We start from the raw sequence: 461,373 nt of genomic DNA, 5'->3' as shown, positions 1-461,373 counted from the left end.
CGGGCATAGTAGAGCAGCGGCGTCTTGCAGCGCCAGCAGAAGGGATAGGTGTGTTCATGGGTGCCGTAACGGAACATCAGCCCGCGTTGATTGAGATCATCCACGATCAACGGATCGGCGTCCTTGACCCACATGCCCGCCCAGGGGCTGATCTCATTGATGAAGTGACCTTCATCGTTGACGGTCATCAGGATCGGCAGGTCATTCTCCACCGACATCTGCATATCATCCGCGCCAAAGGCCGGGGCGATATGCACCAAACCGGTGCCGTCCTCAGTGGTGACGAAATCGGCCAGCACGATGTAATGGGCATCCTTTTCAACCGGCAGGAAGGTGAACAGCGGCCGGTAGTGCCAGCCACGGAGCTGCTTGCCCTTATAGGTCTTCACAACCTCATAAGGCGCATCGCCCATCACCTTTTCCAGCAGCGGCCTGGCGAGGACCAGATATTCCTCGTCATCGCCTTCACCGTATTTGATCTTCACATATTCAATATCCGGATGGGCTGCCACAGCTACGTTACCGGGCAGCGTCCAGGGTGTGGTCGTCCAGACCAATAAAGAGGTGTTCTCCTGATCGACCAGCGGCATCCGCACGAAGAGTGAGGGGTCTACCGCCTGGTCATAGCCCTGCGCAACTTCATGATCGGAGAGCGGCGTCCCACAACGCGGGCAATACGGTACAACCTTGAAGCCCTGATAGAGCAGGCCCTTATCCCAGATGGATTTCAGCAGCCACCAGACCGATTCGATGTAAGAATTCTTATAGGTCACATAGGCCGTCTCCAGGTCCACCCAATAACCGATCCGGTCCGTGAGTTTTTCCCAGTCCTGAATGTAGGTGAACACCGAGTCACGGCAGAGCTCGTTAAACTTGGCAATGCCGTAATCCTCAATTTGCTGTTTGTTGGTGAAGCCCAGACGCTTTTCCACCTCGATCTCCACCGGCAGCCCGTGGGTATCCCACCCGCCTCGGCGTGAAACATGATAACCGTTCATGCTCTTATAGCGCGGGAACATATCTTTGAACACCCGCGCCAGAACATGATGCACACCCGGCTTACCGTTGGCAGTCGGCGGGCCTTCAAAGAAGACATACTCCGGGCCGCCCTCACGGCTGGTCATGGACTGGTGGAAGACATCGTTTTTCTTCCAGAAGCGCAGAATTTCCTCTTCCAGTAAATTGATATTCAATCTCGATGAGACAGGTTCGAACATGAAGCCTCCGATAAAGGTAATTAAAAAACAAAACTCATCCCAATCAGGGACGAGTTGTAAGCCCGCGGTACCACCCTGGTTTCCACGTATATGTGGACACCTCAATCGGTTACGCTGGCGAAAACCGCCGGCCAAAACCGCACGTTGATAACAGAGGGTGACTCTGGCGCACCTACTGGCCCAGTTGGGCGTTCAGCTTGCCGCTCCGGAAGGATTTTCCACACTCATGACTTCCCGGCTCTCACCTGCCCCGAGATCGCTGCCAGCCAGCGGAGGGTGTACTCGTTTCCATCATCGCGTTGGGTCGTAATTTTTGACCTCTAAATTATGCCACAATGGCGATGAAGGGTCAATGATGGAGAAAGAGATGGTGAATGGTGAATGGTGAATGACGAACTATGGTTTGTAGGTCACGCTTCCAGCGTGACACAATAGTTGTACTGGTGGTTTCACCACCATGCATGACCTACAAATCTGCTATAGAACAACCTTCTCTTCGGGAAAAATGTGTCGGGCAAAAGTTCGAGAAAATATTCTACTACTCCCCCTTTTAGTTAACACGTCTCTGCTACTATCTATTAAAAGATCACACAGGTAATCGCAAAGGCAGAAAATAGTAATAAAAATAAAATAACGTACTTTTTCTTTTTCATTAGGATTGCTCCATAATAAGTAAGTTAATTAATTTGCCATAGCCTGTAGGTCACGCTTCCAGCGTGACGAAAATGTCATACAGGTGGTTTCACCACAATGCATGACCTACCAACCCTTAAATGTCAAATTAGCACAGAAATGGACATACTAGTACAAAATTGCAGCAATGGTCATGATAATAAAATTTAGTAAGATTCCTAATATTGTTAATATCCCAAAATAAACAATCCATCCCTTGATAACTTTTGTATTATGTTCAATCTTCTTTAACTTATTATGGAAATCTTCAATTTGCTCAATAGGTAATTCAACATCATTCATGATTTCTCCTATTTACCATATTCCTAATCCGAATTAGATCGCTTTCCCATTACAATAGGTGATTTTTTCAACCTGTAAGTCACTCTTCCAATGTGACAAAATATTCCATGGCGGCAGCTTTGGTGTTATGGATGACCTTCTTTTTTTACAGATTTATATGAGTTCCCATTCAGAGAAAAAATTTATGAAAAATAACCTACCAATAAGATCATAAGATAATACAAGAATCCAAATATGGACAATATTCCAAAATAAAGTAACCAACCCTTGATTACCTTCGTGTTATGTTCAATCTTTTCCAACACAACAATTAATTCTTCAATTTGCTTATCGGATAACTCAACACTAATCATAATTGATCCTTTCCCTTAAATTGATTTCCGTATGTCTCGTTTCCAATGTGGAGAAGAAAATGATGTAACAACTATCCCACAATATAGATCTGACCTCCCACTCTTCCATCTCCTCCCCAGGTACTACCCAAACCCTGGCCATTCCGCTGATGTTTAATTCCCATTAATCAGCCATACTATGCTTAATCTTCTCACCCCTTCATCACCGTTTCCCCCCCTCATTATCTCAGACAGGTCTCATATGAAACGTCTCTTCTGGAATGCCAACGAAAACCGGCTGCGGGCCGGCTGGCGGGTGGCCAACCACCTGCTTACCGCCTCCCGGGCATGGAAAAAGTCATGCGGGCGGATTTGCCACCATGCATGACTTAAGGTTTTAATTTGGCTTGTTTTAAAAGGTCAGGGATAAAAATATCTCAGAACGATTCGCACAGGACACTGAATAAGACCCAAACCCGCCGGTCTCAAAGGCCCTACTAAATTTAGTCCCCTTACTTCATCTTTCCGATTTCACCCTCCACCTCTTTGGCGCCCTCAGCATAAAACTTTTCTTCGTCTGGATCAAGTTCATGAAGCAATCTTAAAAACTCGCCGGCATGGATCCGTTCCTCGTCAGCGATATCCTTCAGCACATTAACCGCGAGATCATTGTCGGTTGACTCCGCAAGCTGCATATATAACTGAATGGCCTCATATTCAGCGGCGACCATGAAGCGAATGGCTCTGATAAGTTCCTCTTCCGTCAGCTTTCTATCGTTAGCCAATCCTGAAAAGGGCGATCCAAACTCCGGCATGTCTATACTCCTATGTGATTGATGTTGAATTATCAGTAGCAGTAAATTATAAAAAAACCCCATACGGGGTTTTTTTCAGGGTGCCTAGACGGTTTCGAACCCTCAACCTCCGCATCCACAGTGCGGCGCTCTGCCGTTGAGCTATAGGCACCATATCGAAAACTGATTTTATCACATCACTTAGCGGATGACAAGAACTTCTCCACTTCAGCGGCCAGGTTTCCCCTCGCCACCACTTCCTGCTCACGAGTTTTCAGGTTCTTCACTGCCGCCTGCCCTGCAGCCACCTCATCAGGTCCGAGGATCACAGCAACCGGGATATCCAGCTTATCGGCAAACTTGAATTGTTTGCCCATCTTTTCCGCTTCAGGGAAGATCACCGTGCGCAGCCCAGCCTCTCGCAGGGTCGCAGCCGCTTTCAGGGATTCGGGCAAGGTCGCTTCATCAAATACGGTCACCAGAACCTGCGGCTTCTCACCCCGGTCAGACGGGATCACGCCGGCATCCTGCAGCACCAGTTCAATGACCACATCACCCATTGCGAAGCCTACGCCAGAGAGCGCGTTACCGCCCACGTCCGCCACAAGGTTGTCATAGCGGCCGCCGCCGAAGATCGCGCGGCCTTTTCCGCCCAACTCGAAGGCCTCAAAGACCGTGCCGGTGTAATAGTCCAGTCCGCGGATCACCTTGGGGTTATACTGCACATACTCTTTAATACCGAAAGATTCGAGCAGGCCAAAGAACGCGACCAACTCCTCGGATTCCTGCCAGAGGTCATTATTATTCAGCAAGGCCTGGAGCTGATCCACCTGCTTTTCGGTCAGGCCGGATTCAAGGGCATAATTCCGCCAGGCTTTTTCAGAGAGCTTATCCAGCTTATCCACCACCCGGAATACCTGCTTACCCAATGATTTGGGAATTTCCAGTTTGGCAAATGCAGCGTCCATTAACCGGCGGTTATTGACATAAATCGCTACCTGATCCGGTTTGAGCCCAGCCTCCTTAAGGAAGGTCGCCGCCACGGCCACAATCTCCGCATCAGCTGCAACCGTCCCAGCGCCGATCAGGTCAATGTTCCACTGGAAAAACTCACGGGTGCGCCCCCGCTGTGGTTTCTCATAGCGCCACATAGGGCCAATCGACCACCAACGCAAGGGCAGCGGCAGTTCATACTGCTTTTGCGCCACCATCCGGGCCAGCGTGGGCGTCAATTCTGGCCGCAGCGTCAGGTCCTCGCCCCCGCGGGAAGTGAACACAAAGGATTGCTCCTTGACCAGCTCCTCACCGGATTTGGCGGCATAAAGATCAATAAATTCAAGACAGGGGCCATCATATTCCTGATAACCAAAGCGTGTTGAAACACGCCGAACGATATCAAACATCCAGCGGCGGACAGCCATCTGATCAGGATAAAAATCTCGGGTTCCTTTAACACTGCGGATAATATCTGCCATTAAAGCCTCTTTCATGCTCTTTTTTTCTAGTATAACATCACCATTCTACCTGTATTACCTCATTTATAGATAATGAAATCTGATTTTGAGTAAATTTACGATAAAATAAGACCAGTGCAAAAGACATTTTAGTAAAGGTGATTATGGAACTGTCAAAAATCATTGAGCTCCTAAACGGAAAATTATTGACTGACCCAGAGATCGAACAAAAGGATATCGCTGGCGCTATGGGCGCTGATCTGATGAGCGACGTCCTGGCATCCATTCAGCCAGAGGCCGCTCTGCTGACCGGCCTATGCAATCCTCAGGTTGTCCGGACGGCCCTAATCGCTGATATTCGCGCCATCATTTTTGTGCGCGACAAAAATCCTGCCCAAGAAGCAATCGACCTTGCCAATGAGGAAGGTATCCCATTGGTCACGACCAAAATCGGTCTTTTTAAAGCCTGCGGTATCCTCTACAATGCGGGTCTGCCCAGCCTGGAAAGTCAATCCCAAGAAGACTGCTCAGACTAAAGGGAACCTATGGCAACCCGAAACCCTATCATTACAGATCAAGCAGCTGAAAAAATCACAAAGGTAGAAGAACTCGCCTATGAGCTTCGTATTCACGAGGTGATGACGAAGAATGTCCTTTGCCTTTCACCCGATCTGTCAATGAAGGAAGCCGTGGAAACCTTCCAAAATGACCGCATCTCGGGTGCGCCTGTTACCGAGGGGGACACACTGATTGGTATTCTGAGCATGGAAGACCTGATGCGAGCCTTGCAAGAAAACGGGTTGGCTTCTCCCGTTAGAGAATATATGACCTCCAACGTGATCTCCGTTCGGGATTATGATCCAGTTATTGAGGCCTTAAAAACATTCAATAAAAAGAAATATGGCCGCCTCCCCGTATTAGATAAAAATGATCATGTCATCGGAATCATCACCAAAGGTGACATCAGCAATGGACTCTTGTCGGCCCTCCAAAGGGACTACCATGCAGAGGAATTAATCCGCTATCGGGCAAGCCACCTTTTCGAAGACATCATTTCAGACCGTACCAGCCTGATCCTGCGCTATGACATCCAAAAAGGCGATTTCGTTCATGGCGGAAACGCCTCCAGCAACATCAAGCGTGCCTTACTCCGACTGGGCGCCTCACCTCAGATCGCCCGGCGTTGTGGGATCGCAGTTTATGAAGCCGAGATGAACCTAATCATCCACACCAATAATGGGGGAATCTTGCGGGCGGAGATCGAACCCCACAAAATCACCATTGAAGCCTATGACGACGGCCCCGGCATTGAAGACACCCAACTGGCCATGAAACCTGGATATTCGACAGCAACAAATGAAGTGCGCGAAATGGGCTTTGGTGCAGGCATGGGCCTCGTCAATATCAAACGCTGCGTAGATGAGATGACATTGATCTCTTCAACCGAGCGCGGAACAAACCTTTATATGATCATCTGTCTTGAGGACGGCGGTAATAGCTCAAAAACTCTTAATTAATTGACCTAAAAAAGTGAGCCGTAATGAAACTTAATAATATTGTCAAAGATCTGGACCTCAAAGTCCTGACCTCACCTGTTGAATTAAGCACTGTGGATGTTGAAACCGGTTACTGCTCTGACTTGCTCAGCTGTGTAATGACGGGAGCGGAGGCTGGTGCAGTTTGGGTCACACTGATGGCGCATGGTAACATCGTCGCCGTTGCAGCCCTGCTGGATATCTCCGCTGTGATCATCACGGAAGATGCCCAACCCGAAGAAGACACCCTCAAGCTCGCGACTGAAAAAGGGGTCACCCTGCTATCCTCACCGTATGATAATTTCCATATCATTGGCAAGCTTTGGGAACTGGGGCTGAGAGCCAAGAAAGACTAAACGAGAGCAAGGCATAAGGTGAAAACCTATCAGGCGGAGCTGCACATCCATACGGTCCTTTCTCCCTGCGCGGGAATCGAAATGATCCCGCCCCTGATCGTCCAGCAAGCCATTAAGTCTGGGCTGAACCTGATCGCTATTACAGATCACAACGCCAGCGAAAATGTTCCTGCTGTCATAGCGGCCGCAAAAGGGGAAGACCTAATCGTACTGCCAGGGATGGAACTGCAAACTGAAGAAGATATCCACTCCATTTGCCTATTTGATACCGTTGAACAATTACAATCTCTGCAAACTGTGGTGGATCACAAACTGCCTGGTATTCCGAATAATATCGAGTTCTTTGGTGAACAATTCATCGTCGATAAAACTGGTGATTTCATCCGACGCAAAGAAGAACTGCTGATCAACTCCGTCAACATAAGCATTGAGGAGGCTTTCAATATCGTCACGGATCTCGGCGGCCTGCTCATCCCGGCCCACGTCAACCGGGAAGCCTTTGGGTTGATCTATCGCCTTGGTTTCATCCCCATTGACCTCGATTTACCGGCCGTTGAGATCTCCCGACATATCACTCCTGAGAATGCCGTTCAGACCTACCCCCAGTTGGCGAATTACCATCTGATCCAAAGCGGAGATGTTCACTATCTTTCCGATTTTTTAGGCATTAATCATTTTTTTATTAAAGAACCAACAATTGCTGAAATAATCAAATCATTTAAGGGCTATGACGGCCGGTGGCACCGCCTTCAGCGACCACTGGACGTTGGTCTATCTTAAAGATTACATTTGGATATTGACCCAAACGACAATCACTATTAGACTCACTTGTGGTTAATTTCACAAATATACCCGCATTGCACCTATTAACCTGATCATAATTTTTGGAGTTGACAATTAATGCTGAAAACAATGGAAAAAATCCCGGCAGAAGACCCCCTGAACGATCCAGAACTACTAAAGGTCATTGACAATATTCTGGAAAAGAACAAGGATATTGTCGGCGCTACAATGGTTGTTCTGAACAGCCTTCAAGAATCAATAGGTTTTATTTCACCTGCCATGCAAGTCTATGTCGCTGAGAAGCTAGAAGAACCCATTAGCCGGATCCACGGCGTTGTGTCCTTCTATTCTTTCTTCACAACAACACCCCGTGGCAAGCACACCATCAAATTCTGCGTGGGGACAGCCTGTTATGTTGGCGGTATTGAGCAGATCATCGAAAAAGCCAAACAAATCTTGGGAATAGAACCCGGTGAGACAACAGAAGATGGCCTAATCACCCTTGAACTCTGTCGTTGTGTCGGTGCATGCAGCCAGGCGCCTGTCATCGTTGTTGATGACCAGGTTCATGGGCGTGTTAAACCCAACAAATTCCCCAAAGTTATCCAGGACATCAAGTCACAGGAAGCATAAACTTGCGGGAACTAGCGCTCCATATCCTCGATATCGCTGAAAATAGCATCTCTGCAGGTGCTACTCGAATATTGATCAGCGTTGAAGAGAACCTACAAACAGATCGTCTCGTGATCGACATTGAGGATAATGGCAAAGGGATGGATGCAGAAACCCTGGCCAGAATCACCGACCCCTTCATCACCTCTCGCACTACACGCAACGTCGGCCTGGGCATTCCTTTTTTCAAAGCAGCGGCCGAATCTTGCGAAGGGCTCTTTAAAATTCAATCACGACCCGGCAAAGGCACCACCGTTAAAGCGGAATTCAAACGCAGTCACATCGATAGAATGCCCCTTGGCGATCTTGCCGGAACATTACAAACACTAATCATCGGCACATCGGATGTCCATTGGATCTTTGAATATCGGATCAATGATGAAGTATTTCGGTTCGATGATGAACCCGTCAAAAAGATATTGGACGGTGTTCCGTTGTCCGATCCCAGTGTCATGCGCTATATCCGGGAAGCTTTGCGAACTGGTATTGACGAACTTCGCCAGGAAGCGAATCTCCCTAATACCAATTAGAACCTAACCTACAGGAGAATGAACATGCCCACAGTGAAATCATTGGATGATTTGAAGAAAATTCGGGAAGAAGCCCTCAAAAAGCAACAGATGAAAGAAACATCTGGTAAGAAAGAAGTGATCGTTGGTATGGGCACGGTCGGTATCGCTGCCGGCGCACGTGAAACGCTTAAAGCGATCCTTGACATCATTGAAGAAGACAACCTTGAAGATATCATCGTCCGCCAGACTGGTAACATCGGCCTCGATTCTTTTGAACCGATTGTCCAGGTGATCCTCCCAGGACAGGAAAAAGTCACCTATGGCAAAGTTAATGGCGAAATGGCTCGCAAGATCATTACTAAGCATGTGGTTGGCGGTGAGATTGTCAAGGAATATAAAATAGAAGGATGAAGCAGAATCTAATCCATTCTGGAAGGTAAATTTATGGCTTATTTCCGTTCACATGTCCTCGTCTCAATTGATCCGGTCTGCGTCCAAAAAGGCGCTTATGACCTGATCCACGTACTTCAAGATGAACTCGTCAAACAGGGTTTGATTGACGAAGTTGAAGTTCTGGAGACCTCCCGGATCGGCAATCCCGATAAGGAAGGCCCGGACCTGATGGTTTATCCTGAAGGCGTGCACTACACCAACCTGACTGTCAAAGATATCCCCTTCCTGGTTGAGGAACAATTCCTAAAGGGCCGGGTTGCAGAAGCTTTCGTCCATGAAGCAGAAGAAAACCTGGATGAAGAATTCTCCGCACCCCGATCCAAAGAAGTCCGTGTCGTCCTCAAGAATATCGGCGTGATCGACCCCCTCAATATTGAAGACTATATCGCCCTGGATGGCTATATGGCCCTGGGTAAGGTCCTCACCGAAATGACACCTGAAGAAACCATCCAGGTCGTTCTGGATTCCGGTCTTCGCGGGCGCGGCGGCGCAGGTTTCCCCACCGGTTTAAAGTGGCGCTTCATCCGTGCCGCTGAAGGCGAACCAAAATACATGATCTGCAACGCCGATGAAGGCGACCCGGGTGCATTTGCCAACCGGCGCGTTCTCGAAGGCGATCCACACTCCGTGATCGAAGGCATGATCATTGGCGCTTATGCCGCCGGTTCGTCCCAGGGTTATATCTATTGCCGGGCGGAATACCCAATTGCTGTTCAAACCCTAAAGATCGCCATCGATCAGTCCCGTAATCTGGGCCTGCTGGGTGAAAATATCCTCGGCACCGATTTTTCGTTTGACCTCGAAGTCCGCATGGGCGCTGGTGCGTTCGTCTGCGGTGAGGAAACCGCTTTAATGGCTTCCATCGAGGGTAAACGAGGCGAACCCCGCCCACGTCCCCCCTTCCCTGCCCAAAAAGGCCTTTGGCAAAAACCCTCCAACATTAATAATGTTGAAACCTATTCCAACATTCCGAAGATCATTCTCAACGGTGCGGAATGGTTTGCCAGCATGGGCTACGAAAAGAGCAAAGGAACCAAGACCTTCTCAATGGCCGGCGATGTCAAAAACACCGGTCTGATCGAAGTCCCCTTCGGCATCACCCTTCGCGAGATCATTTATGATGTCGGCGGCGGCATTAAAAACGACAAGGCCTTCAAGGCTGTTCAGACAGGTGGCCCAATGGGTGGTTGTCTGCCTGTGAAGTACCTTGATCTGCCCATGGATTACGAATCCCTGGGTAAAGCCGGCTCCATCCTCGGTTCCGGTGGCCTGGTCGTCATGGATGAAGATACCTGTATGGTCGATATCGCCCGGTTCTTCATGGAGTTCACCCAGGATGAATCCTGCGGTAAATGCACCCCCTGTCGTGTCGGCACACGCCGTATCCTCGAGATCCTCACCCGGATCTGCGAAGGTAAAGGCCGCCCAGACGACATTGACACCCTGCGATATCTATGCGAAGAAATTAACGAAAACAGTCTCTGCGGTTTGGGAAAAGGAGCCCCCAACCCTGTTAAGAGTACTTTGGAACACTTCCTGGACGAATACGAAGCCCACATCTATGAAAAACGTTGCCCAGCGAAGGTCTGCAAATCCCTGATCCGGTTTGAGATCATTGACGGTACATGCACCGGTTGTACACTCTGTGCCCGGAACTGCCCCGCCAATGCCATCTCCGGTGAACGACGCCAGACACATGTGATTGACCCCGACGCTTGCATCAAATGCGGCATCTGTGAACAACTTTGTCCATACGATGCCATCGAGATCATCTAAACCATTTCGGATCCCCACCAGAGGAGGAAGGTAATGCCTGTCGAAGTCAAAGGAGGACAAGATGTTCGAAGCTTCGTACGAACGCTTGTCGAAGAGCAAGGAAGCGAGAAAGCTGAACTGATCCCTATCCTGCATGAGATCAATCATGAACTGGGATATATTTCGGATGAGGCTATCCAGGAGTTGAGTGACCGGATGCACATTCCTACCAGTCACATCTTCTCCGTTGCCACTTTCTACCGCATGCTCTCAACAGAGCCACGGGGGCGTCATGTTATCCAATTCTGTGAGAGCGCACCCTGCCATGTAGCAGGTGGCCGCCAGGTCTGGCAGAGCTTGCAAAAAGAGCTTGGGCTGGAAAAAGGCGAAACCAGTGCGGATGAAAAATGGACCCTGATCACCACCAGCTGCCTCGGCGTCTGTGGGATCGGGCCGGTGATCATCATTGACCATGATATTTATGGCAATGTGACCCCCGAGCAAGTGCCAAACCTGTTGAAGAATTACGATTAGGAGAAAACTCATGAAAGCAATTCGTTCAATGGTATTGGTCTCAGGCGATCAAGTCAGCCTGAATCATGGCGCTTTGGAAGTCTTCAATGCCCTGCAACAGCAATTAGCAGCCTTTGGCTTAGAAGAAGAAATTACCGTCTCCATGGTCAATGACGTGAATAAACCCGGTCTTGATCCCCTGGTTTTGGTTTATCCTGATGCCGTCATTTACGGCTCAGTGACCCCTGAAGATGTCCCCCACCTCGTTGAGGAGCACCTTTACAAGGGTCGTGTTGTCGCTGAAAAACAAATTTCACCCTACGACCTGACGGGCCGGATTGCCTGGCTTTCCGCTCGTAAAGGCACCCTGCCGGCTGAACACCGGATCGTCCTGAAAAATGTGGGATTGATCGATCCTGAAAATATCGACGATTACATCCTCCATGATGGATATGAAGCCCTCGCTAAGGTCCTCCGGGAAATGACCCCCGAAGATACCATCAACGAGATCAAAGCCTCTGGCCTCCGTGGCCGTGGCGGCGCCGGCTTCCCCACCGGGCTCAAATGGCAGTTCGTGGCAGGCGCAAAGGGCGAAAAGAAATATGTGATCTGCAACGCCGACGAAAGTGAACCCGGCACCTTCAAAGACCGTTTGGTCCTGGAAGGCGACCCCCATTCCATCATCGAAGCGATGATGATTGGTGCTTATGCCGTTGGCGCAAATGAAGGTTTTGTCTATATCCGGGGCGAGTATCGTTTAGCAATCCACCGGATGCAAAAAGCTATCGAACAGGCTGAGGCCTACGGGCTGCTTGGGGATAATATCTTCGGCACGGATTTCTCGTTCAAACTGCATATCCATGCCGGCGCAGGCGCTTATATCTGTGGTGAAGAGACCGCCCTGATCGAATCGATCGAAGGTAATCGCGGCGAGCCTCGTCCCCGCCCACCCTATCCGACCACTGCCGGGCTATGGCAAAAGCCAACCCTGGTCAACAATGTGGAAACCCTGGCAAATATCACAGCCATTATCCGTAACGGAGCGGCATGGTATAAAGCCATCGGTACAACCTCAAGCCCCGGCACAAAAGTCTACACCATCCTGGGCAATGTCAACGTGACCGGCCTGATCGAAGTTCCCATGGGGATCACACTCCGTGAGGTCGTTTCCATCTATGCCAAGGGCATGAAAGACGGCGCCAATTTCAAACTGGCTCAAACCGGTGGTTCCAGTGGTTCCATCATCCCAGCCAGCCTGCAGGACACCCCCATGGATTTCGACTCCTTCTCTAAGGCAGGCGTTTCCCTGGGTTCAGGCGCTTTGTTGATCTGCAATGAAGATGTCTGTGTTGTAGACCTGGCCAAAGTCCTGTTGAACTTCTTCCGGTTCGAATCCTGCGGGAAGTGTAATCCCTGCCGGATCGGGAATCGCCGATCTTATGAAGTCCTCTGCAATATTGCAGAAGGTGTCGGCACAGAACAAGACCTTAAAGACCTGCAAATGATGGCTGACCAGCTTTACCAGCTTTCCAACTGCGGTCTCGGTCAAACTGCCGGTTCACCATTGCGTGATATCCTGGCGCATTTCCGGGCGGAAGTAGAAGCCCATATCAAACTTAAAGTCTGTCCCGCTGGTGTCTGCCCCATGAGCGGCCACCGGGTCTACCAGATCGACTGAAAACAGATGTAATGGAGAGTCATTATTATGATCAAACTGACAATTGACGGAAAAACAGTTGAGGTAAAGGAAGGGACGACCGTCCTCGAAGCCGCAGAACAAGCCGGCATCTACGTTCCCACCCTCTGCCACCACCCCCAGCTGACGCCCTATGGCGGTTGCCGCTTGTGCATGGTCGATGTTGAAGGCGCTCGAACCCTTCAACCCTCCTGCACCATGCCCGCCAGCGATGGTATGGTGGTCAATACTAAATCCCAAAAGGTTCTGGACGCCCGCAAATTCGTCCTCACCCTGATCTTCAGTGAGCGGAATCACTTCTGCATGTACTGCCAGGTCAGTGGTGGCGACTGCGAACTGCAGAACCGGGCCTACGATGAAGACATGACCCACTGGGATCTTCAGCCAAACTGGACACCCTACGATGTGGATGCTTCCCATCCCTTCATCGTCCTCGACAATAACCGCTGCATCCTTTGCCGCCGTTGCGTCCGGGCCTGTGGTGAACTGGTTGGCAATTACACCCTAGGTTTTGAAGAGCGCGGTGCCAAGAGCTTCCTGGTAGCCGACTATGATGTGCCCCTCGGCGAAAGCACCTGTGTCTCCTGCGGTACCTGTGTTCAGATCTGCCCCACCGGTGCATTGATCGACCGCCAGAGCGCTTATCAGGGCAAGGAAACAGAAGTGGATCACCACATCAGCGTCTGCACCGAATGCTCCATTGGTTGTGTCCGCGACGTTCTCACCCGGGATAACCGCCTGGTGCGGATCGAAGGTGATTGGGATACTGAACCCTCCAACGGTTTGCTTTGCGAAAATGGCCGTTTCATCCCCTTGGAAGAGGATCGCCCTCGTGTTGTGACCCCGCTTGTCCGCAAGGATGGCAGCCTGAAAGCCGCCACCTGGGATGAAGCCCTGGACACTATTGCTTCCGGCCTAGGTGCCGGCAAGGGCCTGGCTGCCCTCGCCTCAACCAAGCTGCCCGCTGAAGCACTGGCCTATTTCAAATCCCTCTTCGCCGATAAACTCTCTGCGGACACCGTCACCACCCTGGAAGAAGGCGCAGCCACCGCTTCGCTCTCCAAACTGGCTGAAAAACTCGGTAAATCCTTTGAATCCTCATTGGATGTCCTCAAAGACACCGAAGCAGTCCTGTCACTCGAACTGGACCTGGTGAAGGATCATCAAGTTGCTGGTTTCTTCGTCAAACGCCAGCTTCAGGATGGTACCAAACTGTTCGTGGCAGGTTGTGATGATTGTGCCCTGGCTGCTAATGCCAAAGTCACCCTCCCCCTCAACCCCGGCAGCGAAGCTGTTCTGTTGGTGAAATTGGTGGATGCTGTTGAAAATGGCACTGATGACGCCGACCTGGCAGCTGTTGTTGACGCTCTAAAAGCTGCTGAGAAACCCGTGATTGTATACGGCAAGACCTTTGCCGCCAATGCGGATGAAATTGCCCTGGATGCGCTGCTGAAACTTGCTGACTTGACCGGTGCCGCCCTTGTGGGTGTCAAAGGTAACGCAAACAGCATGGCTGCTGCCCAACTCGGTCTGGAAGCACCCTTCAAAACTGAAGGTGCCTCAGCCGCTGTGGTTGTCCTCGGCGATGAAGCCCCAACCGCGAAACTGACCAAAGACCTGGAAAAAGTGCCCTTTGTCGTAGCGCTCAGCGCCTACGAATCCCAACTGACCGGTGCGGCCGATGTCGTCCTGCCAGTTGCCATGTGGGCTGAAGAATCCGGCACCTACCTGAGCATGGATGGCCGCCTCCAGAAGGCGATCAAATCCCTCGAAGCTCCCGAAGGCGTCCTGACCACGCTTGAAACCCTGGAAAAAATCGCTGGTGCAGTGAAAGTCCAGCCCGATCAGGACTGGAAAACCAGTCTGATGGCTCGCATACCCACCATCCAAATCCAGGAAGCCTAAATCCTGAGATAAAATACTGGTAATAAGTCGAAAGGAAAATTCTTATGACAAAACCCACTGTAGCCTCTGATTGGCTTTGCGGATGCGCTGGATGCCACATGTCACTTTTGGATATAGACGAGCGCATTCTCCAGGTCGTAGATTTGGTAGACCTGCGCGCAACCCCGATCACCGACTTAAAAGAACCGGATGAAAAAGGTGTCACTGTTGGTATCCTCGAAGGCGGCATCAACAACACATACAATGAAGAAGTTGCCAAACGAATGCGGGAACGCTGTAAGATCCTGGTCGCCCTGGGTGACTGCGCTGTCTTCGGCGGCGTCCCTGCCATGCGGAACTTCGTCGGTGTTGAATCCGCCCTGCAAAGAGCCTATATCGATGCGGAAAGCGTCGATGCCGAAGGTCTGATTCCCGCCGATCCTGAATTGGCAGAAATGACCCGGGTGCGTGCCGTGAGTGAGGTCGTCCCGGTTGATGTATTTATCCCCGGTTGCCCACCTGATGCGGACACGATCTTCTATGCCCTCGTTGAACTGGCTCAGGGTCGGATCCCGGAAATCAAGAACGATAAGCTGCATTGGCACTAGGAGGAACGAATAATGGTAGCTGAAAAAATCACGATTGAACCCGTAACCAGAATTGAAGGTCACGCCAAGGTCACCATTCACATGAATGATGCTGGCAGCGTTGACCATGCCTATTTCCACGTTAACGAATTCCGCGGTTTTGAGAAATTCTGCGAAGGTCGTATGTACTTCGAAATGCCCCAGATCACACCTCGAATCTGCGGGATTTGCCCCGTGAGCCATCACCTCGCCAGCGCTAAAGCCGGCGACATCCTGATGGGCGCCAAGCCGCCCCGCACAGCAACACTCCTGCGGGAATTGATGCACATGGGCCAGATGATCCAGAGCCACGGCATGCATTTCTTTGAACTGGCCGGCCCGGATCTGATCCTGGGCTTCGACGCCGATCCCGCCATCCGCAATGTGGTTGGTCTGATTGGTGCTGACCCCGCCCTGACTGTCCGTGCAGTCGAACTGCGTAAATTTGGCCAGGACATAATCTACACTGTCGGCGGCCGCCGCATCCACCCGAACTTTGCTGTTCCCGGTGGCGTCAACCGTGCCCTGACTGAAGAAAAACGCGATCACATGCGCGAAGGCCTGGATCAGGCGATTGAAACAACTCAAATCGGTATCAAGCTCATCAAAGATTGGGCTTCAGCAAATATCGAAGACATTGAGAAATTCGCAGTCTTCCACACCGGCTATATGGGCCTGGTGACGCCTGAAAACGGCCTGGAACTCTATGATGGCGATGTCCGCCTTGTGGACCGTGTCGGCGATCAGTTGGAGTGCTTTGATGCCCAGGATTATCTGGACGTCATTGCTGAACACGTCGAAAATTGGTCCTACTTGAAGTTCCCCTATTACAAGAAGATGGGTTATCCGGATGGTGTCTACCGGGTGGGTCCTTTGGGCCGCCTGAACGCTGTTGACCATATTGATACCCCGCTGGCACAGGCTGAATTCGAGCTTTATAAGCAGCTCAATAATGGCAAACCGGTTTACCAGACACTTTATTACCATTATGCCCGTCTGATAGAAACCCTGTTTGCCATTGAACGGGCCAGGGAACTCCTCGATGATCCCGATATCCTCGGCAACGACATCCTCAACACCCATCACGACCCGAAAGAAATGGCCGTGGGTGTGATTGAAGCTCCCCGTGGCACCCTGTTCCACCAATATTGGGTCAACCCCAATGGCCAGTTAGAAAAGGTCAACCTGATCGTTTCCACCGGGCACAACAACTGGGCGATGAGCGAAGCCGTTGATTCCGTGGCAAAGACCTATGTCAAGGGTCCTGAAGTCCAGGAAGGCATGCTGAACCGGGTTGAGGCTGCTATTCGGGCCTATGACCCCTGCCTCTCCTGCTCCACCCATGCGATTGGTCAGATGCCGATCACCGTTGACGTTTTCGATGCCAAAGGCAAGGTCACACAGACATTGCAACGCGACTAGGCTGAACGAGCAAGACTATTCATTGATCCCCTTCTTATTGGATTGAATTGAAGAAGGGGATCGTTTTTTCTAACGCAAAAAGCAGGATTAACATTATGCAGGCAGATACACTCATCATAGGCATAGGAAATGCTGACCGCCAGGACGACGGCGTGGGTTGGCATATCCTCAAGAACCTCGCTGAAAAGCTGGGCAAGACCGTCCCTGAAGACCCAGGCGAGATCGTGGAAGTCGAAACCGACCAGGTTGATCTAATGTTCATCCTGCAGATCTACCCGGAACTGGCAGAGACGATATCTCATTACAAACGATTGTGCTTTGTGGATGCTCACACAGCTGATGTTGCGGACGAAATTTCATGGACAGTTCTGCAGCCTGAATTCGAGAAATCTCCACTCACCCACCATATGTCCCCCAGCACGGTGCTCTCCATCGGCGCGTCCATCTATGATCACATGCCGGAAACCATCCTGGTTTCCGTGCGCGGTTATCACTTCCAGTTCGAACGAGCGCTCAGTCCACAGACTGAAGCCCTGGCCTCTCAGGCAATTGACCGCCTTTGGGACTGGATAAATCATAAATAAATGCGCGTGACTGTTGTCACTTGGGCAAAATGACATAATACAATGTCAAAATTAGCCCGTCAGAAGTATTGTTAATGGATAGCTAGCGGCTGGAAATCTCAATGATATATCAATAAAGGTCCAAATGCTCAATCAGGCAGATATTACATCAACAATAAAATCAATCCCCTGGTTTCTTGAGCTTGATCCTGAAAGCATAACCAGGCTCTCGGGAATCGCTAACTTATGCTCATTTAATGCTGGGGATATCATCTTCTCCGAAGGTGAACAACATCCAATCTTTTATATCTTGCTGGAAGGGAAAGTCCTGCTCGAAAGTTTCGTGCCAGGGCATGGAATCCTACCCATTTTTGTGGCTGAATCACTGGATGTCATTGGATGGTCCAGCCTGACTCCAATGGTCCGCCAAAAAACCAGCACTGCCCGGGTCTTGGAATACACAGCTGCCCTCAGTTTCACCGCAGAATCTCTGATGGAACTTTGCGAATCAGATTGTGAGCTTGGCTTCATTTTCATGCGCCGGTTAGCCAATATTGTGGCATCACGCTATCTGAATCATAAGCTGCATCTTCTGGAACTAATCTCGGATCAGGGCAAATGACCGCCTGCTCCTGGGCAACATTCCTAAAACCACTATTTTTATCATAAAAGTATTATAATAGACTAATGCACGAACTATCTGTAACCGAAAGTGTGCTGGAGATTGCCTGCAAGCACGGTGAAAAGGCACGGGCCAAAAAAGTCACCGATATTTTTCTGGTGATTGGTAAACTATCCAGCATAGTAGACGATTCAGTCCAGTTCTATTGGGATTTCATCAGCAAGGGTACCCTATGCGAAGGAGCCACCCTACATTTCAAAAGGATCCCGGCAGAATTGATTTGTTTGGATTGTGATCACAAATATACGCTCGATGATGAGCTATCGCCTTGCCCCCGGTGTGGCAGCGCCAGAATCCGTGTGATCTCTGGTGATGAATTTAACTTAGAGAGCATAGAAGTGCAGAGATAAAAATGAGCGAAAACAGAATAAAAATCGTAGAAAAGATACTCAATGCCAATGATCGTTTGGCCAAAGCAAACCGCCAGAAGTTTGATGACGCTGGCGTTTATGCCATCAACCTGATGGCCTCCCCCGGCGCTGGCAAAACCAGCTTCATCATCAAGACCATTGAAGGCTTAATGGCTGATGGTGTTCAGATCGGTGTGATCGAAGGCGACACCGCTCCCGTGACCATAGATTCCGATAAGATCAATGCTGCTGGGATGCCTGCCATCCAGATCAACACCGGCGGCGACTGCCACCTGGACGCGGTCATGCTGGAAAACGCCATCGACCAGATGAACCTCACACCTCTGGATTTAGTGATCATTGAAAACGTTGGCAACCTGATCTGCCCCGCTGCTTTCGAACTGGGCGCACACAGCAAGGTTGTGATCGCCAGCATTCCCGAGGGCGACGATAAACCCTATAAATATCCCAATATCTACCGGGGTTTGGAAGTGTTGATCATCAATAAGACCGATCTCCTGCCCTACATCGACTTCGATATGGATTATTTCCGCAAGGGCGTTGAAATGCTCAATCCCGGCCTGACCACATTTGCCGTCTCCTGCAAGACCGGTGAGGGCTTCGATGAATGGTTGAGCTGGTTGAAGGCTAAGATTTCCAAATAACACCAACCTCTATGGGTACACTCAGTCGGCATATTCACATCAACGGGATTGTCCAGGGGGTAGGATTCCGCCCGTTTATCTTTAACCTGGCACTTGAAAATAACCTGGCTGGTTGGGTATGCAATTCCGCCAGTGGTGTGGATATTGAAGTGACCGGAAAAGCTGACGATGTCACCAAATTTATTACTGCCATAGCCCTGCAGGCCCCACCCCTGGCTCAAATTGATTCCATCGACGATTGGTCCATTGATAATCAATCGTTAGTGGGATTTAAGATCATCCCCAGCCGGGACCAGGCTACGGATTTCATCCCCGTTTCGCCCGATGTCGCTATTTGCGATCAATGCCGGCAGGAGCTCTTTGACCCCACTGACCGCCGCTACCACTACCCATTCAACAACTGCACCAACTGCGGCCCCCGCTTCACCATCATCAAAGAAATCCCTTACGACCGGCCCAAGACCACTATGGCTGGATTTAAAATGTGTTCGGATTGTCGTGAGGAGTATGAAAACCCGCGTGACCGCCGGTTCCATGCCCAACCGGTTGCCTGCCCGGTCTGCGGACCACAGGTTTGGCTGGAAGACGCTAAGGGAAGACGCATAGCTGAAAAAGAAGAGGCCATCCAGGCGTCTCGTGATATGCTGGCTGATGGAAAGGTCCTGGCTATTAAAGGGCTGGGTGGCTTCCATCTGGCTTGTGACGCCGCCAACGAAGGTGCTGTCGCTGCACTGCGAGAGCGCAAACATCGCCCAAGCAAGCCCTTCGCTCTGATGGCCTTTGACCTTGTAGCCATTGACAATTATGTTGAATTGGATAGGACCTCTGAAGCACTGCTAAGCAGCCCACAGGCACCTATCGTCCTGCTGCCCCCAAAAAAGGAAGCAGCCCTGGCAGCCGGCATCGCTCCTGCACAAAGCCGTCTGGGATTCATGCTGCCCTATACACCGCTGCACCTGCTCCTGCTTGAGCCTGCGCCCAACTATCCGCTGGCGCTGGTCATGACCAGCGGGAACCTCTCCGAGGAACCTATCATCCACGACAACCAGACAGCCCGGGAAAGACTATCGGGGATCGCCGACGCTTTCCTGCTGCATGACCGGCCAATTGAAGAACGGATTGATGATTCCGTCTTCACCATCTTTGAAGAAAAGCCCTATCCCGTCCGCCGGGCACGCGGTTATGCCCCCAACCCCATCCGACTGGCAAATCCAGCCCCGCAGGTTCTGGCCGTCGGTCCGCAGATGAAGAACACCATCTGCCTCACCCGTGAGAAATATGCCTTCCTCAGCCATTACATCGGTGAGATGGAAAACTGGGAAACCTATCAGGATTTCAAATCCGCCATTGAGCACTACCAATCCCTCTTCCGAATCACAACGGAAGTGATCGCACATGACCTGCATCCGGATTACCTTTCTACCCAATATGCCTTGGAACGGGCTGAAAAGGACAACCTGCCGGTGGTTGGCGTTCAGCACCATCATGCCCACCTGGCTGCCGTTGCCCTTGAGAGCCAAATCCCACCGGATGAACAAGTAACCGGCTTGATCTTTGATGGTACCGGCTACGGCACCGATGGCACTATCTGGGGCGGCGAGGTACTGGTTGGCAATTGCGACTCATTTACCCGTCCCTATCACCTGCAGCACCTCCCGCTGCCCGGGGGTGAGGTGACCATCCTCAAGCCCGCCCGAATGGCACTAAGCCTGCTCTGGGCGCTTGGTTTGCCCTGGGAAGATGCCCTGACGCCCGTCCAGGCCCTCAGCCCGATGGAAAGGGACGCCTTGCATCATCAACTCGAACATAACGTCAACGTGCCGCAGACATCGTCTATGGGCCGCCTGTTTGATGCTGTCTCCGCTCTGCTGGGCATCCGCCAGGAAGTGTCCTATGAAGGCCAGGCCGCCATTGAACTGGAAGCGCTGGCTCAACCTGAGGAATTAGGGTACTATTCCTGGCAGGTTGAAAATGATGAGATTTTAATTGCCCCGATGGTCAACGCTATCCTGCAAGACCTGAAACAAAATGCACCTCCGGCGGTCATCTCAGCGCGATTCCATAACACAATCGCCCGGATGGGGCTGGATTTGGCAGAACGGATCCAGCAGCAAACCGGGATCACCAAGGTCGCCATTTCCGGCGGCGTGTGGCAAAACCTGCGCCTGCTGGCAACGACCAAAATCTTACTTGAACAACACGGCTTTCAGCCCCTAATCCATCGCCAGACACCGCCAAATGATGGCTGTGTGGCCTTTGGGCAGGCGATGATCGCCGCTTATCGGTATTCACAACAAAAGGAGTAAACCATGTGCCTCGGAATCCCTGGAAAAATCGAATCGGTCTATGAAGACCACGGCACAAAGATGGCAAAAATAGATTTCGGCGGCGTTCTGCGGGAAGCCTGCATTGAGGTTATCCCTGAGGCCAAACCCGGTGACTGGACAATCGTTCACGCTGGGTTTGCCCTGAACCTGCTCAGCGAGGAAGAGGCCAGAGAGACACTGGATATCCTCGAGCAGATGTCTGAGCTGGCCGAATTAGAAGATCAGGAGCACAGTGGCTGAACAAACCCCCGATTTCCTCGCAGGATATCGCAACGCCAAACTGGTTAAAACCGTTCTGGCTGAAATCCACCAAACCGTCACGCAGCCCTGGACCTTGATGGAAATCTGCGGCGGCCAGACCCACGCCATTATGCAATATGGCCTGGATCAACTCCTGCCGCCAGAGATCGAACTGGTCCACGGACCCGGCTGTCCGGTTTGCGTCACCTCACTAGAATTGATCGACCAGGCCCTGATGATCGCCAAACAACCGGATGTGATTTTCACCTCCTTTGGCGACATGCTGCGTGTGCCCGGCTCCAAAGAAGACCTGTTCTCGATCCGGGCAGCGGGGGGTCAGGTACGGGTGGTCTATTCTCCGATGGATGCCGTCAAAATTGCAGCTGAAAATCCGGATAAACAGATCGTTTTCTTTGCAATCGGCTTTGAAACGACAGCCCCCGCCAACGCGATGGCCGTCATCCAGGCTGAGAAAATGGGATTGGATAATTTCTCCATCCTGCCGGCTAATGTTTTAGTCCCCCCGGCGATGCACGCAATCCTCTCCAGCCCCAACAACCGTATTCAAGGCTTTTTGGCCGCGGGACATGTCTGCGCCATAATGGGCTATTGGGAATACCCGCCCATCGCTGAACAATACCAAACACCGATGGCCGTCACCGGTTTTGAACCACTTGATCTGGTCGAAGGTATCCTCCAAACGGTAAAGATGCTGGAAGAAGGCCGAGTCGCCGTGGAAAACGCCTATTCCCGGGTTGTCACCTATGAAGGCAACAAAATCGCCCAGGCCATGCTCGCAAAGGTGTTCAAACCCGTTGATCGCAACTGGCGCGGCATCGGCACCATCCCACTCAGCGGTTACGGGCTGCAGGAGGCCTATCAGCAATTTGATGCTACCCAACGCTTTGACACGGGAAGCATCCAAACCGAAGAATCCAAAATTTGCATCGCTGGTCAGGTTCTCCAGGGGATCAAGAAACCCTCAGAATGTCCGGCATTTGGCACCCTTTGTACCCCACAAACACCTTTAGGTGCGCCGATGGTCTCCTCTGAAGGAGCCTGTGCCGCCTATTACCGCTATGGCAGGAAGAAATCATGAGCGAAAAACCTTTCGAACCCGTTAACATGCAGGGGCCCGTCTGCCCTGTCCCCCACCATCATACCGATACGGTCGTGATCGGTCATGGCAGCGGCGGATCAATGACCCGAGACCTGATCCGCAACATCTTCCAGTCGCACCTGGGAAATGCCTATCTCGACCAGGGGAATGACGCTGCCCGTATTGGGCTGCAAAACGCCGAAGGTGAGATGGCTATCTCCACCGACTCGCATGTCGTTTTCCCAATCTTCTATCCCGGTGGGGATATCGGCCGGCTCGCAATCTGCGGCACGGTCAATGATGTCGCCATGTTGGGTGCAGAACCCGCCTTCCTCACAGCCGGGTTCATCCTCGAAGAAGGTCTCCCCATGGAAACTCTGACCCGAGTGATCGAATCAATGGCTTCTGCTTGTGAAGAAGCTAGAGTTCAGATCGTGGCTGGGGATACCAAGGTCGTGGAAAAAGGAAAAGCCGACGGTATCTTCATCAATACCGCGGGCTTTGGTCTGATCCCGCCCGGACGGGACCTGGGCGGTCAGTTGGCACGGCCCGGTGATGCCGTCCTGATCTCGGGCACTCTCGGTGATCACGGCATTGCAGTACTGCAGGCCCGGGGAGATCTGGGCTTCGAGTCCGGCATCCAATCCGATGTCGCTCCGCTAAACAAAATGATCGCTGCACTGCTGGAAGCCGTGTCGGATGTTCATGTCCTGCGCGATCCCACTCGTGGCGGCCTGGCGACCACTCTTAAGGAGATCGCCTGCCAAAGCCAGGTCAGCATCCATCTGGATGAGGACTCTATTCCGGTCAAGCCCGCCGTCCGCACAGCCTGCGACATGCTGGGTTTTGACCCGCTTTACCTGGCCAATGAAGGCAAACTGATCGTGGTGCTGCCGGAAGATAAAGTGGAGATTGCCCTTAAAGTGCTCCACAATAATCCTTACGGCGTGATGGCAGCCCGGATTGGTTCCGTTTCTGAAAACGATCCTGAACAGGTCCTGCTGAAAACGCCCTATGGCACAACCCGAATCCTTGATATGCTCTCCGGAGAGATCCTCCCCAGGATTTGCTAAAACTTGCCCTTCCACCTCTAACCAACTATACTTAGGGGCGATCCATTAATATCTGACGATGAAGGAATGAACATGAAAATTGATTACGTTGAGACGACAAACGATTTGATTACCCGCATCAATATCCACGATGCCTATGGCGCCCGTGATATTGACAAGTGGATGCTGGAAGTCCTGCCGCTCAAACAGGGCATGGCCATTCTGGATGTCGGCTGCGGCGCAGGGAAGCAGTGCTTCTCCTATCTCGCCCACCTCAGCGGTAAAGCTGAGATCACCGGCGGTGATGTCTCCAAAGACCTGCTCGCCAAAGCCGAAGAGGAAAACAAGAAGCTGGGCAACCGGGTTACTTTCCAACCCTTGAACTTCAACGAACCCTTCCCCTTCCCGGATAACACCTTCGACCTCGTCTCCTGCTCCTTCGCGATCTATTACGCCGAGGATATCCCCTTCACCATCAAGGAAATGCACCGGGTTCTCAAGCCAGGCGGCACTCTTTTCACAACCGGTCCCATGCCGGAGAACAAGCAGATGTTCTATGACATCATTAAAGAGGCCACCGGCAAGGAAATCCCCCCCATGCCCGGCAGCTCTCGCTATGCTTCCCAGATCCTGGGTTCTGTCAAAGAGACCTTCTCCAAAACAGAGGTTGTCGTCTTTGAAAACCCGCTGACCTTCCCCTCCGTTGAACCCTTCATCGCATACACCCGGGCCAGCCTTTCCGAAGACCGCCTGCTCTGGAACACCTTCTTCCAGACAAAGGAAGATTTCGAAGCCATCATGGAAAAAATCACTCAGGTCTCCCAAAAATGGTTTGATCGCGACGGTAAACTCGTGATGACCAAGGTCGTCGGTGGGATCCTGGCCACAAAGTAGGCAGCTATGAACCATAACATGACCTTTTTCGGCGAAACACTGTTGTTCATCGGCGCCCATCCGGACGATATCGAGCTGGGTTGCGGTGCACTGATCGCAGAAGTCGCCGACCGGGCAAATGTGGTCTGTGTGACCCTATCGGATAATCAGGAGAATCCTGATCTGGCCTATTTGGTTGGTGAACACCAAAATAGCATGTCCATTCTGGGCGTCAAACCCGAAAATGACATCCTGCGCCAATTCACCACCCGCCGTTTCCAGGCCGCCCGGCAGGAAATTCTGGAAGAGATGCTCGCTCTGAAAAAGACCTACCATCCGGAGGTCGTTTTCGTGCACACATCTCAGGATATTCACCAGGACCACAAAACCGTGACCGAAGAAGCACTGCGTGCCTTCCGCGGCACCACCGTCCTGGGATTCGATGTCCTGCGCTCCAGTTATGGTTTCTTCCCCAACTTCCTGGTGGATGTCTCCGAACAAAGCGTCCAGAACAAGATCAAGGCCCTTAAAGCCTATGAGACCTATCAGGACCGCTATTACTTCGATGAAAATATCCTCCATGCCACGGCTATCCGCCACGGTGCTCTCGCTGAGAGGCCTTATGCCGAAGGCTTCGACATCCTGAGGATCGTTGGTGAATTTAGGAAATAAGGTATCACCTTAATTAATTCTATGAATCAAAAAACGGGTGATTATGCAATCACCCGTTTTCGATTTAACCAATAATCCAATCCTACTCTTCCACCCCAATCTCAACCATGCCGTCATTTACCCGCACATGGTAGGAGGGCACACCTTTGACCGCCGGCAGCGTCAGCACCTCTCCGGTACGGATATCAAACCGCGCCCCATGGCGGGGGCAGATGATCTGGTGGCCTTCTACCTCACCTTCACCGAGGGAGCCCATATCATGGGTGCAAACATCAGCGATGGCATAGTAATCTCCGGCAAGATTAAAAATCACAACAGGTTCATCGTCCAATTCAATGAACAGCCTCTCCCCTGCGGGCAGCTCCTCTGTGGAACAAATTGGATAATATGTCAGTTCAGTCAACATTCCCTCCGATAAAAATAAAGGCGGTCAGTTGATAATCATTGACCGCCTTATTATTATTCTTCTGATAATGATGCCTAAGTGGTCTGATAACCGGTAGGCCGGGTCGTATCCTTCTTCGCATGTCGGATCATGTGAGAATCAAAGGGAAACCACAAAATGTGATCCGGAACCATCCAACCATCGGTCAGATAGACATTGGTGCGAAACTGCACAGCAACCATTTTTTCATCCACCTGGACAACAATCCCTTTTACCCAATCTCTAATGCGTTCACCATTCTTCTCGTGATCGCAAAAGACTTCCACTGGGTCCCCGACCTGGTAATTGCTGTCTTCATCTGGCGGTCTCATAAAAGGAGATTTTGCCATTCATCCTCCTGAAAGATTTTTATTACTCGATATCAATTCAACTTATCTATTCTAGCAGAAATGATATCAATTTACTATTAATTATGCATAAACGTTTAGGTTAATCCAGGCTCATCTTATCCTGAATAGCATCATGGAAACGATCCTTAACGCCATCAAAGGGTATCCGATCCATAATCGGCTCAAAGAAGCCCATCACGACCAATTTTTCCGCTTCTTTCTGCGGAATACCTCTGCTGAGGAGGTAAAAGAGCAGGCTCTCATCAATCTTCCCCACCGTTGCCCCATGCGTACAGCGGACATCATCCGCCAGGATCTCAAGCCCGGGGATCGAGTCTGCTCGTGCATCCTTGGAAAGGATCAGATTGCGGTTCGCCTGGTAACCATCTGCCCCCAATGCACCCGGAGCGACATAGATCATCCCCTGCCAGACAGAGCGGCTGTGATCCATCAGTGCGCCTTTATAAAGCAGGTCGCTGGTCGTATTCGGTGCCATGTGGTTTTGCTGGGTGTCATGGTCCAGGTGTTGGTGATCGCTGGTGAAGTAGAAACCAGACATCCGCCCGGTTGCCCCTTCTTCCACCAGGTCAATATCGGAGAAGTTTTTAGTCAGATGGGTGCCCATCGCGCCAAAGATCCACTCCAAATTGCCATCACCCATGACCCGCGCCCGTTCCCGGGTGAAGGACCAGACATTATCACCCCAGGATTGCAGCTCCACGAAATTCAAACGGGCATTGCGACCGACATAAATCTCAACAATCCCATCATGTAAATTCTGCGTGTCCGGTTTGCCATCAGGTGAGGCCGATTCGTGCACAAACGTTACTTGTGCGCCCTCTTCCGCCCAAACGATCAGATGGTTAAAGAACGCCTGATGCTCTCCTGCACCCCAATAGAGGCTTTGCAGGGGCTTTTCCACAATGACATTCTTGGGGACATACAACACCACGCCATCTTTAGCCAGGGCAGCCGCCAGTGCGGTGAACTTATCTTCCGCAGGCGACACAATCTGGCTCAGCAACTTGTCCATTAGGTCAGGATGCTGTTCTTCGGCCTCATGGAAACTCATGAAAACCACACCCTGAGCTGCGACGTCTTCATCCAGCCAGCACTGGGATTCCGACATCCCGGTAATCACCTGACCAGCCCGTTCAGCATTCGTGGAAATGGGGTTCAGTAGGCTAGCTGGCGGTTGGGGCAAGTCCTGGTTGAATGTGGACTGTTGGAATTGGTCTGTATTCAACCCACGGATATCCGTCCGCCGCCAGGGCTCATCCCGCAAGGTCGGGAAAGGCAAGTTGGTGTAGTTATCCCAGGCTGCCAGGTGATAACCTCGCAGCCGTTCATCCGTCAGTTCGGGAATGTCACTATCTGAAAATGTGAAATCCGCCAGTGCGACATGTTCAACAGGACGCTTCCGACGAGTCACAATCTTGGGTGTCTTCGCCATTACTTTTATTTCTTTCTTTAAAATTTCTATCCAACAGAACCGATCATCTGAAGCTGGATCAGACGGTTCATTTCAACGGCATATTCCATTGGCAGTTCTTTGACCAAGGGCTCAATGAAGCCTGAGACCACCATCGTGGTGGCTTCTTCTTCAGTCATGCCGCGGCTCATCAAATAAAAGAGCTGTTCCTCGCCGACCTTCGAGACGGTGGCCTCATGACCAAGGGTCACATCTTCCGCATCCACCTCGATATAGGGATAGGTATCCGAACGTGAGTCGTGATTGAGCAACAGCGCATCACAAACCACATTGGATTTCGAGCCCTCAGCTTCGGGGAAGACTTTTAACAACCCCCGATAGGAGCTGCGCCCATTGCCCCGGCTGATCGACTTAGATGTGATCTTGCTGGAAGTGTTTGGTGCAAAGTGCAGCGCTTTCCCGCCAGCGTCCTGATGCTGGTTCGGCCCGGCAAAGGCCACGGAAAGGATCTCACCATGGGCACCTGGTTCCATTAAATAACAGGACGGGTATTTCATCGTGGTCTTGGAACCGAGATTCGCATCCACCCACTCCATCGTGCCATTTTCATACACCATCGCCCGCTGGGTCACCAGGTTATAAACGTTGCTGGACCAGTTCTGAATGGTCGTATAGCGCACCCGAGCATCTTTCTTAACGATGATCTCAATGACGCCTGAATGGAAGGAATTGGTCGAATAAAGCGGCGCTGTACAGCCTTCCACATAGTGCACCTGGGCGCCCTCATCCGCAATGATCAGGGACCGCTCAAACTGTCCGATGTTGGCTACGTTGAGCCGGAAATAAGCCTGCAGCGGCAACTTGACCTTGACGCCCTTGGGAACATACACAAACGAGCCGCCCGACCAGACCGCGCTGTTCAAGGCTGCAAATTTGTTGTCTTCAATCGGAATGACGGTTGAGAAGTATTCCCGGAAAAGATCGGGATGTTTCCTCAGGCCATCTTCAATGGACATAAAGATCACACCCTGCTTTTCCAGCTCTTCCTGAACGTTATGGTAAATCATCTCCGAGTCATATTGCGCACCAACCCCGGCCAGATACTTTTGTTCTGCCTCAGGGATGCCCAACTTATCAAAGGTGTTCTTGATCGTCTCGGGGACATCATCCCACGATTGACCTTCTACATCGGTTGGTTTCACGTAAAAGTAAATATCATCCAAATCCAGATCGCTCAGATCAGCGCCCCAGGTCGGGGTCGGTCGGGACTGAAAATGCTTCAAAGCCTTCAGCCTGAATTTCAGCATCCACTCCGGCTCCCCCTTCATTTCCGAGATCTGCCGAACAACCTCCTCATCCAGCCCCTTGCGGCTCTTGAAGACATAGGTCTCTGGATCGCTGAAACCATATTGATATTCACTTAATTCATTAAGAAATTCAGTCTCCTGATGGTCACCCATGGAAGACCTCCATAATAACTAATTAATTTACCAGCTCTGGCTCACCATACTTTTCACGAACCCAATCATAGCCGCTTTCTTCAAGCTGCAATGACAGTTCCCGCCCGCCGGATTCAACAATCTTGCCGTTATACATAATATGTACAAAATCAGGCTTGATGTAGTTCAAAATCCGCTGATAGTGTGTGATAACCACAACCCCCATTCCAGGCCCTTTGATAGCATTGACACCCTCGGAGACAATCCGGATCGCATCAATATCCAGGCCGGAATCGGTTTCATCCATGATGGAAAAAGCAGGCTCCAAAACCGCCATTTGCAACACTTCGGTGCGCTTCTTTTCACCTCCGGAGAAACCCTCATTCAAGTAACGACCGCCAAAAGAATAATCCATTTCCAGCAGGTCCATCTTACTCTTGAGCAATTTGCGAAAATCTAGGACGGAAATATCCTCTTGAGGTGGATTATTGTGCCGCCGACGGCCATTGATAGCCGTCCGCAGGAAGTTTGCCACTGTCACACCGGGAATGGATACCGGATATTGAAAAGCCAGGAAAACCCCGGCCCTAGAGCGTTCATCCGGCGCCATTTCAAGAATACTTTGCCCATCTAATAAAATATCGCCACCAGTGACTTCATAACTCGGGTGGCCCATGATCGTGTATGCAAGCGTAGATTTCCCTGTTCCATTTGGTCCCATAATCGCATGGACTTCACCCTGCCGAATGATCAGGTTCAAGCCCTTAATGATCGGTTTCCCTTCGATGGAAACGTGCAAATCTTTAATGGTCAGTTCTGACATCCAAACTCCTAAAACTGTTTAGACTAATTCGTCCAATTTTATCCTAATTATCTCAATTCCTTTAAGCTTACGAATTATAGCATGCCGGTAATTAAGTGTCAATATTTAGCATAAATATCTAATAAATTATTTACTGTGACGATTGTCATAATTACTGTTAGCGTTCCACAACATCACATCTACCTTCATAATACGACATTAAGTCTCATTTAAACCAAAATTCCCCTTGCACAGTTTTGCACAAGGGGAAAGTTTTCAGTGAAATGGACTTTACAGCCCTTTAAGAAGGGTTGCGAAGAGCAATAGCAACCAGGCAATAGCCATGATCCACATAGCCTGGCCCTGAAGTCCGACAAAATTCGTGAATCGGAATAAGATTGAAACCAAACCGATAAATAACGATACGTACCATATCCATTTCTTGGGTGGTGTCAACTTCATGTGTTTTCTCCTTTTCCTAATTGAATAAATTGAGTGATAATAGTGATTGAATAGGTCAAACAAACTTCCCACATTACAATTTCATTATACTGATTCCTACTCTCAAATCAATCTCTTAATATGGCCTCCATATTGATATGTGAAAAAATAATTAATTTATGTTAGAATTAACGTGAATTTAGACCCAATTAATCCATAAAAGGAGAAAATAATGGCAGACGAAGAAAAGAAGGATGGTATTTTTAAAAAAGCAGTTGATGCTTTTTCATCCAAAGATGAAAAAGAAACCATTGCCGAACTAGAGGCAGAACTGGCCAAGGCAAAGAAAGACGCTGAAGCAGCTAAAACCGCCATCAAAGACCTCCTAGCTCAAAATGTTGAGGCCAAAAAGGGGAGCTCCGATGCCGACGACAAAGTTAAAGAAGCCGAAGCCAAGATTGCTGCTCTCGAAGCTAAAATCAAAAGCATGACGATGCGAGACAAAGTTGGCCCATCCAAAATTGGCGCAATGGACAAGAAATTTGGTAAGCCAAAACTCATCACCGTCCACACCGTTGAATCCAACAACCAGACCCTCAGCCACATTGCGCTAAAGTATTACAAGCACGCAACCCCTCCCTACTGGAAGTACCTGCTGGAAAACAACATGGAAGTCCTCAAGGGCAGCGAAAAGAACGTCCGAATGGGCATGAAACTCGATATTTACGAGTTACCTGAGGAGCTAAAAGATTAATAATGGCAAATAACGTAGACTTAAGTCAGATCTTCCAAACGGTTACCAATGCTCTCGCTTCGCAACAGAATGATCTCAACGAAGCCGATACCTATAACCACGACCATGGCGACCATATGGTCCAAATCTTCGATCTGGTCCAACAAGCCGTCAGCAAAAAATCAGATTCCCCTGTTGCCGATCAACTGGCCTACGCCGGTAAGATGCTCACAAAAGAGAGCGACAGCGGTTCCGCAAAGCTTTATGCCGAAGGGTTAGCTAATGCGGCAAAATCCTTCACCGGCACAGACCTGAACGCCGATAACCTTTCGATGCTTGTCAAGAGTCTGATGAGTGTTGAAACGAACCAGGCGCCTGCCCAATCGACCGGTGGGAACGCCATTGGCTCCCTGCTGTCCAGTTTGATGGGCGGCCAGGATTCCAGCGTTGAGGACGACGGCCTTGGCATGGATGACCTCCTGCGGGCAGGGCTCACCTTCATGCAATCCAAGCAGGATGGCGACACCAATATGGAAGCAGCTATGGATGCCCTTCTGGCTGCCAGCCCCATGGGACAGTCCTCCCATCGTTCACAGTCCGGTTCAATCGTCGGTTCAACCATCATGAGTTTTGCCCAAAACTTCCTCGGGAAGTAATCTGAAGCAACCAGTAAACAATTAGGCGCCTTCTTAGGCGCCTTTTTCATTATCCCACCAGGCAGCTTGACCATACAATTTTTTGGATAATAATCTTATATATTGACAAAATCATTTCCGACATGCTAAAATCAGCCAGCCATCTTAGCAAGCTTGATGAAGCAAAGGTAAGGGACAATATGAAAAGCACCCGTGAGAAAATTATGAGGACCCTTCTCGCCTACCCCCGGTCAACGATCAATGACCTGGCTGAGGCAGTTGGGATCAATGGTATTTCCATCCGCCATCATCTGATCTCATTGGAAGCAGATGACCTGGTGACCTCCTCAGAAGAACGGCATGGCGTAGGCCGCCCTCATTTGGTTTACTCTCTCACCGATAAAGGGATTGAACAATTCCCCTCCGGCTATCTACGCCTGGCCCAGCGGATCCTCAAAACGCTCAAGGACAAACTTAGCAAGGCTGAAATCGAGAAAGTCTTTGAACAAATCGGCATTGATATCGCTGCCAAATATGGCCCTGAGCTTGAGAATAAAACCACCGAAGAACGCATTCAGCTTTTGGAATCAGTACTCTCCAAAGAAGGTTTTATCGTTGAATTGGAAAAAGAAGCGGATGCCATTACGCTCGTTTCACTTTCCTGCCCCTATTTCCGGATTGGACTGGAGCATCCTGAAATTTGCGCTCTGGACAACGCCCTGATCTCTGCATTTGTGGCGGAACCTATTGAAGCCACAACCTGCCTACTAAACGATGACGACCGCTGCACTTACCGTATTCCTCTGAAAGCCCAGGAGAAATAATCATGAGTGAAGAAGCCCCCTTAAATATCCCCGTTTGGCAAGTTGAAAACACCCATCCCGAACTGATCGATGCGCTTGAAGAAGGCCTGAGCGAGATTGTCGATCCGGAATTGGGATTGAACATCATTCAGCTGGGTTTGGTCCGGGATATTGAGATCAAAGAAGATCATGCCGTCATCACCATGATCCTGACCACCCCCTTCTGCCCCTATGGCCCGTCCATGATGGAATCAACCCGCAAACGGGTCGAGAAAATCCTCAAGATGACCACCAAGATCAATTATGGTCGTGAAACCTGGGACCCAACCATGATGGAAGAGGGCCTGGCTGATGACTGGGGCCTTTTCTAATAGAAATCATTAAATAAATAAACGGCATTGGCTGATCCAATGCCGTTCTTTTTTTAATTGAATCCACTAGGCTGTAAAAAGTTTCGCCAGTTTCATCCCCAGAGAGAGGTCACCCAAAACCTTGACCTTCCCTAACATATACGCCCGCATCGGGTCCATTTCTCCCATCAGGATTTTCACGCCATCCTCACCCTTGGCCTTAATCGTCATATCCGGGTCATCCGCCAGCCCCTCTTCCACGGTACAGGTCTGATCGTCAATATCAATCACCCATTTGGATGCCTGGTCTCCTGAGAATATGCATTGAATAGTTCCGGACACGCCTTTGGCCAGTTCGGGGTTGAAATGCTTCGGGATATCCATCATTATCTTTGAAACGTCCATCTCAGCCAAAATTAGCTCCTCTCTTCTGGATCAACACTTTTGGTTATTATAATCCAGGCGTTACCATTCCTTCGCTCAATTACCACCTCGGCAGCGCGGTGCCGGGTGCCCAGCTCAGCAATTACTTCAGGGCGGACAAAATGGCTGCGCATCAGGAGCAGCTTTTCAACAAGAGCAATCAATTTCACAAAGAAATTTTGGATATCCGGTTCTTCGATGATGATCTGACCCCCAGGTGCGGTCATCCGCCACATCTCATCCAGCGTAGTAAGCTGATCCGCCACATGATGAAAGGCATCCACCATAATCACTCTGTCAAATTGACCGGCGGCGTAGGGCAGCTTTTCGGCATGAGAAACAACCGTACAAAGACCGCGTTCCTGCGCCATCCGCACCATGCCAATCGCCGAATCTGAAACCACCACCGATTGCACTTTGGGTTGGAATAAAATCGAAACTCTTCCCGTTCCCCCGCCCACATCCAAAACACGATCCTCCGGGGCAGGCTTGGCAATGGCCAACAGTTCCAGATCTTCATGGCGGCCAAAGATATGGTCATAGATTGGGCCAATAAAACTGAAATGGTCAAATTTTGCCATGGAATTTAGAAAATGATCAGGGCAAAGCCACGGGCAACCAGACCGGCCAGAGTCGCAATCAGAATGGTCAATCCTGCAATCTGCCACATCATCTTTGTTCCCAGCTCCTTTTTAATAACTAACATGGTCGCCAGACAGGGGACATAGAACACAACAAAAACAGCGTAGGTAATCATCTGGGCCGGTGTCAGGACCATATTGAAGTCCATTGAGCCCAGTGCTTGCCCAAGCATAACAAGTGATAGTTCTTTCCGCAGCACACCAAAGATCAGCGGTACACCAACCTGGCTGGGCAGCCCTAGCGCCCAGGACAACGGTCTGACCAAAGTGTTCAGATAGATTGAGACGTTGAGATAATTGAGAACCGAAAGCACCACACTGCCCACTATCAGCAGCGGCCAGGCTTCCACGATGAACTCCCGAATCCGCCACCAGGCCTTGCTGGCGACTGATCGTAAAGTCGGGATACGATAGACCGGCATCTCCAGGATCAAACCCGGTGATTCATCCGGCACCAATTTTGACAACACCTTCGCTGTCACGGCGATTACAAACAGGTCAAAAAGATAGATACCGAGAGCAAGGATCGGCCCCAGATAATAAGCCACCAAACCAAAAACCACCGCCAACCGGGCGGCACAAGGCACCAGGGTGGATAGCGCAGCGGAGATGAACCGCTCACGTTTATCTTCAAGGATGCGAGTGGACATAATCGCCGGGACATTGCAGCCGAAACCGAGGATGAACGGCACAATGGATTTACCGTGCAATCCCAATTTGTGCATCAGGGCATCCATCAGGAAAGCCACCCGCGGCAGATAGCCAATATCCTCCAGCAAACCCAGTCCGAACAGGAAAGGCACCAGATAAGGCAGCACGATCGCTACACCACCTGACACACCCTGGACCAGCGCTACCGTGATCTGCGGGACAAATCCGCTGTCATTAGTGAACAGGGATAGAATCCACACTTCCAGCTGGGTAAACAGATTCATCAGCGGAGCTTCCAACACCCCGCCTATCGCATAAACCACCTGGAAGAAGCCGAAGAGGATCATAATAAGGAAAAAATAGCCAAACACCGGGTGCAGGAGGACATCATCCAGCTTATCCCGGAAGGTAATTTTGCGCTTACCCTGCAGGACGACCTGTTTAGCGAGTTTATCCGCCAGGCCGATCCTTTCACTGTTGATCACCCATTCCGGGGATTGTCCCCGGTCCATTTTTAATGACTTACGATAAGTTTCAAGCTTCTCTTCAATGTCGGGTTTCTGTTGAAAGATATCTGCGAGGATTTCCTGGTCCCCTTCCAACAGTTTGATCGCCACCTCCCGCTGGTTGAGGTAGCTCTCAACCCCATCCAAGTCATGGACCAGCGAACCAAGATAACGTTCGATATCTGTGCTGTAAGTTGGCTGGATTGGCAGTTTCTTTTCCTGACCGACATGATAAGCGGTCACGAAAAGGGGCTGAATCCCGCGTCCCTTGGAGGCAATCATCGGGATCACTGGAGCACCAATGAACTCTTTCAATTTCTCAACATCCACTCGGATGCCCATGCGGTCGGCTTCGTCCATCATATTAAGGGCCACCACCATTGGCACGCCCAATTCGAGTACTTCTACTGTCATCGCAAGGCCATAGGAGAGATGCGAAGCATCCAACACATTGATCACCATATCAACCGCGTTGGATGTCAGATATTTAATCACTTCTCTTTCAGCCGGATTGGTCCCGGCCAGGCTGTACGTGCCGGGCAAATCAACGACATCAACCACATCCCCCAATACCCGGACTTTACTCTCTGTAAAGGTGACTGTTGTGCCGGAGAAATTACCGGTTTCCGCTTTATATCCAGCGACCTGGTTAAATAAAGTGCTTTTGCCACAATTTGGCTGACCGATGAGTGCAATTCGCATTAATTTTTTACCTCAACTTCAACCCGCGCGGCAATCCCACGCCCGAGAGCAATGGAACGCCCCTCAATATCCAGCATCAAAGGGCCGCCCATAGGGGCGTATCGCAGGACTTTCACAATCCGGCCTGGGCTCAGACCCAGCTGCCGGAGTTTAAAATCAATGTTCTTACCCCCGCGATAATCGATGATCTTGGCCGGTTTGCCTTTAGGTAAGTCTAATAAATTCATTTAGCCTCGTATAACTTAGTTTACCTATTCTATCTTTTGCGCAACTTCCAGTCAAGGAAGGATGTCACCTGACAGTATTATTAATTTCATTATCATTATGCAATATAATCAAGGCGTCATAAATCAATCTAAATATGTTTTTCGCCAAAGATGCTAATGAGAAATAGGACCAACTCATCAGTTGGTCCATCAGAAACTTTCAAGAAAGAAAATTACAATGCCATCATTCTCCCTTCCCCCTGTCATTATGACCTCCGAAAAAGGCACCTTTGCCCGCCAAACCATTGAAGAGCTCAAAGCCAAAATCGTGGACCGGGTGCTGGCGGATTTTGACTACACCCCCCAAATCCGGGAAGCCTTATTGGAACTACGCGCCTCCCTGACCCAGGGCACTATTCAGCCCCTGCAGGAAAACACCAGCGACAAGCCCCTTTGGGATGAAGATATCCAGCCCTGGCTGGGTCAATCCTGGTTGGCCATCCCCTGGCTGCTGGCAGAGACCTATTTTTACCGTCGGCTGCTGGAAGCGGTTCAGTATTTCCAACCCGGCCCCTGGCGGGAAAAGGATCCCTATCGCAGGATGAAGACCACGGAAATCCTGCAGGCCCTTCCGGTATTTGCCAAAGAATATGAAAAAAGCGAATTCAAGCCCACTTTTAAGAATTTCTCAACCTCGATGACCAATGCGCTCTGGGGGAACCGGGCTGACTTGAGCAATTTGAAACATTTCGAAAATAACACAGACACTCATATGCACACCGTCCTTCGCGATAACAGCCAGGCGGTGTTTGATCTACTCGCCGAAAAGCCAGCCAATATCGCCTATTTCTTTGATAATATCGGGCGCGAGTTGTATTTCGATCTGGCATTCATTCATTATCTGCTCGAAAGCGGTCTGGCGAAGTCAATCACTTTCTACCTGAAGAATCAACCCTATTTCGTCTCGGATGCCATGCCAGAGGACCTCGAATTCGTCCTTGGCGTGCTGGAAAGTTCCAGTTCAGTAGCCACGCGCAACCTCGCAACCGACCTGAAGACCTGGATCCAATCCGGTGTCGTCACCGTGGAAGCTCCGCCCATCCTGGCGACCAGCCGGATATTTCACCGCCTCCCCGAAAGCCTCAAAATACAGCTTGAGTCCTTCGACCTTGCAATCCTAAAGGGTGATGCCAACTACCGCCGTCTTATCGGCGACTGTCACTGGGAGCCAACCACGCCATTTGAGAACGCTGCATCCTACTTCCCCACCTCAGTGGTCAGTCTGCGAACCACAAAATCCGAATTGGTCGTTGGGCTCTCCCAGGAGCTGCTGGACGATCTGGAGCAGAACGCCGAATCCGATTGGATGTTCAATGGCGATCGTGGGATGATCTCTTTCATGGAAAAACACCACTAAATTTCCAACGACAACTCAATAATCACTATACGAAATTACTAAAGGCGATGGATATCCAATATTCATCGCCTTTTGACTTGCCTCTCACCCTCAATCCTTTTATAATGAGATTAGAATATTTGTTCGGTTTTTCATTCTGTTATATCCTATGACCTTACCGTATTTACGAACCCATTCCTATTTTGGCTTCCTGGAGTCGCTGCTCTCACCCCAGGCGCTTGTCACGGCTGCCCAAGAGCGGGGTATCACCTGCCTCGGGTTGACCGATCACCGATTCCTGACGGGTTCAATCGAGTTCTATGAAGCTTGCACCTCCCTTGGAATTAAGCCCATCCTGGGGCTGGAAGTTGATCTGGTTTATGAAGGTTATTCCGGTCGGTTCGTGCTGCTGGCAAAGGACCGCTCAGGGTGGTCTAACCTCTGCCGCCTGAGCAGCGCCCTATTAGTGGGTCAACACCCTCTCACACTTCTAACCCTTAATGATCACGCTGAGGGGCTGATCGGGATCGCCGGCAGCCCCCGCGGCATCCTACGTGACCTGGTGCTATCTTCCCCACCCACAGAGAATTTACCCCAGCGTTTCCTCACCTTACTTCAAACCACATTCAAAGTTGATCTCTTCATCGAAATTCAGCGCTATGCCAATGGTCCCCTGCAAGGTGAAACCCTTGTCCGTGACCTGTCTGAGAAATTCCAAATCCCCCTTTTGGCTACCCAAGACATCTACTATCAAACACCGGAAGAAGAAAAACTCTACCGCACCCTAACCGCCATCCGCCACATCACGCCACTGCAAGGTCTCTCCGATCGTTTGCTGCCGCCTGGCCCCGCGGCTTTTCCGGAGCCCGGCGACTTTCAATATCGGTATCGTGATTGTCCTGAAGCCATCAGCAATTTATCCATCGTTGCCGATCGCTGCGACCTGGAACTCCCGATTGGCGGCACACTCTTTCCAACCTTCCCCACGCCGCAAGGCCAAAGCCAGGCGGATTACCTCCGTGAAAAAGCCATGGTGGGTGCCAAAGGGCTGTATGGTAAACTCACACCCGAGATCGCAGATCGTTTAGATTATGAACTTGAGATCATCATCAAGATGGGCTACGAACCAATCTTCTTGATCGTACAGGACGTCCTCAACCATGCCCGTCAGGTCGGCATACCCACCTCCTCCCGTGGGTCGGCAGCCTCTTCATTGGTTGCCCACTGCCTCAACATCACCTCGCCGGACCCGCTGGCCCTCAACCTGTATTTCGAGCGTTTCCTCAACCCGGCCAGAAAGAAACCACCAGATATTGATACAGACATTGCCTCTCACCGTCGTGATGAGTTGATCCAATACATTTTTGAGACCTATAGCCGTGACCGTGTGGCAATGGTTGGGACCATCAACCGTTACCGGCCCAAATCCGCCCTTGGTGATGTCGCCAAGGCTTATGGGCTCTCACCGGACACGATCCGGCAGCTTTCGCGCAAACTGCCCCACTCCTTCCGAATCAGACAATCAAAAGAGGATGGCGATCCCTTTGCCCCGCTCCTGAGAGAGGGGATCAACCCCCTGATTCAGGATGTGATCTCGGATGCCCGCGCCTTGTTGGACCTTCCCCGGCATCTCTCCGTCCACCCAGGCGGCGTCATTATCGCTCCCTTCCCCATAACCGACCTGGTGCCGCTGGAACACTCAAACACGCTCGGGATTAACCACGCCCAATATGACCTGGAAGGCATCGAAAAGTTGGGCTTGGTGAAAATCGATATGCTCGGGATACGCGGCTTGACCGTTCTGGGCGAAGTGGCAAACAGAATTCGGTCCTGGCGACTAAGCGAATTCCAAAATGGCCTGGAGGTTCTGTCCAGTATTCCACTGGAAGATCCCGCCACTTCCCAGACCGTAGAACAAGCCCGGACCATTGGCTGCTTCCAAATCGAGAGCCCTGGCATGCGCGGCACCCTGCGTGAAATCCAGGCTCGCACAATGGAAGATATCATGGCTGCCCTGGCGCTATACAGGCCGGGGCCCTTGCGCGGTGGCCTGCGGGATGCCTTTGTAAGGCGTTTCCGTGGTGAAGAAGAGGTCACCCCCATCCACAGTTCACTGAACGAGCTCCTGAAAAGCACTTATGGGGTCATCCTCTATCAGGAACAGGTGCTGCGGATCGCCCATGAGCTTGGCGGCCTCACCATCGCCCAGGCAGACATCCTCCGCAGGGCAATGAGCCATTTTGATCCCGGCGGGGTAATGGTCACCCTCAAGAAAAACTTCATCCACGGGGCACAAGAGCGGCATAACGTTCCGGAAGAGACAGCGGAACGCATTTGGGAGATGATGGCGGCCTTTGCTGGCTACGGCTTCCCCAAAGCTCATGCCGCCTCATATGCCCTACTGGCCTGGAACTCTGCCTGGTGCAAAACCCATTACCCGGCAGAGTTTATGGCGGCTGTTCTGGGTTATGGCGGCGGTTACTATTCCCAGCGAGTCTACCTGATGGAAGCGCGCCGGTTAAAACTCCCCCTGCACCCTCCACACGTCAACCACTCCGACGCTCATTTTAAGGTGGTTTATCCCAAAGGTGATCCGCACCTCTACATGGGATTGGGTCAAATCAGAGACCTCACCCAACGGACCATCCAAGCGATTTTACAAACCAGACCTTTCCAATCGCTGGAAGATTTCCTGTTGCGCGTGGATCCCCAACGCAAAGAAGCCCAAAACCTCATCATGGTTGGCGCGTTGGATGAGATTGTCACGATCCCCGAAGGCTTACGCCGGATTGAACATAAACGCCCACCGGGACAGATGCAGCTCTTTGGCACCTCTGAAGTCGCTGAGGATTGGGATGAAAAGGAACGCCAGCAAGCACAACAAGATTTGCTGGGTGTGAGTTTGGGGATCAGCCCTCTGGAACAAATCGCCGATGAAATTCAGGCCAGTGGGGCAATCACCACGCTTGAAGCCCAGGATCGGTTAGATGAAAGTGTGACCCTGGCCGGCATGCGCCAGACCTGGCGGCGGCTGCGCACCCAAAACTCCGGCCAAATGATGTGCTTCCTGAACCTTGAAGACTTGGAAGGCTCCATCCAGGTTCTTGTCCCACCCGCACTATACGCCAGGGCATATAATGAGCTTAGAGAAATTGGGCCTTTCCTGGTTGAAGGAGTGGTCAAACACAACCCTGATCGCCACCAAACCCACCTGGTGGCTGAAAAGATCCAATTGGTGAGGATTTAGAAAAAACGCTGCGAGCCTTGCTGCTTATCCCCGCTACCGCTATACTTAGTTAATTCAATGATTGTTATTCAGGAGGGCTGATGACGGCGAAGAAGCATCCCTGGTATATGAATGCCACATTTTATGAAGTCCATGTCAGGGCTTATCGCGATTCAAACGCGGATGGCAACGGGGATTTACCAGGTTTGATTTCCAAACTGGATTACATAAAGGAACTGGGCGTTGATTGCGTCTGGGTGCTGCCAATTTATCCATCTCCTTTGAAGGATGATGGCTATGACATCGCGAATTATTACAACATCCACTCAGATTACGGCACGATTGAGGATTTTAAGAAGCTGGTCCAGAAAGCCCACCAACGCGGCCTCAAAGTCATCGCCGATCTCGTACTGAACCACACCTCCGACCAACACCCCTGGTTTCAGGCGGCGCGTTCGGACCCCAGCTCAAAATATCACGATTATTACGTCTGGTCAGATAACAAAGATAAATACAGTGACGCGCGGATCATCTTCCTCGACACCGAGGAATCTAACTGGACCTACGATGAAGAAGCCGGCCAATACTATTGGCACCGATTTTATGCCTCTCAACCCGACCTGAATTATGATAATCCGGACGTCCGGGAAGAAATGCTCAATGTGATGAAATTCTGGCTGGATATGGGCATTGATGGTTTCCGGGCGGATGCCGTCCCTTATCTGATTGAGCGGGAAGGCACCAACTGTGAAAACTTACCCGAAACCCACCAGATTCTAAAATCAATTCGGACCTATATCGATGCAAACTTTCAAGATAAAGTTCTCCTAGCCGAAGCAAACCAATGGCCCAAGGACGTCCGCACCTATTTTGGTAACGGTGACGAGTTTAATATGGGCTTTCACTTCCCGGTCATGCCCCGGATCTATATGGCGATCAAGAAAGGCGATACCACCCCTATCCGCTGGATCATGTCCCAAACACCGGATATCCCGGAAGGCACCCAGTGGTGCACTTTCCTCCGCAACCATGATGAGCTGACCCTTGAAATGGTTACTGAAGATGAACGCCAGTGGATGTGGGAGGAATATGCACCGCAACCCCGGATGCGTTTGAACCTGGGGATTCGCCGCCGGTTAGCACCCTTGATGGATAACGACCACCGCAAGATCATGCTGGCCAACGCCCTGCTCTATTCTCTGCCCGGCGCACCGATCATCTATTATGGGGACGAAATTGGCATGGGCGATAATATCTGGCTGCCGGACCGAAATGGGGTGCGAACACCGATGCAATGGAATGCCGGTTTGAATGCAGGTTTTTCCGAAACCCCCACGGAGATGCTTTACGTGCCTGTTATCACGGATAAAAAGTATTCCTATAGAATCGTCAATGTGGCCGCCGAAGAAAAAGACCCTGACTCATTGCTTTCCAAAATGAAGCATCTGGTTCACACCAGAAAAGATAACCCGATCCTTGCCATGGGTAGCTATGAATTCCTGGCATCGGATATTGAACAGGTCCTGACCATTCACCGCAGCCTGGATGATGAAGATATGATCTGCATCCTGAACCTATCTGACCAGCAGCAGGAGATCAAACTGGATTTAGCCTCCTGGCAGGGATGCCAACCTGTAGATATTCTCAGTGATGCGGCCTTCCCAGCCATTTCCGCAGCGCCCTACCCAATCACTCTTGAGCCGCTTGCCTATCATTGGCTAAAGGTCGTTTCCGAGTAACAACTCAAGTCAGTTTCTTCTTCAGAAAGAGCATTAATTAAAGTAAAATGAATTCAATGGAACCACAAAATAGCTTTCATACTTGGCTATCCCAATATATTAAGCCTCTGGACCGCAAGCATCGTAAAGAGATCATCGAAAACATCCGCATGGCGGCTTCTCCCGGCTTTGACTATTTCTTCTTTGTCGTCCTTTCCGGTGCAATCGCCACCCTGGGCCTGATCAACGATTCCCCAGCTGTCATTATCGGCGCCATGGTCGTAGCCCCATTGATGTCCCCCATCCTGGGCGTCGGCCTCGGTTCCATCACAGCGGATGCACGGCTGGCCCGCGATTCCGCCTCAGCTCTGATCCGGGGCGCATTGATTTCCGTCATCCTGGCGGCCTTGTTGACTTTATCCAATATCTATCTACCCTTCGTTCCCTCGCTGACAGAGATCCCCAACGAGATCCTCAGCCGGACCCAGCCGACCCCTAACGATCTGATTATCGCCCTGGCCGGCGGGTTGGCGGCGGCCTATGCCCTCTCGCAGCCCCACCTTTCTGCGGCACTGCCTGGTGTTGCCATCGCAACAGCCTTGATGCCCCCGCTCTCCGTCATCGGGATCGGGATTGCTCTCGGCCGCTGGGACATTGCCGGTGGTGCGACATTACTCTTCCTGACCAACGCTGTCACGATCGCCTTTGCGGCCATTCTGGTATTTTTCATTGAAGGTTTCTCGCCCCGGAAAGTCCAGGATGAAGGCCATTTACCGCGTACGCTCTGGGTGGCAGCTTTGCTCACGCTCATCCTGTTGATCCCCCTGACCATTCTTGGCGCTCGTTTCGTTGCCCAGGCCCAGGAGAACAGGTTGATCAACAATATCGTCCAAACCGAGCTGGCTGACCTTAATGATGCAGAGATTGTTGAGCTGCAGATCACCCGGATTGATAATGGCATCAATTTGGATCTGACAATCAGTTCGAACACCCCACCCAGCTACTCAGAGGTGATCGCCTTGCAGGAGGCGCTGGTTGCGCGCTTGGATCAGCCAGTTTCATTGATTATGAATTATCTAAAATCTGAACGATTAGATCCGCTCATTCCACCAACTGAGACTCCCACGCTCACGCCAGGACCCAGCTTGACGCCAACGATCACCCATACTATGACCGTCACGCCAACATCCACCTCCGCGGAGTCCACGGCCACGCCCACCGCCTCAGCCACGCCCACCCCCCTGGCGGTCTATGTCGTCTGGTCATCCATTCCCGCCTACAACACTCTTTATGACGAACCAGGCGGCAGTGTGGTGGCGTACTTATCTGCCCATGAGCAATTATTCGATCTCTATCAGATCATGGTTTACGATGGCATGGTCTGGGTTAATGTGCGCGATGAGAAAGGTAATATCGGATGGTTTCCGGAGATTTACCTTTCCTATCCAACTGAAACAGCCACAGCAACGGTTACCCCAACAGTTGCGCCATAAAATACAATTCACAACAGGAGGTTAAGTATGTCATCTTATGAATGTGTTTCATGCGGCTATATTTACAATCCAGAAGAAGGCGACCCACTCGGAGGCATCGCTCCCGGTACCGCCTTTGAGGATATCCCGGATGATTGGGTCTGCCCCGATTGTGGATTGGGAAAAGAAGAATTCATCAAAATCGATTAAACCCAACCAAGCCCCTTAAATCCGCAACCCTTGCAAAGTATAATCAACCTTGAAAACCCAATTTTGAAAGGATTGAGTCAAATGTCTATTGGCACCTATATTCAAACCGCAGATTGGAAAGCTGAAAAACATGCTCCGGTCATCGAATGTCCCGATGTCGTCATGGCTGGAGAAGAATTTGTTGTTTCTCTTGAAATCGGGAAAGAGATTCCCCATCCCAACACTACTGAACACCATATCGATTGGATCGAAGTTTATTTCAAACCAGAATCCGGCAAATTCCCGCACATGGTTGGGAAATTCGATTTCACCGGTCATGGCGAATCCATTAAAGGCGCCAATGAAGGCCCACTCTACACCGAACCAAAAGTTAAGGTAGCTCTTAAGGTTAAGGAAGCCGGCACATTGATGGCTGTTTCCTTCTGCAACATCCACGGCCTCTGGGAATCCAACAAGGACATCAAAGTCGCCTAAACGGCTCTCTTTCTTTCATAATAAAATGAACAGGCGCTTAAACAACAAACGCGCCTGTTATTATTTAATCAGGTTGAATGATGAGCACATTCGGTACATTTGTCATCGGTAGAGATTTGACAAAGAGAATTGATACATGGATAATTAGGGTTGTGTTTTTTAACATTAATGAATAATATTGGGAACGAAAAATGCTTCCCACCGATTAGAGGCTATCGCATTGAAAACGACCTTCCAAAATTCTGGCAACAATGGCATTATTGTGCGCGCAGTGGGTGTTGTTGTCGATGTGGAATTTCCAACTGGTGACCTGCCAAGTATCCATAACGCCCTAAAAGTTAATTGGAAAGACAATTCCGCCCTCATCCTTGAGGTTCAGGAACACGTCAACGCCAACACGGTCCGCACTGTCGCCATGGGCGATACCGCTGGCTTGCAGCGCGGTCTGGTCGTCTGGGATACCGGCGAGCCCATTAAAGTACCAGTCGGGCCCCAAACCTTGGGTCGGATGTTCAATGTTCTGGGTGAACCAATTGATGGGAAAGAGCCTTTAGCCGAAGACTCTCGAAAAATGCAGATCCATGCCAAATCACCCGCCCTGCGGGATCAGCGCGTGGTCACAACGCCCTTCATCACCGGCATCAAAGCCATTGACCTTTTACTACCCTATCCCCGCGGCGGCAAAATTGGCCTTTTTGGGGGTGCCGGGGTCGGCAAAACGGTACTGATCATTGAATTGATGCGCAATACCAGCAAGGAATATTCCGGGATTGTGCTTTTCGCAGGCGTTGGAGAACGCAGCCGGGAAGGCAACGACCTCTATCTGGAGCTCTCCCGCAGCGATGTGATGGATTCAACCGTATTGGTCTTTGGCCAAATGAATGAACCCCCAGGCGCTCGCCTGCGCACCCCACTGACCGCTTTGACAATGGCTGAATATTTCCGTGATGAAGAACACCGGCCGGTTCTGGTCTTCATAGATAACATCTTCCGGTATATCCAGGCCGGTTCTGAGGTCTCCGCCCTTTTAGGACGACTGCCAAGTGAAGTCGGCTATCAACCCACACTGGAAACGGAAATGGGCGCTCTCCAGGAGCGCATCACCACCACGAGCGCAGGCAGTGTCACCTCTGTGCAAGCGGTCTATGTCCCTGCAGATGATATGACCGACCCTGCGGTCGCAGCCACCTTTGCGCATCTCGATGCCGCCACGGTACTGACCCGACGACTGGTGGATCTGGGCATTTACCCTGCCATTGACCCCCTGCTTTCATCCTCCTCCCTGCTCGTACCGCATATCGTTGGCCAGGAGCATTATGATATTGCCATGCAAGTCAAGGCTATCCTGGCCCGCTATGAAGACTTGCAGGATGTGATTGCGATCCTTGGTATGGATGAATTAAGCGAAGCGGACCAAAAAACTGTGATCCGTGCCCGGCGGATTCAACGCTTCCTCTCACAACCCATGCATGCCGCCGAGGAATATACCGGCAACCCTGGCAAATTCATTCCCCTCAAGGAAACCTTGCGCGGCTTCCGGGAGATCCTGGAAGGTCACTGCGATGACATACCGGAGCAGGCTTTCTATATGGTCGGCACCATTGATGATGCCTATGAAAAAGCCCGGAAATTGACGGACGAGGTGGCAGCCTGATGACGGAGGACGAACTCACACTCAGGGTCCTTTCACCCGATGGCCCTTCGCTGGAGGTGGAGCACCTTTTGGAAGTGGTTGTTCCTCTTGCGGATGGCGGCCCAATCGGCATCCGTCCCAAGCACGCCCCCCTGATTGCGGAAACAATCAGGGGCACAATCCAATATCAAACTGAAGAGAAACCCTTTGAGGTGGAATTATTAGCAGGAATCCTCTCCATCCGGGACAATATCGTAACCATTCTATCCGCTGGCGAAACTGAGGGTGTCGAGATCACAATGGGGCCCTCAGCCGATCCATTTGACCAGTTGACAGAAGCGTTTCAGGAAGAAAATGGCGTAGTTGAGAAAATCAAATGAACCATAAAGATGACGAGCCAGGAACAAAAAAGAGCGCTCTGATCAGAGACTTCGCAAAGACCTCTCTGGGATGGGAATTGGCGATTCCGATTTTCGCCGGCGCTTATCTGGGGCACCTCATCGATAAAGCAACAAATTCATCCATTACATTCATGCTGATCCTGACTTTTATCGGCATTGGTGTGGGATATTACAATTTAGTACGGCACATTGAGTTCGAGATGCTACTGCTCAGAGTCCAGAAGAAACACCAAAAGGAGAGTTCCAACCAATGAACTGGTTTGAATGGCCCTTGTGGATTCTTCTGGGGATTGGAACAGCCCTGGCCTTCCTCTGGATGCAGAGATGGTCGGTTCAGCAGATTTCACCGGACAAACCCGTCGCCAGTCAAATTCTGATCCTTGGCGGCATGGTGGTTCGTTGGGTACTCATCGCTCTCGTTCTCATCATAGCGCTCAGGCGTTCACCTGCTGCAGGCCTGGTCGTCTTTGCAGCATTCATGATCACCCGCTTGGTCATCCTGGCAACATGGGAAAAACGTTGGCGGCTAACTGCAAGTCAAAACAATAGTAAAAAGGACTGATTTTATATGGAGGCGATAGCCCCCCAGGTCGTATTCTATCTCTTTGGATTACCCATCACTGACACGGTGGTTTCAACCTGGGTCATGATGGGGATGCTGATAATCATTGCGATCATCATCAGAAAATTCGCGCCCCATATCGGTGAGTTCATCATTGAAATGATCAATAGCATCGTGTCTTCCGTGATGCCCGAAGATGTCCGCGTCATCCAGTTCTTGCCCTTCCTGGGGACCTTGGCCTTGTTCCTCGTTCTAGGAAATATTTTCAGCATCTTCCCATTCATGGTGTCCCCCACTGCCAACATCAACACAACCCTTGCCTTGTCAGTATTAGTCTTTTTCGCCGTCCATTATTACGGCGTTCGGGAAAAAGGGCTCTGGGATTACATCAAGGATACAGCCTCTCCAATCTTCGTCTTCCCCCTGGAGGTTGTCAGCCAGCTCTCCCGCACGCTCTCGCTGACCATCCGTCTGTTTGGCAATGTTCTCAGCACGGACCTGGTAGTAGCAATCATCTTCTCACTGATCCCCTTCATCGTCCCGCTGCCCCTGGCTGCACTGGGCATGCTCACAGGTGTCCTCCAGGCTTATATTTTTACGGTTTTAGCGTCTCTGTATATCGCATCAGCCATTGAAATTGCTGATGTTGAAGAAGAGCGTCGTCAAATGAAACAAGAATTGAAGGAATCATAGTACGCATTTAGAAAGGATTAAATCCTATGTGGCAATTAGACCCTGGAACCATTATTACCCTTATCACCATCATGTTTGCCGTCGGCGGCATCGTACTGGGCTCAGTCGTCCCGGCGCTGATGGAGGGCAAGGCCGTCCAAAAAGCGTTGGAAGGCATGACCCGCCAACCAGACTCTGCCAATGACCTACGAACCACCCTGTTGATCTCGATGGCATTGTTGGAATCAACCGCGATCTATTCATTGCTCGTTGTGCTGATTCTGATCTTCGGAAACCCGTTGTTGGACCGCTTCTTTGGATAAGTATCTCTTGTGGATCTCTAAGGAGATAATCCATGCTTGAATTTGATGTTGTAACAATCGTCGCTCAGGTAATAAACTTCCTTGTCCTTGCGGTCGTCCTGTATTTCTTGCTCTTCAAGCCAACGGTCAAGAGGATGAATGAACGCGCCGCTGAAAGAGAAGCTCTGTTGGAGGAAGCCAGATTGGAAGAAGCAGAAGCCGCCCTGAAACTTGAAGAGATCAACCAGCGGCTGGCAGCTATTGATTCCGAAATTGATGACCGGCTTCAGGAAGCCTACCAAAAGGCTCAGGAACAAAGTAAAACACTCTTGGAAGCCACGCATCTTGAGGCAGAACATATCCTCGGAGAAGCGGAGCGTGAGGCGCAAAAACGCCAGCAGCAGGAGGTCGCGCAACTGCAGGACGAATTGGTCAATTCAATCCTCGACATCTCCGGTCAGGTGCTTGCCAAAGCTGCGCCCGATGTCATTCACGACAACTTCATTGATGAGTTGACTCATGAAATTTGGGAACTGGGCAAGACCGATATGCGGCAGGTGCACGCCATCCGCGAATCCCTGGCAGGCCGTACACCCACCGTGTTCGTGACCTCTGCCAAGGAATTGACCCCTGACCAGCAGCGCAACCTCATCCGTACTTTCAGTGCGCTGGCGGATAGCAATGTCAATATGGAGATCAATATTGATCCCAAATTGATCACCGGCATCCGAGTCCGGATGGGTGATCTTGTGGTTGAAAATACGCTTGCGATGGAATTGTCTGAATTGAAATCAGATGTCGCTGCTGCCCTGGAGGAAAACCTTGATGGAAAGCAGTGATCCCCAGGTACCGCGGGATTTAGGAAAACACCTTGAGGGCTTTTCCGAGGAATTAGAAAACCGCTCAAGGCTGACCCCTTCCACGGAAGGATTCATAAAATCCGTTCGGAACAAAATCTCCAAGAACGGCGCGAACCTGACCAAGAAGAAGATCAAGAGCCTGATCTCTACCCTTGAAGAAAAGTCATCCGACCTTCCCAGCCGGGTGCGTTTTCGTGATGTTGGCACCGTGCAGCACATCGGCAACGGCGTTGCTACAGTTTCCGGCTTGCCCAATGTCAGCATTGACGAGATCGTCACCTTCCCCACCGGGGTTGAAGGCATGGCGCTCAACCTGGAACAAAAAAGTGTTGATCTGATCATGTTGGGTTCTGAGAAAGGCATCCGAGGTGGAGACCTCGTCCAAGCTACCGGCGACCGCCTGAGAATCCCGGTTGGAAGCGCTTTTTTGGGAAGAGTTATCGATCCTTTGGGTAATCCCTTAGTAAAAGACGCTCCGATTGAAGTCAGTGAATATCGTTTCCTTTCTCGGGTGGCCCATGGGGTGATTGAACGCTCTCCAGTAAATGAATCCCTTTTCACCGGCACGAAGTTGATTGATACTCTGTTCCCCATTGGCCGCGGTCAGCGGGAACTGATCCTCGGTGACCGGCAGACCGGGAAAACCACCCTGGCAATTGATGCCATCCTCAGCCAAAAACAGAGCGATGTCCGATGCATTTATGTTGCCATCGGTCAAAAGAAATCATCTACCCTATCAGTTATCCAAACCCTGCGAAAGCACGAGATGCTGGAACGCACAGCTGTCCTCCTCAGCAGTCCCGATGACCAGCCCGCCCTGCGTTATCTTGCACCCTATGCCGGCATGACCCTGGCGGAATATTTCCTCGATCTGGGCATGGATGTCCTGGTGGTCTTTGATGACCTAACCAAACATGCCGATGCCTATCGAGAACTCAGCCTGCTTCTTCGCCGCCCACCTGGCCGTGAAGCCTACCCGGGCGACATCTTCTACCTGCATTCCCGCCTACTGGAAAGGGCCTGCAAGTTGGATCAAAGTGAGGGTGGCGGCTCGATCACAGCGCTGCCAATTGCTACAACACAAAACGGCAACATCTCCGGCTACATCCCCACCAACCTGATCTCCATCACTGATGGTCAAATCGTGCTGGATACCAACCTGTTCAACCAGGGACGGAAACCCGCCATTGATATCGGCCGGTCTGTCTCTCGAGTGGGCGGAGCGGCTCAAAGACCCGCCATCCGAAATCTGGTAGGCGACCTGAAACTTGAACTTTCCCAATATCAGGAAGTGGAGCATTTCACCCGTTTTGGCACAGAGGTTGACGAAGCCACTCGCAAACAAATTCAAAAAGGCCAAAAGATTTTGGCCGTCCTGAAACAGAAACCGCATGAACCGATCACCTTTGCGGGTACAGTGGTGATCCTCTATGCGCTCAATCATGGCTATCTGGACAGGATGCCCCTGCGGCAGATGGCGAAATTCAAAAATAAACTCGCCTATCATTTCATTGAACATGAAACCAAGCTGATGGACGAGATTGAAAATGAAGGTGAGTTGACTGACACGATTGAAGAACAGTTGACCCGGGCACTGGATGAATTCAGCCAGGCCTGGTTGCAAGAGAAAGGTGCGAGCCAATGAAGATGGTGATGGTAGTTGTGCCATCCAATAATGCTGAGCCTGTCCTGGATGCCCTGATCAATGCAGGCCATACCGCCACATATGCTGAAACTCGCGGCGGTATGCTGCGGCAAAGTCAGAAATCGCTTTTCATTGCAGTGAAGGAGATCGAATTGGATGAGGTCCTGAGCATCATCAAAACGCATTGCCGGACCAAAGTGGAAATGAATCCTCAAACGACCGAAGACCCCCTCTCAATGGGCAGCAAGCCGGTGACCGCTGATCTTGGCGGTGCGGTGGCTTTCATTTGGGATGTGGACAGGATTGAGACTTTCTAAATCATTATGAGCCAGTCGTACGAGAGGATCGTTGCCAGGTTGAGTAATCTGCAGGCTATTGAGCCTCTCTTAGGCGCGTTGCGGACTATATCAATGGGCACCTGGCAAATGGCCCAAAATAAACTCAACCGGCTGGCGGATTTTCAGGAAAATTACCGCCAAATCCTCAGACAGGTCTCCCCACTAACCGCAAAATACGGTAAGCCAAAAAGTATACATCAACAGGTGGATGCGGCAGGCAGAAACATCGCCTTGCTGATTGGCACTGAGCGGGGACTGTGCGGTAAATTTAATGAAAACCTGGTTGCGGACGCCAAAGAATGGATGGAGGAGCAGCCCACCCCACCTGCTCAAATCTGGGCCATTGGCTCACGGATGAACCACGCGCTAAAAGCAAGTGGTTTGACACCGGATTGGTCAGTTATGCTGGATTCAGACTTCCTGAATTCTTACCGACGGGCTTATTTGACCACGCAGCAATGGATTGTTAAATTTGAGGAAGGCAAATTCGATCAATTAACCGTCTTGTACCAGCAGAAAAATGGCGATGGACAAATCCAATTTGCCAAAACCACTTTATTGCCATTCGACCTGACCGACCAGGGTACATCAGAAATTACTGCTGACCTGCCCTGGCCGCCACCCATCATAGAAACCGATCCACAGGGCATTTATGACCAGATCAAGGCCCATTTCATCGCATCCACCTTCTATCGGGCATTATTAGAATCAGCTATTGCCGAACATTCCTCTCGTTTCCTCCTGATGGAGGAGGCCAAGAAGAATTCAGATGACATTATCACCAACCTCAACCGGGAACTAAATATTGAACGAAAGCGAAAAATTACTCGCGAAATGCAAGAACTTGCGATTGGGGCCGGTTTAATAGATAATAAGTAGTATTAATTTTTTTGACAGGTTTACGTAAGGAGAACACCTTGAGCGGAAAGAGTAAATTCACCATAGGCATTGAATTTGGCAACGAAATTGTGACAGCGCTTCTGGTGAATGTCAGTAATGGAAAATGTGCCAATGTAGAAGAATATCAATATACCCACGGCATCATTACTGATAAGCTTCCCGATTCTAATATCGAACTCGCTCCCGGATGGGCTCTGCATCACCCTCGGGATTACATCACCGCCCTCAAGCGGATCGTTCCCAAGCTTCTCAAAGGAAACAATATTGACGCCTCTCAGGTGATCGGCATTGGCGTCAGCTTTGCGGATTCAACCCTGATCCCAACCACCGAAGACGGCACGCCCCTGGCCCTACTGGATGATTATAAAGATGATCCCAATGCCTGGCCGAAAATCGGACGGCATACAGCCGCTAAAGATAAAGCTGACAGGATCACGGAACTAGCTGCAGATCGCTTCGAGACTTTCCTGGATCGTTACGGTGGACGGATCAATGCAGAATGGTTTTTCCCGAAGGTGTGGGAAACCTACGACGAGTCTTCATCCATTTACAATGCCGCCGATCGGTTAATTGAAGGCTGTGATTGGATCACATGGCAGCTCACCGGAGTTGAATCCCGCAGCATCACCGCAGCCGGTTATAAAGCGCTTTGGTCCACGGTGGAAGGTTTCCCCCTGGAGACTTTCTTCTCCTCACTCGATCCCGCCTTGGCCAATGTCGTAGATGAAAAAATGTCTCGTGAGATCTCCCCTCTTGGTCAAAAAGTGGGTGAGCTCAACGAAGAAGCCGCCCATTGGCTCAAACTCAATCCGGGAATCCCCGTTGCCACCGGCATGATGAACAACCAGGCTGCTGTTCCAGCGGCTGGTGTCGTCGAGCCCGGCAATATGGCCATCCTCCTCGGCACTCGTTTCGTCCATATGGTACTTTCCAAAAAAGAATATCGTGTACCGGGGATGGTTGGCATGGTTCGGGATGGGATCATCCCCGACTACATCGGCTATGAAGCCGGACAGGCCAGCGGCGGTGATCAATTTGCGTGGTTCATGGAAAACGCTGTTCCCGAAGAATATGCGAAAGAAGCCCGCAGACGCAAGATCAGCATTTTTGAATACCTGGAAGAAAAGGCCTCAGCCCTTGAACCCGCAGAATCCGGCCTAATTGCGCTGGATTGGTGGAACGGCAACCGCAGCATCCTGGTCGATGATGACCTGTCGGGCCTGATCCTAGGCTATAACCTTAAAACCAAACCGGAAGAAATCTACAGGGCACTCCTTGAAGCCTCAGCCTATGGCACTCGCAAGATCATTGAAACTTTCATCGCCAGCGGCATCCCGATCAATGAGATCATTGTCTCCGGCGGTGCCCCCATGCAGAATCAACTCCTGTTGAAAATCCTGGCAGATGTTACCCGGATGGAGATCAAAGTGGCGGACTGCCCCCACTCTTCAGCAATGGGCGCCGCGATGTATGCTGCTGTGGCGGCAGGGGTAGAAAATGGTGGTTACGCCACCATTCAGGATGCAAGCCAGAAAATGGCTCACTTGATGATCAAGACGTTCCTGCCCAACAATAACGACAAGAAAACCTATAACCGTCTTTACTCTGAATATACCTTGCTGCATGACTACTTTGGCTATGGGCATAATGACGCTATGAAGCGACTTAATAACCTGCGTTCAGCCATTCTCGAGAAAAAGCAACGCTAAAAATTATACGAACGACTTAGCCACCGGCCTGTAACAAGAGCCGGTGGTTCTTATTTTAAGCAACTGTTAGAGTATCTAACCAAGCTTTTATGGCTAAAGAAACAATAGTGGTATAATGGAGCCACTAAACTTTTCAGATTGGAGGAACATTTTTATGGCAAGTGTAACGTACGATCATGTATGGAAAAAGTTCGGCGATGTCATAGCGCTGAACGACCTGTGCATCCAAGTCGAAGACAAGGAATTCCTTGTCCTGGTCGGGCCTTCTGGCTGCGGCAAAACGACAGCATTGCGATGCCTCGCAGGGCTCGAAGAAGTGACCGAAGGTGATGTGCGCATTGGCGACCAGGTCGTCAATGACGTGGCCCCCAAAGACCGCGACATCGCTATGGTCTTCCAGTCCTACGCCCTCTACCCGCACATGTCTGTCTTTGACAACATGGCATTTGGCTTGAAACTCCGCAAAACCCCCAAAGACGAGATCAAGACCAAAGTGGAAGAGGCCGCCAAGATCCTCGGTATTGAGCAGCTTTTGAACAGGAAACCCCGTGAACTCTCCGGTGGTCAGCGCCAGCGTGTAGCTGTCGGCCGTGCCATCGTTCGCGAACCAAAAGTGTTCCTCTTCGACGAACCGCTCTCTAACCTGGATGCCAAGCTGCGTGTTCAGACACGTGCCCAGATCAGCAAGCTGCACAAACGTCTGGAAACCACCTTCATTTATGTGACCCACGACCAAACGGAAGCTATGACCATGGCAACCCGGATCGCGGTTCTCAATAAAGGTGTTTTACAGCAATTAGACACCCCCCAACAGCTATATGACTTCCCCGCCAATTTGTTTGTTGCGGGCTTCATTGGCTCACCTTCCATGAACTTCTTCGATGGCAAGCTGGTCAAAGAAGGCAACGATTTGTTTGTTGACCTCGATAGCTTCAAAGTGAAAGTTCCGAAGGAACGCCAGGCTGTCTATGAAGGTATGGTGGATCAGGAAGTTATCTTCGGCATTCGCCCAGAAGATATCCACAATCCTGAATATGCCCCGCCATCCATCATCGCAGAACCGGTGGATTGCAAGGTCGATGTGACCGAGTTGATGGGTAATGAAATCTTCCTCTATCTGATGCACGGCAAGCACAATTTTGTTGCCCGTGTGGACCCCCGCACAAGAGTGAGCATGGGTGAGGATATCAAAGTGGTCTTCAATATGGCCAACATGCATATTTTTGACCCGAAAGCCAACCCGGATAATCCGATCGCTGTCCGCTAAACACAATTAGGAAACAAAAAAGCGGCCTCAGAAATGAGGCCGCTTTTTTGTTAGCCTTTATCTCTTTTTGGGCTTCGATTTCTTCTTCACCGACACTTCAGGTTTTTGACGGGTCAGCAGCAGGATCAGGATACTGATAATCACACTGAGCACGCCCACCGCAATGAACGCATCCTGCCAGAAACGCATAGGGAAGAGCCGAATAAGCGTGTCTGAGGTGTAGAACATCCAGGTTCCGCTATCAAAAAAGATCATATGGAACCAGGTGAAGAGTTGATTAAATGCCAAGGTCACAAAGACCAAGATGAGAGCGATTAAACCAATCGTGGCCCAGGCTCCCCGCTTAAATGCCACCAACATCTCGAGCCGCTTTCCATTTTTCACAACAACATACGTGATCCACACCAAAGCCAACATCAAAACCGAGATCACGGTTCGCATCCAGGTGATCACATGCTTTACATCTTCCATGTGACTCAGTTCATCAGCATTGTAAATCGGCGTCCCATCATCAAAAGATAGATCCTGAAGGTATTCGATACCTTTTGAATTTACCAAATAGGTAATGGAGGGCTCCGACCAGGTTAAACGATCTTCCAATGTGAAACCATAAGGATCTTCCGGGAAACCAGGCATCTTATATTCAATCTTGGCAAATGCCGGAGTAATCAATACCCTGATAACAATCATTAAGATCGCTAAAGGGGTCAGGACAGTGGCTATCCAACCCAGTACGTTAGTGGACTTCTTCTCAATCTTCTTTTTAGTCTTCAGTTCATTTTTCATTGCAAATCTCCTATATCACCGCCAAGGATGTAATCCAATACTATCTTATTGGTCACCCATTCAATCGGTGTTTTATCGTCAGTATAAACCCGGGTCATTTCAGGCTCCGGTTGCATACTCATTAGTGCGGTCGCCATCGCCTCCAGCAGAAGCGGATCAGTGTTATCCGAACTGGAAAGCTGAGCATAATTTTCCCACAAATTATCCCAGCTGCCGGGTTGGCGAGTTGCAAAAAGGATGGTGTTGAAGGAATTCGGCACATCCATAATGAAAACCGTCGGAAAGTTCTGCCGGATGGTCGTCGCCAGGTCATTCACCAGGGTCCGATCCAATGGGCTGCGGCCAATATTGATCACCATCACACCCTGATCCGACAAATGATTGTACACGATCTCAAAGAATTCAACTGTGGTCATATGCCAGGGAATATATGGCGGCCGGTAAGCATCCACGCTAATCACATCGTACACATTCTCGGAATATTCCAGGCCCCAGCGCCCGTCCTCAACAATGACGTTCAGGTTCGGTTCCGTCATCCCAAAATAATCCTGCCCCACCTCAACGATCTTGGGATCAATTTCAAATCCATCTATCTGAATATCATCCCCGAAAACAGCCGTCGCCTGCCGGGCAGTTGTACCGGCTGCCAGACCGACAATCGCTATATTCTGGACAGAATCTAAGCTGTGTGGGGCTGCGTTAAAAAAAGGTGCTACCAGGACTTGTGACCAGGGGCCGCCATAGAATAATTCATTCTCACTGTAAACGGAGTGAAAGCCCTGCCCCTCATTCAAGCGCAAGTAGCGATAGTCTCCAATTTCCAACACCTGAATGTAGTTATAGGCCGATTCAGTTTCGTAGATCATGCTCTCAGAGGACTTATCCACCCCGCGTGTGCCAAAAACCCATAGAAGGATCAGCACAATCGGCATCCAGGCCTGCCTAAGCCATGATTTAAAGTCGATATACACAAAATACCCGATGGTGGCAATCAGCATCAGAAGTGAGCTAAAAAAGAGGAAAGTCCGAAATGTACCAATCAATGGCACCAGGATCAGAACTGGCAGGAACGTCCCAATAAAAGAGCCCAGGGTAGAGATTGCGGAGATCCGCCCCGATTCCTTACCGGCATTTTCCGTGTCATGCAGCGCTAATTTCAGTGCAAATGGAGAAGCCATGCCAATCAGGGTCACAGGCACCACAAAAAGCACCAGGACGGTGATAAATGCTCCAATCAGCATTGGAACCTGTAATTGGTCAAATGCGTTGGCAGCGGCCCTCAGAATCGGTCTGGCGATCATTGGCACCAGCCCCACCGTCAGGCTGGCCCATATCAGCAATCGGTAAAATACCTTAGGCTCAGGGCGCTTGTCAGCGAGTTTACCGCCCAGCCAATAGCCCAGGGTAAGATAGATCAAAATCAATCCAATAATACAGGCCCAGACCAAATTGCTGCTGCCATACACGTTCCCCAGCAAGCGGGAAGCCGACAGCTCGACAGCCAGTGAGGTCATACCCGTAAAGAAGACTGTTATGTAAAGATATTTCTTCTTCAATAGATCCTCCGATGATCTCGGATAGTTCAGTAGGCCCCATTATAACGGATGAGGCCGATCACGGCAGATATTTCCGTGATTTCCACTCTATTACAACCTTTTCAACCGGTTAAAGCAAAAACCCGGTTTGACCGGGTTTTTTTAGAGCTGGGGGTGAAGGAGTCGAACCTCCATATACAAATTCAGAGTCTGCTGTCCTGCCATTAGACGAACCCCCACCAAAAATTAACGTGGGCTATATTTTACCAAATAGACCTAAAACTATCAAGGGCTTTATCTAATTATTGCACTAAACGTGATTTTTGTCATGCCCCTTTGAGCTTCTTAGGAGACCTCATGGCCACACTTTCCACCATGCCAATACCCAGCATCAAAGAAAGGAGCGAGCTACCGCCGTAGCTAATAAACGGCAAGGTCAACCCGGTCACCGGGAGCACATTCAAATTGACGCCAATATTGACCATGGTCTGAAAGAAGATCAAAATGCCAAAGCCATATGCAATTAATGCGCCAAACATGTCTTCGGCGTTTTGGGCAATTCTAAAACAGCGATAGACAACCACCAGCAGTAACAGAATCACCAAACTGGTTCCGACAAAGCCAAACTCCGCGGCCATGACGGAAAAGATGAAGTCCGTATGTCTGACCATCAGAAAATGGAGTTGCGATTGGGTGGATTGCAGATAACCCTCACCAAACCAACTGCCGGTTCCAATTGTGATCAGCGCCTGGTCCACGTTATAGGTCTCACCATAACTGGCCTCAGGATCAGGGAACAGGAAATTGGTGATCCGGTTCCTCTGATATTCTTCGAGGAAAGAGAAGCCGGTTCCCAGGCCAATTAATAGCACGACAATCACAACCCCTATCACGATGAAAATTAATTTTATCCGGATGCCGGTAATCCATAAAAATGCTGCCCAGATCACCAGCAGCACGATTGTCGTACTGAGGTTGGGCTGGAGGAAAATCCAGATCGCAATCAGGCCAACCAAAAGCCCGCTGCGGAGGATGACTATTGTTTTTTGGGCATTTTCAAAATGGCTGGAAAAGAAATTTGCTAACCCCAGAATCACAACAATTTTCGCAAGTTCAGCCGGTTGGATCAAAATCGTTCCCAACGTCAGCCAACGGGCTGATCCAAATCGTGCCTCAGCGGTTCGTACTAGCAACAGGAAAACAATCGTGACAATATACATTACTGGAATCAGCGAGATCCAATACTTATAATCCAGGGCTGCCACAGTAAACAAAACTACTAAACTAATCAAAAGAAAGATCGTCTGACGTCTTGAATGTCCCAATAGTTCAGCATCACCCGCGACGGCACTGTTGATCATAGCAATCCCAAAAATCGAGAGCACTAAGACAACGCCAAAGAGGACGAAATCAAAATTCTGCCAAACGTTCTGACGGTTATTCATAAAGAATCAATCGATTATATTGGTTCAGCCGCGTGACCGGGGTTTCATCAGTGGGATATTCGCGATCAAAGTTTGCTCGCGGCCATCATTTTGAATCTCGATTTCTGTATGTCTCGCATCAATCTTGACATAATCAGAAATCACCTCAATCAGACGGTCCTTCAGCGACCGAAGGTCCTCTGGACTGAGATCTGTCCGGTCATGAATCAGAACCAGGCTCAGGCGTTCCTTCGCCTGATTAGCGCTGGCATTCTGTTTCCGGGATAGCCGATCAAGGAATGACGCCATATTATCCTCCTCCAGAGATGATCTTCCCTAATCTATTGAAGATGCCTTCCTTTTCATCCAAATCCAGCCAAGCGACATCATCGCCCTTCAAACGCCGGGCAATATTGGTAAAGGAGCGTCCTGCCAGGCTTTTCTGGTTCAAGGCAATCGGCTGGCCCTGGTTAGTACTGATGATAACATTCTCATCTTCAGGAACAATGCCCACCAGGGGAATAGCCAGTAATTCAACCACATCATCGGCGGAAAGCATATCACCGCGCTTGACCATCGCTGATTTCAAGCGGTTGATAACCAATTTAGCGGGGCCGCGTTCTTCAGCTTCCACCAGCCCAATGATTCGGTCGGCATCCCGAACAGCGGAAACTTCCGGATTGGTGACGACCAACACCTCATCAGCCGGAGCAATCGCATTCCGGAAGCCGCGTTCAATCCCGGCCGGTGAATCGATAACGATCCAATCCATATCTTCCCGCAAGGTGTTGCACAGTTTCATCATATCGCTGGGCGAAATCGCGCTCTTATCACGGGTTTGCGCTGCAGGAATCAAAAACAAGGTTTCAATTCTTTTATCTTTGATCATCGCCTGAGAAATTCTACAGCGTCCTTCCACAGCATCCACCAGATCATAAACGATCCGGTTTTCCAGGCCAAGCACCACGTCCAAATTCCGCAAGCCAATATCTGAGTCGATACATACCACTTTGTCACCCATAGAGGCCAGGGCGACTCCGAGGTTTGCTGCTGTTGTTGTCTTGCCAACGCCGCCCTTTCCGGACGTGATGGTGATTACTTTTCCACTCATAATTCTCCTTGTATTATATTTGCCAAGTTTCGGCTATGATTTGGTCTCCATTGATGCTGGCAATCTCCGCTTGGGGGTCCTTATCCCCTTTCGGAGCGATTGCAACCTTACTTGCAATCCTTAATTGCAAAGGAGAAAGATCCAATGCACAAATAACGGCTGTTTCATCACCTTCCGCGCCGGCATGGACCGTGCCCAGAAGTCGCCCCCAGACAACAACCGATCCTGAAGCAACTATCTCTGCCCCGGGGTTCACATCACCAATCACGACCACATGGCCCTGATAGGCTACCTTGAACCCGGAGCGCATCGTCCGATGGATCATCACAGCTGCCTCGCCAGGAAGCACTGTATCCAGCGGTTTGAGCTTGCGGGAAGGTTTTTCCTGCGGTGAATCAGCCAAAGATTTCAGTCCCAATAATTGCGCCGTCTCCAGGGTCACAATTGAGTGACTGAAAATGCCGGAAAGGGTCACATCCTGCGCTGATAGCATATCTCGCAATTCTCCCAGGTCCTTCGCCCGCAAGACGTTGTTTCCAACGTCCAAAATCAGTTGAGCGCCCTGAAAGAAATCATGCCGGCTGGCAATCTGGTCAATTAATTCACCTTTGGCTTCCAACCAATCCTGATCCTCAAGACTGACCAGAATACCATCTTTTGTACCTTTAATTTCCATGGTTAATTCGCCACCGTTAACCTAACGAAACCCAAACCTGTCAAAATTCGCATGGTTTGAATTATACAACACCCAGCGTAAAGCCCGCCAAACTCTAGTCACCTTCATAGGTATCGGTCGCTTTCATTTCAAAGTAAGCATCAATGACCTGACGCACGATAGGCGCCGAAAAAGTGGAGCCCTCTTCACCGCTGTACACAAAAGCGACAACGATAATTTCCGGGTTATCCCAGGGGGCATAGCCGACATACCAGGCATGGGCCGGCCAGGCGCCCGATTTACAGAGGTCTTGAGCCTGGGCAACATCATCACAATATTCTGCGGTACCGGTCTTGCCAGCGGAATTATAAGGATCGCCATCGAACTGGATCTCAGCTGTACCATCCGTGACCACCAACCGCATCCCTTCATTCGCCAATTGAATGACCCAGGGCTGCACTGTCTTGTTCTCGCCAGTGACGGTATTACCATCATAAGTATTGATCACAGGATCCGTCGTGATATTCCAGCGCTCTGTTGGCTGGTTATCTTCAACAAGCGTCCCATCAGGCTCCGTGATCTTGTCCACAATGGTCACTTCCATCAGATGGCCACCGTTGGCAATCGTCGCGATCGAATTCATCACCTGCAGCGGTGTGGACAGCACATACCCCTGACCCATAGTCGCAATATAGGTATCACCAATGGACCAGTTTTCACCAACGGTGATCCGTTTCCAGGTCGGGTCCGGGATTAATCCCTCCGCTTCACCAGGTAATTCAATCCCTGAAAGAGTTCCATAACCGAGGGCACGGGCATATTCGCCAATCCGCCAGGGCCCCAAGCCGCCATCTTCCACTTCACCGTCATACCCACCGCCAACCTTATACCAATAGACATCACAGGAATAGGCAATCCCCCATAAATAGTTCACATCGTCGTGCCCGGCTCGGTCCCAACACACATATTCTCTTGGTGAGCCTGGATCATTTTCATAATATTTTTCAGTGATGGTGATGGTGCCGGGGCAATTGACGGTTTGTTCTGGTGTGACAACTCCCTCATTCAGGATGCCTAAAGCCGGTGCTAACTTAAAAACGGAACCGGGGGGCAATTCTGCAGAGATCGCTGTATTGAATAAAGGCCGTTGAGGATCTTCACTGAGCTGTTGATAGTAATAACTCGGAATGGACTGTTCCAGCCGGTTGTTCTCATAATTCGGATAACTCACCAGTGCCAGAATTTCTCCAGTCGAAGGAATCATTGCCATGACAACACCACTGTTTGCCAGGGTCCGACCCGCATAATAGTTCCAGAATTCAATCTCGCTAATCAAAGCCTCCCGCGCCACGGCTTGCAGTCGGGCGTCAATGGTTAGTGTGACATCATTACCCGGAATGGGGTCAATAGGCTCTTCCAGATTGCGGACGATTTCACCAGCCACATCAACTTCTACCGTTCGGGTGCCATTAGTACCGGAGAGGATTGCGTTCAATGACTGTTCCACACCAGCATAGCCAACCTTATCTCGGTTGGCCACCAAGCCAAGCTCCGTGTAATATTCTTCCAAAGCGGCGGGCACAGGCCCCAGGAAGCCGATGATCTCAGCTGTCAAATCCCCTGTCGGATATTGCCGAACAGGGGTGATTGCGACATCAATGCCCGGCCATTTATCGCGATTCTCCATCACAATCATCGCCACTTTCTCAGATACGTTACAGGCAACGGCGGTCTCTTGGTAGGGCCAGTTGGTCGCAGCGATATAAATGATCTCCGAAATACCTAGGTCCGTATAACAAGGGGTGAAATTCCGGAAGGCTTCCTCATCAGTCTCGCCGCTGGTCACAGGAATACCCACCAACTCAGACAGCTCCCTGTAAATCTGTTGTGTATCACCATCATCCTCAGGCAAGTAACCGGGAATCACAACAACATTGTAAGAAGGTACATTTTTGGCCAATACAAAACCATTGCGATCATAAATCGTTCCGCGCACCGCCGGATCACTGATCACCTGCGTCCGATTCTCGTCTGCCTGGGCAATGAAATCCACGCCTTGCAGGATTTGAATATCAAAAAGCCTAAGCAAGTAATAACCAAAAACCATCCCGATCAAAATGTAAAGGACCAGGAAACGCCATCCATCAAATGTTTTCTTTCCTTGGGGAGCCGAATTCATGCTTCAACCTCCAGAGGGTATATCCGCCCAACCAGGTCATTGACCAATGCAAACATCGGCAGGGCGAAAATTAAGTTTAATAATACGCTTGGAAAAATGACAGCATCCAAAGCCTGGCCCCAGGCAATCGGTGCACCACTAACCTGCAGTGCAACGACATAAATAAATTGTTGAAATAATGTGGATAATAACGTCACAATGAACATCGCCAGGATCGGCGCCTGCCAAACCCGGCGCTGTAAAAGCTTCGCAATCCCGACCACACCTAGATACCCAATCAGCGGTACATAAAAAGGCATGGCAGAAAGCATACTGATGATCACGCCACCGATGAACGCCCAAAGCCAGCTGTTTTCAACTCGCTCATTCAGTGTCCAGGCGGCAAAGAACAACAGGATCAAATCCGCTGTCCCGTTCACAAGCGGGGTTTGGGAAACGATCGCAGTTTGCAAAAGGTATGCAACCAGGATAGATAAGGCACACGCAAGGTGGGCAATCACTTTTATTACTCCGGAATTAGGGGCGTGATATCAACCGCTTCAAAATTGGTGATGACCAGCACAGCGTTGATGCTCTCAAAATTGACAATAGGCTGGACGGAAGCGGTCTGGAATAGGGCGTTATCCCGTTTTTGCACGGACAAGACCTGCCCCACAAAAATATTCGGGGGAAAGTTGCCGCCCAGACCCGAGGTCAACACAACATCACCAGCTTCAACGTACGAATCCAAAGGGATCATATCCAATGAGAGATCACCAGTCAAGGATCCATTCGATTGGGCTTCCACATCAGCCGTCTGCAAGAAAACATTGACTACCGACGTTGAATCCGTGATCAGCTTGATCCGCGAAGCAGTTGCGATGACAGCATCAACCCTTCCCACCAGACCTTGCTGGGTCACAACGGGCATGCCATACTGAACACCGTCATCAGAGCCCTTATCAATAATGATGTATTGGAGAAATGGGCTAATCTCACGGCCGATAACCGTAGCCGTCACATATTCATATTGGGGATTAGTACGTCCGAAATCTAACAAAGCGAAGCAAATATCCGCTTCACTTAGCTGCTCTTCCATTTGGATCAACTGGGTTTGTAATTGCGTGACCTGCGATTCCAGGATCGCATTCTGTTCCCGCAACTGGGTTACATCCCGAGGGGCTGTCAGAAAGTCGGATGCAGAAAGGTACCGGACTGAGAGCCAGGACTCAAATGAAACTAGTGGATTTAGGGTGAGGTTAAAGACAGGTGTCAGATATCCGCTGAGGGCCAGGAACAAGATCCCGGCGACGGCCATGATAATGACAATTGTCTGAACACTCTTATTATTAAGAAATTTCATATCAAACAGATCCTTCGAACGACTGGATCAAAGTTCAATCAAATAGATATAGTCTGTGGATAAATTTTAGGATAAAGTCCGTTTAGTCGGTTCTCGTTCAACGCCAACCAAAAAGCTGGAATATTCTTTAATATCTTCCAGAATAATACCGCACCCCCGTGCCACACAGGTCATCGGATCTTCAGCAACCCACACGCGCACGCGCAAATCGTTGGAAAGTCTTTCGGCCAGATTGGTTAAATTTGACGTGCCGCCTGCCAGACAAATACCGCTGTCCAACAAGTCTGCCAAGATCTCTGGGGGCGCTTCATCCAAAGCATCTCGTATGGTCCGGACGATAACGTTGATCGAACTGGAAAGAGCTTCTCGGATCTCCACAGAAGAGACTTCAATCGCCTCAGGCAGCCCAGTAACCAGGTTCCGGCCGCGGATATCGATGGTTTTTTCTTCCTTCAATGGATAAGCTGAACCGATCGCAATTTTGACCCGTTCGGCCATCCGTTCACCGATAAATAAATTATATTTATTGCGGACATAGGTAATAATGTCCTGATCCAGTTCATCGCCTGCCACTCGCAAAGAGCGAGAGACAACGATCCCGCCCATTGAGATAATGGCGACTTCTGTTGTGCCACCGCCGATATCAACGATCATGATGCCCTGAACTTCCTTAACAGGCAGCCCCGCGCCAATGGCAGCGGCTGAGGGTTCATGAACTAAAAAGACTTCGCGAGCATAAGCGGCTTTGGCGGCATCATAAACCGCCCGTTTCTCAACTTCTGTGGCACCAGAAGGAATCCCAATCACGACCCGTGGATAACGAATAGGAGAGATCGTCATATCGTCAACCGCGGCAAGATACCATTCCAACATAGCTTTGGTAACTTCGTAATCCGAAATCACCCCATCCCGCAGAGGGCGCAGAACAGCTATATTTGCAGGCGCACGACCAACCATAGCTTTAGCTTTGGAACCAAACGTCATTTTTCCGGTGCGTTTATCAATGGCAACCCAGGAAGGTTCATTAATCATGATCCCTTTGCCGCGCACATTAACCAGGGTGTTGGCAGTACCTAAATCTATGCCGATATCAAGGGAAAAAAGACCCCAGAGCCAGTTGAGGGGATTGAAAGCCAAACCGGTGCTCCTTATTAAACAAGATTGGTAATGAGGGCATTACCAATTAATCGCCGCAATTATACCATACACGGCGTACTGTCATCTTCTCCTAACAACCAAGGTAAATCTTACCTTTGAAGCAAAAAAGTGTCAATCAAGTCTTGAACACTTCCATTTAATGCGGTTAGCTGCCCCTCAACTGTGAAAATTAGATGATAAAATAGGACAACGTCAGGCACTATCGGCTCCCACAGCAAAGAAAGGCTCGGAAAATGAGCGAATCCCTGAACCTTTATCGTTTGCAGAAACTCGACACCCAAATTGACCGTATTGAAAGCCGTCTAAAAGAAATCGATCAGGCGCTTAGCGATGATCGTCGGGTCAGGAAAGCCCAATCCACCCTGAAAAAAGCCGAAGAGGCCGCCAATAAAGCCAAGGCAGCCCTCAAACAAATCGAGGATCAGGTGGGAGATACCCGCCTGAAGCGCAAGATATCCCAAGCCTCCCTGTTCAGTGGAAAAATCAAAAACCCCAAAGACCTGCAGGACCTGCAAATGGAATCCGAAGCGCTTGCCCGGTATATCGTCAAACTCGAAGATCAGCAATTGGAAGCGATGATCGCCAACGAGTCAGCCGATGAAGCGCATGTAAAAGCTGAAAAAGCCCTTCTTCAAGCCAAAGGGACCGCTGCTGAAGAAAATGCATCCCTGTTGGGCGAAAAGACCGCTCTGGATGAAGAACTGGATAAAGCCCTGCGTGAAAAAGAGGCCGTGCTGCAAGGCGTAAGTGAAGCCAATTTAGCGTTGTATCAAAAATTACGGAAATCCAAACGGGGAACCGCCGTAGCAGCGATCACTGATGGTGGATGTAGTATCTGCGGCCAGTCGCTCACACCCGCTGAAATGCAAACTGTGCGATCAGGTTCCAACCTGGTATTCTGCCCCTCCTGCGGCAGGATCCTCTTCAGCCATTAATTCAGACTAACTAAAGCCTCGAATAATCCCAACCAAAATCGAACCCACAATCTGCACCAGGATCATCAGGATCAATGGGCTAAAATCCAGGCCGCCAATCCCGGGGATAACCTTACGAATAGGTGCAAGCATCGGCTCGACAACCTGTGCCATCGTCTGCCGGATGGGATGAAAAGGGCCAAGAATAAAACTCAACAACGAATAAATCAGGATAAATATCGAAAACACATTGACCGCTGCGTTGATGATCGTGATAAGAATAGTCATAATCCTTGCTCTCCAAATTAATATTTACTTTGGCCTCGGGCCAAATAGTTCCGTGCCGATCCGGACCATGGTCGCGCCTTCTTCGATCGCAACCGGATAATCAAAACTTGTTCCAATGGATAATTCGTCCCATGCTACAGCTGGCAATTCAACCTGGAGGAAGGATTGTAATTGCCGCAACCGGCGATAAAGCGGACGGGTGGTTTCAGGGTCTGTTGATAAGGGCGGCATGCTCATCAAACCCATCACCTTCAGGTTATCCATTGCCACAATCTCTGCGAATGGCTCAAGCAACAGTTCCCACCGTGCCTCATCCCAGGCATCCCAGCCGCTCTTACTTTGCTCCCCACTGAGGTTTACCTCCAGCAGGACAGGCATTTGCCGATTGAGCTCACCGCAAGTGCGATCCATCAAACGGGCAATCTTCAAGCGGTCAAGAGAATGGACCAGATCGAAATACCGACAGACAAGTTCCGTCTTGCGACTCTGGATATGCCCAATCATATGCCACTGGATACCCGGTGTGTCCTTTAAAGTTTCGATTTTCTCAATGGCCTGTTCCGGGTAATTCTCGCCAAAACAAGTCAGGCCAGCTTCCACACCAGCCTGCACAACTCCCAGTGGCAGCAGCTTTGTGACGCCAACCAGTTGAATAGCTGATGGATCCCTTCCGGATTTCTCGGCAGCATCCCTGATCTTAGGTTGAATGGTCTCAAGGTTAGATTTTATCGTTTCAATGCACTCTGAAATGTCTCCCCGGTTCATAAATGTGTTCCTCCGGGATCAATTATCATCCAATGCCATTAAAACCGCAAATCGACCTGTTTTGCCATGCTCCACCCGGTGGGAAAACCAATCATCCAGGTTTTGCGCGGTGCAAATCCCAGAAGTTTCGATATTTTCCACACCTGCTGAGAGCAAAACATCCTGATTGGGCGTCCATAGGTCGAGATATAACCTGCCATCCTGTTCCTGGAAGTAGCGCCTGGCCTGTGTCTCGCCAAACGCCTCTTTAAACGTCTTCCAGGGTTCCTCCCCTACCTCATAACATTGCTGACAAATTGAAGGACCGATTCCTGCCAAAATGTCTCTGGGTTGGGAGCCATAACAGGCCGTCATCTTTTCCACTGCGGCCTTTGCGACCTTTTTATGGGTCCCCTGCCAACCAGCATGTGCAATGCCAATCACCTGCTTGACCGGGTCATAAAGCAGGATCGGAACGCAATCCGCAAACCGCATGAAGAGTGTCACCGCCGGATTAGCAGTGAGGATGCCATCCGCCTTGGCATGCGGTGTGCTGGCTTCCCGCGGCACATCCGTACAAAGCACCTCATTCCCATGCACCTGCCAGACATCGAACCGGGAATCAAAGGGATAGCCAAAGGTCTCAAAAATCTTGTGATGGTTCGCTAACACGTCCTCAGGGTCATCACCGACCGTGCCGCCGGTATTCAGGCTGGCAAAAGGCCCCTTACTAAATCCGCCCTGGCGGGTGATAACTGCATGGAATAAGGGATGTCCCTTGAAAATATCAAATTGAAAATAGCGAAGGCCGTTGCTTTCGTGAAATCCCATGAGCCAACCTAACTGATTTTATCTTTGGAGGTCTGTTCGTAAACAGCGTATTTGAGTTCCATGTCCCGGCGGCTCTCCACGACCGATTCCTCGATATAAGGATAGCCAAACCAGGCCGTTGCCAGGCCAAAACAAGCCCCTGTCAGCGTGCGCAGTAAGGGTGTGCTTTCCCGCAGTGGCAGCCAGCTGAAGATCCCCAAACCAGTCTGACTTAATAACTGCGAAAAACCATCCAGCCCTATTGGTCCCAAACCGATCAGGATCCAAAGGAACCACGGCAGCGGTTTGATCTTATGGCCAGTCAGTGAGAAAACAAGCCCAAAAAGGAACAACGCAGAGTAGATGGCAATATCGCGTTCGCAAAGTGCCACTTTATATCCCATGGCGTCATTTCCCAAGAACTCACGAGCTGTTTGAAGGTCCTCTTCATCAAAGCCGGTCGCCTGCCCATAGGTGATCACCCCATCCATGCCTGCTAAGGCACGCGGGTAATAGGGCTGCTCACCAAAGAGGAAGAACGACCTGAATGCCAATTGATGGCAAAAAGGACGATACATTTTGTATAACACATTTGCAGAACCATCCAACCCAACCTTCATCAGCGTGGGCGCCATGAAGGCCAAGAGGACATAGAGCCCAGTGAAGAAATTCAAAAAAACCATGTAGTGACTTGAGAACCAACGCGAGAAGCGATCGGATTTGGTAAAGTTCACCGGTTCCGTGATTCGCTTGACCATGGTGTTGTTATTCTTGGTGATGGCTTCCTGCAGTCGTTCTTCGGCTTTCTGGAATCCATACATGATCTCAGCCTGATCAAAGGGATAAACCAGGCGGAATACGCCAATATCAAGAACGGGTGCTTTCTCGGAAAATTCGTCTTTCAAGACTTGGGCTTTGTCAATATCCACCACATGCAGGTCACAAGGATGCTCTTTTTGAACCTGTGCCAGCCAACCGAGGATCTTTGTTTGGTTTTGATCTTCTCCGGAAATATACAGCGTTAATTGAATCATTCGGATATCCCAATCTGATCCAGATAGGCCACTATCATCGGCTCTGTCAGTTCACCGATATGGACTTTTTGGATCACACCGTCAGCGTCAATGAAGATGGAAGTCGGATAACCCCTAACCCCATACAGTTCGGAAATGGCATAATCCGAATCCAGCAGCACCATAAAGCTATAGCCGTTTGCAGAAATAAAAGCCTGGACATCCTGAGCGGTCTCGCCGCCAGAAAGAGCCAGAACAACAAAACTGTCGGCATATTTATCCTGATAAGCCTGAATGAGCGGTAATTCCGACCGGCAAGGCGGGCACCAGGTGGCCCAGAAATTAACCAGGATTGGTGTTCCTGCATAATCAGAGAGTGACACCGAGTTACCCTCAAGGTCGCTCAATGTGAAATCAATGGCATAATCGGCATCTTCCGGCTCTTCCTCATCAGCCGTCAGCACAATGGGTGTTGAAGTGGGATCGACCATAATCTCAACGTTGGCCACCGCTTCTGGGGTGGAAGTTTCTTCGCTGGATTGCGCTTCAGCCTCTGGCTGGGCATAATTTGTCAGTTTCAGGACCAACAGCGCTCCTAAAATCAGAACAATCAGGATTAATGCCGCATCAAGATACCATCGCTTGTTTTTCACATCGCTCTCCAGTTTCACTATACCTATATTCCAAAATCAATTAGCGATTCAACAGTAATCAAGCGCTGATAGATTCCGAGGAACAACAGAACACCAACCGCGATTAAAATGACACCCATCACAACCTGGGCAATCTTCATCGCCTTGCTGTATTTCCGCAGGATCTGCGTCACCCAGCCCACGCCAAAAGCCGCGGCGAGGAATGGAATGGCCATACCGAGGGAATAAAATGTCAGTAGCACCACGCCCTGACCGATATTCGCTCGTTCAATCGCCAGGGTCAGAATCAGACCCAGCGTGGGTCCAACACAAGGTGACCAACCGGCTGAGAAAAAGATCCCCATCAGAAATGAAGAGATCAGGCTTCGGTTCTGGCCCGCCTTGGATTGCGGACGCAGGTCATAATCCAGGAATGGAATTTTGATCAGGCCGGTCATATGCAGACCAAAAAGGATGATCACCGCCCCACCAATCTTGGCGAGGATATCACGTGTGTCATAAAAGAACTGGCTCAGCGCTGAAAAAGCCAGGCCGAGGGTGATGAACACAAAACTGAACCCGAGGACAAAGGCTACCCCATGAAAGAAGGTGTTCCATTTGACCTTACGGGAGTCGTCTTCAGCCTGCACCATTGAACGTCCGGAGAGGTAACCAATATAAGCCGGTACGAGCGAGAAGACACAGGGAGAAAAAAAGGAAACCAGACCAGCCACGAAAGCCAGTCCAATAGATACGTTTAAGAAATCCATAAGATCCTACTCTGCTGCAATTACTTGCACTTGGGTGGATTGGTTTAGTCCATTAATAAAAATGTCACCCGCTTCATAGGGTACTGCCGGTTGCGTCCAGCGATAGACCCATTTGGCGTCTTCCGGTCGGCAGTTCACGCAACCATGCGATCGCGGGCCTGAGCCAAAGTAGTTATGCCAAAACGTGGAGTGGATCGCGGCGCCATTAATATCAAAGAAGGTGGACCAGGGAATACCTGGTATATCATAATTGCCAACGGCCGCCCCGGCACTCATATGAATGGAAAGGGATTTACGCCAGATAGTGTGCGTGCCCACTGGTGTGGACCATTTCTCGTCTTCAGGGTTCCAGCCGCCCGTGGTCACTTTGGCAAAGAATACTTCTTCATGCCCTTCATAGCAGGACATGGTCTGATAATTAATATTGACCACGACCTTCTTATTTTCAGCGTCTGGATGGATGGGCCCGACCTCTTCAGTTGTGATCGGCCGGCAGACATCGGCATTGACCCAATAGACATCCGGCAGAGCGCCGTATTTCTGGGTCAGACAATATTGGACTACGCCTGTATCCGGATGGCGACGAACATCAAAAGCCCAGAAAACCTGGGAATAGTAGATCCTAGGTCGAATTGTCGCCCTGATCCAGAATTGATAAGACGATTGAGGTTTAGTCAGATCCAAACCGGAATAGGGCGTTGTGATCTCAACCCAAATCCCGCGTTCACCAGACTCATTTAGAGGCAGCTCCTCCAAAGGGGTTTGACGGTCAAAGCGGACCTTCTGAACGTAGTCCGCATAGATATACCCCTCAGGCGTCTCCACCCAGCGCTGATTGATCTTATTGGCATCCACCGGGTCAGCGATGACCTCTCGGTTCCAATTCAGCACTTCATCGAAGTAAACCTTGCGAACTTCATTGGCAAACGCGCTTGGTTCGGACATCATGGGGACATTTGCCCCCGGCTCTCCCACACACATCCGTCCCAGCCATTGGTTCTCCGGGAAGGTGGTTGTATCCTCCTGAAACAAATTGAGCCCCTTCAGAAGTGATCCGGCAGACTGCCGCCCTGTCAGGGCAGCGCCGCCCAGGGCCAGAGCTGATAATTTCAAAAATTCACGTCGCGAAAGTTGCTTTTTATGGCTCATATCCAGATTAAAATAATCCAAAATGTCAACAAAGTCAATCACTTACCAAATTATCGAAGGCTTTTTCCATCAAAAGTGCCTTGACTTTATCAATTTCAGGCGCCCACCAGGCATCGCCGGCTTGATATTTCACCTCATTGCGAATGATCTGATAGGCTTGATTTGTCCCCTTACCAAAAGTCACATGGGGGTTCTGTCGCTTGCGTAAATGCAGCGCACGGGACGCCGTGTAGATTTCAATCGCGAGCACATGCGCCGTATTCGCCACAATTTCTCGGGTATGCCGCGCAGCGGTCATCGCATTGGCGTTATGATCCTCCTGCTCAGCCGAGGTCGGCAGAGAATGGACCGAATCGGGCGTCGCCAGGGTCTGGTTTTCCAGCACCAGCGAAGCCGCTGTATATTGCGGCATCATTAACCCGGAATTCAATCCCGCGGCCGAAAGCCGGTCCACCAGCATCGGCGGCAGATCAGCATTCAAATGCCCATCGGTCAGCCGGAAAGTCCGCCGCTCTGAAATGGAGGCAATCTCAGCGATCACAATCCCCAGCATATCCATCACCACACCAACCGGCTCACCGTGGAAATTACCACCAGAGACGGCTACGCCAGGATCAAAGAGCAAGGGGTTATCAGTCGCGGCATTGACCTCAGTTTCAATCGTGTTGCGTACAAAAGTCAGTGTGTCCCAGCCAATACCCTGCACCTGCGGTGCACAGCGCAGCGAATAGGCGTCCTGGATCCTGCCTGTGGCATCTACCAAACTGCTGCCTTGCGTGAGTTTGCGAATATCTTCTGCCACCCGCATCTGGCCGGCATGCCCACGGGCAGCGTGCAGACGGGCATCAAAAGCCGCCATACAGCCCATCACAGCTTCCAGAGACATCGCCAGGGAGACTTCCGCACCCTTCAGCAAAATTTCCGCATCATAAATCGCCAAAGCGCTGATCGCGGCTGAGAAAGTCGCGCCGTTATTAACCGCCAACCCTTCCTTTGCGCCCAGGATCAAACGCTCAATTCCGGCCCGTCGCATGGCTTCCTTACCGGAGAGCATCTCACATTTATATAGGGCATAGCCAGATTCTTCGTCTTTATCCGCTGCATCAGTCGTGAAGACCAGAGCCAAATGAGAAAGCGGACCCAGGTCACCGGAAGAACCCAAAGATCCTTGAGAAGGGATCACGGGGGTAACATGGCGGTTGAGGAGAGCCAGCAGCGTCTCCACAACTTCTAGCCGCACGCCGGAAAAACCCTTCGCCAGGGTGTTCGCGCGAACTAGAATTGCCGCCCGGACCACTTCTTCCGAAAGTGGCTGCCCTGTGCCGACTGCGTGACTAAGGATCAGATTACGGCTCAGCTTGGCTGAATCTTTGGAGGGAATGCGATATTCCGCAAAGATGCCAAATCCAGTGTTGATTCCATAGACCGGATCACCCTTGGCAACGATCTCTTCCACCCAACTTCGGGCCTGATTGATTGCATCCCTGGCGGAAGGTGCAATTTCCACTTTTACACCTCGCCTGGCAACGGCAACAATGTCTTCAATGGTGAGATGACTGCCGTCAATCGTGATTTTTTCCAACTTAAATCTCCTTGGTTAGAACAATAGGAACCCCAACAAAACAGAAACCAGCGGAACGGTGAGGTTATCAATGTCCGCAAAAGGCAGGGACTCGATCAGGGTTGTGACCACCGCGATGATCCCCACGGGCAGCAGATAAGAAGACAACGGCCCGGGGAAGTACCCCTGCCAGACAAAAACACCTAAGATTAATATTGCCAGGAAGAAACCACCCACCAGCATCGTCAATGAGCCAGCCAGGGATTTCTTCGGTGACCAGGGAATGGGTGCACTGATAATTCTCTGACCAATGATATCCGCCAGCCCATCCCCACCGCAGAGTACCATCAAAGCGACAATCCCAATAGGGGAGTTTCGCCAGAATAGAATCGTCAGCACCACGAACGCAATCCCATAGAACAACGGCCCCCGCAGGATCTCACGCCGATCGCCAGTTCGTGACATGGCATCCACGGAAGATTGATCCTTGATGATCCCCGTACCTATCATTGCAAACTGCAGGGTGATTCCCAGGGGAACAATTGCGGCTAGATAACGAGCGATGGGCGCATCATTAAAGAGGAGCCAGCAAAGAACAAAGATCGGTCCTGTACCGATATGAATAATCTTGCGGCTGATCGAGCTGGAAATCCAGCCCCTGTGGGCGAAAAAGTCATTGATCCGCAACCAAAACAATGCGATAACCAATGTGATCCCCAGAGCAAGCAGATTATTTTTGAGCATGTGATAACTTTCCTTTGATGGGGTTCACTTTAACCGCACTTATCTGCGGTCATCCATAGCACGATGAATATCCCGGTCCATATCCCGCTTTTTGATATCCTGGCGCTTATCATATTGCCGCTTCCCCTTAGCCAGGGCGATCTCGACCTTTGCTTTGCCATTCTTCAGATACATGATCGTCGGAACGATTGTCATCCCCTTAATCCGGATGCCATCCCAAAGGGTCTTGATCTCGCGTTTATGGAGCAGCAACCGGCGTTCACGCTCTGGGTCATGGTTGAACACACTGGCCTGATCATAGGGAGCGATATGCGATCCAACCAACCACGCTTGCTTGCCATTGGTGCGGATATAAGCCTCAGAAAGAGAAACCTGACCGGCTCGGATCGACTTGATCTCCGTGCCACGCAATTCCAACCCGGCTTCAAATGTGTCGCCGAGTTCATATTCAAATTTAGCTTTTCGATTTTTTGCAACTATTTTTATACCTTCCATAATGCCTAATTTTAACACAGACTATTCGCACTGCTAAGAACTGAAGGACAACATTCTCAAAACAGGTCAAGTATCATGCCCTTTTCAAAGTAATATACGCTGTCAATGGGTATAATCAGAGCTAATTGAAAGACAATATAAAAAGGGAGTATTTATTATGGATATCAGTTTAGCTCTTGGTGGAGGTGGCATTCGGGGAGTCGCGCACATTGGCGTCCTGCGGTCACTTGAGAAACACGGCTTCAACGTAAAAGCCATCGCCGGCACCAGTGCCGGAGGCTTGATCGGGGCAGTATATTCCGCCGGTTATTCCACAGAAGAGATCGAAAGCATTGTCAACGACCTGGGAACCAACTGGGTCTTCAGTCGGAACAATTCAGATCAGCCTGCCATCCTCGGGATTGGCGCAATTGCAAAGAAATTATCCGGAGTGCTGGGTGAAAAGACCTTTGAGGAATTAAAGATCCCCTATGCCGCCACAGCCGTCAGCCTGCGAACCGGTAAAGAGTTCATCCTGCGTAAAGGGAAAGTACTGGATGCTGCTCTGGCGACGATGGCCATTCCAGGCGTCTTCCCCAGCCAGGAAATCGGTGGGAGCGTCCTCGTTGATGGGGGCGTTCTTGACCCAGTGCCGATCCGGTTGGCGCGCTGGATGGAACCCGACCTGCCGGTTGTGGCCGTTGTCCTTCATAAACGCCCTGAGGGCTTTGGCGTGGATGATACCGCCTTCCCCATTTCAATCCCAGTACCAACGACCATTACTGAACGGATCGCGAAATTGCGGATGGTTCAGGCCCTACAAATCTTCGCCCAATCCATGGAAGTGACTGGTACCCGGCTGACAGACATGGCCGTAAAACTCTATAAGCCGGAAGTTCTCATTGAACCCAGGGTTGGACATATTGGCACGCTCCAAAACGTGGATACCAAAGAGCTTATCCAGGCTGGCATGGAAGCCACGGAAGAGGTTTTGAACAAGCTTCAATCCGAGACGACATGGGTGAAGCAAATCGAACGGGCCGTCAAACAGCGGCTGAACCCTGAACCCCTGCCGGATATCTGGGAGAACGAGAACAAAACCGCTTGAGAGACCTGCGTAAGTTCGCCCGCCAGACCCAGAACCGCATAGTCATTGGACTTGTTTTTCTGGTCGCGACGGTGGGTATTTTCCTAATCTACATCTTCTATGGACAAGGCGCAGCCCTTTTTGGGCTGCTTTGCCTTGTCGGCTTGGTCCTGATCATTTTCTTGATTATCGGTTTCTTATATTTATTGGAAAAAATAGCAAAACATGGCTGAACAGACAGAACCTAAAGAAATTCTTATTGGTAATTGGCCTTTTAAAGTCTCGGTCCCCCAACAAGTCCCTACATCCGAAACACGATTATTGCTCCTGCTGCATGGGCACCTTGGGAATGAAAACGTAATGTGGATCCTGACCAAACCAATCCCAAAGGCATTCATCATGTTAGCCCCCAGAGCGCCGGTTCAATTGGGGCCGAATCAATACAGTTGGCACGCCATTGGGTCACAGTGGCCCGACCTGGAAAACACCTATCGGGCCCTCGGGTCGCAATTGCTTTCACGGGTCGATCAGTGGATCGACCATAATAAATTGAAGATAACAAAATTTGACGTGATGGGATTTAGCCAGGGTGCAGTGATGGCCTATGCGCTCAGCTTCCTGTTCCCCGAAAGGGTAAATAAAGTGGCTGCGTTGGCCGGCTTCGTCCCCTATGTCTGGCAATCAAAGCTGAAAGATCAAACTCTGGCAGGCCGATCCTACTTCATTTCAAATGGCACTGAAGATGAGATCGTCCCGATCCATAAAGCGCATCAGTCCATCGAGTGGTTAAAAGAAAAAGGCGCTCAGGTGACCTATTGCGAAGGGCATACAGGTCACAAACTCAGCGCCGGTTGTTTCAAAGGTTTGGGGGATTACTTCCGTTTACCGCCCACTGATGAGAGCAATCACAACCAGGAAGAGGCCTAAAGCACCCAAGCCGACAATAATCAAACCCATCGGTACACCGCCTGCTGCAGTGTTTCCCAAATCCATCGTGTAGGTCGGGATTTCCAAAGGCGCAGGTTCGGTGAAGGTGGGTAATTGGGTAGCATTTGGCGTGGTCAGGAACTGAGCCGCCAAAGTCGGGTCTACCGTCCGGGTGACATCCGGGGTGGCAGTGGCGGGTGGCGACACCTGCGGTAAATCACCGCCATAAAGAGTCACCAGGTTCCCATACACCCAGGCTGTCCCATCCGGGCCAACCGGATATTCGATCAACACCCATTCCCCATACACACCAAGGGCATTTACTTCCTGCCCAACCAGGAGAACACCCACCAGCTCACTAAGCCGGCTGGGGCCAGCGCGCACGTTGATCTGTGTGTCATTGGCTGTCAAGGAATTGACGACGACATAAGGACCGCGCGGCGTGCTTGTGACCGTAGGGATACTACCCGTGGGTTGTTGAGCCAGCGGACCGGCTTCAGCAACGCTTGGGCGGATCAACATCACCAACAAAAGAATCAGGGCAATTGAAGACATTGCGATTATTCTGGTTTTACGAGATTTCATCAGGTACTCCAGTTATAGGCCTCCCCATTAGCCAGTTTTTTCAAGTCACCACATTATACCGTCATTTACTAATGAGCCTATTCTTGAATAAACCTCTCTTCTTTTTCTGTTTAGACCCAAAAGCATCAGATTTTATTAGGTTCTAGGCCCTCATTTCCGCTATAATAAAATCTGTAATTGCCACGAGATTTTTGTTAAAGGTTAAATCATGCCAGAAACACGCATCTATCACGGTGACTTCAATCCCAGCGACATCGCCCGGGACATCATCTCGCAATTCAACCGCGGGAATTACCAGGTGCAGCAAATCGGCCGCGACCCTAAAATCGCTGTCCAAATCGCCACCCGGCAATTCGCGCAATCCGGCGGGCAAACTGCGCTGACCATCACACTGCACAAGGTGGAAGATGGCGTTTCCGTGCAGGTGGGCAACCAGGCCTGGATGGGCGTGGCGGCCAGCCTTGGCATCACCGCCCTGAGCGCTTTGCGGAACCCAATGACCCTTCTGGGTCGTTTAGATGACCTCGCTCAGGACATTGAATCCCTTCAACTGGAAGAGGACGTCTGGCAGTTGATTGAAGGTTCCGCCCGTCAACACGGTGTCGGTAAAGTCCTGTCTGAGCGGTTGAAGCACTATATTTGCCCTTATTGCAACACGGCCAATGAACAAGGTGCCGGTCGCTGCGTTGCCTGCGGCGCACCTTTAGGTGACATTCAACCCCAAACCTGCCTGAAATGCGGTTTCGTGGTCCGCAACATCGAACGTGAATGCCCGAACTGTGGGGCAATTCTCCCCTCTCGATAAAAAGTAAAACCGGTTGGGTACCCAACCGGTTTTTTGATTCGTAAATTATTTCTGCCTAGATCTTCCGCCACTGGCGGCCATCCCTGCGGATGAACTCCTCGGCGGATTGTGGGCCCTGTGTGCCGGCCTCATAGACCGGCAAATTCGTCAACCCTTGCATAGCCCAGGCATCAATGATCCCATCGGTCAGCCACCAGGCCTCTTCCACCTCATCACTGCGGGTGAACAGGGTCGCATCCCCCAACAAGCTATCCAATAACAAACGCTCATAGGCTTCCGGCGGGTCACCCGGAAAAGCCTCTGCATAGGAGAACCGCATCTGTACCGGCTCGATCTGCATCACACTACCAGGAGATTTCGCACCCAGGAACAAAGTGATGCCCTCATCCGGTTGAATCCGGAGAACAAGGACATTCGGCGCATCCCCGGCCAGGTTACGCTGACCAAATAAGGCCAGGGGCACCTGGGTAAATTGGATCGCGATTTCCGTCACCCGGTGCGGCAGCCGTTTCCCCGAGCGCAGATAGAATGGCACCCCAGCCCAGCGCCAGTTATTGATAAATAGCCTTGCAGCCAAATAGGTTTCGGTGGTGGAATCCGGGGCTACATTGGGCTCATCCCGATAACTCGGGACCCGTTTCCCGTCAATCGTGCCCGAAACATACTGCGCCCGGATGGTATTCTCGAGCGCTGCCTCGCCTTTGATCTCCGCGATGGACTTGAGGACCTTTACCTTTTCATCCCGAACAGCCTTGGCATTGAACACCGCCGGCGCTTCCATCGCTGTGAGCGCCATCAACTGCAGCAGGTGATTTTGGAAGACGTCTCGGATTACCCCTGCCTGGTCATAGTACCCGGCCCGGGTGCCAACGCCATGATTCTCAGCCATAGTAATCTGAATGTGATCGATGTATTTCCGATTCCACAGCGGCTCAAATATACCGTTCCCGAACCGGAATGCCAGAATATTCTGAACCGTCTCTTTCCCAAGGTAATGATCCATCCGGTAAATCTGGTCTTCCTTGAACACAGAGTGCAGTTGTTTATCCAGTACTCGAGCCGATTCTAAATCTCTACCGAAGGGCTTCTCCACCACAATCCGCCGCCAGCCTTCGTGGCAGGATTCAAGCTGAGATTTTCCTAAATTCTCCACGATGGTGGAATACCATCTCGGGGGTGTTGAAAGATAAAAGAGGGTGTTCTGCACGCCCAATTGGTGCAGCGCCTGATCTAAACGATGATAGCCGTCCTCATCCTGAAAAGTCGATTCGACATAATAGGCATTTTCCAGCAGTAAATTCAGGATCTCAACATCCACTTCCTTGTCACCCGAATATTCCATAACGCCTTCCCGTAGGACTTCACGCATTTTATCGTGATCCCAGGGGCGACGGGCAAAGCCGAGGACGTAAAAAGGATAGGGCAGGCGGCCATTCTTCGCATTCTCATAAAGCGCCGGCATCAGTTTGCGGCGCGTCAGGTCCCCCGTGACTCCAAAGATAACGATTGCAACACCATCCGAACAGGGTTCATTGATGATATCTATTTCAGGCATAGATTCTCCATTTATGTACTTATAATGAATTGCATTTCAATTCTACCTGATGTTTTATCATTATAATAATCGTAGGGTCTCGTTGAAAAGAGGATAATATATGACTGTAACTACACAACTGCGGGAAAAGATCGAAAAGAACATTTCCAAAGTGATCGTTGGCAAACAGAAAACTACTGAGTTGCTGCTGGTCGCTTTGCTGTGTGACGGGCATGTCTTGATCGAAGATGTCCCCGGCGTCGGCAAGACGATGCTGGCGCGCTCCCTGGCCATCAGCCTGGGCGGGCAGTTTAAGCGCCTGCAATGCACGCCGGACCTGCTCCCCAATGACATCACCGGTGTGTCGATCTTCAACCAGGCTGAACAGGACTTTGAATTCCGGCCCGGTCCCTTATTTGTCAACGTCCTGTTGGTGGATGAAATCAACCGCGCCACCCCCCGCACCCAGGCCGCCCTGCTGGAAGCCATGCAGGAACGCCAGGTGACCATGGATGGCGTCACCTATCCCCTGCCCAGCCCATTCATGGTGCTGGCCACGCAGAACCCGGTTGAATATGAAGGCACCTTCCCCTTGCCCGAGGCCCAGTTGGATAGGTTCATGTTAAAGATTTACATGGGCTATCCCAGTTCGGATGAAGAAGCCACCATCCTCGAACGCCTATCCCGCCAACATCCCATCGACTCCCTTAAGTCCGTTGCGACGCCTGAAGAAGTAGATCAGATCAAGCCCCTGGTTTGGGACGTCCATGTAGATCAGACCATTGTGGACTACCTGATCCGTTTGGTAGAAGCCACTCGCAATCACCCTGACTTGCTGCTGGGCGGCAGCCCACGTGCCTCCCTGGCGCTCTACAAAGCCGGCCAGGCATTGGCCGCTCTGAATGGCAGGGACCATGTCCTGCCGGACGACATCAAAGCCCTGGCACGTCCTGTGTTGGCCCACCGAATCATGCTTAAACCTCAAGCTGCCCTGCGTGGCATCACCAGCGCTGATCTGGTTGAGCGCATCCTCGAAGAGACCCCCTTGAAGCTCAAAGACCAGGAAGAATAGTTCATGGCGGATTTTCTGCCCTTCCTAATCTTCCTGATGATCCTGGCTGTGTTCCTGCAGGCGGGCCCTGCACTCACGGTCTTTTACTTGATCATTGGCAGCTTCCTATTAGGATTATGGTGGCAGAAACGCGCCCTGAAACACCTCAAAGTCACCCGGCATTTCATTGACCATGCCTACCTCGGCGAGACGGTCCGGATTGAACTCACCATTGAAAACACCAGCCTGCTGCCAATCCTCTGGCTGGAAGTTCACGAGAGCCTGCCGGTCAACCTGCGGGCAGGCAGGGACATCAAAGAGGTGTTCAGCCTTGGTCTGCGAAGCAAAAAGACCGTCCATTATGAGATCAACGCTTTCAAGCGCGGCTATTACCCAATTGGCCCGTCAATCATTGAATCCGGCGATCCCCTGGGCCTGACCAAACCCTCGCAGATCAGTATTCCCGCATCAAACCTGACCATTTACCCCCGAATCGTTGACCTGGCCGCTCTTGGGCTGCCTTCCCGCTCCCCCTTTGGCACGATCCGTAATGAAAACCCGGTTTATGAAGACCCCACCCGCTTGATGGGCAAACGCGGCTTTCAGAATGGCGATTCGGTTCGCAAAATCGATTGGAAATCCAGCGCTTCCAGCGGCGAGCTGCTTGTAAAGCTATACGAAGCCTCAATCACTCTGGAATTGGCTGTCTTATTGGATTTGGACAAGACCAGTTACGACATGGATTCGTTTTATGACGCAACAGAATTGGCCGTGACCGCTGCGGCATCGCTGGCTGCCTGGTCCAAACAGCACCAACAATCCATCGGGCTATTCACCAACGGGTTGGACCCCTTATCTGTGGATACAGAATCACACGCCCTTCCACCCCGCAAAGGCGCTGCCCACCTCATCAGCCTGCTGGAATTATTAGCCCGCATCCAGCCGGGAACGACCTGCCCGGTCGGTCCCTGGCTTCAGGATACCCGCGGTCAACTAACCTGGGGAACCACCCTGATCTACATCTCAGGGAAAGTCTCTCCGGAGACCTTTGAGCAGCTCTTCCAGGCACGAAAAGCCGGGCTTAACCCGGTCATTCTGCTCACCGGTCAACCCCACGATATCCAAACAGATCGAAGAATCGCTGCGGGTTACCATATTCCCCTTTACACAGCTACCTCACTCTTTGAAGTGGAAGCTCTCGGGGTGCCCCAATGAGCAGGCCATCCCCTACCCCCGAAACCACCCAGAATTCCCAGCAATTCATCACCCTGGTGAATCTCCTGTTGTTGAGCGGCATGTTCAGCGCACTGGCTTTCATCACCAATCAGTTCATCGGCGTCTTCTATGTGGAGTGGATGGTCACCGGGCTGCCTGTCCTGACCTTTTTCATCTCTTTTGTGAGCCTACTGGTGCACTACGTTCAGAAACGAATTGTCCGCCGCGACTACAACCCCTTCCTGTCTGCTGCGGCTGAGTGGGTGTTGATCCTGCTGGTCGGCTCGATCTTTCTGATGCTCCAACCCGGGGTTGGCGGATTTTGGCAGGAAGTGCTCACCTGGCAGCATGGTTTCCTGGAAGAATTCTTTGATATCCAAGCCATCCTTTTAATTTTCTTCCTCCTTGTCATCTGGGGACTCACCCGCTTGTTCAGTCCCCCGCTCTTCCAACTGGAAGAAGATCAGGAACTGATGGAACAGGAAAAACTCGGGATAACCTTCAATGACCGTCAGGAAGCCCGTCGCAGTTTGATGGGTCTTGTTTTTGTCCTTGGTTTCATCATGGTCGGAATGACGGTCATCATCAAAGGGAATTTTGAAAACCTTCCTGCCCTAGCCACGCCCATGCGAAGCTTCGTCATCGCCCTGCTGGTCTATTTCTCCATGGCTTTCATCTTCCTGGCGCTCAACCACTATGCCATCCAGAAAGCCCGCTGGTATTTCAATGACATCCAGGTCAGCCCGGATCTTTCCAAGCGCTGGCTGCTCTACACGGTGATCTTCATTGCCGTTGCTATCCTGCTGACGGTCTTCCTGCCCACGGATTTCGCCTTCGGTTTCCTGCCTGTTGCCCAAACCCTGTTCACAGTCATCGTTTATATTTTCGGCCTGATTCAATTCCTGGTCCTGCTGCCAATCTCATTTGTTTTGTCTTTGTTGGGGACCCTGCTGGGTACACCCCAGAACGAAAGCGTATCTAAACCCGAACTCCCAGAATTCACACCGGAAACCATCCAAACCACCGGTACGCTGCCTTGGTGGGATTTAGTCAAGTCCATCCTTTTCTGGCTTATCTTCGTAGGGATGATCATTCTGGCAGTTCGCACCTTCATCAACAACCATCAGGGACTGAAGGCTTTCTTCGAGAAACTCAAGGTCAAATCCTGGCTGTCGGATTTTTGGCAGTGGATCAAGCAGGGCCTAAAAAGAGTGGGTGAAGCGGCCACTGAAACTGTTCAAAAAGGTGTTCAGCAGATTCGAGCCTATTTCACAGACCGCGAAATTAAACTTCCCAACCTAAGCACCCTCATCCGCCACCTGCCACCCCGTCAGGCGCTGATCCTCAATTATCTGGACTGGGTGAACTGGAATGCCAGGCACGGCCTCAAGCGTAATAAATCCCAAACTCCCTACGAATATGCCGCCGCCATTCACCAGCGCTGGCCGGAGATCGAAGCCGATCTCACCCCCTTCACCAACGACTTCATCGCCGCCCGGTACACGCAACAGAAGATCGACAAAGAACAATTGGAAGCAGCCCAAACCCTGCTCTCAAAGATGAAAGCCGCCATCCTCAAGCAGCAATCCCAACCCGGCTAAGCCGCGTGCAGGGTGTAGCGGACCGTGAATTGAGCCGTCCGGATCAACTTCATCCCCCTGAAGATCCGATACCAGCCGATTTTCGGGTGGTCATCATCCATATAGAACCACATCTCACGAAATTCGATCCCCTTCCCCCATGACTCAAATTCCTCTGGCGAGGAAACCCCAAATTGAAAGGCTGACTGAGACTGCATTTTCAGGCGGTGCTGCATTTTGAATTGAGCCAGCTTACCCCATAGCCCCTCCACCCAGGTACGGTTGGTCAGTTCACACACCAGATCCGATTCCGGGAAACGATCCTGAATTGCCAGCAACAGCCGCTTGACTTCCTGCTCCGGGAGATACATAAAAATCCCTTCGGCGAGGATCAGGAACGGACCGCCATTAGTCACGATTTGATCCATCCAATCAAAATCCAGCACGGATGTCGCCACCAGGTGATAGCGCTCATTCTGCGGGCAAAGCTGCCGTTTCAAGTCAATCACATCGGGCAGATCAAGGTCAAATAAACGCACCTCGCCATTATCAATTCGGAAAAACCGCATATCCAGACCGCAGCCAATATTCACAATCACGCCGGCAGGATTATGAGCGAGAAAGGCTCTGGCATAGTCGTCATATTTCCTGCTGCGCAGTGCCAGATGGACGATCAAGCGAGGATCCACGGCCTGATTACGCAATTGCCTGGCCATGGCGTCATCTTTCTGCTGGAGGATGGGATCAATCCTCGCGACAATCGCCTCCGCCATTGGGTCTTTTAAAATTGGATCAGCACTCTGGCTCTCCATCGCCTTGCTATAAAGCGTGAGCAACCCCGTTTCTTCCACACCTGAAAAATCCAGCGTTCCAAGTTCATCCATCATCGGTCCCTCCAGGCGGAAATTTTATCCTTCACCATCATATCTTTAATTCCGATTATAATTAATTTATTCATCCTTTATATTAATCAGGAGCATTCATTATGACCAAAATCATCGCTGATACCACCTGTGGCTTGCCACTGGAGGAATTGGCAGCGATGGGTGTGGATGTCATCCCGCAAATTATCATCTTTGACGATCATCCTTACCGCGATGATAACGAAATTGACACACCCACGTTCTTGTCCAAACTGCAGGAAGCGAAAGAGCTGCCAAAAACGGCTGCCCCACCCCCAGCCCTCTACGAACCGATCTATCAGGCTTGCGCCAAGGCAGGCGAATCAATTGTCATTCCCACGCCCTCCTCTGACCTCAGCGGCACCTTCCGTTCGGCCGAGGTCGCCTATGAAAATGTCCCGGAGGCAGATGTCCACATCCTCGATACCCGCACGGTTGCTGGCGGTCTGGGCGTCCTGGTTAAGAAAGCTAAACAGTGGGCGGACGAGGGAAAATCAGCCGAGAAGATTGTTGAAGACCTGCAAGCCCTGCAAAAGCGCGAGACGGTCTACTTCCTGGTGGACACCCTCGATTATCTCCACAAGGGTGGGCGTATCGGCAGTGCTTCCTACCTGGTCGGCAGTGTCCTACAAGTCAAACCCATCCTGGGCCTGGTAAATGGCAAGGTTGACTCGATAGATAAGCAGAGAACCTCTGCCAAAGCGCTGGCCCGGTTTAAGGAATTAATTTTGGAAGACTGCCCCAAAGGGCCCGAATCCTACATCACCATCAGTCATTGCGGTGGCCAGGAACGGGCTAAAGCCTTAGCCAAAGAATTGGCCAAAGAACTGGATCTGGATTCAATCCCGATCTATGTTGTGCCCCCTGCCATCGTGGTGCATGCCGGCCCGGGTGTCATCACTGTGAGCTATTTCAAAGCTGAATAATTCACCCCTTTAAGACATAGGCCGCCCTAATCAGGGCGGCCTTTTTTATTGTCAATATTACTTAGAATGCTTCGCTCAAAATCGCTTCCAGGGTCCGCTCATCGAGTTTCACCGGATTTTTCTGCATACTGGAAGACACCTTCGATTTCTCAATGATTCGAGGAAAATCTGCTTTTGTGATGCCCATATCATGCAAGCCGGGGATCTGCAGGGCTTTCGCCAATTCTGCTAGCCAACTCACGCCCTCATCTATAGTCGCTTTTGAATCACCCGTCAGCCAGGCGGCCACCTGTTGGAACCGTCGCAGCATTTCATCCTTCCCAGGCAGCGACTGAAGCACCTGGGCGTTATATTTCATCACATACGGCAGCAAACTGGCGCAGATCGCACCGTGAGCCGCCTGAAACATCCCCCCGATCAGACCAGCGAAACCATGCACCGCTCCCAGGCCACCATTCGCCAAGGCCAGGCCGCCGTAAAGACTGGTCAGTGCCATATCCTCCCGAGCCGCCAGGTTCTGTCCATCCTTATATGCTGCCAGAAGCGATCGAGCCCCGCGTTGGATCCCATCAGCCGAGATGATATCGGTCATTGGGTTCGCCCGGCTGGAGACATAGGCTTCGATCACCTGGGTCAACGCGTCCATGCCAGTGCTGGCTGTGACCGATGGCGGCATACTCAATGTTAGTTCCGGGTCCACAACAGCTACGCTGGGGATCATCAGGGGGCTGCGCATGCTGACCTTCACGTTATGTTCCGGCGAAGAGATCACGGCATTCCGTGTCACTTCCGTCCCCGTCCCGGCGGTGGTCGGCAGTGCAATCATTGGAGCAGCCCGATTAGCTATTTTCTGACCCTTGCCAACCACTTCCAGATAATCCATCAACTCACCCTGGTTGGTCAGCAAGGCTGAGATCGCCTTGGCGGAATCCAGTGAGGAGCCGCCGCCAAAACCAATCACAAACGTGCAGCCTTTTTCCTTTGCCAGCGCCAGGCCGCTGTCAATGGTGGAAATATCCGGTTCATGGCCCACTCGGAAGATCTCGGCTTCCACACCTACACCCTCCAGCAACGCCAGCAAAGGTGCCACTTGGACAGAGCCGCTTCCAGTGACCACCAGCGCTTTTCCGCCAAAACCTGAGGCGATCTCACCAACCTTCTTCAGGCTGCCATTGCCGAAAACGATCCGACCAGCCGTTGCAAACTCAAATGTCATATCTAGCCCCAGCCATTCTCATCCGGATAGACATTATCATAAATCTGCTTGGTCCGCGGCCCGGCCATCATATCCGCCACAGCCGCCTTCCAGGTCTGGTAATGCGCGGTCTCTCGGTGCCTGGCAGGGTCTTCCTTTGTGCGGTAAACTTCTACCAACACGAACCGCTCCGGCTTCTCCGGGTCTTGCAGGACATCAAATCGGGCGATGCCAGGTTCCTGCACACTTTCGCTTGCATTCGCCACGCAAGCCTGCCGAAAAGCCTCCACCTGATCGGGTTTGACTTCGCAAAAGACATGCACAATAACCATCCAATCCTCCTCAGCCTATCCAATGGTTCACGCTCAAATTTCAGTATACACGAAAAGGAATTGGGCTGATATGGAAACCACCGCCCTAATCCCTTCCATCCTTTTTGATGATGACGACCTGCTGGTCATCAGCAAGCCGGCTGGTTTGCTTTCCATTCCGGATGGCTACAACCCGAAACTACCCTATCTCCAACAGGTTCTGGAGCCTCATTACGGTCAGCTTTGGATAGTTCACCGGCTGGATAGGGACACCAGCGGCGTGATGCTGCTGGCACGCAACGCAGAAGCCCACCGAAGTCTCAACGAGGCATTTCGCAACCGTGAGGTAGAAAAGATCTATCATGGGTTGGCCTGGCCCGTTCCTCAGTGGACCGAACTCGTGATGGATCAGCCGCTGAAAGTCAACGCTGATCGGCGGCACAGAACCAGGGTGAACCTGGCACAGGGTAAACCTGCCTGGACACAATGTGCTGTTTTGGAAAAAGGCTCGGGGGCTGCCAAATTAGCCATCCTCATCAAGACCGGATTGACCCATCAAATCCGCGCCCACCTACGTGAGCAGGGCATGATCCTTCTGGGAGAGGGTCTCTACAATGCAGGTCTGCAAGAACCACCCATCCAAGCGCCTAGGGTGATGCTCCACGCCAAAGAGGTCAGCTTCCAACACCCAGCAAACCATCAATCCGTAAAATTCTCCGCTCCCTATCCGGATGATTTCCGATCAGTCTATGCGCTTATCCGTCAATCCAAAGGTCAGGCCGCAGAGATTTGATGGATGCCACCTTGTTCGCCCCCACCACCACATGATCCAATAACGGGCATTCCAGGAGCTTCCCGGCTTCAATCAGCACCCGTGTCAGGTTGATATCTTCCGGGCTGGGCGCTGGATCACCGCTGGGGTGATTATGCACAATGATCAGGCTGGCTGCGTTATGCCGGATACCCATTTTGAAGACCTCCACTGGCCGCACTGAGGAAGCATTCAACGAGCCTCGATAGAGGCGTTCCGTACCCAGGTGACGGTTGCGCGAATCCAGCAGGATCACCCAAAGTTCTTCCTGTTCCAAGGCCATCATTTGATATTGCACCAGGTTCGCTACATCCTGAGGTGAACTCACCAGGTCGCGGTCATCCAGCGTCAGGGCATTTATCCGCCGTCCCAGCTCAATCGCTGCCTTGATCTGGGCCGCCTTAGCCTTCCCAATGCCATTCACCTGGCAAAGTTCCTTAAATGTCGTTCGATGCAGTCCTAAAAGTCCCCCGAATTGCCGCAGCGCCTGCTGGCCAATCTGGACGGCATTAGCCCCTTTCTTCCCAACCCGCAGCAGAATTGCCAACAATTCAGCGTTACTAAGAGCCTCTGGGCCTGATTGTTCCAGACGCTCTCTGGGACGCTGAGATTCCTCAAAATCCATGATGCGATTATGGTTGGTGGGTTCTTCCATCACTCTCCTCCCTGGTTCTGTCAATAACGTTTAGCTATCGCTTTGAATTATTTCACCATGTTATAATAACACCAACTAAGAGCAGATTTGGAAAATAAAATGAAATTTGTCATCACAGAATATAAACACTGTGACCTGATAGAAATTTCCGGTCGAGTGGATAGCTATACCTCCCCCAAGATCAAGGACGCTTTGGAATCATTGATCGCTGATGGGCATTGTAAACTTGTGCTCAATCTGCAAGATGTGACCTATCTCTCAAGCTCAGGTATGCTCACATTTATCAACGCACTCAAGCACTGCCAGCAAGGCGGCAAGGGGAAAATCATCTTGGCGAATGTGCCCCCACAAATATACACCAACCTAGAACTCGCCGGTTTTCACACGCTTTTTGAGATCTATGGCGACGTTCTTACTGCTGTTGGAAAATTCTGAGGACCTGCGATGACGACGAAAAACTTCCCAGCCAATTTCCAAAGCCTAGCAAGCATTAGCGATTTCGTCGTTGAATTGTCTCAGAATGCCGGTTTTTCTCCAAATGACGTCTATGCTATTCAAACCGCAGTTGATGAGGCCTGTTCCAATATCATTGACCACGCTTATGGCGGTGAGGACATCGGAGATATCCAAATCGAAGTCTCCCAGGTAAAAAACGGGATCCAGATTGTCCTGCATGATGAAGGCGATCCCTTTGACCCCGATGACGTCCCCTCCCCAGACATCACCTCCCCTCTCGAAATCCGCAAGGAACGCGGTTTGGGCGTTTTCTTCATGCGAAAATTGATGGACAGGGTGATCTTTGAATTCTCAAACCAGAAGGGCAACACGCTCACCCTGATCAAGTATAAGGGGGCCTGACCTTGACCCCTCGATCCAGTTCACGGCAGCCTATCGGCATGTCACCAAGTGGGATTCTCAAACTGGGTCAAACTCTGGCGCATCATCCCGCGCTTGAAAAACAAAAAGCACAAATGCTGGATTTCCTCCAGACTAATTTTCAATCCGAAGCCTATCTAGAAATCAATAAAGCATTTTTACCCCTGGATGATTTCCGTTCACCACTCAACATCCCCCTGAACCCTTCTATGTTGATCGAGGGTGAGACATTTGCTGAAAATGATCACTCTTACTGGCTTGCGGGGGCAATGTCTCATGGTGAAATTGACATCGGCAACCTGATCATCCATCGGGAAACGCCTTTCACCGCTGCCGAGAAAAACAAACTAACCCAAATAGGCGCAATCGCCGGCACCTCTCTCTACGCCACCCTGCAAACCATCCAGCGCGAATGGCAGCAGAAACAGCTGGAGCTGGTGCAGTCCGTCAGCGCCCAGATATCCCAAATCAATGACCTGGATTCCCTGACCGAAGCAATCACACGCCTAGTGCAGGAAACCTTTGAATGGTACTACGTGGCGGTTTTCCTGATTGATGACGAATCCCAGCGTCTCAAATTCAAGGCCAGCGCCTGCTCTGATGAGAGCGACCGTCCCGATTTTGAGACTCCCGCCCACCCCGGCTTCGCCCTCGGGGAGCACATGATTGGCTATGTGGCCGAAACCGGACAGGAATTAGTCGCATCCGATGTTACGAGAGAGCCCCGATATAAGGAAGTGGACTCGCTTGACGACACCAAATCCGAGCTGGTACTGCCTCTATCCGTCACGGGCAAGATTTTTGGCGTCTTCGACATCCAGTCCGATCGCTTCTACGGCTTCAATGACAATGACCTGATCGTCCTGCGAGTTCTCGCCGCGAATATCTCCATCGCCATTGAAAGCACTCGCCTCTTCCAGGACCTCCAATGGCGGGCAGATCAGATGACCACCGTGGCTGAGGCCAGCCGCGCCCTGACCCAAATCCTGGATACCGACCAACTCCTCCAACGCATCGTGGATTTGATCCACGAGCGCTTTGGCTTCCAATTCGTTCACCTCTATCTGGTGGACCCTGTGCAATCCAAGATCATCTTCAAGGCTGGCAGCGGCGAACGAAGTGAACGGTTCAATAAAGCCCAGGTTGGTTACGATTTGAACGCCAAAAAGGGTGTCATCCCCTGGGTGGTACGGCATAAAGAAAGTAAACGGATCAATGATGTTGAGAAAGAACCGCTCTATCGCAACAATCCCCTCACAGAAGATCAATCCGGCTCGGAGTTATCTATCCCCCTCCAGTTTGGCGGAGATGTTCTCGGCGTCCTGGATATCCAATGCGAAGATCGTAATGCCTTCACCAGCGATGACCAGCAATTAGTGGAGACATTTGCCGACAACATTGCCGTCTCAATTCGCAATGCCCGGCTCTACCGTTCGGAGAAATGGCGACGGCAAGTCGCTGAAAGCTTGCGAGATGTCGCAGGTCTGCTTTCCAATAACGCTGACCTCAATGAGGTTCTCCAGGCCATTCTGGAACAATTACATAAGAATCTCCCCTGCGATGTAGCTGGCATTTGGCTGTTTGACTCAAATTCAACGGTGAATACCCCCATTGAAGAACGCCGGCTCTATCTGGCAGCCTCACTCGCAGCAGAAGGGCTCGAATCAGAAGACCTGGGAGATCTCAACTTCTTGCCGAATGCCTGGGTCAAGAAAGCCTTGATGCAGGAACAGCCCACCATCCGTCATTCAGATCAAAGCATAGGCCCCATCGCCGCCCATTATGGCTTTACGGAAGAGTATTCCTCCATTGCCGCCCCACTGCATACTGGGGATGAAATCCTCGGTATGCTGACTCTGATCAATCGTAAACCTGGCCGCTACGGTCAGGAATCCCAGAAGATCACCTCAGCGTTCGCCAGCTATGGCGCGATTGCGATTGAAAATACCCGCCTCTATGAGAGTTCTCAGGAGCAAGCCTGGGTCTCAACCATCCTTTTGCAGGTGGCCCAAGCCGTTCAATCCATGACCAACCTGGATGAACTTACGCAGACCATCGTCCGCCTGACACCGATGGTCGCTGGGATTAAGGGCTGTGCCCTCTTCCTACGCAACACCACCAATGATATCTACGCTCTGCAAGCGATGTATGGTATTGGCGACAGCGGCGAAATAACTGACAACCTTTTCCCGCTTCCGTTGCCAAATGCTCCCCTTCTGGCTGAGTTGACACTTACTCGAGAGCCGTTACTGGTTATTGATCCCACTGAAGACCTGAACCTGCCGGAACAGCTTGAAAATGAGATCAATAAGGATACTTTGATCCTCTTGCCCATCATCTCTCATGATGACGTGCTCGGGGCTTTCATGCTGGCAAACGACCCGGTTCTGCCGATTGTCTCATCAGATAAGCAGCTCATCAGCGAAGAACGCCTCAAAATCATTATGGGCATCATCCAACAAACCGCTGTGGCGGTGGAAAACATCCAGCTTCTGGAAGCTCGCCAGGAAGAAGCCTATATTTCCACAGTCCTTTTACAAGCAGCCCAGGTTGTCGTGAGCAGCGCAGATCTGGTGGACACCCTTGATTCAATTGTTCACCTAATGCCAATTCTGGCAGGGATCGAATCTAGCGCGATCTATATGTGGGATGCTGATAAAAAGGTCTTCATCCTGACCGAATCAACCGAAAAAGCCCCTGAAGGCGCGGAGCCGCTGAATGGTACAAGCTACGAACCGGGTGATTTTCCCATGCTGGATGTGGTCTTTGAGAATGACCGGCCGATAGTTTTCCCCTTTGTCGAAAACGTCTTACCCCTGGAAGACTGGGACTTAGCGCTCCCGGATGAAGGCCAGACTGATCCCACACCTATTCTGGTCAGCCCATTCCCGTTGTTGATGGGTTTCCCCATCTCAGCCAAGGATAATCGCTTTGGCGTCCTCCTGGCGCTGGATAAAAACCTCTCTACCAACCGGGAAAGACGCTTTGAACTGATCAATGGTATCGCTCAGCAGGTATCACTGGCTGTCCAAAATGACATTCTTAACAAAGAGATGCTGGACCGCCAGCGGCTGGAACGCGAATTCCAGCTGGCCCGCGAGATTCAACAGACTTTCTTACCCTCACAGATTCCCCCAATGCCTGGTTGGGAAATGGATGTCCGCTGGAACACAGCTCATCAGGTCGGTGGTGACTTCTATGATTACTTCCTGTTGCCGGATGGCCGGTTGGCTGTTATCATCGCGGATGTCTCCAATAAAGGCTTGGCCGCTTCGCTCTATATGACGGTCACCCGCACTCTGATCAAAGCTGCGGCACTCGAATATACCTCCCCAGCACGCACCCTGGAACGGGTCAATGAACTGCTGTTGATGAACTCTCAAAATGGCTTATTCGTCACGACCTTCTACGGCCTATTGGACCTGACCGATGGTGTGCTGACTTACACCATCGCTGGGCATAACCCACCCCTTGTGCTCCATAAACTGGCCAACCAGGTAGAAGAGCTCAATAAAGGCGGCATTGCCTTGGGAGCGCTGCCGGATATCCACCTGGAAGACCGCTCGCTCACCCTCGATAAGGGAGATTGCCTCATGCTCTATACGGACGGTGTGACAGAAGCTTTCAACAATGATGATGAAATGTATGGAACTGATCGGCTGTTCAAACTATTACAATCCGCCTGCGGTGCTTCCGCACATCAATTGCTAACGCTGCTCGATGAAGACCTGCAGGAATTTCGCAAGTCCGCCCCCCTCAGTGATGACACCACTATTCTGGCTGTTTGCCGGGAAGACTCACTGACAAACCAGGACAGGGACGGTAGTCTTCCGCAAAACACCGTCAACAGTGCTACCGAATAGGGCTTCCATCAACGGCGAAAGTCCATATCCCCCCATAACAATACAATCTGCGCTCTCATCCTGGGCGGCTTTGAGAATTGTCTCACTGACAATTCCGACATTTCGGCGTAAGGTGACGTGGGTACACATCTCACCTATATAATCCTTCGCCTCCTTAAGCAAGGCCTGACCCTTGTCCTTATCATCATTCACAACCAGCACAGAGATGCATTTTCCGTATTTCGCTGCCAGGTAAGTCGTAATATACAGCGCTTCTTTCCCCTTCGAACTGCCGTCATAAGCCAGTAGCATTTTGTCAAAGGTTGTGACCTGATTCCTGACCATCAAAATCGGCTTAGGGCATTTACGTACCAGCTTGCGGATACCCGAACCCAGGCGCGGGAAGATCTTGGCGACTGGTGGATGGCTCAGGCGGATCACCACCAGATCATTCACCCGTGAACGTTGAATGATGGTCTCGGCTATTGGCCCTTCCACATGGACCAGGTTGCCATTTAGCCCAGCTTCCTGCATACATTCAGAAAAGTTCTGCTCAACTTCTTCCTGATATTTGCTATCAATTTCATCTTCAGGAACCACGATCAGTCCCCGAACATCCGCTTGTTCCATTTTTGCAAGTTGAATGGCCTGATCAAGTGCAAACCAGCTTTTGCCCTGGCCGCTAATTGCCACAAGGATATCCATGAACAAACTTGACCCGCGGTTGTCCCACAGGTCTCGGGGGTTGAGCCGCATGGTCTGATCATATTTGCGAGGTGTGAGGGTTTGACGTGTCTTCTCAAAGAAATCCGTTATCAAACTACCAACTTTTTTCCCTTGCACTTCAATGAGGTCCGAGGCTGCCTTTTCAGTTCGAATTGGCCAGCCGATTTCCTGCTGCATATAGGTCTGATGATCCAAAATCCAGATATAAAGGTCCGTCTCCGTCTTGTCGGGGAATTCCTGCATGATGTCTTGTTCCCGGATGACCCTGACCACAGGCAGGTAAACTTTATCATACCAATCCCGGACAGCCTCATCCCAGGGGATTTCCCGCTTTTGTTCAATGCCCATGTAATAACGGTGCACTCTGATATGTTCCAATAAGGTCTCATAGAGGCCGGGGAAAGTTAGCTGTAAATTCGCGTCCGAGAGAATCCGATCCATCTGAGTTTCCACCAGAAAATCTGCATACTCTTCTTTCAGAATGATGTCTTCCGGCGTGTCATCCGGCGAAAGCGGTACCTTGGGTTTAATTTCCGTCACATAAGCTTCCACCATCTCCAGGCCCATCTCTTTGGCGATGGATACCCGGTGGTTGCCATCCAGAACAAAATAGGCATCCCCCAGTTTATACACTCGGATCGGCGGCAGCCCCATGCTGCCTGGCGTGGTCATCATCGCTTTGACAGTAGCCCAGCGCTGCCGGTCTTCATCGTGCAAAGGCAGGAAGTTGTGATTGAAATCCTGGTAGCGGTTAACACTGCCCACAATAGCATCCACCGGGATTTCCTTCAAGCCCTTGGAAGAAAAACCTGTGGCATGCAAACGCTGCGTGATCTCGTCATAAGGCAGCAGTTTATCCGTTTTTCCGGTAATTAAAGCCCTTAAGCGTTGAAGTTCCGCCTTAGAACGCGCTTTGCGGAAATCCTCCAATGCATAGTTATATTCAAATGGGCTCTTAGAATCAGGCATGTCGTACTCCTAATTATTTATTTTTAGATTTCAAACAAGCCCCAATATTACTAAGTAAACCGGATTTTCTCAAGACATTTTTCTCATTTATATTATATGATATTACGTTCCAGTATTGATATACTGCAATCAGATTGATCGTTAACCCCGTGTTCATCAAACATTCTGCGGTAATTTGATTGAGGTAAAACCTGGACAGCCGTCCACACATCACGGAAAAATAAGATAGAGCAATGCTCAATATACCAACCATGCTATAATCTTCAAGAATGCTTATAAACCCCGATTGGAAATCCAATCGGCTCACTACCAATAAAGAGATCCATGGCAGAAATTTCATCATCGTCAAAATTATCAATTCCTGAACAACTGGACTACCTCGTCATCGGCCACGTCACTGCAGACCTGACAGATGCGGGCCCTGCATTAGGTGGCACTGTGACCTTCTCTGGATTAACCGCCTCGGCAATGGGCTTAAAAACCGGCATGATCACGGCGTTCAATCCCGAATTGGATACATCCTCCCTGGCCTCCCTTTGGGTCAGGAATATCGGCAGCCTGGATACCACAACCTTCAAAAATATCTCGGATGGCGTTCACCGCACCCAGTTCTTATATGAGAAAGCCAAGCCAATTGGTATCGATGATATCCCCAGCTTCTCAAAGCCGCCGGAAATCGTCCATCTGGGTCCTGTTGCCAACGAAGTGGACCCGGAGATCCTGGCAGCTTTTCCAAATAGCTTGAAATGCCTCACCCCTCAGGGCTGGTTCCGGGACACCGACGCAGACAATCATGTCGTTCCAAGATCATGGGAACAAAGCAAGTATGCTCTGGGCATGGCAAACGCTGCGGTGATCAGCGTCGAAGATGTACAATATGATGAGAAGATCATCTCCAAAATGGCAAGTGAGATTCCGGTTTTTGTCGTCACGGAAAATTATCGGGGCGCCAGGGTTTATTGGCATAATGACGCCCGATTCATCAAAGCACCTAAGGTAAAATTAGTGGATGACACCGGGGCGGGCGATATTTTCGCCACCGCGTTCTTTTACCGGTTCTGGTCCACCCGCGATCCCTGGGAAGCAGGCCGCTTCGCTGTTCAAATCGCCTCAGCTTCTGTCTCCCGGCCCCGTTTGGAAAGCATCCCAACCAAAGCTGAAATCGACCGGGTGAAAACTGAAATTATTGACTGCTAAAGGAAAACTTATGGGTTTGGGAAAAATCTATACGATTGTGAATCAAAAAGGCGGTGTGGGAAAGACCACCACTGCCATCAACCTGGGCGCTTACTTGGGTTATTTCGGTCAGCGCGTGCTGATCGTGGACATCGACCCCCAGGCCAACGCCACGGCCTGCCTTGGTGTTGAGAAGAACACCATTGAAGGCGGCACCTATGAGGTACTGATCGGCGCTCAGCCCATCCTTTCCCAAATCCTGCACAATCCCCGCTTCAAGCTCTCCCTCCTGCCCTCCTCACCTGCCCTGGCCGGCTCTGAAATCGAGATGATCGACCTTCCGCAAAGAGAATTCCGGCTCCAGCAGGTGCTTGAACCGATCCGCTATCGCTATGACTACATCCTGATCGATTGCCCGCCTTCATTAGGTTTGCTGACCCTCAACGGGCTCGTGGCAGCTCAGGATGGCGTCCTGATCCCGGTTCAATGTGAATACCTCGCTCTGGAAGGTCTGGGCCAGCTGACTCAGACCATTGATCGTGTCAAAAGCGCCCTGGCAAAGGAATTGAAAATCCGGGGCGTGATCCTCACCATGTATGACGCTCGCACCAACCTCTCCGCCGATGTCATCCATGAAGTAAAGCGTTTTTTCGGAAAGCAAGTCTTCGATTCCGTTGTCCCCCGTTCAATCCGGCTGGCTGAAGCCCCCTCTTATGGGATGCCCATTGCCGTTTATGCCCCCGGATCCAGCGGTGCCCAGGCCTACGCAGCCCTCGCCAAGGAATTGCTTGTTTCCGATGATGTCAAGGTACCAATTGTGCAGGAGGCAAACTAATGGCCCGTAGACCTGGTCTTGGAAGAGGATTGGATGCATTAATCCCTGGCGATGATTCAAAAGAGAAACAAACTGCGGGATCGAGAAGTGCCCAGGGTATCCTTCAAATTCCGATTGAGAAAATCAAAGCCAACCCCCAACAGCCCCGTTCCGCAATGGACGTAGAAAAGCTGAACGAGCTTGCTGCCTCCATACGGGAACACGGGATCCTGCAGCCCCTGGTGGTCTCCACTTCTTCGGATGCAGAAGGCTACACCCTGGTTGCTGGTGAACGCCGCCTGCGAGCTGCAGAACTTGCCGGATTGAAGATGGTTCCCGTGATCGAACGAATTGTGACCAAGCAAGACCAGCTTGAACTGGCCCTGATCGAGAATGTCCAGCGTTCCGATCTCTCACCGCTGGAAATGGCCGAAGCCTATTACCAGCTGGCTGAGAATTTCGCTCTGACCCATGAACAAATCGCTGAACGGGTCGGCAAGAGCCGCGTCAGCGTCACCAATACCCTCCGTCTGCTCAACCTGCCCGATAAAGCCCGTGAAGCATTGATGGATGGAAAAATCACTGAAGGCCATGCCCGCGCCATCCTCAGTCTTTCAAACGCTCAGGCCCAGCGTGCCGCACTCAACACGATTATGAACCTTGGCCTGAACGTTCGCCAGGCGGAAGCCCTGGTGAAGAAGATGAGCGGTGAACGCCCAGCCGCCAAACCCAAAGCAGAACCCGCCCCGGAAATCAAAGAGCTTGAATCCCGGCTGAGAAATCATTTCGGCACCAAGGTGAACCTGAACAATGGAAAAAAGGGCGGCAGCCTGGTGATCTATTACTATTCCGACGAGGAACTGAACACCATTCTCGATAAAATCCTGTCTGAATAATCTCCATGAAAATCCTATATAACGCAACTCTCTTTGCGCCGGATTTCCCTGGCGCAACAGCCCTGGCCCTGGCACACGGGCAGATTGTCGCGGTTGGCACCGATGTTGAAATTCTGGATGCCTTTCCCCTGGCAGAAGAAAAATTAAATTTGAATGGCCTCACCCTTTGGCCCGGGCTAACCGATGCCCATGTCCACCTGAAATACCTGGCTGAGAGCCGGGCAATTGTGAATTGCGAAACCGCCACAAGGGCTGAATGCCTGGCACGGATTGAAGCCGCCGCCCAACAGCTACCGGTTGGGGCCTGGATTCGCGGCCACGGCTGGAATCACAACCAATGGCCAGAAGGTTTGGGTACGGCAGCGCTGCTCGATCAGGTCAGTCACGGCCATCCCGCTTATCTCTCCGCCAAGTCCCTCCACATCGGTTGGTCAAACAACAAAGCCCTTGCCCTTGCCGGCTTGTCCGATTCCTCCCCCGACCCAGAAGGCGGCATCCTTCAGCGCGACCAAGAGGGACACCTGACCGGGATTCTGTTTGAAGCTGAAGCTGTGGACCTGGTGCTGGATGTGATTCCTGAATCGACCAAGGACACCTTGAAAAACCAAATCCAGGCACTTATCCCAGAACTCTTGCAGGTGGGCCTGGTGGGCGTTCATGACTTTGACGGTATGGACTGTTGGCTTGCCTTGCAGGAATTGCAGCAGGAGAACAAACTTAATTTCCATGTCCGGAAAGGGATTCCCTTCGATCATCTTGATGCATTCATTGGTGCCGGACTTAGGTCGGATTATGGGGATGACACCCTGCAAGTCGGCAGCGTCAAGCTGTTTTCCGATGGCGCTCTGGGCTCCCAGACGGCCGCCATGCTAGCCCCGTTTGAAGGCACGAACAACACCGGCGCACTGCTGTTGAGTGAGGATGAGATCTTCGAAATTGGAAAAAAAACTAGCCAAAACGGTTTATCCCTGGCCATTCACGCCATTGGTGATCGTGCAAATCGGGTCGTCTTAAATGCCTATACGAAACTAAGGGATTTTGAACAGGAACAGAGACTGCCGCACTTCCAACATCGCATCGAACACGTCCAAATCCTCTCACCGGAAGACTTACCCCGCCTGGCAGAGCTGGATATTGTCGCCTCTGTCCAGCCGGTCCACGCTCCTTCCGATATGGATATGGCGGATCACTTCCTCGGGAAACGCGCTGCACTTTCCTATGCTTACCGTTCACTGAAAGCTACCGGTGCAGAAATGGTCTTCGGTTCGGATGCTCCCGTGGAACCGGTCAACCCCTTCCACGGTCTGCATGCCGCCGTCACCCGCTGTCGTTTGGATGGCAGCCCCGGAAGCGATGGCTGGTACCCACAGGAACGGCTCTCGCTGGCAGATGCCCTGGATGGCTTCTCATCCGCACCTGCCCGCATTGCCAACCGAGGAACCAGGCAAGGACGGATCATTCCGGGCGCAAAAGCTGACTTGATTCTGCTAAAAGATGACCCCTTCACCCTCGACTCTCATGAAATTGGGGCCATTCAGCCCCTTGCAACCATGATTAATCAGGATTGGGTCTATCTCCACCCTGATTTAAGTATCGGAGTTTGATACTAGTTGGCAATATAATGAAATAGAATTTTGGGAATCAGCTATAATAATAACGTCGATTCACCAGAATCGATTATCGGTCCAATTGTTTAACAGGTGAGTAAACTCTACATATGGTTCAGATACCAGAAGAACTCCACGAAAAGATCAAAACCATTCGCATGTCATTGCATTTCAGTATCCATGATTGTGCAAAGCTGCTTGGCATCTCACAGGGGAATTATCTGGCTTTTGAAAAAGGCGAAACTCACCTTTCTCTGCCCGATCTTGAGATCCTTGCTCTGTACTTTGGACTGCCTTTGGGAGCCTTTTTCACAGACCAATATAAACGTCTGTATCAATTAACCCTGTTACAAGACAGCATTCGTCCCCATTATCAACTGCTCAGGCAGAAAGTTATTCGGACACAGCTCTCGCTGGAACGTCAGGCAGCGGGTCTTACCCTGGAACAGCTGGGCGAAGCCACGGGAATCTCACTAGAGACTTTGCAGGGTTATGAAGATGATATTGTTCCAATCCCATTGGATGACCTGCAGAAAATCTGTCAACAACTCGGAAAGCATATTGATGCGTTTTTCCCTGATGACCGCCAGATTGCTGAAACTTTACACCTGCCAGGGCAAAACATGGACGATCTGGTTGAGGAGGACATTTTCGGAGAAGGAGACGGATTGGACGAATCATTCGTTCAGATTCTGACAAAACTTCGAGAAATTCCCAAAGCGGATCAGGCTGAGATTGCCAGAGAAATCTTGTACAAATTGAAAGCAGAATGAACGGGTACCCACCCGTTCATTTTTATTTTGATTGATTTTCGGGGTATAACTGAGATGGGAGAAAGGTTAATATGGTTCGAGAAAAACCTGCAGCCACAACATTTCCTCCAGCGATTGAAGCCTCGCCCGAAATATATGCTCAACTCGCCGGATTCCTGAATCAAAACATTCAAACGCATCGTCATCTGGACTGGTTTTCATCACTAGATTGGATTGGCTATCATCCCTATCTGGTCGAATTCAATGGCGATCAAATCCAGGCCGTTCTCTGCGCGGCTGCGGAAAATGCGGACGCTGCCTGGGTCCGCCTCTATGCAGCTTGCAGGGGACTTGACCCAGCAGAACCCTGGCAAAGGATGCTCCCTCAAGCGATCCAACAACTACAAGAGAGAGGCATTAAGAAACTCGCCACCCTCGTGCTGCATCCCTGGTTCGAAGCGCTGGTGAAAAAATCCAGGTTTGTTAACCGCCAAAATATCGTTGTCATGGAATGGCAGGGCACCTTCCCCAAAAAGCAGAAACTCAACCCTGAAATCACCATCCGACCCATGCACATTGATGATCTGCCAGCGGTGGAGATTATTGACCATGCAGCCTTTCCACCCCTTTGGCAAAACTCGATCCAAGGCCTGACAAAAGCCTTTGGCCAAACCGGCATCAGCACTGTGGCGATCAAAGAGGGAAAAATCGTTGGCTACCAAATCAGCACGACTATGACCATTTATGGGCACCTTGCCAGGCTGGCCGTTTCGCCGGAACATCAGCATCAGGGGATCGCCTATACGCTGATTCATGACCTGTTGAAGCAGTTTGAACGCCTTGGATTCTGGCGAATAACCGTCAACACGCAATCGGATAATAAGAATTCAGCAAAGCTCTATAACAGACTGAATTTCAAACGTACGGGAGAAGAAATCACCGTATTTGAAGTGGATATCTAAACCCAAAACAAGACACAAACCATCATTTTCCTATATCAGCGTTTTGCTAGACAAAGCACTTGTCTTGTGGCAAAATCAATACCGTCACTACGATATAAGGAGTTATATATGGGTACTGACTTAAGCAAACGAGAGCTATTGCGCCAGAATCGCATTCAACAAAAAAGACATAAAACGACGACCTTTCTATTAGTCAGTCTGGCAGCGGTTATCCTCGTTCTATTGCTGATATTCCTGCCTGATATGCTTCTTAAACTTTCCGAACCTGGATTCCCAATGGGTGACCCTGATGCCCCTGTCACTGTCTATGAATTCTCCAGCTATACCTGCAGCCATTGTTATGATTTCAACGTGAATGCAACTGAAGACTTCTTCACAAAATATGTGGATACCGGTTTAGTTTATTTTGTTTATGTCAACCTTCCAGCCAATTCTGAAAGCTCTCTCCTGGCTGCTGAGGCTTCCTACTGTGCTGATGATCAGGGGAAATTCTATGAATTCAAGGATCAAATCTTCCCCTACAGCGCCGGTGGGATGACCTTCACCGAAGCGAGCCTGGCCAATTTCGCCAGTTTAGCCGGAATGGACCCCGATACCTTCCAAAGCTGTATGGAAAGCGATAAATTTATCAGCGCTTATGACAAGGATATTAGTTTTGCTTCTGCCAATGGTGTCACAGCAACCCCGACCTTCCTGGTCAACGGCACAGATCTGGTGACGACCAATGAGCTGGAATCAACCATTGAGAAATATCTAAACAATTAATATCAGATTGACTGAAGATATTCAGAGCCTTGAAATTCAAGGCTCTTTTTATTTTAAAGCCCCCCGAAGAAGCGCTCAAGCAGCCAGGTGATCAAAGGTGTGGTGAACAAAGCTGGCAAAAAGCTCCCCGTACGTATCTTCTTGATCTCCAATAGACTGGAAATGGCAATCGCCATCAGGATCAGGCCCCCAACTGCAGTCATTTCGTTCATCATCGCAGTTGAGAAATACTGGCTGAAGAAGCCGGCCAATAACGTAATGGCGCCTTGGTAAACCAGAATGGAAAACGCAGAAAAGGCCACTCCAATCCCCAGTGAGGACGCAAAAGCGATGGAGGCGAAACCATCCAAAATGGCTTTGATCGCCAGCATCTCATAATTTCCTGTCAGGCCGTTTTGAATGGAACCTAAAATAGCAATCGGTCCGATCACAAAGACCAGAGAAGCGGTCACGAATCCCTCAACGAAACGGGAATCCCCACCCTCGCCATCCTCTTTGGGCATGAATTTGGATCTCAAGAAGAAACCCAACTTTTCCAGGCCTTCTTCAACCTTCCACCATTCACCCAAAAGCGCACCAATCAACAAGCCCCCCAATGGCACCAGAGGGTTAGCAGTGTCAATAAATGTTATCAGGCCATAGCCAAAGGTAAAAAGTCCCAGACCGGCAACAATCGTGTTGCGCAGTTTAGGAGAAAGTCTGGAACCAATGCTTACGCCAACAATTGAACCTAATAAGATCGTGCCAACATTAATGAATGTACCAATCAATCGTCAGTCCTCTTTTGCCAATCGAAAACCATCTCCCGATGAGGCGGATTCAGCGACTTCCATGATAAAAAGCAGGGAAGATAAACGGTTCAAATAAGTTGCTAAAATCGGCTTGGTGATCTCACCAGCTTCTAATAGTGCCACAACATCTCGTTCTGCCCGACGGACAACAGTTCGCGCAACGGAAAGGGCTGCACTGGCAGTGGATTCCCCCGGGATAATGAAACCTTTGGGCATCTCCGTGGCCCCTTCAATTTTTGCCACGGTTTCTTCCAGCCAGGTCACCTGTTCGGGATGCACTGAATCGAATAAGCCGGCGTTTTCGGGTGAGGCGGCGAGTTCACTCATCAACTGGTAAAGGTGTTTTTGGATCTCCAGAATCACCTCTGCCAGATGGTCACTGGTCGTCAGCGAACGAGCTAATCCAAGGAAAGCCGTGGCTTCATCCACGCTCCCGATAGCTTCGATTCGTAAAGAAGCCTTCGAGATCCGGCCTTCCCCGAGGTAACCTGTATCACCTGAATCACCCAAGCCCGTGTAGAATGGCGCCATGGATGCCCCTATTCCTCCACTGTGGGTGTTTCCACCGTGTCAGCCCCATCGGACCGACCGGAAAGGATATACCATTCATGGACGCTATTGAAGCGATCTGCGGATTCAAAGATGGGCCCAAAATTGATCCCATTGATATCCGATGATATGGCATAGGTATAAACCGGGTAAAACAATGGCAGAGATGGCAAATCTCGCATGAACAACACCTGGAAGTTCTTATAGAGCCGCTCGCGTTCCGCTATATCCACGGAGATTCGAGCCTGTTCCAGGAATTCACTTGCTGAGCGATTATCCCAGTCTGCGTAGTTCTGACCGTTCCCGATTTGGGCTTGTCCCCAAAGTGGATAGGGATCGGGATCCGGCGAGCGGGTGAAATTAATATCCACCAAAGCCGCCTGATACGTTCGGGCCTGCAAATCAGCCAGGACCTCATCATAAGGTTTGCTCTCAAGGGTCACTTTCACGCCCAGCGCTTCCCAGCCTTGTTGGATATAGCTGGCAATTTGAGCATGTTGATCGGTATCCGGATAGAGCAGGGTCAGGGCAATTTCAAGCCCCTCTTCAGTCACATAAGAAGAAGCCTCTTCATCCCAGGTGGCGCCGGAAGCCATAAAGAACTCCTTGGCACTAACTGGGTCATAGGGAATCTTCTCAAGGTCAGGGTAATAGGCCCAGGTGCTGGGCATTATGGGGCCATTGGCCTTAATCGCCTGACCGCCATAAACCTTCTCAATGATCAAATCCCGGTCAATCGCTTCCATCAGCGCACGCCGGAAATTCGCATCTTTCAGAAAACCAACCTCGTTATTATCCAAATTGAGATAGGTCATGGTCACAATGGGTTCACGGGCAGTATAAATGGAGAGCTTCGGATCTGCCAGAACCGCTGACAGAATGGATGGATCTACTTCGCCGATACCTTCAACAATACCGTCCTGATAAGCAACATAAGCAGCCTCTGAACTCGGGTAATAGCGTAGGATGATCTCATCCAAATAGGGCCTGCCTTCGAAATAGGCATCAAAGGCTTCCATCACCACCCCGATAATCTTGTCGTTTTCAACCAACAGCCGCTGGAATTTAAAAGGTCCAGTGCCGACCGGCGCCAGGTTGAAAGGATCGTCAATCAACTCTTCCAGGCCCTTACCTGCCAGGAGATGCTCAGGCAAAATCCCAAAGGTCAAATAATCGAGGAATGGTGCAAAGGCCTCAGGCAACAAGAACTGTAGCTGATATTCCGAAAGCTGCACAACCTGGACTTCCGCCCAAAGGTTTTGCAGGTCCTGCGGGATCAAAGCATGACCGGATTGCAGCAGTCCAACGGTATACATGACATCGCTAGAGGTAAACTGTTCACCATCATGCCAATAGACATCTGTCCGCAGGCTAAAATTGTAGGTCGTCCCATCCTGGGATACTCCCCACGATTCTGCCAGGTCTGCCTGTGCAATTCCCTCAGAATCGAATTTGATCAAACCGTCAAAAATCATCTTATCAACGGCATGGTCTGGGGGATTATAGATATCCAGGAAAGGGTTGAGCCGCAGGAACTCACCGACCAAAGCTTCAGTATAGACACCACCTGTGATCGGTTCCGGGGTTGAATCAACTTCCTGACCGGTATTGACCTGTTGGAGAATTAACAAAACACCAACGACCAATCCAGTGACCAATATTATGAGGAACTGCCATCTGAATTTTTTCATAGGTTTCGTTTTAAGATAAAAGGGCAACCCATTCGGCGAGTTGCCCAATTAGTCCATGTGAGATTAGAAATTTCGCCAGGGCGGTTCGAAAAGAATCGAAATTACCCAGCCATAGTCGTGACGGTGAGCAGAATCAAAATAAAGAAGACAACGCTCAGGCCGATCGTGACCCAGAACAAGACTTTTTCAATACCACGGCGTTGGGTATAAACCCCACCCGAGGGATCGCCGCCACCTGTCAGACCACCTAATCCAACACCCTTACTTTGTATGATGATACTGGCGATCAAGGCAATTGACGTTATAATCAGTGCGATGCTAAAATAATTTGCCACGGAACCTCCTTTTAACTGGAATGATTATACCCATAATCTAAAAAAACAGTCAACCCAATGAACGAAATCAAAATTGCCCTTCACATGCACACCCGATATTCAGATGGCAATGCCAGCCATTCTGAACTAACCCAAACTGCCCAAAAAGCAGGCCTGGATGGAATCATCACGACCGACCATAATATTTGGGTTCAGGACATTGAAGGATATTATGGCGAAGGTAAGCAGCGGGTGATGTTGATGGTCGGTGAAGAAATCCACGATCGCACGCTGGACCCACCCGGAAACCACATGCTGGCCATTGGTGCGCACAAGGAACTTTCACCCTTTGGCAGCAATCCGCAGCGACTAATTGACCAGATCCAAAAGCACGACGGTCTCTCATTCATCGCTCACCCCATTGAGGACCCATTACCGCGCTTTGGCGAGTTGGCCTTCAGCTGGCGAAACTGGGAAGTAAAACAATTCACGGGCATTGAACTCTGGAACCAGATGAGCGAATTCAAGAGCGTGAGCACAACTCTCACTTCAGCGGCCAGAAACGCCCTTTTCCCGGCCCGGATGACTCTTGGACCGCTGGAACGCACACTGGCACTTTGGGATGAATTGATCGCCTCACGAAAACGCAAGATTGTCGCAGTGGGCGGTGTGGATGCCCACGAGCTCGTAAAAAAGGTTGGACCCTTCAAGATCAAGCTCTATCCGTATCTGCACCAATTTAAAAGCATCACTACCCATCTACTGATCCCCAAGCCGCTGACAGGTAATTTCCTGGAAGACCGCCGGATGGTGATGGATGCGCTGAAAGCCGGCCATTGTTGGGTGGCTTATGACCTCCCGGCATTGACCGATGGATTCCGCTTCCTGGCTGATAATGACGACGGCACCTTCATTATGGGTGATACGGTACAAATCAAACGAGGGCTGACCCTTCAGATCCGTATGCCTCAAAAGGCCAATTGCCGGCTGATCAAAGATGGTGAAGTCATCAAACAATGGGAAAATAGGGAAGTCGCCACCCACCTCACCACAGAACCAGGAGTTTACCGGGTGGAAGCCCTGATCCCCTTCAAAAGGCAGCTGAGGGGATGGATATTTTCCAACCCGATTTATGCCTGGGGCTGATCCCAAAACTCTAAAAACTCTCACACACCATTTACATTTCACTGGTATACATAGTGATATCCTTTTTTCGTGAAAGCGCACGTCGGCTGTCAGAATGAGTATAATTACTCAGGATAGATAATTATGAAACTGAATTTAGATTTAATTGAAGCACATTTACGCGCCTTGTTCGAAGACGGCCTTTATAAACTCACGAACAGTGAGGGCAGCCAGTTCAACATCATTGAACAGCTTTCTCAGGTCATTCAAGCCAACCTCATCGAGAATCACAAAGGGACCGTCTACGCGCCTGACCGCTATACCTTCCTGATCCCAGAGGGGCAGATCTCTGCCTGGGAGAATCAACAGGACATTCTGGGCCAAATTACCGCCAAATTGCAATCCCTGGGGCGGATGGATGACTTCCAATTCCTCACAGAGCCTCAAATTCAGTTACAAGGCGTTCCCAATAGTCAGCAGACCGCCATCACCATTCAGGCCAGCTTTTCCTCAGAGGTGACGAATTTGCCTGATACTGCGGCTATGGAGCAGCCATTTCTGGCTGCCTCCACAACACCCCTGCCGGGAAACGCCTTTCTGGTAATTGGCGGCCGGTCCAATTTCCCCTTGCTGACCCCCATCATCAACATCGGGCGTCACTCTGATAATGACCTGGTGCTTGATGATCTCTATGTTTCTCGTCATCACGCTCAGATCAGAGCCATCAACAAACACTATGTGGTGTTTGATGTGGGTTCCACTGGCGGCATCCTGCTCAACGGGAAAAAAGTCTCCCAGGCCACCCTGCGCCCTGGCGATGTCCTAAAAATCGGGATGGTCAATCTCATCTACATCCAGGATGTCACCTCAGAGCAGGCCACCACCGCTGTCCTGATCGAGCCAGAGGATCCCCCGTTTGGAGATAATCACGAATGAACTCATTGCTACTCTTCATCCTTCGTCTGCTTGTTCTGTTATTGCTCTATCTTTTCATCGGATGGATCGGATATACCATTTTTATGGACCTTCGGAAATCCACCGAAAAGGATGGTAAAGCGTTTATCGCCCCCATCACCCTGATCCCACTCGGAGAAGACCTGGTCGAACCAAAGCAATACGCTCAACCGGAAATCATCATCGGCCGTGACCCGGCCAATGTCTGCCACCTTGAGGACAGCACGGTGTCACTCCGGCATCTGAAATTATTCTATCGTAATCAACATTGGTGGGCCGAAGACCTCGAATCCACCAATGGGTCCTATCTGAACGGCGACCCGCTGCTGTCCCCTGTCATCCTGACGGATGGCGACGAATTACAACTCGGACAAGTAAAAGTTACCGTCAACCTTAATTGAGATTGAAATATTGGAGTATCCCATGAACGAAACCCCTGTACTGGCCGTAATTGGCGGCACTGGACTATACGAATTCGATGACATCACTGACATCGAGACCCTTAAAATCTCCACACCCTTTGGTGATCCAAGCTCCCCTATCATCACCGGGCGGCTCAACGGTAAAAAGGTTGCGTTCCTGGCCCGGCATGGGCTTGGCCATACCTTATCTCCCTCGGATGTACCTTATCGGGCCAATATCTACGCTCTGAAGTCCTTAGGGGTGAGACGGATCGTCAGCGTGAGTGCTTGCGGCTCTCTGCGTGAAGCCTATGCACCCGGCCATATCGTCATTCCCGACCAGATCTTTGATTTCACCCATAAACGAGATCGCAGTTTCTTTGGCAAGGGACTTGTGGCGCACGTCAGTGTGGCAGAACCTTTCTGCGAGTCACTTTCGGACATCCTTGAAGAGTCTGTCAAAACCCAAAATGCCCCATATCACCGGGGCGGCACCTATATCACGATTGAAGGGCCTCGCTTTTCCACCAAGGGTGAATCCCGAGTGTACCGCCAGTGGGGTCTGGACATCATCGGCATGACCGCCTCACCAGAGGTCTTCCTGGCCCGTGAGGCAGAAATATGCTATACCACTATGGCCCATGTCACCGATTATGACGTCTGGCATGCCAATGAAGCTCCTGTAACAGTGGAAATGCTGATTAAGACCCTTTCCAAGAACGTTAAACTGGCCCAGGAGACCATCCGCACAATGGTGGATATGATCGATCCTGAGGCCAGCTGCGAATGTGAAAACGCGCTGGGCAGTGCCCTTACCACCGATCCGAAAGCCATTGATCCCCAAAAGCGTGAAGAGGTGGATCTGCTGGTCAGGAAGTACCTGGCATAACCGTGTATCGCTTTTTCCCTATTCGTGAGCAGGATTCCAGGACGGACCGACTGCAAAGCCGCCTGCTGATCATCGCGGCCTTATTGGTCCTCGCTCTGGCGGCGACTCTGACCATCAGCACTGCCGTCCGCTATCACAGCACCAGTGAGGATTACCGCTGGACGCACTGGTTAGGCGTGTTGGGCTGGTTTTCTGTGTTTGCCGCCCTGAATTGGCAATCCAGCCGGAAGCTCCCCCACCGTGATCCCTACCTGCTGCCAATTGTGGCAGCACTGACGGGTATTGGCCTGATGATGGTCTGGCGGCTTTTTCCCAATATGGGCCTGCGCCAAACCGTCTGGCTGATCCTTTCCGGTGGGATTGTTTTTCTGGGTTTCCAATTCCCTCAATTCCTGACGATCCTCAAAAAATATAAATATATTTGGCTGGTATTGGGTCTGGTCCTGGTTGCCCTGACGATCATCTTCGGTGAAAACCCAACCGGTTTTGGCCCGGCTTTGTGGCTGAACGTTTTTGGCTTCTATTTCCAGCCTTCCGAACCGCTCAAGCTCCTGATGGTCATCTATCTCTCGGGTTTCTTCACCGATCGGCTGATCCTGAAGAAAAACACCCTGGCGCCTGTCCTGCCAACCTTATTTGTCATTGGGCTGGCCCTGGTGTTATTGGTCACCCAGCGTGACCTGGGCACCGCGATCATCTTCATGGCCATCTATCTGCTGATGCTATATTCGATCAACGGCAGCCGCTGGATCCTTTGGACCACACCCTTAGCGTTGATCGCAGCCGGTGTGGTTGGCTATTTCTTCATTGATATCGTCCATGTTCGACTCTATACCTGGCTGCACCCCTTCTCCGATCCCACCGGCACTTCTTATCAGATCATCCAATCGATGATCGGGATTGCCTCCGGAGGCACCCTGGGGGCAGGTTTAGGAATGGGCAGCCCGGGCTTGATCCCAGTTGCCATTTCTGATTTCATTTATGCTGCGCTTGGTGAAGAACTGGGCCTGGCTGGATTGGCAGTCGTTGTTGGACTGATCAGTCTATTGATCTATCGAGCCATAAAAAGGGCCAACCAATCCAGCGATCTTTTCAACCGCCATTTGGCAATTGGGATAGCGTATTATTTCGGTTTCCAGAGCATATTGATCATCGGTGGCAATGTTGGCCTGCTCCCCCTCACCGGGGTCACCCTACCCTTTATTTCGTATGGCGGGTCCTCCCTGCTGATCTCGTTTATCGCCCTGGGCATTCTGATTACCATCAATCAAATTCCCGAAGAACACACAGTCCTGCAATCAACGCCGCAGAGCCGCAGAATCAACTGGTCAACCATCGTCCTGGTCGGTCTGCTGATCGTCGAATTCACCGTAACAACCTTCTATGGCTTCTGGTTTAAAGCCCCTCTGGTTGAGCGGCCTGAGAACCCCCGCTGGGCGGTTGCGGATCGGTTTGTCCCATTGGGCAATATTGTGGATCGCAATGGCCAGGTCATCATCACCAGCATCGGTGAGATCGGTGATATCAGCCGGACCGCCACTTACCCTGCGCTCTCTTCCGTTGTCGGCTATACCAGCTCCATCTATGGGCAAACCGGCATTGAAGCCTCCATGTATTCCTATTTACGCGGTCTAACCAGCGAACGCAGCCTGAAAGATGCGCTCATGGAGTGGGTCAACAACCAGCCACCGGAGGGCTTGAATGTCCGCCTAACCCTGGATCTGAGCCTTCAGCGTGTGGCAGATGACCTTCTAGGAGATGAACATGGTGCAGTAATCCTGATGAACGCGGAGACCGGTGAAATCCTGACAATGGCCTCCCACCCCTATTTCAACCTCGATACCCTGGCGGAAGATTGGGCCTCCTTCAGCGATGAAGAAAATGGACCGCTGGTCAACCGGGTGACCCAGGGTGCCTACCCCATCGGCGGCACGCTGTTCCCCTTCCTGCTGGCTGACCAAATCAACCTTCTGAATACATTCACCCGGCCGGAAACAATCCTCTCCAGTCTCTCCGCTGGTCCAGGTTGCGCAACAGCACCGGAAACCCTGGACTGGGCTTCGATTGTACAATACGGGTGCGTGAACGCCCAGGCTGATCTAGCCAGCTATATTGGCCTGGCCCCGGTATCGGATCTCATTCAAAATCTGGGATACTACACCAGCCCTGATCTTCGCCTAACGGTTGCAGAAGCCGCCCAAACCGGAATAACCGACGATTGGGAATTCTTCACCGGGCAAGACCTGAGCATCAGCCCATTGCAGTTGGCAATTGCAGCCAGCGCCCTATCCAATGATGGCGTCTTGACAGCACCTCGGATTGTCAACGGTTATGAGGATGAAAACGCAGCCTGGGTAACCCTGCCGAAACTGGGATCGGCCAGTACAGCCTTCACTTCTTCACAAGTGGAAAGCTTAACAACATTACTCGAAAACGAGACCGCTTTGCAATGGCAAACAGTCTCCAGCACGGAGACCGACGAAGGCGACCCAATCACCTGGTTTGTCGCAGGCTCCACACCCAACTGGCAGGGGCAACCCTATGTGATCGTGGTGGCCCTGGAAGCCAAAAATCCGAACCAGGCTACACAGATTGGTCTGACCCTCTTAAACCAGGCCATGAACCTTTCAACCAGTAACTAGTCAAGACCACCCGCATAGCGGGTGGCTTGACCTGACCCTATAAGGGTCTTTTACTTGCGGCACCTCAAGGTGCCGCTTTCACTTCGTTCAAGCCTGGTGCACCGATTACCTAGCTACCCCTAAAGGGGTCTTCTGCTTCTTTCGTTGTGATCTTATCCGTCATCTGGTCGTGTTTCTCTTGCTCCCTCACATACTTCGCTATGGTCGCTTCGTTCAACCCCACCGTGCTCACAGAGTATCCTCTCGACCAGAAATGCCGATTCCCATACTTGTACTTCAGATTCCCATGTCGATCAAATATCATCAGAGCACTCTTCCCTTTCAGGTATCCCATGAAGCTTGATACACTGTACTTCGGGGGGATTGATACGAGCAGATGAATATGATCTATCATCGCTGTCCCCTCTATGATCTCTACACCTTTCCATTTGCATAGATCTCTTATTATCTCCACTATGCTCTCTTTGTACTTGGCTTACACAATCTTCCTTCTATATTTTGGCGTAAATACTATATGATATTTACACATCCATTTTGTGTGTGCTAGACTCTTAACCATAGAAATCACTCCTTTCCGTTTGGCGGCTTGAACATCTGCCATTCTACCGGAGTGATTTCTTTCCTATAAGCCTTTGGCTTCCACCGGCTTAGCCGGTGGTTTTCTGTTTCGGGCGTTCCGCCCTCAACTCCCTAAAGGGTTAACAAAAAAAAGGACTGCTTTCGCAGTCCTTTTTCTCCATAAATTTCTATTCTCAGATCACTTTGACAAAGCGGCGCTTGCCAACCTGAACAATGGAACCAACAGAGAGAATCATAAAAGGATCTGTAACTGCCTCGCCGTCAATCTTCACACCATTTTGCTGGATCAATCGCCGGGCCTGACTTTTGCTCTTCACCAGGCTGCTATCCACCAGCACATCCAACAGAACCGGCTCTCCTTCAGGGTGGAACTCAGGAATCTCATCAGGCATGTCGCCCTTCTGGAACATGTTGATGAATTCTGTCTTGGCGTGTTCGGCGGGTTCATCACCGAAGAAAGCAGAAGTGATCTCCTTTGCCAATTCCATCTTGGCATCACGGGGATGCAGATCCCCATTTTCCATCGCCTTTTCAAAGGCTTCAACCTGCTCATTGGTCCAGCGGGTCACTAGGCGGCTGTAGCTGCCCATCGCCTTATCCGGAATGCTCATCACCTTGCCGAACATATCCTCAGGGGTCGTCTCCAGGGGGATATCGTTGCCAAGGGACTTGCTCATCTTCAATTCCCCATCCGTGCCGGGGAGAATTGGCAGGATGATGCCGATATTTGGTTTCTTATCAAAATAGGCCATGATCTTCCGGCCGGCGGTCATGATATTGAACATCTGATCGGTGCCGCCCACCTGGACATCCGTATCCAGCTTATAGGCGTCGTAACCCTGCAAGATCGCATAGAACAGCTCGTGGAAGTAGACCGGCTCGTCCTTATCCCAACGTTTGCGGAAATTCTCACGGGTCAGGAATTGCTGAATGGTGAAATTGGATGCCATATAGATCATGTCCTTAAGCATCAGGTCATCCAGCCATTCTGCGTTATAGCGCAAATCGGTCTTTTCCCGGTCCAGAACCTTGAAGGCCTGGGTGGCATAGGTCTCAGCATTCGCCTGGACCTGTTCCTGGGTGAGCACGGGGCGCAGTTTGTCCTTATCCGAAGGATCGCCGATCAGGGAGGTATAGGTCCCGATTAGAAAGATCACATGGTGGCCCAATTCCTGGAACTGGCGCAGCTTCCGCATGGTCACTGTATGGCCAATATGCAGGTCAGGTTTAGTTGGGTCATAACCACAATAAATGCGCAGCGGCCGTCCTTCTTTTTCTGCCAGGATCAGCCGTTCCCGCAGTTCTTTTTCCATCATCTTGCGGGTGGTGTCATCACCATAATCGGTTCCCCGCATCAAATATGCTACTTGTTGGTCAATGTTCATTGTTGCCTCCTGAAACAAACGCATCCAATAAAAACTATAGGGCAAAAATAAAACGCGCCCGTCAATCAAGGCGCGTTCTCTGCCCTTGACGGGTGCAACTTTTAACTAGGCGTAATAATTAAATGAATTACTTCTCATAGGATAATTATAACGGGAATTTGAGGAAATTACAGTCCCACTCATTAAAAAAGGTGCGCTTTCAAAATCAATCACTTTCACGCCAAGCGTTCCAAAGCTGATATAATCAAATCTGGTGTGCCATGAATGAACCGGTATTAGTTTTAAACGCTAATTTCCAACCCATCAACATCACCTCGACGTACCGAGCAATCAATATGGTCCTGGCCGAGAAAGCCACACTGGTGATGAATGGTCGAGGAGTCATCCATAGCGTTTCCGAAGTCTTTCCCCTGCCCTCCGTCATCCGGCTGAACCGGATGGTCAAACGCCCCCGCCCCATCGTAAAACTGACCCGCAAGGAGATCTTCCGACGCGATAATTTCACCTGTCAATATTGCGGCCGGCAGACCAATACACTAACCATTGACCATGTCATTCCCAGGCACATGGGTGGAGAAACCACCTGGAGCAATGTGGTCACAGCCTGTTCCCGATGCAACCATCTCAAAGGCGGCATGACTCCAGAACAATCCGGAATGGTGCCGCTGCGCAAACCTCAGGCCCCACCCAGCACCGCTGTTTACCTCTTTGGTAAACACACGCACGAAACCCAGGAATGGCAGGAATTCCTGGTTGGTTGGTAGTACTTAATTTCTTGGGGGAAAGTTTAATTCAATTCCAGCGCCATTAAATCTTCTGCAACCAGAACATCACCATTGAATGTCATGCCGGCTTCAGCAGCCAGTTCTTCCGGATCAGCTTGGGGTGAATAGTGGATCAGCACCAGGGTATCAACCCCCGCTTGAGCCGCTACCTCGCCAGCCTGAGCCGCGCTGGTATGTCCTGCTGCGAACCCTGCAGCTTCATGGATCAGCACATTGGCCCCCATTGCCAGCCGGATGACCGGATCGCAAGGACTGGTGTCGGTCGAATAAGTAACAATTCCTTCCGGCATCATCATCTGCAGACCAATGGCAGGGATCATATGGCAAACCGGTGAGGCCATGATGGTCAATTCCTCATCCGCAATGACGGGTGCCATTTCTTCAGGTGGCAGGGCATGAAGTTCAACCGGGTAACAACCTGTCCAGGCTTCCCACTCAAACAAGGCCATCAACTTTTGAACTTTTTCCAGATTTGCTTCTTGGCCGTGGAGGGTCAAAGGCTGTTTCCGGCCCATCAGCCACAAGTCCATCAACATCAACGGCAGGCCATTGACATGGTCCGGGTGGAAATGAGTCAGGATCACATCTGTCAGCGCCAATGGGTCCACCCCAGCCTGTTCCAGCCGAACAATCGGATTACCTGAGCAATCAACCAGCACCTTTCGCTGGCCGGATTCAAGAATGAAATGGGCATTGTGATGCGTTGCATCAGGTACTGCACTGGCTGTTCCTAAAAATGTGATCTTTGACATGCTTTTTCCTAAAATCTTCTTTGCTGATTATTTTTCGCTGTTCAGATCGTCTGAGGAACCATCATCAGCCGATTCTTGTTTATCTCTCTTGTGCCGCCAGAACAGGAACCCAGCCGAAGCCACTGCGATGACCAGCATCAGGGTCTGGTTGGCATTGATGCCGCCGACCAGGCTGTTATCCAACCTGAGGAACTCCATTAAAAAGCGGAATACTGGGTAGGAGATCAGATAGGTCAGGAACACATCCCCGCCCTTGAGCTTGTCCGCATATTTGCGGGAAAACCACAACAGGAAAACCATATTTAACAGGTTGAAAATGGATTCGTAAAGGAAGAGTGGATGATAGGTCGCCACGTCCTTAAACTGCGGTAAACGGTAAGCCGGTTCAATTGTGATCGCCCAGGGTAAGGTCGAAGGGCTGCCATAAACCTCCTGGTTGACGAAGTTCCCCCAGCGACCAATGGCCTGTCCCAACGCCAGGCCTGGGGCAAAAACATCCGCCCAAGCACCAAATTGAAGTTTGCGCTTCTTCGCGTAAAGGTAAAAAGCCAGTGCACCACCGGCAATTGCACCAGGGATGCCCAGGCCGCCCTTCCAGATCGCAATCGCATCCAAAGGGTGTGTCAGGTAATACCAGGTGGTGATCCCCTGCTCCACCATTGAGGCCGGTGGGGTAAGGATATGCCAGATCCGCGCGCCAATCACGCCGCCAAGCACAATCCAGGTCAGGCTATCCAATACGACTTCCGGGTCTTTACCCTGCCGTTTTGCCTGATAATAACTTAAAATCGCTGCTGCAATGATCCCCCCCAACAATATCAAGGCATAATAGCGGATCGTCAGCGGTCCAATTTGAAATCCTTCAACCATGCTAATCTTCTTTCTTTAGCGCTTCAGGCTCCTGTGCATTCACTGCCTGCCTGCGGACATAAAAGAACCTCTGAAAGGCTGTAAAATGGGTCAAAATGGCCAAAATCCAGAGGGAAATTTCCGGATAATTAAAGATAATACCGGGGATCAAGACGATATAGCGTTCTGCCCTTGTAAGCAGCCCTACTTTTGCGGAGTAGTTCAGTGCTTCGGCCCTCGCACGCATATACGAAACCATCACCGATCCCAGAGCGGCAAAGAAGATGAGGACAGCCCCTCGCCAGTTGTTCAGATGATAAAAGTGAATCAGCAGGCCGGTATAAAGCACGATCTCAGAATAACGGTCAGTTACCGAATCGAAGAATGCGCCAAAGCGGCTCTCTTCCCCTCGCAATCTGGCCAGGCTGCCATCCAGCGCGTCCAACGGGCCCACCAGCATGGCCACCAGCCCGCCCCAGGTCAGCTTATCAAAAGCAATCAGAACGCCTGCCAGGATATTGCCCACCACACCAATAATCGTGATGGTATTCGGTCTAAGACCAATCCGTTGAAAGAAACCGGCAATGGCATTAAGCCATCCGGCGAATAATCGTCGTAGAAACGCGGTAAATGTCTTTGATTCAGTGGGGTTTGGCAAGGTCATAATTTAAGTCTATCACAATGTCTTCGGTAGCCGCGGAGACTTATTCCTCTGAGTTGTCATCATCCAGTTCAATCAGGATCTCACGTTCACGCCCGCCACCCTGAGACGGCCCCAGGATGCCCTTTTCTTCCAACTGATCCACCAGCCTGGCTGCCCGCGGGTAACCCACCCGGAGCTGCCGCTGGAAAAAGGATGCACTGGCATGCCCCTCTTTGCGGATCAGGGCAATAGCCTCATCAATCAGCGCTTCGTCCTCATCCTCATCATCCCCGATACCCACCTTTTCTTCCCAGGGAGGCGCTTCAGTATCATCATAACGGTCCTGTTTGGGTGGTTCACCCTGGTCTTCGTTCTTCTGCCACCAGCGGATCACTCGGTTCAGGTCCCTGTCCGTGACAATCACGCCTTGAGCGCGAATGGGCAGCCCAACTTCGGGATGGAGGAAGAGCATATCGCCCTTACCCAGCAGCGTTTCTGCACCGCTGGTATCCAGGATAACCCGGGAATCGATCGAGGATGCAACCGTGAAGGAAATCCTTGTCGGGAAGTTGGCCTTAATCAAACCTGTCACGACATCGGTGCTGGGCCGCTGAGTCGCCACGATCAGGTGAATGCCAATCGCTCTGGCTTTTTGCGCCAGGCGCACCAGGGTATGTTCCGTCTGGTCAGGTGCGGAGATCATCAGGTCGGCCAGCTCATCAATCAGAACCACAATCTTCGGCAAGGTTTTCTTCCCCTGCCGTTTCATCTTCATGTTATAGGAATCAATGTTTCTGGCGCGGGCTTTTTCTAGCAGTTTATAACGGTAATCCATCTCAGCGGTGGCCCAGCGCAAGACGCCCAGGATCCGCTCGATTTCCGTTTCCACACTGCCCATCAGATGCGGCATACCGTTGAAGCGCATCAACTCCACCCGCTTGGGGTCGATCATCGCCAGCTTCAAATCCTCTGGCGTGTTATTCATCACCAAACAAGCCGTCAGGGCTGTGATACAGACACTCTTCCCGGATCCGGTCGTCCCAGCAATCAAAAGGTGCGGCATCGTAGAAAGGTCAGCCACAACAGGTCGCCCGGACACATCCCGCCCCAAGGTTAATGCCAAAGGAGAATTGACCCGGCTGAACTCTTCCGATTCGATCAGCGGCCGCAACTGGACCTGAGCAGCATTCGGATTGGGAATTTCAATACCCACATAGGATTTGCCCGGCACGGGCGCTTCAATCCGCAACCGCTCAGCGGAAAGCGCTAAAGCCAGGTCCCTCTGCAGGGATGAAATCTGTGAAACACGGACCTTTTGTTTGTCCTCGTCTGTTTTGTCAATATATCCCGGTTCAACCGCAAACTGGGTCACAGTCGGGCCGGTGCGGAAACCAACCACCTTGGCGGGAATGCCAAATTCCGCCAGTGTTTTTTCAATCAACCCAGCCGTGAGATTAATTGAGCGCTTATCCGGCCGGTATATTTCACCTTTTTGGAGCAGATCTAGCGGGGGCAAGGCTTCTGATCGCTCTTGTGGGTTCACAGCCGCCTCGTCCGCCATATCAGGTGTATCAAATGATTTCCTGAATTCCGGCGGGAGGTAAACCTGTTTCTTCGGCTGTTCCACAGGCTCTTCCGGTTCTTCTTCTGGTTCCGCAACAACCGCAGGCGCTTGCCGGCTGAACTGAATACCTTCCTCATTGATCAATGCTGATTCATTGATTCGGGCATCAACCGCTTTCTCCAACTTGGGCACAAGATCCAACACTGCGATCAATGCGATCCCAAAGAGAATAAAGAGAATTAAGAATGCGAATGTGGGACCGACCGCTGAACGGAAGATCTCTGCAATCCCCCAACCCACCAGACCGCCCAAATCCTGACCGGTTTCAGCCTCAGAAATGGTCGCACCGTCAATGACGGAAAGTAGACCCATCAAAGAGAATACAGCAAATTCAATGCCGATGATTTTGCCCAATGGCACCCGCTCTGGCGGATGTTTCCGCCAGCGGACGACCTGCAGGGCAATCACGACCAGAGCTGCCACAAGCAGAAAACGTCCCAATCCAAGCCAACGCGCCAGAAAGTCCGAGAGCGGTGAAATCAGTGCGCCCTGGGTGACGCCAATCGAGCCCAACAACAAAATCGCTGCAAATGCAAATAACAGAACCCCCAGAAGGTCCCAGCCATAACGGAGGAATCGCTGAAACACATCCACAGTCTGAGATTGCCAATCACCGTCCTTGAACAGGCCGGGCTGCTTCGAATCTGTTGTTTTCTTACCGCTTGTCTTGGGTTTATTTGCCATTATTCAATCGTAGGGTCTTCCAGTTTCAGACCAAGTCTGCGTTTTTTCGGATCAACATGTAAAATGCAAACGTTAACAACCTGGCCCTTATAAAGGAAATCGTCAATATGAGTACATCCGTCAGGAAAGCTCATTGAAGATATATGGATCAATCCTTCAACGCCTTCTTCCAAACGGGCAAAAGCGCCATACTTCACCACGCTGGTGATTGTAGCCGGAACAACGTCACCTGGCGCCATTTTATCTACCAGGATCTCCCACGGGTTTTCAGTCAACCGCTTCAAGCTGAGCGCAATCCGACCTTTATCCTCAGATACCTGCAGCACCAGAGTGGTCACAGTCTCACATACTTTGAGAATATCCGATGGGCTGATCACGCGGCCCCAGGAAAGTTCTGAAACATGAATCAGCCCTTCCAAACCGCCCAGATCCACAAAAGCGCCAAAATCGGTCACATTCGTAACCACGCCTTCAACCACATCACCAATCTTTAGGCTGTGCAGCAACTCCCGCCGACAACCCTCACCTGCCAGAGCCGCCCGTTCAGAGAACACAACCCGCTCTTTTTCGGGTTCACATTCGATGATTTTTAAAGCTATACTTCGATCCAAGTAACTGGTGAAATAAGTCTCGCGATCATCATCCGAGAGTTCGGCTGGCACATCAATAAGGTGCGATGCCGGGACAAAACCATGAATATCATCCCCGGCCACAAGGATCCCACCTCGGTTAAATCCAACAACATTCAGGTTCACGATCTGGTCATTGGTGTAGATCGTTTTAATGCGATCCCAATTGACCGTTGATTTCGTCACCTCCTCTGTTGTTATTCCAGAGACAACTACTGATCCAGTCTGTTCAACTGAAAAATCACTTTGCGGTTCATCTAAGAGCACAGCCGCCCACCAATTTTCATCTGGCTCCCCGGGCGGGATCCTCCGACTACCATTAATCTCCCTGGTTTTCATTTCAATCATTCCTCCCCAATATTGGTAACATACGCCTTATTCCTCTTCGCGAGTGGCCATTTCCATGCCAATAATCACTTTCGAGACCTCTTCCAAAGCGACCCGCTGTTTACGGTAAAGATCCGCTTCCGACATTGCTAAACGTGCAGCCACTTCCCGGACCTTCCGCCCCTCTAAAAATTTTAACTCTAATATATTATATAATATCCACTCTCCTGTAAACCGTCTTTCACCCTCAGGTTTAATATTGTCTACGGCAGACTTTAATATCGCACGAAGTGCATTGGCTGGATTGCCATCGTAGTCCTTCACTGCAGCCTGAACAATATTCAGGTTCAGCAAGGGGCTTTCCGTTAGCTTGGGCCCTCCCCAGTAATGTGATAAGGCGTCCTTGACCCAGGAGACGAAATCCTCATCCGGTAAATCCACTTCATCCAATAATACACCGATTTTGTTATAACTTGAAGCAGCCCGTAACTGCTGGATCAATGCAACCTGGGGCTGTAAAGATTCCAGAGATTGGAAAACCTGTTGCTGCATGCGCCAATCACGTAAAGCAATCGCCACTCTGACCGCCAAAAGGTTGATGGAATGGAGATATTCCTCATCCATTTCCCGGTCCAGTTCCCACTGGAAGCCCAAAAGACCCAATAGCACCTGGCTATTTTGGGGGTCATCGTAAACCAGCGGGACCAATAAATGCCCATTCCAATACTTGAAATCTCCCTGAAGATCTGATTCCTTTTCCAGAGAGAGATCTACCAGTTCATCCGATTCTTCAATAGCCTTGAATGCGTTTTTATCGCCGGTGGTGGTCAGCAATTCCAACTTGCTGCCATTCATCATCGCGATAAACGCCTCATGCACCTGTAAAAGGTCACAGACCGTAGCTGTGACGATCTCAAGGAACTGGCTCAAGTCCGACCGGGTCAATAAATGATCCTCCAAAGATTGGATCATTGCGACATCTTTACGATCGCTGCCATAAAAAAGGAGGCGCTCCCAAAACGGTGCCAAGATCGTGATGATATATTCCAGGAATAAAATGGTCACAACCATAAAGATTGGGACAAAGGCATTATATTGTTCACCCCAGAGCAAGCCTAGCCGGCGCACAATCGTCGTAACCGCCAAAGCTATCGAAGCTGTGAAGGGTCCTCGCAAAAGCCACTTAAATAAACGGCTCTTGACCAGGCGGTCAGGCCAGGTGACGCCAAAAAAGGCCACGGAATAGGCCATGATAACCAAGAACACACCGACTGCCACACTGCTCAGACTGACCAAAATCCAAAAGACAATCGAGTTCAGGGCGATCAGGCCAGAGCCCGTTAGCAAGAAGGGGAAAATCCCAATCGCTGCGACGGTTGCACCTGCCAGCAGGTAGATCATTCGCCGACGGCTGGTCTTGGTCACTGTCCGTTGGTAGGCCCTGAACTGTAATGAGCCGGCCACCAGCATCACAGCAATATAGTAAAAGGAAAATAATTTCGTGAAGAAATTATGTGTTAGATAAGGTACGGGAGAATCCACAGGTGTGTAGGTCCCGATCAGAATATTTAGTGGGATCATCACTACCAGAACTAACGAGAACAGATAGGTCAACCGAACCAGCCAATAACGTCTGCCGCGGCTGGGGCGTCCTGTGATGGTTAGCAATGAATCAGAAAAATGAAGATAGGTTGCAGGCAGGAAAACGATCCCAACCCATTTCAACTTGAGCATCAACTCAACCAATGCCACATTCGCGCCCACAGTTGCAATCGAGTGCATTGTGAAGACAATTACAACGCTGGTCAGGATCAGGATGAAAGCCCGTGCGACGTTTTCCCGCAAATTGAAAGCAAAGGCATACAACAACAGCGAAAACGCCGTGATAGCCACACCAGCCGACAAAATTTGGCTGATGGTCTCAATCGCTTCATCCCAGTAAATACTTAGAAACATAGGTGAGCCAGCCCTATCTCACAAATCTACTAAAGAATAAGGCCATATCCTGATTGGGGTAGTAATTATCACGGAACCCACAGAATGTGAGGCCCATCTTCTCTGCGAGCGCCACAGCGGGGTCATTCCGGGATTGCATCTCCATCATCACATAGGGGTAATTGCGGCTGGAAGCCATATCCATTACAGCTACCATCAACCCGCTGGCAATCCCCTGGCGGCGCATCGGCGTTGATACCACCAAATCACTTACCCGCAGCACTTTTTCCCCGTGCTCCACGAGGACCTTGATATAGCCAACCGGCTGATTCTCCAATAGAGCCACCAGAAAAGCTTCAACCTGACCTAACGCGCCGAAAATTAGTTCCTTGCTCCGGGGATAAGGTACAAAAACGCGCCTGGGTAAATGGGTTCGCCGCAAACCAGCCTGCAGGTTCTGGGGATCAGTTTCCATTGTGACCTGCCAGACAAATTCACTGTAATACCCATGCTCAAAGGCTGTCAGGCTATCAATATCATGCTGATCGACTGGACGAAGTTCAATTTCTGGCATAGTTCCACCTATTCTTCAGACACAACTTCAACGGTGATAATACAGGGTGTCATATCATTCCCTTCATTATCCAGGGGTACGAGCTGCAATAAATAGACACCGGGGGTTAACGAATTGGTATACCAATAGCCTAAAAGCTCATCAAGCTTCAATTGATTCCCAGCCGCAATGGTCGTCCAGCTGATCGCACCGGTGGGTGAAAACTCATATTTATATGAACCGAAATTTTCAGGATTCATCGAGCCAATGATCTCAACCGTGCCACTGATCGTATCGCCATCCGCAGGAAAAGTGATTTCAACTACCTCAGGGATACAGTCGGATACCAATGTATCCTGTCCAACGGTTGCGGTTGGTACGAGAGTAGCTTCCTCCGGCTCTACCGAGACGGTCAGCGTCGCAAATGGGTTTTCTGGTGCTTCGGTGGCGCTCACCTGGATGGAAGGCATCCTCGGGCCAACAATGGTAACAATCAGAAATTCGCCAATAATGAGGAATAACAACAAAGCAAGGCCCGTGGTAGATGTCACCAGCTGCCGCTGCGCCATAGATCGCTCCAGCCCAAAGACTGACCTTTGCCACTCCTTGAGCGCGATCAGGAACCTTCTTGTATAAACGAGGAATCCCAGGATCAGGACGACAAATATGCCAACGCCATAATCGACCAGACCTCGCAGAATATTATTGAGAAAATTTTCCATAAAAGATGCAGGTTAGAAAAAATTTGTAATTGTTTTGGCCTAGAGCCTTGATAATGTCCCGCGGATCAATCCGGTCAGCTTGGGTACAAGAACCTGCCCTGCTTCCAGAACCTCTTCATGGGTCGTTACCGTGCTGCCGTCCAGGTTGGCCTTATTCGAGATGCCGGAAATACCCAGCACACGCATGCCGCTATGCCGGGCAATAATGACCTCCGGCACAGTGGACATACCCACGGCATCCGCACCGATGGCTTTTAGGAAGCGTAGTTCAGCCGGCGTTTCAAAAGAAGGCCCCGCTAATCCAACATAGACACCCTCCTGATAAGGAATATCAGCGTCGTCACAAGCCTCTCGAGCTGTTGCAAGCAGTTCGCTGTCATAAGGCTGGCTCATATCCGGGAACCGAACCCCAAACTCTTCCATATTGGGTCCAAACAAGGGATTTGACCCGCCCATCCCGATCAGATTGATGTGATCAGTGATCAGCATCAGATCGCCGGGGATGTAATCCGGGTTGATTGCTCCAGCCGCGTTGGTCACAACCAGCGTTTCGCAGCCCAGACGTTTCATCACACGCACGGAGAAAGTGGTCTGCCCCATCGTATATCCTTCATAGAAGTGAGTCCGCCCTTGAAGGATAAATACAGTCTTCCCCTCGAGTTCACCAATCACCAGGCGGCCCTTATGGCCCTGCACAGTCGAAATCGGCCAGCATGGGATTTCCTGGTTGGGGATAATTGTGGCCCCATCAACACTGTCTGCCAGCGGCCCCAGGCCTGTGCCCAGGATCATACCAATTTCTGGCTTAACTTCAATTCGGGACCGAATGGCGTCTACCGCCCGATCAATATCCGTCATCGTAATAAATTCACTCATAAAATTAACCTCTTTAAATTGGTTAGGACTCCTAATCCATTATAACACCCGTTCATTTTTAAGGGATTTTCATACCTTTAATAATAAAAATTCCTTACCATTTGGTAAAATATCCAAGTAAATCAAAACACATAATAAAGGGGAAGTGAAATGTCTCACCCGGATATGCAAAACGGGAAAATCCTGCAAAAACTATTCGGCCGACGCCATAAAGACAAAGTCTTTTGGGCAAACATGGTCACCCATTGGAAAATACTGACACCCGAGAAGAGACACAAAATGCTGGCAGGAGCAGCCTTCGGTCTGGTTTTATTAATTGCAATTATTACAGTTGGATATTTCCTCTTCGGAAAAACCTTCATTTGGTTTCAATATTATTATTTCTTCAATCCAGGGTTATAACCATAAACGGGATATAATCATTATCCAACCGGTTCATACTCTGGAAATTACTGCAATGGCAAAAGAAAAGAAACCAAACAACCCCCAACCCCCCAAGCCCTCTCTGCTCCAGGCCCTGATGTCCCGTGCTGAATGGGACAAAGACTATAAAGGTGACCTTCAGGAGCAATGGAAAAGTATGAACAATGGCGAACGGGCCAGATTTATTGCGGGTGCAGTCTTTGCACTGACCCTATTTATCGCTGCTCTGGTCGGGGTCTATTTTGTGATCAATTTCCTAAGACAATTAATATTCGTATCCCCTACCCCCTAAAACAAAAACTCTCGGTTTGCACCGAGAGTTTTCTTTTTATAAATTAAAAGAATTTCTGACTAGAAACCTTTGACAGCATTGCCCATCCAAAGCAGGACAAAGCCTACAACCACGAACCAAATTGCATAAGTCGAAACGAATGGGATACTGGGGACAACTTCACCGAGAACACCAAGCACGGCGAAAATCGTCGCAATCCAAAACACATTCTTCTTAGGGGGAGTTAGTCGCATAATATTAATTCCTTTCGTAATATTGATTTAACTATAAAATATAACACTTCGAAACTAAAAAGGTTACAACCCTATGAAAATTCTCCTCCGGGAATTTCTTGAGCATTCAAATTCATTCACAACAAGAGCCGTATCAAACCAGCCCTTAAACCCCATGATTATCTCAGGTAAACCGCTACTTCTTTTCCACGATCAGGACATATTTCACAACGGAAGTCGCACCCATTGCCAGAAACTTTGGCGTTGAAATGGGTATGACCGCCATGACTTCCCCATCCAGTCGATTCAAGAATAGCTCCAACTTTTCCTGCACGGAATCTTCGTCAACTTCAACGCGATGAACCATGTATTTCATGATTTCTCCTTTTGAGAGTTACAGGGTTGAGTGGCGCACTTGTATAGTCATTATATATTTTTTTATCCAGGTTTCAAAACCGCTAAGTTCTTAAATAATTAAATAAATCAAACAAAATTTACTCATTAATGTAGGCTTTTGGGAAAACAAAAATCTCCCGATAAACGGGAGATTTATTTTAGTGGCGAGAGGCGGATTTGAACCGCCAACCAATGGCTTATGAGTCCACTGCTCTACCATTGAGCTACCTCGCCGGAACACACAAACGTGTTCGATATATTACTATGGGTTCCGGGAATTGTCAACGATTTTTTCGGAAAGGCTAGCGACGGGTGACCCCGGAAGCCTTCATAGTCCGATATGCACCTTCGTCATTCATCGGGATATAGGTCGGTTCGGGCCTATTGTTCTTCCTGCGGGAGGCGGACCGTGCAGAAGCTGCCCGTCCCAACCCGACAACCGGGGTGCTGCTTGGGTGTGCCGCCCTGCTTTGGGACTGGCGATATTCCCGGCGGGACACACCACCAGTTTTCTGCTGCTTTGCCTCACGGAGCAACTTGTCGCCTTGTTTGGAAAGCGTACCGATCAACAGGATTCGGATCACCCAGACCATCAGCGCAATGAAGATCGGGACAAACTTGCTGATGAATGAGGAGTTGACCAGGCTGACGCTCAAAACGGAATGGGTCTGCATCGCCATCACCACACCCCACCAGGTCAGGATCGCGTTCATTGTAGCGGCCAGGATCCAGGCACCAAACATGAACCAATTCGACCGCATCTCATCATCCGTGTTTTGTGGACCGAATAAGCGGGCAATCCCCGCAAAGTCAATCCCGCAAAAGGCCAGTGCCAGCAATGTGGCCCAGCGGACGCCCATGAAACGCAGATTACCCAATAAATCAGAGAGGGCAAAATCGGTTGTGCTGAAGTTAAACGCCTCAAATGCAACCAGGGCCAGAACGATGATTATTAGATACATCCATCCCTTGCGGTTTTTCAGGCTGGAAATTGAGGTGGAAAATGAATTTTTGATAGATTGGCTGACATTCATGAGAACCTCCATATAGGCTGGACTGTTAGTTTTTACAGTATAGAACTTGTGTTCTATTTTGTCAAGAACCAATCTTTTCCATCAAAAAAGAGAGGTTCCCGGTGGAACCTCTCTTCCGAAAACTCATTTCTACTTCATATTAAGGCGTGTAACACGGAGATGGTTCTCCTGCACCGCTCCTGCTGCCGCACCAGCCAAAGACCTGCGAGCCATTATCCCCGTTACCCTGGAACTGATTCGGACCCAGGGCAAAGAATTCAAAGGTGCCATCTAGCGTAGGCCCAATCCAGGTGCCGCTGATGGTTGTAAAATCTTCGCTGATGGTGCCGGTCAAATTTACGGTTTGCCCACCGCCGAGGTCCACAACACCCGTCAGTGTTGAGCCGCTGACAGATAAGGTCATTGGATAGGAAAAGTGCCAGCTGTTATCCTGGGCCACATTATAGGTCGTCCAGGATCCCGCCCAATCAATCATGGGTGTCGGTGTTGGTGGAGGTGTATATTCCACCAGATCAGCTGTCGGTCCCTTCACAGAGGCGTAATTCGCCCAAAGCCAGCACTCGCCTGCCCGGTCGGGATTTTTGATCACCCAATATTGACCGTCTGCAGTTTTGCCAACCACCTCAGCAACTTCGCCAACTAACAGCGCGCCAATCCAGTCATAGATCTTCCCGGGCCCGGTCCTGCAGTTGGTGTCCACACTGACACTCACCATCGGCTTGGATTCCGTCGGCGTCAGGGTGAAGGTCGGGGTGAGCGTGATCGTGGGCTGAATGGTCTGAGTGACAGTGGGAGCAGCGCCGGCCCCGTCATCGCCCGGTAAAACCTCACCACCCATCGCCACGGCGGTTTGTTGCTCATAGGTGGCAACCCAATCTTCTACAGAGAGATCCTGATTGGCGCCTGGAAGATTACAGCCGGTAAGTAATAGGATAAAAATGAGAAAGCTTAGGCTGATGAGTCTGCTTTTATTCTTCATCTTTCTTCCTTTCATTAATTATTTATTTAAGTTCAGGAAAACTTCAGAGATGATTTACGAATAACAAGAGTGAATGATTACAATTTATTTAATTTGCTGCGTAGAAATCTTGGGGAAATAAGGCGAACAGAACCAATAATCAAATAGGTTACCTAACCATAAGTAACTCAATTCGATTATACAAATAACAGAAGCCAAATTCAAATAGCGAAAATGGGCAATACAACTTAGAATCTGGAAATTAACATAAAGAAGCCGATTGCCAGAAAGAATTGAGCCAGGTGATAGGTGACCATGATGAGAAAATGCGCTGGCTTGAAGGGTTTCACAAACCGGTCATAGGCTAAATTAAAATCAGAGATTAAGAATGAGGTTCCTCCCAGTGCCAAAGCCCAAATCCAGATTCCCCCACTGGTATATAGTCCCGCCGTTAACCAACCAGACACCATCACAACACTTAGGCATACAGCGTAAAGATAGAGCGCGACCTGGAAAAGCCACCTGGGGTGCGGGTCCCGTATCTTCCGGATGATCACCCGGTTAAAAATCATCAACGCTGCCAGAACAACAACCCCTATCACACCCCAAACCCAGGGCGCGATTGGTGCGATCAGACCTTCAACTCTGCCAATTTGAAATAGCTTATAAAACAAAAACAGATAGGTTATATGGCCCAACAGGAAAGCGCCCAACCCCCACTTGAAGCACCGAGTGGGAAAAAGCAGCAGAATATCCCCCAACAAGCCAAATCCCAGCGCCAAGAGCAATAGAACCCCCAGCCTGTTCGGGGCAAAATCAAATAACAGCGCAATCCATAAGATCAAAAGGATCAATGCCAGTGTTTTGGCATAGGGGCGCAACTTCTTCCAACCGAATATAACTGAAAGCCAATCAGATAGAAAACCTGCAAAAACGATCAAAGCCCCGAATTTTGCCAGCCCCCCCAGTTCAGTCATGGCTCAGTCCCACCCTTCGCAGAAAGTCCTGGTTATTGCGCCAGTTCTTTTCCACTTTCACTTGTAGTTCCAGATAAACCTTCTCCCCGCTCAGTTCTTCTATTTTCTCGCGGGCTTGTGTGCTGATCTTTTTGATCATTGAACCCCGCTTGCCGATCACAATTCCCTTATGCGAATCACGCTCGACCAGGATTGTTGCATGGATATAGCGCAGGTTATCATTGCGGACCTTGTAATCATCCACCCGCACGAAGATGCCATAAGGCACTTCTTCATGAAGGTTCTCCAGAGCCGCAGCCCGGATCAAGTCCTCTGCGATATCCTTCTCATAAATATCCGTGATCTGATCCTCAGGGAAATACCGAGGTCCTTCGGGCAGCATATCAATCACTTTTTCCAACAGCTGCTCCCGTCCCGGCGCTGTGAGGGCCGAGATCTGAACAACATCGGTAAAATCCATTAACTTGGAAAACTGCTCCCGGCGCTCCGGTACCAAATCCGGAGGGATGAGGTCAATCTTATTCAGCACCAATAGCACCTGCGGCGGTGCTTTCAAAGCAGTAATCTCTCCGGCAAGGGCCTGGTCTTCCGAATCCGGCGGCAAGCTGGCATCCACAATGAATAAGATCAAATCCGCATCCATTAACGCATATTGGGCTTCCTCATTGATAAAGCGGCTGAGCTTATAATCCCCTTTGTGCATACCCGGCGTATCCACAAATACGATCTGAGCTTTTTCCAGGGTGATAATTCCCAATTGACGCCGACGGGTGGTCTGTGGTTTGGCTGAAACAGCGGCAATCATCTGCCCCACATAGTCATTGAGCAAGGTGGACTTACCCACATTGGGTTTGCCGACCAGTGCGACATAGCCCGATTTGAACCCATCAAATTGGGACACATTCATTTCCATCATAATTAGTCCTGACCTAATCCCCTACCACACGATCATTCTTGATTTCATGGCCTTCAAGTTTCAACAGCCAGGCCTTGGTCTTGATCCCATCCGGTGCGGCAAAACCATGCATTTTTCGATCGCTGCCAATCACCCGGTGACAAGGGATCACCAACGCCATCGGATTGCGGGCCAGTGCCGTGCCCACCGCACGTGAAGCCCCGGGTTTTCCCAATTGTTGAGCCAGTTCGCCATAAGTGCGGACCTCGCCAAAGGGTATCTCGGCTGTCAGTTGGAGCACATCCCTCTGGAAGCCATTGATCACATCCCAATCTATGGAGGTAGTAAATGTTTTCCGTAAACCAAAGAAATATTCACTCAGTTCCGCCAGGAGGGTGGAAACGACCTCCATCCCTTTAAGCGAAGGTTGGTCATCCACAACCGGCAGGCTTGCTTTGAACGCCATCAATGGTGAAAATGCAACCTGCTCCAAACCCTGATCGCCCGCCATGAAGCTGACCGGTCCAACGGGTGTTTGATCCAATACACCGAAAATTTTTCCCAATTTACACCTCTGAGTGAATAGCTTTCTACCAATCTTACCTTAATACTTCGACTGGAAGGTGTCCAAATCCCTGGGTTTTGACCTGCAAAATAGAAGCACTATCGTAGGGCAATCGTAGGGTAACCGTCAAGCATAAATCCGACCTATCCTGTAAGATATAAGTAAGTAAGGGCGACTTCTCTTCTTCTCCTCCTTAAAATGAGTGCCGGGGTCGGCGTCTCCGGCACTCACATAATTTAATCCCCACTTCCAAATAATTGAAATCTTTTAAGGTCTAGACATCTCATCTATTTCAGGTTGCATTATAATTAGGTCGATTTTTGAGACGAACTGGAGACCTGAAAATGAGTGAGAAACGCGAGACCTACGGCATTGACATCGCCGGCATCCATCGGGAACTTGAACTTTTTGAAATCAAACCCGGCCTGCGCATTGCCATTCTGAATATCCTTGGCGACACAGAACTGGTTGAAGCCTGTGCCAAAGCCCTGGCCGAGAAATTATCCGATATCGAATTTGACGTCCTGGTGACGGCCGAAGCCAAGAGCATCCCAATTGCCTATGCGCTTTCCGTTGTGACCGGCAAGCCTTTCGCCATCCTTCGTAAGACCTACAAAGCCTATATGGGCGATGCTATCGCTTCCGAAACCCTTTCCATCACAACCGGCAAACCGCAAACCCTCTACCTTGATGAAAAAGACCGCAAATTGATTGATGGTCATAAGGTCGTGATTGTGGACGATGTGATTAGCACCGGTTCCACCCTGCAGGGCATGCGAATGATCCTGGAGAAAGCCGGTGGAACGATCACAGCCGAAGTCGCTATCCTCACAGAGGGTGAGCGTGCCAAATGGGCTGATATCATCGCCCTGGGCCATCTGCCTGTTTTCTCAGATTAATCGTTTCAAACAAAATTAGCTCAGCCAACCGGTCAGAGTATTCTGACCGGTTTTTTTAATCACCTTTCCCTCAAAAGCCCAATGGTACAGATATTGCATCATATAAAAGCTGTTCGTTACTTCAATTTCATTTTGGTGTTATTTAATTAAGTCAAAACCTGGAACTTTTTTCGTTTTTAGACGTATTAATAGTAGAGATTAATTAAACTGGCTTTATATAAAATAATTTAAAGAAGAAGAAGGAGGAAGTCCATGAGCGCTGTTATTTATTTTGTAATTGGCTTGATTAGCGTTGTATTTGCTTTAATCAGTTTCACTGGGCTGGAGCAAACACACAATGACTGATCCCCTGCCACTCAAACGGGCACCCCAACAGCTATAATGGGTTTCATCTGTTGGGGTGCTTCCCTGACAGACCAATTTATATCAAGAAGCCGCCGTCCTGGCGGTTTTTTGTTATGATAGGGATGGAAATAAAAATCATTTTGGAGGAACAAATGCAAATCCGTATCGGATTGGAAGAAAATACTGAAGAAGGTCGCTTTCTGGCCTATGCCCTCGATCACCCGGGATGTTTTACCTATGGTGAAGATGAAGCCGAAACCTTGATTCGTATGCCATTGGCTGTACTTACCTTCGATAAATGGATCCGAGATCACACCGCTGAACCCTGGGCAGAATTCACAGACCTGGATTTCAGAATTGTGGAAAGGTTTACGACCTACAACCTGAATGAAAGCTATCAATCCACAGCCCCCGGCATTGGCTATCAGGTCAACGCCTGGTTTCATGATGACTGGCGGCCACTGACCAAAGATGAAATCGACATCGCCCTCAAAGTTTTCCACTGGCAACGGGATGAGCTTCTGGCTGGTTACACCACCCTTTCACCGGAAATCCTTGAAATGCAGCGCCCAGATGAACGCTGGAATATCACCGGGATTGTCAAGCATGTCGCCAATGCCGAACATTGGTACCTTTCCCGCCTGAACCTGACCGATCGTGAACGCCAGGACCTGGCCGGAGATCCCGTGGAACGGCTCAATCAGTTGGCGTCTGAAATTGACCGAGTCTTCCCAACCTTCGCTAGCGTAGTGAAAGTCCTTGGGCTCGAAGGGGAATTCTGGTCCCCCCGCAAGATCGTCCGCCGCACACTCTGGCACCAGCGGGACCATATCGAACATATTAAGAAGTTGGTCTTTCCGGAAAAGTAACTGCTCCATTAAAGTCACAAAGCAGGCGCCTCACCAAACGCCTGCTTTGCTTCGTTAACCTCACCTTTATCTCAGTTGGGGGTCACTACCACAACTTTTAGGTTATGCTCGGAATTCGAAAGGAGAGAAATCAAATTCCTTAAGAAGAAGGTTATCATATTGCGATTAATAAACCCTCAATGAATTGTTATCAGATTGTTAATTGCGAAGAAATGAGGCCTAAACCACTAAAATATATCCCGATTTTCCAACTGTCTATCACGGACTTTGGGAATCAAGTCAAGCTGTGCTATCATTGATAAAAATGATAAGGCAGAGGCAATGAAGACCAAAAAAAGTCTCCTTTTTTACATCCTGCTAAATATTCTGATCTCCGCGGCAACGACCCTGATCGTCCTGCTCATCTGGCAAGCTACCCACCCCACACCGGATGTATCCATCACCTTGACTGACCCAAACAGCGGGTCAGGTGACATTGAATCGACCGGTGAAACCTTTGCTATAACACCCCAGCCCACTACTGAGTTCCTGCAAGAGGGACTGGTACTCACCATCCCAACCGTTATCGGGGCCGGGAATTTGGAAATTGAAAACGTCCAAATCCTCAACCGGAGCGACGGCGCGATCAACCTGAGTGGCTGGCAGATTCTAAATGATCGGGGACAACGGTTCACTTTCCCTGCGATGATCCTCAACCAAGATGGCGCGGTAGAGGTGCACTCAAAAGCCGGCACTAATACGGTGATAGAATTGTACTGGCAGTCCGACACCCCCATCTGGCAACCCGGTGACACGGTCACTCTGGTTGACTCCGGCGGGGAAACGCAGGCCACTTATCAAATACCCTAGTGAAATAAAAAAATCATTATGCCTAAAGCCCTTTACCGCAAATGGCGACCCCAAAGCTGGGATGAAGTCGCCGGTCAGGAACATATTACCCAAACGCTGCGCAACGCCGTCATGTTGGACCGCGTGGCGCATGCTTATCTCTTCTCCGGCCCCCGCGGCACAGGTAAAACGACCTGTGCCCGTTTGGTGGCCAAAGCCGTCAACTGCCTCAATCCGGACCTGGAAAACCGTCCCTGCAATGAATGCGATCACTGCAAGGCCATCACCGCCGGCCGGTTCATGGACCTGATCGAGATTGACGCCGCGTCCAACACCAGCGTGGATGACGTTCGCGACCTGCGTGACAAGATCAACTTCTCCCCCTCTCAGGGGCGTTTTAAAGTCTATATCATCGATGAAGTCCACATGCTATCCACCGCGGCCTTCAATGCCCTCCTGAAAACCCTGGAGGAGCCGCCAGCCCATGCCATTTTCGTGCTGGCGACCACTGAAATCCATAAGATCCCAGCCACCGTGCTTTCCCGCTGTCAGCGGCATGAGTTCCGGCGGATTCCAATTGAGATCATTGTCAACTACCTCAAAGAGAAGAGCCAGGTTGAGGGATTGAAGATCGAAGAACCCGTTTTTATGGAAGTGGCGCGGCAGGCCACAGGCAGCCTGCGGGACGCGATCTCCCTGCTTGACCAGCTGACCTCTACCGAAGAGGAAATCTCGCTAGAGAAGGCCCAGACCATTCTGGGAACAGCTACCAGCCTGCGAGTGATTGAGATCGTGGATGCCCTGGTGGCGAAAGACGCCGCAGCCGGACTGGAACAGATCGACCAGGCGCTGGATACCGGTACGGACCCCCGCCAGCTTGCCCGGCAAGTTGTGTCCTACCTCCGCAATGTCCTGCTTTATCAAATGGATCACCTCAACTCGACCGATATCACCGATGACATCAAGCCCAAAATCCATGCGCACGGAAACCAGCTTCCCCTGCCCGAATTATTGAAGGCAATCAATGCCTTCAACCAGGCAACCGTGGATGAACAGGCCAACTGGCATCCAGGCTTGGGTCTGGAATTAGCCTTCACGGAATATCTCGTTAAGCCAGCTGTCGTTGTGGCAGAGCAAACCCCAACCCCACAAACCCAACCCACGGAAACAACACCAGTCCAACCCCAACAAAGCCAACCAAAGCCCAAACCCAAACCTGAGCCGGTTGAAACACCTGTGCAGGAAAAGGCGGTTGATTCTCAAAAAACCGAACCCCGGCCGGAGAAGATCAAGGAAGAAAAACCAGCCAAACCCAGGCAGGAGCCAATCGAGAAAGAACCTCCTCAGACAAAATCCGCTGCGCCTACCGTGGAAGGCGACCTAAAGCTCAGCGATATCCACAAGCAGTGGCGCAAGGTCAAATCAATGGTCGGGAAGCATAATCCCCGCACGGAGGGCCTATTGAACACCTCCAAAGTCGTGGGCTTGAAAGACAACACGCTCATCCTGGGCTTCTCATCCGACACGCTCAAGGACATGATGGATAAGGGCGGCAACCTGACCCTGACCGCCGATATCCTTGAAGAAGTATTCGGTACACCAATCAATGTAAACTGCATCGTGAGCACACATGAAAGCAGTGCTGTGCCCGAAGATATTGAAATTGATAATGATGGAATGGTCGGCACCGCCACCCGTGACCTGGGTGGTAAAATCACCAAAGCTAAAGAAGCTGACTAAAAAAGTAATTATGGATTTTGAAAGGAAATAACAATGGCAAAAGGTTATAATCGCGCCCCCGGCGGCAAAAGCGCCGGTGGGATGATGGCCCAAATCCAACAGATGCAGCAGCAAATGGCTCAGGCTCAGGAAGAGCTTTCTCAAGAGACCGTGACCGCCACTGTTGGCGGCGGCGTGATCAGCGTCACCATGACAGGCGATCAGATCTGCAAATCCATCACCATTGCGCCGGAAATCCTCGAAGATGCCGATCTGGAAATGCTGCAGGATCTGATCACTTCCGGTGTCAACGCCGCGCTGGATCAATCCCGCACCCTGGCATCCGAAAAAATGGCTCCCTTCACCAATATGCTGGGTGGAATGGGACTCGGGCTCTAGTCCCTCACTATGCGTACCTTACCTGAACCCGTTCAGAATCTCGTGGATGCCCTCGCCCGGCTGCCCGGTGTCGGCCCCAAGACCGCTTCTCGGCTGACCTTTTACCTCCTGCGCGCACCGGAGGATATTTCGCTCAGCCTGGCGGACGCGCTGCACGGCCTTAAGGAAGAGACCGGTCTATGCGAGACCTGTTTCAACATCACCCGCAAAGATACGCCCATTTGTGAGGTCTGCGGCAGTGACCAGCGGGACCGCCACACGATCTGTGTGGTCGAAGAGCCAATGGATGTCCTGGCGATTGAAAAGACCGCCGGCTTCAACGGGCTCTACCATGTGCTGCACGGTGTTCTCTCCCCTATTGAAGGCATTGGCCCTGAAGATTTAAAGATCAAGGAACTCTATGCCCGGTTGGATGCTGACGAGATCAAAGAAGTGATCCTGGCAACCAATCCCAGCATGGAAGGCGACGCCACGGCAATGTACCTCAATGAGCGGATTGCACCGATGGGCATTCGGGTGACTCGTCTGGCCCGCGGGCTGCCGGTTGGGGGCGACCTGGAATACGCTGATCAGAACACCCTGCTGCGTGCACTGGCCGGTCGACAGGATTTGGACTAAAACCGAATAATAATAAATTAATTAATTAGGCGCTATTGAAGCGCTTTTTTCTTTTGATTTAGCCATTCATGATTTAAAAAGCTCAGAATTTCGCTATAATGAAATTAATCCAATTAACCAACAGAAAGGAATTCAGCATGACAGAACGATTGGTCCTCTACGATTCCTATTTTGGCAATACTGCCAAAGTAGCCACAGCGATTGGCGAAGCGATCGGTGCAGTTACCAAGAAAGTTGACGACGTCCAACCCGCTGATTTTGAAGGATTGCAGATCTTCATTATTGGCTCTCCCACCCGGGCATTCCGACCCACCCAGAAGGTGCAAATCCTTCTGCAGGAACAGAAAGGTAAGCTGGCTGGCGTTCGAGGCAGTGTCTTCGATACCCGCATCCCAATTGATAAAACCAACTCTGGCTTCCTGAAGTTCATGATCCGACTTTTCGGTTATGCGGGCTCCAAAATGGCTAAAGCCTATCAGAAAACCGGTGCGACCTTAGCGCTCGAACCCACCGGATTTGCCGTGGTTGATTCAGAAGGTCCACTGGCAGACGGCGAACTTGAACGAGCAGTGGCATGGGCTGAGGCAATTCTGCCCAAAGCATGAGCCAACCAAAATTCTCGCTCGCCACGCCGGATGAGGCGTTGCAGGAGCTGGTCGGTCAGGCCAACCATGTGACTCTGGCAATCTGGGCCAGGGATTGTGCGTTGCGTGTCCTGCCGATGTACGAATCCCAATTTCCCCATAATCCCCATCCCCGCCAGGCGCTGGATACACTTCAGGACTGGATTGACACAGGGGAGTTCAGTATATCTGTCATCCGTTCAGCTTCCCTCAATGCACACGCTGCGGCCCGGCAGGTCAATAACGATACGCCGGCCAAATCCGCAGCCAGAGCAGCCGGTCAGGCTGTGGCCACGGCGCATGTTCGCACCCACGCACTGGGCGCAACAAAATATGCCCAGCAAGCGGCGTTTCGGGCTGCCCTCCCAAAGGACACTCAACAAGCAGTTGTACAAGAGCGAAACTGGCAGTTCAATCACCTAAAGCAATTAATCACAAAACGCCAACCCTAAAGGTTGGCGTTCACCTTTGTTGGGGGATATTACATCACACCATCAATAACCGGCCGACAATCACCACCGCCATCCCGACCAGCACAGGGACGAATAAATTACGGGTCAGGATCGCTGCTGCAAACGTTGGTAACGCAGCCCAAAAGAACAAGTTCTCTGCATTGATCGCCGACTGCCCATCGGACACCACCAATGACGGCAGCAGCATGGCAGCCAGCACCGCTGGTGGGACATAACCCAGCCAGTCAATCACAACCTCCGGCAAACGGCGGCCCGTGAGTGCAAGCAGAGGGATGACCCGCGGCAGGTAAGTCACCGCAGCCATACCTAAAATGGTCAGGAGGATGGTTGTTTGGTCCATTTTTTCAGTACCACTCCTAAAGTCGCAGCCAGGATGGTCGCGATAATCACATACCACTGCTGCATACCGAGTAGATATAAGCCAAGAGAAAATAACCCCGCCAAAACCGCCACGATCACCTGAACCTTGTTCGTAATCTGCATCACCAGCAGGGCAATAAACATCGCCGGTAACGCATAATCCAGGGCAAAGGGCTCAATCTCCGCAATCATCTGCCCGCCAAAGATGCCCAGGGCAGTCCCCAGCACCCAGGAGGCCTGGGCTGTGACGTTGACTGCAAAGGTCTCGCTCTTGGGCCGCTCATGCCCGTCCATCCGGGTGGCATGCAGGGCAAAGGACTCGTCAGTGAGTTCATAGGCAAAAACAGCCAGCGCCGGTTTGCGCCAGGACTGCAAATGAGGCGAGAGCGCAGCGGACATCAGCATGTGCCGCAGGTTGACGATAAATGTGGTGATAATGATGGAAAGCGGCGCCAACCCGGAAGAGACCAACCCAACGGCGATCAATTGGGCTGAACCGGCATAGACAATAATCGACATCAGCAGAGTGTTGAAAGCAGATATGCCCGCTTTTTGCGCCAGAACACCATAGGCAAATCCCACCGGGATATAGCCCAGTACGATCGGCACTGCCTGCACCATCCCCTGCAGCCAGGGGCGTTGATGGCGGCTTGATTTCACTTCGCTGTTCTCATTCATCAGATTTACTCATGGAAATAACGCACTCACCTGAGGTGGTGATAATTGCTCCATTTTACTATGGCCGTAATGGATCACACCCGCGGCAGGATTATCGTTTTGTTAATATTGGTGAGGAAAATAAACTCTTTTCTACATAAATTTCAACAGAATCATCTTTCCTGAATCAGGAATATCTCTTGTTTTAATATGTTTTTTTCAGGATTGTTTTCAGATAAAAACCAAAAACACCTGTGCTGTGAACACATAAGTCAAATCCGCAGCACAAAAATAATAATATAAATAGAAAATTAGATTTCGGAGAATTATCCTAATTTACTGTTATCGAATTCACAATTTGATCATATATCGGTTCAATAACTTCCCACTGCTCAGATGTTGCACAGATTGAAGTGATAAAGATAAAACCGTCTTTTTCGCCAATCCTATCAATACAAGATTTCACTCTCTCTGAATTGCCATAAGGATATTCAAATAGAATATCTGTGTGATTTTCTCGATCCACCACATCTATGAATCGAAGCTGATATTCGTTATTTATTCTCAAAATATCCGAATAAATTATTTCATCAATAGATTGAAATTGATCAGAATTTTGGTCGAATTGGAAGATCTTTAACCAAGGTAAGGATCCAGCAGGTTTTCCTCCCTGGATTATTAGATTGGTGTTTATTCCTTCACCATATTCGGATGAATTAGTTACATCATAAATTATCCAATCATCTGGAACCAATATAGAAATATTGATATTCTTAAATGTTTCCGTAATTAATGTGGTTGACAAAGACTTCCCGGATAATGAACGGTTATACATTATTCTGAGATTCACAATGCTAAAAATGGACCAAAATAAAAAAAACAGCCAGGCCTTTTTCTTTTTCGTCATGTCTTCCCCTTGATCTGTGGTTGATTTTGCCAAATTGTTTTGTACTACTTAGGTTAATACCTGATTTTGGATTCCAATAAACCCTCTAGAGTGTATAAGCTATTATACTTTTTATTTATGGTTATCGGCTTCTATTTATAATATCAACCTCTAAAAACCTTTCACCCGTTCAGTTTCCTTTTCAAATATTGTATAATTCATAAGTTACGTCCTATTTATTTCTTATGCAGGAGATTTTATGCAAGACAAACCTAAAGGTTCGGAGATCCGACAGGATTTCATCGACTTCTTTTTAGAGCACAGCCACACCTTCGTCCCCTCTTCATCACTCGTTCCGGGTGGTGATTCAACCCTGCTGTTCACCAATGCCGGCATGGTCCAGTTCAAGGACGTTTTCCTCGGCACTGACCAGCGCCCCTACACCCGTGCTGTCAATTCGCAGAAATGTCTACGGGTCTCCGGCAAGCACAACGATCTCGATGAAGTGGGCCGAGACAACACCCACCACACCTTCTTTGAGATGTTGGGTAACTGGTCCTTTGGTGATTACTACAAGAAAGAAGCGATCTCCTGGGCCTGGCAGTTACTGACGGAAGTCTGGCAACTGCCGAAAGACCGACTTTGGGCCACCTTCTTCAAAGATGAACTGGATCAGATCCCGGAAGACCGGGAAGCCGCCGATATCTGGCTGACTCAAGCCGGCTTTGACCCCGCTCACCTCCTGCCATTTGGACGTAAGGATAACTTTTGGGAAATGGCCGAAACCGGCCCCTGCGGCCCTGACAGCGAGATCCACTATGACCGCGGCCCTGAATTCTGCAATATGAAGGACGTCCCTGGTCATGTCTGCGGCGTTAATGGCGACTGCGAACGATACCTGGAGATTTGGAACAACGTCTTCATCCAATATAACCGGCTTTCTCCCACCGAATTGGTGACCCTGGAGAAAAAGCACGTGGATACCGGGATGGGCTTCGAGCGGATCGTCTCGATCCTTCAGGACGCGTCCTCCAACTATAAAACCGACCTCTTCCTGCCGCTGATCGCCCGTGTGCAGGAGCTGACCGGGCACAGCGACGCAGAACGCGAGGCCAACCTGACCCCCTACCGCGTGATCGCCGATCATGCCCGCGCCACCACCTTCCTGATTGCCGACGGTGTGGTCCCCGGCAATGTTGGGCGAAACTATGTCTGCCGGATGCTTGTGCGGCGAGCTGCCCGCTTTGGCATGAAACTGGACCTGAATGAGCCCTTCATGGCCAAGGTCGCCCAGGTGGTGATTGATGAATATGGCAATTTCTATCCCGAGCTGCAGCGCAATGCCGCCACGATCCTGGATAACCTCACCCGTGAGGAAAAGCAATTCCAGAAGACCGTCCGGGCTGGCCTGGAACATCTGGATGAACTGCTGGCAGAACTAAAAGCCAGGAACGAAACCGTTCTGGATGGCGGTGTGGCCTTTGACCTCTATGCCACCCTCGGCCTGCCCCTCGAGATCACCAAAGATATCGCCAATGAACAAGGGCTGGATGTCGATACTAAAGGGTTCCAGGAAGCAATGGAAGCCCACCGCTTAGCCTCAGGCGCTGGGAAAGAATTCGGCGAGATGGGCGGAGTAGACGTGGAAGTCTACACTGATCTGCTTGCCAGCCTGATCCAGGCCGGGAAATTAACCGATACCGGTGTGGCTTATGATCCCTACCATGAATTTGTGGGTCCGGTCGAACTTCTGGGTCTGATCCGAGATGGACAGCCCGTCACCACTGTCGAAGTTGGCGACGAAGTAGACGTCCTGCTCCCCAAGACCGGCTTCTACATTGAATCCGGCGGTCAGGTTTCCGACACCGGTCGGATCGCCGACGCCGACGGCAAAGACTGGGCGATAGAGATCACCGGCATGCGTAAACCCGCAGCGGGCGTGATCGTCCATCAGGGCAAGGTCATGGCCGGGACGCCTAAAGTTGGCGACAGTGCATTGGCCGAGGTGGATCGGGAACGGCGGCGCGAGATCATGCGCAACCACACCGCTACCCACTTGCTCCATGCCGCCCTCCACCAGGTCATCGGTGATCATGCCCAACAAGCCGGCTCACTGGTCGCGCCAGACCGGCTGCGTTTTGACTTCAATCATCCCCAACCGATGACCCGCGAGGAACTCCTCGAAGTGGAAGCCATCGTCAACCGGGAGGTTTTGGCAAACCACCCACTGAACATCGTGGAAAAACCCCTCCAGGAAGCGATCAATGAAGGTGCGATGGCCCTCTTTGGTGAAAAATACGGCGCAACCGTTCGTACAATCACCATTGGTGATGAAAAACGTGTCTCCTACGAACTTTGCGGCGGTACTCACGTGGACGAGACGGGCGATATCGGCCTGTTCCTGATCACCTATGAAGGCAGTATCGCTGCCGGCGTACGCCGGATCGAAGCCGTCACCGGATGGCGGGCTTACCAACTTGCCCGGCAGCGGATGAATCAGGTATACGATATGAGTATGTACTATGGCGTTTCTCAATCTGACATTTTTAAAGCTGCACAAAGTTCAACTGATGCTAGGGTTGTCGCTGAAAAGGAAGTTGAAAAACTGCGGACACAGTTGGTGGCCGGTGCCTTTGACGAACAACTCAATAACGCCGAAGAGATCAGCGGCATCCCCGTGCTCAGAGCCATCCTGCCCAATGCGGATATGGACGCCCTGCGTGAGATGTCCGACAAATTCCGGCAGAAGTATCCTTCCGGCGTGGTCGTGCTGGCTTCGGATCTGGACAACAAGCCCATTCTGATCACAGCCGTCACCGATGACCTGGTCAAGCGGGGCCTGCATGCCGGCAAGCTTATCCAGCTAGTCGCCAAAGTGGTTGGCGGCGGGGGCGGTGGCCGCCCCAATATGGCCCAGGCCGGGGGCAAGGATGCCAGCAAGCTCTCTGAGGCGCTGGATCAGGTTCCTGGCTACATCAAAGAAAACTTTAAATAGGCCCTGTCAATTCAAACATTTTAAGGTGAGCACAGCCAAATGCTCACCTTTATTCAGCATCTATAGTTAAAATCAATCTATGAGTAAAACCACACCACTGCGCCAGCAATATCTTGATATCAAAAAAAACTATCCCAACGCGATCGTCTTTTTCCGCCTAGGTGATTTTTACGAGACCTTTGACGAGGATGCCAAGACAGCCTCGCGGGAATTGGATATTGTACTGACCTCACGCCCCGTATCCAAGGGCATGCGGGTCCCTATGGCGGGTATTCCCCACCATGCGGTCGATAATTACCTCTCCCGCCTGATCGATAAGGGTTACCATGTCGCCATCTGCGAACAGGTCGGCGCTGTGCCCGATAAGGGGCTTGTGGATCGGGAAGTGGTCCGAGTGGTGACCCCGGGGACGGTGGTTGAACCGGCCCTGCTTCAGCATCATCAAAACAACTATCTGGCCTCGGTCTATTTCCATGAGAACCGCGCCGGCTTGGCCTATGTCGATATCTCCACCGGTGAGTTTGCCACGACGGAACTGGAAGGGCAGGAATTACTGCACCAGATCCGCTCCGAGCTGCACCGCCTCCAGCCAACTGAAATCCTCTGGCCGGATACCCTCCCCCAACCTGAAAACCTACCCGGCTTCCTGACCACCTATGAAACCTGGCATTTCGAACTTGGTCACTGCACCGAGAACCTCAAATCCCATTTTCAGGTCGCCACATTGGATGGCTATGGCCTGCGGGGTAAGCCAATGGCCATCCGGGCCGCCGGGGCAATCCTCTCCTATCTGGAAGACACCCAGCGCCAGGCCCTCAAATTGCTCACCGACCTCAGCACCTACACCCTGGATGAATTCATGGTGCTGGACGCTGAAACCCGGCGCAACCTGGAACTGACCGAGACCATTCGCAGCGGCAAAGTCCAGGGCTCTTTGTTGGGCATTCTGGATCTAACCAAAACCCCGATGGGCGGCCGCTTAATCCACCACTGGGTCAGCAAACCCCTATTAGATGTGGAACAGATTGAAAAACGTCTGGATGCCGTCAGCGCTTTCCACCAGAATGGCCTGCTGCGGGCAGAAATTCGGGAAGCCCTGAGTGAGATTGACGACCTCGAGCGTCTCACCAATCGAGTGCTCTCCGGTCACGCCATTCCGCGCGACCTGGTTGCAATGCGGGAGAACCTGCGCCGTCTGCCCAAGATCCGCTCGCTCTTCCCCGAAGATGGGCCAGCGCTGAACGCTACCTTCCGAAAAATCCACCTCTGCGTGGACCAGCTGGCCTTACTGGAAGCCGCTATTGAGGACGAACCCCCTGCAACTCTCGCCAATATCGGCATTATCCGCCCCGGTTTCTCAACTGAACTGGATCAAATCCTCGATTCCTCTCGCCATGCGCGGGATTGGATTGGCTCACTGGAAAAAAATGAAAAAGCCCGCACTGGAATCAAAACCCTCAAGGTGGGCTATAACAAGGTCTTTGGCTATTACATTGAAGTCACACATTCGAACACCTCTCAGGTTCCCGATGAATATGTTCGCAAGCAGACCCTGGTCAACGCCGAACGCTATATCACCCCCGAATTGAAGGAATATGAGACCCTGGTGCTCAATGCCGAGGATCAAATCCATCAAGTCGAAGCTCAGGTTTTCGCCCAGGTCTGCGGTGAGCTGGCTGAAGGTACCCATGACCTGCTGGAAACCGCCCGCGGTATCGCCGAACTGGATGTATTCCTTTCTCTGGCGGAGACCGCTGCGATCAATGACTATCACCGGCCGGAAATCGTTGCTGAACGTTGTATGGAGATCACCGATGGACGACATCCCGTGGTTGAAAAGCTGCGAGCTTCCGAGCGCTTCATCCCCAACGACACCACCTATGACCCTGAAGAGATCGTCCGGATCATCACCGGGCCTAATATGAGCGGTAAATCAACTTTCCTGCGCCAGGTAGCCCTGATCGTGTTGATGGCACAGATGGGATCCTTCGTACCGGCAGAAAAAGCCCGGATCGGCTTGGTGGATCGAATTTTCACCCGGATTGGCGCACAGGACGAGATCCACGCCGGACAGTCCACCTTCATGGTCGAGATGATTGAAGCCGCCAACATCCTGCATAACGCCACCTCACGCAGTCTGCTCATCCTGGATGAGATCGGGCGCGGCACAAGCACATATGACGGTGTCTCAATTGCCTGGGCGATGATCGAATATATTCACAGTCACCCGGACCTGAAAGCCACCACTCTCTTTGCCACCCACTACCATGAGCTCACCCAACTGGCAGACCTCCTGCCGGGCGTGCGCAACTATAACGTGGCTGTCTCCGAAGCGGATGGCAAGGTCGTCTTCCTCCACAAGATCATCCCCGGGAGCGCGGATCGCTCTTACGGCATCCATGTCGCCCAGATCGCTGGGCTTCCCCGTCCGGTCATCCAACGGGCGAACGAGATCCTCCAGCAGCTGGAGAAGACCTCCGGCAGCACCCTGGAGCAAAACCCGACCTCCCGTCAGCAGCTGGCCCTCTTCCCTGAAAACAACCCACTCCTGGAAGCTATCGAAGAATTGGATATCAACAGCCTGACCCCCATCGAGGCCTTGAACCTGCTGTATGAATGGAAGCGGCGCTACCTGAAAGATGACGTCAAATAACACATCCCCCTTTCAATCAGATAGCCGCTACTCTAAACCTCTCAGTTGGTGAGGTTACTCTCGTACTGACTCGAGTGAAGCGCTGATTCATCCCAGCAACTGCAAATAACCCGGCAGAATTTTCTCGGAGATTTCCTTAGATGCCTTACGCGCGTCAATGGGGATATTCTTCTCAAGCCACCAAGCGGTAATTCCAGTAAAGCCACTGACATAGAAACAGATAATTAGCTCGGAAGAAGAATCCGCCTGGAAATGAAGAGAGGCCGCCATCGGCTTAAAAAGTAACTCAGATAACATCGCCTGAAAAAGGTCTTTAAAATAGGGATCACCCTTATTGCTCAAAACACTTCGGTAAAAGGCGCGATGCTTCTCCAAATGGATAAAAACAATCTCGACGTAATCCTTGAGATCTTCAGATTTCTGCGAGAATTCAGATTGGTCCCTGCAATAAATCGCCTGATGCAATTCGGCAAACAAATCCAATGCTAGTGCATCCATCAATTCATGAATACCGTGAAAATGTAAATAAAATGTAGTTCGATCCACTCCCGCCTCGGCGGTGATTTCTTTGATGGATAATTTCGAAAACGGCTTTTTTTCCACCAATCGCTTAAGCGCCTCGATTAATGCTCGCTGGGTTCGCAGAACTCTGGGGTCAATTCCGCTCTCAATCATCTACACATCTCTCTCCTATGTTGATTACACATCATTTCTTTTCAGAATGTCGAGTATTTATTGATCAACCCGAATTATAATCCGAATAATCAACACACTGTGGAATAAATTAATTGGAGGGCCATTTATGGAAACCTTTCTCAGCTATATATTTGCAGACCCCATCCCCTTACCCTGGCTGATTCAAGATACGATCGTGCTAATCCTCTCATTAGTCCTCGTTTATTTCATCATCCGCTACCAAAAGCGGCCCTTTATCACCATTCTGGAATTGGTAAGCTTCGTCTTCCTCTATGCCTCCATTTACGAGAACGCAGCCAGTGTGATCGGACTTTACAGCTTTGGACGGTCCTATCTCATGGTTGGATCCGTCCCTCTCACGGTGCCGCTCATTGAAGGGCTGATCCTTATCACCGGCTTCTGGCTGCTGGACAAGACCAATCTACCCAACTGGACCAAGCCTCCCATCATCGGCCTTTTTGGCATGTTGCAGGATTTTTCATTGGACCCACTCGCCATTCGTCAGGTCTTTGAAACCACCAGTGGCACCTCCGCCCGGTGGAATTGGTATATCCATTCAACGGACGCGAACATCCTAGACGTACCGGTATTCAACTTCCCCGGCTGGATGCTCATCATGTTCTATGCCTCGGTCTGCTTGCTGATTGGCCGTTCGTTGTACAAGAAATCCGGTGAAAAGCTGATTGTGGGTCTGGTGTATCCCGTTCTCGCAATGGTCATCTCCCTGCTATTGATGTTCAGCCCCCTCTCCACTTTCCTGCTTTGGCTGGAACCGTTCTACGCCAAAGGCGAGTTCATCGAATGGGTGTTACTAGCCTTCCACCTCATTTTCCCCTCCGTATTGTTATTGATCTTATGGAAAGCACAAAAAACAAAACCCTACACCTACCAGGACCTGCCTATCTTCCTGATCCCCTTTGTGCTGCACCTATCGGATATCACCTTCACTATCCTGGGTGGATTCACTGAGATCCTCTGGATCGTGATTCTCGCCAGCATGGTCCATCTGGCCCTTTTGGCAACATTCTGGTTATTCGGTAAAAAGAAGCCGAAACCCGTGTAAGAAATTCTTAATCACGAGGAAGAAGCGCTAGCATTCTTATTCCTCAATAATTTCAACATTCTTCACTACCAAATGGGTAAAGTCATTCAGCCCCCAAAAGACCCAATTATGATGATCGGGCTCATAAAAAAGCGTTGAAAAAGCCGTATTCCTAAACCGAAAATGGGTACCCTGCCCGTTTGCTTGCGGTGTGATCCCCAGGATAACGTGGAGGGCCTGATTCAGGATACCCCCATGCGAGACTACAAGGTAACGAGCCGGTGGCATTTGCAGGATGCTCTGGATGGCGCGTCCAGCCCGTAAGTAGAGCGCAAAATCCCCTTCGCCGGTTTCGGCAATATTGTCATAGGGCGTAAAAAAGTCCGGCCTGGGGAATTGTTCATCAGCATCTTCACGTTTCATCCCGCCCAATTTGCCGTTATCGCGTTCCATCCAATCCGGATCAAACTGCAAAGGGACATTCAATCCCTCTGCCACCATCTCGGCTGTCTCTTTAGCGCGTTTGAGGGGGCTGGCAATCACCTGGTCAAATATTGAGCCATCCGCCTGCCAGCGAGCGACTACCCGCCGCACCTGATTCTTCCCCCGTGGGGTTAATGGAAAGTCATATTGCCCCTGATAATACCCCTCCGCATTACCCACCGATTCACCATGCCGTAATAATGTAATTTTGTAAATATCCATGTCCGTTCCAGTTAATTTTTGATCCGCGTCGGTTGTCAGTGGAGCGTGTTACTCAGAAAGCCAGGTCTTGGCACCTCGCAGGAAAGCTTCTCCGGTGACTCGACTCTTCCCTGCTAACTGTACTTCTTCCAGGACCAGCAACCCATCACCCGTTCCCCAGGCGGGCCTATCCTCAACAACATAACGTCTCCCCGGAACAGCTTGCTCATCCGGCAGGGCATAAGCGCGATGGATTTTCAGGTAACGATCCTCAAATTTATGAAAGGTCCCTGGCCAGGGGTTGTAAGCCCTAACTTTTCGGGCCAGCAGTTCAGCCGGTTGAGCAAGGTCCAGTTCACCATCCGCTTTTTCTATTTTTGGCGCATAGGTTGCCAAGGACTCATCTTGTGCCTCAGGCTTAATCTCACCAGCCAGGTATCCAGGTAGAGTCTCGACCAGCAAAACTGCTCCCAATTCTGCTAATTCATCAAATAACTCACCCGCCGTCTGGTCAGCCGGAATATCCACAGCGCGTTGCGAGAGGATTGGGCCGGTATCCAGTCCTTTCCCCATTTGCATAATCGTCACGCCGCTGACATCGTCATTCAGGACGGCTGCCTGCACCGGTGACGCCCCCCGCCAACGCGGCAACAAGGAAGCATGCACATTCACACAGCCAAAAGGCGGTAAAGTCAGGACATTTTCCCGCAGGATCTGGCCGAACGCTGCCACAACAATCACATCCGGCTGCCAGTCGGCCAACTGCGCCAAGGTCTCCGGTGATTTCAGGGTCTTCGGCTGTATAATGGGCAAACCGAGTTCTTCTGCCAGGACCTTAACATCCGGGGGTCGCATCTCCCGGCCCCTTCCAGCAGGTCGGTCCGGTTGCGTGACCACGCCAACAATATTGAAGGACTCATTTAATGCCCTGAGCGTGGGCAGAGCAAAATCGGGTGAGCCCATAAAAACAATTCGCGGTTTCATATGGAATTATTTTAACACATCGTAAATTCGGAAAACTCCATTTGATTTTCGAATCCGAATTGTTTATGATTGAGGTTAACCACTACTATGTGAATCATTCTAGTCAAACAAAAACCATAATCGTAATAGGAGATAAACATGACTGAAAATAATTTTGTTGACCCCAACATCAGCAGTGATGATAAGACCTGGGCGCTGCTCTCATATCTATTCACTCCCCTAATCCCAATCATTCTCCTGCTTATGGAAGACAAGAAAAGTCGTCCTTACTTAAAATCCCATTACCCACAGGCCTTGGCTTGGGGTATTGTTATGATTGTGATCAATGTCATTCCAATCATTGGTCAATTGGCCTGGGCGGTCGCATTCATAATGAATATTATCTGGGGCATCAAAGCCTATAATGGTGAACAGGTTGAAATCCCCGTGATCACCGATTTCGTTAAGAAACAGGGCTGGGCCTAAATCTACTCTGGTTTGCAACATTCGCCTGCTCTCTTCCCCGAGAGCAGGTTTTTTCTTGCAACTTTTAAAGCACACCCCCGTATATCATATTAGAAAGTGCAATCGAATAAATAATAAACTTTCTTTTATAATGAAAGGAACGAATATGCCCGCAAAGAAAGATAAAGAACCTGAAGAAATCAAAGCTGAAAACGTCGAAGAGGTTATTCCCAATCCTTCTCCAAAGTCTAAGGCGTCGGATCCCGAACCCGAAGCAAGTCAGCCGGAAGCCCAAGAACAACCCTCATCTCAGCTAATCACCTTGGAGTCAGATTCCGACACAAGCTCTGAAGAGCGGACCTGGGCAATGCTGGCGCATTTGAGCGTCCTGCTAAACCTGGTCACCGGCTTCCTGGGTGGTATTGCCGCCATCATCATCTACTTCGTTTATAAGGACCGGTCCCGTTTCGTGGCCTACCACGCCATGCAGTCCTTTATCTTCCAGGCGATCACCTGGCTGGGTGCCGGGTTGGTTTCCGGTATTCTGATCTCGATCGGTGCCGGGTTTGGTTTCCTGATCATTCCGCTGCTCTGCCTTATCCCTGGTTTCCTGATCCTGCTGTTGATCCCAATTTCTCTGATCTACGGTGTCATCGGCGGTGTAAAAGTTACCAACGGCGAAGATTTCCGCTATTGGCTGATCGGTGACTGGGTACGCAACATCCTCGAACCCCCAACAAATAAGGCCTAAAGTAAATCAAACCGCTCCTAATGGAGCGGTTTTTTGCTGTGATAAAATCAGTGAGAAAACAATAACCTCGGTGCATTCGAAGGCGATGGATATCAATGGATAAAATCAAAGTATTTGGCACCACCTGGTGCGGCACATCCCGTAGAGTTGTCAGAACCCTGGATGAGCACAATATTGACTATGAGTGGATTGACATTGACCAGGACCCGGAAGGCGAAAAACTCGTCATCGAAACCAATAACGGATTCCGCAGCGTCCCCACTTTGTTTTTCCCCGATGGCACCATCCTCGTAGAACCCCGCAATCAGGCGCTGCTCGATAAACTAAATTCGCTTAACTGATTTTCTCTATTACATAAGAACCGCTTATTCCTAAGCGGTTCTTATTTTTTTTAAATTGACTCCATCCTCAGGCTTTTTCACCATCATTAACAAACCCGCGTCCAACCAAGAACACAACCAGGCCGACGACCAAACCCACCGCAATTGAAAGCATCGAAACAGCCAGACGATGCTGTTTTTCATAAATGGTTGATCCCTCAAGGCGGTTCCGCAAGGTCCCAATAAACTGATCATTGGGAGCAATGGGTGCCAGTTTGGTTCTCAGCGTTTGTTCGATTTTATTCAGTTGATTTTCAGCAGCCAATCCTTCAGCCATTAACAAATCCTCCCCTCAATCCTTTCATTGCGGTTAGTCCACATCCTCAACCATCAGCTCACGAAGTTCCAACAAGGTCCGATGATAGAGACTTTTAATTGCACCTTCACTTTTGCGCATGATCTGCCCAATTTCAGCGTTTGAAAGTTGATCCACAAACTTTAAAATGAGCAGTTCCTGCCGGTTAGGGGCCAAATCCCGAATTCGGGAGAGCAGCGCATCCACTTCCTGGCTTTGGACCACCCGGGTTTCGGGATGCAGATTACTCTTTGGCAGGATCTGCCCTGGTAAATTATCCAGCGAGATTTCCTGTTTTCTGGAGCGATCCCGGTGGTAATTCGCTACCAGGTTATGGGCGATCCGATAGAGCCAGGCGGAAAAGGGCAATCCCATGTGCTTATAGCCCTTGATATGGCTCATCGCCTTAAAAAACACCTTGCCCGTCAGGTCCTCAGCATCTCCAGCGCTGCCCGTGCGATAGTATATATAGTTATAAATGCGATCAACATAGCGACGGTACAATTCACCGAATGCGGCTGTATCCCTTTTCGCTCGATCAATCAGCGCTTTTTCTTCTTGTTTTTCGTCCAATGGATCAACCTTTTATCCATCTGTAGTGATTAACAATAAAAATGCGAATAAGTTCTTCTCAACAGAATATTATCATACTCGATTTTCGTCGCCACCCCAATTAGGGGGCAGGGAAGATAATTTATGGGCTTCAATGGAATTTAGACTATCCTCCGGTAGGCCTATTCGAGGCCCCACTCTAGGAGTGAAGTACACCTGACACTTAATAACCTGAGATTGCTTCGTTTTGCTCGCAATGACAAAAGGTAGAAAATAATCAATCGTTAGATCTGAAGTGATTGGTAAAAAACATAGCGAGTGACTACCTTCTTTGTCATTGCGATGGAGCCGAAGGCGGAAGAAGCAATCTCTAAAAATTAAATTTTATGACACTTACTGTTCCAAGGATGCACTCGTCATCACCAGACGTCCCCCAATGCTCCGCACCGGCATCGCAAAACCGAAATGGTTGACCTGCACGCTCAACTGGAAATCTTCTTGGAGAAGATAGCCCAAAGAACCGCTGATAAATTCTCGACCGACGGTGGATGTCGCCACCCGCGCCAGGTATGGCGTAGGTTCGGGATCATCCCCCTGCACCAGAGCCTGAATATATTCAGCACAAGCCAAATCCTCATCTCCATCACGGCCCTCTGAGGTACCGGTAATCACAAATGAGATGGTCGCTGCCTGCCGTTCAAGCAGCTTCTGCGCTGTCGCCTTGGCAACCACAAATGAAGCCGCAAAAAGGGCTTTGGCTTGAATAGCCCGGACCAACCCCTGAGTGCCGGCACTTGTCCGCTGGATCAGTACCTTGTCAGTTAAATCTAATCCTCTTAATGCGCCGGGCGAATTGCTCAGGTCAAAAGGCTCAGGCTTATAGCCATTCACCTCACCCATCACAAGCGCGCCAGGGATTTCCCTTTTTAACGCCAGGGCTTCATCCACCGTTGAGACGGGCAATATCCAGCTGGTTCCCTGTTCAAATGCAAAGGCTGCGGTCGTAAATGCTCTCAGCACATCAATGACCACAACATCACCCTGCACTTGATCCGATTCTGCTAATGTAAAGAAACGAAAGTCGCTCATAGCCTGCTTCCCAATTTCCAAATAATTGTAGTTTCCTTGCTAAACTTTCCCTATTAATCCATCATTGGAAAACTATTGTATAATTCCTGTGGTTTTTAACCATCACCATTATAAAAGACAATCACAGGAGAGGGATTCAAACATCATGCAAGACGGGACTTTTAATTTCAAAACACATGACGGGTTAACAATGCTGGGACGTGTCTGGCAGACAACGGGTACACCGAAAGGCATTGTCAATCTGGTGCACGGCCTGGGTGAACATACCGGCCGTTATGCTCATATCGCTGAAGCGCTGACCAAAGTTGGCTATAACCTCATCGGATTCGATCTGCGGGGCCACGGCCTTTCAGAAGGTAAACGCGGTCACACGCCCGATTATGATTACATTATGAATGATGTCGAGCTCTTCCTGGATAAATCCAATGAGTTCTTTGGCAGCGATCACCCCCATTTTCTCTATGGGCACAGCCTGGGCGGCACCATTGTTTTGAATTATGCCCTGCGCCGCAAGCCGGCATTAAAAGGCGTGATTGCGACAGATCCCGCCCTCCGGCTCTCATTTGAGCCGCCCAAGTTCAAACTTGTGATGGGCAAGATCATGGCAGACCTGATGCCATCCTTCTCAATGAACAATGCTCTGGACGTGAACGCTCTCTCCCGAGACGCCGCCATCGTCAAAGCCTATCAGGATGATGTCCTGGTTCACGACCGGCTCTCCGCTAAACTCGTGATGGAACTATTCAACAGTGGTAAATACGCCATGGACCACGCAGATGAGTGGACCCTGCCCCTTTTACTCATGCACGGCAGCGAAGATCGGATTTCATCCTGCAAAGCCAGCGAGGAATTTGCCGATAACGCAAACACCAGGGTAACCTTCAAAGCATGGGAAGGTTATTATCATGAGATCCACAACGATGTTGGCAAAGAAGATGTCATCACGCTCATGATCAATTGGCTCAACGACCAGGTTTTATAGCAGGCCCTCTCCTGCCTTGACCGTCTCTGTCAGCAGGAATAAAATTAGATTAGATAAATAGAACATCCAAGACTTCACCTATCTCTTTGTAAGGAGAGACTGAATGCCCGAATTTCAACACAAAAAAGACCTGGAGTCACTCGATCCAGGCCTTTTTACGTTAATTAATTTAGAAGAAGAACGCCAAACTCGTCGGTTGATCATGATCCCTAGCGAAAGCATTGCCCCGCTGGCAGTGCGGCAAGCCTTGGGTTCCTCCTTCACCAACATCTATGCTGAGGGCTATCCCCGGCCTGAGACCTTAGGTTTCACCGAAGAAGAGATCTTCGACTATACGAAGATGCTTGGTACCTACCGTCGCTATGCCGATCCACGCTACTATAAAGGTGTGGAGTATGTTGATGTGGTCGAAGCGCTGGCCCGTCGCCGCTGTGCCGAAGCTTTCGCTGCCAATGGCGTCTCAGCCGACCAAATTTATCCCAACGTCCAGCCGCTCTCCGGTGCGCCAGCCAATAACGCGGTTTACACCGCATTCCTCCAGCCAGGTGACACCATCCTCGGTATGAGCCTGCTGGTGGGCGGACACCTCTCCCACGGTTCCTCTGTAAACCGCTCCGGGATCTGGTATAACGCCCAGCATTACACTGTGGATCCGGAAACTGAACTGCTCAACTACGATATGATCCTGGCCAAAGCCGAAGAGGTCCAGCCCAAGATCATTGTGGCCGGATATTCCAGCTATCCCTACATCCCGGATTGGAAGAAGTTCCGCGAGATCGCGGATAAAGTCGGCGCCATCCTGATGACCGACATCTCCCATATTGCGGGGTTGATCGCAGCCGGGCAAGTACCCTCACCGGTTGGCTATGCCCAGGTGATCACCTTCACCACGCATAAAACCCTGCTTGGCCCTCGTGGCGCCGTCATTCTCACTGACAGCCCCGCCTATGCCAAGAAGATCGACAAAGCCGTCTTCCCCGGCGAACAAGGCGGCCCACACATCAATGCGATGGCTGCCATGGCGGTCACTTTCAAGATCGCTCAATCGAAAGCCTTCAAGGAATTGCAGGAGCAGATCATCAAGAATGCCAAAGCCTTCGCCAATCAATTAATGGCTCGCGGTTTGCGTGTGCCCTATAACGGCACGGACAGCCACATGGCCCTGCTCGATACCAAATCCATCAACGCGGGCCCCAATGTTTACCTTTCCGGTGATATGGGCGCTCGCATTCTGGATGTGGCCGGCATTGTTGCCAACCGTAACACTATCCCCGGTGACCGCTCCGCATTTTCTGCCACAGGCATCCGCTTTGGTTCGCCCTGGCTTACCCAGCGGGGCTTCAAAGAAGCGGAGTTCCGTCAGGTGGCCGACATCATCGCAGACCTGTTTGCCGGGATTACCCCTTACAACATGCCTGGGGGCGGAAAAGCTCAGCGACGGGCCAAAGTGGACTTCAAGGTTCTGGAAGATGCCAAACTCAAAGTGGCAGCGCTGGCAGAAAAGGCCGATAATGTCACCCAGACACCCGCTGCCCACGGCTACCCCCATTTCTTCGCAATCAGCGATGACCAGGAAACAACCTGGGCGTCTTTCAAGTTGTCTGGCGATCAAATCCGCCATTTTGTGACCTATGCCTTCGCCAGTGATGTTGAAGCCTTACAACCTGACGAGACCCAACCCACAACACTGCACACCACCTATGGTGAGGTTGAGGGCTTCCTGCTCTGCCAGGATCCCTTCACTTTTGTTCTGACGGTGCCGGGTAATAAAGCCGGCCTGGCGAGTGCCTGGCTGCGGGACCTCTCCGACGCCTACACCAAATTCGATTCCGACCTGGTGATGCGCCTGCCCGGGCCGATGGCAATCGAAGACACCGAACCCATCGAGATTGATGGCTCATTAGGCAAACCAGTCCCCGGCAACAAGCCTTATTACATCGGGGTTCCAGAGACAACCCAAACCGGCGAACCGCTGCCCAAATTCAACTGGCAGCCCACCGAAGAAGGCACACCCCTCACCACCCCGCTCAACGCCACTCACCGGGCACTGGGCGCAAAGATGGTGCCTTTTGCCGGATGGGATATGCCCGTTTGGTATTCCTCTGTAGTAGAAGAACACCTGGCCGTTCGTCAGGCAGCCGGACTCTTCGATGTCACCCACATGGGCGTCTATCAGGCTGAAGGTCCTAATGCCGCCCTCTTCCTCGATTCCGTCTGCGCTAATGATATTGGCGGTCTTGAAGTCGGCGAATCCTGCTACACCCATTTCCTGGATACGGACGCCAACGTACTGGATGACCTGCTGGTCTATCGCCGTGGCATCGAAAAATTCTTGGTGGTGGTCAACGCCGCCAACGATGACAAGGATTGGGCCTGGCTGAATGCCGTACGTGAAGGGAAAGTCCTAGTGGATCCTGCCCATCCCACAGCTGTCGCATTTGGCCGCAATGTCACCTTGAAGAACCTGCGTGATCCCCAATCAGGCAAAGAGATGCGCCTGGATGTCGCTCTGCAAGGCCCAAAATCGCGTGACATCATGTTGGCTATGGAAGTCAGCCCGGAAGACCGGATCGCTATCATGAGCCTCAAATGGGCTCAGCTTTGCGAAGCTACACTCGATGGCATTCCGCTGGTCATCTCCCGCACTGGTTATACCGGTGAGCGGATGGGTTTTGAACTTTTCGTTCACCCCGACCAGACCGTCAAGCTCTGGAACGCCCTCCTGAAGGCCGGGGAAGCCTTCGGCATCAAGCCCTGCGGCCTTGGCGCTCGGGATTCGCTGCGTACAGAAGCCGGATTACCGCTCTATGGGCATGAGATGGGCGGCCAGCTCAATTTAGGCGTCGGCCAGGCAGGTTTTGGCAGGTTCGTTAAAACCTACAAGCCCTGGTTCATCGGGCGTCAGGCATTTCTTAATCAGGAATCTGATCGGAACGGGATTGTGGTCCGCTTCCGGTTTGATGAAAAACGAACCCGGATGGCCCATCTTGGCGATCCGGTATTGGATGACCGTGGTAAAGTGATCGGTACCATAACCAGCTGTGCAGTTGACTCTGATGGCTCTCTCACCGGCCAGGCTTATGTCTCAGAGAAATATGCAGCCGAAGGCACCGGCATCTTAATTTACCAGGGTTCACCTGACAAAGCTGGCAAAGCGCCAGCCAACCTATCCATCGGCGACCGGGTGACCTTACCCGCCCGGGCAACCGTTATTAGCAGATTTCCTAAATAAGGAGAGAATAATCTATGCACACCCTATGGGACGAAAGATATGCCCTAAGAACGGATAATATGGGCAGCTCAGCTATCCGCGAACTGCTGAAGCTCACATCACAGCCTGATGTGATCTCCTTCGCGGGTGGAATGCCAGCACCTGAAGTCTTCCCAATTGAAGGTTTCAAGGAAGCATGCGAAGTGGTCTTGTCTGAAATGGGCGATCGAGCCCTGCAGTATGGCACCACTGAAGGCTATCAGCCCTTGCGGGAATTGATTGCCCACAATGCTTCAAAGTATGGCATTCAAATCTCAGCAGACAACGTCCTGATTACAGCTGGTTCTCAACAAGCGCTCGATCTTCTCGGGAGAATCTTTATCAATCGAGGCGACCGGGTCCTGGTGGAGTCACCCACCTATTTAGGTGCCATCCAGGCCTGGAACGCTTATGGCGTCAAGTATGTCACCATCCCCTCAGATGATAACGGGATGAACACAGACCTGCTTGAGTCACGGTTACGGACCGGTATCAAGTTCATCTATGTCCTGCCCAACTTCCAGAACCCGACTGGCGTGACCCTCTCACGAGAACGCCGTAAGACTCTGGTGGAAATGGCCGATGCCTACGGCGTCCCGATTGTTGAGGACGATCCCTATGGCCAGCTGCGTTATGAAGGCGAGCACCAGACCCCCGTCGTTGTCATTGACGACGAGATGCGTGCCAAGGAAGTGCCGATCTACAGCGGTAACGTGATCTACACGTCAACTTTCTCCAAGATTCTGGCCCCCGGTCTGCGTTTAGCCTGGGTGGTTGCACCCACTGAGGTCATCAAGAAACTGGTTCAGGCCAAACAGGGCTGTGACCTGCATACCGCCACCTTCAACCAATATATCGCTTACCAAATAGCGAGTTCTCCCGGCATGAAACAGCATATCCAGCTGATCCGCAAAGTCTATAAAGAGCGTCGGGATACGATGCTGCAGGCGCTTAACGACAATATGCCAGAGAATGTCCATTGGACTTACCCCAAAGGCGGCTTGTTCCTCTGGATGACTCTTCCTGAGGGTACAGATTCAAGCAAGATTTTTAAAGAAGCCGTAGCCCAGAAGGTTGCCTTTGTCCCGGGCGGCTCCTTCCACCCCCTCGGCGGCGGTGAGAACACCATGCGCCTGAACTTCTCCAATTCCAAGCCGGATATGATCGAAGAAGGGATCAAACGGCTGGCAAATGTGATCAAGAAACATCTTTAAGCCAACATTGGATTAACTAAACAATTAAACCCCCGCAAGCATAAATGCGGGGGTTTTTGCTATCCAGGATCGAGAATTTAATAATCGATGGACTTGCCGTGATGCCAGATCTTGAAATCCGTGAGGATAGAGCCACCCAGAAATTCTCTTAAAATCGAATTATCGGGGATGAGCTCCTGGCTGGTTGGCAGGAACCATTGCAGGAATTTGAATAATCGCTTGGCTTCAATATATTCCGGTGTGCCATAGGGCACCTGGCGCAGCAAAGGCTCCACCAGCGGTTTCAACGCCGTCAATTCATAAGCAAGCGCTGAATTGAACATCACGTCAGCATTTTCCTGATAGGGGAAGATATGCCGTTTCTCGCCACGCCGAACGTTCTCCCAATTTGCGATGGTTTGTTGAGCGGTATATCCCCGGTCGCGCGCATCCCGCAGGATACGGCGCAACTCACGGGTGTCCGTTGTCGAAATTCGGTTTTGGCGGTCAAGGTTCAACTGGGTCAGGCAGGAAACATAAATTCGGTAAGTCTCTTCAGGAGGAATATCTCCCAGAAGCTTTGGATTCAGTCCGTGAATACCCTCTAAAATGATCATTTGACCGGGTTCCAATTGGACTTCGTCACCAGGCTCGTTTCGTCCTTCCCGGAAGTTGTAGTGCCTAAGCTGCACCTTCTCGCCGCGGACCAATCGCTCCACATGTTCTTGCAGGAGTTCAAGGTTCAGAGCTTCGATGTTTTCAAAGTCATAATTACCATTTTCATCCAATGGCGTATCGGCGCGATCCACAAAGTAATTATCCATTTCCAATGCGAAAGGAGAAATACCTTCCGAAAGTAATTGGATAGACAGCCGCTTAGAGAACGTGGTCTTGCCGGAAGAACTCGGCCCGGCAATCAAAATCACATTGACCTTATTTCGACGCTCTTTGATCGTGGTCGCAATTCTGGAGATCTGTTGGGCATGGAGCGCCTCAGAAACCAAAATCACCTCATTGATCCGCCCCTCACTAATGGCATCATCCAAAGCACCAACACTCTGAATCCCCAATGTCTCCAGCCATTCCCCATACTGTCGGAAAGTGACCAGCAAAGTGGGGTAACTTGGCATCGGTGAAAGTTTGTCAGGGGCATGCCTGCGGGGGAAGCGCAGAACAAAGCCCGCACCAACCCGTTTGAGGTCAAACAGCTTGAGGTAACCCGTGGAGGGCACCATATAGCCGTGATGATAGTCGCGCTGGCCGCGCAAGGAATAGAGTACCAGATCATTCCCCTGGCGGTAGTTCAACAGCCGCAATTTATCCTCCTGGCCATGATCTCGGAAGAATTTACGCGCCTCTTCCAAACTAACCTTATTCCGCACTAAGGATTCATTGGCTTCAACGATTTCATACATCTTTGCTTCAAGCAGCTCAAGAGATTCCGCCGAGAAGGGTTCCTGCTCCGGCACATGACAGTAATATGCGCCAGAAGACACCGAATGGTCAATGGTGAGTGACCACTTGGGGAAAAGCTCCATGAAAGCCACTTCCAACAGGAAGGTCAACGATCGCCGGTAAATGCGAGCCCCATCCGGGTCCGACATATCCACCGGAGTAACCTCGGCATCCATGCAAATCGGGAAGGTCAGCTCTCGTAGATCATGGTTGACAATCGCGCCCACAATTTGCGGCTTTTGAGGGTCTTGGTAAGCCCGCATAAAATCACCAAGGGGTGTATTCCGCGGGCCTTCCAAAACCGTGCCGTCTTTCAGGACAATTTCAACAGTGTCCCGTAAATGTTCTTTTAATTTAATATTCGATCCCATAGAAATGTCTTTCCAATATCGCCTGGCGATACCTTTTTGGTGAGTTCCCTATTTTACCTCGTTCTAAAAACTCATGGAACGATAACTGGGACCTGAACAAAATCATCCGGTGTCATATCGTCAAGTGAACCGATGATCGACGGGTAATTCGAGAGCCACTCGCCCTGGGTAGGCGTGAAACCCTCAGGCAAAATCAAGTCGATTATGCGAGTGTGGTTGGAATCAGCCGCTCCGCCGCCAAAGAGATACTGTGCAGCATTGATCGAAACATCCCGAACACGCCACACACCTTCCGTGGGATAGCCTTCCTGGCCCAAAACAGCAGCCGCATAGCCCCAATCGGCAGGATCACCTTCGGGGAAGAAACTCAAAGGCACCCGTACCATAACCTGATTATTGGCCGAATCGACCACCACGGTCATACCGCCGGTAGCCTCGGTGTATTCCTTCGGCTCCAGTGTGTCAGGATCCACCATCACAACCTGAGGCGTCCAGCCCTCAGCCCAGACAGCGTACTCCCAACCATAACCTTCCTCGAGGGCAGCGTTGCGGCCAGGCATCAGCATCCTTGCGCCGGTTCCTGCACCGGGGTCTGTGTCGATATACACATCCAGCGTTTGAACCGACAAGCCGTTTTGTGAATTCCAGGAATTCTCAACCGGTCCTACAAAGTCAAAAGTGAAGACCAGATTGATTCCATCCGATCCAACCGAGAAGTGATCCACATCAAATACTGATTCGGGGAAGACGCCATCGGTGGGATATTCATACGTACCGGGGCCATTATCATCACCTACAGGATCCTGTACTTCCAAGATCATCGTGGTTTCGCCCAGGCTGGGGATCAACATCCTCGCCGGTCCATCAGTTGGGAAGATATCGCCATCAGGCCCAACGACCACGCCAAACTTTAAGTAGGTGCCGACATTCAGACCGCCCATGCTTTCCATTGGGATCTTGAATTCAGCCAGTCCATCACCGGTCACAACAGCCCCCACCCCAGCCTGACTGAGGCCCCACTCAGAGTCCGTCAGAGAGTAGAGATCCAATGAGTCGGCAGCACCGTCCCATTGCAGCAGGGTGTTGGCGAAGAACTGCAGGATCAGGTCTGATTGCAGAGCGAAAGCGGATTTTCCACCTTCGACGTTGGGAGCAGCGAAGTAGAAACCAATCTGTTGATCAGCAATGTCAAATTCGCTATCCACTCGCAAGTAGAGGTTATCTTCATCCATTGTGATATAGAAATCATTTACTGAAGAATTCCCGGCTACGGGATAGTAAGCAGCGGTTTCCCAGGCGGGGTCTTCGGCCACAGCGCCCATCTCAGGGGTGGATAGGCCGGTAAACGCAACAGCAGGTTGAACAACTGGCGCCTGGACAATTGGCACACTGACAAACGGTGGAACATCCACACCCAGTGAGTCATAAACCCCTGCCAATAAGGCCCGGTAGCCTTCATCGAAGTAGCTGTCCTGGCCGGAATCCTGGTCAGCACCGTACCACCAGAACCAGTCAGAACCTTCAGCCAGGTACATAAAGTCAAGGGCCTGAGCCAGGTTCTCTTCAGCGGTATATTCAGCGCCGCTCTCGAAAGCCGCCAGGTCTTCACGGGTCGTTGCGAGATAATCCCAGGCAATTGCTTCCTCTTCCTCGCCGATCCAGGTGTCATAGTTGGCACTGAACCAGGCACCGGGGAAGAGAGTGTCGAGGGTTTGCTGCTCGGGGAACATTTCCAGATATTCCGAAGGGGTCACGGTCTGCAGGACTTCGCTATCGGAAAGTTTCTGGTAAAGGGCATTGAAGAATTCATTGCCGTCGCCAGGATAATTCTCCCAAGCGTTTTCACCATCGAGGATGATGCTGACGATATGCGGGCCAGCTTCATCACTCTCCATGAAGTCGGTATGAATTTGTTCAAGACGGCCGACCAGATCCTGAGCAGCTGCCTCGCCACTCATCTGAGAATAGTCAAAGCCGATCTTATCTGAGAGCGTCCAATCCCGGAAGAACATCGCGACCTGATTGCCGTCATCATCAGTGACGAAATATGGGCGATAGAGCATGTCCGCTTCCTGTACGTAACCATTGGAATCACGGGTGAAGGAATCGATACCCAAGGACTTCGCCAGGACCGGTTCACCCGTCTGCATGAAGCTATAACCAGCTTCAGCCACAAGCGGAACAATTTCCTCAGCCACAGAGCCTTCACCCGGCCACAAGCCGCGCACACTGGTGCCGAAGTTTTCTTCGTACATCTGCACGCTCAGGTCTAGATGCGCCACGGCATCTTCGGGATAGACAAAGGTCTTCTCGGGCATGATCGCGTTGGGATTGCCGACCAAAGCCAGTTGGTTGTTATAAATCAGGGGCAAAATTGGGTGAGCATAAGGCGTGGTTGTCACCTCGATCTGACCCTCCCGCTGTAATTCAGCATGATAGGGCAGCACTTCCTGAACGATCTCCAGCGCCTTGTCAAACACGATCTGCTTATCAGCCTGATCGAAATTCTCCCCATTTTTCACAAGGCTCAATAATGGCTCCTCAGCCAGGAATGTTGGGTCGAACCAGGCAAGGTTGAACCAAACCTGCAGGTCGAGAAAATCTTGGTCGGTGAAATTTTCCAACGCAGCTTGGATTGCCTCTTCACTGGACCCACCCCGTTTATCCAGCAGTTCTTGATAGCGGGGATAGAGGGCAATGATATTGTTCCAGTTGGCATCAAAGAAACGTTCCAAAATGAATTGTTTCTCATCAGTCGTTAATTCACTCACTTCTTTCTCACCGAGGACCCAATAGATGTCCTTGGTGCCCGCGGCCAGCTCATTCAGCTGCCGGATGAGGGAGGGTGTGATATTGAAAGTGGCATGGATATCCGGATATTGCGCAACTTTTTGGGCCATATCCAGATAGTCCTTGGTGGCATGCACCCGGACCCAGGGGCGAGTGTAAATACCATCCGCGTCCTGATAATAGAGCGGTTGGTGTTGATGCCAGGTGATGTTGACATAAAGGATGTCAGGGTCAGCCGGTGTCTTTTGTTGGCAGGCCGATACTGCTGAAACCAGCAGTGTTAATAGAAGGGCAAGATGGAAAATTTTAAATTTTTTAAGCATGTTCTCTCCTTGGAATTGGTAAAAAGTCCACGCCTTCCCCTTGATTTTACACGAAATCAACCTCCGGGTCATCTACAAATAAACTATGAACAACAGGCTTCTAAATTTTGCGATCAATACCCACTCCATACTCAAAACTCAAAAGATCTATGATTCTGACGGAGCATAAAGCCGTATCAGCACCAGCCCGGCTTGACGTGTTCTTCATTACCGGATAAAATTCAAGGTCGCTGGTTATATCCGGCGAGTTAACCCAATACATTATAGAGCGAAGGTAACCCGCGCAAGAAGGGTGAGAGGCGCTCGAAGGATGGAAAAATGACAGACCAAATCGTAATTAAAGCAGATCCCCGCACCGTCAAAGGCAAGAAAGTCGGCGTTCTGCGCCGGGAAGGCATCCTCCCCGGAATTATTTATGGCAAGATCGGCAAAAAATTCATGGACCCCATCATGGTCCAAATGAACCTGCACGATTCTTCCCAGATCATTAAAACCCTGACACAGTCCAGCTTGGTGAAAATTGAAGTTGAAGGCAAGCAATACCCTGTGGTCCTCCGTGAGGTCCAGAAGGACGTCATCTACGGAACGCTCCGCCATGTCGATTTCATGGCGCTTGACCTGACCCAAAAGCTGCAAACTTCAGTTCCGATCGAGTTGGTCGGCGAAGCACCTGCTGCTTCCAACTTATCCTTTGTTGTAATGACCGGTATTTCCGAACTGGAAATCGAATGTCTCCCGCAGGATATGCCCGAGCGTATTGAAGTTGATGCCAGCGTATTGGTTGATACCGACAGCGTTATCCTGGTCAAGGACTTGAAGCTTTCCGATAATGTCGAGATCCTCACTCCTGAGGATGAAATGATCGCAGGCGTGACCTACGTGGCAATTGAAGAGGAACCGGAAGCGGAAGCTGAAGGCGAATTGGCCGACATCCTCGACGAAGGCAATGAACCCGAAGTTATTGAAAAGGGTAAACAAGAAGAAGGGGAAGAAGAGTAAAAATTCTTACTCCTCAATCTACTTAAGAAAGAAAAGTCTGGGAATATTCCCAGACTTTTTTATTTCCAGGCTAGCGATCGATTAAATAACTCCCAACGCTTCCATCAGATTGATCGTCATTTGCGCAGTTGCCCCCCAAAGTTGATAATTTTCAAACTGGTCAAAGTAGATGATCGGAAATTCCCGCCCGGCAAAACTCCGATACTTTATCGTACGATGGTCCGGGTCTGCCAGCCAGAGCAGCGGACATATAAATGCACTTTCGACCTCATCCGGGTTAGGTTTCAGCGGATAGGGCCAGGGAATCTGCCCAACTACCATGTTCACCAAATACCCCGTAACAATCGGCATGATGCCCAGATCGCCATAGACTGTCACGTCCTCTGGCGCAATCCCAATCTCTTCCTGGGTTTCACGTAAGGCCGTGAAAATCATACTCGGATCACCCTTTTCCTTGGCACCACCCGGAAAAGAGACCTGTCCTCGATGCTCCATTAACTTTTCGGACCGATGGGTAAACAGGAGATGCCAGCGCCCCTCATAAACCAATAAAGGCATCAGGATGGCAGCCGATTTATAATTCTGCACGCCACCGTCGGTAAAAATATGATAATTTCTTTCGCCCCGGGACTGCCTGAAATTCTGGATCCCCGTTTTGATTCTGTCTTCGGTCAAATCAAACATAAATCACATTATATCAACTCTCCGCCCTGACTGCACTCCCGCAATAAAGACATTCCACTGTGACGCCATCCAGCCATTCGACCATCTGCGGATCAATGCTGCCACCGCAGGAAGGACACTTGGTCGGCAGGATAGGGCGTTCAACCACCTTTCCCTCAACCGGCAGCTCAGTTTTCAAGCCTGCCAGCTTCTCATCCAGCCATTGCCGAATAGAATCACTTGCCTCAGTCAATCCTCGATCTTTGAGTTCAGCAGTCACCTGATTACCGACCCGGGTCAATACCAGCCACCGTTTGTGCATTGCCAGGTCTTTCAAACCTGCCTTGATCAGTACCACCCCATATTTATCGTTCCCGGCATAAATATAGGCTTTCCCTGCTTGAAGAAAAAGAAACGGCGCCCTAGGAAGCTGTCGCCTTAGCGCTCCCTGGGCCAACTCTTCAAACAGTTTCGCTGCTCGTTGATATTGGCCTTCATCATACAATCGGTGAGCTTGATTAAGCAAGACTTTCGCTCGATCTCCGGGTCGCCTGCCAGGTCGGATAGGTCTTCTACGAAACATCTTCGCCTTCTTCCTCTTCCTGTTCTTTTTTCTTAGGCCGGTCATCTTCTGGTCGCTCCATCACGGAACGGGCAAACACCAAATAGCCAGTATGAGCCACCATCCGGTCCGTTGGGCGAAGCCGCTCATAATCCGGTTTGTAAAAGCGGAGCAACACTTCACAAACCTCAATAAAGGCAAAATTATCCGCATAGAGCGCGGCCAGCATCCGGCTGACCTGATTTGTCGTGGGCAAGATCGTGCCAAAGAAACCGCCCAACTTTAGTGAGGCTGTCACCTGCGGGATGTAATCATAAGGGTTGGGCAGATCTAAAAAGATCGCGTCCATATCACGCTCTTCGAAGCCATCCAGAATGTCACCGGACTTAAGTTCAACCCTATCAAGCAGTTCCAGGTTATTCAGGTTCTTACGGGCCAGGTTCTGCATCTGCTCCCGGCGTTCATAGGAAATGACCTTGCCCTCATCCCCCACGAAAAAGGCAAAGGCCGTGGTCAGCGCACCAGAACCGGTCCCCGCTTCCAACACCCTGACGCCCGGACCAATACCCATCACCATCACTATATAGCCAATATCCTTCGGATACATAATTTGTGTGTTACGTTTGGTCTCTTTGATCAGGTCGGATAACCCCGGCCGCATTAAAAAGAACGGGCTGCCAGTGTGACTGGTCAAGCGCGTGCCCCAGGGCTTCCCAATAATTTCGTCATGCTGTAACTCACCGCGGTGGGTCTGAAATACCGCCCCAGCTTTCAGGCGGATGATATGGCTTTTATGCCGCTTTCCCAAAAGTTGAACCAAATCCCCGTCTCGGGCTATGGCTTCATATTGTGTCCAGGTCAATTTCTTTCTCCTTTTGTTCTCAATTCTAATAAATAAAGGGCAGTTTGTCACCACTGCCCTTTGGATTTATTGAATTCTTTACGGCAAATTTACATCAGGGTTTCAGGGTCTTCTTGAAGAAGTCCGTGATGCCGTTATAGCAGATCACCTTGTTCTCATATTTCTCGACACCGTGCCCCTCATTCTCAAAAAGGATCATCTCCACATCCTTGCCGATCTCCCGCAGATGTTCGACCAGGTCCTCCGATTCCTCGGCCACCACACGGGGGTCGTTACGCCCCTGGATGACCAGCATCGGGAAGCTGATGTTATCAATATACGTCTTGGGTGATCGCTCCTTCAGGAAGGCCAAATCCTCCGGCACATCCGGATTACCGAGAGCCACATCAAAATAAGGCTTCCAGGTTGGGGGAATCCGCTCACAGAAGGTAACCAGGTCATAAGGCCCGAACATATCCACCGCCGCGGACCAAAGCTCAGGATGTCGGCCGGCCAGCGTCAGGGTCATATACCCGCCATAGGACCGTCCCACCACACCTGCCCGATTGACGTCCAGGCGGTCATCCTTGGCCAGCACTTCCTTCATCGCATGGACATGATCCAGCCTATCCTGGCCGCCCCAATCCCGATCAACATGCTTGGTGTAGCTCAGGCCATAGCCTGTACTGCCGCGTACATTCGGGACAAAGACCGCAAATCCCTCCAATGTGAGGAACTCGATCAGCGGCATGGAAAACCAGGAGAAGTCCGGTCGTTCCTGCCCCTGTGGGCCGCCGTGCAGGTAATAGATCACCGGGCGTTTACCGGTGAAGCCCAACTCCGGTGAGGGCATGTATAAACGGGCCGAAACCCGTAAACCGTCAAATGTCGTGAACGAGAGGTCTTCCCCAGCGGAAAGAATTTCCTGCGGGATACCCAGGATCGATTCGTTGGTATGGCACACCAGGCGATCCCGGTCCTCACCATCAATTGTGTAGATCTGAATTGGCGAAGTGGCTGTGGAGAATGCAATCGCGAATGAATCCGTCTCATGGTCATAGGTCAGGGCTTCCAGAACGCCAGCAGCCAGAATGCCCCGGCCCACCAGCACATACAGCGCCTGCATGACTTTGGCTTCGGCATCATATTCCGCCTCATAAACCCAGCTGGCCCCATCGATATTGAAGAATAGCAAGAAGCGGCCATTCTTCAACGGTGCTAAGCCATCGAACTCACCGGCGCCACTGTGCACCAGACCAGCAAATGGCACTTCGACAGCCTTTTCGGGATGGTCAATATCCAGATATCCCAGGCCGTAGGTATCCTTGAAGAGTGCGTTATTGAAGACCAGTCCCTTGCCGCCATCGGTGAAGAACCCACCGCCGAATGCGGTCAGAGGAACTTCCTCACCAGGCTGCCGGTCAGTCAAAGGCTTGCCATAAAGCAGATGTGTACCTTTTCCCTGTTCCCAAAGATAGGCCACTCTGTCACCCACCATATACCCTTCAACTAACACGAGCCGGGAGAAATCTTCATTATGGGCTGCGGGATAACCACCATAGGGGCTGGCATAGATCTCCTCCACCTCATTCGTGTCCAGGTGGCAGATGTAGGTGCGGATCATGCCTTCTTCACGGGATTCAGCCGCAATGATGCAGATATTCAAATCTTCATCTGACATGCCTAAATGGCAGCGGGTGTTCTCAAAAAAATTATTGAACGCAGACTCCGGGAAACCACCCGACATCGGCACAACCATCGGTAGGTAGTTCTCATCGCCGTCCTGGTCGATCATCACCAGGACCTTGTCGAGGCCTTTGAATACCACGAAGGAGTCCCCACCGATCAAATGGGGGTTCTGCAGGACGATATTTGGCGGCAACAGGGGCTCCGGCACACTGCCGCCATAATCCATGGCGTAGAGGCTGTTGTGCCCGCTCATGTTGGATAAAAAGAAAATCCTGCCGCCTACTCTTTGAGGGCGCAGGAACTGTCTTGCTGATAATAAGGCTTCAATCCGATACATTCGAAAAGCTCCAATCTAAATCTGTTGTGGATCAACCAGGCTTAGCCAATAACCAAGGCCTAATAAGACCAAAGAGCCTAAGATACCCATCCCTAAATGGATCGTGCCCAAATTAAGGAAATTGATGGAAAAGACCTGAGCAATGATATGCCCAGCAAAAAAACCAATCCAACTCAACACTAGATACAACACCAGTCGGAACAACCCCCCATTGCGCCAGATATGCATCAGGCTGCCAAAAATACTGGCAAGGAAGAACGAAAACACAATGGCCGGAAATGTCATCTTAAAACTCCTCTAAACCGCGGTAACGCTGCTCTCATTCAGCGGATTGGATCACACCGCCGCCCAGGCATTCTTCACCCTTATAAAGAACTGCCACCTGGCCGGGGGAAACCCCGCGTATTTTACCCATAAATTCTAACTTAAATTTTCCATTTTCTGCAAAGAACATCCGGGCAGAAACGGGATTGGCACGATAACGGACCATCACATCATATGTATCATCCAGTTCAGGCGTTTGGCCCGAAACCCAATTTACCCGTTCAGCCGTGAGCTGGCCCACGCCGGTCTGGTCGGCAAAGCCAACCACCAGGTGGTTCTTTTCCGAATCCTTGCCGATCACGTAATATGGCTCTGGTGCAGCGATGCGGATACCTTTCCGCTGGCCAATCGTATAAAATGCCAGGCCTTCATGCTCACCCAGAATCTTCCCATCGGGATTAACAATCTCACCCGGATGCTTCGCCTCAGGGGCATAACGATCCAGAAAATCACGATAATGCACCGTCCCCAGGAAGCACAGGTCCTGGCTGTCCTGTTGATCTGCGACCTGCAAGCCCATCTGACTGGCCTTTTCGCGCACCTGGGCTTTGGTCATCCCGCCCAATGGCAGCAGGGTCTTTTGAAATTGTTCCTGGCTGAGCATCGCCAGAACATAAGATTGATCCTTGCCACTGTCCAGCCCCCGCAGGAGCCGCACGGTGCCATCCTCAGATCGTTCCAGACGGGCGTAATGGCCTGTGGCGAAATAATCGCCGCCATGTGTCAGCGCATAGGTCTGCAAGAGGCCCCATTTTACCTCAGGGTTACAGAACATGCAGGGGTTGGGTGTTTGCCCAGCCAGATATTGTTCAATGAAGGATTCGACAACCTTCAGATAGAAGGGATCACGCACATCCAGATTAATGAAAGGAATACCAAGGAAATCAGCAGTAGCCTGAGCCAAAGATACCGGAGAAGGCAGGGACTCAATTTCAGCTTCCCATTTGGGGTCTTTCCAGGTGGTCATATGGATCCCCGTCACCTGGTAGCCTGCTTCAATCAACTTTGCTGCGCTGACAGCGGAATCCACCCCGCCGCTCATCGCAACATAGACATGCTCACGAGACGTCATACCTTCCATTTTACCTTAACCGCCCTTGCCTGGACTGCTATAATTGATCCATTGAGAAGTTATTAACGAAAGAAATGACAATGATTCCCTATACCGATACTCACTGCCACCTCGACTTTGAACGGTTTGATGAGGACCGCGACCAGGTCCTCAAGCGCGCCTGTAAAGCCGGCCTGGTTAAGATCATCAACCCGGCGATTAGCCTCCCTACCGGGCAGGCTGCCATCGACCTGGCTAAACATTATCCCGGGATGTTCTATGCCGCAATTGGCATCCATCCCAATATCGGCGAACCCTGGACGGCTGACATCCTCCCCACTCTGCGGCTGCAAGCAGCCCAACCGGGCGTTGTAGCAATTGGAGAGATCGGGCTGGATTATTATCGCCAGCACACACCCTTTGACCAGCAGCGGATGATGTTCCGAGAACAGCTCAAGCTGGCGGAAGAACTCTGCCTGCCGGTCATCATCCATGACCGTGAGGCCAGCCATGACCTGATGGCGATGCTGTCCGAGTGGCACGCAGGATTAATCCGCGCCGGGCACCCTCTCAAGGACCGCCCCGGTGTCCTGCACAGCTTTAGTGCAGATCTAGAAACAGGTCTGGCTGCCATTGAGCTAAACTTCTGCCTGGGGATCACCGGACCAGTCACTTTCAGCAACGCTGTGGATCGTAAAGCCATCGTCCGTAATCTGCCGCTGGATCACCTCCTGTTGGAGACCGATTCCCCTTATCTCACGCCGCATCCCCACCGCGGCAAACGTAACGAGCCAGCTTATATCCCCCTGATAGCAGAAGAGATCGCCAAACTGCACAACACCAGCCCCAAGGAAGTCGCTGAGATAACCTATGCGAACGCGACCCGATTATTCCAATGGGAATAACCTAAAAACAACATAAAAACGGGCTGTGGTTTTCACAGCCCGTTTATTCTTTAACTAAATAGCGTTCCTAGCGGTCAATATACTCTTTCAGGTTATGTTCCACCGCATAGGCAGCAGCTTCCGCCCGGTTGCTCACGCCAAGTTTACTCAGGATACTACTGACATAGTTGCGAACGGTCCCCTCGCCAAGGTAAAGCGCTGCCGCAATCTCACGGTTAGTCTTGCCTTCAGACACCAATGCCAATACGTGCTTTTCCTGTTGGCTGAGGTTGGCAAATGCAGCCGCTTCCTCTTCTTTCACCGCCCGGCGTACTTCCTGGAACACCCGCTGGGTCACAGCTGGGTCCAGCAACGCTTCTCCGCGGCAGGCAGCTTCAATCGCGGTGATCAAGCCTTCCGCACCGATCTGCTTGAGGACGTACCCGCTCGCTCCCGCCCGAATGGCGGAAAAGAGCATCTCATCCTCGGCATAAGAGGTCAAAATCACCACGCGCACATCAGGCCAGCGTTTAGTGATCTCCTCGCAGGCTTCAATTCCGGAGGCGCCCGGCATCCGGATATCCATCAGGACAACATCCGGATGATATTTCTCTACCTGGGCGACGGCTTCCTTGGCTGTTCCAGCTTCAGCAACCACCTCGAATTGATCGTTGTGTTCCAACAGGGATTTCAATCCCAGCCGGACAACCTCATGATCATCAACCAGCAAAATGTCTTTCTTTTCCATAGTTATCCTTCGCTCAGGCTTTATCATCCCGCTTATAATCCACAAAACGGTAGCCCACACCTCTTTCCGTCAGGATATATTTCGGGTTGGATGGATCTTCTTCAATCTTCTTCCGCAGATAATTGATATATAAACGCACATAGTGCGGTTCGTCGCGATATTCATAACCCCAGACTTTCGTGAGGATCTGGTCATGGGTCAGCACCCAGCCGGCATTGCGCACCAGGTGATAAAGCAGGCGGTATTCCGTTGGGCGCAGCTTGACCAATTTGCCATCCACCCAGACTTCCCGCCGCCCAAAATCGATCTTCAGGCGGTCATCCACATCAATCACGCCCTGATCGTCCTCTTCTGAAGGGGCACCCCGCCGTAGCACAGCTTTCACCCGGCTGACAAGTTCCCTTGGGCTGAAGGGTTTGGTGATATAGTCATCTGCGCCAAGTTCCAGCCCCTTGACCTTATCATCCTCTTCGCCCTTAGCGGTCAACATGATCACCGGTACCTGGCTGATCTCACGGATCGTCCGTAAAACCTCAAAGCCATCAATATCCGGCATCATCACATCCAACAAAATCAGGTCGGGCAGCGAATCCCGCAGACGGTCCAATGCCTCAGTACCATTAAAGGCCTCAATCACCTCAAAGCCATCTTGTTCCAGGTTCAAACGGATGAATCCCACCATCCGGCGTTCATCATCAACGACCAGGATCCGATATTTCCTTGAAAGTGCTTCCTGCATGCTTCCTCCTGTAAAGAATTACACAATCCTCTTGACCAGCACCACCGAAATATTATCCGGTCCGCCGGCCTGATTGGCGGCATCAACTAACGCATTTGCTTTTTGGTCCAGGCTGAGTCCATCATCTTTCAGGATCGCCTTTAGTTCACTTTTATCCATTGTGCCCCATAGGCCATCCGAGCAGATCAGGATCAGGTCACCCGCTGCCAGCGTCAATTGTCCCAGGTCCGGTTCCAGGGCATCGGTTTGCCCTAAGGCCCGATAGAGGACATTCCGCTGGGGGTGTGTGGCGGCATCCGCCTCCGTGATCTCACCCAGATCAACCAGCCGCTTGACCAGCGAATGGTCTTTGGTAGAGATGGTCAGTTTGCCATTCTCCGAAAGCACATACAGCCGGCTGTCGCCAACATGAGCGGTGAAGACTCGGTCACCCAGGATCAACGCCAGAGTGAGGGTCGTCCCGCCGCCGGGCACCCGCTGACCGATCATTTTTTGGGCCTGGGCAACGGCCTCTCGCAAGAGGTCCATGACCTCCTGCTCCGTGAAGCCCTTGCGTTCAAAGATCTGGGTTTTAAGCAGCTGGTCCAGAAGATAAAAACCAGCACCCTGCACGGCCAGATGACTGGCAATCTCACCACTTTGGTGCCCGCCCATCCCATCCGCCACGATATAAACGCCCAAAGCCAAACCGGGGTCAATCCCATCCAGATAGGTGTTGACCACGAAGAGGGTATCTTCATTGTGGGTCCGCTCCTTGCCAACGGATTGGCAGGTCGCGACCTGATAGGGTAAGCCGGATTTTTCCGGGTTAATGGTCAGGAGATCACCATGGTTCACCTGTGTTGTAGGCGAATCAGAAAGCCAGCCCCCCTCAGATTTCTCTTGAAAAATCTTCTTGAAAAAATCAAACATTACGATCTCCAAAGGCAACCTTTGCCTTTACCATCATAATTTTACTGGATAAGTACACCTCATAACAAAGGAACCCAACAGATTATTGATCTTCCTCCTCAAGCGGGGCCAGGAAATCCCCGGCGGACCAACCGCTTCGGGTTTGGTCATAGGGCGCTTCAAGATACCACCAGGTATATCCATCCGCCTCCACCGGCCCATCCACCACCAGGAATACTTCTGCGTCCAGGGCGGTGAAATTGACCGTCCCATTCAGCCCAGGCTCAGCCCGCATCCGCAGGCCTGCCCCGTTTGTGCCAGTGACCTTGACATAAGCCCCCACGCCCATCACGCCGTCCGGCAGGAAAAATATGCTGGTAGGAGTCGGTGAGGCGACAACGGCGGTCGGCTGGGGTTGGGGCGTCTGGGTCGCAGCAGCAATCTTCGTCACCTGAGGAGTGACCAGTCCACCAGCATTCTCGCTCCGTCCAAGGGTCAGGATTGCAATCGCAGCCAGGACCAGCCCGGCCAGAAGGATTAATGTGGTCAACAATGTGATTGGGTTTAGAAAGGATTTTAGGTCAATCTTTTTTGATTTCATTGAATAAGTGCTTTTTTGTTGTTTTTGGTTTGATATCAGTTTAATTATAGCCTAAAACAGTCCGAATTGGGCTTGCGGTGTTTTCAGGGGGTGAAATCCCCGTCAGGGGGTGAAATCCCCGTCAAGGAGGTGCATTCCCCGTTTAGGGGGTGAAATCCCGTTTAGGGGGTGAAATCCCGTTTAGGGGGTGAAATCTCCGTCAAGGAGGTGCATTCCCCGCTTTGAGGGGTAAAATAATGTAAAATTGGCATAATTGAGGATGACTGAGGATTTAATACGTTTATGGAACAACCCACCCTTCTAAATGATCGCTACAGACTGCTTGAGCCTTTGGGTTCGGGTGGCATGGCTGTGGTATATAAGGCCATGGATACAATGCTGGAACGTGTGGTGTCCATAAAGATCCTCAAAGAGGACTATGCCAAAGACGAAGACTTCCGAGAGCGGTTCAAACAGGAAGCTAAAGCCGCAGCCAATCTCTCCCATCCCAATATTGTCACGGTTTATGATTTCGGCCTGGATGAAGACCAGGTGTTCATCGTCATGGAATATATTGACGGTACCGACCTCAAGACTCTGATTAGGGAGAGAGGCCATTTCAGCGTGGAGGACACGGTTGGTCTGATGGCTCAGGCTTGCGCCGGGGTCGGCTATGCCCATCGGGCAGGCCTGGTCCATTGTGACATCAAACCACACAATATGCTGGTTTCCAAAGATTACCGACTCAAGGTAACCGATTTTGGGATCGCCCGGGCTTTGGCCACCATCCACCCGGAAGAACACAGCGAAATCGTCTGGGGTTCCCCCCACTATTTCTCACCCGAACAAGCCGCCGGCAGTGCGCCTTCTCCTGCCTCAGATGTCTATTCACTGGGTATCATCCTTTATGAAATGCTGACCGGTCAGCTCCCCTTTGAAGCCAGCGATTCAACCGAGTTGGCTCGGATGCACCGCGAAGAACCGCCCCTGCCGCCGCGCCGGATCAACCCGGCCATTCCGGAAGCCCTGGAAGAGATCACCCTCAAAGTCCTCTCCAAGGAACCATCCTCCCGTTATCGCACAGCCGATCAACTGGGTCGGGTGCTGCTTTCCTTTGGCGGTATCGTGACCGACAAAACCGGCCCCATCGTCCTGCCCCAGGCAAAGAATGGTAAAAGCCCCTCACTGGACCGCCCCTTCTATTCAATGGATAATCAGACCGGTCCCAGTGATGATAGTTTCGTTGATGAATTCGATGATGAGGAATTTGAAGGTGACGAAGCCACCGGGATCGACTGGATCACCTGGGGGCTGGGATTATTAGCTTTCACCACCGTTTTGGGTCTGGTGCCCTTCTGGTTATTTATTTATTTTTCAATTCGACCATAAATTTAATAGAATGCAGGTTTATCAAAAATGAAGCCCTTTATTATTGCCCCGTCAATTCTTTCTGCTGATCTCAGCCAATTGGGAGATCAGGTTCAACAAGCCGCTGATGGCGGCGCGGATTGGATCCATGTTGATGTGATGGATGGCAGTTTTGTCCCCAACATCTCCTTTGGGCCCAATATTGTCAAAACCCTTCGTCAGGTAACCGATCTTCCTTTGGATGTACACCTGATGATCGTCGAACCTGATCGCCATCTCAAGGCTTTTGCCGATGCCGGTGCGGATCACATAACCGTGCATTATGAAACCTGTCCCCACATTCACCGGACTTTACAAAACATCCGCAATCTCAACGTCTCCCCGGGGATCACACTCAACCCCGGCACGCCGGTAACCGCTTTGCGCGAACTGACCCATGATTTCAACCATGTGCTACTCATGACGGTCAACCCCGGTTTTGGTGGGCAGGCCTTCATCCCAACCATGCTTGATAAGATCTGCCGGACAAAGGCCCTCCTCGACGCCACTGGTTCCCAAGCGATGATCCAGGTGGATGGCGGCGTGGATAGTACGACTATTCGGGATTGTTATGAAGCAGGCGCAACCAACTTCGTCGCGGGCTCTGCCATCTTCAAATATCCCGGTGGCATTGCGGCTGGCATCAACGCCCTGAGCTCCGCATTGGAGAATTAATCCTTAAAGCAAAAATCGCGGCAAAAAGCCGCGACTAATGCTTTCTAAATGGGTTAACCCTATTTAGAGGATTTAACCAGCGTCCGGATGCAGCGAGTGCACAAAGTCTTACGAACTGTCCGGCCGTTCTCATAAACGGAGACAGATTGAAGATTTGGTTTGAATTTCCGGTTGGTTGCCCGCATTGAGTGGCTACGGTTATGACCAAAAGTGGTCTTTTTTCCACAAATCTCGCAGACTGCCATGATGTCGTCCTTTCACATCTTTAAGTTATAATGACTGATTGAACTTGGTGATTCGTTCACCCAAACAGCGAATTATTTTACCATACTCTTACACGAGTGACAAGCAAACTAAGGTGATAAGAAATATGTCTGAAACAGAATATCGACACAACGAACTTGGTAGCATCCTTATCCAAAAGGAAGCCATTGCTTCCATCGCCAGACAATCCACCCTCACCTCTTATGGGGTCGTGGGCCTTGCGCCCAAGGACCTGGTTGAGAATATCCGCCAAGTCCTCAAACGAGACGCCAAATATGGCGTTGATGTAACCTTTGATCATGATGGACTGATCATTGACCTTTACATCGTTGTGGAGTATGGCACTCGGATCAAGTCCATTACCAACAGTATTGTTAATAGTGTAAAATACAACGTCGAAAAAACGGTCGGGGTCCCCGTGCGCAGAATCAATGTGCATGTGCGCGGCCTGCGAATCAGCAATATGGACTAACGCTTTTTATTGAATTAAACGATGAATTTATCGCGTCAAAATATCTTTGGAGCATTATGAGTACAGCCGAATTGACTAAGTTGAGTGCTGAAGAACGCCATAATCTGGTTTCAGTACCAATCAATGGACAGGGTCTGAAGACCCTCTTAGAAGCAGGAATGATCTGGCTGAAGACAAATCAGCAGAATGTCAACAGCTTAAATGTTTTCCCAGTCCCCGATGGCGACACGGGCACCAATATGGTCCTGACCATGCAGGCGGCATTCGACGAAGTCGAAAATTCCGGCACGGACAATGCCGGTGAATTAGCCCACTCGATTGCACGGGGGGCCTTGATGGGCGCTCGGGGGAACTCAGGCGTGATCCTTTCGCAGATCTGGCGTGGTTTTGCGCGCGCCCTGGATAGCGAAAGCACCATGAGCGTCAAACTCCTGGCTGCCGCCCTGGAAGAAGCAAAAGCGACCGCCTATAAAGGTGTCGTCCGCCCGGTGGAAGGTACTATCCTGACCGTCATCAAAGACATCGCTGCCCAGGCAGAAGCCTCCGTCCAGCGCACCGATTCCTTTACTGAGGTTCTGGCGGATATCGTCGAAGCCGCCGATGCTTCCGTGCAGCGGACGCCCGACCTTCTGCCGATCCTCAAACAGGCTGGCGTGGTCGATTCAGGGGGCAAGGGCCTCTTCTGCATATTTGAAGGCATGTGGCGCTTCATCAATGGTGAGGCTTTGGATAAACCGATTGCTGAAGTCCTGCCGCTTTCCGAAATGAACCTCGATGATGCCATGGAAACTGTGGAACCCGGGCAGGATTATGAAGTCGTGATCGACTTCACACCGGAAGACGGCTTCAACCTCGAGAACTACTATGAAGCCCTCGAAGATATTGGCACCTCAATCCAGGTTGGTGAAGGCGACGGCATGTACCGGATGCACATCCACGTGCCCACCGAAAACCGATACACACCCATTGATTACACCATGGGGCTGGGTACGATCCAAAAAGTCGCTATTGAAAATCTGCTCGCTCAGATGGATGAGAAGAAAAACAAGAAAAAACCCAAGATCAAGCTGGCTCAGGTCCAACCTGATGAGATCGCAGTCGTTTCCGTATCACCCGGTTCAGGCCTGACCCGTATCTTTGCCAGCCTCGGTGTGGCAGCCATCATCCAGGGCGGCCAAACAATGAACCCCTCCATTAAAGAAATCCTGGCCTCCTTTGAGGACCTTCCCACTGATAAAGTCATTATCCTGCCGAATAACAAGAACATTATCCTGGCAGCCAATGAAGCAGCCTCCATGACCGTCAAACAGGTCGCTGTGATTCCAACCATCTCCATCCCCCAGGGCCTCTCCGCCATGTTCCGGCTGATCCCGGATGGCGATTTCGATGAGATCGTAGCTGATATGAAAGACGCCATGACGGAAGTTGAGACCGGCGAGATCACTACCGCTACACGGACCGTCGAAATTGACGGCGTTCAGGTGGAAAAAGGCCAGGTGATCGCCCTCCATAATGGCAAACTGGTTGCTTCAACCAGCTCCATTGACGAAGCCTGCGAAAAACTTCTGGTGGATGCGGAAGCCGACGAATTTGAACGGATCACCCTCTTCTATGGTGAAAACATGAAACAAGCCCAGGTCAACCAACTGGCCGACAAGATCCGCTCCATTTATCCCGACCACGAAATTGAAGTTCATGAAGGGGACCAGCCCCATTATCAGCTTATCATAGCGATTGAATAATCCTTACTATCTGAAACAGCCAGGAACCCCGCCAAACACGGGGTTCTTGATTTAATGGGCTTTGTTTGGGAAAATACGTTTTCTGCCATGATATATTATGATTATGGGATGAATTGCGTTAAAATGAATGCACTATTGATCTGACAAGGTATCATCTATACTATGGTTCAATCAACGGAAAAACTCTATAAAATCTTCAAGCTGGAAGCCGAATTCAATTATCAAAACAAGGCTGTCGTGGGAGGACTGGAGAAATTCACCGATTCCTGGGTGGGAGAAGCCCGGGCTGCAGGCATGAATGAAACTCTGATCCAGCAAGTCTCGAAGATTATGAAAAACTACACCAACCTGCCAATTGAGCAGCGGGCCAAGGCTCTCAAAGAGATCGGCCAGATTTTGGATGTGGCGGGCATCAAACACCTGCCGGATTCAACAGAAATACAGGTGCAACCTATGGAACCCCAAAAGCAGGAAACTCAGAAACCTGCACCCCAAAAACCAACTGAAAAGAAATCCCGTGGGACGACCACGCGGCGTCAAAGCGCTCCCGCCCCCCTGCCAGTCTCAGATACGCTCCAGGGATTGAGGGCACCCACCACCATCATCCGTGGGATCGGTGACAAACAAGCAGAATTGTTATCAAAACTGGGATTGAACTCCGTAGAGGATATGCTCTACAACTTCCCCCATCGCTATGACGATTATTCACAGATGAAGCTGATCCAGGACCTGAAATTCGGTGAGGAAGTCACCATCCTGGCCTATGTCAAGTCGGTCAAGACCTTCAAAACTCCTAACAGCCAACGCAAGATAACCCAGGCCATCGTTTCAGACAGCACCGGCGCCATTCAATTGATGTGGTTCAACCAGGAATATCAAATGCGCTATCTGCGAAAGGATATGTTCCTCTCCATCTCAGCCAAGGTTGAACAATATCTTGGCCGCCTGGTGATGTACCACCCTGTTTATGAGCAAGTGGAAAAAGAACAGATCAATACCAACCGCATCGTGCCAGTCTATGGCCTGACAGCCAAGCTGAGTCAGCGCTGGCTGAGGCGGACCATGCACAATGTGGTGAGCTATTGGGCGCCTAAAATCTCCGATTTCATCACCGAGTACATCCTGGCTGATGCAGAGTTGATGGACCTTTCGACCGCGCTAATGCAAATTCACTTTCCCGAAGATAAATCCAACCTGAGCAAGGCCCGTTATAGGATTGCTTTTGACGAACATTTCTTACTAAAATTAGGCTTCCTGCGCCAACGTCAGGAATGGATCAGCCCGGAAAGCCGGATTTACGAAGTGGACGACAACTGGCTTGCAGAACAGACATCCAAACTCCCCTTCGAACTCACCGGGGCGCAGCAAAACGCGCTGGCAGAAATTCGCCAGGACCTGGCTGCCGGGCACCCCATGAACCGCCTGCTGCAAGGCGATGTCGGTTCCGGCAAGACCATCGTAGCTGCCCTGGGTATGGGAATCGTCGTACAAAACGGTGCTCAGGCCGCCTTCATGGCGCCCACCAGCATTTTAGCTGAACAGCATTACGCCAGCCTCAAACGCTTGCTGGCTTCAGATGCTGAAGGCGCTTATCTCCACGAAAATGAAATCCGCTTATTGATTGGTGACACCCCCAATAGCGAACGCGAAGAAATTCTGGCAGGTCTGGCCGATGGCACAGTCAAGATTCTGGTCGGCACCCACGCCCTGATTGAAGGGCCCGTGGTCTTCAAAGACCTTCAAATGGTCGTGGTCGATGAACAACATCGCTTTGGTATTGCCCAAAGAGCAGCGCTCCGTGAAAAGGGCGAGAACCCCCACCTGCTGGTCATGACCGCCACACCCATCCCTCGCTCCCTGGCGCTAACCATTTATGGCGATTTGGACCTCAGCATTATGGACGAGATGCCGGTTGGCCGCCAGCCTGTCAGCACCCACATCCTCTATCCTACAGAGCGGGAACGGGTGTATACCCTGATCAAAGCCCAGGTGAGGGAAGGTCATCAAGCCTTTATCATCTACCCCCTGGTGGAACAGGGTGAAAATGAAGAACGGAAAGCTGCTGTGGAAGAACAGGAACGGCTGCAAAAAGATGTCTTCCCACATCTTCGGGTCGGTCTGCTGCATGGTCGGCTCCGTCCTGAAGAAAAAGAAACCGTGATGAAGCAGTTCCGCGATAAGGAACTGGACATCCTTGTCTCCACTTCGGTGGTAGAGGTTGGCGTGGATATCCCCAATGCCACCGTCATGCTGATTGAAGGCGCAGACCGCTTTGGCCTGGCTCAGCTCCATCAGTTTCGCGGCCGGGTTGGTCGCGGCCAGGATCAATCCTACTGTTTCCTGATCCCAGAGACCAAAGATGCGGCTGAAAATGAACGCTTGTTGGCGATGAAAAGCACCAATGACGGCTTTGTCCTCGCTGAACACGACCTGGCCCAACGCGGACCCGGCGAATTCCTGGGGACCCGTCAATCCGGATATGAGAACCTGCGGCTGGCTAAACTGACCGATATTCACCTGATCGAAAAAGCCGGTCAATATGCCAAAGAGGTCTTCGACAACGACCCGGAATTATCCGCACCTGAACATCAACTAATGCTGAACGCCCTCAACCATTTTTGGCTTGGCGGCGAAGGAGATTTAAGCTGAAATGACAACCGTCGTATTTCCCGGAACCTTTGACCCGATCCATTACGGTCATATCAATATTGCCAAGCGCGCAGCCGACCTTTTTGATGAAGTGATAGTGGCAGTCTACGCTCGGGATCAATCGAATATCCTCTTCTCACCGGAAGAACGCCTGTCCCTCGTTGAAGAATCCTTCAAAAATGTGGGCAACATCAGCGTAACAGCCTATACCGGGCTGACGGTGAAGTATGTCAAGGAAATTGGTGCCAGGGCAATGATCCGTGGGCTGCGGGTCTTCTCCGATTTTGAATATGAGTTCCGGATGGCCCTGGCGAATAACCGCCTTGAACCGGAAATTGACGTGATCGCCCTGATCACCTCTGAGCAGCACACTTTCCTGTCATCAACAACTGTTCGAGAGATTGCCGCCCTGGACGGAGATGTCTCCAGCATGGTGCCCCCCCACGTGGAAAAAGCCCTCAAAGCGCGCTTTCACACCCTGGGAGAAGAACAGGATATCGTCCCCCTGACCTCTCTAAGGGATTGATTCACAAAAGAACCGGAATATGTTAATATTGGTATGAGGCTTGCAACTAAATACGATGACTAGAATGAGTGGAGGATGTTATGGATATACTACATCTTGTTGATCGATTGGAAGAGCTCTTCAATGAGAGTCGTCCGGTCTGGTTAACCCATAGTGTCATCGTGGATGAGGATCGTATGTTGGATCTGATCGATCAAATGCGGGTTGCAATCCCGGAAGAGATCAAGAAAGCCCAGCAGATCATCGCCCAGCGTGACCGCATCATGGCGCAGGCCAAAGAAGAAGCCAATCGGACCCTGGCCCTGGCACGGGATAAGGCTGAGAGAAGTCTGGATGATAACGAACTGATCCTGGCTGCCAACAGTCAGGCCAATCAGATCGTCGAACGGGCTCATCAGGAGGCCGCCCTGACCCAGCATGAAGCCGATCAGTATATCCTCGATTCGCTCTCCAAATTGGAAACTGACCTCGACCGGCTGCTTTCACAGGTCAGGAATGGAATCACCGCGTTGAAAGTGGACGCCTATAACCAGCCCTCATCCGATGAAAGCCAGGCGCCCATGGAAAATAATCTGCTCTAATTTGAGAAGCTAAATTTACTAGCCTTCCGCAGCATCTGATTCTTCAGATGCTGTTTTCTTTTTCGGCTTGCGTTTGGCAGGCTTGGTGGTCTTCGGTTTATCATGCAGCGCCACTGGCAGAACCTGGTCCATGTGGGTCACAAAGACCAGTTCCAGTTCCTTCAAGACGCTCTTGGGCAGCTCTTCAAGGTCTTTCTCATTGCGAGCCGGCAGGATCACCCTCTTCAAACCTGCCCGATATGCCGCTAAAACCTTTTCCTTCACGCCGCCGATCGGTAGGACCCGGCCGCGCAGCGTGATCTCGCCTGTCATCGCTACACAGTGATAGCTGGGTCGTTCCGTCAGGGCTGAGATCATCGCAGTTGAAATCGTGATCCCTGCGCTGGGGCCATCCTTCGGAATTGCGCCCTCCGGCACATGGAGATGCACGTCTATATTCTCAAATATCTCCGGATCAATATCCAGAATGTCGGACCGTGATTTGATATAGGATAAGGCTGCCTGCGCAGATTCCTGCATCACATCCCCGATCTGTCCAGTGATTTGCAGGTTGCCCTTGCCATCCAGAATCAACACTTCCACCGGCATGATCTCACCGCCGTTTTCCGTCCAGGCCATAGCAGTGGCCACGCCAACCTCATCCTCCCCTTCGGCCTCAGTTTCAAAGAACTGTTGAGGTCCGAGGAATTTCGTGATGGCGGCAGGCGTGATCCGCTTGGGATAGTCCTTATTCTCCGTCTTCATCCGGGCAATCTTCCGCAAAGTTCGCCCGATTTCGCGTTCAAAATTACGGACACCGGCTTCAAAAGTGTATTCGCGGATAATCTTGGTCAGCGCAGAGTTCTGGAAGGAAATCCCTTCTTTTTCCAAACCAGCTTCCTCCAACTGGCGGGGGATCAGGAATCGCCGGGCGATTTCCAGTTTCTCTTCCAGGATATAACCAGAAAATTCAATAACTTCCAGACGGTCCAACAAGGCAGGTGGGATGGAACCCAGGCTGTTGGCCGTGGTGATGAAGATCACCTCGGAAAGGTCATAATCCACTTCCAAATAGTGATCCGAAAAAGCGTTATTCTGTTCGGGGTCCAGCACTTCCAGCAACGCCGACGAAGGATCGCCGCGGAAATCCGCACCCAGCTTGTCAATTTCATCCAGCATGAAGAGCGGGTTGTTGGTCTGCGCCTTGCGCATGGTCTGGATAATCCGGCCGGGGAGCGCACCGATATAGGTCCGCCTGTGACCGCGGATTTCAGCCTCATCACGGACGCCGCCCAGCGAAAGCCTCACGAACTTCCGACCCAAAGCGTTGGCAATTGACTTCCCTAGCGAGGTCTTCCCCGTGCCTGGAGGGCCAACAAAGCAGAGAATAGGCTGGCGTAAACGAGTGGGATTCAGACTGCGGATCGCAATATACTCTATGATCCGGTCTTTGGGTTTCTTCAAGCCATAGTGATCCTGCTCCAGCACCTTATTGGCATGGACCACATCAAGGTTATCCTCACTGGAATCATTCCAGGGCAGTTCCAGCATCCAATCCAGATAAGTTCGGATAATGCCCACCTCAGGCGCCATTGGCGGCATCTGCTGCAACCGCTCCAGTTCACGCCCTGCCTGCAACCGGGCTTCATCAGGCATATCCTTTTCTTTAATCAACTTTCGCAGCTCAAGGATTTCCTCGGTCCAGATGTCCCCTTCACCCAATTCTGTCTGGATCGCCTTCATCTGCTCCCGCAAATAGAACTCCCGGTGCGAACGGTTCACTTCCGTCTGCACCTGGGCCTGAATCTCATCCTCAAGTTCGAGGACATCAAGTTCTTCTGCCAAAATCTTATTGACCCGTTGCAGCCGGTCTGCCGGATGGGAGAGCACCATCAATTCCTTTCGCAGTTCATTATCCAGTGAAAGAGACGTGATGATCATATCCGCCAGCCAGGAGGGGTCATTAATATTCATGGAAAAGAGTTGAGCTTCATCCGGAATGGAATCGTTTAATTCAACGCAACGCTCAAACAGACTGCGCGCCGTTCGCATTAGGGCAGTCACCTGGCGTGTCATGCGGTATTCATCCTGTATTGGGCGTGCTTCCACGATGAGATAAGGCTCCGTTTCGAGGATATTCACAATCTCGACCCGCCGCCGTCCCTGCACCAAAGCGGAGTGATTGCCCCCCTGCATATTCAACAGCCGCCCCACGGCCAATTCCATACCAACCGGCAGGTGTTGGCTCATCATGTCACCTTCCACGCCTTCATCGGATAGGAAAAGTGCTATCGCCGTCTTATTCTGTCCCTGAGCGGCTTCAATCGCCTTTGGGCTGATCTCATTGCTGATGAAAATCGGTGAGATCATATGCGGGAACACCACGACATCTTTCAGCACGAAAGCTGGGCAGACAAATACCCCTTCCTCGTTCGGATCGCGGTCTGAAATTCGATAGAGCTCTTCCGTCCGTTGATGGATATTCCCCATCAAATCTTTGTCATCTTCAGATGGCGGAAACCATTGTTCGTCGTTCATAATCTCTCCAATAAATCTCTAAATATAAGTTCGCTTAATTTTATCATTCCGTACCATTATTCCCGAGTTTAGGTAACACCTCTCGAGCAGCCGCAGCGAGAAAAACACTCCCGGCAATCAACACCACCGCTTCATTACCAGCTTCACGCAAAGCCTCAACCAGCGCGTCCTCGATCGGCACAATGGCTTTGGCGGCCCGTCCGCTGCGGTGAATCATATCCACCAATTCCACCGCATCATAAGCTCGGGGATGAACGGATTGGGTCGTGATCACCTGACGCACTCGGGGGAGCAGTTCCTGGAACATCCCGCTAACGTCCTTATCCTCCGATGCACCAAAGACCATCACAATTGGCAGCCCGGGGAAATAGTCATCCATCGCTTGCCGAAGTCGCAGGGCTGAATAGCGGTTGTGGGCTGAATCCACCACCACAGGAGGCGACTTTCTCAGGACTTCCATACGGCCTGGCCAATCCACACCTGCGAAACCTTCCTGATAGGCCTGCTGACTCAATTCAACGCCATATTTTTCCGCCGTCTGCAGGGCCGCAAAAGCTGTGGCGGCATTTTCCACCTGATGGAAGCCCAGCAGCGGAATATGGAACCGCATCGGGCTCCAAAGGTCTCGGCCGCCGCTCTCAATGAACTCATCCACCATAGGCTGCTCATCCGGCGTCCAAACCAGGAAGCTCTGCCCGCTCAGGCTGTGCGCATCAGCAGCAAAAAGATAATCCCGTCCGACCTGGATCAAAGGGGCGCTACGTTCGCTAGCGATCTGCTCCAGTTTCAGGCGGGCTTCCTCTTTTTGGGGCGCGACCACGACCGGCCGGCCGGGTTTAATGATCCCGCCCTTTTCGCTGGCGATCTCGCTGAGGGTGTCGCCCAGGATTTTGGTATGGTCATAAGAAATAGATGTGATGACAGAGACAATCGGGGCCACGATATTGGTCGCATCCAACCGCCCGCCCAAGCCAACCTCAAAAACCGCGTAATCGACCTTCTGGCGGGAAAAATAAAGAAATGCCAGAGCCGTGGTCAATTCAAAGGTTGTGATCTCTGGGACCGTCTCGGCGACGATGCGAAGTTCATCCACCAGGCTGACAAGATCCTCATGACCAATCTCCTCGCCATTGATCCGAATTCTTTCCGTAAAGTCCACCATATGCGGGCTGGTATAAAGCCCCGTCCGATAACCCTGCGCTTTGAGCACACTGGCACACATGGAAGAAACCGAACCTTTGCCTTTGGTCCCCGCCACGTGGATGACGCCATAGTCCTTTTGCGGATCTCCTAACAGGGACATAAAGTGACGCATGCGGTCAAGGTTGAATTTCTCGGCGGCATTCCGAAAATTTCTTTTCAGACTGTAATCAATGAAACTATAGAGGAAATCCAGTGACTCCTGATAACGGGTTTCTAAATCCTGCATGTTTATCCTTTTTTACTCTGAATTGCAACGTGGGTTTATTATATCCCCTGCTGAAAAACATCCAAGACTGTGATCAGGAATTCATCAAACAAAGACCTATTCCATAAATGATAGAATATCGGTATAACTAACGGGATTAATCGACCATTTGAGATCAATCCTGACAGAACTCTGCGGTCAGGGTTTTTTTCATCTGGATATATCTATAATTTTGGACCATCTGCGGTTACAATAAACCCCAGATCATAGATAGAAACCACACCTTATAAGGAAGGTTTTATGGCAGGACTCTCACACGAACTCGGAATCGACCTGGGTACCCTTAACACCAGGATTGCCGAAGGCAAAGACATCCTCATTCAAGAACCTACCGTGGTTGCCATCCTCCTGGAGGAGTTAAAACTGGTGGAAATCGGCCAATCCGCTTTGGATATGCTGGGCCGTGTCCCCGACACCATTGAGGTCAACCATCCGATGCGCTACGGCGTCATCGCGGAATTTGAAATCACCGAAAACTTGCTGCGCGAGCTGGTTCGCCGCGTAACCGGACGGATGCTGCTCTTCCGCCCCAATTTGATGGTCACCATCCCCTATGGGATCACCAGTGTCGAGCGCCGCGCGGTCTATGAAGCCGGGCTGGGCGCTGGCAGCCGGGATGTCAACCTGATCCAGCAGCCCCTGGCAGCCGCCATCGGCGTGGATCTGCCCATCAGCACCCCTACCGGTAACATGATCGTCAGTCTGGGCGGCGGCACATCTCAGGCAGCCGTTTTAGCAATGAATGGCATCGTTTCCGCTGAGACAACTCAGATGGCCGGCCTCAGGATGGATGACTCCATCATTGATTACGTCCGCCATAAATATGGGCTCATCATTGGTCAGCCCACCGCTGAACAATTGAAAATTAAAATTGGCGCAGCCATCCCGCAGGATGAGCAACACTCTATGGAAATCCAGGGCCAGGACCAGGTCAGCGGTCTGCCCAAACCCGTGCTTCTGACCACAGATGAGATCGTCGAAGCCCTGCAAAAACCACTCGAAGAAGTCGTCACCATGATCCGGCACGTGCTGGAAAAGACCCCGCCGGAGTTGATCTCCGACATCATCGACCGCGGGGTGGCCCTGTGTGGCGGCACAGCCCTGATGCGCGGGATTGACAAGTATCTCACCAAAGCCCTCGGTATTCCCGCTTATTTGGTGGATAACCCCACGACCTGTGTGGTGGAAGGAGCGGCCAAAGCCTTCTCAATGATGGATGAGCTCAGCCGAAATCTTCCCCCCAAGTCATAAAGGACAAACTTAATGACCAAACCCGTCTCGACCCAGCCAAAGCGTAACCAAAATTCGCCAGGTCAGCCTGTGAGGCAGGACGGGTTGGTCAGTTTCTATCCCATTCGCTTTCATAATCTCAAACGGACCATTGGGATCCCGACTGGGATTCTGCTGATCCTGGTTGCAATCATTGCCCTGTTCTATGGAGCTTTCATCACCTGGACCGCCATACAACGCTTCGGTCGCGCCGTGATCCTTCGGACCCTCCCCATTCCATTGCTGATCTTTATCGGTGGCTTAATCATAGGGTCACTCATTCTCCTTCTCACCACACGCCACGGATACGATGGGATTGAGATTGGCTCCTCAGGTTTGAGCTTCAAGAATGGAAAGAATCACAAGAATATTCCTTGGGATTCAATTACCCGTCTGGATGCCCGAATCAACCTGATCAAATTTGCCACCAGCGTTATTGACGTCCAATCCAGAGCTGAGTTTGAGACCGTTGATGAGGAAACCTTCCAAATCACAGACCAGGTCACCAACTCTCAGGAACTGATCCTCCGCTGCCGTGAGGCTATCCTCCCCAGGCTGTTCCAAAGGGCTCAACAGGCCCTTTGGCAAGGAGAAAAAATCACCTTCCATCGAGACCTGGTTGCTACCCCTCAGGCCCTTCTGATCCAGAAAATGCCCTATTACTGGCAGGATATTGAGCCAAAGTTCAGGAAAAGAAAATTCGCGCTGTTGGAAAAAACCTCATCGCGCGAACTGATCTCTCTGCCAATCAACCAATTGGAAAATGCCGATATTCTTTTGTCATTGCTTGAAAATCCCCCGCTAAAAAGTTAGCGCTTGGAATCCCCCAGATAATACATCATCCGCTGCAAGTGGAGCACAGGGTCAATATGCTGCACATGAACTGATTCCGGGGTGATCAACGTGATCGGAGCATAATTCAGAATGGATTTAACCCCGGCTGCGACTAATTTATCTGCTGTCTGTTGGGCAGCTTGGGCAGGTACAGTCAGAATGGCAATTTTTATATTCTTTTCCCGGATCTTCTCTTCCATAACCGCCACATCTTCAACAACCACTGAACCGACGGGGGTCCCAATCACCTTTGGGTCCACATCAAAAAGCAGGCCAATCTCAATCCCGCGGCTGGCAAAGCCCTGATAGCGGGTAAGTGCCCGGCCCAGGTCACCTGCGCCGACCACCACAACCTGCCAAACCCGGTCAAGGTTGAGGATCTTTTGAAGTTGCTCGATCAGATAATAAATCGAATAGCCCGTCCCTTGTTTGCCAAATCCCCCAAAATAAGACAGATCTTTACGGATTTGGGCTGCAGTCGTACCAAGCCGTTCAGCCAGCATTTTTGACGAAACGGTATGCATCCCCTGTCGTGCTAACTGGTTGAGAGTCTGGAGATACCAAGGTAACCGGCTGATTACAATGTCTGGGACAATTACTTCTGCCATAAGTCAGTATCCTGTATAATTAGAGCTGGTGATATGAATTTATTTCAAACACATCTATTATACGCTATATGGTCACTGTCTTTTACTGGTTGGATCAAAGCCTGTGATTTTCTCAGGTACAGAAAGACATTCTCGGCTAAAATAACCATAGAGAAAAAAATATAAATCAATATTGGAGGTCCTATGCGTGCAGGAAGAATCATTGCTTTCATAACGGCTGCTGTCTTCATCATCTTCGGATTTCTGTTCATCCTGGGTGCATTCAGCGCGGAAGGTTCCCCTGGCTGGATATTTATCGGCCTGATCGGAATGGTTATTGGATTCGTGCTGATCTTTGTTGGTACCAAGCTGTCCCCGCCTCAAAAAGCTGGTGACCAGGTTGTAAATCTGCAGGTTGATCTGCCGGGTGATGTAAACATGGATACGATCAAATGTAAATCATGCGGCTCACCTCTCAGTGCCGAGGACATCAAAATGGTCGCTGGTGCGCCGGTGGTCGAGTGTCCAAGTTGTGGTACTACTTACCAACTGACTGAAGAACCAAAGTGGTGAAATAATGAAGAAACTGAAGTTCATCCTTCTCATTGTCGTTCTATTGGGAGTCTTTACGCTGCCCGCGACCGTTTCGGCGCAGGACTACGCATTCAAAGTCACCGCAATGGAAGTGGAAGCATATATTGAAGAGGATGGCACCTTATCCATCTGGTATTTATTTGAATTCCAGAACCTACCTACGGGGGCACCGATTGAGTATGTTGACATCGGCATGCCATCCTCCTCGTACAGTCTTAAGAACATTCAAGGTGAAATTGATGGTCAGGCGATCACCAAAGTGGAAAGTTCGCCCTATGTCACCAATGGCTTCGCCCTGAATCTCGATGATAAAGCCATCCCCCCGGGACAAACCGGTACCGTGACTGCCTGGATTTCAGGTGTTGAGAATGTCATCACGCCCTATGACAATGGCGACCGTGAAAACTATGCGAATTTCCAATTCAGCCCCACCTGGTTTGATTCCGCCTATGACAAGAGCAGCGGAACAGCCTACCGGGCGACTCTGATCCTTCCCCCGGGCGTGGGTGACGATGAGGGTGTGTATTACTACCCCGCGAATTGGCCAGGTGCCGATACACCCGATGATATCGGACGGACTGCGGCAGAAGATCGGATGTACTACTCCTGGTATACCGATAACGCCGACTTGCATTCACAATATATCTTTGGCACGGCCTTCCCGGATCAATATATCCCCGCTGAGACCATTGTGAAGTCGATTCCCAGCGGCAGCAGTTCCTCGCCAGGTGGCTCATCCGGGATCATTCCCTTCATCTTTGATGCCTTTGGCAGCAATATCTGCTGCTTTGGCTTTGGCTTGCTCTTCACGGCCATCTTCGGCTGGAGTATCTATCAGGGCACCGTCGGCGCGAAGAAACGCAAGATGAAATATCTGCCGCCCAAGATGAAAATTGAGGGACACGGCATTAAACGCGGGCTCACCGCAGTCGAATCGGCCATCCTGATGGAACAGCCGATGGATAAGATCATGACCATGATCCTCTTTGGCACGATTAAGAAGGACGCCGCCACAGTGGAGCAATCCGACCCCCTGAAACTGACGGTCACGGATCCGCTGCCGGCTGGACTGCATCAATATGAGATTGATTTCCTAAATGCCTTCAAAGAGCCCGATGCGAAACGGCGAACCTCCTTACAAAAGATGATGGTGGACCTGGTAAAAAGCGTTTCGAACAAGATGAAAGGCTTCAGCCGCAAAGAAACCATAGCCTACTATGAAGACATCATGCGCCGGGCCTGGAAGATGGTGGAAGAAGCCCAGACTCCTGAAGTCAAGAGCGAGTACTACGATCAGACCCTGGAATGGACGATGCTGGACGACGACTATGCCGAACGCACCCGCCGAACATTCGTGGGTGGCCCGGTCTACGTACCCATCTGGTGGCCCCGCTATTCACCCACCTATCGGCGCAATATTGGCCGGGTGAGCGGCTCAACACCCTCGGTTGGCAAGGTGTCCACCGGCGGCTCACGCAGCAGCTCGCCCTCATTGCCTCACATCCCCGGTTCAGACTTCGCGGCTGGTGTGGTCAATGGTGTGACGGGCATGGCGGCCGGCGTGGTCGGCAACCTGACCTCCTTTACCAGCAGTGTCACCACCCGCACCAACCCTATCCCCGTTACCAGCAAGTCCGGCAGCGGCGGGTTCCGAGGCGGCGGCGGTGGTCACAGCGGTGGTTGTGCCTGTGCCTGCGCCTGTGCCGGTTGTGCCTGCGCTTGTGCTGGCGGCGGCCGGTAACAATAACCCAACTATATCGCTCCTGGCGCACATTGCGCCAGGAGCCTCTCATACCTAATGAAACCATCAAACTCGTTTACTGGAAAATTGACCAAGATCTTTCAACGCACGCCCCTGCCCAAAACCGGGCTGTATCATTACCGGCGTGAGGGCAAGGACGAGAAAACCCGCATTCACCTTCGGATTGATCCGGACGGGCGCGGGCTGTTGATCGTTAATGCCAACCGGGTTGTGCATCTCAACCCCTCTGCGGCGGCAATGACATATTTTCACCTCGAAGGCTTAACCCCCGAGACAGCCTCCAAAGCCTTGCAGCGGGAATTCAGTGTCTCGGCCAAAGATGCCCAAAATGACTTCATGGACTTCATCAATCAAGTTGAAGAACTCCTGAGGCCCAATGGCGCTTGTCCGGTCTGTGAACTGGACCTAGAAACCATGGCGCCCTTCAGTGCGAAACCCAGTGCGCCTTACCGGATGGACCTGGCCATCACCTATCGCTGTAACAACAACTGCAGCCATTGCTACAATGCCCGCTCACGGCAGTATCCCGAGCTTAGCCTTGAGGAATGGAAAGCTGTCATCGACCGGGTCTGGGATCAACGCATTCCCCATATCGTCTTCACGGGTGGCGAACCCACCCTCTACCCCCACCTGACGGATCTGATTGCCTATGCCGAATCGCTGGGTGTGATCACCGGCCTGAACACCAATGGCCGCAAGCTGGCAGATCCGGCTTTTGTGCAATCCCTGGTGGACGCGGGACTGGATCATGTGCAGATCACCCTCGAATCGCATGACCCGGCCATCCATGACCTGATGGTAGCCTCGAAAGGCGCCTGGGAACAGACCGTTGCCGGGGTGCGCAATGTGATCGCGTCACCCCTCTATATCATGACCAACACCACCCTGCTGACTCACAACAGCCTCTATGTTAAAGAGACTCTGCATTTCCTGGGCGAGCTTGGTGTGCCAACCGTTGGTCTGAATGCCCTGATCTATTCCGGCAAAGGCGAAGAGGTCGATACCGGCCTGGCCGAAGAAAACCTGCCCCCTTTGTTGGAAATCGCCCGTGAGCTCACAGAAGCTCAGGGACAGCGTCTGATCTGGTACACCCCCACCCAATACTGCCATTTCAACCCCTTACAATTGGATTTGGGCGTGAAGGGTTGTACAGCAGCACTTTATAACATGTGTATTGAACCCAACGGGGATGTCATCCCCTGCCAATCCTATTATCAAGCCCTGGGCAATATGCTCCAGGACCCCTGGAAATCGATCTGGGAACACCCCCTGGCGCTCTCACTCCGCAATCGGAGCGACGTGCCTGAGGGCTGCCTGACCTGTGAGTTCCTGCCCGAATGCGGCGGAGGCTGTCCACTGGCCCGGGAACACCAGACGATCCATCCCATCCAGAATCCCATATTTTCAAAATAAACGGAGCGGATATGGCCAATCTCATTCAATCTATCAAGCAATTTTTCTCAAACAAACAACCCCTCCCAACCGGCATGTACAGTTACCTGTCACCGGCGGATCAGGAAGACCAATACCGGCTGCACCTCCGGATTGAAGGAGATGGCAGCGGGATCCTCGTTATCAACGCTTCCACCGTCCTGCATCTCAACCAGAGCGCTGTGGAATATGCCTATCACATCATCAAAGGCACTCCGGCAGCGGAAATCGCATCAATCGTCGCCAAGCGGTACCAGGTGAACCCGGAACAGGTCAATCTGGACTTTGAGGCCTTTCAGGATCAAATCCAGACCCTGATTCACACCCCTGATCTGGACCCGGTGACCTATCTGGGCATTGAACGCCAGGAACCCTATAAAGCGGACATCTCCGCCCCTTACCGGCTGGATTGCGCCCTGACCTACCGGGTGGATAGGGACAGCCACGAAACCGATGCCCCCGTGGACCGTGTGGATCGGGAACTGACCACCAAAGAATGGAAAACCGTTCTCAATAAAGCCTATCAGGTTGGCATCCCTCACATCCTCTACACTGGTGGTGAACCGACTCTGCGGGAAGACCTCCCTGAACTGCTTCAGGAAGCGGAAGACCTGGGCCTCGTGACCGGGCTCTTATCCGATGGGCTCAGGCTGGGTGATAAAGCCTACCTAGACACCCTGCTGACCAGCGGCCTGGATCACTTCATGATGATCTTCGACCCGGAAGATGATCGTGACTGGAAAGTCCTGGAGACAGTGCTCCCGGATGACCTCTTCACAACCGTGCATCTTACCCTCCGTAACGGCTCTGACCTCAAGCCCACGATCAAACGGCTGGCGGAAATGGGCGCAAATGCCCTCTCACTCAGCGTGGCCGACCCGGAAATGGCTGAGAAACTGCAAAGCCTGCGAGACTACGCCGCAGTGCAGCAGCTGGACCTTGTCTGGGACCTGCCCGTGCCTTATTCCAGCAATAATCCCGTTTCGCTGGAGCTTGAAAAAGAAGGCGACGAAGCCTTCGTGGAAGGCGCTGGCAAGGCCTGGCTCTATGTGGAACCCGATGGCGACGTCCTCCCCGCTCAGGGGTTGGCGGATCAGATCATGGGCAACCTGCTGACCGATGAATGGGAGCAGATCTGGTCTAAATGAACCCGGAACTCACTCTGGCCGATTGGCACTCCCGTTTTCAGCAGCAAGCCGGCTGGACAACTGAAATCCGCCGGCACCTCTTTGAACAGGCTGGCCTGAAACCCGGCTGTAAGGTTTTAGAAGTTGGCTGCGGAACCGGTGCGGTGATGGGTGCCATTACAGAAGAATTTGACTTTACCCTGACTGGGGTGGATATATACCACCCCAGTCTTTGTTTTGCCCATAATGAAAACCCCGTATACCAGCTCACCCAAGCGGACGGACACCAGCTGCCCTTTGCTGATGACAGCTTTGACACTGTCTATTGTCATTACCTGCTGCTTTGGGTAGCGGATCCCGTTCAGGTGCTGGCTGAGATGAAACGTGTGACTCATCCCGGCGGCGCAGTGATCGCCCTGGCAGAACCGGATTACACCAGCCGGATCGACTATCCCCCACCGCTGGATGAGCTAGGACTGATCCAGAATGAATCACTGGTGCGGCAAGGGGCTGATGTTGAAATGGGATCCAAACTTAATGACCTGTACCAGCAAGTTGGACTTCGCAACACCTACACCGAGACACTCGATGAGGAGCTGGAACAGGACCTGATAGCAGAAGATTCTCTGGAATGGCAGGTCCTTCGTTCGGACCTCAAAGACATGGTCACAAGAGCCGATTTGGACCAATTTGAATTATTTGATGTTGATGCCCGAAACAACGGGGAACGGGTTATGATCATCCCAACCCACTATGCCATTGGCTGGGTTGGCGAGTGAATGAATTTGATCATTTGCTTGCAAAATCATCCAAAGGCGGCTATAATATCACTCTGAAATCGGGGCGTGGCGCAGTCCGGCTAGCGCGCTTGCATGGGGTGTAAGAGGCCCTGGGTTCGAATCCCAGCGCCCCGACCAATTAAGGGATTGCTAATCAGCAATCCCTTTTTCATTTAATTCACTACTACTCTGATATCCCAACTTCGAGCAGATAACAGAAAATTCGAAAATCACACCCGTGCCAAATTTCGTATGATTTTTAATAGTAAAATAAAGAAGTATTTATATAATCCAGGAATTAGTTATATATTAATAATATTGGAGAGATTATGAACGATATTCATGGCCTAATAAACGTTGGTGTAATCCTTTTATTCCTGGGAATTAGAGCGCTAATATCCGGGCCAACTGATAGTACCCTCGGATCAATTCTCGCACCGTATTTTTTAACCCCAGTTGGATTCTTAGGTGTAATTGTTGGGAGCGTTCGTTATTTTTTAGGCACCGAAAGGCCAACAATAAAGAAGATAGCCCAAACCTTTTCATGGATCATGATGCCACTTGGAGTCATGATAGTTCTCTTTGAATGGATTGGTGCTGCCATGCGGGAAAAGAGCATCGAACTCCTTCTATCAAATTGGTTGTTTCTCGTAATTGGATTGGTGATAATAATCCTTGGCTATCTCGCTGGCCGGTACGCAAAGAAATAACAACCAAAAAGCCATAATTTCCTCCTTCCCGCTCTCATGGAGGATCCATAATCCGTCATCCCTGTTAGATTGCGTAACCGAATAGAATAAAACCTCTAAAAACGAACCTTATTTGCCCAGATACACACAATGGGAGACCTCCCATGAACCCTCAGCGGTCAATTGAATATCTCACCGGTTTCTTCATGGGCCTGTTCCTGGGACTGGGACTGGATGGCGTGCTGGCTGTTATCATTCGTCTGATTAACGGCTTGGGTCAAGCTAACATTCAAATCGTCTGGTGGTGGCTGATCCCCCTGCCCTTGTTTTCTAGCCTCTTCATGTCCAAAGCGATTGCAGATCTCCATTTGGAAGATTATTAATCAGCTATCAGCTTTTATTGAGGATAATTTCAATGGGGTTGTTATATTCTTACATGTTGTATTTTAAAAACGATCAATTGGAAGATGTCCTGCTGGGAATCTCCAAATTCGCCGAGAAGTATTTCCCACCTGCCAAAATTCTCTTTCCCGATCATATTTTGGAAATCCCCCTTAATCCAGGTTCATTTGAAGATGAAATCATTTGCTATAACAACCCGGAATTTGGGTTTGATACGGTATTGATCTTTGAAGAAGACGATGCCATTATTGATTGGGGTCACGGCCAAGAAGTTACAGATAAATCCACACTCGCAATTGGAAATCATTTCCAATATCCGGTATCTGTCGGTTATATCTACCTAACTGTTTATAATGACTTGTCTGCTTACTACCCTGAAATTATTTTGGATCTGCAAGACTTGGTACTGCTCAATTTTGGAACCACCGGGACACGGATGAGCAACCTGTTCTATTACTCCAAATCCATCCGGACCCAATTCACAAACCTGCTGAAGGAACATCAAGGTGTTTGTGGTATTTTCAATATGGAAGAGCGGGGTGAGGTTTTTTGGTTGAATGGCAAACCTATCCATGGATTTATTGATGACGTCTGGTTATCACCAGATGAAATCAAATTAAAATTATCCCATAAATAATTTTTCACTCAGACATATCACTCGTTGGGAAGTTTATATCCTCAGGATTGGTAATATAATTAAGAGATGATCATTCTGAAAAAACAATTTCAGTCTGCATTAATTCCAGCATCACAACCCACACCTCAGCACAACCTATCCCGTTGACAACATACCATCCGCTTTGTCTTTTCAGAAAATTTTTTCTATACTGGAGGGAAATATGGTTAAAAAGAACAAACGACTAGCTCTACTAATGGTTGTGATATTGATGGCAGCCACTACATTGAGTTGCAGTCTGCTATCTTCTCCCGGTGCCGGGACAACCTCTGAGGTCACGCCCACGCCGACTGATTTCGTTGGCAGCGGGGTCGCCACCCCAACCGATCCCAATGACCCGTGCGCAAATCTAAGCGGCACACTGGAATTACAACTGCTGGTTGGCCCATCGGAGGCGGTTGGCCTTTCACCCTACACCTTCGCCACCATCCCCTTCCAGGTCGTTCAGGAAGGAAATGCCTACCTTGTGACGGGCAGCGGTGCGGTTGACTACTACGAAGATATCCTGACCGCCGACTGGGGTTCCTTCGCTGTGACTTTTGATGGAGTGACTTCCGTCACCGGTGACTGTGTCTCATCAGATGAAACGGGTACGCTGAATGTACTCATTGAAATGACCGGCCAACAGATGATCGTGGTGACGGTTGAAGGCGTGGAATATTCCTATCCCTGGGAAGGCTCCCCCCAGGTCGAGGCCACATTCCCGCTTATGGATGGCGCTCAAGTCAGTGGTGAGGGTTGGTTGTTGATCCTGCACCTGGATTGACATTGATTTTCTCAATTAGCTTAAAATCTTCCAGATTCTCTCGAAACCGCCAGATAGTTTGGCGGTTTCTTCGTATAATGAGAGAAAACATCGGAGGCTATCATGGAAAAGACATTACGAATTGGTTTCCTGGGAACGGGCAGCATTGCCAAAGCGCATACATATGCATTGGACGCCGTTCAACATTATTACGAGGGGATGCCCAAGATCGAGCGGGTTGTGGCGGCATCGCCCACACCGGCGCACAGAGAGGCTTTCGCCAACCGCTATGGTTTCGCTGAATCGTGCGCGCCGGAAGCCGTTTGGGAACGGGATGACCTGGATGCGGTGTATATTCTGGGCGCAAACCCCGCCCATGCCCCCCAATTAATCGAAGCGATCAAAAGCCCAACTATCAAACGGATTTACGTAGAAAAACCCGTTGCCTCTTCCCGCGAAGAATTGGCCCAGCTGGAAGAGATCAGCAAAACCGATCACGGTAAATTCGTAATGATGGGGTTCCAATTCCTGCAGAAATCCCCCGTGCGTCAAGCCCTGGCCCACTGGCAGACCGGCAAATTTGGTGATCCGGTTCATTTCCGAACGGAATACCTGCACAGCAGCTACCTCAGCGCAGACTATCGGGCCAAGCGCACCAGCCGCCTTTTGCCCATCCCGGTCAATGGTGCCACTGTGGACTTGGGCTCTCACATCCTCAGCCTGCTCACAGCCTTCCTGGGTGATACCCTGACTGTTCAGGACGCATTCACCACCAACGCCAACCTGACCGGCTTCCCAGAAAAAAGCGACCTCTGCACAACCGCCATGCTTCAGGAAACCCAGACTGGTGCGATCGGTACCATGACCGCCAGCCGCATCTCGGCTGGAACAGGCGATCAATTGAAAGTTGAAATCTACGGCACCATTGGGTCGATCGTCTTTGACACCGCTCAGCCTGATATCTACATGAGCTACCTGCCGGAAGAAGGCTGGCAGCGGCACGATGTTTACGGTAATTACTCACCCGCGTCGAAGTTCTACGCCGGTTACAGCCCCGCCGGCTGGCTGCGCGCAATGGTGCACAACCACTACCTCTTCCTGGGCGGCGCCCCGGACATCAGCTTCGTGCCCACTCTCGAACATGGAATCCAGGTTCAACGCCTGGTTCAACAGATCGCTGACGCTCTGGCCTAAATTAAATTGCGCTTCTATTCCTGGCGGATTGCGTCCTGCGGATCAGGCGGACAAGCCCATCGCCATCATAAAGGACGATCGGCTTGCCCTCGGCCCATGCAACAGCCTGACGGGTCAATCCGCCAGTAGTAATTAAATAGGCTTTCTGGGCATCCTCATGCAAGAGGGTGCCATAGAGATCCCGCACAATCGGCTCTCCCACTGAGCCGCTGTATCGCTTGCACTGCACAATCCATTTTTCCCCCTCGCTCGTCATGACCACCACATCCACGCCATGATCGCCATTCCCACCCATGACGGCTGTCTGATGCCCATAGGCTTCAAATAATTTGGCAATCAATGCTTCAAAATTATCCGGTGAAAGCGCCATCAGGTCTTCCAGCGTTTGGGCATCCGCCAGGCTGATTCGATGCTCGTTGTGGTGATGCCACCAGAAGCCAATCGACACCCCACCTGAGATCACACCCAGGGAGATAAAGAGAACGGTGTTCAATGGCTCCGGAATCAGCGAAAATGGCTGGGTGTCATTGGCAAGCAGATATCCCCAAAATGCTCCCCAGACGATCCATCCGAAGAAAACCCGATTGGATGCTCGTCTTATCCGATCTGGAAAGAATTCTCCGCGTTGAAAGAAGGGCCGAAAACCAAAAAAGATGATCAGGGGCCAGAAAGCATAAAGTATAGTGAAAATTGCGATGAAACCTTCCATCAGGAGCATTCCTTTGATTTAAAAAGAAAATTGGCTGCCAAATTTGGCAAGCCCTGACTCATTTGGGATTATACCACGCCCATTTTGACACTATCCTCTGATGTTGACCCTAGAATGGCCAGATTCTTGCACGCCTAAGATGACAAGAAGCTGGCCTCGTGCTAGAATCAGGTTATGGGGAACTTCTTTCCATAACTGCACGTCATTTTATTTGAGGTCGAAAATATCTACTGAATGGATGGCAATATGAAGAAGAGACTGACTTTCATTTCAATTGTAATAATCGCCCTGCTCCTGGCGGGATGTAACCTCCCCATCAATCAGGCTGCTGAAGAGCCGACGGACGAGAGCATGGCAACCGAGATCGCAAAAATCCTCACAGGCACACCCGTCGAAGTGCTGGTCTCCCCCACTGCGGAGAGCACTGAGGACATAACCGTGACAGAAGAGGCTACTGAAGAAACTGTAACTGAAGAGCCGACTGAAGAAATCGTCGAAGCTACGGAAACGCCCACACCAACCGTCACAGCTACCCTCGCGCCAACCCCCACAATGTCAGACACCGACCCCGCCGCCTCCCTAGGCACCCCAAATTGGGTGGACAATTTGGATAACGGCAATAACTGGCTGACCGACAACGATGCCTTCACTGAAATCAAATTCAATGGCGGCTACATGAAACTGACAGCCATCACGGATTTGGACGGCTGGCGGCTCTCCTGGCCTGCACCGGACAACTTCTATCTCGAAGGTAAATTTCAAACCCCTGCCTGCTCCGGCACCGACCATTACGGGCTGATGTTCCGCACACCCAAGACCTCCGGCGCCAGCCAGGGTTACCTGTTCGGCATCACCTGTGACGGCAAATACAGCCTGCGCCTCTGGGATGACCCGAAGATGACCGTGCTGATCGGCTGGACCGCCAGCGACAAGATCATCAAAGGAGCGAATGAAGTCAATACCCTGGGCGTGATGGCCGATGGCGACACACTCTCCTTCTATATCAACGGCAGCAAGGTCAACGAGGTCACAGATGACACCTTCACCGAAGGGATCTTCGGCGTCTTTGTTGGCGGAGACAGCGGCGTGGACTTCACCATGTGGCTGGATCAGATCCGCTATTGGGACCTGCCCTAATTAATCACCAGACAACAGAAAAGACCGGAGGCGAAACCTCCGGTCTTTTGATTTCCACTATAGATATCGGTTTAGATCAGACCCAGTTCCTTGCCAACCTTCTCAAAAGTTGACAACACCTGGTCCAATTGTTCATCGGTGTGGGTAGCCATATAGCTGGTACGCAATAACTGGCGGCCTTGTGAGACGGCCGGTGAGATCACCGGATTCACGAAGACGCCTTCTTCAAAGAGCCGTTTCCAGGTCATAAAGGTCAGAGCATCGTCACCAATGATGATTGGGATAACCGGGGTAACTGAATCGCCGGTATCAAACCCAAGCTTCTTATATTCCTCACGCATATAAGCGCCAATCTGGTTGACACGTTCAATACGCTCCGGTTCTTCCTTCATAACTTCCAACGCGGCCAGAGCGGCTGCGGCATTGGCTGCCGGGATACTGGCGCTGAAGATCAGGCTGCGGGCTTTATGTTTGATGTAATCCACCACATCCGCTTCACCAGCAATGAACCCGCCCAAAGAAGCAAATGACTTGCTGAATGTGGACATAATCAGGTCCACACCTTCGGTCATACCGAAATGCGCCGCAGTGCCGCGGCCCCCACCCAAAACGCCCATCGCATGGGCATCATCCACCATCAGGCGGACGCCATATTTCTCACAAAGCGGGATGATTTCCGGCAAAGGAGCGATATCACCTTCCATGCTAAAAAGGCCATCCACGACCAGCAGTTTTCCTCGATCTTCAGGCAGGCTTGCCATCACCCGTTCAAGATGGTCAATGTCATTATGGCGATAACGTTCGATCTTGCCACTGCTCAACCAGGCCCCATCCACGATGCTGGCATGGTCTTCCTTATCCAAAATCACAAAATCACCGCGGCCGACCACAGCGCTGATCGTTCCCAGGTTAACCTGCATCCCGGTGGAAAAGACCAGGGCTGCTTCCTTCCCCACCCATTCAGCCAGTTCAGCTTCGAGGTTTTCGTGCAGTGACATGTTCCCATTGAGGAAACGGGATCCGGTGCAGCTGGTGCCATAACGCTGGATGGCATCAATGCCTGCTTGGCGAACCTTGGGATGCGTGGTGAGTCCCAAGTAGTTGTTCGAGCCACACATGATCACGCGTTGGTCATTAAAAATGACCTCAGTCCCTTCATTCTCATCGAGTGGAATGAAATACGGGTAAATTCCAGTTTTTTTAGCATCCTTCACAGTCGAAAAGGAAAAGCATTTTTCAAATAGATCCATAATTTCGTCCTTAAATATTTATTGAATAACACCGCTCATTATACATGAGGTTGCCATTCCCGAAAAATGATAATACCAACAATGTCTATACTATTAACCACTTTCCATACTGTCAGTTGCGTTGGAATCATGAAATCACTATAATTAACTTCAAAAATCATTAATCCTCCAGGAGGACCCTATGAAGAAGATAAGTTTGTTCAGTTTTGTTCTGATAACCATACTCATCCTGTCCGGTTGTAACTTCCCCGGCCAAAGCGCTGAACCAACAGTTGATATCGTCGGCACCCAGGTGGCACGCATGCTGACCGAAGGCGCAACGGAAGAAGTAGCCCCGAGTGAGACCCCCGAACCAGTGACGGAAGAAACCGAAGCCCCCACCGAATTCACACCAACAGTTACTGTGACGCCCACCGAAACCCAGAGCCCCAGCGACCCGACAGTGACCTATGGCTCCCCTGCCTGGACACAGGATTTCAGTGGTTCTACCAGCGCCTGGGACTTTGATTACACGCAAGCGACCTTCCAGACCTCTGGCGGCTACCTCACCCTGACAGCTAAAGCCAATGCCAACTGGCATTCTTGGTATGTTTCCAGCCCCAAACTCAAGAACGCCTATATCGAAACAACCATCCAGATGTCTAGCTGCTCAGGGGCAGATCACTTCGGTTTGGCATTCCGGGCCAGCTCTGACGGTCAGCAGTTCTATTTCCTGGGCATCACCTGTGATGGTCAATGGGGCGTCTTCCGAATGGCCCCCGGCGTAAATATCATGCAGATCAAAGGTTATCAAACTGCCACCCAACTGAGTGATGGCACCAATAATCCTCATCGGGTGGGCGTTTTGATGGATGGCTCCAGCTTCACCTTCTACATTGACGGCGAAGAGGTGGGCACAGCCAGCGACTCAACCCTCTCGAATGAAGGCTATACCGGTTTCATCATCGCCTTCGTCAACAACCCGGGGTTCACAGTAAAGGTGGATGAACTGAAATATTGGAATATCCCCTAAGCCACCTGAATATCCGTTATAATTTCAAAAAATAAAAAGACCTCGTTTGAGGTCTTTTTATTCAAAACGATAATGGCTTTAGTTTTTAGAAGAGCAGGTTCAGGCATTATATGAAAATCATACAGATCAAACAAAATGACCACAAATATCGTCGGGCCTTTATTCAATTCCCCTTTGATCTCTATCGCGATACCCCCCACTGGGTACCGCCCATGCGGATGGAAATGCGCAAGATCTTCCGCCCGGATTATGCCTTTTACCAATATGGAGAGGCTGCTTTCCTCCTGGCGCTGGGTGATGACGGACAGGTCCTGGGACGGCTCGCAGTGGCAAACAATCACCGCTACAACGATTTCCATAAAACCAAAACCGCCTTCTTCTACTACTTTGAATGTATCAATGACCAATCCGTAGCAGATGCCCTCTTTGAGCGCGGCTTTGATTGGGCCAGGCAGCAAGGCCTCGACCATGTCCTCGGCCCAAAAGGGCTGACCGTTCTGGACGGTTTCGGTATGTTGGTTAAAGGCTTTGAACACCAACCTGCCTTTGGGCAGCCTTTTAACCTGTATTATTATCCCGGCCTGATCGAAGCCCTCGGTTTCACCAAGGTCAAGGACATCTACACCGGTCGCTTGGATCGTAACCTGGAATGGCCGGAAAAGTTCACCCGCGCCGCCAACCTGGTCGCCCAAAAGGTCGGCTTCACTGCCCCGGAACTCCACACCAAAAAAGACGTCCGCAAGGTGATCGAGGATTTCCAGATGCTCTATAACGAATCCCTGGCAGGCCCGGCGGGCAACCCACCCCTCACCGATGAAGACATGGCCAATATGGTCTCCCAGCTGCTTTGGATCGCCGACCCGCGCCTGGTGAAGATCATCTATAAGGATGAGCAGCCCGTCGGATGGATCCTGGGCTATCCGGATATCGGCAGGGCTCTGCAAAGATGCAAAGGCCGGTTGTTACCCTTTGGCTGGCTGCAGATCCTGCGGGAGAGCAAACGTTCTAAATGGATTGACTTTAACGGCATCGGGATCATCGAAAAATATCAACGCCTGGGTGGGACGGCCATCCTCTATTATGAGATTTATAAGAGCGTGATGAAAGATGACCGCTATGAACACGGGGAGATGATTCAAATGCGGGAAGAAAATATCAATATCCAATTGGAAGCTGCCAATTTGGACATTGATTTCTACAAGACTCATCGGCAGTATGAGAAGGATCTATAACTAGAGTCTCTGGTATAACGCTCAATTCTCCAATCCAAGCCTTAACCCCCATCGAATCAAGATGAATTTCTTGATTTTCATCTGATTCCATATTATTATACTGGTATGACCACTTACCAGTCCGACTCACCTAATACCCAAAACTGGAAACCCATCAAAAAACCCGCTGAACTCGTCGAATCCCGCCTGATCGAAGCTATTCTGGACGGCACCTTTCCCGCCAACAGCCACCTCCCCGCCGAAAGGGAACTGGCGGAATCGCTGGGCGTTACCCGGCCCACGCTGCGGGAAGCGCTCCAACGGCTGACCCGCGACGGCTGGGTTGAGATCCATCACGGCAAACCGACTCGGGTGCGCGATTATCTCACCGAAGGTAATCTCGGCGTGCTCAATGCCCTGGCGGAACATCCTGATTTCTCACCGGACAACTTCGTGCCCAACCTGCTCACTGCCAGGCTGGCGATGGCACCCCTCTACACTCTCCTTGCGGTGGAAAACGCCCCCAATGAATTGTTGGCCTTTCTGGAACGCCGTGTCGCACTGGACGACTCCCCGCGGGAATTCGCTGATTTTGACTGGTCGTTGCACCATACCCTCACCATTCTCAGTGGTAATCCGATCTTCGTCTTGATCCTCAACGGCTTCAAGGACCTCTATCTGAATCTTGCCCCGGTATATTTTAATATTCCGGATGCCCGTCAGACCTCCCGCTATTTCTATGATGAGCTTGCCAAGGCAACGCAAGCCCATGACTCTGAGCGGGCAAAATCTCTCACCGAATCAATAATGCGTGACAGCCTGCGCTTTTGGCAGCAGGCCCACTTTGATTAATCTCACTTTATCCCGGAGGAAACCATGAAAAGGATCCAGGGTTGGGGTAATATCGAAACCGACTACCCCGTACCAGAACCAGCCAAGCAGTACCTTACCGGCGCCGTGGGGCAGCCCCTCAAGTTGCAAAACGCCACCATCGAATCCCTCATCCAAAAAGTGCCCGCTTCCCAATTGCCAGATAATCCCCTGATCACCACAGACGCCGAAGAGCGCCTTAGCCATTCACGCGGCCAATCCCTCAATGATTGGATCGATATGTGCGATGGCCTGGTGGACACCTTTCCCGATGGCGTGGCCTATCCCACATCAGATTCCGAGGTGCGAGAGCTGATCTCCTTTGCCAAACAGCACAAGATCAACCTGGTGCCTTATGGCGGCGGTTCAAGCGTCGTCGGGCACCTGACCCCTCCCGGTGAAGGCCTCCCCACCCTGAGCGTGGATATGGCGAAGATGAACCAGCTGCTGAACCTCAACGAGATCAACCATGAGGCCACCTTTGCTGCCGGTGTCAGCGGCCCAGACCTGGAAAAACAACTCGGGACCCACGGCTATGTCCTGGGCCACTTCCCCCAATCATGGGAATACTCCACCCTGGGCGGCTGGGTCGTCACTCGCTCTGTTGGGCAACAATCCATCCATTACGGTCGGATCGAACCCCTGTTCGTCACCGGCCACATGGAGACCCCCAGTGGTCCGCTAGACTTCCCCCACGTTCCCAAGAGTGCGGCCGGTCCCGATCTGCGTCACCTCGCGATGGGTTCAGAAGCCCGGCTGGGTATCCTCACCCAGGCCACAGTCCGTATCCGCCGCCTCCCCCAGCAGGAACACTTTTATTCCGCTTTCTTCCCGGATTTTGAAACGGGCGTCAAAGCCATGCGGCAGATCGCCCAGGCGGAACTGCCCCTCTCAATGCTGCGGCTGAGTGACCCTTACGAGACTGAGACCACCTTCCAGCTTTCGGGTGCAGAAAAACTGATTAAGGTTGCCAAAGCCGGCTTGAACCTCGTTGGCCAACGGGACCAGCGCTGTATGCTGATCTACGGGCTGACAGGCAACCCTGCTGAGAATCGTCTTGCCGACATCAAACTTTCCCATATGGTCCGTGCCAATAAGGGCCTGATGGTCAAGTTCTATCTGGGTAAAGAATGGATCAAGAAACGCTTCCTATCCCCCTACCTGCGTAACACACTCTGGGACCTGGGCTATGCCCTTGATACCCTAGAGACGGCGCTGCCCTGGGACCGCCTGCAGAAGGGCCGCAAGGAAATCCTCAAAGCCATCCGGACCGGCTTGGAGGATCAAAATGAGATCGTCCTCGTCTTCAGTCATGTCTCCCATGTTTACACCAACGGCGGTTCGATGTATGTGACCTATCTCTATCGCCGCTCACAGGACCCGGAAGAAACCCTCGCTCGCTGGCGGACCCTGAAGACCGCAGCCAGTGAGGCCATTGTCGCCAATGGCGGGACGATCTCCCACCAGCACGGGGTGGGCCTGGATCACAAACCCTACCTACCGCAGGAAAAAGGCCCGTTGGGGATCCACCTCATTCGGGAAACCATCAAAGACGTGGACCCGGATCAAGTGATGAACCGGGGCAAACTACTGGACCTGGACTGAAACGAAAAGGAGGGACTATGCTCAATAAAAAATGGCGTGAAAAAACCTGGTCGGCATTGGACCAGCTCTGGGATGTAATCGTCATCGGCGGCGGGATCACTGGCGCGGGTATCTTCAACATGGCTGCCCAAAAAGGGCTCAAAGTTGCCCTGGTCGAAGCCCGTGATTTCGCTTTTGGCACTTCCAGCCGTTCCTCCAAACTGATCCACGGCGGAATCCGGTATCTTAAAAATAGACAATTCGATGTAGTTAGGGAATCGGTACGCGAACGTGAACGCCTGATCCGTGAATCGGATGGTTTGGTAGACCCTCTGGCATTCATCTTCCCGGCCTATGAACACAACATACAGGAAGCCCACCTGATGCGGTTGGGCGTGATCGCCTATGACCTAATGGCACCCAAATGGCAGCATGACTTCCTCAAACAGGAAGAAGTTGTTAAGTCCGTCCCTGCAATCAACCAGAAAGCACTTGTCGGTGGTGTGGAATATTATGACTCTCGGCTGGATGACAGCCAGCTGGTCATGCGGGTGATCTCGGACGGGATTCGCTTTGGGGGTTTGGCACTCAACTACGCCAAGGTAACTGGGCTCTGCAAATCCAGAAGCGGCCGGGTGGAAGGTGTGGTCGTGGAAGACCAAAGCGGCACCCTTACCCCTGCCACCCGCGAACTGCGGGGCAATGTGGTCATCAACGCGACCGGTCCCTGGTCGGATGAAATCCGCCAATCGGTCAGCGGCGAGCCCAAACTGCGCCGTCTGCGTGGCAGCCACCTGATCTTCTCTCGTGAAAAACTGCCCATTGAATCCGCCGTGACAATGCTGCACCCACGGGACAACCGGGCCCTGTTTGCCATCCCCTGGGAAGGGCGAACGATGATTGGCACCACTGACCTGGATGATCCCACCACGGAAGATGAGGCCCGGATTAACCCTTTGGAATATGAATATCTGATGGAAGCCGTACAATACGCTTTCCCCGATTTCACTGTCACCGATGCTGACCTAATTTCCACTTTTGCTGGTCTGCGGCCTGTGATCAACACCAACGCTCCAACCCCTTCCAAGGAATCACGGGCACACCAGGTTTGGGAAGAAGATGGCCTGGTGACCGTCTCTGGCGGCAAGCTGACCATCTTCCGCGTGATGGCAGCTGATGTATTGAACTTCTGCCGGGATCACTTACCCGGAGAGCCAAAATTCGACCACCAGGCCCCATGTTTCATCCATCCCGAACCGGAAACCACCCCAAAAGCCAGCGAAACTGCCTGGCAAATGATGGCCGGTCGCCTGGGTGAAGATGTCACCCCCTTCTTTGAAAGCGCATTACCTGACGAGCTCCAATCCATTGACCCCATGCCGCAATTCTGGGCCGAAATGGCCTGGGCCGCCAGCAATGAAGCTGTGGTGCATTTGGATGACCTGCTCCTGCGTCGGGTTCGGGTGGGTTTATTGCTGCCGAAGGGTGGCCTGGGTGAAATCAACCATATCAGAGCCCTGATCCAGCAACCTTTGGGCTGGTCCGATGAAACCTGGCAGGCGGAAGTTGTTCGATACCAAAGACTCTGGCAAAAAAGCTACCATCTGCCGCATTAATCATCCTCAGCTTTCATAATCCGTGATATAAAGGGAAAGCAATCACTCAATCAATTCATTCGGGAGGGACTAATGGCAGGTGAACAGATCCTTGCTATTGATAACGGCACCCAGAGCGTTCGGGCACTAATTTTTGATCTAAAGGGAAATCTGATCGCCAAAAAGCGCGTCCCGATTGAACCCTACTACTCCATCAAACCCGGTTGGGCGGAACAAGACCCGGATGTCTTCTGGAAAGCCGTTTGTGATGCCTGCCAGGGACTGTGGCAGATGGAAGGGGTCCATAAAGATGCCATTGCCGGGGTGGGCTTGACCACTCAACGCTCCACTGTAATCAACTTGGATGTTGAGAACAAACCGCTGCGCCCGGCCATTGTCTGGCTGGACCAGCGCCGCGTGGAAGATATGCCGCCGGTTGGGGGCCTTTGGGGGCTGCTGTTCAATATATCCGGGATGCAACCCACCGTACATTATCTCCAGGCCGAAGCGGAAGCCAACTGGATCAAAACCCGCCAGCCGGAAATCTGGAAGCAAACCAAGAAATTTGTCTTTCTCTCGGGCTACCTGACCTATAAGCTAATCGGGCAGGTTATCGATTCCGTCGGCTGCCAGGTGGGCTACATGCCCTTCAACTACAAGAAACAAGATTGGGCTGGTCGCTCAGATTGGAAATGGGACGCCGTATTGGTCGATCGCGAGATGCTGCCGGACCTGGTCCCACCGACCGGTCTCCTGGGCACGATCAGCAAAGAAGCCTCAGAAGCCACCGGCATCCCCGAAGGGCTGCCTCTGATCGCCACTGCCGCTGACAAGGCCACTGAAGTGATCGGCGCGGGTTGTTTGGACCCGCATATCGGCTGCCTGAGTTATGGCACCACCGCCACCATCAACACTACCCATCGCAAGTACATTGAAGTTATCCCATTGATCCCCCCCTATCCCTCGGCTGTCCCAGGCGCGTATTCCATGGAAGTGCAAATATATCGGGGTTTCTGGATGGTCAGCTGGTTCAAGGATGAGTTCGGCCAGGTAGAAAAACGCAAAGCCGAAGAACTGGGCATTGAGGCTGAGGAGTTATTCGATGAATTACTCCAAACCGTACCGGCAGGTGCGGATGGCTTGATCCTGCAGCCCTATTGGTCTCCAGGCCTGAAGATTCCCGGACCAGAGGCCAAGGGTGCCGTGATCGGCTTTGGTGATGTTCACAGCCGGGCCCATTTCTATCGCGCCATCATTGAAGGCTTGGCTTATGCCCTGCGGGAAGGGGCCGAACGCACTGAGAAACGCTCACACATCCCCATCACCTCCCTGCGGGTGGCCGGCGGCGGCAGTCAAAGCCCCGGTGCGATGCAGATCACGGCCGACATCTTTGGGCTGCCCGTCTCTCGCCCGCATGTCTATGAGGCCTCCGGGCTGGGCGCAGCCATGGATGTCGCCGTTGGTTTAAAGCTCCTCCCGGATTTCGAGACCGCTGTAGATGAGATGACTCATCTTGGCGAAACCTTTGAACCGAACCCTGAATGCCATCTGATGTATTCCGAACTTTATGAGCGGGTTTATAAGCAGATGTATAAACAGCTCAAGCCGCTCTATCATGAAATCGGTCAAATCCTTCAACGCCGGCAGCCAGGGCTGAAATAGTCTGCAGAACCCGGTCATTTGACAATGCGAAAGTACCTGATTTTCTCCATTATGGTTATCCTTTTGACGACCAGTTTACTTTTCGCTTGCCAGGCCGCAACAACAAGCCCTGCAACCGACACGGCCACCACTGAACCCGCCATAACTGCCACGGATACACCGCAGGAAACAAGTGTACCAACCGGATTGTCTACGACTTCCCCATCGTCAACACCACTCAATTCCCTATCCAATAACAAAATCACGCAATATCACTTTAATGCTGCTCTGAGTTTTGAAGAAGATCAATTGGCCGTTGGTCAGGCAATTGACTACACGAATACAACTGGGAACATTCTCAAGGAAATTCCTCTGGTCATTCCCCCAAAACAGGTGGACGGCGTTTTCGACTTGATATTCTTATTCACTAGTCAAACCGTTGAAACCCCACAAACCCATTTTGACGGTGCTGCCCTATGGGTCACATTTCCCGAACCTCTTGAACCAAGTGAATCCGTCGAATTGCTGTTAACGTATAACTTGTGGATCCCCGAAGGGCGGAGCTTACTAGGAAAGACTGATCGGCAACTCATTCTGACAGATTGGTACCCTTTCATCCCACCTTACCTTCAAACAAGTGGCTGGTTGATCAATGAACCGAGTAATATTGGCGAATATTTGGTATATCCTCTGGCAGATTACTGGGTGAATCTGAGCGTTTTTGGATCTACGGATATCGCAGCGAGTATACAACCCACAATCGAAGATGACTCCTCGTTCTCCGTCCATAAAGCCGAGAATGTCCGCAACGTGACCTTTGCCTTCAGCCCAGAGTATCTTGAATATACCCGGGATACAGAGGATGTCACCATCAAGGCCTATGTTTTCCCCGAACATGCGGAACTGGGCCAGCGGGCCGCTGACCTGGCAGCCGATGCCTGGGCTTTTTATGAAAACCTGTATGGCGATAATCCCCGAGAATATATGGCGATCATAGAAGCGGATCTCGAAGATGGTATGGAATATGACGGCGCGTTTCTTCTCAGTCAGGATTATTTCGCCTCTGCAGATGAGACCCCGCAGAATTACTTCGAACTGCTGATCGTGCACGAAACTGCCCACCAATGGTTCTATGCCCAGATCGCTAACGATCAGGCCAATGAGCCCTGGCTGGATGAGGCCTTGGCCACCTACAGCGAATTGCTTTACCTCGAAAAAACCTATCCGGAACTGGTGGATTGGTGGTGGAATTACCGGGTCTATGCTTACCAACCCATGGGATGGGTTGATAGCACCATCTATGGACACGCGGGATTTCGCCCCTATGTCAACGCAGTCTATCTGCGCGGGGTTCAGTTTCTGAATGACCTGCGCCAGCGGATTGGTGATGACGCCTTTTTTGCCATTCTGCGGGACTATGCCACACCGGATGCCATGGACACATTTCGCTCTTCAGTCGATTTCTTTAGCCTGGTTGCCGCCTATTCCTCAGAGGACGTTAGCAGCCTGCTCGAACGCTACTTCCGTAACACCCAACCCTGATGAGGTTATAATTATTGGGTTGATAAGACTTTTTCATCCCACTACAACGGGAGCTGACCTTGAAAGAATTTACCCTTCCTTACAACCATTCGCAATTAACCGTCCACTTGCCGGATTCTTATCAGGTGGATTTCCTTCTCCCTGAGCCGCTGGATACACTCCCGGACGCCGACACGGTGTTTACCAAAGCCTTATCCACTCCAGTCGGCATCGTCCAACCCCTTCAATCAAATCCAAACCTGAAGGTCGGGATTGCCATCAATGACAAAACCCGCCCGGTCTCCCATCCGCATCCCGTCACCTATCTGCTTACCTATCTAGATTCGTTAGGTTTCGTCCCTGAACAGATCGCTCTCTTCCTGGGCTCCGGCACGCATAAGCCAATGCCGGTGGAAGAATTGCCGCTGATCCTGGACGAGGAGACCATCGCAAAATATACCATTTTCGCCCATGATTGTGACCTTTCTCCAATGGCCCAGCTGGGTACGACTCATTACGGTACGCCCATCTCAATCAATCAGGATTATGTCGATTGTGACCTCAAGTTTACCGTGGGGAATATCGAGCCCCATCACTTCATGGGCTATTCCGGCGGAGTCAAGACCGCTGCGATTGGTTTAGCCAGTCGGGAGACAATCAATGTCAACCATGCCATGCTGACCCAAGACCTGACCCGATCAGGACTCTACAGCGTCAACCCCATGCGGCAGGACATTGAGGAAATCGGCCGGAAAATCGGCATTCATTTTGCCCTGGGAACCATCCTGAACGAGGATAAGCAAGTCCTGAAGGCGTTCTTTGGTGAACCAAGGGCCGTGATGCAGGCCGCTATCCCCACCGTTCGCAAGATGTTCACCCTGCCTGTCCAGGAGCCCTACGACCTTGTCTTTGCCTCCCCCGGCGGTTACCCCAAAGACATCAACCTCTATCAGGCCCAAAAAGGCCTGACCCATGCAGCCCGGATCACCCGGGATAACGGCACCGTGATCCTGCTGGCTGGCTGTGAAGAGGGGTCCGGCAGCCCGTCCTACGAAACTTATATCACCCAGATGGCCTCCCATCAGGACGTGATCGACCAGTTCAAGGATGGCCTCTTCAAGGTGGGCCCGCACAAAGCCTACCAGATCGCCAGAGATGCCCAACGAGTCACTGTGATCCTGATTTCAGAAATTCCCCCTGAGTCCGTTCGGGAATGGAAGCTCACACCCAGCCAACCCGACAAATTGGACGCCCTGTTGGAGTGGCTCACCACCCAATTACCCACCGATACAAGGGTTGCCATCCTTCCCGCGGCCACCCGCACCATGACGGAGATCCAACATGCTTGATAACGGCTATATGCGCAACGACCATCTGGATGGAGAAGATTTCCATTTCCAGGGCAATGACACCGGCATCCTCCTTCTCCACGGATTTACAGCTACCACAACGGAAGTTCGACTGATCGGTGACAAACTGCATCAGGCAGGCTATACCGTCGCCGCGCCGCTTCTGCCCGGTCACGGCACAGATCCCGATGATCTCAATCATGCGACCTGGCAGATGTGGCTGGAAAAGGTCAAGAATTTCTACGAAATGCTCACCCGTGAATGCAGTCAGGTGTTCGTGGTTGCTGAATCAATGGGCACCCTATTGGCGCTTGAGTTAGCCGTTCAGCACCCCGAAATCAAAGGGCTGCTGTTATTCGCCCCGGCGATTAAAGTCCATAAGCTGTGGCTGTCCCGTTTCGTAGCGCCATTCATGAAATACCTTACCAAAAACAGCGAGGACGACGGCCTCCCTTGGAAGGGTTACAACGTCTATCCTGTGCGGGCTTCCGTTCAAATGCTCAAACTTCAAAAACAGGCCCGTACACACCTGGCCGATGTGACGCCACCCACCTTGCTCTTCACAGGCGAATATGACAACACCCTGACTGATGACGCTGCTGAGATTGTCCTTGAGGGATTAGGCTCGAAAGAGAAAGGTCTCATCCACATGGCGGATTCCCCCCACTGCATCCTTCTGGATGGCGAGTTGGATCAGGCTTTTCAGGATATCGACCAGTTCATCAATGATCACTCATAAAAATGGATTCTAGGCAGTTGACCAGGGGAAAATCCCCTCCCAAGATGGGTCAGTCCGATTGACACCAAGTTCAGTTCTTGGTACACTAGGAAACTCGGGAACAATTTATCCATTTGCAAACCTCACATGCGTGTTGTAACGGACTGCACGATGCGTCGTCATCGAGCATACCTATATATTGTTAGGTCCAAGGGACCTGGATTAACCATTAACCTGGTTTTTTTGACTTGATTTGTATTGGAGATGTATTATCGTGTCGAAAAATAATTACTATAATCTTGATTTGAGCAAGACCATCTCAAAAAACCGCATGTTGGGACTTTGGCGGATGATGAAGGGCTATCGCTGGCTCTATTTAGGTGCAACGGCCACTTTGGCAGTCGCAACCATCGCCCGCACGAACGTCTACCTGGTGCTGCAGAAATTTATTGATAATGTCGTCGTTGCCGGGAATTATGGCCGGGAACTTCTGATCATTATCCTGAGTTTCTTTGGATTGGCTTTGTTGCAAGGGGTATTCTCCTTCCTTTCAGGCTGGATGGCTTCAAAAACCGCCGAAAGCATCACCCGCAGGCTCAGGAATTACCTCTTTGACCATCTGCAACGGCTGCCCTATGCTTACCATGCTGAATCCAAAACTGGTGACCTGATATCCCGATCTACCTCTGACGTGGATGCCATCAATCGCTTCTATAGCGAACAGGCGATTGGGATTGGGCGCATCCTGTTGATGTTCGTGGTGAACTTCGTTGCCCTGATGGAACTCAACCAGAAATTAGCGCTGATCTCTGTGGTCGCCATCCCGGTCATCATTGGGACATCGATCTTCTTCTTCAGCAAGGTCTCCAAGGCTTACGAGAAATATCAGGAGCAGGAAGCCACCCTCAGCAGCCGGCTACAGGAAAATCTGACTGGCATCCGGGTTGTGAAAGCCTTCGCCCGGCAGGGTTATGAGAGCTACAAGTTCGACCGCGAGAATTGGGAGAAGTTCCGTCTGGGCAAGAAATTGCTCTCGATCCATTCCCTCTTCTGGCCGGTATCGGACCTGATCTGCGGTGCACAGATGCTGACGTCATTCTTCGTGGGCGCGATCATGGCCGTGAATGGTGAGATCACCGTCGGCACCTATATCGCCTTCGCCTCTCTGGTCATCTGGATCATCTGGCCAATGCGTGGTTTAGGCCGTCTGATCGTGCAGACCTCAACAGGCCTTGTGTCCTATAAGCGTGTCGCGCACATTTTGGAACAAACCCGTGAATCACTCACGGAGGGAAGTTATGAACCCGAAGCTGACGTGAAGGGTGAGATCGTCTTTGATCATGTCAGTTTTGAATATGAAACCGATAACCCGGTGCTCAAGGACATCAGTTTCACCTGTCAGTCTGGGAACGTGATTGCCCTCCTGGGGTCCACCGGCTCAGGCAAGACTTCCCTGGTCAACCTGCTGCCCCGCTTCTATGACCCCACCAGCGGTGTGATCACCCTGGATGGCGTGAACCTGACCGATTATCCGCGCAAGTTTCTCCGCTCACAGATCGGGATCGTTGAACAGGAACCCTTCCTCTTCTCCCGCTCGATCAAGGAGAACATCACCTATGGCGTTCATCGTAAGGTCTCGGATGAAGAGGTCATTCAGGCGGCGAAATTTGCTGCCATCCATGATGTCATTGAAGAATTTCCGAACGGCTATGAAACTCTTGTTGGCGAGCGTGGTGTAACGCTTTCCGGTGGGCAGAAGCAGCGCGTGGCGATCGCCCGGGCGCTTCTCAAGAATCCCCGCATCCTGATCCTGGATGACTCCACCTCCAGTGTGGATACGGAAACCGAAGCTCACATCCGCTCCGCCCTGGAGCACCTGATGGAAGATCGCACAACCTTCATCATTGCCCATCGGATCCAGTCCGTGATGGATGCCGACCTGATCCTGGTCTTTGATAAAGGTGAGATCGTCCAACACGGCACCCATGACCAACTTATGGAAGAAATTGGAATCTACCGGGATATTTATGATATCCAAACCCGGATAGAAGTTGAATTAGAAAAGGATATTGCCAGTGTCAACCTATAACGAACTCGAAGAAAAGGAATATGGCAAACTGACCGGCCAGGTTTTCAAACGCCTGGTCCAGGTTCTCAAACCGCACTGGAAGTGGGTTCTGGGTTTCCTGCTCTGCATTGCAGTCGTCTCTGTCATTGACGCCTTCACAACATATCTAAGTAAAAGCCTGATTGACAACGGTATCATAGCCGGTGATAGACAGGCTGTCGTCCGCACCATTCTGATTTATGCCGTTATGGTCATTTTTCAGGCTGCCTGCGCTTTTGGTTTCATCTACCTGGTTGGGATCCTAGCTGAACGCGTCCGCTATGACCTGCGCAAGAGCATGTTCAATCACCTGCAGGAACTCTCCCTGTCCTATTTCAGCCAGACTCCAGTAGGCTGGATCATGTCCCGCCTCGGTTCGGATACTGAAAGGCTCGCTGACCTGCTTACCTGGGGCATTCTAGATATGACCTGGGCCATCATCAATATCACCACGGCAGCCGTATTCATGTTCATCATCAACGCCAAGCTCGCCACCATCGTGGTTGTGATGCTGCCCTTGCTGGTCGTGATTGCTTTCCGGTTCCGAAAGGTCATCCTGAAGCACTACCGCGAATCCCGCAAGATGAACTCCAAGATCACCGGCGCTTTCAATGAATCCATCACCGGTGTCAGGGTCATCAAAGCCCTTGGCCGTGAGGAATCCAACCTGGAAGAATTTGGCGAGCTCTCCAAGGGGATGTACAATGCCAGCTTCAAGGCCGCCTGGCTTTCAGCCCTGTTCCTGCCCACCGTGCAGGTCATCAGTGCTATGGGCCTGGGGATCGTCCTTTGGCAAAGCGGTATGCAGGTGCAGATCGGCAGCATGACCATTGGTGGTATTCAGGCGTTTGTCTCCTATATCACCTTCATCATGTGGCCCATTCAGGATATGGCTCGGGTTTATGCCCAGATGCAGAATGCCGTTGCTTCCGCGGAACGTATTTTTAGCCTGATTGATACCGAACCGGAAGTCAAAGACATCCCCCGGACCGTTGATACCGAGACAATTCAGGGCGACATCCGCTTTGAGGATGTCCACTTCCACTATGAGGAAAATGATCCCGTCATCAAGGGCCTGGATTTTCATGTGCGGCACGGTGAAATGGTCGCGCTGGTCGGCCCAACCGGTGGCGGCAAGACCACCATCGTCAACCTGCTCTGTCGGTTCTATGAACCCAAGAAGGGCAAGATTTACCTGAACGACATCGACTACAAGGAAATGAAGTTGCTGGATATCCAATCCCGGATTGGTATGGTGCTGCAGACGCCTCACCTCTTCAGCGGGTCCATCCAAGACAATATCCGCTATGGCAAGCTGAACGCCACGGAAGAGGAGATTCTTGAAGCGGCAAAATTGGCCGGTGCGCATGACTTCATCATGTCATTTGAACACGGCTACAACCAGGATGTGGGTGAAGGTGGTAACCTGCTCTCTGTCGGGCAGAAACAGCTCATCAGTATCGCCCGCGCCATCCTCGCCAAACCTGAACTTTTCATCATGGATGAAGCCACCAGTTCAGTGGATACCCTGACCGAAGCCCTGATCCAGCGTGGTATGGATCAATTGATGAAAGATCGAACCAGCTTCGTGATCGCCCATAGGCTCTCAACCATTAAAAGGGCTGATAAGATCATCGTGATCGAAGATGGTCAGATCATGGAGATGGGCACGCATAGTGAATTGATCAAGCTCAAAGGCAAGTACTACAATCTCTACACCAAGCAGTTCCGCCACGAGCTTGAAGCCCAATATGATTATTTCAAAGAGTCGGAGCCCGTTGAGGCAAGCTGATCCACCTTAAATTTTAATTTGCAGCCTCCCCAATCATCTGCTATCATGGGGAGGCTGTTTGTTTATATAAACTGGGGCTCACCTTGGTGCTGCTTGTGATCCCAAAGATTTGATAAGGCGTACTTTGGCCAAAAAGCCGAAGTTTGGACGATACAGGAGACAAATCACTATGAAATTAGCCGTCAATTTCTCAAATCCATTGGTCAATCTGATTAAAACCAAAGAGATCCAGGTGGACCTTATCAAATGCCCTGATTGGGAAGGGATGCTCGAAGAAGCGCTACCCTACGGGCCGGTCACCATCCACTTTAGCCTGGATGCTGGCCTGGGCAATACCCTCACAGCGGATTTTGAGCGAATTGATAAATTCATTGCCGAAACGGACACTCCCCATGTGAACACCCACCTGGTGACCCCCCGTAGTTGCACGCCTGAGGATCCCACCGAACTACAAAGGGTTAACGACATATGGCATGAGGAAATTAACAGTATGGTGGCGCATTTCGGCCCGGATCGAGTCGTTCTGGAACACTACCCTTTCACCATGGCAACCCCCTATATCGCCCCTGCCGTGGACCCTGTGGCTTTCTCCGAGGTGATCGCCGATACCAACTGCCAGTTCCTGCTGGATTTGGCCCACGCCCGCATCACAGCGGATACCCTCGGGATGGATGTCAAGGAATATATCCGCCAATTGCCCGTTGACCGCCTGACGGAAATGCACATTACCGGAATCCGCCCCTTTGGCGGCGTCCTCACCGATCACTTCGGAATGGAAGATGGCGCCTGGGAAATTCTGGAATGGGCGCTGAATGAAATCCGGTCAGGGCAGTGGAAAAAGCCCCGCATCGTTGCATTTGAATACGGCGGCGTGGGAGATGTATTTGTCTGGCGGACAGACAAGAACACCATCAAGGAACAAGTCCCCCGCCTTTACGATTTGGTGCACCAGAACAGCTAAAAATCCTGAACCCTTTACATTCAATTTGCCAAATTGATGGCTGAATCCGCGATTTTTTGATCCACATAGTTTTGCAGACAAAATAATTGCAAATCTGCAATTATTTTAGGTTGGTCAAAAGCTATCGTTTGTTAATCCTTAAAAATGTCAAAAATCTTAAATATTGAATTCACCTAAAAAACCTTCTTTACTTTCCACCCTTTTTAATATTATAATAAATTACTGCAATTCATAAGGATAGCGGTTTCCCTCATCACTCCAATTTATTCACGTAAATCTCAGATGCCAATCGCAATCCAAGGATTACATCATTTCCTTCAATTGAAACCATCACTGTCTCATTAAAGGGCAGCAATTCCATCACCTCAAATTGCGCACCGGGAACCACTCCTTTTGACTCAAGGAAAGTCAAGACGTCATAGTCTTCTTCGAGACTTTCCTGAATCCGCCTGACAACCGCCGTCTCACCTGGGTCCAAACTGGAAAGCGGCACCCAGTTTTCAGCTTCATCTTCAAATCCAGGCAATGGGTTGCCATGCGGACAAAATCGGGGATCTTCCAGTTCCGCCTGGAGTCGTTCTGCAACTTCAGGAGATAGCGTATGCTCAATTTGATGCGCTTCACGATGGATCTCCGACAGAGGCAATTTCAACATCCTGGAAAGCATCCACTCTGTGAGCATGTGACGGCGAATCACATTCATTGCCGCTGATCGTCCAGAAGGTGTTAGTTGGATTTCCTTATGGTCATCTAGGATCACCCAGCCATCTCGCTGCATCCTTTTGAGCGTGGCCGCAACCGTAGGTGCAGAAACGTCCAATGACTGGGCCAAACGAGCAGAGATCACTCGGTCACCATTGCGGTCCAGGGTGTAGATCACACCCAGATAATCTTCAATTGTTGGGCTGGGACGTTCGTTGGTCATCTTTTGATCGCTTGAACTGGGAACAACTGACATCATTTTATCATTCTTAAGAAGTTCGTCAATCTGTTTAAATTTAATTACTGGTAGAATTGAGGCTTATCGAAAATGTTGGAAGGATATTCAAAAATATAGATTTATAAGGTAGAATTAGTTTACTAATTTAGAAAAGGAATAAAAAATGGCTACTCTCGGTCAAAAACTACGTGAACTTAGACATCAACGAGGCTTCAAACTCAATGAAGTTGCTGAAGGTGCAGACCTTTCCATCTCTTTCATTTCTCTGATTGAACGCGATAAAGCATCAATCTCCGTCGAAAACCTTCAAAAATTGGCAAACTTCTATAACGTCCGGCTCTTCCAGATTTTCCAGGACATTGAAGAAGAAGATGCCTTCGTCGTTCGGAAGAGTCAGATGGAGCAATTAGGCGAATACAGCAACCCCGCCCTGCCCTTCCTCTATCTGCTCTCACCGGAAGAGAATCTCTCCTTCAAATCCATTCTGGTCTATATCCCGCCGGCGGCTTACCATGAAAGCGTCCAGATCCAGAAAGGTGAGGCTTTCCTGTTGGTCAAAGAAGGCACCCTCAAAGTGGACCTGCCTAACAAAAAGCCGCTCCTTCTGCATGAAGGTGACAGCGCTCATCTGACCAGTTTCAAAGGCACGATCCTTTCCAGTGCCAATGACAATAAAGCTGTCAAGCTGCTCGTGGTCGCATCTGCCACCGTCCAACATCTGGACCTGCAGGGTGATCTCCTCTCCTATCAAGTCGTAGAGTAGATCAAGATTGCCCTAAAAAATTCACACACATTTTTGAGGCGCTTCACGCGTCTTATATCTAAGCGCACAAGAAGCCTGACGAATACTCATCAGGCTTTTTTATTTTAGTGTTGACAAACCTACGATTATATTGTATTATTTAGATACAATTTATCCATAATACTTTTTATGGATTGTAACCGGTAACATACAACTCTTCTTACAACCTCCAATATTTTTCTCTCTCAAGGAAAACCGCTCAAAAAATTGGGCGGTTTTTTCATTCATCAATCAGACTCCCCCAAAGGCAAAGCAGCCATAGATCAAATATAACCTGCCATTTTGATTTTTACTGGCCTACATCGTATAATTTCCGACATGAAACTTCTGCTACGCTTCGCTAAAAAATATACCTGGGCTTTGATCATCACGGTCATCGCAAGCCTGGCCCTCGTCGGTGCACAACTGCTCATTCCCTGGCTAGTCCGCAACCTGGTCAGCCTCGTTACAGACCAATCCCTCAGCACTGAAACCATGCAAACCGTCACCCGGCTTGCGCTGATCGCTCTGATCGCTTATGTCGGCCGCGGGTTCATGCAATTTCTACGCTCATACATGGCTCATATCGCCGGCTGGGGCTGTGTCTCTGATGCCCGCAGATTTGTGTATGAACACCTGCAGAAACTTTCTCTCCGCTTCTACGAAGACAAACAAACCGGCCAATTGATGTCGCGAGTGGTCAATGACACCGACCTCTTTGAGCGGATGATCTCTCATGCCATTCCAGATGTATTAGTCAACATCATCACCTTCATCGGGATCACCACCATCCTGGCAAGTCTCAACTGGCAGCTGACCCTCTATAGCATGGCACCCATTCCCCTGGTCATCCTGGCTTTGGTAGGCTTTGCCAAAGTTGTTCGGCCTGCCTTCCGCAGGCGGCAGGCCAAGATTGGCGAACTGAACGCTGTCCTTAACGACAGCTTTGCCGGAATCCGTGAGATCAAAGCATTCAACCGGGAAAGTGAACAATTGGAACGGGTTGACCAGGGCATTCAGAATTACCGGGTGTCCCTGCTGACAGCCCTCAAGCTGATGGCTGTCTTCCAACCCTTCATAGATTTCTCCACCTCCATTGGCCAATTGGTCGCGATCTTCTTTGGCGGCCGGATGGCCTTAATGGGCACCCTATCCGTGCCGGACCTGGTTGCTTTCTTCCTCTATCTGGAGATGTTCTACCAACCCATCCGTGCCCTGGGCACGTCCTGGGAACAGGTTCAGGAATCGCTGGCAGGCTTCGATCGGATTTCAGATCTACTTGATGAACAACCGGAAGTCAAAAGCTCCCGCCAATCCATTGCTCTGTCCGAACCGGTCAAAGGGACTATTCAACTTGAGAATGTCAGTTTCAGCTACATCGAAGGCGAACCTGTTCTTGAAAATATCAACCTGGAAATCCCAGCCTCCAATGTCGTGGCTTTGGTCGGTCCGACCGGCGTAGGCAAATCCACCCTCGTAAGCCTGATCCCAAGGTTCTATGATATAAACTCCGGTGCGATCAAACTGGATGGCGTAGATATTCAAAGCCTGGATATCAATCAACTCCGCAACAAGATCAGCATCGTCCTGCAGGATGTTTTCCTGTTCCACGGCACCGTTCGTGAGAACATCCTTTTTGGCAACCCCACTGCCAAGGATGATGATGTCATCCATGCAGCGCAGGTGGCAAACGCCCACGATTTCATCATGGACTTACCCAATGGTTATGACACCCTCATTGGTGAACGCGGCGTGAAGCTTTCCGGCGGTCAGCGCCAACGCATTTCCATCGCCCGGGCCATCCTAAAAGATTCCCCCATTCTGATCCTGGATGAAGCAACTTCCTCTGTGGATACCGAGACTGAACTCCTGATCCAACAGGCCCTCGAACGCTTGATGGCAGGTCGGACAACCATCATCATCGCTCATCGGCTTTCAACTGTGCGCAATGCAGATAAAATTGTAGTTTTGGAGGGAACGCAAATCATCGAGCAGGGATCACACGATGACCTGATTGCAAGGAACGGTCTCTATCACCGCCTGTATACCGTTCAGGAAAATCTATAATCCTAATTTGTGATCAATAAGTGAAAATTAACAAACCTTTTTGGTCTTGAATGGGATAATTGTATTATCGCGGGTTTCGATCGTAATAAATTCAATATTCCCCTGAGTCAGGGCTGTCATCCTGTCCTTAAACCGGTCAACATGTTCATTTGGCAGCCGAACGGATATGGTCACATCCGCCGCAAAATTCTTCTCAATGCAAAATCCATCAAAGTTGGCAATCACAATTTGGACACGTTCAAAAAGGGAATAGGGAACCACAAAAAGCAACGTGGTTGTGGCAAGTTTCTTTGCCCGAGGTAATTCCTCCAACACCTTACGCATGCTATCACTATAAGCACGCACCAGGCCGCCTGTGCCAAGTTTGGTGCCTCCGAAATAGCGGGTGATCACCACGGCAATATCCCCCAAGCCACTTCCCCGCAGAACAGCCAAAGCCGGCTTCCCAGCCGTCCCGGAAGGCTCACCATCATCTGAGCAATGTTCAATCACAGATGCCCCATGACCGATCAGGAATACCGGTACGTGGTGGGTGGCGTCTGGAAATTTCTCACTGACGTGGTGGATGAACTCCTGAGCCTGATCCACTGTAAACGCAGGTGCAGCATTCGCGATGAACCGGGAATTCATCTCAATAAATTCAGTTTGGATTCTTCTCGCAGGAACAATGCGAAAATCGGGCATAAACCATCCTATGATGACAAACTCAACGCATTAAACGCACTCATTTTACCCCAATAGGACAGGATGCAAACACCCAAATTGAATAGGACTTCTTTATTTGATTATTAGGTTTATTAAAATGCTAATATATCAAGAATAAATTTAACTGCCCCCCACCAGAAGGTAGACCAGCTGCACCCTCCACGGGTGTCAATAGGGATTAAATAAGCTCCCCCCCCCCCCAGAGACCTTCGGACCTGGCCTTAGAACCTGTACTTTCCACGGGTGTTGAAAGGGATAAAATTACCCCCTGCGAGGGCTTTCCCCCACAAGGACCTTCGGCCCTGGTCTCAGCACCTGCACCCTCCACGGGTGTTGAAAGGGTGTAAAGGATAAAAAAACAACTCTTCATGATGAAGAGTTGTTTGCATGCCCCCACAGGGATTCGAACCCTGGTCTTAGCCTTGAAAGGGCTACGTCCTGGTCCCCTAGACGATGGGGGCATTTTTAAAGCGAATGCAATTCTACCATTCAATGTTGTACTGGTCAAGAAAAATCAGGGTAGCAAATCTTCAGTTAATCTGATCAGATCGCCGCCATCCAACCCGACATAGAAATCACGTATGGTGCCCGGAATGACCTCAATAACATAAAATCGGTCATTGTTTGAATCAGGCACATCAAACTTCGTCCACTCATAGGGCCCTTCAGGACTGGTTGGCAAGCCATAGAATAATCCATTGATGGTCGCAGCCCAGATCATAGCCGAATTGGTCGGGTCAACAATGATGTCTCGGATATCAGCATCCAGCCCAAGATCAACCCATACATCACCAATACTTCTATCCCTTCTAAACATGCCGTCATAGGTTCCAGCCAGATAGATTCCATCACCCTGCAAAGCCAGAGCGTAAACATCAGCACCTTCAGGAAGCCCCTCTTTGAAATCCTCCCAGTTGATTCGATCACGGGATATCTTGACTCCATTATTCATTATTCCCACAAGGTATTTCTCTGGTCGGCTTGGATCCACCAACGAGTCCAGAACATCCGGGTATATCAAGTTGGATTTTATCCAGACTACCCCGCTATCATTGCTGTAAGACACACCTCCCGGAACCTTTCCGGCAAACATCTTATTACTATCGCTAGGGTCAAAACCAATCGTAGAGACATAAATCATCGTATCACGATCCGTAGAAATATCACCCATTGCATCCATTAAGTCCTGAAAATCAACAGGATCCATCCACTCATAATCACCTTGATCGATTCCACCATCTGACCTTTGCGCCTCTGAGACAACAACTTCTGAATCGGCGCTTCTGATCCCAGTATTGCCAGAGTACCAGTTAATGCCAAGATCTGTAGTGTAATGGAGACCGCCATATCTGTCACCAACATATACAATGTCAAAAGTATCAGGCTTTATAGTTATGTCCATAATCCATTCAAGATCAAGATTATTATGGAGTGATATCCAGGATACTCCGCCATTGGTTGACCTGAAAATTCCGCGGTTGCCTGCTGAGACAAATTGAATATCAGGATTTGAGGGATCTACCATCACAGCTTTTATAATATTTACTCGGATACCTTTATAGCTGGGCAGGAAAAGTTCGCCACCATTATCGCTCTTATTCAATCCAAAATGCTGCAAGCCCGTATAAAGATTTTGCGTTCGACCATTTTCAGCAGCTGGACCGTTGAGATCTAAGGCAAGATCAAAAACAAATCGCTTTTCATTTGCGATGAGGCTGCATGTTGAGGTAGCCGATGGATTCGTACAGAAGAACACACCCGAGGAAGTTGTTAAATATACATTGCCAGGCTCATAGGGATCGTATTGAATTTCATAAACGTAGAGGCCCATTGCATGACTCGGGCTATTATTCACCCAAGAATATCCGCCATTTGTAGAATATGCAAATCCATACCCGTCCCAAATACCTGCGTAGATCGTTCCATTCACTGGGTTAACTTGGATACCGCGTATATCCTGATGAACCAGTCCAGTGCTGGCTTTGATCCAAGTCTCACCTCCATTGGTCGTTTTATAAACCCCAGTTCGATGATTTGCCGTGTAAAGAGTGTTCGGATTATTGGGATCAATGGCCAGATCATAAATATAATCTTCCTCATTAAACCCATTATCAGTGTTGGTGACTTCTCTCCAGTTATAGCCCCCATCGGTGGATTTCCAGACCCCGCCGGGATAAATGTTCCCAGTAGGTAAAATGATCGTTTCTTGCCTCACAGCCGCATATACCGTACCCGAACGTGTAGGGTCACTAAGGGGAACGGAGCTATCGAAATCTATTGAATAAACCACACTGTACCCATCAAAACCAACTACTGGTGACCAGGTATTACCGCCATCAAATGATTGATCAATCCCATGCTCATACACACTTGCCAGGATGTGATTCGGGTTCAATGGATCAATAGAGATCTCATAAATGTAGGGAGACCGCAATCCCTCAGTGATATGATTCCAGGTCGCACCGGCATCGAAACTCTTATAAATTGCATTCCCCCAGGTTCCAGCATAGATAATATTTGAATCATACGGATCAACAATCACATTTTCAACCGTCCCGCCATCCAAACCATAGGCATAATCAGGATCCGGACCCGCTGTAAAAAAAGGAATGTAGTTCACCGGTGTTGGAGATTGGCCAACTACTTGATTGATTGGATAAAACAGAGTTGTTGAAATGATTACAGCTAATAAAACGAATAGGAAGAATCGGATTTGTCGTGTCATTTATTCCACCATATATAGGTAATTGAGTATTCAGGCGTTGTCGATAACAGGCTTAACCACATCAGGGGTATCATTCCCGGGAGAATTAACTGCCCTGGAGACTTCAAAGCCCTTCATCGCTTCTGGAGGATAGGGCGTTAATAATGCCATTAGTTTCTTGCGGTCCAATTCAGGGTTCAACCACTGCCAGCGCGCCTCTGCATCCAGCATCACCGGCATACGGTTATGAACCTGTCCAACGAGTTCATTCGGCTCACAGGTCAGGATCGAGCAGGTATGCAATTCACCGCCCACAGGAGACTGCCAGTGTTCATAGAGTCCGGCAAAGGTAAACGGACCATCATCTTTCATTTTGAATAAATATGGCGTTTTTGTATTGCCTTGGGCTTCCTTTTTCCATTCATAGAAGCCATCGGCCAGCAAAAGACAACGTCGATACTTAAATGCCGCCCTAAAAGCCGGTTTCTCAGCCACCGTTTCGGATCGGGCATTGATCAAACGCGCACCAATCTTAATTTCCTTTGACCAGAAAGGAACCAAGCCCCACTGATAAAGTTCAACGCCTCTGGTTTCAGGATCTTTCACAATCGGAACGGGCTGTGTGGGGGCAATGTTAAAACGAGGCTGAACGATATGCACAAAGGGACCTAAATCAAGAAGTTCCTGCAATTCACCTGGTTCCAGCGTTAATGTAAAACGACCGCACATTGCTTTATCCCTTAAATAGAAAATCTGTGCAATATCTCATGCACAGATTCTATCACAACAGACTATCAGAAGGACGAATTATCCCACAAACAAGGAAATCAGCAGCCAACTGCCTAAGGCAATGAAGACAAAAGCCATCAGGAACTTGACCAGTGCGGCTCGTTCCTGCAAGAATTTCGTCAGGTCCTTGGAAGTGGTTCCAAAATAAACCAGTACAAAGATCACGACCAGCGGCAAGATGAAGAGCAGATTGTAAATCACCAGATAAAGTATGGCCTGAAGCCGCAATTCCGGAATACTGCTGACAAAAATGATCGTCGGCAGGTAGACCTGACCAGTGCAGGCCAATTCCAGCAGTGAGACCAGCAAACCGGCAACGAATGCGCCGATGATGTAATTCTGAGCGCTTCGACCCTTACGAATGGTGGCATTGATCCGTTTGCGTAAGGGTTCCGGGAGTTTCAACATCATGTCTTCGGTGCCGCCCGCTTTAGCCTTGCGATAATCAATGAAACTCAGGACGGCCAAAACCAGGCAGAACACACCCGTTAGGCCGTACACCACTTTGGAGATGATATCCAGTGTGCCGCCCACCAGGTCCAGAATCTGATATAGGCCCAAACCGACAGCGAAATAGGCAATAAAAACACCCACCGTGAACGAACCACCGACCAGCAAGACTTCCTTCCCCTTTCGGCCGCTCAATGTCAGGTAAGACACAAAGAAAATCAAAGTGGCAAAGGCACAAGGATTGATCCCATCGATCAGTCCCGCCGCAACCACAGTCAACCATCCCATATTCTTGAACTGGTCAACAACGGATTGCTGACCCTGGCTGGCGTTGTAATCCAACCAATAGGCCTCTGTGCCGCCATCCTTATATTCATCCAAAATCGGGATAATGGATTCGGGCAATATCTCATCGCCCACTAACACATAATCACCTATAAATAACGCAGGGGTCTGGAAATCACCAGAAAAACCAACTTGTTCCGTCATCCAGGCGGCCAGGTCAGCGCTGTCATAAATATTGAATTCGATGACCATCAATTGTGGATATTGGGATTTGAGGTAATTCAGGTCCGCTTCAACCCGGCTGCACACATCGCACCCGGTCTGGTAGAAATAGACGACGTAAATCGGCGTGACAACCTCGCAGCCTTCATTCTCATCACAGGTCTCATCACCGGTGCCGTTATTCACGGGCTCCACGCTGATCAGAATGGATGGATCAACACCTTCAATATCCGGGAAAGTGATGCCCCCCGCAGCAATACCGTCACTGACAATTCCAGGGAAATTATCGTTAATCTCAGACTCACCGATCAGGATTTGATCACCAACCACGAGGGTTGGGATACTGCGGCTGGCAGCAGGAACCTCAAAATGGGCTTCTACCGCTATCAGGGCTTCATAATATTCTGGTGTGCCTATTTCCAGCAAACGCACTTCCAACTGGTCGCCCCATTTCGTTTCCAGGGGATAGACCACTTCCTCCAAAGCCGTATGGCAATGGGGGCAGTCGTTAGCATAGAAATAATAGGCATGGACCGCATCTTCGGCATAGGCTTCAGTGGCAACCGATACGGCCGGACCAGCCGGTGTGGCAAATTGGGCAGGTTCGGAAGATAATCCTGTAAATCCCGCCTGAGCTGATATGGTTGTGAATGCAGCAACAAGGCTTAATATCACTGCAAGGGTAAAGGCTAATGTTCGTTTCATAGTAGGTATCATTTTCGTGATATTTTTTTCAATATATTATTCTATCAAGTTCTTGAAAAAATGTTAGGGCATATCCTACTTCGCCCAGATCAATTGATAAAGTAGTGCGCTCTAAAGGTGATCGACCGTAACTGGACTGTTACTCATCCAAAAACCCTAAAATAAGAATCAAAGAAACTTTCTGGATCAACTTGCAGGGCAACCTCATGCGGTTTTTCCGCGGCTCCCGGATCGAATAGGGTCTCACCCAACAATCCGGCTGCTACATCGCTATTAACGGTCACCAGCCCCCTTGTGAACCGGCAGACATCCGGATCGAAGATTGAGACCGCTGCCAGAGGATCATGAAAGATCATGTATTCCTGTTCTCGAAACCACACTTCCGCAAAATCAACGACGGGCGCAAAGACAGGGTGGGTAAACCGAGTTTTGACCTCCAGGGCGGACATCCTCACCTGGCGGGTGACATCCAGGCCAATCGAGCGATGGCTCTTCACCGGTGCGTTATAGACCATCTCGGTGGCGTGCGGGTCCAGCAGGGCATTCCATTCGGCTTTCCAGGGGTTATCGGGCATATCCGTAAACACGCCGCACATCATCACCAACTGCTCCAAGGCATCGATGGTTTCAGGAAAAAGTGCGAACAACAAGGCAATATTGGTCAGCGGCCCAATCGTCAGCAGCGTCACCTCTCCCGGATGTGCCAGAATCTGTTCCGCCAGGAAATCCACCGCCTTCCGAGTGGGAAACTTAGATTTGTGCGGCCAGTCATCCAATTTAAGGGCTTGCTGCGCCACAGGTTGGCGATTTGGCACAAGTAACGGCTCCGCCACGCCAGGGTAAATAGGCACCTCCCGCCCTGCTGCTTGACAGATAGCATCCACCATCTCGGCCCGCAACTGGCTTTGGCCTGAGACGGTCGTCACGCCCAAAATGTCCGCTTCCGGCTGCATCAGAAGATAGGCCAATGCAACGGCATCATCAATATCCGAACCAATATCAGTGTCCAGCAAGATCTTCTTGGTCATAGTGTTACCTCGTCCCTAATCATAATTCAAAATGCAGGGTAAAGAATTAATTTCCTTTTCAATCTTGTAGAGATAAAACATTTGTTCTATAATGGAGCTATGGATACGCTTGAAAAGATTAAATCCTTTTCCATTAATATGCCCTTTGAGGCTGCGGAAGATGTGCAATTCTGTCAGAACGCCATCAAATATGGTCAGGAGATTGAGCACCTCAAAGAGCGTTTCCCGGTCACCCAGGCTTGCCTTCCCAATGGGCAAACCATCCCCCTGCTGAAGACCATGCAGACTTCAGTCTGCGAAAACAACTGTAATTATTGCGTTTTCCGCTCTGGTAGGGATATGCCTCGTGCGGCCCTCACTCCGGATGAGATGGCCAAGGCGGTTGTCAAGCTTTCCGATGCCGGGATTGCCAAAGGTGTCTTCCTCAGCTCGGGAATCGTCCACGGCGGCGTCCGAACCCAGGATCGGATCATCGCAACCGCTGAAGTCCTGCGTAACCGCTATCACTACCCTTACTATATTCACCTGAAGATCATGCCAGGGGCGGAAAAGGACCAGATCTTCCGTGCAATGCAGTTGGCGGATCGAGTTTCGATCAACCTGGAAGGTCCCAATGAGACCAGCCTCAACCGGCTGGCACCCCGCAAGGTCTTCCTTGAACAATTGATCACACCTCTGCGGGTCATCGAACAAATCCGCCGGGCCAACCCCTCCCATCTGGCCTGGAAAGGTACCTGGCCGACCAGCTGCACTCAATTTGTGGTCGGTGCCGTCGGCGAGACCGATCTGGACCTGCTGCAAACCACGGATAAACTGCGAACCCAATTCAAGATCGCCCGGGCCTACTTCTCAAAATTCAGCCCAGTACTGGATACGCCCTTTGAGAATCTCCCTCCAGCGAACCTGCGACGTTCAAATCGGCTCTACCAGGCCTTCTACCTCCTCCGAGATTACCAATTCAATCTGGAAGATATTGAATTCTCCGCCACCGGTCACCTAGACCTCCTCAAGGACCCCAAGCTGATTTGGGCGGAACATCACCTGCAGCACCAGCCCATTGAACTGAATTCTGCAGACTATGACCAACTGATCAAAATACCCGGGATCGGCCCTCAAATTGCCCAAAAGATCATCTTGAGCCGCCGCTATGGTAAGATTCGGGATATCAGCGACCTCCGAAAACTTGGGGTCTCTACCAAACGTGCCGACCGATTTATCCTGTTGGATGGCCGTCAACCCGCTTACCAACCTACTTTATTTAATGTTCACTGAAAAACGAAAAATCAGTCACTTTATATCCGAACCCATTTCCATCCATTTTGACACCCCGCCCCTTCATCCCAAAAGCCCGCCCTGCCCAAACAGTTTCACCTGGCAGAACCGGGAATTCAGGGTGATCAGGTGTCTTGCTGAATGGCATGATTTCAGCCGTCGCGGCCGGATGGCACGCAATATGCAGCCACAACATGCCACCTCTGCTTCTAAACATGGTTCCTGGGGGGTCGGCAGGTTTTATTTCGATGTCGAAACGGAAGACCACCACGCCTACCGGATGTATTACGACCGGGCACCCAAAGACGCCACTGACCGCTATGGGGGCTGGACCCTCCTGGCGGAACTCATGCAACCTGAAAACTAAAGGACTATTATGGCCCTTCGAAAAATCACAATACTATTTCTCGCAATAATCTTGATCAGTGGTTTGGTTTATTCTCTTCCGGGCCCGAGCCCTCACACTGCCACCGCGCAAGAGGTTGATAAAACCTACCTGCCATTTTTTACAAGTTCGCTTGGTCCGCTCTATTCAACCAGCTATTACATGATCACGATTGAACCGGAGTTCACTTATGCTCTGGGCTGTGAACTGGGCACCCGTGACCAGAATGAACCCAATGCCCAGGACAGCGTGGTCGTGCTGGATTTCGGCTATCCACTTTACACGCCTGACAATGGTTATGGCGCTGACCTTTTCAGCCTCGGTCCTGTTGGGCTTTCCGAAATCCGGATCGCTGCTGAGAATTTCGCAAGGGGCTATTACGCCTGCACCGGCTCAGATAACGAATCTAATCTGGTATTGGGTGTGGGGACAAATAACAAACCCAACTCGCTGGACACCGCCGAGAAAATGGCCGCGCATGGTGCTGTCTGGGCCAGAATGGTCAATACCCTCAACCAAACCCTGTTTGACAATAATATGCTCCAACAGGTCCAGGCGTATGGTGCCAGCGATATCGAATTAGGTTGGAATTCGCCCACCAACTCTATCGCCTGGCTCACAGGATATGGCAGTGTAGCTGAAGCGCCGATGCTTTATTATGGTGACGCTGCCGGCTGCCCCTTTGATGCTCTGCCAAACCTGGAGTGCGGCACATCCACCTTCCCGGAATGGACCCTTGAAAATGTCTGGTATGTCTCGTGGGGGTTTGAGCCTTCCCTACCACTCCCGCTCATTTACCTGACCAGTGGCGTACATGCCCAGCAGTGGGCTACCCTCAGCCAATATGCCTATGACACCCACGGCGCGCGCATGGACATCACCGGCGTTTTCACCCAAATGCAAGCCTGTGAACAATGGGAATGCAGTGGCATGGACAACACCCCAGCGGAAGCTTATTCACAGCTCTATAAGGAACTCAACGAAAGCCCTGACACCGCTCAAAGTCTGGACTGGGCCACGGACATCCGCTGGATTTTACGAGAAGAAGCTTACTCGGAATTCTATAGCGCCGGCACAGAAACCATCAGCGATCTCCCAGCTTCGATGGCCTCACGGTTGGTTGACCTGACGAATAGCCTCCAATCCCCCTCAATAAATTCAGAAGCCGAAACGCTGATCACCACCAAGCTGGGCTTGCTGAACGGCCTTGCTGAGAAAATAGCGCTTTCAGGGGCCAACCCAGCGCCAAAGGACACAATCCACCTATCCAATCCGCAAGGCTTTACTGATCCCAATTTCATAGAAGGGATCATTCAAGGTGGCGAGATGGCCGGGCTGCCTTATGGCTCAGAACTGACCACGGTCTGGCAAGCCCGAACGGATGCGGGTTACCTTCAAATTGGTGCCGGTTCGTCAGCGGATTACCCCGGCCAGGGTGTGGTCTATTTTCAGGAGATCTCACAGGAAAAGGCCATTGTCCAATCCATCCTTGTGACCACCAATGCGCCTACCGGCAGCCTTACGATTATTGAGGCTGGCCCTGATGGATTACTGCTTCAAGCAGAAAATGGCACCCAATTCAACTTCGCCTTCGCAACCCACCAATTGGAGCAACTCAATTAAGCCCAGCATCTATATAACCGGAAATAAGAAACCACCAGAGCCATTATTTATACTCTGGTGGTTTTGATTTTGATTACTTATGAGAGTGGATTTTATTGGATTTATTCAGTTTCAAAGTACCGCCTTAGCCAGAATTTCTCTTTGATAACGACGAAGACAACAAACGCCGCCATTAGTGAAAAGCTAATCCAGCGACCCGAATTGAGCACCCAGTAGGGCAAGACTGCACCGGTGATATTGCCAAATGCATGAAACAAACCGGCAATGAGGACACTGCCTTTCGATTTGAGATGCAGGAATGTGAACATAAATGTCAAGAGGATAATTTGGAGGATATATTGCCAGATAGGAATGGCATACTGCGTGGTCGTACTGATTAAATGAAGCGGTAAGTGCCAGACTCCCCAAATCACGCCCAGGAGCAGGCTGGCAACCAGCGGGCTGTATTTTTCCAACAATTTTGGCAAGGCATACCCTCGCCAGCCATATTCTTCTGGTACCGCCCCCACCAGCCAAATCAAAAGCCCAATTGGTACGATCATCGCAGGCGATAAACCGTATTCCCAGGGCATCTCTATCTTGAAAAACATCATGATCGCCAGGGTCAGCAGGCCAAAAATGGGCATCAGGAAAATGGCAACAAATAGCCAAACCTTTGGACCGTTACTCTTCCACCCACTTTTCCATAAGGCTTTAACCCCTTCTCTGCCATTTTCACGCCGAACCAAGATAAAGGCCATAATGGATGGTGCAAAAGCCGCCAGATAACCCAGGGTCGTTGAAAGCCACCCTGGAATCTCAATTGCACCAAATTCTGCCAACACCCTCGGCAAATTGAGCCCCCACATCCAGGCAAATGCCATTAGAAAGAACGAAAGTAGTTTTCTGCTTCCTTTCACCATCTGGTTTTCTCCTTAGAGGTCCGCTAGCCGGATAACAAATGTAAAAAACAGTAAAGAAATGGGGATGTTTGTAACACACCCTTATTACATTATTATATATAAATTTTTAGAGTTGATAGAGGATTAAACAATTTCCACTTTGACCAATTCAATCTCGCAATTGATAAAAGCCACAAGCAGGTCATCCTTACGCGAGTCATCCAGTCCCTGGATCACCCAGCGCAGTGTAAACGACCCATCCGAGAAAGTGTTGTTCACCGTCCGCAGGATATTTCCCCCAAAGTTTGAGACCAGACCCGCCAAATAAGCCAACACACCAGGTTTATTGGTGTTGCCCGGGCCAACAATGTTGATCGTCGTCCAGCCAAGCACTTCACGAGAGATCCCTGCTTCATCCAGTGCATCATTGACTTCTGAGAGACGGATCGCGCCGCCGCCCAGGGCAGAATAGAGGTCATCCAGGCTGGCAGCCGAAACGGAGCTCAATAGGTTTTCCAGCTTTACCCGCTCCTGCACCTGCACATCCTCCAGATCCACAATGCCGCGTTCAACCAGCAAAGGCCGCAGTTGTTCACGTCCTTCTTCAGCAGTCTGTTTCAGCGCGACGGTAATCAACACGGAACGCAGTTGACGTGCAGTAGACAAATTACAAAAATCCAGCCACTCCTCAGAAGGCACCATCCGCTGGCCGTCAGTAATCACCTCCACAACGTCACCGGGGTTGATCGGGTCACTCAATTCACGTGGCTCTCCGTTGACCTCCACCCGGCCGATCTTATCCAGCAGGAAATCCTGAATAGCCGCCACAGCATCCAGAACAGTGGAGCCATCCGGAAGGAAGCGAGTCCCACCGGTTGGCGTGAAGATCTGGATCGGCTTATATTGGTTGATCTCTTTGCCGTGCTGCAGGGCATAGATCACACCCCAGAGGTTTTCCCCTTCCATCTCCTCGGTTGCAATTGCCACTTCAATGGCACCCATATCCGGCAGCCAGGCGGTCACCTGCAGCGCCCGATAGCCGTGCTGGGGATTGGCAATATAGTCATCAAATCGGTTTTGATCCAAATTGCGATTAAAAAACCGGTTCACTCTGGAAAGCAACCGGTAACAGGCTTCAACGCTTGAATCTTCGACCAGCATTCGGAAACTAACAATATCATTCACAGCTGAGAAATCATCCAGTGAAGTCCGACGGTCGCGGGCCATTCGACGAAGTTTCTGCCAGGCCTGCCAATAGCCATTGACAATAATCCGCACTGTACCATTGATCCCCTCAGCATCCATCAGGGCGCTAAGGTGCTCAAGCATATCATTGATGAACCCTATTTCCAACCGGGGATCCTGGTCAATCTGGCTGGTGACAAACTGGTAGATATCCGGCTCCGCATAAGGGAAAGCCATATCCTCCAACCAGCGCCGCCAGCGATAGCAGTTGAGAATACCGGCCAGCTTGCCATAGGCCCGGATCGCCTCAGTGGCCTTCTGGCGCTGTTTCTCAGGGGTCATATATTCCAGTGTCATGATGTTATGGCTCTTGTCGGCCAATTTAATAAGAAAAACCCCCGGATCGCGGAACCGTGCGATCTTCCGGAGGGTTTCCAATTCTCTTGAACGTCCGCCTCGGGGATTGCTCATCTTAGTGACGCCATCAACCAGATAAGCCACATGCTTACCCAGCACCCCAGGAAATTCGCGCTGAATCTCTTCCAGCGTCTCCCCCTGGTCTTCCACGACATCATGTAAAAGTGAGCCAATCGTCCAGGCTTCATTCTGCACCAGGCGGTCCATAAATGAAGCAATCCACACACAGTGGGTCTCAAAATATGGCTCCCCGCTCAGCCGGACCTGGCCTTTATGCAATCTCTTCCCGAGGTCAAATGCTTTGGCGATGGCCGGTGTGCGCGGTCGAAATTCTCCCATATCGCTGAAATCATCAACAATTTTGGGGCGAATCTCTTTCACGAACTCCACATTCACCATAAAAGCGATCCTTAACTTAAGACTCAGATTAGAGTTGCCACAAGAAAGGGCTTTCTCATTTCATTCTAACCAAAAATCATATTTTCCAGTCAGAATCGGTGTTTTTTTACACTCTTTTGATGCTAAATCTTCGTAACATGAAACCGCAACATAGAAATAATGAGAAAGATTATATCCGCAAATCAGATTTTAAGGCAACTTGCGAATGAATAAAGGTAAATTACAACAACTCTTCTTATTGGTCCCAATCCTGATGTCACTCGTGTTCCCTGTGACGGTCATTGCTGCAACGCAGGGAACCGAGTTACAGCAGGAAGTAAACCAACCGGAAATCAGCGTCAACACCCCCACAGGTGATGTGCTGGAACTAGTCATTCAGTTCCCCGCCAATCCACTGCAAAAACCCGTTGACGATCAAAGTGCTTTATTTAATGAAGCGTACTACGATCACCCCTCAGATGCAGGCGTCCCTGACCTCCCTGTGCTCTATAAAGATATCGAAGTCCCAGCCGGTGAAACGGTCAATTTTGAGATTCTGGATAGCGTTTCCTATACCGCCACCCTCGGCGAGGAGAACCTCCCTGTTTCGATTCCTACTACCGAACAGGAAACTGAAAAATGCGGCACAGGTGAACTTTGCAGCGTTAATTCCGCCTCGGTTTTCCAACAGGTCAATGGTATCTATCCTGATTCACCTGCCCAACTCCTGGACACCTACATTCTGCGCGGCCATCAGGTCGCACAATTGGCATTTTGGCCGGTCCAATATGACCCCCAAACCCAAACTGTCCAAATCTATCAGCAACTGACCGTTCGCCTCACCATCCCTGGCGCGGTAAGCCGGGGAACCGTGATTACCAGTCTGGCTTCTGATGCTTTCGAAGCCATCGCTTCTGAAAGTTTGCTCAATTACACCCCTCAGGTCCAGGCTGACGCTGATCGTTCGATTGGCGGGGACGGCTATCTAATCATCGCACCTGACAGTTACATCTCCACCCTGGAACCCCTGGTCAACCTTAAATCTTCCCAGGGCTTCTCCGTGACCGTGGCTGGACTATCAACAACCGGTTCGACAGCGGATGCGATCAAAGCTTATATCCAGAGCGCCTATAACACCTGGCCCATCGCCCCCACCTACGTTCTGTTGGTCGGGGACCTCGATAACGGTACTTCAACCATGCCTGCATTCACCGGCGAATCTTCCGGCAGAGTGACCGACTTGTACTACGGCACCGTGGACGGCAGTGACTGGGTTCCGGATATCTTTGTTGGCCGGCTGCCCGCTCGTTCAACCAGCCAGTTGACCACCATGATCAATAATCTGGTCACCTATAACAATTTCTCCGGTTCGGAGAGTTGGGTAATGAAAGCAGCCCTCCTGGCCTCCAGCGATGCTGATTATTGGGATATCGCTGAAGCCACTCAGAACTATGTGATTTCCAACGACACCCTCCCTGCCGGATACACCGGGACCTTCCCCAACAATCCGCAGGCCGGTGGCGATAAACTCTATGCCCACACCTATGGCGCTGGCAACAGCAATGTAATCAATGCGCTCAATAACGGTCGGGCTTTGGTGGCCTATTCCGGGCACGGCTCGCAGGTCTCCTGGGGCGGCCCTTCGCTCAGTGAGAGCAACATTCGCAGCCTTTCCAATTCCGGTGCTCTGAGCGTGGTTGCCAGCTTTGCCTGCCTCACCGGTGATTACAATGTCACTGAATCCTTTGGCGAAACCTGGATGCTGCAGGCCAATAAAGGCGCAGTGGCGTTCATCGGCTCGTCCTCCAGCAGCTATTGGGGACCCGACGACATCATGGAAAGGGCGATGATGGATGCCCTCTATAGCGGTGCTGACTCCGCCAATGTGGTCGGCTCCTTCATGTTCGCCGGCCTGATGGCAGTTGAATCAGAACGCTATGGCACCGGTACAGCTCAAAGTCGTTACTACTGGGAATCCTATAATCTCCTGGGAGATCCTTCCCTCGAATTGCTCATTGGCCCCAAAGTCTCAGACTTCACCTTAAGTGTTGAGCCCTCCACCGTTTCAGTTTGCCAGAGTGCCGACGCAAACGCCACAGTCGCTGTGGGCCAAACCAATGGATTCAGCAGCCCTGTTTCCCTGGCTGTTACAGGTGTACCCTCCGATGTCTCCGCAACGCTTGGTTACAATCCGGTCACACCACCCAATGTCAGCCAACTGACCATTTCCGCCGATCGGAAAGCGAATGTCGGGGATTACACTCTGACCGTCAGCGGTACCTCCGGCAGCTTATACCATGAATACAATCTGGGCCTGAGCATATTCGCCTCAGCACCAGATACAGTCACCCTGACCAACCCGGCCAATGGCGCAACCGATGTCTCAATTGACACTTACTTGAATTGGGCTGAACCCCAATCCAGCCTGACATACGAAATTCAAATTGCTCTCGACAGCGGCTTCAATCAGGTTGTCTATTCCCAATCCGGATTAGATCAGCCCTCCTTTGACCCTGCCGGCTCACTCGCCAATGGCGCCACCTATTACTGGCGTGTCCGGGCATACAACGCCTGCGGTACCAGCAGCTATTCCAGCACTTATCAATTCAAGACCGTCCTCGCCGCCGGTGACTGCCCCGAAGGCACCCAGCCTCTTGATGTCTATCAAACCAACTTTGAAAATAACCCGGCCGGTTGGACGCACAGCGGCACCAATGATACCTGGGCGCTCTCTACGAGTCGTTCCACCAGCCCCAACACCTCATATCACTCAGTAGATAAGAATGCCATCAGCGTGCAGCGTCTGACCAGCCCGACGATCAGCATCCCCGAAACCTACGATGAACCGGCCTCACTCAAGTTCTGGCAATGGACCGATATTGAAGCCTCCGGAACAACCGGCTGTTTTGATGGCGCCATTCTGGAAATCAGCGATAACGGCGGTCAAAGCTGGACACCAGTCCCCGAAAGTATGCTGCTGACCAATCCCTATTACGGCACCATCTCAGATGGTTATGGCAACCCACTGGGTGGCAACCTCGGTTGGTGCGGCCTACAGGATTGGACCAAGACGGTTGTAGACCTGTCGGATTATGCGGGACAAGATGTTCAGTTCCGCTTCTCACAGGGCAGTGATGCCAGCATCGGTCTCGAAGGTTGGTACATTGACGATTTCTCCGTCACAGCCTGTGAAGCCAAACCGGACTATCGGCCTTATCTCAGCTCAGATGCAGTAACCGCCGGTTCAGCCCCCGGGCAAGAGATCACCGTTCAAATTCAACTGACCAACGCCGGCCTCAATCCAGATTCCTATGATATCGACTTGAGCAACAGCGATTGGGTCATCAACCTGAAAACCCGGGAAGTGATTGACTTACAACCTGGTGAAATAACGACATTGGAAATCACAGTGACCGTTCCTGCTGACGCAACCTTTGGTCAAGTACAGCAGGTCATTCTATCAGTCACCTCACAGGGCGACCCCAGCAACCCACCAGCAACTGACCAGGCGACAATTGAACTTTCAGCCTCTTTGCTCAGCTTTATCCCCTTTATGAGCAGACCTTAACGGTAACTCTCCGTTCTCGCAACGACAAGAACACCCGGTTTATTTCTCCACCGGGTGTTCTTGTTTATGGTTATCCGAATTTGTTCAAGCAAGGAAAGCACTAAGACAATTGATGTTTTCAACCCAATCGGACATTTTCGCAACCCATCAGCCTGATCTACTGCTGACATGTCAACCGAAAAGATTACTCTCACTCCTGCGCTGAAATAGCACCCGATTCAGCACTTCAGCAATATTCCAAGCATCATCCACCCCGCGGTGAATTGTGCCTTCAAAGGGTATACCCAACAGAGCCGTTGCCTTTTGTAGGTTAACTTCCTGTGAAAAGCCCTGCTGCAGCGCAAAAAGGTTCTTGACGTTGATATGCGAACGCCCGAAAGGATAGAGAACACCCCAATCCTCGCATTGCTGCAGGAGTTTGATGCGGTCAAAGTCGCCATAACTCGCCCACGTTCGATGCCTGGAGTCATACTGCTCAACCAACAATGAACACGCCTCAGCGAAGGTCATTCCCCCTACCAACATCTCCGGTGTGATCGTGGTCAGACTTTGGCAGTAGTCACTCATGGTGGATCGCTCCGGTTTCACCAGAATCCCCTGCGTATCCGTTCGTTTACCGGTTGTAACATCCAAAACACACAAGCCAATCTCGATGATCTCGCTTGATTCCCCTGCCGGTGGTTCACCCTCCCAACAAGTAGCTTCCAGGTCAACAACCAGAATTTTGTCCAATCTACGCTTCATCGTCCATCCATCCCATCATCCGCAGCCGGTCTTGCTGAGCCTTGCTCAGGCCCTTCACCACCAGGCCGTAAGAGTCATCAATCATCCGTTGGATTTCCGCATCCGGGATGCTGCCATCCAGAGTAACCGTGTTCCAGTGTTTCTTGTTCATATGATAACCTGCCATCACGGCCGGGTACTGTTTCCGCAGGAACAAAGCCTCCACCGGGTCCACCTTGAGATTAACCGTTAATGGATCAGCCTGCCAGGCGACCAGAGCAAATATCTTCCCCATCACTTTGAAAACAAGGGTATCCGCACCAAAGGGCATGTCCCGCCGTGAATCAGGTTTCGCTTCTAAATATTTACAAAGGGAATCATAGTTCATAGTTTGCCATTAATCCGAAGGGATCTGGATAAACTCCACATCCGATGAGTTGAGGTCCACAATGCAAAAAGTACGTAGTCCATGGTTCAAGCCGCCCAGAGCGCCGGGATTGACAATCCGCACCCCTCTGATCACTTCATCTCGCTTCCGGTGAGTGTGGCCGTGGAAGATCCACTGATATTTTCTGGATCGGACCAAATCCATCACCATACCCTCAATATGACTGTGCGTGGCAGCCACAGAAACGCCATCCAGCTTACCGGTGAATATCGTCCCTGCAAAATTATCAGGATTCATACTTTGCACCAGTTTGACAATTGTCCCACTGGCATGGTCCATATTCCCCAACAGGTAGATCAGTCTAAACCCTTCAAATCGGGAGATCAATTCAAAATCCGTTAGGTCACCGCAGTGAATCACGGTCTCAACCCCCCGGTCTCGCATTGTTTCAACAGCATAAATGACATTGGATAAGCTATCGTGCGTATCCGACAATATACCGATCTTCATCCCTGCGCTCCTCTCAGTGACTCTCTCCATTATAAATGATGATGGGGAGAACTCAAAAAATGTATCGGATGAACATAATACCCTAACCAGAAAAAACCCTGAATCCTTTGCCGTATTTTAGCATTGAGTCTATTCTCATACTCGCCTGTGGTAAAATCATTAAAGTAGAAATTTATTCTGACACATAAGAATTTTCTCCATTATTCGATCATTTTCTTCTTACGGTCAGGGAGAATTTATGGTATCTTCGCTTCAAAAAGGGATCAAAGCAGCAAAGAGCGGCCACATGCAGGAAGCATTGGACTTCCTGAAGGACGCGATTATTGAGGAACCCCAGAACGCGGATGTCTGGGTCTGGGTTGCTGCAATTATTGATGACCTGGATAAGCAAGAGATCTTCCTGAAAAAAGCCCTCGAGATTGACCCTCAGAATATCCCCGCTCAACGCGGCATGGCCTACCTGCAAAAACGCAAACGGGACCAGATCGCCGATCAAAACGATCACCTCTCCGATCACACCAGCCCCATTTCCCCCTTCCCGCCCAAAGGTCGTCCTGACCCTGTCAAAGATGATGAAGACTTATCCAAGCTTGAACTGGACGAGATCAATAAGATGGCTGCGTCCGGTGAAAAAGAAGACGGGAAAAAACCCGAAAAGAATAAACCGGTAAAATCATCGGAGAAACTGCTGAAAGATCTGCCCAAACTCAGCGCTTTCGAGATAGTCCTGTTGGGTGTGGTCGTGGTGGTATTTGCCTTTATCGGCATCCTGGCCGCCAGTGCGATCTTCGACTTCGACCTGCCGATCAATGCCCTTTCAGGATCAAAAGCCGCTGAAGGGTTACCCCCTTATGCCGGGGTTTTCCTGTTTGAAAATGACCTCTATTCAGACATCCAACAGCATCAAGGTCTGCCCTCACAGGATGTTGGAATCCCTACCAGCCAAACCACGAATCCCACTATCGTGATCTACACGGCTGAGACGAACCCTGAAACACTCAACCTGATCTATGAAACCGGAGAGTATATCTCCTTCAATTTCCAAAATAAGAAAAACGGGATAAGCTTGCTCCACGCCGAATCAGAATTGAATCCCGGTCTCTATTGTTTCCAGCAGCTGCCAGCGAACACTGTCGTCGAGGCAGCCTCTTATTGGTGTTTTAAGGTTGAAATCGCTCCCGCTGAGTAATGCGCCCTCCCGTAAAAAACAGAAACAAAACCGAAATTTCCCCCTCATCCTTCCCCAATGAGATAAAATATTATTCTATGGTCTTGCAGCCGTACTCTATTGATTAAAGGTGGATTCATGGCTTCACACTCAATTCTAGATGCTCAGTTCATTGCCCAGGATATCAAAAAGTTCGTCATCCAGGCCCCGGTGATCGCTGAAAAGCGCCATCCCGGACAGTTCGTGATCATTCGGCTTTCGGAGGAGGGCGAACGTGTGCCCCTCACAATTGTCGATTCTGATCCTGAACAGGGCTCTATTACGCTGATCGTTCAGGGTGTCGGTAAATCCACCCACAAGCTTAACCAGCTTGAGGCTGGTGATCAGATCCGCGACCTGGTAGGTCCGCTGGGCAATGCCTCGGAGATTGAGCATTTCGGTCATGTCGTTGTGATCGGCGGCGGTCTTGGCACTGCCGTCAGCTACCCCCAGGCCAAAGCATTGAAGAAGGCTGGCAACAAAGTCACAGCCATCATCGGTGCGCGGACCGAAGAACTGGTCATCCTGGAAGAGGATTTACGTCAAATTGCGGATGATGTCCGGGTTTGCACGGACGATGGCACCTATGGCACAAAGGGTTTCGTCACCAACCTACTGCAGTCCTTGATTGATGAAGGCAATCCCATTGATTTCGTCCTGGCTGTCGGACCATTGCCTATGATGCAGGCCGTGACGGAATTGACCCGCCCTAATAACATCAAGACTGTGGTCAGCCTCAACTCGATCATGGTGGATGGCACTGGTATGTGCGGCGGCTGCCGGGTTGTGGTCGGTGACGAGGTTAAGTTCGCTTGCGTAGATGGACCGGAATTCGATGCCCACTTCGTTGATTTTGCCACCCTGATGAATCGTAACCGGGCCTATTTCCACGAAGAGAAATGCGCCCTGGAAGAAGCCGCAGAAGAGGTTGAACGCCAACAGCGACGGGAAATCCGCAAGATTCCCCGCCAGCCCATGCCCGCCCGTAATCCGGAAGAACGCAATAAGGATTTCAATGAGGTCAACCTGGGCTTTACGGAAGCGCTGGTTCAGCTTGAAGCACAGCGCTGTCTGGACTGCAAGCGACCTGCTTGTGTGGCTGGCTGCCCGGTGGGCGTCCGCATCCCAGAATTCATCGAGTTGATCAAGGAAGGCGAATATATCCCCGCCTCACAGCTCATCAAACAGGATAATGTGCTTGCGTCGGTTTGCAGCCGGGTCTGCCCCCAATCGGACCAGTGTGAAGGGGCCTGCATCCTGCAGAAACGCGGCGACGCAGTTGCAATTGGCGCTCTCGCTCGTTTTGTCACGGATTATGAACGCCAACACGGTGACCTGATCCCCGAACCCATTCCCCAGCAGCAAAAGACAGGTAAAAAGGTCGCCATTATTGGGTCTGGGCCATCTGGTCTTTCCTGCGCCGGTGACCTGATCCGCTCTGGCCATGACGTGACGGTATTTGAAGCCTTTCATGAATTTGGCGGGGTTCTGGCCTACGGCATCCCGGAATTCAGGCTGCCCAAAGCGATCGTGCGGGAAGAAGTGGAAGCCCTGGAAGCCCTGGGTGTTAACTTCCAACCCAACACTGTGATTGGGATGACCTACACGCTCGATGAATTGATGAACGAAGAAGGTTACGAGGCTGTTTTCATCGGCGTCGGCGCCGGCCTGCCCCATTTCATGCACATCCCCGGCGAGAACCTGGTGGGTGTTTATTCCGCCAATGAATTCCTTACCCGGGTAAACCTGATGAAGGCTTACAAATTCCCCAACTATGACACACCTGTGATTGACTGCAAGGATAAGCATGTGGCCGTGATCGGCGGCGGTAATACCGCCCTGGATTCAGTTCGGGTGGCGCTACGCCTGGGTGCAAAGAAAGGCAGCATCATCTACCGCCGGACAGCAGCCGAGATGCCTGCCCGTTTGGAAGAAATCCATCATGCCCGGGAAGAAGGCGTGGACTTCCAATTCCTGAAAAGTCCTGTAGCCTTTCTGGGTGATGAACGCGGCTGGCTGACGGGTATGCGAGTGATCGAGATGGAACTAGGTGAACCGGACGCCTCCGGCCGGCGGCGGCCTGTGCCAATCGAAGGTTCGGAGAAAGAAGTGCCGATTGACCTGGTTATAGTGGCCATTGGCAACAGCTCCAATCCTATCCTGCAGCGCACCACTGAAGATCTTAAATTCAACCGCTGGGGCAATATCATCGCTGATGAAGAGACGATGGCAACCTCTGTTCCCGGCGTCTATGCCGGCGGTGATATTGTCACCGGCGGCGCAACCGTGATCCTGGCGATGGGAGCCGGTCGAAAAGCCGCTCGCGCCATCAATGCCTACCTCAAATCCAAACCCTGATCAAACCGGAGACCTCATGCCTTATCCAACAAAAATCGTCTGCATCGGTGCTGGCAGTTACTCTTTTGGGGTGACCACCCTGGTCTCTCTCCTTCGCAGCCCCCACCTCAAGGGCAGTGAACTGGTTTTGGTGGACCGAAACGCTGAACATCTTAAGATCATGCGCCAGCTCGTTGGATGGCTCAATGAGGTTTGGGATAGCCAGATGACGATCTCGGCATACACTTCTCACCGCCCTGCCCTGCCCGGCGCTTCCTATGTGATCAATGCCACGGAAGTCGGACCGCGGGAAGGTCTCTGGGAATCCGATTGGCAGATCCCATTGAAATACGGCGTCCGCCAGCCTTATGCAGAGAATGGCGGTCCTGGGGGATTCGCCCATGCCGCCCGGAACATCGTTCCCATCCTGAAAATCGCCTGGGACATGGAAAAACTCTGTCCCGATGCCTGGTTCATCAACTTCACCAACCCCATGCAGCGGATTTGTGCGGCCGTCCATCGGCACAGCAGGATCAAAGTGGTTGGTCTCTGCCACCAGCTGGGCGCTGGGTATGCGATGGTCGGTAAAGCACTGAAAGATGACCTGGGCATCACTGTGTTGCCGGAATTCACCAGCACCCATGCCAGCCCCAAGTATAATGAAGCCCGATCAGTAACAGCACTGGAAGCGCTGCAGAAAATCAAAATCACTGCTGCCGGTGTGAACCACTTCACCTGGATGCTGGCCGTCCGGGATCGAACGACCGGAGAGGACCTCTACCCGTTGTTTCGCCAGCGCTGGGCGGCATTACCTGAGAGCTTCGAGCCTCTCAGCCGCCGGGTCTTTGATGCTTTTGGCCTGTTCCCAATTCCCGGCGATGAACACCTATGCGAATACCTCCCCTGGGTCAGCGACCCCACGACGCAGCCCTGGGAAAAATATGAACTTGAGCTCTATGAATGGCACACCCACAGTCAGGAACGTGACGATCAATGGGTCAGCCTGCAAGAAGCCATTCAGGAGAAAACCGATCCGGAAGCCTTCATCCCACTCTACAGTGAAGGCGCTCTTGAATTGATCGAGAATATTCAGATGAATAGCGATCTAGTCTGGGAGGCCGTGAATGTTCCCAATCAGGGCCAGATCACGAACCTGCCTTTGGGCGCGATCATTGAACTGCCGGGCGTGTTGAATGCCAATGGCGTCACGGGCGTTCATATTGGGGCAATCCCGGAGGGGATCGCGGAATTGCTCCGGCGTGAGATCACCATCAGCCACCTGACTGTGGATTCAGTGGTCATGGGAGACCGGCAGTTAGCCCTCCAGGCGCTCCTGCTGGACCCCGTTATTCGGGATATGGACGTGGCGAAACAAATCCTGGATGAATACCTAATCGCCTATAAGGAACATCTCCCCACCTTTTGGGATTAGCATCCGCAAGGATTAATGGTAAAAATAAAAGTAAGATATCCAAAGAGAAGAAAGATAAGGAGAAAAATGGATAAAGAAATCACCCCCCTGGATAAAGTAAAAGAAGGCCCTTCAGGATTCGTCAAGGCGATCAGTGAACCCCTTTCCAAACATGGGTGGCCTGCCTGGTTGGTTTATGTTCTGGCTGTCATTGGTGTAGTCTACTTATTGAATCCCACTGCCGGCCTCTTGGAGTTGATCCCGGATGTCATCCCCGGTATAGGCAACCTGGATGAAAGCCTTGCAGTCATGCTGATCATCGCGGGCATTGTGGAAGCTACAGAAGGGAAGAAATACCGGGCTGAAAAGAAAAACGTTGCGAAATCTGAGACACCCACAGAGAATGACTAAGATTTCCGGGTAAACACCCTTACTTGATAAAAACCAAACTGCCCCTTACGGGCAGTTTTGATTTTATTGGCCTTTTTACAAATATAATTGACGGGGAAAATAAACCATAGTATATTTGAAAAGGATGGTTAACGGAATTTCAAAAAAGAAGGCTCGTTTTGTTCTTGTTTGGAAAGTACGTTAGCAGGATTAGGTAGGAATATTGTAATAAGGAGGTTTCCAGGCATGGCAGAACGAGAACTTGGCGTTGTCAAATGGTTCAACGGCGAAAAGGGCTATGGTTTCATTGCCCGCGACAGCGGCGAAAAAGACGTCTTTGTTCACTTCACGGCGATCAATGCTGAGGGTTTCCGGACCCTCCGCGAAGGTCAGCGTGTTGAGTTTGAAGTCGTCCAGGGTCAAAAAGGCCCCCAGGCTCAGAATGTTGAAATCATTGACTGAGTTGTAAATTATTCAAAATTAGAAAAATGCGGTGCTTTATCAGCACCGCATTTTTTATTCTACAAATTTATTTAGTGACTTTCGGCCTCAGCCATCAGAAAAGGGTTATGTGTATTGACGCAAACGGATGAGCCACCCATCGATTTCGCCCGGTAAAGGGCTCGATCGGCAACCCGGTAAAGATCATCAAGGCTGCGTTGTTCATCTGGTCCCTCGCCGGAAACCCCAAAGCTGGCATGGGCATAAAACTGCTGCCCCTCATATTCAATCAATGTCAGATCCAGAGTGTTGCGCAACCGTTCCGCAAGAATCTGAGCCGATTCAAGCTTTGTCTCCGGCAGCAGCATGATAAATTCCTCGCCACCTATCCTGGCAAAGATATCTGATTGGCGGATCATCTTTGAGAAGATATCCGTTACTGTCCGCAACACAAGGTCACCTGCTGCATGTCCATAAGTATCATTGATCTGTTTAAAGTGATCTAGGTCCATCATTATCAATGAGAGGTCACCGCCATAGCGATTGTGTCGCAGGATCTCCTTTTCAGCCAGCTTCATAAAATATTGCCGATTGTAAATCCCAGTCAATCCATCATGAGCCGCCTGATTTACCAATTCATCCAGAAGGTCCTTTTCCATGGTGAACTCATAAAAATTGATGATTTTACCAATTAGCTGGCCTTTTTTATCCTGCATGCTTGCCATGCTCACCCGATAGTAAGCCGTGGCAACACCTTCATCAAACTTCAACTCAATCCGCCCTGATTTTACCCCTCTCACAAGCTCCAACAAGGAAGGGTCATTAGGAAAAGTCTTATAAATAGTCTTCCCAATGACTTTTTTATCCAACTCTGGCACGATGATTTGCATGGCAGGGTTGTAATCCACGATCCGATCTTCACGATCCAAAATCATAACCCCAGTGTTCATATTCTCAAAGATCGTGTCCCGCGCCAAGGGGATAATATCCAAAAGGCGCAGCTTGGTGAAACCATAGACAAAGAACAAACCACTGATGGACAACATAAAAGGCGTATAGTCAATATTTGATGGTAAGAGCTTAAAATTATGGAACAGCTGTCCGATCAGCGGCGGCAATGAACCAAGCAGATAGACAGCCGCATTTCTCCTAAAGGTCGCCACAGAGTTGAATAAGGAGATTGTAAACAGAACGGTGCTAAACGCCAGGCATATGAGATAAAACCCAGCTGCAATATAGTTCCATACATTCCGATCATAGACAAACATTGGGAAAGGACCGCTAAAGTCCACTCTTGGGTTCCAATGGGCCCAGTTCAGTCCACCAAGCGTTTGAGAGGTAATAAAAAGATACAAAGGGATAATTGCAAGAAGTACCATCAGCGATGGCTTGATTTTCTTTTCATAGCCCGACACGCTCATCGCAAAGAGCAGCCAGGTTGGCGCAATCAGTTGGATCCCCCAATGCTCAAAACGAACCCAAAAGAAAATGGCCTGCTGTGTGGATGAGTTGAGCTCCATCCCATAGCCAAAACTATAGATGCCCACAGACCACAAACTAATGGCTAAAAACACAGCCGCTTTTCCGGTTGATCGCCGGCTCCAGGACATTACCCCTAAAAGAAACAGAACCATTGCCGTAAGAATCAATTCAACAACTAAAAATACTCTCTCGTTCATATTCTTATCAGTTCTCTAATAGAAGTTCTTGGTGATTAACTCAATAACTACAACAAAATCATTTGTTCTACTTAGGAGTAATCACATTATAGAAATCATGAGTATAAACTAAGGATAAGGGGATAACTCCCAAAATTCCCCCGAAGCGCGCTGCATTTTTGGTTAAAAATGGTCACATGCGTCTCTTCCAGCTGCTGCGCAAGGGTTGTCTCTAGAGTCCGTCCTCACTAGCCTGCAGATTATGATAAGGGTTTCTGTCCCAAAAAGGTACCATTCCCCTGTCATACCCTCTCTCAGGGATCACTCCCTGAAAATCGGGATGAGTCAGGGGATGGTTCTCCGTTGGCCCGACCCAGATTCTGAGCACTCCGTCCACCTGAATTCGACAGTCCTTGTGAAGATGAAGCTGAATGCGTTTGGATCACATAATATATAGACCTTCCGCCTAATCAAACATTGTAGTTTGGGTGGAAGGCTCAGATGAATAAGAAAAATCAAGTTTTTAGACAAATTTTCGAAATTTCCAATTCGTTTTCAGTGCCCTAAGCACTCAAATTCCCGAATATCCCTGTTCCACTCTTCCGAATAACACGAGACAGGCTATTCAAAGGTTGTACAATAATTGATTTCCATTTCTATCTTCTTCTATAATAAAAATAAAAAATGAAATAACGCACAAAATATTAACTTGGAAAGGGAATAATGACCATCCAAATTATTACAGACACAACCAGCGATATACCTCCTGAGATTGCAGCCAATCTGCCCATCACCATTCTTCCTCTTCATGTCCGGCTCAATAACATTGATTACCTGGATACGATTGACCTAACCCGCGATCAATTCTATAAGGCTCTGCCAAATTCCAGCCACAATTCAAGCACAGCTGCGCCATCTCCCGGTAAATTCATCGAAACGTATCAGCACCTGATGGACAATGGCGCAGAAGCCATTTTCTCAATTCATATTTCCAGAACACTAAGCGCTATTCTGGAATCAGCTCAAATCGCTGCTGAACAATTCAAAGGAATCCCGGTTTATCCCATTGATTCAGGGAACCTCTCCATGGCTTTAGGCCTAATCGTGGTAGAAGCCGCAAAAGCAGCCAAAGAAGGCAAAAACATTCAAGCCATCCAGGATATTCTCAATGCAGCCATCCATCGGGCATACGCTTATGCCAAACTGGATACCATTGACTATCTGTTACGAGGCGGCCGGATCAATTCCATCCAGCATAGTGTGATAAGCCTGCTGGGCATCAAACCCATCCTGAAAATGCACGAATATATCTCGAAAATGGAAGTTGCCCGAACGAGAAGTAAAGCATTTGAAAAAGTCCTCCATAGGGCCCTTGAAGTCAGACCACGGTCAGAATATTTTGGCATTACCCACGCCAATGTTCCGGACCAGGCGGATGAATTGATCCAACACCTGCAGGAACATTACCCTGACCTGCCAAAGCCCTGGGTCACAGAGGTTAATCCGGCATTGGGTTTCCATGTTGGCCCCGGTGCATTGTGCATCAACTGGATTGAAAAAGAGGGATTGGATCAAGAACCAAAGAAAGGGTTATATCGATGGCTACACTAGAATTTCTCCAACTGCACGCTATGACAGGGCTGTGGATTGTAGGCTTGATGACCACATTATGGATTATCAGCATGCTTCTCAAAGACAGCAGCATCGTCGATATCTTTTGGGGTGCAGGGTTTGTCCTTTCCGCTTGGGTTGCGTTCTTCTCCACCCTCGAAAGCCTGGGGCCCCGTGATTGGCTCGTTGTGAGTCTGGTGACCATCTGGGGGCTGCGGCTATCCATCCACATCCTGATCCGAAATTGGGGTAAAGGTGAAGATTTTCGCTACGTCAAAATGCGCGAAGAAAATGGGCCGCAGTGGTGGTGGAAAAGTTACTTCAAGGTCTTCCTATTCCAAGGCCTCCTGATGTGGATCATTGCTGCACCATTGACGGCCGTACAAAACCCCAACACTTCAGATGCCTTGGTCATATTTGATGGTATAGCCATAGCACTCTGGCTTTTCGGTTTCTATTTTGAGGCCTTTGGCGATGCCCAATTAACCCGTTTTAAAGCCAGTCCCGAAAATAAGGGCAAGGTTCTCAAAACCGGCGTCTGGCGTTACTCCCGCCACCCTAACTATTTCGGCGATTCGGCTCAATGGTGGGCCTACTATCTGCTCGCTGTGCCTGCTGGTGGCTGGTGGACAATCTTCAGCCCTATCATTATGACTCTTCTCCTGGTCCGCGTCTCTGGTGTTTCTCTGCTCGAAAAAACCCTCACAAAAACCAAACCAGGTTACGAAGACTATGTCAAAAGAACCAGTGCCTTCATCCCCTGGTTTCCAAAATCAAAGGAGGATTAAATTGAAAATAGCGAAGCTTATCGCAATTATCGGTATTATTGCTATGACCGCGGTTTTGGTCAACGGTTTTGTAGATGGTAATTTCTCACAAGATGGTGCAGAACTTCTGGCTAATCCCTGGGGTATTGTCTCATTTGTGGATCTATACGTAGGCTTCACCTTGTTCTCGATTTGGATCGCATTTCGTGAGAAGAATATATTAGCTGCCATTATTTGGATCGTTTTGATGATGGGTCTGGGCTTCTTCACCGGCAGTTTATATCTGCTCATTGCATTGATTCGGTCCAAAGGTGACTGGTTGAGCTTTTTCCTCGGTGACCGAAAAGATCAAATCCTGACAAAAATTGGAAAGGAATAGTCCCATGAATCTACAAAATATCTTGAAGATCATTGCCGGCCTGGCAACCATCGCCACGGGCCTGATCTCTTTGATTAATCCTCGCTCAGTTTACGGTTTCACTGGCCTCGAAGCGCCTGGCCCACGCGGTATAACTGAAATCCGAGCGGTGCTGGGAGCTTTCTTTATCGCTTTGGGCGTGATGGCACTCTACTACCGACTACCGCAAACCTACACCATGCTGGGTGTGACCTATCTCTTTGTCGGCCTGGTTCGCGCGATATCAATGTTCGTGGATAAATCCGTTGTTCAATCCAATTGGATCAGCTTAGCCGTGGAGATCGTTTTGGGTATTATTCTAGTTTTGCCGGGATAAGCATGAAATTTGATCTCAAAGAAATCGGCCAGGAACTAAAATCCATTCTGACCGGCAAGACTCTCGATGCTCTGATCCTGCCCCTCGTTTTTGCGCTCACTAATGCAGCTTTTGGGCTGACAGTCGGTGCCATCACAGCCCTGGGACTGAGCCTTGTTTTGGGCGTACTGCGGATAATCAAAAAACAACCCTGGGGATATTCCTTGGCCGGTTTGGTGTTGGTTGGCATTGCTGTCGGCCTAACCCTGCTCACCCAGGATGCGATTAATTACTTCCTCCCCGCACTGGTCACAAGTGCATTTATGATCCTGGCAGCCTTGATCAGTTTGCTGATCGGAAAACCCCTCGCAGCCTGGGTCAGCCACCTCAGTCGGGGCTGGCCACGAGATTGGTTCTGGCGAAAAGATATCCACCCGGCTTATCGTGAGGTCACCATCGCCTGGTTGGTTTTCTTCCTCGCTCGATTCGGTTTACAGTTAACCTTATACCTGAAAGACCAGCTTAGCGCGCTCACCTGGATCGAGACACTGCTCGGTTGGCCGGTCACACTTCTGGTACTCGTGTTGAGTTACATCTATGGGGTCTGGCGCCTGCGTCGTTTGGGTGGGCCTGGTGTAGAGGAATACATAGCGGGCTCAACTCCCCCCTGGAAAGGTCAGACACGGGGATTCTAAGCAGAAATGTTTGAATTCCAACCGCCTGTCAGTGTAAAATAATTATAGAGCGCCACAACTTCGCATCAGCGCATCCACTTCTCATAACGAAAAATTCATCCCTTGCCATAAGGAGCAAACCATGTTCACGACAGTACGTGATTTGTTGAGAGTCAAGGGGGATCAGGTATGGACAATTGCACCTGAGACCACGGTCTTCAGCACCATCCAGATCCTGGCTGAAAAAGATGTCGGCGCATTGTTGATCATGGAGAATGGTCAGATCGTCGGGATTATTTCCGAGCGTGATATCGTCCGCCAGATTGCCTCGGAGGAGGCCTTATATCTGAACCGGCAGGCTGTCACCCTGATGACTCGGGAAGTTTTTACTATCAGCCCTGATGCAGGAATTGAGGAATGCATGCAGCTGATGAGCGATGAACATATCCGCCACCTGCCCGTTGTGGAAGCAGGCCAGCTTGTTGGGTTGGTGTCCATTGGCGACGTGGTCAAAGCGATCATCTCCCAACATGAATACACCATCGAGCAGCTCAGTAAATACATTGATGGGGCCTATAACCAATAGGATTCGTTTTATTCAGCTTCCAATTTTGAAATCCAATTACGATGCTCCGCCAGCGTCTCTTTCACCCGCGCAATCGCCGCGGCCATCACTCGCTGCCCAGAACTTACCGCTTCCAGATCAGCTAACCGGAATGGTTCTCCAAAGCTGATATTCGCCTTTCCCTCGACGCTTTTCGGGAAGGCAAGCTGCTGGAGTATCTGAATAAATTCCCCCAATCTTCGCCTGTCCACATTTTCCTTTCGCAGCCGTGTGAGCGGGCTGTCCCGGAAACGCTTTAGCAGCACCCCGCTGGGAACAGTCGGGATTACTGTCGTTTCGGGTGCCTTGCGGAGAATTATCTCCAGGCTGGGCGACCACTTGGCAAAGATACCATCCCCCACCGGGTCCGTTGCGGGATCGGGTTCTATTCTCCCAGAGCCAAACTGTAATAAGGTTCCGCCCTGACGCAAGTGCTCAATGGCATTGCGTAAGGTCATCATATTTTCCCGCACGTCACCCTTCTTCACAAAAAAGACATTCGGCCGCAGATTAGGCATCACCGAATATAGCCTCGTCCCGGTTGCTATAACCTTCAGGTCCGTGCGGGGTACCAGGCTGCCAATGGCCATCGAATCATAAGCACCTGGGTGGGTTGCCAATAGCATGACTGGGCCGGAAGTTGGAATATGCTCCACACCCGATGCTCGTATATCCACATCCAACCTCTCCATCATCACCCGGCAGCCCGCGGGTGCCCCCCCTTTCGCTATAGCCACGTCCACCGCGGCCATGTGCCGTGCGAAATGACGCGTGGGCAAGGCAAAAACCCATCCCAACGCGCGCCGCACAAGTCCCCTGTGCTTTAGCCCGAGAGCGAAGAAAATCTCATCGGTGATCGCAGATTGGATTGTTGAAGCTGATGCAACTTCAGACATAAGGATTTGCCCTGGTGGATGAGGTACTTTCATTTTATATAACCCGGACAGGCATTTCAAGTAACGTATCTGGGGGCGATTTCATTTCTGCATGACTGATATTCTTAACATAATGTAATATTTTCTTGACATTTTGGCTAAAATAGTATACAATGTGTCAGGTAAAACAAACTTAATAAGGAGTAAATAAAATGTCATATCCACAAAGAAGGACCCTAGTCAATATCTTCACAATGGCGGCTGTCTACGCTGCCTACTGCCTCACCGCCTTTTCCAAGCACACCTGGACAACTGCCCTCAAACCCTGGGCTATCACCATGCTGACCTTTATCGGCATAGCAATTGTCGCAGCCATCATCATCCAGATCGTATTCCACGTTCTCCTCTCAATTGGTGTTTCAGTAAAAGAAGCCATCAAGCAGGAAGATCCGGAAAATGCAGAGATCGAAGAAGCACTAAAAGGCGCCCTGATCGAAGATGAACGCGACAAACTGCTTGAGCTCAAATCTTCAAAGGCGAATTCAGCTACCCTGAGCGCCGGTCTGATGCTCGGATTGGCGTCCATCCTTCTGGACTTCCCGCCAGCCGTGATGCTGAACCTGATCTATGGCGCTTTTTTCATCGGGACAATTGCTGAAGGTATTGTCAATCTGATCCTCTACCGGAAGGGCGCAATCCATGGCTAAAGAGATCATTATCCACAACAACATCCGAGAGCTGCGCTTCTTCGCCGATGAGATGACCCAACAAGCCCTGGCCCAAAAAGTAGGCGTCTCACGCCAAACGATCATCGCCATTGAAGCGAACAAATACTCCCCCTCTCTCAAACTCGCCTTCGCCATTGCAGATGCCTTTGAGGTGGACATCACCAGAGCGTTCAGCTATGAAGCGGTCGAGGTTGAGAACAAGAAAAATAAAAAGAAATAAGAATGACCGAATAATCAGAAAATTGATCGAAAAGAAATGAATTTAAAAGTAAAGCTCCTCAGAATAATCGAGGAGCTTTTTTGATCAATCTAATAATCCTGCCATGATATGATTAGCAATCAACTCTATCCTTGTGAACTGTCTTGGAGTCCCTATGAAGAATAAAACCTGGTTTGAAAACTTCCCTGGCGCAATCACCGTCACCGATGAGAACGCGATCATCATTGCTATGAACGCTAAATCCGCTGAGACCTTCAAGGGATCTGGCGGCCGAGATCTGATCGGGCAAAGCGTGGTCGACTGCCATCCTCCGAAGACACAGGCCAAGGTTCGCGAACTTTATAGCGACTGTGAACCCAACGCCTATACCATTGAGAAAAATGGCAAAAAGAAACTGATCTATCAAGCGCCCTATTTTGAAGATGGCGAATTGAAAGGGGTTGTCGAATTGAGCCTGCCTTTGCCAAACGAAGTGCCGCATTATAAGAGGGATTAAAAGATACTGTTGCGTTCCAAGATATCGTTATCGTAAAATTGAAAAAACCAACGATTAATTGAGGTGATCCGATGAAAGCAGCAGCTTACCTGAACTTCAACTTAAATGCTCAGGATGCAATTAACACCTACCAATCCATCTTCGGCGCGGAAGTCCTCCTTCAATACATGTTTGAAGACGGGATGACCAATAATCCCGATTTACTTGGCAAGGTTTTCCATGCTGAACTGAAAATTGGTGACCTCAACCTATATCTGGCTGATACAGGCGAGAAACCGGATTTCACCGCGATCAAATTCGTGATTGAAACCAGTGACGAGGAAGAAGCGCATCACATCTTCAACGCCCTGGCAGCCCAAGGTCAAATCCTGAGTGATTTTGAGAAGATGTCCTTCGGACCAACCATTGCAGCCGTAATGGACAAATTCGGGATCAAATGGAATATTGTCATCTGTTGAGAGGATCATAACGAAATCATTTATAATCGTGAATATTGTTTCGGGGACTTCGTGAGGGAGGATTCATACAGCCCTCTCTACCTGATCAGCGATCATCTCGGCTCAACTTCGCTGGTGATTAACACATCCGGTCAGGAAGTGGCTAAACGTTCCTATCTGCCTTTTGGCGAAACCTGGGGCGTCAGCGCAACTGAACTGCCGACTGACTACACCTACACAGGACAGCGGGAAGCTGCAGAGATTGGATTAAAGTATTATGTGGCGCGCTGGTATGACAGTGAGATTGGGCATTTCATCCAGGCGGATACGATTGTGCCAAAGCCAGGAAATCCTCTGGCGTGGAATAGGTATGCATACGTTAATTATCGTCCATTGATACATACTGATCCATCTGGTCATTGGTTGGGTGGAGATTATTATGATCCCGCTTGCGCAGAGACTATTACAGAACAAGAAGACTATATACGAATGGTTTATTCTATAGGTCTATATTCAGATTCTGGTGTTTCTTCAACACCATCACCAAGAAAGAGTCCTACGCCTACACCTGCTCCTCCATTGGAACCGCCTTCTACTCCAACCCCATCACCCATTGGTTATGACACATCTCCTTCTCATACCCCAACACCATTACCCGAAGAAATATTGATAGGGCCGATTTTCCCCGATCTGGGTTTGGCTTTTTCCGTCTCAGTAGAACAGGCAATGGGAACTGGTTATTATGGTACGATTGCAGAAACCGGATTAGTATGGATAAATGGGCAACATACATTTGTCTCAGTTGGCGAGTCAAACCCATCTTCAGTAGGGATGTCGGAAGGAATAAATTTTGGGTTGTCATGGGGAGTAAATTCGACTACTGATTTCGAGGGTTGGGGTCAAGAGGCTGGAATTTCTATTCCATTTGGCATTCCGATTGGGCCAATTGTAATACCTGTTAGCGTAGCTGCTGGTCTATCCTTCGATTTAGACGGAGGTATTCTGGGTATTGGTAAAATCACAGGCATAACAATTTCTCCTCAGCTGGGACCAGAGGCTGGGTTTAATTGGAGTTCTGCTTTTACAACTATAGTTGGAGATTAGGCGAGAAAATGAAGATAAAAAAGATGAAGCCGGTAATAATCCTACTAGTAATATCCTTGCTATTAACCGTAATATTTGTCATAAGGATATTCTTAGGATTGACTGATTTAGAGTTAGAAGAAACAGTCATTGATAATGGGAATGCTTCAATACTAATACCAAATCAGTGGGTTGGATTTGATGCCCGAGAAGTATATGAAAAGAAAATTAGTTATGAAAAACATATTATATTTGTAGCTAGCAATTACGGAAGATTTCCTCGAATGATCATTTATGAAGTAAAAAATTTTGATTCTGAAGAGGAAGATATCCAGCTTGACAAACTAATTGATTGGGACAATTCTCGAATGGCAGACGAAAATAATCCGAATTTTATCCTTTCAATATTACAATCTAATATTCATTCATCTGGCCAATTTTTAAATTTTAGAATTGACACAAATCATCCAATTCTTGCTCCAACGATATATTGCAGGGATTTAGTCACGATTCAAAACGGTCATGGATATATAATATCTATTTGCGATAGAGAAAACAGATGGGATCAAATAGAAAATATATATTCAGATATCATATCAAGTTTTTCAATTAGGGAATAAATATTTTATAAATGAAGCAAGAAAAGTATTTATTTCAGATCTGTTATCAAACTAGATAATTAGCTTTCACACCATTAGCCAATTATCGAGAAAACTTTGCAACAATTTTCTAACAAGCAGGTGCAGGCCCAATAACTGATGTTCACCAGGTCGTCACCACCGTTTTTATAGGGCCCTATTATCAACAAACCATCACTCTGGGTGTAAACGTGACTCCCGCGGTGGGAATTATCGAATTGGAGAAGTGGATTGATTTTAGTTATGCCTGGTTTTTAATATCCAACGCTTTCTCTCTCCTACCCCTTATCACGGTTCAAAGTGGGTTATGGCTACCAGCGGGAGCCTTTTGAATGCCGTCCGTATTAGCCTATGATTTGCTTCTCCCTTTGGTGGCCACCACTATCCCCCCCTCTCAGAATTAACCACAAAACCCCTCGCTCAGAGGGGTTTATAGTCGGGGCGGGCGGATTTGAACCATTGACCTCATAAGCTCTGAAAATAATCCAAATTTGTTTACAGAATCATGAGCTGTTTACCTTTACACCAAGGACTTCAAACCTTGTCGAAAAAAGTTGACTTCTAATTGAAGTACGAGTCCCGATACCGTTGAATTCGCCACGATGCTGGAGTGTTCTATCCAAAAGGATGTCATAAGGGTTCCATTGGTTTTGTTGTATCAGAGTTTCGTGATTGTTAAAAACCTGGCAACTTATCTCGAAATTGTTTATGAAGACATCAGAAAATCCAATTTATGTTTCAAACCTAATTTGAAAGGCCGTTGATATAATCTCCTTTTGTACCCTATAGCTAAATTATTATAGATTAGGTCATAATCCATGAATCGTTCACGAAATCGGGTCATTTTCGTAATTACTTGTATAAGCTTTTTTTCTTTTGGGATATATAGCGCAGGGCTTGGCCCAGTCATCCTGGAATTAGCCGATCGAATTGGGTCAACTCCGGCTGCAATTGGAATAATTTTCACTGCAATTTATACCGGATCATTATTAACTCAAATTACATCAGGGTGGTTAACCACAAAATTTGGCAGAATGACGATAATGACGATCTCCATCCTTTTAATCGCCTTGGGGCTCTTCGGACTTGTGAATGTCAAATCGCTTGGACTGTTGGTATCCTTTTGTTTCGTAATAGGTCTGGGACAAGGTGGATTGGATATGGTTTCCAATCTTATTGTGAGTCAAGCCTACCCCGAAAAAAGTGTCGCCTTTCTGAATATATTGCACCTTGTTTATGGTGTCGGATCAACGCTGGGACCAATTCTTGTTAGCCTATTCATTAAATATTTTAACCGTGGGTTACTAGTCGAATGGGTTGCTGGGGTAATGTTCTTCGCGCTTGGGCTTGTTTTTCTTTTCATCCATCGCGAAGAAAAAGTTGTCTCGTCAGAGACCGTGAAAGTGGAATTGGTCGAAGATAAGCAGACGCCAGTTTTTACGAATGTTTTGGTTTGGCTGTTGGGGGCTATGCTGTTTATTGTGGTCGGAACCCAATTTAGCGTTGGCAGTTGGGCCTCAATCTTCCTGACCAATACTACAGGTTTGAGCCCGGAGAAGGCGTCGATGAGTGCCTCTTTGTATTGGATGTTCATTTCTATAGGAAGAGTCCTGGCAATTTTCCTAAGCAATAAACTGACCCAGATGAAAATGTTATTTGTTAACATTGCAGGTTCAATAGTTGGATCAATTCTCTTCTTAATTACAACAGGTGCTTACCTGCCTTCATTGATATCGTTAATTTTCATCGGTCTAAGCTTTGGGGGTTTCTACCCGCTATTACTCTCCTTCATGCCCAAGTTCTTTGGAAAGAATGTAGATAAGGCCGGCAGCATAATTATTACCTCGGGAACTGTTGGCGGGATGATTTTGCCCTCGCTTGCGGGGAATATCCTAAACTCAATCAGCCCTGCTGCCTTTGCCTGGGCTATCTTATTCTTCATCTCATCTCTCGCAGTGCTCTCTCTCATCCTAAATCGAAAGACTTCCCAGAAGGAACAGTTACCAAACGCTGCCTAACCTGTTGGGGAATTTATTTATCATTGTTGTTAATTCCCTTTTTCCCAAAAGTTAGATTTTCGACTCATAGAGAAGGTCTCTTTTTTAATCCAAAAAAAGACCTTATTTACCACTTCGTGCGGCAAATAGAGTCTTTTTTTTGATCAAAATAGTCGGGGCGGACGGATTTGAACCGTCGACCTCACGGACCCGAACCGTGCGCTCTATCCGGGCTGAGCCACGCCCCGATTCTTCTCTGGTCCTTCGCATTCCTTCAGCGTTTCGGGTCATCCGCTGACAACAGGACCACATTGCATCTCGGTAAAAATGCAGATGCAATTATACCCTAAATGCGGCGGATTACCAGATATCGCCCCCTTTTTTACTCATGATATTCCCTAGAAAATCTAGGGTTCCTCTCTCTTCCTTATGCCATAATAAACTTAATAATCTATATTTCTTCAAGGAGTATCTATGTCCGCCAATTACCCTCACCAATTGGAATGTGAATTCACCCCCCTCCTGAAGCCTGACGAAACCATCACTGCCCTGGGGATCTTCAAAAAAGACCCTTCCATTTCGCACCTGCTTCTCACCCGCGGGATCGCCCGGTATGCAGCCAGGGAATTTCACGCCGCAGTGACCAATCAACGTCTAATCGTCCTCGCCGTGCGCACCGTCCGCGGTGAAAAAGTCGTTTCCAATCCCATTGAAGCGCAGCTCAGCGATATCCAGGTCACAAAGAATTTCTTCAACGAGCCTGTGCTGGTCGTCCCCACCCCTGTTCTGGAAAAGACCCTCACGCTCCGTTTCAAATCCGGAATGGAAGCCCTTGGACTGAATAAATATGAATTCATCGGCGCCCTAAGGCGATTACCGATAGCTTAAGTCCTGACCAATCAAGCATCGCTTTTCGACGGTAGCGTCTCACTCCAGATGTATAATTACGCCAACACAAGGAGTGATTTATGCCGCTATCCCGTCTCTTCATCCTTATCATTGACCTGCTCTTCATTGCTGGCTTCCTGGCCTTTGCCATTGTGTCAATGGTCGAAGGACAACGTCGGGCTGCCCGGTTCTCAGCGGCACTGACAGTTCTTTCAGGTTTGGCTCTGACGGCATTATTACTCACTCCCCCACTTGTCACACAAATTGCCGCACTCATCCTTGCAATCTTGTTGGGGCTTTTCATTTTCTGGCTATCATGGCCGGTGAAGCGCCAGATCACAGCCTCCCCCATGCCCAATCAACGGGTTGATGAGCGCACAATCATGTTTGCCCGTGTCAGGCTGGAACCCGGAACACCCCAATTCGAAGCCTATTATCGCGAACACCCCGAGCATCTCGCTCCGGACAATGCCTTTCGAGCCAACCCTGGCCTGCTGCAGCCTGGCTCCGCATTCTATGATGCTTTTTTAAGTTCTTCACCGGATGCCAGCTTTTTCCTCACAGGCGTCCTCCGCGACCAAGTGGATGGCCCTGTTGCACCTGAGAAAGTTGAAAAATCACCTGAAGACCTGGCCCGCTTCGTGAAAGGCCTGGCTGCCTATCATGGCGCAGTGGATTCCGGCGTCTGTGAACTGCAGCCCTACCACATCTATTCCCATATCGGGCGCGGCACCGGTGAATATGGCGCACCGATCACCCTCGATCACCGTTTTGCAATTGCCTTCACTGTGGAAATGGACCATGCCATGATCTCCGCCGCACCGCGCATGCCCGCCGTGATGGAATCCGCCCGGGAATATGTCGAGGCCGGCAAGATCGCCGTGATCCTCGCCGCTGCCATTCGCAATCTCGGCTACCCTGCCCGGGCCCACATTGACAGCAACTACCGTGTCATTGCCCCCCTGGTCGCCAAGGATGCCGGGCTTGGAGAGGTCGGGCGCATGGGGCTGCTGATGACCCCCCGGCTTGGTCCTCGGGTGCGCCTGGCAGTCGTCACCACTGACCTGCCGCTCGTAACTGACCAGCCCACCTTTGACCCCACTGTCATTGATTTTTGTGACCACTGCCAGAAATGCGTCGAGGTCTGCCCCTCCAACGCCATCCCCACCGGTGAACGCACCGCCCATCCGGATGACACCCTGCGCTGGAAGATCAACTCCGAAAAGTGTTTCACCTACTGGACCCAAATCGGCACGGACTGCGGCCGCTGTATGGCGGTTTGTCCCTATTCCCATCCGGATACAGCCCTCCACAACCTGATCCGGTTTGGCGTGAACCATTCCGCCAACTTTCGCAAAACAGCCGTCAAGATGGATGATCTTTTCTATGGGCGTAAACCCAAGCCGCATGTAGCCCCCAAATGGCTCCAATTTAAATGAAATAAGCAGGGTTTTACTGAGTCAAGAACTGGGATTGCTCATATAACCCCTAATTATTACTGGAATCCGTTTCGACCTTTTTGACCCACTCATCAAGGGCCTCTGCCGTCAGGAAACCCTGCGCGGCCCCTTTTTCCCCAATCTTGTAGGAGGCAAACACGATCGCAGCCCGAATCGAGGCGTAGGGATCGTGCGTTCGCACATAATGGTCAAGGAAGGCTGAAAAAAGCGCATCCCCCGCGCCAATTGTATTGATCACCGGTCGGGTTTGCACCGCAGGGAACCACTCCAAGTGGGTATCACTGCGAACACCCATCGCTGCGCCTTCCGCTCCCAGCCCAATCACTATAATCTCAGCCGAATATTTATCCATCAATTCCGGAAGGATAGTTTCCGGTGGCTCCGGCAGGGACTCGTCGCTCAGGAAAAGAATATCCGCGGCTTGCATATAATCCTGATTATAGGCGTCATCCAGATCCGAAAGAGCATGGACATCCGTGGCGACCCACTTACCGGCACTTTTGGCGGCACGCAGCAAGGGCCTGGCAAAATTGATATTGCAGATCACAGCCAGGTCCGCCTGCCTCAGGGCTGCCTCTGCTTCTTTCAGCGGGTAGGACTGATTCTGAATATCCTTTAAGTCGGTATGAATCTGCCGTTTTCCTTCGGGATCATAAATAATCACCGATTGAGCGGTCTCATTTACGGTTGAGAGGATCAGACCATCTCCAATACCATCCCCCTTCAAAGCCTTACGCACCAATTGGCTGTTATCATCCCCGCCGATCAGTGAGGCAAAGTCCACCTGATTGCCCAACCTGGTCAGGGCTTTGGCTAAGTTATAACCCACGCCAGAGACGGTGGTTTGAATGCCGAAAAAGGGATATCGAACAGGGAAATATGGCAGCGGAAAACCGTCAATGGCCAGCGTGGTTTCAAGGTTAATCAGCCCAGCGACAAAAAGACGGCTCATCGTATCATCCCCAGCTCTATCGGGCTCCCCGGCGGCCGAATTGCCGCTCCAAAAGGTCTGCCGAAAGATGGATCATCGTTGGCCGCCCATGCGGGCAGGTGCGTGGTGAATGGCAGGCCTCAAGGCTGCGCAGTAAGGCGTTCTGCTCTTCCACCGAGAGGGTTTGTCCGCCCTTCACGGCCATTCGTTTACAAATGCGGGCCGTGAGTCGGGCTTCCGTAGCGGATGCCAAAGGCGTTTCATCGTCTTCAAAATCCTCAACAACCACATTCAAGGCCACTTCAGGGTCTCCGCCCACGATCAGGGCCGGGATCGCCCGGACGGTAAAGGTGTTGGGGCCAAAAGGTTCCACATCAAAGCCGATATGTTCCAAAACCTCCAACTGCTCTTCCAATAGCCGTGCTTTTTCAGGCGGCAGGACTACATTCACCGGTTCCAATAAGGTTTGCGCCGGCACTTTTTCCTGAGATTGCTGAGCCATCAGCTGTTCAAAAAGCACTCGTTCATGAGCGGCATGCTGGTCGATCAGGTAAAGCCCATCCGGGCCTTCAGCGATCAGATAGGTCCCAGCCACCTGCCCCACCAGGCGCAGCAGCGGTAGCTTGTCGCCTTCTAAAGTACCGGTATGGATCTGCACATGAGCCGGAGCAGTCTCAGTTGCATTGACAACCGGAAAGGGAATCTCCGCTGCCTGGGACCAGGAAGCCTGACTTTCATCCGAGGTTTCTCCCGCAGGCTGACCGCCCCAAAATTGTCGGGGCCGTAATTCCGGCACTGGCGAATAAGCCAGCAGGGCCCGCCTGACGGACCGCTGCACCCGAGAAAAAACCAGATCATTCTCGCGGAACCGGACTTCCGCTTTGGCGGGATGCACATTGACATCCACGGCCTCGGGCGGCATCTCCATGAAAAGGGTCACGATCGGATAACGGCCAACCATCAACAGGGTATGATAGGCACGCAAAATCGCTGCCGTGACGGCCGTATCCCGAACCCAGCGGCCATTGACAAAGACGGTTATCTCACGTCGGTTGGCACGGGTCAGCGAAACCGGGCTGATGAACCCGTGAATCCTGTAATCATCTTCTTTGAAATCTACAGCCAACATCTGCCGGGCGATATCCACCCCATAGAGCGCTGAAAGAATTTCCCGCCGGTCGCCATTCCCACTGGTATGCAGTGAGGGCTTGCCATCCACAACCAATTGCCAGCGGATCTGCGGGTAGGCCAGAGCATAGCGAGTCACCAGAGATTCAATGTGGCGACGCTCAGTATTATCCTTTTTGAGAAATTTCAACCGGGCTGGGACGTTGTAAAACAGGTCCTCCACCACGATCCGTGTCCCCGAAGGCACGCCCACCCGCTCTTGTTCTCCCAGCCGTCCCCCTTCCACCACCAGCCTTGCGCCAAGAGCTTCCTCACCCGAGCGTGATTCAACCGTCATTCGGGATACGGAACCGATTGAAGCCAAGGCCTCACCCCGGAAACCCAGGGTTTTGATATGGAAAAGGTCCTCAGCCCGCGCCAACTTGCTGGTGGCATGCCGGGAAACAGCCAGAGCTAATTCGGCTGTGGGAATCCCTGCACCATTATCGAGAATTGAGATAAGGCGTTTTCCCGCGCCCATCACTTCGACAGTGATCGCATCGCTGCCGGCATCCAGGGCGTTCTCGACCAACTCCTTTACAACGGAGGAAGGTCGCTCGATAACTTCTCCGGCAGCAATCTGGCTGGCGATATGGTCTGGCAATAAACGAATAGGCATAAATTCTCCAGATTGAATTATAACCCACCAACAAAGTGTTCACTCGAATAGGCATTAAATAGAAAGAGGGAGAGATGTGACTCTCTCCCTCTTCATCAATCAAATCGTAAAAACTAGCGGAAGAAGATCGGCATCAAGTACTCGATGAACGGCGGGAAGGTTACCGTGATCACGACAGGATCATGGTCACTGGAGCGATAGGGATCCGGCGCATAGAGCAGATCCTGGGCATCCTGCTTATAGCTCATATCGTAGTCAATCAAGTCCGGTTCATCAGCGTTGATATGCCAGATGTTGACATCAACAATGTAGTTGGACATAGAGACATTCGCCAGAGCATAATCCAGATAACCTACCTGAGCATCATAGACATACCCATAGGCTGTATCGCCCTGCATCTCTTCGATCATATCCAGATAATCATCGCCTGTTTCATCAACATCATCCGCACCAGCTTTGATGATATCAATTGGATCCTCTTTGTCATAAGAGTTGAAGTCACCAATCAGGATGATGTTTCCGGTAACGGCATTGGTTGGATCCGTCGCCAGCCAATCCACTTCCGCAGCGGCCGCATTCGACCGGGTGATGTTACAGTTCCCTGCACCATCACCAGTGTCCGGATCTCCAACAGCATCACAACTAGAACCCTTAGACTTCAGGTGGTTGACAACGACCGTAAACCTTTGGCCTGTTAGATTATCCTCAAATGAAACAGCCAGAGCAGGCCGGTTGTAATCATCCAGGAATCGAGGATCAACGGTTGAATCGAGGATTGCGACATTGCCGACAGGCGTTACTGAGGCGGGTTTATAAATAATCGCCACTTTGATCGCGTCTGTGCCGATTGCGCCCGTCCCAATGTAGTCATAGGTTCCTGCGCCAGCCACGGCATTCAGGCTATTAACCAGATCAAAAACTGCGGCATCTGTTTCACCACCAAGCCGATCGTTCTCGATTTCCATCAGGCCGAACACGTCAGCATCAATCGTTGCCATGGCGGCCACGATCTTAGCCCTTTGTCGGTTAAGCTCTTCAGCCGTATCAGCACCACGACATTCCATATCGCCGCTGGGGCCACAAATATCATTGACACCATCGTCAAGGGTGATGAAATAATTCAACACATTAAAGCTGGCAATGGTCAAATTACCCGGGGCCACATCCGGGCTCGCTGTCCTCGGGTTGCCGTCAGTATATGTGCCGCCCTCCGAGGGTTGGAGCTTGTAGGCGCCGTAGCTGTAATCCAGTACACCAATCAGATCAGTCACCCAACTGCCACCGCGGAAGAGATGGCTCATATCAAACACAGCGCCATCCGGATGTAAGGCGGGATCAGGATTTTGAGACGTGCGCCCGTCATCCAATGTGATTTCATCCAACGCATAAGCGGCTACAGCCGCCGTATATTCCGGTGAACCAGGTTCATACAGGGCTGTGGGGGTCACATGTCGGGTGGAGGTCAGAACAACCTCGCCATAACGGTCAAAATTAAAATACTCAGAGATTATCAGGTCTTGTGGGAAAGTAACCCGCATGCCCTCATAAGGTTCATAGGCATCCGCACTGACCATCGGCAGAGATAAAACACCTGCGTCAGGTAAAGCCTGCCCAGTCGCGCAGATCCAAACTTGGCTTACGGAACCAATCTGGGTTAAATCGTAGTACTCAGACGCCGTACCACGAACACGAACATGATCACCAATCATCACATCAGGAGCGCTGGGCGCATAAACATAAATGCCATCCGATGTAGTGAGATCAGCATCGCCATCCGCATCCTGAATGAAAAACCCGTTCTTGCCACCTTCCTGATAGTCGCCAACAACAATACCTTCAGTAGCAACCTCAGAACCATAAAGCGGCGTAGATGCACCATTGCCTTGAATGTCATAAATTGCAGTGTATTCATCACCACAGGCCTCTGGTGGAGGTTCGTAAGCGATATTGGTTGTACCGGGTGTATTGTAAGCTTCATGCATCCCAATGGAACCATCATAGCCAGGAATTCCCGCTAGGTCAAAGTCGTTACGCACCCAGTCCGACGCAGCATCTGTATCCAGGCCATCGGGGATTCGGGATGCTCCACCAGGCGCAAAAGACAAACCATCATAAGCAACACCTAAAACCGGATCACCATAGGTCAGGTCTGTTAAACCTCCATCATTGACAGCGACCGCATCAAGGATCGCATCCCAAGGGGTCGAGTCAAGTGCGCCGTCATCATCAGTATCGAGATCATCACCTTCAAGGCCGATGAAACTTGAGACCAGCAAGAAAGTCTGCGTGCCATTCTCCAGGTCATTGGCTGCCAGGCTCGCCAAGTAAAAGCCATTGGCATCTGTAGTACCCATTACAAACGCGCCATCAATGATTCCCCAGTTAGGATCATCACCCTCAATCGCCAGAATGGTCAAATCCGAATAATCCGTGTCAGGTTCACCATAGAGTTCCAGATATTCAACATCTATCCCTGTTGTGCTGGCGGAGAACTCATTAATTACTGGGTCCGTCGAAGCGACATAGCAGTCACAGGAATGCGAACCAAGGTAACCAAATGTATCCTGGGCATAACCATCCCATTCGGGAACTGGGTCAAAGGCATCTGAGCCATCTGGATCACCCGTACAAACTGTGGATTTCCGAACCAGGGTATCATTGACTGTTGTCACATCGCCTGATCCCCAAGATGCTCCAGGATCAACACCAATCTGCCCAATAACATCAATAAATGCAGTGCCTTTCCGCAGGGCAATTGCATCATCTCCATTGAAATTGATAACAGAGCTATTTGTAGCGTCAGCAATGGCCAGAACCGTTGGATCAGCTGATCCATGTGAAATAATAAAAACATCGCCGTCTGCAAGTGTCCCGGATAAAGCTGTGGACTGAGATGGCGATGAGGCTCCATTGCTATAGAGTTCAAGGGAATATTGGGTGAGATCTACCGGTGCTCCAGTTCCATTGAAGATCTCAATCACTTTGTTAAAACTGCCGCCTTCAATATATTCTGAAATGAATAAATCTGTAATAGCAGCAGCTGACGCCTCCTGGGTGACGATTCCCAACGCGCCGAACAACATACCTAATATCAACACTAGATTAAACAATCTTGTGCGGATATGCATAACTTATCCTCCTCTAATTGTCAGTTAATGGAATATTAACAATATTATCATAATTTCGTTTTATTTTTTGATTCTCTAAAAAATTCTAATGTTAAGATTTTCTATGGGAAACAGTCAGCATTTTTCTGATATGACATAAAGCACATTTTTCGCAAATGAGCGATGATATGGGACCCTTTCAAAAGGTTTTATGTTATTATATTAAGAGCAATAATCATCTTGTCCAAAATTATTTAAACGCCTTTGAACCTATGACCACAAGAGACTTTCAGCAACAAACATCTAAAGGCATTAAATCTCACTCCAATTCATGACAAAATTAAATAATTACTGATCAATCAATATTTATGATGGATAAAAGTTCCACGTAGGAGAATAGTGTATGGAAGCAAAAATTATAGAACTAAGTAAGATAGCAGCTCAAATTGATCAGGACATCCTGACAACCGGACGCGATTGTGCTGTTGGTGTCCATATCGGTGGCAACCTGACCTTATCCCAGATCATGGCCGTCCTCTTCTTTGAAGTTGCCCACCTCGATCCCAAGAACCCCAAATGGCAGAACAGGGACCGCATCATTCTGAGCAAAGGTCACGGCAATGTCGCCCTTTCCTCTGCGATGGCTCGTAAGGGTTTCTTCCCTCTGGAAGAACTGGAAAAATTTGATACCTTCAACTCCATGTTGAGCATGCACATTGATAAACACCGCATGCCTGGTGTTGAGATCAGCTCCGGTTCCCTCGGACATGGTCTCTCAGTCGCTGTTGGGGCCGCTCTCGGCGCCAAGATGGATAAAGCCGACTGGCAAACCTACTGCATCATCTCCGATGGTGAGTTGGAAGAAGGCTCTGTTTGGGAAGCTCTGATGTGCGGCGCCAATTACCACTTGGACAATCTCACAGTCATTCTGGACCGGGATATGTTCACCATTGAAGGCCACACAGAAGACACCATGGCGCTGGAGCCACTGGCAGATAAATTGAAAGCCTTCAATTGGTTTGTTCTGGAAGTCGATGGGCACAATATCAAAGAATTGCTGGATGCATTCAACCAAAAATCCCCAGACAACAAGCCGAAATTCATCATCGCCAATACGATTAAAGGCCGGGGTGTTGCCTCCATTGAGGGGAAAGCAAGCTCACACTTCTTCAAGATCTCAAAGGAAGAAGCTGAGAAAGCTTTGGAAGCATTGAAAATTGCAGATATGGAAGCATAAGGAGAACAATGAACGACAATAAACAATCCCAAAGTCCCCTGGTTGGCCTCCCCAGCCGAAAAGCCTATGGTAAAGTCATTGTTGAGCTGGGACACCAAAATGAGAATATCGTTGCCCTCTCAGCCGATTTGGCTGGCAGTGTCAACTTATCGGAATTCGCCAAAGAATTCCCCGATCGGTTCGTCAATGTCGGCGTGGCGGAACAAGACCTGATGGGTGTTTCCGCCGGCCTGACCCTGGCAGGGAAAATCCCTTACGCCAGCACCTACGCTGTGTTCTCTGCGCTACGTGCCGCGGAACAAGTCCGTACAGACATTGGCTATAACGGCCTGCCCGTTCGGATCGTTTCCACCCACGGCGGGATCACCTTCGGTGTCGCCGGTGCGACCCACCAGGCGCTGGAAGATATCGCTGTTTTCAGAACCATCCCTGGTATGGCAGTTTTCTCACCGGCTGATGCCGTTGAAACAGCTGCCATTTTACGGGCAACCGTTGACCTGGACGGCCCAGTCTATATCCGCCTCAGCAGGGTTGCGGAAAAGACCGTCTACACCCAGGAATTTGAATATCAGATCGGAAAGCCTGACCTATTGATCCCCGGCGAGGATGTGCTACTAGTTGCTACTGGCATGGAAGTCGGTGAGACTATGGACGCTGTCAAACTGCTCGAAGAAAAGGGCGTCAAGGCTGGCCTGCTGAATATTTCAACCATCAAACCCCTTGATGTAAAAGGGTTAGCTGAGATTCTCAAGAATTACAAGATCGTCATGACCGTTGAACAACACAATGTGATTAATGGCCTTGGCAGTGCTGTTGCCGAAGTTATCGCTGAAGCAAACCTGAACCTGAAATTCCACCGTCACGGCATTATGGATATTTTCACAACTTCAGGCCCCTATCAAGATCTGCTCAGCTACTATAAACTTGATCCCGAAGGCATACGAGACACATTATTGCAGGTTTTTGATTCATAACTAGTTGGAAACTTCAGTGTTAACATATTAACCTGAGAAGTTAAGGGCTTTTTACCTTGATTTTTCTCAAGGATGTGACCTATAATTGACCTGATGTTAATAGTTCATTAAAGATGCAGAATAAATGGAAAAGAAAGAACTGATGGAAATCAATCAATTAATTCGAAAAGAAATTGTTGACGTAAATGTCGCAGTTGAGGATTGGCAAGGAGCTATCCGTGCGGCAGGCAAATTAATGGTCGAAGATGGTGCTGTCGAAGCCAGATTTGTAGATGCAATGATCCGGGTGGCCAAAGAATTTGGCCCTTATATCGTTGTTGCCCCCGGCATCGCCCTCCCGCATGCTCGTCCAGAAGATGGCGTTATCAAAGCCAGTATCTCTGTTGTCCGTCTGAGCACACCCGTTAATTTCGGTAATGAAGACAATGACCCAGTATATCTCGTCGTTGCATTAGCAGCGATTGATCACGAGCAACATATTGATGGATTAAAGCAGCTCGCCATGGTCCTGGGCAACCAGGATAAAATCGCCGAGATCAAATCGGCTGCCACCAAGGAAGAGCTGCTCGCAGCGTTTCTAAACGCTGCTTAAGAGTTTTTATTCCATTCATATTTGCTCATTGCATGAAAATGCAAAGCAAAAAAGTTTTAAAAAACTTTCCAAGGAAGGAGGTGAATAAGAATGGCAGATGAAAAGAAGGTAGTCGTTGGCAAAGCTGAAGGGATTGTTTCTCTCGTCCTCGTTGTTGCAGCCTTCGTACTCGGTTTACTATCCCTGTAAGTCATATTGGTATTTTGTTAGAACCCTAGGAGTGTAAATTGGTCAAACTATGTGCTGTATGTGGCATGGGATTGGGCAGTGGGCTCTTGGTCAAGATGGGGATTGAGCGAGTGCTTGAGAAAAATGGCATCAGTCGAAAAGAGTTTCAAGTCGAAGTTGCTGACATATCTACCGCCCGGTCCATGAGGCCAGACATCTTTGTGACAACATCAGAATTCGCGAAATCATTGCGCGAGGTTGAAGCAGAAGTTATTACTGTAAAAAACCTCTTCGATGAAAACGAAATAGATGCTGCCATTATGGATGTTTTCAGAAAAATTCAGAATGAAAAGAAGTAATCACTAAATTATTTTAGGAGAAAAAAATGGCAATTCTTAACTTCCTTCAAGCATTTCTTAGTAATGCATCAATCCTCGTTGGTTTGATGGCCCTGATCGGTTTGCTGGCCCTCAAGCGTCCCTTCGAGGAAGTTGTTACCGGCACCATTAAGACCATCTTGGGCTTCCTGGTTTTGGGCGCTGGCGCTGGCGTGGTTGTCGGCGCAATCGTCCCCCTCGGCACCCTGTTCACCTCTGTTCTGAACATCCCCAACGCTGCTGTGCCCGTCAATGAGGTCTTCACCAGCATTGTTCAGGAAACCTTAGGCCGCCAGATTTCCCTGGTCTTCCTCTTCGCTTTCCTGTTCAACCTGCTTCTGGCCCGTGTGACCAAATTCAAATACATTTGGCTGACCGGTCACCACACCCTCTTCATCGCCACCCTGACCACCGGTATGCTCTCCGTTATGCCAGTCTTCGCTAACAGCGAATGGCTGATGATCGCAGTTGCATCCATCATCTCCGGTTTCATGATGACCTTCATGCCCGCTCTGTCGATGCCCTTCATGAAGAAAATCACCGGCGGCGATTCCTTCGCCATGGGTCACTTTGGCATCACCACCTACGCCCTCGCTGGCTATCTTGGTCAGTTCGTTGGCGATCCGGAAGATTCCACTGAGAATATCGAATTCCCCAACTGGATCGGCTTCATGAAAGAGCCCCTGGTTGCCATGGCCTCCGTCATGCTGATCATCTATGTTGTCGTTGGTCTGCTCAGCGGTTCCGAAGCTGCTGCTGCCAATCTTGGTCAATACTGGCCAGTCGGCGCTTTCCTGCAATCACTGACCTTCGCCGGTGGTATTGCGATCATCCTCCTCGGTGTCCGTATGACATTGGCTGAGATCGTTCCTGCCTTCCGTGGTATTGCTGAGAAAATCGTTCCCGATGCGAAACCCGCTTTGGACTGCCCCGTGGTCTTCCCCTATGCCCCTAATGCCGTTCTCGTTGGCTATCTGGCCTCCATCGTTGGTGGTCTGCTGGCTATGGCAATTCAGCTCCTGGCCAAAGGCGCTGTCGGTGGCGTGATCCTGCCCTCGATGATCATTCACTTCTTCGTTGGCGGTACCGCTGGCGTGTTCGGCAACTCAACCGGTGGCCGCAAAGGCGCTATGCTGGGTGGTTTCCTCTGTGGTTTGATCTTCACCCTGCTCGCTGGCACCACCTACCTGTCCTTCGGTGGCCTCAACCCTGAATGGACCGGTTCCTCATTCGGTGACACCGACTTCGGCGTCCTCGGCAACATTCTCTCCTTCGTTGGCAACCTGCTGAAATAAGCTGATTGCACGAAATTAGTTTTGTAGTAAAATGTGGGCGTAGAAATATTACGCCCACATTTTTGTGGAATATTTAGAAAAAGAGGTAGACCAAATGTCAGAAGAAACACCCAAAGAAAAAGGGGAATTCAAAATACTGGAGTACGGTGGTAAGATCATGAGCATTTATCGTCGCTGTTCCTGCGGCGGCAGCGTCACAATTAAAAAAGAAGAAGACGGCAAGAATATTGCTGACTGCACATCTTGCGGCGCCCACATGGAATGGTACGATGGCGACAAGATCAAATAGCCTTCTTTGACCATACGCTAATTGTATGCTCATGAATACATCCACCTTTGGAGAAATTACTTTCACCTCAGGTGGATGTATTCTTTTAGCACAGTAATACTCCCCAGTTTTGCCCTTACCAAAATAAAGGACGACTAATGAAATCCATATCACAGCTCCTTGATATAGCGAATAAATATAACCAGGAACTTCCTCCCCTGCCCTGTGCGCCCGTCCTCACGCCGCCCCTCTCCTCATACCTGGATTGTGCGGTGCATGACCCGGCGGCCAAACCGGAAAGGATCATTCAGCTTTGCGAAGAAGCAATAGCTTATCATTATGCAACGGTATTTGTTAACCCGCTCTTCACCACTCTGGTCAAAGACACCTTGGCTGATTCCGGCGTTCATACCGGCACAATCGCTGGTTTCCCTCTGGGGGCCTTCCCCACTGAGATTAAAGTGACTGAGGCCAAAAAGTATCTCTCGATGGGTGCCGATGAAATTGACATGGTGATGAATGTTGGCATGTTGAAAGCCGGCGAATATGATTTTATCCTTGAGGAAGTGCATCAGATGGCAGAAACCGTCCATGCTCAGGGCGGCTTGATGAAAGTGATCCTGGAGACCTGCTTGCTCGAAAAGGACGAGAAAATCATCAGCTGTCTGATCTGCAAAGAAGCCGGTGCTGATTTCGTCAAGACATCAACCGGGTTCAGCAAATCCGGTGCCACCGTTGAGGACATTGACCTCATGCGTCGGGTCGTTGGCCCGCAAAGTGTGATGGGTGTCAAGGCTGCTGGTGGGGTCCATACCCTGGCAGAAACCTTAGCCCTGATTGATGCTGGTGCGAATCGGCTGGGCACTCGGATGGCCAAAGAAATCCTGGAAGAAGCAAAGCAAGCCGGTATAGAATAATCCTCTCTTCCAATAATTTCAAAAAATCCCAGATGATTTATCTGGGATTTTTTAGTTGGATTTTATGTCACAGGTTGAATTAATTAAATTTCTGGTATCGATGTGCTAAAATGAGAGCCTATGGAGATTAGTGAACAAATCCAACAAATTCTCAATACACTCCCGGATAAACCTGGCTGTTATTTGATGAAAAATGCCAACGGAAAGATCATTTACGTTGGCAAAGCCATCAACCTACGCAACCGGGTCCGTTCCTATTTCCACAGTGCAGCTCAGCACGACCGAAAAACACGCCGCCTGGTCCATGAGATCGCCAATATTGAGTGGATCGTGGTTGGCTCAGAACTGGAAGCGCTGATCCTCGAAATGACGCTGATCAAGCGTCACAGGCCCCAATACAATGTCCGCCTGAAAGACGATAAACGCTATCCCTATATCAAAGTCCATTGGCAGAATTCCTTCCCTAAAGTCACCGTTACCCGGCAGATGAAGGATGATGGCGGGCGCTATTTCGGCCCTTACACAAGCGTGTGGGCTGTCCACCAGACCCTGGACCTGCTCCGAAAGATATTCCCCTATCTAACCTGTAACCGGGAGATCACCGGCCAGGATAGCCGCGCTTGCCTATATTACGATATTAAACTCTGCACAGCCCCATGTATTGGCGCGATCAATCAGCAGGACTACCGCCAGATCATTGATGACCTCTGCAAGTTCCTGGAGGGTCGCACCGATCCCGTTGTCAAGCGTCTAAATGAGACAATGGAAAAGGCTGCTGAGGACCTCCAGTATGAAAAGGCGGCTGTGATCCGCGACCAACTCCAGGCGATTGATAAAGTCGTCGAACGCCAGAAGGTGATCAGCAGCGATCAAACCGACTCCGATGTGATCGCTATGGCCCGGGATGATGGTGAGGCCTGTGTTCAGGTCTTCTTCATCCGCAGTGGTAAATTGATTGGCCGGGAATACTTCGTCCTGGAAGGTACTGAGGAAGAAAATGATGAAGAGATCCTGAGCGAGTTCGTCAAGCAGTTTTATTCCCAGGCAGCTTTCGTTCCCCAACGGGTGCTGCTGCCGACCGAGTTGGAAGAAGCTCAGATCATCAATACCTGGCTCAACAGCCGCAAATCCGGTGAGAAAGTCGAGATCACGGTCCCCCATCAGGAACTCAACAAAGACCTGGTGGACATGGCCACCGAGAACGCTGTGGAAACCCTCAACGCGCTCAAGACCCGCTGGGAGGCCGATAAGAACCGGCAATCCACTGCCCTGGCTGAACTACAGGAGGCTCTGGGGCTCTCGGAACCACCCAACCGGATCGAATGCTACGACATTTCCACGACGCAGGGTGTCGCCAGTGTTGGGAGTATGGTCGTCTTTGAGCAAGGCACCCCCAATAAGAAGCTTTATCGCCGCTTCAACATCAAGAACGTCCTCGGCCAGGATGACTTTGCCAGCATGGAAGAAGTGTTGCACCGGCGATTCCGGCGTTGGAAGGTTGCCCATGAAGAGCCGGATCAGGTGGGTAAGAAACCTGATCTTTCCTTCTCCATTTTGCCGGACCTGCTGATCGTGGATGGCGGTAAAGGACAGCTCAGCCGGGCGATTGCAGTGTTGGAGGAGTATAATTTAATGGATCGGGTTTCTCTGGCTGGCCTGGCCAAACAGGAAGAAGAGCTCTTCGTTCCTGGAAAACATGATTCAATCTATCTGGAACGACGATCACAGGGACTATACCTGGTGCAGCGCATCCGGGATGAAGCCCACCGTTTTGCCATCACAGCCCATCGGAAACGTCGCAAGAACCTGGGGCTTGCCTCCAGACTGGATGTCATCCCCGGCATTGGGCCAACTCGTCGAAAAACCCTGCTTCAAAAATTCGGGTCCATTGATGGAATCAAGAATGCAACCCCGGAAGCCATCGCCGAGATCAAAGGGATTACCCTTGAGATGGCCCAATCCATAAAAGTCCAATTGGAATAAGGAATAATTATGAGTAAACAACCCAAAAAACGCTCAACATCCTATAAACTTTATCAAATTCTCATCGCGGTGATTGCAGTGATCATGATCCTTTCGATGATCGCGACAGCCGTACGCTTCTAAAAGGAGAAATATGGCTAAGCTAGGTTGGATTGATGTCACAGAGGTCAGCTTTAATGCTTTCCTTCTATTCGAACCGATCCATGCTGAATATATCGCCACCCGAGAGCCTGACGATCAAATGGGAACGGCCATCAAAGCCAACTCTGCCGTTGACTGGTATCTCAGGCACATTTATCCCCCCATTGGGGACTATCTGGATCGCTGCCTGGCCCTGGCAAAGGCAGATGCCAGCGCTGAAGAAATCCGTGAAGCTGAAATAAACGTTCTAGATCGAGTTCATGACTGGCTGGTCTATGTCTTGGATCCGGAAAAATATGATCGCCAGGATTTCAACGGCTGGGACAATGCCTCCTTATTGGGTATGGCGGATTTCAAGCATAAAGTCATAATTGATATTGGTTCAGGCACCGGGCGTTTGGCTTTCTCTGTTGCACCGATTGCCAACACCGTCTACGCCATTGAGCCGGTCGCCAATTTGCGGCGTTTCATCTGGGAAAAGCGAAACAAGCTCAAACTGGACAATGTGTTTCCGCTGGATGGCACCATCACGCAGATTCCCCTGCCGGATGACTTCGCGGATATCGTGATGTCCGGTCATGTCTTTGGGGATGATCCCCCCGCGGAAGTTGCTGAAATGACCCGGGTTACCCATGATGGTGGCCTGATCTTATTACACCCAGGCACCAATAGTGATTCTGAAAGCGAAGCCCATCAATACTTAGTTGACCAAGGTTTCGAATTCGCCAATTTTGATGAACCTGGCGAAGGCATGAAACGTAAATATTGGAAAACGATCCATAAATAACCCACTAACAAAAAACCATCCAAGGAGATTGCCCCATGCTCAAACAGAACGGCTATCAGTTCGTCGAAGAGACAAAGTACGCTAACCTCAATGAACCCGCCCAACAACAGGACAAACCCCAACCACCGTATGAGATCTCATTGGAACCCGGACGTCCGTTGATTGACCTGCCCAAACCGGAAGAGATTGACCTGGGCACTTATGATCTGCGTAAAGCCATAGAAGAAAGACGTTCTCTACGCCGCTACAGCGATGAGAGCCTCTCTCTCAAGGAGTTATCCTATTTACTCTGGCTGACCCAGGGCGTCAAGAACATTGACGAAAAACGGCATGTCACCTGGCGGACAGTGCCCTCAGCCGGATGCCGGCATCCCTTTGAGACTTATCTGTCCATCAATCGGGTGGAAGGGTTGGAACCAGGTCTTTACCGCTACCTGGCACTTGAGCACAAGTTAGTTGCCCTCAAACTGGATGAGAAAGTGAATGAAGACGTCACCAAAGCCTGCTTGATGCAGCGCCAGGTCGCCACCAGCGCCGTCACCTTCCTTTGGGCAGCTGTGCCAGAGCGAACTGTCTGGCGTTATTCCGAGCGAAGCTACCGCTATCTCTATCTGGATGCTGGACATGTATGCCAGAACTTGCATCTGGCCGCTGAATCGATCCACTGCGGCATTTGTGCGATTGGGGCTTACGATGACGATGAGATTGATGCTGTCCTCGGTCTGGTGCCCCCTGAGATGTTTGTGATCTATATCGCTTCGCTGGGAAAGAAAGCCTGAAATTGACACCGGATAAGGTGGATGTCTGCATCCTGATCTCTGCTGGAGCGGAATGGCGCAGTATATTGCCTTTCTTTCCTGATGCCGAAGTCACCCCAACCCCATACGGTGACACTTTTTACGCCGTCATCGCTGGGCAGAGCGTCCACTTCATGCACGGCGGCTGGGGGAAGGTTGCCGCCGCTGGTTCCACCCAATATGCGATTGATCAATGGTCCCCAAAGCGGATCGTCAACCTCGGTTCCTGTGGTGGGTTCACGGGCCAGGTTGAGCGTGGTGCAATCATCCTGGCGGAAAAGACGGTCATCTATGACATTATCGAACAGATGTCAGACCCTGAAGCCGCCATTGAGCATTACTCAGTTCAATTCGATCTGGATTGGCTGCCTTCACCCCTACCCCAACCTGTCCTTCGGAAGGCTCTGATCTCGGCCGATCGGGACATCGTCGCTGAGGATATCCCCGGGCTGATCGAGAAATATGATGCGGCCGCAGCAGATTGGGAATCAGGCGCTATTGCCTGGGTAGCGAAGAAAAACGACCTGCCTTGCCTGATCCTGCGCGGCGTGTCAGACCTTGTGGACGCAACCGAAGCAGAAGCCTATGGCGATTATGCTTTCTTTGAGGAACAGTGCCGGGTGATCATGCGTGGCTTGATTGAGCACCTGCCGGCCTGGCTGGAAGCTTTTACGCATAGTTAAGTTTTACTTGTGAATATTACAGATAGTTCCGGATCACTATTCTCTATCCTGAAATAATAAATTACCCCTTCCCTCTGCTTCGCTGATTCCCTTCCCCTTGAAAGGGGAAGGGCTAGGAAAGGGGTTTCTTTCGCAAAAAAAAATGGGAGCCCCTTTGTGGGCTCCCTTATGTCTTAACTTAAAATATAGAATGCTACTTTCCCAACCGCGCCCGTTCTTCCTCGACAATGGTGGGTTCCAACTTCTTGAAGAGCGGTGAGGGCTTCTGGAATATCGCACCCGGTTCCAGCGTGGTGGCAACCCACAGATCATCATCGCCAGCCGAGAGTGATTCCCCAGGTTCATAGAGCATCACTTCATGCGTGCTGAGGTCATCTTCAACCTCTCGGGTGATGAGCGTGCCAAAGAGCGGCTTTTCATAACCGAGATAGGTGTGTAGTTTTTCACAGGTATGCGGCAGGAAGGGTGAAAAGATCAGCTTGATCCAGTCAATCGCCTGCATTGCGGTATAAATGGATTTGCCCGCCTGATCTTTATCTTCCTTGATTTCAAACCAAGGTGCGCTGGTATCCAGATACTTGTTCACCTCAGCTGCCAGGCGCATAGCCTCCTGCAGCGCTGCCCGGAGCTTGACCGCTTCCAGGTGTCCCTTGACAGTTTCAAATCCGGCCTTGATCGTTGCCAGCAGTTCCTTATCCGCCTCACGCAACTCACCCGGATCAGGCACCTTGCCCTCCCAGTGCTTATAGGCAAAGGAGAGTACCCGGTTCGCCAGGTTACCCCAGGTGGCGACCAGTTCGTTATTATTCCGTTGGAAAAACTCTTCCCAATCCCAGTCCGAATCCCGTGTTTCAGGCATATTGACGGTCAGGTAATAGCGGATTGGGTCCGGATCGTAACGATCCAGGGAATCCAGCCCCCAAACCGCCCAGTTCTTGCTGCCGGAGAGTTTCTTGCCTTCCAGGTTCATAAATTCATTGGCAGGCACGTCATAAGGCAGAACCAATGGCTTGGGATCATCATTACCCATCTTTGCATCAAATGAATCGCCCACGCCAATCAACTCCGCAGGCCAAATGATCGCATGGAAGGGGATATTATCCTTGCCGATGCAGTAAAGGGTGCGGGATTCTTCGTTCGTCCACCATTTCCGCCAGGCATCCGGTTCACCATGCAGCAGCGACCATTCAATCACAGATGAGAGATAGCCAATCACCGCCTCAAACCAAACATACATGCACTTCCCTTCCCAGCCGGCCACCGGCACAGGGATGCCCCAGGCCAGGTCACGGGTGATCGGACGGCCATGCAAGCCCTCGGTCTCGATTTGTCCCAATGACTGCTTGACCACATTCGGCCGCCAGTAATCTTGACGCTCGCGGAGAAAATCCGCCACCTGATCCTGCACCTTCTCCAGGTCGAGGTAGAAATGGGTGGTCTCACGCAGCTCAGGGGTGGAACCGTCAATCTTTGACTTGGGATCAATCAGTTTTTCAGCTTCCAAAAGGTGGCCGCAGTTATCACATTGATCACTGCGGGCGCCGCTTTTGCCGCAGAAGTAACAGGTACCTTCAACATAGCGGTCGGGCAGGAATTTTTCCTGGGCAGGCGAATACCACTGCAGAGAGGTCTCGGTATAGAGGAAACCCTTTTCATTCAGAGCCAGGAAAAGTTTATCGGCCACATCGAAATGGTTGCGGGTGTGGGTGGTGGTGAAAATATCATAGGTCAGCCCCATCCGCTGGAAGAGCTCAATGAAGTCCTTATGGAAGCGTTTGTAGACTTCCTCGGGAGTCACGCCCTCTTCATCGGCGCGCACGGTCACAGGGGTGCCATGCGAATCGGAACCGGAGACCATCAACACATCCCTGCCCCGCAGGCGATGATAGCGAGCGAGGATATCGGCGGGCAGATAAGCTCCGGTGATGTTTCCAACGTGGATTTTAGCGCTGGCATAAGGCCAGGCGACGGCAACTAAGACTGGTTCGGTCATACTTCACCTCATCGAAATATTATTACGGTTGTTAAAACTGGCAATAAAAAAGCTGGCCTCAGCCAGCGGATCCTCCGGAAGTGACGCGGCACTTCACGTTATGCTTCTGGCAAGCATAACCGCGGAGAACCGGACATGCCCATGATGACGTTATATTTTCTCATCGTGAGAGAATTATACAGGATTAGAGGTAATCTTTCAACTGCCGGGCTTTCTGCGGGTGACGCAGTTGGCGCAATGCCTTCCCCTCGATCTGGCGGATGCGTTCACGGGTAAGGCCAAATTTCTGCCCGACTTCTTCCAGCGTGTAGGAGCGCCCATTATCCAGCCCAAAGCGCAGCCTGAGGATTCGAGCTTCCCGCGGGGAAAGTGTATTCAGCACTTCATCAATCTTATCCCGCAGCATGGATTTATAGGTCACTTCCATTGGCGAGGGCGTCTGGTCATCTTCCACAAACATCCCAAGCTCCGAGTCTTCCTCATCCCCTACCGGGCTCTCCAGTGACAGTGGCAGCCAGGAAATGCGCATCATCCACTGCACCTTACGAATATTAACCTTCATCACCTCGGCGATCTCGTTTGCAAAAGGTTTGCGTCCGAGGTTCTGCTCCAGTTCATGACTGACTTTATAAAGCTCACGAATGCGGTCAATCATATGCACCGGGATGCGGATCGTGCGGCCCTGATCGGCAATGGAGCGGGTGATCGCCTGCCTGATCCACCAGGTGGCATATGTGGAAAAACGGAAGCCGCGGTTATAGTCAAATTTTTCCACAGCTTTCATCAAGCCCAAATTGCCTTCCTGAATCAGATCCAGAAATGGCACACCACGGCCAATATACTTCTTGGCCACACTAACCACCAGACGGGTATTCGCCTTGATAAGATGCTCCCAGGCTTGCTCACCGTCCTTGATGATCACCTTTAGCTCCTGCTGACGAGCATCAGACACCCCAGCTTCTTTATCATTAAGCTCTATTTGGGCATTCCTGTACGCTTCAATCCGTTTTGCCAGTGAAAGCTCTTCCTCCACGCTCAATAGTGAAACGCGGGACATCTCCTTGAGATAGAGCCCAACGGTATCATCCGTGCCGACATGCTCCAACCCAACCCGGGAGGAGCTTTCGTCCCCATCCTCGTCATCATCTGAATTGTCTTCATGCAGGGAATCATGATCCATGATCTCTACCCCCTGTTTTCGCAGGGACAGGATCAGGCCGTTCAGGGCATCAGTATCATCATCTCCCTCGGGAAACGCTTCCATCAGGTCTTCAATAGATAGGAAACCTTGCGAATCGGCGCGTTCCAACAGCACCTCAACCGCGTGCTCGGTTCTTTTGCCCTGACGTTCGCTGGCCATCTAATTCTCTCCCAAAGGCCAGTCCGCATTATTCTTTTTTGTCCATCCCACCTTGTTCAAAAAAATCATACTAGACCGTTTCTTTGCCTTCAATGTCTTCATGCTCTGGTGGATTGGTTTGATGTTCACAGGTCGCATAGTTCAAGTTAGTTCCGCAAACAACGCAAAGACCTTTGCAGTCGGGTTTGCATAACCGCTTGATAGGCAATGCCAGGATCAGGTATTCTCGATAAAGCGGCCTGAGGTCAATATAACCATCAGCGGGAAGGATCAAATCCGTTTCTTCCCGAGTTCGTGATGGGAATTGGTATAATTCCTCAAAGTCAAAATTGACAGATAGGAAGAAATCCTTGAGACAGCGAACGCAATTCGTTTCAACCTCTGCCGTCCCTTCAACTTGTAAAAGAAGTCCCTCACTGGTACGTGAACCGATGATCCGGCTTTGTAGGTCATCAACAAGCAGGTCATCAAGTTCTAAATGTTCAGCTTCAACGAATATTTCACGACTATAACCGATGGGTTTGTTGTAGAAGTACCCAACACTTAGCCGTAACGGGTTATCTCTATTGTTCACAATTTTAAATTCTAAAGGTCTATTGGGTAAGAAATCAACACGGGTTGAATTATAACACGCCGAAAAACGACCGTCAACGCAAATCAGAGTTATTATATCAACTTTATGGAGGTCAATAATGAAAAAAACCTTACTAGTTGCCTCAGCCAATCCTGAAAAAGTCCTTGAAATCAAGGCCATTCTGAATTCGCCGGGCTTGAACATCATTTCTGCTAAGGATGCCGGGATCACACTCAAAGTGGCAGAGACAGGTCAAACCTACGAGGAGAATGCCTGGCTCAAAGCGGACGCTTATCAAAAAGCCTCGGGGATGATCGTCCTGGCGGATGATTCCGGGCTGGAAGTAGATGCCCTCAACGGCGAACCGGGGATCTATTCCGCCCGTTATGCCACCATTCCCAATGCCAGCGATGCAGATCGGCGGCGTTACCTCCTGCAACAGCTCCAGGGGAAACCAGAGCCCTGGTCCGCCCATTTTCACTGCACCGCCGTCCTGGCTTCACCTCAGGGGCACTTGGCCTTGTCGGAGGGCCGTTGTGATGGGCTGATCATCCCTGAGGAGCGGGGAACGGGCGGCTTTGGGTATGACCCAATATTCTTCATCCCGGAAGAAGCCGGTACCATGGCCGAACTGACTGAAGAACGGAAGAACCAGATCAGCCACCGAGCGCGGGCTTTGCAAACTTTATTACCTGCCATCCAAAAGCATTTTCCGCTCGATTAGCCCTCAACCATCATGTTAAGTAGAAAAAGCCAGGGCAAGCCCTGGCTTTCTTATTTTCCATATGATCTACCAGCGGTTCTTGTGAATCCGGGTTTGGTCAAAGCGATTTGTCGGTTCCGGGGTTAAAGCCGGATGACCAACCGCAACCAGCGTAACCGGCCGGATATCGGCAGGGAGCTTCACCAACGCCTGCAGCCCCTTAACTCGAACAGCGTCGGGGAACACACCCAACCACACAGCCCCCAAGCCCATCCCATGAGCTGCCAGCAGGATATTCTCCGTCGCGGCGGAACAATCCTGGATCCAATAAGCCCGTTTGCTTTCCAGCTTGCGGTCACTGCAAACCAATATCGCCATTGGGGCATATTTGAGCATCTGGGCATTCCGGTGAAATTCCGGGATCTTATGCAGGACCTCGGGGTCATCAATCACGATGAAATGCCAAGGCCGCTCATTCTTGGCAGAAGGCGCCTGCATTCCAGCCTTCAACAAAGTTTCGACATCCGCTTCACTGACAGGGTCTGAACGAAAATCCCGCACACTACGGCGGGTCATAATAGCTTTTAATGTTTCCATCACACGCTCCTACTCATTACGATTAAAAACAATGGCATCTACATAAATATCCATATAGTCTGGGACCGTCGTCAGTTCGATATACGTCATCCGGTCCAGCAGAGCCTCGGCTTCACGGCGGCTCTTGGCATTGAGCACCATCATCTGCGCCCCAATCCCAGCTGCATTGCCAATCTGCATATATCGATCCCGTTGCAAGCTGGGGAACAACCCGATTTTGACCGCGCTTTCCAAATTGAGATAGGTGCCAAAAGCACCCGCCACCAGGAAATGGTCAATTCCATCGGGAGTCGTCCCGGTCTGTTTCAATAATACCTCCACGCCTGAGCGAATGGCAGCCTTTGCCAATTGAATCTCACGTATGTCGCTGCGGGTCACCAAAATCGGCTTTCCGGTCCCGGATTGTTCAGCAGTGACCAATTCGATCGCGCCACCCTGAGGATGGTCAACATGGCGGAAGGCTTTTTCGGTGAACCGACCGGCTTCATCAATCTGTCCGGATTCCAACAATTCTGCGACCACGTCGAGGATGCCCGATCCGCATATGCCAACCGACGCCAAGCCATCCACCGTGGCAATATGCCAATCGCCATCATAGAACTGCGCCCGTTCAATAGCGCCGGGTACCGCGCGCATCCCGGCCTGAATATGAGCGCCTTCAAAGGCCGGCCCTGAGGCGCAGGAGCAACTGACCAATCTGCCATCACGGGAGAGACTGATCTCTGTGTTGGTACCGATATCCAGAGCAATCGCCGTCCCAGGCAGCTGGTGCAGCCGGCTGGCCAAAAGCATGGCGACATGATCCGCGCCAACATAACCGGCAATATTTGGTGGCAGGTAAACCAGAGCACCTGGTGCCCCATTCAGTCCAATGGCACGGGCAGGAAAGCGCATCGATTGGGCAACCGCAGCAACATAGGGCGCCTCACCTAGCTGCCGGACTGGCAGTCCGGCAAAGAGATGGTGCATCGCTGTGTTCCCCACAACCACAATATCCATGACCTGGTCAACCATGACACCAACGGAGTCACAAAGTTGGGCAATCGAGGTATTGAGAGTTTCCACCACCCTGCGCTGCAGAGACAAGCGGTCAGCCTCACTTTGGTTGGCATAGGCAATCCGAGCTACCACATCCTCGCCATAGGCGATCTGAGGGTTCATGGCGCCCTGGCGGGCAATAGTCTTGCCGGTGGCAAGGTCAACCAGGAAGATCGCCATCTTGGTGGTACCAATATCCACAGCCACGCCGAAAGGATGTACAATCGGCTCAAGCATGCCGATGACTGCGCCCTCATCACTGAGCACGACCGGACCATGCCAGTCATTCTGCCGCATCTTCTCAGATAAATAAGCCATCACAGAGGGCTCCGCTTGGGGAACATCTCCCTTTTCCGCTAGAACATCGGTCAAGCGCTTCCAATCGGCACGGAGGTCCGTCAGGCTGGGTGGATCAAGCCACACAAATTGGGCCTTTATGGCTGGCGCCAAGGGAATGAATTGAGCAGCGCCTTCCAATTGCAGCCGTTGGGTGGCTGTCAGCGACTCAGGGGGAATTTCAAGTTTAATATTATTTAAGGGAAAAGCCTGGCAGGCCAACCGCCAGCCATTAGCCAATTCTTCAGGGGTAAAAGCCTTCTTTTCAGCCGCTGTCAGAGGCGATAACGTGCCGGAAATCAGGCGAACCTGACAGGACCCACAGACACCCACCCCGCCGCAGACAGCCGCCAGGGCAATCCCGGCTTGCTGGGCTGCCGCCAACAGGCTTTGGGCCTGGTCCGCGTCCACCCGTTTTCCAATCGGTTCAAAATCAATCTGAAAGAGCGTCATGCGCTCACCTTTTTGACATTACCAATAGAGAGTGTTCTCACAAGGCTGTGATCCGTTTAATGTTTATACCCAATCATCCGCAGGAAGTCCTTGCGCCATTGGATGCCATCCTCATCCTCAATGCCTTCCGGTCGCTTGCCATCCGCCACGCCCAGGATCGCCCGTCCCTCGCCGACATCCATCACAACCACATCAGTTGTGTTGGCTGTGGCGCAAAAGATCTGGCAGACCTCGGGGACACTCTTGATCGCGTTGAGGATATTGATCGGATAGAAACCTTCCCCCAGGAAAATAATGAAGGAGTGCCCGGCGCTGAGCTCATAGGCATTTTGCTTTGCCAATTCGATCATCGCGTCATCCGTCCCACTCCAACGCACCAGGCAGGCACCTGAGGCTTCACAAAATGCCAACCCAAACTTTATTCCTGGTACACTGCTGACGAGGACCTCATGAATATCCTCAACGGTTTTGATGAAATGCGACTGTCCCAGGATGAAATTGATATCCTCTGGTTTCTGAATGCGAATATTCTTGATTTCCATAGAGCGTGCTCCTTTCAGGTTTATAAAAATTTTAACACACTTCACAGTTCTATCAGGGGGTCTGGTAGAAACAAACCTTAGGACTTTCTTTCCTAATAAGAGGCTATCCAAAAAAAAGACGCCTCATAAGACGTCTTTTCTCATTGAAAATTGTTCATTGATTATTCCGCATATAGCTTGCGGTGTACCGTAGAAAGCGCTTGGACCTGTTCGCCGGCGTGATACGAGGAACGCACCAGCGGTGAGCTTTCCACCCATTTAAAGCCCAAGCCAAGTCCGTATTCCTTTAGCGCTTCAAACTCATCCATTTCATAATAGCGCTTGATTGGCAGGTGCTTTCGGCTGGGCTGCAGATACTGCCCAATTGTCAGAATATCCACGCCCCAATCATTCAGGTCTCGCATGGTGGATTGGACCTCTTCAAAGGTCTCACCCAGACCAACCATAATACCGGATTTGGTCAGGACATCCGGCTCCAGCTTGCGGGCATGGGACAGGATCTTTTCAGACCATTCATATCTATCCTGGGGCTGTACCTGCTTGAAAAGCCGTGGTACCGTTTCCACATTGTGATTAAGGATCTCCGGCCGGGCAGCCATCACGATCCGCAGGGCTTCAATGCTCCCTTTGAAATCGGGGATCAAAACTTCCACGGAACAACCGGGCAGCAACTGGCGGATGCGACGGATGACCATTGCGAAGATTGGTGCGCCACCATCGCGGCGTTCATCCCGATTCACACTGGTGATCACCGCGTGTTTCAGGTTCATCTTCATGACGGCCTGCGCCACACGTTCCGGCTCGTGCCAGTCCATTATTTCCGGACGGCCGTGTTTGACATCACAAAAGCCGCAGGTACGGGTGCATACATCACCCAGCATCAGAAAGGTCGCCGTGCCGCTCCCCCAGCATTCACCCATATTTGGACAGCCCGCTTCCTCACAAACTGTGTGAAGCGACTTGCTCCGCATGAGGTGCTGTAAATTTTTATACGTTTCACCACTTGGTGCTCGAACCTTGAGCCAACTGGGCCGGCGCAAGGGTGTGGTGTCCATTGTTTCGGGATTTATTCTATCTCTGGTCGGATTTGTCGGCATTATACCTCCACGGAAATTATACCATTGGGGGTTTTAGGTGACAATCAGACCAGAGAAGGGATTATGCAGTGATTATTTCATTCAGGCATTCATTGCGGGAACAACCACCCACATAACCAGATAGATCCAGAAGCCAGCCGTACCTGTAAGAGCCAGGAAGACAAACAGCAGCCGGATTAGAGTCGGGTCCGCATTAAGATAATCCGCCAGCCCGGCGCACACGCCGCCGATCATGCCGTTATCCGTATTTCGATACAATTTTTTAGGTTCATTCATTGTTTTATTACTCCTTTACCTAGATTTACGGGGTTTGGGCGAAAAAGTTGCACCTTTTCATGTTCTCCGGGGGCATTCCCAGTAAATCCGGGAAGTGGTATAAAATAGAACAATACTGACCACACAAAGGCGATTAATGGACTATCCAAAGACAACCTGGCGCTTAATCGAAGATTCCCCTACAAAAGGTGCCTTGAATATGGCAGTGGACGAGGCAATCCTCGAATCAGTCTACACTGGCGATTCCCTCCCCACCTTGCGGCTGTATGCCTGGGAGCCTGCCTGCCTGTCATTGGGCCATGTCCAGGCCTTCGCTGAAGTGAATACGGAAGCTTTGAAGCAAAACGGGTGGGATGTCGTTCGGCGGCCCACCGGTGGACGGGCCATCCTGCATGTGGATGAACTCACCTATTCTGTGATTGCCCCAAAATCGGAGCCTCGGGTTAGCGGCGGTGTGTTGGAAAGTTATTTACGCCTGTCACAGGCTCTTCTCCAGGCCTTGAAGCTCCTGGGGCTCAGCCCCGAAGCTAACGAAAATAAACCGGTAACGGACCCCAAAAAGCCCAATCCAGTCTGTTTTGAGGTGCCCTCCAACTACGAGATCACGGTCGGCGGCAAGAAGCTGATCGGTTCGGCCCAGGCCCGCCGAAATGAGGGCATCCTTCAACATGGCGCTCTGCCGCTGCATGGCGACCTGACCCGGATCATCTCCGCACTCAAATTCAGGGATGATGCCGCTCGTGACAGGGCTTCTGATAGGTTGTTGGCACATGCCACCACGGTTGAGAGCGTCTTGGGCACTGCCCCAACCTGGCAACAAGCTGGTGAGGCCTTCAAACAAGCCTTCTCCGATGTCTTGAACCTGGAGCTGGTTCCAGATGAACTTTCCAGCAGAGAAAACGAACGAGCTGCTGAACTCGTTCAAGAGAAATATGCCAATGCAAATTGGACGGAACGGATTTGAGGTCATGAAGAAACGCAACATCAAACAACTCGCCTACACCCTTCTGTTGATAGCCCTGCTCATCAGCGTGACGGGCTGCAATGGCTCAGCTATCACCGAAGAACCTACATCCATTCCCACGGAAGTTGCCTTGCTGGCAACTGAACCCGGACCAACATCCACCCCGCGGCCAACGCCCACCCCCACCGAAGCGCCGCTTGGCCAGGCAGCTAACCCAATCATCATGGGTTTTGTGCTCAAGCCGGAACAAACCGATGCCATTGATGCCGCCCAGGAGATCGTCAGCCTGATTGAGTCTGATACGAACCTGGCATTGAAGAGCGCGATCTACCCGGACTTCCTCAGCCTCTCGACCGCTATTCTGAATGGCGATGTCCACCTTTTCTGGCTGGATCCACTGGAATACCTTTACTTGAACAGCCAGGGTGCGGCTGATGTGATGCTGGTCACCAATCACCTCGGCGTTTATGCCTATGGTGTCCGGTTCCTGGCGAAAACCAACCGGGGCTTCACAAGTTTTTATGATGCTGACCTCGACGAGAGTTACGGTGACACACTGGCTGCACTCCAGCAATTTGCCGGCACCCGGCCCTGTTTCATCAATGACCAATCTTTGCCTGGCTATTTTGTTCCCCTTGGGCTGCTTAACAACACCAGCACGCCCACCCTCGACCCCGTTTTTGTCTATGACTACAGCGCGGTTATCCGAGCCCTCTACATCGGAGGGATCTGCGACTTTGGCGTCAGTTACGCCCTGATCGGGGATGCCCGCACCGCCAGCGATGTCCAATGGGACCTCCCGGATGCGGAAAGCATGGTCGGCGTGGTCTGGCAGAGCGAGGGGATCATCCCCAACCTCAATTTATCCGTCTCACCGCAATTACCACTAACCTTGCAGGTTCAATTGCAAGAGGCCGTTCTGGATCTCGCAGACGCTCCTGAGGAGCTGGTCCGACTCTCATCCGCCCTGAATTATGACATCGGTGCCCTGAAAGTCGAATCGGACAGCTTCTATACCGCCCTGAGATCCTTCCTAGGCCTGCTGGGTCTGGATTACCAAAGCCTGACGCAATACAAATAAAACAATAGAAGATAACTATGCGAAAATTTCTTAGATCATTTTTCCATATCGTAATCTACACCGCCATTGGAGCCTTCTTCCTGATGGGCTTCCTGCGCGTTGGCATGCTCATCTTCGCCTGGCCGCGCACCAAAATCGTTGACGACTCCCGCTCCGCACCTGTGGCGCTGGTCCTTGGTGCCGGGCTTAACCGGGACGGTACAGCCGGAGTCGTGCTGCAGGATCGGGTTGAGACCGCCGCCGATCTCTATTTCGCCGGCAAGGTCGAGAAACTGCTGATGAGCGGTGATAACAGCACGGTTTATTATGACGAACCCACGGCTATGCTGGAATATGCGCTTTCCCTGGGCGTCCCCGCAGAAGACATCGTTCTGGATTATGCTGGTCGCCGCACCTACGATTCCTGTTACCGCGCCAAAGAGATCTTTGGTGTGGATGATCTGATCGTGGTCACGCAAGCCTTTCACCTCCCCCGCTCGATATTCCTCTGCAATGCCTTTGGCATCAACGTAACGGGCACGCCGGCAGATGATGCCAACTATCGCCTGAGAAACTATACCTATTGGTGGGTTCGGGAGATAGCTGCCACACAGGTCGCCTATTGGGACGTGCTGATTACGCATCCCACCCCCATCCTCGGGGACCCCGAGCCGATCTTCTCCACCAACTGATCCGCTCTCTCACCTCAGATAAACTAAAATTGCCAGGACTGGCATCAATATTGCAAGCAAAGGATCATATGATGAACAGAGATGAAGCCTACAACATCGTCACCGAGTACGTTAAGAATCCCAACCTCATCAAGCACATGTTGGCGGTGGAAGCCGCCATGCGATTCTACGCCCGGAAATTCGGCGAAGACGAGGAAAAATGGGCGATGGCGGGGCTGCTTCACGACTTTGACTGGGAGATCCACCCCACCATGGAAGAACATCCATTGGCCGGGGAACCCATCCTGCGTGAAAAAGGCGTCTCAGAAGAGATCATCCACGCCGTCATGTCACATGCCGATCATACCGGCGTTCCGCGGGAGACCTTGATGGAAAAAACCCTCTTCGCCTGCGATGAACTGACCGGATTAATCACGGCTGTGGCCCTGGTGCGGCCTTCCAAGGCGCTCTATGACCTCAAGGCCAAATCCGTCAAGAAGAAATGGAAAGACCACTCCTTCGCTGCCGGTGCTAACCGTGAAGAGATGGAAAAAGGCGCTGAGGAATTGGGAATTGAGCTTTGGGAACATGTCTCCAACGTTATCCAGGCAATGGACGCCATTGCCGATGACCTAGACCTGGCAGGTTCCCAGGAGAAAGACCAGTAATGGTGTAACTATGACCCTGACCGGTAAAGGTTATTACATCCACGTTGTTAAGAACTGCGAAAACGGTGATCCGAATAAGATCGCCTCATTAGCGCGGGAAGCCAACCTGAGCCATGTGTTGGTGAAGATCGCAGACGGCGCTTTTCCTTATAATGTCGATCTTGACAGCGGCTATGACTATGCCAAACCAGCCATCAAGAAGCTTCAGGCGCAAAATATCCAGGTTTGGGGCTGGCAATATGTCTATGGCGACTACCCCGGTCAGGAAGCTGAAATCGCGGTCAAACGTGCCCTTGAATTGGGCATCGATGGCTTTGTGGTGAACGCTGAAATTCAATATGAAAACAAAGCCAAGGCTACCGCAGCAAAAAAGTACATGACGATCCTCAGGAATAACCTTGGTAAGATCCCAATCGCCCTTTCATCCTATCGTTACCCCTCCTATCACATCAATCTCCCCTGGGAGAGCTTCCTAGAACAATGCGACTACAACATGCCCCAGGTCTATTGGGTGAAATCACATGACAACGCCGGGGAACAGCTCAGACGTTGTGTGAATGAGTTTGAGAAGATCAAACCATTCCGCCCGATCATCCCGACTGGTCCAACCTATAAGGAATCAGGTTGGGTGCCAACCAAAGCGGAAGTCGTTGACTTCATGCTCACGGCCAAACAGATGGGCTTGAGCGCGGTGAACTTCTGGTATTGGGATGGCGCCCGCCGCTATATGCAGGAATTCTGGGATTTGGTTAAGAATTATCAATACACCGATCCCATCCCTGTGGTGAGCCAACCCAATAAATTCATCGCAGCGCTGAACGCTCACAACACCGAAGAAGTGCTGAAGCTTTATGCCAATAATGCCGTGGTGATCCGACCAGAAAAGGCCATTCAAGGCAAAGAAGCCATCCAGAAATGGATAGCTTCTCAATTAGAAACCTATAAAGCTGGGACATTCAAGCTGCTCAGCGAATCTCAGGATGAGAATGTGCATTCCTTCCACTGGGAAGCCCAGTCAAATTCAGGTGATCTGGTCCGCGGCCATGACACGCAGGGCCTTGTCGAGGACAAGATCAGTTATCAATACGCGTTTACAAAACTGGTCTAATCCTACTTTTCCAAGAACCTCAAAACTAAACCATATCCAAAGGGACGGTCATTTCAACGATTTGATCGCCCTTTTTCACGTCAATGATACTGACACCCTTTTGCGTCCGTTTGCAGCTGGGCGCATCTGAGACATGTACCAGGCGGCTGGCGGCATCCTTGAAGTGCACCACGCCGTTATGAGTCTTCAGCCCTATCATCATCCCGGCGACCTGCTCCTCATCCGGGAGCTTCCAGGCAATCACGCCCAGGCCATAACGTCCCTGGACCGGGAATTCATCCGGATCAATCCGTTTGCCATTACCGAGGTTGGAGACGAATAGGACATCGCCCTTACGGGAAGCGATCCCCGCCCCCACCACTTCATCCCCATCACGCAGCTTGATGCCGTTCACGCCAGCAGCCACCAGGCCCATTGATCGGACTTCCTCTTCTGAGAAGCGGATGCCCATGCCGCTCTTGGTGCCAATCAGGATGTCTTCATTTCCTTTGGTCAAGAACAGCGAAAGCAGTTCGTCACCGGCATTGACCTTGACCAGAGTGAAGAGATGTGCGGAAGGCCCAGGCAGCTCGCTCAGGAGAGATCGCTTCACCATCCCCTGTTGAGTGACACTAAAGATATAGCCATCCTCTTCGTTCTGTTCCGGTGGTATCGAAACCAACAGCTTGATTTTAGCCTTTGAGTCGAATGATGTGATTGAGGAAACTAAAACGCCTTTATCCAGGTCGTTGGCAATCGGCAAGGCGTGCACATGCAATGCCGCTGCCTCACCATTATCAGCAACGATGTAAACCGTTTGGTGAGTGGTTGTATGCAGCACCATCTTTGGCGCGCCGATGCCCCATTGGCGGAAGGATTTACCATCACTTGTGCGGGCAATCCGGTTATCCGGTGAAATAGCCACCCAAACCTGTTCCTCGGGCATCACATCGGATGTCGTCAGCAGGTTCACCGCCGTTTCACCCTCTTCCATCTGGATGATTTGCGTCCGCCTGGGGTCTGAGTATTTTTCCTTCACTTCTTTCAATTCATCGATGACCACACCCCGCATCTTCTTGGGCGATTTGAGCAGGTCCTTAAGCTCTTTAATCCGCTTGGTCACCTCTTTATATTCGTCCTCGATCTTCTTCCGTTCCAGGCCAGCCAGACGCCGGAGAGGCATATCCAGGATCGCCTGGGCCTGAATTTGGTCGAGGTTGAACTTCTTCATTAGGTTGGTCCGGGCGGTTTCCACCCGCTGCGAACGCCGGATCGTTTCAATCACTTCATCTAGATTCTCAAGCGCAATCAGATACGCTTTGAGAATATGCTGGCGCTCTTCAGCTTTTCGGAGTTCATGTTCACTTCGCCGTTTGATGACTTCCAGGCGGTGATCAGCATAAACTTTCAGGGCCTGTTTCAAGGTGAGTTTATGCGGCTCACCCTTCACCAATGCCAGCATGTTAATGCCAAAAGTTGACTGCATGTTGGTGCGCTTATATAAGGTCTTCAGCACCTCTTCGGGGTTAGCGGTCTTGGTCATCTCGATCACAATCCGCATCCCCTGGCGGTCCGATTCGTCCCGCAGGTCACTGACCCCATCCAACGTCCCATCCCGCACCAAATCCGCCACTTTCTCGATCAGTGAGGATTTGTTGGTCATATAGGGCAGTTCTGTCACAATGATCCGCTTGCGACCGCGGCTCATCTCTTCCAGCCTAACTCGAGCGCGGATCTTCACCCGCCCTTTGCCGCTGCCATAAGCCTGAGCCAGCGTTTCAGTCCGGTCATCGGTGATAATCAAGCCGCCGGTCGGGAAATCCGGGCCCTTGATGAAAGCCATCAGATCTTCCACACCAATCTCATCGATCTTGGACCAGTTTTCCAACATCATCACCAGAGCATCCACCACCTCGCCCAGGTTATGCGGCGGGATGTTGGTGGCCATGGCCACAGCGATACCTGAGGAACCATTTACTAATAAATTGGGGATAGAAGCAGGAAGGACGTCCGGCTCCGTCAAAGAGCCGTCAAAGTTTTCTGAGAAATCGACCGTCTCCATCCGCAACTGATTGAGGATATCCATGGAAACATCGGTCAGCCGGGCCTCAGTGTAACGCATAGCCGCCGGTGGGTCACCATCGACCGAGCCAAAGTTACCCTGACCCTCCACCAGCAGATATCTCTGGGAGAAGTCCTGCGCCAGCCGCGCCATGGTCTCGTAAACCGCCATATCGCCATGCGGGTGATATTTACCTAACACTTCACCGACGATCCTGGCAGATTTCTTATAAGAGGTATCCGGACGCAATCCCATGTCATACATGGCATAAAGAATACGGCGTTGAACAGGTTTCAACCCATCCCGCGCATCAGGCAGGGCCCGCGAAACGATTACGCTCATTGCGTAATCAAGATAGGACTGCTGCATTTCTTCGTTGATATTAATCGGTCGTACAGTTCCAGTTTCAGGGCTCATAGACACTCCTCCAGCCCTATCTTATACTCAACCAAGATGGGCGTCAAGAAAACCGGTAAGATAGAGAACATTTGTTTCATTGTAACATAAAATCCCGAGGGGCTACCTCGGGATCTTAAATTATTAGGTTGTAAAAGCGTTTACTCGATGATCTCTAATTCGTCTTCATCCTCATCATCATCAAGTTCATCTTCGAGTGCTTCTTCGTCATCGAGTTCTTCTTCCAATTCCTCGTCTTCAATCTCATCGAGATCATCAACCAGGAAATCATCCTCTGGGTCCTCATCAAAGAGGTCCAAAACCCGACCTTCCAAAGCCTCACCAGTGGGTTCTTCGCCAGGTGTCTCATCTGAGAACTGCCCCGGTTCAAAACCTGTACCGGCGGGGATCAGCTTACCGATCATGATGTTCTCTTTCAGGCCATAGAGCGGATCCGAACGGGAGGCCACCGCAGCGGCGGAGAGCACCTTGATGGTGTGCTGGAAGGATGAAGCGGAAAGGAACGAATCGGTTTCCAGAGCGGCCTTCGTCACACCCAGCAAAACTTCGATGTAACGAGCAGGTTTCTTGCCCTGGGCAACGAGTTCCTCATTCACACGGCGGATCTCCAGGCGGGCAGCCAGGTCCTGCGGCAGGTAGTGGGAATCACCCGGGCGGATGATCTGCACTTTACCCAGCATCTTGTGAATGATGACTTCGAAGTGTTTATCGTTGATGTTCTGACCCTGAGTCCGGTAAACCTGCTGGATCTCACGGAGCAGATATTGCTGACAAGCATCCCGGCCTTTGATGCGCAGGATGGTGTGCGGGTTCAGCGAACCTTCGGTCAGCGGTTGACCGGCTTCGATCTTTTCACCGTCCTGAACGATCAGGCGGGAGGTGGTCGGAATGTCATATTCCTCTGTTTCCTTGACCTCGTACGAAACGATCACTTTGCCGCTTTCAATACGGACACGACCGGCGTGCTGGGCTTTGATGACAGCGTCATCCTGAGTCGCCAGTTCGGCACCAGCTTCAACTTCGTCCTCTTCCTTGACGGAGACTTTCCAGCCCTTCGGGATTTCATATTCATCTGAGACCATTTCACTGTGGTCCAGGCGAACAACCCGTTGGTCGGTGTATTTTTCAGAGAAGATCACATGAGCTGTCCCGGCAATCCGGGAGATGATCGCTTCACCTTTCGGCGCCTTGCGAGCTTCGAACAACTCTTCAACACGGGGGAGACCGGTTGTGATGTCACCACCGGCGGCCACACCACCGGTATGGAACGTCCGCAGGGTCAGCTGCGTACCAGGCTCACCAATGGACTGAGCTGCCACAATACCCACTGTGGAACCAAGTTTGACCTTGTCACCACGGCCCAAATCCACGCCATAGCAGCTGGCGCAAATACCGTGAACCATTTCACAGGTCAGAGGTGAGCGCACTTTGATTTTCTGCACGCCAGCGTTGATGACCTTTTTAACATTCTCGTGGGTCAGGAGTTCATTCGCCTCAAAGATGATCTCACCTGTCTTGGGATCAATCACCCGCTCAGCCAAAACACGACCATAAATCCGCTCGGACAAGGATTGTCCGGCGACATCATCTTCTGCATTGATCCAAATACCATTGGTTGTGCCACAGTCTTCTTCATTGACAATCACATCCTGGGCCACATCGACCAAACGGCGGGTCAGGTAACCGGCATCCGCAGTACGGAGGGCGGTATCGGCCAAACCCTTGCGGGCACCGTGGGTGGAGATGAAGTACTCAAGAGCATTCAGACCTTCACGGAAGTTGGAGCGAATGGGCATCGGGATAATACGTCCGGCAGGGTCTGCCATCAAGCCACGCATACCAGCGAGCTGGGCAATGGAGTTGAAGCCACCTTTGCTGGCGCCGCAGTTAGCCATGGTCGCCAGGTCACCGGTCGGGTCAAGGGATTCCTTCACCTTAGAAGCCACCGCATTGGTGGTATTCTGCCAGATCTCGATCGTTTTCTCGTCGCGTTCCTGCTCGGTCAGCAAACCACGGCGGAAGTCTCGGGTGATCACATCAACATTGTTCAGGGCTTCCTGAATGATCTCCTGCTTTTGCGGAGGAACGGTGATGTCAGCAACCGCAATGGTGGACCCAGAACGGGTCGCATATTGGAAACCAACTTCTTTGATCCGGTCAGCGATAATACAGGTTTCTTCCTGACCGCAAACTTCGTAAGTTTCGGCGATCAAGTCTTTCACGCCGCCCTTATCCAGTTCGCCATTAAAGAAGCGCATCCGTTCAGTCAGCGCGTTGTTGAAGAGCACCCGCCCCACTGTGGTCTCAATGATACGCACCTCAGATTCAGGCAGTCGCTGGTTCATTTCGTCATACCAGGTTTCAGTCTGGATCTTGATCTGGGCGTGGATATCAATCTGGCCCATCTCATAAGCCATCTTGACTTCGTCAATATTGGAAAAGATACGACCATGGCCCTTGAATTCCTGATCAATGAACATAGTCAGGTAATAAACACCCAACACCATATCCTTGGAAGGGCTGATGATCGGTTCGCCGTTGGCAGGCTTCAAGAGGTTCTTGGTAGCCAACATCAACTCGCGGGCTTCCGTCACGGCTTTTTGTGAAAGCGGAACGTGGACAGCCATCTGGTCGCCATCGAAGTCAGCGTTGAAAGCGGTTGTGACCAGGGGGTGCAACTGAATGGCGCTGCCTTCCACCAGGATCGGCTCAAAAGCCTGGATACCCAAGCGGTGGAGGGTAGGAGCACGGTTCAACAGCACGGGACGGTCTTTGATCACCTCTTCCAGGGTCTCCCAAACCTCAGGACGGTTGCGCTCAATGAAGCGGCGAGCGCCTTTGATGTTCGCAGCATATTCCTGCGAAACCAGGCGGGAAATCACGAAGGGGCGATAGAGTTCCAATGCCATGGTCTTAGGCAGACCGCATTGGTGTAATTTCAGATAGGGGCCGACCACGATCACGGAACGACCGGAGTAGTCCACACGTTTACCCAACAGGTTCCGGCGGAAGCGGCCCTTCTTACCTTTGAGCATATCGCTCAGGGAGCGCAGTTCACGCCGCCCACGGCGGGAGAGTGCCTTACCGCGCTGGGAGTTGTCGATCAGTGAGTCAACAGCTTCCTGGAGCATACGCTTCTCATTCCGAACGATCACGTCCGGAGCGCCCAGTTCCAATAGCCTCTTAAGGCGGTTGTTGCGGTTGATCACACGGCGATAAAGGTCGTTCAGGTCGGACGTCGCAAAACGACCGCCATCCAACTGCACCATTGGGCGCAGGTCAGGAGGGATCACCGGCAGAACGGTCATAATCATCCATTCCGGCTTATTGTTGGAGCGGCGGAATGATTCGATGATGCTCAAACGGCGGGTAGCCTTTTTACGTTTTTGTTTACTGCGGGTGGTTCGGATTTCTTCCCAAAGTTCCTCGGACATCGCGTCCAGGTCAATCCGCTTGAGGATGTCATAGAAGGCTTCCGCACCCATGTCGGCTCGGAAAACCTGACCCCAGCGTGATTTCAAATCACGATAGCGAGATTCGCTTAGGAAGGTAAAGGGTTCCAACTCATAAAGTTCATCGCGCAAATTGGCCGACTCAGTCTGGGTTTCCTCAGCCTGATCTTCCAATGCGTTGCGCAGTTCTTCCATTTTCAATTCGGTGGTCGCTTTGACTTCTTCCTTGCGGATTTTGATCTTCTCAATTTCGCGGCCGCGTTCTTCCTTAAGATCGGATTCAAGGTCTTCCATCATTTCCTTGACGATCTTCTGGACTTCAATCAGATGAGCGGAGGTCACTTCATCGCCTGCTTCGACAATCAACGTCTCATTGTCGAAAGCGTTGAAGGTGATCGCCTTGCGGATCTTCTTACCCATCCGGGTCGAGATCTCGCTCTCCAGCCGCTGACCTTCTTTAATGACTGGGTCAATCCGGCTGCCGATTTGTTCGTCATAACTTTCTTCCATCGCCTGACGTTCTACATCCAGTGCTTTCAGGTCAATATCGCGTTTCTTCTTAACGTCAGCGATCTGATTGTTGATCTGCTCACCGAGTTCACGTTCGGAAAGGCTGATCTCATCCTCAAGTCGCTTGAGGGCCTTTTGGCGGGCATCCTCATCAACGTAAGTGACGATATATTGGGCGAAATAGAGCACACGGTCCAGGTTCCGGCGGGAGATGTTGAGCATCAAGCCCAGGAAAGAAGGGATCCGGCGGGTATACCAGATATGTGCAACGGGGGCGGCCAATTCGATATGGCCCATGCGTTCACGGCGGACAGCCGAACGAGTGACTTCCACACCGCACTTGTCACAAACAATACCCTTATAACGAGGGTTCTTATACTTACCACAATAACATTGATAATCACGGGTGGGGCCAAAAATGGCTTCGCAGAACAATCCGTCCTTCTCTGGACGAAGACGCCGATAGTTAATGGTCTCAGGTTTCAAGACTTCGCCATACGACCAGCTACGAATAACCTCAGGAGAGGCAAGTCCGATTCGTAGCGCTTTTAATCCCTTTGTTTCCACTAGGAGCCTCCTATAAAGAAATGGAAATCGAGTCGTGCATTAATGCGTTAACGCGAGAAAAACCTAGAGAAACTGGATTTTTCTCAGGTGTTTTCAATTGGGGAAGGTTTTCCTTTTCGATGCATGCAAACGGTAATTATAACAAATTAATATATAGTTTGTCAACCAACTTGAAGCATCAATTCTACCATGTCGCCCCCTGATTGTCCAGTCAATCGCTCTTTTTGGACTGTTTTAGTGGAATCTGCAGGTAGAAACTGCTTCCTCGACCCAATTTGCTCTCAAACCACACCTTTCCCCCGTGCCGTTCAGCAATGGATTTGACAATCGCCAGGCCCAGGCCGCTCCCCGACCGCTCTTCCACGCCCACCTTGCTCTCAGCGTGATAAAAACGCTTGAAGATCTTGCGCTGATCCAACGGCGCAATCCCGGGGCCAAAATCCTCTACTGTGAGCACCACTGCCTCTCCCTGTTTCTGCGCTTTCAAGTTGATCCGGCCTTTATTGGATGAATATTTGATTGCATTATCAACCAGGTTCTTCAAAGCCTGAACCAGGAAAGCCGCATCAGCCTCCACCATCATCGGTTCATCGGGCAAGCTGACATCCAGCTCTATGTTTTTATTCTTGGCCTGTGAATCCATCGTCTCCACCACCCGGCGCACAATGTCTTCAACGGGAATCGTTTTAATCTCAAGCGCGTCGTTGGAATCCAATCGTCCCAGGTCCAGCAGGTTTTGCACCAGTGAGCGCATCTCGTCCAGGCCGGTGATGATGTTATTCAGGTAAGTCTCCTGCTGGTCATTGAGGTTACCTGCCAGCCGCAGGATCTTGGCATAGCCTTCCATCAACGTCAGCGGGGAGCGCAATTCATGTGAAACGGTTGTGACGAATTCAGTCTTGGTCGCGTCCTGCGCCTTGAAGGCCGTAACATCCTTGAAGATGGCAATCATCCCAAGAGTCCGCTCATCCACTTTTAAGGGCTCCACCAGGAGGAGATAGGCTTTTCCATCCAAGGTTCGAACCTCACGGGTCAGCGATTCACCAAAGGGCACATCAGAAACAGCTGAGAAAGCGCCCTCCCCCAACGCCCTTGCCAGAGAGACGCCCAGGGCAGCCTCTTCGGCCAATTCATGCAGTAGTCCCGCTGCGGGGTTGGCAAAGGTGATGATCCCATTCGGGTCCGTAACCAGAACGGCGTCATCCAGCGCATCGAGTACGGCTTCCAGCTGTTTACGTTGAGTCAGCGAATCATCGAAAGCTTTATGGTTCACAATTGCCGTGGCGGCCTTTTGTGAGAGGTCAATAAAGTACGAGAGTTCTTCTTCACCGAGTTCCGCTTGCCGGTCAGATGCCAGCCAGAGCGTACCCAGCAATTTGTTCTTCCAGCGCAACGGCAGAGAAACCAATAAAGCCGGTGAGGTCATCTCTTTGGTGATGTGGAAATTCCGGCTGACCTGCGCACCCCGCATCACCCACTGCCCCCTCACTCGGGTGACCGTCAGAATATCCTCATCCAACGGTGCTAACATACGGGCATCCTTGCCCATACCAAATTTCTGGTCGGGTGAGACCTGGCTGGAAGGCTGCGCTTCATTCAGCAGCACGATCCGCGCCGATGAGATGCCATGTTCCAGTGCGGCCACCAATATCACCTGGAGTGAATCTTTCAGCTTAAGTTGCCCAGTGATCCGTTCACTGACATTCAGCAGGTCCGATTGGCTCTGCAGCCGGGACTTTACGCTGGAGGTCATCTGGGTGAATCGTTTCGCCAGCGGTTTGAGGCCGGAGGAATAATGGTAATTTGGATCGGATAACGAGAGGTCGCCCAAAATGATCTTGGCCGCTTCATCCGCCAATTGTTCGGCGTCCTTGCTCAGTTGACCGAACATCAAGACTGCAATGCCGGCCTCTAGAACGATCAGCGCAAAGCCGGCCAGGACCAGCGGCGTCACTTCCTGCACAGCCTGAAGCTGGATAAGTTTGTTCGGGATGGATGCGATCACCGCCCAGCCGTTATTTCCCAGCGGCTGGAAATATTCCGAATGATGCGCGCCAGCGGCATCAACTGTTTCAAAATAAGTCGCAGTCAGGAAAGTCGAGCCGGCATAAGCTGCCGCTTCTTCATTTGGGACAGATGAATAAATGATCTGCCCAGTGCCGTTCACAACCAGCACCTCGCCTCCCGCTGCCAGTAAGCTATCTACTGAAGTAGTAATCTGCTGGAATGATTCAGAAGCGGCTAAATCGATCCGCCCCCAAAGTACACACAGGATCTTGCCCTCAGCGTTTGTCTTTGGGGCAAAGAAAACCAGGTTATTGCCAGCCTGTTCCGGCGACACAACATTTCCAGCCAAGATTTGAGTAATGGCGTTTTGTTCATCGTTAGTTGGGAAGGCTTCGTCATCTTCCAACAGTGGATACACAGCCAAAAGGGTACCATCCGAGCCAGCCAGGGCAACCTGGTCAAAGCCGGATAAGCCCGCCCACTGAGCCTCCAGTGCAAGTTGCGCATCCTCAGTGTTCAACTGAGCGGCATTCAGACCAGCGGCTGCCTGTTGAACCGCATTCTCGCCCTCGGTCAGCATCTCTGTCATGCCCTCGCCCAATGACTGTGCAGCGGTGGTCATTTCCTCCACGACGGACCGATGGGCAAATTCTCGGGCGGATTTCCACTGACCAACCACGGTAGCCGCCAATAAGACAATTGCCAATGGCAGGGCAATCAACACATAACGGAGTCCTAAATTCTGCTTAGTTGATCCCTTTTCCGCCGCTTCCGCCGAACCAACCCAGCGCTCACCGGTCACCAACTTCACCACCAGGCAGCCCGCCCCCCCCAATAGCGCCATCCCAATCAGTGACAAATACACCGGTAGGAACTGGGTGAGAGAAGAAACCATACTGGCGGCAAGGTCACCCTCAGAACCGAGGAACAAGCCCAGGAAAGTGAGCGGAAATAATACCGCCCCAGCTGCCAAGGCAGCGACCGGCGGAACACGTAATATACGGAATAGGAAACCTTGGTGTTTTTGCCGGATGGCCAGCATGAAAACCACCGCAATGGTCATAAAGAACAGCGGGGTAAATATCGAGTGGGTATCCAAATAGGCCAGCAGTACACCGGATAGCCCGGCCAGCAGAACGCTGGGGACCATGCCCAACAATCCCCCAGCCGCCATCCAGGGCAATGCTGCCAAGAACATCAAATGAGGTGCGCCTACACTGCCTTCGGTTTGAATGGGGACGCCCAGGAAAGGTGTGAAGATTAGAAGCAGGACGCTCAATAACGCCAGCCAGGCCAGCGACGCCCGATCCAGCTCAAACTGGCGGTCACGATTGCGCACAGCAATGCCAACCAACGCCACCAACCAAACCAGCCAACCAACCAATGAAATGACCGATTGGGGGATTTGAATGGAATATTCTGGCAAGAGCGGCGCGATAAATTCAGGCATTTTTCAGTCTATTGAACTTGGATAATTCATTATAGCATTAGAGCGACTCTATTCGAGACGCGATTTTATAGAAATATTCACCCCCAATAACACCAAGATGCGATTATGGTCGCTTGGCGTCCTTATCAAAGCCTTTCCAGGCCATTTGATCCAGTGGGGGTCGGAAATTCGCTTCCGGCAAGGATTTCACCTTCTCTAAGGCTTCTGCTTCCATCTGTCCAGCCTTTTCAAAGCATGCTGTGGTATATGCCAATTTTTCGGCAGGGCTGGCGGCGGAAAAATCAGGTAAATCCTTCATAAATTTCGTTTCCAGTTCAGCTTGCTCAGGTTTGAGCACATTGATCCGGATCGCATAATCCCGCAGGATCTCACGGTGGAGGTTCTCATGCTGCCACCACAGGGTCTTTTCGTCATAAGTCTCAGTCGGCGATGGCCCCAGATCAGGCAGGCCGCCCTCAAACCAGACAGGCTTAAAAACCGAAGTGCAGGGAGCAGACGTCCCCGTGACCCAGTGAGTATCACCATCTTTGGTCAAGTGGGAGATCATTGATCCCGTGGTTTGGCTGATGCGAATCGGGCCAAAACTGGCATGCATACAAACCTCCGCACCGGTGATCCCCTTACCTGGCCGCCAATCCTCGTCGGTGTCTGGACCGTGGTCCCGCAATAAGCGCATCGCAAAGGGCAAATCCACCTTGCCAACATTCGCCTGGAGGCTATCCCGGGTCTGGCAGAAACGGTGCCTGCCGGCCGCAAAGGTTGAATAAAGGAAATCACTGTAGCAAGCGCCGAAGTCGAAACCCTCTTCGTCCTTACACCAGCCCTTGGAAACCGCAAACGAGACCAGGTCATCCGAGGCCCTGTCCCAATGATTGCCAATGGTGATGATGTTGGAAATTGACCGCACATCCGTCACCCGTTCCGCCGCCCAGTGCTTGCCCGCTGTCTCAAAGACCCAGGCTGTGTCGTGGTCGGCGATCAGGCAGCTGTTATGGTAATAGATCGGATGTAATTGGCCATGATTGCCACCCTGGCCATATTTTTCTAAGAGCTCAATCATCACTTCCAGGGCCTCATCGGCAGTGGCGGCGCGTTCAAGTGCCAGCCGGAGGAAATCCATGCCGATCAGGCCGGGCTCCTTGTCATAAGGCACCTTGGTGAAGACGGCTTCATTGCCAATCACCACGCCATGTTCGTTTGCGCCCATCTCCGCGCCCCAAATCCAAAAAGGCTTAGAGAGCAGCACGGCGTTAGTTTCCCTAACTTGTGGAATCGAAATATAAGTGCACTGCACTTCCGATCCTTCGGGATGCGCCGCATGAGGGATCAGGATAAGTTCCTGTGCCTCATTCGGATCACGATCACTGTTCTTGCCAAAGATAACCGAACCGTCAGCCGTCGCTTTTTTCAGGGCAACAAATGTATCACACATGGTCCACCAATTCCTTTGCCTTCGCCAGAACATCCTCGATTCCCAGATGATCTGCATTGATAATGACAGCATCCTCAGCAGGTTTGAGGGGAGCGATTTTACGCCCGGAATCAATCCGGTCACGGTTCTTCAAGGAGTTGAGCACGATATCAAAATCAGCGTCCTCACCACGGGCCAATAATTCCTGATAGCGCCTTTCAGCGCGGACTTCTACGGAAGCGTCCAGATAGATCTTCAGGTCAGCATCGGGCATCACCACCGTGCCGATATCCCGGCCAACCATCACCACTTGGTGCTCATGAGCAATTCGGCGCTGCTGCTCGGTCATCGCATCCCGAACGGCTGCATATGTCGAAACGGGACTGACCGCGGCATTGACCTCTTCCTTGCGGATCGCCCAGGTCACATCGGCGTCATCCAGGACAACATCATAGGCGCGGCCGTCATCCACGCTGGGTGGGCGGACATCAATCCGCACCTGGTTCGCCAACAGCCCGATTCCGTCCTCATCATCAATTGCCAGCCCGTGCAGAAGTGCGGCCAACGTCAAAGCCCGGTACATCACACCGGTATCAAAATAGAGATATCCCAGTTCTTCTGCCAGAAGGCAGCCCAGGGTGGATTTGCCGGAGCCAGCCGGACCATCAATTGCAATTGTGTTCGGTCGTACCATGCGATATATTATTCCTTTAATTTGAGAACTGGGCATCGGGCATCAAATCCGTCCGAACCCAAATAATGACATTTTCAGTAATGACCGGGGCATCTCGCGTCAGCAGCCAGCCGACATAATCAAAGGCGCGCATCCCGGACCAAACCGCGTTGCTCTCCCAGACGAGGTCCTGCCCGCGATAGCCGCCAGAGATCTCCGGGATTTCCTGGTCAGATGTGATCAAAATTCCCGGCTCCGATTGCGGTACGGCATAGGAAACAAATTCAACCTTGGGATCATCCCGTAACAACCAGCGCAGACTTGGCCGGTCCACATCGGAAACAACAATCTCCACAGCACCTTTGCCGCTGGCGTTCCAGTCCACGATGTCATCAATCGTATCCCGCAGCCAGATGGTCGTCACCTGCGGTTCGTCCGGATACCAGAGTTCCCAGGAGCGTTCCGGGGCCAACCCAGTGGATTTGACGCTGAGGGCCAACAGCCCCACCACGAAGACGATGGTTAATCCCATCAGCAATCCCGGCACGGCAACTTCCTGTGACCAGCCAAAGCTGACCATCAGGACAATCGCCACCAGCAAAACTGTTCCTCCAAGTAATGCTAGGAGGTTATACACCCGTAATTCCTGCGCCAGATAAGGATTGATCATCTTGCGGAAGACAAACAGCATAAAGGCAAAAACCGCCACAATCAAAATGGTCGTTAAAGCAGAAATGCCGCGGTATTCCTCAGGCATCTGCCAGGCGAAGAACATCGTGCGGACAGTCAGCAGCCATAAGGGCGCGGTCACCCAGACGATGTCCGCTGCCGAACCCGCCGGGTAGAGCAGAATGAACACCAGACCAAATAGCCACCAGATCAGCAGGAAGATACCCAGCCGGTCCCGGACCAAAATCGCACGCACACTGCCCCAAAGCCCAATGATCAGCGCTTCCACCGTATAGGCCACCAGCGCCAGTGGAATTTGGAACAGATCAGTCGCCCGGTGGGCGGCAAAGCCTTTAACAAATTCCACCAAACCCGCAAAGACACCGCTCAGGTTGGCCGGGGCCAGGGTGAATCCCGTCCCAACCACCAAGAGGATCGCGCCAAATCCCGCACCTGCGCTCAGCCAGAATGCCTTGCGGTCTTCAACTTCCAAAGGACCCATCAGGGATTCATTTGAGAATATCACTTTGAATATTAAAACACTGATGCCCAGGATGACCAGCCCCAACCAGAAACTCGGGCCGCTCATCAATGCCAGGGCAAAAGCACCCCCGGTCAGGATCGGCTTCCGCTTGAAATAAAGCCCCAATGCGAGCATGAGGAAGACAAAGGCCATCATCGGTGAACCGATGATCCGGGAGAGGCCAACCATCTCCGGTGAAATGACCAGGACACCTGCCAGCAAGACAGCAGGCCAGTGACCAATCCGCTCTCGGAACAGCCAGGGCACAAAGACCACCAATGATCCTGCCAGCGCAAACCATAACCGGGCCAGGAAATTCCCCGAAGAAAAGAGGAAAAAATCAAATCCGGTCAGACCCACATAAGCGGCAAATGAACCAAAAACAGTCGCCTCAGGCCTTGCCACGGCCAAGGCCTGCAATGCCAGCGAGGCCTCCTGGTTTCCCAGGGGCAGCATGCCTAAGCGGATCAACCGCAGGGCAAGCGCCACGGTAAAAGCCGCGAAAAGGATCCATATCGCCAGGTTCTTATTCTTTAAAGTCTTCATCTTAGCTGCTATTATACTTGTCAATCTCTCCGCCAAAAGCGGTTTGTGAGTAGTTGTTGCAGATCAGAGTTTAATCCAACACCTGATAGATCACCGTGCTGCCAGTGCGGAGAACTTCCTGCCACAGCACGCCGTCATAAAGTTCAAATTTCGTCAGTCCCTCTCCGGGATAAAAAGCCTGTTCCAGCTGACCCACGACAATATAGGTCACATGGAATTCATCCAGAAAGGCCTCGGCGTCGGAGCGATCTTTGGTCTGATAGAAGAGGTTAACTGCATCCACCCGCTCCTGCACGATATTGCTCTGCAGGATGGCCCGCTGCTGCCGCTGGTGCCAGTTCCACCCCACCACACCCGGCAAGCCGGTGTAGATGGTGTAGCGGTTTCCCCAGCGATATTCGTAGGCTTGCCCTTCCACAATCACCGGCGAACCTTCGACATTATCCTGCAGCCATTGGATCGCGACATAGTCTTCTTCCAAATCCATGTTCAGACCCATGTCATAGTAGCTGGCATAAGCCATATAAGCCATCCCATCCAGGGTATGCGGTGCATCCGCTGCCATGCGGTCATTAATCTTATCCGCAGTCGCCAAAACAGGGAACAGGGCAGCGGAAGTCACCAGGACAAAGCAGACAATCTGCCAGATCAGCTCAAGGCGAGGCCGCCAATAGCGCAATGACTGAACCGTCCAGATAAAGCTGACTCCGGAAACCAGTGCGAACATGATCCAGGCCTGCAGGTAGAGCTTGAAAACGGTATTCATCCGGCCGATATCACCCGGCAAGTAGACCATCTCCGCTGCCAGGGTCAATACCAGTGCGGTCCCGATCAGGAACAGCATAAATCGCCGCCCGTCGGATTGCCCCGGACGCAGCATCAGCACGATCACCCACAAGCCCAGCGGCACAATAATCAAGGCCACGGTGATGCCCAGAATCAGAAAGGCCACCAGGAGAATCAGGAACAGGATCAATACCGCATAGACCAAGGTCATGTGCGGCTGCAGCTTGCTCAGGTCGGATTGCGGGGTGGTTTTCATCCAGTGGTAGGTTTCCCATCCCATCCAACTCACGATCAGGAACAGGAACAAGCCCCAATGGGTCAGGTAGGCGTTCAACGCAGTCCGCTCACCGGTCCACAGCGCTACGGTGTTATAACCCTGACCAAACCAATAGGCGAAGGGTTCATAGAGCAGGATCGCTACTGCGGCCAATGCCAGGATGGCGGCCAAAGCCACCGCCAGCTTTTCGATCAAGCCTGCCTTGGGAAGATCCCATTTCAGACGCGGCTGATAATGGCGAAGTACGGTATAAAGCAACGCCACCGCGGAAAAGACCAGATAGGTATAGAAATCCCAGGTGTTGGTCGGCCGCAGCGCACCAATCACCAGGCCGCCCAGCAGGAAACCCATCACCGTTGATGGAATTCTGAGACGGCCGCCCTCACCCCACCGGCCCTTGCTCAACACCACCGACAAACACCAGCTGATCGCCAGCACCGTAATCGGGAACGCCAGCATATGGGCATGCAGATCGGCATAGAGGAAGGTGAAATAAGGGAATTCTGTGATCACCTCACCGGGAATCACCCGGCTGGAATACCAGTACCAGTCACCAGGATAGAAGGGCATCGGTATACCCTTGAGGAACTGGGCGAAACCCTGCAAGGTCCAGGTGATCTTCTGCCCCAATCCCGCATCGGCCAGCGCCGCACCACCGGAGGCGATTCTTTGGTAACCCTCAACGATCTGTCGGATAGTACCCAGGTTTCCGAGGACTGCCAGCACCAGTACGGTCGCCAGGCCAGCCCAAAAGGCATTGCCGAGCACCCGCTTGTTTTTTGGCTCGCCCGCCCTCAGCGCACGGGAGCGGGGAATCCCTTCATACAGGTTCCAGCCAACCGAGAATGCACCCAGCACCAACAGGCTGTACCAGATCGGCAGCACGATATTGTAGGCAATGGCAGGAATGATTCCCAACAGCTTGATCGGCATCGCTGCGATCACGAAGCCATAGTAGTAATAATTGATATAGCCGCCTTCAAACCAGGGATCATAAGGTGGGAAGGTTGTACTTTTGAGAACAGCATTCAGGTAGGAGAAATCCATCGGCTTCTCGCCGCCCTTATAGGGGTGCCAGAGGTCCGGATTGCCCAGTCGGATTAACAGGAATGCAGTGAATGCCACCAACGCCAGCAGTTCCACCGTCAGGAAATATTGCCATTTCGACTGTAATTCATCCTTTAGAGCCTTACGCTGGAGAATGGCACACAGAACGCCTAATAGAACGATGCCCCCCAACACAGCGAGGATCGTCGTCCGAGTGAATGGCACACCTGCAGAGCCCAAAATCCAGACGCCAAAGGCCAGGAGCAACAGCCCCGCCATCTTGGCAAGCGGATAGCCCCGGTCTGCCAGCCCAGGCAGCGCCAGGCGGATCACCGGGTAGACCAGCCAGCCCAAAACGGTCACCAGCAGGTAGAAAACCATCACGGCCAATGGCTGGGAGGTGTTCAGCAGGCTTTCGCGGTCAAAGAGCTCTGACCAGGTTCCGCCAGCTTGCTGTTCTTCCAGGCGGTCTTCCGGCAGCATCAATGTAGAATGCGGGCTGTCCGCGTCCACAGCTTCATAATTCGCTGCGTCACCTGGCGTGAAGTACACCACTTTGCTTAAATCCACCGATTCCAGCAACGCATGGACCGCAAGCGAGTCATAGGAATCGGACTTCTTGAAGATCAGCACCTTGGGGTGGTCGTAAACGGTAAAGGCTTCTTCCGAGGCCTGATCGTTGATCTTCAGTGACCCCAGATTTGGATCATTCTGGAAGATCGCCACCAGCTCAAACCCGAGATTACCCTCAAACATGCCCGGTTCCGCCACGCTGTAGCACCATTCGATATCCTCACCCTCGGGGCAGCCCAGCAGGTTCTGATAATAGAAGGTGGTCAGCGGGTAGCGTTCCGGCACACGGGTGGTCGTCCCCCACTGACGGCTTGATGTGATAAAAACATAATCCGCCAGGTCCAGATTGGTCTCAAATTTATCCAGTTTGAGCGCATCATCTGCCCAATACATCTCAAAATTTAGATCGCCGCGATAGATCCCGCCCGTTTCACTATAGGGGCTGAAGCCATCCACCGGGTAGGGCACGGCGTCATCCCAGGTGCTCTCATGGGCCGGTGCGGGGGCATGCAGCACCAATCGGGAGCCCGCATCCGGCGTGGATAAGGTGACATAAAGTTTCTGTCCGGTCTCCACAAACAGTGGTTCATCTAAAACAAAGGGATACGAATCGCCACGGGCATCCTCACCCGGTGCGAAATCATCGCGCAGGGTTACCGAGACACCGGAGTCCGCCAAATTGGAGTCAGACAACGTAAGGGTCAGGCCTTTTTGACCTTCTGCGCCCATCAAGTCCACCAGATAGGGCACCTGAACCTCAGTGATCGCCCCGGTCCAAATCATGCGGACTTCCATATAATAATCTGAGCCTGCGCGGGCACTTTGCATAATGCGAGGCAGGGGCTGTGAGAGAGTCGATCCATCAGCGGTGATGATATTGATCTCAGGTGAACCATTCAACATCAGGCTGGAGTCGCCAACTTCAATATCCAGCTCCAGGTAATACAACTCGCCTTCGGTCAGCTCAACTGCCTGGGCAAAGAAGAACTCATAGGAAGAACCACGCCAATCATTCTGCGAAGCGACAAACTCACTCGATACGTAAGCGCTGCCCAACGGCACATCCCGCGCATCCGCCTGGGTGATCGTTAACCCAACCTGAGTGTTATTGGAAAGGCCTGTGGAATCCAGGATATTCGCAAAGGTCACGGACTCCACCAACCCGCTGGTCTCCGCATAAAAAGGAATGGCAAAAGTCTCTGTCGGGGATAGGATATCGCCTGCCCGGTATGGCATCGGCTGAAGCAATGTCCCCTTAGCGGTATCCACCGATAGGGTCAGCGCGCCGGGGATATTCTGATAAATCCACTCACTGGCTGCCGCTCGAGGCTGAGGGCGCGTATAGATCCGGCTGAAGGCAAAGGCCCAGGCTGCCGTGGTGAGTACCACGCCCACTGTCAACACGATCCCCACGATGCGGATCAATTTGGGCTTGAGCGTGACGAACCAGATTTTGATCTGCTCTCGAGCCGACCAGAGCTTCACCAATCCCCACCCGGCAAAGAGCGCCAGCGCGGGATAGATCAACATCTGATAGCGCATTGAACGCACCCAGGAGATGGATTGCCAGATGAAATACAGTCCGGTGAACACCCAAAGCGGCAGGTTGTTGCTCTTCTCCCGCTTGCGCAGGATCGACCAACCCATGCCGAGGTAGGAAAGCCAGGCCGTGATTCCCAGAGGCAGCCCCAGCCCCCACTTCACCAGATTTTCCAGTGAGAAGGTCAGGGGACGCCGGGCCCACTGCAGAGCTGGCGGGAAATCCACATCACCGGAAGCCTGCGCCCGCAGACTCTGCAGACTGGCCCACCAGCCTTCGTTGATGCCCATATTGAAGAAGCCAGGGCCGTTGAAAGCGTAAGGTTGGCCAATTCGAAAGACAAGGAAACTGACCACAGCCGCAACAGCCACATTCCGGACCGCCAGCAGTAGTCCTATTTCACGCTGCTCTTCATCCAACCGCCTGATCCGCACCCATTCCGCCAGCGGCAGCACCAGCGCCACCACAACCGCATTGATCTTGGAGGCAGCTGCCGCGCCCAGGGCCACGCCAAATAATAAATATGGCGCCAGGGTGCTAAATATTCGCGCGAATTTGGATTGATCTTCCCGAAATTTTGGTTCCAGCCGGGTCAAGGCCCAGATGGCAGCCCAAATCGCGAGATAGGCAAAGGTATTGGTGACGGTATCCACCGTGGCAAAATGCGAAAGCTGAATCGGCAGCACCGCAAAGGCATAAAAAGCCGCGCCAAGCAACCCGACCCATTTCCCAGATAGGCGCTTGCCAAAGCCAAAGACCAACAATATGGTCAGGATATCAAATACAGCAGATACATACCGTCCGACGATCGTAATAGGGTCATAACCCAATTGGCCCAAAGCCTCGCCAATATAATGGACTATAAAGATCGGCAGCGTGCCATATACAAAGAACCCAAATCCCTGATTAGCGGGATTGAGCGGAGAATTGTCAGTGTCAAAATATTCACTGAAGCTGCCAACCGAAGTTATCCTCGATTGAACGTTGGTGAGATGGCGCTCGTCAGGGTGCATATGCTGGTTCTCATCCCAATTGACCCCCACCAGACGGAATGACGCGCCCGCCACTAAGGTGAGGATTAGTGCGATGATGACAACGATATTTTGCCAGTGCTTTGGCTGTTGCCCTGCAGGTTGGTTTGCCGAATCCATCATCAGGGTGTTTCTCCTTGCAAAGGTGGAACGGTGAAGATCATAAAGTCTTTGTATTCCACCGCCGAATCATAAAGTTTCAGGATCCCATTGGGGAAGGTCTCTTCCAGCAGGTTGATATTCTCCTGATCATTGATGTTCAGGAAGAAGATCTTGGCCCGCGGGTCTTCCACAGTGGCCGGGATTTGTTCGCTAAAGATTGCATAATCCCACCCGGGATAGCCCGAATTGATCGCCACCAGGCGGGAATCGATCCAATAGGGGTAACCCACCACGTAGGTTGTCTCCGGGCTGCCTTCGGTTTCAATGAACAACTTGGCAAGCTCACCAATTTCCGAGGTGTTCCAGCTGGCATCCTGATAGATCGTGTAATACTGGTTGAACACCAGATCATAGTTATTCAGTGCTGACCAGATCAGTATGAAAGCCAGCACACCATAAACCACCAGCTTGCCAATCCGTCCGTGCAGCTTTTCTTTCAGTGTTCGGATGGTTGTCTCCAGCGCCATCCCGATCACCACGAACACCGGCACAATTGCGCCGGCCGTGCGGTTCAGGCAGGGGTTCTCACCCGGATAGGCCAGGGAGAGGATCGAGGGCATCAGCAACATTGGAATCGAGACCAGCAGGAAAAGGTCCAACCAGTCCCGTTTGCGAATATAGCGGACTATTAGCCCGACGATCCCCAGGAAATACAGCGCGCCCGAAACCACCTCCAATGCTGGCCGGTTCGGGACGGAATGCGCCCAAATCACGCCATTATCCCAGAAGAACATGATGCTGGCCTTCCAGAAGTTCTGGAAGAAGATCACGATCGGCGAAGTCTGGAAAGCCACTTCCCCACCCGTCAGGCGGGAAAATGCCCGGTAACCAAAAGTGCTCGGATCAGCCAGCCAATAACGCAGCAGGGGCAGGAACACCACCACCGAGACCAACACGATCAGGAGCAGCGCGAACAGCGTCTGCACCCGCCGGTCACGGGCAGGTTTATGCAGCAGATAAATCAATATGCCCATCACCACGAAGATCGGCACGATCCGGAAGGGGGTGTACCCATGCAGTCCGATCCCCAGGAAGAGCCCCGTCAGCAAAATATCATTGATGTTTTGCCGCCTCAGCGCGCGCACCATGAAATACATCACTGGCGCGGTAAAAAGCGGATAAAGGGGGATGCGCAGTGCCAGACGGGTGAACAATAACGGCCAATAGGCAATTCCCGCCATCAGCGCTGCCCCCAGCCCAACCCATTTATTCCCAACCTCCTTGCCCAGCAGGTAAATGAAGAACAAGGTCAGCAGATTAGTAAACACCGCCACCATTTTGAGGTTGAGGAAGGACACATCCAAATTGAACAGCGCCATATACGCCGCCGTCAGATAATAATGGATCATCTCCCGGCCTGTGTTACGGGGGAAATAGGTCGGCCGCCAGCCATTCAGCACATCGTTCACATCCATCAACGTTTCGGCATGATCTGAGACCATCTCCGGTGGGACCGAATCGAGGCGGTAAAAGTTGAAAAATAAAATCACAGCCACTGCCGCCAGCACTATCAGCGTCCAGCGGGTGATCTTCACCTGCCACCCCTTCGCCGAGAATTGCTCCCAGCGTTCCTTAAGGGTCAGGCGCGGTCCCGGCTTGCCCTTCCAAAAGGCCATAAAAATGAAGACCAATGCCAGTATCCATAGCATCGTATTCACAAAGCCCATCGTGCCAGAGCCAAACAGGAGGAATGCGAACACAGCCAGCACGATGCCCACCAGCAGGTACTGCATCTTAAAAGCTGTCTCCATTGGTTGATCCGAATCGGGTTTGAGTGCGGGCAGCTGCCATTCCTTGCGGATGATGGCCGCCACCAGACAACCCAAGGCAGCCGCGTAAAGCGCCAGTCCCGGCCAGGGCGTACGCCCTGCGGAAGGCTCAAGGGTCAATTGAGCCACCAAAGCCAGAATCAGCGCTCCGAAGGTCAGCCAGGGAAAATGCGATTGCTTCACAGGTTTCTCAAGAGGCTTCGGTGTGGTTTCTTCTGTTTCCTGCCGGTCCCAAAATTTCAGCCTGGTGACAAAATGGTCCCACACGCTGGGTTCAGTTATTGGCGCCGGATCTTGTGATTCAGACATAAACAATTCCTGTATGTTTTTGAATTAATGCGTTCTGGATAGGCTAACGGAAAATATCATACTCCACCATGTCACCCCTGACAACCCCGCCCATTTCAGTAGCAGAAGGGTTTTAACCTTCCCTTGTTGCAAAGAGGTAACCGATATCCTCGTGGACAATATTCTCCCAGCAGAAGACCCGGTAGCCGGCATCAAGCAAGGCCGCACTCAGGGTCATGTGGTTATGCTCCTCGTCCAGGTCGTGATATTCCATAATGATCCGGTCCACTTTAGCAAGAGTCTCATTTGAGGCGCCCATCAGGATCGGATATTCCGCCCCTTCACAGTCCAGCTTCAGTAAGTCAATCCGTTCAACCGTCTGCTTATCCAGCACATCCTGCAAGCTGATCGCAGACACGCCCCGAGAGCCGCCAGATTTTTCAGCTTCATCAACATGGTTGCTGGAAATTTGCAGCGGCTCTCCGGTAGACTGATCCAGGGTGACCATGCCGCGCTCGCTCCAGACAGCCTGTTCAAAGGGGAAAATATTCTCAATGCGATTTGTTGCTATGTTCTTTCCCAAAAGTTCAAAAGACCCGGCGAAGGGCTCATATGCGATCACCCGCACTGAGGGATGGCTATACGCAGCCAATATCGAGAAATCGCCCACCCCTGCGCCGATATCCACCACCATCCAACCCTCCTGCACCGCCACACCGTATTTGGTATAGAACTTGTCCAAAAAGGTCTCTTTGACCGCCCAAAGGTCCATCCCCCCGCGGATCGCCAACCGGACAGGTGGATTGCGCAGGATCACCTCATGTTCGGAGACATCCTTGCGGCGTAATAGCAGCCCCAACATTGCAGGCCAGTTGCGAATCCCGCCAATGATCTCAAAAACCGACCAAAAATAGTACGCCCATTTCTTCAGGAATCTCATGCAGGCCTCCGGGCAATGAAATAAGTGCAGACACCCAGCTCTGAGCGGGGATCATCCAATGTTTTGCGGGTCAGCGCCCAGGGGATAACAAGGTTCCAACGGGTCGGCACCAGCACCCACTTGCCGAACAGAACCTTACTGATGAGGGCAGGAATACCCAATGGATGCCCCCATTCCAGCACATGCAGCGCCCTAGGGGGGAAATAATCCCAGGTCTGTTCCACTGCCAACCCAGCCGCTGTTAAGCGTTGCTCCCAAACTTCGGGTGAATCGGTATGAGCGTGCCGGGCAATCATATTGAAGAAACGGCTGTATTTCTCCGCCAGTTTATGCAGTCCCAGCGTATCCAGAAACTGCCGCCCCCATAAAAGTTTCGGGAAGCGGTGATTCGGTACACAGAACACAAACCGGCCACCCGGTCGCAGCACCCGGGCGACTTCTGCGATCACCGGGTCAATCTCGGGGATATGTTCCAGCACGGAAATACTGGTCACTGTATTGAAACTGGCATCCACCGCTGGGATCTGAGCGCCCTCGCCCAACACGAGCATCCGGTAAGCATCCCGCGTTCGAGCTTCCTTCATCGGCGCCACCCAGGGGTCCAGTCCGATATCCGGTTTACGGCTAAAGGCGACCGATGCGAAATGGCCGTCCCCGGAGCCCAGGTCCAACTGAGGTTCCGTCAGCGGGATTTCCTGCAGGAAGCGGTCTTCCACCGCCCGTAGAAAGCCGCGGAAGTATGGCAGGCCGGAAATATGCCGCCAGAGGATTTGATCGAGTGCAGCTTTGTCCAATGCTTGTTTTTCAACCATGTTTCGATAATACCTCTTCAAACAGCGTTTCATAAGCCCGCGCAACCGTCTCAGGGGCATAAAACTCTGTTAATTTTGAAACAGTTTCGGCAGAAACCTGGCCCTCACCTTGCATCACTTCCACCACAGCCTGCCCGAGGGCTTTCGCATCCCGGATCGGCACAATTTTACCCATCCCGGAAGACAGCACCGGCTGACGCACCCCAGGCAAGTCAGTTGCCACTGCGGGCGTCCCGCAGGTCATCGCTTCCACCTGCACCATCCCGAAGGATTCCGTGCTGTTGGTGCTGGGCAGCACAAGTACGTCACTCAGCTCGAAAAGGGCTCGCTTTTCAGCGTCCGATATGATGCCCAGAAACTGCCAGCGGTCACCCAGCGCGTCCGTCAATGGCAGGATCCGATTCCGGTAAGCTTCCTCACCGAAAACGTTCAGATAGTTTCCACCATAAACCACCCGCGCCTTGGGAACAGCCGCCATGATACCCGGCAGGGCTTCCACCAGATATTCCACGCCTTTTTCCGCTGCCAGGCGGGTCAACATACCAATAATCCGGTCACCGGGTTGGTAGTTGATCTTCTGCTTGAACTGTTCCATCTCGGCGTCATTCGCTGTGCCAACCACAATTGGCGGTTGGATCACGACCAGCCTATCCAAATAACGTTTCAGGAAAGGGGAATGTTCCGCAAAATCCCGGGTGTTATGCACGATCACATCTGCCCATTGAATGGATAGCCAATTCGTAAAATGCACCGCCCACCCAGCCAGGCGACTGATCAGGCCCCGGGGCATATCAAGATAACAGTGGTAGGTCAGTACCACCGGTTTATGCTGCCATTTGGCAATGAGGGTGATCAGCGCTGAGTCAATTTGTGGCAGGTGTAAATTGACCACATCTGCTTCTTTCAGGAGTCGCCAAACGAACCCTGGCAGACGGGGCATAACCACACCCTTTGAAAGTTTGAATGCCACGGGCACCCGGACGATCCTTACGCCCTGATCCATTTCCTCAAGCGGCAGGTCCGGCTCAAACTGCGAGGTCAGCACCGTGACCTCATGGCCCAGTGCCGCCAGGGCACACGCTTCCCGCACGGCATAGATCGTCAGGCCGGATTTATTCGGTTCGTAATATGTCAGCGCAATCAGAATTCGCATCGTACTCACTCCCCTTCAATCTGAGCAGGGGCCTTATGCACGGCGCGTTGGTAAAGTGAGACCAGTGCTTGCCCCTGCAGCCGTAACCCAATCAGGCCCAGAATGCCGGTGAAGATAATCGCCAGGGCATGGATTACAACCGCGTGGGTGAAGGCCAGGTCAGCATTCACGCCCAGCAGAGCAAAAGCCGTCACCATCACACCCTCAAATACGCCCAGTCCGGCCGGCGCAGAGGGCAAAGCAGCCCCAAAAGCAGCCATGCTGAGCACAAAGATCATCCACCAAAAGGGCGGGCTGGGATGAAGCTGGTTGAAGATGATGTAATTTTCACCAAATGAGATCACCCAGCTGAGTGCCAGACTGCCAAAAGCTAAAAGGAATGCGCTGGGGGATTTGAGCACTGCCAACCCGGTTAGCAATTCCGCCACACGCGGGGACAGCTTGTTTTTGACCCACGCAGAACGCTCCCCCATTTTTGCCATCCAGCCATTGATCCGCTCATGATTGCGTGCCATCAGGAACAGCACGATCAGCCCCACCATGGTGATGACGAGCGCCAGCCAGATCAACCACTGGTCAAAATCCCCACCGATTACCCTGGGCAGCGTGGCCAGGACAAATACGGCTCCCAAGAAGACATCGAAAACACGTTCCATCACCACACTGGACAGCACCTCAAAAGCCTTTGGCCCTTCCGGTCGATCCAGCAGGAGTGCTCGGCCAATCTCGCCTAAGCGAAAAGGAAAGACATTGTTCAGAAGGTAACCGGCATTCATGGCAAAGAAAGCGTCTTTGAAGGAGACCCGTTTCTGCAGGAGGATATACCAGGCGAACACCCGTGCAAACAGGCTGACGAAATAGACCAGCGAGGCCAGGACAATGACCTGCCAGCGGAGTTTTGAAAGGTTTGCGACAAATTGGGAAAAACCAACCTGGCGCAGCACCAACCCGATCGCCAGGGCACTGATCGCCAGCGGGATGAGCCATCTCAGGATCTTCCCCAACAGGCGCTGGTTTTTGTTTTCGGTCACGACTGATCCAACCTCAAAATCGCCATGAAGGCTTCCTGGGGGATTTCCACGCTCCCAACCATTTTCATCCGGCGTTTCCCCTTTTTCTGCTTTTCCAGCAGTTTCTTCTTCCGGGTGATGTCACCGCCATAGCATTTGGCCAAAACGTCCTTACGCATCGCTTTGACATTGGCCCGCGAGATGACTCGCCCCATGCCATAGGCTTGGATTGGGACCACAAAGAGCTGCCTGGGGATCAATTCCTTCAGCCGGGAAACGAGCGCCTGTCCTTTGTGATAAGCGTCCTGCTTATGCACAATGGCTGTCAGGGCGTCCACCGGTTCGCCATTGACCAAAATCTCCAGTTTCACCAGGTCTTCCTTGCGATATTCCTTGAACTGGTAATCCATCGAGGCATAACCCCGGGTACCGGACTTCAACTGGTCAAAGAAATCCACGATCAATTCAGAAAGGGGGATCTCAAAATGAATCTGTACCCGGTTGGGAGAAGGATATTCCTGCTCCACAAAAACGCCCCGTTTCTTGCGAACCAGATCCATCACCACGCCATAATAATCGGTGGGTGTGAAGATCGTCAGGTCCATCCAGGGCTCTCGGATCTCAATGATCGTGGCTTCATCCGGTAGTTCAGCGGGAGAGGCAATCACAACCTCTTCTCCGGTGACCAGACCCACCCGGTATTGCACGGAGGGCGCCGTGAAGACCACGTCCATATCATATTCGCGTTCCAGCCGCTCCTGGATGATCTCCATATGGAACAGTCCCAGGAATCCGCAGCGGAAGCCAAAATTGAGCGCTTCCGAAGTTTCCGGTTCAAAAGTCAGGGAGGCGTCGTTGAGCTGTAACTTCTCCAGCGAGTCTCGCAGGTCAGGGTAATCCTCCCCTTCTGTGGGATAGACGCCGGCAAAGACCATCGGTTTGGCTTGTTTATAACCCGGCAGCGGTTGGGCCGCGCCATTGGTCGCATAAGTGATCGTGTCACCTACCCGGCATTCCGAGACGGTCTTGAGCCCGGTGGCGATATAACCCACATCCCCGGACCTTAAAGATTTTATCGGTTTCATGATTGGAGCAAACACGCCGATTTCCACCGGCGAGGTTTTAACCTTAGTGGACATCATCAGCAGAGAATCATCGGCTGTGATCGTGCCATTGAAAACACGCACATAGGCCACCACGCCCTTATAGGAGTCATAATGCGAATCGAAGATCAGAGCTTCCAGCGGCTTTTCATCCTCGCCCTTTGGCGGGGGCACCTGTACCACAATGGCAGCAAGCACCTGTTCCACGTTTACGCCGGTCTTAGCGGAAATGCGGATTATCTCATCCTCAGGCGTTCCCAACAGGTTGTGAATGTCTTCCACGACCATGTCCGTCTGCGCTGAAGCCAGATCAATTTTATTGATCACAGGGATAATCACCAGATTGGCTTCCAACGCCAGATAGAGGTTCGCCAGGGTCTGCGCTTCAATCCCCTGGGTGGCATCCACCACCAGCAGCGCTCCTTCGCAGGCTTCCAATGCCCGGCTGACCTCATAATTGAAATCCACGTGCCCGGGAGTGTCAATCAGGTTAAATTCATAGGACTTGCCATCCGCCGCGTCATAATTCATACGCACGGCAGAGGCCTTGATCGTGACGCCTTTTTCCCGTTCCAAATCCATACTGTCCAGAATCTGGTCGGTCATATCGCGGTCGGCCACGGTGTGTGTGAGTTGCAGCATGCGGTCCGCCAGGGTCGATTTCCCGTGGTCCACATGGGCAATAATGCAGAAATTTCTTACGTTTTCTTTCATATCAACAGAGTATAACCTATTTCAATTCAATCCGGTAATTGCTGAAGTGCTGCGCGGATCATCGCTTCCAAATTTAGTTTCCGGGCAGGTTCCGACAGGCGCAAGTCCACCAGGAATTCCACATTCCCTTTGGGGCCTTTGATTGGAGAGGCAATCAACCCCACCGGCCAGAAACCCAGGTTCAGGGCCTCATCCAGCGTATCACGCAAAACTTTGCGGTGGACAGCTTCATCCTTGATCACGCCGGCATGAACTGCAGCGGCCTTTCGACCGGCCTCAAATTGGGGCTTGATCAAAGCGACAGTCTGCCCGCTGTCATCTGCGAACCATTCTTTTACTGCCGGCAGAATCAGTCCCAGCGAGATAAAGGAGGCATCAATCACCACCAGTTCCACCGGTTCAGGCAGCGAATCCACATAGCGGGCATTGGTCCGCTCCATCACCACGACCCGCGGGTCCTGGCGCAACTTCCAGTGCAAGATGCCATAACCCACGTCAATCGCATAGACTTTTGCCGCGCCGTTTTGCAGCAGGCAGTCGGTGAAACCGCCCGTTGAGGAGCCGACATCCGCACAGATCTTGCCCTCAATGGGGACTCGAAAAGCGGCTAATGCTGCTTCGATTTTATGACCGCCGCGTGAGACGTACTTGGGGGGTGTTTTTACCTCAATCTGAGCGCCTTCGCTGACCAGGGTTGAGGACTTGTGAATCATCTCACCATCCACCCGCACCTCCCCGGCCATTACCAGGCGCTGCGCTCGATTCCGGCTTTCCGCCAGGCCGCGTTCCACCAGCAAAAGGTCAATTCGCATCTTATTCATACTCTCATTTTAACCCAAGGCACAAATCCTACCTAATGAATTAATTATCCATTCGAAATTTGACCATAATTTCTATGCACAATCCATATTGGTGCGCTCAAGCCCAGAGCGCACCCTACACCTTTTTGTCATTGCGAGTGGAACGAAGCAATCTCATCATCTGGTTAACCAACACATCATTATTCCACCGCTCATAATGGTACGCTCGACCCCGGAGCGAACTCTACACCTTCTTGTCATTGCGAGTGGAACGAAGCAATCTCAAAATCTAGTCTCTAATGGCGCGCTCACCTTACCATCCCGCAAGATAATCCGAATCACCTTTTAAGGCTTCCCCTTGAGGGGAAGCTTTCTGCGGAGCAGACAGATGAGGTGAAAATTGATGATAAATCACCTCATCCGGCACTACGTGCCACCTTCTCCTCAAGGAGAAGGCTTCTTGTTTACCCTGCTGTATCCTTCCATCCTCCATTCACCACCCACCAATCACTCTGTGATAAGATTGACTCATGTTGAAGAAATTCGGCTATTTAATCAAAACCATGCGCCCCAGGCAGTGGCCCAAGAACATTTTTGTGCTGGCTGCCCTGGTTTTTGACCAGCAGCTTTTTAACCTGGTCTCACTGGGCCGGACCCTGGCGGCTTTTGCCCTATTCTGCCTGGTCTCCTCGTTGATCTACATCATCAACGACCTGGCCGACATCGAATCAGACCGGCGCCATCCGGATAAATGCCACCGGCCTTTGGCAGCAGGCCTGCTCCCGAAGCGCTGGGCTGTCACGGCTGCGATCATTCTGGTCGTCACCACTCTGCCGCTCTCATTCCTGCTATCCATCGGATTTGGCCTGGTGATCAGCGGTTATTTCCTGCTGATGTTGGCCTATTCCTTCTGGCTAAAAAACATCGCCTTGCTGGATGTGATCATCATCGCCATCGGGTTTGTCCTGCGGGTGGCCAGTGGGCTAACGGTGATCACGACCAACCAATTCTCGCCCTGGCTGTTCCTCGCCACCACCTTCCTGGCGCTCTTTATCGCCCTCGGTAAACGCCGCTCGGAAATAGCTTTATTGGAACAATCCGCCGGTGAAACCCGCAAAGTGCTTGAAGGCTATTCCCTGGCATTAATCGACCAAATGCTGATCGTGGTGATCAGTACAACCCTGATAACCTACTGCCTCTACACCTTCTCGTCCACTGCCACCTCGGGCAATTTCGGCATGATGCTCACTATCCCCTTTGTGATCTACGCCCTATTCCGCTACCTCTACCTATTGAACACCGGTCACCTTGGCGGAGCGCCAGAAGAAGTGATCCTCACCGACCACCCCTTCCAGCTGGCTGTAGCGCTCTGGGGGTTGACGGTGATCCTGCTGCTCTATGTCTTTACCGCTGGAGTGTAAATGCCTGTCATCTTTGGTAAAGCCCCTGGAAAAATAATCCTTTTTGGCGAACATGCCGTGGTCTACGGCCAACCCGCCATCGCCATTCCTGTGCAGGATGTTACCGCCACCGCACGGGTCACGCCCATTATCGGCGCTGGCTCCGGCAAAGTCCGCGTGCAGGCTCATGACATCCAGCTTGATACCATGTTGAATGACCTGCCGGAGGATCACCCCCTGGCGGCAGCCATTCGGGCCACTTTGGACGAAATAACGCCTTACCATACGCCGTCTTTCACCATCCAAGTGGATTCAACCATCCCAATTGCGGCGGGCATGGGGTCCGGTGCGGCCGTCACGGTGGCAACCATTCGGGCATTGTCTGCTTTCCTTGGTGAACCCTTGCCCAATGAGCGGATCTCAGAGATGGCCTACGAAATTGAAAAGATCCACCACGGCACCCCCTCAGGGATCGATAACACCGTGGTGACCTTCCAAAAACCGGTCTACTTCCAGCGAGGTGAGCCCCTCCAAACCCTCACCCCCACAAAGCCTACCTATTGGGTGATCGCGGATACGGGCGAAAAGACACCCACGATCGAGACCGTTTCGGACGTGCACAGCCTTTATGAAAGCGATCCGGAGACCTATGAAGCGATCTTCGCTGAGATCGGCCAGATCACTCGTGATGCCCGTCAGGCACTTTGCCAGGGCGACCTTGACCAGCTGGGACCACTAATGAACCACAACCAATTGCTCCTGCAAAAACTTGAGGTCAGCAGCATGCGCCTCGAAAAGTTCATCACCGCTGCCCGCGAAGCCGGCGCAGTGGGAGCGAAGCTTTCCGGCGGAGGCCGGGGCGGCAACATTATCGCTCTGACCACCTATGAAAGGCTCAGCCAGTTGGAGAAATATCTGCTGGAAGAAGGCGCTGTCCGGGTGATGAGCACCGTCCTGAGGGAGACTGCCTAATGGAGGCTCCTCGCGAACTCGTGTTTCTGAAACTCGGTGGATCGCTGATTACCGATAAGTCCCAGCCGCTGACCGCTCGGGAAGATATGATCCAGCAGCTGGCAGGTGAAGTTGCAGCATACTGCGCTGCCCACCCCGAAACCCAACTGGTTTTGGGGCACGGCTCCGGTTCCTTTGGGCACGCCGTCGCCAGCAAATATCAAACCCAAAGCGGCGTCCATTCACCTGAGGAATGGCAGGGCTTCGCAGAAGTCTGGACGGCCGCCCACCAATTGAACCAAATCGTGATCCGCCATTTCGCAGCTGCAGGGCTGCCTGTGGTCACCTTTGCGCCCTCCGCTGGGATCGTCGCAGATCGCGGTGAAATGTTTCAGTGGGATCTGGCGCCCCTGCAAACCGCCCTGTCCCACAACCTGATCCCGGTCGTTCTAGGTGATGTCATTTTTGACCGGACCCTGGGCGGAACCATTTTCTCAACCGAGAAGGTCTTTCAACATCTTGCTAAAATCCTGCGCCCCGCTAGAATCTTGCTGGCCGGGATTGAAAAAGGCGTCTACCAGGACCCAGCCAATCCCGATCAAACCATCCCCCAGATCAAGCCCAGCACCCTTAGCGAAATTCAGCAACAGGTTTCCGGCTCCCATCAAGTGGATGTCACCGGCGGAATGAAATCCAAGGTGGCTTTAATGCTGGATATGGTAAGTGATAACCCTGAGCTGACGGTGCGGATCTTCTCCGCGGAAGCCCCGGGCAGCCTGCAAAAAGCTCTCGAAGGGGCAAATCTCGGCACACTGATCGCTGCCTGACGCCAATGTCACCAGAGCCTGTTTTTCCGGTATAATCTGAACTTAATTGGAGTTTTGGAGTAAAAAACATGATCTTCACGCGTCAACAACTGGAAGAATTGGAAGACCAGAACCTAGCCCCCTATGGCGTCCGCAGCCGAAACAGCAAAGGCCGCCTTTTCCCGGAAGATGAACCGGATTACCGCACCATTTTTCAGAGGGACCGGGACAGGATCCTGCATACCACAGCCTTCCGGCGATTGGAATACAAGACCCAGGTATTCATCAACTATGAAGGTGATTATTACCGCACCCGTCTGACCCACACCTTGGAAGTCGCCCAAATCGGGCGCAGTGTGGCGCGGGCTTTGGGCGCGAACGAGGACCTGGTGGAAACGATCTGCCTGGCCCATGACCTCGGCCATCCACCATTTGGCCATTCCGGTGAGCGTACCCTGGCCCGGATGATGATGGACCACGGTGGATTCAACCATAACCATCACTCCTTCCGAATCGTGACCCAGCTGGAGAAGCGCTATCCTGATTTCGATGGCCTGAACCTCACCTGGGAGGTGCTGGAAGGGATCATCAAACATGAGACCGATTACGATGTATCGGATGCATCGGATTTTAATCCCGAGCTTCGCGGCCATCTGGAAGCTCAGATCGCCAATGTGGCCGATGAACTGGCCTACACCGCGCATGACCTGGATGATGGGCTGCGCTCCGGAATGATCACCCCCGCCCAACTTTCGGGCGTCTCCCTTTGGGAGGTCATCAATGAGAGTGTCGGGCGACGACGGTCAGACACGCTGGATGACCTGGCCCGTCACCGCCTTATCCGGCGCCTGATCGGGATTGAAGTAACCGACCTGGTTCAATCCATTGACCGGATGATCCGTCGCAGCGGGATCCGCAACGTGGAAGAGTTGCAGGAGCTGCCCTATAATGTGGTCGGTTTCAGCGAAGATATGCACCGCCGCAACCGTGAATTGAAGGATTTCCTCTTCAAGAACCTTTATAATCATTACCGGGTGGTCCGAATGGCTGTAAAAGCCGACCGAATCCTGGAAAATCTCTTCCAGGCCTATGTTCAGGAACCAGCTATACTCCCCGAGCAATATCAGATCCTCATCGAAAAGAAGGGGCTTGAGGAAACGGTATGTGACTATATCGCCGGTATGACCGACCGGTTCGCCATTGACGAATATCAGAAATTATTTGATTCAACAACACTACCCTAAAGGGCCATTGCAAAGGACATCCTAAAAGGAATTTAGCATGAATGAAACAAAATACCTCACCCCTGAAGGCAAAGCCAAACTTGAGGCAGAGCTGAAAGAACTAAAGACAACCGGGCGCGTTGAGCTCGCCGAACGTCTGAAGCACGCCATTTCCATGGGCGATCTCTCAGAAAATGCCGATTATCACAAAGCCAAGGAAGACCAGGGCTTTATGGAAGGTCGGATCCAGGAACTTGAGGCGATCCTCAATAATTCTAAAGTGATTGAAGCCAAAGCCAATTACGATGAGGTGGCTCTCGGTGCCCGGGTGACCATTAAAGAAGCGGATTACCCGGAAGAGACCTATCATCTGGTAGGCGTCAACGAAGCCAACCCTCGTGAAGGCCGTATCTCACACGAATCACCCATCGGTAAAGCACTCATTGGCCATAAATCGGGCGATACCGTCAATGCCATCCTGCCAAATGGTGAAACCATCCGGCTGGAGATCCTCAAGATCGAATAAGCCACTAACTTAAAAAGATACACCCCTCAACTGTTGCTGAGGGGTATTTTTTGTTTAAGGGGAGTTCAGGGTTTAGAAGGAACCCCGTTCCTTGGACCAGACGGAAAGTTCAAGCGTCATCCGCTGGAAGAAGCTCTGGTCTGGAGCGGCGCCTTCGCCGTATTCCATATCCACAATTCGGGCTTCCAGTTGAAGGGTGGCTGTTTCAAGCAGGATCACCTTGCCGGGTTCAGCAAGGATTGGTTCGCCCTTGGATTCAAGGCGCATCCGGGTCTTATTGTCTTCGTAGACATGCTCGCTCATCACAACCTTCGTGACGGTCTGGATGTCATTTTTATCGAAGAGCCAGACTTCAAAGGCACTGACCCGTTTGGGTTCACCCACACCGACTGTGTCGGAGATGCCAACGCCACATTCACCCAGGAATTCACCGGTGGGAGCGTCAATGCTGAAGGAGTCGTCATAAAGATCATCACCCATCATATACGTGGTCATGAACTGAGCGACCGGCAGCTGCTGTTCTTCTTCCTCAGCCGGGCTGAAACCAGAAATCGGTTTGGTATACCCAAGTTCCTCATCCCCATAGTCCATAGCAACCGTGCTCTCAGCCATCCGCTCACGAACGATGGATTTCAGGTCTTCCTGTTGTGCCGCACCCAGTTTCCGGGGCCGAATCACAAAGAAGTAAATCGCAATTGCCGCACCAATCAGCAGGACGACGCAGAAGCCGCCCAAAAGCAGCCAGTTCGGGCCGCTGGTGGGTTCTTCTTCCTCGCCAGACGCCGGGGTTGTGGTGATATCAGAAGCTGTGTCAGTGGTTGGCACGACCACTTCCGCGCCCTCTGCGCCTACAATACCCTCAAAATACGTAATTTGTTCGGGAGTGATATATCCCGTATTCGCACGGACCGCCTCAAGGGTGTCATCGGCTGTGGTTTCCAGCTCGGACCAGGCCTTGTTCGCAATCGAGGTGTCGCCCGTCATGGAGGTTGTGAAGATGGCCATGCGGAGGTAATCCTCACGCAAGTCTGCCCGCAAGTGATAAGGGGCCAGGTCTGTCCACTGCACGGGCCAGATTCCCCAGCCCACCATCAAACCCAGCAAGATCCCGATCACAACACCAGCAATGATGGTGATCCGCCAATCTTTGAATAATGATTTCAGTTTTTCTGAGTTCATCTTAAACTCCCGTCGTATTTTTTACGTCAATTATTCGCATTTTCACTATTGTAGAATAATTAAAACTTTTCCGCAATAGAATCGCTCAGAAAATAGATTGCAAGACTTATGCCACTTCCGCTTCCTTCATAATTTCATCCTGAAGGAAGGTTCCTTCGCAATCCAGGCATTTGAGCTGCCGTTTATTGGCAATCACCAACACCCCACCGCAACTCGGGCATCTTTCGGCCACGGGCTGCTTCCAGGAGGTGAAATCGCAATCCGGATAGCGGGAACAACCATAAAAAGTCCTTCCCTTACGGGTCTTGCGGCGGACAACATCGCCTTCCCCACAGGTTGGGCAGGTCACGCCAATCTTTTCAAGATAAGGTTCGGTATAGCGGCAGTCCGGGAAATTGCTGCAGGAAATGAACTTGCCATAGCGGCCCCAGCGGATGATCAGGTCATGACCACATCGCGGGCAGGCCCGGTCAACTTTTTCCAATTCAGCCTTCTGTTCCGGCATCTGGGCTTCAGCCTTTTCCAGCCGTTCAGAGAAGGGACCGTAAAACTCACGGATCACATCCACCCATTCGGCAGAGCCCGACGCAACCTGGTCCAGTTCATCCTCAAGATTTGAGGTGAAATTGATGTCCACAATGCTGGGGAAATATTCCACTACCAAGTCGTTGACCAGGAAGCCGGTTTCAGTCGGTTCCAGCCGCTTGTCGTCCCGGGTCACATAACCGCGGTTTTGAATGGTCGAGAGGATAGGCGCATAAGTGGAAGGCCGGCCAATACCGTTCTCTTCCAGCACCTGCACCAGTGAGGCCTCGGTGTAGCGTGGCGGTGGTTGGGTGAAATGCTGCTCAGGATATAGTTCCTGCAGTGACTGAGTCTGATTCTCATGGATATCATCCACGGGGATCTTGGTGCTGTCGCCTTCCTCTTCCTCTTTCTGGTCTTCGTCCTTACCTTCTTCATAAACTACCAGAAAGCCGGGGAACTCCAACTGGCTGCCGGAGGCCCGTAGTAGGTATTCATTACCCTCGTTTCCCTTGCCGATCACTTCCACAGACAAAGTCTTATAGATCGCCGGGTTCATTTGGGAGGCCACAAAGCGCTGCCAGATCAACTGATAGAGCCGGAATTGGTCACGTGAAAGGTATTTCTTGATCGCTTTAGGCTGCCGCAGCACCGAAGTTGGGCGGACCGCTTCATGCGCTTCCTGTGCGGATTGCGTCCGGGTTTTATAAGTCGGTGGGGTTGCGGGTAAAAATCCATCACCGTAGCGATCCTTGATGAACGAGCGAGTTTCGTTCAAAGCGACATCGGAGATATTGGTTGAGTCGGTACGCATGTAGGTGATCAAACCCTGCGTCCCCTCACCATCCAACTCCACACCTTCATATAATTGCTGCGCCACGGACATCGTCTTGCGTGCTGTGAAGCCCAATTTACGGGAAGCATCCTGTTGAAGGGTACTGGTGATGAATGGTGCAGAAGGATTGCGGCGTCGTTTGCCCTCTTTGACGGAATCTACCGTGTAGAGCGCTGATCGCATTTCCTTTATAAAGTCATCCACCACGTCCTGTGTGGGCAGTTTAGGGGTTTCGCCATTTATCTTGGCAAGTTTAGCCCGGTAAGGCACCTTGCCGCCTTCGGGCAGCAGGTCCGCTTCGATGGACCAATATTCTTCCGGAATAAAGTTATCAATCTCGCGTTCCCGTTCCACGATCAGCCGCAGCGCCACGGATTGCACGCGGCCAGCCGAGAGCCGGCTGCGGACCTTTTTCCAGAGGATCGGGCTGATGCCGTATCCCACCAGGCGATCCAAAATCCGGCGTGCCTGTTGGGCGTCCACCAGGTCCATGTCAATCGTCCGGGGGTGCGCAAAAGCCTCATCCACCGCATCTTTGGTGATTTCATGGAAAACAACCCGATTCGTACGATTCTCATCGATGTCTGCCGCTTCCATCAGGTGCCAGGCAATCGCCTCACCTTCGCGGTCAGGGTCTGTCGCCAGGTAGATTTCTTCCGCTTTTCCGGCGAGTTTTTTCAATTCCTTAACGACTTCGCGTTTTTCATTGGGCACCCGGTAATGGGGCTCAAAATCATTATCCACATCAACCGATAATTTTGACCGAAGCAGGTCACGCACATGACCAACCGATGCCCGAACAGTATAGCCCTTACCAAGGAACCGTCCAACGGTTTTGGCTTTGGCTGGGGACTCGACAATCACTAGCTTCCCTTTGCGGGGTTGGGCTTTCTTGGTCTTTCGGACAACTTCCGGCTTGGCAAGTCCCTCATGGGCGTCCGTCCGGCCCATACGATAGACCTTTGTGCCACAAACGGAACAGGTGCCCCGGGTGACCGGTGCGCCGGCTTTGTTATATTCTGCTATAGGGTCTTTAATTTCCCGCTTTTCGCGGCATTTTACACAATAAGCTTCCAATTCCGATTTCTCCTACAAATAATCTTCGCGACCGTCCTGTTTTAAATAATTTACAACATCGCGAACCCGTTGAGCTTGCTTTCGGTCGCAAACGAGAATCGCGTTACCAGATTCAATAATGATCAGGTCCTGCACGCCGACCGTCACGATCAGCCGTTCCTGATGATCACCACAAATGAGTGTACCGCTGGTGTCAAATGTGATTGGTTGACCCCGGAGGACAATATTACCCGATTCGTCCGGATCCAGGGCATCAAAAAGGGATTCCCAGCTGCCGACATCGTTCCATCCAAGATCAATGGATGGGATCACGGCCACTTTTTCCGCATGTTCCATGATGCCATAGTCAATGGTTTGGGGTTGGATCGTGGGCCAAACAGCCTCTATCATACCCTTAGGTTGCTCATTCTGCCAAGACCCTTCAATCTTTTTCAATTTAGCATAAAGATCGGGCATTTGGCGTTCAAACTCTGCCATCACCGTCGCTACCTGCCAAATGAACATGCCAGAGTTCCAGACATGGTGCCCATCGGCCACTAATTTCTCAGCGACATCCAACTGCGGTTTTTCTTTAAAGGCTTGAACCCGGAATGCTTCCACACCCTCAAAAGTCCCCAGCGCTTCACCCTTCTCAATATAACCATAGCCCGTGGCCGGGAAGGTCGGGGTGATCCCCAAGGTCACCAGATAATCCTTCTGGGCGACTTCATAGGCTGCCTTAAGCAGTTGGCGCAGGTGCTCCGCATTTCGCATCAGGTGATCCGCTGTCAGGATTGCCATCGATCCCTGCGGGTCACGGCTTTGGATCGCCAGGGCTGCTAAACCCACAACGGAAGCCGTACCTCGCGGCAGAGGTTCAATGATGTAATTATCTTTCGGGATGGACGGAACCTGTGCGCTCAGTTGCGCCACCTGGTCCGCCACGGTGACGATCAGAATGCGCTCCACGGGGAACAACCCCGAAAGCCGCTGAACAGCTTGTTGAAAGAGCGTGTTTTCGCCATCAATAGCCAGCGACTGTTTCGGCTGACCCTTGCGGGAAAGCGGCCAGAGCCTGGTCCCGCTGCCACCCGCCATAATCACTGCATAAAAATTCTCGTACATGACCAACTCCTCATTTCTTGTTGATCTCACGGACTGCCGCATACCGCATGCCCCCCACATGCTGGACCAATCCCTTCAGTTCCATCATGGTCAGTGCGGCCGTCACCTTTTCTACTGCCAGTCCAACCTCATTACAAATTTCATCCACATGGACCGGTTCGTAATCCATGGATTGCAATATCTTAGCCTCAGTTGTGTCTGCTGGCAAGACCTGTCTTGCCGTTTTGTAATCTTCGACCTGGGTCAGATCCAACACATCGAGGACATCCTGAGGTGAAACCAGGGCATAGGCCCCTTTCTGGATCAGGCGGTTGGTGCCTTTGCTGGCTGGTGAGAGGATATTGCCCGGGACAGCGAAGACATCGCGCCCCTGCTCCACAGCAAAGTCTGCGGTGATCAATGCTCCGCTGCGTTCACCCGCTTCAACCACAACGGTCGCCAGTGACAGCCCGGAGATGATCCGGTTTCGCGGCGGGAAGTTCACCCCTTCCGGCTGGGTCCCCATCGGGTAGTCGCTGATGATCGCACCGTTCTCGATGATTGCTTCCGCCAGTTGGCGGTGTTCGGGCGGGTAGATTACATCCACCCCGCTGCCCAGAACGGCAATCGTCCTGCCGCCGGCCTGCAATGCGGATTGATGCGCCAGGGCATCCACCCCTCTTGCCAGACCGCTGACAATCGTCAAGCCGTGCCCAGCCAGATAGAGACTAGTATCACGGGTGATCTGCTGACCATAAGCAGAAATCCGCCGGGTGCCCACCATCGCAATGGCAAAATCATCCGCAGGCAGCAGGGTCCCTCTGACATATAACACAGGTGGGGCCTGATCGATTTGTTTTAATAATTTGGGGTAACCGCCGTCCAGAAGGGTCAGAACTTGGGCATCTTTTTCCAGGATGGAATCATACAAGGCATCCAGGTCAATATCTTCTCGCAATTGCATGAAGTTTGTCAGAGCCCGTTCAGGCAGGCCAGCCTCGCGAAATGCCTCAACTGGGGCATTCCAGGCAAGTGAAAGGTCGCCGAAAAAGGATCGGATCTGCTTAAAGCGAACCGCCCCAATCCCGCGAACTAAATTGAATCCAATCCAATACTTTTTCTCATCTGGCATTAGTCCCCCTCGCCATACCACTCCATTCTGGTGACGATCATTTTTTCCTGGTTGAAGTCCACTTCCAGGATGGTGTGCTCGGTGGCTGGAATCAGGGTTTCTTCCCCGATCTCGTTCTGGACCACATAAACATCGTTAGCGCCGGTTTCAAGGATCTCCATCAGAGTCCCCAGATGCCGTCCTTCCTGTTCATAGACTTCCAGACCGATCAATTCATGTAAATAATAGCCGCCATCCGCCAAAACCGGCAGTTGCTCCGTGCTGACATAAACCCTTTTATTGGTCAGCGCAGAGACAATCGTTCGGTCACTGATCTCGTCAAATTTCAGCAGTAGGAGATCACCCTTCCAGCGGGTGGCTTCAATGGTCATCAGGGTATGTTCTTTTCCCACGTAGACCCGGCAGCCAGGGGCCAGGAGTTCCAACAATTCTGTGTGTATCTCCAATGGGATCTCGCCCCGAACACCATGAGCCCGGCGCAGCTTCCCTAAGACAATAAATTCAGGCTCGCTTTCAGAATGCGAGCCTGAATCTGTGTTACGACTTGTTTGAGGCATGTGCGAAAAAGGTCAGAAATTATTCTGGCTCGACAATATCGAGCTTGGTTCGGTTACCATCTCGGGCAGCAGCAACTTTCAACAGCGTTCGCAGTGAATTTGCAACCCGTCCACCCTTACCAATCACGCGGCCCATATCTTCTTTGGCCACATGCAGATCTAGGTAGACAGTATTACCACGGGGATGGGATTCAACATTGACTTCGGTGGGTTGATCGACCAGAGACTGGGCGACGAACTCAACCAAACCTTGCAGGTTCTCACCTTTCATCTTGCCACACGCCTTTCTAAACTAGGAATTGGCTGGCGGGTTTGTGCGGGGGTCAGTAACCCGCTCGTCATAAACCTTTGCGCCTTCTTCTGTCAGGGCCTCAACATCTTCGCCCGCTTTAAAACGTTCATAGCGGTCCCAGAGTCCGGTCTGTTTGAAAAGGCGTTCAACAGCTTCAGTGGGTTGCGCACCAACGCTCAGCCAGTAGAAAGCGCGATCATCTTTCACCACGATCGTAGAAGGTTCGGTTCGGGGATTGTAATGACCAATTACTTCCAGAAAACGCCCATCACGGGGTTTCTCTTTGTCAGCGACAACAATACGATAACTTGCCTGATTCCGGGATCCAACCCGGCGCAATCGAATACGTACCATCGAAAAAATGCTCCTCTTATAATCTATGTTTCTAATAGTTTCAGCCTGAGTCCTGCAAAAGGCATGAGAGAGCGTTGAAGGAAACGCTGACCTTTCTCGTACGTCTGGCTATCGCATCATACGGCCTAAACCTTTGCCGCCTGATTTCTGTAAAGTTTTCACAAGTCGCTGGGTGTCCCGGAAGCGCTTCATGACCTGATTGACCACTTGCACATCCATGCCGCACCCTTGCGCAATCCTGCGCCTGCGGCTTGCATTCAACAATTTCGGGTTCCGCCGTTCAGAGACCGTCATGGAGTTGATCACCGCCTCAATCTGCATGAGTTGGTCCTCAGCTTCGTTCGGGTCCACCTGACGGGCAACCTGCCCCATCTGGCCGGGCATCATATCCAGAATCTGCCCTAAGGGGCCCATCTTCCGCATCTGCTTCAACTGCTTGGCGAAGTCTTCAAGGGTGAATTCGCCGCGCATCAGCTTTTCAGCCTGCTGCTCAGCCTGTTCCTGGTCGAAGCTAGCTTCTGCTTTTTCGATCAGGCCCAGAATGTCACCCATGCCGAGGATGCGGGAGGCTAACCTGCCTGGATTATACTCCTCAATTGCATCCACGCCCTCGCCAACGCCCAAATACTTGATCGGCACGCCGGTCACTTCCCGAATGGAAATGGCTGCGCCGCCGCGGGCGTCGCCGTCGATCTTGGTCATGATCAGGCCTGAAACGGGCAGCTCCTTGCGGAAGCCCTGCGCCACATTGAGCGCTTCCTGGCCGATCATCGAGTCCACCACGAGGAGGATCTCGGTCAGCGGTACTTTCTTCTGGATTGCCGTCAGCTCATTCATCAGCTCGGAATCAAGCTGTGAACGACCTGCCGTATCCAGGATCACAACAGTGGTGCCACCCTTTTTGGCAGTTTTGAATGCTTCATCCGCCAATTTCGGTGGGGCAACACCATCTTTGGCAAACACCGGGACGTCAATCTGCTCACCCAATGTCTGCAGCTGCTTGACGGCGGCCGGCCGGTAAGGGTCCGCCGCCACCAGTAAAACCCGCTCGCCCTGGGCACGTAATCGCTTCGCCAGTTTGGCAGCAGCTGTGGTTTTACCGGAACCCTGCAAGCCCACCAGCATGATCACGAAAGGCTTTTCGCCTTTCAGGTTCAATCCGCTGGGCTCACCCAGGGTGGCAATCAGTTCTTCATTGACGATCTTGATGACCTGCTGGGCCGGGTTGAGGGCTTTAGAAACCTCCGCCCCAATCGCCCGCTCCTTCACGCGCTGGGTAAAGGATTTGACCACGCCATAATGGACATCTGCTTCCAACAGTGCCATTCGGACTTCCCGCATGGCCTGATCCACATCCGCCTCAGAGAGGCGTCCGTGCCGGCGCAGATTTTGAAATATGGTGTTTAGGCGGTCTGTTAAGTTTTCAAACACAATAAAGACTTAATCGATTCTTTCGGTCACATCGTCAACCAGTGATTTTAGCGTGTAAAACGTGGTTGGTCAAGGGAGATTCAGGAAGACACCCGGTCGGCTCTCCATTAATATGCGGCAAATGCCAGCGAATCCAGAATTCGCGTAGTATTTAGCTTACACCTGTCCCTTCAAAAAGACACTGGATAAATTCATCCGTGGTGATCCCACCCAGATAAAGCGACAACTCCAAATCATCCAGCACCTTGCGCACATCCTCCGGAGCGTAACGAACACCCATCAAGGCTTCTTCCAGGGGATCCAAATCGGCCATCCCCATGAAATCACCGGAAATCTTGCATTCCTCGATCAGCCCTTTTTTGATGTTGGCCTGAATTTCCAGTTTGCCAAAGGGATAGCGTTGGCTGTTTTTATATTCAAAAGCCGGCGCATTGCCGAAGTTCCACTCCCAGGATTGATATTTCTCTTTTTGCAGCTTCTCCACCTCAGCCAGCATCTCATCCGTCAGTTCAAACGGAGTGAGCGGCTCCTCTTCCGAGAAGGCATCCAGCAGTGCCCGCCAAAAAGCCTGCACATCCTCAAACTGCCCCTCCGGCAGATATTCTTTGATATTGGTCACCCGGCTGCGGATAGAAGCAATCCCTTTTGAGGCAACTTTGGCCTTATCCACCTGCAGAACCCCTTCCAACGAATCCAGGTTGGAATCATAGAGCAAGGTGCCATGGTGCATCAAGCGACCTTTTTGAATACGCTGCGCTGTACCAGAGATCTTCTTGCCATCCAATAGCAGGTCATTGCGCCCTTTGATCTCTGCAGGGACGCCAATCCTATTTAGTGCTTTGACCATCGGCTCAGCATAAACGGAGATGTCCTGCCGGTTCAACCCGTCAATCGGGTAAATGAAGGTGTAGTTGAGATTGCCCATATCATGATAGACCGCCCCGCCCCCGGATGGCCGGCGCACAATCTTGGTATCGAGCGTGCGTGCGGCTTCCAGGTTGATTTCACTTTCGGCATTCTGATAGCGGCCAATGATGATGGCATTGTCATTCTGCCAGAGTAATAAGATCCGCTCAAACTGGACCAGCTCTCGCAGGCAATATTCTTCAAATGCCAGATTCCAGGTTGGGTCCGTTGAGTTTGTTTCGATGTAGATCATTTTGTTTCTGTCCTATTGGTTCACTAATAATTTTGTAGGATATAAATTCAACCCCTTATTTTTACCCGATTAATCAATAGAAAATGAAGGTAATTAATTAATTAGCCCACTCTATCTCCGGATCCCCTACCCGCCACTCTAATACTCATCATCGCGACCATTTCACCACCCTTGGGTTAAACAAGACAATGAATTAACTGGTTTGTCACTTGCTGACTAGTTGAAAGTGAGAATTTATTATGTCTAAAGTTGCTATTGTTACGGATTCAACCGCTTATTTACAAGATGACCTGCTGACCACCTATAACATCTCGGTTGTGCCCCTGGTGGTCATCTGGGGGACGGAAACGCTGCATGACAATGTGGATATCGGTCCGAAGGAGTTCTATGAGCGCTTATCTAAAGCCAAGATCATGCCCTCCACTTCCCAACCTACCGTCAAGTCCTTTGCAGATGTCTATGAAAAATTACACGCAGAAGGGTACGAGATCCTCGCTCTAGTGCTCTCTGCTGCCCTATCCGGCACAATGGATTCAGCGACCCAGGCTAAAGCAATGGTCCCGGATGCAGTCGTGGAAGTTGTCGATTCAAAAATAACCTCCGTTCCACTGGCATATATGGCCCTGGCAGCCGCCCGGGCAGCAAAACAGGGTGCCTCGCTCGGTGAATGCAAGAGCATCGCTGAAGAAATCCGCGATCATGCCCAGGTCTTTTTTGCTGTGGATACCCTGGAATTTCTGCATCGCGGCGGCCGGATCGGTGGTGCATCCAGGTTCCTTGGGACGGCCCTCAACCTCAAGCCGATTCTTTACTTGAAAGATGGCAAAATTGAAGCCCTAGAGCGCGTGCGCACATCTAAAAAAGCGCATGACCGACTGATTGATTTGATTGGCGACAACGTCTACGGAAAGACACCCATCAACATGATGGGCGTGGTCGGAGCAAATGCTGAGAAATCCGCTAAACACCTATTGGATAAAATTGAGACCCGTTTCTCACCCCGTGAAATCATGGTCGCCAACCTCAGCCCCGTCATCGGTGTTCATACCGGTCCCGGTACGGTTGGGGTGGGCTTTGTTGCGGGTGTGGATCCAGACCTCCTCAAGCTCATCTAATCCCCATCCGACCTTGTTGGTAGATCAGGAGAGGCTGCTTTTCAGCAGCCTCTCCTTTTTTTCTCACTAATCCAGTCCCATTTAGGATGGAATTTCGGATAAAATAGAGCCGTAAATACTCACCAAAGTTTAAAGGATGGATAAATGAACCTTCCTCAAGAAATTGGCATCAAAATACCGGATATCTTACTTCCCAAAGCGGGCATTGACCCTCAAAAATGGGCAGTGATCGCCTGCGACCAATTCACTTCGGAGCCGGAATATTGGGACAAAGTGGATGAATTTGTTGGCGATTCTCCCTCAACCTATCACATGATCCTTCCCGAGGTCTATTTGGAAACCCCGGAGGAACAGAAGCGGCTGGCCTCAACTCAGGAAGCCATGCGCCAATACCTCAAAGATGGGTTGTTCAAAGCTGTGGATGACCTGGTCTACGTCCTGCGGGAAGTGGATGGACACTGCCGCAAAGGCTTGATGGTCTGCCTGGATCTGGAACAATATGACTATAACAAGGGTGCCCAGACCCTGATCCGCGCCACCGAGGGCACCATCCTCGACCGGCTCCCTCCGCGCATTCGCATCCGCGAGCAAGCCGCCCTCGAACTCCCCCACATCCTTGTCCTCTTTGACGATCCCAATGACACCGTCTTTGGCCCTTTGGATGAACAGTCGATGGGTTTCGAGGAGCTTTATGACTTCGATCTGATGCAGGGCAGCGGCCACCTGACCGGCTTCGCCATTAACAATGAAGCTGTCCGGCAGAATATCTTTCAGGCGCTTGCCGATCTGATTGATCCCGACACCTTTGCCGAGAAATATAACCTCATCCCCGGCCAGCACAAACCGTTGCTCTTTGCGATGGGTGACGGCAACCACTCCCTGGCTACCGCCAAGGCGATCTGGGAGAAACTCAAACCCACTGTCGGCATGGATCACCCCGCCCGTTACGCGCTGGTGGAGATCGAAAACATCCATTGCCCCGCACTGGAATTTGAACCCATCCACCGGCTGCTCTTCGGCCTGAAGAAAGACCTGCTGGCTGAAATGCAGACCTATTGGGGCGACCGACTGGTTATCAACTCCGCCAGTTCAGCGGAAGAAATGGTCCGGATCGTGGATGAAGCTGAAGCCGCTGGGCACCTGGTAGGCTGGATCACGCCTGAGGGATTCAAGGTTCTTGAAATTCGCAAGCCGGAAGACAACCTCCCGGTCGGCACCCTCCAGCGTTTCCTCGATGGTTTTCTGAAAGATAACGGCGCAGAGAAGATCGATTACGTCCACGGCACTGAAATCCTGGTGGAAAAAGGCCAAATAGCTGGCAACACCGGCTTCTATGTCCCCGGTATGGACAAATCAGACCTGTTCAAGACCGTGATCCTCGATGGCGCACTCCCCCGCAAGACTTTCTCGATGGGTGAAGCCCGTGAGAAACGGTTCTATATGGAATGCCGAAAAATCTAAATTTAATGCGGAAAACCATTTTCCTGTTTCTGATCGTGATTCTGAGTGCTTGTCGCCCGGTTGGGGTGACAAGCACTGTTCTACCTGCGACAGTCACCCCCGTACCCACCCATACCACTCAACCAACGCCATCCCCCAGCCCGACCATCCTGCCGCCCACTCCGACACCCACCGAAGAACCCTTTACGGTCTGTTGTCCATTGGAAGATGAGACCATCGAATCCCTACCGCTGATCCTGTTTAACCCCCTGGTGGAACCCTATGCCTGGGGCACGGACTTCGGTCATCCGGGGTTGGATTTCGCATACTATCAGCGGGGAGATCGCAAATCGATTGAAGGCATCGAGATCTACGCCATCATGTCGGGGCGGGTTGCGCTCATTCTGGATGATTTCTATCCTTATGGCTATACAATCGTCATTGAGACACCGCTCTCAGACCTGCCCGAAGAGCTGCAGCAATTACTGATGGCAGAATATGTGCCAGTTCCGGAAGATTTGGAATACCAGTACAACTGCCCTAATGTTCCCACCCCCACCCTCACGGGAGAATACTCGCTCTATCACCTCTACGCGCATCAGCAGGTCCGCCCGGCCTTTGAATTAGGTGAGGAAATAGTTTGCGGTCAGCTATTGGGGAATGTAGGCAACAGTGGCTGGTCCAGTACCCCTCACCTCCATCTTGAGACCCGTATGGGACCTTCCGGGATGGAGATCACCACCATGGCACACTATGAAACCACAGCGTCAGAAGAGCAGCTCAGTAATTACTGCCTTTGGCGTTCCAGCGGCTATTACCAGATCGTGGATCCGTTTGAGATATTTGAAGCGGTCCCCTAACTCTCTTGACACACTGAACATTTGTGCTAAAATAGCATTGTGGCTGATAATCAGCTAATCATGAATTATTCTACGCAGGAATAAAAAGATTAACTAATAAAGGATGGCGACATGGACGAGGCAAAGAAAACTGTTCTGGATAAAGCCCTAAAAGATATCACCAAACGCTATGGCGAAGGATCCATCATGCGGTTGGGTCAGGCCAAGCATATGGCCGTGGATGCAATCCCCACCGGCTCCCTCTCGCTGGATATCGCCCTGGGCGTCGGCGGCATTCCCCGCGCCCGGATCACTGAAATCTACGGGCCGGAATCCTCCGGAAAGACCACCATCTGCCAGCACATTGTGGCCGAAGCCCAAAAATTAGGCGGCACGGCGGCCTTCATTGACATGGAACATGCCCTCGATCCAACCTATGCCGCCAAATGCGGTGTCAACGTAGACGAACTGCTGATCTCCCAACCCGACATGGGCGAGCAAGCCCTTGAGATCACCGAAACCCTGGTGCGCTCTGGTGCGGTTGATATCGTCGTAGTGGACTCGGTTGCCGCGTTGGTGCCCCGCTCGGAAATCGAAGGTGATATGGGCGACCCCACCATGGGCACCCAGGCCCGCCTGATGTCCCAGGCGATGCGCAAGCTCTCCGGCGCAATCAACCAGACCCGCACGGCCGTGATCTTCACCAACCAGCTCCGCCATAAGATCGGTGTGATGTTTGGCAACCCTGAAACCACCACCGGCGGTAACGCCCTCAAATTCTACGCTTCTGTACGCCTCGATGTCCGCCGAATCCAATCGATCAAAGTCGGCGCCGAGATCACCGGCAACCGGGTTCGTGTGCGGGTAGTCAAAAATAAGGTGGCTGCCCCCTTCCGCACGGCTGAATTTGACATCATGTACAACGAAGGTATCTCCAAAGTCGGCGATATCATTGACCTCGGCTCCGACCTGGATATCGTTGAAAAGCGCGGTTCCTGGTATTCCTATGGCGATGTTCGCCTCGGACAGGGTCGTGAAAACGCCAAAGAATACCTCCAGCAAAATGAGGAAATGGCCGCTGAAATCGAAAAGGCTATTCGTGAACAATCCATGGCTGGCGGCATTCCCAACCCCTGGGATAAGGGTGATGAAGATTATGCCGATGAGGATGAAGGAATGATGGAAGACGAATAAACCCCTCTTCCTCTCCCAATAACCATAAAGGACAGGTTGATACCGAATCTGTCCTTTTTCATTTCACAAAGTTAAAACAAACCCCTTTCTCTCTCCTGTTCAGGAAAAGAAAGGGGTATTTTTTCATAATATATCTAAACGTCGATTTAGGTTCCCTCTTCCCAGGAGTTCAGGTACTTCACCTGCTGGTCCGTCAGGGTATCAATCGCCACGTTCATGGCTTCCAGTTTCAGGCGGGCAATTTCGTTGTCGATATCCAACGGCACGCCGTAGACTTTCTTTTCCAGTTCCTTGGCATTTTTGATCATATATTCTGCGCTCAGGGCCTGGTTCGCAAAGGACATATCCATCACGCTGGCGGGGTGACCTTCAGCAGAAGCCAGGTTGATCAGGCGGCCTTCGCCCAAAATGTGGAGTACACGGCCATCGGGCAGCTCGTAGGCGTCCACGAAGGGGCGGACCAGTCGTTTCTCAACAGCCATCTCGGCCAATGCGGGGATGTTGATCTCAACATTGAAGTGACCGGAGTTGGCAACAATTGCGCCGTCTTTCATCGCTTCAAAGTGGTGCTTGTCGATCACGTTGATATCACCGGTCAGGGTGACGAAGATATCGCCGATCGGGGCAGCTTCCATCATGGGCATGACCCGGAAGCCATCCATAACCGCTTCCAACGCCTTCAAGGGATCCACTTCGGTGACGATCACGTTGGAGCCCATACCGCGGGCTCGCATCGCCAAACCACGTGCACACCAGCCGTAGCCACCGACCACAAAGTTTTTGCCAGCCAGCAGGACGTTTGTCGCCCGGATGATGCCGTCAATTGTGGATTGGCCGGTACCATAGCGGTTGTCGAAGAAGTGTTTAGTCATCGCGTCATTGACTGCGATCACGGGGAAGTTCAGGGCACCGTCAGCAGCCATCGCCCGCAGGCGGATAACACCGGTGGTGGTCTCTTCGGTCCCACCGATCACGTCTTTGAGCTGATCACGCCGCTCTTTGTGGAGCGTGCTCACCAGGTCAGCGCCGTCGTCCATGGTCACCTGGGGACGGTGATCGAGGGCAGCGAAAAGGTGCTTGTAATAGGTCTTATTGTCTTCGCCTTTGATCGCAAAAACGGGGATCTCATAATTCGAGACCAGACAGGCAGCCACATCATCCTGAGTGGAGAGCGGATTTGAGGCCGTCAGGACCACATCCGCGCCACCCGCCTGGAGTGTGCGCATCAGGTTGGCGGTTTCGGTTGTCACATGCAGACAAGCTGACATGCGAATACCCTCGAAGGGGCGTTCCTTTAAAAAGCGTTCTCGAATGGAACGCAGCACAGGCATTTCCCGTTCGGCCCATTCAATCCGGCGTCGACCGCCCTCAGCCAGATCCAAATTCTTGACATCGTACTTATCCATTAAATCCTCCATACAAATTTTGGGGCGTTGCAACGCAACGCAGTGTGTTCACTTACTAATCAGAGATAATCGCATCCAACGCGCCCTGGTCGTCGAAGATTGTTCTGAAACGGGCAACAAAATCGTTGGTTAAATAACATTGTGATTGGGTTCCTTTTTCCTCCAGGCAATAAGTGGCCGCCAAAGCGCCCATTTTACCGCAGAGGAGCAGATCAAACCCGTGGACGTAACCCTTTAGGAAGCCGCCTCGGTAGGCATCACCCACTCCGGTCGGGTCCATGATCTGGTGTGGTGGGACGACCGGGACATCACCAAGCAGCTTGCCATTTTCATACACCCGTGAGCCTTGCTCACCCAGGGTCACCACGGCAAAATCCACTGCATTCAAGATTTCATCCGCTGTCATCTGGCAGTGCTTTTGCAGCAGCTCAAATTCATACGCATTGGCAAATAAGGCTTTCGCGCCCAGTATGCCCTCTTTGAGCCGTTCACCGTCCAAACGGACGATCTGCTGGCTGGGGTCAAAAATATATGGGACGCCCATTTCCTGACACTCCAAAGCATATTTTATCATTGCATCAGGGGCATTGGGGCTGATCACGACCACATCATCAGTCGTCAGGCCCAGGTCCTTCATCGAGATTTCTGAAGCATCCGCCATCGCACCGGCGTAGAAGGTGGCAATTTGCGCATTGGAAAGGTCAGTATTCACAAAGAACGAAGCGGTGAATTTCCCCTGGATGATCTTCACGCCGGAGGTATCTACTCCAGCGTCATCCAGTGCCTGCCGGTAGTCCCCAAAGTCCATCCCGGCGGTGGCCACCAGGCGGGGCTTTTCGCAAAGCAGACCGAGGGTATAGGCAATATTGGCCGCCACCCCACCGGGCTGTTTGGTCATCTCATCCACCAGGAATGAGAGGCTAATCGAATCGAGATGTTCGGGAAGGATGTGGTCCTTGAAATAACCGGGGAATGTCATCAGGTAATCATAAGCGATCGAACCGGTCAGGATAATACTCATTACTTGTCCTCAACTTCCATGACTGCAAGAAGGTTCTCTTTGAAGGGCGGTTTGATGACGCCCTTATCTGTCACCCAACCAGAAAGTAAGCGGCTGGGAGTCACGTCAAAAGCAAAATTCCGGGCAGTCGCCTTTTCAGGTGTCACCCGCCGGCCCATCAGGGCCAAATCCAGGACTTCCTCCTGGCCGCGTTCTTCAATCGGGATCAGGTCACCCCGTTCCAGGTCAAAATCGACCGTTGAAATCGGGAAAACGGAATAGGCCGGAATGCCGTTATCATATGCCGCCAATGCCAGCATATAACTGCCGATCTTATTGGCAACATCACCATTTGCAGCCACCCGGTCAGCGCCAAAAAAGACTTTCTGCACCAACCCTTTGCGCATCATCAAACCTGACGCACCGTCAGTGATGATGTCATAGGGAATGCCGTACTGCTCCAGTTCCCAGGCGGTCAGCCGAGCACCTTGCAACCGGGGGCGGGTCTCATCCACGAAAACATGGATTTGTTTACCCTGTTCATGCGCCATCCGGATCACGCCCAGTGCGGTGCCGTAATCAACGGTGGCAAGCGCGCCGGTGTTGCAATGATGCACAATGGTATCGCCATCCTCAATCAACGCTGCACCATATTCTGCCATCCGGATATTGGTAGCCACGTCCTCATCAGCCATCTCACCGGCCAGCCGAACCAGCGCTCCCCGAATATCCTCCAGGTCATCATCCATTGCTTCAGCAGCTTTCTGCATCCGCCGGACCGCCCAAATCAGGTTCACGGCGGTCGGTCGGGCTTGGTTCAATACCTCACCGGCGATCCTCAGGTCATCCAGCAGGGCTTCGCGAGTGCTTGCCTTGGAGCGTAAGCCAGCCAGGGCCATGCCATAAGCTGCGGCCACCCCAATAGCTGGTGCACCTCGCACTACCATCGTTCGGATCCCATCCGCAACGTCCTGATAGTTGTCATAATTTTGGATTTTGAATTCCTGGGGTAAAATACGCTGGTCAATCATTTGCATGACCTTTTTTTCGTCATCCCAGGTGATTGTTCTCATCATCCGTTTTTCCCTTTTCGTGAAAAAACGCCCTTTTTGGGCGTCAACTGAAGGTGCGTTGAGATTTTACCATTGGTTGGCTGCTTCGTCAAAACATTGACACACACTAACTCTTACATTATAAAACCTAATATGAAGAAACCCAAAGCGCTATACATCCTCATCCTGATTTTGATCCTCACCTCCTGTGCCCAGCCCGTCACACAACAGGGAACGCCCCCTGTCGAAGACCTCACTGCGGCTACAGCGACGGCTGAACCCACACCTATGCCCACCCCCTCACCCACCGCCACCCCGTTGGAATTGACGAACGATGGCGATCGGGCGATTATCGCCGGGGATTATAACCGGGCTATTGAAATCTTCCAAAACGCTCTGGCAAACACCACAGATGCAACGGTGACGGATAAGAGCAATTTGGGCATCGGGCAGGCTTACTATGAACAAGACAATTATGCCCCGGCGCTCACAGCCTTGCGCCTAGCCGCTGCTTCCGCAGATACAACCATCGCAGCCCAGGCCAATTATTTCCTGGCCCAGTCCTACATCATTCTGGAACGCTATGATGAGGCCTTTCAATCATTTGTGGCCTATCTTACATTACGCCCCGGCGTGATCGATTCGACGATCCATGAGCAGATGGGCGACCTCTATCTGACGGTTGGTAACCCCCTGCAGGCCATTGCCAGCTATCAGGAAGCTTACCGAACCGATCCCAGTGGCGGGTCTGAGAGCCTGGCGATCAAGATCGCCGCGGCTTATCAGCAGAGCGGTGACACGGCGACAGCCCTCGCCCTTTTCCAGGACATCTACAACACCACCGCCAGCGATTACACTAAAGCCGAAATGGATCTGCGGATTGGACAGATCTATTACAGCCAGGAAAATTACGATCAGGCCTATGCCTATTTTCAAGATACGGTCAATAATTTTCCTTGGGCTTATGACTCCTATTCAGCCCTGGTCACCCTGGTCAATGACGATGTGGTGGTCAATGAATATCAGCGCGGCTTGATCAATTACAATGTCAGCAATTATGCCCTGGCCGTGGAAGCCTTTGACCGCTTCCTGGCTACAGCGGATAATGAAATCGCCATTGGTGCAGCGCTCTATTACAAGGGCCTGGCCATTCGAGCCTATCAATCCACCTCAGGTGAAGGTCAATATGATGATGCGATCACTGCCTGGCAGGATTTGATCGAGAATCATCCCACGAGCAGCTATGTGATTGATGCCTGGGAAGACATCGAATACACCCAATGGGCATATATGGACGAACCCCGCCAGGCAGCGGAAACCGCCCTGGCTTATGTGGCTCGTTACCCTGAATCAGCCGAGGCAGCGGACTTCCTGTTCCTTGCCGGACGTTCCTATGAACGGGCAGACGCACTCGATCTGGCTTCCACAACCTGGCAGCAGATTGGCAACGAATATCCCAGTGCCGATTACGCCTTCCTGGCAAATTACTTCGCCGGGATCGTCACCGTCCGTCAGGGCAACTGGGCAGCAGCCCAGCCGCTCTTCTCCCGCGCCCTCATACTCACCAGTGAGCCCTCCGAAATCGCAGCTGCCTATCTCTGGATCGGAAAATGCCAGAACGCCCTTGGCGATGTCAGCGCCGCGGTTGATACCTGGAAACTGGCGCAGACCGCCGATCCCTATGGCTATTACAGCATCCGGGCGGAAGATTTGCTGATCGGTCAGGAAGCGCTCACACCGCCGCTTACCTATGACCTTGATCCGGACCTCTCTCCCTATCGAATGGAAGCCGAGGATTGGGTCCGCACCACCTTTGAACTCCCCGCCGACACCAATCTGCAAAGCCCCGGGCTGCTGGGTAACGATCCCCGTTTCCAGCGCGGGTTGGAATATTGGGCGTTGGGCTTATATCCCGAAGCTAAAGCTGAATTTGAATCGATCCGACTGGAAGTCGCCAATGACCCAGCCGAGACCTTCCGACTGATCCCCGCCCTGGTGGAGATCGGGCTTTACCGCTCCGCCCTGGTGGCAAGCAACAGCCTGCTGAAGCTGGCTGGATTGGAAGGTGCCACAGCACTGGATGCCCCGGAATTCTTTACCCGGGTACGCTTCGGCGCATACTATCTAGATTGGGTCCTCCCGATTGCCAAAAACAGGAATTTTGATCCCTTGTTACTGCTGGCAATTATGCGGCAGGAAAGCCATTATGAGGGATTTGCCCAATCGGCCGCTTATGCCTACGGTGTCATGCAAATCATCCCCACAACCGGTGAAGAACTCGCGGGTGAATTGGGTTGGCCGACAGATTACACCGCCGCTGACCTTTACCGCCCCTATGTGAGCATCCTGTTCGGCGCCACCTACCTGGCCCGCCAGTTAAATTACTTTGACGGCGACCTCTATGACATGCTTGCAGCCTATAACGGCGGTCCCGGTAATACCCTCTATTGGCAGGAATTGGCCGGCAATGATATGGACCTTTTCCTGGAAACCATCCGCATCCAGGAAACCCGCAACTACATCCGCCTTATCACCGAAAATTACACCATCTATCGCATGATCTATGGCACAATGGCGGAAAGATAAACACGGGGCAGTAAAAATGAAATCTAAAAGGGCTGTGAATTATCACAGCCCTTTTATTGTTCTAGAGGGTCGTTTAGATCAATAAGCGCATCGGTTCTTCCAGATAGTCAGCGAGGACCCGCATGAATTCTGCGGCCTCGGCACCATCGGTCACCCGATGATCAGCAGAAATCGAGGCTTTCATCTGGGATCCAACTGTCAGCTCACCATCTACCACCATCGGAACGTCTTGAACCGCACTCACAGCCAGGATAGCAGCCTCTGGGGGGTTGATGATCGCTGAAAAGTTCTCAATGCCATACATACCCAGATTGCTGATCGAGAAAGTGGAGCCTTCAATGTCCTCCGGCCGCACTTTGCCCTCCCGCGCCCGTCCCACCATCTCACGGATCTCACGAGCGATCAAGCGGATCGGTTTCAAATCGGCATCCTTGCTGACCACCGTCAGCAGACCGCCCTCAACCGCCACCGCCACGCCGATATTGACGTGTCCATGCCGCACGATGTTTTTATCATCCTGCAGCGAGGCGTTCAAATTGGGATACTGCCGCAATGCCAGGGCCACAGCCTTGACCACGAAGTCATTCACAGAGAGCTTGTCCGTTTCCGGCAGAATCTGATTCAATTGTTTCCGCAAGGCCATCAATGCCCCGGTACGATAGGAACGGGTCAGATAGAAATGCGGGAAGTTCTGATTGGAATCCTGCATCCGTCGGCTGATCGCCTGACGTAGACGCGTCAGGTCAACAACCTCATCAGCGGGCACTTCACCCAAACTGAAACTCGAGGCAGATTGGAAAGTCTGACCATTACCGGCGGACTTCGATCCTGAACCTGCCTGGCTCATGCTGTCGAGATAAGCCTCGACGTCCTTTTTCACTACGCGCCCTTGAGGGCCGCTGCCCTCGACCGCTGCGAGTTGAATATCGTGATTCTCGGCGATCTTACGGGCCAGAGGAGATGAACGCACACCACCAGCAGGTGATACATCAGCACTATCATCAGATTCAACTGCTTTCGAAGGGGCTTTCTCAGCCTGTTTCTTCTCAGCAGGTTTTTCCATCTTCTTTGATGGCTTCCCGCTGGCTTGCGCCACTAACGAATCAATCTCATCCTCAGTAGGTTCTTCCCCAGCCGCACTGACCACGGCAATCGGAGAATTGACCGGTAGTTCCGCTTCTTCGGGGGCCAGGTGGCGGAACATCACACCATCCAGGCTCGATTCCACTTCCACCGTGGCTTTATCCGTTTCAATTTCGGCAATCACATCCCCCTTGGCGACCGTATCGCCTTCGGCTTTGACCCAGCGCACCAACTTGCCCTCGGCCATATCAAAACCCAATTTGGGCATGGTCACAAGCTCAGCCATTCAATACCTCCTTGGCAGCATGATAAATATCTTCCGTCTGGGGCAGCGCCAATTGTTCCAGTTCAGCGTTATAAGGCAGTGGCACTTCGGCCTGGGCTACCCGCTTCACCGGCGCATCCACATAGTCAAATGCCATTTCATAAATCCGGGAGGACACTTCCGAACCGACGCCATAGGACCGCCAGCCTTCCTCGGCAATCACAGCCCGATTGGTCCGCTTGAAGGAAGCGATGATCGGGTCCATATCCAAGGGCCGCAGGGAGCGCAGGTCAATCACCTCCGCGTTTATTCCATCTCCCGCCAGCATGTCGGCAGCTTTCAAAGCCGCCGGGACCATCTTCGAATAGGCCACAATCGTCACATCGTCCCCTTCTCGCTGGACCTTGGATTTTCCCAGTGGCTCCAAATAATCCTCATCATCCGGCACCTCGCCCTTGGTTTGGTACAAGGTGGCATTTTCAATAAACAGCACCGGATCATCACTGCGAATGGCGCTCTTTAACAAGCCTTTGGCATCCGCAGGGGTACCGGGGGAGACAACCTTCAACCCGGGAAAATGGGCAAAGATCGCGTCCGGCGTCTGGGAGTGCGTAGCGCCCAACTGACGACCGCCGCCGCTCACCGCACGGATCACAAGGGGCAGCTTGAACTGGCCGCCAAACATATAATGCAGTTTAGCCGCCTCATTGATGATGTGGTCCATCGCTACAAAGGCGAAATTGATCGTCATCAGCTCCGCCACCGGTCGCAAACCGGTCATCGCGGCGCCGATTGCGCTGCCAACGATGGCCGACTCAGCAATCGGGGTATCCCGAACACGCTTCTCACCGAAATGATCATAAAAGCCTTTGGTGACAGCATAAGTGCCGCCCCATAAGCCGACTTCCTCACCCTGAATGAATACCCGTTCGTCGCGCTCCATCTCTTCCCAGAGCGCCTTAGAGATCGCTTCGCGCATTGTCATTCGTGTCATCTTAACGTCCCTCACTTTCACGTTCCAGGGCGTATCCGCGGTATTCCACTGGGGTCGGTTCCACATAGATATCTTCAAACAATGTCGATTTGTCCGGGTTTGGACTGGCCTTAGCAAAGGCCTCAGCGTCATCCACAATTTTCATAGCTTCCTCATCCACTGCATCCAGTTCCTTCGCAGTGGCGATCTTTCCTGCGATCAATTCCTTGCGATAAATACCGATCGGATCTTCTTCTTCCCATTTCTTCACTTCATCCTTATCGCGGTAGCGTTCCGGATCGCCCATCGAGTGACCCCGATAGCGATAAGTCATGATCTCCAGCAGGTATGGGCCGCCTTCCTTGCGGATCTTCTCCAGCACCCGTGAGACTTCCTTACGGACTTCCATCACGTCCATGCCTTCGATCCGTTCATTGGGCATCCCGTAACCTTCGGCTTTCTGGCGGATTTCCGAAACCGCCGACGCACGGTCAACGGCCGTACCCATGCCATATTGGTTGTTCTCGCAAACCCAAAGTACTGGCAGGTTCCAGACCTTGCTTAAGTTCAGGCCTTCATGGAAAAAGCCAATATTGGTGGAGCCATCACCGAACATGCAGATGGTCACCGCATCGTCATTGCCCTGGTAAACATCACCCAACGCCAACCCGGCAGCTAAGGGGATGTGTGCACCTACAATGGCATGGCCGCCCCAGAAGTTCAGTTCGGTATCGGCCATGTGCATGGAGCCACCCTTTCCCTTCGAGCAGCCATCCACCTTACCCAGCAGTTCAGCCATCACCGCGTTGGGGTCAATCCCTGCACTGATCGCCCAGCCATGGTCACGATAAGCCGTGATCAATCGGTCCTGAGGCTGCCGGACGGAGGAAATCCCCGCACTGACAGCTTCCTGCCCGATGTATAAATGTAAGAAGCCGCCGATCTTACCCTGCTGATAAAGCTCAGCAGCGCGCTCTTCCAGGCGACGAATGATGACCATTTCTCGATAGAGGTCAATTGATTCCTTTTTATCCATTCACAAAATCCCTTCGTGGATTAATTAAATACTCACACTATTTGTCAGTCGAATTATTATCATTTATTATGATATATATTACCTTTTTAGTCTAGTATTAATTCATAGAATTTTATCAGAATCAACAATGGGGACACCAATTAAAGATAAAGAGGCTGTCCAATCGGACAGCCTCTCAGGATGGTTAACAGGAAATTTGTAAACTAGTCGTTCTTGATCTTCGCCTGAGCAGCAGCCAGACGGGCCACCGGCACACGGAAGGGCGAGCAGCTCACGTAGTTGTTGCCAACCAGGTGGCAGAACTCGATCGAGCTGGGTTCACCACCGTGCTCACCGCAGATACCAACCTCGAGTTCGGGGCGGACTTTGCGGCCTTCAGCGATAGCAACCTTCATCAAGCGGCCAACGCCATTGCGATCCAGGACCTGGAATGGGTTTTGGGGCAGAATGCCTTCATCCACATAGGTGATCAGGAAGTTGCGTTCGGCGTCGTCACGGCTGTAACCAAAGGTCATCTGGGTCAGGTCGTTCGTGCCGAAAGAGTAGAACTCTGCCACTTCAGCGATCTCAGCGGAGGTCAGGGCAGCACGGGGGATCTCGATCATCGTGCCGAATTTGTAGCTGAAGCTCACGCCTTTTTCTTCCATCACCTTCTTGGCGATGGCTTCAAGTTCAGGCTGAACTTTCTTCAACTCGTTCACATGCCCGGTCAACGGGATCATGATCTCGGGGCGGACATCAATGCCCTTGTTGGCGGCGTCACAGGCGGCTTCGAAAATCGCCCGAACCTGCATCCGCATGATGTCGGGGAAGACGATACCCAAGCGGATACCACGGAGACCCATCATGGGGTTGCTCTCATGGAGCTTGGTGACTGCGGCCAGCATTTCTTCCTTCTCAGCCAGGCCCTTGGTCTCGCCTTTGCAGCGCATTTCGGTCACTTCCACCAGGAGTTCTTCCTGTGAGGGCAGGAACTCGTGCAATGGGGGATCGATCAGGCGGATGATTACTGGGTAGCCGTCCATCGCTTCAAACAGGCCATAGAAGTCTGAGCGCTGGGAGGGCAGCAGTTTACCAAGCGCAGAGAAATAAGCTTTCGCTGCATCAGCATTTTCAAGACTGCTCTTGGCTTCCTTGAGTTCCGCTTCAACTTCCTCGCGGACCACATCATTCATCATCTGGCCATCAATCTTACCGGTCTTCAGAGAATGCTCGAGCCGAACAACGGTGTTGAGGATAGCCTGGGCATCTTCAGCGTTCAGGATCATTTCCTGAACAAAAGGCAGCCGTTCTTCTTCGAAGAACATGTGCTCAGTCCGGCAGAGGCCAATACCCTTGGCGCCGAAGGTGCGGGCACGCTGAGCATCCTTGGGATAATCTGCGTTGGCCCAAACCTGCAGCCGGGCAATATCATCAGCCCAGGAGAGCAGAGTCATGAGTTCTTTTTGTTCTTCAATATTGGGAGCGGTGAGTTCGAGCTTGCCGATGAAAGCTTCACCGGTGCCGCCATCGAGGGAGATCCATTCCCCTTCTTTGACTGTGACATCATTGGAAGTCATTTCAAGTTTTGCGGCGTCAATGCTCATCATGGAAGCACCAACAACACAAGGCACACCAAATTGGCGGGCAACCACAGCCGCATGGGAAGTGGCGCCACCCTCAGAGGTCAAAATACCCTTGGAGGAGAGCATACCATGCACATCATCAGGTTTGGTGAAAGGTCGGACCATGATCACATCCTGACCTTCGTTTACGGCTTTCGCCTGGGAGGTGTCAGCATCGAAGTAAACCTGACCAACAGCAGCGCCTGGGGAGGCGTTCACACCGGTGGCGAAGAGCTTACCGGCATCACGAGCAGCCTGCATGGTAGCGGCATCAAACTGCGGGTGAAGCATCTGGTTAACCTGTTCAGGTTCCACGCGCATCACAGCGGTTTCTTTGTCGATCAAGCCTTCATTCGCCATATCAACAGCGATCTTGATCGCGGCTTTGGCGGTGCGCTTTCCGTTACGTGTCTGGAGCATCCACAAGCGACCTTTTTCGATGGTGAATTCAACGTCCTGCATATCGTTGTAGTGCTTTTCGAGCCGGGCAGCGATGTCCATGAACTGGTCAAAAACTTCAGGGAGATCTTCTTTCATTTCAGCGATCGGTTTAGTGTTGCGGATACCAGCCACAACATCCTCACCCTGTGCGTTCATCAGGAATTCGCCGAAGACTTTCTTATCACCGGTCTGGGGATCACGGGTGAAGGCAACGCCAGTACCGGAATCCCAGCCCATGTTACCGAAGACCATTGTCACAATGTTGACGGCAGTACCGAGGTCATCAGGAATGTTGGCGCGGCGGCGATAGTCAATTGCGCGCTTGGCATTCCAGGAATTGAAGACGGCTTTGGTGGCCAGTTCGAGCTGTTTGACAGGATCCTGGGGGAAATCAAAGCCCTTGGCTTTCTTCACCACGGCTTTGAATTTCTCAGTCAGTTCCTTCAGGTCATCAGCGCTCAGATCGGTGTCGCTGGATGCGCCCTTAGACTCTTTGAAGCTATCCAAAACATCTTCGAAAGCCTCGTCCGAAATCTCCAGAACAACGGAGCCGAACATCTGGATCAAGCGGCGATAGGAGTCATAGACAAATCGCTCATTCTCGGTCAATGAAACCATGCCTTTGGCGGTTTCATCATTCAAACCGATATTCAAAACAGTGTCCATCATACCGGGCATGGACATCTTGGCGCCGGAACGGCAGGATACCAATAACGGATTGGCGGGATCGCCAAATTTCTTGTTGGTTTGTTCTTCAACGACCTTCAATGCAGCCAGGGACTGATCCCACATATTCGCGGGGAAGGACCGACCATCCTGGTAAGCGATACACGCTTCGGTTGTAATGGTGAAGCCGGGGGGAACAGGAACACCAATCCGGGTCATTTCGGCCAGGTTCGCACCTTTGCCACCGAGCAAACCGCGAACGCCGTCCCAACTACCAGCATTTTTTTCCGCTTGTTCAACTTCATTGAACAAATAAACCCATTTCTTTTCTGACATGCTTCCTCCTAAATGTAAATCAAACAAAACTTATAACGCGGAAAGCGTAAAATTACTTTACAAACATGTAATTTTACCATGAAGGTTTCGGAATCCCAAAATATTCATCAGTGGATAATACCTGTAAACCTCATTTTACGTTTCCCCACTCACAACTGAAGGAACGCGAGCGTCATCCACAAGTACAAGCCAAAAACCTTGAGAAGAAACCAATGTATAATAACTGCCAGTATAAATAAGCACGGGGGTTGGCTTTTGGGGCCAGAACTCACAAATCTTTACCTGATCGATGACAAAAGGAGAAATGACATGGAATTGCCAGACTTCGGAGAATTGAGTAACCTGGCCAAGCAAATGCAGGACGCCTATTCCCAGGGCCTGGGGGCCATGAACCAGGCCGGCGAAATCGCAGCCGCCGAAATGGATCCTGACTACAAGATCATATTGGATATTGACTTTTCCGCGAAAATTGAAGGACACGCCTATCAGGTGGACGCCACTGTCATCTTCGAAATTGAGCTTCAACCGATCCTGGATGCCGCCGAGAACTCCCCTCTGGGCGATCTCGCCTCCCTATTGGGTGGTTTAGGGGTCGATCTCGGTGAAGATTCTGATGCTGTGATGGAACAACTCGGTCAGCCACGGGCAATTGGGGTCGTCTCAGAAATTGATCTACGAAAATTAGTTCTCTCTGGTGCCAATGGCAAAATTGATGCCCAATTAAATGAAAAGGGCACCCTTTTAGCCACCCTCACAGAGGGCAAGCTGCATATCAACTGCGAAAGCGTGTTCTCATATCCCGAACACACCGATGCCTTCGTCGCCATCCCCAGCATGGAAGCAATGCAGGAGAATATCGTCCTGGATCTGGAGCACCTGGAAGAAAAGCAAGCCTTCAAATGGACTGAGCCGGACAAAGATAACTTGCAGGTTTCTGGCACAATTCACTTTGAACCGATCTAGACGATCAAACACACCCAAAGTTCAAGCCAAGCGAATAACCGGGATGGAATGTGTATAATTAATCCAGTCATCCATTCAATGCTGGACAGGTGCCATGGAAATCCGTCCAATCAACCCATCCGATATCCCGGCAATCCATCAGGCAGCGGAGTCCTTGTGGGGTAGCTACATTATTGTTGTGCATCTCGAGCAATATAATTACGATGACCTGCCTGGGTTTGTTGCCTTCATTGATAATACTCTGGCCGGCTTTCTGTACTATGAAATCAGAGAAAATATCTGTGAAGCGCTCACCCTGGCCGCGCTCATAGAGAATCAAGGCGTTGGCACAGCCCTGATGACTGCGGTTGAGCATTTCGCAGCCGAGAAACAATGCACCCATCTGCAAGTGGCAACAACGAATGACAACATTTACGCCATTGGGTTCTACCAATATCTTGGATTCCAGATTAAAGAAGTCTTTCCCGGCCGAATCGACCTAGCCCGCAAGATCAAGCCCTCCATCCCAATGTTCGGTGAAAATGGCATCCCCATCCAGGATGAAGTCCTCCTGGAAAAAGAACTTTGATTCAAAAATCTCAAAGGTGAACCAAATATGAAGAAAAAAATATTACTTGGTACGCTTCTCCCCCTTTTACTCATCCTCTCTGCCTGTAACGGCACACCAGCTAGTCCGACCCCTGTTGAAATATCAACAGAAGCTGCCAGCGTCATGTTAACTGAAACCGAGACATCCACTCCATCCACTGCCCCAACCCAGTCGCCCACCTTCACACCGCAGCCTGCTTCAGATGGCCCTTTTCTGCTGATCCAAACCGATGCCCAGACTTACAAGATCATCGATTTTGCGCTGGGTGAACAGTACCCTGTCGAGCTGCCCGTTGAAGGCCGACGAATCGGCATCAGCGGCAGTCTTTCCCCCAGTAAAACCGTTCTGAAACTCCCGATTGAAGACAACCAGTTGAAACTGTTCAATTTCATAACGAGTTATCTTCAGACGATTGATCTGCCCAATGACAGCTTTGACGCGGACCAAACTGCTGAACTCGCCCAGACGGCCTTTGATGGCATTGGGCTTTCATATGAAGCCGCTTTGGATGGCGTGTTGGCCTCCTATACCAGTTCCATTGCCAATACGCAGTGGTATCAGGATGACGACCACCTCCTGGCCGTCACCACCGGCTCACCGACCAGCACCCACCTCTCTCTGGTTGATGTTGCCACCGGTCAGGTTGAAGCGCTTGAATCCTTACCCGGTCTGGTGGAACGCTTCACCCTTTCAGGCGATTGGGCCCTCCTTAAAAAGGGCTATATCAATGAGCCGGGTTACGCCGGTGATGACCAATACTACGCACTCAATCTCGACACACTTGAAACCATACTGATTGATTTGCCAGCGGATGCGGACAACCCCATCCTCGCCTGGTTTGGCGGCACAACCTTGAGCATCATCCATCAATCGCAGCCGGTCGGGGGAATCAATTTCTCACTGCTGGACTTAGAGAATATGAGTTCAACGCAAGTGATCGACGGCATGTTCTCATCCATTCAGAGCTTTCAAAATGGGCTGCTGGTTTTACGGATGGATTCGGAGACCTATGCCACCATCATCCAAATCGTAGACCTCTCCGGTCAGATTCTGAAGGAAACCTCCCTGAATGATAGATGTTCACCCGTGGAAGTCACAAACGAGGCGATCATCTTAAATTGCGAAACCGAAAGCCTCATTTTAGATAGTGAATTAATAGCCGAATCCTTCAGTGATCCCATCTTCCTGCTAAGCAGCTCAACGGATGGTGAGTCTTGGGTTCGGGTGAATCGCTCGGGGCAAACTGCATTGCTGGATTCGTCCTTTACGAACCCCCAACCCATCAAGCTGGAAGGCGCTGCTTTGGAAGTGCGCTGGCTGCCAAATTCTCCGGCTTTCCTCTACCGCACCCTGGGTAAGCTCTACCTCTATGACCTTGCTGAAGGAAGCAGTACGTTGGTGCTTGAATCTGATCTCCTGGGTGACTACGCGAATACCAATGCGGCCTGGATTTTTATTCCGGATTAGCCTCCTTCTTTCGGATTTTTGAAATAACCAAATCCTGTATAATTAAATCAAAGCCTTGAACCTGTCCCGAGGTGGTCATGAAAATTCTCATCTTAGGTGGTAAGCGTTTCTTGGGGATTGCGCTGGTGGAAGCCATGCTGAAAGCCGGCCATACCCCCACACTCTTCAATCGCGGCATAACCAATCCCGACCTTTTTCCGGATGTCAAAACACTGATTGGCGACAGGGAAAAAGACCTTAGCGCGTTCAAGCGGCGAAAATGGGATGCGGTGATCGACACCAGCGGTTTTCTGCCGCGGGTAGTACGCGAATCTGCCAAAATGCTCTCCAACAGGTGCGGAACCTATGTTTTCATCTCGACCGTTTCCGTCTATAAGAATTTTCGCAATCCAGATATTCAGGTAAATTACCCCCTGGCAGAATTGGAGGATCCCACAGATGAGGACTATACCGGCGCATCCTATGGCCCCCTCAAAGCACTCTGTGAATATGAGATCCAGCAGAATTTCAAAGGCAATCTGATCGTCATCCGGCCAGGACTGATTGTGGGACCCAATGACCCCACCGACCGCTTCAACTATTGGCCGTGGCGGGTTGCGCAGGGTGGTAAAGTGTTGTCTCCAGGCCCACCCAGCGCTGATCTGCAATTCATTGATGTGCGCGATCTGGCGAACTTCATCCTCACCTTGATCGAACATAACGCCAAAGGCGTCTATAACGCCGTCGGCCCCAAAAACCCGGCCAATTTCGGGTCATTGCTGGTTGCCTGCCGGGAAGCCGCCGGTTCAGACGCCAGTTTCATTTGGGCCGATGAACACTTCCTGCTTGGTGAAAAAGTAAAACCCTGGGTGGACCTCCCCCTCTGGCTGCCCAATTCTGATCCCAACTTCATCGGCTTTAACAGCATCAACAACGCTAATGCCGTCAAAGCAGGACTGACCTTCAAGCCCCTCTCTGAGACAGTAAGCGACACGCTGGACTGGATTAAAACCCGCCCGCCTGCCAAGAAGCTGAAGGTCGGATTGAGCCTGCGTAAAGAAGCAACGCTTATTCAGAAATATGAAGAGATGTTGGAAAAGGATCACCTGTCCGGGAACTAGAATTTATTCCAATGCACTCGCTTAGGGTCATACTGGGTTCGGGCAGCCTTCTCCTGATCCGGATACCCTACATAAATCACGTTCAGCGGCTTGACGTAGTCCGGCAGATCAAATGCCTTGGCGAGCCGCTTCTCAAAATTATGGATCGGGTGCACCCCCAACCAAACCGTTCCTAACCCTAGTTCAACGGCGGCCAACAGAATATTTTCTGTCGCCGCACTGCAATCCTGCACCCAAAACCGGATACCAATGGGGTTCTTAAAAACCGACGTGTTCCCACAGACCATGATCGCGGCCGGCGCGTTATATTTCCCAAACAACATCACAGACCGGATCTTCTCCATCGCCTCGGGATCAGTTATGACTATGAACTCCCAGGGTTTTGTGTTATCCGCGGATGGCGCGGCCATCGCAGCCTGCAGCAGCAATTCCAGTTTCTCCTGCTCAACCGGTTTATCCTGATATTTCCGAATACTGCGCCGGGCAAAGATTGTTTCAAGGGCCATTGGATCTCCATTCTTCATCAATAAAAAACTAATACAGGTTCACTTTTTTGAGCCTGTATTAGTATACTTCTTGTTATTCTGCGAGCGCTTGCCGTTTGATTATTTTAGTAATATCGGCAGGAACATCTCCACCCCACGATCGAATTCAAAGGCACCTATATCAACAATAGCACTCCCATTACCATCGCCATCAATAGGCCGGGAATTGCCCTCAAAATCCACAGCTGGGACTCCTATCGCGCTGTTGTCCCCGGCATCGATACAAGGAGAGGCAGACGTGAGATGAAAATCACCTGTACCTTCATCCTCAAATAACGGATGTACAGAAATATTATTGGCCCAAAATGCATGAGCGGGAACTGAGAACGTTGACCAATTCCAAAAATTATTCGATTCTACGCTGTAAGTCACTTCCGAATTTTCATAGATAGCAATCGTATTTTCAGCACTCGAACCGTTGAATATATTATTGAACAGATAAACATCAATGGGCATTCCCGAAGATGTATAACTAGCCAAGCCGATGGCATCATTGTCAAAGCCAACTGACCCTGCCACACCATCAGTACCAGTACTGCCAGAGGTGGATCCCAAGCCCCCTATTCCTGCAGTACCTGCCACACCACCTGTGCCGCCAACAATCGGAGCTTTAGGTAAATAAAGCGTATTATTGACTAAGGCGATTGAACAGTAGTAATTAAATACCAGGATTGACCCAGAGGAATCTCCTCCACCGCCCCCACCCCCAGCATCCCCGCCATCGCCACCAACGCCGTTTGGTACACCGAAACCACCATCACCGCCTGTTCCACCATTACCACCGCTTCCACCGCCTCCTCCAATACCACCCTGCAGGTTATCAATGATATTATTCGTTATTGCCGTCGGCTGAGAGGCCAAATAATATATATCCAGGCCATAGGTCATCCCTCCGTTACCGGCATCAGCACCAGAAGCGCCAGCGCCGCCAACACCTCCATTTCCACCAATTCCCTTAGCCGTAACACCAGCACCCCCATTTCCACCCGTGCCCCCATTACCGCCACTACCGCCAAGCCCGCCATCTCCACCCGCCGAGGCCATGCTCCAGGAAGCCTTGTTTTGAGATAAATCTAGAAGCTCTCCTGTTTCCAATCGGACCATATAAACATCCCCTGCATTGCCACCTACGCCAGCGGCGCCGCCCCCACCACCGCTGCCCCCCATACCGCCATTGCCGCCCGTTGTGACCGTGCCATCCCCTCCTGTGCCACCATTACCACCCAGGCCGCCATCACCACCATCGCCACCTGTTCCGGGCGCGCCGCTGCTGATGTTATAGATAGTGTTCATTATAATCTCTACCGAATCCCCAACATCTGCTGGAAAATATATCCCGTAGCCCTTTCGACTAGGAAATCCAATGCCACCTGCGCCGCCTGCGCCACCAGCGCCGCCATCTCCACCATCCTGACCACTGGGGCCTCCCGATACTCCTCCACCCCCATTGCCGCCTTTGCCACCATTGCCCCCTTTGCCCCCAGCCCCACCATCTCCGGAACGGATGGCGTAGATTTCATTTTCGGTAATAATTACGCCTTCGGAATCAATAAGGTAAATACCTGCGCTGATTCCTCCAAGGCTGCCATTTTGACCAGCTGAACCTGGGGAGCCAGCAGATCCGTCCGAGCCCGGGCCAATCGCATTAAGCCCATCATCGCCATCGCTGCCATCCCCTCCGTCTCCCCCATTTCCACCCCAGACGATGTGGATCGTGTTACCACTAATGAGAGGTGCACCCGTCAAAACAAATATCCCATAAGCCGCCCCACCAGAGCTGCTTTCACCATCAACCATTCCATCAGCGCCATCTCCCCCAAAGACATTCCGAATTTCGTTATCCATGATTAGAGGTGTATCTGTCGCGTTAGGCGTCTTAACATAAATTCCCCAAGCAGTCCCGGAAGGTGTAGGTCCGGCCTCCAGTGCCTCACCGTCCACACCATGCATGTGTTGAATTATATTTCGGCTGACCTCCACCTCACTTTGGATATCCACACCTCGAATGCCATCCCGAATATTACTGTCAAGTATATGGCCGGTCGAGCCCGGCTCAAACTTTATCCCATACCAACAGTTATTCGAGGGATATCCCGTGCCAGCGAGCGTTGCCTCGTCAATGTTCAGGGTACCGCCGCTCTCAACAATGATCTCAATCCGGTCAGGATCAATGCCGACATTACCAGCATCCGAACAGTCGAAGAGCACCGTCGCCCCCGATTGGATGGTCAAAGATCCCCCACTTTGGATCACAATATCCTGATCCGGGAATTGATATCCACTCCAAACCTCATCCGTCGAAATATAGTCAACTGCGTTTACGGTCTTAATCGGCTGAAAAGAAAGCAACACCAGAAATACAGATAAGAATCCAAGCAATTTACTTAATTTGTTATTCATCACAACCCCAATCTAAAAACTATTGAATGACAAATACCAGTAATCATTTCCCTCATTAGGAAATTAAAGAGACTCCGACCAATAATCTGCAGAGGCGTTTAATGGAGTGCGATGACTTTATTTAGTTATGTACTTTATTGCGGTGAATTTTTATGAGATCAGTAAAGAACGTATCTATATTATAAAAAAGCTATGAACCTTAAGCAAGCCAAAATAATCCCAGCTCGTAATCCTTCAGCTCTCTTGGTCCTTCTTGTGGGTTTTTCTCAATTGGCGGGTAATAAATCCCCGCGCATCGTCCTCGTCCCTCACCTCGCCGCTGGCCTGCGCCTCCCGCAGTGAAGCGATCAGCTTGCCAATAAGTGCCCCAGGGGCCAGGTCGAATTCCTTTTGGATATCGTTACCATTCAGCAGCAGCTTCGGTGCAACCACCACTTCATGTTCGAGCCACCAAGCCTGCAATACCTCGTGGGCAGCCTTGACAGGACGATTCCAACCCTCCTGAGTGAGTTCCGGACCAAAAGTCGCATACGTATCCGCCAAATAAAGGATCGCAATCGCAATCCCAACATCGCCAACTTTTTTGAAGAAGCGATACAACATCCTGCGATCCGGCCCCGTTCCAACCCTCGCCATCGGCAGCAGCCGCATGTGATAACGGACAAAAGTGCTCAGCCATTTTGCCTCAGCGTTGCTCAACTGCAACCCCCGGGCAATTTCCCAGGTTATCTCCGCACCTGCAATGTCATGGCCGTAATAATGCAGCCGGCCATCCGGCCCTTTGGACAGGGTCTTCGGTTTGGCACTATCATGGAGCAGCGCGCCTAATAAGGTCAGGCTCCTGATGGATCGACCTGGCGTCACCTCACCTGCAAAGTAATCACACAGCTGGTTTTGGAAAGGCGCTAATGCGCCCATAGCTGCGCTCAGCGGCCAGGGGGACTCTTCATTTATATTCACATCCTGAGTTAACGAATCCAACAAGCTCTGGCAGTTCTTGACCACCTGTAAGGTGTGCTCCAACAGGGGATAAAAATGCGGCGGGGAGGCCGGAACATCAGCCTGCGCTTGCAGGGGTGGAACCAAAGCTCTAAGTAGGCCAAATTCCTGACATTCCCGCAGTCCGCGGGCTGGGTCAGGGCCTTCAAGAATGCGAAAGAGTTCATCCCGCTGGCGTTCAATTGTCGTTTCAGGTAGGTGACATGCTGCATCCCGGATCAGATCAGCTGTTGCGGGCGCAAACTCAAAGCCAAATTGGATCGCCAGCCGCACAGCCCGTAAGGCGCGCACTGGATCATCCAGGAGCGCCTGGTCACTGCAAGCCCTCAGCAGTCCCGCCTCAAGGTCGGCCTGACCGCCCAATGGATCAATGAGTTCGTTTGGCTTGCGTAAATCAATCGCAATTGCATTGAGAGTAAAATCGCGATGGCGCAGATCGTCATCCAGGTCTGCTCCAGTGAACTGCACAAAGTCTAAAGGGAATTCACGCCCATCCGGACGGTGGAAGACCACACGGGTCGTATGACGTTCATCATCTAAAACAAAATAACCGGCATCCAGCGCCCGGGCAACTTTTCGGGTCAGCGAAACTGGGTTCTCCCCCATCGTGAAATCCAAATCATGCAGATCCCGGCCCAAAAGCAGGTCCCGTACTGCACCGCCGACCAGGTAAATCTGCTGATCGGGTTCAAGGGCCTGTTGAACGGCCGTTAAGATCGAAGTGATGAAAGGATCAGTCCAAAGCCTCATATTTTTCCAGATCGACCACGCCAATGAAAGGCAGGTTCCGATAGAATTCGTCCATATCCAGACCATAGCCAAAGACGAATTTATCCGCTATCTCAAAGCCACAATACTTAATCGGCACATCCACCTCACGTCGGGTCACTTTATTGAGCAAGGTGCAGATCTCCAGGCTGGCAGGGTTACGAGTACGCAGCATTTCGATCACGGATGAGAGCGTATGCCCGCTGTCAATAATATCTTCCACAATCAATACGTGCTTTCCGGCAATCGAGGTCCTCAGGTCCAGGTTAATCCGGACCTGCCCGGAGGATTGACGAGCCCCCGCCCCATAGGACGAGACACCCATGAAATCAATTGCAACCGGCGGGTCAATGCAGCGGATCAGGTCCGTGAGGAACATCACGCCGCCCCGCAGGATACAAATCGCCAAAATTTCTTTACCCGCATAATCCCGGCTGATCTCAGCGCCTAATACTGCAATTCGGGCTTTCAACTCCGCTTCGGGAATCAGGACTTCTGCCAAAAAGGATTGATAATCTTTCATCGTTTCTTATCCTTTAATTTCGGGGGACCTTGTGGTGCTTCCGGCAGCGCGCCTCATACATCTCCTGTGCGCCAACGACAACAATCGGATCATCATAACGGGCTGGTTCGCCATTGACAAGCCGCTGGGTCCGGCTGGCATCCTCACCGCATACCATACAAATCGCCCGCAGTTTATCCACCTTTTCGGCCCGAGCCATCAATTCCGGCATGCAGCCAAATGGCTCGCCCCGGAAATCCCGGTCCAGCCCTGTGACGATCACTCGCAGATCCTTATCGGCCAGTTCTTCTACAACTTCCACAATGCCATCATCAAAGAATTGGGCCTCATCCACGCCAATAACTGTCACATCGGGGTCTAATTTTGCCAATACCTCGGCAGACGATCGAACCGGAACTGCCTCCACATCCAAACCGGAATGGGAGGTGACTTTCATTTGATCATATCGATTATCAATGACCGGTTTAAAGACCTGCACTTTCTGCTTGGCAATTTGAGCCCTACGCAGGCGCCGGATGAGTTCTTCCGTCTTTCCGCAAAACATTGACCCGCAAATGACTTCTAATGACCCGACATGATGTGGCATAAACCCTCTCCCTATGAAATAAAAAATGACAGGCAGATGAAGTTTCATCTGCCTGTTAAGTTTACCATTTTTCGTTTTTGTTTCTGGAATTAGACGGTGATTTCTTCCGCAGCATCCGGAATCTTGTAACCCAATTGGCGCAGGGCCTTCTTGAGGTCAATCAAGGACTTGCGACCAAAGCCGCTGATATCCAGCATGGCCTGCTCGCCGCCTTCAAGTCGTTCCAAAACGTCACCAACATTCTTCATACCAGCTTCGGTCAGGGCCTTTTCAACCCGGGTACCCAAACCAAGTTCTTCGATCGGGCGATCGGGAGATACTTTTTCTTCTTCCTTGGCCTTCTTGTCTTCGAGGTAATCCTTGCGAGCCTGAAGCCGTTTGTAGAAGCGATCCACCTGACCTTCACGGTCAAGAATGCGCTGCTGCTGGCCAGTATAGAAGGGATGGCAATTGGAGCAGACTTCTGTGCGGATTTCTTTTTGGGTTGAGCCGGTTGTCCAGGTGTTGCCACAGGAACCGCAAATCACCACCGCATCAGGATAGTATTGGGGATGAATATCTTTCTTCATAATTTCGTCTTGATCCTTTCAAAAAGTGAATACGTGTTATTCATCCTCAGGGAGTGTAACAACGTGAACCTTTTTGCGGCCACCGGGCATCGTCTCAAAATGAACCAGACCTTCGGTTGTTGCAAAAAGTGTATGATCCTTACCCATACCGACATTCCAGCCGGGGTGGATCTTGGTGCCGCGCTGGCGGACAATGATATTGCCGCTGATCACGTATTCACCACCGAATTTTTTGATACCAAGTCGTTGCGACTGGCTGTCACGACCGTTTCGTGAGGAACCGCCACCTTTTTTATGAGCCATTTTTCCTACTCCAATCCAATCGATTCAATCAGCAGCTTCGTGTATTGCTGACGATGACCCGTCTTTACGCGATAGCGTTGTTTCGGGCGATACTTAAAAACCAGGATCTTGCGACCCTTGAAATGATTGAGAACTTTCGCCTGGACCTTGGCGCCCTTGATTAGCGGGGTGCCAACAACGACCTTATCGTCATCTACGGACAAAAGGACATCTTCCAGAGTGATCGCCTCACCCACCTCATTTGGCAAACGATCGACGTCGATCGTCTCACCTTCAGCAGCACGGTATTGCTTGCCGCCTTGTTCGACAATAACAAATTTCATTTCTATTACTCCAATCTTCACTTAACCAATCTCGCTCGCGTGTCACCGCCAGGGATCGGGAAAGTTGGGGTTACATGATACTACCCCAGCATAAACTTCTCGCCGGGGCAAGGTACATCATTATAATGTCTTCGTCAATGGATGTCAACAGGATTCCAGGCATACTTTTCATGTTGCTTCATATATTTATCAGGGCATTGATACGACTGGTTACGAAAGTGTTATAATGAAGGCAATCAATAGCGAGTGACCATAAAAATGAAGTACCTTACCTTTAAATACCGGTTAAAAAGTCCATTTCCCAAATCAGACAAATCACATCTGAAATATTATAGTACGCCCAATTTTACTTGCTTTTAAACCCTAATTACGCTATACTTTAGGCACTAGTGGTTAAAAGTGGAGAAAAGTGGGACGCAGTGGAGCGCCGGAGGATCCGGCGCACCATTGGTAATAGGAGCTTTAGAACAGATGTTCCTGGGACAATACGAGCACAATATCGATGAGAAAGGACGAATCACCATTCCCGCAGAATTTCGCGAGGAACTTGGCGATTGCGTGGTCATCACCCAGGGCTATGATGGTAACCTGCAAGCTCTCCCACTTGAGCTGTACGAGTTGTTAGCTGAACGCATCCGCGGTATCAGTATACTCGACCCGGACAGCCGCAGACTCCGCAGGATCTTCTTTTCATACGCAAAGAAGATCGAATTCGACAAAGCCGGTCGTGTTTTATTACCTGCGTTTCTGAGGGATACTGCAAATCTCAAAGAAAACGCAATTCTGGTGGGCAATGGGGAATATTTTGAGCTCTGGTCACCAGAAAACTGGCAAGTTCAGCAGACGTCGCTGAATGATGTTGAAGCGAATGAGCAACGGTTTAAACCCCTGGATTTAACTACCCTACCGTGAACGCCTCAGAACATGGGGGGGGAGCAATCGCCGGAAACCCTGGCGATAATTTCCCCCACCAGCCAGTTCTTTACCAAGAAGTCCTTGGTGCCTTAGCGCCGCAGACTGGTAAATCCTATCTTGATGGGACAGTCGGCGCTGGTGGCCACGCTGAAGGCATTCTGACAGCCTCAGCGCCACAGGGCAGATTACTCGGTCTCGACCTGGATCCGGAAGCGCTGGCGATCACTCGTCAGCGTCTTTTCGCTTTTCAGGATAGAGTGATCCTGCGCCAGGCCTCCTACCGGGACGCCGCCGCTGTCCTCGAGGAAATTGGCTGGGGACCCGTGGATGGAATCCTGCTCGATCTGGGTGTGTCATCAATGCAACTCGACCGCCCAAATCGTGGGTTTTCATTCCGAGAATCCGGCCCATTGGATATGCGCTTCAATCCCGCCGGCGGCACCAGCGCAGCGGATCTGGTCAATCTCTTGGACGAGAAGTCCCTCGCTGACCTGATCTACGAATACGGTGAAGAACGATATTCGAGGCGAATTGCCCGGGCGATCGTTTCTGCCAGGCCCTTCCAAACTACCGGAGAACTGGCGGCTCTGATCAAAAAAGCTGTCCCGGCCGGATATGACCCTCATATCCATCCGGCAACCCGGACATTTCAGGCTTTAAGGATCGCCACCAATCAAGAGTTGGAGACGATCTCTCAGGCTTTACCGGCACTGACAGAATGCCTGGCACCTGGCGGGAAGATTGCCATCATCAGCTTTCATTCGCTCGAAGACCGGCTCACCAAGCAATTCTTCAAGCAGGAAAGCAAAGATTGCATCTGCCCTCCCAGCCAACCCATCTGTACCTGTGGGCATAAAGCCACCCTCAAAGTGCTGACCCGAAAGCCGATCAGCGCCACGGAAGAGGAAATGCGCAGGAATCCCCGCTCTCGCAGCGCTAAGCTGAGAGTAGCTGAGAAAATTTAGACCGCTGGAAGAAGAAGATGAAAAAACGCCTCATACAAGCCTATAAGCAAGCACCCTGGCGAACCCAAGTCCAATGGATTGGTTTATTTTTGCTTGCTTTGGTGCTGGTTGCCACCATCGCCGGCTTGTATCTCAGCGTTAATGGCCAGGCAGCGGCAGCAGGGCGGAGCGTCCAGGGGCTGGAGAGCGACATTGAAACTATGACCAATGAGATCTCCGACCTGATGACCAAACTTGCCAAGGCGCAATCCTCAGAAAAAATGATGGCCCGGGCGGAAGAGCTGGGTTTCCATATGCTGGACCCCGAAACAGCCATCTACGTTGAAGTTCCCGGCCTCGACCCAGATGCTGGGGTTGTCCTCGCGCCACCCCGGTCAAACACGATCATTCAAACCCCTATCATTCAGGATTCATACACCTCTTCCCTCTGGGATTGGTTCGTGAACAATATCTGGATGGGTTCCAATAACCTGACCGAGGGAGGCAACTAGATGAAACCTCCCTTCTACATGCGATATGTGATCCTGATGGCGGCCTGCGCCATTCTTGGCGTGGGGATCGTCTTTCAGATGATCCGGATCAATTACAGCAGCAGCGCCCAGGAGCTGATCGAGAAATCCGCAAGCTACCAGGGCTTTGAAGAGACTATTTACCCACCCCGCGGAACGATCTATGACCGCAACGGCCATGTGCTGGCGACCAACCAGATCGGCTACGAGATCGGGATCGATCTAAAATTTGTGACCGACCCCGAATCAATCGCCTTCTCCGCAGCCAGCCTGCTGGATTTGGAATATGCAGACGTTTTCTCGCTCGCCAGCACCCTTCAGAATGGCGAAGACGAGAACCGCTACTTCGTCCTCGCCAGCTATGTGGATGAAGAAACCGTGGATGAACTCCAGGCTCTGAAGGATAGCTACACAGAACGCCGCCGGGAAACGGGAACCTCTACCCCCAGCCTTTCCGGGTTGATTTGGACGGGTATGGAGCAACGTTCTTATCCTGAAGATGAGCTGGCTGCAAATGTCCTCGGATTCTATAACTATTTCTCCCGGGAGACCGCTCAGGGTGTTTACGGCGTTGAAGAAACCTATAACCGCCTGCTGACCGGCCAGCCGGAAAGCGTTTTTGTACCCAATGACCCTTATGAGGTCGAGGCATTGCCCAATATTGACCACGGTGCCAGCCTGATCCTGACCATTGACCGCGATATCCAGGCCATGATCGAGAAAGAACTGGCAGATGCCCTTGAATGGTCCGGTGCTGAAGGCGGCACGATCATTGTCTATGATCCGGAAAACGGTGACATTTTAGGCATGGCCAGCACGCCAACCTTCGACCCCAATGAATATTGGACCTACGAAGAGACCTTCCCCAACCCTACCCCCTACAACCGTGCCATTGGGGACGCCTACGAACCAGGTTCTGTATTCAAGGTCATCACAATGGCCGCCGCACTGGACGCGGGCGCTGTGGAGCCCTCCACAACCTATGAAGACACCTATGGCGTCTATTGGGTTGAAAACACCTGGCCCATCTATAACTGGGATGGCGGCGCCTGGGGCGAACAGGACATGACCGGCTGTATGCAGCACTCTTTGAACGTCTGTTTGGCGCATATTGCCGTAGATCTACTCGGCGAAGAAGATTTCTATAAATATGTACAGGCTTTTGGTTTTGGCCGCAGCACAGGCATTGACCTGGCCGGCGAAGCCAATTACCCCCTCCGCCTTCCGGACAACAACCAATGGGTGGTGGTGGATCTGGCGGCCAACTCCTTTGGTCAGGGTATTGCCGTGACCCCCATCCAAATGGTGATGGCAATTGGAGCCGTTGCCAATGACGGGCAGATGATGGTTCCTCATGTTGTGCGCAGTGTGGTCGATAACGGCCAGCAATATGATGTCGCTGCGCAGGTCATGGGCAACCCGATCTCTGCTGAGACGGCCCAGACCCTGACCAAAATGCTCACCGTCGCTCTGGAAGAAGAAACTTCCGAAGCTTTGGTGAATGGCTACAGTATCGCGGGTAAGACCGGTACAGCGGAAATTCCCACGGAACTGGGGTACACCACCGATGAGACCAACACCTCATTCGTTGGCTGGGGTCCCTCAGATGATCCGCAATTTGTGGTTTATGTCTGGCTGGAGCGGCCCAGTATCTCAAAATGGGGTTCGGTTGTAGCCGCCCCGGTATTCAGCAACGTTGTGGAGCAGCTGGTCGTACTAATGAAGATTCCCCCGGACGCTGTCCGGGCTGAAATGAGCGCGAATTAGAAGGAAGAATTGTGATTCAACTCAACGACATCATTCTTGCCCTCACAAATGAGGAGATCAGCCCGCTGAAGATACACATCAGCAGCGTGGTGATCGATTCGCGCGACGCTCGCTCTGGCAGCCTCTTCATTGCCCTGCCCGGCGAAAATGTCAATGGACATGACTTTGTGCAGGCCGCCTTCGATAAAGGCGCAGTACTGGCCCTGGTTGATCAGGATATGGGTGCAGCATTCAATATTCTGGACCTGCGACCCGGCCAAACCCTGCCCGTTGTGGAAGAAATCGCCTTCCCGCTCTGTTTACGGGTGGATGATGCTCTCAGCGCACTGCAGAAAGTCGCAGCTTACTGGCGCAGTATCCATGACGTGCGTGTGATTGGAATCACCGGCAGTGTGGGCAAAACCTCAACCAAAGAGTTGATTGCCAGCCTGCTATCACAAAAATACAACGTATTGAAAAACGCAGGCAACCGCAATAACGAGATTGGCCTGCCCCTGACTCTGTTAGAACTTGGCCCCGAGCATGATTATGCCGTTTTGGAAATGGGCTTCTACGTTCCGGGTGAGATTCACCTGCTGTGCGAGATCGCCCAACCCCAGGTCGGCGTCGTCACCAATATTGGCACCGTTCACGCAGAACGGGCCGGCTCACAGGAAATCATCGCCAAAGGTAAAGCAGAATTGGTTGAATCCCTGCCGCCAGCGCCTAAAGGCGTGGCCGTGCTGAACAGTGACGATCCCTGGGTGCTGTACATGTTCGGCAGAACTCAGGCGAAAGTCCTCTCCTATGGGATCAAAGGTGATGCGAACCTCTCGGCCAGCAGTATCCAATCACATGGACTGGATGGCCTTTCCTGCGTATTGAATTACCGGGAAACATCCCATAAAATCCACTCCCCACTGATGGGAGAGTTCTCCGTTTATACAATCCTTCGGGCCGTAGGTGTCGCTTTGGCGGAAGGAATGGAATGGCCGGTAATTGAAGCCGGATTGGGCAGCGCTCAGGTAGATATCCGTATGCGCCGGGTGAACCTGCCCGGTGATATCACCATTCTGGATGATACCTATAATGCAGCCCCCGAATCCACCGTCGCAGCCCTGGAATTGCTGCAGAATTTATCCGGCCGCCGGGTCGCCATCCTGGGAGATATGCTCGAACTGGGGCAATATGAGACCTCCGGGCACCAATCTGTCGGCAAAGTGGCTGCCACAGCCGCAGATCAGTTGATTTTGGTCGGCCCCAGGTCAAAAAAGACTGCCAAAGCCGCCCTGGAGAACGGCTTCAATGAAGCCCACCTGCAGTGGTATCCTGATGCCCAAACCGCCTGCGAACCCGCCATCCAACTGGTTCAAGATGGCGATACCGTACTAATCAAAGGTTCAAATAGTATGCGAATGACCAAGATTCTGGCCGCATTGGAAGGGAGAAAATAATGGAGAATACCTCCGTTATCATCGCCGTCAGCGGTCTGAGCTTTTTGATGACCGTAATTTGGGGAGATCCACTGATCCGCTTGCTCAAAGTCTGGCGGATTGGCAAAATCGTGCGCCAAGATGGTCCAGACCAGCATTTCGTAAAAATGGGCACACCAACGATGGGTGGGATCATGTTTATGCTCCCGGTCACCCTGTTGACGATCTTATTCAACGCGGTATCCATTTTCGGCTTCAACCTGTTGGGGCGTTCGGTGCTGCTCCCCGTGCTCACCATGTGGGCCTATGCCCTCCTGGGTATGATCGACGACTGGGAAGGCATTCGTGGCCCTCGGCGCGGTCTTGGAATGCGTGCCAGCACCAAATTCATCATCCAGGTGATCTTCGCCATTGGAATCGCATTCGTGCTTCGAGATATTCTCGTCGTTCCGCAGTTCTATTGGTTCACCTGGGAAGAAGCCATCAACCTTGGCCCGTTCTACATCCCGATTGCGGTGTTGATCATCGTAGGAATGTCGAATGCTGTGAACTTCACCGATGGGCTCGATGGCCTGGCCGGTTTGATCTCGGTCACAGCCTTCGCCGCCTTTGGGATGGTTGCCCTCGTTCAGGGGCAATCTTTCCTGGCAAGGTTCTGCTTCTCGTTAGTTGGCGCCCTGTTTGGCTTTTTATGGTTCAATGTCCATCCCGCCCTGCTGTTCATGGGCGATACCGGCTCTCTGGCGCTTGGCGCCACCCTCGGCGTGGTCGCCTTGATGACCGGTCAGTGGCTGATTATCCCCCTGATCGCCGTCATCCCCGTCAGCGAAGCGCTGAGCGTTGTTATTCAAGTGAGCTATTTCAAACTGACCAAAGGCAAGCGGTTCTTCAAGATGGCCCCGCTGCATCACCATTTTGAGTTACTGGGATGGAGCGAAACGCAAGTCGTGCAACGCTTCTGGTTGGTCAGCCTGGTCTGTGCCATGTTAGGCATAGCCTTAATTCTGGTGGAGTAAGTAGATGATAGATTGGAACGGAAAACAAGTCGTGATGATTGGCGCAGCCCGTCAGGGGTTAGCGCTTTCACGCTATCTGGCACAAAAAGGCGCCAGGGTCATCCTCAATGACCGCCGAGAGGACAGCCTGTTAGCTGAAACCAAACAGGAACTCTCCGATCTGGATATCACCTGGGTGACAGGTGGCCATCCCTTTGAGATATTGGAAGGCACTGATCTGGTCTGCCTATCCGGTGGCGTACCGCTGGATTTGCCGATAGTGCTTGAAGCCGAGAACCGGGGAATCCCGCTTTCAAATGACTCCCAAATTTTCCTGGAAGAGACCCCCTGCCCCGTGATCGGGATCACCGGGTCCGCCGGGAAATCCACCACGACTGCCTTGGTGGGTGAAATCGCCAAGCTGCATTACCAGCAGCGCAAGCCCAATAACAAAGCCTGGGTCGGCGGTAATATCGGCAACCCGCTGATCCAATATCTGGATCAGATAAAGGAAGATGACATTGCAGTGATGGAACTTTCGAGTTTCCAGTTGGAGATCATGACCAAATCTCCGCATATCGCTGTGATCCTGAACCTGACGCCGAACCACCTGGATCGCCATAAGACGATGGCAGCTTATACATCCGCCAAGTCTAACATCCTGACCCACCAGGGGCCGGATGACATTGCGATCCTCAACCGGGATGATACCCAATCCCGCAAGATCTATAACGAGATCAAAGGTCGTCTGATCACCTTCGGCGTGAATGAACCTCATAACAAACAGGATGCGACCTTCTATAAACGGGGCAAGCTCTATCTGCAGGCCAGCGGCCAGATCGCCAAGATCATCAAAGCGGATCAGATCATCCTGCCCGGGACACATAACCTCTATAACATCCTGGCTGCCATTGCCATCTCCGCTGCGGCCTCCTTCTCAATGCAAGCTATCTATGAAGGCATTGTAAACTTCACCGGCATCCCCCACCGCCTGGAATTCATCCGGGAATGGGGCGGGGCCGATTGGTACAACGACTCCATCGCCACTGCGCCGGAACGGGCCATTGCCGCTATCAATTCCTTTGACCGGCCGATCATATTGCTGGCCGGAGGACGGGATAAAGACCTGCCCTGGGGTAAATTCGCCAACCTAGTCCATCAAAAAGTGGATCATTTGGTCGTCTTTGGTGAGACTGTGGATCTGATCTGCGATGCAATAGGCGAAGTTATCCCCGATCAACGGCCATACACAATTGATTGCTGCGCCGGACTGGAAGAAGCTGTTCAAAAAGCCGCTGAACGAGTAGAACCGGGCGATATCGTCCTGCTCTCCCCTGGTGGCACGAGTTTTGATGAATTTATTGACTTTGAAGAACGTGGAAAGCGATTCACACAATGGGTGAAGGAACTTACGTAAGCCAGACAAGACCAAAGATGGGCAAATCCCGGTCTCACCGGCTGCCCTTTGACGTCCCGTTGCTTCTAATCGTGGTCGTCTTGGTGGTCTTTGGTTTGTTGATGGTCTATTCCGCCAGCTGGGACTTCTCCATCCTGATGGGCGAAGAACCCACGTACCTCTTTGGACGTCAGATCCTTTGGGTATTGCTGGGGCTGGTAGCTGCGATTGCAGCCAGCCTGATTGACTATCACCATTACCAGAAGATCCTGGTTCCCCTTGGGTTGGGCACATTGGCCTTGCTTTTCGCAGTCCTCGTTGTGAACCACGGCGCCGGCGATGAAGCAACTCGTAACCTGTTGGGCGGCTCTATTCAACCCTCCGAGATGGCCAAGGCTGTGATCGTGATCTACCTTTCCTTCTGGCTTTACCGCCGAAAGGAAACCCTAAATAACATGCAGCTGGGTTATATCCCGCTGGTCATCATCCTGGGTGTGACCTTCGCCATGATCTTCTTGCAACCCGACTTGAGCGCCGCAGTCACCATCCTGATGCTGGGCGTGATCCTGTTCTTCCTGGCCGGTGGCGACTGGAAAGTCATTCTGCTGGTCTTTGTTCTGGCATTGCTGGTAGGCGTCCCGCTAATGTACCTCTACCCCACCGGACGTGAGCGCTTGTCCTCCTACCTAACTGGCCTGAACAACCCCTTGCAGAGCAGCTACCACATCCAGCGCACGCTGGAAGCTGTCGTCAAAGGCGGCTGGTTCGGGGTTGGGATCGGACAGGCGGACACCAAGTTCACCGGGCTGCCCCTGGCCCCCACAGACAGCATCTTCGCCGTCGTGGCGGAAGAAACCGGCATCCTGGGCGGGCTGTTCCTGGCAGGAATGTTCGTCCTGTTGATCTGGCGGGGTTTGGTGATTGCTAAAAATGCATCGGATCAATTAGGCTCGATGATCGCTTTTGGGCTGACTTCCTGGATCGGGATTGAAGCCCTGATGAATATGGCTGTTATCGTGGGGCTCTTACCCTTCACAGGTAATGCGCTCCCGTTGATTAGTGCAGGCGGCTCCAGCATGCTGGTGACCCTGACATCGCTTGGTATTGTAATGAATATATCAAGAGTATCCATGACTCAGAAATCTGAGGAAAGGAGTGCCCACAGTGCGGTTGTTGATCTGCGCCGGCGGGACGGGCGGGGGAGTGTATCCCGCAGAAACCGTTCTCGACGCCCTGGAACTAGATAAGGATTCAATCCTTTGGGTCGGCGGCCGTGGTGGAATCGAGGAAACATTGGTGACGCGACGAGAGATTCCATTTAAGGCCATTCCCGCAGCCGGCGTGCATGGCGTGGGATTGAAACGGCTGCCCGGAAACATCTGGAAGCTGCTCAAGGGCTTCTTTGCTTCGGCGCGAATCCTGCGGGAATTCAATCCAGATGTCCTGCTCTTCACAGGCGGTTACGTCGCTTTCCCGATGGCTGTGGCTGCTTTGCGGCGCCCCTCCCTGCTCTATGTCCCTGACATTGAACCCGGCATGGCGCTCAAGGCATTGGCCCGCTTTGCGGATCGGATTGCCCTCACCACGGGCACTTCCGCTGCCTACTTCCCCAACAAATCCAAGCTGACCGTCACCGGTTACCCAACTCGGTCTGATTTGAAGGATTGGGATAAGGAAAAAGCGCTGGATTACTTCGGATTCACCGCCGATCTGCCCACCCTGACCGTCACCGGTGGCAGCAAAGGCGCCCGGACGATCAATACAGCCCTGATGAAGGTCCTGCCGCAGCTTTTGGAGAAAATGCAGGTCATTCACCTTACCGGTCACCTCGACTGGGAGGTTCTGGATAAACAAGCCCAACAGCTTCCTGCTCATCTGGCAAAGAACTATCAGGCTTTTCCCTACCTGCATGAGATGGGCGCTGCCTTTGCCGCAGCCGACCTGATCGTCTCTCGGGCAGGCGCCTCCACCCTCGGCGAGTATCCCCTCTTTGGGCTGCCAGCCATTCTGGTACCCTATCCCTTCGCCTGGCGCTACCAGAAGGTGAACGCATCCTTCCTGGAAGACCACGGCGCAGCGATCCTCCTGCGGGACGAGGAAATGGATGATAAGTTATTGGGCCTCGTGATGGATCTGATCAATGATCCCAAGCGGCTCTCCCGCATGAGCCGAGCAATGACCAGCCTGGCAACCCCTGAGGCGGCGTTCAAGATCGCTGCATTGGTCAACGAAATGGCCGAAACGCCGGAAAGTAAAGGTGACGCGTGATCAGTCTTTCGGTACTCTTCTGGATTTTTGTTGTCCTGTTCGCCATCATCGGTGCGATGCGGGGCTGGGCCAAGGAAATTCTGGTCACATCCGGTGTGATCGTGGCAATCTTTGTGATCACCATTCTTGAGACTTTCATCCCCGGTGTGCGGGACAATGTCAACCCGAACTCGCAGTTCTGGCTCAGGATCGGCATCCTCGCCGGGCTGACCTTCTTCGGTTATCAGGGGCCAAACATCCCCCGGCTGATCGATTCCGGAAAATTCATCCGCGACCGCTTCCAGGACGTCCTCTTGGGCATCTTCCTGGGCGCTGTCAATGGCTACATGATCTTTGGGACGGCCTGGTATTATCTCGACTTCGCGGGCTATCCTTTCAAGTGGATCACCGCTCCAGATCAGGTGACTGAAGCTGGATTGAAAGCGGCTTCACTGCTTAAAACGCTGCCGCCCGTTTGGCTGCAATCGCCAGTGATCTATATCGCAGTGGCAATCTCGTTTATCTTTATTTTGGTGGTGTTCATCTAATGACACACGTGCACTTAATCGGCATCGGCGGGACAGGACTCTCCGCCATCGCCCGGGTCCTCCTCGAAAAAGGCTATCAGGTCAGCGGCTCCGACCGCCAGGCCTCGCCTCTGTTCGATGCGGTCACCCAAGCGGGCGCAACCACCTATGTCGGTCATGTTTCCGAACAGGTGTCAGGCGCCGATCTGGTGGTTCGTTCCTCGGCAGTGCCGGATGATAACCCTGAAGTGCAGTATGCCCTGGCACACCAGATCCCTGTGCTCAAGCGCTCGGATTTCCTGGCAGAGCTCACCCAGGGGCAGGACGTGCTCGCTGTGGCAGGGACGCACGGCAAGACCACCACAACCACCATGCTGATCTGGATGCTGATCGAGATGGGTCTGGATCCTAGTTTCATCGCCGGTGGCGTGGTCAATCAATTGAATCGTAACGCCCATGCAGGTCAGGGCGACTATTTTGTGATCGAGGCGGACGAATATGACAACATGTTCCTCGGCCTTGCGCCCAAAATCGCAATCGTGACCAATATGGAGCATGACCATCCGGACTGCTTCCCCACCCCACGGGATTACCGGAAAGCTTTCAAGTCTTTCCTGGGGAAAGTTCGATCGGACGGGCTGGCATTTGTCTGTCAGGATGATCCCGGTGCCGCCTCACTCGGGGAGGAAATGAGCGCTGAGGAGTCAATCCTGACCTATGGCAGCCGGCCGGAAGTCAATTACCGGGCCATCAACAACGTCATAGTGGATGGCTGGCCAACTTTCACATTGATGTACGGGGATGAGGCTCTTGGGCAAGTGAAACTGGCCATCCCCGGCTGGCACAACGTGCTAAACGCTACGGGTGCACTGGGCGCAATCCATCAGCTAGGATTGGACCTGCCAGCCGCAATTCGGGCCCTGGTAGCCTTCACAGGCGCAGGACGGCGGTTTGAGGTTCTGGGTGAAGTAAGCGGCGTAACCATCATTGATGACTACGGCCACCACCCCACTGAGATTGCGGCCACCCTTGAGGCAGCCCACTCCCGCTACCAGAATCACCGGATCTGGGCCATTTGGCAGCCACACACTTATTCACGGACCCAGTCCCTGGAAGCTGAATTCATCAGCGCCCTGGCGATTGCCGATCGGGTGGGTGTCTTGAAGATCTACGCTGCCCGAGAGAAAGATCCCGGCTACAGTGCCAGGGTCATCGCCGATGCCCTGCCCGCAGGAAAAGCAGCCTATCTGGATGATTTTGGGGCTGCAACTGAGTATTTATTACAAGAGATCAAGCCGAATGACGTACTGATCATTTTCTCCGCCGGAGATGCCACCCAGGTCAGTCAGTCGGTTTATCAGCAGCTTACTGCCAAGGAAATTGGTTAAAAGTATGATGAAAAGTGCAACATTGGCTAAACTCAGAGAGGTTTTTGGCGAGGCGATGCAGGAAGATGCCGTCATGGCCAATTTCACCACCGCCAGGGTGGGAGGCCCCGTGCCGGCTCTGATCGCCATCAGCACCCTCGATGAACTGGTGCAAACCGCCCAGACCTTATGGTCGCTGGATGTGCCCTTCAGCCTGTTAGGCAGCGGGTCGAACATCCTGGTCAGCGATCACGGCCTGGAGCATGTGATCCTGCTCAATCGGGCGAATAACCTTGAGATCGATTCGGAGTCCGAATCGCCCTCCGTCACAGCTGAATCGGGTGTGATCCTGGGTACCGTTGCCCGTAAGACGGCTCGTAAGAGCCTGAGCGGTATGGAATGGGCAGCACCCGTCCCCGGAACGGTCGGCGGCGCTGTTTACGGTAACGCCGGCGCTCATGGCAGCGATGTGGCAGCTTCCTTAAAAGTGGCAAAAATCTTGCACGCAAAAAAAGGCGTGGAAGACTGGCCGGTCGAAAAACTAGCCTACCAGTATCGCAGCAGCATTTTGAAACGTGAGCAGATGCCTGTGGTGATCCTGTCAGCGGTTTTCAACCTGTTCCCCACCAACCGTGAGGAAGCTATGGCGAAGATTTCCGAATTCCAGGCTCACCGCAAGGGCACTCAGCCCCCCGGCGCATCCATGGGCTCAATGTTCAGGAACCCGCCCAATGATTATGCCGGCAGACTGATCGAAGCTGCAGGTTTGAAAGGAAAACGCATTGGACAGGCGATGATCAGCCCGGTCCATGCGAATTTCATCGTTAACCTGGAAGACGCCAAGGCTCAGGACATTTACCAGTTGCTGAAACTGGCCCAGGAAACAGTCAAAAATCAATTCGGGGTCGAATTGGAGCCCGAAATCGAATTAATAGGTGAATTTGATTAATGGATAAGAAATTAAAACTCGGTGTGATTTACGGGGGACGGTCCGGTGAGCATGAAGTCTCACTGATGTCAGCACGTTCAGTCCTCTCGGTAATTGACCGGGATAAATTCGATGTGATCGAAATTGGGATCACACGCAAGGGACAATGGCTGGTTGGCGAGAATCTCTGGAATCTAATCCAGAATGAACGCTATGAGAGCCTGGTCCCAGCCGTTTTCCTGCCCTGGCCGCAGGATCCCGGTATCTACACCCTGCAGGACGGCGAGATGAAACTCTACTCCAGGCTGGATGTGATCTTCCCTGTAATGCACGGCACCTACAGTGAAGACGGCACCCTGCAAGGCCTGCTGGAACTGGCCGATGTCGCCTATGTTGGCGCCGGCGTACTTGGTTCCGCTGCCTGCATGGATAAGGGCCTGTTCAAGGATGTGATGATTGCTAATCAAATTCCTACGTTGGAGTATATGATCTTCAACCGTACGGATATTGAGAAGGATCTGGATACTTGCCTGGACCAGGCGGAGGCCATCGCCCCTTACCCGCTCTTCACCAAACCCGCCAACCTCGGGTCTTCGGTGGGGATCAGCAAATGCACCAGCCGCAGCGATCTAATGGAAGGTATGAAACAGGCCGCCTCCTTTGACCGCCGGATCGTGGTGGAAAAAGGCGTGGACCTGGCCCGTGAGGTCGAGGTCAGCATCCTGGGCAATGAAGAACCAAAAGCCTCCATCCCCGGCGAAATTGTGCCGAAGGATACCTTCTACACCTATGAGGAAAAATACATCAATGACACAGCCGATCTGCTAATTCCGGCTGATGTTTCAGATGAAATGGTTGCCTTGCTGCAAGAAGTTGCCATCAGGGCCTACAAAGTTACGGATTGCGCCGGCATGGCTCGGGTGGATTTCCTGGTCGACCGGGAAACCGACAAGGTTTATCTCAACGAGATCAATACGATCCCCGGTTTCACCAGTATCAGCATGTACCCGAAACTCTGGGAGGCCACCGGCCTGCCCTATAAAGCACTGATTGAGAAATTGATTGACCTGGCGCTGGAACGTAAAGCCCAGCGCGACCAGACTGAAAGGGAGTTCCGTAGTTAATGGCAAATCGTCCGTCAGAGGAAAAGAGCAGGGCTGAAAGAGTCCGTGCTCGCCGGCAGAAAAGCCAACCGAAGGTCCAAAAGGCCCCCACCTTTGGATCCAATGCGACGCGCAAGCAGCCCACCCGTCAGGTGCCTGTGACCCGCCGGACGCCCTCCACCACGACCCCGGTGATCAACCGGCAGCGCAATAAGGTCAACGTCCCCCTCAAGAACAGGGGCGCTGAGCTGCAATTGCCTGCCTTCCCCCAGATCAAACTGGGGTGGCGGCTGATTTCGGGTGCGATCTTCGTACTTTCTCTGGCGGTTGTCATCACCTTCACGGGCCTGAATGTCTTCTCCGTCAACGCCATCAACCTGGAAGGCGCGGAACGGCTGACATCGGATATCATCCTCTCCCAACTCGGGATCTCGGGGAAATCCATTGTTGCGATCAACCCCAAGGAGATCGCCACCCAGGTCACCGAGATCTTCCCCAGCATCAAAACAGCGAAGGTTTCTGCCGGCCTGCCGGCATCGCTCACGATCAAAGTCACCGAAAGACAACCGCTTGTCCTTTGGTTGGAACCCGAGAACAGCTATTGGATCGACGATGAAGGCGTGATGTTCTATCCCCGTGGTGAAGCGGAAGTGGCCCTCATAGTGGTCGCTGCCGGTAACCCGCCCACGGCTATGACAGAAGCGCTTGAAGACACCGAGGATATTTCAGAAGCGGATGTCGCTGAACTGACCACAGGCCTGACGCAGACCACGCCGGAATTCATCGATGCCCTGTTCGCTCTGCAAAACTATCTGCCGGAAGGCAGCACATTGCAGTATGACCCAGAATTTGGCCTTGGCTGGCAGGATCCCAGCGGCTGGCTGGTCTATTTCGGCAGCGACATCAGCAATATTGACCTGAAATTGGCGGAATACGAAACGATCATCACAGAATTGCAAGCCAAGAACCTGACGCCGTCATTGATCAGCCTCGAATTCCTTTTAGCACCTTATTATCGACTGGAGCCGTAGTATGGAAGAGCCCATCATTGTTGGAATTGATATTGGTACCAGCAAAATCTGCACCCTGGTTGCCCGCGTAGAAGAAAGCGACAACCTCCGTATTCTGGGTGTGGGCATAGAACCCTCCCAGGGCATCCGTAAGGGGACCGTTGTGGACCTCAATGCTGCCGCACTGGCTGTCTCCCGCTCGATAGAAAAAGCAGAACGCACCTCAGGTTTTGAGATCAATGCGGCTCTGGTCAGCCTGGCTGGCTCTCAGGTCTCTTCGATCAACAGCCGAGGCGTCGTTGGCATCACCGGCGGCATCGTGGACATCGAAGATATTGACCGGGCACTCGACGCAGCTCAGGCTGTCGCCATCCCCCATAACCGCGAGATCATCCATGTGATCCAGCGGGGATTCACCATCGACGGCCAGGATGGCATCCGCACCCCGATCGGTATGCACGGCTACCGGCTGGAAGTGGAAGCCCACATCATCACCGCAGCAGCCTCAACAGTCGAGAACCTTCGCCAATGCGTCGGCGCATCAGGGATCGAAGTGCAGCAGTTCGTGCTCAATCCCCTGGCTTCAGGTGAAGTGGTGCTCTCCGAGACGGAGCGCCAGATGGGTGTGGCCGTTGTGGATATCGGCGGAGGAACAACCGACATGGCGATCTACATTGACGGCGATGTCTGGCACACAATGGTGATGGCCGTTGGCGGCAACCATGTCACCTCAGATATAGCGCATGGCTTGCGGCTGCCGATCGCCCAAGCCGAAGAAGTCAAACTGAAATTTGGTCACTCCATTCAGTCCGCTGTGAACCCCGAAGAACAGTTCACCGTCCGCAGCTTTGGCGTGGATAACCCCGAACGGATCAACCGGGCAGATCTGGCGAACATCATCGAAGCCCGCATGGAAGAGATCTTCTACCTGGTGCTCCAAGAGATCCGCCGCTCAGGCTATGACGGCCTCCTGCCGGCTGGTGTGGTCCTCACAGGCGGTTCTAGCCTGATTCCAGGTTGCCGCCAACTGGCCTCCCAGGTAATGGGCCTCCCCACCCGAATCGCCAAACCGCAAAATCTGATCGGTCTGATCGATCAGCTCGACTCACCGGCTTTCGCCACCAGCGTGGGCTTGCTGCAATGGGCGCTCCTGATGAGTGATTCGAGTCAATTTATCGAGCGTCACGGACCAAAACAATCTAAAAACTGGTCCGAACAACTTAAGGATCTACTCAGGCGGCTTTTGCCCTGAGATAGTCAGAATTATTGATCAATTTGTTCATAAACAGAGGAGTTAATCATGGATAGGAATCTACAACCTGAATCATTTGCAAGGATCAAAGTTGTGGGAATCGGTGGCGGCGGCTGCAACGCTGTCAACCGGATGATCGATGAAGGTCTGACCGGCATCGAATTCATCGCTGTCAACACCGACGCCCAGGCTTTGCAGTTCTCAAAAGCCAAGGTCCGTGTGCGGATTGGAGATAAATCCACCCGCGGTCTCGGCGCAGGCGGTGATCCCAAGATCGGCCGGACTGCAGCCGAGGAATCGGCTGAGGAATTATATGAAGTATTGAAGGGCAGCGACATGGTCTTCGTGACCGCTGGTCTCGGCGGCGGTACCGGCACCGGTGCAGCCCCCGTAGTGGCCCAGATCGCCAAGGAGATCAACGCCTTGACCATCGGCGTGGTCACCCGCCCCTTCACATTTGAAGGCACCCATCGAGCCAACTCCGCTGAAATCGGCGCAGCTGCCCTCAAAGAACACGCCGACACCCTGATCGTGATCCCCAATGACCGCCTGTTACAGATCGTTGATAACCGGGCCGGCCTGCAGGATGCGTTCAAGGTCGCCGATGACGTTCTCCGCCAGGGCATCCAGGGTATTTCCGAATTGATCACCGTCCCCGGTCTGATCAACCTGGACTTCGCCGATGTCCGCACGATTATGTCCGAAGGCGGCGCAGCGCTGATGGCTGTCGGCCAGGCTTCCGGTGAAGATCGGGCCATCAAGGCAGCCGAACAGGCTATCTCCAACCAATTGCTGGACGTCACCATCGATGGCGCTCGCGGCATCCTCTTCAACGTGACCGGCGGCGACAGCCTCAAGCTCTTTGAGGTGAATCAGGCCGCTGCCATCATCAAGGAAACTGCCCACCCCGAGGTTAACCTGATCTTTGGTGCTGTGATTGATGAGAGCCTGGGTGATGCACTGCGGATCACTGTAATCGCCACTGGATTCGAAGGCAATAGCATCAACACTCGCCGGGAGACCAAAGTCGAGACTAAACAGAACACCTATGCGAAGCAACGCCCCCTGGACGGTATTCTAAAAGAGGAAAATACCGGAGAAACTTACGAACCCCGCAGGGACACCTACGAGTTCCCCACCCGGATCAACACCGACGATCTGGATGTGCCGGCATTCCTGCGCAAACGCAGCCAGAACTAATTTATTACTGAACTGACGTTAACACAATAAAATGCTGCTCAACTCATTGAGCCTATTCGGAGGGTCGATTGTTTACCAGGCGACTGGTATGCCTGGTACGCGCCTCTCGCAACAAACTATACCGGTTAATTAACTCCTCGCTTCTCGATTAACGGTATTGGACAAAAGAAAAACGCAGGATTGCAGCCTGCGTTTTTCTGTTAAGTCAATTTAAATGTCGAAGTTGGTTAAAGTTCGATGCCTAATTTCACTAAATAGGCTTCGCTGGCCTTCATCACCTCTTCGGCATCATTATAAGTCAATACTTCATCCGCGAAGGGAACACAATCTGCTTTACGCAGGGATTTCATAACCCGTTTAATCAATGGCACCCGAGCCGGGGACATGCTAAATTCGTCCAGTCCCAAACCCAGGAGAATTGGCGCAGCCAGGGGTTCACCCGCCAGTTCACCGCACAACCCTACCCACTTGCCCTCAACATGGGCGCAGTCAATGGTCCGTTTGATCAAGGTCAACACCGCAGGATTCAACGGGTTGGCCAAATGAGCCACCTTGCTGTTGGTGCGATCCACTGCGGTGGTGTATTGGGTCAGGTCGTTGGTGCCAATGCTGAAGAAGTCCACTTCCTTTGCCAGCCGGTCTGCCATCAAAGCTGCCGAGGGAACCTCAATCATGATGCCGAATTGAACCGTATCCGTAAAGGGCTTCCCTTCCGCTTTTAATTCAGCCTTAGCTTTCTCCATCACAGCTTTCGCCGCCCTGATCTCTGCCAGGCCGGAAACCATCGGGACCATAATACGTAAGTCGGCGCCAACGCCAGCCTGTAACAAGCCTTTGAACTGCTGCAGGAAAATATCCTCGGCGCCATCCAACATCCGGACGCCGCGCCATCCCAGGAAGGGATTGAGTTCTTTAGGTAGATCCAGATAGGGGATCACTTTATCGCCGCCGATATCCAGCGTCCGAACCACGATCGGCAGTCCGGCATAGATATCAAAGACAGCTTTATAAGCTTCAACCTGTTCTTCCACGGTTGGCAGAGCATTGCGATCCAGATAGAGGAATTCAGTCCGGAAGAGTCCAACGCCTTCAGCGCCGTTCTGGATTCCCAGGGGCGCATCCGAAATGCCCCCTACATTGGCAACCACTTCCACGCGTTCGCCATCCGCTGTCACAGCATTTGCCTGGGCAGCATCACGGGCTACTGCCTGTTGTTCCTCGGCAACTTTTTCTTTTTCAATGAAAGCGGAAAGGGTCGCCTCATCAGGAGTGACCATCACGGATCCCAGATTGCCATCCACCATGACCATGGTGCCATTTGGAATGGAAAGAACTTCCTCGCCTAACCCGACAACTGCCGGGAGCCCAAAAGCTTTAGCCAAAATGGCCGTATGGGAGGTAGGACCGCCACGACCAGTGGCGAAACCGAGGACAAGGTCTTTATCCAGGCTGACAGTATCTGAGGGAGTCAGGTCATCACCTAGAATGATCGCAGGATGGGTTAAAACCGTTCCGCCAACCGAAATGCCTAGGAGGTGTCCGAGTACCCGCCGGCCGACATCGCGGATATCCACCGCACGACTGCTCAGGGTTTCATCCGGAATTGCTTCCATCATTTGAGCGAAGTATTCAATGGAATCCATCCAGGCTTTTTCTGCATTGACGCCGGATTGGATTGATTTCTTTGCCCGGTCCAGAAGGGCCACATCTTCAAGGATCATCCGATGGGCCTCAAAAATCTGAGCCTCATCGCTTTTAGCACGTTCCCCCACCTCGTCCTTAAAAGCTGAAAGTTCTTCCTGCCCTTTTGCGCAGGCATCCAGCAATCGTTGGTCTTCCTTATCAACGTCCTGGACTTCGTAGTTGGGGATATCCAGCTTTTCCTGCGTAACAATAACGGTCTTGCCATGTGCCAACCCAGGTGCTGCTGGGATACCATTCAAGGTCTTGCTCTCTTTACCAATCAAAGGTTCCTCCTGCTGAAAACGATATAATATTAGCGTCTAGTATAATCCCGTTTTTTTGCGCGAGGTCAGATTTTTGGGTTTTTTGGGGCCATGTCATAGAAAACATGAAGTTTGACATTATTGAAACATTAACCTTGTCAACCGGATTTTTCAAATCTTGTTAAGCTTTTCTAAACATTTTAATTTGGTTTTAAGAGCCCAGCGATTTTTCCCCTTAATTGTCAGGCCGCCATATTAAAAAGTTAGGCAAACACCGAAATTTTAAGAATTATATGCGAATCTTTCCTTGATTCCACTATAGCGCTATGCTAAAATAATACTCTACCTGACGGGTAGGGGGCCGCACTATACCCACCCCCATATATAGGGGTACGTTTATTCATGCCAATAATTGCTTCACGAAGGGGCTCTATGCTTTGTCCTTATTGTCAGTATGAAAAATCCAAAGTCGTTGACACAACCAAAGATGCCCCCGGCGGCATCCGGCGGCGACGCGAGTGCCTGAAATGCGGTGAGCGTTTCAGCACTTTGGAGCGACCCATCCTGGCGACCCCTCTCCTCATCAAGCAGGACGGCACTCGAGAGGAATTCAACCGGGACAAATTATTAGCAGGGATCCGAATTGCGTGTGCCAAAAGACCTGTTTCAGCGGCGGATATCGAACGTCTGACGGGCGAAATCGAATCCCGCCTTCAAAGAATGGGCAAATCTGAGGTCTCATCCCGTGTGGTTGGCGACCAGGTCATCCAGGGGCTCAAGGAACTCGATTTTATTGCTTACATTCGCTACGCCATTGTTTACTTACAACTGGATGACTTACACGCCATCCGCGGCGAAATCGATCGTCTTTTATCCGAAGAATTTTAATTGTAATCATCAAGGAGTCTTCCCATGGCTGACAAAGCTGGTCTTCCATCGACTGGTTTATTTTCAACACCACCTGTTCCTGAAGGTATCCCGCCCATTGAACTATCCAACAACTCACGCGAGGTGCTTGCCCGGCGCTATCTCCGGCACGGGAAAGATGGCGCACCGGTCGAAACCGTCGATGAGATGTTCTGGCGCGTCGCCTATCATGTTGCCAAAGTAGAAGAAGAATGGAACAGCGATATCGATGAACGGGCCCGCGAATTCTATACAATGCTGACCGAGAAGCGCTTCTTCCCGAACTCCCCTACTTTCACCGGAGCGGGGACACCCCTCGGGCAGCTGGCAGCCTGCTTTGTACTCCCAATTTCCGATGACATGGGCCGCCGTGGGGATGGCATCTTCACCACCCTGCGCAACGCAGCCCTGATCCAGCAGACCGGCGGCGGCAATGGTTTCAGCTTTGCCCGCCTGCGCCCCTCCGGGGCTCTGGTCAAATCCTCTGCCGGTCAAGCCACCGGTCCAATCGGCTTCCTGCGGGTTTACGATGAAGCATTTGGTGAGATCGCTCAGGGCGGCACCCGGCGCGGCGCTAATATGGGCGTGTTGCGGGTCGATCACCCGGATATCGAAGAATTCGTCACCTGCAAGACGGACGAAAACGCGATCACGAACTTCAACATCTCCGTCGGCATCACAGATGCTTTCATGGAAGCCGTCAAGGAAGATTTGGAATGGGAACTGCGCTTCCCGGATGTCAACGCTCCGGAATATTCTGATTTCAACGGCGATCTCGATGACGCCATGGAGCAGGGCATCCCAATCAAGACTTATAAGACCATCCGGGCTCGCGACCTCTTCAACAAGATCGTCATCCAGGCCCATCACAACGGTGAGCCAGGTATGCTCTTCCTGGACGCCTCCAACCGGCAGAACCCCGTTCCCCACCTCTACCGGCTTGAGGCAACTAACCCCTGCGGCGAGCAGTGGCTGGGACCCTATGAGAATTGCTGCCTGGGTTCCGTCAATTTAGTCCAGCATTTCGGTCCAGACCATACCGTGGATTGGGACACCCTGCAAAAGAGTGTCGAATCAGCCACAACCTTCCTCGATGATGTCGTCTCCGCCAACGCTTATGTCCCCGCCGTCTCCGAACTAAAAGAAGCTGCTCTGCGTGCCAGAAGGATCGGCCTGGGCCTGATGGGCCTGGCGGATCTACTCTATCACGTCCAGATCCGTTATGGCAGCCCGGAAGGTCAAGAATTTGCCGCTCAGGTAATGGAATTCATCCGCTATCATGCCATGAAGACTAGCATCAACCTGGCCAAAGAGCGCGGTGCTTTCCCGGCGATCAAGGGCAGCCTCTATGACCCCAAAGCGCTCAAATGGCAGCCGCCAACTCCCCTCAATGTATTCGAACTGAATTTTGAACGCCCCAACCTCAATTGGGATGGCATCGTCAAAGATCTCAAGAAGCATGGCATTCGCAACGCCGCCCAGACAACCATCGCCCCCACCGGAACGATTGCAACTGTTGCGGGATGTGAAGGCTATGGCTGTGAGCCAGTCTTCGCCCTGGCCTACATCCGCCATGTCAACGACAATGGCAAGGACCTCCAACTCAACTATGTCAGCCCGCTTTTCCAAAAGGCTCTGGAAGACGCCAACATCGAGCCGGGTATCCGTGAAGCCATTATTGATGCCGTGATCGAAACCGGCACCTGCCAGCAAGATGAAAACCTGTCCGCCAAAATCAAAGATGTATTCGCTGTTTCTTCCGACATCAACGCCGAAGAACACGTCCGCATGCAGGCAGCCATGCAGGCCTTTGTGGACAACAGCCTCAGCAAGACCATCAACTTCCCCAGCACTGCCACTCCGGATGACGTCGCCAAAGCCTACCTGTTGGCCTGGGAATTGGGCTGCAAAGGCATCACGGTTTATGTCACCGGCTCTCGGGACCAGGTGGTGCTTGAGACCAAGAAGACTGCCAAGAAGAAATACGAGATGATCGAAATTGAGGCCCTGGATTCTGAACAGTCCGCCCTCGCAGAAGTCTCGGAACAGCTGCCCTTCTGGCGTGAGACCAAGAAACCCCGCCCCCGCTACCTGAAGGGCTACACCTACTCGATTGAGACGCCGCTGGGCAAAACATTCGTGACCGTCAATGAAAATGGCGGCAGCCAACCCTTTGAGGTCTTCGTGAATACCGCCAAGGCCGGCTCAGAGACCGCTGCGCATTCGGAGGCAATTGGCCGATTGATTTCCTACCTATTACGGATTTCATCCCCCGTTGAGCCCCGCAAACGCCTCAAGACCATCATGGATCAACTGGGCGGCATCGGCGGCGGTCGTTCGCTGGGCTTCGGTGCCAACCGGGTCCGCTCCCTGCCGGATGGCATCGCCAAGGCCCTGGACGAATACCTCTACATCCGCCATTGGGAAAACGAGGCTGATATAGAAGAAGACGACCTCAGAGACGCCCCCACCCTGCCTATGGACGGGCTGGACTCCCCCGAGCAGGGTAACCGGATCATCGGTGAGCTCTGCCCTGAATGCGGCATGGCAACTCTGGTCAACGAAGAGGGCTGCCGCAAATGCTACACCTGCGGCTACAGCGAGTGCTAATCCAATAAACCATCAAAACGGGCAAGGTTTCTTGCCCGTTTTTTGATTCTGTGAAAATTAGGATTACAATTAATTTAATCTTGAACCAAATGTACTGCAACTTCTCGGAGGGAGAAAATGTCAAAGGACTGGACTCAAGGCACAGTCAAAGTTGATGATGGCATCGAAATTTTCTATACCCGGACCGGTAAGGGCGAAAAGCCTGCCATCGTGCTCGCTCACGGTATCACGGATAATGGACTTTGCTGGGGGCAATTAGCCGCTGATCTGGAGACCGATTATGATGTGATCATGTATGACGCCTACGGTCACGGGAAATCATCCCGGATTGATCCTAAAAAGCGCTTCAATATGGTGGAGGACCTGCACGATCTCATCCTGGCACTTGATCTGAAGAAGCCCTGTGTCATGGGACACTCAATGGGGGCTGCCACAGCCGCCGGTTTCGCTGCCCGCTATCCCGGCTGGCTCAGCTGCCTGGTGCTGGAAGATCCGCCCTGGACTGATACAGTCTTTACTGAAAAGCAAATCAAGGAAGGCCTGCAGAATTGGAAAAAGGGCAACCTTGCTGCGAAGGAAAAAACTGTCAAAGAACTGATCAAGGCCAAAGGAAAAGACGCCCGTAAATGGGAAGAAGCTGTCCTTGAGCCCTGGGCAGAATCGAAACTTGAGATGGATCCCACCATTTTTGATCATATCCCCCAGGAACGGACAGCCTGGCAAGAGATCGCCCAAGCCATTGACGTCCCCTCCCTGCTGATCGCTGGCGATAACGCCCTCAACGCGATCGTGACGCCCAAAGTAGGCGTGGAAGCTATGGAACTCATGGGGTTCTGCGAATTCGGACATATCAGCGGCGCGGGGCACTGCGTACGCTATGAGCAATATAAGCCCTATCTGACGATGGTAAAGCTGTTCCTGAAGCGGAACCTGCCTGCGTAATCAAAAAACTCATGCGTGATTAGTTTTCATTTATAGATTGGAACCTTAATGCCTAAACGACTGATCTTACTTGCTGGAAATATTGGTGCCGGAAAGACATCCCTCACAGAAAGGATTGGCGAAAGTCTCGGTTGGGTCACAGCCTATGAATCCGTCGTCGATAATCCCTACCTGCCGGATTTCTATAAGAGCATGCGGGACTGGTCCTTCCATTTACAGGTTTATTTCCTCGGTCATCGCGCCGATCAGCACATTCACCTGGCTGAGCTCCCTGAATCTGCCATTCTGGACCGCAGCATATATGAAGATGCCCATATCTTCGCCCGCGCGCTGCATCATATGGGCAATCTGAATGACCGGGATTACGAATCCTACCTCCGGCTCTACAGCCTGATCGTCACCCACCTACCAAAGCCTGACCTCCTGATCCACCTTGAAGCTCCGGTGCCTGTTCTGATGGAACGCATCCGGCGGCGTGCCCGCAATATTGAGACTGGGATCAGTGAAGACTATCTCGCCCTCCTGGCACGCTTCTATGACGAATGGATCAGCGAATTTGACCTCTGCCCGGTGCTCACCATCCGCAGCGACGACCTCGATTTTGTACATGAGACCAAGCATCTTGATATCGTCGTTCAGCGGATCAATGAGAGACTTTCCGGCAGAGAAGAGATGGTCTTTTAGTCCCAAATAGATGAAACTGACCGTCAAACTGGCCAAAGAGCGGTAATTTGACGGTTTCAGCCAAAAAATCCCTACGACCTGATGGGGTTGACCCTGTCCACATGACTGGTTCAACCTGCGATCAGGTGCATATAATTTAATTACTCCTCAGGTAAAATTTCCTGCAACTTTTTTAATCAAATACCGTATATCCTAGTAGAGGAGCGACAAGGAGACATTGTGGAAGCACAAGAAGCCCTTTGGATTACCAAAGCGCTGGATGGAGATGATTCGGCTTTCGGGCAATTGGTTGAACTATACCAACGGCCTGTCTTCAGCCTATGCTATCGCATGCTGGGGAACAGTAAAGCAGCCGAAGATGCCGCTCAAGAAAGCTTCCTTCGGGCCTATACCCATATAAAACGGTATGACCCGAAACGTTCTTTTGCAACCTGGCTGCTGTCTATTGCATCTCATTATTGTATTGATCAGATGCGCAAACGCAGACTGGACACCGTCTCTACCGACGCCCTCCCAGCGGAGATCGTTGCTGACCATAACGCCCCCAATCCGGAAAGAGAATTCCGGTCAAGGGAAAAGGAAGCGATGATCCAAAAATTATTGAACGACCTCAAACCGACAGACCGCGCTGCTATCGTCCTGCGATATTGGCATCAATACTCAGAAGTTGAGATCGCAGAAAGCCTCAACTTGAGTGTTGGCGCAGTCAAGAGCAGGCTCTTCCGAGCCCGTCAAGCCCTGGCAAATGGGATGACAGCCGAAGAAGCCACCTTGCCGGTGAGAGAAAGGAGACCTGATGAGTCACCAGCCCTATGAAACCTGGTTATTGTCAGAAGAAAATTTGGATGAGGAACAGCAGAAGGCCCTGCAAACGCATCTGGAAGGATGCCAGCAGTGCAAACAGCTCTCCCACTCATGGAACCAGGTGCAAATCATGATCAACTCCAGCAGCGAACCTGAGCCCTTGCCGGGTTTCAGCCATCGTTGGGAGAATCGTCTGGCCATCAGACGACAGCAGCAACAACAGCGCAAGATGTGGTTCCTGACGCTAGGACTTTTCGGTCTGGCTTCCCTCATTTTCCTCGGCCTGGCCTCGATTAACATCTTCGGCCCCTCTTTCAACTACCAATTCAGCCAGACCTTTGCCAGCCTGGCCCGTTCCATCGCGAGGATCAGCTATTTCTGGGATCTACTCAGCTCTGTGGTCAAATCCTTCCCCCTGGTATTGCCTCTCTTGGTGATTCTGGGCGTGGGCGGCTTCTCAGCCTCCATGGCCCTGATCGTCACCTGGTTCAGTTCATTGATTAAGTTCTATCACCCCGTCAAAGAAGGAGTATTTGAGTCATGAAGAAAATCCAAAAGGTCCTTCAAATCTTTACATTCGTGATCATTCTGGCCCTACTCATCCCTGTACCTGCCGTCCTGGCAGCGCCTGTTGAGGATGGCCGCACAATCTTCGGAGAAAGTTACACACTTGAAGATGGCGAGATTCTCGATGGTGACCTGAATGTCTTTGGCGGTGTGGTCAATGTCATGGAAGGCGCCATCGTCACAGGCAACATCCTCGTTGTTGGCGGTGTCGTCACCGTGGATGGCACCGTGCAAGGCAATATGACAGCGGTAGGTGGCACAGTGACCCTTTCAGATAATGCCTACATTCAAGGGGATTTGATCTCACCCGGGAGTTATGTCAATGTCAGCGAGTCCGCAACCATCCTGGGCGATATTATTCATGACTGGACCCTTCCGAATACCGATATTGAAATTCCGAATGTTCCTGCCCCGCAGGTAGTTCAATCCCCAGGTTCTGGGGTTATATCCGCCTTCACCTGGATCGCCCGTGAAATTGGGCAGCTTCTGGCAATCGTTGCCCTGGGCGCTCTCCTTCTGCTCATCCTGCCGAAATCCGCAGACGTGATGACCGAGGCGCTCATCTCCCAACCATGGACAATGCTTGGATTTGGAGCGCTCACAGCCGTGGTCATGGCGATTGGCGGCGTGATCCTTTCACTGACCATCTGCCTGATCCCCGTGGTGGCCCTGTCCGGTTTGGCTTTCGCCATCGCTCTGTTAGTCGGCTGGCTGTCATTGGGTTATGAGCTTGGCAAACGGATGGCGTCCAGCATCTTCAAGACCACCTGGCACCCCGTCCTGACGGCCGTTTTGGGCAACCTGGCCCTCTACCTTCTGGCACGCTTCCTCTGGATCATCCCCTGCCTCGGCTGGACCCTTGTGATCCTGACAGCGCTCTTTGGGCTGGGAATGGCTGTGGTAACCCTTGTTGGCACCAACCCCTATCCTCGAACACAAACTTCCCGCAATGAGCAGGAAGTCCTGACCTTTGAAAAATCTGTGGAGCCTGAAACCGATCAGAATCAGGAAGAATCCTGATTTCCCGGAACAGGGTGTTCCACCCCAAAACTGGCACGAAGATTGCTGCTCTAATTGGGAAGGAGAACTTTATGAAGAAACAACTGATTTTTGTGATTATCGCCCTGGCACTATCCAGCTTTGCCTGCTCAATCAGCAATATTGAAATGAAAACGATTGACACCCAAACTGTGATGATCAATGAGGCTTTGCCCACCAATTTGGCCGAGACCGAACTGGCCTTCACGATGACTGGCGGGACATTCAACATCACCCCCGGCTCCACCAAACTGGTTACCGGAGCGATCAATTACAATGTTGAAGATTGGGAACCCCAATTCACTCGGAGCAACAATTTATTCGAGATCAAACAGGTCAATCCCTACAGGATTTCCGGCATTCCAACCAATGATGTCGTCAATGAATGGAATTTTGCCCTGTCTTCTCTGCTGCCACTGAGCCTCGAAATTGAAGGCGGCGCCAGTGAAAACGACTTCAATCTGACCGGCTTGCAACTGACCAACCTTAAGATCATTCAGGGAGCCAGTAAAACAACCGTGCACTTTGATGCGCCTAACCCGGTCAACATGGATGAATTCACCTTCACCACCGGCGCTTCATCCGCCTCACTCACCGGGCTGGGAAATGCCAACTTCAATACGATGAGCTTTTCTGCCGGCGCTGGCGATTACACGCTAGATTTCACCGGTACGCTCGCTCATGATGCCGAAGTCGACATCAAAGCAACCATTAGCAACATCACCATCATCATCCCCGCCGGGATGAAAGCCGTCATCATCAACGACGGAACGGTGAGCAACTTCAACACCGAAGGCACCTGGCTGCTCTCCGATGACACCTACACCACCATGGAAGAAGGCCCAACACTGACCATCAATTTGGATATGGCCGTCGGTAATGTCACACTGATCCATCTCGATTCATAAATGAAAAAACACTAAACAATTGATTACTGAATTGTTGACAAATGATTAAACCTATGGTTTAATATGTTTACTCACTGGCCGGGTGCCCCCCTCACCCGGTCAGTGAGCTTTTTAACGCCAATTATCCTGCCTGGCCGCTATTGATTTCAGTTTATATTCTGATAGAATAAATAGATGACATTCTTTTCGGTGAAAGGGGAAATAAATGGCAGAAACGATTAATCTCGCAATTCTGGAAGATCATCAAGCTACCATTGATGGGTATATCCATCGTCTTTCCGATTATCCTAATATCAAAATTGTTGGCTCATGTCTCTTTAGTGAATGTCTGAAAAGCTTGCTGAAGAAGAAAAAGGTGGATATGCTGATTCTGGATATTAACGTGCCCATCAGCGAAGAAAATCGTAACATCCAGCCGATCCACAAGCTTTTAGCCGAACTAAAACTCTCCCACCCGGAACTATCCATCCTGGTGATTTCCATGCACTCTCAAAGGGCCATGATTAAAAGCATCCTCGAATCGGGCACTAGCGGCTATATCCTCAAGGATGATTACGACAGCATCCGCAACCTGGGCAAGATCATCGAAACCCTGGCAGAGGGTGGCAGCTATATGAGCAATCGTGTTCGGGATATCTTCTTCAACGGTCACGCCGCTGACTTCACCCTCACTCCGCGTGAATTGGAAGTCCTATCGGTTTGCGCAGCCTATCCGGATGAAAACACAGCGGTATTGGCAGAGCGGCTTGATATTGCCAACCCAACCGTACGGAATTTCCTGCACAAAATATATCTGAAATTACAGGTTCATGGCCGCGCAGCAGCCATCCTTAAAGCTCAGGAAATGGGGTTAATCCCCAGTGTCAGTTCCCCCCAGGATAACCAGAACGGCTAGTCCTGATATAAACCTTTCTCATGGATATAGCGGTAAACCTCCGGCGTGAGGTAATAGCGATACGCCCGTTCATCAGACACCCTTCGCCGGATCTGATTAGCTGCGATCTCTAATAATGGGGCTGTGACGAAATTCAGCTTATCTACCAGCATCGGCAGGACATCCAACAACTCGGAAATATCAATCTCATCCCCCGGTCGCCGCATCACGCCGATTCCGTCCAGCGCGGATAGAAATTCTTCCGGCCGATACCAGTGCGGCAGGTCCTGCAATGAATCCCCGCCCATCAGATAGATCAAATCATCTTCAGGATATTCCAACCTCAGCAATTCCACGGTATCCAATGCATAGTGCGGTCCAGGTCGGTCAATATCCACATGTGAAAGCACAAAACCTGGGTCATCAGCAATTGCCAGCCCCACCATCGCCAGCCGGTCCTCCAGAGACGCAATCTTGCTCCCCTGCTTATGCGGCGGGTCAGGCGTCAGCACCCATATGGTCTGGTCCAGATTCAATTGGTCCCTGGCTTCAGCCGCCAGGATCAGATGACCAATGTGCGGCGGATCAAATGTACCGCCAAATATGCCAAGGCGTTTAGAGGTCACTTCTAGTCCTGCCATTCCAGGGCGTAATCACCAATCATGACCGTATCGCCTTCTTCGATGCCAGCCTCACGCAACGCCTCCTCCACCCCGATGTTTTCCATCAGGCGTTGGAACCGGCGGACAGATTCACGATGTTCCCAATAGGTCATCACTGCAGCGCGCTCAATAGCTTCACCGCTGACCACCCAGCCTTCTTCCGTCTGTTCAATGGTGAAAGCCCGCGGGTCTTCCGAAGCCCGGTAAACCGGCATTTCCTCGACCACCTCAGGTTCCGGCGCATTTTCAAGCATGGAATACGTCTTCCACATCAACGTGTCCACATTTTCGTGGCTCACTGTGGAGATCGGCAAGATCTCATAGCCAAGGTCCTTAATTTTTTTCTCAATTTCAGGCCAGCGTTCCTGCACAAAGGGTAAATCCATCTTGTTGAAAGCGACAATCTGGGGCTTATCCGCGATCTTCTCATCATAGAGCGCCATTTCGCTGTTGATCTGCGAGAAATCCGAGAGCGGATCGTCCGAAAGCCCATCCAGCACATGGATCAGCACCCGTGTCCGCTGGACATGGCGCAGGAATGAAAAACCAAGGCCCACGCCCTGATGCGCCCCTTCAATCAGGCCAGGAATATCCGCCAGCACCATCACAACATCGTGATCCAGCCGGACCACGCCGAGGTTTGGCGACAATGTCGTAAAGGGATAGTTGGCAATCTTTGGCGTGGCGTTGGAGACCACCGATAACAAGCTGGACTTGCCCGCGTTGGGCACACCCACGATGCCGATATCGGCAATCATTTTCAGCTCCAGGCGCAGGTTCTTCTCTTCAGCAGGTTCGCCCTTCTCAGCCATCCGAGGGGCCTGATTGCGGCTGGTGGCATAATGCTGATTGCCCCGCCCACCTCGGCCGCCTTTGGCAACCACCAATTGCTGGTAATCATCCACCAGATCACCCAACAAATCGCCGGATTGGGCATCATAGACCAGCGTTCCAGGTGGCACACTTACCACAAGGTCCTGAGCTGATTTTCCGCTCATATTGTTCGGTCCGCCGGGTCTGCCATCATCGGCAATATAGCGTGCCCGGTGGCTGAAGTCAAACAAGGTATTGATCTTGGGGTTGACTTCGAGGATCACGGCCCCACCACGGCCACCGTCACCCCCATCCGGACCGCCCCGAGGGACATATTTTTCTTTATGGAAATGGACCATCCCGTCGCCGCCGCGGCCGGATTGCACATAGATTTCTGCTTCATCAAAGAACATGGATAATTTTCACTCTTCGTAATGAATTTTGTTTATTTTATCAACACAGCAGTTAATCTTACCGCATTAAATCAAAACGGGGTCACCAGAAGGCAACCCCGTTGTTTCATCTGAATAAAACTGGATTATTTGCCGAATTTCTTGGTCAGGATCGATTCGAGAGTCGGCTCACCGATTTCCTGGAGTTCATAACGAACCCGCTGGATCGGTTTATTGATCTTGATGATCCGGGTCAGGTCAATCGGCGTACCGCTGATGACCAGGTCCACATCGGCCCGGTTGATGGTCTTTTCCAGATCGCGCATCATCTTCTCACCATAACCCATGGCGGGCAGAATCTGACCGGTCTCGGGATACTTTTCATAGGTGTCTTTGATGGAGGCAACCGCAAATGGGCGGGGGTCCACAATTTCACCAGCGCCAAAGCGGCGGGCAGCCACATAACCGGCGCCGTAGGCCATACCACCGTGGGTCAACGTGGGGCCGTCTTCCACAACCAGGACACGTTTGCCGCGGATGGCTTCGGGGTCATCCACAAATAAGGGGCTGGCCCCTTCAATGACCATTGCGTCGGGATTGAGGGCATAGAGGTTATCACGGACGGTGATCACATCGTCAGGATTGGCGGTATCGACTTTGTTGATCACAAAGACATCCGCCAGTCGGACATTGGTCTCGCCGGGGTAATAGCGCATTTCATGGCCAGGACGGTGGGGGTCAGCCACAACGATCAGCAGATCGGAAACATAGAAGGAGAAGTCGTTATTGCCGCCATCCCAAAGGACGATGTCCACTTCCTTCTCGGCTTCACGCAGGATCGCTTCATAATCCACACCGGCATAAACGATCACACCGTTATCCAGGTGGGGTTCATATTCCTCGCGTTCCTCGATCGTGCATTCGTGCTTGTCCAGGTCACTGTAATCGGCAAAGCGTTGTACTTTCTGCTTGACCAGGTCGCCATAAGGCATTGGGTGCCGGATAGCAGCCACTTTGTAGCCCATCTCGCGCAGGATCAGGGAGACGCGGCGGGTGGTCTGGCTCTTGCCGGAACCGGTCCGCACAGCACAGACGGCCACAACGGGTTTGGTCGATTTGATCTGGGTCTTATCAATGCCCATCAGACGGAAATCCGCTCCAACTGCATTCACTAAAGCAGCTTTGTGCATCACATATTCCCCGGGGACATCGCTATACGCGAAAACAACCTGGTCAATATCATTTTCCTTGATGAGCTTGACCAGCTCGGATTCGGGATAAATCGGGATGCCAGCCGGATAGAGTTCACCAGCCAATTCCGCAGGGTATTTCCGACCCTCGATATTGGGGATCTGGGTGGCTGTGAAAGCGACAACTTCATAATCCTTATTGTCACGATAGAAGGTATTGAAATTATGAAAATCTCGCCCTGCAGCGCCCATGATGATCGTTCGAATTCGTGCCATTGAAGTGTGTACTCCTTATCTAAATAGTTGGTTGGTTAACGATAACGGGCATCATTACATCATGTTGGGAGCTTCGATGCCCAGCAAACTCAAGCTTGTTGCAATCACCTGTTTGGCCGCAGCCACCAGACGCAACCGATAGGCCCGGACTTCCGGTTCGGCGTTCAGCACCTGGCAGGTGTTGTAGAAATCATTGAAGGCCTTGGCCAGGTCAAACGCCAGATTGGCAATCACCAGCGGCCGCAGGTCTTCTGCAGCCCTCTGAACCTCTGCCGGCAGCCGGGTCATCAATTCTATCAGGTCTACCTCTGTCTTTTCAAGGTCAGCGGGGAAAACGACCGCATCGGGCATTTCAGTACCCGCCTTACGCAGAATGCTGCCCGCCCGGACGTGAGCGTATTGGATATAAGGTGCAGCCTGGCCATTAAAGTCCAGCGCAGCGTCCCAATCAAAGGTGACCACCTTTGTATTATCCCTCGAGAGCATGGTGTATTTCAAGGCACCCAGGGCAACTGCCAGGGCAATGGATTCCTTAGCATCATCAGCCAGCTCAGGATTCTTTTCCTCAACGATCTGCTTGGCCCGGCTGGTCGCCTCGGCCACCAGATCATCAAACAGCACCACCGTCCCCTCCCGGGATGCCATGGTGACATTTCCGGGCAGATTCACCAGTTCATAAGCCAGGTGGTAAAGCTTATCCGACCAGTCATATCCCAGAAGCTCCAAAGTCTTGAAGATCTGTTTGAGGTAGAGGGACTGGCGTACGTCAATCACGTAGATTGAGCGGTCCAGTTGATATTCATTGAATTTCTGAATGGCGAGCGGCAGGTCCTTGGTGGCATAGAGCGAAGAACTATCGGAGCGCAGGATCACCAGCACCCGATACTCGTCGTCCGTGCCCAAAGCCGCGTCCAGGTCAATGTAGACGGGTTCCTCGGGGCGGTCATCGGTTGCCAGCCCGTCCGAAATCAACTGTTCCACCAATTCTGAGCCGGAATCTTCCACTTCGCTCTCGAAATAAATCCGGTCAAAGTGTTCACCCAGCAAATCATAGATCTGTTCGAACCCTTCCAATGACCATTGACGGGTTGTCTTCCACAGCTCAACGATCTCCGGATCGCGGGCGTTCCAGCGGGCATAAAGCGCCCGGACTTCGGCTTCGTTCTCAGGTTCCTGAAAGAGCCGGTCTGCTTCAGCATAGATCTCGTTCATCCAGTGGGTTTTATCCTCACCGGGCTGCTCGCCGTTGTGATTCTTGAGGTAATTCCACATCCACTTGACCACGTGCAGCCCGATGTCGCCGAGATAGTTGGCCCGGATGACATCATTACCTGCAAACTCCAGGATCCGGCAGACACTGCCGCCCAGGATCACATTCCGCAAGTGACCAACATGGAAAGATTTGTGCGTATTGGGCTGCGAATATTCCACCATCACCGTCTGGTGCTTTTCCGCACCGCGGCCATAGTCACCATCTTCCGCCAGGACGGTATCCACCACCCGGCGGGCATATTCTGCTGTGGAGAAATAAAGGTTGAGATAGCCCTTCACCGCTTCGATATGAGAGAGCCCCAACTCATCGGGGGCCAAGGCTGCTTGCAGGCCCTCCGCCAACTCAGTGGCTCGCTGCGGGACGTTCACCTTTTTCCCCGTTCGGGCTTCAGCCGCTGCAATCGGGAATAACGGGATCGCCAAGCCCCATTCACCACTAAAAGGGATCTGCCGAAATTCAATATTGGGGTCTTCGATCCCCTGTTGGGTCAGGTAAGTTTTGATTTGTTCTGCAATCAGTGCTTTTTCTTGATCAAACATGTTTTCTCTTTTTTCAAATCGAGTCGGAACAGACCGTATTATAACATTGCCTCAACCGAAGAACAGCCTTTCCGACTGTTTTACTGACTGATTGGGACGAACCTTGCATCTAATGCAACCATCGTGAGAGTCAGGTCACCGGCGTTCATCATCCAGAGCGTGCTGTCCGTATCCTGGAACCAGATCGTTTCCGGCACCTGCCAGGCGACCGCTCGGAGCAAGTTGACATCATCAGTAACCAAATAGGAGAGCTCCAGGGTGGTCATGTCAATCTTGATCACACTGTAGGTGTCCCCTTCCATAAACATCCCCAGCCCCACCGTCACCAGCAGTGCACTCTCATCGGGCGCCCAGACCATTTGCCAGACCTGTTTATATTTATCAGGCAGGGTCACCGTTTGATTGGTCAGATTGACCAGGTCACGGATCATGATCCCCGTGGGGTCGCCAGGAACAGCCCGGGCTGCATAGGTTTCATTTGGCGACACGGAGGTGGAGACAAGTGGACTGGTCTCCGGGAAGGTTTGCTCCCGCATACTCGTGTCAAGATACACCTTGAATAAGTCCTGGCCGCCATATCCCTCAATGCCTTCCATTACATTCATGTAATAAAGGGTCTCACCATCCGCAGACCATTTGATCGGTGTCGGGCGCAATGGCCGATCCAGTGTGAGATCGACCAGGATTTGTTCACCCGAGCCATCCACATTGACGACCTTCAACTGCACATGGCTGCCGCTGGCATCAAAGCTCAATACAGCCCCTTGCGCAATTTTCGAGCCATCAGGAGAAGGCAGGATCACGCCCTCAAAATAGCCACCATCCGGGTTGAGGAAGAGCAGTTCCTGCACAACGCCATCAAAACCCACCCGGAAGGCATTCTGATAGTCAGAATCAACATAGAAAACACCGTTTTCCGTAACGCCCCCATTCCCCCCATAACCAAAGCCAGGGGCCGCTATCCGGTTAATTTCCGCCCCGGTGGCTGGATCAAGCACCACCAGCTCCTCTCCGACGCCATAAACGATCGGGAGCGGCAATTCCGGCCCTTCGGTTGCGGCCGCGGTCTCCGTTGCCACTTCCGTTTCAGTAACGATTTCCTCGGTGGAGTGAGCAACGGATGTCTCTTCAACAGTGGGCGTTTCGACCGTTTGGGTAGGTAAACTGCATGCCGACAAGGCCAATATCAGTATTAGACCAACTAACCAGGCTCTGTTTTTCATCACGTTCTCCTTTTCCAAAAGCGCAAAGCGGGAGCGAATTCGCTCCCGCTAATTTTACTTCAATACGTTGAAGAAGTTTGCTGACGCTTAGGTCTGCCGACTTACTCCATGCTATTGATCTGCTTCATCAGGCGGCTCTTGCGGCGTGCTGCGTTATTTTTGTGGATAACGCCTTTCGCAGCGGCTTTGTCCAGGGCTTTCAGGGCAGCCATGGCTTTGCTGCGGGCATCTTCCGGTTCGCCGGTCTCAATTGCAACAAGGGTGTTGCGGACGGCTTTACGGGCAGTGCCACGATAAACACGGTTCTGAATACGTCGCTTTTCATTCTGACGATTGCGCTTGATCTGCGATTTAATATTTGCCAAGGTACTTCCTCCAATAACTTACTGGATCGCTCTTCTTATAATTACGAAAGAATATTTTACCTGACGCGTTCCAATTTGTCCAGTCAGTTCAGGCATTAACCTTCGTTCTCATCCAAATGAAATTGCTCCATATAGTTCTTAATCTCCGGAACAGCCACCAGCCGGTCATAGAAGAAGTTATTGACCACATTGATCAGCTCCTCCCGGGCCGCTTCCGCCTGGGTGCTGAGTTCAGCGTAATTATCCTGATTCTTGATCGCATCCCGAAAACGTAGGATTCTGGAGACAATTTCCGCCTCACGGGCATCTTCCATCACTCGGATCACCTCCAGCATCAGGTCCTCCGCCTGTTTCAACAGCTGTTCCTGCTTAAAGGCGGCCTTGACCTGTACAGCATCATCCACCGTGCGGATCAGTGACCAGACCTGATAGAGCATCGAAGTCGGCTCATCGAACAACTCCCGCAGGAACACAGCTTCTTCATAGCGTCCCGTCAGGCGGAAGATGTTATACATCCGCTTGGCAGCCTTGCCATAGTTAATGTGCTTTGTCACATACTTGCGGACCTCCCCTTCCAGCGCCTTCACGTAATCCTCAAGCGCATCTGCACTGACATGTTGAGCCAGTTTGGAGAAGATCGGCACGGATTCGGCCTGCAGATAGACCTCCTGGAAATAAGGATCCAAATAGCCATCAAGGGGTATGATCGTGCCATCCGGGGCCTCCCAGGTCACATCCAGCATATTGCTTGCATTGGCCAACGAGCCTCGAATCGGGTCCGCCACCACCCAATCCAGCTTGCACCAACCTGGATTTTGGGCAGCATCTTCCCAAAGGATCTCAAAAGGCTTGCCATCCTCGGTAAAGCCAACCTTCTTCCCATCCTCGATCTCATCCGGCCGCCAGGAGATCGGGGAACCTGCCGCAAAAGTGGCCTTCCCCTTGACAAAAGGCGCCGGGTAGGAGCCCAGCTTGACTTCAATCAACTGATAGGTTGGCCCTTGCCGAAAGTCGAGGGCTTTTTTCTTCATGATCTCTGCCAAAATCTGGCAAGCTTCTTCCTTAGTTGGCGCAATGATATTGACCCGCTCGAAATAATCGCAGTCACCGGGGTAACGCTGGATCTTAGATTGCGCTGAAGAGCCTGAAAGTGCCAGCGCCGTTTCGACCTTGCCGGGGATATCCAAAAACTCCACCAGGCCCCCAATGGCACGGAAATATTCCAGGCGCTCCGAGCTGAAATCCAGCATGGCGATGTTCTGACCGAAGACGCCTGAACGCTCATCAAACACAATCTCGCGGCTATCGCCTGCCTTGTGGATTGCGTCCAGCCAGGCGATGGCCTCAGCTTCATCCAGCTCAACCTTCATCCGCTTCGCGGATTCCATCACTTCCTGCAGTTGTTCACGGGAATAAGAATCAACCATCTGAAAGGCCTCCTGATCTTCAATTTTCATTCAGCATACATTAATCCGACCAATTGAGTCAAGAATCTGATACGACCATAAAGCACGATATTCTCCCCTTCTTTAATGCGATTCTATGATTAACAGCGTATAATACTCATCCGTTATAATAGAATCAGGTTGGCCGGATGGACGCGCGACTTCGGTCGCGAGGAAAGTCCGCACACCACAGGGCAGCACGCCGGGTAACGCCCGGAAGCGTGTAAACGCTTGGAACAGGGCCACAGAAAACAGACCGCTCCCTTCGGGGAGTAAGGGTGAAAAGGTGGTGTAAGAGACCACCGGCAGGCGCCGTAATGCGTCTGGCCAGGCAACCCCCGTGCGGTGCAAGGTCAAGCAGGAGAGAAGCCTTCGGGCGGGAAGCACCCGTTTCCCAACCATCTCCGGGTAGACCGCTGGAGCTTTGGGGTAACCCTCAGCCTAGATAGATGTCCATCCAGGCGGGATTCCCGCTGGACAGGATGCGGCTTATAGGCCAACCTGATTTTCATTTAACGCAGAGGGGATTTATTTTGTTATTGCGAACTTGTGACGCAATCTGATGTTTGATCTTTTGGCGTGATAATTTGAATAGGGTAAAAAAAAGGATTGCTTCGTTCCTCGCAAGGACAAAATAGAAGAAAAATTGATTGCTTCCCACTCCTCTGCGCTTCGGGGACGATGTCGTACCTCGCAATGACAAGAAATTGTAGGTCATGTGCCGCGCAGCGCACGTGACAAATGCCAAAACTCATTAATCCTCACAATACAACACCACAACAATAATTAAGCCAAGACCTTTGGCGATTCATTTTAAGCCTTCCCCCTGGGGGGGAAGGTGGCGTGAAACGCCGGATGAGGGGAAAACTTCTCCCCCACCTCATCAGTCTGCTATGCAGACAGCTTCCCCTCGAGGGGAAGCCATAACCTTAGTTCGTAAATCCTGTTCCGCACAGCGCAAATAAAAATCTCGTGTCTCTCAGTCAATATCCACTCCTCAGCTTGTTATAATAATCTTTGCAAATCCTAGCGCCAAATAACTAAAGGACAACCGTAATGAAACCATGGTTCACAGTCACGCATATTGATGAAAACACTCATATCCTCAGCGAATACCGCCATGTGGAGGAAACGCAAAGTTATTTACTCATTGGCACAGAAAGAGCGCTTCTGATTGATACGGGCCTTGGCATTGGCAATATCTATAAAGAAGTGAGAAAACTGACCGACAAACCGGTTACAGCCGTTGCCACGCATATCCATTGGGATCATATCGGCGGCCATAAATATTTCCCCGATTTCTATGTCCACGAAGACGAGTTGAAATGGTTAGACGGAGAATATCCCCTGCAACAGGAGCGGATCAAACATTTCTTAGTGTCGGACTGTGACCTGCCAGAAGACTTCAATGTGGACGAATATGGATTATTTCAGGGAATCCCGACAAAAGTGCTGGTGGATAATGATTTGATTGATCTTGGGGACCGTGTCCTTCAGGTGCTGCATACGCCGGGGCATTCACCCGGTCACATGTGTTTTTATGAGGAATCAAAAGGCTGGCTCTTCACCGGAGATTTGATCTACAAAGATGTTCTCTATGCCAATTTCCCCTCTACGGATCCGGAGCTCTACCAAAAATCCATTGAGCGGGTTGCCGCCCTTCCCGTGAACCGCGTTTTCCCAGGCCATCATAGTTTGGATGTTGAACCGGGGATCATCTCAAGGATACGGGATGCCTTCCGCCAGATCAATGCTGACGGCCATTTACATCATGGTGGTGGAGCTTTCGACTATGGCGATTTTTCCATTTTGTTGTAAGCCAAATCCTGTGCGTGGTTTAATGCGGCACAGTTTTGTCATTGCAAACTTGTGAAGCAATCTGTTTTTTTTGTTTGCTCGATATTATTACTGTTAGTTTTTGGCGAAACAAAAGATTGCTTCGTTCCTCGCAATGACAAGATAGAAAAAATATTGATTACTTCCCACTCCGCTATGCTTCGGGGACTAAGTCGTTCCTCGCAATGACAAGATAGGGTAAATATTGATTGCTTCCCACTGCGCTGCCCTTCGGTAACCCTGTCGTTCCTCGCAATGACAAGAACCTATTCCCTCCCTGTCAGATATTGATTTATCCCCGCCATTCTATATATAATGAAGTATGCCGGATGTCATCTATACAATTGGGCACGGCAATCTATCCTTCATGAAGTTCGTCTCACTGATCCAGGCGAATAACATCACTCAAATCATCGACATTCGCAGCATTCCCTACAGCCGAAGAGCTCCCTGGAGTAATAAGTCGCGCCTCTCTCAGCTTCTGAAGCCTATTGGTATCCGTTATACCTACCTCGGGCATAAATTTAACGATAAAAGCCAATCCTTCACCCATCACGGCCAGACGCCGCAACAAGATTCCGCTCAGGCCTACAATGACGCAGTTGCCAGCGTTGTCTCCGCCGCTGAAAAACGACAGATCGCCCTACTTTGCGCTGAAGGCGACCCAGCCCACTGCATTCGCCAGAACGTCATCGCCCAAACCTTACTTAGTCGGGAAATCAAAGTGACCCATATCCTCCAAAATGGCGGCCTGATGGAAGCCTGGCAGGAATCCGATTCCCCCAAACAACCGGAATTATTTTAGTTATTGATAAATCACCACCTTTTCCTATTGCTATCGTTTAATAAATTATAAAAACAAAAAAAGAGGTGAAAATGAAACCATCCAACCGCTCGAAATTAATCATCATATCCACCCTGTTAGCCCTGATCCTCGCCAGCTGCAACCTGCCCAGCCGCGCAGCAGTCCAAATCGCCATCACCAGCCATGAGAATGGACAAGCGGTCGTCCTCAGCCAGGAGGCCCGGATCGTGTCGGTTGCAACCTCTTCCAGGGGGATTTCGTCTGTCGAACTTTATATCAGCGGCGTCCTGCTGGAAACCGCTGAACCCCCGGATGGCACACCTAAAGAATTTACGGCCAACCAGGCCTACACGCCAACTGAAGAAGGCAATGTCATTATCACTGTGGTGGCCTATGACACCAAAGGGAACCATTCCGAACCGGTTAGCATTTCGCTGACTGTCGTTCAATCTCTGGAAGGCGTTGATGAGACCATTGAGACTGTTGAGCCACCGACACCTACCATCACCCTCACGCCGCAGGGACTGGACCAGACCCAGACGGCTTCCGTGGGCTGCACCAATGGTGCCTCATTTGTCTCGGATGTCACCATCCCCGACAACACCGTCATGACTGCCGGTTCGAATTTCACTAAGATCTGGCGGGTCACCAATACCGGCAGCTGCGATTGGGTCAGCTACCAACTCGTCCATGCCAGTAATGACCTCTTAGGCGCCTCCTCGCCCCAGGCCATTCCCCTGGTCAACGCCGGCAGCAATGGCGATCTCAGTGTGGATATGACCGCCCCCGCCTCTCCAGGAACCTACACTTCCTCCTGGCGGATCCGTGGGTCAGATGGCAGCATCTTTGGCCCAACCCTGACGGTAATCATCGTCATTCCTGAGAACGCCACCAACACACCCAATCCAACAGCCACGGCTACCGTCACGCCAACAGCGACCACAGGTCCGGTCTCCGTCAGCCAGCATTATGAAGGCCTCTCGATCAGTGCAGGCGCTACGGTCCATACCACAGTGAATTGTCCTGCCGGATCAGTAGTTGTCTCCGGTGGATATGCCGCCAATGACGGCGTTCGAGTCTGGCACTCGACTAAAGATGGCAACGGCTGGCGGGTCTACGCCACCAACACCACCGGATCGAACAAGGCCGTGAATGTTTATGCCGTCTGCCTGCATAACAGCGGTGGAACCACAGATGTGGAATACACCCAGAAATACATCAATGCCAGCACCTATACCCAAATCGTCGCCAACTGCCCCTCCGGCTCAGTGGTGACGGGCGGCGGCTGGGTGATCGGCTCTGATGCCAATGTATCGCTCTATAACTCCACGAAATCCGGCAATGGCTGGCAAATCTACGTCCAAAACGATGGCGGCGGCACACCTCTGGTTAATGTATATGCGGTCTGCCTTGCCGACACATCCGGTACAACAACATCCGTCAGCAATACCACCGGTGTGATCCCACCCGGTGATATCGAACATCTCGTGATGGATTGCCCCTCTGGCAGTTACGTGACCGGTGGTGGCTTCGCAGTCAATACCGGCGCGGTCATCTACAACGAAACTATTACCGGTAATGCGTGGCAGGTCTATGCCCGTAACAACACTGGAACGCAGAAACTTCTCTTCGGCTATGGCATTTGTTATTCCCCCTAGTCCATATCCAGAATCAAATTTAAGGTGCAGGCCAAATTGACCTGCACCTTTTTTATTGTCCCCTTTGTTCTGGGTATAATTAGGCATATCACAAGAAAAAAAGAGGTTACATGACCGAAAATCCAATTTTCCAACCATCCATCATCTCCAAGATCCGATCTGCCGAAGAAGCGGAGATCATCCAACCGATTGAAGTTGGAACGACCAATGCCGAAAATGAGCTGGTCTTCTTCATCAAGCCTGAACTGTTGGAAGTGCAGGACGATGCCAAGATCGAAAACAGCCTGCATCTGATTCAGAAGAAATTCGAAGAATACGAAGTCACCATCAGCGGTGCCGCCATTGTCCCCGGTGCAATTCTTGAGCAATATGAGATCATGAACCGTCACTATGGATTCATCAATCAGCTCTCCCGATTTGCATCCACTCTGATTGATGGCGAAACCCGCCAGGCGATGTTTGCTAAATTAGGCATCAAAGACACTGGCGATCATAAGATCCTCGGCGGTCATGAATTCTTAACAAACTTCAATACCGATTTGGATACCCTTTCGGATGTGTGGTTTGGTAAAGGCGCAGAGAAAATGCGCAGCGGCTTCTATTTTGTGGAAGAGACCTTCCAGGGACAGCCAATCCTGCTGGTCAACGGCTTTCATCCCTCCCAACTGGCCCACTTCACCCGGTCGGACCATCGCATTGTCCTGATGCTCCTGCACACCAACACAGATTGGGAACGGATGAAATTCAGCCTGGTAGGTGACACCTTCCCGGAGCGTGCGATCCCAGATTCCATTCGGGGCATGCTCCACGCCGACCCTGAGAAATATGGCCAGGCCGAAGTCGGGATCAACACCAACGGCGTTCACCTCTCCGCCGGCCCCTACGAAGCGGCCTATGAGGTAGTCAATTTCTTCGGCAATCTGCTGAACCTTGACCCTGCCATCACCCCGCCTGCCGCCATCCAGCGTTCGATTGACGCGGGCGTCCCCCGTGATCTGGCCTTCAAACTGCTGGAAAATCCCGAAGTGGATGACAGCGATCTGTTCTCCGAAACGGAAAACATGGACACCAAGGATGCGATCCACTTTGTGCTGGACAACCCCGTTTAATTTTTTATCTTTGACCAAGCACGCCCCTAAAGGAGCCCCATGAAACCCATTCCAGAGTCTCACCTCTATCAGGAAATTCACCAACAGCCAAACCTGATCCGAAACTTGATTGAGAACACCCAGAACAGCATCAGCGCCCTGGCTGAGGAAATTCTGTCGCGTGGGATCCGGCATGTGTTCATTGCGGCTCGCGGCACCAGCGATAACGCCGGTCGCTATGCGAAGTATCTGTTAGGCGCGCATAACCAGCTTGTTGTCAGCCTGGCAACCCCCAGCCTTTTCACCATCTATGACCAGCCTCCTTATCTCAAGGACAGCCTGGTGCTGGGCATCAGCCAGAGCGGAAAAAGCCCGGATATCGTCTCCGTCCTGACGGAAGGCCGCAAACAAGGTGCGCTGACCGCTGCGATCACCAATATCCCGGATTCGGACCTTGGCAACGCAGCCGATATCGTTATGGACCTGCAGGCCGAGCCGGAGATATCCCTGGCCGCTACTAAAACCTATTCCACCCAACTAACTACCCTGGCCCTGCTCTCCACTGCGCTCAATCCCCTCCCCCAATACGTAGAAGACCTGGCCGCTTTCCCGGATCAGGTTCAGAATGTTTTCGCCATTGAAGAACACGCCGCCCAGTTGGTGGAACGCTATCGCTATATGTCCCACTGTGTGATGATCGGCCGGGGTTACAACTATGCCTCAGCCTTTGAATTCGCGCTCAAAGTGAAAGAGCTGACATATACAATCGCTGAGCCATATTCCAGTGCTGATTTCCTGCATGGTCCCGTCGCTTTGGTGGATCAGGGCTTCCCGGTCTTTGTCTTTGCCCCCAGCGGCAAGATGAACGCTGAAATGATCTCCCTGATCAAACATGTCCAACAACGGGAAGCGGAAGTTGTCGTGATCAGCGACGAATCCGAACCATTGAAATTGTCCGACCAAAAGCTGGTTTTGCCCACCGGCATTCCGGAATGGCTTTCTCCCATATCGGCCATCATTCCCGGTCAGTTGTTCGGCATGTACCTAGCAGCCTCTCGTGGTTTTGATGTTGATCAGCCCCGTGGCTTGAACAAGGTCACAAAGACCTGGTAATCCTTAAATTAAAAGAGAATCCCCGGAATAACCGGGGATTTTTTTTATTTACCTTTTTAACTCCTCAGGTTCTCCCTCACAAATCAGCATAAATCACACGAAAAGCCTTTGTCATGAGATGAAATTAAAATAAATCCAACTTGCCGGGGCTAATCATTTTAATATACAATAAGCATACAACAATTTTCCCACCGTAGCGTGACCCAAATCAATACCCCTCATCTCAGTCATGGCCCGTTTGTTTTCGTTAACGAACCAGTACTTCTTGTTTGAGTATTTAAGTATTTAAGAGAGACTATAGGAGGTAATAATGAAGAAAACTATGCTGGTTGGATTGTGTCTATTGACCGTGCTCTCATTGATGCTTTCTGCCTGCGGTTTTACAATCACCACAAACAATTCGGAGGCAGAAAGCGTCGCCCAAACTGCAGTTGCCCTTTCTGCGACTCAAACCGCCATGGCTGAAACCCAACCCGAGGGTGGACAGGAAACCGAGGAAGCTGTTGTGCCGGAAGAGAGTGTTGAGGACACAGAAGAAATCGAAGAAACTGAGGAACCCATTGTTGAGGTAACCCACGACATCACACCAGGAGAACCGGGTTGGATCTATAAATGGTTCTATGATACCGATTCCTCTAAAAACGCCAGCAATGGTTATGTGACCGGTGGCGATGATTTCGTGGCCAACCTGTATGAACGGCCATTCACAGATAGCGAAATGGTTTATCGTCCGGATGTGGATATCAAGAAAGCGGAAATCTCATCGGATGACACGTTTTATTATGTCATCATCACCCTCTCAGGGGAACACCCAGATGGCGGGTTGCAAGCCGCCTATGGGGTCGAGATTGATGAAGATCGAGATGGCCGCGGGGACCTATTGGTGGTCGCAGACCATCCAACTGCAACAAGCTGGAGCATTGATGGCGTGGGCGTCCACCGTGATAGTAATAATGACGTGGGCGGCTCTTCTATCATGCGGCCGGATAGCAGCTATGCCGGGAACGGCTATGACCAGGTGGTCTTTTCAAACGCCGTCCTGGATGACCCGGATGCCGCCTGGGCCAGGATCAGCACTGGCACCCCCCCAACCGTGACCTTTGCCTTCAAGAAATCGCTGGTTGGCATGGGTACCTTTGTGTGGGGCGTTTGGGCAGCCGAAAGCCTGCTCGATCCCGCCCTTATCGACCTGCATGACAACTTCACCGAATCTGAGGCCGGTTCGCCCTATCAATCTCATAGCACCTATCCCCTCAAGGCCCTCAACCTGGTCGATAACACCTGCCGGGAAACCTATGGCTTTGATGCTACAACCCCAATTGCTGGCCTATGCTATGTGCCAGAAGAACCCACACCAGAGCCGACACCTGAACCAACCCAACGCCCAACGACTGCACCCGACCCGGTGACGATCTACGGGGTGGCTTTTGACGACATCAACAATAATGGTGTATACAACTCAGGTGAACCCTACACAATTTACAATGTCACGATATATCTTTATCCCAACACATCGTGCTCAGGAGCAATAAGATCCACCTCAATTAGGGCTTTCAACTGGTCTGGGCTGCCTGCCGGTCCCTATTGTGTCAGAATCGTCGGTGGCACCAACCCGACCACACCCACCCAATATACATTTACCCTCTCACCGGGACAATCGCGTTTCGTTCCATTTGGATTTTACGTAATTCAATAATGCATCGTTAAGAAACAAAAGGGGGCACCTGTAATTCAGGTGCCCCTTTTTCATACCTGACCTACTCCACTAATCCGGCTAATAAAAACCTGCAATAAACGTCCCCCAGCCCATTTATTCGTTGCAGGATTGGGTTTTATTTTGTTTAATCAGACGGAGGAAGAATATGAAAGTGTCAAGACTGCGAGTGATCTGTATTGTTACTTTTCTAATACTCATTCTTACAGCATGCTCCCAAGGCGTTGATAGTGAAATGGAAGAAAGCATCGGCCAAACTGCCGTTGCGAGAGCATTTACTCAAACTGCTAATGCCGAAGAGAGTTCAATTGAGTCCACTGAAGCACCACTAGATATTACCGAAACGGAAATTGTTGAGGACACAGTAGAGGCAGAAGAAGAGGAAGAAACTCCCGCACCAACGGAAATCTCCCATGAAATCACACCGAGCGAACCGGGCTGGGTTTCAAAATGGTTCTATGATACCGATTCCAGTAAAACCGCTGATGATAAAACCGTCAATGGGGGAGATGATTATGTTGCGAATTTATATGAACGGCCATTCACAGAAGAAGATATGATCTATCGACCAGATATTGATATCAACAAGGCCGAAATATCATCAGATGACACGTTCTATTATGTCACCCTCACCCTTGCAGGGGAACACCCAGGTGGCGGGTTGCAAGCCGCCTATGGCGTCGAGATTGATGAGGATCGAGATGGCCGCGGGGACCTTTTGGTGATCGCAGATCATCCAACCTCAACCAGCTGGAGCATAGATGGCGTGAGCGTCTATCGTGATAGCAATAATGACGTAGGCGGCTCTTCCATCATGCGGCCGGATAGCGGCTATGCCGGAAATGGTTTTGACCAGGTGGTTTTCTCAAACGCCGTCCTGGATGACCCGGATGCCGCCTGGGCCAGGATCAACACAGGCACACCTCCAACCGTGACCTTGGCTTTCAAGAAATCACTGGTTGGGATGGGCACCTTTGTATGGGGCGTCTGGTCTGCTGATAGCTTACTTGATCCCGCCCTGATTGACCTGCATGATAATTTCACCGAATCTGAGGCCGGTTCACCCTACAAATCTCACAGCACATACCCCCTCAAAGCCCTCAACCTGGTCGATAACACCTGCCGGGAAACCTATGGCTTTGATGCCACAACACCCATCATGGGATTATGCTATGTTCCAGCAGAACCCACGGAAAAATCGAACTCTCCCCAGCCGGGAAGTATCAGCTACATAGTTTACGATGATAATTACAATCTCGGAACAAAAGACCCAGGTGAGTCGTTAAATACCGACAGGTATTTTGTTGTTACTCTCCAATCGGGCGCATGTCCATCGTCATCTTCAAATCTGTATTCAACAACTGCTAACTCATCAACATTCTCTGGCTTGTCGGCAGGAACATACTGCTTAAAAATCACAAGCCGGTATGCTTATAGTACACCAGATCATTACACAATTAATTTGGCAGCAGGCGGTGCAGAATATAGAGAGTTTGGTTTTTATCGACCGATACCAAATTAAGAGATTAAAATACTTTTTCTTTACACTGGAGTATTCCCGATTTTTTAGTGCATCAGGTAGTAGGTCACGTATGGCGGCTCCGGCCGCCTACGTGACTTCTATTCATTGTTTTGAGAAAAGCAATGGGGACAACTTTATATTGTCACGTGCGCTTCGCAGCACATGACCTACTTGTTTATTCGCGGTGCACCATGCCACCTTCAACCCGCCACGCCGCATGACTCTCCACAAAATCCTGCTCAAACATACTCAGATCCGTTGAGGTCAGGATCGCCTGATCACACTCCGCCAGCGTCGCCAACAAATCCACCCGGCGTTGGACGTCCAACTCGGACATGATCTCATCCAGCAGCAGCACAGGCCATTCACCGGTCTTGGTTCGCAGCCAGTTCACTTCCCCCAGCTTCAACGCCAACAAAGCCGTTCGCCCCTGGCCCCGCGAGCCATACTCGCCCAAGTCCACCTGATTGCTGAGAAAACGCAGCTCATCCCGGTGGGGGCCAAGGGTGGTCACCCCTCGGGCGATCTCTTCCCGCTGGTGCTTACCCAGAGCTGCCACCATCCCCTTTTCCATCTCTTCCAGGGTGAACCCTGACCGATCCGCCACCGTGGACACATTCAACATCATCTGCCCCTCGGGTTTTTCAAGCGGGTCATAAGCTGGCTGGTAATCCAGTCGCAGCACTTCCTTGCCGCTTGTCAGGCTGTAATGGATTCGTCGCGCTTCTTCTTCCAATTCACAAATAGCCTTGATGCGTTCCTTCATTATGAACGCGCCATGCCGGGCCAACATCCCATCCCAAACGGCCAATTGTTCCACATCCCCGCCCCGTTCCGCCAACAGCTTCAACAAGGCGTTACGCTGGGTCAGAGTTTGAGCATAAGCTGACAAATGTTGGAGATATTGAGGGGAAACCTGAGAGATCAGCATATCCAGATAGCGCCGGCGGTCTGAAGGACTTTCCTCGATAATCCTCGCCATCTGCGGCAGGAAGATCACGGCATTGAACTGGCCCACGACTTCGCTCATCTTCCTCTTGACGCCGTCCAGCAGCACCTCCTTGCGGAAGCGTGAACGCCCATTGCCGTTGATATTCTCCCGGATCAGGCGGACTTCAATCTGATGTTCCCCGTCTTTGCGCACAAAATCGCCAACGATCCGGCCAACAGTTGTGCCGACATCCGGCAGGCTAAAATTGATCAGCTGCCGGTCAGAGCTGGCGTGGAAGGAAGAGAAAGTTGAAAGGAAATAAATGGCTTCCAAAAGTGTGGTCTTCCCCTGTGCATTAGCGCCCACCAACAGAAATATTTCCCGGGGAACATCAAGATCCAGCCGGGAAAATTGACGGAAATCAGTCAGGGAAAGCCGCTTCAGGTACATTAAACGTCAGGGATGTCCTCGTCATCCTCATCCGGCTGCCAAATATCATTGGTCCGGTCCGTATAGAGAATGCCGTTAATATGATCGATCTCATGCTGAAAAATCCGTGCCAACCAGCCTTCCGCCCTGATCTTCAAGGGTTTGCCCTGCTGGTCCTGGGCTTTAACAGTTACCACCTGGGCACGGTCCACGGTGCCGACCAGGTCCGGAACGGACAGGCAGCCTTCAATCCCGCGCACGATTTCTTCAGAGCGCTCCGTGATTTCGGGATTCACCAAAACATAAAGCTGTTTGGGGAAGGATTCATCCATTTCGCTGCCATATTCAACCACAACCAGCTTCTTCGAGACACCAACCTGCGGCGCCGCCAGGCCCACGCCTGGGGCCACACGCATGGTCTCAACCATGTTTTCTACCAAAGTGTTCAACTCGTGGTTAAATTCTGAAATTGTTTCTGTTTCTGTGCGTAACACTTTATCGGGAAATGTTACGATATTCAATATTGTCATTGTTTACACCTCATATAGGATTCTACCAGTAAGATCAAGCCCTGAACTCAACGTCCGTCATATGGTTCCGTTGATTTCATCGGATTCTCACTCCCGCCATCCCCATCCTGGTTCTTCACCATCCGACGGTGATAGCTGGCTATCCATTCGGAAATTCGCTCACGCTCCGAATCAATTTCATATTGCCGTAATTTTTCCAGCCGCTCTCCCATCCGGTAAAAGATATCCTGTTGGACAGCGGATGGATTATACACGAAATCAAAGGTCAGGCGGGTATTACCCACCGTGATATAAACCGTACCAAAATTGAAAACAAAACCCCAAAAGCCACGGCGATCATATTCAATGCTCAGTACATTTTCCAAAGGAGCGGACCGCTTTCGCATCTTCCCCAAAGGCTTCCGATCAAAGTCAATGATCTGATCCAGGGTTACCTGGAAGATGTCATTCCGCCAGTCCGCATATTGATAGAGGATCCAGAGGAAATCAACAAACATCAGGGCAATCAAACCAAATAACGCTGAATTCATCGGTATGAAAGCTAGGCCGCCTGTCACCCGGACGATCACCACCGCAAGCATCCCAAACATCAACAAAACCGGCAGCCACGCCGCCCTGACAAGCACAAACCAATGTTTGCGATAGGTAATTGCGCCGTTCGCCTCATAGCGCAGCCGAATGAAATCTGAGAACAGCCAGGCGAGGAAACCAGTTTCCTTGATCTGCTCCTCAGGTTCAGGCTCAACCCTTTGCGTCACCGCCGGCCGGGTCAGGTCATCTGGATAGGCCAGATCGTCCAGTTTCTGCCGGAGCTTCAAGTCCATCAGGTCAGCCTCTTCACGCCGGTTGAAATCATCCGCGTGGTGCCAATAAATCTCAATCAAGCTGGAGATCAGCTTGGCACGGGCCAGATCGTGCAGTCGGATCGTGCCAACATAGGTCGTCACAACCACATCCGAGAACCCGAAAATACTTCCCAGCCGTGTCCGCGACTCACCAATAGACATGATCGTCCGCAGGGGCGCTTCCTTTCGACTGTCATAAATCAGGGCCACCTTTTCAACCCAAACCACCCGCTTATTCGTCAGCAGGAAGAAATCATTTCGCCAGTCAAAATAAGTCCAGATGGACCAAATCAAGGCAATGCCCCCACCCAAACCCATCATCAGCCAGCCATAGGGTCTGTCCGGCAGCCAAAGCGCTGATGTAAAAAATCCCGCCACGATGGCGACCAGGCCAACGACAATGGATGTGACCTCTTTGGCCCAGAGAACGGCTGGGTGCCGCCGGGCAACAACCAGAGGATACTCGTCTTTCCCCAACCAGGGGAATGGCATCCGCGACGCCAGTTTTCGGCTGTCCACGGCTATCTCAAGCCGCTCTTCAATATCCGGTAGATCGGGGTAAATATAAAGGTAACTATCCACATCCAATGTCAACAGAACCACATCGGTTGCAGCAATAGCCGTGTAATAGCGTGGGTCATCCTCAAAAAGCGATTCCTCACCAAAATAATCCCCCCGGCGAAGGGAAGTGAACACCCTTTCTTCCCGTTTATGAATTGCCGTCAGGTCCACTTCCCCTTCGAAGACGAAAAAAATCGTCTCCGAGGGTTCACCTTCTTCGAATATTGGCTCCCCTTCAGCGCAAGTTGACGACTTGAACAAACCCGCCAGTCGATTAAGTTCTCCGGGGGTCAAATAGCCAAACAAGGAAGACTGTTTGAGAATTTCGATGCGTTCAGATTGTTCAACTCGCATGACTTTAGTATAAAACAAATTATGGGTTAATCCAACGTTTGAAATCAAAACAATAAACCCTGACTGATTGTATTGATTGTTGAATAGCAATAATGATATAATCAAATGAATATGACACAAATGGTCGTATTAGGAAGCATAAGGGTCACTATCAATGAATTGCACCTCCTGCCAGGCTGAAATCAATCCAAAAACCCGGGTTTGTGGTTTCTGTGGTTATCCCATTTCCAATAACCCCACTCTCGAACAACTTTATTTTTCCAGGCTCGCCGCCACAGCACCCAAAAGATTCGTCCAGAAGGTCCGCTCTGTGCCGTACCTTTCCAAGGAGCAGCGCAATGTTACAGCCATGATGCTGACCATTGCAAATGCGGGTGACTTCTCAGAAAAAATTCCGGAAGAAGACCAAAGTTCAATATTGAACGCCGTTCTGGACCGAATTGCTGGAATCGTTTTTGAGTTTGAAGGGTCCATCGCAAAACTATGGAAAAACACGGTTCTGGCGTTCTTTGGCGCACCAGTGACCCATGAGGACGACCCTCAACGGGCCATTCACGCAGCAGGCACAATCCTCTTGGAAATTGGAAAGTATAGCCAGACCATCAAAGAGAAATTCGGCGTCCCTTTTGATCTTCACATTGTCCTAAATACCGGCCCAATTCTGATTGGCGAGTTAAAATCCAACCTAAGGTTCGATTTCCAATCCGTAAATGAAACCCTCGAATGTATGGACCGTGCCACCCGGATGGTGATTCCCAGCAATGCGATCATCCTCTTTGAAGACACCTTCCGGTTCGTCAAACCCTTTGTTCAATGCACGGAATTATCTGATCCCTATTGCTCCAAAGTTGATGAGGAGCATCACCTTTGGCAAGTTGACCAGATCAACCGACCCGGTGCATCCTTTTTGAGAACCCCGATCAACAGCAGCACCCCGCTTATTGGCCGTAAAAGTGAACTGGAGATCCTCCTTGAGCTTTCTGAAACAGTTCTCGCTGGTTTGGGGCGGCTGAGTATGATCCTTGGAGATCCCGGTATTGGAAAATCTCGTTTAGTAATGGAATGGAAACAGCAGTTAAGGACCTTGCACCAGCCCACAAGGCTGCACTGGATCGAAGCCCATGGTCAGTCCTTCGGTAAAGAACTGGCCTATCACTTATTAAAGTCCTTACTGCGGTCAGCTCTTGAGATAGACAGAGAAGATTCGTCCGAAGAGATCCTCTCCAAAATTACAAATAAAGCCAATAATTTGTTGGGCGGAAACCCCGAAAATATCATTACCTATCTGGCCCACCTTCTGGATGTCCAGTTGACCGAAGAAAAAGAAACCTATATCCACCAACTGAAAGCAAGTGAATTGCAGGGAAAATATCTAAATGCCCTGCAATCATTCTTTAAGGCCCTGGCTATGGAGCAACCCCTTGTGATCGTTCTGGAGGACCTCCATTGGGCTGACAAATCTTCAATAGAGATCCTGATGGACTTTTTGCCCATCACCACAACAGCTCCCATCCTGATCTGCTTGGTCACCCGTCTTTATCGGGATTCGGATGGTTGGGCCCTGATCAATGCTGCTCGGGAACAAATCGGCCCAAGGCTGAACGAGATCACACTGCAAAACCTTGATGAAAATGAGAGCGAGGAACTGGTCAACGAACTGATTGACCTCCAAAAACTCCCGGATGAAGTTCGAGATTTAATCCTGAAAAAATCTGAAGGCAACCCATTTTTTATTGAAGAGTTGCTGCGGATGCTGACCAATGAAGGCATGTTGGTCCAGAAGAATGATCATTGGCAGGTCGCATCGGAAGTTAATACCGAACGAATCCCGGACAGCCTGCAAGGTCTGCTAACTGCCCGGATTGATCGCCTCCCTGCAGAAGCCAGAGATACAATGCGGGTTGCCAGCGTGATCGGGCGAACTTTTCCGGAGAAGGTGATTGAACGAGTCCTCCTGACGCAGTCTCCCAATATTGCCCTCATGGAACAACTCAACGTTTTGGAATCCATTGGGATGATCCAGGTGAGCCAGGTCCATCCTGAACTGATTTACACTTTTCAACATATCCTTCTCCATGACGCAGCCTATCATTCCATCATCGAGGAGGATCGCAATAAGCTTCATCTCGCCGTAGGTACGGCTCTTGAAGACCTCTACCCTGATCAGCTCGAGCGGCTTGCATCGCAGCTCGCCTACCACTTCTCGAAAGGCAAGCACACTGAAAAGGCCATCCACTATCTTGATAAAGCAGGTCATGTCTCACGAGACTCATTTGCTAATGCAGAAGCTGAATATTATTTCAGCCAAGCGATCCAGATCACTAAAGATCATGCCACTTTAGCCCATCTATATACAGATTTGGGAGAGGCTCTTGCCCAACAAGGCAGGCATCGTCCGGCCGTCCAGGCCTGGCGGAAGGCAATCGATTTTCATCAGGAATTTCAGGACTTTGACCAGCTGGCAAGGGTCTATGCGTGGTCAGCCCGGTCCGCCTGGTGGGGATATGACCGTAAGCACGGACTTGAGATATGCCTGGAAGGCCTTGAAGCTGTCAGAGATAAAACCGAAAGCGCCGATATCGCCTACCTCATCCACGAAACCGGACGGGCCTATTTCTTCAATGATCAACCGGAGAAAGCCCAGACGTATTGTGAGCAAGCGCTTGAAATGGCCAAACGGTTGAATGCCTATGACGTTCAAGCTGAAGCCCTCGCAACCATAGGCGTCCTCCCCAATCTCAAGCCTGAACAAGCCATTGAATCTCTTGAAATGGCAGTAAAAGTCAGTGAAGCGCATAACCTTTTCGGCCCCGCCTCCAGAGCGTATATCAACCTTGCATTCGTGGTAGATGACCTTGGCAAAACTAGTTTGGCCCGAGATTACCGAAAGCGCGTCCTCCAGTTGGGTGTGAAAGCCGGTGGCATATCAGATGAATTATCTTTAAACCAATCAATTATCTATGCCTCACTCTGGCTGGCAGATTTCAAAGACGTTGAACAACGCCTTGAAGTTATTGACAGAGATTTGCTGAAATCAGAATCTTATTTGGGCGAGACTACACTCAATAATCTCTATCTGAAAGGGTGTTTACAACGCTACAAAGGGGATTTCAGGAGTGCGATCAATACATTCACTGAGTTGATTGAACGAAGCCGGCAAACCCATGATTACAAACAAAACCTTCTGGCCAATCACTGCATGGCTGAGATCATCCTTGAATCCCACCTTCTGGAATCTGACAATACCAATTCTTCAGAATTGGACATTGTCCTAGATATGCTCGCAGACGTCATAAAAACACCCCAAAAAGTTCATGCTCAATCAGAACTTGCCACCCAATGCCTGATTGGCGTGATCTATACGCTCAAGGGCAACCTGGATCTGGCCGAAGCGGCAGTGGCAAAAGCGGATAACATCTATCAGAACCATCCAAATAAACAGGATAGAATTTGGATCACCCTAGCCCAAGCTCGGTTGGCATTAGCTCATGGTCAGGAGAACCATGCGCTTGAACACCTTTCTGCTGCAGCGCAGTGGTTGGAAGAAATGGAAGGCCGTTGGTGGCACGCAAGGGTAATGCTGGAAATCGGCATTATCCTCCTGAAACGCAATGAACCAGAGGATATTGACCAGGCACAAAACATCTTCCGGGAAGTCCTCTCAGAATTCAAAGATATGGATGTGAGTTACTATCAAGATGTAATCATTGAGAAACTACGACAGCTTAAGTGCATCTCCAAAGCCCAGGCTATCGCCCATCGCAAGATCACTCAGGAACTTGCAGAAGCAGGAAGAGTGCAAAACACTTTTATCCCGACTCATTCCCCCACCATAGCAGGTTATCAAGTGGCTGGTGTGCTGCTACCCGCCCATGAGACGTCGGGGGACTTTTATGACTTCATTGAGTTGGAAGGTGGCAAGCTGGGCGTGGTCATCGCTGACGTTGGCGATAAGGGCGCTGGGGCTGCATTATATATGGCAATGAGCCGGACACTGATCCGCACCTATGCCGGTGAAGAAGCCCGTGATCCGGAAGATGTCATCCACCAAGTGAACCGCCGCATCCTCACCGATACCCAAAATGGGATTTTTCTAACAGTGGTGTATGGCATCCTCAACCCCCAGAATGGCACCTTCACTTATGTCAACGCAGGACATAATCCCCCCTGCGTATTACGAAGCGAAGGAAATGACAAGAGCTGCATAACTTTGGATAAAACAGGCACCTTGGTTGGGATCTTTAAAGACAATACCTGGGAAACGAACACGATCACACTTCAATCCGGGGAATATTTGATCTTCTATACGGACGGCATTACGGAATCTCAGAACCATGAAGGGAAATTCTATGGCCTTCAACGGTTGAAGGATACGCTTTACACCTGTAAAGCAGACACAGCCCAGGAACTCCTCAACAGCCTTCTGATATCCGTTCAGGCATTCACGGGCTCAACACCCCGCCTGGACGATGTGACGCTGATCGTGATCAAAAAAGAATGAAATAATCATATCCATATTCCCGATTCACCTAGATCTTCAGCCGACTTTTGGTAAAAAGTAAAATCAAAAAAGAGCTGTCAATAGTTTGACAGCTCTTTTAATTCTTTACGTTAGTTCTCAGATTTCCGCCTCATCCAACTTTTCAATCTTGATCCCTTCCTTCTTAGTGAAGATGACCTTATCATCGGCAACATCCACCAGAACGGTATCGCCTGTTTTGAAGTCGCCGGAAAGCAGGCTGACGGAAAGCGGGCTCTCGACATGCTTCTGCAAAGCTCGTTTGAGTGGCCGAGCGCCAAAGGCTGAGTCAAAACCTTCATTCGCCAACCATTCCTTGGCGGCACTGGTCAATTCTACACCCAAGCCGTGCTCCGCTAGTCTTTCCCGGATATCACTCATCTGCAATTCAACAATTTGCTCCATATGCTCAATGGAAAGTGAGGAGAACACAATAATCTCATCAATCCGGTTGAGAAACTCTGGGCGGAAGGTGCCTTTGAGCGCTTTTTCGATCTTTTCACGATTGCCCTGGTCGCCATTTTCCATCGAACCGAGGAAACCGAGGGTGCCGCTCTTGTTCACATATTCCGTGCCGAGGTTACTGGTCATGATCAGGACGGTATTGCGGAAATCCACCACCCGCCCCTGACCATCGGTCAAACGGCCGTCATCAAGGATCTGCAGCAGAGCATTCCAGACTTCGGGATGTGCTTTTTCGACCTCATCAAAGAGGATCACCCGGTAAGGCCGGCGCCGGACAGCTTCGGTCAGTTGACCGCCTTCTTCATAGCCAACATAACCAGGAGGGGCGCCAAACAAACGGGAAACTGTATGCTGTTCCCGATATTCACTCATGTCAATCCGCACCAGCGCTTCTTCATCATCGAACATGAATTCAGCCAGCGCTTTTGCCAGTTCCGTCTTGCCCACACCAGAAGGACCGATAAACACAAAGGAACCAATCGGCCGGCGGGGGTCTTTCAGACCGCTGCGGGCCCGGCGAATAGCGTCAGAGATCGCCACAATGGCTTCATCCTGCCCAATCAGCCGCTCATGCAGCCGGTCTTCCATTTGCAGGAGTTTATCCTTTTCATCTTCCATCATCTGCGAAACAGGGATACCTGTCCACTGGTTGATCACTTCGGCGATGTCATTGACATCCACAATTTCATCCAGTTTGTGTTCCTGTTCCCAAATATCCCGGTGGGTATTAAATTCTTCTTCGGCTCGCAGCCGGTCTGATTTCATCTGGGCGGCGCGTTCATAGTTGCGCTCCACGCCAGCCTGTTCCTCTTCCTTCAGGAGCCGATCAATCTCGGTTTTCATTTCCTTCAGGTCATCCGGCAGAGAATAAAGCGCCACACGCAATTTCGCCGCGGCCTCATCCATGAGGTCAATTGCCTTATCAGGCAAACGCCGGTCCGTCACATAACGGGCGGAGAGCTTGGCTGCTTCCACCAGGGCTTCATTGGAGAAGGTCACCTTATGGTGCGCTTCATAGCGGTCCCGCAGGCCGCGCAGCATCTCAATCGTGTCTTCCACACTCGGTTCTTCGACATAGACCGGTGCAAAACGCCGCTCAAGGGCTGCATCTTTTTCTATATGTTTGTGATATTCATCCAGCGTGGTCGCCCCAATACACTGCAGCTCACCCCGTGAAAGGGCAGGCTTGAGCATGTTGGAGGCATCCATTGCGCCTTGCGCTGCGCCAGCGCCAACCACGGTATGCAACTCATCAATGAAGAGGATGATCTCCCCTTCTGACCGTTGAATTTCTTCAATAGCAGCCTTGAGCCGTTCTTCAAATTCACCCCGGAACCGGGAACCGGCAATCATTGCGCCCAAATCCAGAGAGACAACTTTCTTGCCCATCAGGATCTCGGGGACATCGTTGCTAGCAACCTTTTGGCTCAGTCCTTCCACAATGGCAGTCTTGCCTACCCCGGCTTCACCAATCAGCACCGGGTTGTTCTTTGTGCGGCGGGAGAGGATCTGGATCAAGCGCAGGATTTCGGTATCGCGCCCAATCACGGGGTCCAGCTTCCCTTCGCGGGCCATGGTCGTCAGGTCACGGGAGTATTTTTCCAGTGTGCGGTACCGGGATTCGGCTTTAGGGTCATTCACTTTCTGGCCACCGCGTAATTCGTCAACTGCATCCAGGACACGCTGGCGGGTGATTCCCAGGTCCTCCAGCAGCCGGGCTGCCGGTGTGTTACGCTCACCGAGAATCGCCAGAAAGATGTGCTCTGTGGAGATATATTCGTCCTTCAGCCGGTTGGCTTCTTCATTCGCCTGGTCAATGATCCGCTTCACCCGAGGGGTGATGAATACCTGACCTGCCCCACCGCCAAAGATATTGGCCTTTGGGCTGGTGCGCAGGATGTAATCCAGGCGTTCTTTGAAGTTTTCGGAGTCCACTTTGAGGATCTCAAGCAGTTGAGTAATAACGCCCTGGGGCTGTTCGATCAACGCCAGGAGGATGTGTTCAGTATCAATTTGGTTATGCCCATAGCGCTGAATAATTTCAGCCGCGCGCTGTGCCGCTTCCTGGGCACGTTCTGTGAAACGATCAAATCGCATCATAATATTCTTAATCCTTGTCAGGCAGAATGGGTCTTTTTATATATTTTAGAACAAATGAATTATAGCATCTAACGGGGTAAAACCAAACTAATTTTTATAAGAAATTTATAAAATATTTAGACCTTTACCAGGTAGCGACCAAGTAACTGGCCTAAACAATCAGCATCGCGTCACCAAAAGAGAAAAAGCGGTAGTCCTCCTCAATGGCAATCTGATAAGTCTTTAACATGCGCTCCCTGCCCGCAAAGGCGCTGACCAGCATCAGCAGAGTGGATTTTGGCAGGTGAAAATTGGTCACCATCGCATCCACAGCCCTGAATTCAAAGCCTGGCAGGATGAAAAGGTTAGTTGGCCCGCTGAAAGGTGCAACCACATCGCCTGCTTTCGCTCCCCGGGCTGCCGTTTCCAGGGTACGTACGCTGGTCGTGCCCACGGCAATGATCCGCCCGCCCTTGGCCTTGGCTGCGTTGATGGTTTCCGCCGTCTCAGGCGTTAACTCACACCACTCGGTATGGATCTTATGCTCTGTGGGGTCATCCTCCGTCACCGGGGCAAAGGTATCCAGCCCGACATGCAGATCCACCCGGGCAAACTGCACGCCCTTCGCTTCCAGTTTTTGCATCAAATCCGGGGTGAAGTGCAGCCCCGCGGTCGGCGCAGCAGCTGAACCAGGCTCTCGGGCATAGACCGTCTGATAGCGCTCAGGGTCGTTCAACTCTTCATGAATATACGGTGGCAGCGGTACATGCCCCACCTGACTGAAATAAGGCTCAATCGGCTCGCTGAACTGAATCAAGCGTTTCGGGCCGTCCAAAACCTGCAACACTTCCACTTCGGGTCCCTGGTCAATTGCCAGTTTGCGGCCTTCCTTCAACCCCTTCCCCCCGACCAGTGCCGTCCAGGTGCGCTCATCTTTCTTTTCCAGCAGCAGAATCTCTGCTTTGCCGCCACCTGGCAGCTTTTTTGCAAAAATACGAGCCGGGATCACCCGAGTCTCGTTGATCACCAGCAGGTCACCGGACTTCAGAAAGCGTTCAATATCCCAAAAGTGGGTATGTTCAAGCGTATCCATTTCACGGTCCAAAACCAACAGACGGGAATTATGGCGCGGGTAAACAGGTGTCTGGGCAATCCGCTCTTGCGGCAGATCATAATAAAAGTCAGTTGTTTTCATTCAGGGGTGGTCCATCCTTAAAATAGCGGCTGCTGAGCTTTTCCGTCACGAAAATCCAGCCCGAGATGGTCATAGGCAATCCGGGTGGCCATCCTGCCCTGTGAGGTCCGTTCCAGGAACCCAAGCTGCAGCAGATAGGGTTCGACCACATCCATGATCGTATCCGGTTCCTCGCTGACCGAGGCCGCAATCGTATTCAGCCCAACTGGGCCGCCGTCATATTTTTCAATCACGCAGAGTAAAACCCGGCGGTCCAGGTCATCCAGCCCCTGGCCGTCGATATTCAAAAGGTCAAGAGCCGCCTTGGCAACTTCGCCATTGATCTGCCCTTCCGCACGCACCTGGGCGTAATCGCGCACCCGCCGCAGCATTCGCAGGGCCACCCGGGGTGTCCCACGGGAGCGGGAAGCAATCTCCACCAGTCCCTGGTCGTCATAGGTCACACCCAGCAGGCCAGCCCCGCGCTGAACGATCTCAATCAGGGCATCCTGATCATAGAAATCCAGCCGGTGGATCACGCCAAACCTGGCGCGCAGCGGTGATGTCACCAATGCCAGCCGGGTGGTAGCCCCGACCACGGTGAAATGCGGCAGCTTCAGGCGGATCGAACGGGCCGCCGGGCCCTTGCCGATCACGATATCCAGCGAGAAATCCTCCATGGCTGGATAGAGCACTTCTTCAACTGCCCGTCCCAGGCGGTGGATCTCATCAATAAAGAGGATATCCCCGGCATGCAGGTTGGTCAGGATCGCCGCCAGGTCCCCCGCCCGTTCAATCGCCGGGCCGGAGGTCACCTTGATCGCCACATCCATTTCATTGGCCAGGATATGCGCCAGGGTGGTCTTGCCCAGGCCGGGAGGACCGTAGAAAAGCACATGGTCCAGCGCTTCAGTGCGCAATTTGGCCGCTTCAATCAGGATGCGCAGGTTCTCTTTAACCTGCTGCTGACCGATCATTTCACCCAAAAAGGATGGGCGCAATGAACGATCTTCGTGATCTTCGGGCTGTTCATCCCGGTTGATGAAGCGATCCTTGGTTTCTGTCATCATAGCCTCGATTATACCCGAACATCACCGGGCAGCTTGCGCATAACTGAAATAATCCGGAACAATCAAGGGCAAGTAACTCAGAAAAAAGAACATGACAAATGTTATTAAATCATAGTATTTACCCCATCCTCAGTCCTTCCCCTGAAATCAGGGGAAGGATGCCTGCAAACAAAGTGCAGCAGGCAGGAAGGGGTCGATTATTTTCAAAAGAAAAACAATAGACTAGATGGTCGTTTTTAATAAGGACTTTCATATCCCCTAATTAACAGAGAATATTTATTTATTCTTTCTTCCCCCACCGCCCAAAAGCCAAAAAAGCCAGGCCAATGGAACCAAAATCCGCCAGTGACCACCAAAAGCGCGCCACGATGGCGACCAGTGCCGGCAGCGGTACCGGCAAAATACCGGACAGCAGCACGCCCATTGCCCCTTCTCGCACGCCCAATCCTGCCGGCGTCAGGAAGGAAACCGTTCCCAGCACCCAGGAGAAGCCCATCGCCCCGGTCACGGCCGGGAGTTGGGCAAGGGTCAGTGGAGAAAAACTATCCGCTAGCAGATACAGTCCGAAACCGGCGATAAGCCACAGCAGCAGGTCATTGACCAGCATCAGGGCAAAATGGTACCAGGCGAAATGAAAGCTCACCTCACCCCGACCGATCCATTTCATACCCAGGGAAAATAGTTTATTCAATACACTCGGGAAAATGATCGAGATCAGAAGCGGGATACAGCCCAGCAACCCCACCCAGCCTAGCTGGCGCATGGTCTCCTGTGCCGAGTTAAGAAGCGTGGGGATAAAAACGACGACCCCCGCCACGAGCAAGACATACATATCTATCAATGTGCTCGCAGCCGCTTTCAACCCATCGACGCCAAACCGCCGCATCGTAACCACCCTGCCTGGGATGATCCAGATCCGGCCAGGGATGTATTTCCCCAATTGCGAGGCGTGGTAACCATAATACGCCTGCCCATAAGTCACTCGTGTACCCAATCCCCGCAATCCGATCAAGGTACCGGAAGGGAACAAGGCAAAAGCCACCATCAGGATTGCCAGGGAAAGCACCATCCGGCCCCAGTCAATCTCAATCTCCGCAGTGGTCAGGGTCTGCCAGTTTGCCCACAGGCTGCGCCCCAGGAAATATACCGGGATGATGACCAGCAGCACCGTCAAAACTGTGCTGGCCCACTTATTCCGGCCAAACCACGCCTGCAAAGCGGCAAATGTTTTACCAATCCGGCTCTGAGGAGGTTTAACCTTCTCAGATTGTGTTTGAGGCTCGTTAGGTATCATGATGCCAATTATACTCAAACCTTTCTTAAACTCGCTTATGTTACTATCTTCTCGAAAGAAAGGACACAACATGGATCGATTACCAGTTGAAATCAGGAAACTTATCCTTAGACCGCACTACCTCTTCCATAACCAATGGGCTCTGCTGACCGCTGGCGATTATGATCAGGATGATTATAACGGAATGACAATTGGCTGGGGAGCTCTGGGCACGATGTGGGGCAAACCCTTTGCGTTTGTCGCCGTCCGCCACTCCCGCTACACCTTCAAATTCATGGAGAAGTATGATAATTTCACAATCTCCATTTTCCCCAGAAGCTGCCACGAAGCGTTGACCATAATGGGTACGCAATCCGGCAGGGATCATGACAAAATCGCCGAATCCGGCCTAACTCTGCAGCGGGCGAATACTGTTACCGCCCCGGTTTATGAAGAAGCCGAACTCACCATTGAATGCAATAAAATTTACGCCAATGACCTCAACCCGGCGCATTTTCTGGATGTGACCATTGACCGTCACTATCCCAATAAGGATATTCACCGCATCTACTACGGTGAGATCCTCTATGCTTCAGCGATCGAATCCTATCAATTCAACAAGGATAAACAAGCCCTTCCCATGTTGAAACATGCCTGAACAATCATAAGACATCAAAAGAGCCGGTAAAATCGGCTCTTTTTATTTTTAAATCCCGATCCACCACTTTTTCTATGATTGAGCTATTCTTTTAATGAAATATCAGGGGGTGAAACCCTCGTCCAGATAAGCGAACGCGGTATAATCAAAATTGCAATCTGACACAATGGAGATGTGAATGGTAGACAGAAAAATTCGTGTTTTAGTCGCCAAGCCCGGCCTTGATGGGCACGATCGCGGCGCAAAAGTAGTCGCCCGAGCTTTGCGAGATGCCGGTATGGAAGTGATCTACACCGGCCTACGCCAAACCCCTGAAATGATCGCCGAAGCCGCCTTGCAGGAAGATGTGGATGTGGTTGGTATGTCGATCCTTTCCGGTGCACATAACGCCCTCGTCCCGGCAGTTATCAATAAACTGGTCGAATTGGGCTTGGACGATGTAAAAGTTTTTGTTGGGGGAATCATTCCCGAAAATGATATCCCTGGGTTAATGGCCCTGGGAGTCTATGCAGTGTATGGACCTGGCACCGACACCAAGAAAGTGGCTGAAGACATCCGGTTTGCGCTGCAAGCACAAGCCAATTAATCACATGAAGCACCTCGATCCTGAAGCACTCCGCCAGGGTAATCGGCTCGCGCTTTCCCGCGCCCTGACCGCCGTTGAAAATGGAGATCCGGCAGGTCAGGCGTTGATCTCCACCCTTTTCCCCCATACCGGCAACGCGTTTCTGGTCGGCATCACCGGTGCGCCCGGCACAGGTAAGAGCACGCTGGTGAACCAGCTTGCCCGCGCCTTCAGAAAAGACCCACATTCGGGGGAGCAGCTCAAGATTGCCATTGTTGCCGTTGATCCCACCAGCCCCTTCACCGGAGGTGCCCTTTTGGGGGACCGAATCCGGATGCAGGACCTGATCGGCGATCCCGGCATTTTCATACGTTCGATGGCTTCACGCGGTGCTCTGGGCGGCCTTGCCCACAGCACCGCTGCCTTTACTACCCTGTTGGATGGCGCTGGTTTTGACCTGATCCTGGTCGAAACGGTTGGCGCTGGTCAGGCTGAAGTGGATATCGCCCAACTGGCCCATACAGTCATCGTGGTGGAAGCACCGGGCCTCGGCGATGATATTCAGGCGATCAAAGCCGGGATTCTCGAGATCGGGGATATCCTGGTGGTCAACAAAGCCGACCAGCCCGGTTCAGAAAACGCCGTGCGTGCCCTGCAGGCCATGCTGGAAATGTCAAAGGGCGGCGGCAGTCTCCCCGTGGCAGGCAAACACCTCCGCCAATCACAAACGGAACAACACGAAACCGGGGAAGCCCAGATAGATTGGAAAACACCGGTGCTACCTGTGACCGCCACCCAAGGACAGGGCATTCCCGAATTGGTGGAAGCCATCAAATCCCACCGGGATCACTTGCGCCAATCCGGTCTTTGGCAGGTGAAAGAGGCCCAGCGGCTGGAAAAAGACCTTCAGGCATTGATCCAGGACTACCTTGTGCGCAATTGGCATGAAAGCCTGGACCCGGCACGTTATGATGCCGTTTTGAATGATGTGATCGAACGAAAGATCAGCCCCCAGTCCGCCCTGGAATTATTGACCTAAGTTATATAGGTTTGATGCAAAATTTAAGTTATTATGGATGGTAGAAGCTTATTCAGGAGAAGAACAACATGAAACGTACGCTGATTAAAAACCTTGGACAACATATCGACGAACAGGTAACCATTAAGGGCTGGCTGCAGACCCTGCGTGACCAGAAAAATATGCAGTTCCTGATCATCCGGGACCGCACCGGCCTGGTTCAGGTTGCCCACTGGAAAAAAGGCAATCCCGAACTCGCCGACTTGATCTCCAACGTTGGGACCGAATCTGCGCTGACCGTCACCGGTAAAGTCGTCAAGAACGACGTTGTCAAATTGGGCGGCATCGAATTACAGCTGGAAGAACTCACGGTTGAAGGTGCAGCGGAGATCCCAGTGGCCTTCGAGCCTTTCGGCGAATACTTACCCGAGCAGGATTTTCGGCTGGATTGGCGCTATTTGGATTTACGCCGGGATGTCAACCAGTTAATTTTTGCAGTGGAAACCACTGCTGAACATGCCATGCGGGAATATTGGCTGCAGCACGAATTCATCGAAATCCATTCCCCCAAGATCGTCGGCGCTCCCAGTGAAAGTGGCGCTGAACTGTTCTCCCTGCCCTACTTTGAAAAGACCGCTTATCTGGCTCAATCGCCCCAATTCTACAAACAGATGGCGATGGCTGCCGGTTTTGAAAACGTCTTCGAGATCGGCCCCGTCTTCCGAGCAGACCCCTCCTTCACCTCCCGCCATATGACCGAGTTCACCGGTGTGGATATGGAAATGTCCTGGGTTGACTCCCATGAAGACGTGATGGCTTTCATGGAGCGTTGGCTGGCCTACACCTACGAAAAAGTCATCGAAAAGCATGGCGAAGCTATCAAAGAAGTCTTTGGTGTGGAACTGGAAGTCCCCTCCGTGCCCTTCCCCCGCATCAAGATGGCGGATGCTCATAAGCTCTTGAAGGAACTGGGCTACAAGCTCCCTCCTGATAAACTCCACGATCTTGACCCAGGCGCTGAACGGGCACTGGGCGCTTACTTCAAGGAGAAGGAAGGCCATGACTATGTGTTTGTGACCGATTGGCCCTTTGAGGCCCGCCCCTTCTATCACATGCTGGACCCCGAAGACAAAACCACCCGCAGTTTCGACTTGCTTGGAAAGGGTTTGGAAGTCTCCACCGGTGCGCAGCGTGAACACCGCTATGAGGTTTTGCGGGAACAGGCCCATATCAAAGGCCTCACCGATGAACCCATTCAGGATTATCTTAACTTCTTCAAGTATGGCACCCCACCCCATGGCGGCTTCGGCTTCGGCCTCAGCCGTTTCCTGATGATCCTGTTGGATCTTCCGAATATTCGCGAAGCGGTCTACATCTTCCGTGGGCCGACCCGCCTCAATCCGTAAGACTAAGGAAGTTCTGACATGGCACATATTATTGGCGAGAGAATACGCCTTCGGTCAGCAGAAAAAGAAGAGACCAGCCTGTTCCTGACCTGGGTGAACGACCCGGAGGTGACCGAACATCTGACGCTGGTTTATCCCATGTCGCAATTTGAAGAAGACCGCTGGTACGAGAACATGATGTCCCTACCAGCGGTTGAACATCCCTTTGTCATTGACATTCAGGATGAAAGCCAGTCTGGCGGTTATCGCCCCATTGGCACCTGCCAATTTCATAATGTGGATTGGCGCTGCCGGTCTGCTGAAGTCGGCATCATGATTGGCGAGAAGGATTTCTGGAACCGGGGCTATGGCACCGAGACCATGAAACTCCTGCTCAAGCATGGCTTCGAATCGCTCAACCTGCACCGGATCTGGCTGCGAGTCTATGCCAAGAACAATCGCGGGATCAGGGCTTACGAAAAAGCCGGTTATAAGTATGAAGGCAAATTCCGTGATGGTCATTACCAGCACGGCCAATATTACGACCTCCACTTCATGAGCGTACTCCGCCCTGAATGGGATGAACAAAAATCTGAGAATCAGAAATAAAAGGATCGAATTAATGCCAACCCCTCATATGCAGCATGAGCTGCTTTTTGGAAACATCAAGCTATTTGCAGGCACCGGCTCACCGGAACTCTCTCAGGAGATCGCAGACTATCTGAAGACCGACCTCTGCGGTCGTGAGATTACCCAGTTCCCCAATGAAAACCTCTTCGTCCAACTCCAATCCAGCGTTCGCGGGCAGGACTGCTACGTCATCCAGACAACCTCCACACCCGTCCATCGCAACCTGATGGAACTGCTGATCCTGATCCAAACCCTCAAGCTGGACTCAGCTGGGCGGATCACTGCGGTCGTCCCCTACCTTTGCTACGGACGTTCCGATAAAAAAGACAAACCCCGCGTACCGATCACAGCCCGTCTGGTGGCGGATATGATCGTTGCTGCCGGCGCTGACCGCTACATGACCTTTGATCTGCATGCCGGCCAGATTCAGGGCTTCTTCTCAATCCCCGGTGATGTCCTGCGCGGTTTCCACATCCTCAAGGATTACCTGGTCGAACTGGCCCCCACCCTCAACGATCCCGTTGTTGTTACAGCCGACTTGGGTTTTGCCAAGAAAGGTCGGGTCTATGCCGATTTGCTGCATACCAGCCTGGCATTTATCGAGAAGAAACGGACCACCGACATCACCAACCCGAAATCCCTGACGATCATCGGCGATGTCAAAGGCAAGGATGTCCTCCTGGTCGATGATGAAATCAACACCGGCGGGTCCATGGTGCATGCCGTGGAAATTTTGAAAGAACAGGGCGCACAGGATATCTACATGATCTTCGTGCACCCCATCCTTTCCAATAACGCCGCAGAACGTCTGGCTGCCCTACCAGTCAAACAATTTGTGACTACCAACACTGTTCCGATCCCACCTGAGAAGAAAGCACTCTTTGGCGATCGGCTGGTCATCCTTTCAATAAGCAAATTGTTGGGCGAAGTCATCAAACGGGCTAACGAAGGGACCAGTGTCGGAGAAATGTTCAACGAATAATCAGCTGCTTACTCGAAAGGATTCCAATGGATAAATCCATTCACCGGCAAATGGCTATCGACCTCTTCAACCTCACTTGGGACCTGATGGAAAAGACCGACCGGACCCAGGCCGAGACGGATCGGATGATCAATGCCGCTCATGCCTCACGGTACCATTGGGAAATTGCTGGTGAAGCGGTCAATATCGCCAGGGGTGAATGGCAGATCAGCCGCGTTTACGCTGTGGTAGGCAGATCGGAGCCCTGCCTCTATCACGCTGAGCGCTGCCTGCAGGTCACCCTCGAAAACAACCTTGTCGATTTTGATCTGGCTTTCGCCTATGAAGCTATGGCGCGGGCCTGTCACCTGACTGGTGACCTGATGGAAACGGCGAAATTCATCATCCTGGGGCAAGAGGCTGGTGAAAAAATCAACAGCGAAGAGGATCGGGAATATTTCTTCAAGGAGCTTAATACCATCGAATCCGAAACATAATAAAAATAACAGGCTCAGAACAGTGGGTTTCTCATTGACCTGAGCCTGGCAGCCATATTAGAATAAGGGCAATCAAAACCAAAGGAGATAAATTGATGTTACCTTTTCCGTCGAAGCGTGCCGCCGCCTTTGCAGACATTCCCGATGAAAAATGGAACGACTGGCGCTGGCAGCTCAGCCATCGGCTGAACTCAGTAGAGGATTTTGAACAGGTACTGACCCTCACCAAGAGTGAACGCAAAGCACTCAGTCAACCTGGCCTTTTTAGGGTGGATATCACACCCTACTTTGCATCTTTGATCGATCCAGATGACCCGCAGGACCCCGTCCGACGGCAGATCATCCCCACTGCAGATGAAATATCGACGTTCACAGGCGAAATGGGCGATTCCCTGGCGGAAGATGCTCACTCTCCTGTCCCCGGCTTGGTCCATCGCTATCCCGACCGGGTTCTGATGCTGGTCACCACCCAGTGCGCCAGCTACTGCCGCTATTGCACCCGTTCCCGGATCGTTGGCGATCCCACCCAGACCTTCTCTTCCAAGGATTTTGAAGCCCAACTGGATTACCTCCGCCGCACCCCTCAGGTCCGTGATGTGCTGCTCTCCGGTGGTGACCCATTAACCCTGGCCCCTCGCATTTTGGAACGCCTGCTTACAGCCCTGCGAGAAATCCCGCATATTGAGGTCGTTCGCATTGGCTCACGCGTCCCGGTGTTCATGCCACAGCGCATCACCAAAGAGCTGACCGACATGCTGCAGAAATTCCACCCGCTGTGGATCAATATCCACGTCAACCATCCCAACGAGATCACCGGTGAACTGGCGGAAGCCTGTGACAAACTCACTCGGGCGGGCATCCCTCTGGGCAACCAGTCCGTGCTGCTGGCGGGCGTCAATGATGACCCCACGATCCAGCGCCGTCTGGTGCACGATTTGGTTCGAATGCGGGTACGGCCCTATTACCTCTATCAATGCGACCTGGTCCACGGCGCCGGGCACTTCCGCACACCTGTCGGCAAAGGTATCGAGATCATCGAAGCACTGCGCGGCCACACATCCGGTTTCGCTGTCCCAACATATGTGGTGGATGCGCCTGGTGGCGGCGGGAAGATTCCTTTGAACCCGAATTACCTCATCAGCTATTCGGACCACAAGGTTGTCCTGCGAAACTATGAAGGCTATATCACCACTTATGAGGAGCCGACCGATTATAAGCCGATAGACCCGGCCCTGGTAGCGCCCTTCAAAGATGAAACATTGGAACCCGGCCAGAGCGGTGTCTTCGGCCTTCTGGAAGGCGAAGAGATGTTCCTCAAGCCGCATGGCTTTGATGAGCTGCATAACCGGGGCGGCGGCGTTCACCGTTTGCGAGAGAACAAAGAAAAGTGGATCCCCCGCGGTATTGGGGATGGCAAACAGGAAGATGAATAACTAGATTATAAATAAAACAAAAATCCCGGTCTTTTCACCGGGATTTTATTTTTTAGGTCACTGCATGGTGAGGCCCTCAGGCCTCACCTGCGTGACAATCAATGAGAAGTCACGCTGTAAGCGTAACCTACGAATTATTATCGCGTTGGGGGAAGTGGGTCATCCGCTGAAGCACCAGTGGGTTCCCGTTGGTCATAGGGATCTTTTGACTTTCGCGTGAAGAGCCAGACCACAAATAAGATTATCGGGACGGCAATCGCCAGCAATGCAAGGAGGATCGCCCCACCGCTCAAAACCATATCCCAAATGTAATCTTCCTGGCTCACGACATTGCCAGTTTGCAGCACATCAAAGAAGGCATTAACCCCAGGAATTAATAACGCAAAACCAGGACAAGCGCAAATAAATATGGAAACCAATAAGACGATCAGCAGCGTGGAACGTTTTTTATTGCTCATGTTTACCTTATGTATTAAAGGGCGGTTAAATCCGATTTTACCACGAAGCTTTTCTTGCCCAAGAGGGTTATTTGCTCTATTGTTATGATAATCTTATTGTAAAATGAAAGCAGTAAATTATCTATTGATCTGGAGATGAGGCATGCCCGACCCGGATATTGACCTTTTAGTTTTGATCGTTGTTTCGCTCTCCCAATCCAAAAAGCTGGAAGCGAACCTCAATCGTCAACATTTCTACTTCACTACCATCGACAGCGCGAGCAGCCTGTTCCATGAGCCGACAGTGTGCTTGCTGCTGGGACTGAAACATGAACGTCTGGATACACTCAAAACTCTGGTGCGCAAATACTGCCAGCCATATCGCAAGTTCATCCCGGTTGAAATGCGTTCGATGCGAGAACTTGGGTCACTGCCGGTTATGGAGAGCCAGGAAGGTGGTGCAACCCTCTATGCCTTGCCCATTGAAGAATTCAATCAGATCTGAGGTTTCCGATGAAGTTGATGACCATCATCATACAAGATAAGGATAGCGACCGCGTGCTGGAAGCTTTGGTCGGAATGGATTTTTCGGTAACCCGTCTGACAAGTACCGGTGGTTTCCTGCGGAAGGGCAATGTAACCCTTTTGCTGGGTCTCGAAGCCAAACAGGTGGACTTGGTAATTGACATCGTCAAGAACAGGTGCACAGTTCACAAACCTAATCTACATGCTGCAACAATTTTCGTGCTGGATATGCCCGAATATATGAAAGTTTGATCTCGGGTGAAATGAATTTTCAAAATTTTTATGTACGATGGGCGCGGTTCAAGCGTCATTTTATCCGATTTACCTGGGGTGGAGCCTGGGCTGCCATGCTGCCAGAAGGTCAGCGCCGGAACCTGACCCTCTTCTTCTTCGATGGTCTCTTCTCCGCGGCAAGTGACAAGATCATCCTAACCTATCTTACAATCTATCTATTAGATTTGGGTGCTTCCAGCCAACAAATCGGCCTGCTCAGTTCCCTGAGCAACCTGGCCGCAGCACTGTTATTGCTCCCCGCCGCCATGCTGGTGGAGCGGACCGGCGAACGCAAGAAAACCACCCTCTGGGCATCCGGTGGCAGCCGGTTAATGCTCCTGCTGATCGCCTTGCTGCCCATGATCTTTGTGCCAACCGCCGGGCTGATCTGGGTTATCCTGGGTATGGCCTTGCTCCGTGAGACTCTCAATAACTTTGCCTATCCCGGCTGGGTCGCCCTCACTGGGGACATCATCCCCCTGGAAGGCCGGGGACGCTACTTTGGCACCCGCAATTTCATTATGGGGGTCTCAGGCATCGTTGCTGCCCTGGTCGTCGGCAATCTCATCACGGCCATTGGGTCCCCGCTGGGATATGAACTGGCTTTTCTCGCGGCGGTTGTCCTCGGGATGGCCTCCATGTATTTCTTCAGTCGGCTAAGAGATCACAACCAGGAAAATGGAACCCTGCGGACCGAACACAGCTCTCTATCGCAGATTTTCCAGTCCGTCAAAGGCCAAAAAGCCTTCTTACTCTTCTGTGCTTTTACGGCCTTCTGGAATTTCTCTCTCAATATCGCCGGACCTTTCTTCAATGTCTATATGGTGGATACCCTGAAAATGTCCGCTGCCACCATCGGTGTGATCACAGTGACCAACACCGTCGCCAATCTGTTGGTGCAGCGCAAGATTGGCGCTCTTTCGGATAAATGGGGCAATCGTACGCTGGCAATCATCACCCTTTTCCTGATCCCCTTTATCCCCCTTGTTTGGGGCCTGTGGGCCAAGACAGCATGGCAATTGATCCTGATTGAAATCTTCAGCGGTGCGCTTTGGGGCGCTTTTAACCTTGTGAGCTTCAATATCCTGTTGACCCAAACGCCCCCGGAAAAGCGAGCTCGTTTCTCCGCACTCTACCAAATCGTGGTGACCCTTTCATTGGCTGGCGGTGCGGCACTGGGATCTCTGCTCTTCTCCACCATCGCCTTCAAAGGCGTGGCGGTTCTCTCCGCTATTGGCCGCTGGCTGGCAGGGCTGCTCTTCCTGATCCTCGTCAAGGAAGTCACTTTGCCCTCCCCCGTTGTCCTCGACGAACCCGAGGAACAATTGGACAACCCTCTTGAAGAAAATTTAAATTAATAAAGGCTGCTGGACTGAAACCCAGCAGCCTTTTTAGGATGGAGATAATTTTATTATTTAGCCGCGTCCAGCCATTCCCGAATTTCTGATTTTTCGGGGATCCGGCCAAAGCACATTACTTTTTCATCAATAACCAACGCCGGGGTGGACATCACATCATATGCCATGATCTCCGCCATATCCTTCACCTTGATTAATTCCGGCTCAAGACCCATTTCTTCAGCCACAGCTCGAGTCTCTGCTTCCACTCGCTTGCATTTCGGACAGCCGCCGCCTAAAACTTTGATAATCATTTCCATTCTCCTTTTATTTGATAAACCAGCCAAAGATGAGGCCGGATAGTGTGCTGAATACGGTTACCATGGATACATACACCGCAGTTTTTTTCTTGCCAATTACGGAATTGGTGATCAGGATCGATTGCAGGCTCAATTCCGGATCAGCCAGAAGATAGGCCAATAGCGGTCCACGGTGCATACCCAACGAAAGGAAAGTCTGCGCCACCGGCACCTCAACCAGGGTCGGGAAGTACATGAACACGCCGAAGAGTACCGCAACCAGGTTCGCCCAAATGGTATTCCGTCCGGCAAGCGTCTGGATCCATGAAGCGGGGATCAACGCCCGGGCCATGGAAGCAGCAAAGACGCCTATGATCAACAACGGGATGATCTGCTTGACGAAGCGCCATGTTTCCCACAGCCATTCCTGCCGCTCTGTGGCCGAGAACACTTTCGCACCCATCCACCAGATCGCACCGAAAAGCGCAATTTCCGAAATCAAACGGCCATTGACGCCCAGGGCCAGGCCAGCCTCAGTCACGGAGACACCCAACGAAGCCACAACGAGGGTCAACGTGATCAAACCCAGGGTTAGGAAAGTCCAACCAGAAAGCCCCTCTTCCACGTTCTTAAAGCCTTTAATGGAAGCCAATCCGATCAACACCAGCAGTCCGATCAACAGCAGACCGTGAACAGAAACACCCTCAATCCCCAACGCGGGATTGGGTGGGATCAATCCGTTCAGGCTCTCTTGAAGGGTCATTGCCCAGGTGCCTGGCAAATTGATCGAGAAGATCACATCGCGCAGCAAACCGACCTGCAGTGTCCCGGCAATCAACACACCGAGAAGCAGCAGGAAGAAAACTACCACCCGCCCTGGAATGGTTGCCTTAGCATTGAAAACCTGGCTTTCCGCCGCCTCTTTAGCATGGTCAGCATCATCCTTGCGGAAGACCCAGGCCATTACCAAACCTATCAGAATACCAAAAATGATGGAAAGAATGATCCGAGCCAGGGCAATGTCCATCCCGATCTGAACGCCGGTGAAGGAAATCGCCAGGATATTCACCGCCGGACCCACGAATAGGAAGGTCACAGCTGGGCCGATCCCTGCGCCCTTCTTATAGATGCTGGCAAAAAGCGGCATGATCGTGCAGGAACAGACCGCCAACAAGAAGCCGCCCAAGGCCGAAGCCGGATAGGAAATCCAGGGCGAAGCATCCCGTCCGAGGAAACGTGTGATCGCTTCCTTTGGCAGAAGGGCCGCCAGCGCACCGGCGATGAAAAAGGCCGGCAGCAAGCATAATAACACATGCGCTGCAAGGTAAGCGGCCAGGCCGCCCAACCCTGCTTGCAGTAAACCACTAAGATAACTAAAAATGTTCAAGCGAACTCCTTATATATGTTTTTCTGCATGTAATCCGCTAAATTTTTTATTTCTCCCCGGAACAAAAAGGGCAATTGCAATTCGGTAAATGATGCGGTCCTTCGGCTTTTCCCAAAGTTTGGTCCAGCACATCTCTCACCAGGTCATCATGGAGGTAATAATAGACATTTTGGCCATCTTTCTCATCCACCACCAGGTCCGCTTCCCGCAGGATACGCAGCTGTTGAGAGATATAGGCCTGAGGGCGGCCGGTCAGGGCCTGCAGGTGGCAAACGCAGGATTCGCGTCTGCGGAGCTCATCCAAAATCTGCAGCCGGACAGGATGGGATAGCAATTGGAAAATGTCAGAAGTTGATGTGTAGGTCATAATATTCAAAGAATAATATATATATTTCTCTGCATATAATAATCCCGATCACAGCCCATGTCAACATGACTTTCCTCCTGCAGAAAAAAAGGCGTCCAAATGGACGCCTTGATGAGTCTTAGAATGCAATGCAGTTTAGGCTCCATCCTAGCCGTTTTTCAAAACGGTCTGGACCTCTTCCACCTTCACGCCAGCCCTGAAAGCCTTGATAATTTCCCTTTCCTCCACGATGCCGGCAGCTTGCATTCCCTTCACATATTCGGCGGGTACACGATACTGATAAAATCCACCGATGTCCCCAGGACGCCAATTCGACAAACCTGCCTGCCGGTAAGCCACCGGGAACTCTGGCGGCATCTTGTGGATCCTGGCAGTGATGATATCCCGCAGCGTGAGCCCTTCCAATTCATCAATCAGGAAGGATTGCACAAACTCAGCGCTCACCCGGTGGATCCGGCATTCCACCAAATCTTCTATGGAGAAATCCAGGCCGGTGGAACGCATTTTGCGGATATATTCCGGCCTTACCCGGTGGATGGCGCATTCTACCAGATTATCGCGGTCAAAGTCTTCAACGCCCAGATCATAATATTCACGTACTACTTCTGGGGAAACCCTGTGAATCCGAAACTCAACCACATCATCCAGGCTGACATCCTCCCCCAACACGTCACGAAAAGCCTTGAGCAGTTTGGCAGATACATTATGGATCCGAAGCTCCACGAGCTGGTCCATCCGCAGATCCGTCAAACCCAAATCTCGAAATTCACAGATAAACTCAGGGGTGATCTTGTGAATCCGGCACTCAACCAATTCATCCGTGGTCAAGTCCTCCAGGCCGGCTTCCTTAAATTCTTTGATCATCTCAGGACGCACCCGGTGAATGGCAAATTCCACCAGATTATCCATTGGCAGATCTACATATCCCAATTCAGTGAACTCCCTGACCACCGCTGGAGTTACCTTGTGAATCCTGGCGTTGACCAATTCGTCAATGTTCAGGTCCTTCAAGCCTGCATCAATCATTTCACGGATATAGCCTGGGGTCACCTTGTGAATGGTAACCGATTCCCAATCATCCAAATCTTTCGGTGCCACGCCTAACTCATAAAATTCGCGTACTCCTTCCGGAGTCAGCCCAAAACTGCGGAGCTGATTCAACTCGTCAAAATCCACATCATTCAATCCGACGTCTTCCAACGAGGCCCGTAAATCTGCAATTCTGCGGGTATCCCTGGCCTCATAGGGCGTACTTTGCTTGGGATGGCTTGCTTTCAGAGCTTCCAAAAGCTCAACACCCTCATCCGGTGAAATCTTTCCGGATGAGACCATATCCAATATAGCCATCACATCCATTTCGTTTTCCATTGCGTACTCCTTTGTTATTGATTTTCCTTCCCCAGTTGACGCAATAGTTCTGCCGCCTGATGGACATCAATTTCTTCAGCGCTCAGCTTTGCCAGGATATCCTTGCGCTCATCGCGCAGATTCCGCTCTACTGGCTCCGATTCAAGATCCATCTCCTCAATCACTTCATCCAATCGCCGCCGGATCGCCCAATAGGATTGACCGGTATTCCGTTCCATTTCCTTGACGTTCCCGCGGTTGAGAATGAAGGTTTCAAGAAATTTCAGGCTCTCGGCCGATAACCTGAAAAGGGGGCTCAGATCATATCTCCCCATCACAACCGTATCACATTCAGTACAACTAAGTTGAGAGACCTGAAGTGGGGCTGAACAACTGGGACATTTATGGGGTAAAGCGCTCATGAGTGACTCCTTATGGTCAGAGAATAGCATATTTTTGGGAAGTTGTCAAATATTTTGGTTATTTAACCAAATATTTTGATTTCCACTTCTCCGGTACAGCCCATTAACCGGTCGTTGGGCCAGGTTCAGTTGCACCAAGCATGATTATAATAAAAAATATAGTCAAAAAAAGGTAATTGCATTCCCGTATTCGCCCATCCGAGACAGGAGAATTGAGAATGACCCTGATATTCAAAGCCAAACAGACCATCGAATTCATCGGCGACAGTGTGACCGATTCCGGACGCAGGGATTTACCTTTTGCCCCCCTCGGGAATGGCTATGTCTGCAAGATCCAGCAATTATTACAAGCAGGTTATCCGGAACTTAAATTATCCGTCCTCAATAAAGGCGTGAATGGCGACCGTGTCACCAGCCTGAAGGATCGCTGGGCAGAAGACGTGATCGCTGTCAATCCTGATTGGCTCTTTATCCTGATCGGGGTCAATGATGTCTGGCGCTTTTTTGAGTTCGACCGCAGAGAAGCTGTTCCCCTGCCGGAATTCGAGAAGGTCTACCGCGAATGTCTGAGGGAAACCGTGGCCAACACGCAATCTCAGGTCCGACTGGTGTCCCCCTTCCTGGCAGAAACCAATCACGAAGACCCCTTCCGGGCAATGCTGAGTGATTACCAGGCCGCCATTGATCGCCTTGGCGAAGAATTTGACCTCTCCGTCATCCACCTGCAGCCTGCCTTCGACTGGGCCATGCTTTCCCAGCCCGCTGATTTCTGGACCGCAGACCGGGTGCACCCCACGGATGTCGGCCACATGCTGATCGCCCTCACCATCCTCCGGGCATGCGGTTTCCGCTTATAAATTACCATTTTCTCCAATATAAAACAGAGGCTGCCTTTCGGCAGCCTTTTTAAATGGCTTATCGAAGCAGTATATTTACAGATTTATTTTACCATTATTGTCATATTAATGGTAAAATATATATAAATATTGCGAAAGAGCAGGCTTAGATGATAGAGAGAATCACCAAAACCGATGAAGAATGGCGAGCGCAGCTGACCGAGGAACAATATCAGGTCACCCGGCGTAAAGGCACCGAACCGCCCTTCTGTGGGGCATTTTATGACCACAAGCAGGACGGCACCTATTACTGCGTTTGCTGCGGGCTGCCGCTCTTTTCCGCCACCCACAAGTTCATCTCCGGTACCGGCTGGCCAAGTTTCTTCCAACCCGTCGCTGAAGATCATATCCTGTATCATCCCGATAACAGCTACGGCATGCGGCGGACGGAAATCGCCTGTGCCCGCTGTGACGCCCATCTGGGCCATGTTTTTAACGACGGCCCCAAGCCAACGGGCTTACGGTATTGCGTGAATTCGGTTTCTCTACGCTTTGAACCCTTAATAAGTAAGGAGGCTGAATAATGTCCATCAAAAGTGCCACTTTTGCAGCAGGCTGCTTCTGGGGTGTTGAAGATAAACTTGGCAAGATCCCAGGCGTCCTGGAAACAATGGTCGGCTATACCGGCGGCGAGGTTAAAAACCCCACCTACCGGATGGTTTGCACCAACCAAACCGGGCATGCTGAAGCCGTTCGGGTGAGTTATGACCCGGACAAAATCAACTATGAGACCCTGGTCAGGCGTTTCTTCGAGATCCACAACCCCACCACCTTGGATCGTCAGGGGCCGGATATCGGCAGCCAATATCGCTCCGCCATTTTCTATCATAACGACGAGCAGCGCCAAATTGCGGAACGCGTTTTGGAAGAATTGAACCATTCCGGCAAATTCCCCTTCCCAATCGTGACCGAAATTGTCCCTTCCGGTGATTTCTACGAAGCCGAAGAATATCACCAGAAATACTACGCGAAAAACCGAACCCACTAACCCTAATTTTTCGGAAAGGGTTTATCAGCCAGGTGCCTTGTTCGCACCTGGCATTTTAGTTAATTCAATTTACATCCAATAAGGTATGATAAGATTAATCGAAACAACACAGCAGACAATATAACCAATAAAAAAACACGGAGTCTGACTGTTGGTCGGCTCTATAAGGACAGGTATAATTTATCTATGGCAAGACACAACCAAATTTCACAAGACACACTCGAGGATATTGAGCGTCGAATCGCCATTCTAATTGATGGTGATAACGCCCAGGCGACCTTGATCGAAGAGATCCTGGTGGAAGCCGGTAAATACGGCAGCGCCACCATCCGCCGGGTATATGGCGATTGGACCACCCCCAACATGAATTCCTGGAAGGACACTCTGAACATTCACGCCTTCCAACCCATTCAGCAATTCCGTTACACGGTCGGCAAGAACGCCACCGACAGCGCCATGATCATCGACGCAATGGATATCCTCCACATGCACCAGGTGGATGGCTTCTGCCTGGTTTCCAGTGACAGCGATTACACCCGCCTGGCAACTCGGATCCGGGAAAGCGGCCTCTTAGTAGTGGGAATTGGCCGGAAGAGCACCCCGCGAGCTTTCGTTAGCGCATGCAACGTATTCATCTATACGGAAAACCTGCGTCGCCGAAGCCGGAATGGCAGCAATGGGAAGGGCAAAACCAACCACATGAGCGCCCAGGAGCGCGAACTGATGGATATGATCAGCCAGGCTGTAGATATGGTTGGCCCGGACGATGACGGCTGGACCCGGCTCTCAGAAGTCGGTACAGCGCTTCGCCGGATTGACCCCGGCTTTGACCCCCGCACCTACGGTTCTCGCCAGCTCAGCCACATGGTGAAGAGCCAGAGCCAGCAGATCGAAATGCGCAAGGTGGCTAACGGCGCCATCATTGAGATCCGCCTGAAAGATTAATCATTCTATTTTGACCAACTCCGGTGCAGCTCAGGCTGCACCGCTTGATTATTAATCACGATCCAGGGGAAATAGATGCCCGATGGAATTCAGGTAAACGCCCTTCTTTCTGCAGCGATCTTTGCCGCTAAAAAACACCGCGGCCAGGTGCGCAAGGACCAGCGCAGCTCCCCCTACATCACCCACCCCCTCACTGTCGCTCAAATCCTATGGGAAGTGGGCGGCATCCAAAATACTGAAATACTCTCAGCAGCCATTCTGCACGATACCCTTGAAGATACATCCACAACCCGAACTGAACTCGCCAGCCGCTTTGGGGATTTCGTCCTGACAATTGTCCTCGAAGTCACGGATGACAAATCCCTTCCTAAGATTGAACGCAAACGTCGTCAGGTCCTGCATGCACCAGATCTATCTCACCCAGCCCGCCTGGTCAAACTTGGGGATAAGCTGGCCAATTGCACTGACGTGCTTGAATTACCCCCTAATGGTTGGAACCTGAAACGGCGGCGGGATTACGTCCAATGGGCAGCCGATGTCGTCTCCCAGATCAGAGGGGCTAGCGCCGCCCTTGAAAACGCCTTTGACGCCGTCCTAATTGAGGCTGAGACAGAGCTTAAATTCCAGATTCAACCCTTTGAAACCATTCACCAGCGCCCCTGGGGCTGGCCTATCTAATTTTCACTTCAGGAGAGATCTTTGAACACCAAAAACCCGGAACCCGAACTTATCGAACCCGTCAACCTTTGTGACGACAAAGGCAACCTGAACCCGGCCGCCGTTGGCTGGAGCCGCCATCCTCTGCATCACTGCAACCTCAAAGGGCACTGGCTACGCAAAAAACAATGGAATTATTGGGCGATTGTCAGCCCAACCCACCTGTTCTCCGTCACCTTATCCGATGTGGATTACCTCGGAATGCCCTTTGTCTACCTTCTTGATTTTGAAACCAAAGCCTTTGTTGAGAAAACCCTGCTCAATCCCTTTGGCGGCGGTATCGAAATGCCCCCAGAGGTAGCCGCGGACGTTCGGGATAACAGCCCCGCCATGCCAGTTGCCCTGCTGCAAAACGATCAAGGCGTACAGATCAAAGTAAGCTGTCCGGATTTTGAAGGGAAACCGCTTGAGGTGGACATCCAGGTCTACTATCCAGAAAACCACGAATCACTCAATGTCGTCATCCCCTGGTCATCCAACCGCTTCCAATTCACCAGCAAACAAAACACCCTCCCCGCTGAGGGCACGGTGAAGTGGGGCGATGAGGTCATCACCTTCAGCCGTGAAGACACCTTCGCCTGTTTGGATTTTGGTCGCGGTGTTTGGCCCTACGAGTGCTTCTGGAACTGGTCCAGTTTTTCCACCCGCCTGGCGGACAGCCGGACGGTGGGCGTGAACCTGGGTGCCGGCTGGACCGATGGCACAGGGCTGAACGAAAACGGCCTCTGCCTGGATGGAAAGCTGTTCAAGCTCAGTGAAGATGTCGCTTTCACCTATGATAATCAGAACTTCATGGCTCCCTGGAAGCTCACAACCACTGAGACTGACCGAGTCAACCTGGTCTTCACCCCCTTCTTCGAGCGCACCGCCAAAACCGATGCTGTCGTGATTCGGTCTGAAGTGCACCAGATGATCGGCCGTTTCAGCGGTACCGTGAAATCGGATTCGGGCGAAGTTTACCAGATTGAGGATGCCATCGGCTGGGCGGAGGATCACCACGCAAAGTGGTAAAAGACCAGAAATAGTCCTCTGGTAATCTCGACAACTTAAGTATTCCGGTCTGGTAAAATGAATCAAGTCTCGGTTAATTAGGATTCCACCTGCATGAATGACCCTGATCTCGACAATTTTCCACTCTTTAGGCAGCTATCACCGGAAACCCAACGTGCGATTGAGGCACGCCTGATTCCGCGTCACATCTCCTGTGGAGAGATCCTGTTGATTGAAAAAGAGCCTGCGGAATACGGTTACTTCATCCGTTCGGGGATTTTGCGCACTATCCGGACGAATTCTGAGGGGCGCATTCAGGTGTTAGCCAGGTTTTCCCGCCCCGAGCCTGTAAATATCATCTCCTTGCTATCCAACCCACAACACAATCGAGCCACTATCGACGCCCTGAGTGATGTCGACCTCTATGCCGTCTCAGCAGCGGATTTTGATTATCTCATCACGAAATACCCTGATTTTTCGACCCGACTATTGAAGCAATTAGCCGGTAGGATTGGAAATCTGACAGATAAGATCACCAACCTGTCTCTTTTTCCCGTGCGGACAAGATTGGCGCGATTCCTCCTACAACTCGCTGATAGTCTCCATCCCAATGCCAATGGCTGGACCCAAGATGAGATTGCTGCTGAAATCGGCACCACTCGGGACATTGTGGGGCGTATACTCCGAGAATTTGAACAGGAGAATCTCATCACAAAGGACCACTCCGAGATTCTCCTATTGGATAAAACCAAGCTGTATCAGATCGCTGAACTTCCGCTGCCCTAGCCCAAAATTTTTATTCATCCCAGACTCCTGCATAATCTGACTTAAGTCGTATTCTTATTTGGATATATTTGATACTATTTATATAGATTAATTAAGGAGCACCGATGAATGAACTAGCCCTGCCGATCATCAACAAAAATCTATGCACCCTTTGTGGCGCTTGTGTCACCGGCTGTCCTGAGGGAGCCCTGGTCATGGAAAAACAAGGTCCAACCTATTTGCATCCGGAAAATTGCACCTATTGCACCCTTTGCGAAGATATCTGTCCCACCGATGCAATCCGGGCACCATTGACCTTCCGCTGGTCCCAAGGCATGTAAATCCTTATCCATTACAAATTAGGAGAGTCATATGAGCGAGCATATTGATAATGTAACAAAACGTAAGCAAGCCCTGTTGGAAGTCATCAAACGTCTCCACAAAGGCGAAAGTGTGGCAGACCTTCAAGAAGAGTTTGGTGAGGCTATCCGCGGCGCATCGGCTTCTGAAATTGCAGATGCTGAACGTGCCATGATTTCCGAGGGTGTTCCTGTTGGTGAGATTCAACGCCTCTGCGACCTGCATGTTGCCGTCTTCCGAGATTCCCTCGATGAAGAACCAACCCCCGAATCGCTCCCCGGCCATCCCGTCTTCACCTTCCGAATGGAAAATGAAGTCATCGTCCGCCTGTTGGAAGTGATGGCCGAAAGCATCAACCGCTGGGATGAAGACCAACCTGAGGCACTGGATGCCCTTCGCCGTGAAACTGATGACCTTCGGAATATCGAAAAGCACTATTCCCGCAAAGAAAACCTGCTCTTCCCTTATCTGGAAAAGAAGGGCTTTGAGGGCCCATCTACGGTGATGTGGGGCGTCCATAATGAAATCAGAGAACAGCTCCGGGAATTCCAGGCTGCTCTCAATGCGGATATGCCGGACCAGGAAACTGTTGCCAGGCTCTTCGTTCCCCTGGGCAATGCCATTCGTGAAATGATATACAAGGAAGAAAAAATTCTCTTTCCCGAGGCAATAACCCGTCTGACCGATGCTGAATGGTCAGAAATTCGCTCACAGGAAGATCAGATCGGCTATTTCAATGTCGAACCGCAAAGCGGCTGGCAGCCTGAGCCATCCCCTGACTCCCTTCTGACTACCCAACTAAAAGGAACAGATATGGAAAACCTGCTAAACCTTGATACCGGCCTTTTGAGCCAGGAACAAATCAATTTAATGCTCACAAACCTGCCCATAGATGTCACTTTTGTTGACGAGCACGACGAAGTCCGCTACTTCACTCAGGGCAAGCACCGTATTTTTGATCGCTCCCCTGCGATCATCGGCCGGGCGGTGACCAAATGCCACCCGCCACAGAGTGTCCATAAGGTGCAGATCATTCTGGAAGATTTCCGTTCCGGCAAACGGGACGTTGCTGAGTTCTGGATCCAGGCTGGCGAAGCCTTTGTCCATATCCGCTATTTTGCCCTAAGAGATGAGAGTGGCGCCTATCGGGGTTGCATCGAGGTTTCGCAGGAAATCTCCCATATTCGCTCACTGGAGGGTGAGAAACGCCTTTTGGATGATGCTCCAGGTTATTCCAATTAATGAAATTTAATCCCGGGAGGTTTGCCTTACGGGATTTTTATTTCCAGATTGGAAAAACGACACCTAAGGAGGGCCCAGTTAATTGATTTTTCCTTTATACTGTAAATTAAACCGCTTTCATCGCAAAAAGGAGAGACAATGGGTAATCAAGAAAAGGTTGTTTTAGGTTTCTTTGCTGCCCAAAATTATGAAGTGCAATCTCTGATGCTGGTCAAGAGCCTGCGGGATTTCGGCGGCGTACTTGCTGATTTGCCGGTTTGGATCTATACACCCGAAGGCCAGTCCCTGCAGGGACAAGCTTTGGAAGCGCTTCAAGACCTCGATGTTGAGATCATCCCCTTCCCCCTCGATGATGCCATCAGCCGATTCCCCTTTGCCGGGAAAGTCCTGGCTGCCGCGGTTGCCGAAGAACGCGCCGAAAAGGAAGATGTCATCCTGGCCTGGCATGACCGAACCGGTTTCATCCACCAGGCGCCTTTTGATTTCATCCTGCCCAAGAATGTTGCCCTGGCCTTCAGGCCCACGGATATTGCCAACATCGGCGCGCCCCTTGATGCGCCGCTGCCCGAGTTCTGGCAGAAGTACCTCGTCCATTTCTCGATGGATGCTGAAGCCCTCACCCCCATCACTACGGCCATTGATAAAGTGGAACTGCGGCTGTATGTGAATGCCGGCCTGCTGGTAGTGCGCCCTGAAAAGCGCCTGATGCGAACCTGGGCGGATTGCCTCGAGCAGACCTTTGCTCTTCCGGAGTTCAAAGCTTTCTATCAACAAAACCAGGCCTACGGCATCTTCATGCACCAGGCCGCCCTCACCGCCGCCACTGTGATGACCACCACGGCGGAAGAGCGGGAGATCCTGCCAAACACCTATCTCTTCTCCGTGGACAACTTCTTCGATTATCCTCCCAAGGAACGCCCCCTGACATTGGACCAGATCACGACCGGCCGCTTCCATGACTTCTTTGCCCTCCCGAACTGGCAGGAGAAGGTCATCGCCAGCCCTGGATTGGTAGATTGGTTTCAGTCCGTGCTGACCTATGGACCCTATTGGCCGGAGGCTTGATGAAAACTAAAAAACACGTCGGCCCGGTCCCGCTGATCTATCCCGTCCCAATTGCCCTGGTGGGCGTGTTGGTGGATGGCAAACCCAACGTCACTGAAGTGGGTGATGTGGGGATCATGGGCATCAAACCGCCTTATGTGTTCGTCTCGCTAGGGGAGAAATCCCATTCCAAATTGGGAATCACCCAGACCGGTCAATTTAGTTTAAATTTCCCCAATACCACTCTGATGGCCAAAACTGATTACTGCGGCAGGGTCAGCGGCCGCGATGTGGATAAAGCCAACCTCTTCACGCTCTTCACCGACCCGGAAGGCCTGCCCGATCTCCCCCTGATCGAGGACTGTCCCGTCAACCTGGCCTGCGAAGTATTGGAGCATGTCACCCTGGAGCACCGCAACATCTTCATTGGCAAGGTCATCCAGACCTATGTCAACGAGGACTGTTTTGTTGAAGTGGAAGGCAAACAGCATCTAGCAGACCTGACCGTTCTCGATCCTCTGATCTATGCGCTGGATAACCGCTATTATAAAATTGGCGATCCCATCGGTACGGGTTATCAGGAAGGGAAAGCCATCTCTGCGCCGGATGTCGCGAAGTAAAATTCATCGACAAACAAGATTATTGAGATCGCTTCGTTCCTCGCGATGACAAATTGATATCAAAAAGCCCCATAAAGGGGCTTTTTGATAACTTTATTTCTACATCTACACTTTCAACCCAGCACCAGCCCGAAGGCGCAAGGTCTTGATTTCGAAGGGATGGAATTCAAGTTTCACCCCGCCCTCATCCAACGCTAACGCCTCCAGCGGATTTTCAAGCATATCCGTCAGGTAGGCATGGGCAAAGGGCAGGCTGGTGCTCAGGGTTGCGCGGGTCGTATTGCCCAGCGCTTCATAGCACCGCACCACCACATCCCCTGCGCCAGACTCCTCAGCGGGTTTTACTGTCTCGATAATAATATTGGCCTTGCTCACCTGGAACAGGGAGGCTGATTTCCGGTAGCCGGAGGTCACCCGCAGCGGAATATTGAGTTCGTACCCCTCCCGCACAAGATCACTTTCCGCCAGCGGTGTATTCCAGAAGGTAAAGGCATAGGTAAATTCCTGCCTGCCCCGGTCAGCGGTCATATCCGGCGCCATAGCGGATTTGAGCAGGGTCAGGTTGATGCTGTTACCCAGCACATCCACACCATACTTGGAATCGTTCAGGATAGCGAAACCGCGCTTTGGTTCTGCCAGCGCTGTCCACTTTTGATTGCAGACCTCGAAGCGATCCTGGTCAATTGACCTAGAGCGATGGGTTGGCCGGGCCAGGTGGCCGAATTGGATCTCGTGCAACGCTTCCGTAACATGATATTCCACGGGGAAATCCACCTTCAACAGCTTATGCCGCTCCTGCCAGTCGACTACCGTGTGAAAGTCCACCTGGCGGGACCCCCGTCTGAGGGTTACCGTCTGAGTGACCATCGATTCGTTCAGCTTGCGGGTGATGACCAGCGAGCCAAACAGCGGTCCTTCCGCAGAGATTTTAATAACAGCCTTTTCAGGCAAGTCTACCGGGGAGAGCTTGTACATACTATCAATATCCCAGGCATCAAACGCACTGGGGATGTCCTGATACATCCGGAAGCGGTTACACAGCCCCGCCGCCAGTTCTTTTTGCTCAATTTTATCGAAAACGCTGCAAATTTCACCGAATTCGTTGAATTCAATTCTCATTAGGTCGTTTTCCAGCGAATTAGGAGTCACGATAACCTTAGATTCGGGAATTTCTGCTTCTCCAATTCCAAATCCAGCCCAACCGCAGGAAGGAATCGTCACTTCCGCAAAAGTTTTCCCGCTCTCCACCTGGGTGGGTACTGGCTTCCCCGCTTCATCCACTAATCCAGTCATGCCGTCCGGCAGGGGGATGATCTCCTTGCGATCCCAGGAAAGTGAGTTGAACACCGTCAGCCCCTCTCCCCCCGCCACCAGGGCTTCACGAGCATCCTCAGCAATCCCTTCCGCTGTGCTCACCACACTGCCAAGTTGGGCCTCAGCTTCCTCATACACCCGATGGATGGAAGAACCTGGCAGAATATCATGGAACTGGTTCAAGAGCACCGTTTTCCAGGATTCATCCCAGAGCGCATAGGGGAAGTTGAAATCTGCCAGCAGGCCAGCCGCCGCGCCCCAAAGTTCCGCCTCCCGCAGGGCAAATTCACTGCGCCGGTTGAGCGTTTTGGTACGAGCCTGTGATGTGTAGGTGCCGCGGTGGGCCTGGAAATAAAGCTCACCGGTATACATCACATCCGGCCAGCCCTCTTCATCCTGCGCCCGGAAGAAATCCATTGGGGCAGCCATCCTGAACTTCGGCACGCCTTCCAGATCCCCTTCCCGCTGGACATATTCCAGGTGTTCACGCGTCGGACCGCCGCCACCATCCCCATGCCCAAATGGATAAAGGCGTTTGGAGAAGCCTTCCTTTTGCAGCCGTTCCCGCCAGCGCTTGATCACCGTGGACGGTTTAGTCTCACTGTTGTAATCGTTATGGAAATGGGCCTTCACCTTGGAGCCATCAATCCCCGCCCAAATAAATGTGTTATAGGGGAACTGCTCACCGCCATTATAGGCCCAAAGGATCTTCTGGGTCGAGAAATATTCCACCCCACAGCCCCGCATGATCTGCGGCAATGCGCCGGAGTATCCAAAGACATCCGGCAGCCAGAGCAGCTTGCTCTCCACACCGAATTCTTCGCGGTAGAACCGCTTGCCGTGGATCAACTGGCGGATCAGGCTTTCACCACTGCTGATGTTAGTGTCCGGCTCCACCCAAGACGCTCCGTCGGCAATCCATTGCCCTCGCTGGACAGCATCCAGTATCTGCGCGTAGAGGTCCGGGTAATGCTGCTTGACCATCCGGTAAAGGTGGGGCTGGCTCTGCAGGAATTTATAGTCTGGATAACGCTTCATCAGGGCAAGTTGGGTGCTGAAAGTCCGCACGCATTTACGCTCCGTCTCGGCCAGTGGCCAAAGCCAGGCCACGTCAATATGCGCGTGCCCAAAGCCGATCATCTCCGGGGTGGTATCCCCGTTGTGCTTTTCCAGCAGTGGTTTGAGCCTTTCAAGCGCCGCCTCAATGGTACCCAACATTGTTGCTAAGTCTGTCTCGAAATCAACGATCAAAGAGAAATCCTTCAGTCCGTCATCAATCTCCATCAAGCGCAGCGATTCGGGATCGATGTTCTCACGGATGTCCCACAAGGTTTCAACATCCATTAGCAATTGATAAACCGGTTCCATCCAAATTCCAAAATGGCTCTGCCCAACCTTGCACTGTTGATCCGGGGGCTCCGGCACGGTCTCGCGTTCAGGTGGGGTCGGCCCGGCATGCCACTCACGGGGGCCATGCCCGGCATAGGCTTCCAGCACAATCGAGAAGGTCTCCCCGGCGTGTGCTGAATCAGTCAGGTGGATCACTTTGTGCTTATGGTCAATTGCCCCGGCATATTCCCCGTTGACATAAACCACCGCTTCGGCCACAGTGTCGGACAAGATTGGTGTTACCTTACCGTCAATGATCTCAATAATCATGGTTGGCTCGATACCCACATCCGGCATCAAGGCAATCATCTGCCCCTCACCAAACTCAGGGATCGTGATCTCACCTTTGAACCAGCCATATTCCCATTTCGCGCCCCAGGTCGTCCCAGGAGCAATCGGCTCAAACTCCAATTGCGTGAGGGCCTCATCCAATGTCAGCTGCTTAAAGGTGAATGCCGCTTCCAGCTTCAGCTCCCCCAAGGGCTGATATATGTGCTTGGATAGTTCCTGCCGCCACCCCATGATCCGATGTTGCCATTCTAAATTCAGCGCCATGATCCAACCTCGAAAAATCTATATGATGACCAAGAAAATCACATAATTACATATCTCGTTTTTGCCGCAGCCACTGACCAATCAAGCCGCCGTTATAGCCGCCCATCAGCGCCATTAGGGCCACCAGCAGCGCCAGCAGTCCAGCCTCTAACATTAAAATTGTGACCACGGCGAAGGAACCAATCGAACCCCAGGCCGCATAGCTGATCCCCCGTTCCGCCCGCGTCAGAAAGGCGATCCCAAAACCAAGCAATCCACTGACCAGGAAAACCCACAACATCAGGCTGATATCCATTCCGTCCGCCCACCCCCCCTGTTGGATCAGCAAGGCATTCAGCCCCACAAAGAACAGGCTCATAACGACCAAGTTCAGGGCCAAAGCGACGATAATCCGCCATATCTTCAATCCGTGTAAATCAAATATACTCATCAAAAAATTCATAGTTCACTCCTCAGCCTGATTTTATCCTATAAGAACGAAAACTCATAAAGGCAACAAAAACCTCCCGTCAGGAAAACCGGGAGGTTTAAATAATTAATGTTCTGTTTCAATCACCCAGGATGGTGCCGACATGCCGGGCGCTCTTGATCCAGGAATGATCCAGCGGGACTTTCTTCTGGCATCCAGCCACATCTTCCAGTGGAACACAATCCGCTCCGCCATGACGGTAGCCGACCATGAAGCCAAACTGTCCATCATGGATCAGATCAGCCGCACGGGTACCCAATTGTGTCGCCAACACCCGGTCACTTGCCGAAGGAGCGCCGCCCCGTAGCAGGTAACCCAGGATCGTGATCCGGCTTTCCAACCCGGTCGATTCTTCCAAACGGTTCGCCAGCAAAAGCGTCTGGCCGCCATATTTGCGCTTGAGGGCTTCCATCTTTTGCGCCATATCCTCTTCTGCGCTGCTGGCATGCTTCTTTTGGTCAATCTTGATCGAACGCTCAAAAAATGCCACAAGTTCTGAGGATGTTGCGCCTTCAGCGACAGCCACAATGCTGAACATCTTCCCAGCCTGGTTACGCTGGAGGATTGCTCTGGAAATTTCATCAATGTTATAAGGAATCTCAGGGATCAGGATCACATCCGCCCCAGCCGCGATTCCCGCGCCTAATGTCAGCCAGCCCACCTCGCGCCCCATGATCTCCACAATGATGATCCGGTGATTGCTGTTGGCTGTGCTATGCAGCCGGTCAATCGCCTCGGTAGCAATATCCTTAGCCGTGTCAAAGCCAATGGTGGTATCCGTCATCGGGACGTCATTATCCGCTGATTTCGGCAGGGTAAGGACATGTAAACCCTCCTGCTTCAGGCGGGTTGCAGCTTCCTGAGTCTCGCGGCCGCCAATGCAGACGAGGGCATCCAGTTTATTGGCATGATAAGCCTTCACTGCATCTTCCGTCAGGTCCAGCGTTTTGCCCCCCTTCACAAAGGCCTGCGGAATGTCCCGGCTGGTACCCAAAATGGTGCCACCGGCCGTGAGGATGTTCGAAAGGGCATCGCCGCTCAGGTCAAGGGTGCGGTTTTCCACCAGGCCGCGGAAGCCATCCCTGAACCCAACCAACGCCATGCCATATGTATTCCGGGCAGCCTTGCCAAATCCGCGAATGGAGGCGTTCAGCCCAGGACAATCACTTCCTGCTGTGAGGATTCCAACCTTATCAGCCATCTTGACCTTCTTTCAAATCGGGGCGCTATTATCCCCCATTATACCCAGCCTTAAGGTTGAAATTTAATCTAATTTTGAAAACCAGTGAGATTCTTGACTTCCATCAGGGCATAGCGGATAAAATCGCGTGTATCCCGGATCTTACCCGGGTCAGCCTGATCATATACCCGCTGATACTGATTCACCCGAGCGCTCAGTGCGTCATCAATCAGAGGGACCCATTTGGTCGCGAGGATTGCTCTGGCCCAGGCTGCGCCGGTTTGTTTCGATTGCACCCGCCCGGTGGAAAGTGTGTAGAGCATCCGGCAGAAGTTCAGCACGGTGAATGTCTGGGAGAAACGGGAAGAAATCCGGTACGCGCCAGAGAGGATATCCCCACCCCATTCCCGCATCATCCACCAGACTTCCGCCTTCAAAAAAATTTCAGGGATGCGGGGGATCCAAATGGATGGCTCCGGCCCTTGCAGAATCAGCCCATATTCCCGCAGCACCCAGCGGTTAACCAGTGTATTGTCATGCATGGAGCGTTCAAAATTGAGGCTGCCATTATCCAGATACCAAAGCGGCTCATTTGTCCGGTTCAAATCTGAAAGCACAGACCTGGGAAAATAAGAACCTTCCAAATGTCTGGCCCAATAATGATTGATCGTAAAAACCCTGGCATGAACAACTTTCAGGTCTTCCAATATTCTGGGGTCCAGTTCCTCTTCAATGACAATCGTAAAATCGACATCGCTATAAACATCCCAACCACCATGCGCAAAAGAACCGCCCAGATAACCACCCAGGAAATTCGGTCCCAGGACGGGTTTAATACCATCCACCAAACGATTTAAAATTTCATTTAATTCTCGATCAGGTACCGGGTACTTAACTGCCATCCACCCTCCCTCAGGGCAAATTTCTCAATCAACCCAGATATAATTACATTACTATTATCATAAACCAACCGAGTTTAAAACGAGGTGCGAGTTTTGGATGATGTAAGGTCGGCATTAATCAAAAGTAAAGTGGTTTTGGAGGGCGATTGGGCTGAGGATGAAGCCCGGAGGATCCTGGCAGTTATGCAACGGATCGAGGCCCTGGCGGGAAAAAATGTCGCCAGTGTGTTCAATGGACAGGAAACCATCTTCCGCCACAGCTCACGCGCAGGCCGCGTCGGGCGAACCATCGGCGGCACGGTAGAATTGGATGCGGAATGGACGGACTGGACTCTTGCGCATGAACTCGGTCATCGCTGGAACAATGCCTGGCAGCGCTCACCTGAGCGTGACCTGCGGACACGGCTCCAGGCCGGACGGCTGGAATGGCTCAAACGTCCCCTGCGCCACTTCGAGAAATGGCTGGAACGCTCATTGGGACTCAAGAAACGACTCGACTGGCAGGCCCTTTGGTACCACACCGGCATTGCGGCCCCACCCTGCGGCTCGGATCGTAACTTCAATGCCAGCGAGGACCTGGCGGAATGCTTTGCATCATCCGTTTTCCCCGAGGTTGCCAAAGGACGAGCAACTAAAGCCGCCAAACGGGGTGAAAAATCAGACTGGGATTGGGGAACAAACCACAAAGAATTTAATGAGACCACACGCGGGCAGCACATCATGAGTCAGATGAGGAAAATTTCAATTATTGATCAAGATACCCATCAAAAAGCTTAAAATCCCAACAGCACCTTACCTACCCCCACCATCGCCCCACCGAGTATCAGCCAGGGAGCAGGCAGCTCAAAGATGACCAGCAGAAGCAGGGAGATCAGTCCAACCCCGATCCCCAGCGGTTCCAAAGCCACTGTCCGGCCAATATCCCAAATCACCCCCGCCATCAATCCCAGGGCAGCGAAGTTAACTCCATCCAGAAAGTGCCGCCAGGGTGCCGATTCCTGCATCCGGCGCAATAATGGATGGGTTAGCAGCACAAAAATGAACCCCGGCAGGAACATACCCAAGGTCGCCAGGGCTGCCCCACCCAAGCCCCCGGTCAGGTAGCCAACAAAGGTCGCTGTGGTTGCCAGGGGACCGGGCGTCACCTGACCCACGGCAATCGCATCCAGCAGTTGGCTTTGGGTCAGCCACCCCAGCTTGTTCACCAGATCATCCTGAATGAAGGCCAGCAAGACATACCCGCTGCCATACATCAGCGACCCGGCTTTCAGGAACACCCAGAAAAGCCGCCAGAGGTTGAATGGCACCAGCGGCCTGAGCAAGACTCGGGCCCTTACGATCAACGGCGCGCCAGCGAGCAATAGAGATGGCGGTGTTTTGTGGGATTTCAACCAATACATCAGCCACATCACCACGCCCCCAGCTAAAAGCCAGAGGATCGGGCGGCCACTCCAGAGATATCCAACGAAAACAGCACCGGTGACGACCAGTCCGAGAATTTTTTTGATTCTTGGTCGCAGCATCCCCCATAATGCCCATAACAATATAGCAACCACGACCGGTTTGACTCCATCCAAAACCCCGGTCAGCGCCGGCAAGCCCCCATACGCAACATAAGCCCACGCCAGCCCCAGCACAATTGCCATAGCGGGGATAATGTAGCAGACCCCTGCCAGAACCAATCCTGGCCATCCTGCGTAGCGGTATCCAATGTGAATCGCCAGTTCCGTGGCATTCGGGCCCGGCACCAGGTTGGAAATCCCCCAAAAATCGAGAAATTCATCCTCGGTCAGCCATTTACGTTTCAGCACAACTTCCTGGCGCATCATCGCCAGGGCCGCCGCCGGACCCCCAAAAGCTGTGAAGCCCAGGCGCAGGAAAACAGATGCAATTTCCCCTAAACGCTGCCGCTGACCGCCGTTATCAGTCATTTTCACCCTTTCTTATTAACTCATACCGATAAAAGCGTTCATCGTTTCTGAGGTCACGCCGAAATTGAACATGCTTGAATTAAGGTGTGGTACCAACCCAAAGATCGATCTATTACAAAACTCAACCGTTTCTGGGGTGCACTCACTGCAGTCATAGATTATCCTTTAGTGTTGGGGGCGGGGCAATAATTCCATTTTACAGTATTTTCACCCTCGGAAAACAGGATTACTGCCTTGGTAACTCCAGGTTGACAGTTTCAGCCTTCTCGCCTAGAATGCAAAATCAAAACCGAATCTGACTCCATTACAAAAGAATTTAACACTATGCTAAAAGAGACCTTCTTCAACCTCGCAGCTGACAAACGCGACCGGATCATCGACATTGCCATTCAGGAATTTGCGGACAATCCGTATGACGTCGCTTCCATTTCCAATATCGTCCGGGAGGCAGAAATTACCAAAGGCACCTTTTACCAATACTTCGAGGATAAACAGGACCTTTACAAATACCTGATCGAACTCGGGATCGAAGAAAAACTCAATCTACTCAAGGATTTACCTGCCGGGGACCTCTCCGGCAACCTTTTTGATTATGTCCGGCGCCTTTTCCAATCGGCAGTCCAATTTGAGGTGAATGAACCCGGCCTTGCCCGGGTAGCTTATCGCGCTTTTGTTGAAGAAGTCCCCTTCCCAAAAATGGCGGAGGAGATGCGCCGGCGCGGGCCCACCCAGCTCTTCAAACAGCTGCTTACCCAGGGCATCCACCACGGTGAGATCAGCCCTTGGGCTGATGTAAACCTGGCAGCATTCATTATGGAAACCACCTTCTACCAGTTCGGCCGCTATGCCATCAAACGCCTGAAACTGGATGATCCGAATGTCGATCCAGACCAGATCTTCGAAGATCCGGAAGCGCAAGCCCTACTGGATAACCTGATCAGGGTATTTGAAAAAGGCATTGCCTATAAATAAACCTTGATATAATTCAAGCTTGTATTATTAACTTACTTTTCCAATTTAAGGACAACCCATGATTGAAATTAAGCACCTCACCCATCGTTATCCCGGTGCGGATAAAAACGCCCTGGAAGACATCACCTTTACCATTGAAAAAGGGGAAATCTTTGGTTTCCTGGGGCCCAGCGGCGCAGGCAAAAGCACCACCCAGGCGATCATCACCAGTCTGCTCCCCTTACAGCAAGGCGAAGTTTCGGTGGATGGCGTTCCGGTAACCAAACTGGGGAAATCCTTCTTCAATCGGTTGGGCGTGTCCTTTGAACTACCTTACATCTACGAAAGATTGACCGGCTTTGAAAACCTCAAATTCTATGCCGGGTTGTTCGATGTCCCCACAGAAGACCCTATCAAGCTGCTGACGATGGTCGGCATCGCCGAATCAGCCCACCAGAAAGCCGGAAAATATTCCCGCGGCATGAAGCAAAGGCTGAACTTTGCCCGTTCACTGGTCAACAAGCCGGAAATCCTGTTCCTCGATGAACCCACTGCCGGCCTTGACCCCGGCACCGCTGCGATGATCAAGGACATTATCCACCAGCAGATTGACCGCGGGGCCACGATTTTCCTAACCACCCACAATATGTTCACTGCTGATGAGCTTTGTGACCGGGTGGCCTTCATCAATGAAGGTAAGCTGGTGGCGATGGATACCCCCCGCAATCTCAAGCTCCAACACGGTCAAAATAGCGTCCAGGTGGAATATGGCAATGGCGACCAGTTCAAAACGGCCAGCTTCTCACTGGATAACCCCGAGGAAAAGGAAGCCTTCAGCAAATTAGTTGAAACCAAATCCATCCAGACCATCCACACCCAGGAAGCTACTCTGGAGGAGATCTTCCTGAAGCTAACCGGACGGAGACTGGCATGATCCGAAAGTTCTCCAACATGATCGCTCAGGATTTTCTGCTCACATTCCGCAGCGGTCATATCTATGTCATCCTGGCGATGGCGGCGCTCATCCTGATCCTGGTCTTTGCGCTGCCGGTGGAAATCAACACCGACGCCCAGGAATATTTCTATGATGGCAGCGAGGCCGGTATTTTTGAGCAGTATCTGGTTGCCCTCGGCGCGGAACCGGAAGTGCTGCTCTCCAGCAAATCCGAATTGCATTCAACCCTTACTGAAAGCCAACGGGCGCTGGGTGTGATCTTTCAAGGTTCGCTCGAAGCCCCCGAATTTGAGATCATCGTTCAGGGCAATATCTCCCAGGAGAACATCAACCTGCTAGAGAAGTCCCTGGATACCATCATCCAAACACTGCAGGGCACCTATCAGCCCACAGAGGCCGAATTGACCATCCTGAACGAAAACAGCGAACCAATCCCGCTCAACAAGAACATGATCCCAATCTTCATGAGCTTTGAAGTGATCCTGTTGGGCTTCCTGATCGGCGCCGTGTTGATCTTCCAATCCAAACAGGAAGGAACTATCCGTGCCTACCGGGTCAGCCCTGGTGGGACATTGATTTTCATCCTATCCAAGGTCCTGCTCTATGACGTGATCTCGCTGATCTATGGCCTGGTGGTTTCGCTGATTGCCTTCGGAACTTCACCCAATTACATGCAGCTCAGCTTGCTGATCATTGGCAGCAGCACCCTGATGACGCTGCTGGGCCTAGCGATTGCGGTTTTCTTTACCAATATCTCCGAGTGGTTCTTTGCCGGGGCCACGCTCCTGATCGGGGCCATGCTGCCGATGTTGTCCTATGCCATGCCGGTTTTCTCCCCGGCCTTCATCACCTGGATCCCCACCTATGAGATCATCTTCGGCTTCCGGAATGTCCTCTTTGAGATGGGCAGCGCGGCTGCACTCAACCAGACCTTCCTGATCCTGGGAATAAGCGTATTGGTCAGCTTCGCCGTTTGTTACCTCGCTGTTTATAAACGCCTGATGAAAGCGGGGTTATGACATGAAGCGAATACTAACGATCATCAAACAGGACTGGACCAATGTTCTGCGTGACAACCTCCTGTTCTACATTTTCCTGGCCCCCGTCATCATGGCGGTAGCCGTTCGCCTCTTAGCCCCCTCCATCGAAACGGTTAGTGTCCGCGTGGCAGTCAATGAAGCCATGCCCCAAGCCATTCAGGAGAATCTGACCGAATTTGCCAAAGTCTTTGTGGTCCCTGACCGCAATTCCATCATCACACGAGTGGAAAAGAACGATGATGTCCCCGGCATTTACTGGGAAGACGGTCAATATGAGATCATCCTACAGGGTAACGAACAGGAGGGTGAAGAACTTTCCCAAATCCTGCTCTCCGCCGCAACCTCGCCTGAAGAGACGGCTGATTTCACGGTGATAACCCATCCAAAGGAATCCCTCTTCACCGAGTATGCCCTGATCTTAGTGCTGATCACCGCGGTCATGCTGGGTGCCATTGTGGAATCCTTCAACATGGTCCGGGATAAGGAAAGCGGCATGATCCGCGCCTGGGCCGTTTCCCCCCTGCGGATGGCTGAATGGACCATCGCCAGAGCAATTTTTGCAATGCTTGCCGGGCTGGTGATGACCGTCACCGCCATCATCATCATTGCTGGTGTCTCCGTCCCTTGGGGGCAAATCCTGATCGGCTATCTGTCTTCCGTTGGCATTGCTGTGTTGATCGGCTTCCTACTCGGTGGCCTCTCTAACACCCAATTGCAAATGATGGCGACCACGAAATTCATCATGGGGCTCTATTCCGTATTGCCCATCCTGTCCATCTTCGTCCCCGATTCATGGCGGCTGCTCTTTTACCCCTTCCCGAACTATTGGATGTTTGTGATCTTTCAAAACATCTTCGTCAGACCCAGGTCCGCACCGGTTGGGTTCTTGGCTGCTTGTGGACTGACCCTGGCGGTCACGATGGTCTATCTGGCAATCCTCACCCCGATCCTGAGGAAAAAGCTGCGCCTGAAATAACCCCTTTAGTTAACGAATAATAGTAATATACCAGCCGCCAGGGTTACACAATATCCTCCTGGCGGCTGAACAATACCTTGCCAAGCCATTGGGCTTGGTCTATGATAAATACAATAAAACAAATTAACAAATTGAAGAAATAAGGGTCACCTAAGAGGAGAAAATGAAAAAAACATCTAAATTAATACTTCTTCTATTCATCACCATCTTCGTGCTGACAGCCTGCCAATCCAAGGCGGCTGAAACACCCGCAGCCCCTGAAACCAGCGGTACAGCCGTGTTGCGGCTAGGCACCCGTGACGGCAGCACCTTGCTGGACCTGCATCAATCGACCATCGCCCTCTATGAAGCAGACAACCCGGATGTTCTGGTTCAATTGGAAGCTGTCGCGGATCGAGATTACGATACCCGCCTGCAAACCATGTTCACTGCTGGCGCTGCACCGGACATTATGCAATTAGCAGATGAATCCATCCCCGAATTTGTCGCTCAAGGTGACCTGGTTGCACTGGATGACTACTTCCCGACCTCATTCGACTCCGCGGCCTACCTGCCCAACCTGCTGGCACCCGGTCAGGTGGATGGCGATCAATACCTGCTGCCCAAGTCCTATTCCACACTGGCGATCTATTACAACAAAACCCTCTTTGATGAGGCTGGCGTCCCCTATCCCGAGGATGGCTGGACCTGGGATGACTTGCTGGATGTCGCCCTGGACCTGACCCAGGACCTTGATGGCGATAATGCCCCGGATATCTGGGGGCTCCAACTGCCCGCCACCTGGACCACCGGCTTTGAATATTGGGTGGCTGCCGCAGGCGGTCAGCTGGTCAGTGACAATGGCAAGGACTTTGTCGGTTACATGGATTCGGAAGCCGTGATCAATGCCGTGACCTTCTACGCTGATCTCTACAATAAATACCGCGTCTCGCCGCCCCCCACAGATCTGGAAGCTGCCTATGGCGGCAACACAGAGTTCGTGGATGGCAACGCTGCCATGCTGCTCTTTGACCGCTCAATTGAAGCCGAACTGTTAACGAACCGGAATATTGAACTCGGTGTCGTAGGCCTGCCGCAGGGTGAAGAACGTGCCAATATCCTCTTCTGGGAAGGCTACGGCGTGGCCAGCACCTCAGCGTATCCCCGCACCGCTGCCAACTTCCTGACCTTCTACACCGGTGAACAGGGTAATGAAGTCTGGCTGAACACCAGTCTCCCCACTGTTCTATCCGTGGCTGAATCCTCCGGTCTTTCCACCGACCCCATCGCAAGCGTCTGGATCAACGAACTTAGTTATGTTGTCCCCCGGGCCTACACCTTCACCCCCTATTGGGATGAAGCCGGTGTCCCCGCCCTGGCCGCCGCCCTGCAGACTGCCATTCTGGAAAAGAACGCCGACATCAGCGCTTTGATGACCCAGGCAGCGCTGGACGCGCAGACCGCATTGGATGCCCTATTGGGGAATTAATCCGCTCTAGCTAATAATCACCAATAAAAGAAAAAGGCTGCTCTCTTTCGGGAGCAGCCTCTATTCTTATGTAAAATATTGGGATTTATTTCCCGTTGCCGTTCGCTTCCTGCAGGTAGCCGGTCTTGAGCAAATAATCAATGATCTCTCGGGCATTTTCCTTGGGGGTCACGCCGACGGTATCGAGCCGGATTTCAGGTTCCAACGGTGCCTCATAGGGATCATCAATCCCAGTGAAGCCCTTGATCTCACCAGCACGCGCCCGGGCATAAAGGCCCTTGATGTCGCGTTCTTCACAAACTGCCAGTGGGGTATCCACGAAAACCTCAATGAAATGTCCATCGGGGAACATCTTGCGAGCTTCCCGTCGGGCCTGGCGGTAGGGGCTGATCGCAGCGCAAACCACGGTTCCGTGATGTCGGACAATCTCGCCACCCACAAAGCTGATCCGCAGGATGTTGGTATCACGGTCTTCCTTGCTGAAACCAAGACCCTTGGAAAGGTGGGTCCGAACGACGTCGCCATCCAAAACGGTGGGGTTGCGGCCATATTCAGCCAGCATGTTGATCAGGTGTTTGGCAATGGTGGACTTGCCAGCACCGCTCAAACCGGTGAACCAGATGCAGAAGCCCTGTTTATACCGTGGGGGATGAGCCTCGAGCAAGATCTGGGCGGTTTCAGGTCGGGTGAACCACTCTGGCAGCGGGATGCCCTTGGCCAGATAATCATCGCGGACCTGGGTCCCGGAAATTGTAGCCACATTAGCGCCTTCCGGCACCTGAGAAGCCAGTTCATAACGATCCTCATCGGGCAGGTAAACCACCAGTTCGAAGGGAACCATCTTGACGCAAACCTCATCCACAACGCCAGTCAGCATTTCCTGGGCATCATAAGGGCCATAGAAAGGTTCGCCCTTGCTATCCTTGCCGGGGCCGGCATGATCGCGGCCAACAATGAAATAATTGGCGCCGTAGTTGCGGCGGATGATGGCGTGCCAAACGGCCTCACGTGGGCCGCCCATGCGCATCGCCAGTGGCAATAAGGCCAAAAGGGTGTTGTCATCATAGTAATTTTCGACCAGGGCTTTATAAATCCGCACCCGGGTGTAATGATCCACATCACCGGGTTTGGTCATACCAACCACCGGATGGATCAACAGACTGCCGCCAACCTGCTTCTGAGCGCGTTTGGTCAGTTCCTCGTGAACACGGTGCATCGGGTTACGGGTTTGGAACGCAACCACATTGGCGTTGCCCATCTCGATCAGTTTTGCGCGGGTCTCGGCCGGTGTCAGGCGCAGTTCAGTGAAATCGTCATACGCAGGGAGGTTCAGAACCTTCAGCTCACCGCTGATGCAAAGTTCACCCCAGCCAGCCATTTCTGAAACGATCGGGTGTTTCAGGTCCGTGGTGCCATATACCTTCTCGGCTTCTTCCTGCCAATTGAAGCGGAAGACCTCTTCCAACTTCATCACAGCCATGATCTGGTTGTGCACATCGCGCAGGGTGACCCAGTCGCCTTCTTCCGGCAGGTCTTCCTTATTGATGTTGAGTGTGATCGGGATTGGCCAGATGGTGCCATCGGTCAAGCGCATATCGTTCAAAACCGATTCATAGTCGTCCTGCCCCATGAAGCGATCCAGGGGTGAAAAAGCCCCAACCGCCAGCAGTTCCAGGTCATGGTTCTGCCGGGGGGTCAGGCGGACTGTAGGATAAGTTCCAGCCAATTTCAATAATTCGGCGCGTTCTTCGCCCTTCACCAGCAGGTCAATCAGTTTGCCGCCGTAGGGTGAGATCAGCAGGTCAGATTTATCAGTCATCGTTCGTCAAATTTCCTTTTCTCGAGAGTGAAACCGATTAATTCTAACACATCCAGTCAATTGGTCTATCTGAAGATTGTCATTGTTTGCGCGGATGTATTAGACCCTGCCCAAAATATATTTTTTCTCAGATGAAGACCTTATAAGGCGTTTTTCAGCCTGGCAACTGCTCTTTCCCTCAAAACCCGAACCTTCTCTTGAATGCTGAGGTCACCCATGGGGATTTCTGCCAGCTCATAACCCACCGCCGTCATTGCACGATCGGCAATTGCCTGAACGATGGCCAAATCGAAAGTTGAGATCAGATCTTTCCAGCGATCAATCGGGTCCATGCTGATTGCCTGGAATTTATCATCGAACATTGAATTACCCCGCCAAGAATCCCCAACGCGAGTGGGCTGCAGCAACGATTCATCCCAGTCCAAGCCAAGAAACTCAGCCAGACGCCGGGTTTCATATTCCGGATTACGCAACAGCTCTTCAAATTGGATCAGGAAATAGCGGTCACCGCCATATTTCGCCTGGTTGGCCAGACCTGCTCGGGTGGAACGTACCCAGTTCCAGGCAAAAATCTTTGCATTCCAGTCGGGTTGTTTTAGCTTATATGATATGAAATTGTCTCGCGGATCTCGGATAACATGCACACACTTGGCTCCCGGCCACCACTCAAAGATTTTATCGGCATAGAACTCGTTATAAGGGGTCTTCTCCACCCAATAGTGAGTCTCCGTAATTAATGAACCTGATACCTGCCCGAAAGCCTGAAGCGCAGCCTCCAGGAAAACCTTATCCGACGCCTCGCCAGAAGGGATCAGTTCTGCCAATGTCTGATGCACCTTATCAAAATCAATGTCACTGTAATCTCGATCCGGGTAGTCTTTTTGGTGCTCAGGAGGTTCTTCCTGATTCCACTGGAAGATATGGATAAGTAGTTCATCAGCCAAAGCCAGTTTTTCACTGATGCTCTTCCCCCCAATTGCAGGGAGAAAGCGCCGGAAGAATAAAGTTTCCTCCGGATAGACAACCATTTCTGGATGACCATCCAATAATGATGTTAATAGACTTGTACCAGCTTTGGGATGACCACAGATAAAAATTGGAGTTGGTTCACGACCAAATATCATTATCTTTATTATGTCACAAACTTATTTATTTTCAATAAAGCCGTTCAGCCGCTAAACGCGTTGAGTAATTATCCAATTTAGCCCCTTCCTTATTCGTCGTAACGATAAAATCATATACAATAATCTATATCCAGACTAAAAAATCATCGGGAGTTGAATCTTATGAACGACACACGCAATCATCCAAAACCAATCCTGCTTTCTACCCTGGCCATGTTATTTCTGGCACTCTCCACCTTGGCTTGCGGCATCAACCTGGGTGGCTCCAGCGATCAGGAAAGCGTGCAACTGGAACAAACCCGGGTGGCATTACAGCAGACTCAAATCGCCCTCGATTACCTCACCCAGGACACTCCTATCGAAACGGAAGCACCTCCCGCTCCGGATGTTTCCTATGAAGGGATCAGCTTCTCCTTTGATCCGAGCATCGCAGCGGCTTTTTCTCCTGCCATTATTCCCGGTCAGAACCTCGGCGAGGATTATATGCCAGGAGATACCTACCCCACCTACTATGAATTTAGCATCAATGGTTATGCCGTCAGCAACCATTTCCACACCCCAGTGATCAATGTCTATCCGGTGGCAGAATTCCGTTCGATCAGTACCATGGCCTCCAACATCATTGATGACCTGGAATGGGCCTTAGCCAATCACCCATCCGGCGGTTCCTCAGGTGATCTGCCCTTTCTGCCCATCTGGAATGCAGCCCAGATCTTCACGGCCAAGGTCACTTATTTTGATTTCCAGAACGGCAGCGGCGTGCGTTATCTGAGTATGTATGGACAAGCACTCTATCCAGCCGATAACCAGAACCTCTTTTATACCTACCAGGGACTCACCAGCGACGGCCAATATTACATCTCAGCCGTGCTGCCTGTGACCAATCCTATCCTGCCGGACGATGGTGCAACCACCGTAGATGACTGGATGGCTTTTGACCAGAATTGGGACAACTACATTGTTGGCCTGCTCCAGACGCTCAACGGTCAGAGCGATGAAAATTTCACACCCAACCTGGCCCTGCTGGATGAGATGATGGCCTCTTTCAAAGTTAAACCATAACCAATCCAAACCTGAGAAAGGCAGCAATATGAAATCTTTCCGCAAAGAACTCTGGTTTGAAATCCCAGCCCGCAGGGGTCTGGTGAACATCACGCCATATGTCCAGGAAGCCATGCTGGAAAGTGAGATCACCGAAGGGCTTTGCCTGGTGAACGCGATGCACATCACCGCATCGGTTTTCATCAATGATGACGAATCCGGCCTGCATCAGGACTATGATGACTGGCTGGAGGAGCTGGCCCCACATGCCCCCGAGAGCCAATACCGGCATAATCGCACCGGTGAGGATAACGCCGATGCCCATCTCAAGCGCCAGGTCATGGGCCGCGAGGTTGTGGTGGCAATTACCAAAGGACGGCTTGATTTTGGCCCCTGGGAGCAGATTTTCTACTATGAATTTGATGGCCGTCGTCAAAAACGAGCCCTGATCAAGATCATCGGGGAATAAAACCGAATAAAATTAAATCAGAATGCCCTCCGGTATAATCGGAGGGCATTTTTTATTAAATTTTCCCAAATTTACCACTCATTATTGGGATCGTTGTAAACCGTCCCATTCTGTGGCGCCTGATTGTACCGGTTACGGTTCAACAAACTGTAACCCAGGGCAGTCAGACCAATCAACCCCAGCAACCGGCCGGGGCGCCGATAGATCCGCCGATAACCATGGCGAAAACCACGATGGATGTGGTGGAAATGATGGGGATGCATGTGTCTCATTATTTTGCTCCGTTTCGTAATTTGATTGTCCTTAGTGTATTGCAAAACAAGTTGGACAGACCTTAGATTTTCATGGGGATTCGTTTAATTCTGTCATTGCGAGGAAGCTGAAGGCAGATAACACGGTCCCCGAAGCACAGCGAAGTGGGGAGCAATCTATCATTTCTCCTTCTTTGTCATTGCGAGGAACGAAGCAATCTTCTTTTATTATTTACATCTGCAGATCATCCAATATCAACAAAGATCAGATTGTTTCCTACCCGGCTTCGCTTCGGGGACGATGTCGCAAGCTCGCAATGACAAACAAGATTACCTTATCATTGCGAAGACCGACTCAGTCCCCGAAGGACGGCGAAGTGGAGGCAATCTACAATTCCTTTTCTTGTCATTGCGAGGGAGCCGAAGGCTGACGAAGCAATCTTCTTTTATTATTTACATCTGCAGATCATCCAATATCAACAAAGATCAGATTGCTTCCCACTCCGCTTCGCTTCGGGGACGATGTCGCAAGCTCGCAATGATGAACCAGGTTCCCTTATCCTCGAAGAAGTCCTGTATGTTGCGAGGAACGTGACCCCATTCCGCCTTCGGCACCCTTCCCCTTAGGAGTGGAAGGGGTTAAAAATAATCACATTATGACTGGCTTTCCTATCAACCTGATCTCCCCATACCCCAATCCCCACCTTAGCGGTACAATCACGAGATACTCTAATTAACCAAAGGCATGCTATGTTCTTACCTACTACCCGAGCCGAACTCGACAAACTTGGCTGGGATAAACTGGATGTCATTCTCATCACCGGTGATTCCTACATCGACTCACCCTTCATTGGCGTGGCCGTGATCGGCAAGGTCCTGCAGGAAGCAGGCTATAAAGTTGGCATCATCGCTCAACCCGACACCCAATCACCCGATGACATCACCCGCCTGGGAGAGCCGCGGCTCTTCTGGGGCGTCTCCGCCGGCAGCATCGACTCGATGGTTGCCAACTACACCGCCACCGGCCGTCCCCGCCGCGCGGATGACTACACCCCCGGTGGCCGCAACACCAAACGCCCCAACCGGGCCACCCTGGTCTATGCCAACCAGATCCGCCGCTACTTCAAGAACACCGTCCCGATCATGTTGGGCGGGATTGAAGCCAGCCTGCGCCGGGTGGCACATTACGACTTCTGGACCGACAAAATCCGCCGGTCTGTCCTCTTTGATGCCAAAGCCGACTACCTGCTCTATGGCATGGCGGAAGGCAGCGTCCTGGAATTTGCCAAAACACTCGAAGAGGGCAGCGACCCGACCAAAATCCGCGGCCTTTGTTATAACGGCACCGAGATTCCCGAAGGCTACCTGGAACTGCCATCCTATGAATTAGTGAGCAAGGATAAGGATGCCTTCACCGAGATGTTCCACGTCTTCTATCGCAACAATGACCCACTCAACGCCCATGGCCTGGCCCAAGCACACGGCAACCGCTACCTGATCCAAAACCCACCTTATCCGCACCTGACCCAGGAAGAACTGGATCATGTTTACGGCCTCGATTTTGAGCGTGACCAGCACCCCTACTACGCCAAACAGGGCAAGGTCAAGGCCCTGGAGACGATCCGCTACTCCATTCCCACCCATCGCGGTTGTTATGGCGAATGTAACTTCTGCGCCATAGCGGTCCATGAAGGCCGCACGGTGCAGTGGCGCAGCGAAGCCTCGATCCTCGACGAAGCCAGGACAATCACCCACCTGCCCGACTTCACCGGTTTCATCACCGACCTCTCCGCCCCAACCGCCAACATGTATGGTTACGAATGCCCGGTCAAACTGCGCAAGGGACCCTGTCTCGATAAATCCTGCATCTACCCCGAGGTCTGTCCGGTTCTCCCCGTGGATCACAGCAAGCAGACCGACATGATGCGCAAAATTCGCCAGATCAAAGGCGTTAAGAAGGTCTTTGTCGGTTCGGGATTACGCTATGACCTGATCCTCTCGGATGAGGAACATGGGCAAGCCTACCTGCGCGAGCTGGTCCGCCATCACGTCTCCGGCCAGCTGCGAGTGGCCCCCGAGCACACCGACCCTGAAATCCTCAAACGGATGCGCAAACCGGACACCGGTAGCCTCCTGGCATTCAAAGAGCGCTTTGATGCACTGGGAACGGATGTCAAACGCAAACAATACCTCAGCTATTACCTGATCGCCGCCTATCCAGGCTGCACGATGACGGATATGCAGGAATTGAAGAAATTCGCCAGCAGCCAACTCGGGATCCTGCCCGAACAGGTCCAGGTTTTCACCCCCACGCCCTCCACCTACGCCAGCGTGATGTATTACACCGGCAAGGACCCCTTCACCGGAGAGACATTATTTGTGGAAAAGAACCCCGCCGCCAAACAACGCCAAAAAGAAGTGATCACCGGACGCGGTGAGTTGCCGGAAGAGCACCGGCGGCCAAAAAAGAAGGGTAAAAAATAGGTATGAATAAGGTGGGCCGCAAGGCCCACCTTTCATTTTCTAATAAGAGCAGTTGGGAACATTCAAGAAGTAGTTCCCTCCCACGCAGGAGAGTGACCCATCTGGCATGAGCTCACATTCCGTCTCATCCCAGCCCTCTGTGCCACCGAAGACAAATATCGGATTGCTCCCCATTTGTTCCACGGTGTCTTTCACGGTGATATACGAACCAATCCAGCCCTCGCCAAAGGTCCACTCATACGAAATGATGTAGAAGTTATCATCCAGTGTGAGATAGGAATAAAACCCATAGACGCAGCTCGGGCAGTAGATTTCTTCGTAATCTGTGACCTGACCACAAACCTGGATTTTTTCTCCTAAGTCATCAAGGCTGATATCACTGGCTTTGATAAACGGGGGCTCCGTCGGCGTGCTCGTCTCCGTCGGTGGTAACGTGTTGGTAACTGTCGGCGTCACAGTTACCGTTGCGGTCGAAGTCGGGATCGGCGTAGCCGTATCCTCGGGCACTTCGGTATTCGTTGGCGTTTTTTAGCCGATGCTT

General features: G+C 51.4%; 427 protein-coding genes, 6 tRNA genes, 1 other RNA gene and 2 pseudogenes (1 of these 436 running past the window's edge). 248 read left to right on the top strand and 188 right to left on the bottom strand.

All coding sequences use genetic code 11. The annotated features are described in order from the left end of the window. Window positions 1-1,217, bottom strand: the 5' end (the start) of a protein-coding gene (locus tag JR338_02710; protein QRN83684.1) for an isoleucine--tRNA ligase. The gene continues 1,933 nt to the left of window position 1, outside the view; only the first 1,217 of its 3,150 coding nucleotides appear in the window; the start codon lies at window positions 1,215-1,217; the stop codon falls past the left edge of the window. Window positions 1,218-1,307: 90 nt separating this feature from the next. On the opposite strand from JR338_02710, the gene JR338_02705 reads away from it, so the two are divergent. Further along, a complete protein-coding gene (locus JR338_02705) occupies window positions 1,308-1,541 on the top strand; it encodes a hypothetical protein (GenBank protein ID QRN83683.1) in 234 nt (77 codons plus the stop codon). 477 nt (window positions 1,542-2,018) lie between these two features. Here JR338_02705 and JR338_02700 read toward each other — a convergent pair whose 3' ends face one another. The 4 genes from JR338_02700 to JR338_02685 all read right to left on the bottom strand — a co-directional run bounded on the left by JR338_02700 (window position 2,019) and on the right by JR338_02685 (window position 4,808). Further along, entirely contained in the window at window positions 2,019-2,192 is a 174-nt protein-coding gene (locus JR338_02700) for a hypothetical protein (GenBank protein ID QRN83682.1), read from the bottom strand. An 844-nt stretch (window positions 2,193-3,036) separates the two neighbouring features. Then, a complete protein-coding gene (locus tag JR338_02695) occupies window positions 3,037-3,339 on the bottom strand; it encodes a rubrerythrin (protein ID QRN83681.1) in 303 nt (100 codons plus the stop codon). 79 nt (window positions 3,340-3,418) lie between these two features. Beyond that, window positions 3,419-3,490: transfer RNA gene (locus JR338_02690), tRNA-His, on the bottom strand. A 25-nt stretch (window positions 3,491-3,515) separates the two neighbouring features. Continuing rightward, a complete protein-coding gene (locus tag JR338_02685; protein ID QRN83680.1) occupies window positions 3,516-4,808 on the bottom strand; it encodes a histidine--tRNA ligase in 1,293 nt (430 codons plus the stop codon). A gap of 128 nt (window positions 4,809-4,936) precedes the next feature. On the opposite strand from JR338_02685, the gene JR338_02680 reads away from it, so the two are divergent. From JR338_02680 to JR338_02570, 23 genes are all read left to right on the top strand, one after another. After that, window positions 4,937-5,308, top strand: coding sequence for a hypothetical protein (locus JR338_02680; GenBank protein ID QRN83679.1), 372 nt, complete (start codon window positions 4,937-4,939; stop codon window positions 5,306-5,308). Between the two features lie 9 nt (window positions 5,309-5,317). Then, window positions 5,318-6,289 (top strand): CBS domain-containing protein, encoded by a 972-nt coding sequence (locus tag JR338_02675; protein ID QRN83678.1) that lies wholly within the window; start codon window positions 5,318-5,320, stop codon window positions 6,287-6,289. Window positions 6,290-6,312: 23 nt separating this feature from the next. Further along, window positions 6,313-6,663 (top strand): serine kinase, encoded by a 351-nt coding sequence (locus tag JR338_02670; GenBank protein QRN83677.1) that lies wholly within the window; start codon window positions 6,313-6,315, stop codon window positions 6,661-6,663. 18 nt (window positions 6,664-6,681) lie between these two features. Then, window positions 6,682-7,443, top strand: coding sequence for a PHP domain-containing protein (locus tag JR338_02665; protein QRN83676.1), 762 nt, complete (start codon window positions 6,682-6,684; stop codon window positions 7,441-7,443). Between the two features lie 132 nt (window positions 7,444-7,575). Beyond that, on the top strand, window positions 7,576-8,079 hold the full coding sequence (locus JR338_02660; protein ID QRN84336.1) for an NAD(P)H-dependent oxidoreductase subunit E: 504 nt from the start codon (window positions 7,576-7,578) through the stop codon (window positions 8,077-8,079). 2 nt (window positions 8,080-8,081) lie between these two features. After that, entirely contained in the window at window positions 8,082-8,648 is a 567-nt protein-coding gene (locus JR338_02655; protein QRN83675.1) for a sensor histidine kinase, read from the top strand. Between the two features lie 24 nt (window positions 8,649-8,672). Next, window positions 8,673-9,041, top strand: a complete 369-nt coding sequence (locus tag JR338_02650; GenBank protein ID QRN83674.1) for a (2Fe-2S) ferredoxin domain-containing protein — start codon at window positions 8,673-8,675, stop codon at window positions 9,039-9,041. A gap of 33 nt (window positions 9,042-9,074) precedes the next feature. Beyond that, window positions 9,075-10,859: an NADH-quinone oxidoreductase subunit NuoF gene (locus JR338_02645; GenBank protein ID QRN83673.1), complete on the top strand. Its 1,785-nt coding sequence runs from the start codon at window positions 9,075-9,077 to the stop codon at window positions 10,857-10,859. A gap of 33 nt (window positions 10,860-10,892) precedes the next feature. Then, a complete protein-coding gene (gene nuoE / locus JR338_02640; GenBank protein QRN83672.1) occupies window positions 10,893-11,372 on the top strand; it encodes an NADH-quinone oxidoreductase subunit NuoE in 480 nt (159 codons plus the stop codon). A 10-nt stretch (window positions 11,373-11,382) separates the two neighbouring features. Then, complete coding sequence (gene nuoF, locus JR338_02635) at window positions 11,383-13,029, top strand: NADH-quinone oxidoreductase subunit NuoF (protein ID QRN83671.1); 1,647 nt, start codon at window positions 11,383-11,385, stop codon at window positions 13,027-13,029. 27 nt (window positions 13,030-13,056) lie between these two features. Continuing rightward, window positions 13,057-14,952: a (2Fe-2S)-binding protein gene (locus JR338_02630; GenBank protein ID QRN83670.1), complete on the top strand. Its 1,896-nt coding sequence runs from the start codon at window positions 13,057-13,059 to the stop codon at window positions 14,950-14,952. A gap of 44 nt (window positions 14,953-14,996) precedes the next feature. Next, complete coding sequence (locus JR338_02625; protein ID QRN83669.1) at window positions 14,997-15,539, top strand: NADP oxidoreductase; 543 nt, start codon at window positions 14,997-14,999, stop codon at window positions 15,537-15,539. A gap of 12 nt (window positions 15,540-15,551) precedes the next feature. Beyond that, window positions 15,552-16,979, top strand: coding sequence for a Ni/Fe hydrogenase subunit alpha (locus JR338_02620; GenBank protein QRN83668.1), 1,428 nt, complete (start codon window positions 15,552-15,554; stop codon window positions 16,977-16,979). Window positions 16,980-17,074: 95 nt separating this feature from the next. Next, window positions 17,075-17,563 (top strand): hydrogenase maturation protease, encoded by a 489-nt coding sequence (locus tag JR338_02615; protein ID QRN83667.1) that lies wholly within the window; start codon window positions 17,075-17,077, stop codon window positions 17,561-17,563. A 124-nt stretch (window positions 17,564-17,687) separates the two neighbouring features. After that, window positions 17,688-18,164 (top strand): cyclic nucleotide-binding domain-containing protein, encoded by a 477-nt coding sequence (locus tag JR338_02610; GenBank protein ID QRN83666.1) that lies wholly within the window; start codon window positions 17,688-17,690, stop codon window positions 18,162-18,164. 65 nt (window positions 18,165-18,229) lie between these two features. Continuing rightward, window positions 18,230-18,574 carry a hydrogenase maturation nickel metallochaperone HypA gene (hypA, locus tag JR338_02605; protein ID QRN83665.1) on the top strand — a complete coding sequence of 115 codons (345 nt, stop codon included), beginning with the start codon at window positions 18,230-18,232 and terminating at the stop codon, window positions 18,572-18,574. Window positions 18,575-18,576: 2 nt separating this feature from the next. Then, entirely contained in the window at window positions 18,577-19,239 is a 663-nt protein-coding gene (gene hypB / locus JR338_02600; protein ID QRN83664.1) for a hydrogenase nickel incorporation protein HypB, read from the top strand. An 11-nt stretch (window positions 19,240-19,250) separates the two neighbouring features. Then, on the top strand, window positions 19,251-21,545 hold the full coding sequence (gene hypF / locus JR338_02595; GenBank protein ID QRN83663.1) for a carbamoyltransferase HypF: 2,295 nt from the start codon (window positions 19,251-19,253) through the stop codon (window positions 21,543-21,545). Window positions 21,546-21,548: 3 nt separating this feature from the next. Next, entirely contained in the window at window positions 21,549-21,806 is a 258-nt protein-coding gene (locus JR338_02590; GenBank protein QRN83662.1) for a HypC/HybG/HupF family hydrogenase formation chaperone, read from the top strand. Continuing rightward, window positions 21,799-22,905 (top strand): hydrogenase formation protein HypD, encoded by a 1,107-nt coding sequence (hypD, locus tag JR338_02585; protein ID QRN83661.1) that lies wholly within the window; start codon window positions 21,799-21,801, stop codon window positions 22,903-22,905. The genes JR338_02590 and hypD overlap by 8 nt, the downstream gene beginning before the upstream one ends. A gap of 26 nt (window positions 22,906-22,931) precedes the next feature. Further along, entirely contained in the window at window positions 22,932-23,978 is a 1,047-nt protein-coding gene (gene hypE / locus JR338_02580) for a hydrogenase expression/formation protein HypE (GenBank protein ID QRN84335.1), read from the top strand. A gap of 72 nt (window positions 23,979-24,050) precedes the next feature. Next, the gene (locus JR338_02575) at window positions 24,051-24,851 is read left to right on the top strand and encodes a methyltransferase domain-containing protein (protein ID QRN83660.1); all 801 of its coding nucleotides are present in this window, start codon (window positions 24,051-24,053) and stop codon (window positions 24,849-24,851) included. Between the two features lie 6 nt (window positions 24,852-24,857). After that, window positions 24,858-25,502 carry a PIG-L family deacetylase gene (locus tag JR338_02570; GenBank protein QRN83659.1) on the top strand — a complete coding sequence of 215 codons (645 nt, stop codon included), beginning with the start codon at window positions 24,858-24,860 and terminating at the stop codon, window positions 25,500-25,502. An 82-nt stretch (window positions 25,503-25,584) separates the two neighbouring features. Here the strand turns inward: JR338_02570 and JR338_02565 are convergent, their stop codons facing one another. The 6 genes from JR338_02565 to JR338_02540 form a co-directional block, all read right to left on the bottom strand. Beyond that, window positions 25,585-25,908 carry a non-heme iron oxygenase ferredoxin subunit gene (locus JR338_02565; protein QRN83658.1) on the bottom strand — a complete coding sequence of 108 codons (324 nt, stop codon included), beginning with the start codon at window positions 25,906-25,908 and terminating at the stop codon, window positions 25,585-25,587. A 74-nt stretch (window positions 25,909-25,982) separates the two neighbouring features. Continuing rightward, window positions 25,983-26,276 (bottom strand): hypothetical protein, encoded by a 294-nt coding sequence (locus JR338_02560; protein ID QRN83657.1) that lies wholly within the window; start codon window positions 26,274-26,276, stop codon window positions 25,983-25,985. Window positions 26,277-26,376: 100 nt separating this feature from the next. Continuing rightward, a complete protein-coding gene (sufD, locus tag JR338_02555; GenBank protein ID QRN83656.1) occupies window positions 26,377-27,729 on the bottom strand; it encodes a Fe-S cluster assembly protein SufD in 1,353 nt (450 codons plus the stop codon). A gap of 26 nt (window positions 27,730-27,755) precedes the next feature. Beyond that, window positions 27,756-29,168 carry a Fe-S cluster assembly protein SufB gene (gene sufB / locus JR338_02550; protein QRN83655.1) on the bottom strand — a complete coding sequence of 471 codons (1,413 nt, stop codon included), beginning with the start codon at window positions 29,166-29,168 and terminating at the stop codon, window positions 27,756-27,758. A gap of 22 nt (window positions 29,169-29,190) precedes the next feature. Further along, entirely contained in the window at window positions 29,191-29,970 is a 780-nt protein-coding gene (gene sufC, locus JR338_02545; GenBank protein QRN83654.1) for a Fe-S cluster assembly ATPase SufC, read from the bottom strand. A gap of 270 nt (window positions 29,971-30,240) precedes the next feature. Continuing rightward, on the bottom strand, window positions 30,241-30,411 hold the full coding sequence (locus tag JR338_02540) for a hypothetical protein (GenBank protein ID QRN83653.1): 171 nt from the start codon (window positions 30,409-30,411) through the stop codon (window positions 30,241-30,243). Window positions 30,412-30,622: 211 nt separating this feature from the next. Between JR338_02540 and JR338_02535 the strand changes: the two genes are divergently transcribed. The 4 genes from JR338_02535 (at window position 30,623) to JR338_02520 (ending at window position 32,932) form a co-directional block, all read left to right on the top strand. Then, window positions 30,623-31,144, top strand: a complete 522-nt coding sequence (locus tag JR338_02535; GenBank protein ID QRN83652.1) for a hypothetical protein — start codon at window positions 30,623-30,625, stop codon at window positions 31,142-31,144. 2 nt (window positions 31,145-31,146) lie between these two features. Next, window positions 31,147-31,779: a hypothetical protein gene (locus JR338_02530; GenBank protein ID QRN83651.1), complete on the top strand. Its 633-nt coding sequence runs from the start codon at window positions 31,147-31,149 to the stop codon at window positions 31,777-31,779. Between the two features lie 203 nt (window positions 31,780-31,982). After that, complete coding sequence (locus JR338_02525; GenBank protein QRN83650.1) at window positions 31,983-32,582, top strand: hypothetical protein; 600 nt, start codon at window positions 31,983-31,985, stop codon at window positions 32,580-32,582. Between the two features lie 2 nt (window positions 32,583-32,584). Further along, a complete protein-coding gene (locus JR338_02520; protein ID QRN83649.1) occupies window positions 32,585-32,932 on the top strand; it encodes an iron-sulfur cluster assembly protein in 348 nt (115 codons plus the stop codon). Window positions 32,933-32,998: 66 nt separating this feature from the next. Here JR338_02520 and JR338_02515 read toward each other — a convergent pair whose 3' ends face one another. The 4 genes from JR338_02515 to JR338_02500 are packed head-to-tail and all read right to left on the bottom strand — an operon-like array spanning window position 32,999 to window position 36,061. Beyond that, complete coding sequence (locus JR338_02515) at window positions 32,999-33,325, bottom strand: SCP2 sterol-binding domain-containing protein (protein ID QRN83648.1); 327 nt, start codon at window positions 33,323-33,325, stop codon at window positions 32,999-33,001. 2 nt (window positions 33,326-33,327) lie between these two features. Next, window positions 33,328-33,915: a class I SAM-dependent methyltransferase gene (locus JR338_02510; protein ID QRN83647.1), complete on the bottom strand. Its 588-nt coding sequence runs from the start codon at window positions 33,913-33,915 to the stop codon at window positions 33,328-33,330. 5 nt (window positions 33,916-33,920) lie between these two features. Beyond that, entirely contained in the window at window positions 33,921-35,834 is a 1,914-nt protein-coding gene (feoB, locus tag JR338_02505; GenBank protein QRN83646.1) for a ferrous iron transport protein B, read from the bottom strand. Beyond that, window positions 35,834-36,061: a ferrous iron transport protein A gene (locus JR338_02500; GenBank protein ID QRN83645.1), complete on the bottom strand. Its 228-nt coding sequence runs from the start codon at window positions 36,059-36,061 to the stop codon at window positions 35,834-35,836. The genes feoB and JR338_02500 overlap by 1 nt, the downstream gene beginning before the upstream one ends. Before the next feature lie 217 nt (window positions 36,062-36,278). Here JR338_02500 and JR338_02495 point away from each other — a divergent pair, with 217 nt between their 5' ends. The 18 genes from JR338_02495 (at window position 36,279) to ugpC (ending at window position 54,825) form a co-directional block, all read left to right on the top strand. Next, window positions 36,279-37,457 carry a protein-glutamate O-methyltransferase family protein gene (locus JR338_02495; GenBank protein ID QRN83644.1) on the top strand — a complete coding sequence of 393 codons (1,179 nt, stop codon included), beginning with the start codon at window positions 36,279-36,281 and terminating at the stop codon, window positions 37,455-37,457. Window positions 37,458-37,605: 148 nt separating this feature from the next. After that, window positions 37,606-40,683, top strand: coding sequence for a DNA polymerase III subunit alpha (locus tag JR338_02490; protein ID QRN83643.1), 3,078 nt, complete (start codon window positions 37,606-37,608; stop codon window positions 40,681-40,683). Between the two features lie 80 nt (window positions 40,684-40,763). Continuing rightward, complete coding sequence (gene treS / locus JR338_02485) at window positions 40,764-42,401, top strand: maltose alpha-D-glucosyltransferase (protein ID QRN83642.1); 1,638 nt, start codon at window positions 40,764-40,766, stop codon at window positions 42,399-42,401. 56 nt (window positions 42,402-42,457) lie between these two features. Further along, window positions 42,458-43,873: a DUF389 domain-containing protein gene (locus JR338_02480; protein QRN83641.1), complete on the top strand. Its 1,416-nt coding sequence runs from the start codon at window positions 42,458-42,460 to the stop codon at window positions 43,871-43,873. Window positions 43,874-43,900: 27 nt separating this feature from the next. Continuing rightward, entirely contained in the window at window positions 43,901-44,062 is a 162-nt protein-coding gene (locus JR338_02475; protein ID QRN83640.1) for a rubredoxin, read from the top strand. A gap of 81 nt (window positions 44,063-44,143) precedes the next feature. Continuing rightward, on the top strand, window positions 44,144-44,536 hold the full coding sequence (locus JR338_02470) for a class II SORL domain-containing protein (protein ID QRN83639.1): 393 nt from the start codon (window positions 44,144-44,146) through the stop codon (window positions 44,534-44,536). 220 nt (window positions 44,537-44,756) lie between these two features. Further along, window positions 44,757-46,190, top strand: a complete 1,434-nt coding sequence (gene atpD / locus JR338_02465; protein ID QRN83638.1) for a F0F1 ATP synthase subunit beta — start codon at window positions 44,757-44,759, stop codon at window positions 46,188-46,190. Continuing rightward, window positions 46,190-46,549: a hypothetical protein gene (locus JR338_02460; protein ID QRN83637.1), complete on the top strand. Its 360-nt coding sequence runs from the start codon at window positions 46,190-46,192 to the stop codon at window positions 46,547-46,549. Before atpD ends, JR338_02460 begins: the two co-directional genes overlap by 1 nt. After that, the gene (locus JR338_02455; protein QRN83636.1) at window positions 46,546-46,824 is read left to right on the top strand and encodes an AtpZ/AtpI family protein; all 279 of its coding nucleotides are present in this window, start codon (window positions 46,546-46,548) and stop codon (window positions 46,822-46,824) included. Before JR338_02460 ends, JR338_02455 begins: the two co-directional genes overlap by 4 nt. Next, entirely contained in the window at window positions 46,821-47,132 is a 312-nt protein-coding gene (locus JR338_02450; protein QRN83635.1) for a hypothetical protein, read from the top strand. The genes JR338_02455 and JR338_02450 overlap by 4 nt, the downstream gene beginning before the upstream one ends. 6 nt (window positions 47,133-47,138) lie before the next feature. After that, window positions 47,139-47,825: a F0F1 ATP synthase subunit A gene (gene atpB, locus JR338_02445; GenBank protein QRN83634.1), complete on the top strand. Its 687-nt coding sequence runs from the start codon at window positions 47,139-47,141 to the stop codon at window positions 47,823-47,825. 71 nt (window positions 47,826-47,896) lie between these two features. Then, entirely contained in the window at window positions 47,897-48,127 is a 231-nt protein-coding gene (atpE, locus tag JR338_02440; GenBank protein ID QRN84334.1) for an ATP synthase F0 subunit C, read from the top strand. Between the two features lie 32 nt (window positions 48,128-48,159). Further along, complete coding sequence (locus tag JR338_02435) at window positions 48,160-48,945, top strand: F0F1 ATP synthase subunit delta (protein QRN83633.1); 786 nt, start codon at window positions 48,160-48,162, stop codon at window positions 48,943-48,945. Continuing rightward, on the top strand, window positions 48,932-50,611 hold the full coding sequence (locus JR338_02430; GenBank protein ID QRN83632.1) for a F0F1 ATP synthase subunit alpha: 1,680 nt from the start codon (window positions 48,932-48,934) through the stop codon (window positions 50,609-50,611). Before JR338_02435 ends, JR338_02430 begins: the two co-directional genes overlap by 14 nt. Continuing rightward, entirely contained in the window at window positions 50,608-50,928 is a 321-nt protein-coding gene (locus tag JR338_02425) for a cyclic-di-AMP receptor (protein QRN83631.1), read from the top strand. The genes JR338_02430 and JR338_02425 overlap by 4 nt, the downstream gene beginning before the upstream one ends. Before the next feature lie 6 nt (window positions 50,929-50,934). Next, entirely contained in the window at window positions 50,935-51,828 is an 894-nt protein-coding gene (locus JR338_02420; protein QRN83630.1) for a F0F1 ATP synthase subunit gamma, read from the top strand. A 38-nt stretch (window positions 51,829-51,866) separates the two neighbouring features. Continuing rightward, on the top strand, window positions 51,867-53,558 hold the full coding sequence (locus JR338_02415) for a ribulokinase (GenBank protein ID QRN83629.1): 1,692 nt from the start codon (window positions 51,867-51,869) through the stop codon (window positions 53,556-53,558). Between the two features lie 154 nt (window positions 53,559-53,712). Further along, the gene (ugpC, locus tag JR338_02410; GenBank protein ID QRN83628.1) at window positions 53,713-54,825 is read left to right on the top strand and encodes a sn-glycerol-3-phosphate ABC transporter ATP-binding protein UgpC; all 1,113 of its coding nucleotides are present in this window, start codon (window positions 53,713-53,715) and stop codon (window positions 54,823-54,825) included. Between the two features lie 57 nt (window positions 54,826-54,882). On the opposite strand, the gene JR338_02405 is transcribed toward ugpC, so the two are convergent. From JR338_02405 to JR338_02355, 11 genes are all read right to left on the bottom strand, one after another. Then, the gene (locus JR338_02405) at window positions 54,883-55,611 is read right to left on the bottom strand and encodes a TIGR01906 family membrane protein (GenBank protein QRN83627.1); all 729 of its coding nucleotides are present in this window, start codon (window positions 55,609-55,611) and stop codon (window positions 54,883-54,885) included. Continuing rightward, window positions 55,608-57,167 carry a fused MFS/spermidine synthase gene (locus JR338_02400; protein QRN83626.1) on the bottom strand — a complete coding sequence of 520 codons (1,560 nt, stop codon included), beginning with the start codon at window positions 57,165-57,167 and terminating at the stop codon, window positions 55,608-55,610. The genes JR338_02405 and JR338_02400 overlap by 4 nt, the downstream gene beginning before the upstream one ends. A 147-nt stretch (window positions 57,168-57,314) precedes the next feature. Beyond that, window positions 57,315-57,385, bottom strand: a tRNA-Gln gene (locus tag JR338_02395). 87 nt (window positions 57,386-57,472) lie between these two features. After that, window positions 57,473-58,591, bottom strand: coding sequence for a rod shape-determining protein RodA (locus JR338_02390; protein ID QRN83625.1), 1,119 nt, complete (start codon window positions 58,589-58,591; stop codon window positions 57,473-57,475). Window positions 58,592-58,615: 24 nt separating this feature from the next. Next, entirely contained in the window at window positions 58,616-58,879 is a 264-nt protein-coding gene (gene minE, locus JR338_02385) for a cell division topological specificity factor MinE (protein ID QRN83624.1), read from the bottom strand. Between the two features lies 1 nt (window position 58,880). Continuing rightward, window positions 58,881-59,681, bottom strand: coding sequence for a septum site-determining protein MinD (gene minD, locus JR338_02380; protein QRN83623.1), 801 nt, complete (start codon window positions 59,679-59,681; stop codon window positions 58,881-58,883). 13 nt (window positions 59,682-59,694) lie between these two features. Then, complete coding sequence (gene minC / locus JR338_02375) at window positions 59,695-60,357, bottom strand: septum site-determining protein MinC (GenBank protein ID QRN83622.1); 663 nt, start codon at window positions 60,355-60,357, stop codon at window positions 59,695-59,697. Between the two features lie 94 nt (window positions 60,358-60,451). Beyond that, window positions 60,452-62,515 carry a penicillin-binding protein 2 gene (mrdA, locus tag JR338_02370; protein QRN83621.1) on the bottom strand — a complete coding sequence of 688 codons (2,064 nt, stop codon included), beginning with the start codon at window positions 62,513-62,515 and terminating at the stop codon, window positions 60,452-60,454. Continuing rightward, entirely contained in the window at window positions 62,512-62,967 is a 456-nt protein-coding gene (gene mreD, locus JR338_02365; protein QRN83620.1) for a rod shape-determining protein MreD, read from the bottom strand. Before mreD ends, mrdA begins: the two co-directional genes overlap by 4 nt. Window positions 62,968-63,020: 53 nt before the next feature. Then, window positions 63,021-63,857 (bottom strand): rod shape-determining protein MreC, encoded by an 837-nt coding sequence (gene mreC, locus JR338_02360; GenBank protein QRN83619.1) that lies wholly within the window; start codon window positions 63,855-63,857, stop codon window positions 63,021-63,023. Window positions 63,858-63,923: 66 nt separating this feature from the next. Then, window positions 63,924-64,994 (bottom strand): rod shape-determining protein, encoded by a 1,071-nt coding sequence (locus JR338_02355; protein QRN83618.1) that lies wholly within the window; start codon window positions 64,992-64,994, stop codon window positions 63,924-63,926. 254 nt (window positions 64,995-65,248) lie between these two features. On the opposite strand from JR338_02355, the gene JR338_02350 reads away from it, so the two are divergent. Beyond that, a complete protein-coding gene (locus JR338_02350; GenBank protein QRN83617.1) occupies window positions 65,249-65,950 on the top strand; it encodes a hypothetical protein in 702 nt (233 codons plus the stop codon). A gap of 6 nt (window positions 65,951-65,956) precedes the next feature. Here JR338_02350 and JR338_02345 read toward each other — a convergent pair whose 3' ends face one another. The 10 genes from JR338_02345 to smpB all read right to left on the bottom strand — a co-directional run bounded on the left by JR338_02345 (window position 65,957) and on the right by smpB (window position 74,135). Beyond that, a complete protein-coding gene (locus JR338_02345; GenBank protein QRN83616.1) occupies window positions 65,957-66,217 on the bottom strand; it encodes a YggT family protein in 261 nt (86 codons plus the stop codon). A 24-nt stretch (window positions 66,218-66,241) separates the two neighbouring features. Continuing rightward, window positions 66,242-66,982, bottom strand: coding sequence for a YggS family pyridoxal phosphate-dependent enzyme (locus tag JR338_02340; protein QRN83615.1), 741 nt, complete (start codon window positions 66,980-66,982; stop codon window positions 66,242-66,244). A gap of 18 nt (window positions 66,983-67,000) precedes the next feature. Next, a complete protein-coding gene (gene pgeF, locus JR338_02335) occupies window positions 67,001-67,792 on the bottom strand; it encodes a peptidoglycan editing factor PgeF (protein QRN83614.1) in 792 nt (263 codons plus the stop codon). Window positions 67,793-67,800: 8 nt separating this feature from the next. Then, the gene (locus tag JR338_02330; GenBank protein QRN83613.1) at window positions 67,801-68,805 is read right to left on the bottom strand and encodes a DUF2085 domain-containing protein; all 1,005 of its coding nucleotides are present in this window, start codon (window positions 68,803-68,805) and stop codon (window positions 67,801-67,803) included. Beyond that, the gene (locus JR338_02325; protein ID QRN83612.1) at window positions 68,802-69,437 is read right to left on the bottom strand and encodes a TlpA family protein disulfide reductase; all 636 of its coding nucleotides are present in this window, start codon (window positions 69,435-69,437) and stop codon (window positions 68,802-68,804) included. Before JR338_02325 ends, JR338_02330 begins: the two co-directional genes overlap by 4 nt. Window positions 69,438-69,460: 23 nt before the next feature. After that, window positions 69,461-70,186 carry a cytochrome c biogenesis protein CcdA gene (locus JR338_02320; protein QRN83611.1) on the bottom strand — a complete coding sequence of 242 codons (726 nt, stop codon included), beginning with the start codon at window positions 70,184-70,186 and terminating at the stop codon, window positions 69,461-69,463. Window positions 70,187-70,192: 6 nt separating this feature from the next. Further along, a complete protein-coding gene (locus JR338_02315) occupies window positions 70,193-71,299 on the bottom strand; it encodes a L,D-transpeptidase (GenBank protein ID QRN83610.1) in 1,107 nt (368 codons plus the stop codon). A 70-nt stretch (window positions 71,300-71,369) separates the two neighbouring features. Then, window positions 71,370-72,917: a histidine ammonia-lyase gene (gene hutH, locus JR338_02310; GenBank protein QRN83609.1), complete on the bottom strand. Its 1,548-nt coding sequence runs from the start codon at window positions 72,915-72,917 to the stop codon at window positions 71,370-71,372. 15 nt (window positions 72,918-72,932) lie between these two features. Beyond that, window positions 72,933-73,640: a phosphatidate cytidylyltransferase gene (locus tag JR338_02305; GenBank protein ID QRN83608.1), complete on the bottom strand. Its 708-nt coding sequence runs from the start codon at window positions 73,638-73,640 to the stop codon at window positions 72,933-72,935. Window positions 73,641-73,679: 39 nt separating this feature from the next. Further along, the gene (gene smpB, locus JR338_02300) at window positions 73,680-74,135 is read right to left on the bottom strand and encodes an SsrA-binding protein SmpB (GenBank protein QRN83607.1); all 456 of its coding nucleotides are present in this window, start codon (window positions 74,133-74,135) and stop codon (window positions 73,680-73,682) included. A 157-nt stretch (window positions 74,136-74,292) separates the two neighbouring features. Between smpB and JR338_02295 the strand changes: the two genes are divergently transcribed. From JR338_02295 to JR338_02285, 3 genes are read left to right on the top strand one after another with little or no spacing between them, the layout of a single operon-like run. Continuing rightward, complete coding sequence (locus JR338_02295) at window positions 74,293-75,222, top strand: patatin-like phospholipase family protein (protein ID QRN83606.1); 930 nt, start codon at window positions 74,293-74,295, stop codon at window positions 75,220-75,222. Next, window positions 75,219-75,434 (top strand): hypothetical protein, encoded by a 216-nt coding sequence (locus tag JR338_02290; protein ID QRN83605.1) that lies wholly within the window; start codon window positions 75,219-75,221, stop codon window positions 75,432-75,434. Before JR338_02295 ends, JR338_02290 begins: the two co-directional genes overlap by 4 nt. After that, window positions 75,427-76,128 carry a dienelactone hydrolase family protein gene (locus tag JR338_02285; GenBank protein QRN83604.1) on the top strand — a complete coding sequence of 234 codons (702 nt, stop codon included), beginning with the start codon at window positions 75,427-75,429 and terminating at the stop codon, window positions 76,126-76,128. Before JR338_02290 ends, JR338_02285 begins: the two co-directional genes overlap by 8 nt. Here the strand turns inward: JR338_02285 and JR338_02280 are convergent. Then, window positions 76,084-76,713: an SH3 domain-containing protein gene (locus JR338_02280; protein QRN83603.1), complete on the bottom strand. Its 630-nt coding sequence runs from the start codon at window positions 76,711-76,713 to the stop codon at window positions 76,084-76,086. The two genes, JR338_02285 and JR338_02280, sit on opposite strands and share 45 nt — an antisense overlap. 208 nt (window positions 76,714-76,921) lie before the next feature. Between JR338_02280 and JR338_02275 the strand changes: the two genes are divergently transcribed. Continuing rightward, window positions 76,922-77,518 (top strand): zinc ribbon domain-containing protein, encoded by a 597-nt coding sequence (locus JR338_02275; GenBank protein QRN83602.1) that lies wholly within the window; start codon window positions 76,922-76,924, stop codon window positions 77,516-77,518. A 55-nt stretch (window positions 77,519-77,573) separates the two neighbouring features. Here JR338_02275 and zwf read toward each other — a convergent pair whose 3' ends face one another. Continuing rightward, a complete protein-coding gene (gene zwf / locus JR338_02270; protein QRN83601.1) occupies window positions 77,574-79,073 on the bottom strand; it encodes a glucose-6-phosphate dehydrogenase in 1,500 nt (499 codons plus the stop codon). 100 nt (window positions 79,074-79,173) lie between these two features. On the opposite strand from zwf, the gene JR338_02265 reads away from it, so the two are divergent. Genes JR338_02265 through JR338_02255 form a run of 3 tightly spaced genes read left to right on the top strand, consistent with a single transcriptional unit; the run spans window position 79,174 to window position 82,919 of the window. After that, window positions 79,174-80,124 (top strand): MoxR family ATPase, encoded by a 951-nt coding sequence (locus JR338_02265; GenBank protein QRN83600.1) that lies wholly within the window; start codon window positions 79,174-79,176, stop codon window positions 80,122-80,124. A 3-nt stretch (window positions 80,125-80,127) separates the two neighbouring features. Further along, on the top strand, window positions 80,128-81,318 hold the full coding sequence (locus JR338_02260) for a DUF58 domain-containing protein (GenBank protein ID QRN83599.1): 1,191 nt from the start codon (window positions 80,128-80,130) through the stop codon (window positions 81,316-81,318). Continuing rightward, window positions 81,315-82,919 (top strand): DUF4129 domain-containing protein, encoded by a 1,605-nt coding sequence (locus JR338_02255; GenBank protein QRN83598.1) that lies wholly within the window; start codon window positions 81,315-81,317, stop codon window positions 82,917-82,919. Before JR338_02260 ends, JR338_02255 begins: the two co-directional genes overlap by 4 nt. Here JR338_02255 and JR338_02250 read toward each other — a convergent pair. Continuing rightward, on the bottom strand, window positions 82,916-83,785 hold the full coding sequence (locus JR338_02250) for a class I SAM-dependent methyltransferase (protein ID QRN83597.1): 870 nt from the start codon (window positions 83,783-83,785) through the stop codon (window positions 82,916-82,918). The genes JR338_02255 and JR338_02250 overlap by 4 nt on opposite strands. A 98-nt stretch (window positions 83,786-83,883) precedes the next feature. Here JR338_02250 and JR338_02245 point away from each other — a divergent pair, with 98 nt between their 5' ends. Next, window positions 83,884-84,726 (top strand): DegV family protein, encoded by an 843-nt coding sequence (locus tag JR338_02245; GenBank protein QRN83596.1) that lies wholly within the window; start codon window positions 83,884-83,886, stop codon window positions 84,724-84,726. A 61-nt stretch (window positions 84,727-84,787) separates the two neighbouring features. On the opposite strand, the gene JR338_02240 is transcribed toward JR338_02245, so the two are convergent. Continuing rightward, window positions 84,788-85,942, bottom strand: a complete 1,155-nt coding sequence (locus JR338_02240) for an iron-containing alcohol dehydrogenase (protein QRN83595.1) — start codon at window positions 85,940-85,942, stop codon at window positions 84,788-84,790. Window positions 85,943-85,944: 2 nt separating this feature from the next. Next, a complete protein-coding gene (locus tag JR338_02235) occupies window positions 85,945-86,253 on the bottom strand; it encodes an antibiotic biosynthesis monooxygenase (GenBank protein QRN83594.1) in 309 nt (102 codons plus the stop codon). Between the two features lie 70 nt (window positions 86,254-86,323). Between JR338_02235 and JR338_02230 the strand changes: the two genes are divergently transcribed. Beyond that, the gene (locus JR338_02230; protein ID QRN83593.1) at window positions 86,324-87,025 is read left to right on the top strand and encodes an RluA family pseudouridine synthase; all 702 of its coding nucleotides are present in this window, start codon (window positions 86,324-86,326) and stop codon (window positions 87,023-87,025) included. Here JR338_02230 and radC read toward each other — a convergent pair. Next, a complete protein-coding gene (radC, locus tag JR338_02225) occupies window positions 86,988-87,698 on the bottom strand; it encodes a DNA repair protein RadC (protein QRN83592.1) in 711 nt (236 codons plus the stop codon). The genes JR338_02230 and radC overlap by 38 nt on opposite strands. A gap of 99 nt (window positions 87,699-87,797) precedes the next feature. Between radC and JR338_02220 the strand changes: the two genes are divergently transcribed. From JR338_02220 to JR338_02210, 3 genes are read left to right on the top strand one after another with little or no spacing between them, the layout of a single operon-like run. Beyond that, window positions 87,798-88,133 (top strand): STAS domain-containing protein, encoded by a 336-nt coding sequence (locus JR338_02220; GenBank protein ID QRN83591.1) that lies wholly within the window; start codon window positions 87,798-87,800, stop codon window positions 88,131-88,133. A gap of 9 nt (window positions 88,134-88,142) precedes the next feature. Further along, window positions 88,143-88,556 (top strand): ATP-binding protein, encoded by a 414-nt coding sequence (locus tag JR338_02215; GenBank protein ID QRN83590.1) that lies wholly within the window; start codon window positions 88,143-88,145, stop codon window positions 88,554-88,556. Between the two features lie 2 nt (window positions 88,557-88,558). Next, on the top strand, window positions 88,559-92,437 hold the full coding sequence (locus JR338_02210; GenBank protein QRN83589.1) for a GAF domain-containing protein: 3,879 nt from the start codon (window positions 88,559-88,561) through the stop codon (window positions 92,435-92,437). Here the strand turns inward: JR338_02210 and JR338_02205 are convergent. Continuing rightward, window positions 92,372-94,111 carry a universal stress protein gene (locus JR338_02205; GenBank protein QRN83588.1) on the bottom strand — a complete coding sequence of 580 codons (1,740 nt, stop codon included), beginning with the start codon at window positions 94,109-94,111 and terminating at the stop codon, window positions 92,372-92,374. The two genes, JR338_02210 and JR338_02205, sit on opposite strands and share 66 nt — an antisense overlap. Window positions 94,112-94,435: 324 nt before the next feature. Between JR338_02205 and JR338_02200 the strand changes: the two genes are divergently transcribed. The 7 genes from JR338_02200 to JR338_02170 all read left to right on the top strand — a co-directional run bounded on the left by JR338_02200 (window position 94,436) and on the right by JR338_02170 (window position 101,083). Continuing rightward, window positions 94,436-95,308 carry a hypothetical protein gene (locus tag JR338_02200; GenBank protein QRN83587.1) on the top strand — a complete coding sequence of 291 codons (873 nt, stop codon included), beginning with the start codon at window positions 94,436-94,438 and terminating at the stop codon, window positions 95,306-95,308. Window positions 95,309-95,324: 16 nt separating this feature from the next. Then, on the top strand, window positions 95,325-96,122 hold the full coding sequence (locus tag JR338_02195; protein QRN84333.1) for a ParA family protein: 798 nt from the start codon (window positions 95,325-95,327) through the stop codon (window positions 96,120-96,122). Continuing rightward, window positions 96,122-96,997 carry a ParB/RepB/Spo0J family partition protein gene (locus tag JR338_02190; GenBank protein ID QRN83586.1) on the top strand — a complete coding sequence of 292 codons (876 nt, stop codon included), beginning with the start codon at window positions 96,122-96,124 and terminating at the stop codon, window positions 96,995-96,997. Before JR338_02195 ends, JR338_02190 begins: the two co-directional genes overlap by 1 nt. A gap of 5 nt (window positions 96,998-97,002) precedes the next feature. Next, window positions 97,003-98,601 carry an amidohydrolase gene (locus JR338_02185; protein QRN83585.1) on the top strand — a complete coding sequence of 533 codons (1,599 nt, stop codon included), beginning with the start codon at window positions 97,003-97,005 and terminating at the stop codon, window positions 98,599-98,601. A gap of 113 nt (window positions 98,602-98,714) precedes the next feature. After that, window positions 98,715-99,377, top strand: a complete 663-nt coding sequence (locus JR338_02180) for a helix-turn-helix domain-containing protein (GenBank protein ID QRN83584.1) — start codon at window positions 98,715-98,717, stop codon at window positions 99,375-99,377. Between the two features lie 71 nt (window positions 99,378-99,448). Continuing rightward, window positions 99,449-100,318 carry a GNAT family N-acetyltransferase gene (locus JR338_02175; protein QRN83583.1) on the top strand — a complete coding sequence of 290 codons (870 nt, stop codon included), beginning with the start codon at window positions 99,449-99,451 and terminating at the stop codon, window positions 100,316-100,318. A gap of 108 nt (window positions 100,319-100,426) precedes the next feature. Next, entirely contained in the window at window positions 100,427-101,083 is a 657-nt protein-coding gene (locus tag JR338_02170; GenBank protein ID QRN83582.1) for a DsbA family protein, read from the top strand. Between the two features lie 53 nt (window positions 101,084-101,136). Here the strand turns inward: JR338_02170 and JR338_02165 are convergent, their stop codons facing one another. From JR338_02165 to secG, 4 genes are all read right to left on the bottom strand, one after another. Beyond that, on the bottom strand, window positions 101,137-101,853 hold the full coding sequence (locus JR338_02165) for a DUF554 domain-containing protein (GenBank protein QRN83581.1): 717 nt from the start codon (window positions 101,851-101,853) through the stop codon (window positions 101,137-101,139). 3 nt (window positions 101,854-101,856) lie between these two features. Beyond that, the gene (locus JR338_02160; GenBank protein ID QRN83580.1) at window positions 101,857-102,405 is read right to left on the bottom strand and encodes a cob(I)yrinic acid a,c-diamide adenosyltransferase; all 549 of its coding nucleotides are present in this window, start codon (window positions 102,403-102,405) and stop codon (window positions 101,857-101,859) included. A gap of 8 nt (window positions 102,406-102,413) precedes the next feature. Next, the gene (locus JR338_02155; protein QRN83579.1) at window positions 102,414-104,114 is read right to left on the bottom strand and encodes a peptide ABC transporter substrate-binding protein; all 1,701 of its coding nucleotides are present in this window, start codon (window positions 104,112-104,114) and stop codon (window positions 102,414-102,416) included. A gap of 101 nt (window positions 104,115-104,215) precedes the next feature. After that, entirely contained in the window at window positions 104,216-104,449 is a 234-nt protein-coding gene (secG, locus tag JR338_02150; GenBank protein ID QRN83578.1) for a preprotein translocase subunit SecG, read from the bottom strand. Between the two features lie 57 nt (window positions 104,450-104,506). Between secG and JR338_02145 the strand changes: the two genes are divergently transcribed. The 5 genes from JR338_02145 (at window position 104,507) to JR338_02125 (ending at window position 110,439) form a co-directional block, all read left to right on the top strand. After that, window positions 104,507-105,574, top strand: coding sequence for a CehA/McbA family metallohydrolase (locus JR338_02145; protein QRN83577.1), 1,068 nt, complete (start codon window positions 104,507-104,509; stop codon window positions 105,572-105,574). Window positions 105,575-105,697: 123 nt separating this feature from the next. After that, window positions 105,698-106,489, top strand: coding sequence for a DUF3662 domain-containing protein (locus JR338_02140; protein ID QRN83576.1), 792 nt, complete (start codon window positions 105,698-105,700; stop codon window positions 106,487-106,489). Beyond that, window positions 106,486-106,908 (top strand): FHA domain-containing protein, encoded by a 423-nt coding sequence (locus tag JR338_02135; GenBank protein ID QRN83575.1) that lies wholly within the window; start codon window positions 106,486-106,488, stop codon window positions 106,906-106,908. Before JR338_02140 ends, JR338_02135 begins: the two co-directional genes overlap by 4 nt. A 22-nt stretch (window positions 106,909-106,930) precedes the next feature. After that, window positions 106,931-107,797 (top strand): S-methyl-5'-thioadenosine phosphorylase, encoded by an 867-nt coding sequence (gene mtnP, locus JR338_02130; protein QRN83574.1) that lies wholly within the window; start codon window positions 106,931-106,933, stop codon window positions 107,795-107,797. A gap of 2 nt (window positions 107,798-107,799) precedes the next feature. Continuing rightward, complete coding sequence (locus tag JR338_02125) at window positions 107,800-110,439, top strand: FtsW/RodA/SpoVE family cell cycle protein (protein ID QRN83573.1); 2,640 nt, start codon at window positions 107,800-107,802, stop codon at window positions 110,437-110,439. 109 nt (window positions 110,440-110,548) lie between these two features. Here JR338_02125 and tnpA read toward each other — a convergent pair. Both tnpA and JR338_02115 read right to left on the bottom strand, forming a co-directional pair. Beyond that, window positions 110,549-110,998: pseudogene (gene tnpA / locus JR338_02120) on the bottom strand (IS200/IS605 family transposase). 193 nt (window positions 110,999-111,191) lie between these two features. Beyond that, a complete protein-coding gene (locus JR338_02115) occupies window positions 111,192-112,403 on the bottom strand; it encodes a tyrosine--tRNA ligase (protein ID QRN83572.1) in 1,212 nt (403 codons plus the stop codon). Between the two features lie 260 nt (window positions 112,404-112,663). Here JR338_02115 and JR338_02110 point away from each other — a divergent pair, with 260 nt between their 5' ends. Next, a complete protein-coding gene (locus JR338_02110; GenBank protein ID QRN83571.1) occupies window positions 112,664-113,167 on the top strand; it encodes an HNH endonuclease in 504 nt (167 codons plus the stop codon). 23 nt (window positions 113,168-113,190) lie between these two features. Here the strand turns inward: JR338_02110 and JR338_02105 are convergent, their stop codons facing one another. Genes JR338_02105 through JR338_02065 form a run of 9 tightly spaced genes read right to left on the bottom strand, consistent with a single transcriptional unit; the run spans window position 113,191 to window position 122,782 of the window. Beyond that, on the bottom strand, window positions 113,191-113,940 hold the full coding sequence (locus JR338_02105) for an MBL fold metallo-hydrolase (protein QRN83570.1): 750 nt from the start codon (window positions 113,938-113,940) through the stop codon (window positions 113,191-113,193). A 27-nt stretch (window positions 113,941-113,967) separates the two neighbouring features. Next, window positions 113,968-114,810 (bottom strand): prolipoprotein diacylglyceryl transferase, encoded by an 843-nt coding sequence (gene lgt, locus JR338_02100; protein ID QRN83569.1) that lies wholly within the window; start codon window positions 114,808-114,810, stop codon window positions 113,968-113,970. Window position 114,811: 1 nt separating this feature from the next. After that, window positions 114,812-115,453, bottom strand: coding sequence for a CDP-alcohol phosphatidyltransferase family protein (locus JR338_02095; protein ID QRN83568.1), 642 nt, complete (start codon window positions 115,451-115,453; stop codon window positions 114,812-114,814). Between the two features lie 40 nt (window positions 115,454-115,493). Then, window positions 115,494-117,740 (bottom strand): DNA translocase FtsK 4TM domain-containing protein, encoded by a 2,247-nt coding sequence (locus JR338_02090; protein QRN83567.1) that lies wholly within the window; start codon window positions 117,738-117,740, stop codon window positions 115,494-115,496. After that, window positions 117,740-118,708 (bottom strand): S1 RNA-binding domain-containing protein, encoded by a 969-nt coding sequence (locus JR338_02085; protein ID QRN83566.1) that lies wholly within the window; start codon window positions 118,706-118,708, stop codon window positions 117,740-117,742. Before JR338_02085 ends, JR338_02090 begins: the two co-directional genes overlap by 1 nt. Before the next feature lie 36 nt (window positions 118,709-118,744). Continuing rightward, a complete protein-coding gene (locus tag JR338_02080; GenBank protein ID QRN83565.1) occupies window positions 118,745-120,652 on the bottom strand; it encodes a hypothetical protein in 1,908 nt (635 codons plus the stop codon). Between the two features lie 13 nt (window positions 120,653-120,665). Next, a complete protein-coding gene (locus JR338_02075; protein ID QRN83564.1) occupies window positions 120,666-121,205 on the bottom strand; it encodes a GNAT family N-acetyltransferase in 540 nt (179 codons plus the stop codon). Between the two features lie 8 nt (window positions 121,206-121,213). Further along, the gene (locus tag JR338_02070; GenBank protein ID QRN83563.1) at window positions 121,214-121,906 is read right to left on the bottom strand and encodes a hypothetical protein; all 693 of its coding nucleotides are present in this window, start codon (window positions 121,904-121,906) and stop codon (window positions 121,214-121,216) included. Window positions 121,907-121,945: 39 nt separating this feature from the next. Next, window positions 121,946-122,782 carry a purine-nucleoside phosphorylase gene (locus tag JR338_02065; protein ID QRN83562.1) on the bottom strand — a complete coding sequence of 279 codons (837 nt, stop codon included), beginning with the start codon at window positions 122,780-122,782 and terminating at the stop codon, window positions 121,946-121,948. Window positions 122,783-122,947: 165 nt separating this feature from the next. Between JR338_02065 and JR338_02060 the strand changes: the two genes are divergently transcribed. After that, window positions 122,948-123,184, top strand: a complete 237-nt coding sequence (locus JR338_02060) for a hypothetical protein (GenBank protein ID QRN83561.1) — start codon at window positions 122,948-122,950, stop codon at window positions 123,182-123,184. A 55-nt stretch (window positions 123,185-123,239) separates the two neighbouring features. Further along, on the top strand, window positions 123,240-123,497 hold the full coding sequence (locus JR338_02055; GenBank protein QRN83560.1) for a hypothetical protein: 258 nt from the start codon (window positions 123,240-123,242) through the stop codon (window positions 123,495-123,497). Window positions 123,498-123,556: 59 nt separating this feature from the next. Here JR338_02055 and JR338_02050 read toward each other — a convergent pair whose 3' ends face one another. From JR338_02050 to JR338_02015, 8 genes are all read right to left on the bottom strand, one after another. Further along, complete coding sequence (locus JR338_02050; GenBank protein ID QRN83559.1) at window positions 123,557-123,730, bottom strand: hypothetical protein; 174 nt, start codon at window positions 123,728-123,730, stop codon at window positions 123,557-123,559. 175 nt (window positions 123,731-123,905) lie between these two features. Then, on the bottom strand, window positions 123,906-124,085 hold the full coding sequence (locus tag JR338_02045; GenBank protein ID QRN83558.1) for a hypothetical protein: 180 nt from the start codon (window positions 124,083-124,085) through the stop codon (window positions 123,906-123,908). A 182-nt stretch (window positions 124,086-124,267) separates the two neighbouring features. Then, window positions 124,268-124,339: transfer RNA gene (locus JR338_02040), tRNA-Met, on the bottom strand. A gap of 68 nt (window positions 124,340-124,407) precedes the next feature. Further along, window positions 124,408-125,139: a hypothetical protein gene (locus tag JR338_02035; GenBank protein ID QRN83557.1), complete on the bottom strand. Its 732-nt coding sequence runs from the start codon at window positions 125,137-125,139 to the stop codon at window positions 124,408-124,410. Window positions 125,140-125,278: 139 nt separating this feature from the next. Further along, complete coding sequence (locus JR338_02030; protein QRN83556.1) at window positions 125,279-126,118, bottom strand: hypothetical protein; 840 nt, start codon at window positions 126,116-126,118, stop codon at window positions 125,279-125,281. A gap of 227 nt (window positions 126,119-126,345) precedes the next feature. Further along, entirely contained in the window at window positions 126,346-127,074 is a 729-nt protein-coding gene (locus tag JR338_02025) for a hypothetical protein (GenBank protein QRN83555.1), read from the bottom strand. Then, window positions 127,067-127,981, bottom strand: a complete 915-nt coding sequence (era, locus tag JR338_02020) for a GTPase Era (protein ID QRN84332.1) — start codon at window positions 127,979-127,981, stop codon at window positions 127,067-127,069. Before era ends, JR338_02025 begins: the two co-directional genes overlap by 8 nt. A 22-nt stretch (window positions 127,982-128,003) precedes the next feature. Continuing rightward, the gene (locus JR338_02015; protein QRN83554.1) at window positions 128,004-128,534 is read right to left on the bottom strand and encodes a methylated-DNA--[protein]-cysteine S-methyltransferase; all 531 of its coding nucleotides are present in this window, start codon (window positions 128,532-128,534) and stop codon (window positions 128,004-128,006) included. A 344-nt stretch (window positions 128,535-128,878) separates the two neighbouring features. Between JR338_02015 and JR338_02010 the strand changes: the two genes are divergently transcribed. The 8 genes from JR338_02010 to JR338_01975 all read left to right on the top strand — a co-directional run bounded on the left by JR338_02010 (window position 128,879) and on the right by JR338_01975 (window position 135,286). Further along, window positions 128,879-129,433: an adenine phosphoribosyltransferase gene (locus tag JR338_02010; GenBank protein QRN83553.1), complete on the top strand. Its 555-nt coding sequence runs from the start codon at window positions 128,879-128,881 to the stop codon at window positions 129,431-129,433. 497 nt (window positions 129,434-129,930) lie between these two features. Continuing rightward, window positions 129,931-130,647 (top strand): DUF664 domain-containing protein, encoded by a 717-nt coding sequence (locus JR338_02005; protein QRN83552.1) that lies wholly within the window; start codon window positions 129,931-129,933, stop codon window positions 130,645-130,647. Between the two features lie 321 nt (window positions 130,648-130,968). Beyond that, the gene (locus JR338_02000; GenBank protein QRN83551.1) at window positions 130,969-131,496 is read left to right on the top strand and encodes a lamin tail domain-containing protein; all 528 of its coding nucleotides are present in this window, start codon (window positions 130,969-130,971) and stop codon (window positions 131,494-131,496) included. A gap of 18 nt (window positions 131,497-131,514) precedes the next feature. Further along, window positions 131,515-133,215, top strand: a complete 1,701-nt coding sequence (gene dnaX, locus JR338_01995) for a DNA polymerase III subunit gamma/tau (GenBank protein ID QRN83550.1) — start codon at window positions 131,515-131,517, stop codon at window positions 133,213-133,215. A 33-nt stretch (window positions 133,216-133,248) separates the two neighbouring features. Further along, window positions 133,249-133,593, top strand: coding sequence for a YbaB/EbfC family nucleoid-associated protein (locus JR338_01990; protein ID QRN83549.1), 345 nt, complete (start codon window positions 133,249-133,251; stop codon window positions 133,591-133,593). A 9-nt stretch (window positions 133,594-133,602) separates the two neighbouring features. After that, window positions 133,603-134,211, top strand: a complete 609-nt coding sequence (recR, locus tag JR338_01985) for a recombination protein RecR (protein ID QRN83548.1) — start codon at window positions 133,603-133,605, stop codon at window positions 134,209-134,211. Window positions 134,212-134,348: 137 nt separating this feature from the next. Continuing rightward, window positions 134,349-134,816 carry a nitric oxide synthase gene (locus JR338_01980; GenBank protein QRN83547.1) on the top strand — a complete coding sequence of 156 codons (468 nt, stop codon included), beginning with the start codon at window positions 134,349-134,351 and terminating at the stop codon, window positions 134,814-134,816. After that, on the top strand, window positions 134,813-135,286 hold the full coding sequence (locus JR338_01975) for a hypothetical protein (GenBank protein ID QRN83546.1): 474 nt from the start codon (window positions 134,813-134,815) through the stop codon (window positions 135,284-135,286). Before JR338_01980 ends, JR338_01975 begins: the two co-directional genes overlap by 4 nt. Window positions 135,287-135,320: 34 nt before the next feature. Here JR338_01975 and JR338_01970 read toward each other — a convergent pair whose 3' ends face one another. The 3 genes from JR338_01970 to JR338_01960 form a co-directional block, all read right to left on the bottom strand. Beyond that, window positions 135,321-135,647, bottom strand: a complete 327-nt coding sequence (locus tag JR338_01970) for an AzlD domain-containing protein (GenBank protein QRN83545.1) — start codon at window positions 135,645-135,647, stop codon at window positions 135,321-135,323. Further along, a complete protein-coding gene (locus JR338_01965; protein ID QRN83544.1) occupies window positions 135,623-136,345 on the bottom strand; it encodes an AzlC family ABC transporter permease in 723 nt (240 codons plus the stop codon). Before JR338_01965 ends, JR338_01970 begins: the two co-directional genes overlap by 25 nt. A 310-nt stretch (window positions 136,346-136,655) precedes the next feature. Further along, window positions 136,656-137,231 carry a hypothetical protein gene (locus JR338_01960; GenBank protein ID QRN83543.1) on the bottom strand — a complete coding sequence of 192 codons (576 nt, stop codon included), beginning with the start codon at window positions 137,229-137,231 and terminating at the stop codon, window positions 136,656-136,658. Between the two features lie 238 nt (window positions 137,232-137,469). Here JR338_01960 and alaS point away from each other — a divergent pair, with 238 nt between their 5' ends. Beyond that, a complete protein-coding gene (alaS, locus tag JR338_01955) occupies window positions 137,470-140,205 on the top strand; it encodes an alanine--tRNA ligase (GenBank protein QRN83542.1) in 2,736 nt (911 codons plus the stop codon). Window positions 140,206-140,284: 79 nt separating this feature from the next. Next, a complete protein-coding gene (mutS, locus tag JR338_01950; GenBank protein ID QRN83541.1) occupies window positions 140,285-142,858 on the top strand; it encodes a DNA mismatch repair protein MutS in 2,574 nt (857 codons plus the stop codon). A gap of 87 nt (window positions 142,859-142,945) precedes the next feature. Here the strand turns inward: mutS and JR338_01945 are convergent, their stop codons facing one another. Further along, entirely contained in the window at window positions 142,946-143,533 is a 588-nt protein-coding gene (locus JR338_01945) for a TetR/AcrR family transcriptional regulator C-terminal domain-containing protein (protein QRN83540.1), read from the bottom strand. A gap of 127 nt (window positions 143,534-143,660) precedes the next feature. On the opposite strand from JR338_01945, the gene JR338_01940 reads away from it, so the two are divergent. Beyond that, window positions 143,661-144,617 (top strand): hypothetical protein, encoded by a 957-nt coding sequence (locus JR338_01940; protein QRN83539.1) that lies wholly within the window; start codon window positions 143,661-143,663, stop codon window positions 144,615-144,617. Window positions 144,618-144,653: 36 nt separating this feature from the next. Here JR338_01940 and JR338_01935 read toward each other — a convergent pair whose 3' ends face one another. Beyond that, complete coding sequence (locus tag JR338_01935; protein ID QRN83538.1) at window positions 144,654-145,301, bottom strand: histidine phosphatase family protein; 648 nt, start codon at window positions 145,299-145,301, stop codon at window positions 144,654-144,656. A gap of 48 nt (window positions 145,302-145,349) precedes the next feature. Continuing rightward, window positions 145,350-146,264 (bottom strand): methionyl-tRNA formyltransferase, encoded by a 915-nt coding sequence (locus JR338_01930; protein ID QRN83537.1) that lies wholly within the window; start codon window positions 146,262-146,264, stop codon window positions 145,350-145,352. A 138-nt stretch (window positions 146,265-146,402) separates the two neighbouring features. On the opposite strand from JR338_01930, the gene JR338_01925 reads away from it, so the two are divergent. The 3 genes from JR338_01925 to JR338_01915 all read left to right on the top strand — a co-directional run bounded on the left by JR338_01925 (window position 146,403) and on the right by JR338_01915 (window position 147,800). Beyond that, on the top strand, window positions 146,403-146,729 hold the full coding sequence (locus JR338_01925) for a DUF4870 domain-containing protein (protein ID QRN83536.1): 327 nt from the start codon (window positions 146,403-146,405) through the stop codon (window positions 146,727-146,729). Between the two features lie 145 nt (window positions 146,730-146,874). After that, window positions 146,875-147,459, top strand: coding sequence for a DUF4870 domain-containing protein (locus JR338_01920; protein ID QRN83535.1), 585 nt, complete (start codon window positions 146,875-146,877; stop codon window positions 147,457-147,459). A 95-nt stretch (window positions 147,460-147,554) separates the two neighbouring features. Further along, window positions 147,555-147,800 (top strand): glutathione S-transferase N-terminal domain-containing protein, encoded by a 246-nt coding sequence (locus tag JR338_01915; protein QRN83534.1) that lies wholly within the window; start codon window positions 147,555-147,557, stop codon window positions 147,798-147,800. A gap of 67 nt (window positions 147,801-147,867) precedes the next feature. Here JR338_01915 and JR338_01910 read toward each other — a convergent pair whose 3' ends face one another. The 3 genes from JR338_01910 to JR338_01900 form a co-directional block, all read right to left on the bottom strand. Continuing rightward, complete coding sequence (locus JR338_01910) at window positions 147,868-148,116, bottom strand: hypothetical protein (GenBank protein QRN83533.1); 249 nt, start codon at window positions 148,114-148,116, stop codon at window positions 147,868-147,870. Between the two features lie 33 nt (window positions 148,117-148,149). Beyond that, window positions 148,150-148,707, bottom strand: coding sequence for a sigma-70 family RNA polymerase sigma factor (locus JR338_01905; GenBank protein ID QRN83532.1), 558 nt, complete (start codon window positions 148,705-148,707; stop codon window positions 148,150-148,152). 372 nt (window positions 148,708-149,079) lie between these two features. Next, entirely contained in the window at window positions 149,080-149,775 is a 696-nt protein-coding gene (locus JR338_01900) for a 2-phosphosulfolactate phosphatase (GenBank protein QRN83531.1), read from the bottom strand. Between the two features lie 145 nt (window positions 149,776-149,920). On the opposite strand from JR338_01900, the gene JR338_01895 reads away from it, so the two are divergent. The 3 genes from JR338_01895 (at window position 149,921) to JR338_01885 (ending at window position 155,221) form a co-directional block, all read left to right on the top strand. Beyond that, entirely contained in the window at window positions 149,921-150,757 is an 837-nt protein-coding gene (locus tag JR338_01895; protein QRN83530.1) for a lysophospholipase, read from the top strand. A gap of 103 nt (window positions 150,758-150,860) precedes the next feature. Beyond that, window positions 150,861-153,989 (top strand): serine hydroxymethyltransferase, encoded by a 3,129-nt coding sequence (locus JR338_01890; protein QRN83529.1) that lies wholly within the window; start codon window positions 150,861-150,863, stop codon window positions 153,987-153,989. 14 nt (window positions 153,990-154,003) lie between these two features. Then, entirely contained in the window at window positions 154,004-155,221 is a 1,218-nt protein-coding gene (locus JR338_01885; GenBank protein ID QRN83528.1) for a PLP-dependent aminotransferase family protein, read from the top strand. A gap of 77 nt (window positions 155,222-155,298) precedes the next feature. Here JR338_01885 and JR338_01880 read toward each other — a convergent pair whose 3' ends face one another. Together JR338_01880 and JR338_01875 are read right to left on the bottom strand one after the other, a co-directional pair. After that, window positions 155,299-157,026: a nucleoside kinase gene (locus JR338_01880; protein QRN83527.1), complete on the bottom strand. Its 1,728-nt coding sequence runs from the start codon at window positions 157,024-157,026 to the stop codon at window positions 155,299-155,301. A 71-nt stretch (window positions 157,027-157,097) separates the two neighbouring features. Then, a complete protein-coding gene (locus JR338_01875) occupies window positions 157,098-160,139 on the bottom strand; it encodes a glycoside hydrolase (GenBank protein ID QRN83526.1) in 3,042 nt (1,013 codons plus the stop codon). Window positions 160,140-160,457: 318 nt separating this feature from the next. On the opposite strand from JR338_01875, the gene JR338_01870 reads away from it, so the two are divergent. Beyond that, window positions 160,458-161,138, top strand: coding sequence for a 50S ribosomal protein L25 (locus JR338_01870; protein ID QRN83525.1), 681 nt, complete (start codon window positions 160,458-160,460; stop codon window positions 161,136-161,138). Between the two features lie 81 nt (window positions 161,139-161,219). Here the strand turns inward: JR338_01870 and JR338_01865 are convergent, their stop codons facing one another. The 6 genes from JR338_01865 to mnmA form a co-directional block, all read right to left on the bottom strand. Further along, window positions 161,220-161,822, bottom strand: coding sequence for a CoA pyrophosphatase (locus JR338_01865; GenBank protein ID QRN83524.1), 603 nt, complete (start codon window positions 161,820-161,822; stop codon window positions 161,220-161,222). A 13-nt stretch (window positions 161,823-161,835) separates the two neighbouring features. Further along, entirely contained in the window at window positions 161,836-162,384 is a 549-nt protein-coding gene (locus JR338_01860; GenBank protein QRN83523.1) for a hypothetical protein, read from the bottom strand. Further along, window positions 162,374-163,225 carry a tRNA (adenine-N1)-methyltransferase gene (locus JR338_01855; GenBank protein QRN83522.1) on the bottom strand — a complete coding sequence of 284 codons (852 nt, stop codon included), beginning with the start codon at window positions 163,223-163,225 and terminating at the stop codon, window positions 162,374-162,376. The genes JR338_01860 and JR338_01855 overlap by 11 nt, the downstream gene beginning before the upstream one ends. 94 nt (window positions 163,226-163,319) lie before the next feature. After that, window positions 163,320-165,230, bottom strand: a complete 1,911-nt coding sequence (locus JR338_01850; protein ID QRN83521.1) for a S9 family peptidase — start codon at window positions 165,228-165,230, stop codon at window positions 163,320-163,322. A gap of 15 nt (window positions 165,231-165,245) precedes the next feature. Next, on the bottom strand, window positions 165,246-165,515 hold the full coding sequence (locus JR338_01845; GenBank protein ID QRN83520.1) for a hypothetical protein: 270 nt from the start codon (window positions 165,513-165,515) through the stop codon (window positions 165,246-165,248). A gap of 34 nt (window positions 165,516-165,549) precedes the next feature. Further along, on the bottom strand, window positions 165,550-166,626 hold the full coding sequence (mnmA, locus tag JR338_01840) for a tRNA 2-thiouridine(34) synthase MnmA (GenBank protein ID QRN83519.1): 1,077 nt from the start codon (window positions 166,624-166,626) through the stop codon (window positions 165,550-165,552). 74 nt (window positions 166,627-166,700) lie between these two features. Here mnmA and JR338_01835 point away from each other — a divergent pair, with 74 nt between their 5' ends. Next, complete coding sequence (locus JR338_01835) at window positions 166,701-167,510, top strand: TatD family hydrolase (protein ID QRN83518.1); 810 nt, start codon at window positions 166,701-166,703, stop codon at window positions 167,508-167,510. 67 nt (window positions 167,511-167,577) lie between these two features. Here the strand turns inward: JR338_01835 and JR338_01830 are convergent, their stop codons facing one another. From JR338_01830 to JR338_01815, 4 genes are all read right to left on the bottom strand, one after another. Beyond that, window positions 167,578-168,237, bottom strand: coding sequence for a response regulator transcription factor (locus JR338_01830; protein ID QRN83517.1), 660 nt, complete (start codon window positions 168,235-168,237; stop codon window positions 167,578-167,580). A gap of 13 nt (window positions 168,238-168,250) precedes the next feature. Then, complete coding sequence (locus JR338_01825) at window positions 168,251-168,976, bottom strand: response regulator transcription factor (protein QRN83516.1); 726 nt, start codon at window positions 168,974-168,976, stop codon at window positions 168,251-168,253. An 18-nt stretch (window positions 168,977-168,994) separates the two neighbouring features. After that, window positions 168,995-169,888, bottom strand: a complete 894-nt coding sequence (locus tag JR338_01820) for a serine/threonine-protein phosphatase (GenBank protein QRN83515.1) — start codon at window positions 169,886-169,888, stop codon at window positions 168,995-168,997. Between the two features lie 82 nt (window positions 169,889-169,970). Further along, window positions 169,971-170,468: a hypothetical protein gene (locus JR338_01815; protein QRN83514.1), complete on the bottom strand. Its 498-nt coding sequence runs from the start codon at window positions 170,466-170,468 to the stop codon at window positions 169,971-169,973. A 282-nt stretch (window positions 170,469-170,750) separates the two neighbouring features. Between JR338_01815 and JR338_01810 the strand changes: the two genes are divergently transcribed. Next, window positions 170,751-171,836 (top strand): serine/threonine protein kinase, encoded by a 1,086-nt coding sequence (locus JR338_01810; protein ID QRN83513.1) that lies wholly within the window; start codon window positions 170,751-170,753, stop codon window positions 171,834-171,836. A 27-nt stretch (window positions 171,837-171,863) separates the two neighbouring features. Beyond that, entirely contained in the window at window positions 171,864-172,529 is a 666-nt protein-coding gene (locus tag JR338_01805) for a ribulose-phosphate 3-epimerase (protein QRN83512.1), read from the top strand. A gap of 59 nt (window positions 172,530-172,588) precedes the next feature. Here the strand turns inward: JR338_01805 and JR338_01800 are convergent, their stop codons facing one another. Further along, window positions 172,589-172,774, bottom strand: coding sequence for a 50S ribosomal protein L28 (locus JR338_01800; protein ID QRN83511.1), 186 nt, complete (start codon window positions 172,772-172,774; stop codon window positions 172,589-172,591). A gap of 125 nt (window positions 172,775-172,899) precedes the next feature. Between JR338_01800 and JR338_01795 the strand changes: the two genes are divergently transcribed. From JR338_01795 to JR338_01775, 5 genes are all read left to right on the top strand, one after another. Further along, complete coding sequence (locus tag JR338_01795) at window positions 172,900-173,265, top strand: Asp23/Gls24 family envelope stress response protein (GenBank protein ID QRN83510.1); 366 nt, start codon at window positions 172,900-172,902, stop codon at window positions 173,263-173,265. A 56-nt stretch (window positions 173,266-173,321) separates the two neighbouring features. Then, on the top strand, window positions 173,322-175,007 hold the full coding sequence (locus tag JR338_01790) for a DAK2 domain-containing protein (GenBank protein QRN83509.1): 1,686 nt from the start codon (window positions 173,322-173,324) through the stop codon (window positions 175,005-175,007). A gap of 162 nt (window positions 175,008-175,169) precedes the next feature. Beyond that, window positions 175,170-177,656, top strand: a complete 2,487-nt coding sequence (recG, locus tag JR338_01785) for an ATP-dependent DNA helicase RecG (GenBank protein ID QRN83508.1) — start codon at window positions 175,170-175,172, stop codon at window positions 177,654-177,656. 1 nt (window position 177,657) lies between these two features. Further along, the gene (coaD, locus tag JR338_01780) at window positions 177,658-178,182 is read left to right on the top strand and encodes a pantetheine-phosphate adenylyltransferase (protein ID QRN83507.1); all 525 of its coding nucleotides are present in this window, start codon (window positions 177,658-177,660) and stop codon (window positions 178,180-178,182) included. A gap of 80 nt (window positions 178,183-178,262) precedes the next feature. Then, a complete protein-coding gene (locus tag JR338_01775; GenBank protein ID QRN83506.1) occupies window positions 178,263-178,763 on the top strand; it encodes a hypothetical protein in 501 nt (166 codons plus the stop codon). Window positions 178,764-178,781: 18 nt separating this feature from the next. Here the strand turns inward: JR338_01775 and lon are convergent, their stop codons facing one another. Together lon and JR338_01765 are read right to left on the bottom strand one after the other, a co-directional pair. After that, the gene (gene lon, locus JR338_01770) at window positions 178,782-181,232 is read right to left on the bottom strand and encodes an endopeptidase La (GenBank protein QRN84331.1); all 2,451 of its coding nucleotides are present in this window, start codon (window positions 181,230-181,232) and stop codon (window positions 178,782-178,784) included. A 91-nt stretch (window positions 181,233-181,323) separates the two neighbouring features. Next, window positions 181,324-182,709 carry a bifunctional folylpolyglutamate synthase/dihydrofolate synthase gene (locus tag JR338_01765; protein ID QRN83505.1) on the bottom strand — a complete coding sequence of 462 codons (1,386 nt, stop codon included), beginning with the start codon at window positions 182,707-182,709 and terminating at the stop codon, window positions 181,324-181,326. A gap of 279 nt (window positions 182,710-182,988) precedes the next feature. On the opposite strand from JR338_01765, the gene JR338_01760 reads away from it, so the two are divergent. Both JR338_01760 and JR338_01755 read left to right on the top strand, forming a co-directional pair. Continuing rightward, on the top strand, window positions 182,989-183,999 hold the full coding sequence (locus JR338_01760; GenBank protein QRN83504.1) for a rod shape-determining protein: 1,011 nt from the start codon (window positions 182,989-182,991) through the stop codon (window positions 183,997-183,999). A 12-nt stretch (window positions 184,000-184,011) separates the two neighbouring features. Next, window positions 184,012-184,830: a hypothetical protein gene (locus tag JR338_01755; GenBank protein ID QRN83503.1), complete on the top strand. Its 819-nt coding sequence runs from the start codon at window positions 184,012-184,014 to the stop codon at window positions 184,828-184,830. On the opposite strand, the gene JR338_01750 is transcribed toward JR338_01755, so the two are convergent. After that, a complete protein-coding gene (locus JR338_01750) occupies window positions 184,827-185,459 on the bottom strand; it encodes a redox-sensing transcriptional repressor Rex (protein QRN83502.1) in 633 nt (210 codons plus the stop codon). The two genes, JR338_01755 and JR338_01750, sit on opposite strands and share 4 nt — an antisense overlap. A gap of 183 nt (window positions 185,460-185,642) precedes the next feature. Between JR338_01750 and JR338_01745 the strand changes: the two genes are divergently transcribed. From JR338_01745 to JR338_01695, 11 genes are all read left to right on the top strand, one after another. Next, on the top strand, window positions 185,643-186,011 hold the full coding sequence (locus tag JR338_01745; GenBank protein QRN83501.1) for a hypothetical protein: 369 nt from the start codon (window positions 185,643-185,645) through the stop codon (window positions 186,009-186,011). Between the two features lie 4 nt (window positions 186,012-186,015). Further along, entirely contained in the window at window positions 186,016-187,773 is a 1,758-nt protein-coding gene (locus JR338_01740) for a hypothetical protein (GenBank protein ID QRN83500.1), read from the top strand. Window positions 187,774-187,830: 57 nt separating this feature from the next. Then, window positions 187,831-189,207 carry a radical SAM protein gene (locus tag JR338_01735; protein QRN83499.1) on the top strand — a complete coding sequence of 459 codons (1,377 nt, stop codon included), beginning with the start codon at window positions 187,831-187,833 and terminating at the stop codon, window positions 189,205-189,207. 11 nt (window positions 189,208-189,218) lie between these two features. Beyond that, the gene (locus JR338_01730) at window positions 189,219-190,373 is read left to right on the top strand and encodes a hypothetical protein (protein QRN83498.1); all 1,155 of its coding nucleotides are present in this window, start codon (window positions 189,219-189,221) and stop codon (window positions 190,371-190,373) included. After that, a complete protein-coding gene (locus JR338_01725) occupies window positions 190,370-191,131 on the top strand; it encodes a methyltransferase domain-containing protein (protein QRN83497.1) in 762 nt (253 codons plus the stop codon). Before JR338_01730 ends, JR338_01725 begins: the two co-directional genes overlap by 4 nt. A gap of 60 nt (window positions 191,132-191,191) precedes the next feature. Beyond that, a tRNA-Pro gene (locus JR338_01720) sits at window positions 191,192-191,269 on the top strand. 191 nt (window positions 191,270-191,460) lie between these two features. Continuing rightward, window positions 191,461-191,841: a hypothetical protein gene (locus tag JR338_01715; protein ID QRN83496.1), complete on the top strand. Its 381-nt coding sequence runs from the start codon at window positions 191,461-191,463 to the stop codon at window positions 191,839-191,841. 143 nt (window positions 191,842-191,984) lie between these two features. Next, window positions 191,985-192,203, top strand: coding sequence for a hypothetical protein (locus JR338_01710; protein QRN83495.1), 219 nt, complete (start codon window positions 191,985-191,987; stop codon window positions 192,201-192,203). Window positions 192,204-192,361: 158 nt separating this feature from the next. Beyond that, a complete protein-coding gene (locus JR338_01705) occupies window positions 192,362-192,859 on the top strand; it encodes a hypothetical protein (GenBank protein ID QRN83494.1) in 498 nt (165 codons plus the stop codon). 202 nt (window positions 192,860-193,061) lie between these two features. Continuing rightward, on the top strand, window positions 193,062-193,664 hold the full coding sequence (locus JR338_01700; GenBank protein ID QRN83493.1) for a hypothetical protein: 603 nt from the start codon (window positions 193,062-193,064) through the stop codon (window positions 193,662-193,664). A 102-nt stretch (window positions 193,665-193,766) separates the two neighbouring features. Then, window positions 193,767-194,837, top strand: a complete 1,071-nt coding sequence (locus JR338_01695) for a Gfo/Idh/MocA family oxidoreductase (GenBank protein QRN83492.1) — start codon at window positions 193,767-193,769, stop codon at window positions 194,835-194,837. A 1-nt stretch (window position 194,838) separates the two neighbouring features. On the opposite strand, the gene JR338_01690 is transcribed toward JR338_01695, so the two are convergent. After that, window positions 194,839-195,546 (bottom strand): restriction endonuclease, encoded by a 708-nt coding sequence (locus JR338_01690; protein ID QRN83491.1) that lies wholly within the window; start codon window positions 195,544-195,546, stop codon window positions 194,839-194,841. Window positions 195,547-195,792: 246 nt separating this feature from the next. Here JR338_01690 and JR338_01685 point away from each other — a divergent pair, with 246 nt between their 5' ends. Beyond that, window positions 195,793-196,683, top strand: coding sequence for a hypothetical protein (locus tag JR338_01685; GenBank protein ID QRN83490.1), 891 nt, complete (start codon window positions 195,793-195,795; stop codon window positions 196,681-196,683). A 71-nt stretch (window positions 196,684-196,754) separates the two neighbouring features. Here the strand turns inward: JR338_01685 and JR338_01680 are convergent, their stop codons facing one another. Further along, a complete protein-coding gene (locus tag JR338_01680; GenBank protein ID QRN83489.1) occupies window positions 196,755-197,933 on the bottom strand; it encodes a pyridoxal phosphate-dependent aminotransferase family protein in 1,179 nt (392 codons plus the stop codon). Window positions 197,934-198,114: 181 nt separating this feature from the next. On the opposite strand from JR338_01680, the gene JR338_01675 reads away from it, so the two are divergent. The 12 genes from JR338_01675 (at window position 198,115) to JR338_01620 (ending at window position 214,294) form a co-directional block, all read left to right on the top strand. Further along, complete coding sequence (locus tag JR338_01675; protein ID QRN83488.1) at window positions 198,115-198,945, top strand: hypothetical protein; 831 nt, start codon at window positions 198,115-198,117, stop codon at window positions 198,943-198,945. A 110-nt stretch (window positions 198,946-199,055) separates the two neighbouring features. Then, complete coding sequence (locus tag JR338_01670; GenBank protein QRN83487.1) at window positions 199,056-200,177, top strand: hypothetical protein; 1,122 nt, start codon at window positions 199,056-199,058, stop codon at window positions 200,175-200,177. A 105-nt stretch (window positions 200,178-200,282) separates the two neighbouring features. Next, window positions 200,283-201,008, top strand: coding sequence for a fatty acid metabolism transcriptional regulator FadR (fadR, locus tag JR338_01665; GenBank protein ID QRN83486.1), 726 nt, complete (start codon window positions 200,283-200,285; stop codon window positions 201,006-201,008). A 24-nt stretch (window positions 201,009-201,032) separates the two neighbouring features. After that, complete coding sequence (locus JR338_01660; GenBank protein QRN83485.1) at window positions 201,033-202,631, top strand: FAD-binding oxidoreductase; 1,599 nt, start codon at window positions 201,033-201,035, stop codon at window positions 202,629-202,631. 17 nt (window positions 202,632-202,648) lie between these two features. Next, on the top strand, window positions 202,649-204,226 hold the full coding sequence (locus tag JR338_01655; protein ID QRN83484.1) for a glycerol-3-phosphate dehydrogenase/oxidase: 1,578 nt from the start codon (window positions 202,649-202,651) through the stop codon (window positions 204,224-204,226). Between the two features lie 72 nt (window positions 204,227-204,298). Then, window positions 204,299-205,867, top strand: a complete 1,569-nt coding sequence (locus tag JR338_01650; protein ID QRN83483.1) for an FGGY-family carbohydrate kinase — start codon at window positions 204,299-204,301, stop codon at window positions 205,865-205,867. Window positions 205,868-205,885: 18 nt separating this feature from the next. Then, window positions 205,886-207,388 carry a hypothetical protein gene (locus tag JR338_01645; GenBank protein ID QRN83482.1) on the top strand — a complete coding sequence of 501 codons (1,503 nt, stop codon included), beginning with the start codon at window positions 205,886-205,888 and terminating at the stop codon, window positions 207,386-207,388. Between the two features lie 59 nt (window positions 207,389-207,447). After that, entirely contained in the window at window positions 207,448-208,716 is a 1,269-nt protein-coding gene (larA, locus tag JR338_01640; protein QRN83481.1) for a nickel-dependent lactate racemase, read from the top strand. Further along, window positions 208,709-209,455 carry an alpha/beta fold hydrolase gene (locus JR338_01635; protein ID QRN83480.1) on the top strand — a complete coding sequence of 249 codons (747 nt, stop codon included), beginning with the start codon at window positions 208,709-208,711 and terminating at the stop codon, window positions 209,453-209,455. The genes larA and JR338_01635 overlap by 8 nt, the downstream gene beginning before the upstream one ends. Window positions 209,456-209,765: 310 nt before the next feature. Beyond that, the gene (locus JR338_01630) at window positions 209,766-211,523 is read left to right on the top strand and encodes an ABC transporter ATP-binding protein (protein ID QRN84330.1); all 1,758 of its coding nucleotides are present in this window, start codon (window positions 209,766-209,768) and stop codon (window positions 211,521-211,523) included. After that, entirely contained in the window at window positions 211,510-213,333 is a 1,824-nt protein-coding gene (locus JR338_01625; GenBank protein ID QRN83479.1) for an ABC transporter ATP-binding protein, read from the top strand. The genes JR338_01630 and JR338_01625 overlap by 14 nt, the downstream gene beginning before the upstream one ends. Before the next feature lie 169 nt (window positions 213,334-213,502). Beyond that, window positions 213,503-214,294 (top strand): DUF692 family protein, encoded by a 792-nt coding sequence (locus JR338_01620; protein ID QRN83478.1) that lies wholly within the window; start codon window positions 213,503-213,505, stop codon window positions 214,292-214,294. 253 nt (window positions 214,295-214,547) lie between these two features. Here the strand turns inward: JR338_01620 and JR338_01615 are convergent, their stop codons facing one another. Further along, window positions 214,548-215,255 (bottom strand): metal-dependent transcriptional regulator, encoded by a 708-nt coding sequence (locus JR338_01615; protein ID QRN83477.1) that lies wholly within the window; start codon window positions 215,253-215,255, stop codon window positions 214,548-214,550. 142 nt (window positions 215,256-215,397) lie between these two features. Here JR338_01615 and JR338_01610 point away from each other — a divergent pair, with 142 nt between their 5' ends. After that, a complete protein-coding gene (locus JR338_01610; GenBank protein ID QRN83476.1) occupies window positions 215,398-215,997 on the top strand; it encodes a helix-turn-helix domain-containing protein in 600 nt (199 codons plus the stop codon). A gap of 348 nt (window positions 215,998-216,345) precedes the next feature. After that, window positions 216,346-218,082, top strand: a complete 1,737-nt coding sequence (locus tag JR338_01605) for an ABC transporter ATP-binding protein (GenBank protein ID QRN84329.1) — start codon at window positions 216,346-216,348, stop codon at window positions 218,080-218,082. 27 nt (window positions 218,083-218,109) lie between these two features. Here JR338_01605 and JR338_01600 read toward each other — a convergent pair whose 3' ends face one another. From JR338_01600 to JR338_01575, 6 genes are all read right to left on the bottom strand, one after another. Then, the gene (locus JR338_01600; protein ID QRN83475.1) at window positions 218,110-218,766 is read right to left on the bottom strand and encodes a YigZ family protein; all 657 of its coding nucleotides are present in this window, start codon (window positions 218,764-218,766) and stop codon (window positions 218,110-218,112) included. A 409-nt stretch (window positions 218,767-219,175) separates the two neighbouring features. Further along, window positions 219,176-219,248 (bottom strand) — tRNA-Glu (locus tag JR338_01595). A gap of 53 nt (window positions 219,249-219,301) precedes the next feature. After that, window positions 219,302-221,512: a hypothetical protein gene (locus tag JR338_01590; GenBank protein QRN83474.1), complete on the bottom strand. Its 2,211-nt coding sequence runs from the start codon at window positions 221,510-221,512 to the stop codon at window positions 219,302-219,304. A 30-nt stretch (window positions 221,513-221,542) separates the two neighbouring features. Continuing rightward, the gene (locus JR338_01585; GenBank protein ID QRN83473.1) at window positions 221,543-222,220 is read right to left on the bottom strand and encodes an SOS response-associated peptidase; all 678 of its coding nucleotides are present in this window, start codon (window positions 222,218-222,220) and stop codon (window positions 221,543-221,545) included. 78 nt (window positions 222,221-222,298) lie between these two features. Further along, entirely contained in the window at window positions 222,299-223,942 is a 1,644-nt protein-coding gene (locus JR338_01580) for a hypothetical protein (protein ID QRN83472.1), read from the bottom strand. 143 nt (window positions 223,943-224,085) lie between these two features. Beyond that, complete coding sequence (locus tag JR338_01575; GenBank protein QRN83471.1) at window positions 224,086-224,970, bottom strand: nucleoside hydrolase; 885 nt, start codon at window positions 224,968-224,970, stop codon at window positions 224,086-224,088. A 99-nt stretch (window positions 224,971-225,069) separates the two neighbouring features. Here JR338_01575 and JR338_01570 point away from each other — a divergent pair, with 99 nt between their 5' ends. The 3 genes from JR338_01570 (at window position 225,070) to JR338_01560 (ending at window position 228,250) form a co-directional block, all read left to right on the top strand. Beyond that, window positions 225,070-226,242, top strand: coding sequence for a helix-hairpin-helix domain-containing protein (locus JR338_01570; GenBank protein ID QRN83470.1), 1,173 nt, complete (start codon window positions 225,070-225,072; stop codon window positions 226,240-226,242). Further along, window positions 226,232-226,609, top strand: a complete 378-nt coding sequence (locus JR338_01565; GenBank protein ID QRN83469.1) for a hypothetical protein — start codon at window positions 226,232-226,234, stop codon at window positions 226,607-226,609. The genes JR338_01570 and JR338_01565 overlap by 11 nt, the downstream gene beginning before the upstream one ends. Before the next feature lie 180 nt (window positions 226,610-226,789). Next, complete coding sequence (locus JR338_01560) at window positions 226,790-228,250, top strand: hypothetical protein (GenBank protein ID QRN83468.1); 1,461 nt, start codon at window positions 226,790-226,792, stop codon at window positions 228,248-228,250. A gap of 101 nt (window positions 228,251-228,351) precedes the next feature. Here the strand turns inward: JR338_01560 and JR338_01555 are convergent, their stop codons facing one another. Beyond that, entirely contained in the window at window positions 228,352-229,152 is an 801-nt protein-coding gene (locus tag JR338_01555) for a CPBP family intramembrane metalloprotease (protein ID QRN83467.1), read from the bottom strand. A 123-nt stretch (window positions 229,153-229,275) separates the two neighbouring features. Continuing rightward, entirely contained in the window at window positions 229,276-231,132 is a 1,857-nt protein-coding gene (locus JR338_01550; protein ID QRN83466.1) for a bifunctional (p)ppGpp synthetase/guanosine-3',5'-bis(diphosphate) 3'-pyrophosphohydrolase, read from the bottom strand. Window positions 231,133-231,337: 205 nt separating this feature from the next. On the opposite strand from JR338_01550, the gene JR338_01545 reads away from it, so the two are divergent. After that, window positions 231,338-234,679 (top strand): immune inhibitor A, encoded by a 3,342-nt coding sequence (locus tag JR338_01545; protein QRN83465.1) that lies wholly within the window; start codon window positions 231,338-231,340, stop codon window positions 234,677-234,679. Between the two features lie 171 nt (window positions 234,680-234,850). Here JR338_01545 and JR338_01540 read toward each other — a convergent pair whose 3' ends face one another. From JR338_01540 to JR338_01530, 3 genes are read right to left on the bottom strand one after another with little or no spacing between them, the layout of a single operon-like run. After that, entirely contained in the window at window positions 234,851-235,423 is a 573-nt protein-coding gene (locus tag JR338_01540; GenBank protein ID QRN83464.1) for an exonuclease domain-containing protein, read from the bottom strand. Then, on the bottom strand, window positions 235,413-235,790 hold the full coding sequence (locus JR338_01535) for an MmcQ/YjbR family DNA-binding protein (GenBank protein ID QRN83463.1): 378 nt from the start codon (window positions 235,788-235,790) through the stop codon (window positions 235,413-235,415). The genes JR338_01540 and JR338_01535 overlap by 11 nt, the downstream gene beginning before the upstream one ends. 9 nt (window positions 235,791-235,799) lie before the next feature. Next, window positions 235,800-236,300, bottom strand: coding sequence for a YfcE family phosphodiesterase (locus JR338_01530; protein ID QRN83462.1), 501 nt, complete (start codon window positions 236,298-236,300; stop codon window positions 235,800-235,802). A gap of 238 nt (window positions 236,301-236,538) precedes the next feature. On the opposite strand from JR338_01530, the gene JR338_01525 reads away from it, so the two are divergent. From JR338_01525 to JR338_01505, 5 genes are all read left to right on the top strand, one after another. Continuing rightward, the gene (locus JR338_01525; GenBank protein ID QRN83461.1) at window positions 236,539-237,489 is read left to right on the top strand and encodes a tetratricopeptide repeat protein; all 951 of its coding nucleotides are present in this window, start codon (window positions 236,539-236,541) and stop codon (window positions 237,487-237,489) included. Between the two features lie 117 nt (window positions 237,490-237,606). Beyond that, complete coding sequence (gene gltA, locus JR338_01520) at window positions 237,607-239,865, top strand: NADPH-dependent glutamate synthase (protein ID QRN83460.1); 2,259 nt, start codon at window positions 237,607-237,609, stop codon at window positions 239,863-239,865. A gap of 16 nt (window positions 239,866-239,881) precedes the next feature. Next, on the top strand, window positions 239,882-241,276 hold the full coding sequence (locus tag JR338_01515) for a hypothetical protein (protein QRN83459.1): 1,395 nt from the start codon (window positions 239,882-239,884) through the stop codon (window positions 241,274-241,276). Between the two features lie 66 nt (window positions 241,277-241,342). After that, a complete protein-coding gene (locus JR338_01510) occupies window positions 241,343-241,666 on the top strand; it encodes a DUF1232 domain-containing protein (GenBank protein QRN83458.1) in 324 nt (107 codons plus the stop codon). 225 nt (window positions 241,667-241,891) lie between these two features. Then, the gene (locus JR338_01505) at window positions 241,892-242,107 is read left to right on the top strand and encodes a cold-shock protein (GenBank protein ID QRN83457.1); all 216 of its coding nucleotides are present in this window, start codon (window positions 241,892-241,894) and stop codon (window positions 242,105-242,107) included. A gap of 71 nt (window positions 242,108-242,178) precedes the next feature. On the opposite strand, the gene JR338_01500 is transcribed toward JR338_01505, so the two are convergent. Further along, window positions 242,179-243,765, bottom strand: a complete 1,587-nt coding sequence (locus JR338_01500; GenBank protein ID QRN83456.1) for a diguanylate cyclase — start codon at window positions 243,763-243,765, stop codon at window positions 242,179-242,181. Window positions 243,766-244,467: 702 nt separating this feature from the next. On the opposite strand from JR338_01500, the gene JR338_01495 reads away from it, so the two are divergent. The 6 genes from JR338_01495 (at window position 244,468) to JR338_01470 (ending at window position 248,095) form a co-directional block, all read left to right on the top strand. Continuing rightward, window positions 244,468-245,355 carry a DegV family protein gene (locus JR338_01495; protein QRN83455.1) on the top strand — a complete coding sequence of 296 codons (888 nt, stop codon included), beginning with the start codon at window positions 244,468-244,470 and terminating at the stop codon, window positions 245,353-245,355. 20 nt (window positions 245,356-245,375) lie between these two features. After that, a complete protein-coding gene (locus JR338_01490; protein ID QRN84328.1) occupies window positions 245,376-246,143 on the top strand; it encodes a DUF1295 domain-containing protein in 768 nt (255 codons plus the stop codon). Between the two features lies 1 nt (window position 246,144). Further along, the gene (locus tag JR338_01485) at window positions 246,145-246,501 is read left to right on the top strand and encodes a DUF1475 family protein (protein ID QRN83454.1); all 357 of its coding nucleotides are present in this window, start codon (window positions 246,145-246,147) and stop codon (window positions 246,499-246,501) included. Window positions 246,502-246,505: 4 nt separating this feature from the next. After that, a complete protein-coding gene (locus JR338_01480) occupies window positions 246,506-246,856 on the top strand; it encodes a DUF4345 family protein (GenBank protein ID QRN83453.1) in 351 nt (116 codons plus the stop codon). A gap of 2 nt (window positions 246,857-246,858) precedes the next feature. Then, entirely contained in the window at window positions 246,859-247,530 is a 672-nt protein-coding gene (locus JR338_01475) for a DUF3159 domain-containing protein (protein ID QRN83452.1), read from the top strand. Window positions 247,531-247,651: 121 nt separating this feature from the next. Continuing rightward, entirely contained in the window at window positions 247,652-248,095 is a 444-nt protein-coding gene (locus JR338_01470; GenBank protein QRN83451.1) for a CBS domain-containing protein, read from the top strand. Window positions 248,096-248,103: 8 nt separating this feature from the next. On the opposite strand, the gene JR338_01465 is transcribed toward JR338_01470, so the two are convergent. Further along, the gene (locus JR338_01465) at window positions 248,104-249,009 is read right to left on the bottom strand and encodes a hypothetical protein (GenBank protein ID QRN83450.1); all 906 of its coding nucleotides are present in this window, start codon (window positions 249,007-249,009) and stop codon (window positions 248,104-248,106) included. Between the two features lie 191 nt (window positions 249,010-249,200). Here JR338_01465 and JR338_01460 point away from each other — a divergent pair, with 191 nt between their 5' ends. The 7 genes from JR338_01460 (at window position 249,201) to JR338_01430 (ending at window position 254,608) form a co-directional block, all read left to right on the top strand. Then, the gene (locus JR338_01460; protein QRN83449.1) at window positions 249,201-249,695 is read left to right on the top strand and encodes a hypothetical protein; all 495 of its coding nucleotides are present in this window, start codon (window positions 249,201-249,203) and stop codon (window positions 249,693-249,695) included. Window positions 249,696-249,702: 7 nt separating this feature from the next. After that, window positions 249,703-249,936, top strand: a complete 234-nt coding sequence (locus tag JR338_01455) for a helix-turn-helix transcriptional regulator (protein QRN84327.1) — start codon at window positions 249,703-249,705, stop codon at window positions 249,934-249,936. A gap of 154 nt (window positions 249,937-250,090) precedes the next feature. Beyond that, the gene (locus JR338_01450; GenBank protein ID QRN83448.1) at window positions 250,091-250,432 is read left to right on the top strand and encodes a PAS domain S-box protein; all 342 of its coding nucleotides are present in this window, start codon (window positions 250,091-250,093) and stop codon (window positions 250,430-250,432) included. A gap of 71 nt (window positions 250,433-250,503) precedes the next feature. Beyond that, window positions 250,504-250,890 carry a VOC family protein gene (locus JR338_01445; GenBank protein QRN83447.1) on the top strand — a complete coding sequence of 129 codons (387 nt, stop codon included), beginning with the start codon at window positions 250,504-250,506 and terminating at the stop codon, window positions 250,888-250,890. Window positions 250,891-251,004: 114 nt separating this feature from the next. Continuing rightward, entirely contained in the window at window positions 251,005-251,973 is a 969-nt protein-coding gene (locus JR338_01440) for an RHS repeat-associated core domain-containing protein (GenBank protein QRN83446.1), read from the top strand. 8 nt (window positions 251,974-251,981) lie between these two features. Further along, on the top strand, window positions 251,982-252,572 hold the full coding sequence (locus tag JR338_01435) for a hypothetical protein (GenBank protein QRN83445.1): 591 nt from the start codon (window positions 251,982-251,984) through the stop codon (window positions 252,570-252,572). Window positions 252,573-253,408: 836 nt separating this feature from the next. Further along, entirely contained in the window at window positions 253,409-254,608 is a 1,200-nt protein-coding gene (locus tag JR338_01430; protein QRN83444.1) for an MFS transporter, read from the top strand. A 152-nt stretch (window positions 254,609-254,760) separates the two neighbouring features. On the opposite strand, the gene JR338_01425 is transcribed toward JR338_01430, so the two are convergent. Then, window positions 254,761-254,835: transfer RNA gene (locus JR338_01425), tRNA-Pro, on the bottom strand. Between the two features lie 22 nt (window positions 254,836-254,857). Then, a pseudogene (locus tag JR338_01420) lies at window positions 254,858-254,926 on the bottom strand (hypothetical protein). A 135-nt stretch (window positions 254,927-255,061) separates the two neighbouring features. Here JR338_01420 and JR338_01415 point away from each other — a divergent pair. After that, complete coding sequence (locus JR338_01415; protein QRN83443.1) at window positions 255,062-255,475, top strand: hypothetical protein; 414 nt, start codon at window positions 255,062-255,064, stop codon at window positions 255,473-255,475. Between the two features lie 80 nt (window positions 255,476-255,555). Next, complete coding sequence (locus JR338_01410) at window positions 255,556-256,914, top strand: 4Fe-4S dicluster domain-containing protein (GenBank protein QRN83442.1); 1,359 nt, start codon at window positions 255,556-255,558, stop codon at window positions 256,912-256,914. Window positions 256,915-256,963: 49 nt separating this feature from the next. Here the strand turns inward: JR338_01410 and JR338_01405 are convergent, their stop codons facing one another. The 3 genes from JR338_01405 to JR338_01395 all read right to left on the bottom strand — a co-directional run bounded on the left by JR338_01405 (window position 256,964) and on the right by JR338_01395 (window position 262,780). Next, window positions 256,964-257,887: a carbohydrate kinase family protein gene (locus tag JR338_01405; protein ID QRN83441.1), complete on the bottom strand. Its 924-nt coding sequence runs from the start codon at window positions 257,885-257,887 to the stop codon at window positions 256,964-256,966. 16 nt (window positions 257,888-257,903) lie between these two features. Continuing rightward, entirely contained in the window at window positions 257,904-259,652 is a 1,749-nt protein-coding gene (gene mutL / locus JR338_01400; GenBank protein ID QRN83440.1) for a DNA mismatch repair endonuclease MutL, read from the bottom strand. Window positions 259,653-259,765: 113 nt separating this feature from the next. After that, entirely contained in the window at window positions 259,766-262,780 is a 3,015-nt protein-coding gene (locus JR338_01395) for an ExeM/NucH family extracellular endonuclease (GenBank protein ID QRN83439.1), read from the bottom strand. 382 nt (window positions 262,781-263,162) lie between these two features. Between JR338_01395 and JR338_01390 the strand changes: the two genes are divergently transcribed. From JR338_01390 to JR338_01340, 11 genes are all read left to right on the top strand, one after another. Then, window positions 263,163-263,996, top strand: a complete 834-nt coding sequence (locus JR338_01390) for a transketolase (protein QRN83438.1) — start codon at window positions 263,163-263,165, stop codon at window positions 263,994-263,996. An 8-nt stretch (window positions 263,997-264,004) separates the two neighbouring features. Then, complete coding sequence (locus JR338_01385; protein ID QRN83437.1) at window positions 264,005-264,970, top strand: transketolase family protein; 966 nt, start codon at window positions 264,005-264,007, stop codon at window positions 264,968-264,970. Window positions 264,971-265,094: 124 nt separating this feature from the next. Continuing rightward, on the top strand, window positions 265,095-265,562 hold the full coding sequence (locus JR338_01380) for a PTS sugar transporter subunit IIA (protein ID QRN83436.1): 468 nt from the start codon (window positions 265,095-265,097) through the stop codon (window positions 265,560-265,562). 254 nt (window positions 265,563-265,816) lie between these two features. Further along, window positions 265,817-266,089 (top strand): PTS sugar transporter subunit IIB, encoded by a 273-nt coding sequence (locus JR338_01375; GenBank protein QRN84326.1) that lies wholly within the window; start codon window positions 265,817-265,819, stop codon window positions 266,087-266,089. 26 nt (window positions 266,090-266,115) lie between these two features. Next, entirely contained in the window at window positions 266,116-267,402 is a 1,287-nt protein-coding gene (locus JR338_01370; GenBank protein ID QRN83435.1) for a PTS ascorbate transporter subunit IIC, read from the top strand. A 94-nt stretch (window positions 267,403-267,496) separates the two neighbouring features. Further along, on the top strand, window positions 267,497-267,691 hold the full coding sequence (locus tag JR338_01365) for a hypothetical protein (GenBank protein QRN83434.1): 195 nt from the start codon (window positions 267,497-267,499) through the stop codon (window positions 267,689-267,691). 137 nt (window positions 267,692-267,828) lie between these two features. Next, window positions 267,829-268,587 (top strand): deoxyribose-phosphate aldolase, encoded by a 759-nt coding sequence (gene deoC, locus JR338_01360; protein ID QRN83433.1) that lies wholly within the window; start codon window positions 267,829-267,831, stop codon window positions 268,585-268,587. Between the two features lie 120 nt (window positions 268,588-268,707). After that, the gene (gene uvrC / locus JR338_01355; protein ID QRN83432.1) at window positions 268,708-270,570 is read left to right on the top strand and encodes an excinuclease ABC subunit UvrC; all 1,863 of its coding nucleotides are present in this window, start codon (window positions 268,708-268,710) and stop codon (window positions 270,568-270,570) included. Window positions 270,571-270,703: 133 nt separating this feature from the next. After that, a complete protein-coding gene (locus JR338_01350) occupies window positions 270,704-271,498 on the top strand; it encodes a class I SAM-dependent methyltransferase (GenBank protein QRN83431.1) in 795 nt (264 codons plus the stop codon). A 35-nt stretch (window positions 271,499-271,533) separates the two neighbouring features. Further along, window positions 271,534-272,277, top strand: coding sequence for a SagB/ThcOx family dehydrogenase (locus JR338_01345; GenBank protein QRN83430.1), 744 nt, complete (start codon window positions 271,534-271,536; stop codon window positions 272,275-272,277). A gap of 2 nt (window positions 272,278-272,279) precedes the next feature. Then, the gene (locus JR338_01340; protein ID QRN83429.1) at window positions 272,280-272,978 is read left to right on the top strand and encodes a 5'-methylthioadenosine/S-adenosylhomocysteine nucleosidase; all 699 of its coding nucleotides are present in this window, start codon (window positions 272,280-272,282) and stop codon (window positions 272,976-272,978) included. Window positions 272,979-273,171: 193 nt separating this feature from the next. On the opposite strand, the gene JR338_01335 is transcribed toward JR338_01340, so the two are convergent. From JR338_01335 to JR338_01325, 3 genes are all read right to left on the bottom strand, one after another. Then, window positions 273,172-274,971, bottom strand: a complete 1,800-nt coding sequence (locus JR338_01335; protein QRN83428.1) for a methionine--tRNA ligase — start codon at window positions 274,969-274,971, stop codon at window positions 273,172-273,174. A gap of 184 nt (window positions 274,972-275,155) precedes the next feature. Beyond that, on the bottom strand, window positions 275,156-276,331 hold the full coding sequence (locus JR338_01330) for a sigma-70 family RNA polymerase sigma factor (GenBank protein ID QRN83427.1): 1,176 nt from the start codon (window positions 276,329-276,331) through the stop codon (window positions 275,156-275,158). 70 nt (window positions 276,332-276,401) lie between these two features. Then, complete coding sequence (locus JR338_01325; GenBank protein ID QRN83426.1) at window positions 276,402-277,085, bottom strand: DUF177 domain-containing protein; 684 nt, start codon at window positions 277,083-277,085, stop codon at window positions 276,402-276,404. On the opposite strand from JR338_01325, the gene rdgB reads away from it, so the two are divergent. After that, on the top strand, window positions 277,024-277,629 hold the full coding sequence (gene rdgB, locus JR338_01320; GenBank protein ID QRN83425.1) for an RdgB/HAM1 family non-canonical purine NTP pyrophosphatase: 606 nt from the start codon (window positions 277,024-277,026) through the stop codon (window positions 277,627-277,629). The two genes, JR338_01325 and rdgB, sit on opposite strands and share 62 nt — an antisense overlap. Window positions 277,630-277,695: 66 nt before the next feature. Here rdgB and JR338_01315 read toward each other — a convergent pair whose 3' ends face one another. The 5 genes from JR338_01315 to JR338_01295 form a co-directional block, all read right to left on the bottom strand. Beyond that, complete coding sequence (locus tag JR338_01315) at window positions 277,696-278,205, bottom strand: nitroreductase family protein (GenBank protein QRN83424.1); 510 nt, start codon at window positions 278,203-278,205, stop codon at window positions 277,696-277,698. A 9-nt stretch (window positions 278,206-278,214) separates the two neighbouring features. Continuing rightward, window positions 278,215-280,032: a DUF4445 domain-containing protein gene (locus JR338_01310; protein QRN83423.1), complete on the bottom strand. Its 1,818-nt coding sequence runs from the start codon at window positions 280,030-280,032 to the stop codon at window positions 278,215-278,217. Between the two features lie 56 nt (window positions 280,033-280,088). After that, the gene (locus JR338_01305) at window positions 280,089-280,574 is read right to left on the bottom strand and encodes an adenosine-specific kinase (protein QRN83422.1); all 486 of its coding nucleotides are present in this window, start codon (window positions 280,572-280,574) and stop codon (window positions 280,089-280,091) included. Window positions 280,575-280,735: 161 nt separating this feature from the next. After that, window positions 280,736-281,629, bottom strand: coding sequence for a lipoyl synthase (lipA, locus tag JR338_01300; GenBank protein QRN83421.1), 894 nt, complete (start codon window positions 281,627-281,629; stop codon window positions 280,736-280,738). A 123-nt stretch (window positions 281,630-281,752) separates the two neighbouring features. Next, entirely contained in the window at window positions 281,753-281,947 is a 195-nt protein-coding gene (locus JR338_01295) for a PspC domain-containing protein (GenBank protein ID QRN83420.1), read from the bottom strand. Window positions 281,948-282,083: 136 nt separating this feature from the next. Here JR338_01295 and JR338_01290 point away from each other — a divergent pair, with 136 nt between their 5' ends. The 5 genes from JR338_01290 to JR338_01270 all read left to right on the top strand — a co-directional run bounded on the left by JR338_01290 (window position 282,084) and on the right by JR338_01270 (window position 286,418). Then, window positions 282,084-282,911: a lipoate--protein ligase family protein gene (locus JR338_01290; GenBank protein ID QRN83419.1), complete on the top strand. Its 828-nt coding sequence runs from the start codon at window positions 282,084-282,086 to the stop codon at window positions 282,909-282,911. 4 nt (window positions 282,912-282,915) lie between these two features. Further along, window positions 282,916-283,992, top strand: coding sequence for a PhnD/SsuA/transferrin family substrate-binding protein (locus JR338_01285; GenBank protein ID QRN83418.1), 1,077 nt, complete (start codon window positions 282,916-282,918; stop codon window positions 283,990-283,992). Between the two features lie 17 nt (window positions 283,993-284,009). Next, window positions 284,010-284,663, top strand: a complete 654-nt coding sequence (locus JR338_01280; protein QRN83417.1) for a YdcF family protein — start codon at window positions 284,010-284,012, stop codon at window positions 284,661-284,663. Window positions 284,664-284,734: 71 nt separating this feature from the next. After that, the gene (locus JR338_01275) at window positions 284,735-285,310 is read left to right on the top strand and encodes an HDIG domain-containing protein (GenBank protein QRN84325.1); all 576 of its coding nucleotides are present in this window, start codon (window positions 284,735-284,737) and stop codon (window positions 285,308-285,310) included. A 10-nt stretch (window positions 285,311-285,320) separates the two neighbouring features. Beyond that, window positions 285,321-286,418 carry a nuclear transport factor 2 family protein gene (locus JR338_01270; GenBank protein ID QRN83416.1) on the top strand — a complete coding sequence of 366 codons (1,098 nt, stop codon included), beginning with the start codon at window positions 285,321-285,323 and terminating at the stop codon, window positions 286,416-286,418. Window positions 286,419-286,443: 25 nt separating this feature from the next. On the opposite strand, the gene gyrA is transcribed toward JR338_01270, so the two are convergent. The 14 genes from gyrA to JR338_01200 all read right to left on the bottom strand — a co-directional run bounded on the left by gyrA (window position 286,444) and on the right by JR338_01200 (window position 314,710). After that, a complete protein-coding gene (gene gyrA, locus JR338_01265) occupies window positions 286,444-288,876 on the bottom strand; it encodes a DNA gyrase subunit A (GenBank protein QRN83415.1) in 2,433 nt (810 codons plus the stop codon). Window positions 288,877-289,016: 140 nt separating this feature from the next. Further along, complete coding sequence (gene rpoC, locus JR338_01260) at window positions 289,017-293,405, bottom strand: DNA-directed RNA polymerase subunit beta' (protein ID QRN83414.1); 4,389 nt, start codon at window positions 293,403-293,405, stop codon at window positions 289,017-289,019. Window positions 293,406-293,616: 211 nt separating this feature from the next. After that, entirely contained in the window at window positions 293,617-296,862 is a 3,246-nt protein-coding gene (locus JR338_01255; protein QRN83413.1) for a PAS domain-containing protein, read from the bottom strand. Between the two features lie 103 nt (window positions 296,863-296,965). Beyond that, window positions 296,966-298,294 carry a C69 family dipeptidase gene (locus tag JR338_01250; GenBank protein ID QRN83412.1) on the bottom strand — a complete coding sequence of 443 codons (1,329 nt, stop codon included), beginning with the start codon at window positions 298,292-298,294 and terminating at the stop codon, window positions 296,966-296,968. Beyond that, complete coding sequence (locus JR338_01245) at window positions 298,287-298,967, bottom strand: (d)CMP kinase (protein QRN83411.1); 681 nt, start codon at window positions 298,965-298,967, stop codon at window positions 298,287-298,289. The genes JR338_01250 and JR338_01245 overlap by 8 nt, the downstream gene beginning before the upstream one ends. Window positions 298,968-298,983: 16 nt before the next feature. Beyond that, window positions 298,984-300,684: a hypothetical protein gene (locus JR338_01240; GenBank protein ID QRN83410.1), complete on the bottom strand. Its 1,701-nt coding sequence runs from the start codon at window positions 300,682-300,684 to the stop codon at window positions 298,984-298,986. A 70-nt stretch (window positions 300,685-300,754) separates the two neighbouring features. Continuing rightward, window positions 300,755-306,061 carry a hypothetical protein gene (locus tag JR338_01235; protein QRN83409.1) on the bottom strand — a complete coding sequence of 1,769 codons (5,307 nt, stop codon included), beginning with the start codon at window positions 306,059-306,061 and terminating at the stop codon, window positions 300,755-300,757. Continuing rightward, entirely contained in the window at window positions 306,061-308,178 is a 2,118-nt protein-coding gene (locus JR338_01230; GenBank protein QRN83408.1) for a glycosyltransferase family 39 protein, read from the bottom strand. The genes JR338_01235 and JR338_01230 overlap by 1 nt, the downstream gene beginning before the upstream one ends. Window positions 308,179-308,290: 112 nt before the next feature. Then, the gene (locus tag JR338_01225; protein ID QRN83407.1) at window positions 308,291-309,097 is read right to left on the bottom strand and encodes an FkbM family methyltransferase; all 807 of its coding nucleotides are present in this window, start codon (window positions 309,095-309,097) and stop codon (window positions 308,291-308,293) included. Then, window positions 309,094-309,909 carry a class I SAM-dependent methyltransferase gene (locus tag JR338_01220; protein ID QRN83406.1) on the bottom strand — a complete coding sequence of 272 codons (816 nt, stop codon included), beginning with the start codon at window positions 309,907-309,909 and terminating at the stop codon, window positions 309,094-309,096. The genes JR338_01225 and JR338_01220 overlap by 4 nt, the downstream gene beginning before the upstream one ends. Continuing rightward, on the bottom strand, window positions 309,902-311,062 hold the full coding sequence (locus tag JR338_01215; protein QRN83405.1) for a glycosyltransferase family 4 protein: 1,161 nt from the start codon (window positions 311,060-311,062) through the stop codon (window positions 309,902-309,904). Before JR338_01215 ends, JR338_01220 begins: the two co-directional genes overlap by 8 nt. A gap of 5 nt (window positions 311,063-311,067) precedes the next feature. Further along, on the bottom strand, window positions 311,068-312,093 hold the full coding sequence (locus JR338_01210) for a flippase-like domain-containing protein (GenBank protein QRN83404.1): 1,026 nt from the start codon (window positions 312,091-312,093) through the stop codon (window positions 311,068-311,070). Continuing rightward, on the bottom strand, window positions 312,090-313,889 hold the full coding sequence (lepA, locus tag JR338_01205; protein QRN83403.1) for an elongation factor 4: 1,800 nt from the start codon (window positions 313,887-313,889) through the stop codon (window positions 312,090-312,092). The genes JR338_01210 and lepA overlap by 4 nt, the downstream gene beginning before the upstream one ends. Window positions 313,890-313,915: 26 nt before the next feature. Continuing rightward, complete coding sequence (locus JR338_01200; GenBank protein ID QRN83402.1) at window positions 313,916-314,710, bottom strand: TlyA family RNA methyltransferase; 795 nt, start codon at window positions 314,708-314,710, stop codon at window positions 313,916-313,918. Window positions 314,711-315,219: 509 nt separating this feature from the next. Here JR338_01200 and JR338_01195 point away from each other — a divergent pair. The 5 genes from JR338_01195 to greA all read left to right on the top strand — a co-directional run bounded on the left by JR338_01195 (window position 315,220) and on the right by greA (window position 319,595). Next, on the top strand, window positions 315,220-316,110 hold the full coding sequence (locus JR338_01195; protein ID QRN83401.1) for a decaprenyl-phosphate phosphoribosyltransferase: 891 nt from the start codon (window positions 315,220-315,222) through the stop codon (window positions 316,108-316,110). Then, window positions 316,111-317,061, top strand: coding sequence for a mevalonate kinase (mvk, locus tag JR338_01190; GenBank protein ID QRN83400.1), 951 nt, complete (start codon window positions 316,111-316,113; stop codon window positions 317,059-317,061). After that, on the top strand, window positions 317,061-317,867 hold the full coding sequence (locus JR338_01185; protein ID QRN83399.1) for an isopentenyl phosphate kinase family protein: 807 nt from the start codon (window positions 317,061-317,063) through the stop codon (window positions 317,865-317,867). The genes mvk and JR338_01185 overlap by 1 nt, the downstream gene beginning before the upstream one ends. 68 nt (window positions 317,868-317,935) lie before the next feature. Then, window positions 317,936-319,090, top strand: coding sequence for a deoxyguanosinetriphosphate triphosphohydrolase (locus JR338_01180; protein ID QRN83398.1), 1,155 nt, complete (start codon window positions 317,936-317,938; stop codon window positions 319,088-319,090). Between the two features lie 37 nt (window positions 319,091-319,127). Beyond that, window positions 319,128-319,595: a transcription elongation factor GreA gene (greA, locus tag JR338_01175; GenBank protein ID QRN83397.1), complete on the top strand. Its 468-nt coding sequence runs from the start codon at window positions 319,128-319,130 to the stop codon at window positions 319,593-319,595. Window positions 319,596-319,667: 72 nt separating this feature from the next. On the opposite strand, the gene JR338_01170 is transcribed toward greA, so the two are convergent. The 9 genes from JR338_01170 to JR338_01130 all read right to left on the bottom strand — a co-directional run bounded on the left by JR338_01170 (window position 319,668) and on the right by JR338_01130 (window position 329,219). After that, complete coding sequence (locus tag JR338_01170; protein QRN83396.1) at window positions 319,668-320,774, bottom strand: hypothetical protein; 1,107 nt, start codon at window positions 320,772-320,774, stop codon at window positions 319,668-319,670. 106 nt (window positions 320,775-320,880) lie between these two features. After that, on the bottom strand, window positions 320,881-323,085 hold the full coding sequence (gene topA, locus JR338_01165) for a type I DNA topoisomerase (GenBank protein ID QRN84324.1): 2,205 nt from the start codon (window positions 323,083-323,085) through the stop codon (window positions 320,881-320,883). Between the two features lie 138 nt (window positions 323,086-323,223). After that, complete coding sequence (locus tag JR338_01160; protein ID QRN83395.1) at window positions 323,224-324,315, bottom strand: mannose-1-phosphate guanylyltransferase; 1,092 nt, start codon at window positions 324,313-324,315, stop codon at window positions 323,224-323,226. Window positions 324,316-324,325: 10 nt separating this feature from the next. Next, window positions 324,326-325,426 carry a DNA-protecting protein DprA gene (dprA, locus tag JR338_01155; protein ID QRN83394.1) on the bottom strand — a complete coding sequence of 367 codons (1,101 nt, stop codon included), beginning with the start codon at window positions 325,424-325,426 and terminating at the stop codon, window positions 324,326-324,328. Further along, window positions 325,426-325,983 (bottom strand): 16S rRNA processing protein RimM, encoded by a 558-nt coding sequence (gene rimM / locus JR338_01150; GenBank protein QRN83393.1) that lies wholly within the window; start codon window positions 325,981-325,983, stop codon window positions 325,426-325,428. Before rimM ends, dprA begins: the two co-directional genes overlap by 1 nt. A gap of 19 nt (window positions 325,984-326,002) precedes the next feature. Then, window positions 326,003-326,254, bottom strand: a complete 252-nt coding sequence (locus JR338_01145) for a KH domain-containing protein (protein QRN83392.1) — start codon at window positions 326,252-326,254, stop codon at window positions 326,003-326,005. A gap of 21 nt (window positions 326,255-326,275) precedes the next feature. Next, window positions 326,276-326,629 (bottom strand): 30S ribosomal protein S16, encoded by a 354-nt coding sequence (gene rpsP, locus JR338_01140; protein QRN83391.1) that lies wholly within the window; start codon window positions 326,627-326,629, stop codon window positions 326,276-326,278. A 108-nt stretch (window positions 326,630-326,737) separates the two neighbouring features. Continuing rightward, entirely contained in the window at window positions 326,738-328,060 is a 1,323-nt protein-coding gene (gene ffh / locus JR338_01135) for a signal recognition particle protein (protein QRN83390.1), read from the bottom strand. Between the two features lie 151 nt (window positions 328,061-328,211). Next, complete coding sequence (locus JR338_01130) at window positions 328,212-329,219, bottom strand: lipoate--protein ligase (protein QRN83389.1); 1,008 nt, start codon at window positions 329,217-329,219, stop codon at window positions 328,212-328,214. A gap of 239 nt (window positions 329,220-329,458) precedes the next feature. Between JR338_01130 and JR338_01125 the strand changes: the two genes are divergently transcribed. From JR338_01125 to recA, 4 genes are all read left to right on the top strand, one after another. Beyond that, window positions 329,459-330,334: a DegV family protein gene (locus tag JR338_01125; GenBank protein ID QRN83388.1), complete on the top strand. Its 876-nt coding sequence runs from the start codon at window positions 329,459-329,461 to the stop codon at window positions 330,332-330,334. A 144-nt stretch (window positions 330,335-330,478) separates the two neighbouring features. Beyond that, window positions 330,479-331,795, top strand: coding sequence for a DUF1015 domain-containing protein (locus tag JR338_01120; GenBank protein QRN83387.1), 1,317 nt, complete (start codon window positions 330,479-330,481; stop codon window positions 331,793-331,795). Window positions 331,796-331,800: 5 nt separating this feature from the next. After that, entirely contained in the window at window positions 331,801-332,634 is an 834-nt protein-coding gene (locus tag JR338_01115; protein ID QRN83386.1) for a M23 family metallopeptidase, read from the top strand. 111 nt (window positions 332,635-332,745) lie between these two features. Continuing rightward, on the top strand, window positions 332,746-333,807 hold the full coding sequence (gene recA, locus JR338_01110) for a recombinase RecA (protein QRN83385.1): 1,062 nt from the start codon (window positions 332,746-332,748) through the stop codon (window positions 333,805-333,807). A 146-nt stretch (window positions 333,808-333,953) separates the two neighbouring features. On the opposite strand, the gene JR338_01105 is transcribed toward recA, so the two are convergent. The 3 genes from JR338_01105 to mtnA are packed head-to-tail and all read right to left on the bottom strand — an operon-like array spanning window position 333,954 to window position 337,286. After that, on the bottom strand, window positions 333,954-335,213 hold the full coding sequence (locus tag JR338_01105; protein ID QRN83384.1) for an adenosylhomocysteinase: 1,260 nt from the start codon (window positions 335,211-335,213) through the stop codon (window positions 333,954-333,956). Between the two features lie 55 nt (window positions 335,214-335,268). Further along, window positions 335,269-336,234 (bottom strand): carbohydrate kinase family protein, encoded by a 966-nt coding sequence (locus tag JR338_01100; GenBank protein ID QRN83383.1) that lies wholly within the window; start codon window positions 336,232-336,234, stop codon window positions 335,269-335,271. Next, a complete protein-coding gene (mtnA, locus tag JR338_01095; protein ID QRN84323.1) occupies window positions 336,234-337,286 on the bottom strand; it encodes an S-methyl-5-thioribose-1-phosphate isomerase in 1,053 nt (350 codons plus the stop codon). The genes JR338_01100 and mtnA overlap by 1 nt, the downstream gene beginning before the upstream one ends. A gap of 132 nt (window positions 337,287-337,418) precedes the next feature. Between mtnA and JR338_01090 the strand changes: the two genes are divergently transcribed. Continuing rightward, window positions 337,419-339,851, top strand: a complete 2,433-nt coding sequence (locus tag JR338_01090) for a tetratricopeptide repeat protein (protein QRN83382.1) — start codon at window positions 337,419-337,421, stop codon at window positions 339,849-339,851. 73 nt (window positions 339,852-339,924) lie between these two features. Here JR338_01090 and JR338_01085 read toward each other — a convergent pair whose 3' ends face one another. The 4 genes from JR338_01085 to JR338_01070 form a co-directional block, all read right to left on the bottom strand. Continuing rightward, complete coding sequence (locus tag JR338_01085) at window positions 339,925-341,220, bottom strand: 2-oxo acid dehydrogenase subunit E2 (protein QRN83381.1); 1,296 nt, start codon at window positions 341,218-341,220, stop codon at window positions 339,925-339,927. Next, window positions 341,213-342,193, bottom strand: a complete 981-nt coding sequence (locus tag JR338_01080; protein ID QRN83380.1) for an alpha-ketoacid dehydrogenase subunit beta — start codon at window positions 342,191-342,193, stop codon at window positions 341,213-341,215. The genes JR338_01085 and JR338_01080 overlap by 8 nt, the downstream gene beginning before the upstream one ends. Window position 342,194: 1 nt before the next feature. Beyond that, on the bottom strand, window positions 342,195-343,208 hold the full coding sequence (gene pdhA, locus JR338_01075) for a pyruvate dehydrogenase (acetyl-transferring) E1 component subunit alpha (protein ID QRN83379.1): 1,014 nt from the start codon (window positions 343,206-343,208) through the stop codon (window positions 342,195-342,197). A 203-nt stretch (window positions 343,209-343,411) separates the two neighbouring features. Next, window positions 343,412-346,255, bottom strand: a complete 2,844-nt coding sequence (locus JR338_01070) for a pyruvate, phosphate dikinase (GenBank protein QRN83378.1) — start codon at window positions 346,253-346,255, stop codon at window positions 343,412-343,414. A 309-nt stretch (window positions 346,256-346,564) separates the two neighbouring features. Here JR338_01070 and JR338_01065 point away from each other — a divergent pair, with 309 nt between their 5' ends. From JR338_01065 to JR338_01050, 4 genes are all read left to right on the top strand, one after another. Beyond that, the gene (locus JR338_01065) at window positions 346,565-347,218 is read left to right on the top strand and encodes a hypothetical protein (GenBank protein ID QRN83377.1); all 654 of its coding nucleotides are present in this window, start codon (window positions 346,565-346,567) and stop codon (window positions 347,216-347,218) included. A gap of 94 nt (window positions 347,219-347,312) precedes the next feature. Beyond that, window positions 347,313-347,786 carry a GNAT family N-acetyltransferase gene (locus JR338_01060; protein ID QRN83376.1) on the top strand — a complete coding sequence of 158 codons (474 nt, stop codon included), beginning with the start codon at window positions 347,313-347,315 and terminating at the stop codon, window positions 347,784-347,786. Window positions 347,787-347,813: 27 nt separating this feature from the next. Then, entirely contained in the window at window positions 347,814-349,274 is a 1,461-nt protein-coding gene (locus JR338_01055) for a hypothetical protein (protein QRN83375.1), read from the top strand. A gap of 77 nt (window positions 349,275-349,351) precedes the next feature. Continuing rightward, window positions 349,352-350,374 (top strand): NAD-dependent epimerase/dehydratase family protein, encoded by a 1,023-nt coding sequence (locus tag JR338_01050; GenBank protein QRN83374.1) that lies wholly within the window; start codon window positions 349,352-349,354, stop codon window positions 350,372-350,374. Here JR338_01050 and JR338_01045 read toward each other — a convergent pair. The 8 genes from JR338_01045 to rplU all read right to left on the bottom strand — a co-directional run bounded on the left by JR338_01045 (window position 350,371) and on the right by rplU (window position 357,390). Beyond that, on the bottom strand, window positions 350,371-350,880 hold the full coding sequence (locus JR338_01045; GenBank protein QRN83373.1) for a nitroreductase family protein: 510 nt from the start codon (window positions 350,878-350,880) through the stop codon (window positions 350,371-350,373). The two genes, JR338_01050 and JR338_01045, sit on opposite strands and share 4 nt — an antisense overlap. Before the next feature lie 99 nt (window positions 350,881-350,979). Further along, entirely contained in the window at window positions 350,980-353,319 is a 2,340-nt protein-coding gene (locus JR338_01040) for a hypothetical protein (protein ID QRN83372.1), read from the bottom strand. 234 nt (window positions 353,320-353,553) lie between these two features. After that, window positions 353,554-355,068 (bottom strand): hypothetical protein, encoded by a 1,515-nt coding sequence (locus JR338_01035; protein ID QRN83371.1) that lies wholly within the window; start codon window positions 355,066-355,068, stop codon window positions 353,554-353,556. After that, on the bottom strand, window positions 355,052-355,609 hold the full coding sequence (hpt, locus tag JR338_01030; GenBank protein ID QRN83370.1) for a hypoxanthine phosphoribosyltransferase: 558 nt from the start codon (window positions 355,607-355,609) through the stop codon (window positions 355,052-355,054). The genes JR338_01035 and hpt overlap by 17 nt, the downstream gene beginning before the upstream one ends. A 13-nt stretch (window positions 355,610-355,622) precedes the next feature. Continuing rightward, on the bottom strand, window positions 355,623-356,195 hold the full coding sequence (locus JR338_01025) for a thymidine kinase (GenBank protein QRN83369.1): 573 nt from the start codon (window positions 356,193-356,195) through the stop codon (window positions 355,623-355,625). Window positions 356,196-356,284: 89 nt separating this feature from the next. Then, window positions 356,285-356,764 carry a 50S ribosomal protein L31 gene (rpmE, locus tag JR338_01020; GenBank protein QRN83368.1) on the bottom strand — a complete coding sequence of 160 codons (480 nt, stop codon included), beginning with the start codon at window positions 356,762-356,764 and terminating at the stop codon, window positions 356,285-356,287. A gap of 36 nt (window positions 356,765-356,800) precedes the next feature. Then, window positions 356,801-357,067 carry a 50S ribosomal protein L27 gene (rpmA, locus tag JR338_01015; protein QRN83367.1) on the bottom strand — a complete coding sequence of 89 codons (267 nt, stop codon included), beginning with the start codon at window positions 357,065-357,067 and terminating at the stop codon, window positions 356,801-356,803. Window positions 357,068-357,072: 5 nt separating this feature from the next. Beyond that, complete coding sequence (gene rplU / locus JR338_01010; protein ID QRN83366.1) at window positions 357,073-357,390, bottom strand: 50S ribosomal protein L21; 318 nt, start codon at window positions 357,388-357,390, stop codon at window positions 357,073-357,075. 471 nt (window positions 357,391-357,861) lie between these two features. Between rplU and mraZ the strand changes: the two genes are divergently transcribed. The 16 genes from mraZ to ftsZ are packed head-to-tail and all read left to right on the top strand — an operon-like array spanning window position 357,862 to window position 374,983. Beyond that, window positions 357,862-358,302, top strand: a complete 441-nt coding sequence (gene mraZ, locus JR338_01005) for a division/cell wall cluster transcriptional repressor MraZ (GenBank protein ID QRN83365.1) — start codon at window positions 357,862-357,864, stop codon at window positions 358,300-358,302. Window positions 358,303-358,328: 26 nt separating this feature from the next. Then, entirely contained in the window at window positions 358,329-359,270 is a 942-nt protein-coding gene (rsmH, locus tag JR338_01000) for a 16S rRNA (cytosine(1402)-N(4))-methyltransferase RsmH (protein ID QRN84322.1), read from the top strand. A gap of 17 nt (window positions 359,271-359,287) precedes the next feature. After that, complete coding sequence (locus JR338_00995) at window positions 359,288-359,761, top strand: hypothetical protein (protein ID QRN83364.1); 474 nt, start codon at window positions 359,288-359,290, stop codon at window positions 359,759-359,761. Next, on the top strand, window positions 359,762-361,546 hold the full coding sequence (locus JR338_00990; GenBank protein ID QRN83363.1) for a penicillin-binding protein 2: 1,785 nt from the start codon (window positions 359,762-359,764) through the stop codon (window positions 361,544-361,546). It begins immediately after the preceding gene. 11 nt (window positions 361,547-361,557) lie between these two features. Further along, entirely contained in the window at window positions 361,558-362,979 is a 1,422-nt protein-coding gene (locus tag JR338_00985; protein QRN83362.1) for a UDP-N-acetylmuramoyl-tripeptide--D-alanyl-D-alanine ligase, read from the top strand. Further along, on the top strand, window positions 362,979-363,974 hold the full coding sequence (locus JR338_00980) for a phospho-N-acetylmuramoyl-pentapeptide-transferase (GenBank protein ID QRN83361.1): 996 nt from the start codon (window positions 362,979-362,981) through the stop codon (window positions 363,972-363,974). The genes JR338_00985 and JR338_00980 overlap by 1 nt, the downstream gene beginning before the upstream one ends. Window positions 363,975-363,978: 4 nt before the next feature. After that, window positions 363,979-365,370, top strand: a complete 1,392-nt coding sequence (gene murD, locus JR338_00975) for a UDP-N-acetylmuramoyl-L-alanine--D-glutamate ligase (protein QRN83360.1) — start codon at window positions 363,979-363,981, stop codon at window positions 365,368-365,370. 17 nt (window positions 365,371-365,387) lie between these two features. Continuing rightward, the gene (locus JR338_00970) at window positions 365,388-366,596 is read left to right on the top strand and encodes an FtsW/RodA/SpoVE family cell cycle protein (GenBank protein ID QRN83359.1); all 1,209 of its coding nucleotides are present in this window, start codon (window positions 365,388-365,390) and stop codon (window positions 366,594-366,596) included. Then, on the top strand, window positions 366,514-367,617 hold the full coding sequence (gene murG / locus JR338_00965; GenBank protein ID QRN83358.1) for an undecaprenyldiphospho-muramoylpentapeptide beta-N-acetylglucosaminyltransferase: 1,104 nt from the start codon (window positions 366,514-366,516) through the stop codon (window positions 367,615-367,617). The genes JR338_00970 and murG overlap by 83 nt, the downstream gene beginning before the upstream one ends. Further along, entirely contained in the window at window positions 367,614-368,144 is a 531-nt protein-coding gene (locus JR338_00960; GenBank protein QRN83357.1) for a hypothetical protein, read from the top strand. The genes murG and JR338_00960 overlap by 4 nt, the downstream gene beginning before the upstream one ends. Then, complete coding sequence (gene murC / locus JR338_00955; protein QRN83356.1) at window positions 368,144-369,511, top strand: UDP-N-acetylmuramate--L-alanine ligase; 1,368 nt, start codon at window positions 368,144-368,146, stop codon at window positions 369,509-369,511. Before JR338_00960 ends, murC begins: the two co-directional genes overlap by 1 nt. 22 nt (window positions 369,512-369,533) lie before the next feature. Further along, window positions 369,534-370,439 carry a UDP-N-acetylmuramate dehydrogenase gene (gene murB, locus JR338_00950; GenBank protein QRN83355.1) on the top strand — a complete coding sequence of 302 codons (906 nt, stop codon included), beginning with the start codon at window positions 369,534-369,536 and terminating at the stop codon, window positions 370,437-370,439. Beyond that, a complete protein-coding gene (locus JR338_00945; GenBank protein ID QRN83354.1) occupies window positions 370,439-371,542 on the top strand; it encodes a D-alanine--D-alanine ligase in 1,104 nt (367 codons plus the stop codon). Before murB ends, JR338_00945 begins: the two co-directional genes overlap by 1 nt. Further along, on the top strand, window positions 371,542-372,552 hold the full coding sequence (locus JR338_00940) for an FtsQ-type POTRA domain-containing protein (protein QRN83353.1): 1,011 nt from the start codon (window positions 371,542-371,544) through the stop codon (window positions 372,550-372,552). Before JR338_00945 ends, JR338_00940 begins: the two co-directional genes overlap by 1 nt. 1 nt (window position 372,553) lies before the next feature. Continuing rightward, window positions 372,554-373,783: a cell division protein FtsA gene (ftsA, locus tag JR338_00935; protein QRN83352.1), complete on the top strand. Its 1,230-nt coding sequence runs from the start codon at window positions 372,554-372,556 to the stop codon at window positions 373,781-373,783. Between the two features lie 45 nt (window positions 373,784-373,828). Then, on the top strand, window positions 373,829-374,983 hold the full coding sequence (gene ftsZ / locus JR338_00930; protein QRN84321.1) for a cell division protein FtsZ: 1,155 nt from the start codon (window positions 373,829-373,831) through the stop codon (window positions 374,981-374,983). A 227-nt stretch (window positions 374,984-375,210) separates the two neighbouring features. On the opposite strand, the gene ptsP is transcribed toward ftsZ, so the two are convergent. After that, window positions 375,211-376,950: a phosphoenolpyruvate--protein phosphotransferase gene (gene ptsP / locus JR338_00925; protein QRN83351.1), complete on the bottom strand. Its 1,740-nt coding sequence runs from the start codon at window positions 376,948-376,950 to the stop codon at window positions 375,211-375,213. Window positions 376,951-377,361: 411 nt separating this feature from the next. Here ptsP and nrdR point away from each other — a divergent pair, with 411 nt between their 5' ends. The 9 genes from nrdR (at window position 377,362) to JR338_00880 (ending at window position 386,283) form a co-directional block, all read left to right on the top strand. Next, a complete protein-coding gene (nrdR, locus tag JR338_00920) occupies window positions 377,362-377,817 on the top strand; it encodes a transcriptional repressor NrdR (GenBank protein ID QRN83350.1) in 456 nt (151 codons plus the stop codon). Window positions 377,818-377,841: 24 nt separating this feature from the next. Continuing rightward, window positions 377,842-380,445 (top strand): adenosylcobalamin-dependent ribonucleoside-diphosphate reductase, encoded by a 2,604-nt coding sequence (locus tag JR338_00915; protein ID QRN83349.1) that lies wholly within the window; start codon window positions 377,842-377,844, stop codon window positions 380,443-380,445. A 117-nt stretch (window positions 380,446-380,562) separates the two neighbouring features. Then, complete coding sequence (locus JR338_00910; GenBank protein QRN83348.1) at window positions 380,563-381,387, top strand: alpha/beta hydrolase; 825 nt, start codon at window positions 380,563-380,565, stop codon at window positions 381,385-381,387. Window positions 381,388-381,435: 48 nt separating this feature from the next. After that, entirely contained in the window at window positions 381,436-382,071 is a 636-nt protein-coding gene (locus tag JR338_00905) for a deoxynucleoside kinase (protein QRN83347.1), read from the top strand. A gap of 219 nt (window positions 382,072-382,290) precedes the next feature. Beyond that, on the top strand, window positions 382,291-382,887 hold the full coding sequence (locus JR338_00900) for a sigma-70 family RNA polymerase sigma factor (GenBank protein ID QRN83346.1): 597 nt from the start codon (window positions 382,291-382,293) through the stop codon (window positions 382,885-382,887). Continuing rightward, entirely contained in the window at window positions 382,868-383,419 is a 552-nt protein-coding gene (locus tag JR338_00895; protein QRN83345.1) for a hypothetical protein, read from the top strand. The genes JR338_00900 and JR338_00895 overlap by 20 nt, the downstream gene beginning before the upstream one ends. Next, window positions 383,416-384,462 (top strand): polymer-forming cytoskeletal protein, encoded by a 1,047-nt coding sequence (locus tag JR338_00890; protein ID QRN83344.1) that lies wholly within the window; start codon window positions 383,416-383,418, stop codon window positions 384,460-384,462. Before JR338_00895 ends, JR338_00890 begins: the two co-directional genes overlap by 4 nt. A 71-nt stretch (window positions 384,463-384,533) precedes the next feature. Then, on the top strand, window positions 384,534-385,388 hold the full coding sequence (locus JR338_00885) for a hypothetical protein (GenBank protein QRN83343.1): 855 nt from the start codon (window positions 384,534-384,536) through the stop codon (window positions 385,386-385,388). 205 nt (window positions 385,389-385,593) lie between these two features. Beyond that, window positions 385,594-386,283: a response regulator transcription factor gene (locus tag JR338_00880; GenBank protein QRN83342.1), complete on the top strand. Its 690-nt coding sequence runs from the start codon at window positions 385,594-385,596 to the stop codon at window positions 386,281-386,283. On the opposite strand, the gene nadD is transcribed toward JR338_00880, so the two are convergent. From nadD to JR338_00845, 7 genes are all read right to left on the bottom strand, one after another. After that, window positions 386,280-386,903, bottom strand: a complete 624-nt coding sequence (gene nadD, locus JR338_00875; protein QRN83341.1) for a nicotinate (nicotinamide) nucleotide adenylyltransferase — start codon at window positions 386,901-386,903, stop codon at window positions 386,280-386,282. The two genes, JR338_00880 and nadD, sit on opposite strands and share 4 nt — an antisense overlap. Then, window positions 386,891-388,150: a GTPase ObgE gene (obgE, locus tag JR338_00870; protein ID QRN83340.1), complete on the bottom strand. Its 1,260-nt coding sequence runs from the start codon at window positions 388,148-388,150 to the stop codon at window positions 386,891-386,893. The genes nadD and obgE overlap by 13 nt, the downstream gene beginning before the upstream one ends. A 125-nt stretch (window positions 388,151-388,275) precedes the next feature. After that, complete coding sequence (locus tag JR338_00865) at window positions 388,276-389,595, bottom strand: GTPase (GenBank protein ID QRN83339.1); 1,320 nt, start codon at window positions 389,593-389,595, stop codon at window positions 388,276-388,278. A gap of 54 nt (window positions 389,596-389,649) precedes the next feature. Next, window positions 389,650-391,407, bottom strand: a complete 1,758-nt coding sequence (argS, locus tag JR338_00860) for an arginine--tRNA ligase (GenBank protein ID QRN83338.1) — start codon at window positions 391,405-391,407, stop codon at window positions 389,650-389,652. Between the two features lie 80 nt (window positions 391,408-391,487). Further along, window positions 391,488-392,630, bottom strand: coding sequence for a hypothetical protein (locus JR338_00855; GenBank protein QRN83337.1), 1,143 nt, complete (start codon window positions 392,628-392,630; stop codon window positions 391,488-391,490). Between the two features lie 101 nt (window positions 392,631-392,731). Continuing rightward, the gene (locus JR338_00850) at window positions 392,732-392,995 is read right to left on the bottom strand and encodes a 30S ribosomal protein S20 (protein ID QRN83336.1); all 264 of its coding nucleotides are present in this window, start codon (window positions 392,993-392,995) and stop codon (window positions 392,732-392,734) included. A 95-nt stretch (window positions 392,996-393,090) separates the two neighbouring features. Then, on the bottom strand, window positions 393,091-394,422 hold the full coding sequence (locus tag JR338_00845) for a hypothetical protein (protein QRN83335.1): 1,332 nt from the start codon (window positions 394,420-394,422) through the stop codon (window positions 393,091-393,093). A gap of 155 nt (window positions 394,423-394,577) precedes the next feature. On the opposite strand from JR338_00845, the gene rnpB reads away from it, so the two are divergent. The 8 genes from rnpB to JR338_00805 all read left to right on the top strand — a co-directional run bounded on the left by rnpB (window position 394,578) and on the right by JR338_00805 (window position 404,176). Further along, window positions 394,578-394,948: RNase P RNA component class A (gene rnpB, locus JR338_00840), an RNA gene on the top strand. 548 nt (window positions 394,949-395,496) lie between these two features. After that, window positions 395,497-396,258, top strand: a complete 762-nt coding sequence (locus tag JR338_00835; GenBank protein ID QRN83334.1) for an MBL fold metallo-hydrolase — start codon at window positions 395,497-395,499, stop codon at window positions 396,256-396,258. Between the two features lie 340 nt (window positions 396,259-396,598). Continuing rightward, window positions 396,599-397,081: a DUF488 domain-containing protein gene (locus tag JR338_00830; GenBank protein ID QRN83333.1), complete on the top strand. Its 483-nt coding sequence runs from the start codon at window positions 396,599-396,601 to the stop codon at window positions 397,079-397,081. 71 nt (window positions 397,082-397,152) lie between these two features. Continuing rightward, window positions 397,153-398,739 carry a hypothetical protein gene (locus tag JR338_00825; protein QRN83332.1) on the top strand — a complete coding sequence of 529 codons (1,587 nt, stop codon included), beginning with the start codon at window positions 397,153-397,155 and terminating at the stop codon, window positions 398,737-398,739. Window positions 398,740-398,849: 110 nt separating this feature from the next. Beyond that, the gene (locus JR338_00820) at window positions 398,850-399,848 is read left to right on the top strand and encodes a hypothetical protein (protein ID QRN83331.1); all 999 of its coding nucleotides are present in this window, start codon (window positions 398,850-398,852) and stop codon (window positions 399,846-399,848) included. 39 nt (window positions 399,849-399,887) lie between these two features. Beyond that, a complete protein-coding gene (locus JR338_00815; GenBank protein ID QRN83330.1) occupies window positions 399,888-400,940 on the top strand; it encodes an SIS domain-containing protein in 1,053 nt (350 codons plus the stop codon). Window positions 400,941-401,250: 310 nt separating this feature from the next. Further along, the gene (locus JR338_00810) at window positions 401,251-402,636 is read left to right on the top strand and encodes a hypothetical protein (protein ID QRN83329.1); all 1,386 of its coding nucleotides are present in this window, start codon (window positions 401,251-401,253) and stop codon (window positions 402,634-402,636) included. A 166-nt stretch (window positions 402,637-402,802) separates the two neighbouring features. Continuing rightward, window positions 402,803-404,176 carry a hypothetical protein gene (locus JR338_00805; GenBank protein QRN83328.1) on the top strand — a complete coding sequence of 458 codons (1,374 nt, stop codon included), beginning with the start codon at window positions 402,803-402,805 and terminating at the stop codon, window positions 404,174-404,176. 175 nt (window positions 404,177-404,351) lie between these two features. On the opposite strand, the gene JR338_00800 is transcribed toward JR338_00805, so the two are convergent. The 3 genes from JR338_00800 to JR338_00790 are packed head-to-tail and all read right to left on the bottom strand — an operon-like array spanning window position 404,352 to window position 407,826. After that, complete coding sequence (locus tag JR338_00800; protein ID QRN83327.1) at window positions 404,352-405,557, bottom strand: DNA replication/repair protein RecF; 1,206 nt, start codon at window positions 405,555-405,557, stop codon at window positions 404,352-404,354. After that, window positions 405,557-406,066 carry a peptide deformylase gene (gene def / locus JR338_00795; GenBank protein ID QRN83326.1) on the bottom strand — a complete coding sequence of 170 codons (510 nt, stop codon included), beginning with the start codon at window positions 406,064-406,066 and terminating at the stop codon, window positions 405,557-405,559. Before def ends, JR338_00800 begins: the two co-directional genes overlap by 1 nt. 47 nt (window positions 406,067-406,113) lie before the next feature. Continuing rightward, window positions 406,114-407,826: a cyclic nucleotide-binding domain-containing protein gene (locus JR338_00790; GenBank protein QRN83325.1), complete on the bottom strand. Its 1,713-nt coding sequence runs from the start codon at window positions 407,824-407,826 to the stop codon at window positions 406,114-406,116. 154 nt (window positions 407,827-407,980) lie between these two features. On the opposite strand from JR338_00790, the gene JR338_00785 reads away from it, so the two are divergent. Then, window positions 407,981-412,327: a SpoIIE family protein phosphatase gene (locus JR338_00785; protein ID QRN83324.1), complete on the top strand. Its 4,347-nt coding sequence runs from the start codon at window positions 407,981-407,983 to the stop codon at window positions 412,325-412,327. 117 nt (window positions 412,328-412,444) lie between these two features. Here JR338_00785 and JR338_00780 read toward each other — a convergent pair whose 3' ends face one another. The 4 genes from JR338_00780 to JR338_00765 all read right to left on the bottom strand — a co-directional run bounded on the left by JR338_00780 (window position 412,445) and on the right by JR338_00765 (window position 418,427). Next, complete coding sequence (locus tag JR338_00780; protein QRN84320.1) at window positions 412,445-414,907, bottom strand: AAA family ATPase; 2,463 nt, start codon at window positions 414,905-414,907, stop codon at window positions 412,445-412,447. Between the two features lie 154 nt (window positions 414,908-415,061). Continuing rightward, window positions 415,062-416,084 carry a tRNA preQ1(34) S-adenosylmethionine ribosyltransferase-isomerase QueA gene (gene queA / locus JR338_00775; protein ID QRN83323.1) on the bottom strand — a complete coding sequence of 341 codons (1,023 nt, stop codon included), beginning with the start codon at window positions 416,082-416,084 and terminating at the stop codon, window positions 415,062-415,064. 17 nt (window positions 416,085-416,101) lie between these two features. Further along, the gene (gene ruvB / locus JR338_00770; GenBank protein ID QRN84319.1) at window positions 416,102-417,130 is read right to left on the bottom strand and encodes a Holliday junction branch migration DNA helicase RuvB; all 1,029 of its coding nucleotides are present in this window, start codon (window positions 417,128-417,130) and stop codon (window positions 416,102-416,104) included. Between the two features lie 283 nt (window positions 417,131-417,413). Further along, window positions 417,414-418,427 carry a hypothetical protein gene (locus JR338_00765; GenBank protein QRN83322.1) on the bottom strand — a complete coding sequence of 338 codons (1,014 nt, stop codon included), beginning with the start codon at window positions 418,425-418,427 and terminating at the stop codon, window positions 417,414-417,416. 70 nt (window positions 418,428-418,497) lie between these two features. On the opposite strand from JR338_00765, the gene JR338_00760 reads away from it, so the two are divergent. From JR338_00760 to ablA, 8 genes are all read left to right on the top strand, one after another. Continuing rightward, window positions 418,498-419,064 carry a flavin reductase gene (locus JR338_00760; protein ID QRN83321.1) on the top strand — a complete coding sequence of 189 codons (567 nt, stop codon included), beginning with the start codon at window positions 418,498-418,500 and terminating at the stop codon, window positions 419,062-419,064. Between the two features lie 178 nt (window positions 419,065-419,242). Then, window positions 419,243-419,650, top strand: a complete 408-nt coding sequence (locus tag JR338_00755) for a cobalamin B12-binding domain-containing protein (protein ID QRN83320.1) — start codon at window positions 419,243-419,245, stop codon at window positions 419,648-419,650. Window positions 419,651-419,654: 4 nt separating this feature from the next. Then, window positions 419,655-420,668 carry a methylmalonyl Co-A mutase-associated GTPase MeaB gene (meaB, locus tag JR338_00750; GenBank protein QRN84318.1) on the top strand — a complete coding sequence of 338 codons (1,014 nt, stop codon included), beginning with the start codon at window positions 419,655-419,657 and terminating at the stop codon, window positions 420,666-420,668. A 68-nt stretch (window positions 420,669-420,736) separates the two neighbouring features. Beyond that, window positions 420,737-422,053 (top strand): aspartate--tRNA(Asn) ligase, encoded by a 1,317-nt coding sequence (gene aspS / locus JR338_00745; protein QRN83319.1) that lies wholly within the window; start codon window positions 420,737-420,739, stop codon window positions 422,051-422,053. Window positions 422,054-422,071: 18 nt separating this feature from the next. Further along, on the top strand, window positions 422,072-422,641 hold the full coding sequence (locus JR338_00740; GenBank protein QRN83318.1) for a GNAT family N-acetyltransferase: 570 nt from the start codon (window positions 422,072-422,074) through the stop codon (window positions 422,639-422,641). Window positions 422,642-422,669: 28 nt separating this feature from the next. Continuing rightward, complete coding sequence (locus JR338_00735) at window positions 422,670-423,644, top strand: ribose-phosphate diphosphokinase (GenBank protein QRN84317.1); 975 nt, start codon at window positions 422,670-422,672, stop codon at window positions 423,642-423,644. Window positions 423,645-423,670: 26 nt separating this feature from the next. After that, window positions 423,671-424,120 carry a hypothetical protein gene (locus JR338_00730; GenBank protein QRN83317.1) on the top strand — a complete coding sequence of 150 codons (450 nt, stop codon included), beginning with the start codon at window positions 423,671-423,673 and terminating at the stop codon, window positions 424,118-424,120. 95 nt (window positions 424,121-424,215) lie between these two features. Beyond that, complete coding sequence (gene ablA / locus JR338_00725) at window positions 424,216-425,553, top strand: lysine 2,3-aminomutase (GenBank protein QRN83316.1); 1,338 nt, start codon at window positions 424,216-424,218, stop codon at window positions 425,551-425,553. A 137-nt stretch (window positions 425,554-425,690) separates the two neighbouring features. Here the strand turns inward: ablA and JR338_00720 are convergent, their stop codons facing one another. Further along, complete coding sequence (locus JR338_00720; GenBank protein ID QRN83315.1) at window positions 425,691-426,011, bottom strand: hypothetical protein; 321 nt, start codon at window positions 426,009-426,011, stop codon at window positions 425,691-425,693. A gap of 142 nt (window positions 426,012-426,153) precedes the next feature. Between JR338_00720 and JR338_00715 the strand changes: the two genes are divergently transcribed. The 3 genes from JR338_00715 to JR338_00705 are packed head-to-tail and all read left to right on the top strand — an operon-like array spanning window position 426,154 to window position 428,146. Beyond that, window positions 426,154-426,495, top strand: coding sequence for a cyclic-di-AMP receptor (locus JR338_00715; protein ID QRN83314.1), 342 nt, complete (start codon window positions 426,154-426,156; stop codon window positions 426,493-426,495). 8 nt (window positions 426,496-426,503) lie between these two features. Then, the gene (locus tag JR338_00710) at window positions 426,504-426,767 is read left to right on the top strand and encodes a cyclic-di-AMP receptor (protein QRN83313.1); all 264 of its coding nucleotides are present in this window, start codon (window positions 426,504-426,506) and stop codon (window positions 426,765-426,767) included. 11 nt (window positions 426,768-426,778) lie between these two features. After that, the gene (locus JR338_00705) at window positions 426,779-428,146 is read left to right on the top strand and encodes an MFS transporter (protein QRN83312.1); all 1,368 of its coding nucleotides are present in this window, start codon (window positions 426,779-426,781) and stop codon (window positions 428,144-428,146) included. A 53-nt stretch (window positions 428,147-428,199) separates the two neighbouring features. Here JR338_00705 and JR338_00700 read toward each other — a convergent pair whose 3' ends face one another. The 5 genes from JR338_00700 to JR338_00680 form a co-directional block, all read right to left on the bottom strand. Then, window positions 428,200-428,439: a TM0996/MTH895 family glutaredoxin-like protein gene (locus JR338_00700; GenBank protein QRN83311.1), complete on the bottom strand. Its 240-nt coding sequence runs from the start codon at window positions 428,437-428,439 to the stop codon at window positions 428,200-428,202. A gap of 13 nt (window positions 428,440-428,452) precedes the next feature. Continuing rightward, window positions 428,453-429,811 (bottom strand): permease, encoded by a 1,359-nt coding sequence (locus JR338_00695; protein QRN83310.1) that lies wholly within the window; start codon window positions 429,809-429,811, stop codon window positions 428,453-428,455. A gap of 46 nt (window positions 429,812-429,857) precedes the next feature. Beyond that, on the bottom strand, window positions 429,858-430,178 hold the full coding sequence (locus JR338_00690) for a winged helix-turn-helix transcriptional regulator (protein ID QRN83309.1): 321 nt from the start codon (window positions 430,176-430,178) through the stop codon (window positions 429,858-429,860). Between the two features lie 147 nt (window positions 430,179-430,325). Then, window positions 430,326-431,546 carry a hypothetical protein gene (locus JR338_00685; GenBank protein QRN83308.1) on the bottom strand — a complete coding sequence of 407 codons (1,221 nt, stop codon included), beginning with the start codon at window positions 431,544-431,546 and terminating at the stop codon, window positions 430,326-430,328. Between the two features lie 14 nt (window positions 431,547-431,560). Next, window positions 431,561-431,947 (bottom strand): DUF2089 domain-containing protein, encoded by a 387-nt coding sequence (locus tag JR338_00680; GenBank protein QRN83307.1) that lies wholly within the window; start codon window positions 431,945-431,947, stop codon window positions 431,561-431,563. A gap of 218 nt (window positions 431,948-432,165) precedes the next feature. On the opposite strand from JR338_00680, the gene JR338_00675 reads away from it, so the two are divergent. From JR338_00675 to JR338_00625, 11 genes are all read left to right on the top strand, one after another. Continuing rightward, window positions 432,166-432,804 (top strand): SGNH/GDSL hydrolase family protein, encoded by a 639-nt coding sequence (locus JR338_00675; protein ID QRN83306.1) that lies wholly within the window; start codon window positions 432,166-432,168, stop codon window positions 432,802-432,804. Between the two features lie 149 nt (window positions 432,805-432,953). Continuing rightward, entirely contained in the window at window positions 432,954-433,367 is a 414-nt protein-coding gene (gene msrB, locus JR338_00670) for a peptide-methionine (R)-S-oxide reductase MsrB (protein ID QRN83305.1), read from the top strand. Next, the gene (msrA, locus tag JR338_00665) at window positions 433,367-433,831 is read left to right on the top strand and encodes a peptide-methionine (S)-S-oxide reductase MsrA (protein QRN83304.1); all 465 of its coding nucleotides are present in this window, start codon (window positions 433,367-433,369) and stop codon (window positions 433,829-433,831) included. Before msrB ends, msrA begins: the two co-directional genes overlap by 1 nt. A gap of 186 nt (window positions 433,832-434,017) precedes the next feature. Further along, entirely contained in the window at window positions 434,018-434,776 is a 759-nt protein-coding gene (locus JR338_00660) for an NYN domain-containing protein (GenBank protein QRN83303.1), read from the top strand. Between the two features lie 75 nt (window positions 434,777-434,851). Continuing rightward, the gene (locus JR338_00655) at window positions 434,852-435,454 is read left to right on the top strand and encodes a bifunctional (p)ppGpp synthetase/guanosine-3',5'-bis(diphosphate) 3'-pyrophosphohydrolase (GenBank protein ID QRN83302.1); all 603 of its coding nucleotides are present in this window, start codon (window positions 434,852-434,854) and stop codon (window positions 435,452-435,454) included. 21 nt (window positions 435,455-435,475) lie between these two features. Beyond that, complete coding sequence (locus JR338_00650; protein QRN83301.1) at window positions 435,476-436,504, top strand: DUF2804 domain-containing protein; 1,029 nt, start codon at window positions 435,476-435,478, stop codon at window positions 436,502-436,504. Between the two features lie 93 nt (window positions 436,505-436,597). After that, window positions 436,598-437,269 (top strand): Crp/Fnr family transcriptional regulator, encoded by a 672-nt coding sequence (locus tag JR338_00645; protein QRN83300.1) that lies wholly within the window; start codon window positions 436,598-436,600, stop codon window positions 437,267-437,269. 104 nt (window positions 437,270-437,373) lie between these two features. Next, window positions 437,374-437,589, top strand: coding sequence for a 4Fe-4S binding protein (locus JR338_00640; GenBank protein ID QRN83299.1), 216 nt, complete (start codon window positions 437,374-437,376; stop codon window positions 437,587-437,589). A gap of 31 nt (window positions 437,590-437,620) precedes the next feature. Then, a complete protein-coding gene (locus JR338_00635) occupies window positions 437,621-438,850 on the top strand; it encodes a DUF438 domain-containing protein (GenBank protein ID QRN83298.1) in 1,230 nt (409 codons plus the stop codon). Between the two features lie 138 nt (window positions 438,851-438,988). Then, window positions 438,989-439,915, top strand: a complete 927-nt coding sequence (locus tag JR338_00630; GenBank protein QRN83297.1) for a hypothetical protein — start codon at window positions 438,989-438,991, stop codon at window positions 439,913-439,915. Beyond that, a complete protein-coding gene (locus tag JR338_00625) occupies window positions 439,915-440,514 on the top strand; it encodes a flavin reductase family protein (GenBank protein QRN83296.1) in 600 nt (199 codons plus the stop codon). The genes JR338_00630 and JR338_00625 overlap by 1 nt, the downstream gene beginning before the upstream one ends. 105 nt (window positions 440,515-440,619) lie before the next feature. On the opposite strand, the gene JR338_00620 is transcribed toward JR338_00625, so the two are convergent. The 4 genes from JR338_00620 to JR338_00605 form a co-directional block, all read right to left on the bottom strand. Further along, window positions 440,620-443,772: an alpha-mannosidase gene (locus JR338_00620; GenBank protein QRN83295.1), complete on the bottom strand. Its 3,153-nt coding sequence runs from the start codon at window positions 443,770-443,772 to the stop codon at window positions 440,620-440,622. Between the two features lie 46 nt (window positions 443,773-443,818). Further along, window positions 443,819-444,214: a hypothetical protein gene (locus JR338_00615; protein ID QRN83294.1), complete on the bottom strand. Its 396-nt coding sequence runs from the start codon at window positions 444,212-444,214 to the stop codon at window positions 443,819-443,821. Between the two features lie 106 nt (window positions 444,215-444,320). After that, a complete protein-coding gene (locus JR338_00610; GenBank protein QRN83293.1) occupies window positions 444,321-445,442 on the bottom strand; it encodes an ATP-dependent 6-phosphofructokinase in 1,122 nt (373 codons plus the stop codon). Between the two features lie 68 nt (window positions 445,443-445,510). After that, complete coding sequence (locus JR338_00605) at window positions 445,511-446,323, bottom strand: DUF4111 domain-containing protein (GenBank protein ID QRN83292.1); 813 nt, start codon at window positions 446,321-446,323, stop codon at window positions 445,511-445,513. 93 nt (window positions 446,324-446,416) lie between these two features. Here JR338_00605 and JR338_00600 point away from each other — a divergent pair, with 93 nt between their 5' ends. Further along, the gene (locus tag JR338_00600; GenBank protein ID QRN83291.1) at window positions 446,417-447,100 is read left to right on the top strand and encodes a hypothetical protein; all 684 of its coding nucleotides are present in this window, start codon (window positions 446,417-446,419) and stop codon (window positions 447,098-447,100) included. On the opposite strand, the gene chrA is transcribed toward JR338_00600, so the two are convergent. Further along, window positions 447,097-448,254, bottom strand: a complete 1,158-nt coding sequence (gene chrA / locus JR338_00595; protein QRN83290.1) for a chromate efflux transporter — start codon at window positions 448,252-448,254, stop codon at window positions 447,097-447,099. The genes JR338_00600 and chrA overlap by 4 nt on opposite strands. Before the next feature lie 324 nt (window positions 448,255-448,578). On the opposite strand from chrA, the gene JR338_00590 reads away from it, so the two are divergent. The 5 genes from JR338_00590 (at window position 448,579) to JR338_00570 (ending at window position 453,644) form a co-directional block, all read left to right on the top strand. Beyond that, complete coding sequence (locus tag JR338_00590) at window positions 448,579-449,226, top strand: TetR/AcrR family transcriptional regulator (GenBank protein QRN83289.1); 648 nt, start codon at window positions 448,579-448,581, stop codon at window positions 449,224-449,226. 58 nt (window positions 449,227-449,284) lie between these two features. Continuing rightward, entirely contained in the window at window positions 449,285-450,139 is an 855-nt protein-coding gene (locus JR338_00585; GenBank protein ID QRN83288.1) for an ABC transporter ATP-binding protein, read from the top strand. Beyond that, window positions 450,136-451,179 (top strand): ABC transporter permease, encoded by a 1,044-nt coding sequence (locus tag JR338_00580; GenBank protein QRN83287.1) that lies wholly within the window; start codon window positions 450,136-450,138, stop codon window positions 451,177-451,179. Before JR338_00585 ends, JR338_00580 begins: the two co-directional genes overlap by 4 nt. A gap of 1 nt (window position 451,180) precedes the next feature. Continuing rightward, the gene (locus JR338_00575) at window positions 451,181-452,176 is read left to right on the top strand and encodes an ABC transporter permease (protein QRN83286.1); all 996 of its coding nucleotides are present in this window, start codon (window positions 451,181-451,183) and stop codon (window positions 452,174-452,176) included. A gap of 163 nt (window positions 452,177-452,339) precedes the next feature. Continuing rightward, entirely contained in the window at window positions 452,340-453,644 is a 1,305-nt protein-coding gene (locus JR338_00570; GenBank protein QRN83285.1) for a sugar ABC transporter substrate-binding protein, read from the top strand. 85 nt (window positions 453,645-453,729) lie between these two features. Here JR338_00570 and JR338_00565 read toward each other — a convergent pair whose 3' ends face one another. Beyond that, on the bottom strand, window positions 453,730-455,463 hold the full coding sequence (locus JR338_00565) for a bifunctional sulfate adenylyltransferase/adenylylsulfate kinase (GenBank protein QRN83284.1): 1,734 nt from the start codon (window positions 455,461-455,463) through the stop codon (window positions 453,730-453,732). A 140-nt stretch (window positions 455,464-455,603) separates the two neighbouring features. Beyond that, on the bottom strand, window positions 455,604-456,587 hold the full coding sequence (locus JR338_00560) for a sulfotransferase (GenBank protein QRN83283.1): 984 nt from the start codon (window positions 456,585-456,587) through the stop codon (window positions 455,604-455,606). 162 nt (window positions 456,588-456,749) lie between these two features. Between JR338_00560 and JR338_00555 the strand changes: the two genes are divergently transcribed. Both JR338_00555 and JR338_00550 read left to right on the top strand, forming a co-directional pair. Further along, complete coding sequence (locus JR338_00555) at window positions 456,750-457,649, top strand: hypothetical protein (protein ID QRN83282.1); 900 nt, start codon at window positions 456,750-456,752, stop codon at window positions 457,647-457,649. Between the two features lie 28 nt (window positions 457,650-457,677). Then, window positions 457,678-458,097, top strand: a complete 420-nt coding sequence (locus JR338_00550) for a YjbQ family protein (protein QRN83281.1) — start codon at window positions 457,678-457,680, stop codon at window positions 458,095-458,097. 71 nt (window positions 458,098-458,168) lie between these two features. Here JR338_00550 and JR338_00545 read toward each other — a convergent pair whose 3' ends face one another. Beyond that, window positions 458,169-458,369 carry a hypothetical protein gene (locus JR338_00545; protein ID QRN83280.1) on the bottom strand — a complete coding sequence of 67 codons (201 nt, stop codon included), beginning with the start codon at window positions 458,367-458,369 and terminating at the stop codon, window positions 458,169-458,171. Between the two features lie 729 nt (window positions 458,370-459,098). On the opposite strand from JR338_00545, the gene JR338_00540 reads away from it, so the two are divergent. Continuing rightward, window positions 459,099-460,832, top strand: coding sequence for a YgiQ family radical SAM protein (locus JR338_00540; protein ID QRN83279.1), 1,734 nt, complete (start codon window positions 459,099-459,101; stop codon window positions 460,830-460,832). 39 nt (window positions 460,833-460,871) lie between these two features. On the opposite strand, the gene JR338_00535 is transcribed toward JR338_00540, so the two are convergent. Continuing rightward, window positions 460,872-461,339 carry a hypothetical protein gene (locus tag JR338_00535; GenBank protein QRN83278.1) on the bottom strand — a complete coding sequence of 156 codons (468 nt, stop codon included), beginning with the start codon at window positions 461,337-461,339 and terminating at the stop codon, window positions 460,872-460,874. Window positions 461,340-461,373 lie beyond the last annotated feature (34 nt).

This window comes from Chloroflexota bacterium (genome assembly GCA_016887485.1).
In the GTDB taxonomy this organism is placed as follows: domain Bacteria; phylum Chloroflexota; class Anaerolineae; order Anaerolineales; family Anaerolineaceae; genus Brevifilum.
This window is presented reverse-complemented; position numbering and strand designations above follow the sequence as displayed.

What these genes read in the sequence shown, in the direction of transcription:
- JR338_02705 (QRN83683.1), top strand. Translation starts at nt 1,308, where the DNA reads ATGTGGACACCTCAATCGGTTACGCTGGCGAAAACCGCCGGCCAAAAC.
- JR338_02700 (QRN83682.1), bottom strand. Translation starts at nt 2,192, where the DNA reads ATGAATGATGTTGAATTACCTATTGAGCAAATTGAAGATTTCCATAAT.
- JR338_02695 (QRN83681.1), bottom strand. Translation starts at nt 3,339, where the DNA reads ATGCCGGAGTTTGGATCGCCCTTTTCAGGATTGGCTAACGATAGAAAG.
- JR338_02685 (QRN83680.1), bottom strand. Translation starts at nt 4,808, where the DNA reads ATGAAAGAGGCTTTAATGGCAGATATTATCCGCAGTGTTAAAGGAACC.
- JR338_02680 (QRN83679.1), top strand. Translation starts at nt 4,937, where the DNA reads ATGGAACTGTCAAAAATCATTGAGCTCCTAAACGGAAAATTATTGACT.
- JR338_02675 (QRN83678.1), top strand. Translation starts at nt 5,318, where the DNA reads ATGGCAACCCGAAACCCTATCATTACAGATCAAGCAGCTGAAAAAATC.
- JR338_02670 (QRN83677.1), top strand. Translation starts at nt 6,313, where the DNA reads ATGAAACTTAATAATATTGTCAAAGATCTGGACCTCAAAGTCCTGACC.
- JR338_02660 (QRN84336.1), top strand. Translation starts at nt 7,576, where the DNA reads ATGGAAAAAATCCCGGCAGAAGACCCCCTGAACGATCCAGAACTACTA.
- JR338_02650 (QRN83674.1), top strand. Translation starts at nt 8,673, where the DNA reads ATGCCCACAGTGAAATCATTGGATGATTTGAAGAAAATTCGGGAAGAA.
- JR338_02645 (QRN83673.1), top strand. Translation starts at nt 9,075, where the DNA reads ATGGCTTATTTCCGTTCACATGTCCTCGTCTCAATTGATCCGGTCTGC.
- nuoE (QRN83672.1), top strand. Translation starts at nt 10,893, where the DNA reads ATGCCTGTCGAAGTCAAAGGAGGACAAGATGTTCGAAGCTTCGTACGA.
- nuoF (QRN83671.1), top strand. Translation starts at nt 11,383, where the DNA reads ATGAAAGCAATTCGTTCAATGGTATTGGTCTCAGGCGATCAAGTCAGC.
- JR338_02630 (QRN83670.1), top strand. Translation starts at nt 13,057, where the DNA reads ATGATCAAACTGACAATTGACGGAAAAACAGTTGAGGTAAAGGAAGGG.
- JR338_02625 (QRN83669.1), top strand. Translation starts at nt 14,997, where the DNA reads ATGACAAAACCCACTGTAGCCTCTGATTGGCTTTGCGGATGCGCTGGA.
- JR338_02620 (QRN83668.1), top strand. Translation starts at nt 15,552, where the DNA reads ATGGTAGCTGAAAAAATCACGATTGAACCCGTAACCAGAATTGAAGGT.
- JR338_02615 (QRN83667.1), top strand. Translation starts at nt 17,075, where the DNA reads ATGCAGGCAGATACACTCATCATAGGCATAGGAAATGCTGACCGCCAG.
- JR338_02610 (QRN83666.1), top strand. Translation starts at nt 17,688, where the DNA reads ATGCTCAATCAGGCAGATATTACATCAACAATAAAATCAATCCCCTGG.
- hypA (QRN83665.1), top strand. Translation starts at nt 18,230, where the DNA reads ATGCACGAACTATCTGTAACCGAAAGTGTGCTGGAGATTGCCTGCAAG.
- hypB (QRN83664.1), top strand. Translation starts at nt 18,577, where the DNA reads ATGAGCGAAAACAGAATAAAAATCGTAGAAAAGATACTCAATGCCAAT.
- hypF (QRN83663.1), top strand. Translation starts at nt 19,251, where the DNA reads ATGGGTACACTCAGTCGGCATATTCACATCAACGGGATTGTCCAGGGG.
- JR338_02590 (QRN83662.1), top strand. Translation starts at nt 21,549, where the DNA reads ATGTGCCTCGGAATCCCTGGAAAAATCGAATCGGTCTATGAAGACCAC.
- hypE (QRN84335.1), top strand. Translation starts at nt 22,932, where the DNA reads ATGCAGGGGCCCGTCTGCCCTGTCCCCCACCATCATACCGATACGGTC.
- JR338_02575 (QRN83660.1), top strand. Translation starts at nt 24,051, where the DNA reads ATGAAAATTGATTACGTTGAGACGACAAACGATTTGATTACCCGCATC.
- JR338_02570 (QRN83659.1), top strand. Translation starts at nt 24,858, where the DNA reads ATGAACCATAACATGACCTTTTTCGGCGAAACACTGTTGTTCATCGGC.
- JR338_02565 (QRN83658.1), bottom strand. Translation starts at nt 25,908, where the DNA reads ATGTTGACTGAACTGACATATTATCCAATTTGTTCCACAGAGGAGCTG.
- JR338_02560 (QRN83657.1), bottom strand. Translation starts at nt 26,276, where the DNA reads ATGGCAAAATCTCCTTTTATGAGACCGCCAGATGAAGACAGCAATTAC.
- sufD (QRN83656.1), bottom strand. Translation starts at nt 27,729, where the DNA reads ATGGCGAAGACACCCAAGATTGTGACTCGTCGGAAGCGTCCTGTTGAA.
- sufB (QRN83655.1), bottom strand. Translation starts at nt 29,168, where the DNA reads ATGGGTGACCATCAGGAGACTGAATTTCTTAATGAATTAAGTGAATAT.
- sufC (QRN83654.1), bottom strand. Translation starts at nt 29,970, where the DNA reads ATGTCAGAACTGACCATTAAAGATTTGCACGTTTCCATCGAAGGGAAA.
- JR338_02540 (QRN83653.1), bottom strand. Translation starts at nt 30,411, where the DNA reads ATGAAGTTGACACCACCCAAGAAATGGATATGGTACGTATCGTTATTT.
- JR338_02535 (QRN83652.1), top strand. Translation starts at nt 30,623, where the DNA reads ATGGCAGACGAAGAAAAGAAGGATGGTATTTTTAAAAAAGCAGTTGAT.
- JR338_02530 (QRN83651.1), top strand. Translation starts at nt 31,147, where the DNA reads ATGGCAAATAACGTAGACTTAAGTCAGATCTTCCAAACGGTTACCAAT.
- JR338_02525 (QRN83650.1), top strand. Translation starts at nt 31,983, where the DNA reads ATGAGGACCCTTCTCGCCTACCCCCGGTCAACGATCAATGACCTGGCT.
- JR338_02520 (QRN83649.1), top strand. Translation starts at nt 32,585, where the DNA reads ATGAGTGAAGAAGCCCCCTTAAATATCCCCGTTTGGCAAGTTGAAAAC.
- JR338_02510 (QRN83647.1), bottom strand. Translation starts at nt 33,915, where the DNA reads ATGGCAAAATTTGACCATTTCAGTTTTATTGGCCCAATCTATGACCAT.
- feoB (QRN83646.1), bottom strand. Translation starts at nt 35,834, where the DNA reads ATGCGAATTGCACTCATCGGTCAGCCAAATTGTGGCAAAAGCACTTTA.
- JR338_02500 (QRN83645.1), bottom strand. Translation starts at nt 36,061, where the DNA reads ATGAATTTATTAGACTTACCTAAAGGCAAACCGGCCAAGATCATCGAT.
- JR338_02495 (QRN83644.1), top strand. Translation starts at nt 36,279, where the DNA reads ATGCCATCATTCTCCCTTCCCCCTGTCATTATGACCTCCGAAAAAGGC.
- JR338_02490 (QRN83643.1), top strand. Translation starts at nt 37,606, where the DNA reads ATGACCTTACCGTATTTACGAACCCATTCCTATTTTGGCTTCCTGGAG.
- treS (QRN83642.1), top strand. Translation starts at nt 40,764, where the DNA reads ATGACGGCGAAGAAGCATCCCTGGTATATGAATGCCACATTTTATGAA.
- JR338_02480 (QRN83641.1), top strand. Translation starts at nt 42,458, where the DNA reads ATGGAACCACAAAATAGCTTTCATACTTGGCTATCCCAATATATTAAG.
- JR338_02475 (QRN83640.1), top strand. Translation starts at nt 43,901, where the DNA reads ATGTCATCTTATGAATGTGTTTCATGCGGCTATATTTACAATCCAGAA.
- JR338_02470 (QRN83639.1), top strand. Translation starts at nt 44,144, where the DNA reads ATGTCTATTGGCACCTATATTCAAACCGCAGATTGGAAAGCTGAAAAA.
- JR338_02460 (QRN83637.1), top strand. Translation starts at nt 46,190, where the DNA reads ATGACGGAGGACGAACTCACACTCAGGGTCCTTTCACCCGATGGCCCT.
- JR338_02455 (QRN83636.1), top strand. Translation starts at nt 46,546, where the DNA reads ATGAACCATAAAGATGACGAGCCAGGAACAAAAAAGAGCGCTCTGATC.
- JR338_02450 (QRN83635.1), top strand. Translation starts at nt 46,821, where the DNA reads ATGAACTGGTTTGAATGGCCCTTGTGGATTCTTCTGGGGATTGGAACA.
- atpB (QRN83634.1), top strand. Translation starts at nt 47,139, where the DNA reads ATGGAGGCGATAGCCCCCCAGGTCGTATTCTATCTCTTTGGATTACCC.
- atpE (QRN84334.1), top strand. Translation starts at nt 47,897, where the DNA reads ATGTTTGCCGTCGGCGGCATCGTACTGGGCTCAGTCGTCCCGGCGCTG.
- JR338_02435 (QRN83633.1), top strand. Translation starts at nt 48,160, where the DNA reads ATGCTTGAATTTGATGTTGTAACAATCGTCGCTCAGGTAATAAACTTC.
- JR338_02430 (QRN83632.1), top strand. Translation starts at nt 48,932, where the DNA reads ATGGAAAGCAGTGATCCCCAGGTACCGCGGGATTTAGGAAAACACCTT.
- JR338_02425 (QRN83631.1), top strand. Translation starts at nt 50,608, where the DNA reads ATGAAGATGGTGATGGTAGTTGTGCCATCCAATAATGCTGAGCCTGTC.
- JR338_02420 (QRN83630.1), top strand. Translation starts at nt 50,935, where the DNA reads ATGAGCCAGTCGTACGAGAGGATCGTTGCCAGGTTGAGTAATCTGCAG.
- ugpC (QRN83628.1), top strand. Translation starts at nt 53,713, where the DNA reads ATGGCAAGTGTAACGTACGATCATGTATGGAAAAAGTTCGGCGATGTC.
- JR338_02405 (QRN83627.1), bottom strand. Translation starts at nt 55,611, where the DNA reads ATGAAAAATGAACTGAAGACTAAAAAGAAGATTGAGAAGAAGTCCACT.
- JR338_02390 (QRN83625.1), bottom strand. Translation starts at nt 58,591, where the DNA reads ATGAATAACCGTCAGAACGTTTGGCAGAATTTTGATTTCGTCCTCTTT.
- minE (QRN83624.1), bottom strand. Translation starts at nt 58,879, where the DNA reads ATGGCGTCATTCCTTGATCGGCTATCCCGGAAACAGAATGCCAGCGCT.
- minD (QRN83623.1), bottom strand. Translation starts at nt 59,681, where the DNA reads ATGAGTGGAAAAGTAATCACCATCACGTCCGGAAAGGGCGGCGTTGGC.
- minC (QRN83622.1), bottom strand. Translation starts at nt 60,357, where the DNA reads ATGGAAATTAAAGGTACAAAAGATGGTATTCTGGTCAGTCTTGAGGAT.
- mrdA (QRN83621.1), bottom strand. Translation starts at nt 62,515, where the DNA reads ATGAATTCGGCTCCCCAAGGAAAGAAAACATTTGATGGATGGCGTTTC.
- mreC (QRN83619.1), bottom strand. Translation starts at nt 63,857, where the DNA reads ATGAAATTTCTTAATAATAAGAGTGTTCAGACAATTGTCATTATCATG.
- JR338_02350 (QRN83617.1), top strand. Translation starts at nt 65,249, where the DNA reads ATGAGCGAATCCCTGAACCTTTATCGTTTGCAGAAACTCGACACCCAA.
- JR338_02345 (QRN83616.1), bottom strand. Translation starts at nt 66,217, where the DNA reads ATGACTATTCTTATCACGATCATCAACGCAGCGGTCAATGTGTTTTCG.
- JR338_02340 (QRN83615.1), bottom strand. Translation starts at nt 66,982, where the DNA reads ATGAACCGGGGAGACATTTCAGAGTGCATTGAAACGATAAAATCTAAC.
- pgeF (QRN83614.1), bottom strand. Translation starts at nt 67,792, where the DNA reads ATGGGATTTCACGAAAGCAACGGCCTTCGCTATTTTCAATTTGATATT.
- JR338_02330 (QRN83613.1), bottom strand. Translation starts at nt 68,805, where the DNA reads ATGATTCAATTAACGCTGTATATTTCCGGAGAAGATCAAAACCAAACA.
- JR338_02320 (QRN83611.1), bottom strand. Translation starts at nt 70,186, where the DNA reads ATGGATTTCTTAAACGTATCTATTGGACTGGCTTTCGTGGCTGGTCTG.
- JR338_02305 (QRN83608.1), bottom strand. Translation starts at nt 73,640, where the DNA reads ATGCTCAAAAATAATCTGCTTGCTCTGGGGATCACATTGGTTATCGCA.
- smpB (QRN83607.1), bottom strand. Translation starts at nt 74,135, where the DNA reads ATGGAAGGTATAAAAATAGTTGCAAAAAATCGAAAAGCTAAATTTGAA.
- JR338_02295 (QRN83606.1), top strand. Translation starts at nt 74,293, where the DNA reads ATGGATATCAGTTTAGCTCTTGGTGGAGGTGGCATTCGGGGAGTCGCG.
- JR338_02285 (QRN83604.1), top strand. Translation starts at nt 75,427, where the DNA reads ATGGCTGAACAGACAGAACCTAAAGAAATTCTTATTGGTAATTGGCCT.
- JR338_02280 (QRN83603.1), bottom strand. Translation starts at nt 76,713, where the DNA reads ATGAAATCTCGTAAAACCAGAATAATCGCAATGTCTTCAATTGCCCTG.
- JR338_02275 (QRN83602.1), top strand. Translation starts at nt 76,922, where the DNA reads ATGCCAGAAACACGCATCTATCACGGTGACTTCAATCCCAGCGACATC.
- zwf (QRN83601.1), bottom strand. Translation starts at nt 79,073, where the DNA reads ATGCCTGAAATAGATATCATCAATGAACCCTGTTCGGATGGTGTTGCA.
- JR338_02265 (QRN83600.1), top strand. Translation starts at nt 79,174, where the DNA reads ATGACTGTAACTACACAACTGCGGGAAAAGATCGAAAAGAACATTTCC.
- JR338_02260 (QRN83599.1), top strand. Translation starts at nt 80,128, where the DNA reads ATGGCGGATTTTCTGCCCTTCCTAATCTTCCTGATGATCCTGGCTGTG.
- JR338_02255 (QRN83598.1), top strand. Translation starts at nt 81,315, where the DNA reads ATGAGCAGGCCATCCCCTACCCCCGAAACCACCCAGAATTCCCAGCAA.
- JR338_02250 (QRN83597.1), bottom strand. Translation starts at nt 83,785, where the DNA reads ATGATGGATGAACTTGGAACGCTGGATTTTTCAGGTGTGGAAGAAACG.
- JR338_02245 (QRN83596.1), top strand. Translation starts at nt 83,884, where the DNA reads ATGACCAAAATCATCGCTGATACCACCTGTGGCTTGCCACTGGAGGAA.
- JR338_02240 (QRN83595.1), bottom strand. Translation starts at nt 85,942, where the DNA reads ATGACATTTGAGTTTGCAACGGCTGGTCGGATCGTTTTCGGCAATGGC.
- JR338_02235 (QRN83594.1), bottom strand. Translation starts at nt 86,253, where the DNA reads ATGGTTATTGTGCATGTCTTTTGCGAAGTCAAACCCGATCAGGTGGAG.
- JR338_02230 (QRN83593.1), top strand. Translation starts at nt 86,324, where the DNA reads ATGGAAACCACCGCCCTAATCCCTTCCATCCTTTTTGATGATGACGAC.
- radC (QRN83592.1), bottom strand. Translation starts at nt 87,698, where the DNA reads ATGGAAGAACCCACCAACCATAATCGCATCATGGATTTTGAGGAATCT.
- JR338_02220 (QRN83591.1), top strand. Translation starts at nt 87,798, where the DNA reads ATGAAATTTGTCATCACAGAATATAAACACTGTGACCTGATAGAAATT.
- JR338_02215 (QRN83590.1), top strand. Translation starts at nt 88,143, where the DNA reads ATGACGACGAAAAACTTCCCAGCCAATTTCCAAAGCCTAGCAAGCATT.
- JR338_02205 (QRN83588.1), bottom strand. Translation starts at nt 94,111, where the DNA reads ATGCCTGATTCTAAGAGCCCATTTGAATATAACTATGCATTGGAGGAT.
- JR338_02200 (QRN83587.1), top strand. Translation starts at nt 94,436, where the DNA reads ATGGCAGAAATTTCATCATCGTCAAAATTATCAATTCCTGAACAACTG.
- JR338_02190 (QRN83586.1), top strand. Translation starts at nt 96,122, where the DNA reads ATGGCCCGTAGACCTGGTCTTGGAAGAGGATTGGATGCATTAATCCCT.
- JR338_02185 (QRN83585.1), top strand. Translation starts at nt 97,003, where the DNA reads ATGAAAATCCTATATAACGCAACTCTCTTTGCGCCGGATTTCCCTGGC.
- JR338_02180 (QRN83584.1), top strand. Translation starts at nt 98,715, where the DNA reads ATGGTTCAGATACCAGAAGAACTCCACGAAAAGATCAAAACCATTCGC.
- JR338_02175 (QRN83583.1), top strand. Translation starts at nt 99,449, where the DNA reads ATGGTTCGAGAAAAACCTGCAGCCACAACATTTCCTCCAGCGATTGAA.
- JR338_02170 (QRN83582.1), top strand. Translation starts at nt 100,427, where the DNA reads ATGGGTACTGACTTAAGCAAACGAGAGCTATTGCGCCAGAATCGCATT.
- JR338_02160 (QRN83580.1), bottom strand. Translation starts at nt 102,405, where the DNA reads ATGGCGCCATTCTACACGGGCTTGGGTGATTCAGGTGATACAGGTTAC.
- JR338_02155 (QRN83579.1), bottom strand. Translation starts at nt 104,114, where the DNA reads ATGAAAAAATTCAGATGGCAGTTCCTCATAATATTGGTCACTGGATTG.
- JR338_02145 (QRN83577.1), top strand. Translation starts at nt 104,507, where the DNA reads ATGAACGAAATCAAAATTGCCCTTCACATGCACACCCGATATTCAGAT.
- JR338_02140 (QRN83576.1), top strand. Translation starts at nt 105,698, where the DNA reads ATGAAACTGAATTTAGATTTAATTGAAGCACATTTACGCGCCTTGTTC.
- JR338_02135 (QRN83575.1), top strand. Translation starts at nt 106,486, where the DNA reads ATGAACTCATTGCTACTCTTCATCCTTCGTCTGCTTGTTCTGTTATTG.
- mtnP (QRN83574.1), top strand. Translation starts at nt 106,931, where the DNA reads ATGAACGAAACCCCTGTACTGGCCGTAATTGGCGGCACTGGACTATAC.
- JR338_02115 (QRN83572.1), bottom strand. Translation starts at nt 112,403, where the DNA reads ATGAACATTGACCAACAAGTAGCATATTTGATGCGGGGAACCGATTAT.
- JR338_02110 (QRN83571.1), top strand. Translation starts at nt 112,664, where the DNA reads ATGAATGAACCGGTATTAGTTTTAAACGCTAATTTCCAACCCATCAAC.
- JR338_02105 (QRN83570.1), bottom strand. Translation starts at nt 113,940, where the DNA reads ATGTCAAAGATCACATTTTTAGGAACAGCCAGTGCAGTACCTGATGCA.
- lgt (QRN83569.1), bottom strand. Translation starts at nt 114,810, where the DNA reads ATGGTTGAAGGATTTCAAATTGGACCGCTGACGATCCGCTATTATGCC.
- JR338_02095 (QRN83568.1), bottom strand. Translation starts at nt 115,453, where the DNA reads ATGACCTTGCCAAACCCCACTGAATCAAAGACATTTACCGCGTTTCTA.
- JR338_02090 (QRN83567.1), bottom strand. Translation starts at nt 117,740, where the DNA reads ATGGCAAATAAACCCAAGACAAGCGGTAAGAAAACAACAGATTCGAAG.
- JR338_02085 (QRN83566.1), bottom strand. Translation starts at nt 118,708, where the DNA reads ATGAAAACCAGGGAGATTAATGGTAGTCGGAGGATCCCGCCCGGGGAG.
- JR338_02080 (QRN83565.1), bottom strand. Translation starts at nt 120,652, where the DNA reads ATGTTTCTAAGTATTTACTGGGATGAAGCGATTGAGACCATCAGCCAA.
- JR338_02075 (QRN83564.1), bottom strand. Translation starts at nt 121,205, where the DNA reads ATGCCAGAAATTGAACTTCGTCCAGTCGATCAGCATGATATTGATAGC.
- JR338_02070 (QRN83563.1), bottom strand. Translation starts at nt 121,906, where the DNA reads ATGGAAAATTTTCTCAATAATATTCTGCGAGGTCTGGTCGATTATGGC.
- JR338_02065 (QRN83562.1), bottom strand. Translation starts at nt 122,782, where the DNA reads ATGAGTGAATTTATTACGATGACGGATATTGATCGGGCGGTAGACGCC.
- JR338_02060 (QRN83561.1), top strand. Translation starts at nt 122,948, where the DNA reads ATGCAAAACGGGAAAATCCTGCAAAAACTATTCGGCCGACGCCATAAA.
- JR338_02055 (QRN83560.1), top strand. Translation starts at nt 123,240, where the DNA reads ATGGCAAAAGAAAAGAAACCAAACAACCCCCAACCCCCCAAGCCCTCT.
- JR338_02050 (QRN83559.1), bottom strand. Translation starts at nt 123,730, where the DNA reads ATGCGACTAACTCCCCCTAAGAAGAATGTGTTTTGGATTGCGACGATT.
- JR338_02045 (QRN83558.1), bottom strand. Translation starts at nt 124,085, where the DNA reads ATGAAATACATGGTTCATCGCGTTGAAGTTGACGAAGATTCCGTGCAG.
- JR338_02035 (QRN83557.1), bottom strand. Translation starts at nt 125,139, where the DNA reads ATGAATGTCAGCCAATCTATCAAAAATTCATTTTCCACCTCAATTTCC.
- JR338_02030 (QRN83556.1), bottom strand. Translation starts at nt 126,118, where the DNA reads ATGAAGAATAAAAGCAGACTCATCAGCCTAAGCTTTCTCATTTTTATC.
- JR338_02025 (QRN83555.1), bottom strand. Translation starts at nt 127,074, where the DNA reads ATGACTGAACTGGGGGGGCTGGCAAAATTCGGGGCTTTGATCGTTTTT.
- era (QRN84332.1), bottom strand. Translation starts at nt 127,981, where the DNA reads ATGAATGTGTCCCAATTTGATGGGTTCAAATCGGGCTATGTCGCACTG.
- JR338_02010 (QRN83553.1), top strand. Translation starts at nt 128,879, where the DNA reads ATGAGTGAGAAACGCGAGACCTACGGCATTGACATCGCCGGCATCCAT.
- JR338_02005 (QRN83552.1), top strand. Translation starts at nt 129,931, where the DNA reads ATGCAAATCCGTATCGGATTGGAAGAAAATACTGAAGAAGGTCGCTTT.
- JR338_02000 (QRN83551.1), top strand. Translation starts at nt 130,969, where the DNA reads ATGAAGACCAAAAAAAGTCTCCTTTTTTACATCCTGCTAAATATTCTG.
- dnaX (QRN83550.1), top strand. Translation starts at nt 131,515, where the DNA reads ATGCCTAAAGCCCTTTACCGCAAATGGCGACCCCAAAGCTGGGATGAA.
- JR338_01990 (QRN83549.1), top strand. Translation starts at nt 133,249, where the DNA reads ATGGCAAAAGGTTATAATCGCGCCCCCGGCGGCAAAAGCGCCGGTGGG.
- recR (QRN83548.1), top strand. Translation starts at nt 133,603, where the DNA reads ATGCGTACCTTACCTGAACCCGTTCAGAATCTCGTGGATGCCCTCGCC.
- JR338_01980 (QRN83547.1), top strand. Translation starts at nt 134,349, where the DNA reads ATGACAGAACGATTGGTCCTCTACGATTCCTATTTTGGCAATACTGCC.
- JR338_01975 (QRN83546.1), top strand. Translation starts at nt 134,813, where the DNA reads ATGAGCCAACCAAAATTCTCGCTCGCCACGCCGGATGAGGCGTTGCAG.
- JR338_01970 (QRN83545.1), bottom strand. Translation starts at nt 135,647, where the DNA reads ATGGACCAAACAACCATCCTCCTGACCATTTTAGGTATGGCTGCGGTG.
- JR338_01965 (QRN83544.1), bottom strand. Translation starts at nt 136,345, where the DNA reads ATGAATGAGAACAGCGAAGTGAAATCAAGCCGCCATCAACGCCCCTGG.
- JR338_01960 (QRN83543.1), bottom strand. Translation starts at nt 137,231, where the DNA reads ATGACGAAAAAGAAAAAGGCCTGGCTGTTTTTTTTATTTTGGTCCATT.
- alaS (QRN83542.1), top strand. Translation starts at nt 137,470, where the DNA reads ATGCAAGACAAACCTAAAGGTTCGGAGATCCGACAGGATTTCATCGAC.
- mutS (QRN83541.1), top strand. Translation starts at nt 140,285, where the DNA reads ATGAGTAAAACCACACCACTGCGCCAGCAATATCTTGATATCAAAAAA.
- JR338_01945 (QRN83540.1), bottom strand. Translation starts at nt 143,533, where the DNA reads ATGATTGAGAGCGGAATTGACCCCAGAGTTCTGCGAACCCAGCGAGCA.
- JR338_01940 (QRN83539.1), top strand. Translation starts at nt 143,661, where the DNA reads ATGGAAACCTTTCTCAGCTATATATTTGCAGACCCCATCCCCTTACCC.
- JR338_01935 (QRN83538.1), bottom strand. Translation starts at nt 145,301, where the DNA reads ATGGATATTTACAAAATTACATTATTACGGCATGGTGAATCGGTGGGT.
- JR338_01930 (QRN83537.1), bottom strand. Translation starts at nt 146,264, where the DNA reads ATGAAACCGCGAATTGTTTTTATGGGCTCACCCGATTTTGCTCTGCCC.
- JR338_01925 (QRN83536.1), top strand. Translation starts at nt 146,403, where the DNA reads ATGACTGAAAATAATTTTGTTGACCCCAACATCAGCAGTGATGATAAG.
- JR338_01920 (QRN83535.1), top strand. Translation starts at nt 146,875, where the DNA reads ATGCCCGCAAAGAAAGATAAAGAACCTGAAGAAATCAAAGCTGAAAAC.
- JR338_01915 (QRN83534.1), top strand. Translation starts at nt 147,555, where the DNA reads ATGGATAAAATCAAAGTATTTGGCACCACCTGGTGCGGCACATCCCGT.
- JR338_01910 (QRN83533.1), bottom strand. Translation starts at nt 148,116, where the DNA reads ATGGCTGAAGGATTGGCTGCTGAAAATCAACTGAATAAAATCGAACAA.
- JR338_01900 (QRN83531.1), bottom strand. Translation starts at nt 149,775, where the DNA reads ATGAGCGACTTTCGTTTCTTTACATTAGCAGAATCGGATCAAGTGCAG.
- JR338_01895 (QRN83530.1), top strand. Translation starts at nt 149,921, where the DNA reads ATGCAAGACGGGACTTTTAATTTCAAAACACATGACGGGTTAACAATG.
- JR338_01890 (QRN83529.1), top strand. Translation starts at nt 150,861, where the DNA reads ATGCCCGAATTTCAACACAAAAAAGACCTGGAGTCACTCGATCCAGGC.
- JR338_01885 (QRN83528.1), top strand. Translation starts at nt 154,004, where the DNA reads ATGCACACCCTATGGGACGAAAGATATGCCCTAAGAACGGATAATATG.
- JR338_01880 (QRN83527.1), bottom strand. Translation starts at nt 157,026, where the DNA reads ATGGGATCGAATATTAAATTAAAAGAACATTTACGGGACACTGTTGAA.
- JR338_01875 (QRN83526.1), bottom strand. Translation starts at nt 160,139, where the DNA reads ATGCTTAAAAAATTTAAAATTTTCCATCTTGCCCTTCTATTAACACTG.
- JR338_01870 (QRN83525.1), top strand. Translation starts at nt 160,458, where the DNA reads ATGACAGACCAAATCGTAATTAAAGCAGATCCCCGCACCGTCAAAGGC.
- JR338_01865 (QRN83524.1), bottom strand. Translation starts at nt 161,822, where the DNA reads ATGTTTGATTTGACCGAAGACAGAATCAAAACGGGGATCCAGAATTTC.
- JR338_01860 (QRN83523.1), bottom strand. Translation starts at nt 162,384, where the DNA reads ATGTTTCGTAGAAGACCTATCCGACCTGGCAGGCGACCCGGAGATCGA.
- JR338_01850 (QRN83521.1), bottom strand. Translation starts at nt 165,230, where the DNA reads ATGTATCGGATTGAAGCCTTATTATCAGCAAGACAGTTCCTGCGCCCT.
- JR338_01845 (QRN83520.1), bottom strand. Translation starts at nt 165,515, where the DNA reads ATGACATTTCCGGCCATTGTGTTTTCGTTCTTCCTTGCCAGTATTTTT.
- mnmA (QRN83519.1), bottom strand. Translation starts at nt 166,626, where the DNA reads ATGACGTCTCGTGAGCATGTCTATGTTGCGATGAGCGGCGGGGTGGAT.
- JR338_01835 (QRN83518.1), top strand. Translation starts at nt 166,701, where the DNA reads ATGACAATGATTCCCTATACCGATACTCACTGCCACCTCGACTTTGAA.
- JR338_01830 (QRN83517.1), bottom strand. Translation starts at nt 168,237, where the DNA reads ATGGAAAAGAAAGACATTTTGCTGGTTGATGATCATGAGGTTGTCCGG.
- JR338_01825 (QRN83516.1), bottom strand. Translation starts at nt 168,976, where the DNA reads ATGCAGGAAGCACTTTCAAGGAAATATCGGATCCTGGTCGTTGATGAT.
- JR338_01820 (QRN83515.1), bottom strand. Translation starts at nt 169,888, where the DNA reads ATGTTTGATTTTTTCAAGAAGATTTTTCAAGAGAAATCTGAGGGGGGC.
- JR338_01815 (QRN83514.1), bottom strand. Translation starts at nt 170,468, where the DNA reads ATGAAATCAAAAAAGATTGACCTAAAATCCTTTCTAAACCCAATCACA.
- JR338_01810 (QRN83513.1), top strand. Translation starts at nt 170,751, where the DNA reads ATGGAACAACCCACCCTTCTAAATGATCGCTACAGACTGCTTGAGCCT.
- JR338_01805 (QRN83512.1), top strand. Translation starts at nt 171,864, where the DNA reads ATGAAGCCCTTTATTATTGCCCCGTCAATTCTTTCTGCTGATCTCAGC.
- JR338_01800 (QRN83511.1), bottom strand. Translation starts at nt 172,774, where the DNA reads ATGGCAGTCTGCGAGATTTGTGGAAAAAAGACCACTTTTGGTCATAAC.
- JR338_01795 (QRN83510.1), top strand. Translation starts at nt 172,900, where the DNA reads ATGTCTGAAACAGAATATCGACACAACGAACTTGGTAGCATCCTTATC.
- JR338_01790 (QRN83509.1), top strand. Translation starts at nt 173,322, where the DNA reads ATGAGTACAGCCGAATTGACTAAGTTGAGTGCTGAAGAACGCCATAAT.
- recG (QRN83508.1), top strand. Translation starts at nt 175,170, where the DNA reads ATGGTTCAATCAACGGAAAAACTCTATAAAATCTTCAAGCTGGAAGCC.
- coaD (QRN83507.1), top strand. Translation starts at nt 177,658, where the DNA reads ATGACAACCGTCGTATTTCCCGGAACCTTTGACCCGATCCATTACGGT.
- JR338_01775 (QRN83506.1), top strand. Translation starts at nt 178,263, where the DNA reads ATGGATATACTACATCTTGTTGATCGATTGGAAGAGCTCTTCAATGAG.
- lon (QRN84331.1), bottom strand. Translation starts at nt 181,232, where the DNA reads ATGGGGAATATCCATCAACGGACGGAAGAGCTCTATCGAATTTCAGAC.
- JR338_01765 (QRN83505.1), bottom strand. Translation starts at nt 182,709, where the DNA reads ATGCAGGATTTAGAAACCCGTTATCAGGAGTCACTGGATTTCCTCTAT.
- JR338_01760 (QRN83504.1), top strand. Translation starts at nt 182,989, where the DNA reads ATGGCAGGACTCTCACACGAACTCGGAATCGACCTGGGTACCCTTAAC.
- JR338_01755 (QRN83503.1), top strand. Translation starts at nt 184,012, where the DNA reads ATGACCAAACCCGTCTCGACCCAGCCAAAGCGTAACCAAAATTCGCCA.
- JR338_01750 (QRN83502.1), bottom strand. Translation starts at nt 185,459, where the DNA reads ATGGCAGAAGTAATTGTCCCAGACATTGTAATCAGCCGGTTACCTTGG.
- JR338_01745 (QRN83501.1), top strand. Translation starts at nt 185,643, where the DNA reads ATGCGTGCAGGAAGAATCATTGCTTTCATAACGGCTGCTGTCTTCATC.
- JR338_01740 (QRN83500.1), top strand. Translation starts at nt 186,016, where the DNA reads ATGAAGAAACTGAAGTTCATCCTTCTCATTGTCGTTCTATTGGGAGTC.
- JR338_01735 (QRN83499.1), top strand. Translation starts at nt 187,831, where the DNA reads ATGAAACCATCAAACTCGTTTACTGGAAAATTGACCAAGATCTTTCAA.
- JR338_01730 (QRN83498.1), top strand. Translation starts at nt 189,219, where the DNA reads ATGGCCAATCTCATTCAATCTATCAAGCAATTTTTCTCAAACAAACAA.
- JR338_01725 (QRN83497.1), top strand. Translation starts at nt 190,370, where the DNA reads ATGAACCCGGAACTCACTCTGGCCGATTGGCACTCCCGTTTTCAGCAG.
- JR338_01715 (QRN83496.1), top strand. Translation starts at nt 191,461, where the DNA reads ATGAACGATATTCATGGCCTAATAAACGTTGGTGTAATCCTTTTATTC.
- JR338_01710 (QRN83495.1), top strand. Translation starts at nt 191,985, where the DNA reads ATGAACCCTCAGCGGTCAATTGAATATCTCACCGGTTTCTTCATGGGC.
- JR338_01700 (QRN83493.1), top strand. Translation starts at nt 193,062, where the DNA reads ATGGTTAAAAAGAACAAACGACTAGCTCTACTAATGGTTGTGATATTG.
- JR338_01695 (QRN83492.1), top strand. Translation starts at nt 193,767, where the DNA reads ATGGAAAAGACATTACGAATTGGTTTCCTGGGAACGGGCAGCATTGCC.
- JR338_01690 (QRN83491.1), bottom strand. Translation starts at nt 195,546, where the DNA reads ATGGAAGGTTTCATCGCAATTTTCACTATACTTTATGCTTTCTGGCCC.
- JR338_01685 (QRN83490.1), top strand. Translation starts at nt 195,793, where the DNA reads ATGAAGAAGAGACTGACTTTCATTTCAATTGTAATAATCGCCCTGCTC.
- JR338_01680 (QRN83489.1), bottom strand. Translation starts at nt 197,933, where the DNA reads ATGGATCTATTTGAAAAATGCTTTTCCTTTTCGACTGTGAAGGATGCT.
- JR338_01675 (QRN83488.1), top strand. Translation starts at nt 198,115, where the DNA reads ATGAAGAAGATAAGTTTGTTCAGTTTTGTTCTGATAACCATACTCATC.
- JR338_01670 (QRN83487.1), top strand. Translation starts at nt 199,056, where the DNA reads ATGAAAATCATACAGATCAAACAAAATGACCACAAATATCGTCGGGCC.
- fadR (QRN83486.1), top strand. Translation starts at nt 200,283, where the DNA reads ATGACCACTTACCAGTCCGACTCACCTAATACCCAAAACTGGAAACCC.
- JR338_01660 (QRN83485.1), top strand. Translation starts at nt 201,033, where the DNA reads ATGAAAAGGATCCAGGGTTGGGGTAATATCGAAACCGACTACCCCGTA.
- JR338_01655 (QRN83484.1), top strand. Translation starts at nt 202,649, where the DNA reads ATGCTCAATAAAAAATGGCGTGAAAAAACCTGGTCGGCATTGGACCAG.
- JR338_01650 (QRN83483.1), top strand. Translation starts at nt 204,299, where the DNA reads ATGGCAGGTGAACAGATCCTTGCTATTGATAACGGCACCCAGAGCGTT.
- JR338_01635 (QRN83480.1), top strand. Translation starts at nt 208,709, where the DNA reads ATGCTTGATAACGGCTATATGCGCAACGACCATCTGGATGGAGAAGAT.
- JR338_01630 (QRN84330.1), top strand. Translation starts at nt 209,766, where the DNA reads ATGTTGGGACTTTGGCGGATGATGAAGGGCTATCGCTGGCTCTATTTA.
- JR338_01620 (QRN83478.1), top strand. Translation starts at nt 213,503, where the DNA reads ATGAAATTAGCCGTCAATTTCTCAAATCCATTGGTCAATCTGATTAAA.
- JR338_01615 (QRN83477.1), bottom strand. Translation starts at nt 215,255, where the DNA reads ATGATGTCAGTTGTTCCCAGTTCAAGCGATCAAAAGATGACCAACGAA.
- JR338_01610 (QRN83476.1), top strand. Translation starts at nt 215,398, where the DNA reads ATGGCTACTCTCGGTCAAAAACTACGTGAACTTAGACATCAACGAGGC.
- JR338_01600 (QRN83475.1), bottom strand. Translation starts at nt 218,766, where the DNA reads ATGCCCGATTTTCGCATTGTTCCTGCGAGAAGAATCCAAACTGAATTT.
- JR338_01590 (QRN83474.1), bottom strand. Translation starts at nt 221,512, where the DNA reads ATGACACGACAAATCCGATTCTTCCTATTCGTTTTATTAGCTGTAATC.
- JR338_01585 (QRN83473.1), bottom strand. Translation starts at nt 222,220, where the DNA reads ATGTGCGGTCGTTTTACATTAACGCTGGAACCAGGTGAATTGCAGGAA.
- JR338_01580 (QRN83472.1), bottom strand. Translation starts at nt 223,942, where the DNA reads ATGAAACGAACATTAGCCTTTACCCTTGCAGTGATATTAAGCCTTGTT.
- JR338_01575 (QRN83471.1), bottom strand. Translation starts at nt 224,970, where the DNA reads ATGACCAAGAAGATCTTGCTGGACACTGATATTGGTTCGGATATTGAT.
- JR338_01570 (QRN83470.1), top strand. Translation starts at nt 225,070, where the DNA reads ATGGATACGCTTGAAAAGATTAAATCCTTTTCCATTAATATGCCCTTT.
- JR338_01565 (QRN83469.1), top strand. Translation starts at nt 226,232, where the DNA reads ATGTTCACTGAAAAACGAAAAATCAGTCACTTTATATCCGAACCCATT.
- JR338_01560 (QRN83468.1), top strand. Translation starts at nt 226,790, where the DNA reads ATGATCACGATTGAACCGGAGTTCACTTATGCTCTGGGCTGTGAACTG.
- JR338_01555 (QRN83467.1), bottom strand. Translation starts at nt 229,152, where the DNA reads ATGGTGAAAGGAAGCAGAAAACTACTTTCGTTCTTTCTAATGGCATTT.
- JR338_01550 (QRN83466.1), bottom strand. Translation starts at nt 231,132, where the DNA reads ATGGTGAATGTGGAGTTCGTGAAAGAGATTCGCCCCAAAATTGTTGAT.
- JR338_01545 (QRN83465.1), top strand. Translation starts at nt 231,338, where the DNA reads ATGAATAAAGGTAAATTACAACAACTCTTCTTATTGGTCCCAATCCTG.
- JR338_01540 (QRN83464.1), bottom strand. Translation starts at nt 235,423, where the DNA reads ATGAAGCGTAGATTGGACAAAATTCTGGTTGTTGACCTGGAAGCTACT.
- JR338_01535 (QRN83463.1), bottom strand. Translation starts at nt 235,790, where the DNA reads ATGAACTATGATTCCCTTTGTAAATATTTAGAAGCGAAACCTGATTCA.
- JR338_01530 (QRN83462.1), bottom strand. Translation starts at nt 236,300, where the DNA reads ATGAAGATCGGTATATTGTCGGATACGCACGATAGCTTATCCAATGTC.
- JR338_01525 (QRN83461.1), top strand. Translation starts at nt 236,539, where the DNA reads ATGGTATCTTCGCTTCAAAAAGGGATCAAAGCAGCAAAGAGCGGCCAC.
- gltA (QRN83460.1), top strand. Translation starts at nt 237,607, where the DNA reads ATGGCTTCACACTCAATTCTAGATGCTCAGTTCATTGCCCAGGATATC.
- JR338_01515 (QRN83459.1), top strand. Translation starts at nt 239,882, where the DNA reads ATGCCTTATCCAACAAAAATCGTCTGCATCGGTGCTGGCAGTTACTCT.
- JR338_01510 (QRN83458.1), top strand. Translation starts at nt 241,343, where the DNA reads ATGGATAAAGAAATCACCCCCCTGGATAAAGTAAAAGAAGGCCCTTCA.
- JR338_01505 (QRN83457.1), top strand. Translation starts at nt 241,892, where the DNA reads ATGGCAGAACGAGAACTTGGCGTTGTCAAATGGTTCAACGGCGAAAAG.
- JR338_01500 (QRN83456.1), bottom strand. Translation starts at nt 243,765, where the DNA reads ATGAACGAGAGAGTATTTTTAGTTGTTGAATTGATTCTTACGGCAATG.
- JR338_01495 (QRN83455.1), top strand. Translation starts at nt 244,468, where the DNA reads ATGACCATCCAAATTATTACAGACACAACCAGCGATATACCTCCTGAG.
- JR338_01490 (QRN84328.1), top strand. Translation starts at nt 245,376, where the DNA reads ATGACAGGGCTGTGGATTGTAGGCTTGATGACCACATTATGGATTATC.
- JR338_01480 (QRN83453.1), top strand. Translation starts at nt 246,506, where the DNA reads ATGAATCTACAAAATATCTTGAAGATCATTGCCGGCCTGGCAACCATC.
- JR338_01475 (QRN83452.1), top strand. Translation starts at nt 246,859, where the DNA reads ATGAAATTTGATCTCAAAGAAATCGGCCAGGAACTAAAATCCATTCTG.
- JR338_01470 (QRN83451.1), top strand. Translation starts at nt 247,652, where the DNA reads ATGTTCACGACAGTACGTGATTTGTTGAGAGTCAAGGGGGATCAGGTA.
- JR338_01465 (QRN83450.1), bottom strand. Translation starts at nt 249,009, where the DNA reads ATGTCTGAAGTTGCATCAGCTTCAACAATCCAATCTGCGATCACCGAT.
- JR338_01460 (QRN83449.1), top strand. Translation starts at nt 249,201, where the DNA reads ATGTCATATCCACAAAGAAGGACCCTAGTCAATATCTTCACAATGGCG.
- JR338_01450 (QRN83448.1), top strand. Translation starts at nt 250,091, where the DNA reads ATGAAGAATAAAACCTGGTTTGAAAACTTCCCTGGCGCAATCACCGTC.
- JR338_01445 (QRN83447.1), top strand. Translation starts at nt 250,504, where the DNA reads ATGAAAGCAGCAGCTTACCTGAACTTCAACTTAAATGCTCAGGATGCA.
- JR338_01435 (QRN83445.1), top strand. Translation starts at nt 251,982, where the DNA reads ATGAAGATAAAAAAGATGAAGCCGGTAATAATCCTACTAGTAATATCC.
- JR338_01430 (QRN83444.1), top strand. Translation starts at nt 253,409, where the DNA reads ATGAATCGTTCACGAAATCGGGTCATTTTCGTAATTACTTGTATAAGC.
- JR338_01415 (QRN83443.1), top strand. Translation starts at nt 255,062, where the DNA reads ATGTCCGCCAATTACCCTCACCAATTGGAATGTGAATTCACCCCCCTC.
- JR338_01410 (QRN83442.1), top strand. Translation starts at nt 255,556, where the DNA reads ATGCCGCTATCCCGTCTCTTCATCCTTATCATTGACCTGCTCTTCATT.
- JR338_01405 (QRN83441.1), bottom strand. Translation starts at nt 257,887, where the DNA reads ATGAGCCGTCTTTTTGTCGCTGGGCTGATTAACCTTGAAACCACGCTG.
- mutL (QRN83440.1), bottom strand. Translation starts at nt 259,652, where the DNA reads ATGCCTATTCGTTTATTGCCAGACCATATCGCCAGCCAGATTGCTGCC.
- JR338_01395 (QRN83439.1), bottom strand. Translation starts at nt 262,780, where the DNA reads ATGCATATCCGCACAAGATTGTTTAATCTAGTGTTGATATTAGGTATG.
- JR338_01390 (QRN83438.1), top strand. Translation starts at nt 263,163, where the DNA reads ATGGAAGCAAAAATTATAGAACTAAGTAAGATAGCAGCTCAAATTGAT.
- JR338_01385 (QRN83437.1), top strand. Translation starts at nt 264,005, where the DNA reads ATGAACGACAATAAACAATCCCAAAGTCCCCTGGTTGGCCTCCCCAGC.
- JR338_01380 (QRN83436.1), top strand. Translation starts at nt 265,095, where the DNA reads ATGGAAAAGAAAGAACTGATGGAAATCAATCAATTAATTCGAAAAGAA.
- JR338_01375 (QRN84326.1), top strand. Translation starts at nt 265,817, where the DNA reads ATGGGATTGGGCAGTGGGCTCTTGGTCAAGATGGGGATTGAGCGAGTG.
- JR338_01370 (QRN83435.1), top strand. Translation starts at nt 266,116, where the DNA reads ATGGCAATTCTTAACTTCCTTCAAGCATTTCTTAGTAATGCATCAATC.
- JR338_01365 (QRN83434.1), top strand. Translation starts at nt 267,497, where the DNA reads ATGTCAGAAGAAACACCCAAAGAAAAAGGGGAATTCAAAATACTGGAG.
- deoC (QRN83433.1), top strand. Translation starts at nt 267,829, where the DNA reads ATGAAATCCATATCACAGCTCCTTGATATAGCGAATAAATATAACCAG.
- uvrC (QRN83432.1), top strand. Translation starts at nt 268,708, where the DNA reads ATGGAGATTAGTGAACAAATCCAACAAATTCTCAATACACTCCCGGAT.
- JR338_01350 (QRN83431.1), top strand. Translation starts at nt 270,704, where the DNA reads ATGGCTAAGCTAGGTTGGATTGATGTCACAGAGGTCAGCTTTAATGCT.
- JR338_01345 (QRN83430.1), top strand. Translation starts at nt 271,534, where the DNA reads ATGCTCAAACAGAACGGCTATCAGTTCGTCGAAGAGACAAAGTACGCT.
- JR338_01335 (QRN83428.1), bottom strand. Translation starts at nt 274,971, where the DNA reads ATGACCGAACCAGTCTTAGTTGCCGTCGCCTGGCCTTATGCCAGCGCT.
- JR338_01330 (QRN83427.1), bottom strand. Translation starts at nt 276,331, where the DNA reads ATGGCCAGCGAACGTCAGGGCAAAAGAACCGAGCACGCGGTTGAGGTG.
- rdgB (QRN83425.1), top strand. Translation starts at nt 277,024, where the DNA reads ATGAAAAAAACCTTACTAGTTGCCTCAGCCAATCCTGAAAAAGTCCTT.
- JR338_01325 (QRN83426.1), bottom strand. Translation starts at nt 277,085, where the DNA reads ATGGCCTTGATTTCAAGGACTTTTTCAGGATTGGCTGAGGCAACTAGT.
- JR338_01315 (QRN83424.1), bottom strand. Translation starts at nt 278,205, where the DNA reads ATGGAAACATTAAAAGCTATTATGACCCGCCGTAGTGTGCGGGATTTT.
- JR338_01310 (QRN83423.1), bottom strand. Translation starts at nt 280,032, where the DNA reads ATGACGCTCTTTCAGATTGATTTTGAACCGATTGGAAAACGGGTGGAC.
- JR338_01305 (QRN83422.1), bottom strand. Translation starts at nt 280,574, where the DNA reads ATGGAAATCAAGAATATTCGCATTCAGAAACCAGAGGATATCAATTTC.
- lipA (QRN83421.1), bottom strand. Translation starts at nt 281,629, where the DNA reads ATGGACACCACACCCTTGCGCCGGCCCAGTTGGCTCAAGGTTCGAGCA.
- JR338_01295 (QRN83420.1), bottom strand. Translation starts at nt 281,947, where the DNA reads ATGAATGAACCTAAAAAATTGTATCGAAATACGGATAACGGCATGATC.
- JR338_01290 (QRN83419.1), top strand. Translation starts at nt 282,084, where the DNA reads ATGGACTATCCAAAGACAACCTGGCGCTTAATCGAAGATTCCCCTACA.
- JR338_01285 (QRN83418.1), top strand. Translation starts at nt 282,916, where the DNA reads ATGAAGAAACGCAACATCAAACAACTCGCCTACACCCTTCTGTTGATA.
- JR338_01280 (QRN83417.1), top strand. Translation starts at nt 284,010, where the DNA reads ATGCGAAAATTTCTTAGATCATTTTTCCATATCGTAATCTACACCGCC.
- JR338_01275 (QRN84325.1), top strand. Translation starts at nt 284,735, where the DNA reads ATGAACAGAGATGAAGCCTACAACATCGTCACCGAGTACGTTAAGAAT.
- JR338_01270 (QRN83416.1), top strand. Translation starts at nt 285,321, where the DNA reads ATGACCCTGACCGGTAAAGGTTATTACATCCACGTTGTTAAGAACTGC.
- gyrA (QRN83415.1), bottom strand. Translation starts at nt 288,876, where the DNA reads ATGAGCCCTGAAACTGGAACTGTACGACCGATTAATATCAACGAAGAA.
- JR338_01255 (QRN83413.1), bottom strand. Translation starts at nt 296,862, where the DNA reads ATGCCTGAATTTATCGCGCCGCTCTTGCCAGAATATTCCATTCAAATC.
- JR338_01250 (QRN83412.1), bottom strand. Translation starts at nt 298,294, where the DNA reads ATGTGTGATACATTTGTTGCCCTGAAAAAAGCGACGGCTGACGGTTCG.
- JR338_01245 (QRN83411.1), bottom strand. Translation starts at nt 298,967, where the DNA reads ATGGTACGACCGAACACAATTGCAATTGATGGTCCGGCTGGCTCCGGC.
- JR338_01240 (QRN83410.1), bottom strand. Translation starts at nt 300,684, where the DNA reads ATGAAGACTTTAAAGAATAAGAACCTGGCGATATGGATCCTTTTCGCG.
- JR338_01235 (QRN83409.1), bottom strand. Translation starts at nt 306,061, where the DNA reads ATGATGGATTCGGCAAACCAACCTGCAGGGCAACAGCCAAAGCACTGG.
- JR338_01230 (QRN83408.1), bottom strand. Translation starts at nt 308,178, where the DNA reads ATGTCTGAATCACAAGATCCGGCGCCAATAACTGAACCCAGCGTGTGG.
- JR338_01225 (QRN83407.1), bottom strand. Translation starts at nt 309,097, where the DNA reads ATGAGATTCCTGAAGAAATGGGCGTACTATTTTTGGTCGGTTTTTGAG.
- JR338_01220 (QRN83406.1), bottom strand. Translation starts at nt 309,909, where the DNA reads ATGGTTGAAAAACAAGCATTGGACAAAGCTGCACTCGATCAAATCCTC.
- JR338_01215 (QRN83405.1), bottom strand. Translation starts at nt 311,062, where the DNA reads ATGCGAATTCTGATTGCGCTGACATATTACGAACCGAATAAATCCGGC.
- lepA (QRN83403.1), bottom strand. Translation starts at nt 313,889, where the DNA reads ATGAAAGAAAACGTAAGAAATTTCTGCATTATTGCCCATGTGGACCAC.
- JR338_01200 (QRN83402.1), bottom strand. Translation starts at nt 314,710, where the DNA reads ATGAATAAGATGCGAATTGACCTTTTGCTGGTGGAACGCGGCCTGGCG.
- JR338_01195 (QRN83401.1), top strand. Translation starts at nt 315,220, where the DNA reads ATGTTGAAGAAATTCGGCTATTTAATCAAAACCATGCGCCCCAGGCAG.
- mvk (QRN83400.1), top strand. Translation starts at nt 316,111, where the DNA reads ATGCCTGTCATCTTTGGTAAAGCCCCTGGAAAAATAATCCTTTTTGGC.
- JR338_01185 (QRN83399.1), top strand. Translation starts at nt 317,061, where the DNA reads ATGGAGGCTCCTCGCGAACTCGTGTTTCTGAAACTCGGTGGATCGCTG.
- JR338_01180 (QRN83398.1), top strand. Translation starts at nt 317,936, where the DNA reads ATGATCTTCACGCGTCAACAACTGGAAGAATTGGAAGACCAGAACCTA.
- greA (QRN83397.1), top strand. Translation starts at nt 319,128, where the DNA reads ATGAATGAAACAAAATACCTCACCCCTGAAGGCAAAGCCAAACTTGAG.
- JR338_01170 (QRN83396.1), bottom strand. Translation starts at nt 320,774, where the DNA reads ATGAACTCAGAAAAACTGAAATCATTATTCAAAGATTGGCGGATCACC.
- topA (QRN84324.1), bottom strand. Translation starts at nt 323,085, where the DNA reads ATGGGCCGGACGGACGCCCATGAGGGACTTGCCAAGCCGGAAGTTGTC.
- JR338_01160 (QRN83395.1), bottom strand. Translation starts at nt 324,315, where the DNA reads ATGTACGAGAATTTTTATGCAGTGATTATGGCGGGTGGCAGCGGGACC.
- dprA (QRN83394.1), bottom strand. Translation starts at nt 325,426, where the DNA reads ATGCCAGATGAGAAAAAGTATTGGATTGGATTCAATTTAGTTCGCGGG.
- rimM (QRN83393.1), bottom strand. Translation starts at nt 325,983, where the DNA reads ATGCCTCAAACAAGTCGTAACACAGATTCAGGCTCGCATTCTGAAAGC.
- JR338_01145 (QRN83392.1), bottom strand. Translation starts at nt 326,254, where the DNA reads ATGAAAGGTGAGAACCTGCAAGGTTTGGTTGAGTTCGTCGCCCAGTCT.
- rpsP (QRN83391.1), bottom strand. Translation starts at nt 326,629, where the DNA reads ATGGTACGTATTCGATTGCGCCGGGTTGGATCCCGGAATCAGGCAAGT.
- JR338_01130 (QRN83389.1), bottom strand. Translation starts at nt 329,219, where the DNA reads ATGATCTACATCGAAACAAACTCAACGGACCCAACCTGGAATCTGGCA.
- JR338_01125 (QRN83388.1), top strand. Translation starts at nt 329,459, where the DNA reads ATGTCTAAAGTTGCTATTGTTACGGATTCAACCGCTTATTTACAAGAT.
- JR338_01120 (QRN83387.1), top strand. Translation starts at nt 330,479, where the DNA reads ATGAACCTTCCTCAAGAAATTGGCATCAAAATACCGGATATCTTACTT.
- JR338_01115 (QRN83386.1), top strand. Translation starts at nt 331,801, where the DNA reads ATGCGGAAAACCATTTTCCTGTTTCTGATCGTGATTCTGAGTGCTTGT.
- recA (QRN83385.1), top strand. Translation starts at nt 332,746, where the DNA reads ATGGACGAGGCAAAGAAAACTGTTCTGGATAAAGCCCTAAAAGATATC.
- JR338_01105 (QRN83384.1), bottom strand. Translation starts at nt 335,213, where the DNA reads ATGGATAAGTACGATGTCAAGAATTTGGATCTGGCTGAGGGCGGTCGA.
- JR338_01100 (QRN83383.1), bottom strand. Translation starts at nt 336,234, where the DNA reads ATGAGTATTATCCTGACCGGTTCGATCGCTTATGATTACCTGATGACA.
- mtnA (QRN84323.1), bottom strand. Translation starts at nt 337,286, where the DNA reads ATGAGAACAATCACCTGGGATGACGAAAAAAAGGTCATGCAAATGATT.
- JR338_01090 (QRN83382.1), top strand. Translation starts at nt 337,419, where the DNA reads ATGAAGAAACCCAAAGCGCTATACATCCTCATCCTGATTTTGATCCTC.
- JR338_01085 (QRN83381.1), bottom strand. Translation starts at nt 341,220, where the DNA reads ATGGCTGAGCTTGTGACCATGCCCAAATTGGGTTTTGATATGGCCGAG.
- JR338_01080 (QRN83380.1), bottom strand. Translation starts at nt 342,193, where the DNA reads ATGACACGAATGACAATGCGCGAAGCGATCTCTAAGGCGCTCTGGGAA.
- pdhA (QRN83379.1), bottom strand. Translation starts at nt 343,208, where the DNA reads ATGGATAAAAAGGAATCAATTGACCTCTATCGAGAAATGGTCATCATT.
- JR338_01070 (QRN83378.1), bottom strand. Translation starts at nt 346,255, where the DNA reads ATGTCAGAAAAGAAATGGGTTTATTTGTTCAATGAAGTTGAACAAGCG.
- JR338_01065 (QRN83377.1), top strand. Translation starts at nt 346,565, where the DNA reads ATGGAATTGCCAGACTTCGGAGAATTGAGTAACCTGGCCAAGCAAATG.
- JR338_01060 (QRN83376.1), top strand. Translation starts at nt 347,313, where the DNA reads ATGGAAATCCGTCCAATCAACCCATCCGATATCCCGGCAATCCATCAG.
- JR338_01055 (QRN83375.1), top strand. Translation starts at nt 347,814, where the DNA reads ATGAAGAAAAAAATATTACTTGGTACGCTTCTCCCCCTTTTACTCATC.
- JR338_01050 (QRN83374.1), top strand. Translation starts at nt 349,352, where the DNA reads ATGAAAATTCTCATCTTAGGTGGTAAGCGTTTCTTGGGGATTGCGCTG.
- JR338_01045 (QRN83373.1), bottom strand. Translation starts at nt 350,880, where the DNA reads ATGGCCCTTGAAACAATCTTTGCCCGGCGCAGTATTCGGAAATATCAG.
- JR338_01040 (QRN83372.1), bottom strand. Translation starts at nt 353,319, where the DNA reads ATGAATAACAAATTAAGTAAATTGCTTGGATTCTTATCTGTATTTCTG.
- JR338_01035 (QRN83371.1), bottom strand. Translation starts at nt 355,068, where the DNA reads ATGAGGCTTTGGACTGATCCTTTCATCACTTCGATCTTAACGGCCGTT.
- hpt (QRN83370.1), bottom strand. Translation starts at nt 355,609, where the DNA reads ATGAAAGATTATCAATCCTTTTTGGCAGAAGTCCTGATTCCCGAAGCG.
- JR338_01025 (QRN83369.1), bottom strand. Translation starts at nt 356,195, where the DNA reads ATGCCACATCATGTCGGGTCATTAGAAGTCATTTGCGGGTCAATGTTT.
- rpmE (QRN83368.1), bottom strand. Translation starts at nt 356,764, where the DNA reads ATGAAGAAAGATATTCATCCCCAATACTATCCTGATGCGGTGGTGATT.
- rpmA (QRN83367.1), bottom strand. Translation starts at nt 357,067, where the DNA reads ATGGCTCATAAAAAAGGTGGCGGTTCCTCACGAAACGGTCGTGACAGC.
- rplU (QRN83366.1), bottom strand. Translation starts at nt 357,390, where the DNA reads ATGAAATTTGTTATTGTCGAACAAGGCGGCAAGCAATACCGTGCTGCT.
- mraZ (QRN83365.1), top strand. Translation starts at nt 357,862, where the DNA reads ATGTTCCTGGGACAATACGAGCACAATATCGATGAGAAAGGACGAATC.
- JR338_00995 (QRN83364.1), top strand. Translation starts at nt 359,288, where the DNA reads ATGAAAAAACGCCTCATACAAGCCTATAAGCAAGCACCCTGGCGAACC.
- JR338_00990 (QRN83363.1), top strand. Translation starts at nt 359,762, where the DNA reads ATGAAACCTCCCTTCTACATGCGATATGTGATCCTGATGGCGGCCTGC.
- JR338_00980 (QRN83361.1), top strand. Translation starts at nt 362,979, where the DNA reads ATGGAGAATACCTCCGTTATCATCGCCGTCAGCGGTCTGAGCTTTTTG.
- murD (QRN83360.1), top strand. Translation starts at nt 363,979, where the DNA reads ATGATAGATTGGAACGGAAAACAAGTCGTGATGATTGGCGCAGCCCGT.
- JR338_00970 (QRN83359.1), top strand. Translation starts at nt 365,388, where the DNA reads ATGGGCAAATCCCGGTCTCACCGGCTGCCCTTTGACGTCCCGTTGCTT.
- murC (QRN83356.1), top strand. Translation starts at nt 368,144, where the DNA reads ATGACACACGTGCACTTAATCGGCATCGGCGGGACAGGACTCTCCGCC.
- JR338_00945 (QRN83354.1), top strand. Translation starts at nt 370,439, where the DNA reads ATGGATAAGAAATTAAAACTCGGTGTGATTTACGGGGGACGGTCCGGT.
- JR338_00940 (QRN83353.1), top strand. Translation starts at nt 371,542, where the DNA reads ATGGCAAATCGTCCGTCAGAGGAAAAGAGCAGGGCTGAAAGAGTCCGT.
- ftsA (QRN83352.1), top strand. Translation starts at nt 372,554, where the DNA reads ATGGAAGAGCCCATCATTGTTGGAATTGATATTGGTACCAGCAAAATC.
- nrdR (QRN83350.1), top strand. Translation starts at nt 377,362, where the DNA reads ATGCTTTGTCCTTATTGTCAGTATGAAAAATCCAAAGTCGTTGACACA.
- JR338_00915 (QRN83349.1), top strand. Translation starts at nt 377,842, where the DNA reads ATGGCTGACAAAGCTGGTCTTCCATCGACTGGTTTATTTTCAACACCA.
- JR338_00910 (QRN83348.1), top strand. Translation starts at nt 380,563, where the DNA reads ATGTCAAAGGACTGGACTCAAGGCACAGTCAAAGTTGATGATGGCATC.
- JR338_00905 (QRN83347.1), top strand. Translation starts at nt 381,436, where the DNA reads ATGCCTAAACGACTGATCTTACTTGCTGGAAATATTGGTGCCGGAAAG.
- JR338_00895 (QRN83345.1), top strand. Translation starts at nt 382,868, where the DNA reads ATGAGTCACCAGCCCTATGAAACCTGGTTATTGTCAGAAGAAAATTTG.
- JR338_00890 (QRN83344.1), top strand. Translation starts at nt 383,416, where the DNA reads ATGAAGAAAATCCAAAAGGTCCTTCAAATCTTTACATTCGTGATCATT.
- JR338_00885 (QRN83343.1), top strand. Translation starts at nt 384,534, where the DNA reads ATGAAGAAACAACTGATTTTTGTGATTATCGCCCTGGCACTATCCAGC.
- JR338_00880 (QRN83342.1), top strand. Translation starts at nt 385,594, where the DNA reads ATGGCAGAAACGATTAATCTCGCAATTCTGGAAGATCATCAAGCTACC.
- nadD (QRN83341.1), bottom strand. Translation starts at nt 386,903, where the DNA reads ATGGCAGGACTAGAAGTGACCTCTAAACGCCTTGGCATATTTGGCGGT.
- obgE (QRN83340.1), bottom strand. Translation starts at nt 388,150, where the DNA reads ATGTTCTTTGATGAAGCAGAAATCTATGTGCAATCCGGCCGCGGCGGC.
- JR338_00865 (QRN83339.1), bottom strand. Translation starts at nt 389,595, where the DNA reads ATGGCACGAATTCGAACGATCATCATGGGCGCTGCAGGGCGAGATTTT.
- argS (QRN83338.1), bottom strand. Translation starts at nt 391,407, where the DNA reads ATGTTTGATCAAGAAAAAGCACTGATTGCAGAACAAATCAAAACTTAC.
- JR338_00855 (QRN83337.1), bottom strand. Translation starts at nt 392,630, where the DNA reads ATGAAAAACAGAGCCTGGTTAGTTGGTCTAATACTGATATTGGCCTTG.
- JR338_00845 (QRN83335.1), bottom strand. Translation starts at nt 394,422, where the DNA reads ATGGTTGATTCTTATTCCCGTGAACAACTGCAGGAAGTGATGGAATCC.
- JR338_00835 (QRN83334.1), top strand. Translation starts at nt 395,497, where the DNA reads ATGAAACCATGGTTCACAGTCACGCATATTGATGAAAACACTCATATC.
- JR338_00830 (QRN83333.1), top strand. Translation starts at nt 396,599, where the DNA reads ATGCCGGATGTCATCTATACAATTGGGCACGGCAATCTATCCTTCATG.
- JR338_00825 (QRN83332.1), top strand. Translation starts at nt 397,153, where the DNA reads ATGAAACCATCCAACCGCTCGAAATTAATCATCATATCCACCCTGTTA.
- JR338_00820 (QRN83331.1), top strand. Translation starts at nt 398,850, where the DNA reads ATGACCGAAAATCCAATTTTCCAACCATCCATCATCTCCAAGATCCGA.
- JR338_00815 (QRN83330.1), top strand. Translation starts at nt 399,888, where the DNA reads ATGAAACCCATTCCAGAGTCTCACCTCTATCAGGAAATTCACCAACAG.
- JR338_00810 (QRN83329.1), top strand. Translation starts at nt 401,251, where the DNA reads ATGAAGAAAACTATGCTGGTTGGATTGTGTCTATTGACCGTGCTCTCA.
- JR338_00805 (QRN83328.1), top strand. Translation starts at nt 402,803, where the DNA reads ATGAAAGTGTCAAGACTGCGAGTGATCTGTATTGTTACTTTTCTAATA.
- JR338_00800 (QRN83327.1), bottom strand. Translation starts at nt 405,557, where the DNA reads ATGTACCTGAAGCGGCTTTCCCTGACTGATTTCCGTCAATTTTCCCGG.
- def (QRN83326.1), bottom strand. Translation starts at nt 406,066, where the DNA reads ATGACAATATTGAATATCGTAACATTTCCCGATAAAGTGTTACGCACA.
- JR338_00790 (QRN83325.1), bottom strand. Translation starts at nt 407,826, where the DNA reads ATGCGAGTTGAACAATCTGAACGCATCGAAATTCTCAAACAGTCTTCC.
- JR338_00785 (QRN83324.1), top strand. Translation starts at nt 407,981, where the DNA reads ATGAATTGCACCTCCTGCCAGGCTGAAATCAATCCAAAAACCCGGGTT.
- JR338_00780 (QRN84320.1), bottom strand. Translation starts at nt 414,907, where the DNA reads ATGCGATTTGATCGTTTCACAGAACGTGCCCAGGAAGCGGCACAGCGC.
- queA (QRN83323.1), bottom strand. Translation starts at nt 416,084, where the DNA reads ATGAAAACAACTGACTTTTATTATGATCTGCCGCAAGAGCGGATTGCC.
- ruvB (QRN84319.1), bottom strand. Translation starts at nt 417,130, where the DNA reads ATGACAGAAACCAAGGATCGCTTCATCAACCGGGATGAACAGCCCGAA.
- JR338_00765 (QRN83322.1), bottom strand. Translation starts at nt 418,427, where the DNA reads ATGATACCTAACGAGCCTCAAACACAATCTGAGAAGGTTAAACCTCCT.
- JR338_00760 (QRN83321.1), top strand. Translation starts at nt 418,498, where the DNA reads ATGGATCGATTACCAGTTGAAATCAGGAAACTTATCCTTAGACCGCAC.
- JR338_00755 (QRN83320.1), top strand. Translation starts at nt 419,243, where the DNA reads ATGGTAGACAGAAAAATTCGTGTTTTAGTCGCCAAGCCCGGCCTTGAT.
- meaB (QRN84318.1), top strand. Translation starts at nt 419,655, where the DNA reads ATGAAGCACCTCGATCCTGAAGCACTCCGCCAGGGTAATCGGCTCGCG.
- aspS (QRN83319.1), top strand. Translation starts at nt 420,737, where the DNA reads ATGAAACGTACGCTGATTAAAAACCTTGGACAACATATCGACGAACAG.
- JR338_00740 (QRN83318.1), top strand. Translation starts at nt 422,072, where the DNA reads ATGGCACATATTATTGGCGAGAGAATACGCCTTCGGTCAGCAGAAAAA.
- JR338_00735 (QRN84317.1), top strand. Translation starts at nt 422,670, where the DNA reads ATGCAGCATGAGCTGCTTTTTGGAAACATCAAGCTATTTGCAGGCACC.
- JR338_00730 (QRN83317.1), top strand. Translation starts at nt 423,671, where the DNA reads ATGGATAAATCCATTCACCGGCAAATGGCTATCGACCTCTTCAACCTC.
- ablA (QRN83316.1), top strand. Translation starts at nt 424,216, where the DNA reads ATGTTACCTTTTCCGTCGAAGCGTGCCGCCGCCTTTGCAGACATTCCC.
- JR338_00720 (QRN83315.1), bottom strand. Translation starts at nt 426,011, where the DNA reads ATGAGCAATAAAAAACGTTCCACGCTGCTGATCGTCTTATTGGTTTCC.
- JR338_00715 (QRN83314.1), top strand. Translation starts at nt 426,154, where the DNA reads ATGCCCGACCCGGATATTGACCTTTTAGTTTTGATCGTTGTTTCGCTC.
- JR338_00710 (QRN83313.1), top strand. Translation starts at nt 426,504, where the DNA reads ATGAAGTTGATGACCATCATCATACAAGATAAGGATAGCGACCGCGTG.
- JR338_00705 (QRN83312.1), top strand. Translation starts at nt 426,779, where the DNA reads ATGAATTTTCAAAATTTTTATGTACGATGGGCGCGGTTCAAGCGTCAT.
- JR338_00700 (QRN83311.1), bottom strand. Translation starts at nt 428,439, where the DNA reads ATGATTATCAAAGTTTTAGGCGGCGGCTGTCCGAAATGCAAGCGAGTG.
- JR338_00690 (QRN83309.1), bottom strand. Translation starts at nt 430,178, where the DNA reads ATGACCTACACATCAACTTCTGACATTTTCCAATTGCTATCCCATCCT.
- JR338_00685 (QRN83308.1), bottom strand. Translation starts at nt 431,546, where the DNA reads ATGGAAAACGAAATGGATGTGATGGCTATATTGGATATGGTCTCATCC.
- JR338_00680 (QRN83307.1), bottom strand. Translation starts at nt 431,947, where the DNA reads ATGAGCGCTTTACCCCATAAATGTCCCAGTTGTTCAGCCCCACTTCAG.
- JR338_00675 (QRN83306.1), top strand. Translation starts at nt 432,166, where the DNA reads ATGACCCTGATATTCAAAGCCAAACAGACCATCGAATTCATCGGCGAC.
- msrB (QRN83305.1), top strand. Translation starts at nt 432,954, where the DNA reads ATGATAGAGAGAATCACCAAAACCGATGAAGAATGGCGAGCGCAGCTG.
- msrA (QRN83304.1), top strand. Translation starts at nt 433,367, where the DNA reads ATGTCCATCAAAAGTGCCACTTTTGCAGCAGGCTGCTTCTGGGGTGTT.
- JR338_00660 (QRN83303.1), top strand. Translation starts at nt 434,018, where the DNA reads ATGGCAAGACACAACCAAATTTCACAAGACACACTCGAGGATATTGAG.
- JR338_00655 (QRN83302.1), top strand. Translation starts at nt 434,852, where the DNA reads ATGCCCGATGGAATTCAGGTAAACGCCCTTCTTTCTGCAGCGATCTTT.
- JR338_00645 (QRN83300.1), top strand. Translation starts at nt 436,598, where the DNA reads ATGAATGACCCTGATCTCGACAATTTTCCACTCTTTAGGCAGCTATCA.
- JR338_00640 (QRN83299.1), top strand. Translation starts at nt 437,374, where the DNA reads ATGAATGAACTAGCCCTGCCGATCATCAACAAAAATCTATGCACCCTT.
- JR338_00635 (QRN83298.1), top strand. Translation starts at nt 437,621, where the DNA reads ATGAGCGAGCATATTGATAATGTAACAAAACGTAAGCAAGCCCTGTTG.
- JR338_00630 (QRN83297.1), top strand. Translation starts at nt 438,989, where the DNA reads ATGGGTAATCAAGAAAAGGTTGTTTTAGGTTTCTTTGCTGCCCAAAAT.
- JR338_00625 (QRN83296.1), top strand. Translation starts at nt 439,915, where the DNA reads ATGAAAACTAAAAAACACGTCGGCCCGGTCCCGCTGATCTATCCCGTC.
- JR338_00620 (QRN83295.1), bottom strand. Translation starts at nt 443,772, where the DNA reads ATGGCGCTGAATTTAGAATGGCAACATCGGATCATGGGGTGGCGGCAG.
- JR338_00615 (QRN83294.1), bottom strand. Translation starts at nt 444,214, where the DNA reads ATGAATTTTTTGATGAGTATATTTGATTTACACGGATTGAAGATATGG.
- JR338_00610 (QRN83293.1), bottom strand. Translation starts at nt 445,442, where the DNA reads ATGGCTGATAAGGTTGGAATCCTCACAGCAGGAAGTGATTGTCCTGGG.
- JR338_00605 (QRN83292.1), bottom strand. Translation starts at nt 446,323, where the DNA reads ATGGCAGTTAAGTACCCGGTACCTGATCGAGAATTAAATGAAATTTTA.
- chrA (QRN83290.1), bottom strand. Translation starts at nt 448,254, where the DNA reads ATGACTGATAACGGCGGTCAGCGGCAGCGTTTAGGGGAAATTGCATCT.
- JR338_00590 (QRN83289.1), top strand. Translation starts at nt 448,579, where the DNA reads ATGCTAAAAGAGACCTTCTTCAACCTCGCAGCTGACAAACGCGACCGG.
- JR338_00585 (QRN83288.1), top strand. Translation starts at nt 449,285, where the DNA reads ATGATTGAAATTAAGCACCTCACCCATCGTTATCCCGGTGCGGATAAA.
- JR338_00580 (QRN83287.1), top strand. Translation starts at nt 450,136, where the DNA reads ATGATCCGAAAGTTCTCCAACATGATCGCTCAGGATTTTCTGCTCACA.
- JR338_00575 (QRN83286.1), top strand. Translation starts at nt 451,181, where the DNA reads ATGAAGCGAATACTAACGATCATCAAACAGGACTGGACCAATGTTCTG.
- JR338_00570 (QRN83285.1), top strand. Translation starts at nt 452,340, where the DNA reads ATGAAAAAAACATCTAAATTAATACTTCTTCTATTCATCACCATCTTC.
- JR338_00565 (QRN83284.1), bottom strand. Translation starts at nt 455,463, where the DNA reads ATGACTGATAAATCTGACCTGCTGATCTCACCCTACGGCGGCAAACTG.
- JR338_00560 (QRN83283.1), bottom strand. Translation starts at nt 456,587, where the DNA reads ATGATATTTGGTCGTGAACCAACTCCAATTTTTATCTGTGGTCATCCC.
- JR338_00555 (QRN83282.1), top strand. Translation starts at nt 456,750, where the DNA reads ATGAACGACACACGCAATCATCCAAAACCAATCCTGCTTTCTACCCTG.
- JR338_00550 (QRN83281.1), top strand. Translation starts at nt 457,678, where the DNA reads ATGAAATCTTTCCGCAAAGAACTCTGGTTTGAAATCCCAGCCCGCAGG.
- JR338_00545 (QRN83280.1), bottom strand. Translation starts at nt 458,369, where the DNA reads ATGAGACACATGCATCCCCATCATTTCCACCACATCCATCGTGGTTTT.
- JR338_00540 (QRN83279.1), top strand. Translation starts at nt 459,099, where the DNA reads ATGTTCTTACCTACTACCCGAGCCGAACTCGACAAACTTGGCTGGGAT.